The sequence below is a fragment of the Streptomyces sp. NPDC051740 genome (assembly GCF_044453165.1).
In the GTDB taxonomy this organism is placed as follows: Bacteria; Actinomycetota; Actinomycetes; order Streptomycetales; family Streptomycetaceae; genus Streptomyces; species Streptomyces atrovirens.
On sequence record NZ_JBITCL010000004.1, the window covers coordinates 1 to 353,712 of the forward strand.

Below are 353,712 nucleotides of genomic sequence, written 5' to 3' on the forward strand. Positions count from 1 at the left end.
AAGAGCCTCGGCTGGAAGACACCCGCCGAAGCCCTCAACGACCATCTACTATCGATCACATAAGCCGGTGTTGCATCCACTGGTTGAACCCGGTCAATACACGAGTTTCCGGCTCGCCGAGCACCTGGACGCCGCCGGTATCGCCGCCTCGATCGGCCCGGTCGGCGACGCCTACGACAACGCCCTGACGGAGAGCACGATCGGGCTGTTCAAGACCGAGCTGATCAAGCCCCGGCGGCCGTGGAAGACGCTGTCCGACGTCGAGCTCGCCACCGCCGAATACGTCGACTGGTACAACCACCGGCGACTCCACGGTGAGATAGGCCACGTCCCGCCGGTCGAATACGAGAACAACCACTACCTCGCAACCACGAAACCCCAGGTCACACCCAACATCTGAGATCTCTACCGAACCCGGAACGGTTCACTCCGCGCCGGCCCCAGGTGCGTCCTCGGGGCGGCCGACGGGTGAACCCGGCTTCGTCCTCGAAGCGGATGTAGCCCCCGCAGGCCGCCCGGGCTCTTTTACCTCCGCCCAGGTCGCCTCCCTCCACACGGTGACGGCCTGCTCGTCGCGCTCGGCAACCCTGAGTGCGGGGACCTGCGGACTGAAGCCGAGCCGGTGCATCAGCCGCGTGGCGCCCGAGACGCTGCAGGAGACGTGGAACTTCCGGCCGATCAGCGTGGCCACCCTCGCCGCCGTCCACACCCGGTCCTCCACCCAGCCGTGCGCGGCCGGGCCCTGCTCCAGATACACGGCCAGTTTCTCCAGACAGCGCGGGGACAGACGGCACCGCGAACCGCTCGGGCCACGCGAGACCAGAGCCTCACGACCACCGTCCCGCCACAACTGGTGCCATTGATAAGCCGACTCCAGGCTCACCCGCAAACGCTGTGCCACCTCCGGCGGCTTGATCTCCTGATCGAACAGCTCGGCCGCCTGCATCCGCACCGACTCCCGGCGCCGGCGTCCCGCAGCGGTCAGCCCGCCCCCATCCGCATATCTCACACACCACGAGATACAGCCACCATCCCCAGCCCATCAGGGACTTCGCCGAGGTTCACCCTGACGAGCTGAAGTCAGTAAGAACACGGGGGCGCATTCACCGCGGTCGGAGGAGCAGGTCAGATCGTTCGCACGCAGGCTCGACCGCGAAGCCGCCGGAGATCCGCGAGGTCGGCAGCGGGCACTCAGTGTGATGCAGTGCGACGCTTCCTCGCCGTTCGCAGGTTCTCTGCGGCCCCCGGCACCGGGAGTACGGGCGCCGACCGGGCGGAGTCGTCTTCGTCGCGTGATCGCTGGGCGCTGAGCCGGTCGGGGACACCGGGCTCCCCACCGCGTAGTGCACGTACTTGTCGACCAGGCGGAATCCGGCGTACCACGCGAGGAGGCGGCTGGCGCGGTTGGGGACCGAGCGGTTCCAGCTGGGTGTGCGGTTGCGGGCGACGATGTCCTCGCACCGGGCGTTCACGCGGGCCGGGGCGATCCGGTGGCGCCGGCGGTCCTGCACGGTGAAGACGGCGACGTCCTCGTGGCGGCTGCCCCGGAAGCAGGCGCAGGCGACGGACAGCAGGCGCCCCTTGCGGTCCACGGCGGGCCCAGCCGTGCCCCGAGGAGGCAATCGCGAGCGGTCCGGCCCAGCTTGCGGTGATCCATGCGGCGTCGGGACCGAGGGCCTGGACGGCGTCGGCGTCGGCCGGTTCCAGACGACGCAACGCGACTCCGAACGGGACGGTCGCCGGTTGCGGTGCGGCACGCCGTGCGGCGGGAGACGGACGCGGTGATCTGCCGTCTCCGTTTCCGGCTGCCGTGAGGCCGGATCGTCTGCCTCGACGGCGAGTCCGCTCACCATTCGGACCGGGCGCCGTCAGGGTTCCGTCAAAGCCGTGGGCCCCGCCGTAAGGGAGGCGTCAACGACCGGCCTGATCCGGCCACAGGTGCGCTTTCCTCGAATCGTCCGTATCAACTGAACCTCACTCCAGGAGTTCGCGATGGCCGATGTGGCCTTCGTCGTCGTCACGATCGCGGGTTTCGTACTCGTGGCTCTCGCAGCCAAGGGGGTGACGAAACTGTGACCGCCGAGAACATCGTCGGCCTCGCCGTGGCCGTCTCTCTGCTGGGCTACCTCGTCCTCGCCCTGATCTTCCCGGAGAGGTTCTGAGACAAGAGATGGGTCCCGTACTCGCCGGCGTGCTGCAGTTGCTCGCTCTGACAGCCGCGCTGGCACTCGCCTACAAGCCCCTCGGCACCTACATGGCCAAGGTGTACTCCTCCGACAAGCACCTGCGCGTCGAGAAGTGGATCCACAAGGGCATCGGTGCCGACCCCGACACGGAGATGCGCTGGCCCGCGTACCTGCGCGGCGTCCTCGCCTTCTCCGCGGTCGGCGTCCTGTTCCTCTACGCCCTGCAGCGGCTCCAAGGGGTCCTGCCCGGCTCGCTCGGCTTCGCGTCGATCGACCCGGACCAGGCGTTCAACACCGCCGTGTCGTTCGTGAGCAACACCAACTGGCAGTCGTACTACGGCGAGCAGGCCATGGGCCACGTCGTGCAGACCGCCGGCCTTGCCGTGCAGAACTTCGTCTCCGCGGCCGTCGGCACAGCCGTCGCCGTGGCGTTCGTGCGCGGATTCGCCCGCTCCCGCACCGGTGAGCTGGGCAACTTCTGGGCCGACCTGGTGCGGGGCGTCGTACGCATCCTGGTGCCCCTGGCGGCTGTCGCCGCGGTCGTCCTGGTCGCCTGTGGCGCGATCCAGAACTTCTCCGGCATCCACGAGGTCGGCCAGTTCATGGGCGGCACGCAGCAGTGGAACGGCGGCGCGGTCGCCTCGCAGGAGGCCATCAAGGAACTCGGCACCAACGGCGGCGGCTACTTCAACGCCAACTCCGCCCACCCCTTCGAGAATCCCACCCCGTTCTCCAACCTCTTCGAGATCTTCCTGATCCTGCTGATCCCGTTCTCGATCACCCGGACCTTCGGCCTGATGGTCGGCTCGGTCAAGCAGGGCTACGCGATCCTCGCCACCATGGCCACCATCTGGCTCGGCTTCGTCGCGCTGATGATGTGGACCGAATTCGCCCACCACGGCCCGGCCTTCCAGGCCGCAGGCGGGGCGTACGAGGGCAAGGAGGTCCGCTTCGGCGTCGGCGCGTCCTCGATCTTCGCGGTGTCGACCACGCTCACCTCGACCGGAGCCGTGGACTCCTTCCACTCCTCCTTCACCGGCCTCGGCGGCGGCATCACCATGCTCGGCATGATGCTGGGCGAGATCGCGCCCGGCGGTGTCGGCTCCGGCCTCTACGGCATGCTGATCATGGCGATCGTCGCGGTGTTCATCGCCGGTCTGATGGTGGGCCGCACGCCCGAGTACCTGGGCAAGAAGATCGGCCCCCGCGAGATCAAGTTCGCGGCCTGCTACATCCTGATCACCCCGGCGCTCGTGCTCGTCTTCACCGCGTTCGCGATGGCACTGCCGACCCCGGTCGATTCGATGACCAACAGCGGGGCGCACGGGTTCTCCGAGATCCTGTACGCCTACACGTCCGGCGCCAACAACAACGGCTCGGCGTTCGCCGGCCTGAACGCGGACACACAGTGGTTCAACACCACGATCGGTCTGGCGATGCTCCTCGGCCGGTTCCTGCCGATGGTGTTCGTGCTGGCCCTGGCCGGCTCGCTCGCCGAGCAGAAACCGGTCCCGGCCACCGCGGGCACCCTGCGCACGGACAAGCCGCTGTACACCGGGCTGCTGGTCGGCACGGTCATCATCATCACCGGTCTGACGTACTTCCCCGCCCTCGCGCTGGGACCGCTGGCCGAAGGGCTGGCGTGATGACCACCGACGTAGAGAAGCAGGACCCCATGTCCACTCCCCCCCTCGCGCCCCACCAGGACGCCCCCGGCCACAAGCCCGCCGAGGGCCGTGTGGGCGCCGGCCTCTTCGACCCCGAGCAGCTGGTCAAGTCGGTGCCGGACGCCTTCCGCAAGCTCGACCCGCGGGTGATGGTCAAGTCCCCCGTGATGTTCGTGGTGTGGATCGGCTCCGTGCTGACCACGGTCTTCTCCTTCACGGACCCGGGTGACTGGTTCGGCTGGACCATCAGCGCCTGGCTGTGGCTGACGGTCGTCTTCGCCAACCTGGCGGAGGCCGTCGCCGAGGGCCGCGGCAAGGCCCAGGCCGACACCCTGCGCAAGGCCAAGACCGACACGGTGGCGCGCCGTCTGGTGGGCGACCGCGAGGAGCACGTGCCCGGCACCGAGCTGAGGATCGACGACCTGGTCGTCTGTGAGGCCGGCGACATCATCCCTGGTGACGGGGACGTCATCGAGGGCGTGGCATCCGTCGACGAATCGGCGATCACCGGCGAGTCCGCGCCCGTGATCCGTGAGTCCGGCGGCGACCGCTCGGCGGTCACCGGCGGCACGAAGGTCCTCTCCGACCGGATCGTCGTGAAGATCACGACGAAGCCCGGCGAGACCTTCATCGACCGGATGATCAACCTGGTCGAGGGCGCGGCCCGGCAGAAGACGCCGAACGAGATCGCGCTCAACATCCTGCTGGCCTCGCTGACCATCGTCTTCCTGCTCGCTTGCGCCACGTTGCCGCCCCTGGCGGACTACGCGGGTACCCACCTGACGATGGTCGTGCTCGTCGCCCTGCTGGTCTGCCTGATCCCGACCACGATCGGTGCCCTGCTCTCGGCGATCGGCATCGCCGGCATGGACCGGCTCGTGCAGCGCAACGTGCTCGCCATGTCCGGCCGCGCGGTCGAGGCCGCCGGTGACGTCTCCACCCTGCTGCTGGACAAGACCGGCACCATCACTCTGGGCAATCGGCAGGCCGCCGAGTTCATGCCGGTACGCGGCACGACCGAGGCACAGGTCGCCGACGCGGCGCAACTGTCGTCGCTGGCCGACGAAACGCCCGAAGGACGCTCCATCGTGGTCCTCGCCAAGGAGAAGCACGGGCTGCGCGAGCGCCACCAGGGCGAGCTGGTGGGTGCCGAGTGGATCGCCTTCACCGCCCAGACCCGCATGTCCGGCGTCGACGTCGACGGGCGCAGGATCCGCAAGGGCGCGGCCGGTTCGGTCACCGCCTGGGTCCGGGAGAACGACGGCACCGTCGCCGACGACGCGGACCTGATCGCCGACCGCATCGCCGAGGCCGGCGGTACGCCCCTCCTCGTCGCGGTCGAGGACGCGCGTGGGGCCCGTGTGCTGGGCGTCATCCACCTCAAGGACGTCGTCAAGCACGGGATGCGGGAGCGGTTCGAGGAACTGCGCCGCATGGGCATCAAGACCGTCATGATCACCGGTGACAATCCGCTGACGGCCAAGGCGATCGCCGAGGAGGCCGGCGTCGACGACTTCCTCGCCGAGGCCACCCCCGAGGACAAGATGGCCCTCATCAAGCGGGAGCAGGCGGGCGGCAAGCTCGTGGCGATGACCGGCGACGGCACCAACGACGCTCCCGCGCTGGCCCAGGCGGACGTCGGCGTGGCGATGAACACCGGCACGTCGGCCGCCAAGGAGGCCGGCAACATGGTCGACCTCGACTCCAACCCCACCAAGCTCATCGAGATCGTCGAGATCGGCAAGCAGCTGCTGATCACACGGGGCGCGCTGACGACGTTCTCCATCGCCAACGACGTGGCGAAGTACTTCGCGATCATCCCGGCGCTGTTCGCCGCCGTCTACCCGGGCCTGGACAAGCTCAACATCATGGGCCTGTCCTCCCCGGACTCCGCGATCCTGTCCGCCGTCATCTTCAACGCGCTGATCATCATCGCGCTGGTACCGCTGTCCCTGAAGGGCGTGCAGTACCGGCCGGTCAGCGCGGACCGGCTGCTGCGGCGCAACCTGACGGTCTACGGCCTCGGCGGCCTGGTCGCTCCGTTCATCGGCATCAAGATCATCGACCTGCTCGTCTCCCTCATCCCCGGAATCGGCTGAAGGCCATGAACAACTCCGTATCGAACACCGCCCGGCTGCTCGGGGCGGGCCTGCGCGCCCTCCTTGTGCTGACCCTGGTGACCGGTGTCCTCTATCCGCTGGTCGTCACCGGCATCGCGCAGGGGCTGTTCCACGACCAGGCGAACGGCTCCGAGACGCAGGCGGACGGCAGAGTCGTCGGCTCGTCCCTCATCGGACAGGCGTACAACCTGCCGCTGAAGGAGGGCCAGGAGACCCCGACACCGGACCTGAAGTGGTTCCAGGGCCGCCCGCAGAACGGCCTCGGCACCAACAGCGTCAACACCCAGTACAAGCTCGTCCTGTCCGGCGCGACCAACCGGTCCGGGGACAACGAAGAGCTCATCCAGTGGGTGAAGGACGCCAAGGCCGCCGTCGTCAAGGACAACTCCACGGGCACCTACAAGGTGAAGCCGTCCCAGGTGCCCGCGGACGCGGTCACCTCCTCCGGTTCCGGACTGGACCCGAACATCTCCCCGCAGTACGCGGACATCCAGGTCCACCGGGTCGCCGAGCAGAACGGCCTGTCCACCGCGCGGGTGCAGAAGCTCGTCGACGAGCAGACCGAGGGCCGCGCCCTCGGCTTCATGGGCGAGCCGCGCGTGAACGTCCTCGAACTCAACATCGCGCTCAAGGAACTCGTGGCGAAGAGCTGATGGCGTTACGCGATGTCCTCGGGAGCCGGCGGCTTCGAGAACATCCCGTTCCCGCCGGCTCCCGCAGCCGCGGCGTCTCCGCGCGCCCCGCTTCCGGGCGCGCACGGCACGACGTACGACAGGAGAGGCAGACACCCATGACCCGGGTGCTCGTGGTCGAGGACGACCCGCAACTGGTGCGGGCCCTCGTCCTGAACTTGCAGGCACGTCACTACGGAGTGGACGCGGCTTCCGACGGGGCCACGGCCCTGCGACTCGCCGCCGCACGGCAGCCCGACGTGGTGCTGCTCGACCTCGGTCTGCCCGACATGGACGGCGTCGACGTCATCAAGGGCCTGCGCGGCTGGACGCGCGTGCCGATCCTGGTCCTGTCCGCCCGCCGGGCGTCGGACGAGAAGGTGGCCGCGCTGGACGCCGGTGCCGACGACTACGTCACCAAGCCGTTCAGCATGAACGAACTGCTGGCCCGGCTGCGGGCCGCCGTACGCCGTACCGAGGACCTCCCGGCCGGTCCGGCGGCGACGCTCGTCGAGACCGACGACTTCACCCTCGACCTGCTGGCCAAGAGGGCGGTGCGCGGCGGGAAGGACGTGCGGCTGACGCCCACCGAGTGGCACCTGCTGGAGATCCTCGTGACGAGTCCGGGCCGGCTGATCACACAGAGGCACCTGCTGAAGGAGGTCTGGGGCGTGTCGCAGAGCAGTAAGACCAACTACCTGCGGGTCTACATGGCCCAGCTGCGGCGCAAACTGGAGAAGGACCCCTCCCACCCCCGCTATCTGATCACCGAGCCCGGCGTGGGCTACCGCTTCGAAGGCTGACCGAGGAAACGACATGGCACGCGGCAAGCTCCGGATCTACCTCGGCGCGGCACCCGGCGTCGGCAAGACGTACGCGATGCTGTCGGAGGCGCACCGCCGCATCGAGCGGGGCACCGACTGCGTGGTCGCCTTCGTGGAGCACCACCACCGGCCGCGCACCGAGGTGATGCTCCACGGTCTCGAACAGGTCCCGCGCAGGGAGCTCGAGTACCGGGGCGCCACGTTCACCGAGATGGACGTGGAGGCCGTCCTGCGGCGCGCCCCGGCGGTCGCCCTGGTCGACGAGCTGGCCCACACCAACGTCCCCGGATCCCGCAACGCCAAGCGCTGGCAGGACGTCGAGGAACTGCTCGCCGCCGGCATCGACGTGATATCGACCGTCAATATCCAGCACCTGGAGTCACTCGGCGACGTGGTCGAGTCGATCACCGGGGTGCGGCAGCGTGAGACCGTCCCCGACGAGGTAGTGCGGCGTGCCGACCAGATCGAACTGGTCGACATGTCCCCGCCGGCGCTGCGCCGCCGCATGGCACACGGCAACATCTACAAGCCGGACAAGGTCGACGCGGCGCTGTCCAACTACTTCCGGCCGGGCAACCTCACCGCCCTGCGCGAACTGGCTCTGCTCTGGGTCGCCGACCGGGTCGACGCCTATCTGACCGAGTACCGCAGCGAGCACCAGGTCTCCGCCATCTGGGGTTCGCGGGAGCGGATCGTGGTCGGCCTCACCGGTGGTCCGGAAGGGCGCACCCTGATCCGGCGAGCCGCGCGACTGGCCGAGAAGGGCGCCGGAGGGGAAGTCATGGCCGTCTACATATCCCGCAGTGACGGCCTCACCGGCGCGTCCCCGAAGGAGCTGGCTCTCCAGCGCACCCTGGTCGAGGATCTGGGCGGCACCTTCCATCACGTCGTCGGCGACGACATCCCCGCCGCCCTCCTCGACTTCGCCCGCGGGGTCAACGCCACGCAGATCGTGCTGGGTGTCTCCCGCCGCAGGAGCTGGCAGTACGTCTTCGGGCCCGGCGTCGGCGCCACCGTGGCCCGCGAGTCCGGCCCCGACCTCGACGTCCACCTCATCACGCACGCCGAGGTCGGCAAGGGCCGCGGCCTGCCCGTGGCGCGCGGAGCACGCCTCGGGCGCACCCGGGTGATCAGCGGCTGGCTGACCGGCGTGCTCGGCCCCCTCCTGCTCGCCTGGCTCCTGAACAGCGTCGCGCCGGACGTCGGCCTCGCCAACGACATGCTCCTGTTCCTGTCCCTGACGGTGGCGGCGGCCCTGCTGGGCGGACTCCTGCCGGCGCTGGCCTCCGCCGTGGTCGGATCGTTCCTGCTGAACTGGTTCTTCACCCCGCCCGTCCACACCCTGACCATCGCCGACCCGCAGAACATCGTCGCCATCGTGGTCTTCGTCGGCGTGGCCGTGGCGGTGGCCTCGGTGGTGGACCTCGCGGCCCGCCGCACCCAACAGGCCGCCCGGCTGCGCGCCGAGTCGGAGATCCTGTCGTTCCTCGCGGGGAATGTGCTGCGCGGCGAGACCGGGCTGGAGGAGTTGCTCGAACGAGTCCGCGAGACCTTCGGCATGGAGTCGGTGGCGCTGCTGGAGCGGACCGGCGAAACAGCTCCCTGGACCTGCGCCGGCAGCGTGGGACCCCGGCCCGCCGGAACCCCGGACGACGCGGACGTCGACGTCCCCGTCGGCTACCACATGGCCCTGTCCCTGCGCGGCCGGGTGCTGCCGGCCGCCGACCGGCGGGTCCTGGCCGCGTTCGCCGCACAGGCCGCTGTCGTCCTGGACCGTCAGCGGCTCAAGGGCAAGGCGGACCGGGCGGAGGAGCTGGCCGAGGGCAACCGTATCCGGACCGCGCTGCTCGCCGCCGTCAGTCACGACCTGCGGACCCCGCTCGCCGGCATCAAGGCCGCCGTGTCGTCGCTGCGGTCCGACGACGTCGAGTGGTCCGAGGAGGACGAGGCGGAGCTGCTGGAGGCCATCGAGGAGGGCGCCGACCGGCTCGACCAGCTGGTGGGCAACCTGCTCGACATGTCCCGCCTGCAGACCGGTACGGTCACGCCCGTACTCCGCGAGACCGACCTCGACGAGGTCGTCCCCATGGCGCTCGGCGGGGTCCCCGAGGACAGCGTCGAGCTGGACATCCCCGAGACACTGCCCATGGTCCACGTCGACCGCGGACTCCTGGAGCGGGCCGTCGCCAACGTCGTCGAGAACTCCGTCAAGCACAGCCCGCCGGGGGAGAAGGTCCTCGTCTCCGCCAGTGTCCTCGCCGACCGGGTCGAAGTGCGGATCATCGACTGCGGCCCCGGGGTACCGGACGAGGCCAAGGAACGCATCTTCGAGCCGTTCCAGCGCTACGGCGACTCACCCCGCGGTGTGGGTGTCGGCCTCGGCCTCGCGGTCGCACGCGGCTTCACCGAGGCCATCCGCGGCACCGTGCACGCCGAGGACACGCCCGGCGGCGGCCTCACCATGGTGCTCAGCGTCCCGATGGCTGCCGAGCGGCTGGACCAGCCGGCGCTTCCGGCCACGGTCGGGCCCTGAGAGTTTCGGGCCCCGGTCAGCGAGGACTCGCAGGACCCGCTGCAGGAACGGCGTTCCGCAGGCCGCGCTCCATGGCCGTCCTCTTGGAGAGCGCGGGCCGCCCCCGGTCTTCTGGCCACTGGAACCGCCTGACCCGCGGCCCGTGCGGCGCGTCCCCGGAGCTCCACGACGGGGACCGCTTGCGGGCACGGCAGACCGTCGTTCCACTGGTGACGAAGAGGGAGCGTGGCCGGTGGACAGACCAGTGACCGTGGGCGTGGACGGCTCCTCCGCGAGTATGAGGGCGCTCGACTGGGCCGCTGACGGGGCCGCCCTGCACGGTCTGCCTCTTCGTATCCTGCACGCGTCCGTATGGGAACGCTTCGAGGGCGCCACTCCTGCGGAGGACCTCCCTGAAGGCTCCGCTGAGGCCGCCCTGCTGGAAGAGATCATCGGTGCTGCCGCGGCCCGGGTCCGCGAGCGCCGACCGGAGGTCGGGATTCACGCCGAAGTGCTGCCCGGGGAGCCCGTCGACGTCCTGTTCCATGCGGCGGAAGACGCTTTCGCATCGGTCGTGGGCCATCGTGGACACGGTGCCCTCGTGCGCCGCCTCTTCACCGATTCCGTCGGGCCCGCCGTCGCAGAGCGCGCGTCGTGCCCCGTCGTGGTCGTCGGCGACTCCGTCCCGGTGCGCCCACGAGGAGACCGGCAGGTCGTCCTGGGCGTCGGAGAAGCAACCGACGCCGCCCCTGGCACCTTCGCCCTTCAGGAAGCACAGGCCCGCGGTTGCGACCTGGTCGTGGTACATGCCCGGAGCCGGCAGGAAGCACGGCAGGGCTCACCTCGCCTCCGCGGCTCGCCGGCAGTCGATGCGCTCCTGAGCGCGGCAGTCCCGGACCGGGCGGCTCCCGGAAGCGGCGGCGTCGTGGACAGACGAGTCGTCGACGGCCCTGCGCGGCAGGCCCTGCTCCGAGCCGCGGACCACGCCGACCTTCTCGTCCTGGGGGTCCGGCACAGGCGTGGCACGGGCCGCCGCGAACTCGGAGCCACCCACCGCGCCGCACTACGCCACTCGCCCCGCCCCGTCGCTTTCGTGGGTGGGCCCTGGGCCTCCCCCTGAGGGTTGACCCGCCGGCCGAGCTGCGGAACATCGGGCAAGAGCCGCTCGACCGGGCGGCAGGTGTGGGTGGCGTGATCGGACGACACCGGTGACGCTCGTTTGACGATCCGAGCACCCGGCGACCCTGTCTTGGGACCGTAGACCAACTCTGACCTGCTGTTTCCCGACTGCGTCCGAGGTGACCTCTTTCCGATGACCCACCACGTGGAGTGCGTGGCGATTCTTGAGCCCACGGCAAAGGGTGCCTGACCTGATGTCTCTCTGATTCCTCGGGCTGCGGGCGGGGCGTGCCGACATTTTTCCCGGTCGGCCCGGCGGGCGGGACGGTCACCTGCTCCGGGCACGTGACGGCGCTGCCGGCTCGCGTGTCCACCTGCACGGGAGGCGGGCGGCGGACGCCGTTGGTCCCGCGCGCGAGAGCGGCTCCGGTCCGTTTCGGGGGCCGGAGCCGCCCCTGTCTTCACGGGCGGGTCAGTTGGCGTCCACCAGGTGGTGCGGGGGGACCGTCACCGTACGGGCGCCCTTCTCGCCTCCCAGGACGACTTCCCGCAGCGCGCTGTTGTTGCTGTGGTCGGTCTCCTGGAGCCGGTTCTCCGGGTTGGCGAGGACCTGGATGTAGTACGTGCCGTTCGGCAGGTCCGTGATGTCGAAGGACTGGCCGGGCAGGTCCTGGGTGTAGGTGTCACCGGAGCCGACGTCGAGCACCTCGCGGACGGAGATGGAGTTCTCGGAGCCGCACGCGGTGGACAGGTCGGTGTTTCCCGGGTGCCAGGCGGCGTTCTTCACGGTGTAGTCGACGGCGTCGGTGTTGGCCAGACAGAACGCCTCCTTGCCGCTGCGCACCGTCTCCTTCTGATCGGCCGTCAGCAGCCGGTAACTGGCGAAGTCCAGGAAGTGCCAGTGCTCGTGGCCGGGACGCGGATCCCACTCCATGCCGCCGGTCGGGGTGTACCCGACCTGCTTGCCGTCGGCGTCGTAGAAGTACTGGTAGGCGTCCATCACCTCCTTGCCCGGGGAACGGAAGCCGTCCACCACCAGCTTGGCCGGGCCCGCGTTCCACACGTTGGCGCTGAAGGCGAGGTAGTCCTTGCCGGGCACCTCCTCGTAGCCGTCGCTGACGGTGATGCCGAACGCGGGCAGCGAGCGCAGGTCGGGCTTCGGGACGTCGGGCACGGACGCCTTGCCGGTGGGCCGCTTCGCGTGGGGCCCGGCGCCCGGCGCCTGTCGCGAACCGTCGGTCTGCCCGGAGCCGTCACCGGTCTCGGCGGCGGCGACGGCCTGCTTCCCCAGGGACTTCCTCTTCAGCGCCCACGGCAGGGCGGGCGGAGCCGACGGGTAGGGGCCGTGGCCGGCGTTGTACGAGGGGCCGGCGCCGCTCGTCGCGGCGCCGGGGGCCGGGGTGTCCGCGCCGGCCCCGTGCTGCGCGTGCGCGTCGTGCTCCGCGTGGGCTCCGTGCTCCGCGTGGGACCCGTGCTGCGCGTGCGCACCGTGCCCGGAGGCGGTGGACTTCGCCGAACCGCCGGAGGCGGAGCGCGCGGACTCCTCCCAGCTGCGTTCGCGTACGACCACCTTGACGGTCTGCGGCTTGTCGGTGATGCCGAAGAGGTCGCGGTACTTCTCGGTCACGTTGATCTCGGCGGTGTAGGTGCCGGCGGCCAGTTGGACCGGGTCGGTGTAGAACCCCGAGTAGGTGTTGGACGCCCAGCCGTTCTCGACGCCCCACACCGAGCCGAGGGTGAAGGGGTTCGTCGGACAGCTCTCCGGATACTTCGAGTTGGCGGGGGCGTCCGGCCGGACCCGCCCCGAGGCGTTGTTGGGGCAGAACGCCTCGGTCTTCTCCAGCACCGTCGAGCCGGCCGCGTCGGTGAGGGTGATCTGCGTGAAGTCCGGCAGCCCGGTGAAGTCGTTCACGAGCCCGGCGGGGAGTGCCTTGGTCCGGGTCTTCTTCCCGTTCCGGAGGACCTGTTCGGCGACGACCGGGTCCTTGTACGACTTGCGGGTCACCTTGAGTTCGAAGGCGCCGTTCTCGGAGGTGAGGTACGTCCCGAGGTCGAGGTAGACCCCCGGGTCCTCCGTCCACGAGTCGAGCGTGACCGAGGTGGATGCGGCGATCAGGCCGAGTTTCGGCGTCGGCTCCGCGGTCTTCGCGTCGGGCGCGGCGGCGACGACGCCCGCGGTCACGGCGATGGCCGCGGCGACGGCGAAGGAGGGGCGGGTCAGGCGGCTGGTGCGGCCCTGCGGGAGTCTGGTCATCGGTCCTCGTGCTTCCGGCTGTGGAGGGTGTCATGGGATCTGGATGAGCAGTGCGACCCCAACTGGCTTACGGGGCCGCTGTGTTCGGACCATGAGAGGGAGCCGGACACCCTCCGGGTTGGCTCCGCTCGCCCTGTCGCCCCCCAGTTGTCCGAAAAGCGTCCACCAGGAGCCGGACTTGTCTCACGTCCGTGCGAGATCCGCCGGGCATCGACGAGGCTCCCGCGCCGACGAAGGCCGGTACACCGGGCGGGCGCTTGCACGGCGTCGCCCGGCACCGCGGCACCGGCGTCCGTCATGACGGCGGCGTGACCGGCCGCGAGGGCCGCCGCCATCACGGCGGCGACCCTCGCGGTCATCGGTGGTCTTCGCGTGGCAGGCCTTGTCAGGCGCGGGTCCAGCGCTGGTTGCTGCCGTTCGAGCAGGAGTAGAGCTGGATCGAGGAGCCGTTGGCGGATCCGGCGGCGTCGAGGCAGAGGCCGGACTGGACGCCGACGATGGATCCGTCGGAGTTGAAACGCCACTTCTGGTTGTCGCCGCCCCAGCAGCTGTAGATCTGGACCTTGGCGCCGTTGCCGGTGCCGGCGGCGTCCAGGCACTTGTTGCCGTACACCCTGAACTCACCGGCGTCGGTGTACGTCCACTGCTGGTTGCTGTTGCTGTGGCAGTCCCACAGCTGGAGCTGGGTGCCGTCGCTCGTACTGGCGTTGGGCACGTCCAGGCAGCGGCCCGAACCGACGCCCTTGATCCTGGTGCCGTCCGTGGGGGGCTCCGAGGTGTCGCCGCCGTTGAGTGCGTTGAGGACGGCGGTGTAGGCGGGCTTCTTGCTGCCGTCGTTGTTGAACAGCAGCGGTGTGTCCCCCGATCGCCAGGAGTCGCTGTCGCGCACTCCCCAGACGGTGACGCCGAGGCAGCGCGAGACGGCCAGGCAGTCGTTGACCACGTTGGCGTAGGTCGTGGACGAGGCGCCCTGGATGTCGAGTTCGGTGACGGCCACGTCGACGCCGAGGGCGGCGAAGTTCTGCAGGGTGGTGCGGAAGTTGCTGTTGTAGGGGCTGCCGCTGTTGAAGTGCGACTGGAAGCCGACGCAGTCGATCGGCACGCCGCGCGACTTGAAGTCCCGCACCATGTTGTACATGGCCTGGGTCTTGGCCCAGGTCCAGTTCTCGACGTTGTAGTCGTTGTAGCAGAGCTTGGCGGACGGGTCGGCGGCGCGCGCGGCGCGGAAGGCGACCTCGATCCAGTCGTTGCCGGTGCGCTGCAGGTTGGAGTCGCGCCGGGCCCCCGAACTGCCGTCGGCGAAGGCCTCGTTCACGACGTCCCACTGGGCGATCTTGCCCTTGTAGTGGGCCATCACGCCGTTGATGTGGTCGATCATCGCCTGGCGCAGTGCGCTGCCGCTGAGGCTCTGCATCCAGCCGGGCTGCTGGGAGTGCCAGGCCAGGGTGTGACCGCGCACCTGCTTGCCGTTCTGCACCGCCCAGTTGTAGACGCGGTCGGCGGCGGTGAAGTTGAACTGGCCCCGCTGCGGTTCGGTGGCGTCGATCTTCATCTCGTTCTCGGCCGTCACCGAGTTGAACTCACGGCTCGCGATCGACGTGTAGGCCGAGTCGCCCAGCTTGCCCGAGGCGATGGCGGTGCCGAAGTAGCGGCCGCTCTGCGCCGCCGCGGCGCCGAGCGTGCTCTCGGCGGCGTACGCGGTCGGCGGCGTGACCAGTGCGGTGGCCGTACCGGTGGCGCCGACGACCAGCGCCAGCAGCAGGCCGCGGATCTTCCGCCGGACGGCGGATCTGGGGAGGGCGTACGAGCCCATTGCTGTGCCTCCAAAGTGGACATCACGGAAGGGATGAAGCGCGGGGGATTGCGTCGTCCGCTCCTGTTCGGCGGATGGATGGACGGATGGACGGGGCGGGCCGGGGCCCGGCCGGCACGGAATCACCGGACACGGCGGTCATGGGACGGGACGGTCTTCGGCACAGGTACGCGGATCTGTGGTGCGGTCGTGCGCGGATCTGCCGTGCGGCACGGAATGCCCCAAGGCTGGTGCGGTTCGAAATGTCGAGCCGCGGCCGGTTTTCCAGACAGGAATGATCGAGGCGTTGATGATGCATCGTCAATACTTCCCGCAGGAAAAGTTTCTGTTCCCTGTTCGAAACTTTCGAGACTCCGGCCGGTTGGACGTCGAAACCTCGGTGCCGCTGTCGATGGCGGCCGCAGGGCGGGGCCGGCGGGTCGCATGTCGGCCATCGGACGGCGTGACGTGCGACGTTTCACTCATGGGTTCTCGCGAATGTTTCGACATTGATGGCGACGTATGCGGGGGGTATTGACGCCGTTCGGCAGCTCCCTATCATTCAGGTTGCTCGACACTTCGACTCGTGTTCGATATTTCGAGCATGTTGAGTCGCTCCATCGCGCGGCAGGGCGACTCCGGGTCGCATCGCCCGAACGCGGAGCCATGAGGAGCCGTGCTGCCGTGCTGTCGTGCGTACGTCATGCATATGTCATGACCTCGCCAATTCTTTGTCGGTGCTCTCTTCGTCCCAAGGTTGAGGAAGTCCCCATGCGCAGAGGAAGTTTCAGCCGCAGGAATCCGTCCGCGGTGCTCGCCGCCGTGGCCGCGGCCCTGGCCGCGTTGGCGGCGATGCTCGTCGTCACCCCGGCCCAGGCGGCCACCAGCGGCGCCTTGCGCGGTGTCGGTTCGGGCCGGTGTCTCGATGTGCTGGGTGCCGAGCAGGTCAACGGCACGTACCTGCAGATCCACGACTGCTGGAACGGAACCAACCAGCAGTGGACGCTGACGGATTCCAGCCAGTTGACCGTGTACGGCAACAAGTGCCTGGACGTTCCGGACCACGCGACCACGGCCGGTACCCGGGTGCAGATCTGGAGCTGCAGCGGTGCCGCGAACCAGCAGTGGCGGGTGAACTCCGACGGCACGGTCGTCGGCGTGGAGTCCGGGCTGTGCCTGGACGTGAAGGACAACGGTACGGCCAACGGCACGGCGGTGCAGCTGTGGACGTGCAACGGCGGCAGCAACCAGAAGTGGACCGGTCTGACCGGGACGCCGCCGACGGACGGCACGTGCACCCTCCCGTCGACGTACCGGTGGTCCTCGACGGGTGTGCTGGCGCAGCCGGCGAACGGGTGGGCCGCGGTGAAGGACTTCACCACAGTGACGCACAACGGCAGGCACCTGGTCTACGCGTCCAACTTCTCGGGATCGTCGTACGGCTCCATGATGTTCAGCCCCTTCACGAACTGGTCGGACATGGCGTCGGCCGGCCAGAACGCGATGAGCCAGGCCGCGGTGGCGCCCACGCTGTTCTACTTCGCGCCCAAGAACATCTGGGTGCTGGCCTACCAGTGGGGTTCGGCGGCCTTCATGTACCGCACGTCGAGCGACCCCACCAACCCCAACGGCTGGTCCTCCGCGCAGCCGCTGTTCACCGGGAGCATCTCCGGCTCCGACACCGGCCCGATCGACCAGACCCTGATCGCCGACGGCCAGAACATGTACCTGTTCTTCGCCGGTGACAACGGCAGGATCTACCGGGCGAGCATGCCGATCGGGAACTTCCCGGGCAACTTCGGTTCCTCGTACACGACGATCATGAGCGACACGAAGGCCAACCTGTTCGAGGGCGTGCAGGTCTACAAGGTCAAGGGCCAGAACCAGTACCTCATGATCGTCGAGGCGATGGGTGCGAACGGGCGCTACTTCCGCTCCTTCACGGCCGCCGGCCTGAACGGGTCGTGGACCCCGCAGGCCGCCAGTGAGAGCAACCCCTTCGCGGGCAAGGCCAACAGCGGCGCCACCTGGACCAACGACATCAGCCACGGTGACCTGGTCCGCGACAACCCCGACCAGACCATGACCATCGACCCCTGCAACCTGCAGTTCCTCTACCAGGGCAAGGACCCCGCCGCGGGCGGCGAGTACAACCGACTGCCGTGGCGGCCGGGCGTCCTCACCCTGCGACGCTGACCTTCCCGGTTCACGGCGGGGGCGTGGAGCCCGGGTCCGGGCTCCACCTCCGGCGTGGGTCGGTGCGGCCGGCCGGGATCACACGGTGATCGCGTCCCCCTCCGGGACGATGGTCAGGGGCACCTCGGTCAGCGCCGCGGGGCTCAGGAAGCGGGCCGTCGACTCCTGGCCGGTCCGGCTGAGCATGATCTCGTGGATCTGGACGAGACGGCTGGGCCCGACCTCGCGCACGTAGTCCGCCGCCCGGCCGAGGTGGGTCCAAGGGCCGCTGGTGGGCAGCAGCAGCGTGTCGACCGGTGCGGGCGGTACCTGGTAAGCGTCGCCGGGGTGGAAGACCCGGCCGTCGACGAGGTAGCCGACGTTGGTGACGCGGGGGATGTCGCGGTGGATCGCGGCGTGCAGGTCGCCGGAGACCGCTATGTCGAAGCCGGCGACATCGACACGGTCACCGGCCGCGACCGCGGTGACCTGGGCGCGTCGGTCCGGCCAGCGTTCGACCACACCGGCCGGTCCGTAGACCCGCAGGTCGGGGCGGGCGTCCAGGGCCCGGGCGATCAGGTCTTCGTCGAAGTGGTCGAAGTGTTCGTGCGTGATCAGGACGGCGTCGGCGGCGGCCACCACCTCCTTCGCGTCGGGGGTGAACGTGCCCGGGTCGACGGCGATGCGCCCACCGTCCTTGACCAGCGACACACATGCGTGGGCGTGCTTGATCAGCTTCACTGCCGGCTCCCGTCGGCTTGATATGCAGGGTTCACTGCACAATATATACAGGGTTCCCTGTCATACAGGGTGCCCTGTATGATCTTGTTAGGCTGGCGGATGTGAACAACGCGACCTCGAACGAACCGGCCCCCCTCCCGGACGAGTTGGCCGCCCGCCTCAGGGAGGTCGTCGGCACCCTGGTCCGCAGCGCCCGTACCGTCGACCGGCTCGCGTCCGTCCCGGCGGCGGTGCTCGGCCTCCTCGACACGGGTGGGCCGATGACCACGGCCGACCTGGCGGCGGCCCGTGGAGTGCGTCACCAGACGATGGCCGCGACCGTCAGGGAACTGACCGACGCCGGCTTCCTGGCCGTACGCCCCGATCCGGACGATGCCCGCAGGAAGGTCCTCACCCTGACGGGGGAGGGGAAGGAGACGCTCGACGCGGAACGCCGTCAGCGCGTCGGCGTCCTCGCCGACGCGCTGGAGGAGACGCTGGACGAGGAGGACCGGCGCGCTCTGGCGCACGCCCTCGACCTCATCGAGCGGATCAGCGGCGGCATCCGGGGCAGCCGTTCCTTCGACGGCGAGCGCGAGTTCACCACCGGATCATGGTGACGAGGCCCGGACAACCGGCGCCGGCCGGTTCGCGTCCGTCACCGTGCGTATGAACCACAGCCGTCGTGGCGCGGACCGGAAGCACGCGCCGTCAGGTCGCGCCTGGGAGCCGAGCGGGTCGGGCGGTCCGGTGCCGGGTGGAGTACGTGGTGATTCCGGAGCCGGTCCGACAGGGCTTCGCACTCGCGCCTCTCCGCGCGGTGGGAGAAGGCGAACGACAGCGCCCCGTGCCGGACGGATCCGGCGCGGGGCGGGGCGTGAAGGTCAGTGCTGGGCGGCGTAGGTGACGAAGTCGCTCCACGCGGCGGGGGAGAGGGCGAGTTCGGGGCTGCGCCGGTTCTTGGAGTCCCGGACGTGGACCGCCCGCGTGCCCCGCGCCACCTCGACGCAGGCGTCGCCGTCGGAACCGCTGTAGCTGCTCTTGAACCAAGCCCGTTCGTCGGTGCTGCTCATAGCGCTCCTCGCAGTCGCTTCAGCAGGCTCCTGGAGTCCTCGGAGGTGAGAGCCTGTGAGCGCAGTCTCGCATACCGCTGGAGCATGATGCTGACCTCCTTCGGGGTCGAAATCAGCATCCCGCCACGCTGTCCCTCCGCGTAGCCGAACCACTTGTTGTCCGGCGACTCAAGGAGCATCAACGGCCCGTCGAAACCGGCGTGGTCCGGCTGACGGGTCGGCATGATCTGCAGCTCGACGTTGAACTGCGACGACCTCTCCAGGAGGCTGTCGAGCAACTCCCGCGTCACGTCCGGGCCTCCGGTGCCGCGCTCCAGCAGTGCCTGCTCGACGATGAAGCTGAACGTGATCGCCGGCCTGCGGTCGAACAGTCGCTGACGTTCCAGGCGGGCCGTGACCTGCTGGGCCACCTGGTCCTCGTCCTTGACCGGCGGGACGCTCTCCGTCACCGCCCGTGCGTAGCGTTCCGTCTGCAACAGGCCGGGAACCACCCGGCAGTCGTACGTCCACAGCGTCACCGACTGCGTCTCCAGCCGCGCCCACTGCCGGAACCAACTCGCCAGCCCCACCTGCCGCGACAGATGCGGCGCGGCCCTGCGCAGCGCGCCGGTGTTGCCGGTCGCCTCCTCCGCGCGCTCCACGAAGCCCCGGTCCGGCATCCGGCGGCCCAGCTCCACCGAGGCCACCGTGTGCTTCGAGAAGTGGACCAGGGCGGCGAACTCCTCCCGGCTGAGGCCCGCGTGCTCCCGTAAGGCCTGGACGAACGCACCGAAGGTGCGCATGCTGTCCGAGGCCCCGGGCTCGCCACAACTTCCCGCGCCCACCCCGCCGTCCGTGTTCTCGTAAGCCACCGTCGGCCACCTTCCCGCGCACGTGCCACGCCGTACCGCTTCTGACTGGGCTCCATCGTCACCCGGAGCGAGGCGTACGGTCCACGGAATGTGTGCGTACGCTGACTCTGCGTACGCGGAGTGCCGTCGGCGCGATCGGCGCGGTGCGACGTGCTTCATGCCGCCGACACGTCGACTGCGGCGGGAAGTGGACCTACCGTACTGCCACGGCTGCTGGTCGATCGCCGGGTACCGCCGCGGAGTCGGAAGCCGGGGCCCTTCCCGGAACGAGTGGCCGGGGCACTTCGGACCATCGCGTCCTCGCAGACCGTCATGGCTGACCACGAGACGAAAGAGCCGAGCATGCTGATTGGAGTGACCCGGGAGACCAGACCCGGGGAGACCAGGGTCGCGGCCACACCCGCGACCGTCAGGCAACTGACCGGACTGGGCTACGACGTGGTGATCGAGACCGGGGCGGGGGCGGGCTCGAGCATCACCGACGAGGCGTACACCCGGGCCGGTGCCGCGATCGGCACCGCCGAGGAGGCGTGGCGTGCCGACCTGGTCTTCCGGGTGAACGCCCCCGAACCCGTGGAGGTGGAGCGGCTCAAGGAGGGCGCGACGCTGGTCGCCCCGCTCGCGCCGGCGGCCAACGGCGGCCTGCTCACGGCGTTGGCCGCGCGCAAGGTCGACGCCTTCGCGATGGACGCCGTTCCGCGTATCTCCCGGGCCCAGTCGCTGGACATCCTCTCCAGCCAGGCCAATATCGCGGGATACCGTGCGGTGATCGAGGCGGCGCACCACTTCGGCCGGTTCTTCACCGGTCAGGTGACCGCGGCGGGCAAGGTGCCCCCGGCCAAGGTGCTCGTCGCCGGCGCCGGCGTGGCGGGTCTGGCGGCGATCGGCGCGGCCGCCTCCCTGGGCGCCGTCGTCCGTGCCACCGATCCACGGTCCGAGGTCGCCGACCAGGTCAAGTCGCTCGGTGGTGTGTATCTGCCGGTGGAGGTCGAGGCCGAACAGTCGACCGACGGGTACGCGAAGGCGACCTCCGAGGCGTACGACCGACGGGCCGCCGAGATCTACTCCGAACAGGCCGCGGACGTGGACATCATCATCACCACGGCCCTGATCCCGGGGCGGCCCGCGCCGAGGCTGATCACGGCCGCCGACGTCGCGTCCATGAAGTCCGGCAGCGTCGTCGTCGACATGGCGGCCGCCCAGGGCGGGAACGTGGAGGGAACGGTCAAGGACGAGGTCGTCACCACCCACAACGGTGTGACGATCATCGGCTACACCGACCTGCCCGCACGTCTTCCGGCACAGTCGTCACAGTTGTACGGCACCAATCTGGTCAACCTGATGAAGCTCCTCACTCCCGCCAAGGACGGCCGGGTCTCCGTCGACCTCGAGGACGCCGTGCAGCGCGGGCTGACCGTGGTCCACCAGGGTGACGTGCTCTGGCCACCGCCCCCGGTACAGGTGTCCGCGGTCCCTGCCGGGGCCACTGCGGCGAAGGAGCCGGGGAAGGCGGAGGAGAAGGCGGTCAGGGCGGAGAAGAAGGCGGTCAGGGCGGAGAAGAAGCTCTCCGCGAGCGCGAAGGCGGCCCTCGTCGGCACCGGTTCGCTGGCGCTGTTCCTCCTCAACGCCTTCGCCCCCTCGGAGATCACCCAGCACTTCACCGTGCTGACACTGGCGGTCGTGGTCGGCTTCTACGTCATCGGGCACGTGCACCACGCGCTGCACACGCCGCTGATGTCGGTCACCAACGCCATCTCGGGAATCGTCGTGGTGGGTGCGCTGCTCCAGCTGACCGGCACCGACAACGTGGTGCTGGTGCTGGCCGGCGTCGCCACGCTGCTCGCCTCGATCAACATCTTCGGAGGCTTCGCCGTCACCCGCCGCATGCTCTCGATGTTCCGGAAGGCGTGAGGCGACCATGGACGTCCTCTCGATCTCCGGCGCGGCGTACCTGGTCGCCGCCCTCCTGTTCATCCTGTCGCTCGCCGGGCTCTCCCGGCACGAAACCGCGTCCCAGGGCTGGGCCTACGGCGTCGCGGGCATGACCCTCGCGCTCGCGGCCACGATCCTGCGGGTCACCGACGCCGGTTCACTCACCTCTCTCGTCGTCCTCGGGTCCGCGGTCACGGTCGGCGCGGTCGTCGGACTCCGGTGCGCGAGGCGCGTGCAGATGACCGGCATGCCCGAACTGATCGCGCTGCTGCACTCCTTCGTCGGTCTCGCCGCGGTGCTGATCGGCTGGAACGGTCACCTGGAGGGGGGTTCGCACGCCGACGGCATCCACCACACCGAGGTCTTCATCGGTGTCTTCATCGGCGCGGTCGCCTTCACCGGCTCCGTCGTCGCCTTCCTGAAGCTCTCGGCGCGGATGAAGTCCGCGCCGCTGATGCTGCCGGGCAGGAACGCCGTCAACATCGGGGCCCTGGCCGGCTTCGTGATCCTCACGGTGCTCTACGTCATCACGCCGTCACTCGGGCTGCTGACAGCGGTCACCGCGCTGGCGCTGGCCCTCGGCTGGCACCTGGTCGCCTCCATCGGCGGCGGCGACATGCCCGTGGTCGTCTCCATGCTCAACAGTTACTCCGGCTGGGCGGCCGCCGCTTCGGGATTCCTGCTGGGCAACGACCTCCTGATCGTCACGGGCGCGCTGGTCGGCTCCTCCGGCGCGTACCTCTCGTACATCATGTGCAAGGCGATGAACCGCTCCTTCGTCTCCGTCATCGCGGGCGGCTTCGGGCTGGAGACGGGCCCGTCGGGTGACCGGGAGTACGGCGAGCACCGTGAGATCTCCGCGGAGGACACCGCGGAACTTCTCCTGTCCGCCTCGTCCGTCGTCATCACCCCCGGTTACGGCATGGCGGTGGCGCAGGCGCAGTACCCGGTCGCGGAGATGACCCGGCTGCTGCGCGAGAAGGGCGTCGACGTGCGCTTCGCCATCCACCCGGTCGCCGGGCGGCTGCCCGGACACATGAACGTCCTGCTGGCCGAGGCGAAGGTGCCGTACGACATCGTCCTGGAGATGGACGAGATCAACGACGAACTCGCCGACACGGACGTCGTGCTGGTCATCGGCGCCAACGACACCGTCAACCCGTCGGCGGCCGAGGACCCGGACTCGCCGATCGCGGGGATGCCGGTGCTGCGGGTGTGGGAGGCGGGGAACGTGGTGGTCTTCAAGCGGTCGATGGCCGCCGGTTACGCCGGCGTGCAGAACCCGCTGTTCTTCCGGGAGAACTCCCGGATGCTCTTCGGCGATGCCAAGACCCGCGTCGACGAGATCGTGGGCGCGCTGTCGCGGGTGCCGGTCTGAGAGGGACGGCGGGTCGCCGGCGCGGTGACGGACCGCACCGGCGACCCGTCCTGTCGGCCTCGGGCTTCGGGACCGCCGGTGACGTCCCGTCGGTTAGGGTGGCGAGCGGAGAGGGACGGACCGACGGCTCCCGCGTGGGCCGGTCGGACACGACGGGGGCTCGTTCGTGGGGAGGCTGATGCATGGTCACCCAGCGGTCGGATGAGAGGCCGGCACTCACGGCGCTGCCGCCGGCGCTGCGCGCGTGGCTCGGGCTGATCGCGGTCCTCGCCGCGCTGGTGGTCGTCGCGCTCGGGGCCGTGTACGCCGGCGACGGCGAGCCCGGCGGGGTGGACGCGCGGATCGCGGTGGACGGTGTGGGGACGCCGTGGCGGCATGTCGCTCTGGCTGTCGACTTCCTGGGGGAGCCCCTGGGGGCGGCGGTGCTGACAGGGGCCGTCGTGACGGGCTGTCTGCTGGTCCGGTGGTCTCGCGCGGCGGTGCTCGCCGTGGTCGGCCCAGGACTGGTCGTGGGGGCGACGACGCTGCTCAAGCCGCTGGTGGGGCGCACCATCCACGGCGACGACAACCTGTCCTACCCGAGCGGGCACACCGCCTTCCTCACCGCGTTCGTCCTCGTGGTGGCGCTGCTCGTGACCGGCCGGCGCGGCCTCGGCGGGACGGCCGGCACGTCACTCGTGCTCGGCGCGGCGCTGGTCGCCGGCGCCGCCATGGGCTGGGCACAGGTCGCCCTGGGCGCGCACTACCCGACCGACGCCCTCGGCGGCTGGTGCACCGCGCTGGCGGTGACACCGGCGACCGCGTGGCTGGCCGATCGGGTGGCCGGCGCCGGTCGGCCGGAGCACCGCTGACGTCACGTCACATCACGCCAGGCGGCGGAAGACGGGCTTCACCGGTCGCCCGCCCAGCCACGGGGTGGGATCCCCGGCGTCCAGCGCCTTCCGGTACACCGCACACGCCTGGGCCACCACGTCGACGGTGTGCTCGATGTCGGCGTCGTCGAGCGCGGCGCTCACCACGAACGACGGGGCCAGCACCCCGCCCGCGAGGAGCCGGCGCAGGAACAGCGTGCGGTACTCCTGCGACGGCCGGAGCTTCTCGTCGAGGGTGGCGAAGACCAGGTTGCTGGCCCGGCCCCGTACGACGACGTGGTCGCCGACGCCCATGCCGGCCGCGGCCTCGCGCACACCGGCGGCCAGCTTCTCGCCGAGCGCGTGCAGCCGCGCGGTGACGCCCTCCTCGGCGTAGACGGTCTGCACGGCCATCGCGGCGGCCAGCGCGTGCGTCTCCGCGCCGTGCGTGGTGGACAGCAGGAACACCCGCTCGCCGGAGTGACGCAGCCCGCCCCGCTCCATCAGCTCGCGCCGCCCGGCCAGCGCCGAGACGGCGAACCCGTTGCCCAGCGCCTTGCCGAACGTGGAGAGGTCGGGGACGACGCCGTACAGGCCCTGGGCGCCCGCCTCGGACCAGCGGAAGCCGGTGATCATCTCGTCGAAGACCAGCACGCAGCCGTGCCGGTCGGCCAGTTCGCGCAGGCCGGCGAGGTATCCGGGCGGCGGCTCGGTGTGGCCGGCGGGTTCGAGGACCAGGCAGGCGATCTCGTCCCGGTACCGGGTGAGCAGTTCCTCCGTGGCGGTCAGGTCGCCGTAGGGGAACGCCACGGTGAGTTCGGTGGTCGCCGCCGGAATACCGGCCGACATCGGTGTGGTGCCGATGAACCAGTCGTCGACGGAGAAGAACGGGTGGTCGGCGCAGACGGCCACCCGCGGGCGGCCGGTGGCGGCGCGGGCGAGGCGCACCGCGGCGGTGGTGGCGTCGGAGCCGTTCTTCGCGAACTTCACCATCTCGGCGGTCGGTACCGTGGCCAGGAAGCGTTCCGCGGCCTCGACCTCCAGCACGGACGGCCGGACGAAGTTGCCGCCGCGGTCGAGTTCCCGCCGCACCGCCTCGGTCACGCGCGGGTGGGCGTGGCCGAGGCTGACCGACCGCAGGCCGGAGCCGTACTCGACGTAGCGGTTGCCGTCGACGTCCCACACGTGGGCGCCGCGGCCGTGACTGATGACCGGGGCCAGGTTCTCGGGGTACTGGTCGTCGCCCTTGGCGTAGGTGTGCGCGCCGCCGGGGACCAGGGCGTGCAGCCGCTCGTTGAACGCCCGCGACCGGGGCAGTGCGAACTCTTCGGTGTCCACGGCGATCTCAGCTCTCCTTGTGCTTCAGGACCTCGGCGAGGCTCGGCGCCTCCCGGTCCCGCCGGGACATCGAGGTGACCGGCAGCGGCCAGGGGACGGCGAGTTCCGGGTCGTCGAAGGCGATCGTCACGTCCTCGGCCGGGTCGTGCGGGCGGTCGATCCGGTACGAGGTGTCGGCGGTGTCGGTCAGCGCCTGGAAGCCGTGCGCGCACCCCGCCGGGACGTACAGGGTCGTCTGCGTCTCGCCGGACAGCTCGAAGGAGGCCCGGCCCAGGTAGGTCGGCGAGTCGGGCCGCAGGTCCACGACGACGTCGTAGATCCTCCCGTACGAGCACCGCACGAGCTTGGCCTCGCCGGCGCCGGAGCGCAGGTGCAGGCCGCGCAGCACGCCCCGGACCGAGCGGGACAGGCTGTCCTGGACGAAGGCGTCCGGGTCGAGGCCCACCGAGCGGACCACGTCGGCGTCGAAGGTGCGGCAGAAGAAGCCGCGTTCGTCGGCGTACGGCGTCGGCTCGAACAGGTACGCCCCGGTGATCTCCGGGACTGCGGTCGCCTTCATGGGGCCTCTCTCGGGGTGGGGGCGTGGTCGGCCGCCGGGAACAGGGCCGCGGTCAGGGCGGCGAACTGGCGCTCGACGCGCCGCTCGGCGTCCAGGTTCCGCTCGGTGAGGGTCCGCCGCAGCTCCGCCGACCGCCGCTCCAGCTCGCGGAACTGTTCGAGCAGCCGGTCGGCGTCGGTCTCGCGGGCCGGGTGGCAGTACGCGCCGAGACCCATCCGGGCCATGAGCGTGTCGCTCTTCGCCGAGTAGCTGAGCGCGAGGGTCGGCGTGCCGGTCTTCAGCGCGCAGACCAGGTTGTGGTACCGGGTCGCCACCACGGTGTCGGCGGCCGACATCTCCTTCATCAGGTCGGCCAGCGAGGCCGCCTCGGCGGCGGTGACCAGCGGCGAGTCCACCGCGTCGAGGATCGCGTCGACGACCGGCCGGTCGAGCTCGTCGCCGGTGAGCAGCCGGACCGGCCTGCCGTCCTCGGCCAGCGCGCGGACGAAGCGGGTCGTCCCGTCGAGGTAGCGCCGGTGGATCTCCTCGGCCCGGTCGCGCTCGTCGTTGCTCCCGTGGAAGTCCATGACGCCGACGCAGACCAGGCCCGGCGGGCCTGCGGGCGCGCTCGCCGGCGGCGCCGGCAGGGCGAACGCGAGGTCCTCGTAGACCTCGTCGCGCGTGGTGTCCACGCCCATCGCCCGCATCGCGTCGCGGGACAGGGTGTCCCGGTACGACCGGTACGCGGCCAGCCGTGTCGACCAGCGGGTCAGGGCCCGGGTCGGCCGGTTGCCGATCGTGCCGGCGCCGACGCTGACCAGCGCGACCCGGGTGCGCAGCAGCCGGCCGGCCGCGCAGAGCAGGAACAGCGAGTACGGGAAGCCCCACGGCCGCAGCGGCAGCGTGGTCTCCAGGACGCCCGTGCCCGGCACGATCACCACGTCGTGCCGGCGCACCCAGGCGGCGGTGCGGACGACGTCGACGAGTTTGCCCAGCCCCTTGGCCGCGATCGCGCCCGCACGGGACGCGGTCCGGTACTCCCCGCGGTACCAGTGCAGCCGCGTGGCGGGGATCCCGTACCGGGCCGTGACGGCCTCGGGTCCGCCGCACAGCGCGTCCACGACCGCCTCCGGGTGCTCGGCGCGGAGGTACCCGAGTACGACTTCGAGCGACCCGTCGTTGCCGATGTTGCCGGAGCCGAGCAGGCCGAAGATCCCTACGCGCGGGGACGTCACGCGCTCCTCCCCTCACGGCCGGCGACGAGGGCGTCGACGGAGACGGTGAGCCGGCCCGGGTCGACCGGGGCGCGGTCCTCGACCCGCTCGCCGGCGCCCGGCCGGACCCTGCTGGTCATCCACGCGGCCAGGTGGCGGTAGCAGGCGCGCCGGTCGGCGGGGGACAGCGGCGCCCGCCGGACCGCCGCGACGAAGCCCCAGACGTACTCGGCGAGCAGCCGGGGCGTCGGGTGCAGCGGGCCCGCCCGGCGCGGGTCCAGGTTGACGCACCGGGAGCGCTTGGAGGGGTTCGCCCGCTCGGCGCGGGTGGGGTGGTCGCGGCGGAAGTACAGCAGCTCCGGCACCTGGTGGAACGGCCCGTGCAGGGTGATCTCGGCGACGAACGTGCGGTCCGCGTGGTGGTAGCTGTCGTGCGGCTTCACCCGGCGCAGCATGTCGGCCCGCATCACCCCGTAGAAGTCGTCGCCGCCGGGCTCGAACAGCAGGCTGCGGAAGCGCTCCGGCGCGTGCGGCGAGTCGGTGGCGAGCGAGTACGCGTAGGGGACCTTCACCCGGCCGTCGCCGTCGATGACCGCCTGGCCGCTGTGCGCGAGGACGACGTCCGGCCGTTCGTCCAGCGCCTCGACGCAGGCCCGCAGCAGGTCACGGGCGTACAGGTCGTCGTGCGAGGCCCACTTGAACAGTTCGCCGCGGCACTCGGTGAACACGTGGTTGTGGTTCGGTGCGGCGCCGATGTTCCGGGGCAGCCGGATGTACCGGATGCGGGAGTCCCGCGCGGCGTACTTCCGGCAGATGTCCTGCGTCCCGTCCGTCGAGGCGTTGTCGGAGACGACCAGCTCGAAGTCCTCGTAGGTCTGGCCGAGCAGGGCGTCGAACGCCTCGGCGAGGTACTCCTCGCCGTTGTACACGGGCAGGCCGATGCTCAGCCGGGGATGGGTGGTCACGGTGTCCTCACTTCGGGGATGGGGATGGGGTGGTGCTCGCGCAGGGCGGACCGCAGCTGGAGCCACCACACGGCCGAGCCGCAGGCGGCCGCGGCGGCGACGCCCCAGGCCGAGCCGCTCGTGCCGGCCACGACCGCCCCGCCGATCCCGCCGACGACGTAGCAGGCGGAGGCGAACATCTGGCAGCGCAGGCTGCGCCGGGCCGCGGCGAGCGCGCGGAGCCCGGCCGCCGCGCCGGTGCCGAGGCCGGCGCCCGCGACGCCGAGCGTGACCGGCACGATGATCTCCGAGGCGGCGGGCCAGACGTCACCGAGGACGAGCTCGCCGAGCCGGTCCGGCACCAGCAGCAGCGCCGCGCCCCACAGCAGCGCGCCGACGGCCTGCCCGCCGCCGAGGAGGAGGCAGAACGTCCCGAGCCGCCGCGGGGCCTGCCGCAGCACCCGCGCCGCCTCGGCGACGGTGACCAGCGACAGTCCCATCAGCACGGCGAGGAACGGGCCGAGCAGCAGCTCGGCGCCCCGGATCACCCCCACCGCGCCGACCCCGACGATCGCGCCGAGCCCGTACGCCCGCAACTGGCTCGAGCCGCTGACGCCGACGTTCTCGACCAGGTACCGGTGGCCGAGGTCGCGGTGGTCGCGGTGCCACGCGCGCGCCCCGGCCGGCCGGGGCCGGATGCCGGACTGGAAGCAGCCGTACGCCGCGGCCACCGCGGCTGACCCGCCCCAGGCGAGCAGGAAGGCGGTCACACTGCCGACCTGGGCCGCCACCACCATGGCCGGGACGAGCGCGACGCCCCACACGACGTCGTTGACGAACGCCTTCCGGCCGGTGCCGGCGGCGAAGAACGCGTACCGCCAGGCGTCCTGCAGCAGCAGCCCCGGCAGCACGAGGCCGAGACCGGTGAACGCGGCCCCCACCTGGCCGCCGATGATCGGCCCGGCGGCCAGACACGCCGTGCCGATACCGGCACCGACCAGGAGCGCGGTACCCGACGACCGGGCCACCGCCCGGCGCCAGGACGCCTCCGGCACGCCGCTGAAGCGCACCACGAGCGGGTCGGTGGCCAGTCCGCGGGAGACGTTGAGCACCACGCCGTAGGTCACCCAGGCCAGGCTGAACACGCCGAACGCGGTCAGCCCCAGCGAGCGTGCCACGTAGATGCCCACCGCGAAGTTGGACAGGCTGGAGGCCGCCTGGTCGGCCAGTCCCCAGGACAGCCGCCCGGCTACGGCCCGCCGGGCGGACCGGGTCGGGGTCGTCGTCTCTTTCCCGGTGGGCATCGGCGTCACGCCTTGAGCAGCCCGGCGCCGTGCAGGGCGTCGGCCGCGACGGCGACGGTGTCGAACGGCAGCCCGGACCGCTCGGCGACGTCCAGCAGACTGTGCTCGCCGTCGGAGAGGTTGAGCACCCAGAGCATGGCCATCTGCGCCTGCTTCGCGTCGCTGCGGCCACCGAGCGAGTCGTACAACCCCCGCCGCCCGAGCTGTGGTTCGCCGTGGGGACTGAGGTTGAGGTACCGCCGGTTGCGGTCCAGGACGCCGAACGCCTCGCGGCAGACGGCGAGCGTGTCCGCCATCGCCTGAGGAGAGACGAAGTCCAGGTTGTCCGCCGAGGTGTGGTACTCCGGGTAGCCGGCGTACGGGGTCCGGGTGAGCGAGCCCACGCCGAGGTCGAACCCGGGCGAGCAGAACTGCCGCTCGTCGTAGCCGTACGGCGTGAACTCGACCACACGGTGCGGCCGTTCGGAGGCGGCCAGGACGTGCCGCAGCACCCGGTCGATCTCCGCGTCGCCGCGCCTGCTCCGCTTGTACGTCAATGGCCCCGGATCACCGGCGCAGGCCAGCACCAGGCCGTGCCTGACCCGTTCCACCCGTTCCGCGTTGAGGGCCAGCCAGGTGATCGCCCCGATGGTGCCGGGCGCGAACAGGAACCGGTAGGTGTAGTACGGCTTCCGCTCCGCCAGCGTCCGGGCCAGGAACGTCGCCACCGCGATGCCGGCCAGGTTGTCGTTGGCCAGCGACGGGTGGCAGACGTGACAGGAGACGATCACCTCGTCGGCGACCTGACCGGGGACCACGTGTTCGGCGTAGGTGAGGTGGCCGTCGGCGAGCGTGGAGTCGATCCGCACCTCGTACTCGCCGTCCGGCAGCGCGTCCAGGGTCTCCTGGGCCAGGCAGAACCCCCACTCCGGCCGGTAGTAGCTGGTGCGGTACGGCACCCAGGACGGGTGGTCCGGCAGGGTGTGCAGGTGCGGGCGCAGCTCGGCCAGCGGCATGGTCGCCGACACCGGCACGCTGTAGCCGAGCACGTGCAGGCTGGACGCGGCGAAGTCGACGACCCGCCTGCCGGAGGCGTCGGCGACGTACGCGTCCCGGATGTTCCACTCCTGCGGCACCGTCCAGTCGAGCACCCGCGTCCCGGTCGGCACCTCGTGCACGTGCAGCGGGAGGTACTCGCCGACGATCTCCAGGGTGGCGCGCACACCGTCGCCGGTGATGCTCCGGCAGAGCGGGTACAGCCGCTCCACCAGTTCGTACATCTCCTCGCCGGACGCGGTCACCGGCGCCACCGCAGGGTGTCGTCGACGGTGCCGGCGTCGGACGCCGCGCGCAGCACGGCGAGGCGGGTGAAGCGCCGCTCGAAGTCCTCCCGGGTCAGCCCGTGCTTCCGGTAGGCGTCGGCGAGTTCGAGCGCGCCCCGCTTCACCGTCCACTCGCAGTCGAAGCCGGGTATCGCGGCGCGGAACCGGGAGAAGTCCACCCGGTACGACCGCGGATCGGCACCGGTCTCCCTGGTGATCACCACCTTCGAGCCGGGTACCGCCTCGGCGACCTGCCCGGCGATCTCGGCGACCGTGACGTTGTTGACCTCGCTGCCGATGTTGAACGCCCGGTCGTGCACCGCCTCCCGCGGCGCGGTCAGCGCCGCCGTGAAGGCCCGCGCGATGTCGGCGGCGTGCACCAGCGGGCGCCAGGGGGTGCCGTCGGAGAGCACGAGGACCTCGCCGGACAGCAGCGCGTGACCCACCAGGTTGTTCAGCACGATGTCGGCGCGCAGCCGGGGCGAGTACCCGAAGGCGGTGGCGTTGCGCATGTACACGGGGCTGAAGTCGCCGTCACAGAGCGCGTGCAGGTCGTCCTCCACCCGTACCTTGGACTCCGCGTACGGCGTCACCGGGCGCAGCGGGGCGTCCTCGGTCACCAGCCCGCCGCCGCCGGCGGCGCCGTAGACCGAGCAGGTCGACGCGTACAGGAAACGCTGCACCCCGGCGTCGCGGGCCAGCCGGGCCAGGCGTACGGAGGCGTGGTGGTTGATGTCGTAGGTGAGCTCCGGCGCCAGCGATCCCAGCGGGTCGTTGGACAGGGCGGCCAGGTGGATCACGGCGTCCACCCCGGCCAGGTGGTCGGCCGTGACGTCGCGCAGGTCCACCCGCCGGCCCGGCGGGTCGGCGGGCGCCGGGCCCAGCAGGCAGTCGGCGAACAGGCCGGCGTCGAGGCCGGTGACCTCGTGTCCGGCGGCCGTGAGGACCGGGGCCATCACGGTGCCCAGGTAGCCCTGGTGTCCGGTGAGCAGTACGCGCAAGGTTCAATCCCCCAGGTCGAGAGTGAGTTTGGTGACGGCGAACGCCTCGGCGTAGCGCGCGTGGCATTCGATGCCGCGGATCCGGGCGAGGCCGAGGAAGGCCTCCCGGTCGTACCAGGGCCGGTGCCGCTGCGAGGGGTAGTGCTCCTGCAGCAGCCGCACCTTCTGTTCGGCGATCTCCGGTGACAGCGGCTGGTACGCCGCCATACGGCCGAGGTCGCCGTCCCACTTGACGATCTCGTAGCCGAGCACGAGGTGGTCGCGGAACGCGGTGGTCACCAACCGCGCCAGACCGCGGTGGTCCTGGTGCGCGTCGTCGGTGCGCGGGGCGAGGACCAGCTCCGGCTCGGACCGCAGCCGCAGCTCCTCGACCGCGGCCTTGGCCTCCTCCCAGTGCGCCGGCATCCGGCCGTCCGGCAGCTTGAGCACGGTCAGCCGCAGGTCGGCGCCCGGACAGAAGGCGGCGAGCGCGGCCCGCTCCTCCTGCTCCCGCTCGCCGCCACCGCCGGAGAGCACCAGCGCGTCGACACGGAGACCCGGCCGCGCGAGGCACATCGCGAGCAGGGTGCCGCCGGCGCCGATGGCGATGTCGTCGCAGTGCGCGCCCACCGCGACGACCCGGTCCAGGCGCCCGGCGCCGAGCCGGATCACGCGCCCACCCCCGCGCCGTCCCGCTCCCACACGGCCCACGGGCGGTCGCCCCGGGCGTAGGCGGCGTCGAGCGCGGCCCGTTCCTTCACGGTGTCGGTCGGCTTCCAGAAGCCGCGGTGCTGATGCGCCACCAGCCGCCCCTGCTTGGCCAGTCGGGAACATCCGTCGGCGACCAGGTCCCCGTTCTCCGGGATGTGGTCGAAGACCTCCTGGCGGAGCACGAAGTAGCCGCCGTTCTCCCACAGCGGCATGTCGCTCACCGCGGTGATGCCCCCCACCAGGCCGTCCTCACCCAACTCCACGCAGTGGAACGAGGACTGCGGCGGCACCACCATCATCGACGCACCGGCGTCGCGCCGGGCGAACCGGTCGATCATCTCCGGCAGCGGGGCGTCGGTGAGCACGTCGGCGTAGTTGGCGAGGAACATCTCGTCGCCGTCCAGGTGGTGCCGCACCCGGCGCAGCCGCTCCCCGATCGGTGACTCGATGCCGGTCTGCGCGAACGTGATCGTCCAGTCGGAGATGTCGGTGGACAGCAGCTCGGTCCGTCCGCCGCGCAGCACGAAGTCGTTGGACGTCGTCTCCTCGTAGTTGAGGAAGAAGTCCTTGATGTGGTGGGCCCCGTAGCCGAGGCACAGGATGAACTCGGTGTGCCCGAAGTGCGCGTAGTAGCGCATCACGTGCCAGATCAGCGGCCGGGGGCCGACCATCGCCATCGGCTTGGGCACGTCGTCCGCGGCGCCGCTGCGCATCCGCATCCCGTAACCGCCGCAGAACAGTACGACCTTCATGCTGTGACCTCTCGGGACGCGGCCTCGACGATGCTCAGTTCCGGTATGGGGAAGACCAGCCGGCCGCCCCAGTCGTGCACGAAGGACAGCTGCTCGACCAGCTCGGCCCGCAGGTTCCACGGCAGGACGAGGACGTAGTCCGGCCGGTCGGCGGCGATCCGCTCGGGCGCCAGGACCGGGATGCGGGTGCCCGGGGTGAACCTGCCGTGCTTGTAGGGGTTGCGGTCGACCGTGTACGGGAGCAGGTCGGGCCGGATGCCGCAGTGGTTGAGCAGGGTGTTGCCCTTGCCCGGGGCGCCGTAGCCGACGACCGTCTCGCCGCGCTCGGCCGCCTCGACGAGGAACCGCAGCAGGTCCCGGCGCACCTTGGCCACCCGGGCGGAGAACTCGGCGTACCCGGTCAGCTCCTGGAGCCCGGCGGCCTTCTCCCGGTCCAGCACGTCGGCCACCCGCCCGCTCGGCTCGCCGGCCGCCTCGGCGGGCCGGGCCCACAGCCGGATGGAGCCGCCGTGCGTGGGCAGCAGCTCCACGTCCACCAGCGTGAGTCCGCCGCTCGCCAGCGCCCGGGCCGCGGACGCGACCGTGTAGTACTGGAAGTGCTCGTGGTAGATCGTGTCGTACTGGTTCTCCTCGATCAGGGTCAGCAGGTGCTGCACCTCGATGGAGACCCAGCCGTCGTCGGCGACCAGGGCGCGCAGGCCCTGGGTGAACCCGACCACGTCGGGGATGTGCGCGTACACGTTGTTGGCCACGACCAGGTCCGCCGGGCCGTGCTCGGCGCGGACGGCCGAACCGGTGTCCGGGCTCAGGAACTCCGTGAGCGTGGGCACACCCGCATCGCGTGCCGCGGCGCCGACGTTCACCGACGGTTCGATGCCCAGGCAGCGGATGCCGCGGTCCACCACATGTCTCAGCAGGTACCCGTCGTTGCTCGCGACCTCGACCACGAAGGCGTCGGGGCCGAGCCCCACCCGCGCCGCGGCGTCCGCGACGAACGTCCGCGCGTGCTCCACCCAGGAGGTGGAGTAGGAGGAGAAGTACGCGTACTCCTTGAACGTCTCCTCCGGTGTGATCAGCGGAGGGATCTGCGCCAGCCAGCAGTCGGTGCAGACCCGCAGGTGCAGCGGGTACGCGGGCTCCGGCCGGTCCAGTTGGTCCGCGGCGAGAAAGCTCTCACACGGTGGCGTCGCCCCGAGGTCGACGACGCTCGCCATCGCTTCCGAGCCGCAGAGTCGGCATCGTGTCATCTGCTGTCCCCATCCCCCCTGCCCGCGCGGGTGTCCCCGCCGGGAGCCAGTGCCGACCGCCCCGCGATCGCGGTGCGGTACCCCTCCACCAGGCGCTCCAGGCCGACGGCCGGGCTGAAGCCCTGCTCGTACCGGCGTCGGGCCGCCCGGCCCATCTCCCGGTTGCGGCCGGGGTCGGCCGCGATCCGGCGTATGCGGGACGCGAGCGAGGCGGCCTCGCCCGGCCGGTGCAGCAGCCCGGTCACCCCGTCCTCGACGAGTTCGGTGAAGGCGCCGTGACCGGCGGCGACGACCGGGACTCCGGCCGCCATCGCCTCCACGACCACCAGGCCGAACGCCTCCAGCCACGTCGAGGGAGCCACCACGGCCACCGATCGTGCGACGGCCCGCCGGCATTCCCCGGTGTCGTACAGGCCGACGTACCGCACGTCGTCCCGGCCCGCCGCCCAGGCGGTCACCTCCGGCTCCAGCGGCCCCGTGCCGGCGATCACGAGCGGTACGCCCACACCGCCGCCGGCGGCGATCTCGTCCCACGCGCTCATGAGCAGCCGTACGCCCTTGGCCTCGGCGAGCCGGCCGAGGTAGAGCAGATGCTCGCCGGGGCCCGAGCGGCGGGCGTCCGGGTCGGGCACGAAGTTGTGCTTCACCGCCAGCCGCTCGGCCGGCATGCCGGCCCGCACCAGGACGTCGCGCTGCGCCGCGGAGATGCAGAAGAACCGCTCCACACCGGACCACCACCGCCGCCGGTTGGCCGACAGGCCGACCGCGAGCGGCACCGTCGCCAACCGGGAGTTCCGGTAGCAGCCGTGCCGGACGGCGGGCAGCGGCGTCGACCCGACGCACTCGGTGCACGGCCGGCCGTCCCGCTGCAGCGTGCCGGGCGGGCAGACCTGGGTGTAGTTGTGCAGCGTGGCGACGGCCGGCACACCCGCGTCGGCGCAGGCGGCCAGCACCGCCGGCGACAGCAGCGGGAAGACGTTGTGGACGTGCACCACGTCCGGCCGTTCGGCGCGCAGCCGGGCGGCGAGCTCCCTGCGGACCGCCGGGTTCCACGGCACGAGCAACGGCACCGCGGCCTTGCGCGGCAGGGACATGGCGGCGATGTCGTCGCTGCGCCGCTCGAACACCTCGACCCGGTGGCCGGCCCCGCGCAGCAGCGCCACCTCCTGGTCGACGACCTTGTTCTCCCCGCTCGGCTGCGCCGAGGCGTAACGGTTGTGCACCACGAGGACGTGCATGCTCAGCTCACCTCCGATCTCTGGGCCCATCGCGGAACGCGTCGCCGGGGGACGTCGGGTGCCGGGAGGGGCGTGGCCGGGGCGGGTGCCGCCAGGAGCGAGGCGGCCACGGCCAGGTGCAGCAGGTAGGGCGAGGCGTCGCCCAGCCCGGCCTCGGTGTACGACGCGATCGCGCAGTAGCTGATCAGGAAGATCGCGCAGGCCCTCGACAGCGACGGCGGCCGCAGCAGCGCGACGCCGCCCAGCACGACGACGAACGCCGCCACCAGGACGACACCGGTCACGCCCTGCTCGTGGTAGACGGCCAGCCAGCTGTTGTCGATCGGCAGCCCGCCGAACGACTTGTCGCCCAGGCCCGCGCCGAGCAGGTACTCCGAGGTCGTCCGGTCCTCCGCCAGCAGGGCGTCCCAGACCTTGGCCCGGCCGGTGAGGCTGGTGAAGTTCTCCTGGCTCTGCCCGCGCAGGAACCACGCCTGCAGCGCGGAGCCGAGCACCACCGCGGCCACGGCGGCGCACAGCACCGTCCAGGTGAAGAACCGGCGGGCGGCGGCGCTGGTCAGGACGAGCGAGCCGATCGCCAGCGCCAGCCCGACGAGCAGGCCGACCGTGGCCGTCCGGGTATGGGTCAGCGCGAGCAGGACGAGTGACGGCACGACGACCACCGCCGCGCCGGCCCGGTCGGTCCGGCGGCCCAGCAGGAGCAGCACGGTGAGCCCGATGATCACCGCGGCGTACTGTCCGATCTGCGGCGGGGTGAGCGGCCACAACGCGCCGACCAGCCGCCCGCCGTAGAGGTCGGGCATGGCGGCGCCCGGTGAGACGACCAGACCGGCGGCCACCGACCCGAGGACCACGAAGTACATCCGGATGTGGTGCCGTACGAACGTCGTGCCGCCGTCCCACCAGCGGCTGAGCAGCCACAGCGTGGCGACGAAGAGCGCCAGCCGGGCGCAGCGGAACAGCGCGCCGAACCCGGACTCCGGGTCCGCGCTGGAGATCACGCTCGGCACCAGCAGCAGGGTGAGCAGGAACAGGTAGGCGCTCGGCCGGACGCGCAGCCGGAGATTGACCGCGAGCGCCAGCGTGAACGCGACGGCCAGCGCGCCCATGGTGACCATCTGGATGAGGGAGCGGGGCAGCGGGACGACGGTCTTCGCCCCGGCGGAGCCGAGCGTGTTGAGGACCAGCAGTCCCCAGGCCGTCCCGACGAGCTTCGGCGTGTGGTCCGTACCCATCTCAGCCACCGCCCTGCGCGCGGAAGGTGCTGCCCGCGTCCTGCTGGTACGTGCCCTGCCACTGCACGGTGTCGAGCACCCGGCTCGGGTCGTGGGCGGTGAACTTCCACGGTCCGACGTAGGTGTTGTCGTGCCAGCGGTTGTGCTGCTCGCGGGTGATCGCCTCGGACACCCGCTCGCCCTGGTACGGCGACCAGTCCGGGTAGGTGCCGTAGTTGGCCAGCACCGCCATCCGGTCGCACATCGCCGTGCAGTCGACGACGGACTTGTCCAGCGCGAAGCGGTTGTCGTGGATGTCCACCCGCTGGGTCCTCCACCGGCAGTCGGCGTAGAGCGGTGCGGTGGCGATCGCCGGCTGTGCGCAGCGGTCCTTCTCCTTCACCAGCAGCGTGCAGTCACCGGAGGAGGTGTTGGCGGGGCTGTTGCAGAACCGGTCGGCGTTCTCCCACAGGGTGATCCCGGACCAGTTGTCCTCCAGCACGTTCCGGTGGATCTCGATCCTGTCGGTGCGGGCCCGGACCCGTGGTTCGCCGCCGGACTCGGAGATGTAGACGGTCGCGAACGGGAAGGTGTCGCCGCGGTCGGCGTACCTGCGGCCCTCGACCCAGTTGTTCCGCCGGATCGTGTTGTCCCGGACGACCGCGTTGTAGCTGGTCTCGTAGATCAGCGCGGCACCGTCGTTCTCCTCCAGCACGTTGTCCTCGATGCGGAAGTCGTTGTTGTTGGTGTCCGCCCACAACCCGGCCCCGCGGTTGTCGTGCACCCAGTTGCCGCGTACGTCGGCGCCGTCGACGGCCCAGAACTTGACGCCTCCGGTGCAGCCGCAGCCCGGCCGCCGCCGCTCCCAGTCACCGGTGTTGTTGCCCGTGATCTCGTTGCCCTCGACCACCAGGTCGCCGAGGGCGCCGCCGGCCTTGTAGGCGTTCATGCCGTACTGGCCGTTGTCGCGCAGGCAGTTGGCGCGCACCTGCTGGCGGGCGCCGGCCATCAGCCCGGCGCCGGAGTTGTCCTGGATCGTCGAGTGCTCGATCACCCACCCGTCGGCCGAGTCGTGGTTGACCACGCCCTCGTCGTGCGGTGCGACGAACCCCTGCACGGTCAGGTGGCGGACGGTGACGTCGCGGGCGGTGCCGCCGAACGCGTACTGGTTGGTCCTGCGGCCGTCGAGCACCGCGCCCGGCGCGCCGAGGTAGGTGTTCCCCTCCTTGGGGACGACCTGGGCGTAGCGGTCGGGGCCGAGCCGGTGCTTGCCCGGCCGGAGCCAGAACGTGGTGTGCGGGGGACTGTTCCTGGTCTTCGCGGCCAGGTCACCGGTGACCGCGGGGTCGACCGTCACCGCGCCCGCCGGCGCCTTCGCCGGCCCGGCGGCGGGTTTGTCGCACACCCGGGCCACGGACGCGGACGGCGTGGCGTCCGGCTTCGGCCGCGCGTCCGGCGTGCCGCTGTCACAGCCGGTCACCGCCGCCAGCAGGACCAGCGTCAGCGGTGCCGCCGGTAACGCCCGGTGCCGCCACTTCGTCCCCACGGATCAGGCCCCCTGACCGCGGAACCCGAGGACGGTGGTGAACTCCTCCGTGCCGTCGGTGGTGCCGGTGCCGACCAGCGTGGTGGTGGGTTCCTTGCGTCCGAAGCCGGCGGAGTACCAGCCCAGCGGCGGTTCCGTCTCGCCGCGGTGCGCCCGCCAGGAGAGCCGTCCGGGCAGGTCGAGCACCGCGGAGCGGTCCTCGCCGTCCCGGGTCCAGGTGAGCACGGCCCGGTTCCCCACCAGGTCCGCGGTGATCTCCGGGCCGAGGTGGAACGCCAGGCGCACGGCCCGGTGCGGGCCGCGCACCTCGTCGACCACTCTCAACTCCTGTGTCGCGGAAGTGAGTTCCACCTGGCGGCGGTGCACGGAGCCCTGGTAGCCGTCGTGTTCGGCGCACCAGCGGGCCACGCCCTCGCCGGACGTGTCCACGGTCAGGACGCGGCTGCGGGCGTGCCGGGTCCACAGGAACGGGCCGCCGGAGACGGACTGGTCACCGCCGTCCAGTTGCAGGGTGTTGTGGCCGAGGGTCGACCGGAAGTACCGCCGCCACTCGGGCTGTCCGTGGTAGCAGTACGTCCCCGGGTCGGCGAGCACGTCGACCCCGTCGTGCCGGACCTCCACGGACAGCGCGTCCGCGTGGGCGTGCGCGGCGATGGACAGGAAGCCGTGCGGACCGCCGTCGCAGCGGCACCAGATCTCCTCCGGACCGCGCAGGACGGTCATCCCCGCGTCGGCGAAGTGGGCCGGCCGGCTCGCCGGGCGGGAGACGGCCGGCGCGGTGGGCCGGACGAGCGCGGCCAGCAGCGGGGTGCGCACATCGGTGCCGGTCACCTCCGGCCACCAGTCGAGGGACCCGAACACGGCTTCCCCCGTGGCCAGCAGCGAGCCCCAGCGGTCGGTGCCCGCGCCGTCCACGACCAGACCGTGCCCGTCGTCCGCGTCCCCCTGGCGCGGCGGCCGCAACCGGTTGTCCACGACGGCCGCGAGCGCGTCGGTCATCCGCAGCAGCACCAGCCGGACCGTCGCGGGCACCGGCACACCGGCGGCGTCCGCCTCCGCCACCGCGGCCAGGCCGAGTTCCAGCACCAGCCCGTGGTACTCGGTGGCCAGCTCGCGGTTGAGGCCGGAGAGGAACGTGTTGCCGCGCAGCTGCCGGTCCAGCGACCGCAGCGCGTCGGCCCGCCAGCGCGCCGAGTCGGGGAACCAGCCGAACGCGCAGGCCGCGGCGGACTGCCCGGCGGCCTCGGCGATGACGTGGTTGTTCGCCGAGGAGCCCCGGCTGGGGAAGGCGGCCAGCCAGCGCTGGTGGTGCCAGATCTGGTTCAGCGCCACCGGGTTGTTCTCGAACAGGGCGGCCGCGCCCGGCCAGCCGTCGAGCAGCCGGCGGACCCACACCCAGGACAGCAGCCGGATCCCCAGCTCGATGCCGCTGACCCAGTGCACCCCGCGCAGCGGCGCGTTGGCCGCCCACCACGACCGCAGGTGCTCGGCCACCCGCTCGGCGTACCGCTCGTCCCCGGTGACCGCGTAGGCGGCGGCGAGCCGGGTGAGGTACTGGTGCCGGGACAGCTCCCAGATCTGCTTGATGTCCCCGACCGCGTCCTCGTCGCGGTACGGCACGTCGAAGGCGTAACCCGACGGAGCCCGGCGCCCGGTCCTCGGGTCGTACGACCAGTCCGGGTCGATCAGGTCGTCGCGGTCCACCCCGAAGTACTCGGCGTGCCCGGCCATCAGCCGGTCCGCCTCGGCGACGAGGCGTTTCGCGGCGTCCGGCGGCACCGCGGCGACCGTCCCCGCGGGCAGGACCGCGGTGAACCGGGCGCCGGTCACGTCCGGGCAGCCGGGCGGCGGCGCCGACCGCCACCGTCGTCTGCGCACCGTGTCGCCCACCCGGCCGCCGATCTCCCGCGGCCCCATCCGGGACAGCCGCCGCAGGTACCAGCCCGCGCCCATGCTCATCGCGACCCCGTGAGCGTCACCGGCGCGCCCCCGGCCAGAGAGGCCTGTACGGCGAGGGTGGCCGCCGTGGTGGCGACCAGCGACCGGAGCGGCACCGGCATCGGCCCGCCGGTCCGTACGGCCTTGACGAACGCGGCCAGTTCGGCGTTCTGGCCCTTGTCCCGGGCCTTGGGCAGCCGCGAACTGACCCACCGCTTACGGCCATAGACCGAGGCGCGGACGAAGTCGTCGAGCCGCAGCACCTTGCCGTCCGCGATGAGGTCCAGCGTCTCCTTGGGGAACCCGGACGATCCGGTGGTGACGTAACTGATCGTGGCGGTGGATCCGTCCGGGTAGCGCAGGACGACCTGGAGGTCCTCGTTGCCGGCCGGGGCGACCGCGTACACCGAGACCGGGTCGGCCTCCAGCAGCCGGCTCGCCGTGTCGATGAAGTGCCCGCCCTCACCGGCGAACCGCGAGCCCTCGGTGTCCTGCCGGAGGTACCAGCTGCCGTGGTCGAGGCGGCCCGCGTTGACGAGGTAGCGCAGGCTCGCCGGACCGGTCCGGGCGCCGAACCGCTCCCCGGCCTCCTGCAGCAGCGGCGCGAACCGGCGGTTGAAGCCCACCTGCAGCCGGTCGTTGCCGGACTCCTCCACCGCGGCGAGCACCCCGGCCAGTTCGTCCTCGGTGAGCGCCAGCGGCTTCTCCACGAACACCGCCTTGCCGGCCAGCAGCGCCTTCCGGGTCAGTTCGGCGTGCGAGCTGTGCCGGGTGACCACGAACACCGCGTCGACGGACGTGTCGCCGAGCACGGCGTCGAGATCGGTGGTGGCCGCCGCGAAGCCGAACTTGCGCTGCGCGTTGGCCCCGGACAGCGCCGTCGTGGTGACGACCGTCGACAACTCCACGCCGTCGCGCCGCGCCAGGTGCGGCAGCAGCATCGACGACGCGTAGTTGCCCGCGCCCACGAACGCGAGACGCACCGGCGTCCTCGCGGCCCTCACCGGGCTCCGCCTCACGTTCACGGAGGGCACGGCCACCACCGGGGCCTCCGCTCCGGCCTCCTGCCCGGGGTACCGGAACAGCACGGCCACGGCCTTCAGTTCGCCGTCCTTCAGGCTCCGGTACGTCTCGACGGCGTCGTCGAAGTCGGCGACGTGGGAGACCAGGGGCTCCACGTCGACGCCGCCGCGGGCCATGAGATCGAGGAAGCACGCCAGGTTGCGGCGCTCGGTCCAGCGCACGTAGCCGATCGGGTAGTCCCGCCCCTCCAGTTCGTACTCCGGGTCGTAGCGCCCGGGACCGTACGAGCGGGAGAACCGGACGTCGAGTTCCTTCTCGTAGTACGCGTTCCACGGCAGGTCCAGCCGGCACTTGCCGATGTCGACGACCCGGCCGCGGTCCCGGCAGAGCCGGGCGGCCAGCTCGACGGGCTGGTTGCTGCCGCCGCCGGCGGCCAGGTACACCTGGTCCACGCCGTGGCCGTCGGTGAGTTCGGCGACGGCCGTCTCCACGGCCGCGGACGCGGGATCGCCGCAGGCCGCCGCGCCCAGGCGCCCGGCGAGCTCGCAGCGCGCCGGGTCGGGGTCGGCCCCGACGACCCGTACCCCCGAGGCGGCGAGGAGCTGCACCACCAACTGCCCGATCAGCCCGAGGCCGATGACCAGCGCCACCTCGCCGAGCCGCGACTCGCCCTGGCGGACGCCCTGCAACGCGATCGACCCGACGGTGCCGAAGGCCGCGTGCCGCGGCGCGAGACCCTCCGGCACCCGGGCGTAGAGGTTCTTCGGCACCCAGTTCAGCTCGGCGTGCAGCGCGTGCTCGTTGCCGGCGCAGGCCACCAGGTCGCCGACCTTCACGTCGTCGATCCCGGCGCCGACCTGCTCGACCACCCCGCACAGCGAGTAGCCCAGCGGAGTGTAGGAGTCCAGCTTGCCCATCACCTTGCGGTAGGTGGCGGGCACCCCGTTGGCGGCCACGCTCTGCACGACCTTCGCCACCTGGTCAGGCCGGGAACGGGCCTTGCCCACCATCGACATGCCGGCCTCGGAGACCTTCATCAGCTCGGTCCCGGTGGAGATCAGCGAGTACGCGCTCCGCACCAGCACACCGCCCGGCTTGCAGCCCGGCACCGGCACGTCGAGCAGCGCCAGCTCGCCGCTCCTGTAGTTCTGCACAACCTGTTTCACCGGAAGTCCTCTTGTTCTCTACGCCGTCAAGGAAGGGGTCTGGCCGGCCTTGGAGGTCGCGCCGCGGTACCAGTACTCGAGGGTCAGCACATGCCACAGATGCTTGGAGAAGTCCCGCTGCCCGGAGGCGTCCTCGGCGACGAGCCGCTGAAGCGCGTCGCGGCGCAGGATCCCGGAACGGACGAGCTCGCCGTCGTCGACCACCTCGCGTACCAGCGGTGCCAGATCCCGGCTCATCCAGGCTCGCAGCGGGGCGCTGAACAGGCCCTTGGGCCGGTACACGATCTCCCGGGGCAGGATCGACGTGGCCGCCTCCTTGAGGACGGCCTTGCCCTGCCGCCCGACGATCTTGCGGTCGCCGGGGAAGGCGAACGCCGCCTTCACCACCTCGACGTCCACGTACGGCACCCGCACCTCGGTCGACGCGGCCATGCTGGAGCGGTCCGTGTACGCGAGGTTCAGGCCCGGCAGGAACATCCGCGAGTCGCCCAGGCACATGCGGTTGACGAAGTCGTCGAGGTCGTTGTCCTGGTAGGTGTCCGCGTGCTCGGTCAGCACGTCGTCGACCGTCGGGGCCAGGTCCGGGTCGATCAGGGCGAGCAGTTCGTCCCGGTCGTACATGGTGTAGCTGCGCCGGAACGCGGTCTCCTCCGGCAGATCGGCGAAGGAGAGGAACCGCTTCGCGAAGCGCACCGACCGGTACCCCCGGCGGGCCGTCGCGACCGGCAGCCGGTCCACCGCCGCGGACACCCCGCGCCGCAGGGGCCGCGGGACGCGCTGGTAGCGCAGCGCGATCAGGTTGGCCAGGTGCTTGCGGTACCCGGCGAACAGCTCGTCGGCGCCCATCCCCGACAGCATCACCTTGACCCCGGCCTCCCGGGCGGCCGAGCAGATCAGGAAGGTGTTGATGGCGGCGGGGTCGCCGATCGGCTCGTCCAGGTGGTACGTCATCCGCGGCAGCAGGTCGAGCACGTCCGGGGCGATCTCGATCTCGTGCAGGTCGACACCGAACCGCTCGGCCACCTGCCGGGCGTAGCGCAGGTCGTCCGGCATCGCCTCGAACCGGGCGTCCTCGGCGCGGAACCCGATCGTGTAGGCGGAGATCCCCGGCTGGTGGCGGGCGGCCAGCGCGGTCAGGTAGCTGGAGTCGAGACCGCCGGAGAGGAAGGTCGCCACGGGTACGTCGGAGAGCAGGTGCCGCCGGGTCGACTCCTCGACGATCGCGGCCAGGTCCGGCCGCTCGCCGGCCAGGGCCCGCTCCCGCCCCTCGGCGGCGACGTCCCTCAGGTTCCAGAACCTGCCGCGCTCCACCCGGCCGTCGGGCCGGCACCGCAGCCAGCTCCCCGGCGGCAGCTTCTCCGCCTCGCGGAACGCGCACCGCGAGTCCGGCACCCAGTAGTACAGCAGCGAGGCCACAAGGGCCGCGTGGTCCACTTCCAACGTCTGGCCGGTCACGGCGGCGAGCGCCTTGAGCTCGGAGGCGAACACCAGACCCGCGCCGCGCCGCAGCAGGAACAGCGGCTTGATGCCCAACTGGTCGCGGGCCAGCACTAGTTCACCGGTCCGCTCGTCGAAGATCCCGAACGCGAACATGCCGCGCAGCCGGGGCAGGCAGTCCGTGCCCCAGCGCCGCCAGGCCTCGAGCACCACCTCGGTGTCGGAGGTGCCGCGGAAGCGCACCCCGGCGGCCGTCAGCTCCGTACGCAGTTCGGGCGCGTTGTAGAGCTCGCCGTTGTACGTCAGGACGAGGCCGTCCGAGACCATCGGCTGGGCGCCGGTCTCCGACAGGTCGACGATGGCCAGCCGGCGGTGCCCGAGGTGCACTTCGCCGTCACCGACGGGATGGCTGTACCGGCCGGCCCCGTCCGGGCCGCGATGGGCGAGGACATCGGTGAGCCGGTCGGCCACGGCCTTCCCGTCCGGCCACCGGTACGTACCTGCGATGCCACACATGTCCTACCGCGCCTCCTGGTCGCTGTCCGGGACCCGCGCCGCCGGCATCGGCAGCCGTTCCGTCCCCCGCCGGCCCTCTCCCACTGCCTGGACGGCGTGGGAGGTGCCCCCGCCGTTTCGCCGGGCCGGCCGCTCGCCGCGGTCGCGCGGCGCGGTGTGCGGCCCGTCCCACAGCGTGCCGTCGGTCCGGTCACGCGGATCGGGGTCGATCAGCACCACGCCGATCACCGTGATGCGCTGGTCCGCGAGCTGCCGCGCCACGGTGTGCAGCCACGCGGCGCTGCCGTGCCCGGCGCGCACGACGAGCACGGTCCGGGTGCCGAGGTACCGGAGGTCGGTCCACGCGGTGCCGGGCGCCACCGAGCCGACGCCGACCCGGCGCTCGTCGGGCGGTACGGCCGCGGCGTCCGCGCCGCCGACCACGGTGGGGGCTCCCGGCTCCGGGCGGCGCTTGGCGAGCTGCGGGCCGGGCAGACCGTCGACGACGACCACCGGACCCTCCGCCCCCAGTTCCCCGGCGAGGTCCAGGGCGATCGTGCTCGCACCGCGCGCACAGCCCAGTTCCAGCAGCGACACCGGTTCCGCGGAGCCCCGTAAGGTACGGGCCAGGGAGACCGTGAGCCGTTCCCGTGCCGCCCGGATCCGTCGGCGCCGCCACGGCCCGGCCGGCCGGCGGGGCAGCTCCGCGATGACGGAGGCGCCCAGGTTCGCCGCGATCTCCCGGCGCAGCACGGGACGGTCCGCCACCACCGCGCCGACGGCGGCCAGCGCGAGGCCGAGCGCGAGCCCGAGGACGAGCCCGATCCCGGCGTCGGTGACGGCGGTCCTGGGCAGGGAGTGGTCCACCGCGCGCGCGGCGTCCACGATCTGCGTGCCCGCGACGAGCCGGGGCGTGCCCAGCCGCGCCTCCTCGGCGCGCTGGTCGAAGTCGGTGATCCGCGAGGTGAGTTCGGCCCGGCGGGCGAAGAGCGACTCGAGGTTCGCCGACGCCTCCGGGTCGCTCTGCGGCGGTTCCTCCCCGATCTCCTCGTTGACCCGGGCGAGTTCGTCCCGCATGTCGTCGCGCCGGCCGAGCAGGGCCTTGGACTCGGCGTTCGCGGCTTCCTTGATCCGCTTCACGTGGTCCGCGACGAACGCCTCGGCCAGCGCGTCGGCACGGGCCACCGCTTCCGCGTCGCTGTCACCCGTCACGGTGATCTGCAGCAGGTTGTTGGTCAGGCCGGTGCCCCGGTAGTCCCGCATGAAGTCCTCCGGGCGTTCCGGGGAACCGAGGGACCGCAGGGCCTCGCCGGCGATCCGCGTGGTCCCCAGCAGTGCGGCATCGGTGCGGATCAGCGTTCCGGGGTCGTTCGGCTGGTCCGCCTCGTGCGCGACCAGCACCGTGGTCACCGCGGTCGGCGGCGCCGGCAGCAGGACCGCCACCGCCGCGCCGGCCAGCAGTCCCAGCAGCGCCATGGAACACCACAGGCGGCGCCGCCTGCGCACCGCGACCACCAGCGCCTGCAGGTCCAGCAGCGGAGCGGCCGACGACTCCGCGTTCGTACGCGTCGTCACCTCGCACCTCCCGTCGCGTCGTCGCCGGCCGCGAGCGCCGGTGCGGCGGCGTCCCGGGGGCGGCCGGCGGACCGTGTCGTACGGGCCCGCACCGGGCCGGCGACGACGACGCCGACGATCTCGTGCCCCGCGTCCGCACACGCCTCGGCGATGCCGGTGAGCTCCGCCGCGGTCCAGTCGCCCGCGCTGAGCACGACCAGGGCACCGGACTCGTCGCCGCGGTCCGGCACCATCGGCCGGGACACCGGAACCTCCGTCACCCGCAGCAGCGGATCGCCCTCGGCCTCGTCGGCGAGCCGCCCGGCCGCCCGCCGGGCGACCTCGTCGCCGTCCGGGACGACGACCAGCAACCGCCGCCCGGAGCGCGGCAGCCTCTCCCGGAGACGGGCGCACACCCGCCGGTAGCGGATCTGCCGGCCGGCCTCGTCGCCGGACGTCTGCGGGGCCGGTACGTCCCACCGGACGTCGACACCGAGGAACCGGCGGATCCGGGCCCGCAGGCCGCGGCCTTCCGGCGGGTGCGCGGGCCGCTCGGCGGGGACGTCGACGGTACCGAGTGGCGCCGCGCCCAGCGCCGCGACGATCTCCGGTTCGGTGCGCAGCCGGCGGCTCATCCGCGCGGCGGCGAGATGGCCGACGACCGCGAGCAGGAAGAACAGCAGCGCCCCGCCGGCGACGAGCTGTATCCGCGTCGGCGGTGTCTCACCGTCCGGCCGGGCCGCCGGCCCCATGACGACCATGCTCGCCTCGCCCGCGGCCGGGTCGGCCCGCTCCAGCTCGGTGACGGCCTCCTGCAGCGCGGTGCGCAGCTTCGCGAGCTCGGTGCGGGTCTGCACGCTCTCCACGGTCCGGCCGGGATCGGCCGCGTCGGCCAGCTCGGTGATGCGGCGGCTGGTCCGCACCACCAGCTTCCGCAGCTCCTCCGGCCGCGCCGCCGCCTCGGAGCCGGTGTCGTCGCCCGCGATCCGCGCGGCGAAGGCGACGAACTGCTGGGCCACCTGGTCGGAGAGCCGCTGCGCGCGCTCCGGGGTGTCGGCCGTGCCCGAGATCTTGATGATGTTCCCGTCGGCGGCCGCGGCGCTCACCCGCTCCCGCAGCTCGCCGCCGTCGACCCCGGCCCAGTCGAGCGTGTCGGCCGCCCGGTCGGCCACCACCGAACTGGTCGCGATCTCCGTCTGGGTCAGCAGCTCGCGCTCCTCCCACGCCCCCGGCAGCAGGACCGACGCCGACGTCGTGTAACGCGGCGGGAACAGCAGGGAGGCGCCGTAGCCGACGAGCGCGCCCAGCACGGCGAGGACGGCGAGGAGCCGCCACCGCCGATGGATCATCCGCCCGACCGTGGCCAGGCGTATCGTGTCATCGCTCAACGACGAGGCCTCTTCCCTGCCCGGCCCCGGGTGCCCGCCGGCACCGGAGCCCGGTCACGGCAGGCAGCGGTGTAGGCGGCGAGCAGCGCCGCCTGCGAGTTCCGCCAGGAGAGCTCCCCGCCGATCCGCTCCTGGCCGGTTCTGCCCATCCGGGCCCGCAGTTCCGGGTCGTCCAGCAGCAGCGCGATGGACCTCGCGAACTCGGACTCGTCGTTCGCGGGCGCGTAGACGGCGGCGTCACCGGCGGAGACCCGCGCCTCCTTCAGGTCGAACGAGACGATCGGCCGGCCCATCGCCATGTACTCCAGGACCTTGTTCATCGTCGACACGTCGTTGAGCGGATTGCGCGGGTCGGGGGAGAGGCACACGTCCGCGGTGGACAGGTAGCGCACCAGGTCGGCGTCCGGGATGCGCCCGGTGAACCGCACCTGTTCGTCGAGCCCGAGCGTCCGGGACAGCTCCACCATCGCGTCGAAGGCGTCACCGGAGCCGACGAACACCGCGTGCCAGTCGGTCCGTCCGACCTCGTCACGCAGCTTCGCCAGGGCCCGCAAGGCGTAGTCGACGCCGTCCTGCGGGCCCATGACGCCGAGGTAGCACAGCAGATGGGGCTTGCCGCGCTTCAACTCCGGTTCGGGCGGCACCGGTCGGAACCGGTCGGTCTGGGGCGCGCTGCGCACCACGAAGACGTCCGCCGGCCGCCGGCCGCCACGCCGCACCGCGACGTCCCGGTAGCTCTCGTTCGTGGCGAGCACGATGTCCGCGGCCCGGTAGGTCATCCGTTCCAGCGCGCACACACCGCGGTAGAGCAGGTCCTTGCCGCGGCCGAACCGGGAGAGGTACAGCTCGGGCACCAGGTCGTGCTGGTCGAAGACGAACCGCGCGCCGCGCCGCTTCAGCCACAGGGCCGGCAGGAACAGCAGGTCCGGCGGGTTGCAGGCGTGGACCACGTGGACCGGGCCGACCTTCCGGGCCAGCCGGACCGTGTGCCACAGCGCCGAGCCGTACTCCCGCAGATAGCCGGCCGGCCCTCCGGTGGCCGCGCGCAACGGGTAGCGGTGGATCCGCACCCCGTCGATCACCGCCTCGGGTTCCGTGTCCCGTTTGCTCCCCCGGGGGCAGATGACGTGCACCGTCCAGCCCGCGTCGCGCAGTGTCGTGCACTCCTGCCACACCCGCCGGTCGAACGGCACCGACAGGTTCTCCACCAGGATCAGCGCGCGCCGGCCGTGCCCGTCGCCGCCGGCTGTGTCGTCGAACGACGTGTCACCAAGCAAGGCCCATGTACCCCGGTTCGGTCCGGCGCGTCTCGGCGTCGGGAAGGCGGACGAGATCGACGATCACCGGACCGTCGCCGTGGGGCAGCGCCGACAGCACGGCCGGGTCCTTGGTCCCGACCAGGCACACCTCGGCGTGTTCGAGCACCTCGTCGACGGAGTCCGCGAGCAGTTGCGCGAGGTGCGGCAGCCGGGTCTCGACGTACTCGCGGTTCGCGCCGAGCAGCCGGGAGAGGCTCACGTTGGCGTCGTGGATCCTCAGGTCGTACCCCTTGCCGAAGAGCCGCTCCGCCAGCTCGACGAGCGGGCTCTCGCGGAGGTCGTCGGTGCCGGGTTTGAAGGACAGCCCGAACAGTCCCACCCGGCGCTTGCCGGTGCGCTCCACCAGCTCCACCGCGCGCTGCAGATGGTCGGCGTTGGAGGGCAGTACGTGGGAGAGGATGGGCACCGAGACGTCGGCCCGCTGCGCCGCGTGGACCAGGCTGCGCAGGTCCTTGGGCAGGCAGGAGCCGCCGAAGGCGAAGCCGGGCCGCAGGTAGGCGGGGCTGATGTTCAGCTTGCGGTCGGCGAGGAACACGTCCATCACCTGGTGCGAGTCCACCCCGAGCGCCTGGCACACCGCGCCCAGCTCGTTCGCGAAGCCGATCTTGAGGCCGTGGAACGCGTTGTCCGCGTACTTGATCGCCTCGGCCGTCGGGACCGGCACCCGGAACACCTCGCCGGGCAGGCCGTCGTACAGCGCGAGGACCGCGTCGCCGCTCGCCGGGTCGAGCTCGCCGATGACGGTCTTGGGCGGGTCGAAGAAGTCCCGCACGCTGGTGCCCTCGCGCAGGAACTCCGGGTTGACCGCGACCCCGACGTCCACCCCGGCCGTGCCGCCGACGTGCTTCTCCAGGATCGGCACCAGCAGGTTCAGGCAGGTGCCCGGGAGCATGGTGCTGCGGAACACGACGGTGTGCCGCCCGCCCCGCTCGGCCAGCGCGGCGCCGATCTGCTCGGTGACCCGCTCCAAGTAGGTGGTGCACAGGCTGCCGTTGGGCTCCGACGGCGTGCCCACGCAGATCAGCGATATCTCGCTGTCCATGATCGCCTCGCGGACGTCGCCGGTGGCGCGTAACGCCCCGCTCTCCACGACCTCGGCGACGAGCTCGCCGATCCGCTCCTCGACCACCGGGGCCTTGCCGTCGTTGACCAGGTCGACCTTCACCTGGTTGACGTCCACCCCGATGACCTCGTGGCCCATGTCGGCCAGGCACGCGGCCGACACACAGCCCACGTAGCCGAGCCCGAAAACGCTGACTCTCACGTTCCGTTCCTCCCCCTGGGCAGGCCCTCGCGGCCTGCGGTCCGCGCGCCGTCCGTACGACGACGCCGCCCCCCGCGCATCAGTAGGCCCCCTGCCCGTAGAGCACCGCACGCAGCGTCTTCCACAAGATCACCGTGTCCAGGGCGAGCGACCAGTCCTCCACGTACCGCAGGTCCAGCCGGACCGCCTCCTCCCACGACAGGTCGCTGCGTCCGCTGATCTGCCACAGGCCGGTGAGGCCGGGCTTGACCAGCAGCCGCCGCCGGATGTCCGGGCCGTAGGCGGCGGACTCCTCCGGTAACGGAGGCCGCGGCCCGACGAGCGACATCGATCCGGTGAGTACGTTGAACAGCTGTGGTAGTTCGTCGATCGAGTACCGGCGCAGCACCGCTCCCACCCGGGTCACCCGCGGATCCCGGTGGAGCTTGAACAGCGGGCCGGCGCCCTCGTTCAGGTCGGCCAGCCCGGCACGGGCCCGGTCGGCGCCGGCGACCATGGTGCGGAACTTGAGAATGGTGAACTCGTGGCCGTCCTTGCCGACCCTGCGCTGGCGGTAGAACGCCCCGCCCCGGCTGGTCGTCAGCACGAGCAGTGCGACGCCCACCATCAGCGGCGCGAACAGCAGCAGCAGGATCGTCGCGCCCAGCCGGTCGACGACCCCTTTGACCGCCCGGCGGCCCCCGGTGAAGGTCGGCATGCTGACCCGCAGCAGCGGGATCCCGAGCACCGCGTCGATGTGCAGCCGCGGGCCGGCCACCTCCATCAGCACGGGGGCGACGACCATCTCGGCGTCGCTGCCCTCGAGGTTCCAGGCCAGCCGCTGCAGCCGGTGCGGTGACCAGTGCGGGTCCGGGGTGACCGCGACGACCCGGTAGCCGTCGCGGCGGACGTGGTCGGCGACGTCCGTCAGCCGGCCGACGACCGGCACTCCGTCCACCCGGTCGCCGTCGGGTCCGAGACCGTCCGTCGTGCACACCGCGTCCACCCGCCAGCCGAGGTGCGGGAACCTCCGGGTCCGGGTGATCAGGTCGTGCACGGTGGCCGGGCTCCCGGCGGCGAGCACCGGTCTCAGGCACCGGCCCTCCTTCCGCTCCCTGTGCAGCCACAGGCGCAGCAGATACCGCGCGATCATGGCGACGACCGCGATCGCGGGGATCGCCACGAAGATCCAGAGTTTGATGTTGCGCGAGGTGAGGGCTATTCCGCCGAGCGCCAGGACGACGGTCGCCATGAACAGCGAGCGTCCGAGCCGGCGGAACTCCTCGGCGCCCTGGCCGAGCACGGACGGGGACCACGCCCGGCCCACCGCGAGCGCCCCCAGCACCAGCAGCCAGGTGCCGAAGGCGAGAATCCCCCATTTCTCATGCCAGTTGGCCGCGTCCCGGACCCCGAAGAAGTTGCCGATCGCCGCCACCACGAAGGCGGTGGTCACGGTGTCGCCGGTGATCACGGTAAGGCGGTACCGCTGCTCCCAGTCGGTCGTGGGTCTGCTGATCGCCCCGTTCGCCGGACGCTCGTGCGCCGACGGAAACGGGCCGACTAATTCCCCCTGCCGCACAGAACCCCCCAGGTCCCCAGTGGTTCGACGTGTTCCCCTGACACCGTTTCTCCACCCGGGAGGCCCCCGCCCCCCGCGCCGTTCCTCCCCCACGGGAGGCCCCCGCCTCCCGCGCATGCCGTACCGGCTCTCTCGGAACCGGCTGAACAACCCACCCCGGCACCCCGGGTACTCCCCGCACCTAGGGTTCATCGATCGTCACCGTGTGTTCGAACGGCTGAAGCAAGGTCAATCTAGACCATCGGGGCCGATATGTAGAGGGGATGTGTGTGATTCGTGCGCAAGCTTTGAGACGGAACCGATCCGCCGGTGGCCGCCCGCGGGCGCAGGGCGCGCGTGACCTGCCGATCACCGCGATCCGCCCGGAAAACCGGGCGCGTGCCCCGGATGGACCCGCCCGCATGGTCCGATCGTCCCGTGGTGAGGCGAGCCCCGGGATGTGGCGGCGCGAGGCGGGCACCGTGGTGCGCAGGGTCGTGGCGCTCCCGGAGCGGGAGAGGGCCCCTTTCGTCATCGCCGCCGGGTTCCGGATCCCCCGCGTCCCCACGGAGTGGGCGCCGCACTCGCATCCCTCGCGCGAACTCGTCCGGGTGCGCGGGGGCACGCCGACCTCCCGGGTGGCGGACCGCGTCTTCACCGTGTCCGAGGGGTACGGGCTGTGGATGCCCGCCGGAGTGGTCGGGCGTGGCGGTGGGCTTCGCCCTCGGCTGCGCCGGCGCGCTGCTCCAGTCCGTCACCCACACATGGCCGAGATCCGGGACGCACTCGGCCGACGGGAGCACGTGCTGCTCCTGGTCTCGCTCGCCCGGATGCAGGGCTTCGAGGTGCCGCACTGGGTGCTCTGCCACGCCGTCGCACCCGGCGCCGTCGTGATCGAGGACCCGTGGGCCGACGCGGCCGAGGGGGACACCTGGGTCGACGCCCATCTGCTGCCCGTCCCCGACCCGTCGCTCGACGCGATGCCGGTCCTCTCGGCGGACGGCTTCCGCGGTGCCGTGACCATCGGCCGCCCGCGCCCGTGGTGCCCCGGCTATCCGCGGCGGCCGGAGGCGAGTGGGTCGCCGGCCTTCCGGACGGCCTCGGCGATCCAGGCCATGGCCTCGGGCACGTCGTAGTTGCCGGCGTGCGGCTGGTTCCAGGCGAGCCGGTAGTCGAGGTTCCCGACCTGCTGGTCGGCGGCGAGCGCCCGGTCGAGGTTGACCGACACGGTGAACGAGGTGTCCCGGTCGCGGGTGCCGTGGCGGACGTACCAGTTCGGCGCGGTGTCGGCGCGGGTGCCGACGAAGTCCATGGGGTTGATCAGGTGGACCTGGTCGTCGACGGTGGTGCTCTTCCGGCTCGTGTACTGGTCCCAGGTCAGCCCGGTGTCGTCGAGGCCGCTGCCGTCGCCGGCGACGTCGTTGTGGTTCCAGCCGTACTCGGTGTAGTTCAGGTACTTCTGGGACGGAGGGCCGAAGAGGTCGGTCTCGGTGCCGCTGGTGGTGTTCCCGTCGACGCCCACCGCGTCGAAGGCCGGGGTCGTCTTCAGCGTGGCCTGGGTGGCGACGAAGGCGAGGTACTTCGCCATGTCGACGGAGCGCACCGTGCGGGTGGCGGTGTCGACGTCGATCCAGTCGTTGACGTACGACGTGGTGGTACCCCTCGACGTGATCTCGAAGGTGCCGCCCAGCGGCGGGATCGTGTGGGCGGGGTCCGCCTCCAGGTAGGTCTCCGCGGAGCGGACGACCTCCTTCTCGATGGTGTCGAGCATGGTCGCGGCGGTGAGCCGGGAGCCGTCGGGGTTGCGCAGCCCGAGGCTCTTCTCGTACGCCGGGAACCGGGCCGCCATCTCGGCGGCGCCCTCGGGGGAGGGGTTCGAGCCGGTGGTGTCGCGGGTGGCGAGGACGTCGTACAGCCACTCGTAGGCCGCGTCGGCGTTGCCGAGGTCGGTGATCGGGCAGTACGCGGTGACGGCGAAGACGTCGTCGCGCAGGGTGCTGCGGCCCTTCGCGTCGATGCCGGCGGCGCCGATCGCGGCGAGGTGGGGGTCGTACTCCCCGCTGTTGCCGGAAGCCCCCAGGATCGACGCCAGCGCGCCACCGCCGCTGGTGCCGTTGACGACGATCCGCTCCGCGCTGCCGGGCATCGCGGTGTCGTTGAGGCGCAGGTAGCGCACGGCGGCCTTGGCGTCGACCGCCGCGGCCGGGGCCTTGCCGGGGGCCGTACCGTCGGCGCCCACCAGGCCCCGGCTGCGGTTCGCCACGTCGACGAAGACGTACCCTGCCTTCAGGGCGGCGCCGACGTTGCTGGTCGAGCTGTTGTAAGCGGTGCCGTTGGTGACGCTCGCCCTTATGTAACTGGCTTTCCAGCCACTGTTGTTGACGGCGAAGTAGACCGGGGCGCGCTGGTCGCCGAAGGCGCTCTCGGGCACGAACACGTTCATGCTCTGGTAGCCGCAGGCGGTGTTGGTGATGGTGGTGGTGCCGCCACCGGGCCCGCCGGGCTGCTGGGCCGCCGCCGCGACCGGGTCGGCGACGTAGCAGATCTCCTTGTACCAGCGCACATTCATCGGCCGGCCGTCCACCGTCACGGTGATCGTCGTGTAGGCGGTGGAGTCGAAGGCGAGCGCGGCGTCCTGGGGGTCCGCGGCATGGCCGCGGCTCCCCGAAGGAGCGGCCGTCGCGACGGAGGCCGGCACCGCGAGGGCCGTGAGAACGAGGGAACCCGCGATCGCCATGCTTCTCAGGAGGCGTTCGCGGGTCGCCGGGCGTCCTGCCCGCACGCGCGTCGGGTGGGCGAGCGCGTCGCGTCCGCGGGACGTGGTCAACCGCTGCATGGGTCTCCCCTCATCGAGCACCAAGTGCTTCGCCGATGCCTCGGGGTCAAGGCGTGACGCACGCTACAAGATTGTTGACAATATGCCCAGCAATCTCGCGGACATTTCCTCCGGAGCTCTCGGCCCGCGAGTCACTGGCCGCCGATCTCCCGGCGGCAACCCGACCGCTGTCCCCGGCGCGGTGTATGGGTGCGGGGGCTCGTTTCGGGTTCATGCCGGTGGCCACCCCCAACCGGGCGGTAGGTGTGCGGAGTTGCCGGTCGGGTTGTGAAGATTGGATGGATGAGGACACTCCGGTCGTGGGAGGTAACGGTTCCGATTCGGAATGGCCGTCCGGCGTCGGGAACGAAGATCCGGAACGCTCTCGTTCATAGGATCTCCCTGTGCTTGTCCAGCACTTGAGACAACTGGCGTGACTCTTCCATGCACGCATCACGTGTGAACACATCTCGCGTGTCCCGTTGCGGGTCCCGCCGGAGGGGAAATCTGTGTTTGCTCTTCATTCCGCGTCCGCCATGACCGGGCGGCGCACCACCGGGCGACGTATCGCCGCAGGGGCGGCCACGGCCGGACTGCTCACCATGGGCCTCCTCGTCGGCGCGGGCAGCGCCGCCGCCGACGAGGACGACGTCCATCACCAAGGGGGTGCGGTCGCCACTCTCGACGGGCTGAAGACGTACGACTCGGCCCGCCTGGACCTCGGCGACGGCAAGACCAAGAACATTTCCGCCGGCCTGTTCGAGATGAACGTCGAGGGCAGCGGCCGGCTGCAGACGTACTGCATCGACATCCACAACCCGACCCAGAACAAGGCGAAGTACCTGGAGACCCCCTGGGCCGGGACCTCGCTCGGCGCCAACGGGAACGCCGGAAAGATCCTCTGGATCCTCCAGAACTCGTACCCGCAGGTCGACGACCTGACGGCGCTGTCCCAGAAGTCGGGTACCGAGGGGCTGACGGCCAAGACCGCCGCGGCCGGCACCCAGGTGGCCATCTGGCGCTTCTCGGACGGGGCGAAGGTCGAGGCCCGCGACGCGCAGGCGGAGAAGCTCGCCGACTGGCTCGAGGCCCAGGCGCAGAACCTCCAGGAGCCGAAGACCTCCCTCACGCTGGAGCCCAACGCGGTCTCCGGCAAGGCCGGCGGCAGGCTCGGCCCGGTGACCGTGCGCACCGACGCCGGTCAGGTCTCCGTCGCCGCCTCCGCAGACGCCGCCGGCGCCGGCGTCAAGGTGACCGACAAGGACGGCAAGGCCCTCACGTCCGCCGGCGACGGCACCGAGCTGTACTTCGACGTGCCCGAGGGCACGGCCGACGGTTCGGCCTCGCTGACGGCCAGTGCGACCACCGAGATCCCGGTCGGCCGCGCGTTCGCGAGCCCCACCAAGAGCCAGACGCAGATCCTCGCCGGCTCCAGCGAGTCCACGGTCACGGCCGACGCGACCGCGAACTGGGCCACCAAGGGCGCCATCCCCTCGGTCACGGCGGAGAAGAACTGCGCCAAGGGCGGCGTCGACGTCACGGCGAGCAACGAGGGTGACACCCCGTTCACCTTCGAACTCGCGGGCACCGAGCACACGATCGAGGCGGGCGGCAGCAAGACGGTGACCGTCCCGGTCGACGAGGACGCGGCGTACGACTTCACCATCGAGGGCCCGAACGGCTTCTCGGAGCGTTTCCAGGGCGTCCTGGACTGCAAGACCCAGGGCACCCCGGGCACGGAGACGCCGGGCACCGACGGTGACACCCCGTCCTCGGCCCCCAGCCCGGCCGGCGGCTCCGCCGACGACACGACCGGCGGCGAGGGCGACCTCGCGAACACCGGTGGCTCCAGCGCGACTCCGGTGATCGCGGGCATCGCGGTGGCCCTCGTGGTCGCGGGCGGCGCGGCGATGTTCGTCCTGCGCAAGAAGAAGGCGGCCACCGGGGAGTGACCGGCCGCTGACCCGACGGACGGGCCCGGCACACGCGTCGCGTGTGCCGGGCCCGTCCGTCATGGAGGCCCAGAGCCTGGGCATCCAACAAACGCGGAGGAAGAACTCAGGAGCCCGCGCCGGCCGCCACCAGGGGGCGCCGTCGGCGGCCGACCGCATGGCTTCGTGCGCTCTCCGAAAGGAGACGGGACAGTTCGCGTACAGGTCCCGTCCCGACCGGACCCGACCACTCCACGCCACTGGACGGTGCGGGCACAGGGCACAGGGCACAGGGCACAGGCGTTGCGCGGTGCGTCGCCAGAGGTACGACGTGATCACCGCGACCGAGACGAGTTCACCGGCGGTGGAGCGGCCGTGCCGGCGGTCCCGAGGGGACTTTCGTCCCACGCCGATCTCCACGGCAAGTTCAGTGGTGAACTTGTAGTCGGCCATTGACGACGGAGGCGTGCCGGACCCGCCAAGGCGCACAGGCCGTCCTCGTGTACAGCGGCCGGCCGAACAGTGGCAGGCGACGCCGACGTCGCTCTGTCCGGCAAAGCAGTTCATGGCGGAGTACTCGCTTCTGGGGCAACCCTGGCACACTCCTGCGGTGGCGCCGCTCAACAGCGGTACTACCGCGCCCAGCAAAGAAACCCACTCGTCGTTGGATCGGGAGCCACCGCTCATGGTCTCGTTCTCGCAGGACACGCGACTCGTCCAGACTGCCGTGATCGGTCACAAGAACTCCGAGCAACCGATCATCCTCCCCATGGACCCCGACGATCTCGCCGTCCACCGTCGCCGACACCCCCGCTACAGCTACTGGTGCGGCATCCACCTCGGCGGCTGCGGGCGCCGGCTCGCTGACCGGCTCTGTCGCGACGGCCGCGTCTGTCACTTCGCCCACCACCCCGACCCCGACGGCTCCCGCCCCGTCTGCCTCCGTACGCACAACGGAGAGGACAGCGCCGACCACCTCTTCATCAAGCAGGGCGTCACCCGCTGGCTCGACAAGCAGCAACTGCCCGGCCGCGCTCAGCTCCGCAACCTGGGCAGCGGGCCCGGCGATGCCCTGGACATCCACGTGCCCGGCACCCGCCAGCGCATCCGCTTCCACCTGTCCCGTGGACTCGACTTCCAGGCCTGGCAGAAGGCCGACGAAGAACTCGGCGAGGACGTCGACACCGTCGACTGGATCTTCACCCACGACGGTCCCCTCACACGCGAGATGCTGGGCCGTCACGGCTACAGCCTGCGCGTGCGCTGCGAGACCGACGGCGCCGAGCGGCGAGTCCACATCGGCACGGAAGGCACGGACCGCCGTATCGACTGGGCCCCGTTGGAGGACTGCACCCTCACTCCCGGCGGTCTACTGACACCCGCGGTCGAAACCATCCGGCTCAGCCGCCCCAAGCCCAAGCCGGCGGGCTTCCTCCTCGTCGGTGGGCCGACGTTCGCCGTGTCGTCCCAGGAGCCGGTAACCGGCGCCCCGGACCACCTCTCCCAAGACGGCCGTTACTGCGTCCTCGCCGATGTGAAGCCGTCCGAGAGCCGCATCGTCAAGGCCTTGCTCTCACTGCCCGACGACGTACCGTCTCCCGCCCCCGGCAACGTCTTCCGCTTCACGGGCCCGGTACGTCTGATCGTCACAGAGCCGGACACGAAGACGGGCGCACAATGGGCGCTTCAGGGGGACAAGTTCATACGTCTCGACGCACACGAGGCTCAGCGAACCGGGCTGTGGTCGCCTCCACCTGCGGTGGTGGAGGTGCCCAAGCCGTCCGAGGCGCTTGCTGTACCGGCGCCGGAACCCACCGCGCCGGCGCCGGAACCCACCGCGCCGGCCCCGGAACCCGTCACCCCAGCGCCGCTCGTCGCGGCGACAGAGCTTCGGGATGCGGCGACCCGGGTCCGCGAAGCGCTTCTGCTGGACGCGGGCCGTAACGCGACGACCACCTGGGAGAGGCTGGTGCGGGCAGCCGGGCTCGACCTCGACCGGCTGTCCACCGCCGACCGCATTGAGCTGCTGGTGAAGGCCGACCTGATGCCGGGCAGAGGGCACCCGTATCTGTCGGTCCTCGTCCGGCAGCCCGGCGGCGGACCGTTGCCGTATCTCCCCGAGGTCCTGGAGGAACTCGGTCTCGGCCGGGCCGAGCACGGCGAGGCGCTCAGGCGATGGTGCGCTCAGGAGAGGATCCGCGCCTTCGCGTGGTACGGATCTCCGCCGCGCGAGGTACCTCCCCGTCTGCCCTTCCCAGCAGTGGCCGCGAAAGTCCGCAAGGCCACCGGCGCGGCCACGGTTGCCCACGTCCGCGCGCTTCTGATCCACGCGAAGCAGGTCCTTCTCGAGGTGGAGGGGGCGAAGGGACGAGGCCTGCGCCGCATTGTCGCTCAGGCGGAGGAGTGGGAGCGCAAGGTGAGATCGGGCGGCAGCCGAGAAGGGCGCGTGAACGGGGCACCGGACAGCCGGCCGGCCCAGTACTACGCCGACGCGCTGATCCGGCACATCGCCTGGGCGAAGGAGCGCAGCGGGAAGGGATGACGTCGCCCCCTTCCTCCGCCTACTGGTCAGCCGCGAACCCGACGAACGCAGCCCACTGCTCCGCGCCCACGCTGATCGAGGGCAGGGCGCGGTTCTTGGAGTCCCGGACGTGCACGGTCGCGGAGGCAGTAGCAACCTCGACGCAGTCTCCGCCGCTGGTTCCGCTGTAGCTGCTTTTCAACCAGCTCATACGGCTGGGCGCGTGGCCTGCCTGATCTGTAGTCATAGCTCCTCTGCCACCTGCTTGATGAGGTCTGCCGAGGCCTCTGTGTCGAGAGCCTGCGACCGCAGCATGCCATAGCGCAGCCAGAACTCGCTGACCTGTTGCCGTTCTGAGAGGACGCTGACGACGTCCTGGGACTCGATGTACACGACCTGACGGCGGTCTTGGGTCTCCAGCAACACCATAGGGCCGTTCAACCCGCTGTGGGCACCGCGACTGGTCGGCATGACTTGGATCTCTACATTGCGGAAGTCGGCCAGTGCCAGCAGGTGTTCGTACTGCTCCGCCATGGTTCCCTCGTCGCCCACAAGTCGGCGCAGAGCGGTTTCTTCGATGATGAACACCAGCATCAGAGACGTGGTTGTTCTGTGCAGTAACGCCTGGCGTGCCAGCCGGGCATCTGTGAGCCGTTCGATGGAATCGTCGCTCAGCGGTGGGTAGTGCGCACGGAACAGAGCACGTCCATAGCGTTCGGTCTGGAGCAGTCCTGGCACGAGCAGAGCATCGTAGGAGAACCGGCTGAGAGCTTCGGCCTCCAACAGCGCGAAGTCCTGGAAGAAAGCGGGTAGTTTTGCCCGCTCCACCTCGCTCTGGAGTGCCGCCAGCACCCCACCCGCCCCCAACACCCTCTCCGCCGCCTCCGTGAACGCCGCCTTCGCCGGGCGGCGGCCCTGCTCGATGGACGCGACCTGCTCGTACGAGTACTGCACGGCATCGGCCAGCGCCTGCTGCGTGAGCCCCGCCTTGTCCCGGAAGAGCCTGACCAGTTTGCCGTAACCGGTCCAGATCGCCGGCTTGTCGTTGTTGTTGTTGCACGGCTTCTTCTGCTGGCGGGCTGCCATCGACACCACATCCCCACATCCGCGAGTTGCTCCTACCAACCCGGCCTGCCCGCCCGGGGACACGCGACCGGACCCGTACAAGCCCGTACGCGACCCGTACAGCGGGCCCGGGTACGCCGAACTTCCCTGTCCAGTTATGCACAGTGACGAGACGGTCACCCTGTGAATGCAGAAACCGCCGCCTCCGTCCGCCCGTTCACCGTGCTCCTCAGCCCCACCACACGCGGCGCCCGCCTCGCCCGCCGTCTTGTCGTGAGCCAGATCCTCGGCTGGGGCATCCCCCACGCCGAGCCCGTCATCGAGGACGCCGGCGCCGTCACATCGGAACTCGCCGCCAACGCCATCGCCCACGGCCGCACCACGGGCCGGGACTTCCGTCTCACCCTGACGCTCGTGCCCGCAACCGGCCGACTCCGCATCGCCGTGTCCGACATCCGCCCCGACCGGCTGCCGCCGTGCCCCGGCACCCTCGGTACTCCACCTCCCGAGGCGGAGGGCGGACGGGGCCTGCTGCTCGTGGAGGCCCTCGCGGCCGACTGGGGCTGGACGGCCGACGATCCCGTGATCAAAACCGTCTGGGCGGAGCTCGATCTCACTCCGGCCTGAAATCGCCAATCTCAATACCGGACACCGCACTTGCCATTACGCTCTCGACTGTCACGATGTTGCAGGTGCTGACAGGGGGAGCGGCGTGACGCGCACGATCCGGATCGACGACGAGGTGTTCGAGGCGCTCCAGGCGCTCGCCGAGCCCCTCGTGGACACACCCAACTCGGCTCTACGTAAGCTCCTCAAGCTCGACCTCCCGGCCTCCGGCGGCACACCTGCCGATCCGGAGACCGATGATCAGGGCGAGGAGGGGCTTCCGCAGTACGGGCTCGCCGACTTCCTCAAGGACGGCCGTCTGAAAGCCGGTCAGCGGCTGGTGTGGAACCGCCGCAACCTCCGGCGGGAGTACCGGGCCGAGGTGTTGGGCAACGGAAACCTGAGGGTCGAAGGTCTGCGGGTCTTCGGTACACCGTCCCGGGCCGCCGTAGTCATCGCCGGCAACCAGCAGAGCGGGATGCGCGTGTGGTGCACGGAGGATGGCGTGCGTCTGATGGACCTCTGACCGCAGTGCGGCGTGGGTAGGTAGGAGCAGGGCGTGGCCCGGCCGGGGAGGACGCGGGCGGCGTCGTCAGTAGGGGCGGCCCGTACGGCGGCCAGGGCAGTGCACGAGGGGTGGGGGACCATGGACAGCGGCGCGCAGCGGGCGTACGCCAAATTAAAATTCCGGGAGAAGCTGGCCGACCTGCACGGCGAGTCGTTCGAGACGTTCTTCCACAACCTGATGTGCGTCAGCCATCCGGACTTCGTCGACGTCCGCACCTACGGCCGACTCGGTGACCAGGGCTCCGACGGGCTGAGCCTGCACGCGGAGAAGCTGTACGCCTGCTACGCGCCCGGTTCCTTCAAGGCCGCCGACATCCGCAAGAAGTTCCGCAAGGACCTGGAGTCGGCGCTCCGCCAGCGGCCGGGGCAGTTCCGCACCTTCGTGTTCGTCCACAACGATCCGCAGGGTGTGCACCCGGAGCTGGCCACCTGCCTGGCCGAGGCGCGCAACGACCACCCCGGCATCGGGTTCGAGCAGATCGGCCCGAGAAGATTGTGGACGGAGTTGTTGCCGCATCCCCGGGAGGTTGTGGAGGACCTGCTCGGCTGTGACATACCGATCGAGGCACAGGTCTTCGGTATCAGCATGGAGAACGAGGTCGCCCGGCTGCTCGACAACCTCAAGGAGCGCCGCCGGACCGCCAACCCCCTGATGGCCCTCGACCCGGTCAACGAGCAGAAGATCGACTTCAACGGGGTGACCGGGGACGAGAGGGACGAGCTCGTCACCGGGATGGGACACACCTGGCTGGTCGCGGAGTACTACGCGGGCCTGAACGACCCCTTCGAGGAGGACGAGGTGGCCGCGGGTTTCACCGGCGAGTACCGGGCCTCACGGGCGCGGCACACCGACCCCGCCGACGTACTGCTCGACCTCCAGCTCTACATCCACGGAAACCGCCTCCAGCACCTGGCGCAGCTCAAGGCCGGCTGGGTGGTGCTTGCCTACTTCTTCGAGCGCTGTCATGTTTTCGAGAACCCGCCGGACGGCTGGACGTCCGGCGACGCGCTGCGGATCTCGGGAGCGAACTGACATGCTCACCCCGACCAAGGGCATCAGCCCCGACCGCGCGCTGCTCACCGTGGGCGCCCAGATCCTCCAGGAACTCGACGGACCGCTCACCGTCAGCCAGGCGTGGGCGCGGCTCAAGGACCGCCGCCTCGCCCTCGGCCACCGCTCTCCGGTCTCCTTCGGATGGTTCGTGCTCGCGCTGGATGTCCTGCACGCCCTCGGCGCTGTTGAACTCCGTGACGATCTGCTGATGCCCCGGAGGCCCTGATGCTGCGCCGACTGACCGCCGACGACCCGCGGTTCCGCAGCCTCGACTTCGGCCCCGGACTCAACCTCCTCGTCGCCGAGACCGCAGCGGATTCCAGCGACAAGGACAGCCGCAACGGCACCGGCAAGTCCAGCATGGTGGAGCTGCTGCACTTCCTGTTCGGGGCACGGGCCGACAAGAAGCATGTGGCCGCCCGTAAGCAGTTGCGGGAGATCTTCTTCGGCCTGGAGCTCGACTGGCCCGGGGCCGACGGCGGCCGTCTCACCGTGCGGCGGCGTGGGGTGCGGCCCGAGACCGTACTGCTGGACCAGCGGCCCGAGCCGGACACCGACGCCATCTTCTCCGTCGGCGGGCCGGTCGTGATCGCCACCGTCGAGTGGACGAGACTCATCGAGGAGAAGCTGTTCGGCCTGCGGGACGAGCACAAGGGGCTCAGCGGCCGCACGATGCTGTCCTTCCTGATCCGGCGCGTCTCCAGCCACGCCTTCAACACGCCGACCCGCACCAACGGCCAGCAGCCGGAGGCGGACGCCGCGGCCAACCTCGCGTACCTCCTCGGGCTGGACTGGAAGCTGGCCGCCGGCTACCGCGAGATCTCGGCGCGCGAGGCGACCCGGCGTCAGCTGCGACAGGCCGTCAACGACCCGGTGTGGGGGCGGATCGTCGGCAGCACGTCCGAGCTGCGGGGGCAGATCACCATCGCCGAGGAGGAGGTACGGCGCCTGGAGGAACAGGTCAAGGCCTTCCGCGTCGTGCCGCAGTACGAGGAGCTCAAGCGCCGGGCCGACGACATCGACCGCGGCATCCGTTCGTCCAACGCCCGGGACGCCGTCGACCGCCGCAACCTGTCCGACCTCAAGGCCGCCGTGACGGAGGCGACCGACCACGACGTGCGCTACCTCGAACCGGTCTACCGCGAGCTGGGGATTCTCCTCGGCGACCAGGTCAAGCGCCGGTTCACCGACGTCAAGGGCTTCCACGAGTCGATCGTCCGCAACCGCAGGCGCTACCTCGCGGAGGAGATCCGGACGATCGAGGCACGGCTCGCGCAGCGGGCGGCCGAGCGGGAGGCGCTGGGAACCGAACTGGAAAGGGTGCTGCACACCCTCGACGAGGGCGGGGCCCTGGAGGCGCTGACCGCGTTGCAGCAGGCCCTCGCGCAGAAACAGGCGTTCGTCGAAGCCTTGCGGCACCGCTACGAGGCGGCGCAGACGCTGGAGGCCGGCGCGCTGGAGATCAAGGCCAGGCGTCTCCAGCTCCAGACCGCGCTGAAGGGCGACCTGGACGAGCGCGCCCGGCAGACCGACGAGGCCACCGTGCTCTTCTCCGAGTTCGCGCAACGGCTCTACGAACCCGGCCGTCCGGCCTACCTGGAGTTCGACGCGGGCCCCAGCAGCCTCAAGATCGTTCCGCATGTGGACAGCGACGACAGCCGTGGCATCGGCAACATGGTGATCTTCTGTTTCGACCTCACCACCGCGGTGGTCGCGCACCGGCACGGCCGTGGACCCGACTTCCTGGTGCACGACAGCCACCTCTTCGACGGCGTCGACGCCCGCCAGGTGCGCAGGGCCCTGGAGTTGGCCGCCGAGGTGACGGAACGCGAAGGCATGCAGTACATCGCCACCCTCAACTCCGACGACCTCCAGAAGGCGGAACATCTGGGCTTCGACGCCTCGCCGCACCTGCTGAGCGTGCGGCTCAACGACCGGTACGACGACGGCGGACTCTTCGGCTTCCGCTTCTGAGCGGGAGCCTCACACGGGCGCGCCCCGCCGGTTACGATCATTTCCATGACGAGCCCGGAGACCACAGACCTGTCGCAGATCAAGGAGGAGTACTCCGTCGAAGGCGGCCTGGACGTCGAGGAGGAGAGCGAGAGCGACACCTCGCCGCCCGAGATCGACCGGCCCTGGAAGCCGGAACAGATCAGGGTCAACAGCAAGCAGTTCTCACTGCGCAACGCCCTCGACATGATCGACGACGGGACCCTGGAGCTCGCGCCCGACTTCCAGCGCGGCCGGGTGTGGAAGCTCGGGCAGAAGTCACGCCTGATCGAGTCGGTGCTGCTCCAGATCCCGCTGCCCGCCTTCTACTTCGCCGAGGACGCGGACGGCGCCATGCGCGTCGTCGACGGGCTCCAGCGGCTGTCGACCATCCACGACTTCGTGCGCGGCGGCGAGAAGTCCGGCTTCGCCCTCAAGGGCGTGGAGTACCTCACGACGGTGGTCGAGGGCGCCCGCTTCGAGGACCTGCCCGCCCCGTGGAAGCGCCGGATCAACAACGCCCAGATCATGGCGCACGTCATCGACCCGACCACGCCGCCGGACGTCATGTACGACATCTTCAAGCGCATCAACACCGGCGGCACGCCGCTGAACGCGCAGGAGATCCGCCACTGCATGAGCAAGGACCGCAGCCGGGACATCCTCAAGCGCATGACGTCGACCGACGAGTTCAACCGGGCGACGAACTGGCGCAACCACATCCGGATGAACGACCGGGAGATGGCACTGCGGTTCGCCGGTTTCTGGCTGCTCGGGGTCGACGGATACGCCAAGTACTCCGCCATGGACCCCTTCCTCCAGCACACCACGACTCTGCTGGACGACGATCGGGCCGTACCCACCGAGCACGCCGAGCGGCTGATGGCCGATTTCGACCGCGCGATGAAGAACGCCCGGCTGCTGTTCGGCGAGTACGCGTTCCGTAAATGGCCGCTCGGTGTCAACGGCAAGAACCCCATCAACCGCGCGCTGTTCGAGACGTGGTCGATCGTTCTCGCGCGCTATGCGCCGGAGGACCTGGAGCAGCGGCGCGACGCGATCGTCGAAGCCGCCCGCGGGCTCATGACCGGTGACTACACCTACCTGGAAGCCATCACCGCGTCCACCGGTGGGCTGCGCCGCGTGAAATACCGGTTCGAGGAAGCGGCCAAGGCCGCAGAGGCAGGCAAGTGATCACCTCATTACGTGTCCGCAACTTCAAGCGCTTCACCGACGCGTCGTTCGCGCTGCGTCCCCTGACGGTCCTCACCGGCCTCAACGGAACCGGTAAGAGCACCACCATCCAGGCGCTGCTGCTCGCCCGTCAGCTCGCCGAGGCGCCCGGCGGGGGCGGCGGTGTCGTCCAGCTCAACGGGCCGTACGGCCTCGCGCTCGGCGAGGCGTCCGAGGTCCTGCACCCCGACGCCCCCGACTCCTGCATCGAGATCGGACTCGAGAGCGACACGGTCGGCCGGGCGGTCACCCACCGCCTTCACGTGCCGGACGAGCAGGCCCTGTACCTGCGGGTCCCGAAGGGCACGCCCGACGGCCCGCCCGAGCTGTCCCTGCGCGGCTGCGGATTCACCTACTTGTGCGCCGAACGTCTCGGGCCGCGTGACCAGCTCGGAGTCTCCGCCGAGCACCCCGACCTCATCGGCGTAGGCGTCCAGGGCGAGTACACGGCGCAGGTGCTGGCCCTCAACGAGACCCGGCCCGTGCGCGAGGAGCTCCAGCACCCGAGCACGGAGGCCACCCACGGCGTGACCACGCTGCGGACCCAGGTGGAGACCTGGGCGTCCGACATCATCCGCCCGATAAAGATCAACGCCCAGTGGCCGCCGGGCATCACCGCGAGCACCATCCGGTTCCAGGAACCGGGTCTGCTCAGCGAGGCGATCCGGCCGGCCAACATGGGCTTCGGATTCTCGTACGCCCTTCCGGTGATCGTCGCGGGGCTCCTGACCCGTCCCGGTGATCTGCTGATCGTCGAGAACCCGGAAGCCCATCTGCATCCCGGTGGACAGTCCAAGCTCGGGCGCTTCCTGGCCCGGGTCGCGGGCAGCGGCGCTCAAGTCGTTGTGGAGACCCACAGCGACCACGTCCTCAACGGCGCGCGCCTCGCGGTGGCGGACGACCGGGTGCTCGACCCCGAAGCGGGCGTCATCCACTACTTCGGCGACGAAGAGGTCGGCACCGTCCCGATCGACTTCCAGGCGAGCGGTGAGCTGACCGAATGGCCCAGGGGCTTCTTCGACCAGATCGAGCACGACCTCGGGAGGCTGGCCCGTGCCAGGCGCAGGGGGAGGTGAGCCGTACCGGTTCGTCGTGGACGAGTCGTCCTTCGACTTCCGGGGGCTCACGGAGGAGCGGCTGACCGACGCGCTCGACGACTTCAGCGACTCGCTCGCCGAGTTGGGCGAGAGCCGACCGGTCGCGGTGTCGCCCTGGTGGGCCGAGACCGAGTGCGCGGACGGACAACAGCTGTACCAGGTGCTCTACGAGGGCGCACCGCCGAAGGCGGGGCGGGACGCGCGGCTGCGGATGCAGAGCCTGATGGACCGCTGCCCGATCTGGGACATGGATCTTCCGGGATTACCCGGCGAGGTGGAGCTGGACGGAACGACCAGGGAGATGGCCTGGTCACTCGGTTACGCGCTGGTGCGGACCAGTGAAGGCGGCACCGTCGGATGCCTCGTGTTCCCGCGTAGCGAAGCCCCGGGCGGCTGGCGGAAGGTGTCGGCGTCCACGGCCGAGGCAACCGTGTACTTCTTCAGCGACCCGTCCGAGCTCCCCGACTTCTGGAGAGAGCTGTTCCGCCGGGAGAACGTGACGGAGCACGACTTCTTCGCGCGCGCCCGAGAGGCCTTCCCCGAGCTCGTCTTCGCGGACTCCCTGACCTTCAACAAGTTCGACGGCTCCTACCTCGTCATGCGCGACTGGGTCGTCGCCGTCCTCGGTGTGGTGCACGACCACTTCCGGGACGCCTACACGGCCAACCCGGGCAACACCCGGGCCGTGCAGGCCGCGCTCGGCAACCACGGACTCAACCTGTCGCCGGAGAGCCCCAACACCCGGTCCAAGCCGAAGATCATGAAGCAGCGTGACGTCGAGTACCAGAACGAGACCTACCGATGCGAATGGCACGGCAAGGAGAAGCCCGACCGCAACAGGATCCACTTCAGCCTGCCCGACCAGCGTCTCGGTGGCCGCATCCTCATCGGCATCTTCACCGACCACCTCGACCTTGAGTGACCGGTCGTCAGGAACATGATCAACGCGGTCCGGAGTGGCCACGGGAACGCGTAGGGCGACTCCCGGGTGCCGCGGCTGACGCCGGTGCCGGGCACGGTGACGGTGTGGGCGGTTGGCCACGCCGACGGTCCCGAAGGCGTTTTCGCCCCGCGCGTCGCTCGCCGACACCGACCTCCGGCTGAGGATCGACGCGGACTGGTGCGGCGGGCCCGGCCGCAGCGGCGACGAGATGGTCTTCGGCGGCGGCAAGGTGATCCGCGAGTCCATGGGGCAGTCGCACATCCCGCGCGACCATGAGCGCGAGCCGGTGGACACGGTGATCACCGGGGCGCTGATCCTGGACCACTGGGGTGTGGTCAAGGCCGACGTCGGACTGCGCGACGGTCGGATCCAGGCGATCGGCAAGGCGTACAACCCCGAGACCATGACGCCGCCCGACAACACCGACCCGCGCGCGTCGTCCTTCGTCGTGGGGCCCGAGACGGAGGTGATCTCCGGCCAGGGACGCATCCTGACCGCCGGCGGCGTCGACACGCACGTGCACTTCCTGTGCCCCGGCCAGATCCACGAGGCCCTCGCGTCGGGCGTGACCACCCTGATCGACGTCGACCCCGACACCTTCGACGTCACCATCGGCGGCGCCACCACCTCCGACGTCCGCACCAGCGTCGACGGACAGGAGGTCGGACGGAACTACGCGACGGAACTCCCCCTGGCCCAGCGGTACTTCCTGTTCTGATCCCCGGCCGGGTCGACCGGCCCGGCCCTCATGCGAAAGGCGGGCCATGAGCCGCACCGCCCTGCTCCTCCTGGCCGACGGCCGCTTCCCCGCCGGCGGGCACGCCCACTCCGGCGGGATGGAGGCCGCCGTCGCCTCCGGAAGCGTGCACGACGCGGCCGGCCTGGAGGCGTTCTGCCGCGGGCGGCTGCACACCGCCGGACTGACCGCCGCCGGTCTCGCCGCCGTCGCCCCGACCCCGACCCGGCTCCGCGACCTCCTCGACACCGCGCTCACCCACGTCTTCGACGCGGCGACGTCGTCCACGAGGTGAGAACGTCACGCCGGGCACGCCGATCTCATCGACGAACTTCCAGTCGTCCTGCTACGCGGCGGCGCGGCGGGAGCCGGCCGAGGCCATGCCGAGCCACGTGTGGGGGTTGCCCTCCCAGCACCAGCCGAGTTTGGGAGCGTGCCGGCTGATCCAGATCGCCGGGACCCGGCGGTCACCGGAGCGTGAACCGCCCAGGGAGAAGCACTTGTTCTTGACCAGGATCCCGGGGAAGTGGGTGATCAGCGCGATCCCCTCCTCGATGGTGAGCGGGGTGCGTCCCCTGGCGGCGATGGTGCCCAGGGCGTCGTTGGGCACGGCACCGCAGAACTCCTCCCCGCGCTCGATGTCGAACAGCAGGTAGGCGCGCCGGTCGGGGAGGCCGGTCTCCTCGACGGCGACGAACCGTTCGAGGGCGCCGGGCTCGAAGGACCGGTCCACGAAGCCGGGCTCGGTCTTTCCGTGGAGGGTGGTGCGCGCCATCGTGTGCTCGATCGGGACGACTTCCCGGGTGACCACGAGCAGGAAGGGGACCCGTCCGGTGTCCGGCGCCCATGCGCCGTGTCCGATGCCGGTGACGAGGTCGCGCAGGGGCGCGACCAGGGCGGTGAACTGTTCCGGGGTCAGGCGGGCCGTCGTCGGCCAGTCCCGTTCGACGAGGTTGCGGACCTGCCGGTCGAACTCGGTGCCGGGGTCGATGGCGGTGTGCGTCATGGTGTCCTTTCGGGCGGTCCGGGTTGCCGAGCCCTCGTGGTTCCCGGCGGGGACGATCGTGTGGCCGAACGTCGGGGGAGAGGGTTTCTCCGAGGTCACGGCAGCGGTTTCGGGGTGACGCGGGCGAGGGCGCCGGTCTCCAGTGCCGTCCACACGGCGCCGTCGGGGCCGAGGGTGATGCCGTGCGGCTCCGAGCCGGACGTGGGCAGGTCGTGCACCTCGATCACGCCCTCGGTGGTGATGGAGCCGACGCGGTTGCCGCCCCACTCCGTGAACCACAGGGAGCCGTCGGTGCCCGGAGTGATGGCGTGCGGCCGGCCGGCGCGGTCGGGCAGCGGGAACTCGGTGACCTCGCCCCCGGTGGTGACGCGGCCGATGTGGCCGGCGGCGATAGCGACGTACCAGAGGGCGCCGTCGGGGCCGAGGGCGATGCCGACCGGCGCGGAGCCCGGGGTGGGCAGCGGGTGGACGGTGACCGTGCCGTCGGTGCCGATCCGGCCGACCGCGTCGGCCCGGTTCATGGTGAACCACATCCCGCCGTCCGGTCCCGCGGTGATCGTGGACGGGAACGTGCCGGTGGCCGGGAGCGGGAACTCGGTGACCTCACCGCCGGTGGTGATGCGGCCGATGCGGTCGGCGGCGGTCTCGGTGAACCACAGCGCCCCGTCGGGCCCCGCCGCGATACCGAACGGCCCGCACTCCGCGGTGGGCAACGGGAACCCCGCGACGGCGCCGTCGGTGGTGATCCGGCCGATGCGGTGCGCCCGGTACTCGGTGAACCACAGGGCACCGTCCGGTCCGGTGGTGATGACCGTCGGCCCGCAGCCCGGGTCCAGCCGGTGGCTCTCCGGTGCGGCGCCGGGCACCAGCCGGCCGATCCGGTCGCCGTGGACCAGCGTGTACCACAGCGCGCCGTCCGGGCCGGTGGTGATCGCGTACGGCCCGCCGCCGCCCACGGGGTGTTCCTCGATCGACACGTGTGTCATACGGTCTCCGGTCCGTGGTCGGCGGCGATGCGGGCGATGTCGGCCGGGGCGCCGGCCATGATGGTGCGGGCGTGTTCGGTGACCAGCTCCGTCGGCCAGTCCCACCAGGCGGCACGCAGGAGCCGGTCGATGTCGGCGTCGTCGAACCGCTGCCGGATCGGACGGGCCGGATTGCCGCCGACGACCGTGTACGGCGGTACGTCCGCGGTGACGACGGCGCCGGCGGCGACGATGGCGCCGTCACCGATGCGTACGCCGGGCATGACGGTGGACCGGTACCCGAACCAGACGTCGTTGCCGACCACGGTGTCGCCCCGGCTGGGCATGCCGGTGACGATGTCGAGGGTCCGCTCGGCCCACTCGCCGCCGAACATGGTGAACGGGAAGGTGGACACACCCATCGTCGGGTGGTCGGCGCCCGCCATCAGGAACCGGGTGCCCGTGGCGATGGCACAGTACTTGCCGATGATCAGCCGTTCCGGGCCGTAGGCGTAGAGGACGTTGTGGTGTTCGAAGCCGGTGGCGCCGTCCGGGTCGTCGTAGTAGGTGTACTCGCCCACGACGATCTTCGGTGAGCCGACCAGCGGTTTGAGGAACACCACCCGCTCATGTGCCGGCAGCGGGTGGAGGGTCATCGGATCGGGTGTCAACTTCCAGCTCCTGGTGAAGTGGTGACCGCGGGGACGGGGTCGAGGAAGCCGTAGACGCGGCGCAGCCGTGACCGTTCGGTGACCATGACGGCGAGTCCGACGATCACGGCGGGGCCGCCGGCCGGCGCCAGTTCCCAGGCGAGGCGGGCCACATCGTGGTGGCCGTCGACCTTCCCGGCCGGCCGGTACACCAGGCCGGGGAACTGCCGCTGGGCCGTGGCCATCACGTCCTCGATGGCGTCGCGGCCCTCGGCCGCCACGATCGGATCGACGTACCCGGCGTCGTCGGTCCACAGGTCGTCGACGAGCGCCCGGCGCCTGGCCGGGTCGCGCTCGTTCCAACTCGCCAGGTACCGCCTGGCCAGCTCGTCGAAGCCGGACATGGTCGATCTCCCTCCGCCGCCGTGCCCTGTTCCACCACGCTAGGGCCGGGGACCGGGAGCGGAATCCGTCACGCCCCGGCAGTCCGGCCCGGGTTCGCCGGCCGGCTTAAGTACTCTCGCCACGTGTTGTACGGACGGAGTGACGAGATATCGGTCATCGACCGCTTGCTGGCGGACTGCCGGACCGGTCGCAGCGGTTGCCTGCTCATCACCGGGGAGCCGGGCATGGGCAAGACCGCGCTGATGGAGTACGCGGCGTCGGCGGCCGAGGGCTTACGGGTCATACGCGGCACCGCGATCGAGTCCGAGGCCCACCTGCCGTTCGCCGGCCTGCACCTGCTGCTGCGGTCCGCCCTCGACCGGACCGACGCCCTCCCCGCCCCGCAGGCGCGTGCCCTGCGCGGGGCCTTCGGTCTCGCCCCGGCCGAACCGGGCGACCGCATGCTCGTCGGCCTCGCCGTCCTCTCCCTCCTCGCCGAATTCGCCGACGGCGGGCCCGTCCTGTGCCTCGTCGACGACGCGCAGTGGCTGGACCGGGCGTCGGCCGAGGCCCTGCTGTTCGCCGCGCGGCGGCTCGACGCCGAGGGCACGGCGCTGATCATCACCGCCCGGACCGGCTTCGACGCCCCCGGACTCGCCCACCTGCCGCTGAAAGGGCTCGACGCGCCCGCCGCCGCCGGCCTGCTGGCCGAGCACGCCGCCGCGCTGTCGCCCGCCAACCGGTACCGGGTGCTGGCCGAAGCACAGGGCAACCCGCTCGCCCTCCTCGAACTGCCCCTCGCTCTCGCCGCCGGCCGGCCGGTCGCCGCCGGTCAGGCCCTGCCCATGAGCGACACGGTCCAGGCGGCGTTCCTCGACCGGGTACGGCGGCTGCCCGAGCAGAGCAGGCACCTGCTGCTCGTCGCGGCCGCCGAGGACACCGGTGACCGTGACGTCGTCCTGCGCGCGGCCGCCCCTCTCGGCTGCCGCCCCACGGACCTGGTGCCCGCGGAAACGGCGGGGCTGCTCCGGGTGGACAACCGGACCGTGTGCTTCCGCCACCCCCTCGTGCGGTCGGCCGTCTACCAGGCGGCGCCGGTCAGCCTCCGCCTCGTGGTGCACACGGCCCTCGCCGAGGCCCTCCACCGGCCCGAGGACGCCGACCGGCGCGCCTGGCATCACGCCGTGGTGGCCACCGGCCCCGACGAGCGGGTGGCCGCGGAACTGGAGAGCACCGCCCGGCGGGCCGTCGAGCGCAGCGGATACGCCGCCGCGGCGGCGGCCTACGAACGGGCCGCGCAGCTCACGGAGTCCGGCACGGACCGGGCCCGTCGGCTCGTGCTGGCCGCGGAGGCGATCGCCGAAGAAGGCGACATCGACCGCATGGCGGAGCTCGCCCGGCACGGCGCGGCGAGCACCGACGACCCGGCCCTGACCGTGCGCGCCATCCGGGTCCGCGCCGCCGCGGCGTTCCACCACGGTCTGCTCCGCACGGCCCGTCGGCTGCTGACCGAGGCGGCCGAGCTGACCCGGGCCGACGATCCGGCACTGGCCGCCCACATGATGCTCGACGCGGTGCACGCCGCCTGGTACCTCGGGAAGGACGAGATCGCGGACACCGCGGACCGGCTGGATGCCCTGCCGCTGCCGCCCGAAGAGCCGCTCACCCACGTGGCCCGCCTGCTGACCTGGACGGTGCGGTCCGCGATCGGCCAGGGGGACCGGGACCACGGGACCCTCACACGACGCATCGCGGCCGCCGAACGGACCGGATTCGGCGGCCCGCACGACACGATCCTGGTCGGAGCCACCAGCCTCCAGGCCGCCGGCCAGGACACCGAGGCGCACCGGGTGGCCGGCGAGCTCCTCGCCCAGTGCCGCGACCGCGGATGGATCGGCCGGACACCGCCCGCGCTGGCGTGTGTCGCCCGGACGTCGACCTTCCTCGGCCGGCACACCGACGCCTGGGACGAGGCGACCGAAGCGCTGAACATCGCCCAGGAGCTCGGACACCGGCAGTGGATCGCCGAGATCAGCGGCGTACTGGCCTACCTGGCCGCGGTGACGGGCGACGAGCGACGCTGTCACGCCTTCGCCGACGACGCGCTCGCCGCGCCGGAGCCCGGCGCGGCCCCGCCCGGCATGTCCTGGGCGCACTGGGCACTGGCCCTGCTCGACCTCGGCCACGCCCGGTGGGAGTCCGCCCGCGCCCGCCTGGCCGCCCTGCACACCGGACCGGTGAGCCATCAGCTTCCCGGCCTGCGCAGCATCCCCGACCTGGTCGAGGCGGCGGTGCGGCTTGGCCGGCCGGCCGACGCCCGTGAGCCGCTCGCACGGCTCACGGCCTGGGCACATGATGCCGCGCAGCCGTGGATCGACGCGCACGTCCAACGCTGCCGCGCGCTGCTCGCGCCGGAAGCGGACGCGGCGGAGCTGTACCGGGCCGCATTGCGGCTGCACCCCGACGACCGGCAGTTCGAACGCGCGCGAACCGCTCTCCTCTACGGCGAGTGGCTGCGCCGCATGCGCCGCAAGTCCGAGGCCAGGAACCAACTCCGCGACGCGTTCGAGACCTTCCGGAGACTCGGCGCCACGCCCTGGGCGGAGCGGGCCCGCGCCGAGCTCGACGCGACCGGCGAAGCCGTACCCGGAGCCGGGGCCGCGGACGGAACAGGAGCACTGTCCGTGCTCACCTCGCAGGAACGGAAGATCATCCGGCTGGCCGCACGCGGCCTGTCCAACCGGGACATCGCCGCGCAGTTGTTCCTCAGCCCGCGCACGGTCGGGTACCACCTCTACAAGGCGTTCCCCAAACTCGGCGTCACCGCGCGGACCGAACTCGCCGCCCTCGCACCCACGGATGCCGCACCATGACACCGCCTCGTGGCCCGGACCGGCCCGGAGGGGGCCGGCTGAGCGCGGCGCCCGGTGTGCTGCCTTTGGGCCGTCCCCGGTACGACGTCACCGCCCGGGTGACGGTGCGCGGCTGGCGAATCGAGGGGCTCGTGGCCGTACGCGGCGCTCTGGCCGGTACTCTCCGCGGAGAGTTCCTCGGCGTTCCCCCGAACGGCAAGTACGACGAGATCACCATTCATGAGTTCCACGAGATCGACGACGGCCGCGTCGAGCGGAGTTGGCACCTCGAGGACCTGCATGGATGGATGACCCGGATGAACGCCTGGCGACGCACGCCGAGGGCACGGACGCGCGGGGCCTGCCGGTCTCGGCCAGGGGTGCGTCGCGGTGCGGCACGAGAGCCTTTCCGTTGGTGCGGACGTCGCGATCCGCACCGAACCGGAAGGCCCTCACCTGTCCAGGATCCCTCAGCCGGGACCCGGCTCACTCATCCATGACCTCCCGGGACGGACCACCTGGCCACCGACAGGAGAAGCCCCCGGACCCGTCCGGGGGCGAAGTCACGAAAGTCCCGATCGGATGGCGATCGGCCCGGCGGCGTCGACCTCGACCTCCGCGGCCCGGCCCTCGCCACCGTCCTGGACCCCCACCTGCCGCGTGCCCGACGCCGGGAGGCGCGTGGGTCACGTCCCCGCCGTCAGGCGTGCCGTCGTCTCCATGAGGGAGACGGTGAACGGGTGGCGCGGCGCGGTCAGGATCTGCCGGGCCGGGCCCTGTTCGACGAGCTCGCCGGCGTCCAGTACGGCGATGCGGTGGGCCAGGGCGGCCGTGTCCAGGTCGTGGGTGATCAGGACGAGGGAGAGCTGGTCGCGTTCGCGGACCAGCGAGGCGAGCACGTCGAGGATGCCCCGGCGGGTGACCGTGTCGAGGCCGGAGGTGATCTCGTCGCAGACCAGGACGCGGGGTCGGGCGAGCAGGGCGCGGGCGAGGGCGGCGCGCTGGAGTTCGCCGCCGGAGAGCCGGCCGGGGCGGCGGTGGGCCAGCTCCTCCGGGAGCCCGAGACCGGCCAGGGTGGTCAGCGCCTCCCGGGTCGCCGTGTCCTCGTCGGTGCCGCGCAGGCGTACGGCGGTGCGGGCGACCTGCCGTACGACGGGGCGGTGCTCGTCGAAGGCGGCGTGCGCGTCCTGGAAGACGTACTGCACGGCGGCGAGTTGGGCGCGACCGCGGTCGCGCAGGCTGCGCGGCAGCGGTGTGCCGTCCAGCAGGATCTCGCCGTCGTGGTCCCGGTGGAGGCCGGCGACGCAGCGGGCCAGGGTGGTCTTGCCGCTGCCGGACCGGCCGACGACGGCGAGCGACCGGCCCGGGTACAGGTCGAGTGCGGGGGCGCGCAGGACGACGGCCGTGCCGCGGGCGCCGTCGCGGTGGCGGGCGGTCAGCCCGCGCACCCGCAGGACGGGCTGCCCGGTGCGGGCGGTGCGGCCGTCCGGGTCCCGCGACTCCGTATGCCGGTCGAGCGGCCCACGTGCCCGCACCCCCGGCCGTCCGGTCGGCTCGTCCGGGTCCGGTACCTCTGTACGTGCGTGGGGCAGCCCGTGTGTGCGCGGTCCCGGTTGCCCGGTCGGCTCGTCCGGGTCCGGCGACTCCGTACGTGTACCGAGCGGTCCGCGTGCCGGCGCCCCCGGCCGTCCGGTCGGCTCGTCCGGGTGCGGCGACTCCACCTGTTCGCCGAACAGTTCGCGGGTCCACTCGTGCCGGGGCGAGGACCGGACCCGCCGGGCCGGGCCCGACTCGACGACCCGGCCCGCCCGCAGGACCACCACCTCGTCGGCGAGCGCGCGCACCACGTCCAGGTCGTGGCTGAGCAGCACCACCGCGATGCCGCGGGCCGCGACGGCCCTGAACCGCTCCACGATACGGCTCTTGGTCAGGGCGTCCTGGCCCGTGGTGGGCTCGTCGGCGACGACGACGCGCGCGCCGAGCAGCAACGCCTGGGCGAGGACGACGCGTTGCTGCTGGCCACCGGAGAGCTGGTGCGGATAGCGACGCAACAGGTCTTCACCCTCCGGGAGTTGGGCCTCCGCCAGGGCGCGCAGGACGCGTTCGCGGGCCGCCGCCCGGCGTTGCCGCACCGGCAGCCGGCGCACCTGGGTGCGGGCGATGTCGGTCAGCAGGGCGGAGACCCGGCGGGCGGGGTTGAGGGCCGCCGCCGGATGCTGGGGGACGTAGCCGACGAGGCCGTCGGCCGCCACCCGTACGGCGCCGGTGACCCGGGCGCCCGCCGGGTACTCGCCGAGCAGGGCCAGACCGGTGGTGGTCTTGCCGCTGCCGGACGCGCCGATCAACGCCGTGACCCTGCCGGGCAGGACCCGCAGGTCCACTCCGTCGACGATCGCCCGGCCGTCGACGACGACGCGCAGGTCGCGGATCTCGGCCACGGGATCCCCGCCGGTGTCCACGTCGGCATGCACGCCGACATCCTCGCCGATGCCCACGTCGGTGTCTCCGCCGGAGCCCTTCTCGTACTCGTGCTTCACGGGCGTGCTTCCTTCTCTGCGCGGCGCGGGCCCCGGTGCCCGCCCTTGTCCAGTGCGGCGTCGAAGAGGAGGTTCGTCCCCGTCGTCAGCGCGACGATCAGTACGGCGGGGACGACCACGGCCCACGGCTGGACGAACAGGCCGGTGCGGTTGCGGTCGACCATGACCGCCCAGTCGGCGGCGTCGGGTGCCACGCCGACGCCGAGGAACGCGGCCGTGGCGACCAGGTAGAGCACGCCGGTCAGCCGGGTGCCGGCGTCGGCGGCCAGGGTGCGCAGCATGGAGCGGCCGACATAGCCGACGGCCATCCGCCACCATGTCTCGCCCTGCATGCGCAGCGCCTCGACCGCGGGCCGGGCGGCGGCCTCGGCGGCGGCGGCGCGCACCAGCCGGGCCGCGTCGGGCACGTTGGCCAGGGCGACCAGCAGGGCGAGACCGACGGCGCCCGGTGAGAACACCGTGGCGGCCAGCAGGATCAGCAGCAGCGACGGTACGGCGAGCAGCACGTCCAGAGGCCGCATCAGCAGCTCCTCCAGCCAGCGGAGCCGGGTGAGCGCACTGATCAGACCGACGGGAAGGGCGACCAGGTAGGCCAGGGCGGTCGCGGCGAGCGCGGTCAGCACCACCGGCCGCCCCCCGTGCAGCACCTGCCGCCAGACGTCCCGGCCCACGAAGTCGGTGCCGAGCCAGTGCCCCTCGCCCAGTGTGAAGGACGCGGCCCGCGCCCCCGGCTCGCCCGCGAACACCGGCCCGAGCAGGGCGAGCACGAGCGGTACGGCGACGATCGTGAGGCCGAGCGCGAAGCGGCCCGTACGCGGACTCCTCACGCGGCCACCCCCGCCCGGGGTGCGAGACGGTGGGCGATCAGGTCGGCGCCCAGGTTCAGTACGACGGTCAGTACGCCGAACACCACCGCCAGCCCCTGGACGACGGGCACGTCGCGTTCGGCGACGGCGCCCAGCAGAACCGTGCCGAGTCCGGGGATCACGTACAGGGCCTCCACGACGATGACCCCGCACAGCAGCCAGTCGACGGTGCGGGCGAGCTGCTGGGCGGCGGGGGCCAGGGCGTTCGGCAGCGCGTGGGTGTACCGGACACGGGCGCCGGACACGCCGTAGCGGCGGGCCTGCGCCACGTACGGGGAGGCGAGCGCGTCGATCATGCCCGCGCGCACCAGCCGCACCAGCGAGCACACGGGCCGTGACAGCAGCACCAGTACGGGCAGGACCAGTGCGGCCGGATGGGCGAGCAGGTCGGTGCCGTAGCCGACGGCGGTCGGCGGCAGCCAGCCGAGCCGCAGCGCGAACACGGTCACCAGCAGCACACCGAGGGCGAACTCGGGGACGGCGTACACGGCGAGCGTCACGGAGCTGATCAGCCGGTCCACCGGCCGGCCCGCGTGACGGGCGGCCAGCACCCCGAGCCCGAACCCGGCCGGTACGAGCAGCGCCACGGTCAGCGCGGCCAGCAGCAGGGTCGGGCCGAAGCCGTCGGCGAGGTACTGGCGCACCGGACGGCCGGAGACCAGGGAGGTGCCGAGGTCGCCGTGGAGCAGCCCCGCCGCCCAGCCGGCCAGCCGCTCCCACGCCGGCCGGTCCAGCTCCATCGCCTCCCGGATGGCCGCGATCCGGGCCGGGTCGGGCTGGTCCCCGGCGAGGGCGACCGCGGCGTCGCCCGGCAGCGCCTCGGTGAGCGCGAAGACCAGCAGCACCACGGCCACGGTCTGCACGCCGCCGAGGAGCAGCCGCCGGGCGACGAAGGAGCGCAGTCCGCTCACGCGAGCCACACCGTGTCGAAGCGCGCCCAGTCGAGGGTGTTGGCGGGCGCCTTGGTGTCGACGCCCTTGACGGTGCGGGCGGTTCCGATGATCCAGTCGGCGAACCCCCAGATGAGGAAGCCGCCCTCGCCGTACAGGCGGCGCTGCATGCGCTCGTAGACGGCGGCGCGTTCCGTCTTGTCGCGGGTGGACTGGGCCTGCTGGTACAGCGCGTCGAAGTCCTTGTGCCGCCACTTGGTGGCGTTGGTGGTGGAGTCGGTGAGCAGCCGCTGGGAGATGTGCGCCTCGATGGGCATGGCGCCGGAGCGGTAGCAGCACAGGGAGCCGTTGTCGAGGATGTCGCTCCAGTAGGAGTCCTTGCTGCCCATCCGCACCTCGACGGTGACTCCGGCCTTCTTCGCCTGGTCGCGGAAGATGCTGGCGGCCTCGGTGAACCCGGCGGCGACGGCGGAGGTGTCCAGGGTGACCTTCAGGTCCTCGGCGCCGGCCTGCTTCAGCAGCGCACGCGCCTTGTCGAGGTCCTGCTCGCGCTGGGGCAGGCCGTCGGCGTAGTACTCGTAGCCCTTGCCGAACAGGTCGTTGCCGACCTCGCCCGCGCCGGACAGCGCGCCGTCGACGAGTTCCCGGCGGTCGGCGATCAGGAAGAACGCCCGGCGCACCCGCTCGTCGTCGAAGGGCGGCCGGTCGGTCTTCATGCAGAACGCCTGCATGGCGCTGCCCCGCAGCCGCACGATCTCGATCTGCCCCTTGTCCTCGTGGGCGCGGGCGGTGGTGGGGTTGAGTTCGTGGGCGTACTCGATCTGTCCGCCGAGCAGCGCGTTGACCCGGGCCGACTCCTCGTTCGCCACGACGAACTCGATCTCGTCGAGGTGCGGGGCGCCCTCCCAGTAGTCGTCGTAGCGGCGGAAGACCGCCGAGCGGCCGGGCGCGAACGACACGAAGCGGAACGGGCCGGAGCCGACCGGCTCCTTGTCGAACCCGGTGGCGTTCTCGGGCACGATGTACGCGCCGAACGCGGCCAGGACGTTGGGGAATTCGGCCGTGGGCCGCTTGAGCACGAACTCGATCGAGCGTTCGCCGGTGGCGCGGCTGGCGTCGAGGTCGATGGGCTCCAGGGACGCCTTGGCGCGGAACGCCTGCTTCGGGTCGGCGATACGGCGGTAGCTGTAGAGGACGTCCTGCGCGGTGACCGGGCTGCCGTCGTGGAAGGTGGCCTCGCGCAGGGTGATCTGCCAGCGGTCCAGCGTCTTGTTGGATTCCCACTTCGAGGCGAGGCGGGGCTGTGCGGACAGGTCGGCGCCGTAGTCGGCGAGCTTGTCGAACAGGGCCTTGGCGCGGGCGACATCGGCGAACAGGTTGGCGAGGTGCGGGTCGAGGGTCTCGCTCGCGCCACCGCCCGCGAACGCGGCGCGCAGCCGGCCGCCCTTCTTCGGCGAGCCGTCGCCCGCACCGTCGTCGGAGTCGGAACCGGAACCGCCGCCGCATCCGGTGAGGGTGAGCGCACCGAGCCCGGTCGCGGCGAGGAAGCCGCGGCGGCGCAGGGCCGGGAAGGGGAGAGAGCGGGTCGCGTCGTCGTGCATGTGAGTTTCCTCAGTGTGTAGTCGTGCCGGTGAGACGGGCCACCACGTGCAGCCGGTCGGCGTCGGTGGTACGGCCGGGGAGCAGGCCCTCCTGCCAGGGCGGCTCGGTGCGCGGGCCCGGTCCGTCGTGGAGTTCCAGAACCTCGTAGCCGTGCGCGGCCAGCAGGTGGCGCAGCTCCTGCGGGAACAGCAGCCGCCACGCGGACCGCTGCTCGACGGGTGCCGACCCGTCGTCGGCGGTCCATACGCGCCTGCGGCGCAGCAGTTGGTCCGTACGGTCCACCGTGAGGGTGGTGACGGACCGGTGGACGGCGCCCTGCCAGGTGAACTCGTCGGCCTTGGGCGTGTCGAGCAGGTCGGTGCGGCCGAGGAAGTACGCGCCGTTGCGCATCTCCGCGACGAGCAGGCCACCCGGTGCCAGGGCGCGGCGGCAGGAGGACAGGAAGCCGTCGAGCTGGTCGTTGGTGTGGCAGTACAGCAGGGCGCTGTCCAGGCACACCACGGCGTCGAACCTGCCGTGCCCCAGGTCGAATCCGTGCAGGTCGGCATGGACGTACTCGGGTCCGGGATGGTGGTCGCGGGCGTGCGCGAGCATCGCCTCGGAGAGGTCCGCGCCGGTCACTTCGCGGCCGGCGTCGTGCAGCCACGCGGCGTCGCGTCCGGTGCCGCAGCCCATGTCCAGCACCCGCCTCCCCGCCCCGTGCCGGCGCAGGCAGTCCTCCGCCCAGCGTCCGGCGAGCCGACCGGGGTCGGGGAAACGGGCCTCGTAGAGCGCGGGGTTGTCGGTGAGCAGGTTGTCCGTCATGCCGGGGTCCTTCCTCGGGCGGGCGCGGGTGCGGCGGGCTGTTCCGGCGGCGCGGGCAGCGATCCCAGCCGGCGCAGCCGTACGACGCCGAGCGCGGAGGCGAGGCCGGCCAGCGCGCAGCACGCCCACGGCAGCCACGCGGCGTCGCCGTCCCGCCCGGTGTCCATGGCCCAGCCGACGACGGTGTTGCCGATCGCGGCGGCGACGCCCGAGACGACGTAGAAGATCCCGAAGTAGGTGCCGGTCAGTGCGGGGCGGCCGAAGGCGGGGACCATGTCCATCACGAACGGCTGGGCGATCATCACCCCGAGGTACAGCAGCAGGGCGCCCGCCAGCACGGGCAGCACCCGCAGCACCGCGTCGGCCACGCCGTCCGGGCCGCCGGACACCGTGGTGGCCAGGGCCGGCGGCAGGAAGGCCAGAGCCATGAGGCCGAGCCCGGCGGCGATCCAACGGGCCCGGTCCCCGCGCCGCTTGAGCGCGCGGGTCAGGCGCAACTGGAGCAGGAGGTTGGCGGCGGCGCCGACGACGAAGACGAGACCGGCGGCGCCGTCCCAGCCGGTGGCCCGCCGCGCCCCGTCGGGCAGCAGCAGGTACAGCTGGCTCTCCAGGGTGAACAGGCCGGCCATGGCGAGCGCGAACGCCAGGAAGGCGCGGTTGCCGAGCACCTCCCGCCAGTCGGCGAGCACCCCGCCCCCGCTCGGCTCGACCCTCCGGGCCGGCAGCACCAGGGCCTGTGCGACGGTCAGGACCGCGAAGATCCCGGCGGCGGTCAGCGCCGACGTACGGAAGTCCACGAGCAGCAGCGCGCTGCCCAGCAGCGGCCCGACCAGCGCGCCGGTGGTGGCGAACACGTTGAACAGGGCGAACGCCTCGGCCCTGCGCTCCTCGGCCTCCTGCGCGAGGTAGGCGCGGACGGCGGGGTTGAACAGCGCCCCCGCGAACCCGCTGAGGACGGACGCGGCGAGCAGGACGGCCAGGTGGTCGCCGAGCGCGAACAGCGCGAAGCCCGCGGTGCGCAGGGCACAGCCGGCGATGATGACGCCCCGTGCGCCGAGCCGGTCGGAGGCGGAGCCGCCGATGACGAACAGGCCCTGCTGGCTGAGGTTCCTGACCCCGAGGACGACGCCGACGACGGCGGCCGACAGGCCCAGGTTCTCGGTGAGGTGGGTGGCGAGGTAGGGGATGAGGAGGTAGAAGCCGGTGTTGACGCCGAGCTGGTTGACCAGCAGGAGCTGAACGGCGAGCGGGAAGCGGCGTATCTCATGCCAGGTCCGCACGGCGCCCCTCCGGGTCCGTGCGGCGTCCGTCCGGGTCTGTGCGGCGTCCGTCCGGGTTCGTGCGGCGTCCCTCCGGGTCCGCACGGTGTTGCTCCGGGTCCGCACGGTGTTGCTCCGGGTCTGTACGGCTCCCGTTCGGGTCCGCACGGTGTCCCTCCGGGTTCGTGCGGCGTCCGTCCGGGTCTGTGCGGCGTCCGTCCGGGTCCGTACGGCATGCCCCCACGTCCGCGCGGCGCCTCTCCCGCGGTTCGACGCCCAGTCCGGGCCGGTCGCTCGTCCTCACCCGGCCGTCCTCGCCGCCGATGCCGGTCCACGGGTCGTGCGCGAGCAGCAGATGGCCGTCCAGGTCGGCCCAGCGGGCCCGGTCGGCGAGGTGCACGGCGGGCGCGAGTCCGAGGCTGCTGGCGGTCAGACAGCCCAGCATCAGCTCCGTGCCGCTGCCGTCGATCAGCTCCGCGATGCGCAGGGCCGCGTGCACCCCGCCGCACTTGGCGAGCTTGACGTTGACGCCGTGGACGCGCCCGGCCAGCCGGCGTACGTCCTCCAGGTCCACGGCGTCCTCGTCGGCGACGACCGGCAGCGGTGAGCGCTCGGCCAGCGCCGCCAGGGCCTCCGGGTCACCGGGGGCGAGGGGCTGTTCGACGGCCTCGACGCCGAGTGCGGCGAACCGGGGCAGCAACGCCTCCGCCTGCCCCGTGGTCCAGGCGCCGTTGGGGTCGAGCAGCAGCCGCGCGCCCGGCGCGGCGTCCCGTACGGCCCGTACGCGCTCGACGTCCTCCTCGGGATCGGCCGCCCCCGCCTTGACCTTGAGGACCTCGAAGCCGCTCGCCACGAGGGAGCGGGCCTGCGCCGCCGCGTGCGCGGGGGACGTGATGCCGATGGTGCGGGCGGTGGCCGCGACCGGGGTGTCCTCGGCGCCCAGCAGCCGGTGGACGGGCCTGCCCGCGCGCTTGCCGACGAGGTCCAGCAGGGCCGCGTCGACGGCGGCGGCCACGGCCGGGGGAGTGCCCCCGGTGGCCGGCTCCCGTATGCGCAGGACCTCCAGGGCGGTCTCCGGGTCGGGAAAGCGGGCCAGGTCGGCGCCCACGGCGGTGAAGTGACGTCCGAGGCTCTCGGCGTCGAGCCGGTAGTAGACGCTGCTGACGGCCTCGCCGTGTCCGGTCACGCCCTCGTGCTCGACGCTCAGCCACACGGCGTCACGGGCGGACATCGTGGAACGGGATATCCGCAGCGGCTCGGTGAGTTCGAGGCGCACGGTGCGCAGGCCGGTCCTCACCGGTTCTCCTCCGGACGGGCGAGCGGGTCGGTGACGCGGGTGCACCGCGCCCAGCCGGTGGCCTCGGCCGCGTACGGGTGCGGGATCTCCACGGGACGGGTGGCCGCGGCGTCCGGGTCGACGCCGTGGGCGGTGGTGAAGTCGTCGTCGTAGACGGTGGAGAGGTAGCGGTGCGGCCCGTCGGGGAAGACGGTGGCGACGACCGCGCCGGGGTGGACACGGGCCGCCCACGCGGCGACGCGGGCGACCGCGCCGGTGCTCCAGCCACCGCTGACGAAACTGCCCCGGGCCAGCCGGCGACAGCTGTCCACGGCCTCGGCGGGGCCCACCCAGTGCACCTCGTCGAAGGCGTCGTACGCGACGTTGCGCGGATGGATGCTGCTGCCCAGGCCGCGCATCAGCCGGGGCCGGGCGGGCTGGCCGAAGATGGTGGAGCCGGTGGAGTCGACACCGATCAGCCGCAGCGCGGGCCAGTGCCGGCGCAGCGGCCCGATGACACCGGCGCTGTGCCCGCCGGTACCCACACTGCACACCAGGACGTCCAAGTGGTCGATCTGGGCGGCGAGTTCGGCGGCCAGCGAGGCGTAACCGGCTGTGTTGTCGGGGTTGTTGTACTGGTCGGGCCAGTAGGCTTCGGGCAGCACGGCGAGCAGTTCGCGCAGCCGGGCGAGGCGTGCGGCCTGCCAGCCGCCCTGGGGTGCGGGCCGGTCCACGATCTCCAGCCGCACCCCGTACGAGCGCAGTAACTGACGCATGGACGGCTCCAGTTCACTGTCACCGACCAGTACGACGGGATGCCCGAGGGCCTGCCCGGCGAAGGCGAGCCCGATGCCGAGGGTGCCGGAGGTGGACTCCACCACCGGGGCCCCGGGGCGCAGTTCACCGCGTTCACGGGCGCCCATCAGCATCGAGACGGCGGCCCGCGCCTTCATCCCGCCCGCGGCGAGCCCTTCGAGCTTGGCCCAGAAACCGGGGTGCGGTCCGGGCAGACCGGCGGTGATCCGGACGAGAGGGGTGTGGCCGAGCAGCGTGAGCAGTTCCGGGCGGGCGGCGGGCCGTACGGCGGCGGTGGTCACCGGGTGCCTCCCGGACGGTCGGCGCGGTAGCGGTGGACGGTGCCGGGGCCGCCGTCCAGCCAGAAGAAGGGGTACGGCTCCGCGCACACCGCGCTCACCCCGTGCCCGAGGAAGCGGGGGAGTACGGCGCTGCCGGTCTGGGCGAACATCACCAGCTGCTTGTCGTGCCGCAGCGCGTGCTCCCGCAGCGCGTCGAAGGTCCCGTTGCCCAGCGTCATCCCGGACACGAGCAGGGCGTCGCACCGGCCGGCCGCGGCGAGGGCGTCGGTGACGACCGGCTCGCCCCACTCGGTGACCCCGCCCTTGAGGTCGCACGGGACGTAGCCCAGGTCCCGCGAACGCAGCGCCTCCAGAAGGGAGTTGACGACGCCGACCACGAGCACCGTCGCCCCGGGCGGCAGGACGAGCAGTTCGGTGACGGCCTCGGCCCGGACCCGGGACTTCTCCAGCGACGTCCCGGCCGGCAGGGCGACGGGCCGCGCCCCGTTCTCCGGGGTGTGCGGGGTGACGTGCATCAGGTACGCGTCGAGCGCGGCGACCCGCACCGGCGGCATCGGATGCTCCAGCAGGCGGGCCACGTCCGCGCCGACGCAGTCCTCCACCGCGTCGTCGGGCAGCGCGCCGGGCTCGACCGCGCAACTGCCGACGGCCTCGGCGAGGCGCAGACTGAGCACCTCGTTGCGGTAACCGGTACCGCGCCCCTCGTGCCGTACGGCCTGCCGGGTGGTGAAGGCCACGGAGATCCGCGACCCGGCCGGATCCGGACCGAGTTCACCGGCGCGGGCGAGCGCCAGGAGTTCGTCGTACGTCGTCGCCGCGCGGGCGGACGCCGGGGCGGTGGGGCTCATCGGATCACCAGCCCGGACCGCACCTCGTCGAGCAGGGCCTCGACCCGGGCGCGGGCGCCGGTGCCGGCCGGGTCACCCGCCATCACGTGCCCCAGGTACTCGTTGTTGCTGCCCGCCGCCTTCACCTGCCGCCCCGGCTCGGCGAGTTGCACCTCGAGGACGTCCGGCGCGCTCGGCGCGAGCCCGGCGTCCAGCGCTTCGAGCGTGCCCGTCGTCTCCGGCACGAGGAAGCCGATGGCGGCACTGCGCAGTCCGGTGTCGGTCCGCCGCAGATCGGGCGCGCGGCCCAGGGACACGTCCACGAAGGCCGCGGCGAGGTCGAGGCCGGTGACATGCCGTATCAACTCGGTGATGCGGTTCCCGGCGGGCCGCGGGTTGACCTCGACCACGCGCGGCCCGGCGGAGGTCAGCTTGATCTCGGTGTGCGCCACCACACCGTCCGTCAGTCCGAGTGCCTTGAGCGCGCCGAGCGCGGTCTGTTCGGCCGCCTCGGTGTCCGCGGACGACAGGGCGGCGGGGAACATGTGGCCGGTCTCGATGAACGCGGGTGCCCCGCCGACGCTCTTGTCGGTCACGCCGATGACGTGGACCGCGCCCGCGTGCGACACGGTCTCGACGCTCACCTCCGGACCGTCCAGGAGCTCTTCGAGCAGCACGACGGGTGCCCGCCGCTGCCCGCGCGCGTTGACCGGGAACTCGCCCAGGGCCTTGACGGCGGCGGCGAGTTGCTCCTCGTCGTCCACCCGCCGTACGTACATGCCGGCGCACAGGTCGACGGGCTTGACCACCAGCGGGTAGCCGATCTCCCGTGCCGACCGGGCGAGTTCGGCCCACTCCTCGTGCACCGCGAACCGCGGACCGGGCACCCCGGCGTCGGCCAGGACCCGGCGGGTGGCGTCCTTGCGGCAGGCGTTCTCGACCGCCTCGGGAGCCGGTCCGGGCAGCCCGAGCCGGGCGGCCGTCCGCGCCACCACCGGCAGGTAGTAGTCACACGACGTGATCACCCCGTCGAAGCCCAGCACGGAGTGCAGCCGCTCCACTCGGGGCAGCAGGGTCTCGGTGTCGTTGGTGTCCGCGGTGATCACGTTGCGCGCCCCGAGCAGCGGGTGCGCGACGCCCTCGGGTGCCGAGCGCAGGTAGTGGTGCAGGTCGCGGGTGAGGAACGTGAACTCGTGTCCGCTCTCCCGGATCGCCCGTGGCAGCAGCCTGCTCATCGATCCGACCCAGCTCTCGACCACCAGCAGATGAGCCACGGCTCCCCTTTTCGTGTCGTCGCGTACGGCACGGCCCTGACGTCAGGGCCGCGACCGACGACACGATATCGGTAATCATTTTCATTGTCAGGTACTGTGAGGACCCCGATACGGAAGGACCTCGCGATGAGTCGGACCGCGCCCGCCGGTTACACCGTGCGCCCCGCGACGCCCGCGGACACCGACGGTGCCCGCGCCGTCATGCTCGACACGTTCTACAAGGAGTTCGGATACGGCTACGTGCCCCGCTGGCACCGGGACGTGACGGACCTCAAGGGCACGTACCTCGACGACCCCCGCCACACCCTGCTCGTGGCGGTCCACGACGGTGAGGTGGTCGCCACCACCGGCGTGCACTCGACGGGCCCGGCCCACCCGCCCCACCCCCGCTGGCTGGCCGAACGCTACCCGTCCGGCACCACCGCCCAGCTGGCCCGCGTCTACGTCCGCCCGGAGCACCGGCGCCGGGGCCTCGCCCGCACCCTGGTCGACGCGGCCTGCGACTTCGTCGCGAACACCCCCGGCTACGAATCCCTCTACCTGCACACCAACGTGGACGTCGAGGGCGCGGAGGCCTTCTGGCGCAGCACGGCCAAGGAGATCTTCGACGCCCGCACCACCGGCGAACACGGCCCGGGCGTGTCCACGGTCCACTTCGAGATCCCGTTCTGACCGGGAGGGGGCGGGCGGCGCTCTAGTGCGTCGTCGATCGTCTCGTCCAGTGGGCGATTCACCCGGTACCGGGCGTGGAGGGGCCGGGGTTCAGCGGGTCGCCGGGCTGGGGGTCCGGTCGGGTTCGTGGTCCTCGGGCGCGAGGGCCGGGGCGGTGGCGGCGGGGCGGGGGATGGCGAGGGCGCACAGGGCGCCCGCGAGGACCACGGCGACGCCGATCCAGATGCCGGGCTTCATGCCGTCCACGAACCCCTGAGCGGTGCGGTCGTCGCCGTAGCGCATGAAGACGCTGCTCAGGATGGCGGTGCCGAGGGCGCCGCCGATCTCGCGGACGGTGCTGTTGGCGCCGGACGCCTTGCCGCGGTGCCGCGGTCCGACCGCGCCCAGCACCACCGCCGCCGTCGGCGCGAAGACGAGGCCCATGCCGACGCCCGCGACGATCATGGCGCCGACCATGCGCGCGTACGGGGTGTCCGACGTGGCCACCAGGTTGATCCAGGCCAGTCCGGCCGCCTGGAGGAAGAGGCCGAGGGCCATCAGCCGTCCGCCGCCCACCCGGTCGGTCAGGGCGCCGGCGACCGGCGCGACGAACATCGGCATCAGGGTCCAGGCCAGCGTGAGCACACCGGCCTCCAGCGGGGTCCGTACGGGCGCGACCTGGAAGAACTGCGCCAGCAGGAAGATCGACCCGAAGACGCCGAAGTACATGCTCGCGGAGACCAGGTTGGAGAGGACGAAGGCCCGCTCGCGGTAGAAGGAGAGCGGGAGCAGCGGCTGGGCCGCCCGGCGTTCCCACAGCACGAACAGGGTCAGCAGGACGGCTCCGCCGGTGAACGCCGACAGGACGGGGCCCGAACCCCAGCCCTCTTCCTCGCCGTTCACGATCGCCCAGACGGCCGCGAGGAGTCCCGCCGTGGCGAGGAGCATGCCGGGCAGGTCGAGCCGGGTGCCGGCCAGGGAGCTCTCCCGGAGCACGGACAGCACCAGCGGGATCGCCACCAGGCACACCGGGACGTTGATCCAGAAGATCCACTGCCAGTCCAGGCCGTCGACCACCGCGCCGCCCACCACGGGCCCGAACGCCACGGCCGTACCGCTGACCGCGGACCACAGTCCGAGGGCCAGACCACGCCTGCGCTCCGGCACCTCCTCCGCGAGCAGCGTCAGCGACAGCGGCATCACGGCCGCCGCGCCCAGCCCCTGCAACGCCCGCATGAGAATGAGCTGTTCGCTGCTGCCGGCGAGGCCGCAGCCGATCGAGGCCAGGGTGAACACCGCGATCCCGGCCACGAAGACCCGGCGCCGGCCGAACCGGTCACCCAGCGCCGCCCCGGTCAGCAGCAGACAGGCGAAGCTGAGGACGTAGGCGTTGACGAACCACTGCAGCTCCTCGGTGGACGCGTCGAGGTCGACGGCCATGGTGCGCAGGGCGGTCGTCACCACCAGGTTGTCGAGCGCGACCATGAACATCGGCAGACTGCATGCGAGGATGACCGACCATAACGGCTTTTTGAGAGTGCTCATGACAATACCCCCGTCACGTGGGAAGGGTGAGCCGATCGGCTCGACCTTTAATGGATAGTAGTGCGATCCGTTATCCGTTAGCCAGTGAGTAAGCGAGGATCCGTGAAAATCTCGGAACTCAGCCGCCGCAGCGGCGTGTCCATCCCCACGATCAAGTACTACCTACGGGACGGTCTGCTCCCCCCGGGCCGGGCGACGGCCGCCAACCAGGCCGACTACGGCGAGGAGCACCTGCGCCGCCTCCGCCTCATCCGCACGCTGGTCGGCGTGCGGCGGCTGCCGGTGGGGGCGGTGAAGGAGATCCTGGGTGCCGTCACGGAGCAGGGCGGCGATCTGCACCAGATCTTCGGCATCGTGACCGACGCCCGCCCCGTCACCCAGCAGCAGAAGCAGGCGCGGGAGCGGGAGAGGCGGGAGGCGGGAGAGGAGACGGGCGGCGTCACCGACGCGCGCGAGCTGGTCGCCGCGATGGGGTGGGAGGTGCACTCCGGCACCGCCGCCATACGGAGCCTCGGTGAGGTCCTGGACGCCCTGACGGACATGGACTCGGGCATCGACTGGCGGTCCCTGCTGCCCTACGCGCGGCTGGCGGACCGCATCTCGGAGCTGGACGTCCAGCAGATGGAAGGCGTGTCCGGCGTGCTGGAGCTGGCCGAACGCGCGGTCCTGGTCTCGGTCCTCCTGGAGCCGGCCCTGCTGGCCATGCGCCGCCTCGCCCAGGAGGACAAGTCGGCCCGCCTGTTCAGGACCGGCCCGGAGGAGGGGGAGGAGGAGTGACGGAGGCGGGGGGCGCCGCCGGTGGCCGGACCGGGCCCGGCAGGCCACCCCGGTCCGGCCTGTCCAGCACGGCCGCCACACCGTCCAGTGAACGCTCCACGGTGTACGCGTAGAAGTCGTCCTCCAGCGCCGCGATCGCGTCCGGGTCGTCGGCGCCCCGGCCGGCGACGGCGGCGCCGACCGCGGCGAGGCCGCGGCGGTCGGGATCGTCACGGTGCGCGGCCAGCGCCCCGGCCAGCCGCACCCTCGCCTCCGGCAGGTTCTCCGCGCGGTCGTCCTCGACCGTCACCAACGTGAAGGCGGAATTGGTGAGATACCGGTAGGCGGCCGTCGCGCCGTCGGCGAAACCGGCCTGCTGGAGCACCAGCACGCCCCGGTCCATCATCGTCAGCGCCGACGGGACGACCGGCCCGATCCGCACCAGCCGGCGGGCCACCCCGCGATACCGCCGGAGCAACGGCCGCCCGTCCAGCAGCAGTCGGGTGAACCACTCCCGCCACGGAAGGTCCTGCGGCGGCAGCGGGATCATGCCCACCACCCGGTCGGCGACGGCGTCCGCCACCGCGTCCCGGTCCCCGACGTGGTGGTAGACGGCCCGCGGCCAGACCTCCAGCGCGGCGGCGAGCTGCCGGGTGGACCAGGCGTCGAGACCGTCCTGCTCGGTGAGTCCGAGCGCCGCGTCGACGATGCCCGTGGGCGTGATCGGCGGCCGGTCGACGGGGCGCCGCCCCCGGCCCCCGGGTGCGGGTGAACTGGGCATGGTACGCAGCGTATCCACTCCCCGGCCGGCCCCGCGCCGCGGGCCTTCCTTGACCCGGCCCGCCCGGTCCGTCGTAGGGTGGTCACCGCGAATTACCCAGTGGGTAGCCAGCCCCGTTTTTACCCACTGGGTAATTACTCTGCGTATCACTCACCCACGCGCGGCCGACCCCTGCCGCGCTCCCGGAACGGAGGACGACGATGGCCGCGGAACCCGCCGCGCTTCCGTCATTACTGCAGCCCGTCCGAGGACGGCTCGCTCTGGCGGTGCTCTGCCGGGCGGTCGCCGCCCTGCTCGACATCGCCCCGTTCGTCGCCGTCGCCGAACTGGCCCGGGTGCTGCTCGCGGACGGCCCGGTGGACCGCGACCGCGCCTGGACCGCCACCGCGCTGGCCGCCGCCTGCCTCCTGATGCGGCTCCTGTTCCTGGTGGCCGCGGGCGTCGTCGGCCATCTCGCCGAGAACGACCTCCAGCTCTCCGTCCGCCGGCGGCTCGTCACCCGGCTCGACAGGGTCCCGCTGGGCTGGTTCTCGGGCCGCGGCGGAGGCGCCGTGAAGAAGGCCGTACAGGACGACGTGCACGCACTGCACCACCTCGTCGCGCACTCGCTGCTGGAACTGACGGCCGCCGTGACCGTGCCGCTGTCGACGCTCGCCTACCTGTTCCTCGTGGACTGGCGCCTGGCGCTGATCACGATGATCCCGCTGGCCCTCGGCATCGCCCTGTTCGGCCGCACCGGCGCCGCGTTCAAGAAGAACCTGCCCGCGCTGGACGCCGCGATGACCGACATCAACGGCGCGGCCGTGGAGTTCGTCCAGGGCATCGCCGTGGTGAAGACCTTCGGCCGGACCCGGCGCGCCCACCGCCGCTACACCGACGCGGCGGACCGGTTCGCCGCGTTCTTCCGCGGCTGGGTCGACTCGCTGGCCGCACCCAGGGCGCTGTCCGAGATCGCGCTCTCGGCACCCACGATGCTGTTCACCGTCCTGCTCGGCGGCACCGCCCTGGTCACCGCCGGCCGCACCGCCCCCGCGGACCTGGTCCCGTTCGCGCTGCTCGCCGTCGGCATCACCACACCGGTGCTGACGATCAGCTTCGCCGAGGAGGAGGTACGTGCCGCGAAAGCCGCCGCGGACCGTATCGGCGAGGTCCTGGCCACCCCTGAACTGCCCCTGCCCGCACACCCCGTGACGGCCGGCCCCGGAGCCGTGACCTTCGAGGCCGTCGGCTTCTCGCACGACGGCGGGCACCGCGTCCTCGACGGCGTCGACCTGACCCTGGAACCCGGGACGACCACCGCGCTGGTGGGCCCCTCGGGCGCGGGCAAGAGCACGCTGGCGTCGCTGCTGCCGCGCTTTCGGGACCCGGACGAGGGCACCATCCGCATCGGCGGCACCGATCTGCGCGACCTCGCGCCCGAGGAGATCCACCGCCGGATGTCCTTCGTCTTCCAGGACGTACGGCTGCTGCGCGACACCGTCCGCGCCAACCTGCTGCTCGCCCGGCCGGACGCCACCGGCGAACAGCTGGAGGACGCCGCACGGCGTGCCCGTATCCACGACCGGATCACACGACTGCCGCGCGGCTACGACTCCGTGGTCGGCGAGGACGCCCGGTTCTCCGGCGGCGAGGCGCAGCGCCTCTCCATCGCCCGGGCCATGCTCGCCGACGCCCCCGTCCTCGTCCTGGACGAGGCCACCGCGTACGCCGACCCCGAGTCGGAGGCGGCGGTCCAGGACGCCCTGTCGCAGCTCACCCGGGGCCGCACCCTGCTGGTCGTCGCACACCGTCTGTCCACGGTGAAGGACGCCGACCTGATCGTCGTCCTCGACGGCGGGCGTGTGGTGGAGCGGGGCACCCACGCCGAACTGCTGGCCCTGCGCGGCACGTACGCCGGGATGTGGCGGGCCCACGAGCGCGGCACCGCCTGGCGGCCCGGCGCTCCGGGGCGGTCCGCGGACGGCGACACCGTCCCTCCCGCGGTCGAGGAGGCCGTCCGATGATCCGTCGGCTGATGGCCGTGGTCGGCCCCGCCGAACGGCGGCTGCTGCGGAACGTACTCGCCCTCCAGGTCCTCGGAGCGGTCCTGCAGGCGGCGGCGTTCGTCCTGATCGTGCCGGTGCTCGAACGGCTGCTGGGCGAGAAGCCGGAGCAGGCCTGGCCATGGGTGTGGGCCCTGGCCGCCGCGGCCCTGGCGCAGTCCGTGGTCCACTACCTCGCCACCAGGGCCGGTTTCCAGGCCGGCGCCGCCCTCTCCCGCGTCCTGCACCACCGCATCGGCGACCACGTCGCCACACTGCCCCTCGGCTGGTTCGGCCCCACCCGCACCGGAGAGCTGAGCACGCTCACCACCCAGTCCGTGATGGGCGTCATGCGCGTCCCCGGCTATCTGTTCCGCCCGCTGATCAGCGGGCTGCTCACACCGGCCGCCGTGGTGGCGCTCATGTACCTGTTCGACTGGCGGCTCGCGCTCGCCGCGACCTGTACGGCCCCGTTCCTCGCGCTGGTCCTGCGCTGGAGCACCCACCGCACCGCCACCGCCGACCGGCTGCGCGCCGGCACCATGACGGAGGCGGCCAACCGGGTCATCGAGTACGCCGAGGCGCAGCCGGTGCTGCGCGCCTTCCCCGGCTCCCGCACCGCCGGCGGCAGCCGGCTCGACGAAGCGCTGTCCGCCCAGCGGGACGCCGGACGCCGGGTCATGGCGGCAGGTGTCCCCGGCCAGGTCGGCTTCACGCTCACGGTGCAGGCGGCCTTCACGGTGATCCTCGTGTACGGCACCCACCTCGCCCTCGGCGGATCGCTCGCCGTGCCCGAACTGCTGGCCCTGCTGGTGCTCGCCGCGCGGTTCGTGGAGCCGATGGCGGAGGCCGCCAACCTCGGCTCCGCGCTGCGCTCGACGGGCGCGGCACTCGACCGGGTGCGGCGGCTGCTGGACGAGAAACCGCTGCCCGAGCCGGAGCACCCGGCCCGCCCGGCCGGCTCCGGCATCGAGTTCGACGCGGTGGAGTTCTCGTACGGCGACGGCCGCACGGTGCTGGACGGCGTCGGCTTCCGCATCCCCGAGGGCACGATGACCGCGCTGATCGGGCCGTCCGGTTCCGGCAAGACGACGATCGCCCGCCTGATCGCCCGCTTCTGGGACGTGGACGGGGGCGCCGTGCGGGTGGGCGGCGCGGACGTCCGCGAGCTGCCGGCCGAGGACCTGATGTCCCGGATCTCCATGGTGTTCCAGGACGTCTACCTCTTCGAGGGCACCATCGAGGACAACATCAGGGCCGGCCGGCCCGACGCCACCGACGCGGAGGTGCGCCGGGCCGCCCGGCAGGCGCGGGTCGACGAGATCGCCGAGCGGCTGCCGGGCGGGTGGTCCGCGCAGGTCGGAGTGGGCGGCGCGGCGCTGTCGGGCGGTGAGCGGCAGCGGATCTCCATCGCCCGCGCGCTGCTCAAGGACGCGCCGATCGTCCTGCTGGACGAGGCGACGGCGTCCCTGGACCCGGAGAACGAACGGGCCGTCCAGGACGCCCTGTCGGAACTCACCCGCGACCGGACCCTGTTGGTGATCGCCCACCGGCTGCGGACGGTGCGGGCCGCCGACCGGATCCTGGTCCTCGACGGCGGCCGGATCATCCAGCGCGGCACGCATCACGAACTCATCGCCCAGGAAGGCCGGTACGCCGACTTCTGGTCCGAACGCAGCCGCAGCGGGGGCTGGCGCCCGGCGAGGACACCGGCCGGCTGAGCGGCCGCGCCGTCCCCTTCACGCCGCGGGGGCGTGCCTGAGCGACCGCCCGGGTACGCCCCCGCGTCGGTGTGAGCCGGGGGCGGGTCGCACGGCACGGCACGGCGCCTGCGGGGTGCCTCCCCCCGCTCTCGGCTTCTCCCCGCTCGCGACTTCGCCCGAGCGGGAGGGACCCCATGAGCGGGAGGGACCCCATGAGCGGGAGGGACCCCATGAGCGGGAGGGACCCCATGAGCGGGAGGGACCCCATGAGCGGGAGGTGCCCCACCGCCCGCCCCCGGCCGCACTCGGGCGGGGGACCCCCACCGCCCCGGAGGTACCTCCGGGGCCCTTGAGGCACCGGGGGGTACGACTGCCCGCGGTTACGCCGGTCCTCCTTCCGGCGGTGCCGGTTCTCCCACCGGTTCCGCCAGCACCACCCGCGTACCGCGCTCCGTGAACGCCGTCACGTCGGCGTCCGTCGCGGAGGTGTCCGTGACCAACGTCCACCCCTGCGGCAGCGTGGCCCACGCGTGGAACGGTGCCCGCCCCAACTTCGCCGCGTGCGCCAGCACGTACGTCCGGGCGGCCCGCCGGGCCATCAGCTCCTTCAGCCTCGTCTGCCGCAGGTCCGCCTCGCAGATCCCGCCGTCCGCCGTCACCCCGTCCGCGGACAGGAAGACCCGGTCGAACGTCATCCGCTCCAGCGCCGCCTCCGTCAGCGGCCCGACGAACGCCTGGCTGAGCGGTCGCAACGTCCCGCCCAGACACTCCACGTGAACGGACTCGACGTCCGCCAGCTCGTGCAGCGCCGTCAGACCGGTCGTGGCGACCGTGAGGTCCTGCGCCGTACGCAGCTCGTGCGCCAGCGCCCCGACCGTCGACCCGGCGTCCAGCAGCACGGTCTCGCCGGGCTGGACCTGCGACGCCGCCCACCGGGCGATGGCCCGCTTCTGCTCGTACGCCTCCGTGGTGCGCTGGCGCAGCGACGCCTCCGGGTGCGCGTTCAGCGCCATCGCCCCGCCGTAGGTGCGGGCCAGCCGGCCGTCGGCGGTGAGCCGGGCGAGGTCGCGGCGGATGGTGGAGGCGGTCACGCCGAAGTGCCGGGACAGTTCCTCGACACTGGCCAGGCCGGTGGTGGTGGCGAGTCGCAGGATCTCCTCGCGCCGAGCCTGGGATCCGTTGGGCGGCATCAAGTGTCCTTCGCGGTACGTGGATTCAGCGGGCGGTGGACATCTCGGCGGCCTGCCGCAGCGCCTCGATCATGCTACCGGCCTCGGCCTTCCCCGTACCGGCGATGTCGAAGGCCGTGCCGTGGTCCACGGAGGTGCGGATCACCGGGAGGCCGACGGTGAGGTTGACGCCCGCCTCGATGCCGAGCACCTTGACCGGGCCGTGGCCCTGGTCGTGGTACATCGCCACGATGAGGTCGTAGTCGCCCCGGGAGGCCAGGAAGAACGCGGTGTCGGCGGGCAGCGGGCCGCGCGCGTCGATGCCGTCGCGGCGGACCTTCTCCAGCGCGGGGACGATCTTCTCCTCCTCCTCGCCGTAGCCGAACAGACCGTTCTCGCCGGCGTGCGGGTTGATGCCGCAGACGCCGATGACGGGTGCGGCCACCCCCGCCCGGACCATGGCCTCGTGGCCGCGGCGCACGGTCCGCTCGACCAGGCCGGGCTCGATCCGGTTGACGGCGTCGATGAGGCCGATGTGGGTGGTGACGTGGATGACCTTCACCTTCTCGGTGGAGAGCATCATCGACACCTCCTCCACCCCGGTGAAGTGGGCGAGCAGTTCGGTGTGTCCGGGGTAGACGTGCCCGGCGGCGTGCAGCGCCTCCTTGTTGAGGGGGGCGGTGCAGATGCCGTCGATCTCACCGGCGAGCGCCAGCTCCGCGGCCCGCTTGACGTACTCGTACGCGGCGTTGCCGGCGGCGGTGGACAGCGCGCCCCAGGGCAGGTCGGCGGGGAGCAGTCCGAGGTCCACGACATTGATCCGGCCCGGTGCGGACTCGGCCGCCGCCGGCGTCGGTACCGTCACGATCTCGCACTCGGTGCCGAGGATCCGGGCCGCTTCCCGCAGCCGGGCGGCGTCACCGATCACCACCGGCCGGCACCGGCCCAGCGTCGCGGCGTCCAGCACCGCGGGCACGATCACTTCGGGCCCGATACCGGCGCCGTCGCCCATGGTGACACCGATGAGGGGGAGGGGCTGCTGCGCGTTCACTGGGTGACTCCTTGCTGAGAGGGGCGGAGTGCCGCCGCGATACGGACGAACGAGTCCGGGCCGCCGAAGCTCCCGGGGCGGGTGACGACCGAGCGGCCGTCGTCGGTCCTGCAGTGCACGGCGCCGTGGTGGATCTCGCCGACGGGCCGGAGTGTCGTGATACCGAGTGAGTCGAGCACCCGGCGGGCCGTCTCGCCGCCGGTCAGGACGAGGTCCGGACGTCCCGGCACCGCGGAGACGGCCCGCGCCAGTCCGGCCACGACCGCGCGTGCCGCACCGGGCCGGACACCGCCGGACCCGTCGACGGACAGCACGGTCACCGTGCCGGTGGCGAGTCCGGGCAGTACGACGCCCTCCGCCCCGGCCAACTCCCCTGGGTTCAGGGGCAGATGCCGGGCCCCGGCCGCGACCAGTCGGGCAACCTGCTCGCCCACCACCGGCTCCGCACTCCCGGCGACGACGAGCAGAGGCCGCGCGACGCCCTCGGCTCCCGCCGGCTCCGCACTCCCGACAGTCACCCGGACGGAAGCCTCGACCGGGATCGTCGGGGTGGCCGCTCCGGTTGCCGCGGGCTCGGTTGCCGCTGACGGCGTCACGGCCCGGGCCGGCGTCGCCCCTGCCGTCGACGGGTGTGACGCCGGCCCGGCGTCCCCCGACGGCGCTCCAGGGGCGGCTGCCGCCGTCGGTCCTGTCGGCCGGGCTGCCGCCGGTGGTGCCGTCGGCAGCGTTGTGAACGGCTCGGTCGCCCTCGGCCGAGCGGCCGTGGGTCCGGCTTCCGCCGACGACCCGTGCGCGCGCCGCGCGGCGAGCCGGCGGCCGAGGGCCGCCGCCAGGCCGCCGCTGCCCAGGAGTCGGGCGCCCGGGCCGAGCAGTGCCGCCGCGGCGGCGATCACCGTCAGGTCGGTGTCGGTCTCCGCGTCGCAGACCGGGTGCCGTCCGCGGGCCGCCAGCTCCCGGAAGCGGCCGGCCAGCGCGATGGGGCCCTGCCGCACGGACCCCAGCGGTACGTCCGCGGTCGGCAGCGGTGCCAGTGCCCCGGCGACGGACCGCGGCGCGGCGCGCTCCTCCGCGCGCCAGGCGGCGCACTCGTGCAGCGGCACCCCGTCGACCAGCACCACGCCCCCGCGCACCACGCGCCGTGCGGCGGGCAGGGCCGTCGCGATCACCAGGACCTCGGCCCCTTCCGCGAAGGCGGCGGCCTCCGCGCCGACCGGCCCGCGCAGCAGCGAGTCGCACTTCTTGAACCAGAGCGGACTGCCGTACGACTCGCGGGAATTGACTGCGCGAAACGCGCGTGATCCGGCGGTATCCGTGTCCGTACGGGCGCCGACGGCGGCCGGGGACCTCCGCACCGCGCGCACCGCGGCCCGTACGGCATCGGCCGCCGCCTCGTCGTCCAGGTACCGCGAGTCGAGGTCCACCACCACGGCCTCTCTGTCGGCGCCGGATACTCCCAGGTCGTCGACGTGCAGCACGAGCCGCGCGGGCAGCCGGAGCAGCGCGGCGGCCTCCGCCGCCCCCGACAGGTCGTCGGCGAGCGCGACGACCGCGGTGTCGTCCTCACGGCACACGCGGACCTCCTTCAGAACTCGGTGAACTCGGTGTCGCAGTGCCCTGATGATGACATAGCTTGCGCGATTCGCGCGAGACTCTTGCGCATAACGCGCAGTCATGCGAGCGTTCACCCACCGAGAAGCCACCGTCCCGCACCGGAAGGAACCGCTCGTGAGCACCGGCACCCGCCCCGGCCCGCACGGAAGCCCCCAGGGAAACGCGCAGGGAATCGAGCTCCCGCCCGTCCCCGTACCGCTCTCCCGCCTGGTCCTGGGCACCATGACGTTCGGTGACACCGTCGACCGCGCGGGCGCCGCCGCCATGCTGGACACCGCCCTCGACGCCGGCCTCACCGGCGTGGACACGGCCAACGGCTACGCGGGCGGCGAGAGCGAGCGGATCCTCGCCGACCTGCTGCCCGGACGCCGGGACCGGATCGTGCTCGCCACCAAGGCCGGCATCCCGCACCCCGACCAGGGCGAGCACGCCCCGCTCTCCCCGGCCGGCCTGCGGGCCGCCCTCGACGGCAGCCTCGAGCGGCTCGGCACCGACCACGTCGACCTCTTCTACCTGCACCAGCCGGACCGCCGTACGCCGCTCGCGGAGACCTTGGCGACCGTGGCCGAGTTCGTCTCGGAGGGGAAGATCCGCGCGCTCGGCGTGTCCAACTTCGCCGCCTGGCAGATCGCCGAGCTGACCCGCACCGCCGACGAGGTCGGCGCCCCGCGTCCCGTCGTCGCGCAGCAGCTGCACAACCTCCTCGCCCGCCGGATCGAGGAGGAGTACGTCGAGTACGCGGCGGTGAGCGGTCTGCGCACCATGGTCTACAACCCGCTCGGCGGCGGCCTCCTCACCGGCCGGCACCGCTTCGAGGCCGACCCCGCCACCGGCCGCTTCGGCGACTCCAAGCTCGCCGCGATGTACCGGGAGCGCTACTGGAACGAGGACCTCTTCGCCGCCGTCGCACAGCTCACCGCGATCGCCGACGAGGCCGGCCTCCCGCTCACCGAACTCGCCCTGCGCTGGCTGCTGGACCGCCCCTCCACCGACGCCCTCCTGCTCGGCGGCTCCCGGCCGGAACACCTGCGGGCCAACATCGCCGCCGCGCAGGCCGGCCCGCTGCCCGAGGACGTGACCGCGGCCTGCGACGCCGTCGGCTCCGCCCTGCGCGGCCCGATGCCCGCCTACAACCGCTGACCGCCGCCGCACCCCGCCAGTCCGGAGCTCCCTCATGACCACCGCCGCGCAGGCCGGCCCGCTGCCCGAGGACGTGACCGCGGCCTGCGACGCCGTCGGCTCCGCCCTGCGCGGCCCGATGCCCGCCCACAACCGCTGACCGCCGCCCCTCACCAGCCCGGAGACCTCCCATGACCACCGCCGCGCACTTCACCGCCGCCCTGCGCGACCGTCGCCCCCTCATCGGCTACTGGTCGCTGCTCGACTCGCCCGTCGCCGCCGAGCGTCTCGCCCGGCTCGGTTACGACTACCTGGCCTTCGACGCCCAGCACGGCCTCTTCGGCTACCAGGGCCTGCTGAACAACCTCATCGCCACCGACACCCGCGGCTCCACCGCCGTCGGCATGGTCCGCGTCGAGGCCAACGACCCGACGTACATCGGCCGCGCGCTCGACGCGGGCGCCGCCGCCGTCATCGTGCCGCTCGTCGACACCGCGCAGGACGCCGCCGACGCGGTCGCCGCCGTGCGCTACCCGCCGCACGGCCGCCGCTCCTACGGCCCGATGCGCGCCCAGCTCCGCATCGGCCCCGACCCGGCCGACACCCACGAGCAGACCGCCGTCCTCGCCATGATCGAGACCGCCGACGGGCTCGCCAACGTCGAGGAGATCTGCGCCGTCCCGGGACTCGACGGCATCTACGTCGGCCCCTCCGACCTGCGCCTGGCCATCGGCGGCAGGACCTCCACCGACCCGGACGTGGCCGACGAATTCGAGCAGGCCCTCACCCGGATCCGCGAGGCCGCCGAGGCCGCCGGTATCGCCGCCGGCATCCACAACGGCGACGGCGCGAGCGCCGCCCGCCGGCTCGACGAGGGCTTCACCTTCGCCTCCGTCGCCGCCGACGTCGTCCACCTCCAGCAGATCGCCGCCACCCACCTGGACGCGGCGCGGAAGGGCGGCCGGGCATGAGCACACCCACCCGCACCACCCTCATCACCACACCCACCTTCGCCCGCCACTCGCCCGACCCCTGGACCCTCCTCGCCGACGGCGGCGCCGGCCCGGTCCGCCCGTACGACGACCGCGCCCTGCCGTACGACGAACTGCTCGCCCGGATATCCGGCGCCGACGCGCTCGTCGCCGGCATGGACCCCGTCACCGCCGAGGTCATGGACGCCGCCCCGCGGCTGAAGGTCATCGCCAAGCACGGCGTCGGCACCGACACCATCGACGTCACCGCCGCCCGCGACCGGGGCATCCCCGTGGTCTGCGCGCCCGGCTCCAACTCCCGGGCGGTCGCCGAGTACACCTTCGGGCTGGTGCTCGACGCCGCCCGCCGGATCAGCGCCTCCCACACCGCCGTCACCGGGGGCGACTGGCCCAAGCTCTTCGGCCCGGAACTGCACGGCAGGACCATCGGCGTCGTCGGCTTCGGCCGCATCGGCCGGCTCGTCGCCGGTTACGCGCGCGCCTTCGGGATGAGCGTCCTCGCCCACGACCCGTACGTCCCCGACGACGCGGTGACCGCGGCGGACGCCGAACCCGTCACCCTCGACGCGCTCCTCACCCGCGCCGACGTCGTCACCCTGCACCTCCCGCCCGCCGGCGCACCGCTCCTGGACGCCGCCCGGCTGGCCGCCGTGAAACCCGGCGCGATCCTCGTCAACGCCGCCCGCGGCGGCCTTGTCGACGACACCGCGCTCGCCGCCGCCCTGCACTCCGGGCACCTGGCCGCCGCCGCGCTCGACGCCTTCGCCGTCGAACCCCTCCCGGCCGGCCACGTCCTGCGCACGGCGCCCCGACTCACCCTCACCTCCCACATGGCCGCCTGCACCCCGGAGGCCAACCGCGCGATGGGCCTGATGGTCGCCGAGGACGTACTCCGTGTCCTCTCCGGCGAACCCCCGCGCCACGCGGCCGGCTGACCCCGCCGCCGACCCACCACGTCACCCCCCATGCCTTTACCCGCCCTGTTTGCCTTCCGCTCCGGCGACGGCGCCGGAAACAGCAAAGGAACACCGTCATGTCGACCACCGCCACCGCCTCAGCGGCGGAGCACGCGCAGGCCGATCCGTACGCCCTGCGCCCCGAGGACGCCCGCCCGGCACCCACCGCCTTCCGCGACCGGATCCGCCACCTCGGCCCCGGCTTCGTGCTGTCGGCCGCCGTCGTCGGCTCCGGAGAGCTGATCACCACCACCGCGCTCGGCGCCCAGGCCGGCTTCGCCCTGCTGTGGCTGGTGATCGTCTCGACCGCGGTCAAGGTCTGGGTCCAGATGGAGCTGGCCCAGTGGACCATCCTCAACGGACGCACCGCACTGGAGGGTTACCGCGAGGTCGGCCCCCGCATCGGCCGGCTGAGCTGGATCAACTGGCTCTGGATCGGCATGGACTTCGCCAAGATGTTCCAGCGCGGAGGCATCATCGGCGGTACGGCGGCGGCGTGTTCGGTGCTGTGGCCGGTCATCGGCGAACCGCTGAGCTGGGGCTCCCTGGCGCTCTGGGCCGTCGTCGTCACGGTCGCCGCCATCCTGCTGCTGCAGTCCGGCAAGTACAGCCTCGTCGAACGCGCCTGCCTCGTCTCCGTCGTCGTCTTCACCCTGGTCACCGTCAGCCTCGCGGTCGGCCTGCCCGGCACCGGGTTCGGCTACGGCGGAAGCGAACTGGGCAGCGGCTTCGGCTTCGAGATCCCGGCCGGCACCGTCGGCATCGCGCTGGCCGTCTTCGGCATCACCGGCGTCGGCGCCGACGAGATGACCACGTACACCTACTGGTGCCTGGAGAAGGGCTACGCCCGCTGGACCGGCCCCGACGACGGCAGCGAGGAGCGCGCCCGCCGCGCCGAGGGCTGGATCAAGGTGATGCGCCTGGACGCCCTCACCGGCCTCGCCGTCTGCGTGCTGTGCACCCTCTCCTTCTACGTCATCGGCGCGGCCGTGCTCCACCCGCAGGGCCTGGTGCCCGAGGGCAACGAGATGATCACCACGCTCTCGCGGATCTACACCGACACCATGGGCCCCTGGGCCGAGTACCTGTTCCTCGTCGGCGCGTTCGCCGTCCTCTTCTCCACCCTCATCGGCTCCACCGCCTCCGTGCCCCGGCTGTGGACCAACACGCTCGGCCTGCTCGGCGTCGTCGACTGGAGCGACGTCCGCGCCCGCACCCGCACCATCCGCGTCCTCACCTGGTGCCTGCCGCTGCTGTGGACCTGCTTCTTCCTCTGGATGCAGTCACCGGTCCTGATGGTGCAGATCGGCGGCATCGGCGGAGGCGTCTTCCTCCTCGCGGTGGTCGTCGCCGTGTGGCGCCTGCGCCACACCGGAGTGCCGAAGCGCTTCCGCACCAACCCCTGGCTCACCGCCGCCCTCGTCCTCAGCAGCGCGGCCATCCTCTGCGTCGGCGTGTACGGCGTGCTGAAGACGCTCGGAGCCGTGCCGGAGTAGCCGCTCGCCCCGGTCGGGCCGGCTGATCGTCGAGCAGGTCCACGACCACCAGGGCGACGTCGGCCGGGGCTCCACCCCGATCCTGGTCCTCGACGCCCGGGAGCACGTCTGCTCCTTGCCGCCCACCCCGTGACACACGTCGGAGGGCTCCCGCACGGACCATCCCGTGCGGGAGCCCTCCGACGTTCAGTGGGGCACCGGCTCGCCCTCCCGCTCCTTGAAGCGGACCCACCCCGAGCACACCGCCACCAGTACGGCGGACGCCGCGACCACCGCCATGCCGGTCGTCAGATCGGTGTGCCCGGCGACGAAACCGATCAGGGCCGGGCCCGCGAGGAGGCCGGTGGTGCCCATGGCGGCGACCAGGGCGAGGGCGTCCGGGCCCTCCGTGGCGGCGGCGACGTAGAGGCAGGGGGTCACCGTCGCCATGCCCAGGCCGACGCAGGCGAAGCCGACGAGCGCGGGCCAGGTGCCGCCGGTCAGCAGCGCGAGGGCGAGACCGGTGCCGGCCATCGTGCTGCCCACCCGCACCATGCGCGCGTCGCCCCACCAGTTGCGCCAGCCGTCGCCCAGCAGCCGGGCCGCCACCATCATCACCGAGACGACGGCGATGCCCAGCGGCGCCAGCCGCCCCGACGCGCCGGTCTCCTCCGTCAGGTAGAGCGCCGACCAGTCGTTCATGGCGCCCTCGACGACCGTGCCGAACACCATGGCGCAGCCCAGTACGAGAGCCGTGCGCGAGGCGCCCGTCAGGCTCCGCAGCCCCTTCTTCCCGCTCCCGGCCGGCTGCTCCACGGCCGGGGGAGCGGGCGCGTCGGTGAGCACCCGGGGCCTGGAACCCGCCAGCAGCAGCACTCCCAGCCCCGCCGCCACGGCGAAGTGCGCGGTCACCGAGTGCGTCACGGTGTTCACCCCGGAGGCCAGCAGCGCGCCCCCGAGCGAGCCCCCGCTGAACGTCGCGTGCAACTGGGCCATCGCGGCCCGCCCGTAATGGGATTCGAGGGCGGCGCCCTGCGCGTTCATGGCGACGTTCAGACAGCCGACGGCCATACCGTCGAGGAGGATCACCAGCAGGGCGAGCGGGTAACTGCCGGCCGCGGCCAGCACGGGCAGGACCGCCGCCAGGGCCAGCGCGGACCACAGTGCCAGCCGCCGGGCGCCCAGCCGCCGCATCAGCGGCGCGACCAGCGGGAAGGACACCGCGGCCCCGACCCCGGCGGCCATCAGCAGCAGCCCCACCTCCGTCCCGCCCAGGTCGAAGCGGTCCTTGAGGGCGGGCAGCCGGGAGGCCCAGGTGGCGTACTGGAAGCCGAGGAAGGAGAACAGCGCGGCGATCGCCAGTTGGTCACGGCGGAAGTCGCCGAGGGTGGGCAGCATGGGTGTCAGGACCCCTCTTCCGGGCCGCCGGAGCGGTCGTACTGGACCGGGCAGGACATGTAGACGGCGCCGTCGCCGTAATCCCCGTGGAGCTCGGCCTCCGGCTCGGGCCGGTAGCCGTGACCGGCCCAGAAGCCCGCCGTCCCGCCGACGGCGACCAGCGAGATCCGTTCGTACGACGACCGCCGGGCGACCACCGTGAGATGCCGCAGCAGTCTGCTGCCCAGCCCCCTGCCGCGCAGATCGTCCGCGATCACGAGGTCGTGCAGATGCAGATTGCGGGAGTCGTACGCCCGCTCCTCCGGCCGGGTCAGGTCCGGGTACCGCAGCCGCGGGTAGGGCAGGGCGAGCACATAGCCGGCGACACGGTCACCGGTCTCCAGGACGAAGCAGGTCTCCGGGGAGGCCCGGCCCCGGGAGCGGAGCGCCTCGACGCCCTCGGACAGCGAGACCGGCGCGTACACCCCGGCCTCCAGCGCGGCGATCCGCGGCCAGTCGTCCTCGGCGACCGCGCGGACGCGCACCTCCGGGGTGTCACCGCCCACGCAGACGCGGGGGAGCGGGCCGAAGCCGTTGAAGCCCTCGGTCATGTAGCTGGCGGCGTACGCGCCCGCCGACAGCACCCAGACCGGGTCGCCCGACGCGACCGCCCTCGGCACCCGCACCCGGCTGTGCTCGTGGGCGTAGGCGTCGTCACTGTCGCAGGTGGGACCCGCGACCACGACCGGCACCAGGTCGGCGTCGGCCCCGTCCGGGTGGGACGGGAAGACGAGCGGGTACCGCACCTGGTCCATCTCGTACAGGCCGTTGAACTTCCCGCAGCTCAGATACAGCCAGTGCTCCCGCTCCCCGTCCGGCCCGCGGCGGGAGGTCAGCCGGGAGACCTGGGCCCGGACCGCTCCGTGGTCGGCCACCAGGTGGCGTCCCGGTTCGATGAGGAAGGCCAGGGGGCGGGGGGAGAGGGACGTCAGCCGCTCCATGCCCTCACGGAGCACGGCGAAGATCTTGTCCAGCGGGGGGTCGAGCCGCTCACCCCGGCGGTCGGCGTAGCCGAGCGCCGGCAGACCGCCGCCGAGGTTGACGTGGTCCGGCACGATCCCGCGGCCGTGCAGCGCCGCGAGCACCTCGGCGAGGGCGGCGAACGCCTGCTGCCACGCCTCGGCGGTCATCTGCTGCGACCCGACGTGCACCGAGAGACCGGCGGGGACCAGCCCCGCGTCCCGCGCCGCCGCCAGCACCCGTACGGCGTCGTCCGCCGAGCACCCGAACTTCCGGCTCAGCCCCCACAGCGCACCCTCGCCGCTGGTCGCCAGCCGGCAGAACACCCGCGCGCCCGGCGCGTGTCCGGCCAGCGCCGCCACGTCCTCCACACTGTCCGTGGCGAAGTCCCGCACACCGGTCCGGTACACCTGAGCGATGTCCCGGTCGGACTTGACGGTGTTGCCGTAGTGGACCCGGTGCGCGGGCACGCCCGTCGCCAGCGCCCGGACGATCTCCCGGGGGCTCGCCGCGTCGAAACCGGCACCCCGGCCGGCCAGACAGGCCAGGACCTCCTCCACGGGACACGCCTTCATCGCGAACCGCACGTCCACGCCGGGCAGTTCGGCGGTCAGCGCGTCGTACCGGGCGGCGATCCCGTCCAGGTCGTAGACGAGCGCGTCCTCGGTGGCGGCCGCGAGGGCGGCACGCAGGGCCGCGGTCACCGGAGAGCGCCCCGGCTCGCGTGCACGAGGGCCTCCCAGGCACCGATCAGCAGCACGAAGTCCTCGGTGTCGAGCGCGGCCTCGTCCAGCAGACGCTCCCGGTCGGCCGTCATGCCGCGCGCGAACTCGGCGTACTTCCCGCCCAGTCGCCCGTACGCCGCCGCGACCGTGTCCAGCCGCCGCTCGTTCTCCGTACGGTCCAGCCGCACGCTCTCGGCGAGGAACGCGGCGAACGGCGCCGGGTCGAGCCGCCCGCTCTCGTCCAGCAGCGCGGCGCCCGCGTCGGCCATCCGCTCGTAGACGTAGTGCAGGTACAGCATCGACAGCAGGAACTTCACGAACCGCGTCTGGTACGCCAGGAAGCCGGCGTGGGTGCGGCGCTCCCCGGTGTAGTGGTTCTCGATGTGCCGGTTGTGCAGGACACCGGGCAGCGCGGCGTCGTACACGGCGTGGATGAGGAAGTAGTCGCTGCCGATGGTCGCGGTGGCGGGCGGCAGCGGCAGCCGTTCGTACACGTCCCGGTCGAAGGCGATGTTGGACATGTCGACGTGCATCGGGTCGACCAGCGTCAGCGTCGAGTGGTCGCCCGTGAAGGGCAGCGTCCCGGCGCCCTTGAAGGACTCCTCGACCAGTTCCCGCTTCTGCTCGGCGGACCAGTGGCCGGGCGCCCACAGGGCGACGACCTCCTCGTACACCTCCTTGTCGAGCTCCCGGATCCCGCCGATGTCGACGGAGAGCTCCCCGATGAAGGAGGCGCCCACCATGGAGACGGGCCGGTCGGCGGCGGCGGGGTCGAGCGTCACCTCCGACACGCCGGCGAAGGCGTCACGGGCGCGCTTGCCCAGGGAGGTCAGCTCGTGGTGGATCGGGTGGACGGGCCTGCCGTCGAAGACCTGGTAGCCGCAGTCGGAGTCGCGCCGGTGCAGCGAACGGCAGTCCAGCGCCGCCGCGATGAGGAACGCCCGGTTGGTGCAGGCGCCGTACGAGAGCGCGTCCGGGAGCATGAGGCCGAGGATCCGCTCCGGCTCCGGGAGCGCGGCCCGGTCGACGGCGCCCCGCAGGAAGTCCCGCTGGGCGGACTCGTCGAGGTGGTGCACGACGACGCCCGCGGCCTCGGGGAGCGCGGCGACCGTCCGGGCATGGGCTTCGCGGGTCCGCTCGTCGGAGGAGTCGAGGATCAGCAGGTGCACCTCGACGTCGAAGTGCCGGGCGGCGTACGAGGCCTCCCCGCCGATGGCGGTGATGGCCGCGGAGCACTCCCGGTCGGTGGGGAGGCTCAGGCATATCCGGTGCATGTCGGCTTCCTCGCTCATCGCGTCGACTCGTGCCAGGAGTCGAGCCCCAGCAACTTCCTTCCCAGGCCGTTGAGTTCGGCGGGCCCGTAGCGCAGGGACTCGTGCTTCACGGCGTCGCCCAGCAGGGTCGCGTTCCACTCCGGGGTGCTGAGCGTGCGCCAGGACTCCACCCGTGAGCGGCGCAGCTCCTCGTGCTCCTCCAGGGCGGGCATCATCGACAGGTACTGCACCGCGCGCACCCCGTCGGCCGAGGTGTTGGGCGCCACGCCGTGCGCCAGCATCCCGTTGAAGATCAGCAGGTCACCGGCCTTGAGTCGGGGCCGTACGACGGGGAACTCGGTGCGGTCGGCACCCGGACGGATCGGGTCCCGGTCGGCGGGCTGTGCGACCTTCCACTCCTCGAACCGGCGGAAGAGCTCCGGGGAGCACTGGAAGCCGCCCTGGTCCGGTTCCGTGTCGGTGAGCGCGATGATGCCCTGCACCCGCTGCGGCGGCACGCTCGCCGTGGTGTCCACGTCCCAGTGCAGCTCGATGTCGAACCCCTCGTCCGTGGGGTCGATGAGGGAACGCGAACGGTTCCGCACATTGGGCGGGTTGAGGTTGAGCCGGTCCAGGGTGACCCACAGCTCCTCGCAGTCCCACACGTCCACGAACGCGTCGTGGACCCGCTGTGCCTGCCGGCTGTCCCAGATCAGCTGGTGCTGGTACGCCTCGACGAAGCCGTAGACGAACAGGTCACGGTCGAGGTCCGAGCGGAAGGCGCGCTCCTCGTACCAGGTCTCGGGGCGCTGCGGGTCGAGGCCCTGGAACTCCCAGGCGAACTCCAGCAGCAGCTTGGCGGCGTCGGGGGAGATCGCCTCCGGCACCACCACGTGGCCGTGGTTCTGCCAGGACGCGAACTGTTCCTCCGAGAGCACCCGCAGCGGCAGGTCCTTGGTCAGGTGCCGCAGCTGCGTCCCGGCGAGGTAGGTCTCGCCGTCGGCGCTGAAGTAGGGGCGCTCGGAAGCGGCTCGGTGCAAGAAGCGGTGGTGCGTCGTCATGCGGTACTCCGGAGATCGGGATCACTCACGGCATGCGGACAGGAGGAAGGCGGGAGTCGGCGGAAAGCCGGTGCCGCGAGGGCCCGGCGCTTCCCACGGGAACCTCGGTGGCCGCGATGTACGGCAAGCGCGCCGGCCGGCCGCGGCAGGCGTCCGGGATCACTTGTGTGACATCGATGTCGCCCTGTGCACCGGGCGTGCCGCCGATTGGTTCAGACCACTGGGATGGTGGACTGGACCAATGGGACCTGTCAAGGAACGCCCTTTCGTCACGGCGTCGCAACTGCCGGGGAGACAAGCGGTGTTGAGGGTGAACCGCCTGGTCAGGGTCCCGGACGCGTCAGCGTCGCCGTGAACTTGTAGCGCGAGCCCCGGTACACCGAGCGGACCCACTCGACCGGTGTTCCCGTCTCGTCCCGCGAGTGGCGGGACAGCAGCAGCATCGGCAGGCCCACGTCCGTGGCGAGCAGCCCCGCCTCCCGCGGTGTCGCCGGGCAGGTCTCGATGGTCTCGTCGGCCTCCGCCGGCCGTACTCCGTACACCTCGGCGAGGGTGGTGTAGAGCGAGGTGTAGCGGGACAGGTTGCGGCGCAGCCGGGGGAAGCGCCGGTCGGACAGGTGGGTCGCCTCGATCGCCATGGGCTCCCCGCCGGCCAGCCGCAGCCGCTCGATGCGCAGCACCCTGTCCCCCGGATCCACCTCCAGCAGGACCGCCAGTTCCGCGTCGGCGGCGATGTACCCGATGTCCAGCACCTGCGAGGTGGGGCTCAGTCCCTGCGCCCGCATGTCCTCGGTGTACGAGGTGAGCTGGAGCGTCCGGTAGACCTTCGGGCGGGCGACGAACGTGCCCTTGCCCTGGATCCGGTCGAGCCGGCCCTCGCCGACCAGCTCCTGCAGGGCCTTGCGGATCGTGGTGCGGGAGGTGCGGAACTCGACGGCGAGCAGGCGCTCGGCCGGCATCGGGGCGCCCGGGGCGCGCTCGTCGGTCATCTGCAGTAACCGCTGCTTGATGCGGTAGTACTTCGGTACGCGCCCGATACGGCCCGGCGCCCCCGTGTCGGCCTGGGCGCTGCTGACGTCCGTGCTCATGACCTGCCTTCCGGCTGCGGTGTCCGGCGCGCGGACGGCAGGTGCCGACCGCGGTGCACGTCGGCGGACGGCCGGGTTCGGCGCCGCACGCTCGGCGATCCCGTTATAACGGTGCGTTCTCGCTTTGGTCTAGTCCAAGCGTCATCCCGCCCCTCTTTGGGTGGAGTTCTGCGCTCCGTCAGGGGCGCCGGAGCCGTTATCCAGGCGTGAGTCCACGACCCTTGACAGGGCCATAGGTCTAGGCCAAGCTCCCCTTGCTGGTCTAAACCATTTAGAGGAAGCCGGGTCCCAGCCCGCCGAGCTGTTGCGCCGCTGTGGGGGTCACCGCCGAGGGCGTGGGTGAGCAAGGCATTCCTGAGGAGGGGTGGCGCGTGAAGCGCAAGCTGATAGCCGCGATCGGGGTCGCGGGCATGCTGTTCTCCGTCGCGGCGTGCGGCGGCGACGACGGTGACGGCGACAAGAAGGCCGGCGCGGACGGTTACGCCGGCGAGACGCTCACCGTGTGGGTGATGGACGGCTCCTCGCCCGACGACTGGCAGGCGGACCTCGCCAAGGAGTTCGAGGCGAAGACCAAGGCCAAGGTCGAGTTCGAGAACCAGCAGTGGAACGGCATCCAGCAGAAGCTGACCACCGCCCTGTCCGAGGAGAACCCGCCGGACGTCTTCGAGATCGGCAACACCCAGACCCCGGCCTACGCCAAGACCGGCGGCCTCGCCGACCTGGGCGACCTCAAGACCGAGATCGGCGCCGACTGGACCGACTCCCTCAACAACTCGTCCGTCTTCGAGGGCAAGCAGTACGCGGTGCCGTGGTACTTCGCCAACCGCGTCGTCGTCTACAACAAGAAGGTCTGGGCGGACGCGGGGCTGAAGGACACCCCCAAGACCCGCGACGAGTTCTACGACGCCCTCAAGACGGTCGGTGAGAAGACCGACGCCGAACCGATCTACCTGCCGGGCCAGAACTGGTACCACTTCGTCGGCCTGGTGATCGGCGAGGGCGGCGAGCTGGTCAAGAAGGACGGCGACACGTACGTCTCCAACCTCGCCGACCCGAAGGTCGCCGCCGCCACGGAGACCTACAAGAAGTTCCAGGCGCTGTCCGAGGCCCCCAAGGACAAGGACGAGGCCACCCCGCAGCAGGCCGAGATCTTCGCCAAGGGCAAGACCGGCTCGTTCATCGGCATGGGCTGGGAAGCCGCCACCGCGATCAAGGCCAACCCGAAGATCGAGCAGGACATCGGCTACTTCACCATCCCCGGCGCCACGGCCGACAAGCCCGAGGGCGTCTTCCTCGGCGGCTCCAACCTCGCCGTCGCCGCGGGCAGCCAGAAGCAGGAGCTCGCCAAGGAGTTCCTGAAGATCGCCCTCTCCGACAAGTTCGAGGGCGCGCTCGCCAAGGCCAACGGCGTCATCCCCAACAAGGAGTCGCTGCAGAGCAACCTCGAGGGCAACGCCCCCGCCGAGGCCGCCGCGCCGGCCGCCGCCGTCGGCGGCACCACGCCGCTGATCCCCGAGTGGGCCGCCGTCGAGAACGACCCCAACCCGATCAAGACGTACCTGACCGCCGTCCTGAACGGAAAGTCCCCGGCCGATGCCGCCCAGCAGGTCGAGGGCGAGTTCAACAAGCGCCTGGCGCAGCAGCAGTAGGCGCGCGAGCGCACGGATGGGGGCGGGGGCCGGTCACTCGCCGGCCCCCGCCCCGGCGTCGAGTACGTCGAGAAGAGAGATCGCGAGCATGACCGTGCAGACCGAACGGCCGCCCTCCGGCCCGGCGGACGTCCGCAAGGCGGACGACACAGGACCCGGCGGGCAGAAACCGCGAGCCGCGTCGCGCGCCGGCGCGCTCGCCCCGTACCTGTTGCTGCTGCCCGCCGTCGCGGCCACCGTGCTGCTGCTCGGCTGGCCGCTGCTGAAGGACCTGCTGCTGTCCTTCCAGAACCTCAACATGGCGCAGCTCATCCAGCACGTCACCGAATGGAACGGCGTCGACAACTACAAAGAGGTCCTCACCGGCGAGGACTTCTGGCGGGTCACCCTCCGTTCGATCCTGTTCACGGCGGCCAACGTCGTCCTGATCATGGTCCTGGGTACGCTGACCGGCCTGCTGCTCGCCCGCCTCGGCAAGCGGATGCGGTTCACCCTGCTGCTCGGCCTGGTGCTGGCCTGGGCGATGCCCGTCGTGGCCGCCACCACCGTCTACCAGTGGCTGTTCGCCCAGCGCTTCGGCGTCGTCAACTGGGTCCTGGACAAGCTCGGCTGGCACTCCATGGCCGACTACAGCTGGACCAGCAGCCAGATGTCGACGTTCTTCGTCGTCACCCTGCTGATCGTGTGGATGTCCATCCCGTTCGTCGCGATCAACCTCTACGCGGCGACCACCACCATCCCGAAGGAGCTCTACGAGGCCGCGTCCCTCGACGGCGCCGGCGCCTGGCGGAGCTTCACCACGGTCACCATGCCGTTCCTGCGGCCGTTCCTCTACGCGACGACGTTCCTGGAGGTCATCTGGGTCTTCAAGGCGTTCGTCCAGGTCTTCACCTTCAACGGCGGCGGCCCCGACCGGCTCACCGAGATCCTGCCCGTCTACGCCTACGTCGAGGGCGTCGGCAACCAGCACTACGGCATGGGCGCGGCGATCGCCGTCCTGACCATCCTGATCCTGCTCGGCCTGACCGCCTACTACCTCAGGATCGTGCTCAAGCAAGAGGAGGACGAGCTGTGAAGCGCTCGCTCTTCGGCCGCCTGTGGCCCAACGTCACGGCCGTCGTCCTGTTCATCGGCTTCGTCTTCCCCGTGTACTGGATGTTCGCCACGGCGTTCAAACCGACCGGCGACATCATCTCGGAGAACCCGGTCTGGTTCCCGACCGACGTCACCTTCGAGCACTTCGAGACCGCGATCGGCGTCGACAACTTCTGGACCTTCGTCGGCAACTCGCTGATCGTCACCGTCCTCGCGGTCGTCTTCTCGCTGATCATCGCCCTGGCCACGTCCTTCACCCTGGTGCGGATGCGGTTCAAGGGGCGGCGCGGCTTCGTCATCGGCTTCATGCTCGCCCAGATGGCGCCCTGGGAGGTCATGGTCATCGCGATCTACATGATCGTGCGGGACGCCTCGATGCTGAACAGCCTGGTGCCGCTCACGGCCTTCTACATGATGATGATCCTGCCCTTCACCATCCTGACGCTGCGCGGCTTCGTCGCCGCCGTGCCGAAGGAGCTGGAGGAGGCGGCGATGGTCGACGGCTGCAGCCGTTTCACCGCGTTCCGCCGGGTCATCCTGCCGCTGCTCGCGCCGGGCCTGATGTCCACCTCGATGTTCGGCTTCATCACCGCCTGGAACGAGTTCCCGCTCGTGCTGGTGCTCAACAAGGAGGCCGAGGCGCAGACCCTGCCCCTGTGGCTGTCCAGCTTCCAGACCGTCTTCGGCGACGACTGGGGAGCGACCATGGCCGCCTCCTCCCTGTTCGCCATCCCGATCCTGATCCTCTTCGTCTACCTGCAGCGCAGGGCCGTCAGCGGCCTCACCGCGGGCGCCGTGAAGGGATAAAGCCATCCGATGACGACATTCACCACCGGCACCGACACCCTCACCCGGGACGCGCTCGCCGTACTGCAGCCGGGCTTCGCCGGCACCACCGCGCCCGACTGGGTGCGCCGGCGACTGGCCGAGGGCCTCGCCTCCGTCGCCCTCTTCGGCCGCAACGTCACCACCGCCGAGCAGGTCACCGCCCTCACCGCGCAGCTGCGCGCCGAACGGGACGACCTGCTGGTCGCCATCGACGAGGAGAGCGGCGACGTCACCCGCCTGGAGGTCCGCACCGGCTCCTCCTTCCCCGGCAACCACGCGCTCGGCGCCGTCGACGACACCGGTCTGACCCGGGGCGTCGCCCGCGAACTGGGCCGCCGGCTCGCCGAGTGCGGGGTCAACTTCAACTGGGCGCCGTCCGCCGACGTCAACGCCAACCCCGACAACCCGGTGATCGGCGTGCGCTCCTTCGGCGGCGACACCGCCCTGGTCGCCCGGCACACCGCCGCCTACGTCGAGGGCCTGCAGTCCACCGGCGTCGCCGCCTGCACCAAGCACTTCCCCGGCCACGGCGACACCAGCGTCGACTCCCACCACGCGATCCCGCACATCGACCTCGACGCCACCACGCTCCACGAACGGGAACTCCAGCCGTTCCGGGCGGCCATCGCGGCCGGCACCCGCGCCGTCATGAGCGCCCACATCCGCGTCCCGGTCCTCGACCCCGACCGCCCGGCCACGCTCTCCCGCCGCATCCTCACCGACCTGCTGCGCGGCGAACTCGGCTACGACGGCCTGATCGTCACCGACGGCATGGAGATGCGCGCCATCTCCGGCACCTACGGCCTCGAACACGGAGTCGTCCTCGCCATCGCCGCCGGCGCCGACGCGATCTGCGTGGGCGGCGGGCTGTGCGACGAGGGCACCGTGCAGAGCCTCCAGGACGCGCTGGTGGGCGCCGTACGCTCCGGCGAACTCCCCGAGGAGCGGCTCGCCGACGCCGCCGCCCGGGTGCGCGCCCTGGCCGACTGGACCGCGGGCGTACGACGCTCCCCGGCCGCGGCCGTCGCACCCGAGCCGGAGATCGGCCTCACGGCGGCCCGCCGCGCGGTCACCGTCACCCGCGCCGGCGGCCCCGCCCCGGTCACCGGGCCGGTGTACGTGGCCACCTTCAACCCGGCCCCGAACATCGCCGTGGGCGACGAGACGCCGTGGGGCGTCGGCGCGGAGCTGGAACGGCTGCTGCCGGGCACCACCACCGGCGGCTTCACCGGCCCCGACGCCGGCGAGCAGGCGCTGAAGGCGGCGGCCGGCCGGCGCGTCGTCGCCGTGGTCCGCGACGAGCACCGGCACCCGTGGATGCGCACGGCCCTGGACATCCTGCTCGCCGCCGAACCGTCCACCGTGGTCGTGGAGATGGGCGTACCGCAGTCGCCGCCGCGCGGCGCGGCGCACATCGCCACCCACGGCGCGGCCCGCGTCTGCGGTGTGGCGGCGGCGGAGGCGGTGATGGCGGGCTGACCCGCCGTCACGGTCGGACCTACGGGTAGATCTTCCGCCCCTCGGCGAGCATGGCGACGAACTTCTCGATCCGGGCCGCCCGGGTCTGGGGCCGCTTGGCCTCCTGGATCCGGTGGAGGATCGCGTACCGGTTGCGGCTGTCGAGGGTGCCGAAGAAGTCACCGGCTCCGGGTACCGCGTCCAGCGCGGCCCGCAGGTCGTCGGGGACGGTCGCCGTGCTCTGGCTCGCGTACGCGGCCTCCCAGCGGCCGTCCGCCCGCGCCCGCTCCACCTCGCGCAGCCCGGACGGCCGCATACGCCCCTGCTCGATGAGATCGAGGGCCTTCTGCCGGTTGACCGCCGACCAGCGGCTGCGCGCCCGCCGCGGGGTGAACCGCTGGAGCCAGTGGGTGTCGTCCAGCCCCTTCTTGTGCCCGTCGATCCAGCCGTAGCACAGCGCCGACTCCAGGGCGGTCGCGTAGTCGACCCCGGTGATCCCGGACCCCTTCTTCGGAATCCTCAGCCACACCCCGTCGACGTCCCCCTGATGCTCCTCCAGCCACGCCTCCCAGTCCCCTTGCGCCTCGAACGCGACGACGGGTCCCACCACACCATCCACTTCACCAGCCATGCGCCCATGCAACCGGCCCGAACGGGTTCGGGTCAACGCGGGCGCACGGCACGGCAGTCGGGCGGCGAGGCCGGGCGGATCCAACCCACTCATGAGGGCTCCCTCCGCGAGCGGCGCGGTGTTCGACGGCGCGCCGGATGTCCCACGGGTATCGGGGGCAAGCGTCACGTTGTGCGAGCACCGCGATGGCTGACCGTGTCGTTATTGGGCCGAACGGGTGACCATGAGTAAGAATTGCCCGATGCAGACAGCCAGCGCGACAGGGGACGGAGCATGCCGGTGAACAGCCACGATGTCACCGACGAACAGTGGGAGGGGCTCGCCCAGGTCGTTCCGCTGCGGGGCCGCGACGCGTGGCCGTCCGCGGTGGGCCACCGCGCGCTGCCCGAGGCCCCGACGGAGGCGCGCCGCCGCTTCGTCGTCCTGCGCGTGAACGTGTTCGCGGACGCCCGCGACGTGGCCGAGACACTGATGTCCGGGATACCGGTCCTGCTCGACCTGACCGGCGCGGAGACCGAGACCGCCAAGCGGGTCCTGGACTTCAGCACGGGCGTCGTCTTCGGCCTGGCCAGCGGCATGCACCGGGTCGACCGCAACGTCTTCCTGCTGACCCCGGCCGGCACGGAGGTCACGGGGCTGATGGAGGGGGCGGGGGTGCCGGGGGTGTGAGCGGCGCGGACACCCGCTCGCCCGATCGTGGGAAGGCCCGTCCAGCGGAACGGTTCGCCCCGCACCGGACCCCTTAGCGTCCCGCACATGACCACCCCTGCCTCCCCACCCGCCCCGGACACCACCCCGCCACCCACGCCTTCGGCCTCCGGCGGACGCCCCCGACTGCCACGGGTCACCGAACTGCGGTTGTCCGCCTTCGCAGGCCACCGCGGTGTCGGCCTTCCCCTGGGGGCACTCACCCTGCTCGCCGGGCCCAGCGGAAGCGGCAAGACCAGCGCGCTGCGGGCGTACGAGGCGCTCGCCCGGCTCGGCGGCGGGGCCGAACTGGGGGAGACGTTCCCGGAACCCGGCGCCTGCGTGCCGGAGCGGGCCCGCGCCGACGCCCAGCGCCGCCGCGGCTTCCGCATCGGCTGCACGGCCGACGGCCCCGAGGGGCCGGTCCGGCTGGAGGTCGCCGTACAGGCCGAACCCGGGCTGCGGATCGTGGGGGAGCGGCTGACGGCGAACGGGGTGGTCCTCCTGGAGACCGCCCTGCGCGACCCCGGCCGGCGCACCGTACAGGCCGCCTGGCACACGGCCGGGGCGACCCCGGTGACCCGCGCCCCGCTGCCGGACGACCGGCTCGGCACCGCACTGCTGCCGCTGCGCGTCGCCGGCAAGACCTCCGGACAGCGCAGGGTGCTCGCCGCCGCCGAGCAGATGGTGGTCGCCCTGCGGTCCGTCTTCCCCTGCGACCCCCGCCCCGAACGGATGCGGAACCCCGTCCCGACCGGCACCGGGCGGCTGCTCGGCGGCTGCGACAACCTCGCCGACGTCCTGTGGCGCACCCGCGCCGAGTGCGGACGCCGGCACGCCCTCCTCGTGGAGGCGGTGCGCGCCGGATGCGCCGGGCCGGTCACCGACCTGCTCGCCGAGCCGTACGACACCGGCCGCCTGGTCCGCGCCCTCCTCGACCGGGGCGACGGCACCCGTACCGACCTGCGCCGCCTCGGCGACGGCGAGCTGCGGTACGCCGCCCTCGCCCTGGTGCTGCTCACCGGCCCCGGTGTGCTGGAGGTCGACGCGCCCGGCGAGGTCCCGGCCGCGCTCCAGACCCTCACGGTCCTCGCCGACGGGCTGGACCGGGCGCTCGATCCGGGACAGCGGGGCGAACTGCTGCGCCTGGCGGCGCGGATGTGCGAGCGCGGGCACATCCGGCTGGCCGGCACGGTGAGCGACGCCACCTGGGCGGCGGGGGTGAGCGGGGTGACGGTGGTACACCTGGACCGTGACTGATCCGTACGACCTCGCGGGGCTCCGGCACCGGCTCGCCGAGTTCGCCGCCGCGCGGAACTGGCAGCCGTACCACACCCCGAAGAACCTCGCCGCCGCGCTCAGCGTGGAGGCCTCCGAACTCCTGGAGATCTTCCAGTGGCTGACGCCCGAGGAGTCCGCCCGCGTCATGGCCGACCCGGAGACCGCGCACCGCGTGAACGACGAGGTCGCCGATGTCCTCGCGTATCTGCTCCAGTTCTGCGAGGTACTGGGTGTCGATCCGCTGGCCGCGCTGGCGGCGAAGATCGACCGCAACGAGCGCAGGTTCCCGAAGGGAGAGGTGCCCGGTCACTCCCTGTAAGTGAAAAGTGGGCCCTGTTCGATTCGTTGTCCGCAGATTTCGGTCTTCCTCTGGCTTTTTGTCTCACGCGCCCTCACTCTGGGTAGTGAACAGGGGAGTTCAACGGATGCGGGCGCGTGGGCAGCGCGTCGGACAGACGGGGGCAGCGCATGGACGCTGTGCGGCTCATCGTGACAAGCAGGCGCGCCCTGGCCGCGAGCGGCGGCGTACGGGAGTCGCTGACCGAGGTGTGGCAGGCGCAGGCCCTGGCGCAGGCGACGGGGAGCCGCCTCGCCGTCGTCGGCCCGCCCGAACTGCGGGGCGAAGCACTGGGGCTGGTCGAACTGGCGGGCCGCGGCTGCGGAGTGCTGGGCACGCCGGAACTCGCCCCGGGCGAACTGCGCGCGGCACAGCTCACCGAGCTGGGCGAGCCCCGCCCGGTCCTGATGCACCTCGGCGGCCTGCTCGGCGAGGTCGGCATCGCCCTGGTGGGCCTCGCCTGCTCCGCGGACGACGAGGCGGCGTACTGGCGGTGCATGGAGGCCATCGACGCGGCGGACGAGTCCCGCGACCGGGTCCAGGAAATGCTCCGCAAACTGGCAGACCGCGACGAGTCCCTACCGGAACGGGAGGCCGGCTGACGCACGCCCCCGCTCCCGCGGGCAGTCGTGCCGCAGGGCGGCACGGGTGGGCTGGGGGTACCCCCTCTGGGGGAGGCACCCCGCAAACGCCGGGCTGCGCGAACGCCCCCCGCTCCACACCCACGCCGGGGCACCCCGCAAACGCGCGCCGGGCCGCACACCCCCCGGCCCACACCCACGCCGGGGCACCCCGCAAACGCGCGCCGGGCCGCACACCCCCCGGCCCACACCCACGCCGGGGCACCCCGCAAACGCCGGCTCCCGCCCGCAACCGTGCAGGATGGAGCCATGGATCTTCGCATCTTCACCGAGCCCCAGCAGGGCGCCACCTACGACACCCTCCTCACCGTCGCCAAGGCCACGGAAGCCCTCGGCTTCGACGCCTTCTTCCGCTCGGACCACTACCTCAGCATGGGCTCCGCCGACGGCCTGCCCGGCCCCACCGACGCCTGGATCACCCTCGCCGGCCTCGCCCGCGAGACCAACCGCATCCGGCTCGGCACCCTGATGACCGCCGCCACCTTCCGCCTCCCCGGCGTGCTCGCCATCCAGGTCGCCCAGGTCGACCAGATGTCCGGCGGCCGTGTCGAACTCGGCCTGGGCGCGGGCTGGTTCGAGGAGGAGCACAAGGCGTACGGCATCCCCTTCCCGAAGGAGAAGTTCGCCCGCCTCGAAGAGCAGCTGGAGATCGTCACCGGCCTGTGGGCCACCGAGACCGGCCGGACCTTCGACCACCACGGCACCCACTACGACCTCACCAAGTCCCCCGCGCTCCCCAAGCCGGCCCAGTCCAAGGTGCCGGTCCTCATCGGCGGCCACGGCGCGACCCGCACCCCGCGCCTGGCGGCCCGGTTCGCGGACGAGTTCAACATGCCCTTCGCCGGCATCGAGGACACCGTGCGCCAGTTCGACCGGGTCCGCGACGCCGCCCGGGAGGCCGGCCGCGACCCGGGCGACCTCGTCTACTCCAACGCCCTCGTCGTCTGCGTCGGCAAGGACGACCAGGAGGTCGCCCGCCGCGCCGCCGCGATCGGCCGCGAGGTCGACGAACTCAGGACCAACGGCCTGGCGGGCTCCCCGGCCGAGGTCGTCGACAAGATCGGCCGCTACGCCGAGACCGGCTCCAGCCGCATCTACCTCCAGGTCCTCGACCTGCACGACCTCGACCACCTGGAACTGATCTCCGCCCAGGTCCAGTCCCAGCTGTCGTAGACACGAGCTCCACGGGAACCGGGGCCGTCCGTACGGAACGGGCGGCCCCGCCGCATCCGCCCGTAAATTCCCGGAGCATCCCCGACCGTTCCCGGTACGTTGGCACCGTACGCCCGAACCCGGCGTGTATCCCCAGCTCAGAAGGTTCCCCGAGGTGTAACCACCGTGTTCCTGACGATCAGTACCACCGGCTCCGCCGAGCGCCCGGCGACCGATCTCGGTTTCCTGCTGCACAAGCATCCCGAGAAGGCGCAGGCGTTCTCCACGTCCTACGGCACGGCCCACGTCCTCTACCCCGAGGCGGACGCCGAGCGCTGCACGGCGGCGCTGCTGCTGGAGGTGGACGCGGTGGCACTGGTCCGGCGCGGCAAGGGCAAGGGCCGTGGCGGCGCTCCCGACGCGGCACTCGCGCAGTACGTCAACGACCGCCCGTACGCGGCGTCCTCCCTGCTCGCCGTCGCGCTGAGCGGTGTCTTCTCCAGCGCCATGCGCGGTGTGTGCGCCGCCCGCCCGGAGCTGCCCGCGCGGCCGCGCCCCCTGCGTGTCGAGGTGCCCGCGCTGCCCGCCCGCGGCGGCCCCGAACTCGTCCGCCGGCTCTTCGAGCCGCTCGGCTGGACGGTCACCGCCGAGCCCGTGGCCCTGGACGCCGAGTTCCCCGAGTGGGGCGACTCGCGGTACGTGCGCCTGGTCCTGGAGGCGGACACGCTCACCCTCGCCGAGGCCCTGCGCCACCTCTACGTCCTGCTCCCCGTCCTCGACGACGCCAAGCACTACTGGGTCGCCCCCGACGAGGTCGACAAGCTGCTGCGGGCCGGTGAGGGCTGGCTGCCCGCGCACCCGGAGCAGAAGCTGATCACCAGCCGCTACCTGTCCCGCCGCTGGTCGCTGACCCGGCAGGCGATGGAGCGCCTCGAACTGGTCCGGCTGGCCGAGGCGGACGACAGCGACGTCGAGGAGATCGACAACGCCGTGGCGGCGGAGACCGAGTCCGAGGAGAAGCCGACCCCGCTCGCCGTGCAGCGGCGGGAGGCGATCCTCGCCGCGCTCCGCGCCTGTGGCGCCGCCCGGGTGCTCGACCTCGGCTGCGGCCAGGGCCAGCTCGTGCAGGCACTGCTCAGGGACCCGTCCTTCACCGAGATCGTCGGCGTCGACGTGTCGATGCGGGCGCTCACCATCGCCTCCCGGCGGCTCAAACTGGACCGCATGGGGGAGCGGCAGGCGGCGCGCGTCCAGCTCTTCCAGGGGTCGCTGGCCTACACCGACAAGCGGCTGGGGGGCTACGACGCCGCCGTGCTCAGCGAGGTGATCGAGCACCTCGACCTGCCCCGGCTGCCCGCCCTGGAGTACGCGGTGTTCGGTGCCGCCCGCCCCCGTACGGTCCTCGTGACCACCCCCAACGTCGAGTACAACGTGCGCTGGGAGACCCTCCCGGCCGGCCATGTCCGGCACGGCGACCACCGCTTCGAGTGGACCCGCGAGGAGTTCCGCGCCTGGGCGGCCGAGGTGGCCGAACGGCACGGATACGCGGTGGAGTTCGTGCCCGTGGGCCCGGACGACCCCGAGGTCGGACCACCCACCCAGATGGCCGTGTTCACGGCCGGCACCGTGAAGGAGGCGAAGGCCGCATGACCACCACCACCGGGACCCCGCAGCCGCGAGGCCGCACCCTGCCCGTCACCGACCTCTCCCTCGTGGTGCTCGTCGGCGCCTCCGGTTCGGGCAAGTCGACCTTCGCGCGCCGCCACTTCAAGCCGACCGAGGTCATCTCCTCCGACTTCTGCCGTGGTCTGGTCGCCGACGACGAGAACGACCAGAGCGCGAGCCGCGACGCCTTCGACGTGCTGCACTACATCGCCGGCAAGCGGCTGGCCGCCGGCCGCCGTACCGTCGTCGACGCGACCAACGTGCAGCAGGACGGCCGGCGGCAGTTGATCGAGCTGGCCAAGCGGTACGACGTCCTGCCGATCGCCATCGTGCTCGACGTGCCCGAGCAGGTGTGCGCCGAGCGCAACGCGGCCCGCACCGACCGGGCCGACATGCCCCGCCGGGTCATCCAGCGCCACACCCGCGAACTGCGACGCTCCCTGCGGCACCTGGAGCGCGAGGGGTTCCGCAAGGTGCACGTGCTGCGCGGTGCGGAGGAGGTCGAGCACGCCGGCGTCGTCACCGAGAAGCGGTTCAACGACCTCACCCACCTCACCGGACCCTTCGACATCGTCGGCGACGTCCACGGCTGCTCCACCGAACTGGAGGCGCTGCTGGGCAAGCTGGGTTACGTCGACGGCGTGCACCCCGAGGGCCGTACCGCCGTCTTCGTCGGCGACCTCGTCGACCGCGGCCCGGACAGCCCCGCCGTACTGCGCCGTGTGATGGCCATGGTGAAGGCGGGCAGAGCGCTGTGCGTGCCCGGCAACCACGAGAACAAGTTCGGCCGGTACCTCAAGGGCCGCAAGGTCCAGCACACCCACGGACTCGCCGAGACCATCGAGCAGATGGGCGAGCAGAGCGAGGAGTTCCGTGCCGAGGTACGGGAGTTCATCGACGGACTGGTCAGCCACTACGTCCTCGACGGCGGCCGGCTGGTGGTCTGCCACGCCGGTCTGCCGGAGAAGTACCACGGCCGCACCTCCGGCCGGGTCCGCAGCCACGCCCTCTACGGCGACACCACCGGCGAGACCGACGAGTTCGGCCTGCCCGTGCGCTACCCGTGGGCGGAGGACTACCGCGGCCGGGCCGCCGTCGTCTACGGCCACACCCCCGTCCCGGAGGTGACCTGGCTCAACAACACCATCTGCCTGGACACCGGCGCCGTCTTCGGCGGCAAGCTCACCGCGCTGCGCTGGCCGGAGCGGGAACTGGTCGACGTACCGGCCGAGCGGGTCTGGTACGAGCCGGCCCGCCCGCTGCACACCGAGGCCCCCGGCGGCCACGAGGGCCGCCCGCTGGACCTGGCGGACGTGCACGGCCGCCGCTTCGTCGAGACCCGGCACCACGGCCGGATATCGATCCGCGAGGAGAACGCCGCCGCGGCCCTGGAGGTCATGAGCCGCTTCGCGATCGACCCGCGCCTGCTGCCGTACCTCCCGCCGACCATGGCCCCCACCGCCACCTCGCACCTCGACGGCTACCTGGAGCACCCGGTCGAGGCGTTCGCCCAGTACGAGCGGGACGGTGTCGCCCGGGTCGTGTGCGAGGAGAAGCACATGGGCTCCCGCGCGGTCGCCCTGGTCTGCCGCGACGCCGACGTGGCCGCCAAGCGCTTCGGCGCCACGGGAGGCCCGACCGGCTCGCTCTACACCCGCACCGGCCGCCCCTTCTTCGACGACCGGGCCGTCACGGAGGAGATCCTCGGCCGGCTGCGCACAGCCGTCACCGAGGCCGGCCTCTGGGAGGAACTCGACACCGACTGGATGCTGTTGGACGCCGAGCTCATGCCGTGGTCGCTGAAGGCGTCCGGACTGCTGCGCTCCCAGTACGCGGCGGTCGGCGCCGCCTCCGGCGCGGTCCTCCCGGGCGCCCTGGCGGCCCTGGAGGGCGCCGCGGCCCGCGGCGTGGACGTCAAGGACCTGCTGAACCGCCAGCGCGAACGCGCCGACTCCGCCTCGGCGTTCACCGACGCGTACCGCCGTTACTGCTGGACCACCGACGGCCTGGACGGCGTCCGCCTGGCCCCGTTCCAGATCCTCGCCGTCCAGGGCCGCAGCCTCGCCGCCCTGCCCCACGACGAGCAGCTCTCCCTCATCGACCGCCTGGTCGAGCACGACACCACCGGACTGCTGCAGACCACCCGCCGCCTCTACGTCGACACGGCCGACCCCGAGTCCGTACGCGCCGGAGTCGACTGGTGGCTGGAGATGACCGGACGCGGCGGCGAGGGCATGGTCGTCAAGCCGGTCGGCGGCCTGGTGAGATGGGGGTCCCCCCGCTCGAGCGAAGCCGAGAGTGGGGGAGAGAAGGGCCGCCCGGTGCAGCCCGGCATCAAGTGCCGGGGCCGCGAGTACCTGCGGATCATCTACGGCCCCGAGTACACCCGCCCGGAGAACCTGGCCCGCCTGCGCAACCGCTTCCTCAACCACAAGCGCTCCCTCGCCCTGCGCGAGTACGCCCTCGGCCTGGAGGCCCTGGACCGCCTCGCCGAGGGCGAGCCGCTGTGGCGCGTCCATGAGCCGGTCTTCGCCGTACTGGCCCTGGAGTCGGAGCCGGTGGACCCGCGGCTTTGACATGCTCGCCGCCCTGAAGGACGGTGACTCCCGCCCACCGCGCCGTTGAGGTCTGCGGTGTCGGGTGCCCGCCTCGCTGCGCGATGCGGGCGCGGGCGCCCGTCCTACCCGCGCTCGACAGGCTGTCGCGGCCGGTCCGGCCGCCTCTGTGACGCGGACGCGTGCCGCGGCCCTGTCCGGACCGGTCCGCGGCACGCCGATCTCCTGCGCGGTGGCTGACGGAAGCGGATTTCCGGAACCAGGAACCCCGGGGACAGGGGTGAACACGCGCCCGGACGGTCAGGATGAAAGGCATGACCTACCACGTCGACTCCGAGGCCGGGCGGCTGCGCCGCGTCATCCTGCACCGGCCCGATCTCGAGCTCAAAAGGCTCACCCCCAGCAACAAGGACGCCCTGCTCTTCGACGACGTGCTCTGGGTGCGCCGGGCGCGCGCCGAGCACGACGGGTTCGCCGACGTCCTGCGCGACCGGGGCGTCACCGTCCATCTCTTCGGTGACCTGCTCGCCGAGACGCTGGACCTCCCGGCGGCCCGCGCGCTCGTCCTGGACCGCGTCTTCGACGAGAAGGAGTACGGCCCGCTGGCCACCGACCACCTGCGTGCCGCGTTCGAGACGCTCCCGGCGCCCGAGCTCGCCGAGGTGCTGATCGGCGGGATGACCAAGCGGGAGTTCCTGGACGCCCACCCGGAGCCCACCTCCGTGCGCTTCCACGCCATGGAGCTCGACGACTTCCTGCTCGGCCCGCTGCCCAACCACCTCTTCACCCGCGACACCTCCGCCTGGATCTACGACGGCGTCGCCATCAACGCGATGCGGTGGCCGGCCCGGCAGCGCGAGACCGTGCACTTCGAGGCGATCTACCGGCACCACCCGCTGTTCCGCGCGGAGCCCTTCCACGTCTGGTCCGAGGGGCAGGCCGACTACCCGTCCACCATCGAGGGCGGGGACGTGCTGGTCATCGGCGACGGCGCGGTGCTGATCGGGATGAGCGAGCGGACCACCCCGCAGGCGGTGGAGATGCTCGCGCACAAGCTGTTCGCGGCCGGCTCCGCCGAGACCATCGTCGCGCTCGACATGCCGAAGCGCCGCGCCTTCATGCACCTGGACACCGTGATGACGATGGTCGACGGCGACACCTTCACCCAGTACGCCGGCCTCGGCATGCTCCGCTCGTACACCATCGAGCCGGGCGCGGGGGACAAGGAGCTGAAGGTCACCGACCATCCGGCGGAGCACATGCACCGCGCGATCGCCGCCGCCCTCGGGCTCAGTGAGATCCGGGTGCTGACCGCCACCCAGGACGTGCACGCCGCCGAGCGCGAGCAGTGGGACGACGGCTGCAACGTCCTGGCCGTCGAACCGGGCGTCGTCGTCGCCTACGAGCGGAACGCCACCACCAACACGCACCTGCGCAAGCAGGGCATCGAGGTGATAGAGATCCCCGGCAGCGAGCTGGGCCGGGGCAGGGGCGGGCCGCGCTGCATGAGCTGTCCCGTCCAGCGGGACGCGGTGTAGGGGAAACCGCACGAAGGGGCTGTATAGAAATACAAAACTTCGTATAGACTTCCAGGCGTTCGTGTCCCCCATCCCTGGAGCGCCCCATGGCGACTGTCCCGACCGCCCTCGCCGGCCGCCACTTCCTCAAGGAGCTGGACTTCACCGCGCCGGAGTTCCTCGGCCTGCTGGAGCTGGCCGCCGAACTGAAGGCCGCCAAGCGGGCCGGGACCGAGCACCGGTACCTGCGGGGCAGGAACATCGCGCTGATCTTCGAGAAGACCTCGACGCGTACGCGCTGCGCGTTCGAGGTCGCGGCCGCCGACCAGGGCGCCTCGACGACGTACCTCGACCCGTCCGGCTCGCAGATCGGCCACAAGGAGTCCGTGAAGGACACCGCGCGGGTTCTGGGCCGGATGTTCGACGGGATCGAGTACCGGGGGGACGGCCAGGCCAAGGTGGAGGAGCTCGCGGCGTACGCGGGGGTGCCCGTCTACAACGGGCTCACCGACGACTGGCACCCCACCCAGATGCTCGCCGACGTGCTCACGATGACCGAGCACAGCGCCAAGCCGCTCACGGACATCGCCTTCGCCTACCTCGGCGACGCCCGCTTCAACATGGGCAACTCCTACCTCGTGACCGCCGCCCTGCTGGGCATGGACGTACGGATCGTCGCCCCGAAGGCCTACTGGCCCGCCCAGGAGATCGTCGACCGGGCGCGGGAGCTGGCCGTGTCGAGCGGGGCGCGTGTCACGCTCACCGAGGACGTCGCCGAGGGCGTCGCGGGCGCCGATTTCGTCGCCACGGACGTCTGGGTCTCCATGGGGGAGCCCAAGGACGTCTGGGGCGAGCGGATCAAGGCCCTCGCCCCGTACGCGGTGACCATGGACGTCCTGCGTGCCACCGGCAACCCGGACGTCAGGTTCCTGCACTGCCTGCCGGCCTTCCACGACCTCGGCACCAAGGTCGGCCAGGAGGTCTTCGAGGCCCACGGGCTCACCTCCCTGGAGGTGACCGACGAGGTGTTCGAGTCGGCGCACTCGGTGGTCTTCGACGAGGCGGAGAACCGTATGCACACGATCAAGGCCGTCCTGGTCGCGACCCTCGCCTGAGCCCCCGCGTCCCGCTCAGACCGGGCGCCGCTGGCCCGGCAGCCGGAACCACACCGCCTTGCCGGACTCGGTGGGGCGGTGCCCGCAGGACGAGCTGAGGGTGCGGATCAGCAGCAGCCCCCGCCCGTGCTCCTGCCAGGGGTCGGGTACGCCGAGGGGCGTCGGGCGGGTGAGATCGCCGGGCGGCTCCGGGTCGGCGTCGTGCACCTCGACCTGGCAGCCGGCCGGCAGCAGCCGCACCACCAGCTCTATCGGCGTGCTCCCCGAGGTGTGCTCCACGGCGTTCGCCACCAGCTCCGCCGTCAGCAGCTCCGCGGTGTCGCAGTCGGCGGAGTGCTCCCGCTCGGCCAGCGCCGTACGGACCAGCGCACGGGCCACGGGCACCGCCGCGGTGGTGTGCGGCAGTGCGACGCGCCAGGAGGTGGAGGCGGTGGGAGGTTCGTACACAGTGGGTCCGTTCATGGAGCGGGTGCTCCTGCTTTCAGCCGCCCATCGTACGGCGCACCCGCCAGGGCCCTTCGAGGGGGCGGTCCTCGCCGCGCACAGGACGGCGCCCGAACGGCGTATCGCGTGCACATGACGACGGTCACCGACGGGTGATAACTTCATGGGGCAGAGCTCACTGAGCAGCGCAGTGCCCGCCCTAGGAGGCCGCCCTCATGAGTCCCTTCACCGGCTCCGCCGCCCGCACCGCCCGCTGGGAGCATCTGCGCGTCGACGTCGCCGACGGTGTCGCCACCGTCACCCTCGCCCGCCCCGACAAGCTCAACGCGCTCACCCTCGGCGCCTACGCCGACCTGCGCGACCTGCTCGCCGAACTGTCCCGGGAGCGGGCCGTACGCGCCCTGGTGCTGGCCGGCGAGGGCCGCGGCTTCTGCTCCGGCGGCGACGTCGACGAGATCATCGGCGCGACCCTCTCGATGGACACCGCCCAGCTCCTCGACTTCAACCGGATGACCGGCCAGGTGGTGCGGGCGGTACGGGAGTGCCCGTTCCCGGTGATCGCCGCGGTGCACGGAGTGGCGGCGGGCGCCGGCGCGGTCCTCGCCCTGGCCGCCGACTTCAGGGTCGCCGACCCCAGCGCCCGCTTCGCCTTCCTCTTCACCCGGGTCGGCCTGTCGGGCGGCGACATGGGCGCGGCGTACCTCCTGCCACGGGTCGTCGGCCTGGGTCACGCCACCCGGCTGCTGATGCTGGGCGAACCGGTACGCGCACCGGAGGCCGAACGCATCGGCCTGATCAGCGCGCTGACGGACGAGGGCCACGCCGACGAGGCCGCCCGGACCCTGGCCCACCGCCTGGCCGACGGCCCCGCCCTGGCCCACGCCCAGACGAAGGCCCTCCTGACAGCCGAACTGGACATGCCCCTGTCGGCATCGATCGAACTGGACGCCTCGACCCAGGCCCTCCTGATGAACGGCGAGGACTACGCCGAATTCCATGCGGCGTTCACAGAGAAGCGCTCTCCGAAGTGGCAGGGGAGGTAGCGGAATGCTCTCGACCAAGGGGACTACGTCATCCTCAGGAGCGCGGGGCCGTTCTGAATCTGCGGCTACCGCCGCGGGGGCGCGATCAACCACAACGGCGCCGCACCCGCCCAAGCTGCCGAACCACCCCCGACGCATCGCGATCATCGGCGGAGGCCCGGGAGGCCTCTACACCGCCGCACTGCTCAAACGTCTCGCCCCCGACCGCCAGGTCACCGTGTGGGAGCGCAACGCCCCCGAAGACACCTTCGGTTTCGGCGTCGTCCTCTCCGACGAAACCCTCGGCGGCATCGAACACGCCGACCCCGAGGTCCACGAAGCCCTCCAGCAAGCCTTCGTCCACTGGGACGACATCGACATCGTCCACCGGAACACCCTCCAGACCTCCGGAGGACACCGCTTCGCCGCCCTGGAAAGGCGCCGCCTCCTGCAGATCCTGCACCACCGCTGCCACTCCCTCGGAGTCGACCTGCGCTTTCGCACCGAGGCCCCCGCCCCTGCCCGGCTGGCGGAGACGTACGACCTGGTCGTGGCCGCCGACGGAGTCCACAGCACCACCCGCGAGGCCTTCGCGGACGTGTTCCGCCCCCACGTCACCGAGCACCGCTGCCGCTACATCTGGCTGGCCGCCGACTTCCCCTTCGACGCCTTCCGCTTCGAGATCGCCGAGACCGGGCACGGCGTGATGCAGCTGCACGGCTACCCCTACTCCGCCGACGCCTCCACCGTGATCGTCGAGATGCGCGACGAGGTCTGGCGCGCCGCCGGATTCGACGAGACGGACGAGACGGAGTCCGTCGGACGCTGCGCCAAGATCTTCTCCGACGCGCTCGGCGGACGCCCGCTGAAGTCCAACAACTCGACGTGGACCATCTTCCGCACGGTCGTCAACGACCGCTGGTCGCACGGCAACATCGTGCTCCTCGGTGACGCCGCCCACACCGCGCACTTCTCCATCGGCTCCGGCACCAAGCTCGCCGTCGAGGACGCGCTGGCACTCGCCGCGTGTCTGGACGAACAGCCCTCCCTGGAAACCGCGTTGACCGCGTACGAGACGGAACGCCGACCGGTCGTCGCCTCCACCCAGCGTGCCGCCCGCGCCAGCCTGGAGTGGTTCGAGAACCTTCCCCTCCACCTCGCCCAGCCGCCCCGCCGGTTCGCCTTCAACCTGCTCACCCGCAGCCGCCGCGTCACCCACGACAACCTGCGGCTGCGCGACGCCCGCTTCACCGGGGCCGTGGAGCGAGAGTTCGGCTGCCCGCCCGGTACGCCCCCGATGTTCACCCCGTTCCGGATGCGCGGACTGACCCTGCGCAACCGGGTCGTCGTCTCGCCCATGGACATGTACTCGGCGGTCGACGGCGTCCCCGGCGACTTCCACCTCGTGCACCTCGGCGCCCGCGCGCTGGGCGGGGCCGGGCTGGTGATGACGGAGATGGTGTGCGTCAGTCCCGAGGGGCGCATCACGCCCGGCTGCGCGGGCCTCTACACCGGCCGGCAGGCCGAGGCGTGGCGGCGGATCACCGACTTCGTGCACACGCGGGCGCCCGGCACCGCGATCGGCGTGCAGCTCGGCCACAGTGGCCGCAAGGGCTCGACCAAGCTGATGTGGGAGGGCATGGACGAGCCGCTCGACGACGGCAACTGGCCCCTCGTCGCCGCCTCGCCCCTGCCGTACAAGCCCGGTGGCCAGGTGCCGCGCGAACTGTCCCGGGCCCAGCTCACCGACCTGCGGGAGCAGTTCACGGCCGCCGCCGTACGGGCCGCGCGGGCCGGTTTCGACCTGCTGGAACTGCACTGCGCCCACGGCTACCTGCTCTCCGGCTTCCTCTCCCCGCTCACCAACCACCGCACCGACGCCTACGGCGGCTCGCCGGAGAAACGGCTCCGCTTCCCGCTGGAGGTGTTCGACGCGGTGCGCGCGGTGTGGCCCGGCGACCGGCCGATGACCGTCCGGATCTCCGCCACCGACTGGGCGGAGGGCGGCACCACGGCCGACGACGCGGTCGCGATCGCCCGCGCCTTCGCCGCGCACGGCGCCGACGCGATCGACGTGTCGACCGGGCAGGTCGTGGCCGACGAGACACCGGAGTTCGGGCGCTCGTACCAGACCCCGTTCGCCGACCGGGTACGGCACGAGGCGGGCGTCCCGGTGATCGCGGTCGGCGCGATCTCCTCCTGGGACGACGTCAACTCCCTGCTCCTGGCCGGGCGCACGGACCTGTGCGCACTGGCCCGCCCCCACCTCTACGACCCCCACTGGACGCTCCACGCGGCGGCCGAGCAGGGCTACGAGGGTCCGGGCGCGGTCTGGCCGGCACCGTACCGTGCGGGCAGCAGACGGCCCCGGACCGGCCGCACGGACGCACCCAAACCCCGTCTCAGCCTCGGGACGTGACCCCGGACGTCATGAGTTCCGCCCGCCGGGCCGGCCCGTGCTCCGCCAGCATCGCGTGGACCGCGTCGGCCGACTCCCACGGGGGCTGCGCCTCCGTGCGCAGGACCAGCGCCGGGTCGGTGGGCGGCTCGTACGGATCGTCGACGCCGGTGAGCCCGGTGAGCCCGGTGAGCCCGGTGAGCCCGGTGAGCCAGACGGTGGCCCCCCGGGTCCTCGCTGCGGTGGTCATGCGCGATCGTCCTCTTTTCCCCGGTCCGCCCTGCCACACGGGGGAGGCAGGGCGAGGAATGTGAGAGGACGGGTTGACATCTCTCCCGGCTGAAGCAGGGAGATTCAGCCCTCGCGGGTTGAGCTTTCTGCTTCATCGACAGCAGCCGACCCGAACAAACGGCAAGGGCTGGTGTACCAGCCATCGGTCTTACGCCGGCTCCACAGACCTGACATTCCGCCTGCCCGGCGGTAGACCCGGTCGACCTGGTTCTCGCCGACCGGGCGAAGCCGACCCTACCGCCCATTCCGCCCAACTCCTGCTGCGCGGCGGGACGGTCCTTCGCCCTGAGAGCGAAGCCCCGCTTCCTGCCCTGCTCCGCAGAAGTTCGCTTCCTCCCCCGCCCGAAGGCAGGGGTATTCACGGAGAGGTCTGATGAACAGGCTGAGGGTTGGCTGAGGGTTGGCTGAGTGGGGCCGGGCCGCTACACGCCCACGAACGCCGCCCCGGCGTCCCGCAGCCGCTCGTGCAGGGAGCGGAAGACGGCCGCCGAGCGGATGCCCGGCCAGTCGGCGGGGAGCAGGGCGGCGGGCAGGCCGGGGTCGGTGTAGGGGAGGTGGCGCCAGGAGTCCAGGGCGAGGAGGTAGTCGCGGTAGGCGTCCTCGGGCGGGGTGTCGGTGCGCCGCTCCCAGGCGCGCAGTACGCGCGCGTGCCGGTCCAGGAACGCCTCGTGCTGCTCGGCGATCCCGGCCAGGTCCCACCAGCGGGCGACGGCCTCCGCGGTGGGGGCGAAGCCCAGGTGCTCGCCGCGGAAGAAGTCGACGTAGTTGTCGAGGCGCAGGCGCTCCAGGGTGTGCCTGGTCTCCTCGTACAGCCGCGCGGGGGCGATCCACACGCCGGGGGCCGCCGTGCCGAAGCCGAGGCCGGACAGCCGGGAGCGCAGGACGTGCCGCTTCTGCCGTTCGGACTCCGGTACGGAGAACACGGCGAGCACCCAGCCCTCGTCCTCCGGCGGATCGGTGGCGTACACGCGGTGGTCGCCGTCGTCGAGCAACTGGCGTGCTTCGGGGGAGAGTTCGTATCCGGCCGCGCCCTGTGCGGTGCGCGCGGGGAGGAGCAGGCCGCGCCGTTTGAGCCGGGACACCGAGGAGCGGACGGACGGGGCGTCCACGCCGACCGCGGCCAGCAGCCGGATCAGCTCGGCGACGGGCACCGGGCCCGGCACGGAGCGGCCGTACGCGCCGTAGAGCGTGACGATGAGGGATCTCGGAGCGTGGGGGGCTTGCTGGTCGGACACGTTGATCATCTTAGGTCGTATACGGATGGCGGGATTCCCCGGCGTCACGCACGGTCGTCCCCCGTCCCGGTGCGAGTGCGCAGCCGGAACCGCTGGAGCTTGCCGGTGGCCGTGCGGGGCAGGGCGTCCATGAACACGATCTCCCGCGGGCACTTGTACGGCGCGAGCTCGGACTTCACGAAGGCGCGCAGCGCCTCGGCGTCGCGTTCCGCGCCCTCCTCGACGACCGTGTACGCCACCACGACCTGACCGCGTGCCTCGTCCGGCCGCCCGACCACCGCCGCCTCCACGACGTCCGGGTGGCGCAGCAGGGCGTCCTCGACCTCGGGGCCCGCGATGTTGTACCCGGCCGAGATGATCATGTCGTCGGCGCGGGCGACGTACCGGAAGTAGCCGTCGGGGTCGCGGACATAGGTGTCGCCGGTGATGTTCCAGCCGCCGCGCACGTACTCCCGCTGGCGCGGGTCGGCGAGGTAGCGGCAGCCGACGGGGCCGCGCACCGCGAGCAGTCCCGGCTCCCCGTCGGGCACGGGCGTGCCGTCGGCGTCCTGCACGCGCGCCTGCCAGCCGGGGACCGGAACTCCCGTCGCTCCGGGGCGGATCGCCTCGTCGGCGGCGGAGACGAAGATGTGCAGCAGTTCGGTGGCGCCGATACCGTTGATGATCCGCAGCCCGGTGCGCTCGTGCCAGGCCCGCCAGGTGGCGGCGGGCAGGTTCTCGCCCGCCGAGACGCAGCGGCGCAGCGACGAGACGTCGTGGCCGTCGAGTCCGGCGAGCATCGCGCGGTAGGCGGTGGGCGCGGTGAACAGCACCGACACCCTGTGCTCGGCGACCGCGGGCAACAGCTGGTCCGGGTGCGCCTGTTCGAGGAGCAGCGCGCTCGCCCCGGCCCGCAGCGGGAACACGACCAGGCCGCCGAGGCCGAAGGTGAAGCCCAGCGGGGGACTGCCGGCGAACACGTCGTCCGCGACCGGCTTCAGCACGTGCCGGGAGAAGGTGTCCGCGATCGCCAGCACGTCCCGGTGGACGTGCATGCAGCCCTTGGGGCGTCCGGTGGTGCCGGAGGTGAAGGCGATCAGCGCCACGTCGTCGGCCGCGGTCGGCACGGCCTCGTACGGCGTCGTGGGCGCCGGGCGGTTCAGCAGGTCGCCGGGGGAGTCGCCGCCGTAGGTGGTGAGGGAGAGGTCCGGGACCCCGGCCTTGGCGAGGTCGTCGACGGCCCTGATGTCGCACAGGGCGTGGCGGACCTCGGCGATCCCGCAGATGGTGCTCAGCTCGTGCGGGCGCTGCCGGTCCAGCACGGTGACGGCGATCGCGCCCGCCTTCAGCACCGCCAGCCAGCAGGCGGCCAGCCACGGCGTGGTGGGGCCGCGCAGCAGCACCCGGTTGCCGGGGACGATCCCGAGGTCGCCGGTGAGGAGGTGCGCGAGCCGGTCCACGCGGGCGCGCAGCTCGCCGTACGTCCAGGGCGCGTTGTCGGGGGTGCGGAACGCCGGGCGGTCGTCGGGCGGGCCGTGCAGCAGTTCGGCGGCGCAGTTCAGCCGGTCGGGGTAGTGCAGCTCCGGCAGGTCGAAGCGGAGCTCGGGCCACTGGTCGGGTGGCGGGAGGTGGTCGCGGGCGAAGGTGTCGACGTGCGCGGTGGCCCGTGGGTTCATGACGGTTCGCCCCCTTGGCGTGGTGGGCTCGCATCAGGAGCGTATCGTGTCGGTGACGGCAGTCAACGGTCCGCGATAACCTCGGGAGTGGCCCAGCGGCGAGGGAAGGGACCGGCGATGACCGCATTCTCGCTCGAACCGGAACGACTCGCCTGGTGCGCGGAGCTGCGCGCCCTGGCCGCGGAACGCCTGCGGCCGCTCGCCGAGAAGGGTGAACCCGGCCGGGTCAACCGTCCCCTCCTCGCCGGACTCGGCACCCTCGGCCTGCTGCCCCGCCTGTTCACCTCCGGCGCCCTCGATCTGTGCCTGATGCGCGAGTCCCTGGCCCACGCCTGCACCGAGGCGGAGACCGCCCTGGCCCTCCAGGGCCTCGGCGCCCACCCCGTCCACACCCACGGCACCCCCGCCCAGCGCGCCCGCTGGCTCCCCCGGGTGGCCGACGGCACCGCGGTGGCGGCCTTCGCCCTGAGCGAGCCGGACGCGGGCTCGGACGCGGCGGCCCTGACCCTCACGGCGGAACCGTCCGGCGGGGCCGCCCCGACGGTGACACCCCGGCGGGCCGCACCGCGCCGCGGCGAGCGCGGCGGGGTGTCGGATGCCCGGTTCGAGGCCCGGACCGGGCCGGCCGGGGACGCCGCCGCGTCGGGTGTCCCGGGACGGGCCGAGCGCGGTGCGGCTTCGGACGTCCGGCCGACCGGACCGGCTGAGGCCCCGGACGTGCCGGCGCGAGGCCGCTCGGTACCGGACGAGTGGGATGGCCGAGCAGGTGCTGGGCTGCGGGACGGGGAGTCCGGTGCGGTGGCGCGGCACGGGCGCGCCGCCGCACGGGGTGTTCCGGTGGGGGCCGAGGAGACGGCCGCGCCGGTGTCGGGCGCGCGAGACGGCCGGGCGGGCACCCGCGCGCGGGCGACCGGGCCGGTGCCGGTGGGGGACGGGGCGGTGGGGGACGGGGCGGTGGGGGACGGACCGGCGCGGGACGGGGCGGCGGGGAACGGGGCGGGGGAGGGCGGACCGGCGGGGGAGGCCGCCGTCTCCGATCCGCCGTCGTCCCTGGCCGCCGAGTCCGACGGGCCGGACGGCTGGCGGCTCACCGGCGAGAAGTGCTGGATCTCCAACGCCCCCGAGGCCGACTTCTACACCGTCTTCGCCCGTACCACCCCCGGCGCCGGCGCACGTGGTGTGACCGCCTTCCTGGTCCCCGCCGACCGCCCTGGACTCACCGGGGCCGCCCTCGACATGCTCTCCCCGCACCCCATCGGCGCCCTCCGCTTCGACGCCGTACCGGTGACCGCCGGCGACGTGCTCGGCGAGGTCGACCGGGGGTTCCGGGTCGCCATGGACACCCTCAACCTGTTCCGCCCCAGCGTCGGCGCCTTCGCGGTCGGCATGGCCCAGGCCGCCCTGGACGCGACCCTCGCCCACACCGCCCGGCGGGACGCGTTCGGCGGCAAGCTGAAGGACCTGCAGTCCGTCGCCCACCAGGTCGCCGAGATGGCGCTGCGCACGGAGTCCGCCCGGCTCATGGTGTACGCGGCGGCGACGGCGTACGACGAGGGCGCCGACGGTGTCCCTGGGCGCGCCGCGATGGCGAAGCTGCTGGCCACCGAGACCGCGCAGTACGTCGTCGACCGGGCCGTCCAGTTGCACGGGGCCCGCGCCCTGCAACGCGGGCACCTCCTCGAACACCTCTACCGCGAGGTCCGCGCACCCCGCGTCTACGAGGGGGCGAGCGAAGTGCAACGGGGCATCATCGCCAAGGAGTTGTACAGGAACCTGGAGGACCGGTGACCGCCGAGCGCGTCAACCCGCCCGAGCTCTCCCCGCCGGCCGGCTTCTCGCACGCCGTCGTCGCCACCGGCTCCCGGCTGGTGTTCCTGGCCGGCCAGACCGCCCTCGACGCCGACGGCGAGGTGGCCGGCGACACCCTGCCCGAACAGTTCACGCGGGCCCTCACCAACCTCCTCACCGCCCTGCGCGCGGCCGGCGGCACCCCCGCCGACCTGGCCCGCGTCACCGTCTACGCCACCGACGTGGCCGCGTACCGCACCCACGCCCGCGAACTCGGCCGCATCTGGCGGGAACTGGCCGGCCGCGACTACCCGGCGATGGCGGTCGTCGGGGTGGTCCGCCTCTGGGACGAACGGGCTTTGGTGGAACTCGACGGCTTCGCCCTGCTGCCCTGAGAGGGGCGGACCGGCCTCGGCGGTGACCGGCCCAGGTGACGACCGGCTCAGGCGGCGACCGTGAGCCGGTCGGCGGAGACCCGGCGCGGGGCGACCACCCGGCCGTCGGGGAGCAGTTCGCCGGTGTCGTCGACTATGTCCATCAGCCTTGCGGGTGTCTTTGATGTCCAACTCGCTGCCATGAAAGGGCCTTTCGGTGCTACATGGACGGGTTCTGTTCGCCTGTCCATGTCGTTCTGGGGTGTGGTGTGTCGTTCGCAGTGCAGAGGCTGCGGTTGTCCGAGGACGGTCCGGTCTCGTACACCGTGGTGGGGGACGACGGCTTGCCCGTCGGTGACGTGGAGGACTTCCTCGCGTACCTGACGGCGAGGGGTGCATCGCCGAACACGGTCCAGGGCTACGCCTACGACCTGCGCGACTTCTTCGTCTGGTTGGAACAGATGGGCTTGGACTTCCGGCGCTTGCGGCTGGAGGTGGTCGCCCAGTTCTTCGATTGGCTGCGTCGTCCGAAGCCGGCCCGAGCGCCGGAGGTGTTCGTGCTGCCGGGGGTCGGCCAGGCGCTGGAGAACACCACGCTGCAGCGGAAACGGGCCGCGCTCGCGTCCTTCTACCGGTTCCACGCCAGGCGGGACGAGAGCGTGCCCATGCTGCTGGGAAACCTGCTGGCCAGGCAGCCGACAGGCTCCTACACGCCGATGCTGGCGCACACCCAGCGAGGGGGCGAGGTCGAGTACAGCCCGATCCGCATCCACGCCCACCGCAAGCCGCCCCGGACGCTGACCGATGACGAGGTCCGGCAGCTGATGGGCGCCTGCAACCGGCGCCGGGACCGGTTTCTGATCGCGCTCCTGGACGAGGCGGGGCTGCGGATCAGCGAGGCCCTGGGTCTGCGGCACGCTGACTTGAACCTCCGCAAGGGCGAGGTGCACGTCGTTCCGCGCGAGAACAACGCGAACCAGACCCGGGTCAAGGTCATGAAGGGCCGGATCATCCCGGTGCGGCCGGAGCTGTTCGACCGCTACGCCGCCTACATGGAGAGTGAGTACGGGAGGCTGGACTGCGACTTCGTGTTCGCCAACCTCTTCCGTGCGCCGCTCGGCTCCCCGATGACCCGTGCGAACGTCAACGAGTTGGTCGAGCGCCTGCAGAAGCGGACCGGCATCACGCACTTCTCGCCGCATGTCTGCCGGCACACCTATGCCACACGACTGCTGCGGGCCGAGGTGCCGATCGAGGTCGTGGCCGAGCTCCTCGGTCACGCGAGCCCGCAGACCACCGCCGAGATCTACAGCCATCTCGATGTCGAGGATCATCGCCGGGTACTCCTGTCGGCCGGGATCATCAAGGACAGGGCACCGACCCGGTGAACACGCCCCGCGCGAGAGCAGGCTCCGACGGCCTGCTGGCCAGGCTGATGGAGACGGTGCGCCCGGAGTTCCGGGCGGAGGTGTTCTGTCCACCGCGGGACAGCCCGGTGTTCTTCCCCGGCGAGTGCCGCATTCCGGCCTGCCCGACGACGCTGACCATGGGCCGGCTGAAGCTGTGCCGCACCCACCACCACCGCTGGGCGGCGGCAGGACGACCAGCCGATCTGGACGGCTGGTCCGCTCAGGAGGATGCGCGACTGCGCGAACGACGCCAGGTCTCGGCCTGCCGAGTCTCCGGGTGCAATCGAGCCCGAGTCGCCCACGGCCTGTGTCACCGCCACGCCTCGCGGTGGAACCACGCCGAACGCCCACCCCTCGAAACCTGGCTGGGACGGACCCTCTATCAACCGCCGCGCAAACCCTGGTCCGCCGAGCGGACCTGCGACTTCCCCGACTGCCCGCGCTGGACCGACAGCACCGACGCTCCGCTGTGTCACACCCACCACAACCGGTGGCGCAAGCGCGGCCGACCGGCCCTCGACACCTGGTACGACGACCTCGCTCACCGCGGAGACCCGAAGATCCGCCTGGACCAGCTGACTCCCGCCCTGCGCCTGGAGTTCCAGTTCGGTCTGCAACACCGTCTCGACGAAGGACTGCGCTTCACCCCCGCCCGCGACGTCCGCCGCGCGGTCACCTGGGCCTGCGAGGCACCCATCACCAGCCTCCTCGACTGGGACGAGAGCACCTGGCGCGACCACGTCGCCCCGCTCGGACCCGGCGGGAAACGCCACGGCCACAACGTGGTGGCCTTCCGCTTCATCGCGGACACCCGCTTCGCCCTGGAGCACCTGCTCATCGCCGATGATCCATGGGCTGACCAGTACCCGCGCGACGTCTGGGACCTGCGGCACTTCGCCCTGGCCGAAGGAGAGACGCGCTACCTGCGCTTTGGCCCCATAGCCCAGCCCTGGCTGCGCGAGCTGGTCAAACGATGGTGCCGCTGGCGCATCAGCACGAACATCAGCGTCAACACCGTCGCGCAGAACCTGCGCTCCCTGGCCCATCTCGCTGGGCATCTGTCGCCGGACGCCGCGCCGGCCGATCTGACGCGCGCCAGGATCGAGACGTGGCTCGCCGCCCTGGCCGTCGACTACCCGGACGTGTTCACCCGCCGGGCCACCGTCAACTCGCTGGGCCGTTTCCTTGCCGACGCCCGCGCCCACGACTGGCAGCCGGTCCTGCCGCGCGACGCCATCATCTACAACGACGCTCCGCCACCGCCGCCGGCCAAGCCCCGGTGGATCTCCGAACACCTGATGCGGCAGATGGAGAACCCCGAGAACCTGGCGTTGATCTCCACCGACGACCTCCGCCTCATGGTCCCCTTGCTGATCTCCTGCGGCCTGCGGATGAAGGACGCCCGGCGCCTGCGTTTCGACTGCGTCACCCACGACGACACCGGCGCCCCCTACCTGACCTGGGTCAACCACAAGATCCACGGCCGTATCGCGTTCTTCCCCATCAGCCAGGCCCTGGCCGACGAGATCGCCGCACAACAAAAGCGCGTCCAAGCCCGCTTCCCCACCGGAAGCCGCTTCCTGTTCCCCGGCTGGATGGCCAACCTCAACGGCAGCAAGGCCGTCTCGGACACCTGGTGCCGCGAACAGATGGAGACCTGGCTGGAGCGCATCCGCCTCATCGACGAGCACGGCCGCCCAGCTCGCGTGACCTTCCACCAGTTCCGCCACACGCTGGGCACCCGGCTGATCAACGCCAACGTCCCGCAGCACATCGTCCAGCAACTGCTCGACCACATGTCGCCGCAGATGACGGCCATCTACGCCCGGCTGCACCAGAAGACCCTGCGCGAGCACTGGGAGAAGTCCCTCAAGGTCAACGCCGAAGGCGAAGCCGTCGCGCTGCCCGCGGACCACCCGCTTGCTGATGCGACCTGGATGCGGCTGTCCCTGGTCCGCGCCAAGGTCAGTCTCCCCAACGGCTACTGCGGAGCCCCCATCCAGACGGACTGCGAGTACGCGAACCCTTGCCTGGACTGCCGCTTCTTCATCACCACCGGCGACTTCCTCGACCAGCACCGACGCCAGCGCGAAGAGACCCGCAAGCTCATCGGCGACGCCGAAGAAGCCGGACTGTCGCGCATCGTCGAGAAGAACACCCGCACGCTCGGCAAGCTCGACACCATCATCGACGCCCTGGAACAGGCCGGCCCGCAGCAGATCGTGGCCGGCGGGAAGGTGACCGATCTCGATGCCACCGGCTGACAACGCCCGCTTCCTCGTCGAAGCCTCGAAGGCTCGCAGCCGGCAGGCACGCGAGCGCGCCGAAGAGGCCATCAAGACGGCAGCCCGCCGCAGCGAGCGGCCCACCGTCGTCGGCATCGCGAACGCGGCCGGCGTCTCCAGGTCCTGGCCATACACGCAGACCGACCTCATCACCGCGATCAACCAGCTCCAGCAGCGAGCCCCGGCACCCCACCGCAACCCTCGGCACGCTGTCAGCGACGCCTCCCTGCACCGCAGGCTGGAGACCGCACTCGAACGCAACCGGCAACTCCGCGACCAAGTCGCCGACCTCACCCGGAAACTGGAGACCGCCCACGGGGAGATCCGCCGCCTCCGCACCCTGGCCTAGGACCTCTTGCGGGTCACGAGCGGAGGTTCGATCTCGGGGCCTGCTGGCGCCAGCGGAGCTCCCGCCTGCGACGATGCGCCCATGAGCTATGACCTCGCTGTTTGGGACGGTGACTGTCCCCTCGACAATCACCATGCGGGCTCGACCTACGACGAGCTCTACGAGCGTTACCTGGAATCGGACGATGTCGTCGTGCCTCCGGAGCCGCGCATCACGGCCTACGTGCAAGCACTCGTGGCGCGATACCCCGACGACGAGCGCAGTGTCGTATGGGCGTCGCCACCGGTCCTCGACGAGGCATCGGGCCCGATCGTGTACCTGCTCATGTCCTATGGCAAAGCTGAGGAAGTGTCCGAGTACGCCGCTGCGCTGGCTCGCGAGCACGGACTCATCTGCTTCGATCCGCAGGGAGAATGCCTCCGGTCCTGACGAAGACATGTCCGTCTCGTAGTGACCCTGGTCAGCAGCCTCTTCCGCGTCCGAGATCGACATAACCTCGAAGACGATCGCACCGTCGCACAGCAGGCTCCAGCCCTGCTCGGGGTGGGCGGCCACCACATGTGCGGCCACCACATGTACGGCGGAGTCATTGGTCCTGGGGCAGGAAGACCGGTGGGCACACATGGCGCACCCCCACATAGGTGGAACGATCCGAACGGGTCGTATACGCCGACCATGCCCGGGCCGCACCTGCGCCTGAACCGCCCGCCGGGAAACGTGACAGCCCCCGGACAATCCCGGGACGGTTCCCCGACGGCCGGGGCCGACTCGCCACCGAAGGGGTGACGATGACCGGCCCCGGACCCCGCGCCGGGTACTGGTGGAATCCCTCATCACGCTCATTCCGGGAGGTTCCCCATGCTCGTACGTCCCGCCCTCGGCGTCGCGGCCGGTTCCGCGCTGCTGCTGCTCGGCTTCGCCGCGGCGGCCCCCTCGCCCGCGTCGGCCGCCCCCACCGTTCCCGCGGAGTCCGTGACGGTGGACAAGGAGGGCCGGATGGCCGACGGCTCCGTCACCCTCTCCGGTACCTACCGCTGCCACGGCGGCGAAGGACCGGTCTTCGTCAGCTCCTCGGTCAGCCGGCCCTCGTCCGGCGTCCGCTACTCCCTCAACGGCACCCGCGCGGTGTGCGACGGCGAGGAGCACCGCTGGGAGAGCAGCGGAACCGTGCCCGCCGACGCCCTGAAGGCGGGCCGGGCCGAGGCCGAGGCCATCCTCATGGAGCTGCGTCCCAGCGGCATCGTCCTGCTGCCCGTCGTCCACGCCGTCGAGCACCGGGACGTCACCCTGGCCGAGGACTGATCCGGGCGTCCCCTCTCACGACTCGCCGGCCGGCCAGTCCAGCAGACGCGCTCCGATCACCGCCGTCTGGAGCATGTAGCGGTGGGAGGCGTCCGACGGGTTGGCGCCGGTGAGCTTGTGGATGCGCTCCAGGCGGTACGTCAGCGCGCGCACACTCAGCGAGAGCCGCCGGGCCGCCTCCGCGGCGACACAGCCGGAGTCGAAGTACGCGGTGAGCGTGTCCAGGAGGGGCACGGCACCGCCGCGGGCCGTGGTCAGCGGCCCCAGGGTGTTGTGCACCAGGTCGGCCATGGCCTGGCGGTCGCGGGCCAGTACGGGGTAGACGAGCAGGTCGGCGGCGTGCAGTACCGGGTCGTCGAGCCCCAGCCGCTCGGCTATCTCCAGTGAGCTCAGGGCCTCCTCGTAGGACTGGACGACACCGCCAGGACCGGACTGCGGGCGTCCGACGGCGACCTGGCCGCCGTCGGTGGCGGCGTGCGCCTGCTTGGCGAAGTACGTGAGCACCTCGCCCTGGTGTCCGGGCGCGATGCACAGCAGCCGCCCGTCCTTGGTGGTGAGCAGGATGCTGCGGTCGCCGAACCGGGAGATCAGGGCGCGCTCCACCTGCCGCGGCACCGGATCGCCCTCGTCGTAGGCGACCGCACCCCGGGCGACCGCGACCGCGTGCGCGTGGGACAGCCGCAGCCCGAAGCGCTCGGCACGCTCCGCCAGCCGTCCCAGATCGCTGCGGCCGTAGAGCAGGTCGTCGATGAACTCCCGCCGCGCCGCCTCCTCCTGACGCACCGCCAGCCGCTGCGCCCGCTCGTACCCCTCGGCGAACGCGTCCACGACCTGCTGTACGGCCGCGAGCGCGCCGTCGGCCGAGTCCGCCCCGCGCGGCCACGCGCCGCGGGCGCCGGACAGATGCGCGCTGACGAGGGAGCGCAGACCGAAACCCGCCTCCGCGGCCCGTTCTCCCAGGGCCCGCCGGGAGGTGATCTCGTCCCGGGTGAGGCGTCTGCCCGTGGCCGCGACCTCGGCCAGAATGCGGGCATAGCCTTCCAGATACTCCTCCGGGATCTCCCGTTCCGTCACGCGTTCCCCCCGGCTCCTGACGCTTCCCTGACGCGCCGGTTGTGTCACACCGGCATCAAGACCCTAATGAATGTTGCCTGGTTCCGGCAATGCGCGATCGTGACCCGAGCGGGCAGCATGGTCCGCGGGGAGCACCGCGGATGGTTCCGGTGCCGGACACCGGCAGGTGCCCGGCACCGGAGCCCGGAGGGGAGCGGTGCCACCCCCCCCGAACGTGAACGGTGAGTGGTGAGCGGGTGGGCGCGCAGGATGCGGACGGCATCCGTCCGCACCCGGCGCAGAACCGCGGCGCCGACCGAGTCGTCTCCTCCTCCGCCGGACCTTCACCCGCCTCGCCAACGAGGCACCGTTCGACCTACTTCCTAGCCCGGGAGGACGTGTCCCATGGATGCCGCCACCGTGGGCATCGCCGTACTCGTCGGCGTCGCCCTGCTGCTCGTGCTCATCGGCCTGCTCGTCGTCTCCAAACTGTTCCGCAAGGTGGAGCAGGGCAAGGCACTGATCGTCTCCAAGGTCCGCAAGGTCGATGTGACCTTCACCGGGTCGGTCGTGCTGCCGGTGCTGCACAAGGCCGAGGTGATGGACATCTCGGTGAAGACCATCGAGATCACCCGGGCCGGCAAGGAAGGCCTGATCTGCCGGGACAACATCCGCGCGGACATCCGCATCACGTTCTTCGTCAAGGTCAACAAGGCCGTCGACGACGTCATCAAGGTCGCCCAGGCCGTCGGTACCGCGCGGGCCAGTGACCGCAACACGCTGCAGGAGCTGTTCCACGCCAAGTTCTCCGAGGCGCTGAAGACCGTCGGCAAGCAGATGGACTTCACCGACCTGTACACCAAGCGCGAGGAACTGCGGTACCGGATCATCGAGGTCATCGGCGTCGACCTCAGCGGCTACCACCTCGAGGACGCGGCGATCGACTACCTGGAGCAGACGCCGCTGACCCAGCTCGACCCGGGCAACGTCCTCGACGCGCAGGGCATCCGCAAGATCACCGAGCTGACGGCCGTGGAGCACGTCCGCACCAACGAGGCCCAGCGCAACGAGCAGAAGGAGATCACCCGGCAGGACGTCGACGCCCGCGAGGCGATCCTGGAGCTGGAGCGCCGGCAGGCCGACGCCGAGATCAAGCAGCGCCGGGAGATCGAGACCGTGCGGGCCCGCGAGGAGGCGGAGACCGCGCGGGTGGTGGAGGAGGAGCGGCTGCGGGCGCAGAGCGCCTTCCTGCGCACCGAGGAGCAGCTCGGCGTGCAGCGCGAGAACCAGGCCCGTGAGGTCGCCGTCGCCGCCAAGAACCGCGAGCGGGTCATCGCCGTCGAGAGCGAGCGCATCGAGAAGGACCGGCTCCTCGAGGTCATCGCCCGGGAGCGGGAGACCCAGCTGACCCGGATCGCCGCCGACAAGGAGGTCGAGGCGGAGAAGCGGGAGATCGCCGAGGTCATCCGTGAGCGGGTGGCGGTGGACCGTACGGTCGCCGAGCAGGAGGAGTCGATCAAGAAGCTGCGGGCGGTCGAGGAGGCGGAGCGGCAGCGGCAGGCCGTGATCATCGCCGCGGAGGCCGAGGCGCAGGAGAAGCTGGTCAAGGACATCAAGGCCGCCGAGGCCGCAGAGCAGGCCGCCACGCACCGCGCCGCTGAGGAACTCACCCTCGCCGAGGCCCGGTTGAAGACCGCCGACCTCGACGCACGGGCCAAGCTGCGGCTGGCCGAGGGCGTCCAGGCGGAGTCCGCGGCCGAAGGGCTGGCCGTCGTCCAGGTCCGCGACAAGGAGGCCGACGTCATCGAGAAGGCGGGCCGCGCCGAGGCCGAGGCCACCCAGGCACGGCTGCGCGCGGAGGCCGAGGGGGCGCGGGCCAAGGCCCTCGCCGACGCGGAGGCCATCAGCGGCAGGCTCCGCGCGGAGGCGGCCGGCCTCACCGAGAAGGCGGCGGCGATGGCCGCCCTCGACGAGGCGTCCCGCGGTCACGAGGAGTACCGGCTGCGGCTGGAGGCCGAGAAGGACATCCGGCTCGCCGGACTGGACGTGCAGCGGCAGGTCGCCGAGGCGCAGGCCACGGTCCTCGCCACCGGACTGGAGAACGCGGACATCAGCATCGTCGGTGGCGAGTCGGTCTTCTTCGACCGGCTGGTGTCCTCGATCGCCCTCGGCAAGAGCGTGGACGGCTTCGTCCGGAGCTCCGAGACCGCGCAGGCACTCGCCGGTCCCTGGCTGGACGGCTCGGCGAGCTTCACCGACGACCTGAGCCGGATCCTGGGCTCCGTCTCCACCGCCGACGTGCAGAACCTCACGGTGTCCGCGCTGCTGATGCGGCTGATGCAGCAGGGCGGTGAGAACACCGGACGGTTCAAGGAACTGATCGAGAAAGCCGGTGAGCTGGGCCTCTCGGACACACCGCTGGCCGCGCTGAACGGCCACGCCAGGGCCTGACCACCCTCCGGGGGGGGGGGGGGGGGGGGGGGGGGGGGGGGGGGGGGGCGGGGGGGGCGGGGCCGGGGGGGCGGGGGGCGGCGCCCCGCGCCCCCCCCCCCCCCCGGGCCCCCCCCCCCCGCGGGGGGGGCCCCCCCCCCCGGGGGCGGGCGCCCCCCGACCGCATCTTCCGAGAGGCAGCCAGCCATGACCACCGGCACCCACGAGCCCACGAACACGGCCCCGCGCGGAACGCCGGGCCCGGGCACGCCCGGAACCGGCGCCGCTCCCGGCCGTCCCGGGACCGGCGCCTCTCCCGCTGCCGCGACCGGTGCCCTCCACGGCACGTCCGGAGCGAGCGGCTCCGAGGGGGCGCCCGGCGCGGGCCGTTCCCGGGGGACCTCCGGCGCGGACCGGACGCAGGGCGCGCCCGACGGGGGCCGGTCCCGGACGGCATCCGGCCCGGGAGGGCACGGCGGGGCGTCCGGGCAGGGCGGATCCCGCGGGGCGTCCGGGCAGGGCGGATCCCGCGGGGCGTCCGGCGCGGACACCGCTCGTGAGCGGGCCGGCGCCGGCGGGCCCCACGAGCCGTCCCGTACGCCCGCGCCGGGCGGGACCGACGCGGCGGTCGACGGCGGCGCCTACCAGGTGCTGCGCGACCGCCTCGCCGACCGGGCCACCGAACTCGCCCGCCGTGCCGAGGCGTTGAACCACCGCCGCGCCGAGGAGTTCGGCGCCCCCGAACTGCGCCTCACCGGCACCGAGCGGCTGCGCACCGACCGCACCGCCGTGCCCCGCGACATCGTCGCCGTCGGCGACGTACTCCTCTTCGGATACGAGGCCCGGCCCCGGCCCGAACGGGACACCACGGTCGCCGACGTCCTCGCCCCGCACGACCGCGACCTCGGCCGCCTCCCCGACGACGCCGTCCCCGGACTCCTCGACGACCCCGGCTTCGTCCGCGAGTTCGCCGCCCTGCACCGCTACTACCGCCAGGCCCGCCTGCTGCGGCTGCGCCGGGTCGACGGCAAGCTGCTCGCCGTCTTCCAGACCGGCGAGAAGACCGGCGACATCCGCGTGCTGCGCTGGACGATCCCGGAGGACGGCCGGTCGGCGGTCTTCCTGGACGCGCGCGGCGACCGCGACCACGCCCGCACCCCGCCCGCCGACATCGACTGGACGCCCACCACCCGCGAGGACCACGTCCTCGGCCGCCACTCGCACGTCTCCGTCCAGGGCGAGGTGTTCGTCGACACCCTCGGCGGCACCCTCACCGTCAAGACCGAGAACGACACCGCCACCCCCGACGGCATCCACAGCGAACCGGTCGACGAGCCCCTGCAGTCCCTCGCCGACGCCGAGATCGCCCACGCCCGCGTCGGCCCCCTGATCCTGCTGCGGATCCTCCCCTACAAGGAGACCGCGCCCCGCCACCTCGTCTTCAACACCCTCACCCGGTCCGTCGTCCGCCTCGACGGCATCGGACAGGGCCCCCGCCGGCTCCCCGACGACCAGGGCATCGTCTTCCCCGGCGGCTACTGCCTCGCCGCCGGCCCCCACAAGACGTACGAACTCGACACCACTGGGATGGAGTTCGCACACGAGGTGCGCTCGCCGCACGGCGAGGACGTGCTGTACGTCTTCCACGCGCCCGGACGCGGACGCGCGCTGCTGCTGTCGTACAACCTCATCCGCGAGGCGGTCGCCACCCCGATGGCCTGCCACGGCTGGGCGCTGTCCGACGACGGACTCCTCGCCCTGCTGCGCCCCGACGGCGACGAACCCGCCCGCGTCCACCCCGTACAGCTGTGGCACTCGCCCTACGTCTCCGACACCCACGCCGCCGCACAGCCCGTCGGCGAGGGCCCGCTGGCCCGGGTCGGCAACGCCGACCTCGTACGCGGCATCTCCGACTGTCTGTCCCTGGCCCGCTCCGTCGCCGAGACCACCCCCACCACCGAGGTGTACACGGCCCTGGTGGCCGCCTGCGTCCGCGCCCTGGACACCCACCACTGGCTGGGCGACAGCGAACTCGGCGATCTGCGCGCCCCGTTGACGGAGATGCGGGCCACCGCCGACCAGGTGCTGGCCGAGTTCGAGACCGTACGCGACCTCACCCGCCGGGCGGCCGAGGCGCTCGACGAGGCGGCGGACCGGATCGCCTCGGTGGTGCGCCGGCTGCGCGGCGAGCAGCCCCGCGAGGCCGCCGCCTGGGTCACCGGACTCACCGAACTCCGCCACGCCCAGGGGCATCTGCTGACCCTGAAGGACACGCGGTACGCGGACCACGCCCGCATCGACGCCCTCGCCGACGGGGCCGAGGCCGACCTCGCCTCCTTCGGGCAGCGCGCGATCGCCTTCCTGGCCCGCGAGGACGCCTTCGCCGCCCATCACGCGGACGTCGAACGGCTGGTCGCCGACGCCGAGTCGGTCACCACCACCGCCGAGGCCGCCCCGGTCGCCGCCCGCCTGGACGAACTGGCCGACGGGCTGCGCACGGTGACCGAGGTGGTCGCCGGGCTCGACATCGCCGACGCCACCGTCCGCACGGCCGTCCTGGAGCGGGTCGCCGAGGCGATGGCCGGCGTCAACCGTGCCCGCGCCACCCTCGACGCCCGCCGCCGGTCCCTCCTCGACCGGGAGGCGCGCGCCGGTTTCGCCGCCGAACTCTCCCTGCTCGGCCAGACGGTCACCGGTGCCCTCGCGGTGGCGGACACCCCGGAGGCCTGTGACGAGCAACTGACACGGGTGCTGGCCCAGTTGGAGGCCCTGGAGTCCCGTTTCGCCGAGTTCGACGACGTCCTCGGCGAGCTCGCCGACCGGCGCACCGAACTCTACGAGGCGTTCTCCGCCCGCAAGCAGAGCCTCTCCGACGCCCGCGCCCGCCGAGCCGAACAGCTCGCCTCCGCCGCCGCCCGCGTACTGGAGACGATCACCCGGCGCTGTGCCACGCTCCCCGACACCGACGCGGTCAGTACCTACTTCGCCTCCGACCCGCTCGTCACCAAGGTCCGCCGCACCGCCGACGAACTGCGCGGACTCGGCGACCGCGTCCGCGCCGAGGAACTCGACGGACGGCTGCGCTCCGCCCGCCAGGAGGCCGCCCGCGCCCTGCGCGACCGCACCGACCTCTACGCGGACGGCGGACGCGCCATCCGCCTGGGCGACCACCGGTTCGCCGTCTCCACCCAGCCCCTCGACCTCACCGTCGTCCCGCACGGCGACGGCCTCGCGCTCGCCCTCACCGGCACCGACTACCGCGCCCCCGTCACCGACCCCGCCCTCCTCGCCGACCGCCCCCTGTGGAACCGGCACCTGCCGTCCGAGTCACCCGGGGTCTACCGCGCCGAGCACCTCGCCGCCCGCCTGCTGCGCGAGCCCGGCCCCGACGCCCTGACCGGCGCCGACGACCTCGCCGCCCTGGTCCGCCGGGCCGCCGAGGAGGCGTACGACGAGGGGTACGAGCGGGGCGTCCACGACCACGACGCCACCGCGATCCTCACCGCCGTACTGCCCCTGTACGCCCGCGCGGGCCTGCTGCGCCACGAGCCCGCCGCCCGCGCCCACGCCCTGCTGTACTGGACGCACGGCACCACGGCCCAGGAACGCGCCGACCTCACCCGCCGCGCCCGCTCCCTGGCCCGCGTCCGCGACGCCTTCGGGCCGCCGCCCGCCCTCGACGCGCTACGGAGGGAACTCGCCGGGGCCGTACGCGAATGGGACGGGGGCGCCCCCGCCCGCCCGGAGGCCTGCGCCGCCTACCTCTTCGAGGAACTGACCACCGGCCCCGAGGGCTTCGTCATCAGCGCCCGCGCCCGCGCCCTGCTCGACGCCTTCCGCCGCACGGTCGCCACCGGGGCCTACGACGACGACCTCCCCGCCCTCGCCGGCCTCACCGCCCGCCGCCAACTGGTCGAGGCCTGGCTGACCGCGTACGCCGCGACCACCGGAGACGAGCCGGCCGCCGGCGACCTCGCCGAGGCCGTGGCCGCCGAACTCTGCCCGGACACGCCCCGCCACACATCGGACGCCCCCCTGACCGCCACCGTGGACGGTCTGCTCGGCACCCACCCCCGGATCACCGACCGCCGCCTCGCCCTCCGCCTGGACGAATTCCTCGCCCGCACCGAGGAGTTCGGGGAGCGTGACGTACCCGCCTTCCGTGCCTTCCAGCGCCGCCGCACCGCCCTGGTGACCGCCGAGCGCACCCGGCTGCGCCTGGACGACCACCGGCCGCGCGTGATGTCGTCGTTCGTCCGCAACCGCCTGGTCGACGAGGTCTACCTCCCGCTGGTCGGCGACAGCCTCGCCAAACAGCTCGGCACCACCGGCGAGTCCGGCCGCACCGGCACCGGCGGCCTGCTGCTGCTCGTCTCCCCGCCCGGCTACGGCAAGACGACCCTCATGGAGTACGTCGCCGACCGCCTCGGCCTGGTGCTGGTGAGGATCAGCGGCCCCGCACTCGGCCACGCGGTCACCTCGCTCGACCCGGCCGAGGCACCGAACGCCACCGCCCGCCAGGAGATCGAGAAGATCAACTTCGCGCTCGCCGCCGGCAGCAACACCCTCCTGTACCTGGACGACATCCAGCACACCTCGCCCGAACTGCTCCAGAAGTTCATCCCGTTGTGCGACGCCACGCGCCGGATGGAGGGCGTGTGGGAGGGCGAGCCGCGCACCTACGACCTGCGCGGGAAGCGGTTCGCCGTCTGCATGGCCGGCAACCCCTACACCGAGTCCGGCGAGGCCTTCCGGGTCCCGGACATGCTGGCCAACCGCGCCGACGTGTGGAACCTCGGTGACGTCCTCACCGGCAAGGAGGACGTCTTCGCGCTCAGCTTCGTGGAGAACGCCCTCACCGCCAACCCGGTGCTCGCCCCGCTCGCCGGCCGCGACCGCGCCGACCTCGACCTGCTGATCCGCCTCGCCGAGAACGACCCCACCGCCCGCGCCGACCGCCTCACCCACCCCTACGCCCCCACCGAACTGGACCGCGTCCTGGCGGTGTTGCGCCACCTCCTCACCGCCCGCCGGACCGTCCTCGCCGTCAACGCGGCCTACATCGCCTCCGCCGCCCAGTCCGACGACGCCCGCACCGAGCCGCCGTTCCGCCTCCAGGGCTCCTACCGCAACATGAACAAGATCGCCCAGCGGATCCAGCCCGTCATGAACGCCGCCGAACTGACCGCCGTCATCGACGACCACTACACGGCCGAGGCCCAGACCCTCACCACGGGCGCCGAGGCGAGCCTGCTCAAGCTCGCCGAGCTGCGCGGCACGCTCACCCCCGACCGGGCGGCCCGCTGGACCGAGCTGAAGGCGGCCCACGTCCGCACCCTGACCCTGGGCACCCCCGACGAGGACGCCCTGACCCGCGCGATCGCCGCCCTCGCGCTCCTCGGCGACCGCATCGCCGCCGTCGAGTCGGCCATCACCCGCGCGGCGGACCCGCGCCGACCGCCGGCCGGCCCGGGGACCCCGCACGCGGCCCGGCAGTTCCCCGAGGGCACGGACGTGCCGCCTGCGCCCCTGTGATCGCGCCGGTGGAGGGGCCGGCCGCCCGTCCCTCACGGGACGTGCGGGTCGCCGCCGGTGGTGGACGCGGCCACCAGGGCCGCCAGTTCCTCCGGGGAGCAGGGAGCGGCGGCCGTGCCGGTCACCAACCCCTGCGCCCGCAGCAGCCGCCCGACCACCACCCCCCACGGCAGCCGCAGCCCCGCCGCCGCGAGGAGATCCGTGCGGGACAGCATCTCGGGTGCCGGGCCCGTGTGCGCGCCGGACGGGGTGAGCAGGGCCGCGTCGTCGGCCCAGCGCAGGGCGAGGTCCACGTCGTGGGTGGCCATGACGACCGTCGTGCCGTTCTCGCGCAGGCCGTCGAGGGTCGCGAGAAGGCGTTCCTGGCCGTCGGGGTCCAGGCCCGCCGTCGGTTCGTCGAGGATCAGGACGCGGGGCCGCATGGCGACCGCGCCCGCGATGGCCGTCCGCTTGCGCTGCCCGTAGGACAACAGGTGCGTGGGACGGTCGGCGAGGGCGGTGATGTCCAGCGCGGCGAGCGACTCCGCCACCCGGGCGCGTACCTCCGTGTCGGACAGGCCGAGGTTGAGCGGCCCGAACGACACGTCCTGGCCGACGGACGCCGCGAACAACTGGTCGTCGGGGTCCTGCACCACCAGTTGCACGGTGGTGCGCAACGCCGTCAGCCCTTTGCGGTCGTGGCGCACCGGACGCCCCTCGACGGTCAACTCGCCGCCCACCGGCCGCAGTCCACCGCTCAGCAGCCGCATCAGCGTCGTCTTCCCGCTGCCGTTGCGCCCCAGCAACGCCAGCGCGCGCCCCTCGCGCACCTCGAAGTCCAGGCCGCTGAGCACGGGCGGGCCGTCCTCGTACGCGAACGACGCGCCCCGCAGGGCCACCAGCACGGACTCGCTCACGACAATGGCCTTTCCAGTACGAAGGTGAGGGCGGCCAGTGCCGCGAGGAGCGCCACGCTCAGCGCCGTGAACCGGACGGAGACACGGGCCTCGGGCACCAGCACGCGCAGGGTGCCGTCGTAACCGCGTCCGGCCAGCCCGGTCTGCAGTCGCGCCGCCCGGTCGAAGGACCGGACGAACGCGGTCGCGCCCAGCCCGCCCAGCGAACGCCACGTCGCCGCCCGGGTGGTGTGCCCGAGCCGGGCCGCCTGCGCCTCCCGGACGCGGCGCACCGAGTCCAGCAGCAGGAAGCTCATCCGGTACGTCACCAGCGCCACGTCCACGAGCGGCGCCGGAACCCCGGCCCGCACCAGACGCGGCAGCAGATCCGACATGGGCGTGGTGAAGGCGAACAGCAGCACGCCCAGCGAGGCCGCCGACGTGCGCAGCATCAACTCCCCGGCGCGCAGCGGCCCGTCCTCGGCCCAGGACACGAACCCGTCCGGCCCGCCCACCCGCACCAGCAGCGTCAGCGCCCCGGTGACGCAGAAGCCCAGCGGCACCCGGTACGCCCGCCACAGCCGCAGTCCCGGCACCCCCGCCGGGCCGAGCAGCACCACGAGCGCCGTCACCAGCACCAGGGCCGCGCCCGGCCACGGCGGCAGCGAGACGGCGAGCAGGGTGAGCCCCAGCCCCAGCACGGCCTTGTCCACGGGATGACGGCGGCGCCAGCGACTGCTGTGCGCCGCCGCGTCGATCGGCAGCACGTGCCGTCAGACCCGTCGTCGTTCGGAGACGGCCCCGTCACCGGCGTCCGCGTCCGTCCCGGCCCGCAGCCGTGCCAGCGCCCGCTCCTCCCCCTGCCGCCGCCCGCGCCGCAGCCCGAAGTAGTACGTGAGGACGCCCGTGCCGATCGCCGCCTGGAGGGCGAACAGCGCCGACTCGATCTCCCCGGACGGCGGTTCGTACAGCGGGGAGAACCACGGCTCGTAGTCCGGGTCGATCTCGGTGATCGCCGTCTCCGCCTCGGCGTCCGCGCCGGTGAACGGCTCCTCCTTGTGGTCGCCGAGCCCGAACACCAACGGGATCACGGAGAGCGCGGCCACCAGCACCAGCAGCAGCATGTTGATCTTCGCGTCGCGGCTCATCGGGCCACCGCCTCCGCCGGGTCGGACGACTTCGCCGTCCTCCGCCCGGCCGCCGACGTCACCAGCACGCCGAGCCGGGTCAGCTCCCCCTTGCTCGACTGCACCAGCATGCGCGTCACCAGCACGGTCAGCAGCCCCTCGCTCACCGCGAGCGGGATCTGCGTCACGGCGAAGATGGAGCCGAACTTGCCCAGCGCGCCCCGGAATCCGCTCCCCGGGTCGGGGAAGGCGAGCGCCAGCTGCACGCTCGTCACGCAGTACGTCGACAGGTCGGCGACGAACGCGCCGAAGAACACCGCCACCATCAGCGGCACGTCGTACCGGCGCAGCAGCCGGTAGACGCCGTACCCGGCCCAGGGGCCGACGATCGCCATCGAGAAGACGTTGGCGCCCAGTGTGGTCAGCCCCCCGTGGGCGAGCAGCAGCGCCTGGAACAGCAGGGTGATGGTGCCCAGTACCGCCATGACCGGCGGCCGGAACAGGATCGCGCCCAGACCCGTGCCGGTGGGGTGGGAGCAACTCCCGGTGACCGACGGCAGTTTCAGCGCGGACAGGACGAACGTGAACGCTCCCGACGCGCCGAGCAGCAGCGTGCTCTCGGGATGTTCCCTGACTTCACGGATGAGCGACCGGGCTCCGTGGACGACGAACGGCGCCGACGCGGCGCCCCAGGCGACCGCGTGCGCCGGTGGCAGAAAACCCTCGGCTATGTGCATGGCTCAGCAGACCCTCTCCAGCACCTCGTGGATGGTTGACGTGCCTTGGCCGGTCTCCTGGCTGACGGGTACCACCGCCCGTGCTCCGCCTTCCCGGGCCCTAGGGCCCAGTGGCCGTCCGTGAGGACTGGAGCCGGACTTCCCGATCACAGTGGCGAGGGCCGCACCGGTATCGCACCGATTTCCCGTCACCAAGGCGTGGTGACAGTAGTGCCCGTTCCGGTCCGGTGACAAGCGGTCACAGGGGGCGCGCGGACGGCGCCCGACGGCTCGCACCCCGGCGCACACCTGCGCACTTGACACGAGCGGCACCGTCCGTCGGGGCGGGGGAGTGGGGGGCCGCGGTCCTGGGCAGTACCTTACTGCAATTAATATGCAACAACGATTTCTGGGCAACAGGGATGTGAGGTTCGATGACGACCCGACGAATACGGGGTACCGCCGCCGCGGTCGCGATGGCCGGTGCGGTAGCCGCCTGCTCGGCGCCGGGCGACGGCGGCGCGGACGGCGGAGCGTCCGCCGAATCCGTCGTGATCGGGGTCCCGTCCGAACCGGACACGCTCAGCCCCCTGCTCGGCTACGGCAAGGACGGCAACTCCAAGATCTTCGACGGACTCCTCGCCCGCGACGCCGGCATGAAGCTGAAGCCGGCCCTGGCGAAGGCGCTCCCCGAGGTCACCGACGGCGGCCGCACCTACACGTACACCCTGCGCGACGGCGTGAAGTTCAGCGACGGCGAGCCGCTGACCGCCGACGACGTGGTCTTCACGTACGACACCGTGCTGGACGACAGGACCAACAACACCGCCAAGAGCGAACTGGACGCCGTCAAGGAGGTCCGGGCCGACGGCGACGACAAGGTCGTCTTCACCCTCGACTACCCCTACGCGGCCTTCGCCGCCCGCACGGTGCTGCCCGTCGTCCCCGAGCACATCGCGGGCGGGCAGGACCCCGACACCGGCTCCTTCAACACCGAACCGATCGGCACCGGACCGTACGTGCTCACCGGCTGGAGCAAGGGCGAAAAGCTCACCTTCAAGGCCAACCCGGACTACTGGGGCGGCGCCCCGAAGGTGAAAAAGCTCACCATGGCGATCATCGCCGACGACGACGTCCGCGCCACCCGGCTGCGCTCCGGTGACCTCGACGGCGCGACCCTCCCGCCCAACCTCGCCGCCACCTTCGGGAACGACGGCGGCAGGAAGACGTACCGGGCGACGTCGTACGACTTCCGCGCCGTCACCCTCCCCACCGGCGACCCCGTCACCGGCGACACCGCGATCCGCCGCGCCCTGGACCTCGCCGTGGACCGCGAGACCATGGTCGACAAGATCCTCGACGGCGCCGGCCGCCCCGCCTACGGCCCGCTGCCCGTCGACGACCCCTGGTTCGCCGAGGACGCCGAACGCTCCCAGGACCTCGACGAGGCCGGGAGCATCCTCGACGAGGCCGGCTGGAAGGCCGGCGAGGACGGCATCCGCGCCAAGGACGGCCGCGCCGCCCGCTTCACCCTCTCCTACCCCTCCGGCGACAAGGTCCGCCAGGACCACGCCCTGGCCTACGCCTCCGACGCCAGGAAGGCCGGCATCGACGTCAAGGTGGAGAGCGCCACCTGGGAGGTCATCGAACCCCGGATGAAGCACGACGCCGTCCTCGCCGGCTTCGGCAGCACCGGTGACCCCGACTTCGGCCTCTACACGCTGCTGCACTCCTCCCTCGCCGGCGACGGCTTCAACAACATGGCCCGGTACGACGACCCGGCCGTGGACGAGGCCCTCGACACCGGCCGCCGCAGCCAGGACCCCGAGGACCGCAAGGCCGCCTACGAAACCCTCCAGCGCGAACTGGTGAAGAACCCCGGCTACACCTTCCTCACCCACATCGACCACATGTACGTCCTCGCCGACCGCTGGAAGGACCTCACCACCCAGACCGAACCCCACGAACACGGCTTCGCCAGCGGCCCCTGGTGGAACGTCGAGGACTGGCAGCCCACGGCATGACCGCACTCCCCTGGGGAGAGATGACCCGGCTCACGGCACGGCGGTCCCTGTTCGCCGTGCCCGTGCTGCTGGTCGTCACCTTCGGCGTGTTCGCCGTCGCCGCCGCCTCCCCCTTCGACCCCGTCAAGGCGTACGCCGGCACCGCCGCGCTCGGCGCCGACCAGGAGACCCTGGACCGGCTGCGGGAGAACCTCGGCGTGGACCGGCCGTTCACCGCCCGCTGGTGGGACTGGCTGACCTCCGCGTCCGGCGGCGACCTCGGCCAGTCCACCGTGATGCGCCAGCCCGTGGCCGAGGTGATCGGCGAACGCCTGGTCTGGTCGGCCCTGTTGTGCGCCGTCGCGTTCGCCGTCGCCGTCCTGCTCGGCACCGTGCTCGGCGTCCTCGCCGCCCGCCGCCCCGGCTCGCTCCTCGACCGTACGGTCACCTCCCTCGCGTACGCCCTGGAGGCCGCCCCGGTCTTCTGGATCGCCCTGCTCGCCGTCTGGCTGTTCGCCCTCGAGCTGGACGTCCTCCCGGCCGGCGGCCTCACCGACACCGGCAGCGACCAGGTCACCCTCGGCCAGGTCACGAGCCACCTGATCCTGCCCGCAGGCGTCCTCGCCGTCTCCCAACTGCCCTGGTTCACGCTCTACGTCCGTCAGGGCGTCGGCGACGCCCTCGCGGAGGACCCCGTGCGCGGCGCTCGCGCCCGCGGCCTGAGCGAACGCACCGTCCTGCTCGGCCACGCCCTGCGCTCCGGACTGCTCCCCGTGCTCACCCTGATCGGCTCCCGCGTCCCCGAACTCATCACCGGCGCCCTGCTGGTGGAGACCGTGTTCAGCTGGCCGGGCATCGCCGCGGCCACCGTGGAGGCGGCCACCTCCGTCGACTTCCCGCTGCTGGCCGCGCTGACCACCCTCGCCACCGCCGCCGTCCTCGCCGGAAACCTCCTCGCCGACCTGCTCTACGGACTGATCGACCCGAGGGTGAAGCTGAATGAGATGTGACCTCCATGGACGTGACACCCACGGATGTGACCCCCATGGCTGCTGACACCACCGCCGTGACGAAGACGGTGTGGCGCGCGCACGGCACCGCCCGCCGCTCCACCCACACCCTCCGCCTGCGCGTCTCCGCGACCCTGGTCGCCGTGACGGTCCTCGCGGTGCTCCTCGTACCGCCGCTGGTCCGACTCGACCAGCAGGCCGTCGACCTCGCCGCCAAACTCCTGCCGCCGTCCTGGTCCCACCCCTTCGGCACCGACGACGTGGGCCGCGACCTGCTGCTGCGCTGCGTCTACGGGCTCAGGGTGTCGTTGCTGGTGGGCGTGGTGGCCGCCCTCACCGCCACCGTGATCGGCACCGCCGTCGGCGCCACCGCGGGCGCGCTCGGCGGCTGGGCCGACCGCGCGGTCATGCGCCTGGTCGACACCTTCTCCTCCGTACCGCACCTGCTGCTCGGCGTCTTCATCGTCGCCATGTTCCGGCCGGGCGTCTGGCCGGTGGTGATCTCCGTCGGCCTCACCCACTGGCTGTCCACCGCCCGGATCGTCCGCGCCGAGGTCCTCTCGCTGCGCTCCCGCCCCTACATCGACGCGGCCGTCTCCGGCGGCGCCTCCCGGTGGCGGGTCGTCGTACGGCACCTGCTGCCCGGTGTGCTGCCCCAGGCCGGCCTCGCCGCCGTCCTCATGGTGCCGCACGCCATGTGGCACGAGTCGGCCCTGTCCTTTCTCGGCCTCGGCCTGCCCACCCACACCGCCAGCCTCGGCACCCTCATCCAGGGCGCCCGCGGCTCCCTGCTCGCCGGACAGTGGTGGCCGACCCTCTTCCCCGGCCTGTTCCTGATCATCCCCACGCTCGCCATCGCCGGCCTCGCCGGTGTCTGGCGGGAGCGGATCAACCCCCGCCGCCGATCGGAGCTCACGCTGTGACCGAGCAACCTGCCGCACCGTCGGTGGAGGATGCGGCGATCCCGCATGCGGCGACGGCCGGGAGTCTCCCGCCGCCGTCCACCGGCGCCGCGACGACCGGGCGACCTCCCGTGCTGTCGGTGCGCGGCCTGTCCGTACGCTTCCTGCTGCCGGGCGGGCGCCGGATCGCCGCCGTCACCGACGCCCGCTTCGACGTGGCGCCCGGCGAATGCCTCGCCCTGATCGGCGAGAGCGGCTGCGGCAAGTCCGTCCTCGCCTCCGCCCTCCTCGGCCTGCTCCCCGCCAACGCCCAGACCGCGGGCCACGCCCACCTCGGCGACCTGGACCTGCTGACCGCCGACGAACGCACCCTCGCCCGCACCGTGCGGGGCCGCCGCATCGGCCTCATCCCGCAGAGCCCGGCCGCCCACCTCACCCCCGTACGCACCATCCGCTCCCAACTGGAGGAGGCGGTCGCCCAGCTCACCGGCGTCCGGGGCCGCACGGCCCTGCGCACGGCGGCCGAACAGGCCGCCGAACGCGCCGGGTTCCCGCCGGGCCACCTCGACCGCCACCCCCACGAACTCTCCGGCGGCCTGGCCCAGCGCGCCGCCACCGCCCTCGCCCTGGTGGGCGGGGCACCCCTCCTGCTGGCCGACGAACCCACCACCGGCCTGGACCGCGACCTGGTGGACCGCACCGTCGACGAACTGCGCCGCCATGTCGACGCCGACGGCGACCGGGCGCTCCTGATGATCACCCACGACCTCGCGGCGGCGGAACGCATCGCCGACCGGGTGGCGGTCATGTACGCGGGCCGCATCGTCGAACTGACCGGAGCAAGCGCCTTCTTCGGCACGCCGGGGCCCCGCCACCCCTACAGCCGAGGCCTGTTGCAGGCTCTCCCGGACCGGTCCTTCACCCCCATACCCGGACTGCCCCCCGAACTCGGCGCCCTCCCCGACGGCTGCGCCTTCGCGCCCCGTTGCGACCGCGCCACGGACACCTGCACGACCCTCCCGTCCTTCACCGGGTCGGTCGCCTGCCACCACCCGGCCCCGGCACCCACCCCCGAGGACATCCGTGCTTGAACTGCGCTCCATCACCGCCGGATACGACCGACGGGCCCCCGCCGTACGGGACGCCACCCTCAGCGTCACCCCCGGGGAGTCCGTCGGCCTGCTCGGCCCCAGCGGCTGCGGCAAGTCCACCCTGGCGAGGGTCGCCGCCCTCCTCCACCGCCCGGACGCCGGGGAAGTCGTCCTCGACGGCACCCCCGTACACCGCTGGCGTCACCGCGCCCCGCGCGAACTGCGCACCGCCGTCGGCGTCGTCTTCCAGCAGCCCCGTCTCTCCGCCGACCCGCGTCTGCGCCTCACCGACCTGATAGCGGAACCCCTGCGCGCCACGGGCCGCCGCTCGTCCGTCCCCGACCGGGTGGCCGAACTCGCCGGAACCGTCGGCCTGACCCCCGACCTGCTCACCCGCCGCCCCCACGAGGTCAGCGACGGCCAGCTCCAGCGCGCCTGCCTCGCCCGCGCGCTGGTGCTGCGCCCCCGCTGGCTGATCTGCGACGAGATGACGGCCATGCTGGACGCGTCGACCACGGCCGCACTGGTCGGGGTCGTCGAGGCCTACCGCACCTCGACCGGCGCGGGCCTGCTGGCCGTGGGCCACGACCGGACCCTCCTGAACCGCTGGTGCGACCGTACGGCCGACTGGAGGACGGTCACCGGATGGTGATGTCGCGCCCCTGAATGATGGTGTTGTTGTCCCTGGCCTGTACCGTCGCCGTCACCGTGCCGGGGCCGGACGGACCACTCCGCTGCGGCAGGAGGGGAGCCAGCTCCTGATCCAGCACGCGTTGCAGCTCCCGTGCCAGCCCCGGATCGTTGTTCACCAGCCGCTGGAGCTTCCGCTGCCAGTCCTGGGCGAGCCCGGTCTCCGCGTCGGTGTCGGCGGCGCCGCGCGCCGCGAGGACCTCCTCGCGCACCTCGTCCAGTTCCTCCTCGATCGCGGTGACCCGTGCGGGGTGCACCCGCCGCCACAGGTCGACCACCGAGGTACGCGCCTGCTGCCAGGCGTCGGTCGCCATCGCACTCACCAGGGCGGTCCCGGCCGCCACTACCACTGGATCCACGCTGTCTCCCCTGTTCCGGTCGTGTCGGTCATGCCGTGCGCGTCACGTCGCGTCGGCGGACGGCTCCCAGACGACGGCGTCCATCTCGATGGAAGTGAGCATGCCCTCCGAGACCTTCGTCACCACCAGCCGGGCGACGCGCCCTTCGTCGGTCCGCACGCACAGCACGGCGCCCGGCCTCGCCGGCGCGGTGCTCGAACCGGCGTCCGCCGCCTCGGCGCAGTCCGCGTGGCCCGGGGTCCTCCCGTCCTCCGTCCACTGCGCCACCGTCCTCCCGATGCCCGTCGTGACCTGCCACGAGTCGAGGAGCCCGAGGCTGATGTCACCGCCGCCGAAGAGGCCCGCGGTGCCGGGCGGGTCGGAGTCCAGTTCCTTGGAGCTGTCGAGGCCGAGCTTCAACGCGCCCCGCCACTGCTCGGCGGGCGCTTGTCGCGGTTCGTGGCTCCCGCTCCCGGCCGCCGCCTCGGGAGGGTCCTCGGTGGCGGTGCTTCCGAAGCCGCCCGCACCGGAGCGCTGTGCCTGCGGATCAAGACCGGAACGCTGCTCGGTTCCGTCGAGGACGAAGGCGTACAGAGCGACCGCGCCGACGGCGGCGGCGAGCACACTCACGAACCCGGCCCGTTTCGAGACGCGTATGTTGATGTCGCCGAGGGCCTGGAAGATGGAGTTGCCATCCCGTGCGTCGACCCTGGCATTGTGGTTCTGGTCGTCCCCCGGCACGCCTCGCCCCCCGCAGCCCCCGTTGTGTGCTCTGTGCGCGCCCTGAAGTGTAGAAGACGTGAAGGCCGGTTGATCGGCTTTCGCGTCAACTCACCGGATGAACTCGGACGTTGTACGGGGCGAGCGGTCTGGTCATCGCGCGCTCGCACGAGACGGGGCGCCGTCCTCCCCCTCAGGGAGGACGGCGCCCCGCCACGGGCCTGTGGATCAGCCCTCGGTGCCCTCCATGAGCTCCTCCTCGCCGAGCGCCCCTGCCGCGAAGCCGCCGAAGAAGCCCTCCATGATCTCGTCGATGTTCACCTCGGTGGCGTTCGCCGGGGCCGTGGCCTTCTCGCCCCCGCCCAGGCGCAGCACCAGCGCGAACTTCTTGACCTTCGCCTTCTCCGCCAGCTTGGCCAGGTCGATGGAGACCTCGGTCAGCTCGCCGTTCTTCAGCGTGAAGTCGGCCGTGACCTTCTCGTTCGGCGCGTCCTTGAAGTCCTTGGCCGTCGGCAGCTCGGCGCCCGGCGGCAGTTCCTTCGCCAACGGAGCCAGTTCGTCGGACAGCTCGGTCATCAGCGTGCGGAAGGGCGCCGTGGCCTTGATGTGCTCGGTGCCGTCCGACCCGTCGGAGGTCTTGAAGTCGACCTCCTTGGCGATGACCTGCCGCAGTGCCTTGGTGAGCTTCTTCTGCGTCTTGGCGTCGAGCGTGGGCTCCGCCGAGGGCTCCTCGGCCTCGGCGCCCTCCGCTCCCGACATCTGCTCGCTGGTCTCCTCCAGGTCCTTCGTCGCGACCTTGAGCCACTCGCCGGCGAGGAGCTTCTTGAACGCGCCCGCGCTGTCGGGCAGTTCGTCGGCCGACGGCATGGGGCTGCCGCTCATCCGCCCGATCGCGTCCAGGTCGGCACGGAGGTAGGTGTAGTCGCCGACCATCCGGTACTCGAACAGGCCGCCGTCCGGACCACTGAACTTCAGCGCCATGCCGTCGAAGTCCTTCTCACCGGACTCCTCGAACGGCTTCTTGGACTGCACCGACAGGGAGATCCGCGCGTCGCTGAGCAGTTCGGCGACCTCTTCGGGCATCGCGTCCTCGGGCGCCGACCCGGCGTCCAGCGCCTTCAGCGACGCGGCGTCGGTGTCCAGGTCCAGCTCGAAGGAGAGCGAGCGCTCCTTGCCGAGCTTCTCGAAGGCCTGGTCGAGCTTCTGTCCCGCGGACAGGTTCTCCACGGTGCCGCAGGCGGCGGAACCCGCCAGGACGGCGGTGGCGACGGCGGTGGCGGTGAGGGTCTTGCGTATGGCGGAAATGACGGTCTCCTCGTGAACGCGACCGAAGTGGTCACCGAGAAGACGGGCCGACGTCCCAAAAGGTTGTACCGGTCAGGGGTGTATGGCCGTCATCACATCTCCGGTGAGGACAGGGGCTGTTCGGTGGCTGCTGGGATCCACGTGGGCGAGATCACCCGGATCCCGGCGGGTCCCCGCCCGCGGGGAGCCCGCCACGTCCTCCTGCCGGGCCCCGGCGGGTCCCCGTCCGCAGGGGAGCCCGCCACGTCCTCCCGCCGGGCCCCGGCTGGTCCTCCAGGGGCCGGTTCCGCCCGGTGTCTGCCGGGCGGAACCGGCCGTCGTGCCGCACGCGGGAGGCGCCACCCGCCGCTCACCGCGTACTGCACACCGTCTTCGGAGCCGCTCTGCCGCCGTCCCCCGGCGTGGACTGCGCGTCCTGCACCCGCTGCACGTCCTGGAGGAGGCCCGGAACGTCGGGGTCCTGGCCGCCGGCGGCCCGTGCGATGGTCAGCAGTACGGCCTCGTAGAAGGCGTCCCGCACGGCGGGTGCCATGACGTCCGAGGCGTCCAGGCAGCGGGGCCCTTCACGGAGCCGCCGGGCGATCTCGCCCTTGACCGCGTCGCCCCGCGGCTTCACCTGACGGTTCGCCGAGAAGACGTCCGCCCGGTCGGCCCATTCCCGCTGGCCCTCCTTCGAAGCCAGCCGTTCGATCAGCTCCTGCGCCTCGGGGCGGTCGCTGAACAGCGCCGCGAAGTCGCCGGTCACCTCGTGGGCCCGGACCCGGCCGCCGCCGGGCAGGAGCGGAGCGGAGTCCGCCAGGCGCGCGTGCTTCGCGTCGGACCGGTAGAAGGAGAGCGCGAAGGAACCCTGGTGCTCCAGGGCGCACCCGTCCGGGTCGTCGAACAGCAGACCGTGGCCGCCCGGGTCGCCGCGGTGATCGGTGAGCAGGGCCCTCTTGGCCGCGCGCTCGTCCTGCCGCAGCAGATCGGCCCAGGCCTCCCAGGCGGTGCGTACCGGATCACTTCGCCACCACTTCGCCTCGCCCGTGCCCAGCGCCCACTTCTCGTAGACCTCCGGGCCCTCCCGTTGCAGCACGAGGTCCTCGATCCAGTCGGTGCCGGGCCAGCCGGAGGCGCCGTCGTCCCCCATGCCGATGCACCAACTCCTCAGCGGGGCAGGTGAATCACCCGGCTCCTGACCCTGGCGGTACCAGACGATGCTCTTCAGGTCCGCCTTGACCGGCACCCAGTACACATGCCCGGAGGACGAACCGGCCGACATCCAGGGAGTGCCGTACTCCCGCGGCTCGTAGAACTCGTCCAGCGGCTTCAGGAGGCCGCTCTCGGCGTACTCGGCGAGTTCGCCGAGGCCCGGCATGATCACGATGTCCGGGGGCTCACCCGACTGCACCTTGGAGAGCAGCACCTCCCGCTGGGCCGCGGTGCCCTGGTAGCGGAAGGGGATGCCGAAACCCCGCAGTACGTCCTCGAACTGCTCCGCCTGCCCGGCCGTCCAGGTCCCGAGGATGGTCACCGGCTCCTCGTCGTCGTGCCGCGCCCAGACCACCACCATGCCGACGGCGGCGATCAGCAGCATGACCACCACGAACACCAGCATCCTGAACCGCCGGGTCACCGTCGTCTCCAGTAGTCGTGGTCGAGCCGCAGACCGAGCCCCAGCGCGGGCAGGACGACGGCCAGCAGGCTCCCGACGAGAGCACCCCGGTACACCGATTCGGTCCACGCGCCGCCGGCCAGTCGCAGCCGGACCTTCTCCGACATCTCCGTGACGTGCCGCTGTGCCTCGTCCGGCGGGCCGTTCCCCCAGGACTCCTCGGTGATCCGCCGCAGATCCGCGAGCGCCCCGGCGAGATCGTCCTGGGTGGAGTACGCCGTCATCAGCGGGACCACCGCGAGCAGCACGGTGAGGACGAAGGCCGCGAGCAGATACGGATTCCAGTCACGGCCGCAGCGGTCGCGCAGCACGAACAGCGCCGAGAGGAGGGTCAAGGCCACCGAGACCAGGGCGAGTTCGGCGATCCACCACCCGGCGCGCTGCCACCACCCCATGGCGGCCGTGGACTCGGCGTGCTCCAACTGGGTGCGCTGCAGGACCTTCAGACGCGGTGCGACTCCCACCGTGTCGCGGGTGAGCAGCGACTCGGCCTCCTGGAGCCTCAGTTCCCGCATGAGGGGCTGGTCACGGTAGAGGGACGTGCCGAGGGCGAGGGAGTCGCTGTAGGTGGCGAGCAGACCCTTGACCGTGCCGAGGTCCTGGTCCGTGCGGTCGGCGATCCGGGACAGGCCCTGGTCGGCGGCCGAGAGCTGGGACCGGTAGACCTCGCCCGAGCCCACGACGCCGATGAGGTTCCTCTCCACCAGGTGGTCGACCTCCTCCTGGGCGCGCAGGGCCGCGAGCCGGCTGGCGGCCAGCCCCTGCACGGCCGGCGCCTCGCGGGACGCCAGTGCCTCGGCACCGTGCTGGACCTGACGGCTGGAGAGGAACAGGGCGGTCGACGCCACGGCCGTGAGCAGGAACAGCACCAGCAGATGCGCCTCCAGCAGCCGGCGGGTCCGCCAGGAGCCCAGGCGCCCGCGCCAGAACGCGGCGGGGGAGTACCGGCGCCGGGAGGCGGCGCGTCCGGCCGTCACAGCAGCCTCTTCCCGCACGCGACGCAGTAACGGGCCTCGCTCCCCGCCGGGGCGCCGCAGTCGCCGCAGCCCGGACCCGGCCGGGCGCCGACGGCGTCGGCCAGGGGGCCGCCGGGACGGGACCCGGCGCGCAGGATCATCGGGCCGAGGGTGCCGGCGTCGACGGCGCGCAGCCGGACCCGCCCCCCGGCCGCGTCCTCGATGTGGGCGACCGCGCGGATCTCGTCCAGCACCCAGTCCGTGCCGAACCGCACCGCCAGCCGGGCGGCCTGCCCCAGACGGTCCTCCGCGGTGTCGCGCCGGTGTTCCCCCAGAGCCACCAGTCCTTGGCGCAGGGCGCTCCGCATCCTGGCGGTGGCGTTGAGGGTGCGCACGCTGTCGGCGCCCGCCGGGGCGTGCGGCGGTGACTGCTCGGGGAGGTGCCAGCGGGCGGTGACGGGCGCGTGGACGTCACCGATGGAGACCATGGCGAACTGCAGCTCGGTCTCCAGCGGGTCGCCGTCGGAGTCGGCGACCAGGGTGAGCAGGTAGTCGCGTCCGCCCTGCTCCCACTGGTAGGTCGGGAAGCTCCAGCAGTGCGGCCGGCCGCGCTCGGGCAGACCGCCGAGACGGTGCGGCCGGGGCGCCTTCTCGCTGAGCGAGACCTGGCGCACGGAGGGCCGTACGGTCACCTCGATCGGCAGCTGGGGAGTGTGCACCCGGCGCAGCCGCTGGATGGCGGCGGTGATCGCACGGCCGAGCCCGTCGTCCACGAACTCGGCCGTCCCGTGCAGCCGTTCGGCGAGGGCGAGCAGGGGATCGGGGGTCCAGTCCGAGCCCACGGCGAACACATCACAAGTGAACCGACCGGCACAGGAGTCCAGTTCCTCCTCCAGCCGGTCCTCGGCGGTGGCGGCGGCGCTGCTGCCGTCGGTGATCAGCACCAGGTGGCGTACGGACACCGGCCGGCCGGCGAGCAGGGAGCGCGCCCCGGCCACCCAGGCGGCGTACCCCGCGGGACGCGGCCCCTCCCGGTGCAGCGGGAGCGAACCCGCGACGAAGGCGGCCCGGCGCCTTGCGCCCTGGTCGGCGACGGCCCACTCGTCGTCGCCCCGCGGATAGCACCGGACCGGCTCGGGGCCGCTGCCGAGCACGGCGAAGGAGATCCGGTCGGGCAGGGCGCGCAGCGCCGCCGGCAGGGCGTGCCGGACGGCCGCCCGGTTGGACTCGGCGACGTCCACCGCGATGATCACCGCGAGCTGGACCGCGGGCAGGTCGGTGGGGGCGCCGTCGGCGGCCACGTCGACCCGCAGATGCGCCTCGATCTTCGCGCTGCGGTGCGGGCGCGGATCACCGCCGAGGTCGACGCGGAGTCGGATGCCCGGCTGCGGCGGCCGGGTGGGGCTGCTCATGTCGTACGTCACCGCTCCTTTCCTGCACCTTCGTCGCCGGGTGCTGCTCCGTTCCGTCGTGCCGTGCGGTCAGAACACGGTCTGCGGCCGTACCGCGTGCATGAGGTCCACCAGGTGTTCATGGGCGGCGGCCGGCTCCTGGTGGTGTGCCGCCAGCCGCCGGTAGAGCGACTCCAGCCGCTCGCGCGACGCGCGCTCCGGCGCGCTCAGCCGGCGCAGGGCGCGGGCGGTGAGCCGTCCGGCGCCCCCTCCCGGGGAGCCGGGACGGTCGCTGAGGCTGTGCACCGCGTCCAGTTTCCACTCGTGGAGTTCGGTGCGCAGGCGCAGCGCCTCGTCCTCGGACAGGCTCGGTTCCCCGTCGCCCGGACGCCGGCCCACCAGGCCGTGCAGTTCGGCCAGCGCCGCGTCGACCTCGGCGGGCAGGGGCAGCGGATCACCGTCTCCGGGCAGCCGGGCCGCGCGGATGCGCAAGGCGGCGATCCGGGCGACGGTGTGGTCCAGCGTGCCCTGCCGGACCCGGCCGAGCACGTCGATGGCGGCCCGGCGGTCGCGTGCGCGGAGCGCGAGCCTGGCCAGGCCGAGGGCGGCGCCGCCGTGCGCGGGGTTGCGGGCGAACACCGCCTCGTACAGTTCCTTGGCCGTGGGCTCGGCGGTGTCGTCGCCGAGCCACTCCGCGCAGTGGGCGAGGGCCAGTTTGGGCGCGTACTCGCCGGGCAGTTCGAGGTGGGCCCGGGTGAAGTGGCGGCGGGCCTCGGCGACCTGCCGGGGGTCGTCGTCGAGGTCGGCGCTGCACAGCGCGAGCAGGGCGCGGTGCCACTCCAGCCGCCACCGGCGCACGGCGGGCGGCCCCGGGACGGAGTCGGCCGTGTCGAGTTCCTCCTCGGCCCGCCGCAGGTCGTCGAGGGTGTTCCGGCCCAGCAGGACGCGCACGTTGTGCAGGAGGATCTCCACCGAGGGCGGCTTCTCGCCCTCCTGCTCCAGGAGCCGGCCCGGGTCGTAGCCGCTGCTCACCTCGAACCGTGTGGCCTGCGGATCGCCCGGATACGGCCTGGGCACCGGCAGACAGGCGGCGATCTCGGTGGGGGTGGGTGTGCCGAGGTCGAGGATCGGTGCCACGGGCGGCTGGTACCGGTCGCGGCGGGGCCGGTCCAGCCAGTGTCCGATGTCCGGCACCGTGCCGAGCCGGGCGCCCGGCAGCCGGGTGGACGGCCGGAAGTGGTCGGAGGGCTCCGGCGGATCGCTCTTGCCGCGCAGCGCGCGGATCTCCCGCAGGGCGCCGCGCAGTTGGCCGACCATCTCGCGGGCGTCGGAGAAACGGCGGTACGGGTCGGTCCGTACGGCCCGGTCGACGACCCGGTCGAAGGCGGCGGTGCCGAGGCCGGGTACGTCGGCGACGGCCCAGCGGGCGAGTTCCCGCAGGGTGACGCCGACGGTGTGCAGGTCGTGGGCGACGGTGGGCACGGCGGACGTCCCCGCCTCGGGTGCCATGTAGCCGGGCGTGACATGGGCGGGCAGCAGGCTCTGGCCCTGTTCGCGCATCCCGCCGAGGTCGATGACCTTGATGCCGTCCCGGTGGTGCACGACGTTGGAGGGCTTCATGTCCCCGTACACGAAGACCCGGCCGCCGTCGGCGTGCAGATGGACGAAGGCTTCGAGGATCTGGCAGCCGTACGCCGCGACGTGCTCGATGTCGAGGACGGACTCCCCGCGCCGGACCTCCTCGGCGACCTTCGCGAGGGTGCCGTCACCGACGTCGTCCATGACGATGTAGCCGCCGGTGACCTGACCGGTGTCGTCCCGGCGGGCGACGAAGTCGCGGATCTGGACGATGCGGGGGTGACGGATGGCGACGAGGTTGCGGCGCTCGACGTCGGCGAGGCGGGCGCCGTCGTGCTCGTACCGGTTGAGCAGTCCCTTGACGGCGACGACGTCACCGAGGTGGGTGTCCTCGGCGAGGTAGACCCAGCCCTGGCCGCCGTGCGCGATGGGTCCCATGACCCGGTACTGGTCGCGCAGCAGGTCGCCCTCGACGAGTTCGGGCCGGTACGAGTAGCGCTCGCCGCACGCCGGGCAGAACCCCTCGATCGGCACCGGGCCCTCGGTGTAGGGCGGGGCGAAGGTGATGCCGCAGTCGGCGGACGAGCAGCCCATGCGGATGCGCGGCGGTGCCTCGGGCCGGACGAGGCGCTCCTCGGCGGGGCGCGGCTCGCGTTCGGGGAGCGCGAGGAGTTCGCGGGGGCCGAGTTCCCGGGGGTCCTCCGGCAGGGCGGGCAGCCCGGGGCCGTCCTGCGCGCGACCGCAGACGGCGCAGTAGCCGGTGGGCAGTACGGCGCCACCGCAGGGGGTCCCGGTGAAACGCCGGTGCGGGCAGGTCGTCATCCTCGCGTGCTCCTCCTTCCCCGCCCGGCCCGGACGGTGCACGGTGTCACCGGTCCCCGCAGCGTCCCAGGTCGGCGCGCAGGGTCCTGATCAGCGCGCGCAGCCGGGTGAGTTGCTGTTGCGGGTCCCGTACGTCGTCGAGCAGGCGGCGGGTGGCGCGGTGCCGGTCGGCGGTCTCGGTCACGGAGCTCAGGGAGGCGCTGTCGACGATGTCGCGGCGTATCGCCCGGCTGAACTCCGCGCGCTGCAAGCGGTCGAGCAGGGCGTCCGCGTGGTGGAGGAGCGCGGGCCGCAGGAGGAGGTCGCGGGACGCGGCCCAGCCGGGCCCGCCCTCGTGGCGGAAGACGAGCAGCAACCGGAAGCCGAACGCCCGTAATCGGGCCAGGATCTCGATGAGGGGACCCGGCTGCGGCTCCTCGTCGAGCCCGTCGACGAGGACCGTGACCGGCCGTACGGGCACACGGTCGGCCGCCCGCGCGGGCCGGGCCTTGGCGCCGCGCAGCCAGTCCCAGTACGCCAGGTACTCACCGGCCGGGAAGGTGACCTGGTCCAGGGCGTGGTCGATGAGATCGGGCCTGCTGGCGCCGCCACGATGGGCGACATGGGCACGGTGCAGCAGATGACGCAGCGACCGGTCCTTGCCACTTCCCGGAGATACCACGGTGATCTTCACCGGGTCCTCGTCCGGATCGTCGAACCACCGGGACAACCGCTCCTCGAAGCCGTGGTCCCAGGCGCCCGGACTGCTCAACTCCTTGATGAGCGGCGATAGTTCGGCGATACGCCCGACGGGGATCAGATACGAGAAGGAGAGCCGGTTGTCCTCGGGCAGAGCCGCTCCCAGGTCCCCGCGCCAGCTGACGACGATGCCCACCACCCGGGCGGGCCGGCCCTCCTCGGGCCGGGTGCACACGCCGGCGCCGCTGAACCCGGCGCGCACCACCTCCGACCTGGTGACGGCGTCGAGCTGCACCCGCTCACCGCTGGCGCCACCGATCCGCCCCCACAGGCTCATGCCGTCGTCGAAGCCCTCCGCGTAACCGGTCGCGTACACCTCCATGCCGCCCCACAGCCCGGTCTCCAGCGGAGCACGGCGAGCCTGCGGACGAGGACTGTCCAGCCGCAGCACGGCGACGTCCTCGCCACCGGCGCCCTCCGCCAGCCAGCCACCGGGCATGACCCGCGCGGCGACCGGTTCGAGCCCGCCGTTCTCGGCGAACTCCAGCCACATGACGGCGTCCGGCCGGCGCACCACGTGCGCGCAGGTCAGCGCCGTGTACTGGTCGACGAGCACGCCGGCGCCGCACACGGGGCCGTGCGCGTCCTCGCGCCGCAGCCTGAGTCTCCAGTCCGCACGCAGTTCCCCCATGCCGTCTCACACTACGTGCAAAGGGCGGGGCGTCCCTAGACTTGTGAGCAGGGTGGATCGGTCAATCAGCCGAAAGTGGCGGTGTGTTGACATGACGAATGCGGAACCGATCGGTCTGGCGGAGGCCATCGGCACGGTGCGCGCGGAGCTGGCGCGGGCCCAGGCGGAGGGCGCGGAGAGCGACTGGAGGTTCCACGTGGAGCAGGTCAGCCTGGAGTTCTCGGTGCAGTTCCACCGGGCCGGCGAGGGCGGCGCGGGCCTGCGCCTGGGCGTCGTCGAGGCCCGCCTGGGCGCCTCGGTGAGCCACGACTCCACCCACCGCATCGAGGTGACCCTCAAACCCCTTCCCCGCCCCGACGGCCGGCACCACGAGGTCGGGCGTGAGGACACCGCCGCCCGCCGTCTGCCGGGACCGCACGACGGCTCCCTCCTGCGGGACCGGTGACCCGAGCCGGGGTTCCGGGCCTTCCGGTGCCCACCGGTCAGCCCGTCCCGGGAGGGCCGAGCGTCCCGCGACCGACGGCCCCCCGATCACATACGGTGCCGGAGTGCCCGGCCGCGTACACCGGGTGCGCCTCGCGCGGACCGGGCACGGTGGTGCGCGCGAGTGCCCGGTACAGGCCGGTGCTGAGGGGGCCGTCGGCCTTCCCGGTCCTGTGCCCGGCGTCGACGACGGCGAGCGGACCGGCCACCGGCGGCTGGTGGTCCGGTGAGGAACGGTGCGGGACAGCCCCGGCGAACCGCAGCGCGGGCTGGTGGCGGGAGCCGATGCGGGAGGGCCGGCTCACCGTGATCCGAACAGTCGCGGCGGCCTCGGCAGTCGCTGTTCGTCCGTGGACCGCTCCGGTGCCACTCGCACGGCCGTCGCCGACCTCGTGCCCGGGCACACCCTGGCCGACCACGTGCGTCGTCTTCGCCGGGCGTCCGGAGCCTTGAGCTACCGCGCAACGTTTCTCAAGTGTCGGAGGACTGCTCGGTGCGAGAGGCGACGGGCGGCCGGCGTGGTGAACCCCGCCGGCCGCGCACCGCGCCTGTCGTCCCGCCCTCCGGGTTACCGTCGGTTGATTCCGGGCAGGCGAACGTCGGCGTCGTCGAGCATCAGCAGGGCACGCGCCCGGGTCCGCTCCTTCATGTAGGGCCAGGCGGCCTCCACCAGACCGCTGTCGAGAAGGAGTTGATCCAGTACCTCGAAGTAGACGGCACCGCCGACGTGCTGCGCGGAGTGGTCCACGATGCGCTCCACGAAGTCCCAGCACCGGGTGAGCAGCTGTGTGTCCGGGCTGTCGCTCCTCAGCTGCGGCATCAGCACCGGCGTGGTGAAGCATCCGGCCGGCAGTTCGTACAGCGTCACGGCCGCGTCCTCGGTCAGGACGGCCGCTTCCGCGGGTTCGTGGAACATCTCGGCGATGGGGCCGGCGGATTCGGGGATCATGCGCAACAGCAGCGAGGGGATCTCGTCGGACGGGATCCCCTCGACCGGACCGTCCCCGGTGGGGGTGTCGCTCATATCTTCCTCAGTAGGTGTGTGTCGCTCGTGCTCATGGGCTCGGGGCCCGTCGTGCGAGGTGCACGACGGGCCCCGCCCTCATCGTCCGGTACGGCGTCCCGGACCCACCGTATCGAGGTGGCGGGGGGACTGTCGGTGGCTGCTGGCAGGATCGCCGGCATGGTTTTCGTACGTACGACTCCGCCGCGGCCTGTCGAGGTGAGCGCGGTCTTTCCCGAGCTGGCTCCGCTGGCGCGGCCTGCCGTCCGGTTGCATCCCCGGCCGGGGTCGCCCTCGGTCAGGGACAGCTCGGTCGGGGGACCGTTGCTGTGGCCGGCCGAGGAACCCTGGCCGCACTGCGAGGACTCGCACCTGCACGGTGACAGCGGGTTTCGCCAGTCGCCGGCAGAAGTGCGGCTCGACAGGCACAGTCGGGCCCAGCGGCATGAGGACCCCTATGGCCCCTCGTTCACGCCCGAAGAGGAGGCGGCCATGGCACAGAAGGCCGCGAGACTCGCGGAGCGACTCGACGCCGGCCCTCCCTGGCCCGCGGAGTGCCCGGTCCCCCTGTTGCCCGTGGCCCAGTTGTATCTGCGCGACGTACCCCTGTTGCGGCCGCCCGGACAGGCCGATCTGCTCCAGGTCCTCTGGTGTCCCTACGACCACGAGCCGGACTGGAAGCCCGCGACCGCGGTGTTCTGGCGGTCCGCCGCCTCGGTCGTCGATGTCCTCGCCACGCCACCGGAACCGTATGAGGCGAACTGCTCGGGCTATGTGCCGGAGCCGTGTCTGCTGGCACCGGAAGCAATCACCGAGTATCCCAACAGCCTTGATCTGAGCCAGGAGCTGAGGCAGGTGGTGGGGGACTGGAGCCGATGGCAGGAAGCCGGTGCGGACGTGGACAGCTCGTACGCGGACTATCCGGCGGAGTTCTACGACGGCAGTCTGGCCGACGCTCCCGGCTGGAAGGTCGGTGGCTGGCCCCCGTGGGGCCGCACCGACCCGTACCGCCGGTACTGCGCTGTCTGCGACGCCCGGATGGTCCCGCTGCTGACCATCGCATCCTTCGAATGGGACAGCGGTACGCGCGGCTGGGCGCCGTACGAGGACCGGGCCGCCTACGCCGCCGGTCACCGCGCCGGCCTGTCCCCCGCGCAGCCGACGAGGGTGGAAGTGGGCAGCGCCGACAACATGCAGCTCTACGTCTGCCCGACCTCCCCCGAGCACCCGCACACCGACCTGATCCAATGAATGTCGGCTCCGGGGCGGGCGGGCTCCTCCGCGGAGGCGGAGAGGAGCCGGTGCGCTTCCGGAACGGGCGTTCACGAGGCGCTGGGGACCGGGCCGTGAACCGAACGGGCCGCACCCCGGAGCGGGGTGCGGCCGGGTGTGCGCCCTTGGTGTCAGTTGGCCGAGGGCCTGGGGTCCGTCAGCCCTTGGCCGGGGACCGCGGTGTGTTCCGGGCTCTGGGCGGGGGCGGGGGCGGGGGCGGGGGCGGGGACGCGGCCCGCGGAGGAGGGGGTGGCGAAGATCTCGTCGAGGGTGGTGGCGTCGATGGCGCGGTCGAACCAGAGATCCAGGAGCGGCATGTCCGTGCAGGTGGTGACGCGCTGTCGGGTCTCTTCCGTCAGCGAGAAGCCGCGGCGTTCCATCAGGCGCAGCAACTGCTCGGCCTTTCCGGCCACGCGTCCTTCCTCGCGTCCTTCTTCCTGTCCTGCGAGGCGGGCGTCGCCCACGATGGTGCCTCGCCTGGGGGTGAAGAGGGTTTCCATCAGGTTCCTCCAGATTTTCCGGGCGTGTTCGCTGCCCAAGCCGTCCTCGATCAGTCCCGCCAGGTCGTCCCGCGCTTCGCGGTCCGTGTCCTGGGCCAACGCCTCGCCCATGACCGTCAGTATGCCCTCGATGTCCGGGTCGTTGCTGTGGATCCACAGGCAGAACGCGGCGAAGTCCGGGTCGGCCGAGGCGTCCTGGATCCGGCTCACACGCGGGACGTTCGCCGGGCCCAGCACGTGTGGCACCGTCACCTGGGTGGGACGCCCCAGACCGGTGTGCAGGGGTCTGGCAGCCCATGCCGCCGTTGCCGTGTCCACGCACAGGACCAGCAGGACGACCTCGAGTTTGTACCGGTCACGCAAGTACGCGACGTAGTACGGCCAGGAGGTCTCCTTCTTCGTCTCGATGCCGGTCTGCGCCTCGACCAGCAGGATGAACGGATCACGCCCGTCGGGACGGACCACCCGCAGCACGGAGTCCATCTGCCGGGTGAACATCTTCGGGGCGCCGGACGCGTCCGTCGGGAGGGTCTCGGTGGTGACACCGGGCGGGATTCCGAGGTCCAGGAGGTCCAGCGCACGGTTCAGCGCTTTCGGACGTCCCGGCAGGAAGCCGTGCAGGGTGTCGTGACTGACGTTGGGCATGAGGTGAAACTATGCGCGAAGCAAGAACATTCGTCGGCTTTTGAGGCGTGATCACCCGTTTGGCGGAATCCCCTGAGGTTGACGCCGAGGCGTGCGGTCGGGACGGGGCGAGTGCCGGGCCTGCTCTACGCGCAGGGGCAGGGCAGTTCGGGGAGCGCGCGGTTGGGGGAGCACGTGACCAGGGCCAGGGTGAGGTACGAGGGGCGTTCGAGGTAGTGGCCGTACGAGACGTCGGCGCCCGCGCGCAGGCGTTCGGCGGCGGCGTCCACCAGCCGGGCCAGGCACGCGGTGTCCCGGTCGGCCTCCGCCGCGAACCGGGGCGTGTACTCGGCCAGCCGCTCGCCGAGCCAGGCCGCCGCCTCCTTCGCCTCGTCCCAGGTGCCCCGGACCAGTGAGCGGGGCTTGACGAGCCAGTACGCCGTCTCCAGGGGCGGGAGGTCCGACGTGCGGAACTCCGCGGCGACCTGGCGGTAGCGGTCGATCAGTTCCGGCCTGCTCCCGGCCGGGGGCGGGTCGGGGTGCGGGGGCCGCCGCAGGGCCTCGTCGTCGAAGCGTGCCTTGGGGCCGGTCCAGAGGTAGGCGTGGTGGTGCACGTGCTGCTCCCGTCGCGAGGAGCGCCGGCGGCCGGACGCGGGGAGGAACCCGGTCCGGCCGGCGGCGGGGAGGGGAGGGGGAGGGTCAGGCGCCGAGGCCGAAGCGCGCCGGGTCGATACCGGCGGCGTCCAGCTCCTCGGTGGTGAAGCGCAGCGGCTGCGCGTCCGGCCGCTTGCTGTCGCCCAGCGCCCAGGCGTCCTCACCGATCCGGGCCAGGGTCACGCACCCCTCGGTGCAGGGGCCGCCGCACGCCTTCGTGAACGAGGCCCCGCTGATGTCGAGCGCGTAGAGGTCGGTTCCGTTCCGCATGACTGCACCTTCCAGTTCGTCCGACGCGGCCGGGTCCGGCCGCCGTCGCCCGTGGTGGGCGGGAGTGCACGGGAGGGGAGACGGCCGCCCGGTCGTTTCCGCAGGTGAGCGGTGGACGGGGGCGGTTTCTCCCGGCTCTCCGTGACCTCAGGGTGGCGGTCGGACGGGGGCGGGGACGAGTGTGGCACCCCGTACGGTGAGTCAGCGTACGGACACGAAGAGTGGACGGTACGTCTGATGATCCGTCAGGCCGGGGGCGGGCGCGGGCGGCGTGAGGAGCCGTCGTGGTGTGCGGTGCGGAGGAGAGGAAAAGGGCGGCGGGTGGACGTGGTCGGGGTCGAGAAGGAAGCGCCCGCCTCGCCTATGCCGGGACGGGGTCCTCGAGCATGTTCAGGGCCTGGCGGGAGAGCAGGCGCTCCGCGGCGTCGTAGCTCCAGCCGCAGTCGACGACAAGCGATCGCCATGCCGACAGCCCGAAGCACAGCCACAGACGGTCCGCCGCGCCGTTCACGTCGAGATGCGGAGCCACTGCGCCGATGGAGACCATGTGCTCCGCGGCTTCGCGAAGCGCCTGGCGGTACTGCGTGACGACGTAGTCCCACACCTCCCGCGCTTTGGCGTCGCTCGCCATGGAGGAGTAGAGCAGGTCGATGGACGGAGCGAAGCGTTCGGTGTTGTCGCGGACGCCGTGCGCCAGGCGCGCGACCGCCGAGGCGAGGTCCTCGCTCCGGAACACCTCTTCGTGGACCCCGGTGGTCCGCGAGTCCGCCACGTCCGTGGCCAGGAGGGCGTGCAGGAGCTCCGTCTTGGTCCCCACGCTCGCGTACAGCGTCTTGGTCGCGACGCCGGCCGCGCGGGCGATGTGTCCCATCGTCACCTGCGCATAGCCCTGCGCGATGAAAAGCTCACGCGCGGCCGCCAGGATGTCCTGCCGGGTCTGAGCCGCGCCCCGCTCACGCCGTGGCGATCGATAACTCCGGGTCGGTGCGGACATGTCTCCACCTTACCCCGAGGTAAGGGTAAGCGTATTCATTGCAGATGCTGTAACTTCAAAACAGGACTTCCCTTCCGGACGGGAAGACCCTGCACCATGCACCCCTCAACCCGAAGGTTTCGCACCCCATGGACATGAACGCCGGGCGTGACTCACAAGCCGTCGTGGAAACGCGGCTCACCCATGAGACACACAGACTGGCCACCGGGCTGCTCGTGGACGCCGCCGGCCACCCCTCCGTGCCTGGCGAAGCGCTCGCGCAGTTACGGGACTTCCTCGTGGTGAACCTGCGTCACCACCACGAGACCGAGGGCGAATGGCTGTGGCCGCTCATCCTGACCGCGGCGCCCGATGTGAAACGCGCACTCGACGACCTGAGCGAAGAACACGAACGTCTGGACGTCGCGCTCGACCGCCTCGCCGACATCGGCCTCACCGGCGCGAAGGACCAGGACGGCGAGAATCCGAACGAAGACGACCGGCACGCACTGCGCGAGGCGGCCGTCGCGGTGCGCGACAGCGTGCGCGACCACCTGGACCACGAGGAACCGGTTCTGTTCCCCGCCCTGCGGGCGCACGTCACGCCCGCGCAGTGGGCGGAGTTCGCCCAACGGGTCATCGCCACCACGCCCCCGGTGGCCGGGCATCTGATGATCGGCCTCCTCGACGAGGTGGGCACACCGGCCGAGGTGGAGTCGATATTCGTGAACATGCCGCCGCCGATGAAGTCGCTGCTGCCCGCCCTGCGCGACCAGGCCGCCGCCGACCTGCGGGTGCTGCGAGGTATCGGCTCGTGACGGACACACACCTCGCCTGGCCGGACACGGCGTACGAGGCGATCACGGGCGACCTGACCGTCGCGGTCGCCTACCTCACCCCCGCCGGAGGCGCGGTGGTCACCAGCGTCTCACCGGTGGGGCTCGCGAACCGGGCGGCCAACCAGGTCAGTTTCACCACCTCGCTGGGTTTCCCGAAGAAACTGGAACGCATCTTCAACAACCCCCGCGTCGCCCTCGCCTATCACACGCGCATGCACGGATTCGCCGCCCACAGCCACTACGTCCTCGCCCAGGGCAGGGCATCGGTGGACCTTCAGCCCTCGGCACAGCGGCTGGCGGAGCTGATGGACGCCACGGAGCCGTTCTTCGGGAAGACCAAGCACGGAAGAGTGTGGGACTGGCTGCTGCGCGAATACCACCAGGAGCGCGTCTTCGTCGACGTCGGCCTGGAACGCATCAGCACCTGGCCCCACCTCTCGGCACACGGACCGGCAACCGTGACCGGCCCGTCCTGGCCACAGCATCCCGCCGAACAGCGACCCCCGAAGAACGGCACGACACCCCGGATACCCGTCTCCCAGCTCGCCCGGCGGATCGCCGCCCTCCCGCATCGCCTGCTGGCGTACGAGGGGGCCGACGGCAGCCCCGTCATCCTCCCGGTGACGGTCACCGGACACGACGAGACCGGGCTGCGCCTCGGCGCACCGCCCGAACTCCTGCCACCAGGCGGACGCCGAGCGGGATTCCTTGCCCACGCGTTCCGACCGCAGTGCGTCGGCGTGAGCATGCGCACCGCCACCGGCTGGCTGACCGTCGACGACGGAGAGGCGTTGTACGCCCCTCACACGTCGGTCGGCATGACAGCGCCGCCCAGCAGGACGGTCATGACCGTGGCCAACGGCCTGCTGGCCAAACAGGGGCTGCGCCGCGCACGACGCAACGGCACCACCGCGCACCTGCACGACCTCGCAGCCGGCGTCCGCCCCGGCGCGTAGCCCGGATTCCGGAGTGACCCAGGATTACGAGACCCCCGGCGGCCCGACCGGGCGGGGCCGGGGGCGTGGAGCATGCTCCCGGCCCGAGCGCAGGCGCCCGACCAGCACGACGGGCGGGCCGGCGAGGGTGTGGGGCAGGTGGGCGACGTCGTCACCGGAGTCCGTATGACTGCACCTTCCGGTTCGTCCGATGCGGCCGGGTTCGGCCGTCGTCGCCCGTGGTGGGCGGGAGTGCGCGGGAGGGGAGACGGCCGCCCGGGTGTTTCCGCAGGTGAGCGGTGGATGCGGACGGTTTCTCCTGGCTCTTCGTGATCTCAGGGTGGTGGTCGGACGGGGGCGGGGACGAGTGGGGCACCCCGTACGGTGAGTCGGCGTACGGACACGAAGAGTGGACGGTACGTCTGATGGCCCGTCAGGATCGAGGTGGACGCGGGCGGCGTGAGGAGCCGTCGTGGTGCGCGGTGCGGAGGAGAGGAAAGGGGCGGCGGATGGACGTGGTCGGGGTCGAGGGGGAGGTGGCCGGGAGCGCCGGCGGTGCGCGGGCGGTTCCGGCGGGGGAGTGGGAGCGGGAGCCGCATCCGTCGGACAGCCTGCGGACGTTCGGGGCCGTCGTCCAGGCGTTGCGTGAGCACGCGGGGCTGAGTCGGGTCGACCTGGGCGCCCGGGTCCAGTACTCCAAACACACGGTCGAGTCGGTGGAGTTGGGGCGCCGGATGCCGGACGAGGCGTTCGTGGAGCGGGCGGAGGAGGCCCTGGGTAACACCGGTGCGCTGCGGAAGGCCGCGCGGCATCTCACGCGGGGGGAGGCGGGGTTGGCGGCGTGGTTCCGGCGGTGGGCTCGGCTGGAGCGGGAGGCGGTGAGTCTGTGCACGTATGAGTGCCGGTTGGTGCCGGGGTTGTTGCAGTCGGAGGCGTATGCCAGGGCGGTGTTCGAGGGCACGATCCCGCTGCGGACCGATGAGGAGCTGGAGGTGCAGCTCGCCGCGCGGATGGAGCGGCAGGTGATGATGCGGGAGCGGCCGACGGTGCCGTTCAGCTTCATCGTTGAGGAGCATGTGTTCCGGCGGGGGTTCGGGGATGTGGAGGCGATGCGCGGGCTGGTGGATCACGTCCTTGAGCTCACGGCTCCGCGCAACGTGACGCTTCAGGTGGTGCCGCTGGGGGCCGGGTTGCACGCGTGTCTGGATGGTCCCCTACAGATCCTGGAGACCTCGGAGGGGCGGAGGCTCGGGTACTCCGAGGGACAGCAGAACGGTCGACTGATCTCCGACCCGAAAGAGATGATTCTGCTCTGCCAACGCTATGACACACTGCGCTCGCAGGCCCTGAACCCGACAGAATCCCGGGACCTGCTGGAGCGACTGCGAGGAGAGCTATGAACAGCGGTACGTCGGAACTCGCCTGGTTCAAGTCCAGCTACAGCGGCAGCCAGGGCGACAGCTGTGTGGAGATCGCGATCGCCGAACAGGCCGTCCACGTACGGGACTCCAAGGACGCGACCCGCCCGGCCTTCGCCGTCGGCCGCGAAGGCTGGGGGCGGTTCGTACGGTTCGCGTCGGAGCGCTGAGCGACTTGAGGGCGTGCCGTCCGCCGGAGTGGCGGACGGCACGCCCTCACCGCGTTCGGGATCCCTTGGTCTCGTCCGTGGAGCCGTAGCGGTGGCTGGTGCTTTCCCGGTGGAGCCACCTGTGTCGGCTCCGGTCCGGATGTCCGGTCAGAGGGGGCTCATCGAAGTGCGCCCTTCACGCAGTCCGAACGCCGGGGACTGAAGGGCCGGCCTGGATTCACCACGGTCTTCGACGGCTCCCTCCTACTCCCGTCGGCCGACCAGTGTCTTGTGGAGCTCCCGCTTCTCCTCCGGGGTCCTGGCCGCCCGGACCCGGTCCGCCCAGTCGCTCTTGATCTCGTCGAGGAAGGCGTGCCAGCTCTTGCCGTCGCCGCCCATCTTCGCCAGTTCCACCAGCCGCTGGTTGTTCTTCATCTTGCCGTCGCCGATTTTGTCCGGCTTGTGGCCGTGCAACGCGGACTCGGGGTTGGCGGTCGTCTCGGTGGACTTGACGCCGTGGTGGTAGCCGACGGGGCTGGAGGCGCCCGGCGCGATCGTCTCGATGCCGACGAGCAGGGAGCCGTCCGTGGACGTGGTCGGTGCGGTGAACACCAGGAGCATGTGGCCGTAGGAGCCGTTGGGGAGGATGACGTCGCCGTTCCAGTCCTTGGTGCCGATGCCGCCGATCGCCTGGTCGATCCCCAGCAGCTTCGGGGTGGCCACGCCCGGGAGGGCCTTCGACGCCACGTTCGTCAGTGACGCCCCGATGCCGCCCTTCTCCACGAAACGGCCGGACGTCCCGTCCTTGTTCTGGCCGATGGAGGAACGGTGCGTGGCGAAACCTCGTTCCTTGACGTGCTCGTCCTGCTTGCCGTCCTCGGTGACGCCGAGGAATTCGAGCAACTGATGGGGGTCGTCGCCGTCCTGGAGGGCGGGGATGCGGATGTTCACGCGTCCGCCGTGCGCGAGGGCCCGGATGACGTCGCCTTCCCGGTAGTCGACGTGGTTCTTGTCCTTGGTGTACTGCAGGCCGTGCCGCAGGATCAGCAGGACGTTGGTGAGGATCTTCCGGGCGAAGGCGTCCTGCGACTCGTGCTCCGGAGCGAGTTCTTCCGCCCCGGGGTGCTTCCGGTCCTTCGGCACGCTCTCGGGGACCAGGGTGTCGAGGGCCGTCTCCCGGATCTGCGCATCCCGCTCCGCCTCCAGTTCCCGGCGCTCCTCACTGTCCTCGGCGAGCCCTTGGGTCCGCATGAAACGACCCAGGGTGTAGGCGGGGTTGATCGGGATGAGGGAGCCGGGGGCGGGTCGCTGGGTCCGGAAGGCGAGCGTCGCGGCGAGGATGCGCCGACCCGGGGTGAGCTTCAGCCAGTCCGAGTAGTCGGGCTTCTCCTCCGCGGCCTTGCCCTTGTCCTCGGACGTGCTTGTCCTCGCCGCGGCGGACCTCCGACCCTCGGCGATCCTGAGGCCGTCCGCCATGGTGCCGATGCCTGCACGGTTCAGCCACGCCGGCCGCTTCTCCGACAGTAACTCGATGTCCTCGAGCTCTTTTTCCTGGAAGACCTCGCCAAGGACCAGCCGCCGTTCCAGGACCCACCGCATCTTGGCATCGGGAAGCAGCCAGTCCTCCGGCCACTTCTTGTGCGGCTCCCAGATGTTGAACTTCCGCTTCTTCTGACGCGCGTGCTGCTCGATCGACCGGGCCAGCCGCACGATCGCCGCGTCCGGGTCGGTGGACGTCTCCAAGGACGCCTCGTCGGGAGGAGGGCCCGCCTCGGTCTCCTCCTGCCGCCCCCGCTGGACCGCTGCGGTCACGGCCCGGTTCCCGGCGGTGCGCTGGAGCGCCAGCAGGCCGGTGGGGTCATCCACCGTCCGCGACGGGAAGTCCGATCGTCTCTGCCGCGCGTCCCGGTCCTGCTGCCGCTCCTGTTGCTGCTGCCGTGTACGCATCCCTCAGACTGACCTGTCCCCGGTTCCGTATGCAAGGGTTTGATCTTCGCGGGCTGCCGTTGGGGTGTCGGGGCCTCGGCCCCGCTGCTGTCCGGCGGCACGGGTACTCCAGTCGGTGCCCGAGGTCAGGACGACGACCGGACGAGGATTGCTGCTCTGGCTTCGACGTACCACGTGCGTTGTTCCTTGGCTGAGCGGTGGGGCATGCCCGGGGGTGGCCACCGGGTGGGGCCACCCCAGGAGCAGGTCAGTCGTGGCGGGGGCCCTGACCGGGGGCGGGACGAGGGTGGAGCGGTAGGTGCCGGACTCGCCCTCGGTGAGCGGAGTTTCCAGGGTCAGGCGGCCGCGCAGCACGGTCTTGACGGCGACCCGGCGGTGCGGGGAGTCCGGGCCGGCCTCGAGATCCTCGGCCCGGTGCACCTCCCCCATGTTCCCGCGCCCCACGGCCCCGTGATCCGGAACCGCCCGCCGACCGTCTCCAGCCCCACGTGCCCCTCCCCAGCTCCACCCGTCTCGCGCAAGACGGGTGCATTTTGCAGGGAGCGTACACCTTTGCGCGCGCAGCGGGCGAGGGGCTGTGTGTTGGCGTTGTCAACGTGTTACGACTCGCGTGGATACTCGGATCAGATCCTCTCCAGATCCCGGTCCCGGGTCTCCGGCAGCGCCAGGACGCAGACCAGTGAGAGCAGGGCCATGGCGCTCATGAACCAGCCGCCCACCGACGGGCTGTAGTTCTCCGCCGGCGCGGTGACCACCAGCGGGGCCGCGGCACCGCCCGGCACACCGCCGAGGTCGTACGAGAAGCCGGCCCCCGAGTACCGCACGCTCGTGCTGAACAGCTCCGGCCGGACCGTGGATGATGCCCGTGCACAGCAGGTCGCGGTGGCCCGCACCGCTGGACCGACGTCGTACGCCCGTGCCCCGGGGCCCCGTTCGGGGCCGCGCCGCACGCCCGTCGTCACCGGGAGGGCCGAACCTCCCGGGACGGCAGGGGGCCCTGATCACATACGGTGCCGGAGTGTTCTCCACGCCACCGCCACCGCCACCGCCACCGCCACCGCCCCCGTCACCCCGGCTGGCCGGCCTGACACCGGCGCGTCTGTCCCCCGGGTACTTCGCCCTTGTCATGGCCACGGGCATCCTCTCCGTCGGCTGCCAACTGCGCGGCTGGACCCTGATGCCCCGGTCCCTCCTCGCCCTCACCGCCTGGACCCTGGTCCTCCTCGCCATGCTCCACACCCTGTTCACCACCAGGTCGCGGTAGCCGGAACGGGCGTGACCAGCCGTACTCCCCGCCCGTCCGGCCCCGCCGCCGTCAAGGCGGACCAGCCTGTCCGGGGCCGCGTCCACCGCCGTCGGCTGCCGCCGTGCCGGGGCCGCGCGGTCACGCTTCGACGGCCGGTGCCGTGAGCACGGCCCGGACGGCCCTGCCGCCGGGTGGGCGGGGGCGGCGGGGGCGGCGACGAGGGTCGTGGTGCGGCGGCGGCAGTCCGCCCGGGGAACGGCCCGTCCCGCCGGAGGCCCGGGCGGTATGGATCATCCGTGGATCGAATGTGGATCGGCGCCCATGAGGATGCCCGTGACGTCTGGTCACAGACGGCTACGGCAAGAGGAAAGGCATACTCATGGGGTACAGCAGAACCGGCCTGTGGGCCGCGGGTTCGGCCCTGACCGCCGCGATGGCGCTCGTCGGCGCCCTCGCCCCGGGCGCCGGCGCCGAGCAGCAGCACGACGGCAGCGGCGAGAAGGCCGTCCCGATCTCACAGGTCGTCGGCGCCGACAACCTGCGGAAGATGAACGAGCAGCGCCCCCTCGTCGCCGCTGCGAGCATCCTGGCCAAGGCCCAGGAGCAGGGCGACCACGAGGGCTACACGGGCATCGGCCTCCAGGAGGACCACGTCACCCTGTGGTGGAAGGGCGATCTGCCCGAGCCCGTACAGCGGGCCGCGGAGCGGGCCCGCAGGACCGCCCCCGTGCACATCGCCGCCGCGGATTACTCGCTGGCCGAACTCAAGGACGCCTCCGAGGTCTTACAGGCCCAACTGGAGAAGGACCCCTCACTCGGCCACAGCGTCAAGATCCCCACTGACGGCAGCGGACTGGTACTGGCTCGGAACACCACCAGCACAGCGCGCACCACCACCTCCGCCGCGCAGGACCGGCCCACGGTCGACCGGATCGCCGGCGTGCCCGTGAAGGCGGTCAGCGAGGAGCCCATGCGGGAACGCTCCCGTGTGAACGACGGCGCGCCGTGGTCGGGCGGGGCGCAGATCAACTTCAACGGCGGTGCGTGCACGGCCGGGTTCGGTGTGCGTGACGCGAGCGCGACCTACCTGCTCACCGCCGAGCACTGCGGCCGGAGCGGGAACCGGTTCACCAACCCGCAGGGCGTCTACATCGGTACCTCCACCAAGTCCAGCGACCCCCACGACGTGATGCTCATCCCCACGAACTCCGACAACTTCATGTACACCGGGGGACCCGACAGCGACGCGGGCGTACGGGTCGACGGCTGGGACCACGTCTTCCCGGGTGAGTACCTGTGCCAGTCCGGAATCACCAGCGCCCGGGCCACGGGCGGCCCGGTCTGCAACATCAAGGTCCTCTTCTTCTACAACGACTCCGAGGACCTGGTGGAGGCGGAGCAGATGAACGGCCAGACAGTGGCCCGTAGCGGTGACAGCGGCGGCCCCGTCTACACCGCCTCGGCCGGCGGCGGCGCGATAGCCAAGGGCACGCTGACCCGTAGCGCGGGGTCGCGCCTGGGCTTCCAGGACTTCTACACGGCCACACGGGACTTCGGCATCTGGATCAACAAGTAGGTCCGTCCTCGCGGCCCGTGCCGCGGAGCGCTCGGGCGGCGCGCGTCTTCGTCACAGGCGCCGCCCGACGTGGACCGTGACGTACGCGTAGGACTCGCCCTCCCGCGGCGCGCGGTTCCAGGACCGGGTGGTCAGGTGCGGCAGGATGCCCTCGGCCAGGGCGTGCCGGGGCAGGGAGAGGCCGAACTCGTCGTGTACGGCGGCCAGTAGGCACCGCTCGCGGTCCGCCTCGTCGACGCCGTGCAGGAGTTGTTCCGGGTCGAGGGCCTCGGGCACCGGGCCCGTGCGTTCGACGTCCGTGCCGCGCAGCGTGTACGCGTACAGCTCCTCGCCCCCCTCGGCGACCGAGAGGTGGAACACCGCCGGGACGTCGTCGCGACCGCGGCGTATCCACAGCACCACCGCGCGTCCGCCGCGCGAGGCGGCGGCCGGGGAGACGAAGAAGTTCCCGGGCTCCGACGGCCGCGGGGCCGTGTCGAAGCCGAACGCCCACCCGGAGCCCGTCCGGCCCACCGCCACCACGGCCCGGTCCTCCCACGGCGCCGAGTCGTCCCGCTGCCTGCGGTCGTAGGGGAACCACCCGGCGGGACGGCTGGGCGGAGGGGCCAGGCCCGCACCCCCGTCCTCCCCGACCAGGCCGGGCAGCGCCTCCGGCTCCGCGCCCTCCACCCACAGGCACCGGTAGGAGCCGTGCGGGGCGTTCCACCGCTGGGTCTCCGCCAGCCAGCACAGTCCCGGCGGATCCAGGTCCGGCACCGGATCGGGCGCCGGACCGTCCCGGCCGGCCCGGGGCGTGGCCAGCAGTTCCAGGCCGCGCTCCCGCGTCACCACCGGACCCAGCACGGGGTCCCCCAGCAGACCGACCGGTGCCAGCAGGTCCGGCCCCGGCGGCGACCACGACGGCAGCGCGGCACGGATCAGCCGCCACGCCGTGTCCGTGTCCCCCCACCTCGCCGACTCCCACGCCTCGGCCACCGCCCGTCCGAAGGCGCCGTCCGGTGCGTAGCGGTAGGAGCCGTCGCGGACCCGGGCGAGGATCGCGTCCGCGGCCTCCGTGACGCCGTCGTCGGTCTCGGTGCCCAGCACGAACCGGCGGGGGGAGGCGCCGGGGCGTTCGTCCCGCAGGTGCGCGGCGGCCATCACGGGCACCAGCTCATCCGTGTAGCGCGGTTCGGCGACGAGCCCACCGAATCCGTAGTACCCGCCGCCGTGTGACAGCGCCGCCAACTGCTGCAGCATGCCCCAGGCGCGGGGACGCCCGTAGCAGTGCGCCTCGGTGAGCAGCTCCCGGGCGGTCTCCCACCTCCCGCCCAGGGCCTCCTCCCGCGCCCGCTCGACGTCGGCGTCCAGGGCGCGGGTGGTGTCGTTCACGAAGCCGGGATCGCGCGCCCGGTCGGAGTGGAAGCTCTGGTACATCCGCTGCATGTAGGCGCGGAACGACGGATACCGGTCCGGGAACTCGCCGCTCCACCCCTTGTAGACGTACAGGGCCCACTCGCCGTCCTCGTCGGTGTCGCCCGGGTCCAGCAGGGCGTAGGACATGTCCGAGTCGGTCTCCAGCTGCAGCGCCCGCCGCCACATCCCGGCCAGCAGCACCTCCTGCTCGGTCGAGCGCTCGGTCAGCCCCTGCTGGTAGGCCGGGGTCATGTCGAACGGATCCCCGAACCAGTCGATCTCGTGGGCCGCGCCCAGCCGGTAGATGGATCCCCCGTCGAGCCGCCAGCCGTTGCTGGCCGCGAGGAACCGCCGGTAGGACGGAGGGAGCCGGACCCCCAGTCGCTCCTCGGCGGCGGCTATCTCCTCCTCGGCCGCGGGCGGGGCGGCGAGCGCCAGGTCGGCGAGGGTCAGGCCGCCCTCCGCCAGCTCCTCCCTGTCGTCCTCGCCCGGGACCCATTCCTCCTGCCAACGACGGAGGAACTGCTGCCAGTCGAAGTGGTTCTCGGTCTCCTCGATCACGGGCCGATTGTGGCAGCCGCCACTGACAACGAGGCGGTCGACGACACCCCGTCCGAACCACGCCGACAACGTCCCGCGTCGCGCCCCGGCCGTCGAAGAGGCCGCCCACGAGGCCGGCGCCGACGAGGGCCCGTGCCGCGGACCCCGCTGATCGAGGCCGACCAGGTGGCCGGCCTCACCGCCGGCCCTCGCGTCGCGGCGGTCACCCCCGCCGGCTCCACCGAGGCCGGTGCGATCGTCGCCGCGCCGAACACCACGACGGGGACCGGGCCGACCGGATCCCCCGCCTGCCGAACCACCGGCTGCCCGACCGTGTCCTCATGCCGGTGGTCCCCTCACGAAGAGCCGGGTGCGCTGCTGCCGTTCACCTTCACGGCGACGGTTCGAGGCCACCCGTCGGACGGTCGTCCCGTGCCGTCCTGTCCGCCGACGCCGGCCCGGCCGGTGATTTCACCGATTCCCCCTTCCCGGCCGCCCGTTTGACTCGGCGCGAGCCGGTCCCGGAACGATCCGCGGGGACCGGCGGCAGGCACGACTCGCGCAACCGACGAGGGCGCGCCGGCGCGGTCGACCGGCGTGGCCGGAAGGGATTCCGAACATGTCTCGTACCAGCAGGCACCTGCGCTTACTCGCTGCCGTGGCCGTCGGCATCACGGCCCTGGGAACCGCGGGCGTCGCGACGCCCCCCGCCTCCGCCGCCGTGCCGGTCTACAGCGAGGACTTCTCCGACGGGCTCGGCACCTTCACCGCTTCCGGTTCCGTCAGGACCGGAACGTACGGCGCCCGGCTCAGCGGGTCGCTGTCCTCCGACCCGTCCATGGTGTCCGCGCCCATCGACCTGACCGGGTACGGCGACCTCACACTGTCCTACACCCGGGCGGCATCGGGGCTGGACCTCGGTGAGACCTTCACCGTGGCCTACTCGGTCGGCGGCGGCCCGTTCACCACGCTGGAGTCGGCGCGCACCGCCACGGGCGCGGTGTCGTTCCCCCTGCCGGACTCCGCCGAGGGCGGTGACCCGCGGTTGCGGTTCTCGCTGGACGCCAACGGTCTCCTGGAGACGCTGACCGTCGACGACGTGCTGATCGAGGCCGCCGGCGGGGGAGGCCCGACCGACCCGCCGACCGGGTCACTGCCCCCGGTGGACGACGTCACCGAGCCCGGTCCGTACGCGGTGACCGTCGACGACTCCGCCGGCCCCGGTGACGACGGCTGGCTGGTGTATCCCTCCGACGCCGGCCGGGACGGTGTGGACCACCCGGTCCTCGTCTGGGGGCCGGGTGCGGGGTCCGACCCCGCCGACTACGAGGACATGCTGCGCCAGTGGGCCTCGCACGGCTTCGTCGTCTACAGCGAGGTCTCGTCCAGCAGCGGCGCCTACATGGTCGACGCCCTCGACTGGCTGGAGGACCAGAACGCCAGTCCGGGCAGCCCGCTGTACGGGGACCTCGACACCTCCGAGGTGGCCTTCGGAGGCCACTCCCGCGGGTCCATCGGCACGTTCGACGTGGCCGACGAACCACGGCTGGAGACCACCGTCCACGTGGCCGGCGGTTCGTTCGACGGAAACGGCCCCGACAGCCTCCGCAACCCGGCCCTCTACATCGGCGGTGACGAGGACTTCGCCACCGCCAACATGGAACGCGACTACACCAGCACCGACGTGCCGGTGTGGTTCAACATCCTCGACGGCACCGACCACATCCTCGCCACCCGCAACGGGCAGCACGTCATCACCGCCTGGCTCCGGTGGCACCTGGCCGACGAGGAATTCCGCCGCACCCAGGACTTCCTGAGCCCCGGCTGCGCCTTCTGCGGTCTCGGCGACGTCCAGTACAAGAACTGGTAGGTCCTCCGAGCCGGCCGTCACTCCCCGAGCGTGGTGACGGCCTCCTCGTAACCGCCCGTCGGCGGCGCGGTGTCGGGCCCGTACACGAGGTTCAGCACGCCCGTCGTGAACGTCTGGGACTTCAGCAGCTTCAACGGGATCGACGGCTCGCCCTCGTCGAAGAGGCGCATGCCCTTGCGTACGGCGACGGGGTGGACGAGGAGGTGCAGTTCGTCGAGGAGGCCCGCGGCCAGCAGCTGCCGGACGACGGAGACCGAGCCGCTCAGCGAGATGTCACCGCCCGGCTCGCTCTTCAGCGCGGCGGCGACCTCGGCCACATCACCCCGCGCCTGCTCGGAGTTCCGCCACCGCAGGTCGAGCCGGCCGCGTGAGAACACGATCTTCCGCATGTCGCCGAGCTGCTTGGCGAAGCCCGCGTCCTCGCCGCCCGCCGCCTCCCGCTCGGGCCAGGCGCCGGCGAAGCTGTCGTACGTCCTGCGGCCGAAGAGCAGGACCTCCGTGGTGCTCATGCCCGCGCCGACGGCGGCCCCCATCTCGTCGTTGAAATACGGGAAATGCCATTGATCGGGCGCCTCGACGACGCCGTCGAGCGAGATGAACAGGCTGGCGGTGATCTTCCGCGGCATGGTGTCCTCCGAATCCTGGTGCGTGTACCGGGTATGACCGTGCCACCCATCGAAAGTCATCGGTAGGCGGCACGCGGATCGTTCAGACGGTGTCCGGTTCCCTGCGGCGCTCCGACCCCGGTACGCCACCCGCCGTCCGGCGCGGATCCGTGACACTGCCCAGCCGGCCCAGCAGGAACCCGGCCGGCACCGTCACCAGGCCCGGGATCGTCACGTCCCAGATCCTGAAGTCGTACTCCGGGAAGATCGACCCGGGGGTGCCGGACACGTACGGCGACAGCGCGAGCGCCACGATGCTCAGCGCCGTGGCCCCCCACAGGCACCACAGCGCACCGCGGGCGGTGAATCCGGGCCAGTACAGGGCGTACAGCAGGACGGGCGCGAGGGCGGCGCCGCAGACGGCGAGCCAGAGCGTCGAGACGACCACCAGGTTCCAGTCGGCGGCGACGACCGCCACGACCGCGGCGAGGGCCCCCGTCAGCGCCGCCGACCACCGCGACGCGGCACCGTCCGCCTTGCCCGCCGGGCGCCTGCCGGAGAGCCTGCCGGACGCACCCAGCACGTCCCGTCCCAGGGCGATGCCGGCGGCGAGGGTCACGTCCACCACGGCCGCGAGCGCGGTGAGGAAGAGGACGCAGGCCAGGGCCGCGACCAGGACGCCGCCGCTGTCGAGCGCCCGGCCGAGCAGCAGCGGCGTGAACACCTGCGCCGCCGGGCCGGCCTCGCGCAGCGCCTCGCCGACGAGGGCCGCCGCGCCGACGCCGACGACGGCGAGCGCGCCGTACAGCAGGGTGAGTTCACCGAGCATCCAGCGGCCGCCGGACCGGGCGCCGCGCGGGCTCTTCGCCGAGATCGCCCGCATCAGCACGGCGGGCATCGCCAGCGTGGCCATCGACATGCCGAAGGTCTGCCCGATCCGGTTCACGGCCCCCACCCACCCCTCACCGGTGTAGCCGCCCGGACGCAAGTACGCCCCGCCCGTCCGCGAGCCGTGCGCGGCGGCGTCGAGCAGCCGCCCGGGATCCCCGCCGAAGCGGTGGAGCACCAGCACGGCGGCGACCACCAGTACCGGCAGCGCGATCACCGACTTCGCGATCATCACCACGCCCGTGCCCCGGATCCCGCCACTGACGGCCAGCGCCGTCATCACGCAGCCGATCACCACGATGCAGCCGGTCCGCACACCGGGCTGCCCGATCAGCGCCGCGGCGACGTTGCCGACCACCACCAACTGCACGACCAGCAGCGGGAAGCAGACGAGCAGGGTCACCACGCCCCACGAGACGCGTACGGCGGGCCCGCCGCTGCCGCGCGCGTCCAGCATGTCCGCGGCCGTCAGCGAGGCGTGCCCGCGCAGCGGCTCGACGATCAGCACGAGGAGCAGCATGACCCCGATCAGGCTGCCCAGCATGACGCCGAGGCCGTCGAAGCCGGTCGTGGCGACCATGCCCACCAGTACGGTGACCGTCGCGACCGTGGTGGTGTCGCCGCCCATCGCGATGCCCTGCTGCCAGGAGCGCAGCCGGCGGCTGTCGGACCGTACGAGGGCCCGGTCGTCCTCGTCGGCGCCGGTGACGACGCACAGCATCAGGCAGATCACGACGAACACCGAGAACACGGCGAGGACGAGGGACCGGGACGAGGGATCGAGCAGCGTGGTCACGACCACCCCCGGGCGCCCGGCCGCGGTTCGAGCCGGTCGACCCGTCGCCCGTACACCACCAGCGCGTGCACACCGACGGCGAAGGGCACCACGGCCAGGAGCGCGCCGAGGCTCACCGGTCCGGCGATCCGCGTGCCGTACACGGCCGGTACGAGGGCGGCGGGCAGCACGTAGAACAGCCAGACGACGGCGATCCGCATGCCGAGCCGCAGCCCGACGGCCAGCCGCGCCGCCTCCTCGGCGTCGTGCCGCTCGTGCTCCGCCGGAGGCCGGGCGCCGGCCGCGGGCCCGTCATGGTGCGGCGGCCCGTGCCGGGGCTGCGGTCCGAAGGACATGTGGGTGGCTCCGCTCACGTCGATCCGGCACCCGGAAGGGGTGCGGATACGGGTGTGGGGGGTGGGCGCGGAGTCAATCAGACCCCCGCGCGGACCCGCACGCCCCGGGAGCAGATCTGTTCCCCCGCCCAATCCGGAGCCGTGCGGACGGTGAACGGGCACTGTCTGATCGGGAGTCGAGCGGCTGGGCGGCCCGACCGGGTGATGACGGGGTGATCACGTCGCGGGTGCCTGGACCACGGCCGCCCGAGCCGCCCGAGCCGCCCGAGCCGCCCGGGCCGCCCGGCCATCACCGGGCCGCGGTGCCGCCACATCCCCTTCGGTCTTGCGTTCACGCGGTTCGGAAGAGGGGAGCGACGGCGTTCCTTTCGAGAACCCTCAATGTCCCGGAAGGGACCGGGCACCCTGGTGGCCTGCCGCATCTCCTCGGCCCGAGTGCGGGGAAGGCCGGACGCCCGGAGCTCGGTCGGGGAGCGCGGACGCATGCGGATCGTCTGTCTCGTCACGGACACCGTCGTCAGGCCCGGCATCGAACCAGGGCTCCGTGCCCGTCGGTGTACGGGAGCGGAAGGTCAGGTTATGGAAGGTGCCGTGGCGCCATTGGCCGACTCTCCCGTCTCGTTGGTGATCGCCCATATCCCGTCGACAAGGGTCGGCGATCGCCAGGAGCTCTTACGGCTCTCCAAGTTCTGCAACAGAGCGTATCCGAGGCAGAGGACCACTTCGTGTCCCTCATAAGATTCGAGGTTGAGCACTGCTGCCTCGACCTGGCCGATCTCGGTGACGAGTATCGGGACAGCATCCCTTCCTTGGACAACGGTCAAGCCGATACGTGCATAGATGGACGCGATGAGGTCCGATCCGCCGGCTCGCGCCACCAGCTCCTGATCGGCGTCCCGAGTCAACTCGACTATCTGCGTCTGCGCATGACGCAGAACCTCGATGAGGTCCTTTGCCTCGTTGATGCTTACTTGTAGAGCCAAGGGCGGTTGTTCGGCCGCCTGGTCGTTTTTACCGCGGCGAAATCTTCGCATTCCTGTGCTCCGGGGTGGCCCACGACTTCATTCTCTTCCCTTGACGGACGGACTCGGGTGAACGCCTCAAACTTCTCTCGAAGCTGCTCACCCGCGATGCTTTCGAGATTCCCTCTCGGGCCTGACACCTTCTCGCGTCCGGCGGGGTGGCGTGACGTGTGAAGGTCACGCCACCCCGCCTTTCCTGAGGCTGCGTGAGCGCTACGCTAAACCCACGTCTTGCCTGCGGCGTTGGACTTCAGTTTGTGTTTCTTGACCGCGTCCTTGCAGAATCGGCAAGCGGTCTGTTTCGCCTTCCCGTACGTCCAGGCCGTGATCTTCCCGCCCTTGCTCCGGCCGATCTTGTTGTTGTATTGGTCGGCTTTGGAGTCTCGCTTGGCGGCCTTGGTTTTTCCGGCCTTCTTCTCATGGGCGTTGCCGAGAGCCTTGGCCAGGGAGGAACCGACCGCCCAGGTCAGCATGGCTTGCCAGATGCAGTGACGGTAAGCGTTCTGCTTCGCCTTGTTCGAGTACCTCTTCTTGGCCTCGCCGAGAGCCCAGTGCGTGATGTACACCATGTCCCCGCACCACAGCAGGAACAGGGCGCAGATCGCGGCCTCGGGAATGAGCCCGTTGATGCTGTAGTTCCCGCTGATGTCGTAGCAGTTCACCGGATCGGCGAAGCAGTAGTCGTAGGAACTGGCGTTTCCTCCGACGATGCGGTCGACGGAGAGGAAGCGTCCTGTGCTCGCGTCGTAGAGGCGGACACCCATGAGCGTGACAGCGCTCGGCGTCTCCGACGAGCGCTGCTCTCCACCGAGCCAGCCGTAACGGGCTTCGTCCGTCCCGGGGAGGAGGTTGCCGTACTCGTCGTAGGTGTTGACGACGGGGGTCGTGGCGTCCACCAGAGGGATCTGGGTGGCTACGTCACCGTGGATGTTGGTGAGCTGGAGGACCACGTCACCGGCGGAACCGGTGGTGGCGATCAGGCCACCGGTCAGGTCCGACAGGTTCCGGGAGATCCTGTCGTCGCCCTCGTCGATCCACACGGGGCTGTCTCCGTCAGCCCCGTAGTGGTTGCGGACGGTTGCCGAGGTGGTCCAAGCGCCGCTGTCGTCCTGGTTCTCGGTCGTGTACGAGGCGAGTCGTCCGGCCGCGTCGAGGTCCCAGGTGGTGCGCTTGCCACGTGCCGTGATCTGGCGGACCAGGTCGTTGGCGTAGTAGGAGTTCTGGGCTCCGGTGGCCTGGGACGTGGTCCGGCCGAAAGCGTCGTAGACCGTCCCGGTGGAGATCAGCCGGTCGGCGCTGTCGTAGGACGAGTCGACCGTCCTGGTGGTGGGGGCGCCGCCGTCCACGTCGTCGATCGCGGTGACCAGCGATGTGCGGTTGGTGTTGTCGTCGAATCCGTAGGTGCGGTGGGTGGTGACGCCGGTTTGGGTGTCATCCGCATGGGTGAGGCGACCGGCCGCATCGTAGGTGTACGCCTGGTACGCGCCACCGCCGGTGTAGGTGGTGCGGGAGACGACCTGACCGTGGATGTTCTCGCTGATCGACTCGCCCTGTACGGTCCAGCCGGACTCCCAGTGCCAGTAGCGCGACGTTTCGCTGCCCGTGGGGTCCAGGTTGAACTCGACGTCCATGTTCCACGGCAGCTTCTGCTGGTAGAGGCGGCCGTCGGAGTCGTAGGAGCCGGTGACATCGCCGATGGCGCCCATGACGGAGTCGTGCACCCGGGTCGGCAGACCGGTGAGGCTCTCGTAGTCGTACGTGATCTCCGAGGGAGCCGAGTCGGACCGCTTGGTGACCCGGTCGCGGACGTCGTACTCGGTACGCGTGACGTTGCCGGCACCGTCGTCGTACGAGATCTCACGGCCGAGCTTGTCGGTGACGTGGCGGACTGTTGTGGCTCCGTCGGACATAGTGGCCACTTGCCCGTTCGCGGCGTCGAACGTGAGGGTCTGCGTCGGTACCGCGGTGCCGATTCCGCCGCTCACCTGGACCTGCTTGCCGCGGCCGGCCGCGTCGTAGGTGGTGACGGTGGTCCGAGTCACGCCGTTGGCTGTTTCGGTGGTCTTGGTGATGTTGCCCCAGCGGTCGTACTCCAGGGTCTTGGTGGGCAGCTCATCGGGGTTCGATCCACCGCCGGTGATCTTTCCCGCCGGGCCGCTGGAGCAGAGCAGGTCCGCCCACTCGGGGCGTCCCGAGCAGGTCCCGGTCCCCGTGGCGGACCAGTACTGGGACACCACCGTTCCGGCGTCCGAACCGTTGGACTTGGGCTGCACGTTCTTGGTGACGCGCCCCTGGGCGTCGTAGGCGGAGGTGCGGGTCAGCTTGAGCCCGCTCGGGTCCGTGGTGGTGCTGGTGGGAAGCCCCTTGACCCAGTCGTAGGCGGTGGTGGTGGTGCGGATGTCACCGTCGGTCGGATATCCCTCGACGAACGCACCGGTCGTGCTGGTGGTCGCCTGGTCGGAGACCAGGGCGGAGCCGTCGGTCGGGCGGCCCTCGTCATACCGGGTGACCGTGCGTTCCCGCGCGGGCACCTGGGTGCCGGCCGGTATGGCGGGGCTGTCGGCGTCGCCCTGCAACTGCTTGGTCAGGGTGATCAGGTGGAGTGGTCCCCGCTCCTCCAGCATCCGTCGGCCGTCGGCGGAGTACTGTGCCACCGTGGCCAGCTTGTACGCGCGTTCGGCCGGCGAGTCGGAGAGGATGCCGAGTTCGCTCTGCGTGTCGACCTGGTAGTCCATGCTGCCGAGCGCGAGTTCCCGGTTGGTGGCTCCCAGCTCGAAGACCACGTTGCCGTACACGTCGTACTGCGTGGTGGTCAGGTGACGGCCGGGCAGGCCGGTGTTGACCTGGAGTCCGGAGGCGTTGGTGTAGGTGGTGGTCGCCTTGTCGTAGTCGTCTGCGGCGAGGTCGCTTCCGTTGTGGGAAGCGGGCACCTGGTCGGCCGGGAACAGGGCGGTGGCGTCCGTGGGCGCATCCGTCTGTCCCCAGGTCTTCACGTCGGCCGCGGCCACCTGGTTGGGCGCCTTGGTGCCGGAGAGCGGAACGTCGTAGACGAGGGAGACCGCCGCCTTGCCGCCGTCGGTCTGGTCCGCGCTGCCCGGCTTCAGAGTGGGCCGAGAGGCGGACAGCAGCATGCCGTCGCCGGCCACCGAGCCGGCGCCGGCCTTGCCGTACTCGAAGGTCCACGGCAGCTCGCCCGGCGGAGTCTGGGTGACCACGCGTCCCGCACCGTCGTAGGTGTAGGCCGTCTTCAGCGCCGGGGAGACGCGCGGGTCCCACTGCTCGCGCAGCCGGCCCGATGCGTCATAGGCGTACGTGGACACCACTGTGGCCGTGGCGTTGGCCGCGCCGGGATCGGTGGACCAGACGCGGATGCGGGAGACCTGCCCCGCGTAGTCGCCCAGCGTGCTCCCGGTCGCCGTGGTGGTGGTGGCGTACTGGTACTCCAGAATTCTGCAGCCCTTGGTGGAGGGGGTGTTGGCGCAGGTGTCGTTGCTCACCGCCGAGGTGGGTGCGATGGCGTACTTCGGGCGGGACAGCACCTTGCCGTCCACGGTGACCTTCTCCGCGATCAGTGAGGTGGTGGAGTTTTCCGTGGAGAGGGAGGTCTTCGTGAGCTGCCAGGTCGTCGCGGAGGCGTCGATCCTGGCGAACTGCGAAGTCACACCCTCGGTGTCCTTGAGAGTGAAGGAACCCGCCAGGCTGCCGGTCAGCGTGAGGGCTTCGGCTCCTTCTTCGGGCTTCCACCCACCGCTGCTGGTCGCGGTGAAACCGGTCTCCTGACCCTCGATGTCCACCAGCGCGACAGAGGTGCTCGACGTCTTGCGTATGTAGAGCGACTCGGAATCGGAGAGTTCCGCAGCGGTGCCCGCGGTCCACTGAGGACCGAAGATGGCGACCTGCCCCTCCTGCTGTCCTCCGTCTGCGGGACGGCGGGAGGAAGCGGTGCGGCTTGCCGTCAGACCGAAAGCCGAGCTGTCCGTCGCGGAGAGAACGTAATCGCCGGTCAGCATGTTCACGTCTCCCGGGCCGGCGGCCTCGGTCGGCGCGGCGCCCGCGTTGCGGTCGACTGTGACGGAGGTGGCCGGAGAGGCGTCGGTGCTGGAGCCGTCGGTGAAGACCGCACGGAGCTCTATCGAGCCGTCCTCGGTGAGGCTGTCGGTGATGTTCCACACCAGTGCCTCAGGCAGGCCGCCGGTGACAGGCGCCGGCCAGGCGGCGAGGGCCGTGTCGTCCGACTTCCGGCGCACGTCGGCGACCGGGACATCCTTCCAGGAGTCCGTCTCGCCACGCCGGTACTGGTAGCGCACCCCGGTGTCGGCGGCCTTGCCCTGGCCGGTCAGCACGGTCCGCCGCGCCGGGCGGTCCCCCTGGGCCGGGGTGAGCAGTGCCGCACCCGAACCCGCGTAGAAGGTGAAGGCGGAGGAACCGGAGACGTTGCCCGCGGCGTCCTTCGTGCGGGCGGCCAGGGTGTGCTTGCCCGCGCGGAACTCTGGTTCGGCCGTCACCGCCGCACCGGTGGTGCTGATCGACTGCCAGGCTCCGCCGTCCAACTGCCACTGGACTTCCTTGACGTCCGCCGCCGGTGGAGTGAGGGTGAAGCTGCCGCTGAAGTCACCGTTGTCGTCCGGGCTGCCGGACCACTGGCCGGCCGGGAAGTCGCTGGAGGCGATCGTGGTCCCGGCGGGAGCGGTGGTGTCCACCGTCAGGGTGCGGAAGCCCGACCAGGCACTGGTGGCGGATCCGTCGCCGGACCGTACGCGCCACTTGTAGGAGCCTGCGGGGAGGGCGGTGGGCGTCCAGTTGGCCTGGGCTCCGGAGGCGACCGCGGCGCTGTTGCCGGTGCGCAGCGCGGATGTGCCGGTGGACGTCCACACCTCGTAGGCGAGGGTGACCTGCGAGCCGTCGCCGTCCAGGGCCTTGGCCGACAACGTCGGGGTGGTGTCGTTGGTGGCCGCGGCGCTGAGCGGGGCTACGAGCGTCGGGACACCGGGCACCGAGTTGTACGTGACTGACAAGTAGGGGGTGTTGGTGGAGGCGTTGCCGGAGTAGAAGCGCTTCCAGCCGTAGGGGTCGGCCTCGTCCGTGGCGCGCAGCCCCAGGTGGTTGGTGCCGTTGCCGTTGGCCGCCCACGACTTCGCGAGGCTGGTCACATCAGCGCTGACCCAGCCGTCATTACAGGCGCTGGAGTAACCCTTCGTCTGATTGCTGGTGGCGTATTGCGTTCCCCAGGTCGGCTGCGCCGTCCAGCGCGAAGAGGTACTCGCGGCGCCGGTGGACCAGACCTCCCAGCTCTTGGCGGTGCAGGACCACGAGTGGTACGCGAACAGGTTCAGCTTGGCCGCGGTGACCTGTTTGCCCGTGATGCTCTTCATCGGGAAGGACAGGAACGACCGCGCTGTCTGAGAGGAGCCGTTATTGCCGATCTTGAGATCCGTGGAGGCCGACTGATCGGTGGTGTACCCCTCCTGCACGAAGGTGTCGAAGCTGGTCCCCACATTGATGGCGGGGTCGATCGTCACCGGGAACCGGGTCGAGGTGTCGGCCAGGAACTCGGCGTCCGGCGTCAGGGTCAGAGTGATGACGTCGCCGGCCTGGGCCACCTTCACCTTCACCCGGGCGGTGTTCCGGTGCTCACCGGATCTGGCGTCCACCTGCGCGTCCCACATGACCGGCGCGGGCAGTACTCCGACGGACTTGCCCTTGGCGTCGGTGAAGGAGACCGAACCGTCCTTGTCCGCCTTCGCCTTCACACCCTTGGCAGTCAGGCTGTAGGTGACCGCCCCGTTCGCGTCGACGGCGCTCCGGTCCTTCAGTTCGAGGAACTGCTCGTAGCCGGTGCGCGTCGACTCGATCAGGAGGTCCGTCGAGGGCAGGGCGTCGCGGTAGCGGGCGACGTTGTTCTCCTTGCCCTCGATCGCCGGTGCTGGCAGGGCCCCGAACCAGCCCAGCTGCATCTGCTGCCCGGCGCGACCGTCCAGCGACACCAAGGGGACGCCGGCCGAACCGGTGGTCTCGCCGGTACTCCTCAGTCCCTTGGGAGCCGCACTCTTACCACCCAGGAGCAGCCCGTGCGGGTGCTGCCGGGCGCTGACGGAGCCGTTCGACAGCTTGTGCAGGGAGACATCGATGTCCTGCCAGCGACCCTGGTCGTCCTTGAAGCGGATCGGTCCTGCGTACGCCTGCTCGGTCACCGAACCGTCCGGGTTCACGTAGACCGTGGACGTCTCGGTCCGGGCGTCCAGTGCCTCGATCCGGCGGTTCTGCAGCTTCGCCTTCAGCCGTGCGGCGGCCACCGAACCGGCCGTCGCCGACCCGAGATCTCTCCCCTGTCCGCCCTGGTCGGAGGCCGGTGTCTCGAGCCCCATGGCCATCGCCGTGTTGGTGCTCCCGACGATCACAGCGGCCTCGAACGCCATCGCCAGCGTGAGCGCTGCCGCTACCGGGCGCAGACGTCTTCGTCGAGGTGCAGGAAGGAAGGGCTGGGTGGACGGACTGTCCGGTCCACGACCCAGCCCAAGGAACGTGGCTATCAAGCTCACTCCTTGCAACGGTACGGGTTCATCCCGCAAACACCGAAGATCTTCACACGGTGCTTACATGTGTAAGCCGTTGCGAATAAAAGTGATCACTTTCTAGCCAGAAGTTGGCAGATAGCGGTTGCTGTCGCTCCGAGAGAAGTAGGGCTCAAGGTCACATGAAGAGATAGGGCATGCGTGAGCGGGCAACCGAGTCGATCCTGGCATCTCGCCGGACGGTGCCGTGCCGCAGGCGGTCACATGCAGGGGCTGTCGCCCCGCACGGTGACCCCTTCCCGGTGGACCTGTCTCAGTCCGAGCAGCTGGCCGCGGCCCCGTCGGCCGAGGAGGTGACGGACACTCGGTAACCAGCTCCGGTGTCGAACTCGGGTCCGGCCTTGCTCTCTTCCGCGTCGAGGATCTCTTTGGTCAAGAAGTAGACGTCCAGCATCGCGGCGTTGTCCGCTTTGCCGCGGGTGAAGCACAGGTTCGTCGGCTGACCCGCCTCCGACGACCGTCGGGTGGCCGGAGAGGGCGTCCAGCCTTCGCGCTCCGCCGCGGCCCGGTAGTGCTGTGTCACGTCGGCTTTGTCGCCGGGGAAGACGTACGTGTGCTCCGCGTAGAGCTGAGCCTCGCCACTGTCTTCCCAGCAGCCGGCGTCGAGGCCCTCGAAGCCGCGGGGCTCGACCGTCCCTTGAGGTCGGGAGTCGAGAACGTCGTAGGACTTCAGCTCGTCGACCCGGCTCTCGGTACCCTCGCAGTCCGAGACGGAGGCGGCGTCAGCCGCAGCCTGGCATCCGGTGAGCGCTCCCGTTGACACGGTCATCAGGAGGAGAACGGCATGCAGGCTGGTTCCCTTACGAGATGTCAAGTCGACTCCTGTGGCGGACCCGGCAGGATAGCTGGCTGCGCCATTCGATACCCGATATATGCGGTTGGTGACACTACCACTAGTTCCATCGACCGTGATGGGAATCCAACTTCGGCTCTTTCAAGTGCAGTTGCTTCTCCCGGGACGTCAGACCCGCTCTCACCCGAATCGCCCGGTCGATGTGGCCAGGGCGATCCTCATCACACCTGCGAGGTGATCGACCGGCCGTGCGGGAGAAGGAGTGAGCCGAGCGCCGGTCATCCCGCATCTAACGGATCTGTCTGTGAAGAAGTAAATTCGTCCGCCTTTCCTGCATTTTGACCGATTCCCCGGTGCGGCCCGAGACCCTGTCGCGCGGTACGACGCGGTGGGCTGAGCGCGGGACAGCGAGAGGGGACGGTGGCGCCGGCGGTGGGCCGTGGCCGAGCGGTTGCCGGAGGTGAGCACTGAACTTGCGGGTGTCCCCGTCGGCTTCGGCCGTGCGACGACCGCTTCGCGACTGCCGAGGAACGGCCTGCCCTGCACAGGGCCCGGGATGAACCTCCGAGCATGTGCCGGCCCGCTCACCGACGGTCGTCCGCCCCCTCGTCGAGGCGATCCGAGACGACCGCCACCCACTGCGCCGAGCCGCGCACGGTGCTCACCCTCCACTGAGCGGTACAAGCCCGTACGCCGGCGAGGTGTGCCCAGGTCGTACGAGGTGGTCCCGGACCAGGCCATGCGCAGTGGCGACTCCACGATTCCCTGGACCGGACCGGGCAACTCGTCCCGTTGTGACAGCGGCGGAGCGGTACAGGCCGCGTCCACGGTGAGTCGGGATGGGATCGTGCGGGGTGTCTGAGCGCGACAGCAGGGCGGAGAGTTGAGAAACCCGCCCCGACCTGTGCTCGTCCAGGAGTCGCTCGGGCCGACGCCCTTGAGAAGCTGCACAGGGGAAGCCGAACCCCTCCTGGCTCGCATACACGCAGGTCAAGAGGGGTGCGGCGGTGGTGGTTCCGAAGCCTCTCAGATGTCCCGGGAGAGACCAGCCAAGGCGGTGACCTGCGATGTCCGGCCGTTGCAGGCAGCTGACCTGCATGAATGTCCTTTCGGTTGTTTCAGGCTTGCACTGGCTGATGCGGCCGGAAGTCCCAGGAAAGTCCCGGAGAACTGCCCTTGCTCATGGCCGCCCACCCTCCAGGCGCCATAACGGGCAAGGCCGAGGACGAAACCTGCCGTGAGGCCGAGTGGCACCCGTCGCCGCGCTCCGTTTCCATCCACGAGCTGTCGAGGAACGGGCTGGGCCTGCCGTGCCAGAAGACGTCCGCGCTGTCGCGTGCGCGGGCCGTGGCCACGTTCCCGCACGAGCAGATCGCGATCTCCTGCCGGAAGCGCCCATGCTCACGGTGCCGTGGCTCGGGGAGCCGACGTCGGGAGATGCTCAGTTCACAGCGGTCCGGTGCCTCCTCCGACGCAGAGTCCGGCCAGACGCCCTTGACGCCGAAGGAGGTCCTCGACACCGGCTTCCGGCCGTCCCCGGAACGCCAGGGCATCGAACCCACCGTGCTCCTCCGGGGCCGGCCCGATTTCCTCCCGGGCACGTCCCCCAGGAACCGAAGCGCGTGCAGCGCATTGGACTTGCCCGCTGCGTCCGGGCAGACCATCACGGCCAGCGGTCCGGGCTACGGCGGTGGAGGCGAGGACTGCTCCTGCTAACGAGGTCTTGAATGCCAGGTTCATGACCACCCTTTCCCATTGTTGCGCGTTGGTATCTGTGGAAGCGCGGTCATGGTCCCGCCTCCTGCTGCCCGGGGCTTGACCCGAGATCGTGGACACCGGTTCGTGCCGCGGTGGTCAGCGTGACTGATCGTTTTTCAAAGGCGTTTCGGGCTGATCCGGCCGATGCAGGAGTGCCTCCTCCTGGTGTCCTGGCGGGTGGCCCATCGGAAGGGGCCGCTCGGACGTCTGGCCAGTGTTCCCTTCCCTGAAGCGTCTCGCGTGTCATGGCTGCGCCACTGACTTCGGCTCGCCAGGTTCGGTGAAGTCCCTGATGGGCCTGGGGCGGTGGCTGTATCCCGTGGTGTGTGAGATATGCGGATGGGGGCGGGCTGACTGTCGCGGGACGTCGGCGCCGTGAGTCGGTGCGGATGCAGGCGGCTGAGTTGTTCGAGCAGAAGATCAAGCCGTTGGAGGGCGCGGCGCCTGTGGGGGAGTCGGGAGTCGGCCTATCAGCGGCGCCAGTTGTGACGGGACGAACGTGGCCAACAGCCCCACCGCGATCCCGGCGAGCAGCGTGCGCGCGACCGTCATGACACCGCCCGAAAATCACGGTGCGATCGGCGGCCTGGTGGCGGTCGTGCTCTGCGTCGGGTCGGTCGCGCTCAACTTCGTCGGCGTGATGCCGCTCAACGCGACAGCCACCGACTCGCTCGTCGCGGCGGGTCGCCGCGAACTCCCTGGCCGGGGTGCGGCTCTACATCCTGATGGGTGGCGCGGCGCTCGTCGCGGCCGCAGTGCTCGCGACGGTGCTGGTGCGCAGGCGCGGGTGAGTCACGTGTCCAGCCGGGCGGCGATCCCGTCGAGGACCATGCCGAGGAGCCGTTCGAACCGCCGGTCGCCGTCGTCGTGGAGGTGCCCGGCCTCCTTGACCAGTGACGCACCTTCGCCGAGCCAGGCGTCGCGCTGGTCGATCGAGTAGCGCGACGGATCGGTCCCGGCGGCCTGGCGCCTCTCCTGCTCCTCGATGACGAAGCCGACGACGAACGCGGTGACCAGGTCGATGGCGTCGTCCGCGTCGGTGGGCTTCCAGCCGGACGCGGTCCAGCGTTCGAACAACGGCTCCTTCATGCGGACCACGTCCGGGTCGGTGATCCGGGTGCCGCTGAAGATGCGGGCCCCGTCGCGGTGGAGCAGGTACTCCGAGCGCAGCACGCGGGAGTAGGCGGCGAGGTCGTCGCGCCACCCGTCGCCCGGTGGGACCGCGGCGAGGGCGCCGGCCACGCGGCGCATGACCTCGGTGGCCATTTCGTCGAGCAGCTCCTGCTTGTTGCGCACGTGCCAGTAGAGGGCGGAGGCGCGGACGTCCAGCCGGGAGGCGAGCGCGCGGACGGTGAGGGCGTCCATGCCCTGGTCGTCGAGGAGTTCGAGCGCCGCCGTGACGATCTGCTCCCGGGTGATGCCCTTGGTCATGATTGACACCTTAACAGTGTTCAGGCATGCTGGCCAAGGCGCTGAACTTAGTTAAGGAGAGCCCGTGATGAGTGCTGCAGTCGTCACCGCCCCCGATGCGTCGCCCGTCTGCGCCGACTTGCCCGAGCCGACGGTTCCGCCCGGTTCCGGGCCCCCGCACCTCGCCGGAGCCGGCCTGGACAACAACGTGCGCGGGCCGACCACCTGGCGGCACTACGGCCGTGGCCGGCTGAGGTATCCGCCGGTACGGGCGACTGGTCTGCACCGGGTGCGCGCGTCCGCCCTTCGGGACGATGGCCGAGCGGCTGGTCGTTCCCTTCCAGGCGGAGGTCCGGCGGGGGCGGATCCACTCGTGATCGCCGCGGGCATGAACCCCGGCCCGTCGGGCTGGATGGTTCTCACCGCGCGACGCAAGGAAGTGGGGGCGTTGGGCACCGTGCTGGTGCTGGGCGCCACGGGATGTCGGGCAGCCTCGCCGTGCAGGGGGCGCTGGCGTTCGGGGAGGAGCTGGAGCGGCTGCGCGGCGCAGGAGCGACGACCGTGTCGCCGGCCCAGGAGGGGCCCGACGGTCTGGAGCAGGCTCTGGCCGATGCGGTGTCCGAGACGTCGCCCGGTCTCGTGCTGGACTGCCTGTGGGGCCCGTCACCGAGGCCGCCTTCGCCGCGCTGGGCCGCAGCGGCGAGGACACCGAGGCGAATACGGCCTACGTGTGGATCGGCTCGCTCGCGGGCCTGGAGGCGTCGCTGCCCGCGGACCTGCTGCGCGGCCGGCGAATCCGGATCACCGGGAGCGGCGTCGGATCGCGGTCAGCCGGGGAGACGCTCGCCGAGGCGCCCGAAGTCATGGCCCGCTTCGCCGTCGGGCCCCTGCAGCTGCCCTAGATGTATTGCCCTGAGCCGGGTCGGTGAGGCATGGGCACACACCGGCCGCAGCCGCGCCGTCGTCGTGCCGGATTGAGCCATCCATTCACCAGAACGTGATCGGAGAAAGGAAAGCCATGCAGAAGAGGGCATTAGTGGTGGGGCTCGGGATCGCGGGGATGTCCGCGGCGATCGGGCTGCGCCGGGCCGGTTGGACGCCGGTGATCGTCGAACGGGCGCCCGAGCGGCGCACCGGGGGCTACTTCATCTTCATGTTCCCGGAGGGTGTGCGGGCCGCGGCCGACCTGGGGATCGCCGACCACCTGCACACCCGCAACCCGGAATGGCGACCGGGCGGGAACTCGTGGTCGGTGGATCGCCGGGGCAGGCGGAAGCCGGCTCTGGGACTGCTGGACGCGCCCAGCGGGCTGGCAGCGGTGCTGCGCAGCGACATCGAGGCCGCGTTGTGGCAGGGCATCACCGGCGACGGGACCGAGGACGCGGTCGAGGTGCGGTTCGCGACCACTCCGGTCGAGATCACCGAGGGCGCCGGCGGCGTGCGGGTCCTGCTCGAGGACGCCGGCACCGGGAAGCAGTACCGCGAGGACTTCGATCTCGTGGTCGGCGCCGACGGGATGCGCTCGAGCGTGCGCCGGATGGTGTTCGGTCCGGACGAGGACTACCTGGCGAACTGGAAGGCGATGATCTGCGCGTTCCAGATGAAGGAGCAGGTGCCTTCCTACGAGGCGAGCGACAGCATCATCGTCTCGCGCCCCAAGCGTGCGATGTGGGTGTTCGGACTCGCCGACCACGCGCCCTGCGCGTGGCTGACCTACCGCACCGAGGACATCCCGGACCGGTTCGCCGGGTCGTCGATCGAGCAGGTGCGCGCGGCCTTCTCCGGGATGGACGACGACCCCGTGGTGCGCCACGTCCTGGACTCCCTGGAGCAGGCGCCTGACCACGTGTTCGACTCGATCCACCAGGTGAAGATGGACCGGTGGAGTACGGGGCGGGTCGTGCTGGTGGGGGACGCGGCCTGGTGCATGAACACCTACTCGGCCATGGGCTCCTCGTCCTCGCTGCGCGGCGGCGCCGCACTGGGCGCGGCCCTGCAGGAGCACCCCGGCGACCTCGCCGCCGCCCTGGACGCCTGGGAGTCCGGCCTGCGTCCCTACATCACCAGCCAGCGGCGCTCCGCACGGATCAAGCAACAGCGGTTCGTACCGTCCAGCCGCCCGGCCCAGGTGCTGGTTTCGGGCGTTCTCGATCTGCTCCGCAGGGTCGTCCACCGCCGGCTGGCAGCCGAGTTCACCGCGGCGGCGGCCGCTGTCCCGTCCGGCACGGCGCGGTGACGGCCATGCGGAAGAGGGCGTTGGTGGTGGGGCTCGGGATAGCGGGGATGTCCGCGGCGATCGGGCTGCGCCGGGCCGGTTGGACGCCGGTGATCGTCGAACGGGCGCCCGAGCGGCGCACCGGGGGCTACTTCGTCGGGCTGTTCCCTGAGGGCCGGCAGGCCGCGGTCGACCTGGGCATCGCCGACCACCTGCACACCCGCAACCCGGAACGGGCGGCCGGCACGAGTGCGTGGTCGGTGGATCGCCGGGGCAGGCGCAGGCCGGCTCTGGGATTCCTGGACCAGCCCGGAGGGCCGGCAGCGGTGCTGCGCGGCGACATCGAGGCCGCGCTGTGGCAGAGCATCACGGGTGTCGAGGTGCGGTTCGCGACCACTCCGGTCGAGATCACCGAGGGTCCTGCCGAGGTGCAGGTCCTGCTCGAGAACGCCGGCACCGGGAAGCAGTACCGCGAGAGCTTCGACCTGGTGGTCGGCGCGGACGGGATGCGCTCGAGCGTGCGCCGGATCGCGTTCGGTCCGCACGAGGACCACCTGACCACGTGGAACGCGATGATCTGCGCCTTCCAGCTGAAGGAGCAGGTGCCCACGTACGAGGCGAGCGACAGCATCATCATCGCGCGCGCCAAGCGGGCGGTGTGGGTGTTCGGGCTCGCCGACCACGCGCCCACCGCGCTGCTGACCTACCGGACAAGGGACATCCAGGAGCAGTTCAGCGGGTCGCGGGTCGAGCGGCTGCGCGCGGTCTTCTCCGGGATGGACGACCCCGTGGTGCGCCACGTCCTGGACTCCCTGGAAGAGGCCCCTGACCACCTGTTCGACTCGGTGCACCAGGTGCGGATGCCGCGGTGGAGCACGGGGCGGGTCGTGCTGGTGGGGGACGCGGCCTGGTGCATGAACCTCTACTCGGGCATGGGCGCCACGTCCTCGCTGCGCGGCGGCGCCGCACTGGGCGCGGCCCTGCAGGAGCACCCCGGCGACCTCGCCGCCGCCCTGGACGCCTGGGAGTCCGGGCTGCGTCCGTTCATCACCAAGCACCAGCGCACCGCGCGGCTCAAGCAGCAGATGTTCGTCCCGTCCAGCCGTCGGGCCGAGGCGCTGCGCTCGGTCCTCGTCGGTCTGGCCCGCAGGATCCGCGGCCGCCAGCCGGCGACGGAGGCGGGCGGGCCGCAGGCCATGGCGCGGTCCGGCACGTCGCGGTGACGACGGTGTCCGCGTCGACGAGGGACGATCCGTGTCGCCGGAGCCTGGTGCGCTGCGGGCATCGTGGTGGCCGGGGGGCTCGCGCCCCCGCTCGTGACGGATTCGGCCCTGCCGGTGATGCCGGTGATGCTCGGTCTGATCCTCTTTCTGCTCGTGCACGGCAGCATGACTTACGGCTGGCGCGGTGCCCTGGGGTTCTTCGCCGGCGCGTACCCGGTGGCGTTCGCGTTCGAGGCGCCGGCCCCACGACGGGCCCCGTCCGGAGATCCTCGGCGTCCGGCCCACGGTGCCGCCCTGGCCGTCGCGCTCGGCGGTGCCTGCCTGGCCGGCGTCGGCCCGCCGCGGGCCGGGCCGGGCGTGTCCGGTCCGGTGGCCTTGGACCCGACCGTCTCCCGTCTCATCGGCACACTCGCCGGCCCGCAGAAATCGGACCAGCATAACGAGGAGACATCCGTATTGGCGTCAACAGTCATGGTCTCGCACCTCAGGCCTGCTCGCCCTTATTTCCTGTCCCCCCCCGGTCCTTTCCCCGAGGAAAGAGGGCATTTTCTGGGACGATGCGTATCGAGAAGTGAAAACAACAGGCCAAGCGTAGGTCGCCGGGTGGCGTCATTTTCACGCGGCGTGCACCGGTCGGCCGCATCGGGCCCCGACGCGCCCAATGCCGGGGCCGTTACAGGATGTCGGCGGCTCCGGCGCGACCTTGGCACAACCCCAATGCCATTGCGGAAAACCGCCGTTGACAATCATAGGGCCATGCTTTTAGCGTGAAAATCGTATACCGGCAGGCGAAACGCCCGTCAATTTTATTGCGCCACGACAAGCTCTCGCCGGACGGCCGGTGCCCCCAAAAAAAGGAGTCAGAGGATGCTGTCCAGGAAACTGCGTCTCACCCTTCCAGTAGCCGCGGCCGCCGTCATGGCCGTCGTCATACCGGCCGGAACAGCACACGCCATCGACAAGGTCAACTGCGGCCCGTCCGACTATCTGCGAGCCGATGTGCACGGCCAGGACTACATCGGCTCTTTCGACTTGAGTTTCTGCTTCGCCAACAAGGGCACCTACAACTTCGCAGCGAGCGGGCCGGGCGCCGCCGTGTGGGTCGACAAGATCTCCACCGGAAACAACAGGGTCAAGTACCACGACGTGAACGGGACGACCGTCACCTACCCCAAGCACTACATCATCACCTTCCCCAACAGGCCGCCCCACGTCGACTGGATCGAAATCCTGTAACGGAGTGGCGTGCCGCTGCCGGCTTCGCTCACCCCGCTACCCGGCAGCGGTACCCGTTCAGTGTGAAGTCGTGCGACACCGGGCCGCCTTGGCCTCGCGCCTTCGCGAGTGTGCCTTCATGGGACACGCGCGCCGTCGATGGGCGCTGAAGAACCCCTGATTGTGGGAAAGGGCGAGGAACATCCTCCTGTCCATGCCCAGTCGGCATGGACAGGGATGCTCGCATCGGCGTCACCGGCCGGACCGATCCACTGGTTGGATCACCGAAGAACGTCCGACGTGCCGACCGGACGGAGCGCCGCGCGGACAAGTCGCCCCTCACTGTGCCGAACCCCGTTGCCGTCACCGGATGCGCGACCGCAGACCGTCGACACCACGAAGGAGACAGGATGCGCATCGGACTTGCAGGCGGCCGCCTGGTGTTGGGCGTCGGCGTCAGCCACCAGGCCGTCGTCGAAGGCCAGTACGACTACTCCATGTCGCGTCGTCGGGCGGGCGGGTGCAGAGGCCGATGATGCGCGGCCCAAGGAGCAGGGCTCGTCGCTGACCGGCCCGGGCGGGCTGATGCAGCAGCTGAACCGGACGGTGCTGGAGACCTCCCGGTAGGAGGGAATGACCGGACGTCCGGCTATGAGAAGCACGACGCCTAGCCAGAGGCGGTCTGCTGGCAACGTCCGTAACAGAACGCGACGCAAGGCCGTGCTCACCGAGTATTGATCGACCCGAACCGATGACAACCCAGGTGTGCCGCCGAATTGAGGACGACACTGCGGCGCACTCATCGAGAAACGAGGAGAAAATGCTGAAATCGCTGGTGCGCAAGAACCTGGCCATTGGGCTAGTGATCACGGCCGTCATCACGACGCTGTCGGTGGTTATGGCGGACGACGGCAGCAAGATGGAGGAATTCAGGATGTCGCTGATGGTGGGCTTTTTGGTGACGGGGGCGGTGACAGGGGGTACCTGGTTGCTGCAGCGGAAACGTTCGGCATCGTGACGGGCGTTGGAGCACGGGCCCTGCACTTGTCGGCGCTCCAACAGCATCACCTTGTCAGTGAGCCTCTTTCATCCTGTGGTGACCGGTGAAATATGCTGGTGAGCGGCTGTGGTGGCGAGGCAGGGTCACGTCCCTTCCGATGGTGTAGGCGATCAGTTGCCTGATGCGGCGAGGGAAGGCGATCCATTCGTTGGGGAGTTCGGCGAGGACCGGGGTCGCGAGGCGAAGGACGGCGAGCGGGTTGGGGAAGACCTGGACGACGTCGGTGCGGCGTTTGATCTCCCGGTTCAGCCGTTCCAGCGGGTTCGTGCACTGGATCTTCTTCCAGTGCTGGTGCGGGAAGTCTGGCCCGATCCGTTCGTGGAGCCGATTTTCGTGGCGATGCTGGAAGCGTTGGGGGTCCACTCCGTCTCCGACGGCTGATGTCCACAAGAACGGGGTGGAAGAGGCGAGGGTGCGCGAAGCGCTGTTCGGCCTCGGAGCCTACGTCGGAAAGGTCCTGGTCCGACGGACCGGCGCGACGTGGATCGACTTCGACGCCGACCAGCGGTCCTACTTCGGGGAGCCGACCGGGGTACGCATGCCGGACGGCCGGGTGTGGAACCCCTTGGGCAAGGTCCGCGACTGTTTCGCGGTGGGAAGCTCCCCGGAATCGCTCCGCACGTTTTATCTGACCCTGCATGGCAGGGCTCCGGGGCCAGTGGCCTGACACCGAGAGGAAGGCCGGTGCCCTGCCCGTGCCCGACACGTGCAACGCCGGGCAATCCGTCCTCAGCCTCTGAAACCGACAGTCTCCCGGCTCGACCTAAAAGTCCCTGAGAAGTCCCACAGACCGAGCCGAACCCCCTCCTGGCTTGCATAAGTGCTGGTCAGGAGGGGCTTCATCCTGTCTTTTCCTAGAGTTCTCAAATGTCCCGGAAGATCTCGATCTGCGCCCCGATCGAGTTCAGGCGCTCCGCCAGGTCCTCGTAGCCGCGGTTGATGACGTACACGTTGCGCAGGACCGACGTGCCCTCCGCCGCCATCATCGCCAGCAGGACCACCACGGCCGGGCGCAGCGCCGGCGGGCACATCATCTCCGCGGCACGCCAGCGGGTCGGGCCCTCGACCAGGACGCGGTGCGGGTCGAGGAGCTGGAGGCGGCCGCCGAGGCGGTTGAGGTCGGTCAGGTAGATGGCGCGGTTGTCGTAGACCCAGTCGTGGATGAGGGTCTGGCCCTGGGCCACCGCCGCGATCGCCGCGAAGAACGGGACGTTGTCGATGTTCAGGCCCGGGAACGGCATCGGGTGGATCTTGTCGATCGGCGCCTCCAGCTTGGAGGGGCGGACGGTGAGGTCCACCAGGCGCGTACGGCCGTTGTCGGCGAAGTACTCCGGTGTGCGGTCGTGGTCGAGGCCCATCTCCTCCAGGACCGCCAGCTCGATCTCCAGGAACTCGATGGGGACCCGGCGGACCGTCAGCTCCGACTCCGTCACCACGGCCGCGGCCACCAGGCTCATCGCCTCGACCGGGTCCTCGGAGGGGGAGTAGTCCACGTCGACGTCGATGGTGGGCACACCGTGCACGGTGAGGGTGGTGGTGCCGATGCCGTCGACCTTGACGCCCAGCGCCTCCAGGAAGAAGCACAGGTCCTGGACCATGTAGTTGGAGGAGGCGTTGCGGATGACGGTGGTGCCGTCGTGCCGGGCGGCGGCCAGCAGCGCGTTCTCGGTGACGGTGTCCCCGCGTTCGGTCAGCACGATCGGGCGGTCGGGGGCGACGGAGTGGTCGACCACCGCGTGGTACTGGCCCTCGGTCGCGGCGATGTCCAGGCCGAACCGGCGCAGCGCGATCATGTGCGGCTCGACGGTGCGCGTACCGAGGTCGCAGCCGCCGGCGTACGGCAGCATGAAGCGGTCCAGGCGGTGCAGCAGCGGGCCGAGGAACATGATGATGGAGCGGGTGCGGCGGGCGGCGTCCGCGTCGATGGACGCGAGGTCCAGCTCGGCCGGCGGCACGATCTCCAGGTCGACACCGTCGTTGATCCAACGGGTGCGTACGCCGATGGAGTTCAGCACCTCCAGGAGGCGGTAGACCTCCTCGATGCGGGCGACGCGGCGCAGCACGGTGCGCCCCTTGTTGAGCAGGGAGGCGCACAGCAGTGCCACGCACGCGTTCTTGCTCGTCTTGACGTCGATGGCGCCGGAGAGCCGGCGGCCGCCCACCACGCGCAGGTGCATCGGGCCGGCGTAGCCCAGCGAGACGATCTCGCTGTCCAGGGCCTCACCGATCCGGGCGATCATCTCAAGGCTGATGTTCTGGTTGCCGCGCTCGATCCGATTGACGGCGCTCTGGCTGGTGTTGAGCGCCTCGGCGAGCTGGGCCTGCGTCCACCCGCGATGCTGCCGGGCGTCACGGATGAGCTTGCCGATGCGTACGAGGTAGTCGTCTGACATGAGGATGAGGTTATCTCAGATATGAGATGGCGCCTCTTGGGGGGTCCATTCGGGTGATGGTCGGGTGATGTGACGTCAGTATCCCCTGGTGCGGCGGGTCTGGCGGGTCCGGCGCCATCCGAAAGGTCCGGGCAAATCCATCGATGTCGTACGACGTCCCGTACTGCTGCGGGTGTGCCGGGGGCCGCTCCTGCCGCCGGTGGTGATGGACCACGACCGTTTGTTGATGTTCAGCCGTACCCCCGGAAGGATCCGAAAGCTCTTGCGAAACGTGAGCGGCATTCCTGTGCCCCTTCCTGTCCCGGACTGACTCCGTTTCAGTCGGTTACCCCGTCCGGGCGCAAAGATGGCGCCGGGTCGCGACGCGGCGGAGGGTGGGGGTGGTGCATCGGGCCGGGCGTGCCGGGTGTACCGGGCCCGGGCATGACCATTCGGCCCTTGTGTACTAGAGTTATCTCGACATCGAGATATCTGCCGAGGCGCACCGCAGCCGCCACCCTGGTAAGGGCTACCTAACTTAGCCTTACCTCAGCGGATAGGCCAGGGCGGCGTGGCGGCAGGATGCGGTGGTACGCGCACATCAATGAAGGAGACTGTCGTGTCGGCGAACAGCTTCGACGCCCGCAGCACGCTGCAGGTGGGCGACGAGTCGTACGAGATCTTCCGGCTGGACAAGGTCGAGGGCTCCGCGCGCCTTCCCTACAGCCTGAAGGTGCTGCTGGAGAACCTGCTCCGCACCGAGGACGGCGCGAACATCACCGCCGACCACATCCGCGCCCTGGGCGGCTGGGACTCCCAGGCCCAGCCGTCGCAGGAGATCCAGTTCACGCCGGCCCGCGTGATCATGCAGGACTTCACCGGCGTGCCCTGCGTCGTGGACCTCGCCACCATGCGTGAGGCCGTCAAGGAGCTCGGCGGCGACCCGAACAAGATCAACCCGCTCTCCCCGGCCGAGATGGTCATCGACCACTCCGTCATCGCCGACAAGTTCGGCACCAACGACGCCTTCAAGCAGAACGTCGACCTGGAGTACGGCCGCAACCGCGAGCGCTACCAGTTCCTGCGCTGGGGCCAGACCGCCTTCGACGACTTCAAGGTCGTCCCGCCCGGCACCGGCATCGTCCACCAGGTGAACATCGAGCACCTGGCCCGTGTCGTCATGGTCCGCGACGGCAAGGCCTACCCCGACACCCTGGTCGGCACCGACTCGCACACCACCATGGTCAACGGCCTCGGCGTCCTCGGCTGGGGCGTCGGCGGCATCGAGGCCGAGGCCGCCATGCTCGGCCAGCCGGTCTCCATGCTCATCCCGCGCGTCGTCGGCTTCAAGCTCACCGGCGAGCTGACGCCCGGCACCACCGCCACCGACCTCGTGCTCACCATCACCGAGATGCTGCGCAAGCACGGCGTCGTCGGCAAGTTCGTCGAGTTCTACGGCGAGGGCGTGGCGGCCACGAGCCTCGCCAACCGCGCCACCATCGGCAACATGTCGCCGGAGTTCGGCTCCACCGCCGCGATCTTCCCGATCGACGACGAGACCCTGAACTACATGCGCCTGACCGGCCGCAGCGACCAGCAGGTCGCGCTGGTCGAGGCGTACGCCAAGGAGCAGGGCCTCTGGCTGGACCCGCAGGCCGAGCCGGACTTCTCCGAGAAGCTCGAGCTGGACCTCGCCACCGTCGTCCCCTCCATCGCCGGCCCGAAGCGCCCGCAGGACCGCATCGTCCTCGCGAACGCCGCCGAGCAGTTCAAGGCCGACGTCCGCAACTACGTCAACGACGAGTACGAGGCCAGCAAGGAGTCCTTCCCCGGCTCCGACGCCCCGTCCACCATCCCGAACGGCGCCCCGTCCAACCCGGTCCAGGTCACCGCCCCCGACGGTACGACCTACGAGCTGGACCACGGCGCGGTGACGGTCGCGGCCATCACCTCCTGCACCAACACCTCCAACCCGTACGTCATGGTCGCCGCGGCCCTGGTGGCCAAGAAGGCGGTGGAGAAGGGCCTGACCCGCAAGCCGTGGGTCAAGACCACCCTCGCCCCGGGCTCCAAGGTCGTCACCGACTACTTCGACAAGGCGGGCCTCACCCCGTACCTCGACAAGGTCGGCTTCAACCTCGTCGGCTACGGCTGCACCACCTGCATCGGCAACTCCGGCCCGCTGCCGGAGGAGGTCTCCAAGGCGGTCAACGACCACGACCTCGCCGTCACCTCGGTGCTCTCCGGCAACCGCAACTTCGAGGGCCGGATCAACCCCGACGTCAAGATGAACTACCTGGCGTCCCCGCCGCTGGTCGTGGCCTACGCGCTCGCCGGCTCCATGAAGGTGGACATCACCAAGGAGGCCCTCGGCACCGACACCGACGGCAACCCGGTCTACCTGAAGGACATCTGGCCCTCCGAGGCCGAGGTGAACGACGTCGTCGCCAACGCGATCGGCGAGGACATGTTCTCCAAGTCCTACGCCGACGTCTTCGCCGGTGACGCCCAGTGGCAGGCGCTGCCCATCCCGACCGGCGACACCTTCGAGTGGGACGGCGAGTCCACCTACGTGCGCAAGCCCCCGTACTTCGAGGGCATGGGCATGGAGCCGGCCCCGGTCGAGGACATCACCGGCGCCCGCGTGCTCGCCAAGCTGGGCGACTCGGTCACCACCGACCACATCTCCCCGGCCGGTGCCATCAAGGCCGACACCCCGGCCGGCAAGTACCTCACGGAGCACGGCATCGAGCGCCGCGACTTCAACAGCTACGGCTCGCGCCGCGGCAACCACGAGGTCATGATCCGCGGTACGTTCGCCAACATCCGCCTGCGCAACCAGATCGCGCCGGGCACCGAGGGCGGCTACACCCGCGACTTCACGCAGGACGGCGGCCCGGTGTCGTTCATCTACGACGCCTCCCGCAACTACATCGAGCAGGGCACCCCGCTGGTCGTCCTGGCCGGCAAGGAGTACGGCTCCGGCTCGTCCCGCGACTGGGCGGCCAAGGGCACGGCCCTCCTCGGCGTCAAGTTCGTCATCGCCGAGTCCTACGAGCGCATCCACCGCTCGAACCTCATCGGCATGGGCGTCCTGCCGCTCCAGTTCCCGGAGGGCCGGACCGCGTCCTCCCTCGGCCTGACCGGCGAGGAGACCTTCTCCGTCTCCGGCGTCACCGAGCTGAACGACGGCACCACCCCGCGCACGGTGAAGGTCACCACCGACACGGGCGTCGAGTTCGACGCGGTCGTCCGCATCGACACCCCCGGTGAGGCCGACTACTACCGCAACGGCGGCATCCTGCAGTACGTGCTGCGCAGCCTGATCCGCAAGTAAGCGGTCCGGCAGGGCAGTCGAGGGCCGTATCCCCGGTGACGGGGATACGGCCCTCGCCGTTGCCGCCGTCGTGGTCCCCGGCGGGGAACGCGTGCCGGCGCAGGTGGTCCGGCTCTTCGGAGGAGCGCCGGCCGGTGACCATGTCGAGCGGCTGATCGACGCCCCGGACTGGCCCACCGGTACGACTCCCCGGTGCGGCAACCGTTTACAAGCGCGCCACCCCGCGCTACCGTCCCCCTCACGGACGAGGTGGGAGCGCTCCCATGCTCAGGTGGACCGGAACCCGCCGTTGGGACACTCCCACCTCGCCCCTTCACGCACCCCTGCATGATCCGTCAACCCCACAGTCGCGGACAGGTGTGTCATGATCACAACAAGACCGGGGGGCGGGTCCGCTCCCCGCTCAGCGCTCCCCACCCGCACCCGAGCCCTCTTCCTCGTCCTGGTCTCCCTGCTCGCCGCCGTCCCGGCCGTCGGCCTGGTCGTGACGGCGGGCGGTGAGGCCGAAGCCCACGGCACGCCGATGAAGCCCGGCAGCCGCACCTTCCTGTGCTGGCAGGACGCGTTGACCGACACCGGTGAGATCAAGCCGGTCAACCCGGCCTGCAGGACCGCCGCCCAGGTCGGCGGCACCACCCCCTTCTACAACTGGTTCTCCGTCCTGCGCTCCGACGGCGCCGGCCGCACCCGCGGCTTCGTGCCCGACGGGAAGCTGTGCAGCGGCGGGAACACCAACTTCACCGGCTTCGACACGCCCAGCGCCGACTGGCCGCTCACCCACCTCACCTCGGGCGCGACCGTCGACTTCTCCTACAACGCCTGGGCCGCGCACCCCGGTTGGTTCCACGTCTACGTCACCAAGGACGGCTTCGACCCGACGCGGGCCCTCACCTGGGCCGACATGGAGGAGGACCCCTTCCTCTCCGTCGACCACCCGCCGCTCAACGGATCCCCGGGCACCGTCGAGGCCGACTACCGCTGGAGCGGACAGCTCCCCGAGGGCAAGTCCGGCCGGCACGTCATCTACATGGTCTGGCAGCGCTCGGACAGCCAGGAGACCTTCTACTCCTGCTCGGACGTCGTCTTCGACGGCGGCGACGGCGAGGTGACCGGTGTCAAGGACCCCGGCGACCCGACCGACCCCGACCCCGTCGCGGGGGAGTGCACCGCCACCCGCAGCACCACGGGCAGCTGGAGCGGCGGCTACCAGTCCCAGGTGACCGTCACCAACAGCGGTGACGTGCCGATGCTGGGCTGGATGGTCGACTGGACCCTCCCGGCGGGCCAGAGCGTCGACAGCCTGTGGAGCGGCAACGCCACCTACGACGGCCAGGACGTGATGGTCCACAACGCCGACTACAACGGCTCCCTCGATCCGGGGGAGAGCGCGACGTTCGGCTATGTGGTCTCCGGCGCGGGCGGCGACAGTACGACGACCCTGCCCTGCCGGGTCGGCTGAACCGCCCCGTGGGCGGCCCCGATGGCGTGTCCGGCCGTCATCGGGGCCGCCCGCGCACCCCGTCAGTCACCCAGCAGCGAAGCGAGCCAGTCCAGTTGGCGCCGTACGTGCACCGCGTCCCCGCCCTCGTGCCCGTTGAAGGGATAGGCGTGGAGCACCTTGGCCGGATCACCGGCCGTGCGTTCCGCGTACCGGTTGAACGCCGCGTACGCCCCGCTCGGCGGACAGACCGTGTCGCGCAGCCCGACCCCGAAGTGGGCCGGGGCGTGCGCGCGCCGGGCGAAGGACACGCCCTCGACGTAGGAGAGGGTGCGGTAGGCGGCCTCCTCGGCGCCCCGGTGCACCGAGAGGTAGGCGGTGATCTCGCCGTACGGGGGCGCGTCGGTGAGGTCCAGGGCGCGGTGGATGCCGCACAGCAGCGGAGCGGTGACCAGGAGCGCCGTCAGATCCGGTACGAGACCCGCCACGGCCAGCGCGAGTCCTCCCCCCTGGCTGTTGCCCACGGCCGCGACGCGGCCGGCGTCCACCCCCGGCAGCGCGCGTACGGCGGCCACCGCGCGCACCGCGTCGGTGATCAGCCGGCGGTAGTGGTGGTCCCTCGGGTCGAGCAGACCGCGGACCGCCGGACCGGGGCCGCCCGGCGCCAGGGCGTGCGGGTCGGGGGTGCCGCCGCCGCAGCCGTACTGGTCGCCCTGGCCCCGGTTGTCCATCAGCAGATGCGCGTACCCGGCGTTCACCCAGGTCAGCCGCTCGTGCGGCAGGCCGCGTCCGCGTCCGTAACCCGCGAACTCCACCACCGCCGGAAGGGGTTCGGCCACGTTCGCGGGAAGGCTGAACCAGGCGCGCACCGGGTCGCCGGCGAAGCCGCGGAACGTCACGTCCCAGGTCTCGGTGAGCCGCAGCCCGTTCACCACCGGCCTCACCGAGACCAGCGGGTCCCCCTCGGCCGACGCCTCCTTCAGCGTGCGCTCCCAGAACGCGTCGAAGTCGGCGGGCTCCTCGATCTCCGGCCGGTAGTGCTCCAGTTCAGCCGGGGGCAGGTCGAACGCGGGCACGGGGCACCTCGCAGAGTCGAAACGGAGTCGAACGGGCGGTACGGCCGATCGTTGCGGGCGTGCACCAGAAAGTTTTGGGGACGTTAACAGACCAAGACCCGTTTCCACAGCCGTGCGTACCGGATCCGTCGCCGCCGCGACCTCTTGAATTTCCGCCACGCACCACCCATTGACACCGCTTACCACTGCTCATAGGTTGCCGCGAAGTTACCGGTAAGGGCACGAAACTTTCGGTTCCGTGCCCTACGCAGGGGAGGCCCGAGCAATGAGCACCTCCACCACATCGGCTCCGCCGCCGGGCACGCAGGACCCGCCGCCGACGAAGACACCCCCACGACGCACACGCTCACCCGCGCGCACCGGCTGGCGGCGCGCGCTGCGCAGGGACTGGCAGTTGTACTCGCTGGCCGTGCTGCCGCTGCTGTTCTTCCTGGTGTTCCGCTATCTGCCGATGATCGGCAACGTGATCGCGTTCCGCCGGTTCGAGCCGGGCGGTTCGGTCTTCGGCGAGTACTGGGTGGGACTGCGCTACGTCGAGATGTTCCTGTCCGACCCCACCTTCTGGCAGGTCTTCAGGAACACCCTGTGGATGGGCGGACTCACGCTCGTCTTCTGCTTCCCGATCCCGATCGTCCTCGCCCTGCTGCTGAACGAGGTGCGCCGGAATTCCCTGAAGCGGTTCGTGCAGTCGGTGTCGTACCTGCCGCACTTCCTGTCGATCGTGATCGTCGCCGGCATCACGCTGCAGATGCTCGCCACGGACGGTCCGGTCAACCATGTCCTGGGCTGGTTCGGGCACGACCCGATCCGGTTCATCCAGGAACCCGACTGGTTCCGCACCGTCTACGTCGGCTCGGAGATCTGGCAGACCGCCGGCTGGGGCACGATCCTCTACCTCGCCGCGCTCACCACCATCGACGAGGACCTGTACGAGGCCGCCCGCATCGACGGCGCGGGCCGCTGGCAGCGGATCTGGCACGTCACCCTGCCCGGCATCCGCCCCACCATGATCACGCTGCTGATCCTCAACATCGGCACGTTCATGGCCGTCGGCTTCGAGAAGGTCCTGTTGCTCTACAACCCGCTGACCTATCCGACCGCCGACGTGATCTCCACGTACCTCTACCGGACCGGTGTGGAGTCCAACAGCTTCAGCTACGCCGCCGCGATCGGCCTGTTCGAGGCGGTCATCGGCCTGGTGCTCATCACCTCGGCCAACCAGCTGTCGCGCCGCACGGTGGGGACGAGCCTGTGGTGAGCGTCGACCGGCCGACCCGCGGCCACCGCGTCTTCCAGGGCGTCAACGGCGTGATCCTCACCCTGGTCGTGCTGGTGACGCTGTACCCCTTCGTCAACATCATCGCCCGCTCGTTCAGCGGGGAGCGGCACATCCGTGCCGGTGAGGTGACGCTGTGGCCCAAGGGCTTCAACCTCACCACGTACGAGATCGTCTTCAACGACTCGATGTTCTGGCGCAACTACGGCAACACCGTCTTCTACACGGTGGTCTCCACCGCCGTCGCCATGGTGCTGACCACCTGCTACGCCTACGTCCTGTCGAAGAGGAACCTCAAGGGGCGCGGCGCCCTGGTCGGGATCGCCGTCTTCACCATGTTCTTCACCGGCGGCCTGATCCCCCACTACGTCCTGATCACCAGCCTCGGCCTGAAGAACAGCGTGTGGGCGATCGCCCTGCCGAACGCGATCAGCGTCTTCAACCTGCTGGTGATGAAGGCCTTCTTCGAGAGCCTGCCGTCGGAGCTGGAGGAGGCCGCGCAGATCGACGGCCTCAGTACGTACGGCATCCTGCTGCGGATCGTGCTGCCGCTGTCGAAGGCGGTCGTCGCGACCATGATCCTCTTCTACGCGGTGTCCTTCTGGAACTCCTGGTTCTCGGCGTTCCTCTACATGGACCGCACCGAACTGATGCCGGTCACGGTCTATCTGCGCAACCTGCTCGCCGGCGCCACCGGAGGCACCGGCGCGGGCGCGGCCACCGAGCAGCTCACCCAGGTCTCGGCGAACATCCAGGCCGTCACGATCGTGCTCACCTCGCTGCCGATCCTCTGCCTCTACCCGTTCGTGCAGCGCTACTTCGTCTCGGGCGTGATGCTCGGCGCGGTCAAGGGCTGACGGCCGCAACCCCCTTTCTCCTCCTCAACTCGCCGACGTACCAAGGGAGTCCCCTGTGAAGAACACCGGACGGCTGTCCCGGCGCCAGCTCCTCGGCGCCGCCGGGTTCATCGGCCTCGCCGCCCTCACCGGCTGCGGCAGCGGCGGTGACGGCGGCGACGACGCCAAGGACCTGTCGAAGAAGCGCGACGGCGCCATGAAGAACTACCGGGCCGGCGAGCAGTTCAAGGCCACCGAGCCGCTGACCTTCTCCGTCCTGCACAACAACAACCCCGGCTACCCGATGAAGGACGACTGGCTGTTCTGGAAGGAGATCACCCGACGCACCGGCATCACCTTCCAGGCCACCCCGGTCCCGCTGAGCGACTACGAGAAGAAGCGCAGCCTGCTCATCGGCGCGGGCGACGCCCCGCTCCTCATCCCCAAGACCTACCCGGGCGCGGAGAGCGCGTTCGTCTCCTCGGGCGCGATCCTGCCGGTCAGCAAGTACGTGGACCTGATGCCCAACTTCCAGGACAAGGTCAGGAGATGGAACCTCCAGCCGGAGGTCGACTCACTGCGCCAGTCCGACGGCAACTACTACCTGCTGCCCGGACTGCACGAGAAGGTCAAGCAGGGCTACTCGCTGTCCTTCCGCACCGACATCCTGGACAAGCACGGCCTGAGCCTGCCCACCACCTGGGACGAGGTGTACACGACCCTCAAGGCGCTCAAGGAGGAGTACCCCGACCGCTACCCGTTCACCGACCGCTGGAGCACCAACACCCCCTTCCCCGCCGGCGCCCTGTTCCAGTACCTCGGCCAGGCGTACGGCGTGCGGGCCGGCTGGTCGTACCTGAACACCAGCTGGGACGCCAAGGCGCGGAAATTCGTCTTCACCGGCGCCACGGACGCCTTCCGCCAGGTCGTCGAGTACCTGCACAAGCTGGTCGCCGAGAAGCTGATGGACCCCGAGAGCTTCACCCAGACCGACGACGAGGCGGTCAGGAAGCTGCTGGCGGAGAAGTCCTTCGCGATCAGCGCCAACCCGCAGGAGCTGGTGCAGAACTACCGCTACAACCTGGAGAAGCAGGTCAAGGGCGCCACCATCGAGATGATCCCGGTGCCGCTCGGACCCGCCGGGCCGGTGGTCCTGGGCGGTGCCCGCCTGGAGAACGGCATGATGATCTCCGGAAAGGCCCTGGAGGGCGACGACTTCGTCGCCCTGATGCAGTTCGTGGACTGGCTCTGGTACTCCGACGCCGGCCAGGAGTTCTGCAAGTGGGGCGTGGAGAACACCACCTTCACCCGCTCCGGGCCCGGACAGTACGGACTCAAGCCCGGCATCAGCCTCATGGGCTCCGACCCGGACGCCCCGAAGGACCTCCAGAAGGACTTCGGCTTCTCCAACGGCGTCTTCGCCTACGGCGGCAGCTGGGCCCTGGTCTCCTCCTCCTTCAGCCCCGACGAGAAGAAGTTCACCGACGCCATGGCGGCCCGCGAGCCGCTGCCCACCGACCCGCCGCACCCGCTGCGCGCCGAGGAGCAGGAGCAGGCGACCCTCTGGGACACCCCGCTGAAGGACCACGTCACCCAGAACGCCCTCCGGTTCGTCCTCGGCAAGCGCCCGCTCTCCGAGTGGGACGACTACGTCGAGGAGCTGAAGGCCAGGAACATGGACCGGTTCATCGACCTGCACAACCAGGCCTACGAGCGGTTCAAGAAGGAGAACGCGTGATCAGCGTCCCCGACGCGCCGAACGGCCGGCTGTCCGGCGCCTGGCGGGCCTGCGTCGGCACCGGCCGCCTCGACCTCGCCCTGCGCCGCGACTACCAGGACTCCCTCGCCCTGCTCCAGCGCGACATCGGCTTCCGGTACCTGCGCGGCCACGGCCTGCTCAGCGACGGCCTGGGCATCCACCGCCCCTACGAGTGGCAGGGCGTCCGCCGCACCCACCACTCGTTCACCTACCTCGACCAGGTGCTCGACGCCTGCCTCGGCCTCGGCATCCGCCCCTTCCTCGAACTCGGCTTCATGCCGGGCGCGCTGGCCTCGGGGGAGCAGACGGTCTTCTGGTGGAAGGGCAACGTCACCCCGCCCGCCGACGAGAAGGAGTGGACGGACCTGGTCCGCGCCACCCTCGCCCACCTCGTCGACCGCTACGGCGCCGACGAGGTGCGCACCTGGCCCGTCGAGGTGTGGAACGAGCCCGACCTGCCCGCCTTCTGGCCGGGCGCCGACGAACAGGCGTACCACCGGCTGTACGAGGCGACCGCGCACGCCGTGAAGGAGGTGGACGCCGGGCTGAAGGTGGGCGGCCCGGCGGTCTCGCCCGGCGCCGACGGCTGGATGGAGCGGTTCGCCGAGTTCGCCGAACGCCGGGACGTGCCCGTCGACTTCGTCTCCCGGCACGCCTACAGCTCCGGGCCCGCCCGGCACGTCCCGTTCGGCGTCCACCAGACGCTCGCCCCGGCGAGCGACCTCCTCGACCAGTTCGCCGAGCCCCGCCGGTCCCTCGAGGGCACCCGGCTGGAGGGCCTGCCCGTCCACATCACCGAGTTCAACTCCTCCTACCGCCCCGACAACCCCATCCACGACACCGCCTTCCACGCCGCCTACCTGGCCCCGGTCCTGGCGGCCGGCGGCGACCACGCCGACTCCTTCTCCTACTGGACGTTCAGCGACGTCTTCGAGGAGGCCGGCATCCCGACCGCCCTCTTCCACGGCGGTTTCGGCCTGCTCACCCACCGCCAACTGCGCAAACCCACCTACCACCTCTACGCCTTCATGGCCCGCATGGGGGAGGAGCGACTGGCGCGGGGCGAGGACCACTTGGTGACCCGGCACGCCGACGGCCGGGTCACCGTCCTCGCCTGGGCCCCCGTCGACCCGACAGGAGAGACACCCGGCCCGGACCGGCACACCCTGCGCCTGTCCCTGCCGGTCGGCACCGCCCCGCGCGGCGAGGTGTTCGTCCGCCGCTCCTCGGCCGACGAGGAGCGCGGCAACGCGTACACCGCCTGGCGGCACATGGGCGGCCCTCGCTCCCCGAAGCCCGGACAGCTCGACGTCCTGCACGAGGCATCCGAACCCGCCCGCGCCCACCAGCGGCTGCCGGTCGAGGACGGCCGCGCCGGCCTCGACCTCACCCTGGCCCGCCACGAGATCACCCTCGTCGAGCTGACCCCGGTCGACGACGAGACCCCGCCCTGGTGGGACGAGCGGCGGCTGCTCGGCCGGGAGGTGCCGTGAGCACCGTACGGGCCGACGCGTTCGGCACCGGGACGCTCTCCCGGGCCGCCGCGCTGATCCACACGCTCGTCACCGTCGAGGCCCTGCTGCTGCTCACCGCGGCGCCGGGCCTCGCCGGCCTCTTCCTCCTCGCACCCGACCCCGCCAACCTCCCCCTCGCCGCCCTCTGCCTGCTGCCCCTGGGCCCGGCCGCCTCCGCCGCCCTCCACGCCCTGCACCACCGCGGCCGCGACCTCACCGACCTCCACCCGGCCCGCGCCTTCCTGCGCGGCTGGCGACTGGGCGCCCTCCCCGTGCTGAGGCTGTGGGCACCGCTGCTCGCCTGGCTCACGGTGATCGCCTTCACCCTCACCCACTTCCCCGCCACCGGACTCCCCGGCTGGTGGGCGGCGCTCCTCGCGCTGATCGGCACGGGCTCCCTCCTGTGGGGCGCGCACGCCCTGGTCCTCACCACCCTGTTCACCTTCCGAACCCGCGACACCGCCCGCCTCGCCGCCTACTTCCTGCTGCGGCACCCCCGCGCCACCCTCGGCGCCCTCTCGCTGCTGATCCTGACGGCCGCCGGCACCGCCCTGCTCACCGAGGCCCTGCCCGCCCTGCTCGCCGCCCCCCTGCTGCTGTCCCTGCTGCACAGCAGCCGCCCGGTGATCACCGAGACCCAGGAGGACTTCACCGCATGACGTACTCGGGGGACTTCGACGCGGCCTGGCTGCCGTCGGCCGCGTTCCGGGCGGTCGGCAGCCGGCGTTCGCTGATACGCGCCGCCGACGCCGGGCCCCTGGTGGAGACGGTGTACGGCGAACTGGCCGACGCCTGTGAGCGGTTCGGCGGGCGGGTCGTACGGGACGGCGGCGAGGACGCCGAGCTGGTTCTCCGACCGGCCGACGGGCTCGGTGACGAGGGTTTCGCGCTGATGCGCCGGGACGGCGTCACCACCGTCACCGCGTCCGGCGGACGCGGGCTGCTGTACGGCCTGTTCCACGTCGTACGGCTCGGAGAGGGCGCCTTCACCGGTGAGCGGGCCCGTGAGGAGCACCGTCCGGCGTACGCCTCGCGCATGCTGGACCACTGGGACAACGTGGCCGTGCACCCGGTCATGGGCCAGGTCGAGCGCGGCTACGCGGGCGGTTCGCTGTTCTGGGCCGATGGCCGGGCGCGCGGTGATCTGGAGCGGGTGCGGGCGTACGGCAGGCTGCTCGCGGCGTGCGGGATCAACGCCGTCGCCGTCAACAACGTCAACGTGCACGCGGCCGAGGCGCGTCTGCTCACCGACCGGATCGGTGAAGTGGCCGCGATCGCCGACGTGTTGCGTCCGTACGGCATCCGCACCCACCTGTCGGTCACCTTCGCCGCGCCGATGGTGCTGGGCGGGCTGCCCACCGCCGATCCGCTGGACGAGGCGGTGCGCGGCTGGTGGGCGGAGGCGACGGGGCGCGTGTACGAGGTGATCGGCGACTTCGGCGGGTACGTCGTGAAGGCCGATTCGGAGGGGCGGCCCGGCCCGTTCGTGTACGGCCGCTCGCACGCCGACGGCGCGAACATGCTGGCCGCCGCGCTGGAGCCGTACGGCGGCACGGTGCACTGGCGGGCGTTCGTCTACGACCACCACCAGGACTGGCGGGACCGGAGCACCGACCGGGCGCGGGCCGCGTACGACCATTTCACCCCGCTGGCCGGCCGGTTCGCGGCGAACGCGGTGCTCCAGGTCAAGCACGGGCCGATGGACTTCCAGGTGCGCGAGCCGGTCTCCCCGCTGATCGGCGCCATGCCGGGCACGCGGCTCGCGGTGGAACTGCAGGTCACGCAGGAGTACACCGGGCAGCAGCGGCACGCGTGCTGGCTGGGTCCGATGTGGAGCGGGGCGTTGCGGTTCCGGCCGGACGGTGAGGTGAGCGCCGGGCGGCTGGCGGACGGTCTTGTGGCCGTGTCGAACGCCGGCGACGACCCGTTCTGGACCGGCCATCCCCTCGCGCAGGCCAACCTCTACACCTTCGGGCGGCTGGCCTGGGACCCGGCGGCGGAGCCGCGGGCCGTCCTCGGTGAGTGGATCGCGCTGACCCATCCAGGGGCGGAGGAGCGGCTGGTCGACGGGCTGCACTCGGTGCTCGACGGTTCCTGGTCGACGTACGAGAAGTACACCGCGCCGCTCGGGGTGGGCTTCATGGTGCAGCCGGGGCACCACTACGGGCCGAGCGTGGACGGCTACGAGTACAGCCCCTGGGGCACCTACCACTTCGCCGACCGTGACGGCGTCGGCGTGGACCGCAGCACGGCGACCGGTACCGGGTACGCCGGTCAGTACGCCAAGCCGTGGGCCGAGGTGTACGAGTCACCGGAGACCTGCCCCGACGAACTGCTGTTGTTCTTCCACCATGTGCCGTACGGGCATGTGCTTCACAGCGGGAAGACGGTGATCCAGCACATCTACGACACGCACTTCGAGGGCGTGGAGGAGGCCGAGGAGGCCCGCCGGGTGTGGGCGGGCCTCGCGGACCTGGTGGAACCCGCCCGGCACGCGCGCGTGGCCGAGCGGTTCGAGGAGCAGTCGCGCAGCGCCCGTGAGTGGCGCGACCAGGTCAACAGCTACTTCCTGCGCAAGTCCGGGGTGCCGGACGGGCGGGGGCGGATCATCTACTGAAGACGCAGGACCGCCACGCCGAGCGGGTCGAGGGTGAACGGCTCGTCCCGCTCGGTGCGTTCGCCGGTGAGCAGGTCGGTGGCGGGGGCGTGGGCCGTCAAGTGGACCGGTTCCGGTGCGTGGTTGAGGAGGAAGAGCAGGCGGGTGCCGTCGGGGGCGACGCGGGTCGCGGTCTCGACGGCGGTGTGGTCGGCGTAGGGGCCGACGAGGTCGTGGCGGGCGAGGACCCGGCGGACCACGTGGCCGACGCCCGGCTGGTCGAGGGCCGTGGCGACGTACCACGCCTCGCCCCCGCCGACGCGGTGGCGGGTGACGGCCGGGGTGCCGGCGTAGAAGTCGGCGCCGTACGTGCCGACCGGTTCCGCGCCGCGCGGCCGCACGATCTCGAAGACCAGGCGGGCGTCGGCGGTGAGGTCGCCCAGGTGGACGGGGTTCACGACCTCCGCCTGACGCGCGTCCCATTCGTCGATCCGGATGCCCAGCAGCGGGGCGAGCGGTCCCGGCACGTCGGTGGGGAAGGCCCGGTCGTGCTCGTCGACGCGGCCGGAGAGGAACGTCGCCAGCACGGTCCCGCCGCGCGCGGTGACGGCCTCCAGACGGGCCGCGAGATCGCCCTTGACCATGTGCAGCACGGGGGCGAGGACCACGTCGTACGGGGTGAGGTCGGCGGTGACCGGGACGACGTCCACGTCGGCGCCGGCCTCTCGGGCGGCCCGGTAGTAGGCGTGGACCACCTCCTGGTAGCGGACCAGCCGGGAGGGTCCGTCGGACATCTCCAGGGCCCACCAGCTGTCCCAGTCGAAGAGGAGGGCGGTGCGGGCGGGGGTGCGGGCGCCCAGGCTCGCGCCGCCCAGGAGCTTCAGCTCCTCCCCCACCTCGGCGACCTCCCGGAAGACGCGGGTGTCGGCCCGTCCCGCGTGGCCGATGACGGCGCCGTGGTACTTCTCGCAGGCGCCGCGTGAGGCACGCATCTGGAAGTAGAGGGCGGCGTCCGCGCCGTGGGCGACGGCCTGGTACGTGGCCAGGCGCAGTTCGCCGGGGCGGCGCAGCGGGTTGACGTCGCGGCAGGCGGTGGTGGACGGGGTCTGCTCCATCAGCCAGAAGGGGGCGCCGTCCTTGAGGCCGCGCATCAGGTCGTGGGCGAGGGCGGCGACGGTGGGCGGGGCGTCCAGGGGCGGGTAGCTGTCCCAGGACGCGAAGTCGAGGTGGGGCGCCCAGCGGTGGTAGTCGAGCGGACGGAACATGCCCATGAAGTTGGTGGTGACGGGGGTGTCCGGGTCGTGGGCGCGGATCGCCTCCTTCTCGGCGAGGAAGCAGCCGAGCAGGGCGTCCGTGGTGAAGCGGTGGTAGTCCAGGGTGATGCCCTGGAAGGCGGTGTGGTCGGGGCCGCGCCAGTGCTCGGTGAGGGCGCTGGGCGGCTCGATCTGGTCCCAGTCGGTGTAGCGGTGCGACCAGAACGTCGTCCACCAGGCGTCGTTGAGGGCGTCCAGGGTGCCGTGGCGTTCGCGCAGCCAGGCACGGAAGGCGTCGGCGCACAGGTCGCAGTAACAGGCGCCGCCGTACTCGTTGTTGATGTGCCAGGCGAGTACGGCGGGGTGGCCCGCGTACCGTTCGGCGAGGCGGCCGGCCAGGGCCGCGGCGGCGCACTTGTACGCCGGTGAGCCGGGGCAGAAGTTGTGGCGCTGGCCGTAGCGGTGGCGGCGGCCCTCGAAGTCGGTGCGGTTGACCTCCGGGTGGCGCTTCGCCAGCCAGGGCGGGAGGGCGGCGGTGCCGGTGGCGAGGCAGACCCGGCGGCCCTCGGCGGCGGCGCGGTCGAGGATGCGGTCCAGGACGGTGAAGTCGTAGGTGTCCTCGGCGGGTTGGGTGAGGGACCAGGAGAAGACGCCGACGGTGAGCGTGTCGATGCCGGCCCGGGTGAACAGACGGTGGTCCTCGTCCCACACCTCCTCCGGCCACTGCTCGGGGTTGTAGTCGCCGCCGTAGGGGATCTTCGGGGTGCGGGGCGGGGTCATGTCTGTGCTCTCCCCATGCCGTGGAAGCGCCGCCCGGAGAGCACCGGGGGCCGCCCCCATTCTGGTGCACCGGGGACGGGAGAGGTACCTGTCGGTCCGGGGGGAGTCCATGGGAAAGGCGGGTCCGGGCGATGCCCGGACCCGCCGGGTGAGCGGCGGTCCGCTCAGCTCAGCAGTTCCACCTCCGCCAGTGCCGCCTCACCGGCCAGCACCAGCCGGTAGTGGCCGTAGGCCTTCGGCCGGTCGACCGAGAAGGCGCGGGTCTGGCGGTCCCAGCGGAACGACTCGTCCGTCCGCCGGTCGAGGTCCGTCCACGTCGTGCCGTCGGCCGAGCCCTGGAGCACCCAGCCCGTGGGCGCCTCGGTGTGGTCCGAGGAGGTCAGCGTGTACTGCACCGCCTCGGTGTCCCCGGTGACGGGCAGTTCCACGGTGGAGACCGTGGCGCCGGTCGCCGACGTGTCGTCGAACAGGGCGCCCTCGCCCTTCAGCGCGTCCTCGCGGGGCGTGGGCACTTCGTCGTCCTCGGTGATCGCCACGGGCGCCGCGTTCTCGCCCGTGCCCCACGACGACGGACGCGGGCCCATGTCGAACTCCAGGACACCGCCCTTCGAGATCAGCGAGTGCGGCAGCGAAGTGGAGTCCCAGCGCTTGCCGTTGACCTTCAGGCCCTGCACGTAGATGTTCCGCGCGCTGTTCCTCGGTGCCTTGACGACCAGCTCGCGGCCGTTCTCCAGGTGCACGGTGACCTTCTTGAACAGCGGGGAGCCGATGGCGTACTCGCCGCTGCCCATCACCAGCGGGTAGAAGCCGAGCGAGGAGAAGAGGTACCAGGCCGACTGCTCGCCGTTGTCCTCGTCGCCGTGGTAGCCCTGGCCGATCTCGCTGCCGGTGTACAGGCGGGACAGCACCTCGCGCACGTTCTTCTGCGTCTTCCAGGGCTGCCCGGCCGCGTCGTACATGTACAGGGCGTGGTGGGCGACCTGGTTGGAGTGGCCGTACATGCCCATCCGGACGTCCCGCGCCTCGGTCATCTCGTGGATGACACCGCCGTAGGAGCCCTTGAACTCGGGGGAGGCCGTCTCGGGGGTGGAGAGGTACTCGTCGAGCTTGTCGCCGAGGCCGTCCCGGCCGCCGTACAGGTTGGCCAGACCGCGGCTGTCCTGCGGGGCGGTGAAGGCGTAGCCCCAGCCGTTGGTCTCGGTGTAGTCGTGGCCCCACACGCGCGGGTCGTACTTCGAGGACTCGACCCTCCAGTCACCCTCGGCGTTCCTGCCCTGGAAGAATCCGGCCTCGGAGTCGAACATGTTGACGTAGTCCTGGGCGCGGTCGAGGAAGTACGCCGACTCCTCCTTGTAGCGCTTCTCGCCCGTCTCCTTGTAGAGCGCCTCGCCCATCTTCGCGATGCCGTAGTCGTTGAGGTAGCCCTCCAGCGCCCACGACAGGCCCTCGTGGGTGTCGGTGCTGGTGTAGCCGAGGAACGGCGAGGTCGCCATGCCCTTGCGGCCCACGCCCGACGACGGCGGTACGACGGTGGCGTTCTTCACCGCCGCGTCGTACGCGGCCTCCGCGTCGAAGTCGACGCCCTTGACGTACGCGTCGGCGAACGCGACGTCCGAGGAGGTGCCGGTCATCAGGTCGGCGTAGCCGGGGGAGGACCAGCGCGAGGTCCAGCCGCCGTCCTTGTAGTGCTGCACGAACCCGTCGACCAGCTCACCGGCCTTGGACGGGGTCAGGAAGGAGTACGCCGGCCAGGTGGTCCGGTAGGTGTCCCAGAAGCCGTTGTTGACGTACACCTTGCCGTCGACGATCTTCGCGCCGGTGTGCGTCGGGGTGTCGGCCGCCTCCATCTTCGAGAAGGGGGAGGCGTACCGGTACTTCCCGTCGACCTTCTCGTGGCCCGCGTTCGGGTACAGGTACAGCCGGTAGAGGCTGGAGTAGAGCGTGGTCAGCTGGTCCGGGGTGGCGCCCTCGACCTCGACCTTGCCGAGGATGCGGTCCCACTGGCGCTGGGCGCTCTTCTTGACCGCCTCGAAGTCGCGGCCCTCGGGGATCTCCTGGCGCAGGTTGTCCTTCGCCTGGTCGACGCTGATCAGGGAGGTGGCCAGGCGCAGTGTGACCGTGCGGTCCTTGCCCGCGTCGAAGCGCAGGTAGCCCTTGACGCCGCTGGCGTCGCCCTCGGTGACCTTCTTGTCGAACTCGCCGTGGACGAACAGCCGGGTCGCGCCCGTCGACAGCCCGGACTTGACGTCCGAGTAGCCGGTGAAGGTGCCGTTCTCCTTGTCGAGGGTCAGGCCGGCCTGGTCGGTGACGTTGTCGAAGAGCACGCTCGCGTCGTCGCCGGGGAAGGTGAAGCGCATCGCCGCCGCGTGGTCGGTCGGCGCCAGTTCGGCCTTCAGGCCGTTCTCGAACCGCACCCCGTAGTAGTACGGCCGCGCGGTCTCGTTCTCGTGCCGGAACGCCAGCTCGCGCTTCTCACGGCCGGTGTCCGGGGTGCCGGAGGCGGCCGACGGCATCACCTGGAAGGTCTGCCGGTCGCCCATCCAGGGGCTCGGCTCGTGGCTCGCGCTGAACGCCTGGATCGTCGGCAGGTTGTCCGCGTTGTTGCCGCGCGCGTAGTCGTACAGCCAGCTCAGCGAACCGGCGTTGGTGACCGGGGTCCAGAAGTTGAACCCGTGCGGCACGGCCGTCGCGGGGAAGTTGTTGCCGCGCGAGAACCCGCCGCTGGAGTTGGTGCCCCGGGTCGTCACCGCGTAGTCGGAGAGATGGGCCTTCGGCCGCTCGGGCTTCACCGGCTTCAGCGACACGTCGTCCAGCCAGCCGCGGAACTTGGTCCGGCCCTTGGGGGAGTCGTACGCGACCAGGATCCGGTCGACGGTCTTGCCGGCGGCCACCGAGCCGATCCGGGAGACCACGTTGTTCCACTGGTTGACGTAGAGGATCTTCGACGCGCCCTGTCCCTGCGGGGTGAGCGGGAACCCGTGCTGGTCGGTGGCGCGCAGGTCGCTCAGATGGGTGCCGTCGGTGAAGGCGAGGTCGACGGAGACGTTGGTGGAGTCGTAGTCGAGGTCGCCGTCCGCCATCGAGGGGAAGACGCGGTACGACAGTTCGGTGTTCCGGTCGACCCTCGTGTTGACGTCGAACACCTTGTTGTACGAGTACGCCCGTCCGTCGGCGGTGTGCCGGCCGGCGTAGCGCAGGGCGCGCTTCCCGGTGAACCCGGCGCCCGCCTTGGCCGTCGGCGAGCCGGTGGGGCCGCGGTCGACCAGCGAGAGCATGTCCTGCGGGACGGGCGCCTCGTCGTCGCCGGTGGAGAACTGGACGTCGGCGAGCTGGACTATGCCGCCGCTGCCGTTCTTGGTGATCTCCAGCCGGAAGTGCCGGTACTCGGCGACGGCGGAGGCGTCGATGTCGTAGATCCTGGTCTGGAAGCGCTGCGCGAAGGTCTCGCCCGACCGGGTGTCGAGGGTCTTCCAGTCCTCGCCGTCGGTGGATCCCTTGAGGGTCCAGTCCCTCGGGTCGCGCTCGGCGGCGTCGTTGGCGGACGTGAGGGCGTAACGGACCGCCTCGACGGGGGCGTCCAGGTCGAACTCCACCCAGCCGGTGGACTCGAAGGCCAGCCACTTGCTGCTCGGCTCACCGTCGACGAGGTTCTCCTTCACCTCCCCGCCGCCGGTGTTCTCCGCGCTGGCGCGGACGTCCGTGACATGGTCGGTGACATTGCCCGGAATGCCGGAGCTGTAACCGCCGTCCACGCCCGAGGCGCGCTTCTCGCCGCCCCCCGTGGTGTCGACGGTGTTCAGCCAGTCCGGGGCGGGCTCCCCGGATTCGAACGACGACGCGAACTCACGGTCCGCCTTCGGCGGCGCCTGGGGCAGCGCCACCGCGACGCCCTGTGAGCCCGCGGCCAAAGCGAAGGCGGTCGCCGCGACGACCGCCGTTCCCCATCTGTGCCGAACCCTGTTGTGCATGAGTGAGGACCCTCCCTGCGCCGGACAACGTTGTCAATGAGATGCGCAAGGTCTAGTAGTGCGTCAAGTGGCCGGTGGTGTCAAGGGGGTTGAATGCGGAATTCCAGTCCAACGGCAATGATTCCTCCGTCGGGGAACGCGCCGGAGGCCGGTATTTCCGCGAGGTCTCAACTCGGAAAAGACCAGAGGTGAACCTTGCGTTCGATCTTGATCCGTCGGCGGGAAGTGGACTATACCTGTCGGCACTCCGGGGTGTCTTCACCGCACCCGACCCTGTACGGCCGCACTTCCTGCACGACCCAGCTTGACCGAACGCGGTGCCGGGGAGGATCCGGTTCACCGCCTGAGTCCTGGAGAAGGCGAGGACTTGAGCATGGGATCCACTTCCGCCGAGAACAACGGCACCGGTTCCACCGGGAACAACGGCACGACCGGTGTGGGGCGCCGCGCACTGATCAGGCGGTCCGCCGCGCTCGGCCTGGTCTCCGTACCGGCGATGAGCTTCCTGTCCGCGTGTGCCAGCGGGGGCGGTGAAGAACAGGAGAAGGCCGAATCGGGCGAGAAGACCGAGAAGAACCCGCTCGCGGTCAACGACACCGCGCAGATGGAATTCGTCCTGTTCGACGGCGGCTTCGGCAAGGAGTACGCCGAGGACGCGGTGAAGGTCTACGAGACGAACTTCCCCAAGGCGAAGGTCAAGTTCTCCGCCACCCAGAAGATCCAGTCGACCCTGCAGCCGAGGTTCAACCAGGGCAATCCGCCCGACCTCATCGACAACTCCGGCGCCGAGCAGATGGACATGGGTGTCCTGGTCGGCAAGAAGCAGCTCGCCGACCTCACCCCGCTGCTGGACGCCCCCTCGTACGACGACCCGAGCAAGAAGGTCCGGGACACGCTGCGCCCCGGCATCGTGGAGATGGGCCAGTTCGACGGCGACCCGGTCTGGATCATGTACTACGCCTACACGGTCTACGGCGTCTGGTACTCGCAGAAGGCCCTGGACTCGCTCGACGAGCAGTACCCGGAAACCTGGGACCAGATGCTCGCGGTCTGCGAGAAGGCCAAGAAGAAGGGCATGGCGGGCTGGACGTACGCGGGCAAGTACCCCTACTACGTCCCGTTCTCGCTCTACCCGATGATTGGCAAGGTCGGCGGCCGGGAAGTCCTCGACGCCATCGACAACCTGGAGCCGGGCGCCTGGAAGCACCCCGCCGTCAAGGCCTGCTTCGAGGCCTACTACGAGCTCTACAGGAAGGGCTACATCCTCAGGGGCACCCCGGGTCTGGACCACATCCAGTCGCAGACCGCCTGGGCGCAGGGCAAGGCGCTGTTCCTCCCGAACGGCTCCTGGGTGGAGAACGAGTCCGCGAAGGTCATCCCCGCCGACTTCGACCTCGCGGTCTCGGCGCCCACGGGAATCGACTCCTCCGACAAGCTGCCCTTCGGCACCATCTGGGCCTCCGGCGGTGAGCCGTTCATCGTGCCGGCCAAGGCGAAGAACGGCGCGGGCGGCATGGAACAGCTGCGCATCATGCTGAGCGAGGCGTCCTCCAAGAACTTCACCAGCAAGGTGAAGTCCCTGACCGCGTTCAACGGCGGCACCGACGGCATCGAGCTCACCCCGGGCCTGAAGTCCGGCGTCGCGGCGCTGGACAAGGCCGGCGGGAACGTCGTGAACCCGCGCCTGCAGGACTGGTACGTGCAGCTCCAGAAGGAGAAGATCGGTGTGTCCGGGCTCGGCGAGATGATGGCGGGCCGCATCACCCCCGCCGAGGCCATCAAGAAGATCCAGGGCTATGCCGACGAGGCGGCCAAGGACTCGTCGATCAAGCACTACAAGCACCAGTGAGGATCCGTCACCAGGGCCTGTCCGGCGCGCACGCACCGGGCCGGCCCTGGCGGCACCCGCGCGCAGATCGGGGTCGGTAGCAATGCAGCACGGCAAGTACCGGTTCATCGTGGGGTTCCTGACGGTTCCCCTGGGGCTGTACGCGCTCTTCGTCATCTGGCCGTTCATCCAGTCGATCTACTACTCCTTCACGGACTGGACCGGTCTGAGTCCCGACTTCTCCATGGTCGGCTTCGACAACTACGAACGGATGCTGGACGACGACATCTTCTGGAAGTCGCTGCAGCACAGCCTGTTGTTCGCCCTGCTGCTGCCGGTGGTGACGATCGGCCTGGCCCTGTTCCTCTCCTTCATGATCAACGTGGGCGGCCGGCGGCGCCGCGGCGGCCCGGTGATCTCCGGGGTCCGCGGCTCCGCGTTCTACAAGATCGTCTACTTCTTCCCGCAGGTGCTCTCGATCGCCATCGTCGCCCTGATGTTCGCGTTCGCGTACAACCCGGACAGCGGTGCGATCAACTCGGTGCTGCGGGCGGTCGGGCTCGACGACGTCCAGCCGCTGTGGCTGGGTGATCCGGACCTCGCCCTGTGGGCCGTGATGGGGGTGCTCGTCTGGTCCACGGTCGGATTCTTCGTGGTCCTGTTCTCCGCGGGTATGGCGTCCATCCCGGCGGATCTGTACGAGGCCGCGCTGCTCGACGGCGCCAACCGCGTGACCACCTTCTTCCGCGTCACGCTGCCGCTGCTGTGGGACACCGTGCAGTCCGGCTGGGTGTACATGGGCATCCTCGCCCTGGGCGCCGAGTCGTTCGCAGTCGTACAGATCATGACGACCGGACCCGGCGGCCCCGACTACTCGACCACCGTCATGGTCCTGTACGTGTACCAGAAGGCGTTCCGTGACGGTCAGGCCGCCTACGCCACCACCATCGGTGTCGCCCTCCTCGTCGTCACGCTGGCTTTCGCCGCCGTCGTGATGAAGCTGGGGCGGCGCGAGCGGCTGGAGTACTGATGAAGACGACCGAGCCCCCCGCCCCCGTACCGGCCGAGTCCGGTGTCACCGTCACCAAGGCGGGCATTCCGGGCGGCGAGCCCGTGCGGGAGAAGAAAGAGGGCACCGTCCTCAATGTCTTCTCGCACGGAATTCTCGTGGTCTGGGCGATCATGGTCGTCATGCCGCTGGTGTGGGCGGTGATGACGTCCTTCAAGGACGACGCCTCCATCTTCGGCTCGCCCTGGTCGCTGCCGGACACACTGCACTTCGACAACTGGTCGCGGGCCTGGAGCCAGGCCCATATGAGTGACTACTTCCTGAACACCATTCTGGTGGTCGGCGGCTCACTCGTCGGCACGCTCGTGCTGGGTTCGATGGCGGCCTATGTGCTGGCCCGCTTCGATTTCCCGGGCAACCGCTTCATCTATTACCTGTTCATCGGCGGCATGAGCTTTCCGGTCATGCTCGCCCTGGTCCCGTTGTTCTACGTCGTCAACAACATGGGACTGCTGAACACGATCCACGGGTTGATCCTGGTCTACATCGCGTACTCACTGCCCTTCACGGTGTTCTTCCTGACCGCGTTCTTCCGGACGCTGCCCAGTTCCGTGGCGGAGGCCGCGTTCGTGGACGGGGCCTCGCACACCAGGACGTTCTTCCAGATCATGCTTCCGATGGCCAAGCCCGGTCTGATCAGTGTGGGCATTTTCAACTTCCTGGGGCAGTGGAACCAGTACATGCTGCCCACCGTGCTCAACACGGACGAGGACAAGCACGTCCTCACCCAGGGCCTGGTGCAGCTGGCCGTCAGCCAGGGTTACAAGGGCGACTGGTCCGGACTGTTCGCCGGCCTCGTCATGGCGATGCTGCCCGTGCTCGCCGCGTACATCGTCTTCCAGCGTCAGGTGGTGCAGGGCCTCACCGCGGGGGCCCTGAAGTAACGCACCGGAACCGCTTCCGCACGCGCCGCTCCCGCCCCTGGGAGCGGCGCGTGTCCCTGTGTCCGTGCATCCGGAAACGGTTCAACCTCTTGACGGGAGGTGACCCGAACGGCTCATCTTAGAGTTCACTAGTTGGACATGAGAGGGGCCTCACCGAAGCGGCCCCCGCGCGCAGGAGGTCGTCGTGGAGACTCCGGGGTCGCAGTCGTCGCTGCACCGAGCCAACCTGGAGCGGGTCGTCCGGGCAGTACGTCTTGCGGGTTCCCTCACCCAGGCCGAGATCGCGAGGACGACCGGCCTGTCCGCGGCCACGGTCTCCAACATCGTCAGGGAACTGAAGGACGGCGGAACGGTCGAGGTCACACCCACCTCGGCGGGCGGGCGCCGGGCACGCAGCGTCTCACTGAGCGGGGACGCCGGCATCGTGATCGGGGTCGACTTCGGTCACACCCATCTGCGGGTCGCGGTCGGGAACCTCGCCCATCAGGTGCTGGCCGAGGAGTCCGAGCCGCTGGACGTGGACGCCTCCGCGGCGCAGGGCTTCGACCGGGCGGAACAACTGGTCAAGCGGCTGATCGAGGCGACCGGAGTGGACCCGTCCAAGGTCGCCGGCGTGGGCCTCGGCGTACCGGGGCCGATCGACGTGGAGTCCGGGACCCTGGGCTCGACCGCGATCCTGCCCGGCTGGACCGGCACCAGGCCCGCCGAGGAGCTGCGGGGGCGGCTCGGCGTGCCGGTGCACGTGGACAACGACGCCAACCTCGGCGCCCTCGGCGAGATGGTCTGGGGCAGCGGCCGGGGCGTGCGCGACCTGGCGTACATCAAGGTCGCCAGCGGCGTCGGCGCCGGTCTGGTGATCGACGGCAAGATCTATCGCGGCCCGGGCGGCACCGCGGGCGAAATCGGACATATTACACTCGACGAGTCCGGCCCCGTCTGCCGCTGCGGCAACCGCGGCTGCCTGGAGACCTTCACGGCCGCGCGCTATGTGCTCCCGCTGCTCCAGCCCGGTCACGGTACCGACCTCACGATGGAGGGCGTCGTGCGGCTGGCGCGGGACGGGGACCCCGGCTGCCGTCGGGTGATCGCCGACGTCGGCCGCCACATCGGCAGTGGAGTCGCCAATCTCTGCAACCTGCTGAACCCGAGCCGGGTGGTCCTCGGCGGTGATCTCGCCGAGGCCGGTGAGCTGGTGCTCGGGCCGATCCGGGAGTCCGTCGGCCGCTATGCGATCCCCAGTGCGGCGCGTCAACTGTCCGTTCTCCCCGGGGCACTTGGGGGTCGTGCGGAGGTGCTCGGAGCGCTCGCCCTCGCACTGAGCGAGATGGGCGATTCGACCCTTTTGGACGGCACCGCGACCGGGTCGCTCACCGTGGCGACACCTGCCTTCACTTAGAGAACGGATGGCACCGTTGCCATCTCGTTAAGGATTTACTTCTTGACGTCGCACGTGTGGCCGAGTTGACTTCCAGCCACCTCGGCCGCAACGACGCGGCCTCGTCAGGGAGGTTTGTAGAAGTGAACACGCGTATGCGTCGTGCTGCCTTTGCCGTCGCCGCCGGTGCGATGGCCATCTCGCTCGCCGCTTGTGGCAGCGCCGCCGAGTCGGGCGACAAGAAGGACTCCGGTGACTCCGCCGCCAAGGGCGATGACATCAAGGTCGGCCTGCTCCTGCCGGAGAACCAGACCGCGCGGTACGAGAAGCTCGACAAGCCCTTGATCGAGAAGAAGGTCAAGGAGCTCACGAACAACAAGGGCGAGGTCGTCTACGCCAACGCCAAGCAGGACGCCAGCCTGCAGAACCAGCAGGTCGACACGATGATCACCAACAAGGTGGACGTGCTCATCGTGGACGCGGTGGACGCCAAGGCCATCGCCGGCTCGGTGAAGAAGGCCAAGGACGCCGGCATCCCGGTCGTCGCCTACGACCGCCTCGCCGAGGGCCCGATCGACGCCTACACCTCGTTCGACAACGTGACCGTCGGCAAGACCCAGGGCGAGGCCCTGCTCGAGGCGCTCGGCGACAAGGCCAAGGACGGCCAGATCGTCATGATGAACGGCTCCTCCACCGACCCGAACGCCGCCATGTTCAAGCAGGGCGCGCACTCCGTCCTCGACGGCAAGGTGAAGGTCGGCCGCGAGTACGACACCAAGGAGTGGAAGCCGGAGAACGCCAACGCCAACATGGAGGGCGCCATCTCCGCCCTCGGCAAGGACAAGATCGTCGGCGTCTACTCCGCCAACGACGGCATGGCGGGCGGCATCATCACCGCCCTCAAGGCCGCGGGCCTGAAGGACGTCCCCGTCACCGGCCAGGACGCCGAGCTCGCGGGTGTGCAGCGCATCGTCACCGGTGAGCAGTACATGAGCGTCTACAAGCCGTACCCGCAGGAGGCCGACGTGGCCGCGGAGATGGCCGTGCTGCTGGCCCAGGGCAAGTCGCTCGACTCCCTCGCCAAGGAGAAGGTCGACAGCCCCACCACCAAGGCCGTCCCGTCCGTGATCGTCCCGGTCGTCTCGCTGACCCAGGACAACATCAACGACACCGTGATCAAGGACGGCATCTACACCGTCCAGGAGATCTGCACGGACAAGTACAAGGCCGCCTGCGACAAGATCGGCCTCAAGTAAGCAGTCCCCAACTCCCGTGATGCCTCGGGGAGTCCGTGACCCGGACTCCCCGCACGGGACCGACTGCCACACGCTCCGCCGGCGCCCCGCACACATCAGCCCCGCAAGCTACGCGGGGCGCCGGACGGAACACCCCCCCTCAGAAACTTCTGCACAACCTCCCGCCGGGTCAGGCGGCGAAGGAGATGGTTCACGTGTCCGCTACGCCCGTGCTGGCGTTGCGCGGGGTCTCCAAGCGTTTCGGTGCCGTCCAGGCGCTCACCGACGTAGAGCTTGAGGTCCACGCCGGTGAGGTGGTCGCCCTGGTGGGCGACAACGGCGCCGGAAAGTCCACGCTGGTCAAGACGATCGCCGGCGTGCATCCCATCGATGAGGGATCCATCGAGTGGGACGGCAAGGCCGTCCAGATCAGCAAGCCGCACGACGCCCAGAACCTGGGCATCGCGACGGTCTACCAGGACCTCGCGCTGTGCGACAACATCGACGTCGTCGGCAACCTCTACCTGGGCCGGGAGATCCGCAGGCGCGGAGTCCTGGACGAGGTGGAGATGGAGCGCCGCTCCCGCGAGCTCCTCGACACCCTGTCGATCCGCATCCCCAGCGTCCGCATCCCGATCGCCTCCCTCTCCGGCGGTCAGCGCCAGGTCGTGGCCATCGCCCGGTCCATGCTCGGCGAGCCCAAGCTGGTGATCCTGGACGAGCCCACCGCCGCCCTCGGCGTCGAGCAGACCGCGCAGGTCCTCGACCTGGTCGAGCGGCTGCGCGAGCGCGGCCACGCCGTCATCCTCATCAGCCACAACATGGCCGATGTGAAGGCCGTGGCGGACAAGGTCGCCGTCCTGCGCCTCGGGCGCAACAACGGCGTCTTCGAGGTCAAGTCGACCTCGCAGGAAGAGATCATCTCCGCCATCACGGGCGCCACGGACAACGCCGTGACCCGTCGTGCGGCGCGCACCAATGGGGAGATCAAGAAGTGAGCACCGAAAAGACCTCCACCCCCACCGAGGACCACGCCGTCGAGAACCCCGAGGCGGCCACCGCGGCCGTCGCCGCGGTCGACCCCCGGCTGCTGGTGCGCGAACAGGGCTTCGCGGGTTACCTCAACGAGTTCAAGCGGAAGATGAAGGCCGGTGACCTCGGCTCCATCCCCGTCGTGGTCGGCCTGCTGATCATCTGGGCGATCTTCACCAGCCTGAACTCCAACTTCCTCACCGCCGGCAACTTCTCCGACATGTCCGTCGCCATGGTCGGCACGGGCATGATCGCCGTCGGCATCGTCTTCGTCCTGCTGCTCGGCGAGATCGACCTGTCGGTCGGCTCGGTCAGCGGTGTCGCGGGCGCGGCCTTCGCGGTCATGAACGTCACGCACGGGATGAACGAGGTGCTGGCCCTGGTGCTGGCGATCCTCACCGGCACGGTGGCCGGCGCCATCCACGGCGTCATCTTCGCCCGCATCGGCGTCCCGGCCTTCGCCGTGACGCTGGCCGGACTGCTGTTCTGGCAGGGCTTCATGCTGCAGATCCTCGGCGACAACGGCACCATCAACCTCGACTCCGAGGGCCTGGTCGTCAAGCTGACCAGCTACTACTTCTCGGACGTGGCCGCCGCCTACGGCCTGGCGCTCGTCGTGACCGTGGGCTACTTCGTCACCGCGTTCTTCGACAACCGGCGCCGCGAGGCCGCCGGTGTGCCCTCCCGCCCGCTGAACGAGCTCATCGTGCGGACCGTACTGCTCGCGATCCTGGCCTTCGCCGCCGCGATCGTCTTCAACCAGTACAAGGGCCTGCCGCTGGCCGTGGTGATCTTCCTGGCGTTCCTGGTGCTCACGGACTTCGTGCTGCGCCGCACCGCGTACGGCCGCAAGGTCTTCGCGCTCGGCGGCAGCGTCGAGGCGTCCCGCCGTGCCGGTATCAACGTCGAGATGGTCCGCATCTCGGTCTTCGCGATCGCCGGCACGTTCGCCGCGATCGGCGGCCTGTTCGTCGCGTCGAAGATCGCCTCCGCCAACCAGGGCGCGGGTACCGGTGAGTTCCTGATGAACGTCATCGCCGCGGCGGTCATCGGTGGTACGTCGCTCTTCGGCGGTCGTGGCCGTACGTGGGACGCGCTGCTCGGTGTGATGGTGATCATCTCGATCACGTACGGGCTGGCGCTGGAGGGCATCGCCTCGCCGGTCCAGTACATGATCACCGGTGGTGTGCTGCTGGCTACCGTCGTCATCGACGCGGTCACTCGTAAGACGCAGAAGACGGCTGGGCGCGCCTAGTGTTTCTGCTGCGGGTGCGCTGTGGCTTGTCGCGCAGTTCCCCGCGCCCCTGAAGTACGTTGCTGTTGCCCGGTGCCCTTTAGGCGCCGGGCAACAGTTCTGTGTTTATGGGTACTGCTGACCGGGTGATGTACGACGCACCGCCCGGAGTCGTTCCTGCCGGGCGGAACATTAGACTCGACCCGCCCGGCAACAGCTCGATCAGCTCTACTGCAAGGAGGCACGGGTGCCGCTGCTGACCCGCATCAGGGGACCGCGCGATCTGGACCGGCTCGGCCTGGAGGAGCTCGACCGGCTGGCCGGGGAGATCCGGACCTTCCTCGTCGACGCGGTCTCCAAGACCGGCGGCCACCTCGGCCCCAACCTCGGTGTGGTGGAGCTCACCATCGCCCTGCACCGGGTCTTCGAGTCCCCCAAGGACAAGGTGCTCTGGGACACCGGCCACCAGTCCTACGTCCACAAGCTGCTGACCGGCAGGCAGGACTTCTCCAAGCTGAAGATGAAGGGCGGCCTGTCCGGCTACCCCTCGCAGGCCGAGTCCGAGCACGACGTCATCGAGAACAGCCACGCCTCCACCGTCCTCGGCTGGGCCGACGGCATCGCCAAGGCCAACCAGATCAAGAAGCGCGACAGCCACGTCGTCGCGGTCATCGGCGACGGCGCGCTGACCGGCGGCATGGCCTGGGAGGCGCTGAACAACATCGCCGACGCCAAGGACCGCCCGCTCGTCATCGTCGTCAACGACAACGAGCGCTCCTACTCGCCCACCATCGGCGGCCTCGCCAACCACCTCGCGACCCTGCGCACCACCGACGGCTACGAGCGCTTCCTGACCCGCACCAAGGACCTCCTGGAGCGCACCCCGGTCGTCGGCAAACCCCTCTTCGACACGCTGCACGGCGCCAAGAAGGGCCTGAAGGACTTCATCGCCCCGCAGGGCATGTTCGAGGACCTCGGCCTGAAGTACGTCGGACCCATCGACGGCCACGACATCGAGGCCCTGGAGTCCGCCCTGGCCCGCGCCAAGCGGTTCGGCGGCCCGGTGATCGTGCACTGCCTCACGGAGAAGGGCCGCGGCTACCAGCCCGCCCTCCAGGACGAGGCCGACCGCTTCCACGCCGTCGGCAGGATCCACCCCGACACGGGCCTGCCGATCGCCAGCTCCGGCGCCGACTGGACGAGTGTCTTCGGCGAGGAGATGGTCAAGCTCGGCGAGGAGCGCGAGGACGTCGTCGCCATCACCGCGGCCATGCTCCAGCCGGTCGGCCTCGACAAGTTCGCCAAGCGCTTCCCCGACCGGGTCTACGACGTCGGCATCGCCGAGCAGCACGGCGCCGTCTCCGCGGCCGGCCTCGCCCACGCCGGGGTGCACCCCGTCTTCGCCGTGTACGCCACCTTCCTCAACCGCGCCTTCGACCAGGTGCTCATGGACGTGGCCCTGCACAAGTGCGGCGTGACGTTCGTGCTCGACCGGGCCGGTGTCACCGGCACCGACGGCGCCTCCCACAACGGCATGTGGGACATGTCGATCCTCCAGGTCGTCCCCGGGCTGCGGCTCGCCGCCCCGCGCGACGCCGACCAGGTGCGCGCCCAGCTCCGCGAGGCCGTCGCCGTGGAGGACGCCCCCACCGTGGTGCGCTTCTCCAAGGGCGCCGTCGGCCCCGCCGTGCCCGCCGTGGGCCGCGTCGGCGGCATGGACGTCCTGCGCGAGCCCGGCACCGACGCCCCCGACGTGCTGCTGGTCTCCGTGGGCGCCCTCGCGCCGATGTGCCTGGAGATCGCCGCCCTGCTCGACCGGCAGGGCATCTCCACCACCGTCGTCGACCCGCGCTGGGTCAAGCCCGTCGACGAGGCCATGGCCCCGCTCGCCGAGAAGCACCGCGTGGTCGTCACCGTCGAGGACAACTCGCGCGTCGGCGGCGTCGGCTCCGCGGTCGCCCAGGCCCTGCGCGACGCCGGCGTGGACGTACCGCTGCGCGACTTCGGCATCCCGCCGCGCTTCCTCGACCACGCCTCGCGCGCCGAGGTCATGGCCGAGATCGGACTGACCGCCCCCGACATCGCCCGCCAGGTCACCGGCCTGGTGGCGAAGCTCGACGGCAGGTACGAGCGGTCCGCCGCCGACGCGGTCGGCTCGGTGGAGCCGGCCCGCGACTGACCCACGCCTCACGCGTCGCCCGGACGGGCCGCCCGTGCCACTGTGAAGAGTGGCGCGCGCGGCCCGTCTGCGTGAAAGCGCCCGCGCCGGGGCATACGAGCTACGCCCCCTCTCGATCATGTCGAGGACGACAAGCGTGGGAGGTACCCGTGACAAGCCCGCTCTTCCGGACGAAGAAGGTGGAGCAGTCCATCCGCGACACCGAGGAACCCGAGCACGCGCTCAAGAAGTCCCTCTCCGCGCTGGACCTGACCGTCTTCGGCGTCGGTGTCATCATCGGCACCGGCATCTTCGTCCTCACCGGTACGGTCGCCAAGGACAACGCCGGGCCGGCCACGGCCCTGGCCTTCGTCGTGGCCGGTGTCGTCTGCGCGCTCGCCGCGCTCTGCTACGCCGAGTTCGCCTCCACCGTCCCGGTGGCGGGCTCCGCCTACACGTTCTCGTACGCCTCCCTGGGTGAGCTGCCGGCCTGGATCATCGGCTGGGACCTGGTCCTGGAGTTCGCGCTCGGCACGGCGGTGGTGGCCGTCGGCTGGTCGGGCTACATCCAGTCGCTCATGGCCAACGCGGGCTGGGAGATGCCCGCGGCGCTGGGCAGCCGCGAGGGCTCCGACGTCTTCGGGTTCGACATCCTCGCCGCCGCCCTGGTGCTGGTGCTCACCGGCATCCTCGTCCTCGGCATGAAGCTGTCCGCCCGCGTCACCTCGGTCGTCGTCGCCATCAAGGTGACCGTGGTCCTCGTGGTGATCATCGCGGGTGCCTTCTTCATCACCGCCGACAACTACGACCCGTTCATCCCGGACTCCAAGCCCGTGCCCGCCGGCCAGAGCCTCGACGCCCCGCTCATCCAGCTCATGTTCGGCTGGGCCCCGGCCAACTTCGGCGTGATGGGCATCTTCACCGCCGCCTCGGTGGTGTTCTTCGCCTTCATCGGCTTCGACATCGTCGCCACGGCCGCCGAGGAGACCAAGAACCCGCAGCGCGACATGCCCCGCGGCATCCTCGGCTCCCTCTTCATCTGCACCACGCTGTACGTGCTGGTGTCGATCGTCGTCACCGGTATGCAGAACTACCGGGAGCTGTCCGTGGACGCCCCGCTGGCCGACGCCTTCAAGGCCACCGGGCATCCCTGGTTCGCGGGCTTCATCAGCTTCGGCGCCGCCGTCGGCCTGACGACCGTCTGCATGATCCTGCTGCTCGGCCAGACCCGGGTCTTCTTCGCGATGAGCCGCGACGGACTGCTGCCCCGGTTCTTCTCCCGGGTCCACCCCCGGTTCAGGACCCCGCACCGGCCGACCATCCTGCTCGGCGTCCTCATCGCGGTCCTCGCCGGCTTCACCCCGCTGAACGAGCTCGCCGCGCTGGTGAACATCGGCACCCTGTTCGCCTTCGTCATCGTCGCGATCGGCGTGATCGTCCTCCGCAGGACCCGGCCCGACCTGCACCGCTCGTTCCGCACCCCCTGGGTGCCGGTCCTGCCGATCGTGTCGGTCGCCGCGTCCCTGTGGCTGATGCTGAACCTGCCCGCCGAGACCTGGGTCCGCTTCGGCATCTGGATGGCGATCGGCGTCGTCGTCTACTTCCTCTACAGCCGCGGCCACAGCCGCCTGGCCCCGGGCCACGACGAGGAACCGGCCGCCACCCCGCCCGCCCCACCGTCCCGCTGAACCGGCACGGGCCCGCCGTCAGGCTTTGGCCAGAACGAGGACGACGTTGTGCCCGCCGAAGCCGAAGGAGTGACTGACGGCGGTACGGACGTCCTGTCGGCGGGGCTCCTCGGTCACGCAGTCGATGTCGAACCCCGGTGCCGGGGTGTCCAGGTTCGCGACCGGCGGCACCGTGCCGTGCTGAAGGGTGAGCACGGTCAGCGCCGCCTCGACGGCACCCGCCGCACCCAGGCTGTGGCCGAGTACGCCCTTGGGCGCGGTGACGCTGGGACGGTGCGGCAGCACCCGGGTGATCAGGGCCGCCTCGGCGGCGTCGCCCAGCGGAGTGGAGGTGCCGTGGGCGTTGACGTGGTCGACGTCGCGCGGAGACAGGCCCGCGTCCGCCAGGGCGGTGCGCAGCGCCGCCTCCGCACCCCTGGCGTCCGGGGCGGGCGCGGTGGGGTGGTGGGCGTCCGAGGTGCTGCCGCAGCCCACCAGCCGGGCACGGACGCGCGCACCGCGGGCGGCCGCGTCCCCGGTCCGTTCCAGTACGACGACGCCCGCGCCTTCCGCCAGGACGAAGCCGTCACGGTCGGCGGCGAAGGGCCGGGACGCGCCGGTGGGCTCGCCGGTGCGCCGGGACAGGGTGCCCGCACGCCAGAAGCCGGCGACCGTCAGCGGGGTGACGGCGGCTTCGGTGGCCCCGGCCACCGCGACGTCGCACCGGCCGGAGACCAGGAGGTCGCGGGCCACGGCGACCGCGGTGGCACCCGAGGCGCAGGCGGTGGCCGGGGCGAGGCCGGGGCCGCGGGCCCCGAGATCGATGGAGACCTCTCCGGCCGCCATGTTCGGGATGATCTGGGGGACGGTGAGCGCGGAGACCATGTCGGCGCCCAGTTCCCGCAGGCGCCCGGCCTGTTCCTCGCGTTCCGCGCCCGCCCCCATCCCGCAGCCGATGACGACGGCGACCCGCTCGCCGTCCCACGTCCGGGGATCGAGGCCGGCGTCGTGCACCGCCTCACGGGCGGCGAGTACCGCCAGTACGGCGTTGCGTGACATGCGCCAGGCGGTGCGCCCGACGCGCCGGTCCAGGGCGTCGCGCGACAGGGGGACGCGGCAGGAGAAGTCCACGGGCAGGCCGGCCGGCGCCGGGTCGCGGGACGCGGTGCCCGCCCCGCGGCAGACCCCGTCCCAGGTGGCGTCGGCGTCCTCTCCGGCGGGGGTGACCAGGCCGAGACCGGTGACGGCGACGGGATCGGTCACGACGGTGCCGCCGTGCTCGTGCCGTCCGCGAGCAGCGCGTCCAGGTGGTCGACGACCTGCGCGAGGGTCGTGTCGCGGGAGAGGTCCTCGTTGCTGATCCGCACCCCGAAGCGTTCGTGGAGGATGAGCACCAGCTCCGTCAGGGCCAGGGAGTCCAGGTCCAGTCGCTCCAGTGTGCGCTGGGGCCGGATCTCGTCCTCCGGGACCCGGAAGGCGCCGGTCAGGATGGAGCGGACGGCGTCGTAGGTGTCCGGCACGGGGTTTCCTCGCTGTCGTTCGGGGCGGACAGGGTGAGCCGGGTGAGCTCCGCGATACCGGCGTCGAATCCGACCGGCGGCTCGAAGCCCAGGTCGCGGCGGGCGGCGGTGAGGTCGAACCAGTGCGGATGCAGCAGTTCCGCGACCAGGAAGCGGCTCAGGGCGTGGGTGCGGGGACTGCGGACCGCGCGCAGCAGCGTGTCGCCGACCGCGGCGCCGGCGGTGGCGAGCCGGGGCGGTACGGCGCACCAGCGGGCGTCGATACCGGCGGCCCGCAGGAAGTGCCGGGTGAGCTCGCGCAGGGGGCGCGGGTCGTCCTGGCCGATGAAGTAGGCGCGGCCGCCCGCCGTGTCCGGTGACCGCCGCAGCCGGTCCAGGGCGAGCAGATGGGCGTGGGCGGCGGTCCGGACGTGGGTGGTGTCGACGAGGTTGCCGCCGTCGCCGGGCATCAGCAGACGGCCGGCCCGCACGGCACGCGCCAGGGCGGGTACGAAATGGGGGTCGCCCGGCCCCCAGATGACGTGCGGGCGCAGCGAGACGGTGGCCAGCTCCGGACCGTGCGCGGTCAGCACCAGGGCCTCGGCGCGGGCCTTGGTCGCGGGGTAGGCGGCCAGGTGGCGGGGGACGGGGGGAAGGCTCTCGGTGACGCCTTCCACACCACCGGGCCGGAAGACGACACTGGCGGTCGAGGTGTGGAGGAGCGTGCGCACACGATGGGCGCGGCACTGCTCGATCACATGGCGGGTGCCGACGACATTGGTGACCCAGTAGGGCCGCGGCGGGCCGCTGACACCGGCCAGCGCGGCGTTGTGGACGACGGCGTCGCACCCGGCGACGGCACGCGAGACCGCGGCGGCGTCGGCGAGGTCCCCCAGGTGCTGGTGGACGCCCAGCCGCTCCAGCGCGCCGCTGGGGCGGCGGCCCAGGGAGGAGACGACGTCGCCCCGTGCGCTCAGTTGCCGGCAGATCTCCAGACCGAGGAAGCCGCTCCCGCCGGTGACCAGTACCTTCATCGGACCCTCCCGCGCAGGCGCTTCGCGGCCCAGCCGGCCAGCCGCATGCGGTCGATCTTGGAGTTGTGCCGGGGGTCGGTGGGAAAACCGGGACGGATCAGCAGGGCGCCGACGCGGTGCCCGTCCGGATGGTCCTTCAGGACGGCGCGCACGGCCGCCAGGGCGGCGGCACGCGGGGTGGACGGCAGGGGCTCCACGCACAGCACGGGCAGTTGGCACACGGCCGTGCCGACCCCGACCAGGGCGGTGCGCCGGATGCCGGGGGCGGTGTCCGCCGCGGCCTCGATGTCCTCGGTGGTCAGGGTGAAGCCGGTGCCGGTGACCAGGTGGGCCTTGCGGCCGAGGAACCACAGCCGGCCCTCGTCGTCGAGCCGGCCGAGGTCCCCGGTGCGGTGCAGCACACCGTGGCCGGTGTCGCTCTTGGCGGCGGCGTCGGCGTCGGGGCGCGCGTGGTAGGCGGGGCTGACGGTGGGGCCGGTGACGGCGATCTCGCCGAGCCCGGTGGCGTCGGCGTCCAGGATCCGGGCGCGGACGCCGGGCAGCGGCCGGCCCAGACAGGTGCCCGCGTGCCCGGCGGGCGGCGCGGTGCGCGAGGCCCGTAGCTCGTGGTCGTGGATCGCGGAGACGGGCAGGCACTCCGTGGCACCGTAGACGCTGAGGATCTCGGCGTCGTCCGGCACGGCCCCGCGCAGGGCGTCGGCGAGGCGGACGCGCAGCGGGGCGCCGAAGGACAGGACCTGCCGGACCGAGGGCAGGGTGACGCCGTGGCGGGCGCAGTGACGGGCGATCAGGGTGAGCACGGCGGGTGACGCCAGGACGATGCTCGCCCGGTGTTCCAGGATCGGCCCGACGAGTTCCTCCGGCGCCGTGCGGGCCGGGGCCAGGTGGTTCACCGCCGGGACGACGGTGGTCACGCCGAGCAGCGGACCGAGCAGCGCGACCGGCAGGAACCCGGCGAGCAGTACGTCGTCGGGCCGGGGGGCCATCAGCGCGGTCAGCGCGTCGAGCTGCCCGGCCAGGGTGGTGTGGCGGTACTCCGCGCCCTTGGGCCGTCCGGTGGAGCCGGACGTGAAGGCGATGAGGGCCGGCTCGTCGCCGTCGGACTCCCGCACCCGCGGGGCCGGGGTGTCACCGGCCGGTGCGCGGGTGGCCAGCCGCCGTCCCAGGGGGAGCGGCGCGGGACCGGTGACCAGGGGGATCCGTACGTGGGGGCGGCCCCATCCCAGGGCCCGGCGCCCGAGGTGGGCCAGCGGCTCCCCGACGAAGACGTCCGGGGCGACGTCCCGCAGGCAGCGGCCGACCTCGGCGCGCGGTTCGATCAGCACGGGGACGGCGCCGAGGACACCGAGGGCGTACGAGACGGCGGTGAGGTCGTGGGCGTCGCGGGTCATCACGACGGCCTTGTGACCGGGCCGGACGCCCGCCTCGCGCAGGGCCTGCGCGAGGCGGTGGCAGCGCCGCACCAGCTCGCCGCGACCGGTCGTCCGGGAGGTTCCCTTACGGCATTCGACGAGGGCGACGGCGTCGGGTCCGTCGGTCAGGCGTGCGGCGATGCCGGGGACGGTGGCGGTCATGGTGCCTCCTGGAGGAAGTCACGGATGCGGTCGCCCAGTTCGGCGCCGGCGTCCTCCATCACGAAGTGCCCGGCGTCGGGGAAGCGGTGGACGACGGCGTGGGGATGGCGGCGGACCCACTCCTCCAGCAGGGCCGGGGTGAAGACGGGATCGCGCATGCCCCAGCCGATGAGCAGCGGCAGCTCCGACAGGCCGGCCCCGCCGCCGGGAGGTTCGAGCAGCCGCCACGCCGGGTCCGCGGGGCCGCGGGGGATCGCCCGGACGGCGTCGGTGACCGCCCGGCGCTCCGCGCGGCGGGCACAGGGCCGTAGATAGGCCCGGCGTTCGGCCGTGAGCAGCGGGCGGTGGACTCCGGCGCGCACGGCGACGCGGGCGAACGCGTTGGTGGCGTGGACGAGTTCGGCGACCGGCCGGTGGTCACGGATCCACCGCAGGTGGAACGGCAGCCGGAAGCCGTCCGGGAAGGGGAAGGCCACGGTGTTGCAGAAGGCCAGCCGGGCCACCACACCCGGGTTCCGCAGGGCCCAGGCGGCACCGAGCGGGCCGCCCCAGTCGTGCAGGACGAACGTCCAGCCCCGCTCGGGCAGCCCCTCGTCCCGCACCAGATGGCGGTAGAGGCCGTCCAGGCCCTCCAGTTGGGCCTCGTAGGGGTCCGGGACCCCGTCCGCCGGCCGCAGGTGCCGGGACAGTCCGAAACCCGGCAGGTCCGGTGCCAGGCAGCGGGCGTGCGGGGAGAGCCGGTGCAGCAGCCCCCGCCAGACGTAGCTCCACGACGGGTTGCCGTGCAGGAACAGCACCGGCTGCCCGGAGCCGAGATCGAGATAGTGCTGCCCGGTGACCGGCACGCGCCGCCAGTGCCGGGGCGCGGGGTAGCCCGGCATCAGCCGCTCCAGCGCGGCGGGATCCGGTACGGGGGCGAGGGCCGGGGTGTCCACGGCCCGGGCGGTCACCACCGTACGAGAGCCAGGCCGAAGCTGAAACCACTGGCCAGGCCGATCATCGCCACCAGGTCCCCGCTCTCGATGCGGTCGGCCTCCCGCGCCTTGACCAGTTGCAGGGGGAGGGAGGCCGCCGCGCAGTTCCCGTGCTCGGCCACCGCGGGCAGGCAGCGGTCCTCGGGGAGGGAGAACCAGTCGATCACCTCGCGGTACTGCGGCATGGCGATCTGGTGGAAGGCGATGAAGGCGTAGGCGCCGGAACGTGCCGCCTCGAGTCCCTCCCCGGCGGTGTCCAGGATCCGGGGGAGCACGTCGAGCGCGGCCCGGCGCAGGTCCCCGTTCAGCCGCAGGGTGGTGTGGTCGTCGTGGACGGAGAGGTGGTGCATGCTCCCCCCGCCGGACACGGTGCAGGCGTTCCAGGCGGCGGAGTTGCTGACGAACCGCTGGGCCAGGATGCCGGGATCGCCGTCACCCGCGGGGCCCGCGGTGAGCACCATCGCGGCGCCGGCGTCGGAGGCGGTGTAGCCGGGCAGGGCCCTCAGCAGGTCCTCCCGGCCGGGGAGGTGCCAGCGGGTGGCCAGGGTGGAGGGTTCACCGCAGGCGATGAGGACCGTGCGGCAGCGGCCGGTCTCGATGAACGAGGCGGCCACCTCCATGGCGTTGAGGAAGCTGTTGCAGGCGTTCTTGACGTCGAACACCGGGCACGTGGCGCCCAGTTTGGCGGCCACGAGATGGGACGTGGCGGGTTCGACCAGGTCCTGCGAGGTCGAGGCGAACAGCAGCAGGCCGATGTCGCCGATCTTCAGCCCCGACTCGTCGAGCGCCGCGCGGGCGGCCGTCACGGCGAGGTCGGAGGCGTCCTCGCCGTCCTCGTGCACATGGACGCCGCGCACCCCGGTGAGATCCTCCAGCAGGCCGGGCGGCGGAGCGTAGCCACCCGTCCCGGTGATCTTGACGCGGATCTCGTCCAAGGTCCGGTAGCGGGACGGAAGATGAGCGGAGACGGCGGCGATACGGGCACGGATGGCTTCGGGCACCGCGCCACCGTAGCCGCTGCCGCACCGGAATGACGTATACGTAATGATGTCCACTCCAACGAGTGATATGGGATGGATTTTCCCGCTCGTTGTCCCCTCCGGTCCGCTTCAATCCGCACGAGGGCCAGCAAACGGCGTGAAGGGGCGGGGACTTGGCGATGGAGCAGCTTGAACGGGCCGTGGCGGTGGTGGGCGTGGGTTGCCGGCTCCCCGGAGGCGTCACCGACCTGGACGGCCTGTGGTCCGTGCTGCGCGACGGACGGGACATGGTCGGCGAGATGCCCGCCGACCGGCTGCCCCGCGACCGTACGGTCGACCCGGGGACCGTGCGCCCCGGCCGCAGCTACACCGCCGCCGGCGGCTTCCTCGACGACGTCGCCTCGTTCGACGCCGCCTACTTCGGCATGTCCCCCGCGGAGGCCCGGCACATCGACCCCCAGCAGCGGCTGCTGCTGGAGATGACCGCCGAGGCACTGGACGACGCCGCCATCCCCGCCGAATCGCTGGCCGGATCGGACACCTGCGTGTACGTGGGCGTCTCGGACCCCGGCTACGGCGTGAACCTGTCGATGATGCAGGACCACACGAGCCCGCACACCATGCCCGGCGCCACCCTGTCCATCACGGCGAACCGGATGTCGTACGCCTTCGACCTGCGCGGGCCGAGCATGGCCGTCGACACGGCCTGTTCCTCCGCCCTGGTCGCCCTGGACCGGGCCTGCCGCACCCTGCGCGAGGGCACCGGCCGCGTCGCCCTGGCCGGCGGTGTCAACGTGCTGTCGAACCCCTACTCCTTCGCCGGATTCTCCTACGCGGGCATGCTGTCGCGGCGCGGGCACTGCGCGGCGTTCTCCGCCGACGCCGACGGATTCGTCCGCGCGGAGGGCGGCGCGGTGCTCGTCCTCAAGCGCCTCACGGACGCGGTGGCGGACGGCGACCGCGTCCACGCCGTACTGGCCGCCACCGGCAACAACACCGACGGCCGCAGTACCGGCATGATCGTCCCCAGCGCCGAGACGCAGGAGGCGCTGCTGCGCACGGTCTACGCGGAGGCCGGGATCGACGCCGACGACCTGGTCTACGTCGAGGCCCACGGCACCGGCACCCAGATCGGGGACCCGGCGGAGGCCGAGGCCATCGGCCGGGCACTGGGCCGGAACCGGCGCGGCGGCCCGTTGCCGATCGGCTCGGTGAAGTCGAACCTCGGCCACCTGGAGCCCGCCTCCGGGATGGCCGGCCTGCTCAAGGCGATCCTGGTGCTGCGCCACCGACTGGTGCCGGCGTCCCTGCACGCCCTTCCCCTCAACCCCCGGATCGACTTCGACGGCCTGGGACTGGCCCCCGCCGTCGAACCCGTCCCGCTGGAGGTGGGGGAGCGGGCCGCCGTGGGAGTGAGCGCCTTCGGTTTCGGCGGGGCCAACGCCCACGCCGTCGTCACCCCGCCGCCCCCCGCCGCCCGCCGGCCCGAGCCGCACCCGGTGCCGGACGGGCGCCCGCTGCCGCTGGTCGTCTCCGCACGGTCCCCCAAGGCGCTGAAGCGGATGACCGCCCGCATGGCGGAGCGACTGCGGGACACGGAGCCCGGCGAGTTCTACGACCTGGCCCACACCAGCACCGTACGGCGCACCGCGCACCCGCACCGCGCCACCGTACTGGCCGCCGGCCCGCGGGACGCCGCCCGGCAGCTGGACCGGCTGACGGCCGCGGAACCCGCCCGCGGGGCCGTCGTGCGCACGGGCGAGCGGGACGGGACCGCGTTCGTGTTCTCCGGCAACGCCTCCCAGTGGCCGGGCATGGCCGCCGACCTGCTGGAGGGCGAACCGGCCTTCCGCCGGGCCGTCGAGGAGGCCGACGCGGCCCTGGCACCCCACCTCGGCTGGTCGGTGGCCAAGGAACTGGCCCACCCCTCCCCCCGGAAGTGGCGGCGTACGGAGGTGGCCCAGCCGGCCCTGTTCGCCGTCCAGGCCGGCCTGACCGGGCTGCTCGCCTCGCACGGCGTGCGCCCGCGGGCGGTGGCCGGACACAGCGTCGGCGAGGTCGCCGCCGCCCACGCCGCCGGGGTCCTCACCCTCGAACAGGCGGCGTTGGTGATCGCCGTACGCAGCCGCACCCAGGGCGCCACGGCCGGCCGGGGCCGGATGGCCGCCGTCGGCCTGCCCGAGGCGCAGGCGCGCGAGGAACTCCTCCGCCACGACGGCGCGTTGGAGATCGCGGGGATCAACAGCGAGAGCGACGTGACCGTCGCCGGGGACGCCGACGCACTCGCCGCCTGGGGCGCCGAACTGACCGGCCGCGGCGTCTTCTTCCGCGAACTGGACCTGGACTACGCCTTCCACAGCCGGGCCATGGACCCCATCCGGGAACCGCTGCTCGACGCCCTCGACGGACTCGAACCCGCCCCCGCCCGCATCCCGTTCGTCTCCACCGTCACCGGCACCGGGCTGAACGGGCCGGAACTCGACGCCGCGTACTGGTGGCGCAACGTCCGCGAGCCCGTCCGGTTCGCCGAGGCCGCCGGCCTGCTCGCCGCCGGACACGCGGGCGTCCTGGCCGAGATCGGCCCGCACCCGGTGCTGCGCCCCTACCTGCGCCGCACCGGCGCCGTCTGCGTCGCCACCCTGCACCGCGACGGGGACGGCCCCCGCGAGACCGCGGCGGCCGTCGCCGCCGTGCTCGCCGCCGACCCCGGCACCGACTGGCGGCACCACTTCCCCCGGCCGGGCCGGGTGGTCGACCTGCCCGCCTACGCCTGGCAGCACGAGAGGTACTGGCACGGCACCGCGCAGGACCGGGTCGCGGGCACCAGCGGCAGCGGTCTGCTGGACCATCCGCTGGTGGGCGAGCGGATGCCCGCCCCGCACCCCGTGTGGCACGGCACCGTCGAACCGCAACTGGTGCCCTGGCTGGGCGACCACAGGATCGGGGACGACGTCCTCATGCCGGCCGCCGCCTACGTGGAGATGGCCCTGAGCGCCGGCCGCCGGGCCCTGGACCGCCCGGTCGAGGTACGGCACCTGGAGATCGGCCGTCCGCTCTCCGTGCCGTGGCCGGACCCCACACCGGTCGCGCTGCAGACCGCGGTCACCCCCGACGACGGCGCCGTGACCATCAGCGTCCGCGAGGAACACGGAGGGGAGTGCCTGCCCGTCGTACGCGCCCAGGTCCGCACCCTGCTCGGCACGGCACCGGACCCGCTCGACCTCACCGCGCTCCGGGCCCGCTGCGACCGGAGCGTCGACGGCCCCGACTTCTACCGGACGTGCCACGGCATCGGGCTGAACTGCGGGCCGGACTTCCAGCTCATCGACCGTGTCGAGGTCGGCGACGAAGAGGTGCTGGTCACCTACCGGCTGGCGCACACCGCCGACGCCTACACCGCCCACCCGGTCCTGATCGACGCGCCGCTGCAGGCCACCGTGGCCCTCGCCGGGGCGGAGACGGAATCCGCCGCGTTCCTGCCGACCGTGTTCGGATCCGTACGCGTGTGGCGCACCCCCGCGCCCACCGGCGTCGTACACCTGCGCCGGCGCAGCCGCGGCGCCAACGAGATGTGCTGGGACATCACCTACGCCGACGCCGACGGCACGGTCACCGCCGAGATCGACGGCTGCCGCACCCGCCGGGGCCACCTGACCGAGCGCACCCCGCTGACCGTCCAGCGCACCGTGCTCCGGGCCGCCCCCCACCCGGGGACCCCCGCCCCGCCCTCCCCGCTCCCCGCGCCCGCCGAGGTCGCGCGCGCGGCCGGACCGCGTATCGCCGCCGCCCGCGCCGCCCTGGACGACAGCGGCCACCACCGGTTCACCGCCGCCGCCGAACAGGCCGGCGCCCACTGCTGGGCCGAGACGCTGCACGGCCTCCTCGCCGACCCCGCGGCCCCCTTCTCCATGGGCGACCTGGTGGCCGGGGGCCTGCAACCCCGGCACCGGCGGGCGGTGAGGCTGATGCTGCCCCTGCTGGCCGAGCACGGCCTCGCCCGGACGACCGGACAGACCTGGCGGCTGACCGGCGCGGAGACCCACGCCGAGGCGCTGCTGCGCGGCCTGGTGGAGGACCACCCCCCGTTCGGCGCCGAGACGCTGCTCCTCAACCGGCAGCTGCGCCGGCTGCCCGACGTGGTACGGGGACGCGTCGACGCACGCGAGCTCCTGTCGGCCGGGGACAGCGCGCACGAGCAACTCCACGAGACCGGCCCGGCCCACCGCTTCGCCCACCGCGCCGTGCAGGCACTGCTCGGCGACATCGTCGACCGCTGGCCCGCCGACCGTCCGCTGCGCGTCCTGGAAGTCGGCGCGACCACCACCGCCCTGACCGCCGCGGCACTGCCCGTGCTGCCCGCCGACCGGACCCGCTACACCTGCACCACCCCCACCGGCAGCGGTCTCACCCGCGCCGAACACCGCTTCGCCGCCTACGACTTCGTCGACCACCGCACCCTGGACCCGGACGCCGACCTGATCGGTCAGGGCCTGCCCCGGTCCGGTTTCGACCTCGTCCTCGCGGGCGACGCCCTGCACGCCACCACCGACCTGGCCGCGACCCTGCGCCGGCTGCGCACGGTGCTGGCCCCCGGCGGACACCTGCTGGCCACCGAACCGCACCACGCCCGGCTCCAGGCCCTGCTCTCCGGCACGCTGGACGACTTCTGGGAGCGCGGCGACCACACCCTGCGCCCGGCGTCCCGCGTCCTCCCCCGCGACCGGTGGGCACCGCTGCTGCGGCGGTGCGGCTTCTCCGGTGTGGCACAGACCGGGCCCGAGGACCGTTCCGTCCTCCTCGCGGCGGCGGACGACGACGGCGGCGGCGGCCCGGACCGCGACCGCGGCCACGGTCCGGGCCACGACCGGGACCACGGTCCGGACCGCGACCGGGACCACGGTCCGGGCCACGACCGGGACCACGGTCCGGGCCACGACCGGGACCACGGTCCGGACACCGAGCCGCTGCCAGTGGTCCCCGGCGCCACCTGGGTGATCGCCGTCGAGGACGACACCGAGACGGCGACCGCGCGGGCACTGGCCGCCCTCCTCGGGAAGGCCGCCGTCGTCGTCGCGCCCGACCGGGCCGCCGCCTGGAGCGAGGCCCTGCCCACGGACACCGGCCCGCGTGTCGTCCTGCTGCTCGCCGAGCCGGGCCCGCACGACACCGTCGCACGGACCACCCGCCGGGCGGCCCTCCTGCGCTCCCTGGCCACCGCCTGCGACGGACCGAAGGGCACCGTCGGCCCCCGCGTATGGCTCGTCACCCGCCCGACCGGCCTCTTCCCGGCCCCGGAGCAGCCCTCCCACCCGGACGACGCGGCCGTCTGGGCGGCCTGCCGCACCCTCGCCAACGAGCGCCCCGACCTGTCCCTGCGACGCCTCTCGTGCCACCGCACCGGAGACGCCCACACCGACGCCCGCCGCCTGGCCGGCGAACTCCTCGTCCCCGGCGACGACGACCCGGGCGCCCAGGAGGACGAGATCGTCCTGACCGCCGGGGGCCGGTTCGTCCCCCGGCAGGTCCAGCACCCGGCGGACGAACCCCCCGGCGTCCCCGCCGGCACGCCGTACGTCCTGGAAGCCCGCGACCCCGGCCTGCGCCGACGGCTGATCTGGCGGCAGACGGACCTCCCCGTACCCGGACCGGGCGAGGTGGCCCTCGAGATGCGGGCCGTGGCCCTCAACTACCGGGACCCCATGAGGGCCAACGGCCTGCTGCCGCCCGAGGCGGTGGAGAACAGCCCGATCGGCCGCGGCCTGGGCACCGACGGCGCCGGCGTCGTACGCGCCGTGGGGGAGGGCGTACGGGACCTGAAGCCCGGCGACCGGGTCTGCGGCCTCGTGCCCGCCGCCCTCGCCTCCCACGCGACGACCTCCGCCTCCGCCGTCGTCCGCATCCCCGACGGGCTGGGCTTCACGGAGGCGGCGACCTTCCCCGTCGCCTTCCTGACCGTCCACCAGACCCTCGTCAACCAGGCCCGTCTCGGCCCCGGGGAGACCGTGCTCGTCCACGGCGGAGCCGGGGCGGTGGGCCTGGCCGTCCTGCAGTGCGCCCGCCGCCAGGGCGCCCGCGTCATCGCCACCGCCGGCACCGAGACCAAACGGGACCTGCTGCGCACCCTCGGCGCCGAGCACGTACTCGACTCACGCAGCCTGGACTTCGTCCCCCGCGTACGGGAACTGACCGGCGGCCGGGGCGTGGACGTCGTGGTGAACTCCCTCAGCGGCGAGGCCATCGCCCAGGGCCTCGGCCTCCTACGGCCCAACGGCCGCTTCATCGAACTCGGCAAGAAGGACATCTTCCTCAACAACCCCGTCACACTGCGCCCCTTCGACCGCAGCCTCACCTTCATCGGCTTCAACCTCGACGCCGTCATCGACGACCCGGAACTCGGCGCCCTGCTCCTCACGGACTTCGAGGCGGAGGCCGCCTCCGGCACCTACCGCCCCCTGCCCCACACGACCTACCCCGCCGCACGCGTCGAGGAGGCCTTCCACCTCCTGCAGCACTCCCGGCACACCGGCAAGGTCGTCGTCACCTTCGACCCCCTCGACGAACCCGTCCCCGTGGAACCCGCACCCGGCACCCTCCGCCTCGACGGCGAGGGCACCTATCTGATCACCGGCGGACTGAGCGGACTCGGCGCCGCCACCGCCCGCCTGCTGGCCGACCGCGGGGCCCGGCACCTGGCCCTGCTCTCCCGCGGCGGACCCGACGCCCCCGACGCGCCCGCCCTCCTCCGGGAACTCACCGACCGGGGCGTGCGCGCCACCGCTCACGCCGCCGACGTCACCGACGAAACCGCGCTGCGCCGGGTCCTCGACGCCGTCGACGCCACCGGACACCCCCTGCGCGGCGTCGTCCACGCGGCGATGCACATGGACGACGCGGTGCTGGCCGACCTCACCGACGACCGGTTCGCCGCCGTACTGGCGCCCAAGGCGGGCGGCGCGGCCCTCCTGGACCGCCTCACCGCCGACCGCGACCTGGACCTGTTCCTCACCTACTCCTCCGTCTCCGCCGGCATCGGCAACCCGGGCCAGGCCGCCTACGCGGCGGCCAACGCCCACCTGGAAGCCCTCACCCGGGCCCGGCGCGCCGCCGGCCGGCCGGGTACGGCACTGGCCTGGGGCCCGATCGGCGAGACCGGCTACGTCGCCCGCAGCGGCATGGGCCCCGCCATGACCGCACGCGGCCTCGAACTGCTCACCCCCGCCGAGGTCCTCGCCACCGCCGACCGCCTCCTGGCCGCCGGCACCGACGTCGCCGGAGCGGGCCGCTACCGCTGGGGAGCCGCACGCCATCTGCTGCCCGCCCTGGCCACCCCCCGGTTCGCCCCGCTGATCCCGTCCTCCTCCACGGCCTCCCCGGACGCCCGCAACGAACTCCTGAGCACACTGGCGGACCTCCCGGCGGACGAGGCGGTGCACAGGATCACCGAGACGATCGCCCGGCTCCTCGCGGGCGTCCTGCAGACCGACCCGGCCGACTTGGACCCCACGCGCAACGTCACCGACTTCGGACTGGACTCGCTGCTGGGCATGCAGTTCCTGGTCCGGACGAGGGACCTGTTCGACATCCGCCTCGGCCCGGCCGACCTGGCCACCGGACGCACCCTGGCCCACTTCGCCCGCCTGATCCACCAGCGGCTGGACCTGAACGCCGACACCTAGAGGGCACCGGACGTCGCCGGTCTCAGCGGGGCACGGACCGCGGACCGGCGACCTCCGCGCCCACGGCGGTCACCCCGCGGCGCAGCTCACGGTCGGCCGTGACGACCAGGACCGGGCGGTCTCCCGCCCCGGCCGCCAGCGCGACCACGTGATCGTCACCACTGCCCGGAGCGGACTCCACACGAACCCCCCGGCACCGACTCCACCCCGCGCGCCGCACCCTCGACCACCAGCACGATCTCCACCAGCACGATCTCCACCGGACCGGAACGACCGGGCAGACCGTCCGCGGCCAGCCGGTCACGCAGCCGCTCCGCGGCCCCCCGCCGGTCCCGCCACCACCCGTCGGGCACCGACCCGACGACGTTCACGGCGTCGACGCCCGGCCCAGGGCCGCAGCGAGGAGGCCCGTAGCCGGGAAAGGTGACCGGTCGGCCTGCCGAACAGGCCCCGTACGTCCCGTTTCGATGCGGCATGCGGGGCCCGTTGCTCCTCAGGGGTCAGCCGGTCTTCTTGGCGTCCTTGAGCAGTTCCGCCGGGATCTCGGTGTCGTCGCGGATCGCCGTCCACAGCTTCTCCGCCTTCGACTCGACGGCGACCACCCGGTTCGGGTCGACCTTGTCGTACGTGACCGGCAGCATGACCGTCTCCATGCCCTCGGCGTCGATGCCCTTGACGCTCTGGGCGAAGTCGGCGAGGGCGGTCAGCGACGCGAGTTCCTTGTCGGTGGTGAGCGCGCCGGTTGCGGACCGGGCGATGGAGTAGGCCTTGGTGGGGCTGGTCAGCAGGTCCTGCTTCTGCACCTCGCTGATCAGCGCCTTGAGGAACTTCTGCTGGAGTTCGATGCGGCCCAGGTCGCTGCCGTCGCCGTAGCCGTGCCGGGTGCGGACGAACTGCAGGGACTGGTCACCGTCCAGGCGGTGTGTGCCCGTCCCCAGCTGCAGCTGATCGTTGTCGATCGGCTCGTCCAGCTTCACGGTGACGCCACCCACCTCGTCCACGATCTGCTTGAAGCCGGAGAAGTCGAGCTCCACCAGGTGGTCGATGCGGACGTCGCTCATCGACTCGACGGTCTTCGCCGTGCAGGCCGGCCCGCCGAGGGCGTAGACCGCGTTGAACATCACGCGCTTCGCCTCCGGCAGCACCTTGCCGCTCTCCGTGGTGCACTCGGGCCGGGTCACCAGGGTGTCGCGCGGGATGCTCACCGCGACCGCCTCGGTGTGGCCCTTGGCTATGTGCACCAGCAACGTGGTGTCCGACCGCTGTCCGCTCACGTTCCCACCGGCCAGGTCGCCGTTGTCACCGGCCCGCGAGTCGGAGCCGAGCACCAGCAGGTTCATCGCGTCGCCCGCCGCGGCCTTCTTCGCGGGGCGGGAGGAGTCGTCGCCGAGGGCCTTGTCGAGGTCGACGGCATTGTCCTTGAGCTTGGAGTCCAGGGACGAGTAGAGCCAATAGGCGGTGCCGCCCAGGACGAGGACGAGGGCGAGCAGGGAGAAGAGTACGATCCGGCCGGTACGTCGCTTCTTCTTCTGAGCTCTGCGGTTGCCCCGCTTGTCGGGCGGGGTGTGGTCGGCAGGCGGCACAGGCGTGCTCAGGTCGTGACTCACGGCGGGGTCCTCGCAACTCGTGCCCGGTGGGCAAGGGCAGCAGGCCGCTCCCGTGAGGGGCCGGGTCGGTGCTGCTCGGCTGACGCTTGGTTGGCATTGAACTATAGACAGGTGCTCGAAAACTCTTTTGAGCAATGTGCCCGGTTGTGTGCCCCGGTGAGTACGGCCGGCCGTCCCGCCCCCGGTGCTTCCGGCCGCTCCCGGATCCGTTCCGGCGACCGCGACCCGAGGCTCGTGCGGCGCCGACGGGGCAACGGGACGCTTGTTCGGACGTGCTTATGATGTGGCGGATTCTGGGGTCATCCGTGGATACCGGGGCCCGGCGCGGGAAGGGACGGCACACATGCGCGGCAGAGGTGCGCAGGCGGTGGCCACGGGGTCGTGGCTGCTGCGCGGGAACGACGACCGCCTCGCCGTGTACGCGCTCGTCGAAGGCGGTGTGCACCGCTGGACGGAGACCGCGGTCGGCAGCGGGCGCTGGAGCGGGCCGGACTTCTTCCCCGCTGAGGGGCTGACCGGGCTCGCCGTCGCCCAAGGGGCCAATCGCTACGCGCACTTCCTCGGGCGCAGGGAGAAGCGGACGGGCGGGGACGCGCCGAAGGTCGACCTGCTCTACGCCGTGCAGTACCAGTCGGGCCGAACGCTGGGGGACTGGCGTTCTCTGGGCAACCCGTACCGCGACCCGAGGGACGCCGCGACACTCGGCGTGCCGACCGCCGCCGTCGACGGACAGGGCACGGTCCACGTCTTCGTCTCCGGCGGCCCCGGCGGGGTCATGCTGCGGCGCGAATCCAAGAGCGGGGCGTGGGAGGCCTGGAAGGACCTGCGCGGCGGCGCGGTCGAGGGCGGGCCGGCCGCAGCGGCGAACTCCGCCGGACTGGTCGAACTCCTCGCGCCGGGGAACCGGTCGGTCATGCGCTGGGTGCAGACGGAGCCCGGAGCCGACCTGCGCCGGGCGCAGGACCTCTCGCCCGCTCCGGTACCCGGCTCTGCCGCGCTCCTCGAGACCGCCCCCGGCGTGTTCACCGCGTACTGGTCCGAGCAGAGTGGGACGGGCGTCTACGCGCAACGGCCCGGCGAGTGGGCCTTCCCCGTCGGTGGGGCCCCGGGCGAGGGACCCCACGCCACGCTCCGTGCCTCCGTCGACGGCTACGACTGCACGGTCCTGGCCCACCAGGGACGTACGGGAACAGCCGTGATCGGCGTCTGCGGCACCGGCGCGGAGTCCGGTGGACTGTGGTGGTCCGACACGGGGGTGACCTGTATCGGCACTCCGGCGCTGGCGCTGGACGGGCGGGGCCGGGTCGTCATGGCGGCGGTCACCGCGGACGGCGCCGTCCTGGTGAACCGGCAGCGGCCGGAACCCGGCCTCACCCTGTCCGACTGGGACCGCCTGCCGGGCGACTGAGCCGGCCCTCACCGCCCCGGACCGACGAAACCTGCCAACTCACGGCGCGTCACCACGCCAGATCATGCTGGAAATCTAGATCCACAAATGGTTGTACGGGTCATCGGTGATGATTGTCACGCATCACAAGTTGTCCACAGGCTGTCCTGACCTGGACTTTCAGGAAACCATCATGTGAAAGTTTGATGGTTCACCGTTATGCGGTGATCGCAGTCGAATCGGGGTGACGAGCCCTGCGTCTGGTAATGCGAGCTTCTTCCACGCCAAGGCCCCCACGGAGGGGTGTGCGACATCCTTGGAGGGCGGAGCTGCCGGGTATGGATGGTGGATGCCTCGTGGGTGGCTCGGAGAACCCTGAAGCCGGAGCGCTGATCTCGGCGTACCGGTCTGCGGTTCCGACCGGTGCGAGGCAGCGCATCGTCCGCGGGGTGCCGACCCCGGTCCGCAAGGCCGTGAAGTCCTCGCTCACCGCCGCCGACTCCGTGCGCTCCGCCGCGGTGGTCTGGGCGATGGGGGGCAAGCGAAAGGCGTCCCGGCACAGCACCGCCTACAGCCAGCGGGTCGTCCGCGTCGGCCGCCGCCACATGCGTGCGCTGTTGGTCGAGGGGGCGACGGACTGGGCTGCCCGCGCCCGCAACCTGAACATCGTGGTCTCCGTTCTGGAGGCGGCGGGCGTCGACTACTTCTGCGTGCGGGGCACGAACAGCGGGCTGCCCGCCGTCGCCGTCCCCGCCGAGTCCCGCCCGCTGGTCGAGGAACTGCTCCAGCTGGCCTTCGCGCAGGCCCCGGGCTATGTGGGACCCGCCGGCGGCGACGAGGCGCGGATGGAGCCCGGCGACGACGAGCGGTCATGGCGGCAGCTGCGCAAGAACAAGGTGCTGCGCGTCGCGTGGTACGTGTGCGACCCCACCCAGCAACTGGTCTTCGGCGCGGCCACCGGATGCGACCTGGAGATGTGGACGGAGCGGGACGGGGAGCTGCGGGCCCCGCGCCCCAACCGGGTCATCGACGCGGTTCCGGTGAGAGCCCCGCGCAAGTCGGCGCCGCAGAGCCTCTTCAGCCCTATTCCTCCCGCCTACCACACGGGGGACGCGAGGACCCTGGCCGAGTTTGCCGTGCCGCTCCCCGAGGACCACCAATTCCCCATCGACGTCGTCTACACCTGGGTCGACGACTCCGACCCGGTCTGGCGGGCGTCGCGCGACCGTGTCCGCCAGGGGTTCTCCGCGGACGGACTGCACGAGCAGGCGGCGAACGACTCGCGGTACACCAGTCGTGACGAACTGCGGTACTCGCTGCGGTCGCTCCACCAGAACGCCCCCTGGGTGCGCAACATCTACCTCGTGACGGCGGGCCAGGCCCCGTACTGGCTCCAGGCGCAGCACGCGAACCTCCGGGTGGTGGACCACCGGGAGATCTTCTCCGACGCCTCCGCCCTGCCGACGTTCAACTCGCACGCCATCGAGAGTCAGCTGCACCATATTCCGGGACTCTCGGAGTGCTTCCTCTACCTGAACGACGACGTGTTCTTCGGCCGGCCGGTGACGCCTGGGCATTTCTTCCATCCGAACGGCATCACCAAGTTCTTCACCTCACCCGCGCTGATACCGGGCGGCGCCGTCTCCTCGACCGACCTTCCGGTCAACGCCGCGGGCAAGAACAGCCGTTGGCTCATCGCGCAGAAATTCGGTACCGCCATATCTCAGAAGATGAAGCACACGCCGCATGCGCTCCGCAGGAGTGTGCTTCAGGAAATCGAGGAGACCTTCGCGGAGCAGCACGCCACCACCCAGCATTCACGTTTCCGTTCCCCTGAGGACGTGCCGATCGCCTCGTCGCTGCACCACTATTTCGCATACCACTCCGCCCGGGCCACGGTGGGGGACATCCAGTACCGGTACATCGACCTCTCGGCCGATCTGGCCGAGAGGCGCCTGAACACACTCCTCGCCAACCGGAACATGGACACCTTCTGCCTCAACGACACGGTGGAGTCGGCTGACCCGGAAGCGCAGCGGGAAATGCTGAAACGTTTCCTCGAAGCGTATTTCCCGGTGCCCAGTCCTTATGAAGCAGCGGAATACGAGAATGCCCTCGAGCCTGCGAGTGAGTTCCGTCGCACATGAATTCCTATGACGTCACGCTGGTCGTGCCGGTCTACAACGTGGAGCAGTACCTCCAGGAGTGCCTGGACTCCATCGAGGCACAGACGGTGTTCGAGCGCTGCGAGATCGTGCTCGTCGACAACGGCAGTACGGACGGCTCCTACCGGCTCTGCGCGGAGTTCGCCCGTCGGCACGCCAACACCACGGTGCTGGTGCGCCACGGCGGCGGCGCCGGAGCGGCCCGCAACCTCGGCATGGACCGGGCGACCAGCCCGCGTATCACCTTCTGCGACTCCGACGACGTGCTCCCGCCCACCGCGCTCGAACGCATGCTGGACGCCTCCTCGGCCACGGGGGCCCAGGTCGTGGTGGGTGCGATGGAGACGTTCCCCAAGCCGACCAACTGGGCCTGGAAGGAGCACTTCGGAAAGGGCGACCGGACGTTCGACAGCCTCGCCGAAATGCCTGAACTGGTGCACAGCGCCAGTGCCTGCAACAAGCTCTTCGACCTTTCCTACCTGCGCTCCCACGGCATCCGCTTCGCTGAAGGCGTCCACTTCGAGGACGCCTACGTCGGCGTCTCCGCGCTCGTTCTCGCCACCCGGCTCGCCCTGGTCGACGCGTGTGTCTACCGCTACCGCAAGCGCGCCGCGGGGAACTCGACCATGGACGCGATCTGGACGCGGCGGCAGAACTACTGGGACCACCTCCAGCTCGTGGAGTACCTGCACCGGCTGGGCGCGGGCCTCCCGGAAAACTCGAAGGCCGTGCTCGATCTCTTCCTGGTCCGGAGCTACCAGGGCTTCGCGCTCCGGGCACCCGACCTCTTCCAAGGGGCGGAGCTGGAGGACATCTACTCGCGGTGCCGCGCGGTCTACTGGGGCGTCTCGCCCGACGTGATCGTCAGGGCCACCGCGGACGCCCGCCATCGCGTGGCCTATCTGGCCTTCCTCACCGGGGACTTCGGCCTGTTCGCGGATCGGGCGGCCAGGCTGCACAAGCTCTCCGTGCGTGACGGGCGCCCGTACCTCATCGGTGAACTGCCGGACCAACTGGCCCCGTTGGCGCAGGCCGCGCCCTTCACCGCTCATCTGGAGCACGTTCGCCGGGTGCCGGGAACCGGGACGCTGCGGCTCTCCGGACGGTTCGAGGTCAGCGGCATGCCCATGGTCCGGCCCCTGGCGGGGCACCTCGGCCTGCGTGTCCGAGGGAGCCGCCTCAGCGTCCCCGCCACGCAGATCCGCCGGCGGGACCTGAGGAACACCCGACCCGACACGGAATGGGGCGGCTTCACCGCCGACCTGCCCTTCGACGCCCTGCGGAAGGGGGTCCACGACCTCGAATTCGTCATCGACTCCGAGGGTGGCCAGGCGGTCACCCCGTGTCTGGTCGCCGCGGGCTATCTGCGCGGGGCGCGCGTGGTCGAGCACGGCGGAACACGGGTCGTGCCGCACTGGAAAGGGAAGAACCGGGCGATCCTCATGGTCTCCGGCACGGCGCGCCGGCTCGCCCGCGGTATCCCGGGCAGTCTCCTCGCCAAGGACGCCAAGCATGTGCTGCGCCGTCGGCCGTTCTGGAAGCAGCGCCTGCTACGGCTGTTCACGAAGCCGCTGAAACCGCTGCTCCTCGGCCGGGACATCTGGCTGTTCGGTGAGCGGGGCGACACCGCGCAGGACAACGGCTGGCACCTGTTCCGGCACGCGCGCACCGCGGGCAAGCGGCGCGGGGCGTACTACGTCATCCGGGCCGGCAGCCCCGACCGGGCCCGTCTGGCGGGGCTCGGGCACGTCGTCACCCACAGCTCCTGGAAGCACAAGCTGTTGATGTTGCATGCGTCCGTGCTGGTCAACGCCTACGACATCGACACCTACATGCTGCCCGACGGCTGGGACCGGACCCGCTACCTCAAGCATCTGAACTGGCGCGTGGGTGCCCGCCGGGTCTTCCTGCAGCACGGTGTGACGGACAAGGACGTCAGCAAGGGCCTGCACCGCAACCGCACGGGCGTCGACCTCATCCTCGCGGTGAGTCGGCGCGAGGGGCGGTTCCTGTCGGAGGAACTCGGCTACGAGGGGCAGGTGGGGGTCGTCGGCTTCCCCCGCTTCGACGCGCTGGTCCCCGGGCGCGGCGGGCGCACCGTCCTGTTCATGCCGACGTGGCGCGCCTATCTGACCGTCGCCTCGTACAGCCGTGACGGCGACGGACGTGAGACGCGACAGGCCATGCGCGACCGGTTCCTCGCCTCCGGCTACCGGGATTTCATGGTCCGTTTCCTGAACGACCCGGAGCTGCTGGCAGCCCTGGACCGGTACGACTACACACTGCAGTTCCTGCCGCACTACGAAATGCGCGCGATGGTCGGGGAGATCGTGCCGGACCGCGACCGGGTCCGGATCATCGACCAGAACGAGGTCAGTGTGCAGGAGGCCATGCGGCGCTGCGATCTCTTCGTCACGGACTGGTCGTCCACCGCCTTCGACGTCGCATACCTCGGAACTCCCCTGGTGTACGCACAGTTCGATGCCGAGGAGTACTGGGACGGGCATTACCAGAAGGGCTATTTCGACGCCCGCCGGGACGGATTCGGGCCGGTCGGTGAAACCGTCGAAGAGGTCGTGGGCGAAGTGGTCCGCTACATGCGGGGAGGGTGTGAGAGGGAGCCCGAGTATCTGCGGCGGGTGGAGAATTTCTTCGAGTACCGGGACCAGCAGAACAACGTGAGGGCGTCGGAAGCGATCGATCGTCTCGTTCGGGAGTTGAACCATTGATGTGGTGTGCCAGGAGGAAGCATGTCCCAAGCCAACCGTGACGTGACGGTCGTCGTGCCGTTCCGCGATGTCCAGAACTTCTTCGCCGAATTCCTGGAGTCGGTGGCCGCGCAGACCGCCTTCGCGCGCGCCCATGTGATTCTCGTCGACAACGGCAGCAGTGACCGGTCGGTGGAGATCGCGAGCGAATTCGCCGGCCGGTACGCCAACGTCGACCTGGTCTCGCAGCCCCAGGGACGGGCCGGCGACGCGCGCAACATGGGCATGGACATGGCCTCGACGCCGTACATCGTCTTCTGGGACGCCGACGACGTCGTGCCCGAGCGGTCCCTGGAAGTGCTCCGGAACACCATCGTCAAAACCAGGGCCACGATCGTCGTGGGCCGCGAGAAGCATGTCCCGAAGCCGGTCAAGGCGCCGTGGCACAAATACTTCGGCAAGAACGTCAAAACGGTGAGCAGCGTCGTCGACATCCCCGACCTGATCCACTCGGCGTCCTGCTGGAACAAGATCTTCGACCTCGACCTGCTGCGCTCCCAGGGCATCCGGTTCGGTACCGGCACCGCCTTCGAGGACGCCTATGTCTCACTGCCCGCGCTGCTGCTCTCGGAGCGCATCGCACTGGTCGACGCCCTCGTCTACGAGTACCGCAGACGCGGTGACGGCTCCTCCGTCATGGACACCATCTGGGACCTCCCGCAGAACTACGCCGATCAGCTGATGATGCTGGAGTACCTCGCGGGTATGCGTCAGGGACTCACGCCGTACCAGCAGGAGACGCTGGAACGGTTCCTCATCCGCAGCATGCAGGGCTTCCTGCTGAGGGCGCCGCGGATCTTCGGCGAAGCCGACTGCCGGAAGCTCTTCGAGCGCTGTCGCACGCTCTACTGGGGAATCACCTCGGAGCAGTTCGCCCGGAGCACGAACGACACCAGGCACCGACTCCCCTATCTCGCGCTGCACTTCGCGGACTTCGACCTCTTCTACCGTCCGGCCTCCGTCCTCGGCTCGGTCTTCGGCCGGGAGGGGGACCTCTACGTCGACTATCCGGGGACGTCCTGGGGGCTGCCGCTCACGAAGGTCACGTCCGTTCCGGCCCGGATCGAGGGGGTCTCCGCCGGCGAGGGCGGGACGGCGGTGGTCCACGGCCGCTTCTCGGTCAACGGGATCCCCGACGAACTGCTCGCCAAGCTCGAACTGCAGGTCTGGTTCGAACGGAGCGGCAAGACCCTTCCGGCGGTGAACCACGGGCAGGGCCACGACCAACCGGGCCAGGAGGGAGCCGTCTTCAGCGTCACCGTCGACCCCCGGGAGTTCCCGGCCGGCTCCTTCCCCGTGCGTCTGGTGTTGTGCACCCGGGGCAGGGACGTCTCGCGCCCCTGCACCGTCTCCCCGGCCCTGTCCCAGCAACCGCCCGTCAACGGATTCCACGGTTCCGCGCGCGTCACCGCCGACGGCGGGAACGCCCAACTCGTCATCGAGTCCACCCAGCACTGATCACGATCCGCTCCAGAAATGGGGTATTCGGCAGAAAACAGGAGTCATAGGTGTTCGATCCCCTCTACGACGTCGCCGTCGTCGTCCCCATCTTCAACGTGGAGAGATATCTCCAGGAGTGCCTGGACTCACTGGCCCGCCAGACGGTGTTCGACCGCTGCCAGGTGATCCTGGTCGACAACGGCAGTAGCGACGGCTCGCCCGCGATTGCCGCGGAGTTCGCCGGGCAATATCAGAACGTATGGGCGTTCGTGCATCCCGAGGGAAAGGCCGGCGGGGCCAGGAACGCGGGAATGGACCTGGTCAGCGCCCGTTACATCACGTTCTGCGACTCCGACGACGTCCTGCCCGAGGACGCCCTGGAAATCATGTGGCGAACCGCGGTCAAAGAGCGTGTGCCGCTCACCATCGGACGGATGGAGACGTTCCCGGAGGAGACCAACTGGCCCTGGCTCCGCTACTTCGGGAAGCAGGTCCAGGTGCATCCCGGAATCGAGAACATCCCGGAGATGATCCACGGCGGAAGCGCCTGCCACAAACTCTTCGACGTCGAGTTCATCCGCGCGAACGACATCCGGTTCCGTGAGGGCGTGCACTTCGAGGACGCGTTCTTCTCGGTCACCGCCATGCTGCTCGCGGACCGCATCGCGATGGTGCCGAACACGGTCTACCGGTACCGCAAGCGCGCCGCCGAGGACTCCACGATGGACAAGCTGTGGGAGCGCACGGAGAACTACTGGGACCACCTCCTTCTGGAGGAGTACCTGATGACGCTCCGCTCCCGCCTCTCCGGCCACCGGCAGGAGGTCCTCAACCGGTTCCTGGTGCGCAGCTACCAGGGTTTCGCCCTGCGCGCGCCGCAGGTCCTGCCCGAGGAGGAGCTGTTCCGGCTCTTCCAGCGGGCCCGCGCGGTCTACACGCTGGTGCCGCCCGACGCGGTCCTGGCCTCCACCCACGACACCCGCCACCGGGTGCCGTTCCTGGCGATGTACATGAACTGGTACGAGCTCTTCGCGCGCCCGGAGCAGACGGTCAGCGGTGTGTACGGGCGGGGCGGGGACCTCTACCTCGACGTCGCGGTGCCGAGCTCGTTGCTCCCGCTGACGAAGGTCTCCTCCACCAGCGTGCACGTGGAACGGATCCAGGCGGACGCCAAGACCGGCGGGATCGTCGTGGCCGGCCGGTTCGTGCTCAACGGACTCCCCATGAGCGCCGCCATGCGCAATCCCCTGCAGCTGTGGGTGGAGAAGAGCGGTCAGATGGTGCCCGCGCGACAGGTGTGGCGCAGTGACCTGCTGGCGACGCGTGACGATCTCGCCTGGGGCGGATTCGAGGCGGTCGTCCCGGCACACGCCCTCAAGGACGGTGAGTTCCCGCTGAAGCTGGTGTTCTGCACCTCCGGCCGTGATGTCTCACGCCCGTGCATGATCACCACCGCGATGCTGCGCAGCGCCCGTCCCATGAAGGTCGCGGACCGCTATGTCCTTCCGCTGTCGAAGGGCAAGGACAACGCCGTCCTGGTCGTCCGGGAGGCGCAGGGCCGGAACGGCGACAAGGCCTGGGAGGAGTTCCTCGAGGGCCTGGACCAGGAGCAGAAGAAGCACAAGGCGCCCTTCTGGCGTGCCCGCGCCATCCGGCGGGCCACGCTCCGGTTCTTCCGTCGCAAGGAGATCTGGCTGATCGGCGAGCGCAGGGACACCGCACAGGACAACAGCCTGCACCTGTTCACGTATCTGCGTAAGCACGAGCGCCGCCGCAAGGCCTACTACATCATCGAGAAGGGCAGCGCGGACCGGGCCAAGCTGAAGCGCCTGGGGAACGTGGTGGCGCACAGCTCCTGGAAGCACAAACTGCTGATGCTGCACGCGTCGCTGCTCATCAACGCCTACGACATCGACTCGTACATGCTCCCCGACGGCTGGGACCGCACGAGGTACCTCAAGCACCTCAACTGGCGCGTCGGGGCCCGACGGGTCTTCCTCCAGCACGGGGTCACCGACGAGGACGGCAGCAAGGCCCTGCACCGCAACCGGACCGGTGTGGACCTGGTGTTCGCGACCAGCGACCGGGAGGCCCAGTACTTCTCCGAGCACATGCACTACGGGGACCAGGCCAAGGCGCTGGGCTTCCCGCGCTTCGACGCGCTGCAGCCGGACCGCGGCCGACGGCGTGTCCTGCTGATGCCCACCTGGCGCAAGTACCTGACGATCCCCTCGTACCTTCAGGGGGACGGTGCCGACCAGGACGCGGTCGACGAGATCTTCCGGGAGTCGACCTACCGGGAGTTCATGGTGCAGCTGCTGCGCCACCCGAAGCTGATGGAGGCGCTGGAGCACTACGACTACGTGCTCGACTTCCTTCCGCACTACGAGATGCGGAACATGGTCGACGGGGTCGTACCGGACCACCCCCGAGTGCAGCGTCTGGACCAGACGAAGGTCAGTGTTCAGACGGCCCTGCGCCAGTGCGACCTGTTCATCACGGACTGGTCCTCGGTCCACTTCGACATGGCCTATCTCGGCACGCCGCTCGTCTACGCCAGGTTCGACCCGGACGAGTACTGGGCCAAGCACGCCAGAAAGGGGTACTTCGAGGCGGCGTACGACGGGTTCGGACCGGTGTGCGGCAACGTCGAGGAAGTGGTGACCGAAGTGATCCGCTACCTCGGCAACGGGTGCAAGCGCGAGCCGGAGTACGACTACCGGGCGCGCGCCTTCTTCGCCTTCGAGGACCGCGACAACTGCGCCCGCGCGACGGCCGCGATCGCGGAGCTCGCGGCAACGGACGTGTGAGGCCCCGCCTCACCGGCCGCGGCGCAGCGTCACCGTACCGATCAGGGCCCGATGGTCGGAGCAGAGGCGTACGCCGTGGCACGAGGTCGGTATGGCCAGGGAGTCCGCCGTGTACGCGCCGCTGATCCGGGCGGCGCGTACGAAGAGGTAGTCGAGCTTGACGCCGCTGCCGCACGGCCCGGGGCGGGGCGCGGGCACGGAGAAGGTCCGCTCGCCGTGCCCGGCGCAGTGCCCGCGGTCCGCGTCGTCCAGTTCGCGGTGCGCACCCCGCCCGCCGCGGTCCGTGCGGCGGTCGACGGACGGCGCGTACATCCGGTCCATGCGGGTGTGGTGTGGCTGGGCGTTGAAGTCACCGGCCACCAGATAGGTCCGGCCGGCCGTGGCGAAGGCGTCGAGCCGTGCCCGGACGGCGGCGATCTGGCGGTCGTTGGGCGAGCCGTCCCTTCCCGGGAAGGCGCGGGGCGTCAGATGAGTGGTGCAGAAGGTCACCTCCGGACGGTCGGCGAGCGGCGCGCACAGGAGCGCCCGGCGCTCCGCCGTGCCGTCGGACGGCAGGACGTAGGTCTTCGCCGGGCCCAGCGGCCATTTGCTGAACAGCGCGATCCCGTACGGCTCGGAACCCTGGCACAGCCCCTTGCGGGGGGTCAGCGTGGCGGTGAACCGGGAGAAGTTGCCTCGGTCGGCCGGCCAGCCGGCCCCGCGGAGCCACTCCTGAACCGCCTCGTACTGCCCGCGGCACACTTCGTTGAGTGAGACCAGGCCGGAGTCGCGGTTGAGGACCGAGGAGACCAGGGCGCCGATGAGCCCGTCGGAGACGGAGCCGCGGTGCAGGGTGTTCCCGGCGATGTTCCAGTGCCAGAGCCGGTACGGGGTGTCTGCGGCGAGCGGGGCGGAGGCGTACGGCGGGGCCGCGTACGGGGTGGTGCCCAGGAGCACGGCCGTGGTGAGCAGGAACGGCAGCACGAGGATCCGCCCGGTGCGCATGCGGCGCCACCTGCCGACGCGACGGCGAAGGGACGGCGGCCGACGGCCGAGTCTCACCGGCGCACCGCCCGCGGACCCACGCAGGTCGCGCCCAGCTCGCCGACCCTGCGCCTGAGCGCACGGTCGGCGGTGACCACGACCACGGGCTGCTCGGCCCGCTCCACCAGGGCCACGATGTGATCGTCCCCGCTGCCGGCCGCCGACTCGACGCGTACACCTGGGACGGATTCCACGCCCCGGGCGGCCCCCTCGACCACCAGCACCACATCGGCACCGGTCCGCTCGGCGTGGTTCAGCAGGAGGTCGCGCAGCCGCTCGGCCGCGCCCCGCCGGTCCCGCCACCAGCCGTCCGGTACGGATCCGACGACGTTGGCTCCGTCGACCACCAGCAGTTCCCTCATGTGGACCAGGGTCGCACGTGGCGCCCGACGGTTTCCGCGCGAGAGGGATCGCGTGTGCTCGTGCGGAGCGTCGACGGCGGTCGGGGGCCAAGCGGAAGAGGCGTGGGAACCGCGTGACCGGCACACGGTTCCCACGCCTCTCCGGCATGGCCGACGGAGCGCCTAGGCGGGCACGCTCGCCACCCCGGCCTCCAGGAACCGCTTCCCGTTCACCCGTTCCGACACGCCCTCGCGGTCCAGGTACGGCGTGATGCCGCCCAGGTGGAAGGGCCAGCCGGCGCCGGTGATCAGGCAGAGGTCGATGTCCTGGGCCTCGGCGACGACGCCCTCGTCGAGCATCAGGCCGATCTCCTGGGCCACCGCGTCCAGGACGCGGGCGCGGACCTGCTCCTCGGTGAGGACGGTGTCGCCCTGCTTCAGCAGCGCCGCGACCTCCGGGTCCAGCTCGGGCTTGCCGCTGTCGTAGACGTAGAAGCCGCGCTTGCCGGCCTCGACGACCGCCTTGAGGTTCGGGGAGACCGTGAAGCGCTCGGGGAAGGCCCGGTTGAGGGTCTCCGAGACGTGCAGGCCGATCGCGGGGCCGACCAGCTCCAGCAGGACCAGCGGGGACATCGGCAGACCGAGCGGCTCCACCGCCTTCTCCGCGACCTCGACCGGAGTGCCCTCGTCGATGACGTTCTGGATCTCGCCCATGAAGCGGGTCAGGATGCGGTTGACCACGAACGCCGGGGCGTCCTTGACCAGCACCGCGGTCTTCTTCAGCTTCTTGGCGACGCCGAACGCCGTGGCCAGCGAGGCGTCGTCCGTCTGCTCGCCGCGGACGATCTCCAGCAGAGGCAGGATCGCGACCGGGTTGAAGAAGTGGAAGCCGACGACCCGCTCGGGGTGCTTCAGCTTCGACGCCATCTCCGTCACGGAGAGGGAGGAGGTGTTCGTCGCGAGGATCGCGTGGGCCGGGGCGACCGCCTCGACCTCGGCGAAGACCTTCTGCTTGACGCCCATCTCCTCGAACACGGCCTCGATGACGAAGTCCGCGTCCGCGAAGCCCTCGGCCTTGTCCAGGACACCGGAGACAAGGGCCTTCAGCCGGTTCGCCTTGTCCTGGTTGACACGGCCCTTGCCGAGCAGCTTGTCGATCTCGGCGTGGACGTAGCCCACACCCTTGTCGACGCGCTCCTGGTCGATGTCGGTGAGGACGACCGGGACCTCCAGGCGGCGCAGGAAGAGCAGCGCCAGCTGGGAGGCCATCAGGCCGGCGCCGACGACGCCCACCTTGGTGACCGGGCGGGCCAGCGACTTGTCCGGGGCGCCCGCCGGGCGCTTGCCGCGCTTCTGCACCAGGTTGAAGGCGTAGATGCCGGAGCGCAGTTCGCCGCCCATGATGAGGTCGGCGAGGGCCTGGTCCTCGGCGTCGTAGCCCCGCTGGAGGTCGCCGTCCTTGGCGGCGGCGATGATGTCCAGGGCGCGGTAGGCGGCCGGGGCGGCGCCGTGCACCTTGGAGTCGGCGATGAACCGGCCGCGCGCGACGGCCTGGTCCCAGGCCTCACCGCGGTCGATCACCGGACGCTCGACGACGATCTCGCCCTTGAGGACGGCCGCCGTCCAGATCAGCGACTGCTCCAGGAAGTCCGCGCCCTCGAAGATCGCGTCCGCGATGCCGAGTTCGTGGACCTGCGCGCCCTTGAGCTGCTTGTTCTGGTTCAGGCTGTTCTCGATGATGACCGAGACGGCCTTGTCGGCGCCGATCAGGTTCGGCAGCAGGGCGCAGCCGCCCCAGCCGGGGACCAGACCGAGGAAGACCTCGGGGAGCGAGAACGCCGGGATGGCCGCCGACACCGTGCGGTAGGTGCAGTGCAGGCCGACCTCGACGCCGCCGCCCATCGCGGCGCCGTTGTAGTACGCGAACGTCGGCACGGCCAGCTTCGACAGCCGCTTGAAGACGTCGTGGCCGCCCTTGCCGATGGCGAGCGCGTCCTCGTGCCGCTTCAGCAGCTCGACGCCCTTGAGGTCGGCGCCGACCGCGAAGATGAACGGCTTGCCGGTGACACCGACGCCGACGATCTCGCCGTCCGCGGCCTCCTTCTCCACCTGGTCGACGGCGGCGTCGAGGTTCGCCAGCGACTGGGGGCCGAAGGTGGTCGGCTTGGTGTGGTCGAGCCCGTTGTCCAGGGTGATGAGCGCGAAGCGCCCGGCGCCGAGGGGGAGTTCGAAGTGGCGTACGTGGGCCGTGGTGACGACCTCGCCGGGGAACAGCTCGGCTGCCCCCTTCAACAGCTCTGCGGTGGTGCTCACTTGTCCCCCTCGAAGTGCGGGTTCTCCCAGATGACCGTCGCGCCCATGCCGAAGCCGACGCACATGGTGGTCAGGCCGTAGCGGACGTTCGGCTGTTCCTCGAACTGGCGGGCCAGCTGCGTCATCAGACGGACGCCGGAGGAGGCCAGCGGGTGGCCGAAGGCGATGGCGCCGCCGTACTGGTTGACGCGCTCGTCGTCGTCGGCGATGCCGTAGTGGTCCAGGAAGGCGAGGACCTGGACGGCGAAGGCCTCGTTGATCTCGAACAGGCCGATGTCGGAGATGGACAGGCCGGCCTGGGCCAGGGCCTTCTCCGTGGCCGGGATCGGGCCGTAGCCCATGACCTCGGGCTCCACACCCGCGAAGGAGTAGGAGACCAGGCGCATCTTGACCGGGAGACCGTTCTCGCGGGCGAAGTCCTCGCTCGCGATGAGCGAGGCGGTGGCGCCGTCGTTCAGACCGGCCGCGTTGCCGGCGGTGACCCGGCCGTGGACGCGGAACGGGGTCTTCAGACCGGCCAGGTTCTCCAGGGTGGTGCCCGGGCGCATCGGCTCGTCGGCGGTGACCAGGCCCCAGCCGGTCTCGCCGGCTTCTGCGTTGGTGCGGCGCACCGAGACCGGCACCAGGTCGGCCTGGATCTTGCCGTTGGCGTACGCCTTGGCGGCCTTCTCCTGGGAGCGGACCGCGTACTCGTCGGCGCGCCGCTTGGTGATCTGCGGGTAGCGGTCGTGCAGGTTCTCCGCGGTCATGCCCATGAACAGGGCGGACTCGTCGACCAGCTTCTCGGAGACGAAGCGGGGGTTGGGGTCCACGCCCTCGCCCATCGGGTGGCGGCCCATGTGCTCGACACCGCCCGCGACGGCGACGTCGTACGCGCCGAAGGCGACGGAGCCGGCCACCGTGGTGACGGCGGTCAGGGCGCCGGCGCACATGCGGTCGATGGAGTAGCCCGGGACCGAGGTGGGCAGGCCCGCGAGGATGCCGGCCGTGCGGCCGATGGTCAGGCCCTGGTCGCCGATCTGCGTGGTCGCGGCGATGGCGACCTCGTCGATCTTCTTCGGGTCGAGACCGGGGTTGCGGCGCAGCAGCTCCCGGATCGCCTTCACGACGAGGTCGTCGGCGCGGGTCTCGTGGTAGACGCCCTTCGGGCCCGCCTTGCCGAACGGGGTACGGACGCCGTCGACGAAGACGACGTCCCTGACGGTACGAGGCACGATGGCTCTCCTCCAGGGTGCGGGACGCTGAGCGCTTGCTTACGGGTCATGCTACTTGTGGGTAACGTGACTGCACAGTCCCGTCGGCCGGAGCGGTGAACATCACACGTTTGCCTCGCCCCCGCCGCCCCTTCCCGTCCCGACACCGGGGCTCCGCCCCAGACCCCGCTCCTCAAACGCTGGAGGGGCTGGAACTTAGCCCCTCCGGCGTTTGAGGAGCGGGGGTCCGGGGGCAGCGCCCCCGGGGGGACGGGAACGGGAAGGGGCGGCGGGGGCGAGGAAACCCTCACGGCGGCGCCGTGGACCCTCGAGGCGTCAACACCGGGGTCGGCACGGGGTGGGACCCCGGCCCTTCTCCCGTGATCAGCCCGAACAACGTCCGGGCCACCTCCGCCCCGAACCCGTGCACATCGTGGCTCATCGCCGACAGCGTCGGATGCGTCAGCCGGCACAGCTGCGAGTCGTCCCACGCCAGCAGCGACACGTCGTCCGGCACCCGCAGCCCCATCTCCGCCGCCACCGACAGCCCCGCCACCGCCATGATGTCGTTGTCGTACACGATCGCCGTCGGCCTCTCCGCCGGCGCCGCCGCCAGCAGCGAGCGGGTCGCCCGCGCGCCCGCGTCCCCGGAGAAGTCCGTCGCCACCTGCCACGCCCGCGCGGCCGGCTCCAGCGCCCCGACCGCCTCGTCGAACGCGGTCGTACGGATCGAGGTGTGCCCGAGCGCCGCCGCGCCGCCCACCCGGGCGATCCGCCGGTGCCCGAGCGCCGCCAGATACCGCACCGCCTCGGTCACGGCCGTGGCGTCGTCCGTCCATACGGAGGTCAGCCCGCCGGTCAGCGACGGGTGCCCGACGGCCACCACCGGCAGCCCCAGCCGTTCGGCCACCGCCGGGCGGGGGTCGTCGGCCCGGAAGTCCACCAGGATCGACCCGCCGATCTGCCGGCCCCTCCACCACGACTCCATCAGCCCGACCTCCTCGTCCGGGCTGCGCACCAGCCGCAGCAGCAGCGAGCAGGACCGCTCGACCAGGACGCTCTCCACCCCGGAGACGAACTCCATGTAGAACGGCTCCAGGCCGAGCAGCCGGGCGGGCCGGCACACCGCGAGACCCACCACGTCCACCCGCGACCCGGCCAGCGTGCGCGCGGTCGGACTCGGCGCCCACCCCAGTTCCCGCGCCGCCCGGAAGATCCGGTCGCGGGTCGCCTCCGACAGGCCGGGTTTCCGGTTGAAGGCGAGGGACACGGCCCCCTTGGACACACCGGCGCGCGCGGCGACGTCCTTGATGGTGACGCGGGGGAGCGGCGTTGCCGTCATCGAGTGGGCTCCACGCAGTACAGGGCGGAACGGGCGGTGTCCGGGTCCGGAGTCTTCCAGCCCCGCACCCCGATCGTCACCTCTTCCCCGGGCAGCAGGGTCACCAGCCCCCGGTCGGCCACCGCCTCCGGGGCCAGCCGGTCGGCCTGGAGCAGCAGGTCCCGTACGAGGGTGCGGGCCGTGACCGTGATCCCGTCGGGCGCGAGGGCGACCTCGAACTCCGGGCGCGGATACGGGATCTCCCGGTCCGGCACGGGGAAGTGCAGCGCCCGCACCGTGTCCGCGTCGGCGACCAGGAACTCCTTCGGGCCGGCCGGTACCAGACCGGCCGGGACCTCGGTCACCGCCACCGTCCGCCCCTCGGCGGCCAGTACCGGGCCCGCCTCCCCGAGCACCGTGCCGTCCACGGACATCCGGCGCAGCCGCAGCGTGCCGTGCCAGGCCCCGGCGGACTGGTTGACCGCCGCCACCGCGAGACCACCACCGTCCCCGTCCGCCCGCACGGTCAGCAGCCGGTCCGCGTACAGCCGCCGCAGCTCGTGGTAGAGCGGCTTCTCCCGCCCGTCCCCGTCGATCGCGGCCCACGAGGTCACCGGCCAGCAGTCGTTGAGCTGCCACACCACGGTGCCCGCGCACACCGGCCAGTGCGAGCGCCAGTGCTCGATCCCGGCGGCGATCGCGCGTGCCTGGTTGACCTGCGTCAGATAGTGCCAGCGGTCGAAGTCCCCCTCCGGCACGGCGAAACGGCGGGCCAGACCGCGCTCCAGCTTGCCGTTGCCGTCGTCCGCCTTCTGGTGGTGCAGCATGCCGGGGGAGTCCGGCGCGAGCTCCTCCCCGGGCAGCGCCCGCCGCAGCGTGGCGTGCGCGGGCGGCGCCTGCCAGCCGAACTCGGCCACGAAACGCGGCACATGGAGGCGGTAGTCGGCGTAGTCGGTGCGGTTCCACACCTCCCAGGAGTGGTGCGTGCCGTGCGCCGGGTCGTTCGGGTGGTGCAGCCAGGAACCGGACCAGGGGCTGCCCGCCGTGTACGGCCGTGTCGGGTCCGACTCGGCGACCACACGCGGCAGTACGCCCAGGTAGTACCCCTCACCCCAGGAGTCCCCGGCCAGCCCCGGCTCCCAGTCCCAGTCCCTGAACCCCCACAGGTTCTCGTTGTTGCCGTTCCACAGCACCAGCGAGGGGTGCGGCATCAGCCGTACGACGTTCTCCCGTGCCTCCGCCTCCACCTCCCCGCGCAGCGGCTGCTCCTCGGGGTAGGCCGCGCACGCGAACGGGAAGTCCTGCCAGACCAGCAGCCCCAACTCGTCGCAGGCGTCGTAGAAGTCCTCGCTCTCGTAGATCCCGCCGCCCCAGACACGGACCAGGTCCACGCCCGCGCCGGCCGCCTGTTCCAGCCGCCGCCGGTAGCGCTCACGGGTGATCCGGGACGGGAAGACGTCGTCCGGGATCCAGTTGACGCCCCGCGCGAACAGTCGCTCCCCGTTGACGACCAGGGTGAACCCGGTGCCGTGGGCGTCGGCCGAGGTGTCCAGCTCCACGCTCCGGAACCCGATCCGGCGCCGCCACGAGTCCAGCGCGCCCTCGCCGCGCAACAACGTCAACTCGACGTCGTACAAAGGCTGTTCGCCGTATCCACGAGGCCACCACAGGCGGACGTCCGGCACCCGCAGCCGTACGGTACCCCGCGTCCCGTCGATCTGCGCGCGGGCGCGTACACCGCCGACGCCCGCCTCCACGGTGAGCGGTGCCCCGGTCCGGGGGCGCTCCACGTCGACCGCCAGCTCGACCTGCCCCGTGCCGTCCTCGACGGTGACCAGCGGGCGCACCCGGGCGATCCGGGCCGTCGACCAGTGCTCCAGCCGCACCGGCCGCCAGATCCCGGCCGTCACCAGCGTCGGCCCCCAGTCCCAGCCGAACGAGCAGGCCATCTTGCGCAGGTACTGGTACGGCTCGGCGTACGCTCCCGGCCGTTCGCCCAGCTTGCCGCGCACCGCCTCGGCCTCGGCGTACGCGGAGGCGAACCGCACCGTCAGCCGCCCGCTCAGCCCCGTCACGTCGAAGCGGTACGAGCGGTGCATGTTCCGCGTCCGGCCCAGCGGCCGGCCGTCGAGCAGGACCTCGGCGACGGTGTCGAGACCGTCGAAGACCAGATCCGTCCGCTCGTGCGCGCCCGTCCCGGCGGTCAGTTCCGTCTCGTACGTCCACTCCCGCCGGCCCACCCACGCCACCTCGGCCTCGTTCCGGCCGAGGAACGGGTCGGGTATCAGCCCGGCCGCCAGCAGATCGGTGTGCACACACCCCGGCACCGAGGCGGGGAGCGCGTCCCCCGTGCCGTCCGGGTGTCGCAGGGTCCATCCCTCGGCGAGCGGTGTGACCTGACGCATGCACACTCCCTAAACCGGTCGAGCCATGTCTGGGCAACGTTTTGGCATCGTTGGCGCAATAGAGACTTTACCGGTTCAGTGAGGGGCTGCCAGAGTGCCGAACCAGCCAACCCACTCGTGCTCGTCCGCCCCGTGAACGGAGCTGATGCACATGTACCGCCGCACCACACTTGCCGGATCGATCGCCCTCCTCGCCCTGCTGGCCTCCGCCTGCACGGGCACGGGAGGCTCCTCCGAGGGCGCGGACGCCGAGGCGCCCGAGGACCCGTCGAAGGCCGAGGGCTCCATCACGGTCCTCACCCACCGGACCGACCTGGTGCAGGACGGGACGATGAAGAAGTACGCGGCCGAGTTCAACAGGACCTACCCCGGCGTGAAGGTCGAGTTCGACGGCCTCACCGACTACGAGGGTGAGGTCAAGATCCGTATGAACACGGAGAACTACGGCGACGTCCTCATGATCCCGGCGGTCATCGAGAAGAAGGACTACCCGAAGTTCTTCGCCTCCCTCGGCACCAAGGCCGAACGCGGCGCCAAGTACCGCTTCACCGACTACTCCACCGTCGACGGCAAGGTCTACGGCCAGAGCCCGATCGGTGTCGTCCCCGGCTTCATCTACAACAAGAAGGTGTGGAGCCGGGCCGGCGTCACCGACTGGCCCACCACCCCGGCCGAGTTCCTCGACGACCTGAAGGCGATCAAGTCGAAGACCGACGCGGTGCCGTACTACACCAACTTCAAGGACATGTGGCCGCTGACCCAGTGGACCAACGTCAACGGCTCCGTCGGCTGCGACACGAACGCCACCACGAAGCTCGCCGAGGGCGACCCGTGGGCCGAGGGCGCCGACCTGCGCGTGGGCGACACCCTGCTCCACGACATCGTCGGCGGCGGACTCGTGGAGAAGGACCCGACCACCACCAACTGGGAAGGGTCCAAGCCCAAACTGGCCAAGGGCGAGATCGCCACCATGTGGCTCGGCTCCTGGGCCGTCGTCCAGATGCGGGACGCCGCGAAGCAGGCCGGCGCCGACCCCGCCGACATCGGCTTCATGCCCTTCCCCGCGCAGCAGGACGGCGCCTTCTGCGCGGTGACCTCCCCGGACTACCAGCAGGCCGTCAACGTCAACTCCGACCACAAGGAGGCCGCCCGCGCCTGGATCGACTGGTTCACCGACAAGTCCGGCTACGCGGCGGCCAACCTCGCCCTGTCCCCGCTGAAGGACGCCCCGCTGCCCGACATCCTCCGGCCGTACGAGGAGAAGGGCGTCAAGCTCATCGACCTCGACGACAGCAAGGGCGCCGAGGTGAAGTCCATCGACAACCAGTCCGAGGTCGGCATCTACAAGCCCGACTACCGTCAGGAACTCGTCGACCTCGCCCGCGGCGCCCGCGGGGGCAGCCTCGACGACTTCCTCGGCGGCCTCGGCAAGCGCTGGGCCGAGGCGCGGAACTCGCTGGGGTCCTGATGACGGACACCACCCGCAAGGCGGCGCGGCCGGACGTCCCGGCCGCGCCCGCCGGGCCGAAGCGGGCCGTGCCGGCCCCGCGCCGCACCCGGCTGTCGCGCCGCCTCACCCCGTGGCTCTTCCTGATCGCCCCGCTGGCCCTGCTGCTGACCTTCACCTACGCGCCGATCGCCAACATGCTCGCGTACAGCTTCACCGACTGGGACGGCGTCAGCCCGGAGCTGAACTGGACCGGCACCGAGAACTACACCGAACTCCTCACCCGCTCCGAGCTGTTCGAGGTCTTCTTCGTCAGCGGCTACTACCTCGTCGCCTCCGTGGTGCAGATCGTCCTGGCCCTCTACTTCGCCACGGTCCTCAGCTTCGACGTCCGCTTCCGGAACTTCTTCAAGGGCGTGCTGTTCTTCCCGTACCTGATCAACGGGGTGGCGATCGGCTTCGTCTTCCTCTACTTCTTCCAGGACGGCGGCACCCTCGACTCCGTACTGAGCCTGTTCGGCGTCGGGGCCGACCACGCCTGGCTGGGCACGCCGTTCTCCGCGAACACCTCACTCGCCGGCGTCTCCGTCTGGCGCCACATGGGCCTGAACTTCGTGCTCTTCCTCGGCGCGATCCAGTCCATCCCGGGCGAGCTGTACGAGGCGGCCGAGATCGACGGAGCCGGCCGCTGGCACCAGTTCCGGTACATCATCGCCCCCGGCATCAAGCCCATCCTGGGCCTCAGCGTGATCCTCTCGGTCTCCGGCTCGCTCTCGGTCTTCGAGATCCCGTACATCATGACCGGCGGCGCCACCGGCACCGAGACCTTCGTGATCCAGACCGTGAAGCTGGCCTTCCAGTTCAACAAGACGGGCCTCGCCTCGGCCGCCGCCGTCGTCCTGCTGCTGATCGTCCTGGCGGTCACCTGGGTGCAGCGGCGCGTCGTCCCCGACGAAAAGGTGGACCTGGTATGACCCGCCGCACCGTGGCCCGCGCCCTCGTGTACGTGTCCCTGGTCCTCGCCACGCTCGTCGTGCTGCTGCCGCTCACCGTGGTCTTCCTGACCTCGCTGAAGTCGTCCGGGGAGATGGCCGACGGCAGCGGAGCGCTGGCCCTGCCCGAGGACCCGCTGAACTTCGACAACTACGTGACGGCGTTCCGGGACGGCCAGATGCTGTCCGCGTTCGGCAACACGGCGATCATCCTGGTCGTCGCCGTCGGCGGCACGATCCTCATCGGCTCGATGACGGCGTACGCGATCGACCGCTTCCACTTCCGCTTCAGGAAACTGGTCGTCGCCCTGTTCCTGCTCGCCGCGCTGGTGCCCGGGGTGACCACCCAGGTGGCGACCTTCCAGATCGTCAACAGCTTCGGCATGTTCGACAGCCTGTGGGCGCCGATCGCGCTCTACATGGGCACGGACATCGTGTCGATCTACATCTTCCTGCAGTTCATCCGCTCCATCCCGGTCTCCCTGGACGAGGCGGCCCGTCTGGACGGCGCGGGCGCCTTCGCGGTCTACCGCAAGGTGATCTTCCCGCTGCTCAAACCGGCGATCGCGACGGTCGTGATCGTGAAGGGGATCAACGTCTACAACGACTTCTACATCCCCTTCCTCTACATGCCCTCCGAAGATCTTGGCGTGATCTCGACGTCCCTGTTCCGCTTCAAGGGCCCCTTCGGCGCCCACTGGGAAACCATCTCGGCGGGCGCGGTCCTGGTCATCCTCCCCACCCTGCTGGTCTTCCTCTTCCTCCAGCGCTTCATCTACAACGGCTTCATGAGGGGGGCGACCAAGTAGACGTACCTGAGGGAAGCGCCCCAAAGGGGCGCGGGGAACTGCGCGACAAGCCACGGACAACCCGCACCCGCCGTACAGGGTGAACGTTCCTACGGCGACTAGGCGGACAGTGCGGCAACCAGCACGGGCGTGACCTGCTCGACCTGCCACACCCGAGCCCCGTATCCCGTCAGTGCCGAGGCAACGGCCTCAGCACCGACGACCTTCGGCGGCTCCCAGCAGACCCTCCGCACCGTATCCGGCGTGATCAGATTCTCGGGCGGCATGTTCAGCCGCTCGGCCAACGCGCTGATCCCCGCCCGCGCCGCGGACAGCCGTGCCGCCGCCGCCGGGTCCTTGTCGGCCCACGCGCGCGGCGGCGGGGGGCCGGTCACCGGCTGGCCGGGCTGGGGCAGCCGGTCCTCGCCCAGTGCCTTCGCCCGGTCGACGGCCGCCTGCCACTGCTCGAGCTGGCGCCGCCCCACGCGTTGCCCGAACCCGTTGAGCGCGGCGAGGGCGTGGAGGTTGGCCGGGAGGGCGAGCGCGGCCTCCACGATCGCCGCGTCCGAGAGCACCTTGCCGGGGGAGACGTCCCGGCGCTGTGCGATCCGGTCGCGGGTCTGCCACAGCTCCCGTACGACGGCCATCTGCCGGCGCCGGCGCACCTTGTGCATGCCGGAGGTGCGCCGCCAGGGGTCCTTGCGGGGTTCGGGCGGCGGTGCCGAGGCGATCGCGTCGAACTCCTGCCGGGCCCAGTCCAGCTTGCCCTGCCGGTCCAGCTCCTTCTCCAGCGCGTCGCGCAGGTCGACCAGGAGCTCGACGTCGAGGGCGGCGTAGCGCAGCCAGGGTTCGGGCAGCGGGCGGGTGGACCAGTCGACGGCGGAGTGGCCCTTCTCCAGGACGAAGCCGAGCACGTTCTCGACCATCGCACCGAGCCCGACGCGGGGGAACCCGGCGAGGCGTCCGGCCAGCTCGGTGTCGAAGAGGCGGGTGGGCACCATGCCTATCTCACGGAGGCAGGGCAGGTCCTGGGTGGCGGCGTGCAGCACCCATTCGACGCCGGACAGCGCCTCGCCCAGACCGGACAGGCCGGGGCAGGCGACGGGGTCGATCAGCGCGGTGCCGGCGCCCTCGCGGCGCAGCTGGACGAGGTAGGCGCGCTGGCCGTAGCGGTAGCCGGAGGCGCGCTCGGCGTCCACGGCGACGGGGCCGCTGCCCGCGGCGAAGGCGGCGATCACCTCGGCGAGGGCGGCCTCGTCCGCGATCACGGGGGGAATGCCCTCGCGCGGTTCGAGCAAGGGGATCGGCGCCTCCGTAGCAGAAGATCCGCCGTCGTCCGGAGGGGCGCCTCCGGTGGTGCGCAGTGAACGGTCTGCTGCGGTGTCGTGGGCGTCGGTCACCTGTCAAGGGTATCCGTGCCGTGAAGGCGCCCGTCGACGGTTGTGTTCCGTGACGGGCGCCGGTGGGTCGTATTCCGGTCAGGAGGGTGAGAGATCGTGTTCGTGAGTCCGTGGGCGGGGCGGAACGGGCGGGGGCGGTCAGTGGATGATGCCGGTGCGCAGGGCCACCGCCACCATGCCGGCGCGGTCGCCCGTGCCGAGCTTGCGGGCGATGCGGGCGAGGTGGCTCTTGACGGTCAGTGCGGACAGGCCCATGGAGACGCCGATCGCCTTGTTCGACTGGCCCTCCGCCACCAGTCGCAGCACCTCGACCTCGCGGCCGGACAGTTCTCGGTAGCCGCCCGGGTGGCTCGGGGCACCCGGGGGGCGGCGGTGCAGGCGGGCGGCGGCGGAGCCGATGGGGGCGGCACCGGGTCGGGTGGGGAGCCCGAGGTTGGTGCGGGTGCCGGTGACGACGTAACCCTTCACTCCGCCGGCGAGGGCGTTGCGTACGGCGCCGATGTCGTCGGCGGCGGAGAGGGCGAGGCCGTTGGGCCAGCCGGCGGCGCGGGTCTCGGAGAGGAGGGTGAGGCCGGAACCATCCGGCAGATGGACTTCGGCGACGCAGATGTCGCGGGGGTTGCCGATGCGGGGACGAGCCTCCGCGACGGACGAGGCCTCGATGACGTCGCGCACACCGAGTGCCCACAGATGGCGGGTGACGGTGGAACGGACGCGCGGGTCGGCCACGACCACCATGGCGGTCGGCTTGTTCGGGCGGTAGGCGACCAGGCTTGCGGGCTGCTCGAGGAGAACGGACACCAGGCCTCCTGGGTACGGGACGGGGCCGGCTCGTGGGGGTGCAGTCGGGACGAACCGTGCTTTCAAGGTCACAGTCGTCTTCGGCAATAAACCTGGTGTCCTTTAACGAATGATCACGAAGTGATGAGTAACAATCCGAGCAATTCGGACGCACGAGCGATCATTCGAAGACCGAACGGTTTCGATCCGCGTCGCAACGCTTCCGAAAGTGGCCGTGTCGACAAAGAGATGGACGATGGTGGCGGCCGGGAGTCCCGAGCGGGAGGTTCAGCGCGACTGCGGACCCCTCCGCTGCGGCAGCGTCACCACGGACGAGTCCCCGGCGGCGGCCGGCGGCAGCCCCGCGACCTGCGCCAGCAGATCGGACCACGCCGCCAGATGGGCGGCCGTGTCCGGGGCTCCGCCCAGGCCCTCCCGGGGCGTCCAGGAGGCCCGGATCTCGATCTGCGAGGCGGCGGGCCGCGCGGACAGCCCGCCGAAGTAGTGGGAACTCGCCCGCGTCACCGTGCCGCTCGGCTCGCCGCACGTCAGTCCGCGCGCCGCCAGCGCACCGGTCAGCCACGACCAGCACACGTCCGGCAGCAGCGGGTCCGCCGCCATCTCCGGCTCCAGCTCCGCGCGTACCAGCGTCACCAGACGGAAGGTGCCCCGCCAGGCGTCGTGCCCGGCCGGGTCGTGCAGCAGCACCAGCCGGCCGTCGGCCAGATCCTCCTCGCCGTCGACGACCGCCGCCTCCAGCGCGTACGCGTACGGGGCGAGCCGCTTCGGAGCGGGCGCGGGATCCACCTCGATCTGCGGCCGCAGCCGCGCGCCGCGCAGCGCCTCGACAGCGGCCCGGAAGGGCAGCGGGGGCGCACCCCCCGCACCCCCCTGTCCGGAGTCCCCTCCGGTCCCCTTCCGTTCATCCATTCCGCCAGCGCCGTCCGACAGTCGTCCCTGAGCCGCAGCCATGCGGGGAAGATTAAGCGGAACGGGCCCCCGGCGCAGGGAGGGACACCCGCGCCGCCCGGCGGTGTCCGGATCCCGCCCCGCGGGCCCTGGGGTCCGGGCGCGTCGGCGGGTCGTGCGAGACTTGCCGGTGTGAGTGCCAACGCAAGCCCGACGGGCCAGACGCCGACCGCGACCCCCGACCCCGTCAGGAACGACACGGTCCAGGAATCCGCCTTCCTCAAGGCGTGCCGGCGCGAGCCCGTGCCGCACACGCCGGTGTGGTTCATGCGGCAGGCCGGGCGCTCACTGCCGGAGTACCGCAAGGTCCGCGAGGGCATCGGGATGCTCGACTCCTGCATGCGCCCCGACCTGGTCACCGAGATCACGCTCCAGCCGGTGCGCCGCCACCGCGTCGACGCGGCGATCTACTTCAGCGACATCGTCGTACCCCTCAAGGCCATCGGCATCGACCTCGACATCAAGCCCGGCGTCGGCCCGGTCGTCGAGCGGCCCGTGCGCACCCGCGCCGACCTCGCCCGGCTGCGCGACCTCACCCCCGAGGACGTCTCCTACGTCACCGAGGCGATCGGCATGCTGACCCGCGAGCTCGGGTCCACCCCGCTCATCGGCTTCGCCGGCGCTCCGTTCACCCTCGCGAGCTACCTCGTCGAGGGCGGCCCGTCCCGTACGTACGAGAACGCCAAGGCGATGATGTACGGCGACCCCGGGCTCTGGGCCGACCTGCTCGACCGCCTCGCCGACATCACGGCCGCGTTCCTGAAGGTCCAGATCGCCGCCGGCGCCTCCGCCGTCCAGCTCTTCGACTCCTGGGCCGGCGCGCTCGCCCCCGCCGACTACCGGCGCTCGGTGCTGCCCGCCTCGGCGAAGGTGTTCGACGCGGTGGCCGGCCACGGCGTCCCGCGCATCCACTTCGGCGTGGGCACCGGCGAGCTGCTGGGGCTCATGGGCGAGGCCGGCGCGGACGTCGTCGGCGTCGACTGGCGCGTCCCGATGGACGAGGCCGCCCGCCGCGTCGGCCCCGGCAAGGCGCTCCAGGGCAACCTGGACCCGACCGTGCTGTTCGCCGGCCGGGAGGCCGTCGAGACCAAGGCGCGGGAGGTCCTGGACACGGCCGCCGGCCTGGAGGGCCACATCTTCAACCTCGGCCACGGCGTCATGCCGTCCACCGACCCGGACGCCCTGACCCGCCTCGTGGAGTACGTCCACACGCGGACCGCGCGCTGACCCACCGCGTACGCGCCGCACGCGCGTCGGAACCCGGGGGCGGGGTACTGGGCACACGTCGCCCGCCACGTTCGCTCCCGGGTGCGGGCAGGTGGAGGCCGCATGAGGCTCGAGATGTTCGACCCCGCCCCGATCGGCGTCGTCTTCACGCAGGGGCCGGAACACCGGCTCGCGTACATGAACGCCGTCTACCGGAACACCTTCGGTGACCGTCCGCTGGACCGGGCGATCCGCGACGCCTTTCCCGACCTCGCGCAGTCCGGCTACTTCGACATCTTCGACCGGGTCCTCGCCACGGGCACGGCCGAGGTGCTCACCGCCGTACCCGTCGACCTGGCCTACCCCGGCTCGGCGGACGGCGGAACCCGCTACTTCTCGTTCAGCATCTCCCGCGCCACGATGAGCGACGGCCGGCACGGCGTGCTCGGCGTGATCGTGGAGGTCACCGAGCAGGTGACCAGCGAGGAACGGATCCGTGTCCTGTCCGAGGAGCGCCGCCGCGCGCTGCAGCGCTACCAGAGCCTGGTGAACGCCGGATCCCAGATCGTGTGGGTGACCGGCCCCAAGGGCGGGGTGACCGAGCCGAGTCCCGGCTGGCAGCGGGTGACCGGGCAGAGCTGGGAGGAGTTCCGCGGCGACGGATGGATCGACGCCCTCCACCCCGACGACCGCGCCGCCGCCGTCGAGTCGTGGCAGCGGGCGCTGGACGAGCAGGCGCCCCGCTGGACCCGCACCTACCGGCTGCGGCTGGCCGCCGGCGGCTACCGTCACTTCGCCGTCGACGCCGCGCCGGTGCGCGACGGGGACACGGTGGTCGAGTGGATGGGCACCTGCGCGGACGTCGAGCAGGAGTGGCAGGAGACCCGGCGTGAGGAACTGCTGGCACGGACCGCCACCGCCACGGCCGGCATCGTACGGCTGGACGAGATGTTCACCGCCCTCGCCGATGTGATCGTGCCGGACATCGCCGACAGCTGCACCGTCCACCTCCTCCCGCACGCCCTGCACCGGCTGCCCGGCACCCCGCTGACCGCACAGCGCGTCACCGCGACCACCTGCGAGAGCCTGCCCGACCTGCCCCCGCACCGCGAGGAGCACCTGCGGCCCGGCAGCCCGCTCGCCCTCACCGCCGACCGGCGCAGCCCGCTCCACGCCGTCTTCCCGCCCGGCGCACCCCCGTCGGAGCTCGCCCCGCCCGACGGCGAACCCTGGCTGGCCGATGGGGTCAACAGCGTCGTGGTGTTCCCCGTCGTCGTCGGCGGCACCACCGCCGCCCTGGTCACCGTCTCCACCAGCGGCGACCGCCCTCCCCTCGGCCGGACCGAGATCAACCTGCTGCAGACCCTCCTGGAACGCGCCCACACCCCCCTCAGCAACGCCCTGGAGTACCAGCGCACCCGACAGGTGGCGCTGGCCCTCCAGCACAGCCTGCTCACCGACCCACCGGACGTGCCCGGCCTCGACATCGCCGTCCGCTACCGGCCCAGCACCGCGGCCGCCGAGGTCGGCGGCGACTGGTACGACTCGTTCGTGCTGCGCGACGGCGCCACCGTCCTCACCATCGGCGACGTCTCCGGCCACGACCTGCCCGCCGCCGTCACCATGAGCCAGTTGCGCAACATGCTCCGCGGACTCACCCTGGACCGCCAGGAACCGACCGGCACGATCCTGCGCCGGCTGGACGTCGCCGTGCAGACCCTCTACCTGGAGTTCACCGCCACCTGCGTCCTGGCCCGGGTCGAACGCCCGGCCCCCGGCCGTTTCCAGCTCAACTACTCCGTGGCGGGACATCCGCCACCGCTGCTGGTCGAGGCGGACGGCACCGCGCGCTTCCTGACCGCGGCCCGGTCCCCGATGCTCGGACTCGATCCACGGCCCGAGCACGCCGGCGCCGTACAGCCGCTGCTGCCCGGCTCGACCCTGCTGCTGTACACCGACGGGCTGGTGGAGCGCCGCGAGGAGGACCTGGAAGTCGGCCTGGAGCGGCTGCGGCTGCATGCCTCGGCCGCCGTCGGACACCCGCTGGAGGCCTTCTGCGACGCGCTGCTCGCCGACCAGCTCACCGTGGACAACGACGACGACGTGGCCCTGCTGGCCCTGCGCCTGCCCACGGCCCCCGCCGACGACCACGGGACAGCCGGCCGGTAGGGGCGCGCTACCAGCCCGGCCGCGCCCGCCGGCCGAAGAGGATGCCGCGCGGCTCCGGCGGCGGGGGAGTGCCGGGCTTGAGCGGCCAGGCGAGCAGCATGCCGGCCACGAAGCCGACGACGTGCGCCACGTACGCCACCGTCCCGGCGTCGGTGACGCCCTGGCCGGACGAGTACACCGCCTGGAGCACGAACCACATGCCCAGCACGATCCAGGCGGGCAGCCGCAGCGGCAGGAAGATCAGGAACGGTACGAGCACCCACACGCGCGCCTTCGGATACAGCACCAGGTAGGCGCCCAGTACCCCGGCGATGGCCCCGGAGGCGCCGATCAGGGGCTCGCCCGAGTCGGCGTTCAGCAGGGCGAAACCGTACGAGGCCGCGTAACCGCAGACGGCGTAGAAGAGCAGGAAGCGGACGTGGCCCATGCGGTCCTCGACGTTGTTGCCGAAGATCCACAGGAACAGCATGTTGCCCAGCAGGTGCAGCCAGCCGCCGTGCAGGAACATCGCCGTCAGGACGCTCAGCTCCGGTGACTTGCCGTAACCCGGCGGGCCGATCACGCATCCCGGACCCTGCGGGCCCACCCCGGTGTCGCCCGTGGGCACCAGGTTCGGCATCCGGTGGTGGATCAGCTCCTGCGGCACCACCGCGTACCGGTCCAGGAACGCCTGGAGGTGGCACAGGTCGGCCAGGCCGCTCCCGCCGGCCGGAGAGCCGGCGACACCGGGCGTGAGGACGACGAAGACGACGAAGTTGGCGGCGAGCAGCGCGTACGTCACCCAGGGGGTGCGCCGCGCGGGGTTCACGTCATGGACGGGGATGACCACATCCCCCTTGTGCCCGGGTGGCGGTCGGTGAATCCGCGGCGCCGCTGAACGCCGCCGTCCGGTCGTGCGTATGACTCGTCGACCGTCTGCGGCCCGGGGAAGGGGCCGCGGGGCCGACGTGAGGAAACTGGCGATGAACGACCGAGTGACTCCCGCGATGCACGCGCTGCCCGACGGCGAGGCCGAGCTCACGCTCGTGGTGCGCCTTCCGTGGGAGGACGTCGCCCGGCTGGGCCAGGAGGCGGGGCGGCTCGCCTCGCAGACGCGGCGGCCGGTCACGCTGGACGAGGCGGTGAGCCACCGGTTGCGTTCCGCGAAGGCCGCCGCGCATGCGAGGCCTGCGGCGCAGGCGCCGGTGTCCACGCAGGATGCCGGTGCGTCGGTGGCGTCGTTGCCGTCCCGCCCGCCGGCGGAGCAGGCGCGGCAGGCGATCGAGAGGATCAACGGGACCGTGTGAGGGTTTTCGGGGGCGCCGTAGGGGTGTGGTCGCGTTGCGGAGTGCCGGTTCGTTGTGGTTGATCGCGCAGTTCCCCGCGCCCCTGAAAGGGGCGCTGCATCATGCCCCTTTCTTATGTGTTCGCCCGGATTTTCGCCGCCGCCTTGCGGGCCGCCACCAGGATCGGGTCCCAGACCGGGGAGAACGGCGGGGCGTAGCCCAGGTCCAAGGCTGTCATCTGGTCGACCGTCATGCCGGCCGTCAGGGCCACCGCCGCGATGTCCACGCGTTTGCCCGCGCCCTCGTGGCCGACGATCTGGACGCCCAGGAGGCGGCCCGTGCGCAGTTCGGCGAGCATCTTCACCGTCATGGGGGAGGCGTTCGGGTAGTAGCCCGCACGGCTGGTCGACTCGATGGTGACCGCCTCGAAGCGCAGGCCCACGCGGTGGGCGTCCTTCTCCCGCAGTCCGGTGCGCGCGATCTCCAGGTCGCACACCTTGCTGACCGCCGTACCGACCACGCCGGGGAAGGTGGCGTAGCCGCCGCCGACGCCCGCGCCGATGATCTGGCCGTGCTTGTTGGCGTGCGTGCCCAGGGGGACGTGCCGCTGCTGCCCGGAGACCAGGTCGAGGACCTCCACGCAGTCACCGCCGGCCCAGACGTTCTCGTGCCCGCGCACCCGCATCGACCGGTCGGTGAGCAGCCCGCCGTGTTCCCCCAGGGGAAGCCCGGCGGCCCGTGCCAGGGCGGTTTCCGGGCGCACCCCGATGCCGAGCACGACGACGTCCGCCGGGTACTCGGCGTCCTCGGTGGCGACCGCCCGTACCCTGCCGTCGTCCCCGGTGAGCAGCTTGGTGACCTCGGCGCCGTTCACCATGGTGATGCCCAGGCCCTCCATGGCCCGGTGCACCAGGCGCCCCATGTCGGGGTCGAGGGTCGCCATGGGCTCCTCGCCGCGGTTGACGACCGTCACCTCGTAGCCGCGTTTGATCATCGCCTCGGCCATCTCCACGCCGATGTAACCCGCCCCGACGACCACCGCGCGGCGCCCGCGTGTGCGGGACAGCGTGTCGAGGAGGGCCTGTCCGTCGTCGAGGGTCTGCACGCCGTGCACCCCGGGGGCGTCCATGCCGGGCAGCTCCGGACGGATCGGCCGCGCACCGGTCGCGATCACCAGTTTGTCGTACGACGTCCAGGACTCGGCGCCGGAATCGACGTCCCGCGCGCGTACCCGCCCCCGGTCGAGGTCGAGTTCCGTGACCTCGGTGCGCAGCCGCAGATCGATGTCCCGCGCGCGGTGCTCCTCGGCGGTGCGCGCGATCAGCCGGTCCCGGTCGGGGACGTCGCCGCTCACCCAGTAGGGGATGCCGCACGCCGAGAAGGAGGTGAAGTGGCCGCGTTCGAACGCCACGATCTCCAGCTCGTCCGGGCCCCTCAGCCGGCGGGCCTGTGACGCCGCGGACATCCCCGCGGCGTCACCGCCGATCACCACCAGGCGTTCCCTCGCACCGCGCGCATCGCTCATGTTCATGTGAACACGCTACGGGGGCAGGGGATTTCAGGCCCGTCCGAGGGGGTCTCAGTCCTTCCCGTTCCCCTCCGGTGCCTGCCGGGGCGCCGGGGAGGGCGCCGGGGACGGCACCGGCCGGGCCGCCGGCAGCGGGCCGAGGGGGCCCGGCACGGGCGCCGGCTCCGGCCGCCGCGGCAGCCGGGGGCGTACGGCCTTCCGCCACAGCAGGACCAGCGGCACCGCCACCGCCGCGAACGGCAGCACCGCGCCGACCGCCACCGCCAGCCAGCGCAGCATCGTCACGAACGCGTCCCAGCCGCCCGCGAGGGCGTCCACGAACCCCGGATCGTCGTCCTTCGCCGCCTCGTCCACCGGCGTCTCGGACAGGGACAGGGTGATGGTGGCCAGGCTCGTACGGTCCTTCAGGGACGCCTGCTGGGCGAGCAGGGCCTCCAGGTCGGCCTGGCGGCTGCTCAGCTCGCCCTCCAGGGTGACCACGTCGCTGAGCTTGTCGGCCCGGTCCATCAGTTCGCGGATACGGGCCACGCTGGCCCGCTGGGTCGTGATGCGGCTCTCCACGTCGACGACCTGGTCGGTGACGTCCCGCGCCTTCGCGCCGCGTTCGAGGAGCTTGCCCGTGCCCTCCAGATCGGCGAGGACCTCGTCGTACCTCCCGACGGGCACGCGCAGCACCACGCGCGTGTGCTCGTGGCCCTCCTCGTCCCGGTCGGTGGTCTCGTCGCCGACGTAGCCGCCCGCGGTCCCGGTCGTCGTCCGGGCCTCGTCCAGCGCCTTCGGGACGTCCTCGACCCGCACGGTCAGGGAAGCGGTGCGGATGATGTGGTTCGCGGCGGCCTCCGGCGGCGCGGTCGCCTTCGCGCCGTCCGCCGAGCCGCCGGCGGCGCCCTGCTTCGCGTCCTCCTGCGCGGCCTGCCCCTCCGCCGGCGCGGCGGCGGCCTTGTCGGCGGCCCCGGACCCGGCGGAGTCGTCGCCCGCGCCGCCGCACCCGCCGACGGCGAGGGCCGCCGCCAGCAGGACCCCGGCCAGGGCGTGGGCGGGTCGTAGGGATCGTCGTGTGCGCATCTGGGGCTCCCCCGGTGTCGTGATGACTGACGCTCCTTCGACGCCGGAGGGGTGCGGAACGTTGGCGCCGGACGGTCCCGATGCGGTCACGGTAGGGACTCGACAGGGCCACATGGCCCTGGCGGGAGTGCCGGTGGCGTTTGAGAGGGTGGAGCCATGAGCGGATCACATGCGGGCTCCGGGCGGCACATCGTCGTCGTCGGAGCCGGAATCGCCGGGCTGGCCGCCGCCCACCGGCTGCGGGAGCGCGGGGCGCGGGTCACCGTGCTGGAGGCCTCGGACCGGGTCGGCGGCAAACTGCTGCCGGGGGAGATCGCGGGCGCGCGCGTCGACCTCGGCGCCGAGTCGCTGCTGGCCCGCCGCCCCGAGGCGGTGGGGCTCGCCCGCGCGGTGGGCCTCGCCGACCGGCTCCGGCCGCCGGCCACCGCCACCGCCTCGCTGTGGACCCGGGGCGCCCTGCGCCCCATGCCCAAGGGCCACGTCATGGGCGTGCCCGGTACCGCCGAAGCCCTCGCCGGCGTCCTGTCCGACGAGGGACTGGCCCGGATCGGGCGCGACGCCGACCTGCCCCGCACCGAGGTCGGCGACGACGTGGCCGTCGGTGAGTACGTGGCGGCGCGCGTCGGCCGCGAGGTCGTCGACCGCCTGGTGGAGCCCCTGCTCGGTGGGGTGTACGCGGGTGACGCGTACCGCATCTCGATGCGCTCGGCGGTCCCGCAGCTCTTCGAGGCGGCCCGGACCCACACCTCCCTCACCGAGGCGGTCCGCGGGATCCAGGCGAAGTCCGCCGCCTCGGCGCAGACCGGCCCCGTCTTCATGGGCATCGCGGGCGGAGTGGGCACCCTCCCGCTCGCGGTCGCCGACGCGCTGCGGGCGGACGGCGTCGGGATCCTCACCGGCACGCCGGTCACGGAGCTGCGCCGTGAGCCGGAGGACGGCTGGCGGGTCGTCGCCGGGGACCGGACCCTGCGCGCCGACGGGGTCGTCGTCGCCGTCCCCGCCCCGGCCGCCGCCGGCCTGCTGCGCGCCGAGGCGCCCGGCGCCGCCGCCGAACTCGCCGGCGTCGAGTACGCCTCCATGGCGCTGATCACCCTCGCCTACCGCCGCGCGGAGACCCGTCTGCCCGAGGGCAGCGGATTCCTGGTGCCGCCGGTCGACGGACACACCATCAAGGCGTCCACCTTCGCCTCCGCCAAATGGGGCTGGATCGCCGAGGAGAACCCGGACCTGGTCGTCCTGCGCACCTCCGTGGGCCGCCAAGGCGAGACGGAGATCCTGCGCCGCGACGACGCCGACCTGGTGGAGGTCTCCCGGCACGACCTGAAGGCCGCCGTCGGCCTGGACGCCGCCCCGGTCGCCACCCGCGTCACCCGCTGGCAGGACGGCCTGCCCCAGTACCCCGTCGGCCACCACGCGCGCGTGGCCCGCGTCCGCGAGCACCTCGCCGGGCTCGCCGGTCTCGCCGTGTGCGGCGCGGCCTACGACGGCGTCGGCGTCCCCGCGTGCATCGCGAGCGCGTACGCCGCCGCCGACCGGATCCACGGTGACCCGCACGCTGTGCAGGAACTCACCGCCAACCCGGTGCAGAGCCTCCACGGAGGAGCAGGAGAATAAGGGACATGAGCGACGACACCACCCCCGCCCCCGACCGGATCCCGAACAAGGGCAAGCTGGCCAAGGACCTCAACGAGGTCATCCGCTACACCCTCTGGTCCGTCTTCAAGCTGAAGGACGTCCTGCCGGAGGACCGCGCCGGGTACGCCGACGAGGTCCAGGAGCTGTTCGACCAGCTCGCCGCCAAGGACGTCACGATCCGCGGCACCTACGACCTGTCGGGCCTGCGCGCGGACGCCGACCTCATGATCTGGTGGCACGCCGAGACCGCCGACCAGCTCCAGGAGGCGTACAACCTGTTCCGCCGCACCAGGCTGGGCCGCGCCCTCGAGCCGGTCTGGTCGAACATGGCGCTGCACCGGCCCGCCGAGTTCAACCGGTCGCACATCCCGGCGTTCCTCGCCGACGAGACGCCCCGCGACTACGTGAGCGTCTACCCCTTCGTGCGCTCCTACGACTGGTACCTGCTGCCCGACGAGGACCGCCGGCGCATGCTCGCCGACCACGGCAAGATGGCCCGCGGCTACCCCGACGTGCGCGCCAACACGGTCGCCTCGTTCTCCCTGGGCGACTACGAGTGGATCCTCGCCTTCGAGGCCGACGAACTGGACCGGATCGTCGACCTCATGCGCCACCTGCGCGGCTCGGAGGCCCGGATGCACGTCCGCGAGGAGGTCCCGTTCTTCACGGGCCGCCGCAAGGACGTCGCGGAACTGGTCGCGGGCCTGGCCTGATCAGACGGCGGGCCGGTCCTTCCCGGCCCGGTCGCTCGCCGGCCTCGGCCCGGGTTCCGGGTGCGGCGCGCAGGAGGCGCGCCGCCCCGGGACCCGGCCGTCCAGCAGATACGCCTCCAGGTGGCCGTGCACGCAGGTGTTGGCCCCGCCCACGAGGCCGTGGCTGCCGGCGTCCCGCTCGGTCACCAGCGCCGACCCCGCCAGCCGCCGGTGCAGCTCCAGGGCCCCGTCGTACGGGGTGGCCGCGTCCCGCTCCGCCGCCAGGATCAGCGTCGGCGGCAGCTCACCGCCGCCCGCGCGCACGTCCAGCGGCCGCTGCCGGGGCGCCCGCCAGTAGGCGCACGGCAGGTTGGTCCACACATTGCCCCAGGTCTCGAAGGGCGCCCGGCGCGCGAGCCGGGTGTTGTCCCGGTCCCACACCGCCCAGTCCGTGGGCCAGGGCGCGTCGTTGCACTCCACGGCGAGATACACCGCCCGCGCGTTCTCCGCCTCCGCCGCCGCCTCCGGATACTCCTGGGCCTGCTCGACCAGCGGCGCGGGATCGCCCTTCAGATACGCCGACAGCGCCTGCGCGCGGTGCGGCCAGTGGTCGTCGTAGTAGCCGGCCTTCAGGAACGCCGCCTGCAACTGCTCGGGCCCGACCTTCCCGCCCGCCGGCTCCTTCGCCAGCCGCGCACGAACCTCGTCGTAGCCGTCCTGCACCTCGCGCGCCGTGTCCCCCAGCCCGTACACGTCGTCGTGCCGGGCGGCCCATGCCCGGAAGTCCGCCCAGCGGTCCTCGAACGCCGCCGACTGGTCGAGGTTGTTGCGGTACCAGATCTGCTCCGGGTCCGGGTTCACCGCCGAGTCGAACACCATCCGCCGTACGTGCGAGGGGAACAGCGTGGCGTACAGCGCCCCGAGGTACGTGCCGTACGACGATCCCAGGAACGTCAGCCGGTTCTCGCCGAGCGCGGCGCGCAGGACGTCCAGGTCACGGGCGTTGTTGAGCGAGTTGTAGTACCGCAGGGAGTCGCCGTTCCGCTCGGCGCACCCCCGCGCGTACGCCTTGGCCCGCGCGACGCGCTCCCGCTTGTGCGCCGCCGTGGGGTGGACGGGCGCCTTCGAGGGGCCCTTGAAGAACGTCCCCGGGTCCGTGCAGGACAGCGGGGCCGAACGGCCCACCCCGCGCGGGGCGTAGCCGACGAGGTCGTACGCCGCCGCGAGGCGCTTCCACTCGGGCAGCGCGCCCATCATCGGGAAGTACATGCCGGTGGCGCCCGGCCCGCCCGGGTTGTGGACCAGGGAGCCCTGCCTGCGCACCTTGCGCTTGCTGTTGCCGGGGTCCTTCCCGGTGGCCGGGGCGCGGCTGACGGTCAGCTCGATCTGCCTCCCGTTCGGGCGGGCGTAGTCGAGCGGGACGCGGACCGTGCCGCACCGGACGGTGCCGGGCAGCCCCTGCTCGGCGGGGCACGCGCCGAAGTCGATGCCCTCGGCCACGGCCCGCGCGACGGCCGTCGCGGTGCCGCGCGGCTCGGCGTCGGCGGGTCCCGCGCCGGCCGGGGCGGCGGCCAGGGTGGTGAGCAGCAAGGACCCGGCGACCACATGGACGGCGGCGGCGGTTCTCATCGACGAACGATCCCTTCGGTGCACAACGGCGACAAAAGGGATGTTTCGCTTGGAGTTGGCGTGAGGCAAGCACCGCCCGCCGGGGTGTCGGCGTCAACGCCCTTCGCGGGGCCCCCGGTGCGCGAAGGCCGCGCGCAGTTCCGGCTCGTCCACCGCGCGGATGCCGTGCACCGCGACGGACGTGAGACACGTACGGTCGTCACCGGCGCCGCGGGGCAGCGCGCCCAGCAGACGCTGACCGGCCGGGGAGGCCCAGGGCGAGCACGGGTGGACCTCGAACCGCGCGACGGCCAGACAGCCCAGCGCGAAGACCAGCGGCAGCGCGAACCACAGCGCCACCAGGTGGCGCGGCATGTCCGACGGCACGGGCATGAGCAGGGCGGCCACCCCCAGCCCCGCCACGACCGGCACGGCGAGCCGCACCTGCCGCACCGCGTCCGCGACGGTCGTACCGGCACCGTCGGGCACCGCCAGCCCGGCGCCGACCAGCCGTTCGGCGATCCCGCGCACGGCGTCCGCGGTCGCCGCGGCGGCCCGCACCGGCGCGAGCGGCGACTGCCCCTGAGGCCCTATCGCCCCTATCACCGACCGTTCCATCTCGTCCCGCCCACGCGGATCGACCACCGTCGCCCAGCCGGTGTGCGCGAGCAGCAGCCGCCGCTGACGGGCCATCGCGACGAGCGTGACGTCGGCGACCCGCCCGGGGCCACCGGACAGGAACGCGGCCTCGTACAACGTCAGATCGCGTCCCGCCCCCGCGTCGGAGCCGGCCACGGCGGCACCGCGCACGGCGGCCAGGCACAGCCGCAGGCACGTCACACCGGCGACGGCCCAGGCCAGGAGCAGAAGAGGGACCCAGAACATGAGTTGTTTGTAAGCGCGCGGTCGCGACAACACCATGCCTTGTTCACGATCCGGGACGGAGCGTTGTCGGTATGTGACGTTCCGCTTGGATTGTCGGGCGCCGGCGGTCAGCGCCGCAGCAACACCCGCCGGGTGGCCCGCGCCAGCCGCACCGCCGGCCTGCGCGAACGCGGCTTCGCCCCCGACCGCTCCAGCCACCACTCCCGCAACGCGCGCCGCGCCGACGTGTCCTCGGGCCGTCCGGCCAGCACGTGTTCGGCGAAGTCCAGCGCGTCCCGCCGGTAGCCGCCGGTCATCGGCCGCGTCTGCGCGTACGCGAGGAAGGCGCCTCGGTATCCGTCCCCGAGGATCACCGGCAGTTCGGGTGCGACCTTGGCGACGACATCGGCCCGCTTGGCGGCGAGCGCCCGCGCCTGCACCCCCATCCGCACCCGGTCGAACCCCTCCGGTACGGGCGCCTGGGCGACCAGCGCGGACAGCACCGCGGTCTGCGCGAGCGCGAGCCGCTCCCGGGCGGCCCCGAGGGAGCCCCGCCGCGGCTCGGGCCGGACCCCCACGACCGCCGCCGGTTTCGCGTCCCGGCGCTCCTCCCCCTCCTCGACCGCCCGCCGGATCGCGTCCAACTCCCGCTCCATCTCCTCCGCTTCCGGGAAGTTCTCGTCCCGCTCCAGCAGTACGCCGGGAGGGGAGACCCGGGAGGCGAGGTCGGTGAGCACGTCCAGCACGGGCCGCGGGACGGGGTGGGCGTGGCTGTCGTGCCACACGCCGTCCCGCTCGAACCCGCCCGCGACATGGACGTACGCGATGGCCTCCAGGGGCAGTCCGGCGAGCGCCTCGGCCGGGTCCTCGCCCCGGTTGACGTGGTTGGTGTGCAGGTTGGCGACGTCGATGAGGAGCCGTACGCCGGTCCGGTCGGCCAGCTCGTACAGGAACTGCCCCTCGGTCATCTCCTCGCCGGGCCAGGAGATCAGCGCGGCGATGTTCTCCACGGCGAGCGGCACGGGCAGCGCGTCCTGCGCGATACGGACGTTCTCGCACAGCACGTCGAGGGCGTCACGGGTGCGCGGTACGGGCAGCAGGTGCCCGGCCTCGATCGGCGACGAGGCGGTCAGCGTCCCGCCCGCCCGGACGAACGCGATGTGCTCGGTGACGAGCGGCGACCCGAGCGCCCCGGCCCGCTCGGCGAGGTCGGCCAGCCGTCCCTCGTCGGGCCGCTCGGCCCCGCCAAGACCCAGCGAGACCCCGTGCGGTACGACGGTCACCCCCCGCTCACGCAACCGCGTCAGCGACTCGGGCAGGTGCCCGGGACACACGTTCTCGGCCACGACCTCGACCCAGTCGATCCCCGGCATGCGCTCGACGGCCTCCGCGATCTCCGGCCGCCACCCGATCCCCGTCCCCAGTCGCACCATCGTCCCCTCCTCCACCGGCATGTCCGGCCCCCCGTAGGTGAGAGGGATATGGCCTCCCGGCACACCTCCGAACCGTGCCCGGTCCACCTTCAGAGGAACATTTGAGGTCAGGGGCGCGCCGGCCGGGCGAAGCCGGCGAGCGTACGGAAGTCGTCCTCCCGGAGCCCGATCCGCGGATCGACGTGGTGCAGCAGCCAGGCTCCGGGGTGGTGGGCGGCCACATACGCCTGGTCGAGTTCGCTCTGCTCGTCGTCCACCCAGGCGAAGGGCCGTCCGCCGGCGTGCTCCACCAGCGGGCCGGTCTTCCAGTGCACCCCGTCGGGCCGCTCCCGGAACAGGGCGTCACCGAAGTCGACGAAGGGAAGCTCGGGCAGCCCGAGCCGGGGACCTATCCACCGGTTGGCGTCCCCCATCCAGGTCGTGGCCCAGCACAGCTCGTACCCGAGCCGCAGGAGAGCCGGCCCGTGCCCCGGGTCGAGCCACACGCGCAACGGCCGCCGTCGGGACGACAACGGTCCTCGCTCCACCGGCACCCTGAGCGTGATGTATCCGGCGGGGCGTCTCTCCGGTTGGGCCGCGTAGGGATTGAGAGGTCCGTCCACGTCGAGAAAGAGCAGCGGTCGGTTCACGGTGCCTCCCTGATCATCCGCTTATGATCACCTACGACTGGGGGAGGGGAAACATGGACGGGAGAGAACGAAGCCCCGGGGTTTCGCGTTCCGTGCTCCGGCACCTCGGGGCCATGCATCTGAGCGGAGCCGTACTCCTGCTCACGTTCCTGGTCCCGCCGTACTGGATGTCGGCCGCCGCCTACGCCACTCCGCCCGGCGATCCCGGCGCGGACGCCCCCTTCCTCCTCCTCGTCACCGTCCTGTTGACCTGTGCGGTTTTCCACGTGGCGGTGCAGATACCGGCCGGGCTCCTGGGTGCCTGGCTGGGCGGACGACGTACGACACCGGCCCGGTACGGGAGCGCGGTCGCCGTGGCCGGTGTGCTGAGCCTGCTCCTCCTCCGGGCGGTGGGATGGAACGCCGGGCAGGACGTCGTGCCCGTGTGGGCCGACGCCATGGTCCGTGGGGCACTCGGTCTGGCCGGATACATGTGGGTCGTACGGGCGAGGCCCGGTTCTCAGCCGGCTCGACCGAGCGCGATGACGCGGGAGCCGGGAGTGAAGTCGGCGAAGGACTGTTCCCAGGTCTCGTCGGGCCAGTGGTAGGTCACGCGGCCCTCGGTGGGCCGGTAGTGGGCGGTGTAGACCGTCCCCAGCCCCTCGTCGTACGCGTACTGGTACAGCGGCGGCTTCAGCGTCGCCGCCACGTCCGTTCCCGTCGCCCGGACGGTGCTCAGCCGCTCCTGGGTCCGGGAGAACCGCTCCTGGTCCTCCGGAACCGGCAGGTGCTGGTGGTTGGCGGCGCAGGCGTCCGGGGCCTCGGTCAGCGGGATGTCCGGTCCCACGAACACCGTCACCGACTTCTCGGAGTCGACGAGGGTGACGTTCTGCGGGACGGCGATCGGTATGGACCGCAGTCTGCCGACCGCCTCGTCGACGGTGTCGCACGTCTCCAGGAGGTAGCGCAGCACGATGAGGACGGCGAAGCCGGGGCCGTGGACGAACCGGCCGCCGAAGGTGAGCGAGACCGCAAGCCCGGCGTCGTTCATGCCGTCCAGCAGGCCCCAGGCCCCGTCCTGCATTCCGATGACCGGGCGGAGGAAGTGCGAGGAGACGATGGTGCCTTCGCACTCGTCGGGGGCGAAGTCGTAGTTGCGCAGGAGGGTGCCGCTCGCGCCGATCTGGGTGCAGCCCGAGAAGAACGGCCGCAGGGTCGCGAGGGTGAGGAAGGTTTCCCCGCCCGGCCGGTCGAGCCGGCGGGCGAGCCGCTCCAGGACCGGGACCAGTTCCGGCATGTGCGTCTCGAACAGCTTCCGGGCACGTTCCGCGCCCTCCGCCGTCCGGCTCTCCTCGGTCATCCACCCCTCCGCACGCGGCCACATGGCCTGTACGTGGCCGGCCCAGCGGCCGTCGCCGCCGTCGCCGATGTCGACGGCACGGAAGGTCTTCCGCAGCGGGCTCATTCCGGTCGCTCCCTTACGTGCCTCGGGTGAAGTAGGGGCAACCTACTTGATTTCACGGGCAATTCCCTGATCCGTATCGCCGACGCCAACACCTCGTCCGCCTCTTCGACCCTGTCCCTCGACCGAACCCGCCGGGTGGTTCGGCATGTGCCAAGATGCGGTGAACTGGCGTTCGGTGGACGCGTCCAGCGGGGGGACGGCATGAACCAAGGGGAGCGGGCGGTGCCCGGACCGGTGGTCGCCGCCGGGGTCGTCGGAGCGCTGGCCGTCGCCGCCCTCGTGCTGCGGCCCGCCGAAGGGCTGCTGCACTCCGGCAAGGGGCCGCTCGGCCACTGGGGCGTCGTCGCGATCGGGGCGTCCGTCGCCTGGACGGCCGGAGCCATGCTGGCCGTCGATCGCCTTCGCCACCGGATCGGCGCCGGCCGTGCCGTGCTGACACCGGGCGAGGAGCGGCTGCGGGAGGCCGCCGTGCCGCTGCTGTTCACCGGGGCGGGCGTCATCGGCGTCCTGGCCCTGGTCCTGCACCGGTTCGACCACGACAGCACACCGCCCGGCACCACCACCCCACCGGGGAACCTCCCGCCGCCCTCCCCGCCACCGGGCCTCAACAGGCCCTTATTAGAGGGGAGTTCGGGGGGCAGCCTGTCCCTTCCGTTGTACCTCCTGCTCGGCCTGCTGGCCGCGGTCGTCGTCGTGGTCGTCACGGTGGCCGTCGTACGGCGACTGCGACGGCACGGGCTGACGGTGCCGCAGCCCCCCGGTCTCGCGGGCACCCCGGCGGAGGACGACGACGCGCGTCTGCTCCTGTCCGCCGTGCACTCGGGCCGCCGCGCTCTGGCCGACACCGGTGACGCCCGGGCGGCCGTCATCGCCTGTTACGCCGCGATGGAGGACGCCCTCGTCGCGTCCGGCGTGCAGCGGCGCGCCTCCGACAGCCCCTCCGACCTGCTCACCCGCGCCGTCGGCGCCGGCCTCGCCCCGACTCCGGCCGCACCGCTTCTCACCGCGCTGTTCCACGAGGCCCGTTACTCCTCGCATCCGATGGACGGCTCGCACCGTGAGGCCGCGGCCGACGCGCTGGAGGAGATCGCCTCACTGCTCCAGGGCCGGGAGGCCGGACGGTGAGCCGGGCCGTGGAAAGGACTTCGGGACGGGACATGCTCACCCTGCGCCGGCTCGGGCTGCTCGGGGGCGCGGTCGCCGGCTCCGGTGTCCTGCTCGTCCTGCTCCTCGACGGACTCAAGGCGGCCGGCGCCGTCGTGACCGTGCTCGTCGTCACCGCGCTGCTGGTCGCCCGGTACGTCGCCGGGGCGGGTGCCTTCGACTCCGGACGGCGGGACGAGGTAAGGCTGTTGCGGACACGGGCGCCGGGCATGGGGGAGTGGCGACGGAACGTGGGGACCGCCACGGGACCCGACGGCGCCCTCTACTACCGCGCGGTGCTCCGGCCCGAACTGCGCCGCCTGTACACCGCCGTACTCGCCGAGCACCACCATGTCTCGCTCGACCACCAGCCCCGGCGTGCCGCCGAGCTGATCGGACCCGAGCTGTGGCCGTGGCTGGGGCACGAGCCGCCCCGGACCGGGCCCGACGGCGACGTTCCCCTGGACGTGCTGCGCCGTCTCGTCGACCGGCTCGAGGCACTCGGCACACCCCGCACACGAAACCCCCCGTACTCGTAAGGAAGAAACCACGTGACGAGTTCCTCCATGCCTCGGCCCCGTACCGCCGGGGAGGTCGGCGAGCAGGCCGGTGCCGTACTGCGCGAGATCGGCCGTGCCGTCGTCGGAAAGTCGGACGCCCTCGAACTGGTGATGCTGGCCGTGCTGGCCGGCGGGCACGTCCTCGTCGAGGACCTGCCGGGGCTCGGCAAGACGCTCCTCGCGCGGTCCTTCGCCACCACGCTCGGCCTGGACTTCCGCCGGATCCAGTTCACGCCCGACCTGCTGCCGTCGGACGTCACCGGAACGCCGCTGTACGACCGGCGCACCGGCGAGATGGTGTTCCACCCCGGCCCGGTCTTCACGCACCTCCTGCTCGCCGACGAGATCAACCGGACGCCGCCCAAGACACAGGCCGCGCTGCTGGAGGCGATGGCCGAGTCGCAGGTGACCGTGGACGGCGAGACCCGGCCGCTCGCCGATCCGTTCCTGGTGATCGCGACCGCCAACCCGGTGGAGTACGAAGGCACTTACTCCCTGCCCGAGGCCCAGCTCGACCGGTTCCAGCTGCGTGTGCGGATGGGGTACCTGGCAGCCTCGGAGGAGCTGGCAATGCTGCGGGCCCGGATCGACCGGGCCGCACCCGAGGCCGTACTCGAAAGGCTCGCGGGACCGGACGACGTCGTGGCGTGGCGGGCCGTCGTGGAGCGCGTGGAGATCGACGACGACCTGCTGGAGTACGCCGTCGCACTCGTCGGCGCGACCCGCGACCACCCCCAGATCAGCATCGGCGCCTCGCCGCGCGGCGGTCTCGCCCTGGTGCAACTCGCCCGCGCCCGCGCCGTGCTGGACGGCCGGGACTACGTCGTCCCGGAGGACGTCAAGGACCTCGCGGTGCCCGCGCTGGCCCACCGGGTGTCGCTGCGGCCGGAGTTGTGGGTGCGCGAGATGTCCACGGACGACGTGCTGCGGGAGATCGTCGACAGCGTCGGCACGCCGTCCACGCGGCGTACGGCCGCAGTGTCGTCGTGACCCCGCCCCCGCCCGCGCCGCGGCCGAGCGCCGCGGTGGTCCGCGCCCTGGAGGGGCGCAGCGGTCCGGCGCAGCCACCGCCCCCGCCACCCGGCGGACCGCGTCCCGGCGAGCGGACCCTGCGCCTGCTGACCGTCGCCGTCGTCGCGCTGTCCGCCGCCCTGCTCACCGGCCGGGCGTGGCTGCTCGCGCTCGCGGCGGTGCCGCTGGTGCTGCTCGCGCTCGCGCTGCCGCGTGCGTACGCCCGTCGCATCGAGACGTCGGCCACCGTCGAACCGAAACGCTGCTTCGAGGGCGACACCGTCACCCTCCGCATCGCGGTGGCTCACGACGGCGGTGCCGTCCGCCTCGACCCCGGCGTCACGCTCGGCCCGGGCCTGCGGCTCGACGAGGTCGTCGTCGGCCCGTCCACGGTGACGCTGCGCCACACCGCGCTGCGCTGGGGACGCTGGTCGCTCGGCCCGGTGGACCTCGACGTGTACGACGCCGGGGGCACCGTGCGCCGCACCGCGCGGGTCGAGGCGGCCGAGGTGTCCGTCTTCCCGCACGCCGCGCAGGCCCGGTTCACCCCGATCCCCGTACGGCTGCCGCAGCGACTCGGCGAGCATGCCTCCCCGCAGGCCGGAGAGGGCGTCGAGGTCGTCGGGGTGGGACCGTGGGTGCCCGGGGAACGGCAGCGGCGCATCCACTGGCCGTCGACGACCCGGCGCGGGGCCGTGCAACTGCACCGGTTCGCGGCCGAGCGGGCCGCCGACACGGTGATGCTGCTCGACGCGTTCGGGGACGTCGTCGACCCGGTGACCGGGGTGTCGTCCCTGGACGAGACGGTGCGGGCCGCCACCGGGCTCACCCGCGCCTATCTGCGCACCCACGACCGGGTGGGGGTCGTCTCGACCGGGGGCACCACGCGGTGGCTGGCACCGGGGACCGGGGACGCGACGTTCTACCGCATCGTCGAGAGCGTCCTCGACGTCCGCAAGGACCGGCGGTTCGACGGACCCGGGCTCGAACGGGTGCCGCCGCCCGCGCTGCCGCAGGGGGCTCTGGTGTACGTGTTCACTCCACTGAGCGACGCACGGGTGCTGAAGGTGCTGCGGGACCTCCAGGGGCGGGGGCGCCGGCCGGTCGTCGTGGAGATCCCGAGCGGGGACCCGCACGTCGAACCCGGTGACATGGCGGGCGAGTTGGGGCTGCGGTTGTGGCACGCGGACCGGGACGCGATGCGGTTCGCCCTGCGGGACAGCGGGGTGCCGGTGCTGCGGCACGTCGTGGGCGAGTCGTTGGACCTGGCGTTGGCGCCGTTGCTGTCGGGGCGGATCGGGGGACGGGGGTGAGCGCGATGACGGCGCTCGACGCGCGGGTGGCCTTCCGGGAGTACGCGCGGTACTGGGCCGGGACCGTGCCGGTGCGGGTGCTCGGGGTGGCGGCCGTCGTGATGGCGTGGCGGCCGTGGGTGACGGTGGGCGGGGCGCGCGGGGCGGTGCTGTTCGGATGCGCGGTCGCCTTCGCGGCGTGGGCGGCACCGGCGGTGGACCGGCGGCCGTCGCTGGAGTCGGTGCGCTGGACCCACGTTCTGCTGCGGCACCGGACGACCGTGCTGGCGAGCGGTGTCGTGGTGATCGCGGCGTCCGGGGACCCGGCGTGGTGGGAGGCGGCCGGTGTGGTGGTGCTGTCGGTCGCGTACCTGGTGACGAGTGAGACCTGGCCGTGGAGGTGGGGGCGCGGGGTCGCGCGGGTGTGGGGAGAAGCCGCCGCGGCGTGTGCGGGGGCCGGGGTCGTGGTGGCTGCCGCGGTGGTTCCGGTGTCCGGGCCTGCGTCCGGGGTGGGACGGGTGATCGCGGCCGGTGTGGTGGTGGGGATGCTGGTGGTCGGTGGTGGGGTGATGGGTGCCCGGTGGTGGGGCGGGAGGAGGTAGGCAGGAGACACCGGCGACGAGCCTGGCTCGTCCGTTGCCCGCTTCGGTCGGACAAGGCGGCGGTCAGAGGCCGGCGAAGACAACAGGGCTTCCCGGTGACGGAGACCGAGGGTTGCCCGAGGGTTTCCGGGAAAAGAACGCACGCGGCAGTGTGTGTGACCTCGCGAACGGGCGCGTCGGTTCTGCGTTCTACTGACGCCTGGGGCGCGGCACGAGCGCGCCCCAGCATGTGTCGAGCCGGAGGACGCGGGGTAATGACGACATCTGTACTGGCCGGTTGTGTGCCTTGGGACCACTTCGGCATCACGGGCGTGAGAGGGCTCTCGCCCGACGAGGTGCTGTCCCGCCCGGATGTCACCGATCAGGCGCCGTACCCGCTGTGCACACCCGACGAGGCGTTGCGGCGGTTCGGGTGGAACGGCCATGAGACGCCCGCGGCACGGGTGTGCCGCAGTGGGGAGTGGACCTTCCTCCTGGACGTCGACGCACACGGCCGGCTGCTGCGGTCCTCGGTGCTCACTGATCTGTCCAGGGACACCGAGGCTGTCTCGATCTGGAAACTTCTCGATGGGACGACCCGGATCGCACATGCGAGATCCGGAGAATTCCTGGCCTACTACGACGCTTGGCATTTCGAGCCGCCGGAGGGCGCCGACCCCTCGTTCCTCAACCGTGCTCTCACTGACGCGGGTTTCTTTCTGGAGGAGAACTGGGAGTCCGACGACTGGGAGTCGACCACTGCTGCGTTGCTGATGCTGGAGCGTGAGTTCGGCTTGGCACTGTCACCCGAGGTGGCCAGGAGCCCCCTGCCGACGGTCAGCCTTCTGTACCTGCGAGGCTGACCGCCTTCCTCGCGGCCCCCTCGGCCGGGTGCTCCGGCCCCGGCCCGGCGACCGTGGGCTCCGCGCGACGGCGGAGCTCAACGGGACACCTGGACGGACGTGCCATGACTCGGTCCTCTCACGGAATCGAGCGCAGTGCTCCGAGTCCGGTGGAGACGCCTCACCGCAGCGCCGGATGGTCCGCCACCACCGTGCAGGAGCCCGGGGCGATCTCCGTGAAGCCCGCGTCGCGGACCGTGGGGAGGCCGCCGGCCGTCAGGGCGGGCCAGTGGGCGGGGTCGGCGGTGCGGACGGCGAGGGGGAAGCCGGCGGCCTGCCAGGCGGCGCGGGCCTCGTCCGGGAGTTCCCACCAGGCCAGTTGGGCGGCGTGGCCCGCCTGGGCCATGGCCTTGCCGGCCGACATGCCGAGGGTGGGGTTCAGCCGGAGGACGGGGGTCGCCGGGTCCGCCGGGGGTACGGGGTCGGGGTCGTCGAGGTCGGTGCCGGAGACCTGGAGGCGGGCCAGGTCCTTGGGCCAGCCGTCCAGGGGGACGGGCGGGAAGACGCGGACCTCCGCCGACTTGCCGGTGACCGTGATTCCCGGGAGGGCCTCCGCGCGGCGCCACTCCGCGCCGCGTGCCCGGCGCACCACCTTGCGGATGCGGGCGTCCTGCCAGTCGCGCATCGCCCGCGCCCACTCGCCCTCGCCGACCGAGCGCTCGTCGGTCAGCATCACCAGCACCGCGCGGGCCGCCGTCTCCAGGGCGTCCGTACGGGCCGGGGGCGCCGCCCGCTCGATGCGGACCACCAGGGGCAGGACGAACTGGGGTGCCTCGTCGCGGGCGCCGGGGTCGGGGCGGAAGGGGCTGTCGGCGGCAGGGGTCTGGTTATCGCTCACGGGGCCAGTGTGCCAACCCGCGCGGGAGTGCCGTCAGCCCGAGCAGGACGTGCGTTCCGCCTCGCGCCATTCGCAGACCGGGCACAGGGTGACGCCCTTGTACGACTCCGGGTACTCCGTCGGCTCCTGGCACAGCACGCACGCCGCGTACGGCGGGCCGTCGGCCCTGGGCGGCCGGGTGACGTCGATCAGGCAGTAGTCGTTGTCGGTGTCGCTCATGACTCCAGCGTAGGGACTCCGGCGTAGGGACTCCGGCACAGGGACTCCGGCACAGGGGCTCCGGCGCAGGGCGGCTCAGCCCCGGCCGTTCGCCGCCGCGATCAGTTCGGAGACCTTCACGAAGCGGTAGCCCTGGCGGCGCAGCTCCGGGACGATTCTCCGTACCGCCCGTTCCGTCGTCGGGGCCGCGCTGCGGGTGCAGTGCAGGACGACCACCGAGCCGGGGCGTACTCCCTCCAGGACCTGCCGGGCCACCGCCTCCGCGTCCGTGGCGAACGCGTCGCCACCGACCACGTCCCACTGCACGGCCGTCACCCCGGCCGGGGTGAGCGCCTTGAGCGCCGTACGGTCGTAGCAGCCGCCGGGGAAGCGGAAGTACGGCTTCGGGTCGGGCACGCCCACCTTCCGGAACACCGCGTACGCCCGTTCCACGTCCGTCCGCATCCGGTCGGCGGAGACGGTCGGCAGGCCGTAGCAGTCACCGGTGAACGCGTAGTGGCTGTAGGAGTGGTTGGCGATCTCGAAGAGCGGGTCCCGGCCGATGGAGCGGGCCTGGTCCGGGTACTCCTCGGCCCAGCGGCCCGTCATGAACACCGTGGCCGGCACCTTCAGCGCGCGCAGGGTGGCGATGAGCCGCGGGTGGTCGAAGTGCTCGCCCGCCGCCGCCCTCGGGCCCTGGTCGGCGGTCATGTCGGCGTCGAAGGTGAGGGCGAGCGTCCGGTCGCCGGTGCGCGGGCCGTTGCGGAAGACCGGGGTCAGGCCGGACGGGCCCGGGGCGAGCGTGGGAGGGGCCGAGGGGGACGAGGGTGCGGAGGGCGCGGGCCGGGGTGCCTGCTGCTGGGCGGGGCGGGTGGTGGCGCAGGCGGCGAGCGCGCTGGCCAGGACGCATACGGCGGCTGCTCGACGTACGAGAGTGATCACCGTATGACAATATGAGCGGTTTTATGGCATTTCTTTTGTCATGCCGGAAAGTCCGCCCGCTGTCACCCGGGTGGGCGCGGTACGCGCTCCCCGCTCCCCGCCCTCCGCGGGCAGTCGTGCCTCCCCCTGTGCCTCAAGGGCCTGGGAGGTGCTCCCAGGGCGGCACGGGTGGGCGGTGGGGGTACCTCCCGCTTGAGCGGAGCCGAGAGTGGGGGGAGGCACCCCGCAAGCGCCGGGCCGCGCGAACACCCCCCGCCCCACACCGACACCCCTCAGATGTCGCGCCGCTCCAGTGGCCGCGTCGCCGGGCCCTGGATGACCTTGCCGTCGGTGTCGAAGCGGGAGCCGTGGCAGGGGCACTCCCAGGCGCGTTCGGCGGCGTTGAAGTCCACCAGGCAGCCCAGGTGGGTACAGCGGGCGGAGACGGCGTGCAGGGTGCCGTCGTCGTCGCGGTAGACCGCGAGCCGGCCACCCTCCGCGCGGACCACGGCGCCCTCGCCCGGCGGCAGCGCCTCCGCCGGCGGGGCCGGGCGCAGCCGGTCGCCGACGAAGTGCTTGGCCACCTGCGCCTGGTGTTTGAGGAAGGCCGGCGCCTCACGCACCGCGGAGGCCAGCCGGCGCGGGTCGTACAGCTCGCTCCACGCGCACTCCTCGCCGGTGATCTGCGCGGTGAGCAGCAGGCCCGCCATCATGCCGCCGCTCATGCCCCAGCCGCCGAAACCGGTGGCGACGTAGGTGTGCCGGGCGCCCGGGTGCAGCGGGCCGACGAGCGGCACGGTGTCGGTGGGATCGTTGTCCTGCGTGGCCCAGGAGTGGGTGAGCTCCACACCGGGGAAGTGCGTGCGGGCCCACGCGGAGAGGCGGTCGAAGAGGGCCCGCGGGTCGCCCGTGCCCGGCGTGAAGTGCTCACCGGTGACCACCAGGAAGCGGTGGGTGCCGTCCTCGCCGTAGGGGGCGGTGCGCACCGAGCGGGTGTTCTCCTCCGGGGTGATGTACATCCCGCCCGGGTCCTGACCGGCCGGGAGCGGCCCGGCGACGACCAGTTCGCGGCGCGGGGAGAGGCGGGTGAACAGCAGCGCCCGGTCGAAGACCGGGTAGTGGGTGGCGACCACGACGTCCCGGGCCGTCACCGTGGCCCCGGCCGCCGTCGACAGACGGCACGGCGTGCCCTCCTCCAGGCCGAGGACGGTGGTGTCCTCGTGGATGCGCCCGCCGTGCGCGACGATGTCGTCCGCGAGGGCCAGCAGGTACTTGCGCGGATGGAACTGCACCTGGTCCGTCACCTCGACGGCGCCCGCCACCGGGAACGGCAGACCGGTCTCCGTCACGAAGGAGGCCGGCAGGCCCGCCTCCCGCGCCGCCTCGGCCTCCGCGCGCAGCTCCGCCACCCGGTCCGCGTCACGGACGTAGGTGTACGCGCTGCGGCGCTCCCAGTCGCAGTCGACGCCCAGCTCCTCCACGACCCGGGCGGTGTGCTCGATCGCCTCGGACTGCGAACGGGCGTACAGCCGCGCGCCCTCGCTGCCCCGGGTGCGGCGAAGCTTGTCGTAGATCAGCGTGTGCAGGGCGGTGACCTTGGCCGTGGTGTGCCCGGTGACGCCGGCCGCGACCCGCCCGGCCTCCAGCACCGCGACGCTCTTCCCGGCCCGCGCCAGCTCCCGGGCCGTGCACAGGCCGGCGATGCCCGCGCCGATCACGGCCACGTCGACATCGAGGTCCCCGGTCAGCGCGGGGTGCCGGCCGCCCGGTGCGGTCTGGAGCCAGTACGAGCCGCCTGCCTGCTGCATCTCCGTCATGCGGCGCCGGGTACCCCGGTCCGGCCGGTTCACCGTCCGGGCGCTCCTCTTGCGGGGCGGCCGGGGCGGGACTAACGTACAACCAAATGGTTGTAGATGGGATCGACGAGACCGGCGAGACCGACGAAACCGTGGACCGGCTGTTCCACGCCCTGGCCGACGCGACGCGGCGCGACATACTCCGGCGCTGTGTCCGCGGTGAGCTGTCCGTGTCACGTCTGGCCGCGGCGTACCCGATGAGCTTCGCCGCGGTGCAGAAACACGTCACGGTGCTGGAGCGGGCCGGTCTGGTCACCAAGGAGCGACGCGGACGGGAGCAGCTCGTGCGCACCGATCCCGATGCGGTGGGCCGGGCGCGGCAGGCCCTGGACGAACTGGAGTCGGCCTGGCGGGCGCGGGTGGACCGGATGTCCGGTCTGCTGACGGAGGACGCCGCCGGGACCGGTGACTCCGGGGCCCCGGCCCACGACGAGAACACGCACGAGAACACGCACGAGAACACGCACGAGAACACGCATGAGAACACGACGGAAGGACCGGACAGATGACTGTCACCAACGTGGACAAGGACGTCGACCGTCTGACGCTCACCCTCACCGCCGACTTCACCGCTTCCGTGGAGCGGGTGTGGCGGCTGTGGGCCGACCCGCGGCTGCTGGAGCGCTGGTGGGGCCCGCCGAGCCACCCGGCGACCTTCGAGGAGTACGACCTGACGCCCGGGGGCGGCATGAAGTACCACATGACCGGCCCGGAGGGCGAGAAGTACGGCGGCTGGTGGCGGGTCTCCTCGGTCACGCCGCCGACCGCCCTCGAGTTCACCGACGGCTTCTCCGACCAGGAGGGCAAGCCGGACCCCGAGATGCCGACCACCTCGGTACGGATGACGCTCACCGCGCTCGAGGGCGGCACCCGGATGGAACTGCGGTCCGTCTTCGACACCCGCGAGCAGATGGAGCAGCTCACCGAGATGGGCATGGTGGAGGGGATGAGCCAGGCCGTCGGCCAGATGGACGCGCTCGTCGCGGGCTGAACCCCGCGCCGGGGCGGAGGGCGGACCGCCTTCCGCCCCGGTCGTGAGCGGCTACCCGCGCCACGGGCCCGTCACGGCGAACGTCGTGCCGGGTGTGTAGCAGTTGACGTACATCGTGCGGCCGTCCGGGGAGAAGGTGACTCCGGCGAACTCGCCCCACTCCGGTTCCTCGGCCGTCCCGATGTTCTGACGACCGCGCGCCATCGCGTAGACCTCACCCCGCCGCGTGACGCCGTAGACGTGCTGGGCGCCTCCGCCGTCCTCGCACACCATCAGGCCGCCGCTGGGCGCGAGGCAGATGTTGTCCGGCGACTCGCCGGGGAGCTGGACGTCGGTGTCCGGGCCGAAGACGATCACCAGGGTGAGGCGGCGCCGGTCCGGGTCGTAGCGCCAGATCTGGCCGTAGTGGTCGGCCGCCGAACCCTCGGCGCTGTGGGCGAAGGACGAGACGAAGTAGACCGAGCGTCCGCCCCAGTAGCAGCCCTCCAGCTTCTGCGCGTGGGTGATGCCCCTCGGGCCGAAGTCCTGGTGACGGATGGGCGTCCGGGCGGCCTGCGGATCCGGTACGTCCACCCACTCGATGCCGTCGAAGCGGGCACCGATGTCCTGGATCGAGGACAGGTCGGGCACCCCGGGCACCCGCATCGCCTGGAGCCGGCCGCCCGCGCGCAGCGAACCGGTGCCGCCGAGGGGTTTCTCCGGCAGGAAGCGGTAGAAGAGGCCGAAGGGCCGTTCGAAGGCGTCCTCGGTCTCGTAGACCACGCCCCGCTTCGGGTCCACGGCGACCGCCTCGTGCTGGAAGCGGCCCATCGCGGTCAGCGGTACGGCGCCCGTGCGGCGCGGGTCGGCGCCGTCGACCTCGAAGATGTAGCCGTGGTCCTTGGTGTAGCCGTTGGTGCCGGCCTTGTCCTCGGTCTCCTCGCAGGTCAGCCAGGTGTTCCAGGGGGTCGGTCCGCCCGCGCAGTTCACTGCCGTACCGGCGATCGCGACCCGTTCCGACAGCACCCGGCCGTGGTGGTCCAGGGTGAGCGCCGTGCAGCCGCCCTTGCCCTCCGGGTCGTAGGTCAGGCCGTCGATCACCGGGACGGGGACTCTGCCGTTGGCGCGGTTCTCGTGGTTGCGGACCAGGTGGGTACGGCCGTGGCGGCCGGCGAAGGCGGCCATGCCGTCGTGGTTGGAGGGGACCGGGCCCTCGCCGGAGCGCAACGGGTCGCCCTCGCGGGAGAGGACCTTGTAGCGGAAGCCCTCCGGCAGGTCGAGCAGTCCGTCGGGGTCGGGGACCAGGGGGCCGTAGCCGCTGTGGCCGAGGTTCTGGGCGGCGGCGGTGCCGGTGAAGAGTTCGGAGAGGGCGCCGGTGAAGGCGATGCCGATGCCGAGGGCACCGGAACGGGCGAGCAGCTGACGTCGTGTCGCGGGGGAGCCGGTCGTGGACTCGGTGGTGGACCCGGTCTCTGGCATGGGGAAACCTTCCTGCTGGCGGACAGGAACTGTGACCCGGCCGTGTCTATCACCTGGTGCGGGTCACGGGAACCACGCGCGTGGCTCGTGTCACGGCTCAGGGCGTGGACCGTCGGGCTCCGGGCGGGCCTCCGCCGCGTGACCCGGTGCGGGCTGCTGGGCGCGTTCGAGGAAGCGGAGGAGTTCGACGGGGAAGGGCAGGACCAGGGTGGAGTTCTTCTCGGCGGCGACGGCGACGATGGTCTGCAGCAGGCGGAGCTGGAGGGCGGAGGGGGTCTCCGACATCTCCTGGGCCGCCTCGGCGAGTTTCTTGGACGCCTGGAGTTCGGCGTCGGCGTTGATGACGCGGGCCCGGCGTTCGCGGTCGGCCTCGGCCTGGCGGGCCATGGACCGCTTCATCGTGTCGGGCAGGGAGACGTCCTTGATCTCGACGCGGTCGATCTGCACGCCCCAGCCGATCGCGGGGCTGTCGATCATCAGTTCCAGGCCCTGGTTCAGTTTCTCGCGGTTGGACAGCAGGTCGTCGAGGTCGCTCTTGCCGATGATCGACCGCAGTGAGGTCTGGGCCATCTGGGAGACGGCGAAGCGGTAGTCCTCGACGTTGACGACGGCCGCCGACGCGTCGACGACCTTGAAGTAGACGACCGCGTCGACCCGGACGGTGACGTTGTCGCGGGTGATGCCCTCCTGGGCGGGGATCGGCATCGTGACGATCTGCAGGTTGACCTTGCGCAGGTGGTCCACGCCGGGGACGACGAGGGTGAAGCCGGGCGGGCGTGTGGTGCCGCGCAGGCGGCCGAGGCGGAAGACGACTCCGCGTTCGTACTGTTTGACCACTCGGGCGGCTGCGAGGAGGTAGACGGTGGCGGCTGCGGCGGTGCCGGCGGCCGCGGTGAGCAGTTCCTCGACCATGGCGACCTCCCGTTCAGAGGTCTGTGTGCTTCTGGCTGCATTTGCAACGATATGCCCGGCGGTCGGTGCGGTGCCATGCCGGGGGGCCGGGGGTTGGGCGGCGGGGTTTTCCGCCCCCGCCGCCCCCTTCCCTTCCCGTCCCCGGGGGCGGAGCACCCGGACCCCCGTTCGCGCCCGGGCGGCGGAGCCGCATGTCGACACGGCCCCGCGCCTCTGGCGCCCGCGTCCCTAGGGGAGCGTGACCGGTGTCTCCGTGAGTTTCACCGGGGGTGTGCCCGGGGTGCTGTGGCGGGTGGACCAGTTCTTCAGGGCCGTGTGGCAGGCGTGGTCCACGTGGTGGAGGGCGGTGAGGTCCAGTTCGACGGGGCGGTCCTGGGGGAGGGATTCCAGGGTGTCCAGGATCTTCGGGAGGCGCAGGAAGGTCGCGTTGCCCGACAGGTGCACCTGGATGGGGCCCGCGCCCTTGTCCACGACCTCCAGCTTCGCCTGCGAGGCCTCCCAGGCCGTCTTGGCGACCGACAGGGCCAGACCGATCAGCACGCCCTCGAACATGTTCACCGTGACGATCGACACGGCGGTGACCACCAGGATCAGCGCCTCGCCCCGGTGGCCCCGCCAGAGTGCGGCCAGGGCGCGGAACGGGATCAGCTTCCAGCCGGCGTGGACCAGGATGCCGGCCAGCGCGGGCAGCGGGATCAGCGCCAGCGCGGACGGCAGCAGCGCGGCGAACAGCAGCAGCCACACGCCGTGCATCACCCGGGACGCCTTGGTCCTGGCGCCCGCCCGGACGTTGGCCGAGCTGCGCACGATGACCGCGGTCATCGGCAGTGCGCCGAGGACCCCGCAGACCGTGTTGCCCGCGCCCTGCGCCATCAGCTCCTTGTCGTATTGGGTGCGCGGCCCGTCGTGCAGCCGGTCCACCGCGGCGGCGCTGAACAGGCTCTCGGCGGAGGCGATCAGGGTGAACGCGACGATCGTGCCGAGGACGCCGACGCCCAGGGAGCCGAACGCGTCCGCGCCGGGCGGCTGGACGGCGTCGAGCAGGCCCTGCACCTCGACCGTCGCGACGGGCACGCCGAACGCCAGGGTGACCGCCGTCGCCAGCAGGACCGCCGCCAGCGCGCCCGGTACGACCCCGGCCGGTCCCGGTATCCGGCGCCACAGCACCATCACGGCGACGGTGCCCGCGCCGACCGCGAGCGAGGCGAGCGCCTCGGTGCTGCCGAGCGCGTCCACGGCCGCTCCGGGCAGCCCGAGGATCTTGTCGACGCCGGAGGCGGGGGCCGTCAGCCCGGCCGCCGCGTACAGCTGGCCCGCGATGAGTACGAGACCGATGCCGGCCAGCATGCCCTCGACCACCGAGATGGATATCGCGCGGAACCAGCGTCCGAGCCGCAGCGCGCCCATGGCGAGCTGGAGCAGTCCGGCGGCCAGCACGATCACGCCGAGCGCGGGCAGCCCGTAGGTGTCGACGGCTTCGAAGACCAGCACGGTCAGCCCGGCGGCCGGACCGGACACCTGAAGGCTGCTGCCCGGCAGCAGACCGGTGACCAGTCCGCCCACGATGCCGGTGACCAGGCCGAGTTCGGCCGGGACACCGGAGGCGACGGCGACGCCCACGCACAGCGGGAGCGCGACGAGGAACACGACGAGCGAGGCGGCGAAGTCCTGCCGCAGATGGGGGAACTTGGACACGGCCGTGCTCACAGCGCTTCGAAGGAGTCGGTGTCCGCGCGGTGTTCGCGTACGGCTCCGGTGTGCACCTCGTAGTACCAGCCGCGCAGCCGCAGCAGGCCCGAGGCCAGCCGCTGTTCGACGCACGGGTACGAGCGCAGCCGCAGCAACTGGGCCAGCACGTGGTGCTGGACCGCCTCGGCGCAGGCCGGGTCCGCCGCGTCGGCCGACGCCGGCTCGTCGGCGGCGTGCGCCAGCCAGTCGCGCACGGCGGGCACGGCGTCCAGGTCGTCGCCGCGCACCAGCGCGCCGATGGCCCCGCAGTGGGAGTGACCGCAGACCACGATGTCCGTGACGCCGAGGACTCCCACGGCGTACTCGACGGTGGCCGCCTCGGAGGTGGGGCGTCCGGGGGTGTACGGCGGGACGATGTTGCCCGCGGTGCGCAGCTCGAAGAGCTCGCCGGGCCGGGCACCCGTGATCAGGGCCGGTACGACCCTGGAGTCGGAGCAGGTGATGAACAGGACGTCGGGGGATTGACCCTCGGCGAGGCGGGCGAACTCCTCAGGGCGCTGTCCGAACGTGCGGGCGTTGTCGATGAGGGGCTGCATCTGGTGATACCTCCTGGCGCGCGTGGGGGCGCGTCGGACGGGCATGACAAAGGTCGGACTCCGCTGATCCATGGCCCTTGCCTCACGCAATGTGTGCGCGGGTGTGAAGGGTGAGGGAAATGCGGAGAAGTGAAGCGAAGGTAAAGCGACGGCAAGGGGCCGGGGGTGTGGCCGCGGTCGCCGGACCTCGGGACATGCGTGTGCGGCAAGGCGGTTCACACCTCTTCCGCGCACCAACGTTTGGTCAATGGTTGGTCAAGAAACACGTTAACCCCGCAAAGTCGTTTGCAGGGTTAACTCGGTGTTTCGTGGCGAAGAGAGCCTGAAAAGAAAGGGTGTGTTGGCGTGAACCCGCCCTTGATCGGAAGGATCCCGTGATCAGAGGGATCCCGTGATCAGAGGGATCCCGTGATCAGAGGGATCCCGCGTCGCGGGCCAGCGCGGTGAGCCGCGAGATCGCCCGGAAGTACTTCTTGCGGTAGCCGCCCTTCAGCATCTCCTCGCTGAACAGCTGGTCGAACGGCAGCCCCGAGGCGAGTACGGGCACCTCACGGTCGTAGAGCCGGTCCGCGAGGACGACGAGCCGGAGCGCGGTCGACTGGTCCGGCACCGGACGCACACCGGTGAGGCACACCGCGCGGAGCCCGTCGGTCAGGGCGCCGTAGCGGCTGGGGTGGACCCGCGCGAGATGCTCCAGCAGGTCGGGGAAGGCGTCGAGCGAGGCGCCCTCGGTGGCGTGCGCCGTCCGCGTCACCCGCTCGTCGGAGTACGGCGCCGGCGCCTCGGGCAGACCCCGGTGGCGGTAGTCCTCACCGTCGATGCGCAGGGCGCGGAAGTGGGCCGACAGGCCCTGGATCTCACGCAGGAAGTCGGCGGCGGCGAACCGGCCCTCGCCGAGCTTGCCCGGCAGCGTGTTGGAGGTGGCGGCGAGCGCGACACCGGCCTCGACCAGCTTGCCGAGCAGGGTGGAGACGAGCACGGTGTCGCCCGGGTCGTCCAGCTCGAACTCGTCGATGCACAGCAGGCGGTGCCCGGAGAGGGTCTTCACGGTCTGCTGGAAGCCGAGGGCGCCGACCAGGTTGGTCAGCTCCACGAAGGTGCCGAACGCCTTGAGCGCGGGCTCGGCCGGGGTGGCGTGCCACAGGGAGGCCAGCAGGTGGGTCTTGCCGACGCCGTAGCCGCCGTCGAGGTAGACGCCGCGCGGCCCGGCCGGGGCCTTCTTCGGCGCCTTGCCGAAGCCGAACAGCCTGCGCCGGCCCGAGTCACCGGCCGCCGCCCCGTCGAGGCCGGCCGCGAAACCGTCGAGGACGCGCACGGCCTCGGTCTGGCTCGGCTGGTTCGGGTCCGGGATGTAGGTGCCGAAGCGGACCGAGTCGAACCGCGGCGGCGGCACCATCTCGGCGACGAGCCGGTCCGCGGGCACGTGCGGCTCACGGGAGCACAGCGACAGCGGGGCCACGTCGGCTATCGGACCGGGACGGGAGGCGGGGGAGGAGGACGACACGGTCCCCCATGTTAGGCCCTGTCGTCAGATCCCCGTCTGCCCCGCGACGCCTGGCACGCACGCTCGCTGTGTTGCCGAACCGTCCTCGTGGCTCCTCCCCCACTCTCGGCTTCGCTCGAGCGGGGGGACCCCCATCGAGGACGCTCCGGCGCCTTGCGATCGCACGCACCAGACGCCGCGGGGCCCGCCCTTCGGGCGGACGACGGGGACCTGACGACAGGACCCAAGGGCGTGGAACACTGCCTGACATGCGACGCCTGTTCCCTGTGACCGACGTGACCCATGAGACAGCGGCTCGCGAGTGGAGCCTCGCCGAGATCGCCGCCGCGTACGCCTATCCGGAGCCGGGGCCCGGCGGGCGGGAGCCGTGGCTGCGGGCCAACATGGTGTCCACCCTCGACGGGGCCGCCCAGCACGACGGCCGTTCGCAGCCCATTTCCTGCCCGGCCGACATGCGGATCTTCGGCACGCTGCGGGCGCTCGCCGACGTCGTGGTCGTCGGCGCGCAGACGGTACGGCAGGAGGGCTACCGTCCGGCACGCGCGCGTGCCGAGTTCGCGGCCGCGCGGGAGGCCGCGGGACAGGGGCCGGCGCCCGTGATCGCGGTGGTGACGGCGAGCCTGGACCTGGACTTCTCGCTGCCGCTGTTCACCTCCCCCCTGGTGCCCACGCTGCTGCTGACCGGCTCCGGGGCCGCCCCGGACCGGGTGGCCGCCGCCGAGGAGGCGGGCGCCCGGGTGATCACCGCCGGGGAGGGGGGAGCGGTGGACCCCGCGCGGGCGGTGCGGGCCCTCGCGGACCTCGGACACACCCGGCTGCTGACCGAGGGCGGACCGCGGCTGCTGGGCCGGCTGGTGGCGGCCGGGGTGCTGGACGAGCTCTGTCTGACCGTCTCGCCGATGCTCACCGCCGGTGACGCGCAGCGCATCGCCGGTGGACCGTCCGTAACACTTCCGCGGCGTTTCGCGCTGAAGGCGATGTTGGAGGAGGACGGTTTCCTGTTCACGCGGTACCAGCGGTCCTGACGTCCGCGACCGCGACCGCGACCGTGTCCGTGGCCGCGTCCGCAGGAGCGCCCGATGGTGGCCGCTTGTCCGGTGATCGGCGGAACGCATCCGTCCGGCCGGTGCGGGAAGGGGCGACACTGAATCCGGCAGTACCCGTGCGAACACGGGGCAGAAGGGTTTCCGCAGGGCCTGGCCGGGCCCACGGAGCAGAGAGGGGCCCTAGGGTCCTCCGAGGAGAAGGGACGCCTGGTGTTCACCAGCGTACTGATGATCGAGAAGGCCCTGACGTCCGCCGACGTGGAGTTCGTCACCACCTTGCACGGCGACGAGCCGGTCTCCTTCCACGTGCTGCTCCAGCCGCGCGGCGAACAGGCCGACCGGCTGCTGAGAGCCATCGACGACGTCGCGCTCGGCGAGCTCGACGAGGCCGCCCGCGAGGGCGAGACCCCCGAGGGCGAGGAGGCCCAGGACATGGGGGAGCAGGCCCTGGAGGTGTCCCTGCGGGCCCTGCGCGCCACCGGCGACACGGCGGACGGCCGTCTCATCGCGGACCACCCCCTGGACGCGCTGAAGACCATGGTGGAGGAGGTCGGGGCGGACGAGGTGATCGTCCTGACCGACCCGCACTACGTGGAGGAGTTCTTCCACCGCGACTGGGCCTCCCGCGCCCGCCACAAGGTCGGGGTGCCGGTGCTGAAACTCTTCTCGTACAGCAAGGCATAGGCTGGGGCGGCGCTCTCCCGGCTCTCCCGCGAGAGCGCGAAGACCGCCGTCCCGCTCGTCGCACCACTGGGAGAACACGCATGGCACCCGGCCTTCCTACCGCCATGGACCGACCGCACTTCATCGGCATCGGCGGCGCCGGGATGTCGGGCATCGCCAAGATCCTCGCCCAGCGCGGCGCGAAGGTGGCCGGCAGCGACGCCAAGGACTCCGCGACCGCCGACGCCCTGCGCGCCCTCGGCGCCACCGTCCACATCGGCCACGCCGCCGCGCACCTCGCCGACGACGCCAGCTGCGTGGTCGTCTCCTCCGCGATCCGCGAGGACAACGCCGAACTGGTCCGCGCGGCCGAGCTGGGCATCCCGGTGGTGCACCGCTCCGACGCCCTCGCCGCCCTGATGGACGGTCTGCGCCCCATCGCGGTGGCCGGCACCCACGGCAAGACCACCACCACCTCCATGCTGGCCGTCTCCCTCACCGCGCTGGGCCGCGAGCCGTCGTACGCGATCGGCGGCGACCTGGACGCCCCCGGCTCCAACGCGCTGCACGGCGCGGGCGAGATCTTCGTCGCCGAGGCCGACGAGTCGGACCGCAGCTTCCACACGTACGCGCCCGAGGTCGCGATCATCCTCAACGTGGAGCTGGACCACCACGCCAACTACGCCTCCATGGAGGAGATCCACGAGTCCTTCGAGACGTTCGTCGGCCGGATCGTGCCCGGCGGCACCCTGGTGATCTCCGCCGACCACGAGGGCGCCCGCGAGCTGACCCGGCGGCTGGACGGCTCGGTGCGGACCGTGACGTACGGCGAGTCGGCGGACGCCGACGTGCGGGTGCTGTCGGTCGTCCCGCAGGGACTGAGGAGCGAGGTGACCGTCGAGCTCGACGGCGCCCCGCTCACCTTCACCGTGTCGGTCCCCGGCCGGCACTACGCGCACAACGCGGTCGCCGCGCTCGCCGCCGGCGTGGCGCTCGGCGTCCCGGCCGCCGAGCTGGCCCCGGCGCTCGCCGCGTACACCGGCGTGAAGCGGCGCCTCCAGCTCAAGGGCGAGGCAGCCGGCGTGCAGGTCATCGACTCCTACGCGCACCACCCGACCGAGATGACCGCCGACCTGGAGGCGATGCGCTCCGCCGCCGGGGACGCCCGCATCCTCGTCGTCTTCCAGCCGCACCTCTTCTCCCGCACCCGCGAGCTGGGCAAGGAGATGGGCCAGTCCCTGTCCCTGGCCGACGCCTCGGTGGTGCTGGACATCTACCCGGCCCGCGAGGACCCGGTCCCCGGCGTCACCAGCGAGCTGATCATCGAGGCGGCCCGGGCGGCCGGCGCGGACGTCACCGCCGTCCACGACAAGGCGGAGATCCCCGAGGTGATCGCGGGAATGGCGAAGCCCGGTGATCTCGTTCTCACCATGGGAGCGGGCGACGTCACCGACCTCGGCCCGCGGATCCTGGACCGTCTGTCGAAGTAAGGGGCTGGAAGCTCATGCCGTACGACGTGGAGAAGCCGGACGAGCAGTGGCGCGCGGAACTGTCCCCGTCCGAGTACGCCGTCCTGCGCCAGGCGGCCACGGAACCCGCCTTCACCGGCGAGTACACCGACACCAGGACCGAGGGCGTCTACTCCTGCCGCGCCTGTGGCGCCGAGCTGTTCACCTCGACCACCAAGTTCGAGTCGCACTGCGGCTGGCCGTCCTTCTACGACCCGAAGGACACCGACGCCGTGGAGCTGATCGAGGACCGGTCGCACGGAATGGTGCGCACCGAGGTGCGGTGTGCGCGGTGCGGTTCGCACCTCGGGCACGTGTTCGAGGGTGAGGGGTACGCGACGCCCACGGACCAGCGGTACTGCATCAACAGCATCTCGCTGACGCTGCAGCCCGCCGAGGGCTGATCCGTACCGGCCTGCTGCTCACCAGCCGGTGAGCAGCAGGTGGTTGAGGAGCAGCGCGAGGACGGCCTGTGCGGCGAGCCAGGCGCGCGGGCCGGGCAGGAAGGCGGCGGCGGGGAGCAGCCAGAAGGCGAAGGGCAGCCAGATGCGTTCCGTCTCCGCCTTGCTCATCCCCGACAGATCGGCGATCAGCAGCGCGAGGAGCGCGGATCCCGCGAGCAGCACCAGGCGGGCGTCGGCGCCCCGGTCCCCGACGAGTGCGCCCCCGCCCCGGCGCAGTCCGGCCACCGTCGCCGGGCCGGTGATCAGCACCGTGCACGCGAGGTTGGCCCACACCCAGTACCCGTACGGCCGTACCCCGCCCGCGCCCTGGTGGTAGCGGGTGACGAGCAGCCGGTACGCCTCCCACCAGTCGAAGCCCAGCACGGCGAACACCACCGGCACGACCAGGAATCCGGCGGTCACGTACGGCAGTACCCGCAGCCGCCGCGTCCCCAGCAGCAGGACGGCCGCGCCGATCACCGCGAACAGGGTGAGCCCGTACGACAGGTACACGGTGAGCCCGGACAGCAGTCCCGAACCGAGGCCCGTCCAGGCCGGGCGGTGTCCCGTCACGGCGAGGGCGAGCAGGGCGACGGCCCAGGCGGCGACCGCCGTGAAACAGCCGTCGGCGGACGTGCCCACCCACACCGCCGCCGGAGCCAGGACCAGGAAGGGCGCCGCGCGGCGGGCGAGCGACTCGTCGGCGAGCCGGCGTACGGCGATCAGGATCGCGACCGCCGCCGTGGTGCCGGTGACGATGACGAAGGCGCCCGCCCACCCTCCGCCGCCCAGCCCGATCCGGTCGAGGAGGACGAAGGTGAGGGTGGCGCCCGGCGGGTGCCCGGCGACATGGGCGGGCCAGTTGTCGGGGCTGCCGAGCAGGATGTGCGCGTCGAAGTCCCGCAGGGCGGCGGGGACGTCCCGGAAGCGGTCGACGGCCCGCAGATACTCGTGGGTGGTGGTCAGCTGCTCGGCGACGCCCCGGAACCAGCCGTCGACGAGGGCGAGGGACCAGGTCCACGCCAGGGACGCCGCCCACGTGGCCGGCAGCAGGAGTCGCCAGGACAGCCTGGCGGCCAGGGGAGGGCCGTACGCCACCACGGCGGCGGCGACGACCAGCGCGGCCGGAGTGCCCGGGCCGGAGTGCGGCGCCCAGTCGGCCAGCAGCGGCGGCCAGTCCACCCGGAGCGTGCCGTGGCGGTCCTCGATCCGGGCGCCGATCAGTACGGCGGCCAGGACGAGCAGTGCGGCGGCCAGGACCGCCGAGAGGTCACGGGCCGTGGCACGGGAAGGGTCGCGGTTCACGTCGTCACGCTAGGCCGGGGGAGCGGCGGCGAGCGGCCGGCCGGGGTGGATGTCAGCGTTTCGTCACCGCTTCCGCGCCCTTCCGAGGGGTGGTGCGGACCTACGGTCGGCACATGCCTCGGTCCTCCCCCTCCACCCGCCTCGCGCGCGGCCCGTTCGCGCCGGACTTCTGGCGCAGCCCGCTGCGCGGTCCCTGGTTCACCTCGGTGCTCGGGGTCGTCCTCCTCGCCGGCGTCACGATCCTGTTCGTGACGGGACTGCTGTCGTACGCCGCGTACAACCCGGATCTCGCGCCGGTGAACGACAAGACACCCGGCAAGGGGATCCTCGGCTTCTACCTCTTCTCCTGGCCCACCGACCCGCCGTGGCTGTACCGGCTCACGCAGGGCGTCCACGTCACGCTCGGCCTGGTGCTCGTGCCGGTGCTGCTGGCCAAGCTCTGGTCGGTGGTGCCCCGGCTGTTCACCCTGCCGCCGGCCCGCTCGCTCACCCACGCCCTGGAGCGGATCTCGCTGCTGCTCCTGGTCGGCGGGGCGCTGTTCGAGTTCACCACGGGCATCCTCAACGTCCAGCTCGACTACGTCTTCCCCGGCTCCTTCTATCCGCTGCACTTCTACGGCGCATGGGTGTTCTTCGGCGCGTTCGCCGCCCATGTGGCGCTGAAGGCGCCGGTGGCGTTCCGGAACCTGCGGAGGATGCGGGAGGGGGGTGGTGAAGACGCGGACGGGCTGGTGGCTCCGCGTCCCGATCCGCCGACCGTCTCGCGGCGCGGGGCGCTCGGGCTGGTCGGCGGCGGTTCGCTGCTGCTGTTCGTCACCTCCGCCGGGCGCAGCTTCGACGGGCCGCTGCGCGAGACGGCCGTCCTCACCCCGCACGGCGGTCCCGAACCGGGCGGTGGACCGGCGGGCTTCCAGATCAACAAGACGGCCGCGTACGCCGGGATCCGTCCCGCCGAGACGACGGAGGAGGCGTGGCGGCTGGTCGTCACCGGGCGTTCCGGCACCGTACGGCTCGACCGGGCCGAGCTGCTCGGCATGCCGCTGCACAGCGCGTCCCTGCCCATCGCCTGTGTGGAGGGCTGGTCCACCTCCGACCAGTGGTGGCGGGGCGTACGGCTGCGGGACCTCGCGGCGCTCGTCGGACATGAGGAGCCGGTGGACGTGTTCGTGGAGTCGTTGCAGCGCCGCGGTGCGTTCCGGCGGGGTGCGCTGCGGGCCAACCAGGTCGCCGACCCGCGTTCTCTGCTCGCCCTGTTCGTCAACGGCGAGGAACTGACCGCCGATCACGGCTATCCGGCCCGGATCATCGTGCCCGCGGCGCCCGGTGTGCTCGCCACCAAGTGGGTCGCCCGGCTGACCTTCGGCGAACTGTGAGGCCGCCTGTGAAGCTGTTCGTGCTGCTCTGTTCGTTCGTCCTCTGCGCGTACGCGGGGGTGCGGCTGCTCGAGGGTGACCGGGTCATGGTCGCGCTGTGGTTCGTGGGGGCGGCGGTGGTCCATGACCTGGTGCTGCTGCCGTTGTACGCGGCGGCCGACCGTGTGCTGGTGAAGGGGGCGGGGCGGGGACGGCGGAGGGGGTGGGTCACCTACGTGCGGGTGCCGGCCGCCCTGTCCGGGCTGTTGCTGCTCGTGTGGTCTCCGCTGATCGGCGGGCGGGTGTCGGAGCGCTACGCCGCTGTCGCGGGGCTGTCCGCGGACGGCTTCGTGGTCCGGTGGCTGATCGTCACGGCTGTGCTGTTCGGGGGGTCGGCGGTGGTGTTCGCGGTGCGGGGCGGAAGGGGGCGTCCGTCGGCTGATGGCGCCTGACCCGTGTGTGGTCGCCCCCGCCGCTCTTACCCGTCCCATCCCGGGGGCGCTGCCCCCGGACCCCCGCTCCTCAAACGCCGGAGGGGCTGACTCTCAGTTGAGGTGCGGGGTCCGGGGCGGAGCCCCAGGTTCGGGACGGGAAGGGGCGGCGGGGGCGGAGAACTCGTTCCTACTTCACCCGGAGTGCCACGAAGCAGCGCCCGCCCGTCGACCATTCGTCCTCCGCACGCCAGCCCGCCCCCTCCGCGTACCGCCGCAGTGCCGGAGTCCCGAGGCGGGCCCACGGGAAGGGGGCGCCAGGGGTGCCGTGGGCGTCGGTGACCTGGACCAGGGCGCGTTCGTCGAGGTCCGGGTGCGGGACCGTCTCCGCGATCAACCGGCCGCCCGGTGACAGGAGCTGGGCGAGGCGGACGAGCAGGGCCTCCGGATCGCCGCCGATGCCGAGGTTGCCGTCCATGAGCAGGGCGGTGCCCCAGCGGCCGGTGCCGGGCAGCGGGTCGAAGACGGAGCGGAGCAGTGCCTGCCCGCCGCGCCGGACGGTGTGCGCGACCGCGGCCTCGCTGACGTCGATGCCGAGCGCGCGGTGCCCCCGGGCGCCCAGCGCCGCGACCAGCCGCCCCGGTCCGCAGCCCACGTCCAGCACCGCGCCCTCGCAGCGCCGCAGCACCTCCAGGTCCGCCGTATCGGCCTCCGCGCACCAGCGCTCCACGTCCAGGGGGAGCAGCCGGCCGTCGGCGCGGCGCAGGAACAGCGGCCCGCGGCCGGCGTGCAGGGCGTCGGCGTAGGGGTCGGCGGACCAGGCCCGCTCGGCGGCGGGGACCGTCCGCCGGCTTCCCACGCGCGCCGCCGCACGCACCCCGCTCACCGGTGGGCCGCCGTCAGCCGGGCCAGCCGTGCGGCGAACCGGCCGCCGGGTGCCTCACCGGCGACCAGTCCGGCGTCGTACGCCGTGTCCACGTCCCGCAGCAGCGGCAGTTCCCGCACCCGCAGACGCGCGAGCCGCCGCCGTTGCGCGGCCCCGGTCCCCGGTGTCGACATGGGGACCCCGCGCAGCAGCCCGGGGTCGGGTGCGGCCAGGCCGAGCGCCCAGAAGCCGCCGTCCTCGGCGGGGCCGAAGTACGCGTCGCAGTCACCGAAGTCCACGGTGAGCAGCTCCGGGGTCACCTGGGGCGTGTCCATGCCGATGAGGAGGGCGGGTCCGTCGCACCCGGCGAACGCGGCGGCCAGCCGCTCGTCGAGCCCGCCCGCGCACTGCGGTACGACCTCGACACCGTCCGGCAGCCACGCTCCCGGCGTCCCGTCCAGCACCAGCACCCGGCGCCGCGCGGGCGTACGCGCCACCACGTCCAGCGTGTCCGCGAGCGCGGCCTCGGCCAGTGCCGCCGCCTCCTCGGGGGTGAACGGCGGGGTCAGCCGGGTCTTCACCCGGCCGGGGCGGGGCTCCTTGGCGATCACCAGCAGCGTGACGGGCGACGACGTCATGACGCCGCCCCTTCCCGCACCGGCGCCTCCTGGAGTACGCGGCTCATGTCCCGCACCGCCTGGAAGGTGCCCCGCCAGGTGCCGGTCACCTTGGAGGTGCCGGTGCGCGGCGCGTACGGGACGTCGTGTTCGGTGACGCGCCAGCCGGCGTCGGCGGCGCGCACCACCATCTGGAGCGGGTAGCCGCTGCGCCGGTCGGTGAGGTCCAGGGCGAGCAGCTCCTCGCGCCGGGCCGCCCGCAGCGGGCCGAGGTCGCGCAGCCGCAGTCCGGTACGGCGGCGCAGCAGCCGGGACAGCGCGAGGTTGCCCGCGCGGGCGTGCGGCGGCCAGGCCCCGCGCGTCCGCGGCCGGCGCCGGCCCAGCACCAGGTCGGCCTCTCCGGCCCGCACCTCGCGCACGAACGGCACCAGATCCGCCGGGTCGAGGGAGGCGTCGCAGTCGCAGAAGCAGACGATGTCGGCCGTGGCTGCGGTCAGCCCGGCGTGGCAGGCGGCGCCGAAGCCGCGCCGCTCCTCGTGCACGACGGTCGCGCCGAGCTCGCGGGCGATGCGGTCGGATCCGTCCGTGGAGCCGTTGTCCACGACGAGGGCGCGCCAGCCGGGCGGGACGCGCTCCAGCACCCACGGCAGCGCCGCGGCCTCGTCGAGACAGGGGAGGACGACGTCCACGGACGCCGGGTCCGGGGTCGGGGCAGGGTCCGGGCCCGGGTTCGGGGCAGGGGAGGAGGAGGTCACGGCTCTCACCCTACGAACGCGAAACGGGCATACCGGTCATCGACTCCTTACGGAACGCGGACGTCGGCGGCCGGCCCGCACCGTTCGCGCGCGTGTGGTGCGAGGCTGGCCGCATGGAGCAGCGACCACCGAACGCCGAGGCCGGGGCCCGGGTCCTCGTCGTCGACGACGACCCCACCGTCGCCGAGATCGTCACCGGCTATCTCGACCGCGCCGGATACGTCGTCGACCGGGCCGGTGACGGCCCCGACGCGCTCGCCCGCGCGGCGGCCCACTGGCCGGACCTCGTCGTCCTCGACCTGATGCTGCCCGGCATGGACGGCCTGGAGGTGTGCCGAAGGATGCGCGGGCGCGGGCCCGTGCCGGTCATCATGCTCACCGCGCGCGGCGACGAGGACGACCGCATCCTCGGCCTGGAGGTCGGCGCCGACGACTACGTCACCAAGCCGTTCAGCCCGCGCGAACTCGTCCTGCGCGTCGAGTCGGTGCTGCGCCGCACCCGCCCCGCCCCGGCCGCCGCGTCCGGCCTGTTGCGGGCGGCCGGTCTCTCCCTCGACCCCGCCGCCCGCCGGGCCACCAAGGACGGCACCGAACTCGCCCTCACCATCCGCGAGTTCGACCTCCTCGCCTTCTTCCTGCGCCACCCCGGGCGGGCCTTCGCGCGGGAGGAGCTGATGCGGGAGGTGTGGGGCTGGGACTTCGGCGACCTGTCCACCGTGACCGTCCACGTACGGCGGCTGCGCGGCAAGGTCGAGGACGATCCGGCGCGGCCCCGGATCGTCCAGACCGTGTGGGGCGTCGGCTACCGCTTCGACGGGGAGGGGTGAGCGATGCGCGACATGCTGCTCATCGCCCTGTTGGCCTTCCTCGGCGCCGCCGTGGCCGGCGTGCTCGGCGCGTGCGTGCTGCTGCTGATCCGGCGCCGGTCGCTGACCGCGCACCTCGCGGTCGTCGCCGGGGTCGCGGTGGCGGCGATGCTCGCGGGCACCCTCGCCGTCGCCCAGGCCATGTTCCTGTCGGCGCACGACCTGAGCGTGGTGACCACGGTCGTCGCCATGGCCGCCGTCGTCTCCACGGTCACCGCGCTGCTGCTGGGCCGCTGGGTCGTCGCCCGCAGCCGAGAACTGGCGCTCGCCGCCCGCTCGTTCGGCGACGGCGGGGACTTCGCCGCGCCCGACGGCCCGTCCACCGCCGAACTCACCGCGCTCAGCCGCGAGTTGGAGACGACCAGCGTCAGACTGGCCGAGTCACGGGACCGCGAGCGCGCCCTGGAGTCCTCCCGGCGCGAACTCGTCGCCTGGATCTCCCACGACCTGCGCACCCCGCTCGCCGGACTGCGCGCGATGGCCGAGGCGCTGGAGGACGGCGTCGCCGCCGAACCCGGCCGTTACCTCGGGCAGATCCGCACCGAGGTGGAACGCCTCAACGACATGGTCGGCGACCTCTTCGAACTCTCCCGCATCCACGCCGGCACGCTGCCCCTCTCGCTCTCCCGGATCTCCCTGTACGACCTGATCGGCGACGCCCTCGCCGGCGCGGACCCGCTCGCCCGCGAGCACGGCGTACGGCTCGTCGGGGACCGGGTGGAGCCGGTACCGGTGGAGGTGGACGGGCGGGAGATGAGCCGCGTACTGGGCAACCTGCTGGTCAACGCGATCCGCCGGACCCCGGCCGACGGCACGGTCGCCGTCGCCGCGCGGCGCTCGGACGAGGGCGTGGTGCTGTCCGTGACCGACGGCTGCGGCGGCATCCCCGAGGAGGACCTGCCCCGCGTCTTCGACACCGGCTGGCGCGGCACCCACGCCCGCACCCCGCCGGCCGGCGCGGGCCTCGGCCTCGCCATCGTCCGCGGCATCGTCGAGGCCCACCGCGGCAGCACCACCGTCCGCAACGTCACCGGCGGCTGCCGCTTCGAGGTGACCCTCCCGGCGACGGGACCCTGACCCGAAGCTCCTCTCACGACGGCCCGACGGCCACCGCGCGGCTCCGCCGCCGCCGCGCGGGTGGCGTGACCGTCCGGTGCGGCTGAAGTCGCCTGCCCGCCCGCGTCTCAGTCGTCCCGCGGTCCCGCCGCCGCGAACTCCCGCATGCCCTCCTCGAAGCCGACCTCCGGTTTCCAGCCCAGCTCGGCCCGCAGCCGGGAGGAGTCCGCCGTGATGTGGCGGACGTCGCCCAGACGGTACTCCCCGGTGACGAGCGGGTCCGGACCGCCGTGCGCGACGGCCAGGGCGCGGGCCATCTCGCCGACCGTGTGCGGGGTGCCGCTGCCGGTGTTGTACGCGGTGAGCGCCCCGGCGGCCGGGTCCGCCGTCAGCGCGGCGACGTTCGCCGCCGCCACGTCCCGTACGTGCACGAAGTCCCGCCGCTGACCGCCGTCCTCGAAGACGCGCGGGGCCTCCCCGCGGGCCAGTGCCGAGCGGAAGAAGGAGGCGACGCCCGCGTACGGGGTGTCGCGGGGCATGCCGGGGCCGTACACGTTGTGGTAGCGCAGCGACACCGCCGTACCGCCCGTCGAACGCGCCCAGGCGGCGGCCAGGTGTTCCTGGGCCAGCTTGGTCGTGGCGTACACGTTGCGCGGGTCGGCCGGGGCGTCCTCGCCGACCGGGCCCGGTTCGAGGTCCGTCCCGCACACCGGGCAGGCGGGCTCGAAGCGGCCGGCCGCCAGGTCGGTGACGGCCCGCGGTCCGGGACGCACCACCCCGTGCCGGGCGCAGGCGTAGCGGCCCTCGCCGTACACCACCATCGACCCGGCCAGCACCAGCCGCTCCACGCCCGCCTGCGCCATCGCGGCCAGCAGCACCGCCGTACCCAGGTCGTTGCGGGAGACGTACTCCGGGGCGTCGGCGAAGGAGGTGCCGAGGCCGACCATCGCCGCCTGGTGGCAGACCGCGTCCACGCCGGACAGGGCCTCGCGCACCGGGCCGGGGGAGCGTACGTCCGCCGTCGGATCGGTGCGGACGTCGAAGACGACGGGCTCGTGCCCGCGGGCCCGGAGCGCCTCGACGACATGGGACCCGATGAAACCGGCACCGCCGGTGACCAGTACGCGCATGCGTCCACGCTAGGCGCGGACCCTGCCGGACGGCGGGACCGCGCCCGCGACGTCACGGGTCCGTAAGACCCGTCCTCGCCGGTCGCCCGGCGGTGAGCGGAGTTCGCGCGGGGCGGGTGGTGTCGCGCAGCCCGGCGCTCACGGGGTGCCGTCGCGCCCACCCGTGCCGCCCTGCGGCACGACTGCCCGCGGGTACGCCTCCAGCGGCAGTCGTACGGTGAACACCGTCGCCCCGGGCTCGCTGCTCAGCTCGATGTCGCCGCCGTGTGCCCGGACGAGCGACCGGGCGACCGCGAGGCCCAGCCCGCTGCCGCCCCGGTCCCGGCTGCGGGCCTTGTCGACGCGGTAGAAGCGGTCGAAGACCCGTTCCCGGTCCTCCGCCGGGATGCCGGGGCCCGCGTCGGTCACCCGTACCAGCGCCGAGCCGGCGGCGACGGAGACCGTGACGGACACCCTCGTACCGGCCGGGGTGTGCACGGCCGCGTTGGTGAGCAGGTTGTCCAGGACCTGCCGTATGCGCTGCGGATCGAGCCGCAGCACCAGCGGGGCGGACCTGGCCGTCACCGCCAGCGGATGCCCCGGATGGCTCGCCCGGAACGCGTCGGCGGCCTGCTGTACCAGCTCTCCCAGGTCCGTGTCCGCCGTCCGCAGCGGTGCCTCCACCTCCGCCGCGTCCAGCCGGGCGAGCAGCAGCAGGTCGTCCAGGAGCACGCCCATCCGGGCGGCCTCCGCGCGCAGCCGGGCCAGATGCCGGTCGCGTTCGGCGGGTTCGTTGGCGGCGGCGTACTGGAACAGGTCCGCGTAACCGCGTACCGACATCAGCGGGGTGCGCAGCTCGTGCGAGGCGTCCGCGACGAACCGGCGCAGCCGCAGCTCCGCCTCCGCGCGCACCGCGAGGGAGTCGTCGATGTGCTCCAGCATCGTGTTGAACGCGGTCCGCAGCTCCGCCACCTCCAGGCCGCCGTCCCGCCCGTCCGCGCGCAGCGGCAGCCGGGCCGCCGACTCGGTCAGGTCGTGCGAGGCGATGCCGTGCGCGGTGTGCGCCATGTCGCTCAGCGGCTTCAGCCCGCGCCGCAGCATCCGCCGCCCGAACACCACCAGCGCCAGCAGCGCGAGCGCGAACACCACCACCTGCACGGTGATCAGCTGCCCGACGGTCTCCTCGATGTCCTCCACGGGCGCGGCGCTCACCAGCACCACCCCCGGTTCGACCTCGCAGCCGCGCAGCCGGTAGGTGCCCTCCCCGTCGATGCGCGCGGTGCGCGTCAGCTCGGTGTCGGAGTGCGCCATCGCCCGCGCGAGGTCGGCCAGGGCGCGGGTGTCCTCGGGCACGTCGGAGGGCCTGCGCAGGGTGACCGCGTCGTCGGAGACGTCGTACACCGCCGTGTACCAGCCGTAGTACGGCTTCCGCCGGACCGTGCCGTGCGCCGCCGCGTCCTTGGCCTGCACGGCCTGGATCAGCTTGAGCTGGTCGCCGAGCTGCCGCTCCAGGTAGTCGTGCATGTACGTGGTGAGCGCGGTGCCGACGACCGCGAACACCGCGAGGGACAGCACCCCGAGGCCCAGCGCCAGCCGGGTGCCCAGGCGCATCCTCCGGTACGTGTCCCGCAGCCGCCGGAGACACGCCGTCACCCGGCGGCCTGCCGGATCACGTACCCGAAGCCCCGCACGGTCTGGATCAGCGGCTCACCGGTGTCGTCCAGCTTGCGCCGCAGCCGGCTCACCACCAGTTCCACCACATTGGAGCGGCCCCCGAAGCCGTACTCCCACACGTGGTCCAGGATCTGTGCCTTCGTCAGCACGGTCGGCGAGCGGCGCATGAGGTAGCGCAGCACCTCGTACTCGGTCGGCGTCAGCGACAGCAGCCGCTCACCGCGCCGTACCTCGCGGGTGTCCTCGTCCATCGTCAGGTCCGCCACCCGCAGCACCGACCGCTGGTACCCCGGTCCCGTGCTGCGCCGCAGCACCGTCCGCAGCCGCGCCATCAGCTCCTCCACGGCGAACGGCTTGACCAGGTAGTCGTCCCCGCCCCGGGTCAGCCCCGCCACCCGGTCGGCGACCCCGTCCCGCGCGGTGAGGAACACCACCGGCACCATCGTCCCGGAGCGCCGCAGCCGGTCCAGTACGCCGAAGCCGTCGACGTCCGGCAGCATCAGGTCGAGCACCACGATGTCCGGGCGGAAGCCGGCGGCGCGGCGCAGCGCCTCCTCACCCGAGTTGGCGGTGACCGCCTCCCAGCCCTCGTAGCGGGCGACCGTCGCCACCAGGTCGGCTATCGGCGGGTCGTCGTCCACGACGAGGAGTCGTACTTTTTCCACCCGCCCATACTGCGGCACACCGCTCCCGGCACCAGAGGCGGTGCACGATCGCGTCTCGATCGATAAAGACTTGAAAGTCGACCGACAGGAGATCGACAGCGCCTGTGACCAAGCTCGGAGTCCCAGGACCCGATCAAGGAGTTTCCGGCGTGACAGCTGTCCCATCGCCTCCCGCACCCCCCACCGCGAGGCGACGCCCCAAGGCGGTGGCACGCATCGGCCTGTACGGCCTGCTCGCCGCGAACGCGGCGGTGGTGGCCGTCTTCTTCGTCCAGGCGGGCTTCGGCGCGAACGCCCTCGTCGTGCTCGGCCGCCTCACCGGCCTGTACGCCGCCCTGCTGATGGCGTTCCAGCTGCTGCTGGTGGCCCGGCTGCCCTGGCTGGACCGCAGAATCGGCATGGACCGGCTGACCCTGTGGCACCGCTGGGTCGGCTTCGGACTGCTGTGGACGCTCCTCGGCCACGCCGTCTTCATCACCTTCGGCTACGCCGGGATGTCCTCGATGGACCCGGTGAACCAGCTCGTCGACCTCGCGGAGACCGTCGAGGGCGTGCTGCGCGCGGTCGTCGCGCTGGTACTGGTCCTGGTCGTCGGCGCGGCCTCGGCCCGCCGGGCGCGGCGCCGTCTCGCCTACGAGACCTGGCACTTCATCCACCTGTACACGTACGTCGCCGTGGTGCTGGCCTTCACCCACCAGGTCGCCGTCGGCTCCACCTTCACCGCCTCGGCCGCCGCCACCGCCTACTGGTACGGACTGTGGGGCGCCGCCCTCGCCGCCGTGTTCGCCGGCCGGCTGGTCCTGCCGCTGTGGCGGAACCGGCGCCACCGGCTCCGGGTCACGGCCGTCGTCCCCGAGAACGACAACGTGGTGTCCGTCCACATCACCGGCCGCGATCTGGACCGGCTGCCCGCCCGCGCCGGCCAGTTCTTCCTGTGGCGGTTCCTGACGAAGGACCGCTGGTGGCAGGCGAACCCGTTCTCCCTGTCCGCCGCGCCCGACGGCCGCACCCTGCGGCTCACCGTCAAGGCGGCCGGCGACGGCAGCGCGGCCCTGCGCCATCTCGAGCCCGGAACCCGGGTCTTCGCCGAGGGCCCCTACGGCGCCTTCACCACCCTGCACCGCACCCGCCCCGACGCCCTGCTCATCGCCGGCGGCGTCGGCGTCACCCCGATCCGGGCCCTGCTGGAGGAACTGCACGGCCACGCCGTCGTCCTCCACCGCGTGAGCACGGAGGCCGACGCCGTGCTCCACGACGAACTGCGCGAACTCGCCCTCGCCAAGGGCGCCGAACTCCACCTGATCACCGGCCCGCCCGTACCGGACCGGCTCGCCCCCGGCGAACTGTCCCGCCTGGTCCCCGACCTCACCGACCGGGACGTCTACGTCTGCGGCCCGCCCGGCATGACCACCGCGGTCCTGCGCGGCCTGCGCGAACTGGGCGTACCGAAGCGGCAGATCCACTACGAGCGCTTCAGCCTGGCCGGATGACGGACGAGGGTCGATCGAGGAGAACACCGTGAAACGAGCACTGCCCGTCCTGGTCCTGACCGTCGCCGGACTGATCCCGGTCTGGCGCTACACCCCGTCCGCCCCGGAGCCGGCGGTCGCCGAACCCGCGCCCGCCCCCTCGGTGTCCACCTCCCCGGGCGGCACCACCCGGGTGGTGGCCGGCCCCACCGTCGACACCGAGAAGGGCCCCGTGCGGGTCGAGGTCACCCTCGACGGCGACCGCATCAGCGCGGTGCGGATGCTCCGGCAGCCGGACCACCCGCAGACCACGGCCGCCGTACCGGTCCTGATCGAGGAGACACTGGAGGCGCAGAGCGCCGACGTCGACACGGTCTCCGGCGCCACCGTCACCAGCGACGGCTACCGCGAGTCGCTGCAGGCCGCCCTCGACACCCAGGGCTCCTGACGTGCGGCGCGTCGAACACGTCATGGGGTTCCCGGTGTCGCTGCGCATCGACGACGAGGGGTTCGGGGAATCCGCGGTGGACGACCTCTTCGCCTGGCTGCGCGAGGTCGACGCCCGCTTCAGCCCGTTCCGCGAGGACAGCGAGGTCTCCCGCCTGGACCGGGGCGAGCCGGCCCCGGACCGGCTCAGCCCCGAACTGACCGAGATCCTCGCCCTCTGCGAGCGGTACCGGACCGCCACCGGGGGCGCGTTCGACGTACGGCTGCCGGGCCGGCGCCTCGATCCGTGCGCGGTGGTGAAGGGCTGGTCGGTGCAGAAGGGCGCCGAACTGCTGCGGGCGGCGGGAGCACGGCGGTTCTGCCTCAACGCCGGCGGTGACGTGGTCGCCGCCGGCGGGCCGTGGCGCGTGGGCGTACGGCACCCCGAACACGCCGACCGGCTCTGCACCGTCCTGGAGCTCACCGACGGCGCGGTCGCGACCTCCGCGCGCTACGAACGCGGCGACCACATCATCGACGGCCGCACCGGCCACCCGGCGACCGGCCTGCTCGCCCTGACGGTCACCGCCCCCACCCTGACCCTGGCGGACACGGTCGCCACGGCGGCCTACGCGCTGGGCGCGGAGGGCGTCGCATGGGCCGCCGCACGCCCGGGCTGCGAGGTCTTCGCCGTGACGGCGGACCGCCGGGTGGTGCGGACCGCCGGGTTTCCCTCGGCGGGATCGGGGCAGGTGGCGGCGTAGTCCGGGTCGCCGCGACCCGGGCCGTTGAGTTCCGGGGTTCTGTCAGAGGTGCCGTCTACACTCGACCGGCGACAGAGCGTGCGACCTCGGTCAGAAGCTTTCGGCACCCGAAGGGCAATCGGCGTCTTGATACGGATCGATTCAGTCACGAAGCGGTACCCGGACGGCACGGTGGCGGTCGACCGGCTGTCGCTGGAGATCCCCGACCGCTCGATCACCGTCCTCGTCGGACCCTCCGGGTGCGGCAAGACGACCACGCTCCGCATGATCAACCGGATGGTCGAACCCACCGACGGCGCCATCCTCCTGGACGGCGAGGACAGCCGGCGGCAGCCGGTCACCACCCTGCGCCGGTCCATGGGGTACGTCATCCAGAACGCCGGGCTCTTCCAGCACCGTACGATCGTCGACAACATCGCCACCGTGCCCCGCATGCTCGGCTGGGGCAAGCAGCGGGCCCGGGAGCGGGCGGCGGAGCTGATGGAGCGGGTGGGCCTCGACCCCTCGCTGGCCAAGCGGTACCCGTACCAGCTCTCCGGCGGTCAGCAGCAGCGCGTCGGTGTGGCGCGGGCGCTCGCCGCGGACCCGCCGGTGCTGCTGATGGACGAGCCGTTCTCCGCCGTCGACCCCGTGGTGCGCAAGGGACTGCAGGACGAACTCCTGCGCATCCAGGACGAACTGGGCAAGACCATCGTCTTCGTCACGCACGACATCGACGAGGCGATCAAACTGGGCACCATGGTCGCCGTACTGCGCGAGGGCGGCCGGCTCGCCCAGTACGCGCCGCCCGCCGAGCTGCTGTCGAGCCCCGCGGACGGTTTCGTCGAGGACTTCCTCGGCGCCGACCGCGGTATCCGGCGGCTGTCCTTCTTCCCCTCCGCCGCACTGGAGTTGACCACCGACGCCGTGATCCCGGCCGACGCCACCGCCGGCCGGATCGCCGCCACCGAGGCCCCCCACCTCCTGGTCACCGACCCCGACGGCCGCCCGCTCGGCTGGGCCGCCCGCGAGGAGCTGACCGCCGGTGGCATCCGGACCGACCGACTGCTGCCGTACGGGCGGCCGTTCGTGCCCGGCGCCGACTCCCTGCGGGTCGCCCTCGACTGCGCCGTGCTCTCGCCCGTCGGCTGGGCGGTCGCCGTGGACGGCGGCGGCCGGGTGACCGGTGTCGTCTCCCAGCAGACCATCGGCGAGGCCATCCGCGGCGCCCACGGCGGGAGTCGGCCGGACACGGACAGGGCCGGGGTCGCCAAGTGACCGGCTTCTTCGACATCCCCAGCGACCTCCAGCACAGCTGGATCGGGCTGATCGGCCTGCACATGAGGGAGGCCCTGCTGCCGGTGGCCGCCGGGCTGCTCCTCGCGCTGCCGATCGCGCAGCTGTGCGGGCGCTTCCGCTGGCTGTACCCGCCCGTGCTCGGCATGACGACCGTGCTGTACGCCGTCCCCTCCCTGGCGTTCTTCGTCGTCCTCATCGACTACACCGGCCAGACCGAACTCACCGTGATGATCCCGCTGGCCCTGTACAGCCTGGTCGTCCTGGTCCCGGCCATCGTCGACGGCGTGCGCTCGGTGCCGGACGAGACCCTCGCCGCGGCCACCGCCATGGGCTTCGGCCCCGTACGCCGTTACCTCCAGGTGCAGCTGCCCATCGCCGCGCCCGCCATCATCGCCGGGCTCCGGGTCGCCACCGCGTCCAGCATCTCCCTGGTCAGCGTCGGCGCCCTGATCGGCAACCAGGGCGCCCTCGGCAACCTGCTCGCCGCCGCGCAGAAGTACGACCGGCCCGAACTCGCGGTGAACGCCGTGGTCACGATGGCCGTCCTGGCGATCCTCTGCGACGTCCTGCTGGTCGCGCTGCGGACGCTGCTGACCCCGTGGATGCCGCGCGGCGGCACCCGCCCGAAACCCGCCGCACGGCGGGCGGAGACCACCCCGGAGGGCGCGGTCCGGTGAACGTCCTCCACTTCGTCGACGCCTTCTTCAGCGACAGTGCCCACTGGCACGGCTACGACGGCATCCCGCAGCGCTTCTGGGAACACCTCCAGTACTCCCTGCTGGCCCTCGCCGTGGCCGCCGCGATCGGGCTGCCCGTCGGCCTGCTGACCGGCCACACCGGACGCGGCGGCAACGCGCTCGCCTTCGTCGCCAACGCCGCCCGTGCCCTGCCCAGTTTCGGTCTGCTGGTCCTCGCCGTCCTGCTGATCGGCTTCGGTCTGCTGCCCGTGATGATCCCCCTGGTCGTGCTGGCCGTCCCGCCGATCCTGGTGACCACCTACGAGGCGGTCCGCTCCGTCGACCCCGCCCCCGTGGACGCCGCCCGGGGCATGGGCATGCACGAGTCGCGGATCCTCTTCCAGGTCGAGGTGCCCGTGGCGCTCCCGCTGATCCTCAGCGGGCTGCGCTCCGCCGCCATCCAGATCGTGTCGACGGCCACCATCGCCGCGTACGTCAGTCTCGGCGGCCTGGGCCGGTACATCATCGACGGGCTCTACCAGCGCGACTACGAGAAGGTGGTCGGCGGCGCCACCCTGGTGGCGGCCCTGGCACTGCTCACCCTCGCGGTGTTCTGGGCGGTGGGACGGCTGGCCGTGTCGCCCGGGGTGCGCAGGCGCTGACGGTCGATCACCTGTACGACAAACCGTAATCGGCACGTTCTTGACTCACCGTACCCGGCTGGATTGGATCGGCGAATGACTTCCACCGCGAAAAGCAGCAGGTCCAGGACGAGGCACACCGGCGCGGCGGCCGTCGCGCTCACCGCCGCGGCGGCGCTGCTCGCGGGCTGTTCCTCCTCCGGCGACACCTCCGACAACCCCCTCGACGGGGAGAAGGCCGAAGCCGGCACCGTCGTCGTCGGCTCGAACAACTTCGCCGAGTCCACCCTGCTCGCCGACATCTACGGCGAGGCGCTCCGCGCCAAGGGCCTCAAGGTCGACTACAAGCACAACATCGGCAGCCGTGAGACGACGTACGGCCTGATGAAGAACGGGTCCATAACGGTCCTGCCGGAGTACAACGGCTCCCTCCTCGCCTACCTCGACCCCAAGGCCGGGCAGGAGTCCGCCGAGGCCGTGAACGAGGCCGCCAAGGCGAAGCTGGACAAGTCCCTGACGCTGCTGGAGTCCTCGCCCGCCGAGGACAAGGACTCCGTCGGCGTCAACGCCGGGACGGCGAAGAAGTACGGCCTCACCGCGGAGTCGACCCTCGCCGACCTCAAGGACATCGCGCCGGAGATGGTGATCGGCGGCTCGCCCGAGTTCCAGACCCGGCAGCAGGGACTGAAGGGCCTGGAGACCGTCTACGGACTGAAGTTCAAGTCCTTCAAGGCGCTCGACGCGGGCGGCCCGCTCACCCAGGCGGCCCTCACCGGGAACGAGGTCCAGGCCGCGGACGTCTTCACCACCGACCCGACCATCGTCAAGGAGAAGTTCGTCGTCCTGAAGGACCCGGAGAACCTCTTCGGCTTCGCCAACGTCACCCCGCTGGTCAGCAAGGAAGGGCTGCCGCAGGAGGGCGTGGAGGCGCTGAACGCCGTATCCGCGAAGCTGGACACCGAGACCCTCCTCGACCTCGACGCCCAGGTGCAGCTGGAGAAGAAGGACCCGCTGGACGTGGCGAAGGCCTGGCTGAAGTCGGCCGGCCTGGACTGACCCCGCACGGGGTGCGGCCGACGGGCCGCACCCCACGGGCCGTTCACCCCGCCGGGTCCGCCTGCGCGATCAGCCGGTCGATCAGCGCGATCAGCACGTCCCGGCACGACTCCCGCTCCCGCGCGTCGCACAGCAGCACGGGCACGCCGTCCGGCAGCGCCAGCGCCTCCCGGATGTCCTCCACCGGGTACGGGTGCTCCCCGTGGAAGCCGTTGACGGCGATCACGAACGGAATGCCCCGGCGCTCGAAGAAGTCGATCGCGGCGAAACTGGTCTTGGGCCTGCGCACATCCACCAGGACCACCGCGCCCAGCGCGCCGACGGCCAGGTCGTTCCACATGAACCAGAACCGCTGCTGCCCCGGCGTGCCGAAGAGATACAGCACGAGATCGCCCGAGATGCTGATCCGGCCGAAGTCCAGGGCGACCGTGGTGGCACGTTTCTCCTCGACGCCGTTCAGGTCGTCGACGTCCAGACCCGCCATGGTCAGCGGCTCCTCGGTGCGCAGCGGGGCGATCTCGCTGACCGAGCCGACCATGGTCGTCTTGCCCACGCCGAAACCACCGGCGATCAGGATCTTGACCGTGTCGGGTGCCGAACGCCCGGCGGACGCCCGCGCGGTGGTGTCAGAGCCGGCCAAGGCCCTCCCTCACTTTCTGCAGCAGATCCAGGTCCACGGTGGTGCGGTCCACGGGGTGCGGCGGACGGGCGGTGATCCGGCCCGCCTCCAGCAGGTCGCACAGCATGATGACGACCACGCTCATGGGCAGGTCGAGACGTGCGGCGAGCTCGGCGACCGCCACCGGCTCGGCGCACAGCCGCAGGATCCGGGAGTGCTCGGGCTGAGGCCGGGCCGCCCCCGCGGGCTGCGGATCCACCGCCGTCACCGTCGTGATGAGCGTGAAGTCGGCGCGGCTGGGCCGGGTCCGGCCACCGGTCAGGGTGAACGGCCGTACGAGCCGGCCCGCCGAGTCGCTTCCGCCCACCTCACACGCCGGGGTCGACGGCCGGCCCCGCGATGTCCCGCGGGGCCGCGCTGAGATGCTCACCGATCTTCTTCACCAGCATGTTCATCTGGTACGCCACCACGCCGACGTCCGCGCCCGGACCGGTCAGCACCACCAGATGGGCGCCGGGACCGGCCGAGGTGAGGATCAGGTAGCTGTGCGCCATCTCGATGAGCGCCTGGCGCACCGGGCCGCCGCGGAAGTCCATGCTGACGCCCTTGCTGAGGCTCATCAGACCGGACGCGGTCGCCGCCAGGCGTTCCGCGTCGTCCCGCAGGAAGCCGGTGGACTTGCTCACCACCAGTCCGTCCTCGGAGAGCACCACGGCCTGGTTCACGTCGGCGACCCGTTCGACGAGTCCGGTCAGCAGCTGGTCGAGCTGGGTGTGCGTGGCGGGGATGGGGCGTGTCATGACGGTGTTCCTTCGTGAACGGTCAGCGGTCGGCGGGCGGAGTCGGGGGCTCGGCGTGAGCGGCGGGCACGTGCGCCGGCGCGGCCGTACCGTCCGCGTCGGTGTCGTCGTCGTCCCGCGCCTGGGACGTGCCGCGCTGGAAGCCGGCGAGCGAGGAGGCGGCGTGTTCCGCGGTGAAGTCGCCGGAGTCGTCCTCGGCGTCCGGGACGGACTCCTCGCGGAGCTCGACGGCCAGACTGGTCTGCGGCACCCGGCGGGGGAGCGGGGTGAGCCCGTCCCGGCGGGGCGCGGGCACCGACACGGCCGGTGCGGGGGCGGTCCGTACGGCGGTCGCCGGCCGGGACGCCGCGGCCTGCTCCGCGCCGGCGGCCACGGGCTCCTCGCGCCGGTCGTCCGCACGGTCCCGTACGGCCTCGGTGCGCGTCTCCCGCCGGCCACCGCCGGACGACGGTACGTCCGGCACCACGATCTCGTGCGGGATCAGCACGATCGCCGTCGTCCCGCCGTACGGCGAGGAACGCAGGGTCACGGAGACGCCGTGCCGGTGCGCGAGCTGGGAGATCACGAACATGCCGAGCCGGAGGTCGTCGGCGAGCGCCACCACGTCGAACTGCGGAGCCCTGGCCAACTGGGCGTTCAGGGAGGCGTAGTCGTCGTCCGACATGCCGAGGCCACGGTCCTCGACCTCCACGGCGAGGCCCTTGGCCACCATCGCCGCCCGCACCGTGACGGGGCTCGGCGCCGGCGAGTACACCGTCGCGTTGTCGATCAGCTCCGCCAGCAGATGGATGACGTCGGCCACCGCGGGCGGGGCGAGCGACACCTCCTCCTCGGTGAGCACCTCCACCCGCTGGTACTCGGCGACCTCACCGACGGCACTGCGCACGATGTCGATCAGCGCGACCGGCTCGCTCCAGGAACGGCCGGGACGCTCACCGCTGACGATGACCAGGTTCTCCTCGTACCGGCGCAACTGGCTGGCCGTGGAGTCCAGTTCGTACAGGCCCTTGAGGACCTCGGGGTCGGTGTGCCGGCGCTCCAGCGCGTCGAGCTTGCTGAGCTGGAGGTTGACCAGGTTCTGGCTCTGCCGCGCGATGCCGAGGATGACCTTCTGGAAACCGCGCCGGGTGTCGGCGAGTTCGACCGCGGTGTGCACGGCGGTGCGCTGCGCGGTGTTGAACGCCTGGGCCACCTGGCCCAGTTCGTCGTGGCCGTAGTCCAGCGGAGTCGTCGCCGACTCCGGGTCGACCTTCTCGCCCCGCTCCAGCCGGGCCACCACATCGGGCAGCCGCTCCTCGGCCAGACCGAGGGTGGCCACCCGCAGCCCGCGCAGCCGGCGGGACAGCGAGCGGGTGATGCGCCAGGACAGGCCGACGCACAGCAGCAGCGCGAGCAGTCCGGCGGCGCTCAGGGCGGCGGCCGTGATCAGCAGGCTGCGGGCCTCGTCGGCGCTGCGGGTGAGCAGCGCGTCGGTCTGCTGCCGGATCATGGTGGCGTACTGCGGGGAGACCCGGTCCATGGCCTCCTCCCACTGCTCCCGCAGGTCCGGCAGTTCGACGTTGCGCTTCTTGCCGGTGGGCGCGGTCGCGAGCACCTGGTCCTCGACCGCCTCCAGGGCACGCCACTCGGGGCTCCGCAGGATCTGCTCGGTCTGTGTCTTGGCCTCGCCGCGCAGGGAGGGCTCGATCTGGTCGGAGACCAGCCAGCGGCGGGTGTGCACCAGCTCCGCGAACGTGCCCCAGCTCTCCGAGTCGAGTTCTCCGTCGGGCCAGGCGAGGGTGAGCCGCGCGTCCTCCTCGGAGACCAGCTCCGCGGCGTGCTCCAGCGCGATCAGCGGTTCGGCCTGCGAGGTCAGGTCCCCGTCGTCGACCTGGGAGAGCTCCTGGAAGGCGTGGATCTGGTCGTCGATGATCGAGGTGTACTGGTCGAGCGCCTGCGCGGCGGTGATGTCGCTGGGCGTGTCCACCTGGTCCCGGTAGTACTCCAGGCTGCCCACCGAGCCGAGCACCCCGTACAGCCGGTCCGAGATGCGCGCCGGTGCCTCGGCGATCGCGTCCGCCTGACCGACCAGCTTCGCCACCGCCTCGTCGGTCTTCTCGCGCTGCGCGTCGAGGGCGGTCCGGGGGGTGTCCGGTTCGGCCAGCCACGCGGCGGTGAGCCTGCGCTCCTGCTGCAGCGCGAGCGCGGCGTGCGTGCCCATCGCGCCGGTCGACCGGCTCAGTTCCGTCTGGGAACGCAGCTGCAGGCCCTCGGAGAACATCTGGATCGTCGTCAGGCCCCACATGCCGGCGAGGGTGACGCTGGGCACCAGGGCGAGGAGGAACAGCGAGAGACGTATGGAGCCGAGACGGCGCCGGGCACCTGTCCGTGGAGACATCGTGGTCCTAGAGCGGTCGGATGGGGGAGGAAGTACGCACGGGCCGGCCCGTCAGCGGGTTCCGTCGGCGGCGAACCCGGCGACCGAGGCCGCGTTGGCCTTCGTGACGAAGGCGGGGCCGGTGAGCACGGGCGCGACCCCGCCGCCGCTGATGTTGCCGTTGGTCCGGTACAGCCACAGCGCGTCCACGGCGAGATAGCCCTGCAGATAGGGCTGCTGGTCGACGGCGAACTGGACGTTGCCGCCGCGCACGGCGTCCACCAGGTCGTTGCTGAGGTCGAAGGTGGAGACGTCGGCGTCGCTGTCCGCCTCCGCGACGGCGTCGACCGCGGTGAGCGCGAAGTCCGCCCCGTTGGTGACCACCTCGTCGATGCTCGAGTCCTGCCGCAGCCGGGCGGTGATGATGCCGGAGACGGCGCGCATGTCGGTGCCGTCCACGTAGAGGTTCTCCGTCGTTCCGCCGAACGCCTTCTTCACGCCGGCGCAGCGGGCCTCCAGGGCAACGTTGCCACGCTCGTGGACGACGCACAGGGCGTGCTGGGCCTTCAGCTCGTCCAGCTTGTCGCCGACGGCCCGGCCCGCCACGCTCTCGTCCTGGCCGAAGAACTCCAGCAGCCCCGCCGCCTTCCAGGCGTCGATACCGGAGTTGAGCCCGACCACGGGGATGTCCGCGGCCCGTGCCTCGTTGACCGGGCCCTTCATGGCCGCGGGCTTGGCCAGCGTCAGCGCGATGCCGTCGACACCGTCGCGGACCGCCTCGCGGACCAGCTCGGCCTGTCCCGCCGGGTCCGGGTCGCTCATGTACGTCAGCTCGATGCCGTCCTTGGCGGCCGCCGCCTCGGCACCCTTCTTCACCCGCTCCCAGAACGCGTCGTCCTCGCTGCCGTGGGTGACCATCGCGACCTTGATCCGTCCGGCGCCGGAGGCGCCCGCGCCGTCGGAGTCCGAGGAGTCGTCGGCCGAGCAGCCGGTCGCCAGCAGACCGACGGCGGCGGCCAGGGCGGCCAGGCGGCGTATCGGGAGGCGTGGGGACGGGGGACGAGTGTTCATGGAGAGTACGGACCTCGCTGTGCGGCCGAGCAAGAGCAGGGGAGAGCACGGACGGAACCGCGCGGGGTGCGTGCGCCGACCGGGTGACTCTCGCTGGCCCGGAGCCAACCCTGTGGAACCACTGGTCGTCAAGTGAACAGCCACGTGAAGTGAGGCGATGCTGCCGCATTGTGATGAACCGTGAGTGCGGTGCGGCTGTTGTCCGCCGCCGAACCGAATGGACGGTACGGAACGGCTCCGGCCCCCTTGCCGGCGCCCGCCGTTCAGCGCCGGCGCAGCCGCAGGGCCGGCGCGAGACCACCGGGTCCCACCCGGGTCGCCGGCCAGTCCGTACGGGCCAGGTCGAGACCCCGGTAGGCGGGCGGACCGCCGCTGCACAGCTGTCCGTCGGGGATCCGCTGCCGGTCCCGGCCGGCGACGTCCGCCACCCGCGGGTCGTCCCACGCGGTGAACGGCGCGCCGTTCGCGGCGACGGCGGCCCGGCAGGCCGCCGACCCCGCGCGGTCGCCGCCCTCGGGCGAGCAGGCCACGACCCGGCTCACCGGGTCCGTCGGCGCCCCGTGGGCCCCGGCCGGCGCCGCCGCCCACAGCGGCGGCAGCAGCGGGGCCACCAGGGCCGTCGCGAGCGCGGTGCGGTGTGCGGTCGTCCGGGGCATCCGGACCGCCTCCTTCGGCGGGCGGGGAACGCGGGAACTCTTCCGTGCGGTACGGAGGAAAAGCCCGGTGCGTTCATCTCCGAGGCGATGCGGGCATAGCGGTCCGTTCCTGGTCAACCGCCTTTCGGCGAGGGTGGTTTCCCGGCCGGATCGAGGGTTTCCCCCGTATCCGGGCGGCCCGCGCGCTGCCTATCGTTCCACCGCAGTCGACCCGCCGGTAACCCCGGACGGGCCGCTGTTCGCGCCCGGCCGGCCGATCTGCCGCACCTCGATTCACCCCACGCTGCTTCGACGACGAGATGACGAGACGACGAAGCGAATCGATTCTCCTCCCCACACTCCGCGTTGCCCGGAGTCCCGGCACGAAAGGCACCCCCCTTGCACACCTCATCGAGCTCTCCCCGCGGCTCCTCCCCGGGACGGAAGCTGATATCCGTCGCCGCCCTCTCCGTCGCCCTGCTGACGGCCGCTTCCGCCCAGGCCGCGGTCGCCCAGGACACCCCCTCCGACGGGCCGGCCGTCCCCACGGCCCGCACCGAGGCCGCCCCGGGCACCCCGGCCGAGCGGCTCATCGTCGGCTACAAGTCCGGTGCCGCCGAGGCGAAGTCGGACAAGGCCGCCGCCGCGGACGCCGCCGCCAAGGGCGAGAAGGCCGGCGAGGACGTCGGCTTCCGGCGCCGCCTCGGCACCGGCGCCGCCCTCGTCGACCTGGGCGCGAAGCCCACCGCGGCGGACGTCGCCGACGTCGTCGCCGAGTACCGGGCCGACCCGCAGGTCGCCTACGTCGTACCGGACCGGCTCAACAAGCCGCTGGCCACCCCGAACGACACCGAGTACGGCAAGCAGTGGGACCTGTTCGAGTCCACCGCCGGCATGCGCGTGCCGGGCGCCTGGGACCTCACCACCGGCAGCGGTGTCACCGTCGCCGTCATCGACACCGGGTACGTCACCCACTCCGACCTCGCCGCGAACATCGTCGGCGGCTACGACTTCATCTCCGACACCGCGGTCTCCGTCGACGGCAACGGCCGCGACAGCAACCCGGCCGACCCGGGCGACTGGTACGCGGCCGGCGAGTGCGGCCAGGCCACCGGAGGCAGTTCCTCCTGGCACGGCACCCACGTGGCGGGCACCATCGCCGCGGCCACGAACAACGGCAAGGGCGTCGCCGGCATCGCGTACGGTGCGAAGATCTCCCCGGTGCGGGTGCTCGGCAAGTGCGGCGGCTACGACTCCGACATCATCGACGCCATCACCTGGGCGTCCGGCGGCACCGTCTCCGGCGTGCCCGCCAACTCCAATGTCGCCAAGGTCATCAACATGAGCCTCGGCGGGGGCGGTGCCTGCTCCACCGCCACCCAGAGCGCCATCAACGGCGCCGTCGGCAGGGGCACCACGGTGGTCGTCGCGGCCGGCAACGAGAACCAGAACGCCGCCAACTCCTCCCCGGCGAACTGCGGCAACGTCATCACCGTCGCCGCCACCGACCGCTCGGGCAACCGCGCCTCCTACTCCAACTACGGCACGATCGTGGACATCGCCGCGCCCGGCGGTGAGACCGCGACCGCGGCCAACGGCATCCTGTCCACGCTGAACTCCGGCACCCGCACCCCGTCGACCGAGAACTACGCCTACTACCAGGGCACCAGCATGGCCACCCCGCACATCGCGGGCCTCGCCGCGCTGATGAAGTCGGCCGCCCCCGACCTCACCCCGGACCGGATCGAGTCGGCGATCAAGTCCAACGCCCGTGCGCTGCCCGGCACCTGCTCCGGCGGCTGCGGCGCGGGCCTGGCGGACGCCGCGAAGACCGTCCAGGCCGTCAAGGGCGGTACGTCCACCGGCTCCACGTACTCCAGCACCACCGCCGTCGCCATCCCGGACAACGGCTCCGCGATCGAGTCCCCGATCACCGTGAGCGGCCGCGGCGGCAACGCGCCGTCCGCCCTCCAGGTGGGCGTGGACATCACCCACACCTACCGCGGTGACCTGGTCGTCGACCTGGTGGCACCGGACGGCTCGGTGTACCGGCTGAAGTCCGCCAGTGGCTCGGACTCCGCGGACGACGTCGACACCACCTACACGGTGAACGCCTCCGGCGAGACCGCCGACGGCACCTGGAGGCTGAGGGTGCAGGACACGGCCTCCTACGACACCGGCCGGCTCAACGGCTGGCAGCTGACCTTCTGAGCCACCCCCGAGACAGGCGGGCCGGCCGGTGCGGATGGGGCACCGGTCGGCCCGCCGTTCTCTTTTGCCCCCGCACCTGACACACTTAGATACCGGACGCGCCGTTTTCTTTCGGAGACCACGTTTGTTTTGCCCGATGTGTCCAAGTGTGGTGCGATACCCGCGCGGTGAACATGGGCGCAGGGTGAGCTATCGTGTACCCGGCGTAAAAACAAACAGCATGACCCGTTCCTTTCCGGCTCAGGAGTTCAGGCGATGGCGAGGCAGGTACGCGCCGAGCAGACCCGCGCGACGATCATCACGGCCGCCGCCGAGCTGTTCGACCGGCAGGGCTATGAATCGACCAGTCTCAGCGACATCGTCGAGCACGCCCAAGTCACCAAGGGGGCCCTCTACTTCCACTTCGCCGCGAAGGAGGACCTCGCCCACGCCATCCTGGAACTGCAGTCCGCGACCAGCCGCCGGCTGGCCAGGGACACCGAGGTCCGGGGGCACACCTCCCTGGAGGCGCTGATGCGCCTCACCTTCTGCATAGCCAGGATGTCGGCCGAGGACCCCGTCCTGCGGGCCGGACTGCGGCTCGCCACCGGCGGCACCCGGCCGCGCCCCCCGCTCAGCCACCCCTTCACCGAGTGGCTGGACATCGTCACGGCCCGGCTCCTCGGCGCCGTCAAGGAGTCCGACGTCCACCCGGACGTCGACATCGACGTCGTGGCGCACTCCCTGGTCTGCTTCTTCGTCGGCACCCGCGTCGTCGGCCGCTCCCGCGAATCCGTCGCCCGGCAGCCCCGCCGTACGGCCGAGATGTGGCAGATCCTCATCCGGGGCCTGGTCCCCGTCACCCGGCGCGCCCGCTATCTCAGCCTGGCCGCACGGCTGGAGCGGGAGATCGCGCCGGTGTGACCCGCGGCGCGCGACGACCGGCGCGCGTTACGGTGAGCCGCATGTCCGACCACCCCACCGCACCCGTGATCGTCGCCGACGAGCCCGGCACCTTCCCCCACAGCGTGCTGGCCGAGCGGCACCCCGCGATCATCCGGCAGGTGCGCGAGGCCTTCCCGTACGAGCCCTGGCAGCACCGCGCGCTCGACGCCCTGCTCGCCGACTGCACCCGGGGCACGATCGACCCCCTCCCCGCCGACGCGCACGACCGGCGGCACTGGGAGACCTGGGGGATGGACACCCACGCCGGCCGCTCCTGGTACGACGTGCCGTGGCTGTGGTCCGAGAGCTGGTTCTACCGCCGACTGCTGCACGCGGTGGGCTACTTCGCACCCGGTCCCTGGCAGGGCATCGACCCGTTCCGCCCCTCCAAGCTCGCCGAACTCGACTCGCCCGCCACGGACGAGGAACTGGCCGGGCTCGGCGACCTCGCCGGCCGCCCGGAGGGGGAGCGGGCCCGCGCGCTGCTGCACGGTTCCCTGTGGGGCAACCGCGCCGACCTCGGCTTCCGGCTGTCCGCCGAGGGAGCCGAGGAGACGGCCGCCGTCCCCGCCCTGGTGGCCGACGACAGCGAACGGCTGTGGCCGCTGCTCGGCACCTCGGGTACGGGCACGCTGTGCCTGGTCGCCGACAACGCGGGCCGCGAACTCGTCCCGGACCTGCTGCTCATCGCCCACCTGCTGGCCTGCGGCCGGATCGGCCGGGCGGTGCTGCACGTCAAGCCGTACCCGTACTACGTCTCCGACGCCACCACCGCCGACGTGATCGACGCGGTGCGCCGGCTCACCGACGCCGAGGGCGCGGCGGCCGAGTACGGCCGCGGCCTGTGGGCCGCCCTCAACGACGGCCGGCTCACCCTCCGCGCCCACCCGTTCTCCTGCGCGCCGCTGCCGTACGAGGACATGCCGGACGACCTCCGCGCGGACTTCGCCGCCGCCGCGCTCACCGTCGTCAAGGGCGACCTCAACTACCGTCGCCTCGTGGGCGACCGGTACTGGCCCCCGACCACCCCCTTCGCGGAGGTCACCGGTCACTTCCCCGGCCCGGTCGCCGCCCTGCGCACCCTGAAGTCCGACGTGATCACCGGACTGACCGCCGGCACCGAGGCGGCACTGGTCGCGGCGGAGGAACAGCGCTGGCGCACCGGCGGCACCCACGCGCTGATCCAGGTCCGGACATAGGGCCCACGACTCCCGTACGGGACACGGTTCACGCGATGGTGTGATCATGCCCGGCCCGGTGGATGCCGCCACCGGGCCGCGGGTAGCCCCCGGCCATGACGCAGCCGTTCGAACTCCCGCACTTCTACCTGCCGCATCCCGCGCGGCTCAACCCGCATGTCGAGGAGGCCCGCGCCCACTCGACCGCGTGGGCGCGCGAGATGGGCATGCTGGAGGGCAGCGGGGTCTGGGAGCAGGCCGACCTCGACGCGCACGACTACGGCCTGCTCTGCGCCTACACCCATCCCGACTGCGACGGGCCCGCCCTGTCGCTCATCACCGACTGGTACGTGTGGGTCTTCTTCTTCGACGACCACTTCCTGGAGAAGTTCAAACGCACCCAGGACCGCGCCGCGGGCAAGGCCCACCTGGACCGGCTGCCGCTGTTCATGCCGCTCGACCCGGCGGCCCCCGTCCCCGAACCGGAGAACCCGGTCGAGGCGGGCCTCGCCGACCTGTGGGCGCGCACCGTGCCGGCGATGTCCGCCGACTGGCGCCGCCGGTTCGCCCTCGCCACCGAACACCTCCTCAACGAGTCGATGTGGGAGCTGTCCAACATCAACGAGGGGCGGATCGCCAACCCCGTCGAATACATCGAGATGCGCCGCAAGGTGGGCGGTGCCCCCTGGTCGGCCGGGCTCGTGGAGTACGCGACCGCCGAAGTGCCCGCCGCCGTCGCCGGGACCAGGCCGCTGAGGGTGCTGATGGAGACCTTCTCCGACGCCGTGCACCTGCGCAACGACCTGTTCTCCTACCAGCGGGAGGTCGAGGACGAGGGCGAACTCAGCAACGGCGTACTCGTCCTGGAGACCTTCTTCGGCTGCACCACCCAGGAGGCCGCCGACATCGTCAACGACGTCCTCACCTCACGGCTCCACCAGTTCGAGCACACCGCGTTCACCGAAGTCCCCGCCGTGGCCCTGGAGAACGGGCTCACCCCGGCCGAGACCGTGGCCGTCGGGGCGTACACCAAGGGCCTGCAGGACTGGCAGTCGGGCGGCCACGAATGGCATCTGCGCTCCAGCCGCTACATGAACGAGGGCGCGCGGTCCACCGCCCCCTGGCAGTCCCCGTCCGGCCCCGGGACGTCCGCCGCCGACGTCGGCGCGCTGCTCGCCGGCGCGGGAGCCGAACGGCTGCGCGCCCACACGCACGTGCCGTTCCGGAAGGTCGGCCCGTCGATCATCCCCGACATCCGCATGCCGTTCCCGCTGGAGCTCAGTCCCGCCCTCGACGGCGCGCGGCGGCACCTGCTGGAGTGGTCGCGGCGGATGGGCATCCTCGGTGAGGGCGTCTGGGACGAGGACAAGCTGGAGAGCTGCGACCTGCCCCTGTGCGCGGCGGGCCTCGACCCGGACGCCACCCAGGAGCAGCTCGACCTCGCCTCCGGCTGGCTGGCCTTCGGCACCTACGGCGACGACTACTACCCGCTCGTCTACGGACACCGCCGCGATCTGGCCGCCGCCCGGCTGACCACGGCCCGCCTGTCGGCCTGCATGCCCCTCGACGCCGACGAGGTCCCGCCGCCACCCGTCAACGCCATGGAACGGGCCCTGATCGACCTGTGGGCACGCACCACGGCCGGTATGACGCCCGACGCGCGCCGCCCCCTGAGGTCGGCCGTCGACACGATGACCGAGGCCTGGGTGTGGGAGCTGTCCAACCAGATCCAGAACCGCGTCCCGGACCCCGTGGACTACCTGGAGATGCGGCGCGCCACCTTCGGCTCCGACCTCACCCTGGGGCTCTGCCGCGCCGGACACGGACCGGCGGTGCCGCCGGAGGTCTACCGCAGCGGTCCCGTCCGCTCCCTGGAGAACGCGGCGATCGACTACGCGTGCCTCCTCAACGACGTCTTCTCCTACCAGAAGGAGATCGAGTTCGAGGGCGAGATGCACAACGCGGTCCTCGTGGTGCAGAACTTCTTCGGCGTCGACTATCCGACCGCGCTGCCCGTGGTGCAGGACCTGATGAACCAGCGCATGCGCCAGTTCGAGCACGTCGTGGAGCACGAACTGCCCGTCGTCTACGACGACTTCCAGCTGTCGGACGAGGCGCGGGCGATCATGCGGGGCTATGTGACGGACCTGCGGAACTGGATGGCGGGCATCCTCAACTGGCACCGCAACGTCGACCGCTACAAGGACGAGTACCTGTCCGGCCGGGTCCACGGCTTCCTTCCGGACCGCTCACCGGCACCACCGGTCCTCGTCTGACACCCGGCACCGCCAGCACAGCCCGCACTGCCGTCGGAGGCGAACCATGGAACAGACCGTGTTGCGGCCCCGGCCGATGCCCGGCGACGGGGGCAGGGGCGGGGGCGGCGACGGCTCCGGGGACGGGCCGGACTCCGGCCCGCCCACCCGGCGGCGCGGGCGGCGGCCGGTGACCGTGCTGCTCGGGGCGCTGACGGGGGTGGTCCTGGTGCTGTCCGGGGCCGGGCTGGGGGCGGTGGGGGCCACGGTCGTCGGCGCGGGCGGGCTCACCGGGCTGAAGCGGCAGACCGGAGCGGCCCCGGCCGCGGCACCGCGGTCCGCCCCGTCCGCGCCCGTGGTCGGCAGGCTCGGCGTGGAGGTGGCCGACGACAGGAGACCCGGGGCGCTGGTCGTCGCCGTGCACGTGCCCGGTCCGGGGTCCTCGGCCGGTCTCGTACGCGGTGACGTCCTCCTCGCCTTCGGCACCACCCGTGTCGACTCGGCCGCCGACCTGGCACGCGCCGTCGCCCGGGCCCGCCCGGGCGACGAGGTGGAACTGACGGTGCGCCGTCGGGGCGGCGGCTACCAGCAGCTGACGGCCGTCCCCGGCATCGTCACGTGACCACGCGGAAGTGGCTGGTGAGCCGGCCCTCGTCGTCCAGTACATGGAAGGCGAGCCCGACCGGGGCGTCCCGGTCCGCGATCTGCTCGCCCTCCCAGGGCAGCCGCAGCGTCCAGGTCACGCCCGGCCCCACCAGCACCGGGCGGCCCGCGAACGTCGTGGCGGCAGGGGTGTGGGCGTGACCGGTGATCAGTCCGGCGACCTGGGGGCGGCGTGCCAGCAGGGCGGCCAGCCGCTCCGGGGCGCGCAGGGGGTAGGAATCGGGCAGGGGGTGGTGCAGCGGTACGGGTGGGTGGTGGAAGGCGAGCAGGACCGGAAGGCCGTCGTCGAGTCCGTCGAGCGTCGACTCGATCCAGGCACAGGTCTCGGCGTCCAGATCCCCGTCGTCGCGGCCCGGGATGCTCGAGTCGCACATCAGCACCGCGCCGCCGTCCAGCACGTGCGCGCTGTTGACCGGCCCGTCGACGGCCGGCCGGCCCAGCAGCGCCTTGCGGTACGGCGCCCGGCTGTCGTGGTTGCCCGGGCAGGTCAGCACCGGGAACGGGGCGCTCCCGTCGCGCAGTCCCAGCAGGCGGGCGGCCTCCTCGTACTCGGCCTCGGTGCCGTGGTCCGCGATGTCCCCGGTCACCAGCAGCGCGTCCGGCGGGACCGGCAACTCCCACAGCCGGTCCCGCACCCGCCGGGCGCGCTCCGTCGCCCGCGCGGTTCCGTCCAGATGCAGATCGCTGATGTGCGCGAGTACGAGCACGGTCGTACGCCTCCCCGATGTGCCTGCTCACGGTTCGGTGAGATCAAATCATTAGATGTAACGGGAGGGCAATGCTTCGCCATTAGTAGTGGCGGGTCGCGGGGCGAACACCGCGAACCGGCTCGCGTCACCCCCGCCCGCCGGGCAGGATGCTGCCCGTAACCTGCTGTCGCCCTGGGAGGCCCCCGAATGACCGGCGCCGTGCCCGTGTCCTTCACCGCCGACGACTACGAGGCCCGCATGGAGCGTGCGGCGCGGCAGGCCGCCGACGCCGGGCTCGCCGGACTGCTCGTGGCACCCGGCCCCGACCTGGTGTGGCTCACCGGCTACACCCCCACCGCCGTCACCGAGCGGCTCACCCTGCTGGTCCTCGCGGCCGGCCGGGACCCCGTGCTCGTCGTCCCCACCCTGGAGGCCCCGGACGCCGAGCGCGCCCCCGGCGCCCGTGCCCTCACCCTGCGCGACTGGACCGACGGCAAGGACCCCTACGCCGCCACCGCCGCCCTGCTGGACGCGGACGGGCGGTTCGGCATCAGCGACAACGCCTGGGCCATGCACCTGCTCGGCCTGCAGAAGGCGCTGCCCGGCACCTCGTACGCCTCCCTCACCGAGGCCCTGCCGATGCTCCGCGCCGTCAAGGACGCGGCGGAGCTGGAGCTCCTGGCCGCCGCCGGGGCCGCGGCGGACGCGGCCTTCGAGGAGATCAGGCAGGTCACCTTCGCCGGCCGCCGGGAGACCGACGTCGCGGCCGATCTGGCCGCCCTGCTGCGCCGGTTCGGACACTCCCAGGTCGACTTCACGATCGTCGCCTCCGGACCGAACGGCGCCAACCCGCACCACGAGATCGGCGACCGCGTCATCGAGCGCGGCGACATGGTCGTCCTCGACTTCGGCGGCCTCAAGGACGGCTACGGGTCCGACACCTCCCGCACCGTCCACGTCGGGGAGCCCACCGACGAGGAGCGCCGGGTGCACGACCTCGTGCGCGAGGCGCAGGAGGCGGGCTTCCGCGCGGTGCGGCCCGGGGCCGCCTGTCAGGACGTCGACCGCGCCGCCCGCGCGGTCATCGCCGGTGCCGGGTACGGGGAGCACTTCATCCACCGCACCGGGCACGGCATCGGCGTCACCACGCACGAACCGCCCTACATGATCGAGGGCGAGGAGCGGCCCCTCGTCCCCGGCATGTGCTTCTCCGTCGAACCCGGCGTCTACCTGCCCGGCCGGTTCGGCGTGCGCATCGAGGACATCGTGACCGTGACCGAGGACGGCGGACGGCGGCTGAACAACACCGCGCGGGAGATGGCCATAGTGGACTGAACGGCTCCACCCGTCCCCTCCCTGCCTCCCCGAACGGCAACGGCGCGATCATGACCCAGGCACCGACACCCACCGCGGACACCGTCCGCCGACTGGCCCGCTCCCTGCTGGAGGACAGCGGGAAGGGCGGCCGGGCCGGCGGCGCGCGGTCCGCCGCCGGACCCGACGTCCGGCCCGTCGCCGCGGGCGCCGGGCCCGCCACCTGGTGGGTCGGCACCCGCCATGTGCTGCGCCTCGCCCCGGACCGTGAGGCGAGCGTGCGCCGCCGCCGCGAACTGCGGCTGCGCGACCTCGTCCGCCCGCACGTCCCGGTCGCGCTGCCGTCCGCCGTGGCGCACGGCGAGTGGGCGCCCGGCCTGCTCTGCGTCCTGGACACCCGGCTGGCCGGCGGGACGGCGGAGGAACACCGCGTCTCCGCCGTCGGCGAGGCCGACCTGGCCGGGCTGCTCACGGGGCTGCGGGAGGTGCCGGTGCGGCAGGCGGAGACGCTCGGCGTGCCGCGCGTCCCCCCGCGCTCCCTGGAAGCCCTGCGCCGGACCGCCGAGGAGGCCGCCGGACGGCTCGCCGAGGCCGACGAGTTCGACCCGGGCCGGCTGAGCCGGCTCACCTTGCCTGCCGCGGTCCAGCTCGCCGCCCAGCCCGGTACGGCCGTCCTCGTCCACCACGCCCTCACCGGCGGGCACCTCGTGGTGAGCGTCGACGGCCGCGTACGGGGCGTCCTGGGCTGGGACGCGGCGGTGGTCGGCGACCCCGCCGAGGACATCGCGGGCCTCGCGCTCGCCGTCGGCGCCCCGGCCGCCGTACGCGCCGCCACCCTCGCCGGCTACGGCGCCCGCCCCTGCCTGCGCGGCCTGTGGCTGGCCCGCTGCGACTCCGTCCACCACCTCGCCGAGGCCCTCACCGGCCGCACCGCCCCGCCGCCCGCACTCCGCACCCGTCTGCGGCACGCCTGGGAGCCGATCATGCTGGAAAGGGTGACGGACCTCGGCCGCGCGGACGACGTGCCGTAGAGGGCCCGCCCGGCGCGATCCCCCGGAGGGGCCCCGGGCACGACGCGACCCACCCGCCCCGGCCGCCGGTGAGGCCGCTCCGTTCCCGGTCCGGGACCGGAGCGGGGCCGGACCGTGTGACCGGGGCAGGCGTGTCGCGGCCTTCGCGGGCGCCGGGTGGTTCTCAGCCCTGGAGCAGGACGACGGCCGACCGGCCCGGCAGCCGCAGCACCCCGTCCGGGCCCGGGGTCTCCACCGGCTCCCACGCCGCGAGGACGCGCGCGTCGGGGACGCCCAGGGGGATCGCCGCCGGCTCGGTGCCGAGGTTCACCGCGACCCGGACGTCCCCCCGCCGGAAGGCCAGCCAGCGGTGCTCCTCGTCGTAGGCCACCTTGGTGTCGCCGAGGTCGGGGTCGGTGAGGTCCGGCTGCTCGTGGCGCAGGGCGACGAGGAGCCGGTACCAGGACAGCACGCGCGCGTGGGGCTCGCGTTCCGGCTCCGACCAGTCCAGGCAGGAGCGGTCGCGGGTGGCGGGGTCCTGCGGGTCCGGCACGTCCTGCTCGGCCCAGCCGTGCGCCGCGAACTCCCGCCGTCTGCCCGCGCTCACCGCCTTGGCGAGCTCCGGATCGGTGTGGTCGGTGAAGAACTGCCAGGGCGTGCCCGCCGCCCACTCCTCGCCCATGAACAGCATGGGCGTGAAGGGAGCGGTCAGCGTGAGGGCCGCCGCGCAGGCCAGCAGCCCGGGGGAGAGGAGCGCGGCCAGCCGGTCCCCCTGGGCGCGGTTGCCGATCTGGTCGTGGGTCTGGCTGTAGCCGAGGAGCCGGTGCCCGGCCACCCGGTTGCGGTCCAGGGGGCGGCCGTGGCACCGGCCCCGGAAACCGGAGTACGTGCCGTCGTGGAAGAAGCCACCGGTGAGCGTCTTGGCGAGGGCCGCGAACGGGGCACGCGCGAAGTCGGCGTAGTAGCCCTGGGCCTCACCGGTCAGCGCGGTGTGCAGGGCGTGGTGGAAGTCGTCGTTCCACTGCGCGTGCAGCCCGAGGCCGCCCTCCGCGCGGGGCTTGATGATCCTGGGGTCGTTCAGATCCGACTCGGCGATCAGGAACAGGGGCCGGCCGGTGTCGGCGGCGAGGGCGTCCACGGCCCCGGACAGCTCCTCCAGGAAGTGGCACGCGCGCGTGTCCGCCAGCGCGTGCACCGCGTCGAGCCGCAGCCCGTCGATCCGGTAGTCCCGCAGCCAGGCCAGCGCGCTGTCCACGAGGAACGCGCGCACCTCGTCGGAGCCGGGCGCGTCCAGATTGACCGCCGCGCCCCACGGGGTGTGATGGGTGTCCGTGAAGTACGGCCCGAACCGCGGCAGGTAGTTCCCGGACGGACCCAGGTGGTTGTGCACGACGTCCAGTACGACGCCCAGGCCGAGGGCGTGGGCCCGGTCGACGAACCGTTTCAGCCCCTCGGGTCCGCCGTACGGCTCGTGCACCGCCCACAGCGAGACCCCCTCGTACCCCCATCCGTGCCGGCCCGGGAACGGGCACACCGGCATCAGCTCCACATGCGTCACGCCCAGCTCCGCGAGATGGCCGAGCCGCTCGGCGGCGGCGTCGAAGGTGCCCTCGCGCGTGTACGTGCCCACGTGCAGCTCGTACAGCACCGCGCCGGGCAGCGGGCGCCCCGCCCACTCCGTACGCCAGTCGAACCGGTCGTGGTCGACGACGGCGCTCAGGCCGTCGGGACCGTCCGGCTGCCGGCGCGAGCGCGGATCGGGCAGGACGGGGCCGTCGTCCGGCGCGAAGCCGTACCGGGAGCCGTCGTGCGCCTCGGCCTCCCCCCGCCACCACCCCTCCCGCTGCGGATCGCGCTCCAACGTCCGCGTGACGCCGTCGCACTCGAGCGTCACTCGGCCGGCCTGTGGTGCCCACACCTCGAACTGCACGGACGGTTCCCCTTCGTCTGCTCACCGTGAGGTAGTCCGTCCATCGTGCGCCATCGGAGATCAATTCGCCGGGGGATCCGCCCTTTTGCGGCGGGTGTCGCCGGGCACGCCCACGCGTGCGGCCGTTTCCCCGCTTTCTGGACAGCCCGGCCGTCACTGACCGACAATCAGCGGCGTGACGTCGTCCTTCGAGTTCCACACGTACCCCGCGCGGCTCTCCGACGCGGAGCGGGAGAAGGCGCTGAGCGTGCTGCGGGACGGCGTCGCCATGGGCCGCCTGTCCCACGACACGTTCGTCCGGCGCATGGAACTCGCGCTCGTGGCGCGCCGTTCCGACGAACTCGCCGCGCTCGTCGCCGACCTCCCGCGGGAAAGCCGCTTCTCCCGCCTGGTGTTCGGCAGCGTGGAGGCCGTCTCCGGGTTCACCGTGCGGCTGCGCCGGGCCTGGCAGGCCGAGAAACTCCCCAAGCTGCTGCTGCCGCACCCGACGAGCGGCCACCCCCTGCGCATAGGCCGCGATCCCGGCAGCGGACTGCGGCTCAGCCACGAGACGGTCTCCCGCGTGCACGCCGAACTCCGCCACCAGGGCGGTCTCTGGGTGCTGCGGGACCTCGGCTCCACCAACGGCACCACGGTGAACGGACGTCGGGTGGTCGGCGCGGCCGTCGTCCGCGAGGGCGACCAGATCGGCTTCGGGCAGATCACCTACCGGCTCGCGGCGCACTGACCCCCGGCGGATCCCCGGTGAAATCCCCACGATCACCGCGGTGTTGACGTACCCCCGAAGTCGTGACTGACTGTGCGTACGCCATGCACTCCCGGTGAGACGCCGGCACCGCTTCGTGGAGGTGTGCCCTGCCGCCCCTCCCGCACTACCCGACCGTCGACGAACTGGGCGCGCGGGCCGCCGCCCTCGTCGCCCGGCAGCCCCGCGACGCCCGGCTGCGCCGCGTCGGCGCCTCCCGCGCGGGCATCCCCCTGTGGCTGCTCAGCGTCGGCCACGGCAGCCGCCAGGCCCTCGTCGTCGCCGGGCCGCACGCCAACGAGCCCGTGGGCGGCGCCACCGTGCTGCGGCTGGCCGAGCACGCCCTGGCCGACCCCCGGCTCACCGAGGGCGCCGACGCCACCTGGAACCTGCTGCTCTGCCTCGACCCCGACGGACTGCGCCGCAACGAGCGCTGGCTGACCGGCCCGTACACCCTCGGCCACCACTTCCGGAACTTCTTCCGGCCCGGCTTCCTGGAACAGCCCGAATGGCTGCCCGACGGCGCCGCCGCCGCGGCGCTGCCCGAGACCCGCGCCCTGCTCGCCCTCCAGGACGAGCTGCGGCCCTTCCTCCAGTGCTCCCTGCACGGCGTCGACGTCGGCGGCGGCTTCGTCGAGCTCACCCGTGACCTGCCCGGCCTCGACCGGCGGGTCGCGGGCATCGCCGCCCGCCTCGGCGTCCCGCGCGAGCTCGGCGCCTACGACGCCCTGTACTGGCCCGGACTCGGCCCCGCCGTCTACCGCATCCCGCCCCCGCACCGCCGTGACCTCGCCGCCGCCATCACCGAGGCCGCCGTCGAGTCGACGTGGTTCCACCCGCACCGGCACGGCACCGTCACCGCGGTCGTCGAGGCGCCCATGTGGGGCGCGGCGGCCGTCGGGGACGGCTCCCCGCACGCCGGCGTGGAGGCGGAGCTGCGGTCCGTCAGCCGCACCCTGCGCCGGGACACCACGCTGCTGGCCGGCCTGACGGCCCGCGTACGGCCGTACCTCGCCGGCGTCCCCGACGCGGCGCGGCTGCTCGCCCCGGTCGACGACTACCTCCTGGTCTGCCCAGGGCTCGCCGACGCGTGGGACCCCGACTGCGGGAACGATTCTGCTCATCCGCTGCCGCCCATGACCACGGCCCGCCTCGCCGCGCTGCGCCTCTCCGGACGGCGGCTGGCCGTGCGCACGGCCGGGCTGCTGCACCAGCTGGTGACGCGTGCCGGGCGCGACCCGGCCGGTGCGCTGCCGGAGCTGGACCGGCTCATCGACGCGCGGTGCGCCGACTTCCGGGAGGTGTCCGGGGCACGCTGGATCGCGGTCGCGCGCCAGGCCGAGTACCAGGCGCGGGTCGTCCTCGCCGCGTTCGAGCTGGCCGGCCGCGGAACCTTCCGTTCGGGTGAGCCGGGGTGGGGTCCGGACACCGTCGTGCCGATGCATCGGGAATGACGCACATCTCATGGAAAGCGGTACGGGCGGGACTGCTCGCCGCCCTCGTCCTGCTCACGTGCGCGTCCCCCGCGCGGGCGGGGGACGGGCACTCCGGCGAGGACAGCTGGCTGATGCTCACGGTCACCCACGGAGAGACGCCGTCCACCGGGGAGAACGGCACCATGCTGCGGTGCGACCCGCCCCGGGGCCACCGACACGCCACCGACGCCTGCGCGGAACTGACCGCGGCGGACGGCCGCATCGCCGACATCCCGCCGAGGGAGGGTGTCGTCTGCCCGATGGTCTACGCCCCGGTCACCGCCCACGCCGACGGAATGTGGCGAGGCCGCTCCGTCGACTACACGGAAACCTTCCCGAACACCTGCACGATGACAGCCCGAACAGGCTCGATCTTCGCAATCGCCTAGCCACGGCCCCACTCCCACCGCTCCCGCGGGCAGTCCCACCGCTCCCGCGGGCAGTCCCACCGCTCCCGCGGGCAGTCCCACCGCTCCCGCGGGCAGTCCCACCGCTCCCGCGGGCAGTCCCACCGCTCC

General features: G+C 71.9%; 281 protein-coding genes, 14 pseudogenes and 1 riboswitch. Of the genes and pseudogenes, 148 read left to right on the forward strand and 147 right to left on the reverse strand.

Annotated elements, in window-relative coordinates; genetic code table 11:
- Window positions 1–70 precede the first annotated feature (70 nt).
- Window positions 71–400, forward strand: coding sequence for an integrase core domain-containing protein (locus tag ACIA6T_RS08070; RefSeq protein ID WP_399445719.1), 330 nt, complete (start codon window positions 71–73; stop codon window positions 398–400).
- Between the two features lie 24 nt (window positions 401–424).
- On the opposite strand, the gene ACIA6T_RS08075 is transcribed toward ACIA6T_RS08070, so the two are convergent.
- Together ACIA6T_RS08075 and ACIA6T_RS08080 are read right to left on the reverse strand one after the other, a co-directional pair.
- Window positions 425–952, reverse strand: a complete 528-nt coding sequence (locus ACIA6T_RS08075; RefSeq protein WP_399446057.1) for a transposase — start codon at window positions 950–952, stop codon at window positions 425–427.
- 151 nt (window positions 953–1,103) lie between these two features.
- Window positions 1,104–1,853 (reverse strand): GNAT family N-acetyltransferase, encoded by a 750-nt coding sequence (locus ACIA6T_RS08080; RefSeq protein ID WP_399445720.1) that lies wholly within the window; start codon window positions 1,851–1,853, stop codon window positions 1,104–1,106.
- A gap of 219 nt (window positions 1,854–2,072) precedes the next feature.
- Between ACIA6T_RS08080 and kdpF the strand changes: the two genes are divergently transcribed.
- From kdpF to ACIA6T_RS08115, 7 genes are all read left to right on the forward strand, one after another.
- Entirely contained in the window at window positions 2,073–2,162 is a 90-nt protein-coding gene (gene kdpF, locus ACIA6T_RS08085; RefSeq protein WP_399445721.1) for a K(+)-transporting ATPase subunit F, read from the forward strand.
- Between the two features lie 8 nt (window positions 2,163–2,170).
- Window positions 2,171–3,832 (forward strand): potassium-transporting ATPase subunit KdpA, encoded by a 1,662-nt coding sequence (kdpA, locus tag ACIA6T_RS08090; protein ID WP_399445722.1) that lies wholly within the window; start codon window positions 2,171–2,173, stop codon window positions 3,830–3,832.
- On the forward strand, window positions 3,832–5,952 hold the full coding sequence (gene kdpB / locus ACIA6T_RS08095; protein ID WP_399445723.1) for a potassium-transporting ATPase subunit KdpB: 2,121 nt from the start codon (window positions 3,832–3,834) through the stop codon (window positions 5,950–5,952). Before kdpA ends, kdpB begins: the two co-directional genes overlap by 1 nt.
- 5 nt (window positions 5,953–5,957) lie before the next feature.
- Window positions 5,958–6,626: a potassium-transporting ATPase subunit C gene (locus ACIA6T_RS08100; protein ID WP_399445724.1), complete on the forward strand. Its 669-nt coding sequence runs from the start codon at window positions 5,958–5,960 to the stop codon at window positions 6,624–6,626.
- Window positions 6,627–6,763: 137 nt separating this feature from the next.
- Window positions 6,764–7,447, forward strand: coding sequence for a response regulator (locus ACIA6T_RS08105; RefSeq protein WP_399445725.1), 684 nt, complete (start codon window positions 6,764–6,766; stop codon window positions 7,445–7,447).
- Between the two features lie 13 nt (window positions 7,448–7,460).
- The gene (locus ACIA6T_RS08110) at window positions 7,461–10,001 is read left to right on the forward strand and encodes a DUF4118 domain-containing protein (protein WP_399445726.1); all 2,541 of its coding nucleotides are present in this window, start codon (window positions 7,461–7,463) and stop codon (window positions 9,999–10,001) included.
- A gap of 250 nt (window positions 10,002–10,251) precedes the next feature.
- On the forward strand, window positions 10,252–11,100 hold the full coding sequence (locus ACIA6T_RS08115; protein WP_399446058.1) for a universal stress protein: 849 nt from the start codon (window positions 10,252–10,254) through the stop codon (window positions 11,098–11,100).
- A gap of 471 nt (window positions 11,101–11,571) precedes the next feature.
- On the opposite strand, the gene ACIA6T_RS08120 is transcribed toward ACIA6T_RS08115, so the two are convergent.
- Both ACIA6T_RS08120 and ACIA6T_RS08125 read right to left on the reverse strand, forming a co-directional pair.
- Window positions 11,572–13,353: a lysyl oxidase family protein gene (locus tag ACIA6T_RS08120; protein WP_399445727.1), complete on the reverse strand. Its 1,782-nt coding sequence runs from the start codon at window positions 13,351–13,353 to the stop codon at window positions 11,572–11,574.
- Window positions 13,354–13,738: 385 nt separating this feature from the next.
- Window positions 13,739–15,166, reverse strand: coding sequence for an endo-1,4-beta-xylanase (locus ACIA6T_RS08125; RefSeq protein WP_399445728.1), 1,428 nt, complete (start codon window positions 15,164–15,166; stop codon window positions 13,739–13,741).
- Between the two features lie 750 nt (window positions 15,167–15,916).
- On the opposite strand from ACIA6T_RS08125, the gene ACIA6T_RS08130 reads away from it, so the two are divergent.
- Window positions 15,917–17,341 carry a non-reducing end alpha-L-arabinofuranosidase family hydrolase gene (locus tag ACIA6T_RS08130; RefSeq protein WP_399445729.1) on the forward strand — a complete coding sequence of 475 codons (1,425 nt, stop codon included), beginning with the start codon at window positions 15,917–15,919 and terminating at the stop codon, window positions 17,339–17,341.
- A gap of 78 nt (window positions 17,342–17,419) precedes the next feature.
- Here the strand turns inward: ACIA6T_RS08130 and ACIA6T_RS08135 are convergent, their stop codons facing one another.
- Window positions 17,420–18,061 carry an MBL fold metallo-hydrolase gene (locus ACIA6T_RS08135; RefSeq protein ID WP_399445730.1) on the reverse strand — a complete coding sequence of 214 codons (642 nt, stop codon included), beginning with the start codon at window positions 18,059–18,061 and terminating at the stop codon, window positions 17,420–17,422.
- Window positions 18,062–18,162: 101 nt separating this feature from the next.
- Here ACIA6T_RS08135 and ACIA6T_RS08140 point away from each other — a divergent pair, with 101 nt between their 5' ends.
- Window positions 18,163–18,660: a MarR family winged helix-turn-helix transcriptional regulator gene (locus ACIA6T_RS08140; protein ID WP_399445731.1), complete on the forward strand. Its 498-nt coding sequence runs from the start codon at window positions 18,163–18,165 to the stop codon at window positions 18,658–18,660.
- Between the two features lie 264 nt (window positions 18,661–18,924).
- Here ACIA6T_RS08140 and ACIA6T_RS08145 read toward each other — a convergent pair whose 3' ends face one another.
- Together ACIA6T_RS08145 and ACIA6T_RS08150 are read right to left on the reverse strand one after the other, a co-directional pair.
- Window positions 18,925–19,113 (reverse strand): DUF397 domain-containing protein, encoded by a 189-nt coding sequence (locus ACIA6T_RS08145; protein WP_399445732.1) that lies wholly within the window; start codon window positions 19,111–19,113, stop codon window positions 18,925–18,927.
- Window positions 19,110–19,964 carry a helix-turn-helix domain-containing protein gene (locus ACIA6T_RS08150; protein WP_399445733.1) on the reverse strand — a complete coding sequence of 285 codons (855 nt, stop codon included), beginning with the start codon at window positions 19,962–19,964 and terminating at the stop codon, window positions 19,110–19,112. Before ACIA6T_RS08150 ends, ACIA6T_RS08145 begins: the two co-directional genes overlap by 4 nt.
- A gap of 342 nt (window positions 19,965–20,306) precedes the next feature.
- Here ACIA6T_RS08150 and ACIA6T_RS08155 point away from each other — a divergent pair, with 342 nt between their 5' ends.
- The 3 genes from ACIA6T_RS08155 (at window position 20,307) to ACIA6T_RS08165 (ending at window position 24,125) form a co-directional block, all read left to right on the forward strand.
- Entirely contained in the window at window positions 20,307–21,875 is a 1,569-nt protein-coding gene (locus ACIA6T_RS08155) for a Re/Si-specific NAD(P)(+) transhydrogenase subunit alpha (RefSeq protein WP_399445734.1), read from the forward strand.
- A 7-nt stretch (window positions 21,876–21,882) separates the two neighbouring features.
- Window positions 21,883–23,274, forward strand: a complete 1,392-nt coding sequence (pntB, locus tag ACIA6T_RS08160; protein WP_399445735.1) for a Re/Si-specific NAD(P)(+) transhydrogenase subunit beta — start codon at window positions 21,883–21,885, stop codon at window positions 23,272–23,274.
- Window positions 23,275–23,456: 182 nt separating this feature from the next.
- Complete coding sequence (locus tag ACIA6T_RS08165; protein WP_399445736.1) at window positions 23,457–24,125, forward strand: phosphatase PAP2 family protein; 669 nt, start codon at window positions 23,457–23,459, stop codon at window positions 24,123–24,125.
- Window positions 24,126–24,137: 12 nt separating this feature from the next.
- Here the strand turns inward: ACIA6T_RS08165 and ACIA6T_RS08170 are convergent, their stop codons facing one another.
- The 21 genes from ACIA6T_RS08170 to ACIA6T_RS08270 form a co-directional block, all read right to left on the reverse strand.
- Entirely contained in the window at window positions 24,138–25,463 is a 1,326-nt protein-coding gene (locus ACIA6T_RS08170) for a glutamate-1-semialdehyde 2,1-aminomutase (protein ID WP_399445737.1), read from the reverse strand.
- Between the two features lie 7 nt (window positions 25,464–25,470).
- Entirely contained in the window at window positions 25,471–26,022 is a 552-nt protein-coding gene (rfbC, locus tag ACIA6T_RS08175; RefSeq protein WP_399445738.1) for a dTDP-4-dehydrorhamnose 3,5-epimerase, read from the reverse strand.
- Window positions 26,019–27,236 carry a polysaccharide pyruvyl transferase family protein gene (locus ACIA6T_RS08180; protein ID WP_399445739.1) on the reverse strand — a complete coding sequence of 406 codons (1,218 nt, stop codon included), beginning with the start codon at window positions 27,234–27,236 and terminating at the stop codon, window positions 26,019–26,021. The genes rfbC and ACIA6T_RS08180 overlap by 4 nt, the downstream gene beginning before the upstream one ends.
- Complete coding sequence (locus ACIA6T_RS08185) at window positions 27,233–28,180, reverse strand: glycosyltransferase family 2 protein (RefSeq protein WP_399445740.1); 948 nt, start codon at window positions 28,178–28,180, stop codon at window positions 27,233–27,235. Before ACIA6T_RS08185 ends, ACIA6T_RS08180 begins: the two co-directional genes overlap by 4 nt.
- On the reverse strand, window positions 28,177–29,463 hold the full coding sequence (locus ACIA6T_RS08190; RefSeq protein ID WP_399445741.1) for a hypothetical protein: 1,287 nt from the start codon (window positions 29,461–29,463) through the stop codon (window positions 28,177–28,179). The genes ACIA6T_RS08185 and ACIA6T_RS08190 overlap by 4 nt, the downstream gene beginning before the upstream one ends.
- Window positions 29,464–29,468: 5 nt before the next feature.
- Complete coding sequence (locus ACIA6T_RS08195; RefSeq protein ID WP_399445742.1) at window positions 29,469–30,752, reverse strand: DUF4910 domain-containing protein; 1,284 nt, start codon at window positions 30,750–30,752, stop codon at window positions 29,469–29,471.
- A complete protein-coding gene (locus tag ACIA6T_RS08200; RefSeq protein WP_399445743.1) occupies window positions 30,740–31,765 on the reverse strand; it encodes an NAD-dependent epimerase/dehydratase family protein in 1,026 nt (341 codons plus the stop codon). Before ACIA6T_RS08200 ends, ACIA6T_RS08195 begins: the two co-directional genes overlap by 13 nt.
- Before the next feature lie 3 nt (window positions 31,766–31,768).
- On the reverse strand, window positions 31,769–32,416 hold the full coding sequence (locus ACIA6T_RS08205; RefSeq protein ID WP_399445744.1) for a PIG-L deacetylase family protein: 648 nt from the start codon (window positions 32,414–32,416) through the stop codon (window positions 31,769–31,771).
- Entirely contained in the window at window positions 32,413–33,207 is a 795-nt protein-coding gene (locus ACIA6T_RS08210) for a glucose-1-phosphate cytidylyltransferase (protein ID WP_399445745.1), read from the reverse strand. The genes ACIA6T_RS08205 and ACIA6T_RS08210 overlap by 4 nt, the downstream gene beginning before the upstream one ends.
- Window positions 33,204–34,454 carry a class I SAM-dependent methyltransferase gene (locus ACIA6T_RS08215; RefSeq protein WP_399445746.1) on the reverse strand — a complete coding sequence of 417 codons (1,251 nt, stop codon included), beginning with the start codon at window positions 34,452–34,454 and terminating at the stop codon, window positions 33,204–33,206. Before ACIA6T_RS08215 ends, ACIA6T_RS08210 begins: the two co-directional genes overlap by 4 nt.
- Window positions 34,451–35,692 (reverse strand): glycosyltransferase, encoded by a 1,242-nt coding sequence (locus ACIA6T_RS08220; protein ID WP_399445747.1) that lies wholly within the window; start codon window positions 35,690–35,692, stop codon window positions 34,451–34,453. Before ACIA6T_RS08220 ends, ACIA6T_RS08215 begins: the two co-directional genes overlap by 4 nt.
- 2 nt (window positions 35,693–35,694) lie before the next feature.
- Window positions 35,695–36,927 (reverse strand): O-antigen ligase domain-containing protein, encoded by a 1,233-nt coding sequence (locus ACIA6T_RS08225; protein WP_399445748.1) that lies wholly within the window; start codon window positions 36,925–36,927, stop codon window positions 35,695–35,697.
- 1 nt (window position 36,928) lies between these two features.
- A complete protein-coding gene (locus ACIA6T_RS08230; RefSeq protein WP_399445749.1) occupies window positions 36,929–38,452 on the reverse strand; it encodes a right-handed parallel beta-helix repeat-containing protein in 1,524 nt (507 codons plus the stop codon).
- A 3-nt stretch (window positions 38,453–38,455) separates the two neighbouring features.
- Window positions 38,456–40,411 (reverse strand): alginate lyase family protein, encoded by a 1,956-nt coding sequence (locus tag ACIA6T_RS08235; protein WP_399445750.1) that lies wholly within the window; start codon window positions 40,409–40,411, stop codon window positions 38,456–38,458.
- On the reverse strand, window positions 40,408–42,579 hold the full coding sequence (locus ACIA6T_RS08240; protein WP_399445751.1) for a bi-domain-containing oxidoreductase: 2,172 nt from the start codon (window positions 42,577–42,579) through the stop codon (window positions 40,408–40,410). Before ACIA6T_RS08240 ends, ACIA6T_RS08235 begins: the two co-directional genes overlap by 4 nt.
- A gap of 18 nt (window positions 42,580–42,597) precedes the next feature.
- Complete coding sequence (gene asnB / locus ACIA6T_RS08245; RefSeq protein ID WP_399445752.1) at window positions 42,598–44,532, reverse strand: asparagine synthase (glutamine-hydrolyzing); 1,935 nt, start codon at window positions 44,530–44,532, stop codon at window positions 42,598–42,600.
- A gap of 3 nt (window positions 44,533–44,535) precedes the next feature.
- Window positions 44,536–46,086: a Wzz/FepE/Etk N-terminal domain-containing protein gene (locus ACIA6T_RS08250; RefSeq protein ID WP_399445753.1), complete on the reverse strand. Its 1,551-nt coding sequence runs from the start codon at window positions 46,084–46,086 to the stop codon at window positions 44,536–44,538.
- Window positions 46,083–47,453: a polysaccharide biosynthesis protein gene (locus ACIA6T_RS08255; RefSeq protein WP_399445754.1), complete on the reverse strand. Its 1,371-nt coding sequence runs from the start codon at window positions 47,451–47,453 to the stop codon at window positions 46,083–46,085. Before ACIA6T_RS08255 ends, ACIA6T_RS08250 begins: the two co-directional genes overlap by 4 nt.
- Window positions 47,450–48,730 carry a glycosyltransferase family 4 protein gene (locus ACIA6T_RS08260; protein ID WP_399445755.1) on the reverse strand — a complete coding sequence of 427 codons (1,281 nt, stop codon included), beginning with the start codon at window positions 48,728–48,730 and terminating at the stop codon, window positions 47,450–47,452. The genes ACIA6T_RS08255 and ACIA6T_RS08260 overlap by 4 nt, the downstream gene beginning before the upstream one ends.
- Window positions 48,720–50,036, reverse strand: coding sequence for a nucleotide sugar dehydrogenase (locus ACIA6T_RS08265; RefSeq protein ID WP_399445756.1), 1,317 nt, complete (start codon window positions 50,034–50,036; stop codon window positions 48,720–48,722). Before ACIA6T_RS08265 ends, ACIA6T_RS08260 begins: the two co-directional genes overlap by 11 nt.
- A 79-nt stretch (window positions 50,037–50,115) precedes the next feature.
- Window positions 50,116–51,594 carry a sugar transferase gene (locus tag ACIA6T_RS08270; RefSeq protein ID WP_399445757.1) on the reverse strand — a complete coding sequence of 493 codons (1,479 nt, stop codon included), beginning with the start codon at window positions 51,592–51,594 and terminating at the stop codon, window positions 50,116–50,118.
- A 437-nt stretch (window positions 51,595–52,031) separates the two neighbouring features.
- Between ACIA6T_RS08270 and ACIA6T_RS08275 the strand changes: the two are divergent.
- Together ACIA6T_RS08275 and ACIA6T_RS08280 are read left to right on the forward strand one after the other, a co-directional pair.
- A pseudogene (locus tag ACIA6T_RS08275) lies at window positions 52,032–52,283 on the forward strand (AraC family transcriptional regulator); the annotation flags it as partial.
- Window positions 52,284–52,346: 63 nt separating this feature from the next.
- Window positions 52,347–52,607, forward strand: a pseudogene (locus tag ACIA6T_RS08280) (peptidase C39 family protein); the annotation flags it as partial.
- A 17-nt stretch (window positions 52,608–52,624) separates the two neighbouring features.
- Here the strand turns inward: ACIA6T_RS08280 and ACIA6T_RS08285 are convergent.
- On the reverse strand, window positions 52,625–54,409 hold the full coding sequence (locus ACIA6T_RS08285) for a subtype B tannase (protein ID WP_399445758.1): 1,785 nt from the start codon (window positions 54,407–54,409) through the stop codon (window positions 52,625–52,627).
- A 515-nt stretch (window positions 54,410–54,924) separates the two neighbouring features.
- On the opposite strand from ACIA6T_RS08285, the gene ACIA6T_RS08290 reads away from it, so the two are divergent.
- Window positions 54,925–56,340 (forward strand): Cys-Gln thioester bond-forming surface protein, encoded by a 1,416-nt coding sequence (locus ACIA6T_RS08290; RefSeq protein ID WP_399445759.1) that lies wholly within the window; start codon window positions 54,925–54,927, stop codon window positions 56,338–56,340.
- 445 nt (window positions 56,341–56,785) lie between these two features.
- Window positions 56,786–58,861 carry a hypothetical protein gene (locus ACIA6T_RS08295; protein ID WP_399445760.1) on the forward strand — a complete coding sequence of 692 codons (2,076 nt, stop codon included), beginning with the start codon at window positions 56,786–56,788 and terminating at the stop codon, window positions 58,859–58,861.
- Between the two features lie 19 nt (window positions 58,862–58,880).
- Here ACIA6T_RS08295 and ACIA6T_RS08300 read toward each other — a convergent pair whose 3' ends face one another.
- Window positions 58,881–59,087 (reverse strand): DUF397 domain-containing protein, encoded by a 207-nt coding sequence (locus tag ACIA6T_RS08300; RefSeq protein ID WP_399445761.1) that lies wholly within the window; start codon window positions 59,085–59,087, stop codon window positions 58,881–58,883.
- On the reverse strand, window positions 59,084–59,926 hold the full coding sequence (locus tag ACIA6T_RS08305) for a Scr1 family TA system antitoxin-like transcriptional regulator (RefSeq protein ID WP_399445762.1): 843 nt from the start codon (window positions 59,924–59,926) through the stop codon (window positions 59,084–59,086). The genes ACIA6T_RS08300 and ACIA6T_RS08305 overlap by 4 nt, the downstream gene beginning before the upstream one ends.
- Before the next feature lie 162 nt (window positions 59,927–60,088).
- Here ACIA6T_RS08305 and ACIA6T_RS08310 point away from each other — a divergent pair, with 162 nt between their 5' ends.
- The 10 genes and pseudogenes from ACIA6T_RS08310 to ACIA6T_RS08355 form a co-directional block, all read left to right on the forward strand.
- Window positions 60,089–60,532, forward strand: a complete 444-nt coding sequence (locus ACIA6T_RS08310) for an ATP-binding protein (protein WP_399445763.1) — start codon at window positions 60,089–60,091, stop codon at window positions 60,530–60,532.
- A gap of 85 nt (window positions 60,533–60,617) precedes the next feature.
- Window positions 60,618–61,037 (forward strand): hypothetical protein, encoded by a 420-nt coding sequence (locus ACIA6T_RS08315; protein WP_399445764.1) that lies wholly within the window; start codon window positions 60,618–60,620, stop codon window positions 61,035–61,037.
- Window positions 61,038–61,157: 120 nt separating this feature from the next.
- A complete protein-coding gene (locus ACIA6T_RS08320) occupies window positions 61,158–62,111 on the forward strand; it encodes an ABC-three component system protein (RefSeq protein ID WP_399445765.1) in 954 nt (317 codons plus the stop codon).
- 1 nt (window position 62,112) lies between these two features.
- Window positions 62,113–62,358 (forward strand): ABC-three component system middle component 6, encoded by a 246-nt coding sequence (locus tag ACIA6T_RS08325; protein WP_384713803.1) that lies wholly within the window; start codon window positions 62,113–62,115, stop codon window positions 62,356–62,358.
- Window positions 62,358–64,106 (forward strand): ABC-three component system protein, encoded by a 1,749-nt coding sequence (locus ACIA6T_RS08330; RefSeq protein ID WP_399445766.1) that lies wholly within the window; start codon window positions 62,358–62,360, stop codon window positions 64,104–64,106. The genes ACIA6T_RS08325 and ACIA6T_RS08330 overlap by 1 nt, the downstream gene beginning before the upstream one ends.
- A gap of 45 nt (window positions 64,107–64,151) precedes the next feature.
- Window positions 64,152–65,318, forward strand: coding sequence for a DUF262 domain-containing protein (locus ACIA6T_RS08335; protein WP_399445767.1), 1,167 nt, complete (start codon window positions 64,152–64,154; stop codon window positions 65,316–65,318).
- A complete protein-coding gene (locus ACIA6T_RS08340; RefSeq protein ID WP_399445768.1) occupies window positions 65,315–66,433 on the forward strand; it encodes a DUF3696 domain-containing protein in 1,119 nt (372 codons plus the stop codon). Before ACIA6T_RS08335 ends, ACIA6T_RS08340 begins: the two co-directional genes overlap by 4 nt.
- Complete coding sequence (locus tag ACIA6T_RS08345) at window positions 66,411–67,376, forward strand: hypothetical protein (RefSeq protein WP_399445769.1); 966 nt, start codon at window positions 66,411–66,413, stop codon at window positions 67,374–67,376. Before ACIA6T_RS08340 ends, ACIA6T_RS08345 begins: the two co-directional genes overlap by 23 nt.
- A 112-nt stretch (window positions 67,377–67,488) precedes the next feature.
- Window positions 67,489–67,977 (forward strand): annotated as a pseudogene (locus ACIA6T_RS08350) (urease subunit alpha); the annotation flags it as partial.
- A gap of 184 nt (window positions 67,978–68,161) precedes the next feature.
- Window positions 68,162–68,353 (forward strand): annotated as a pseudogene (locus tag ACIA6T_RS08355) (urease accessory protein UreF); the annotation flags it as partial.
- Between the two features lie 126 nt (window positions 68,354–68,479).
- Here ACIA6T_RS08355 and ACIA6T_RS08360 read toward each other — a convergent pair.
- The 4 genes from ACIA6T_RS08360 to ACIA6T_RS08375 all read right to left on the reverse strand — a co-directional run bounded on the left by ACIA6T_RS08360 (window position 68,480) and on the right by ACIA6T_RS08375 (window position 71,158).
- On the reverse strand, window positions 68,480–69,139 hold the full coding sequence (locus ACIA6T_RS08360; RefSeq protein ID WP_399445770.1) for a DUF5701 family protein: 660 nt from the start codon (window positions 69,137–69,139) through the stop codon (window positions 68,480–68,482).
- Window positions 69,140–69,234: 95 nt separating this feature from the next.
- Window positions 69,235–70,125: a virginiamycin B lyase gene (locus tag ACIA6T_RS08365; RefSeq protein ID WP_399445771.1), complete on the reverse strand. Its 891-nt coding sequence runs from the start codon at window positions 70,123–70,125 to the stop codon at window positions 69,235–69,237.
- Complete coding sequence (locus ACIA6T_RS08370) at window positions 70,122–70,775, reverse strand: CatB-related O-acetyltransferase (RefSeq protein WP_399445772.1); 654 nt, start codon at window positions 70,773–70,775, stop codon at window positions 70,122–70,124. Before ACIA6T_RS08370 ends, ACIA6T_RS08365 begins: the two co-directional genes overlap by 4 nt.
- Complete coding sequence (locus ACIA6T_RS08375) at window positions 70,772–71,158, reverse strand: nuclear transport factor 2 family protein (protein WP_399445773.1); 387 nt, start codon at window positions 71,156–71,158, stop codon at window positions 70,772–70,774. The genes ACIA6T_RS08370 and ACIA6T_RS08375 overlap by 4 nt, the downstream gene beginning before the upstream one ends.
- A gap of 123 nt (window positions 71,159–71,281) precedes the next feature.
- Between ACIA6T_RS08375 and ACIA6T_RS08380 the strand changes: the two genes are divergently transcribed.
- Together ACIA6T_RS08380 and ACIA6T_RS08385 are read left to right on the forward strand one after the other, a co-directional pair.
- A complete protein-coding gene (locus tag ACIA6T_RS08380) occupies window positions 71,282–74,011 on the forward strand; it encodes an AAA family ATPase (RefSeq protein WP_399445774.1) in 2,730 nt (909 codons plus the stop codon).
- Complete coding sequence (locus ACIA6T_RS08385; RefSeq protein ID WP_399445775.1) at window positions 74,008–74,490, forward strand: ester cyclase; 483 nt, start codon at window positions 74,008–74,010, stop codon at window positions 74,488–74,490. Before ACIA6T_RS08380 ends, ACIA6T_RS08385 begins: the two co-directional genes overlap by 4 nt.
- Before the next feature lie 186 nt (window positions 74,491–74,676).
- On the opposite strand, the gene ACIA6T_RS08390 is transcribed toward ACIA6T_RS08385, so the two are convergent.
- From ACIA6T_RS08390 to ACIA6T_RS08435, 10 genes and pseudogenes are all read right to left on the reverse strand, one after another.
- Window positions 74,677–76,461, reverse strand: a complete 1,785-nt coding sequence (locus tag ACIA6T_RS08390; RefSeq protein WP_399446059.1) for an ABC transporter ATP-binding protein — start codon at window positions 76,459–76,461, stop codon at window positions 74,677–74,679.
- 62 nt (window positions 76,462–76,523) lie between these two features.
- Window positions 76,524–77,354, reverse strand: a complete 831-nt coding sequence (locus ACIA6T_RS08395) for an ABC transporter permease (protein ID WP_399445776.1) — start codon at window positions 77,352–77,354, stop codon at window positions 76,524–76,526.
- The gene (locus ACIA6T_RS08400; RefSeq protein WP_399445777.1) at window positions 77,351–78,304 is read right to left on the reverse strand and encodes an ABC transporter permease; all 954 of its coding nucleotides are present in this window, start codon (window positions 78,302–78,304) and stop codon (window positions 77,351–77,353) included. Before ACIA6T_RS08400 ends, ACIA6T_RS08395 begins: the two co-directional genes overlap by 4 nt.
- Entirely contained in the window at window positions 78,301–79,884 is a 1,584-nt protein-coding gene (locus ACIA6T_RS08405) for an ABC transporter substrate-binding protein (RefSeq protein WP_399445778.1), read from the reverse strand. Before ACIA6T_RS08405 ends, ACIA6T_RS08400 begins: the two co-directional genes overlap by 4 nt.
- Window positions 79,885–79,894: 10 nt before the next feature.
- Entirely contained in the window at window positions 79,895–80,689 is a 795-nt protein-coding gene (locus ACIA6T_RS08410) for a class I SAM-dependent methyltransferase (protein WP_399445779.1), read from the reverse strand.
- Window positions 80,686–81,969 (reverse strand): MFS transporter, encoded by a 1,284-nt coding sequence (locus ACIA6T_RS08415; RefSeq protein WP_399445780.1) that lies wholly within the window; start codon window positions 81,967–81,969, stop codon window positions 80,686–80,688. The genes ACIA6T_RS08410 and ACIA6T_RS08415 overlap by 4 nt, the downstream gene beginning before the upstream one ends.
- A gap of 240 nt (window positions 81,970–82,209) precedes the next feature.
- Window positions 82,210–83,245 (reverse strand): annotated as a pseudogene (locus ACIA6T_RS08420) (dipeptide epimerase); the annotation flags it as partial.
- Entirely contained in the window at window positions 83,242–84,321 is a 1,080-nt protein-coding gene (locus ACIA6T_RS08425; RefSeq protein ID WP_399446060.1) for a PLP-dependent cysteine synthase family protein, read from the reverse strand. The gene ACIA6T_RS08425 and the pseudogene ACIA6T_RS08420, both read right to left, overlap by 4 nt.
- Entirely contained in the window at window positions 84,318–85,169 is an 852-nt protein-coding gene (locus ACIA6T_RS08430; RefSeq protein ID WP_399445781.1) for a Rossmann-like domain-containing protein, read from the reverse strand. The genes ACIA6T_RS08425 and ACIA6T_RS08430 overlap by 4 nt, the downstream gene beginning before the upstream one ends.
- Window positions 85,166–86,422: an ATP-grasp domain-containing protein gene (locus ACIA6T_RS08435; RefSeq protein ID WP_399445782.1), complete on the reverse strand. Its 1,257-nt coding sequence runs from the start codon at window positions 86,420–86,422 to the stop codon at window positions 85,166–85,168. Before ACIA6T_RS08435 ends, ACIA6T_RS08430 begins: the two co-directional genes overlap by 4 nt.
- Window positions 86,423–86,548: 126 nt before the next feature.
- Here ACIA6T_RS08435 and ACIA6T_RS08440 point away from each other — a divergent pair, with 126 nt between their 5' ends.
- Window positions 86,549–87,094: a GNAT family N-acetyltransferase gene (locus tag ACIA6T_RS08440; protein ID WP_399445783.1), complete on the forward strand. Its 546-nt coding sequence runs from the start codon at window positions 86,549–86,551 to the stop codon at window positions 87,092–87,094.
- Window positions 87,095–87,184: 90 nt separating this feature from the next.
- Here ACIA6T_RS08440 and ACIA6T_RS08445 read toward each other — a convergent pair whose 3' ends face one another.
- Window positions 87,185–88,618, reverse strand: a complete 1,434-nt coding sequence (locus ACIA6T_RS08445; protein ID WP_399445784.1) for an MFS transporter — start codon at window positions 88,616–88,618, stop codon at window positions 87,185–87,187.
- A gap of 102 nt (window positions 88,619–88,720) precedes the next feature.
- On the opposite strand from ACIA6T_RS08445, the gene ACIA6T_RS08450 reads away from it, so the two are divergent.
- A complete protein-coding gene (locus ACIA6T_RS08450) occupies window positions 88,721–89,395 on the forward strand; it encodes a MerR family transcriptional regulator (RefSeq protein WP_399445785.1) in 675 nt (224 codons plus the stop codon).
- On the opposite strand, the gene ACIA6T_RS08455 is transcribed toward ACIA6T_RS08450, so the two are convergent.
- Window positions 89,361–90,155, reverse strand: coding sequence for a TetR/AcrR family transcriptional regulator (locus tag ACIA6T_RS08455; RefSeq protein ID WP_399445786.1), 795 nt, complete (start codon window positions 90,153–90,155; stop codon window positions 89,361–89,363). The two genes, ACIA6T_RS08450 and ACIA6T_RS08455, sit on opposite strands and share 35 nt — an antisense overlap.
- A 200-nt stretch (window positions 90,156–90,355) precedes the next feature.
- Here ACIA6T_RS08455 and ACIA6T_RS08460 point away from each other — a divergent pair, with 200 nt between their 5' ends.
- Window positions 90,356–92,158 (forward strand): ABC transporter ATP-binding protein, encoded by a 1,803-nt coding sequence (locus tag ACIA6T_RS08460; protein WP_399445787.1) that lies wholly within the window; start codon window positions 90,356–90,358, stop codon window positions 92,156–92,158.
- Window positions 92,155–93,897: an ABC transporter ATP-binding protein gene (locus tag ACIA6T_RS08465; protein ID WP_399445788.1), complete on the forward strand. Its 1,743-nt coding sequence runs from the start codon at window positions 92,155–92,157 to the stop codon at window positions 93,895–93,897. The genes ACIA6T_RS08460 and ACIA6T_RS08465 overlap by 4 nt, the downstream gene beginning before the upstream one ends.
- 362 nt (window positions 93,898–94,259) lie before the next feature.
- Here ACIA6T_RS08465 and ACIA6T_RS08470 read toward each other — a convergent pair whose 3' ends face one another.
- The 3 genes from ACIA6T_RS08470 to ACIA6T_RS08480 are packed head-to-tail and all read right to left on the reverse strand — an operon-like array spanning window position 94,260 to window position 97,670.
- Window positions 94,260–95,069 carry a DeoR/GlpR family DNA-binding transcription regulator gene (locus ACIA6T_RS08470; protein ID WP_399445789.1) on the reverse strand — a complete coding sequence of 270 codons (810 nt, stop codon included), beginning with the start codon at window positions 95,067–95,069 and terminating at the stop codon, window positions 94,260–94,262.
- Window positions 95,070–95,094: 25 nt separating this feature from the next.
- On the reverse strand, window positions 95,095–96,099 hold the full coding sequence (gene pdxA / locus ACIA6T_RS08475) for a 4-hydroxythreonine-4-phosphate dehydrogenase PdxA (protein WP_399445790.1): 1,005 nt from the start codon (window positions 96,097–96,099) through the stop codon (window positions 95,095–95,097).
- Window positions 96,096–97,670, reverse strand: a complete 1,575-nt coding sequence (locus ACIA6T_RS08480; protein WP_399445791.1) for a four-carbon acid sugar kinase family protein — start codon at window positions 97,668–97,670, stop codon at window positions 96,096–96,098. The genes pdxA and ACIA6T_RS08480 overlap by 4 nt, the downstream gene beginning before the upstream one ends.
- Before the next feature lie 154 nt (window positions 97,671–97,824).
- Between ACIA6T_RS08480 and ACIA6T_RS08485 the strand changes: the two genes are divergently transcribed.
- The 5 genes and pseudogenes from ACIA6T_RS08485 to ACIA6T_RS08505 all read left to right on the forward strand — a co-directional run.
- Window positions 97,825–98,850, forward strand: coding sequence for an aldo/keto reductase (locus ACIA6T_RS08485; RefSeq protein WP_399445792.1), 1,026 nt, complete (start codon window positions 97,825–97,827; stop codon window positions 98,848–98,850).
- A 170-nt stretch (window positions 98,851–99,020) separates the two neighbouring features.
- On the forward strand, window positions 99,021–99,800 hold the full coding sequence (locus tag ACIA6T_RS08490; RefSeq protein ID WP_399445793.1) for an HpcH/HpaI aldolase/citrate lyase family protein: 780 nt from the start codon (window positions 99,021–99,023) through the stop codon (window positions 99,798–99,800).
- A complete protein-coding gene (locus tag ACIA6T_RS08495; RefSeq protein ID WP_399445794.1) occupies window positions 99,797–100,756 on the forward strand; it encodes a phosphoglycerate dehydrogenase in 960 nt (319 codons plus the stop codon). The genes ACIA6T_RS08490 and ACIA6T_RS08495 overlap by 4 nt, the downstream gene beginning before the upstream one ends.
- Before the next feature lie 98 nt (window positions 100,757–100,854).
- On the forward strand, window positions 100,855–102,273 hold the full coding sequence (locus ACIA6T_RS08500; protein WP_399445795.1) for an Nramp family divalent metal transporter: 1,419 nt from the start codon (window positions 100,855–100,857) through the stop codon (window positions 102,271–102,273).
- 7 nt (window positions 102,274–102,280) lie between these two features.
- A pseudogene (locus tag ACIA6T_RS08505) lies at window positions 102,281–102,379 on the forward strand (superoxide dismutase); the annotation flags it as partial.
- An 80-nt stretch (window positions 102,380–102,459) separates the two neighbouring features.
- Here the strand turns inward: ACIA6T_RS08505 and ACIA6T_RS08510 are convergent.
- The 6 genes and pseudogenes from ACIA6T_RS08510 to ACIA6T_RS08535 form a co-directional block, all read right to left on the reverse strand.
- A complete protein-coding gene (locus ACIA6T_RS08510; RefSeq protein ID WP_399445796.1) occupies window positions 102,460–103,650 on the reverse strand; it encodes an MFS transporter in 1,191 nt (396 codons plus the stop codon).
- 5 nt (window positions 103,651–103,655) lie between these two features.
- Window positions 103,656–104,195 (reverse strand): GNAT family N-acetyltransferase, encoded by a 540-nt coding sequence (locus tag ACIA6T_RS08515; RefSeq protein WP_399446061.1) that lies wholly within the window; start codon window positions 104,193–104,195, stop codon window positions 103,656–103,658.
- Window positions 104,190–105,392: pseudogene (locus tag ACIA6T_RS08520) on the reverse strand (type III PLP-dependent enzyme); the annotation flags it as partial. The pseudogene ACIA6T_RS08520 and the gene ACIA6T_RS08515, both read right to left, overlap by 6 nt.
- Window positions 105,350–106,666, reverse strand: a complete 1,317-nt coding sequence (locus tag ACIA6T_RS08525; RefSeq protein ID WP_399445797.1) for a DUF6271 family protein — start codon at window positions 106,664–106,666, stop codon at window positions 105,350–105,352. The gene ACIA6T_RS08525 and the pseudogene ACIA6T_RS08520, both read right to left, overlap by 43 nt.
- Entirely contained in the window at window positions 106,663–107,688 is a 1,026-nt protein-coding gene (locus ACIA6T_RS08530) for a phytanoyl-CoA dioxygenase family protein (protein WP_399445798.1), read from the reverse strand. Before ACIA6T_RS08530 ends, ACIA6T_RS08525 begins: the two co-directional genes overlap by 4 nt.
- A gap of 323 nt (window positions 107,689–108,011) precedes the next feature.
- Window positions 108,012–108,776 (reverse strand): GntR family transcriptional regulator, encoded by a 765-nt coding sequence (locus ACIA6T_RS08535; protein WP_399445799.1) that lies wholly within the window; start codon window positions 108,774–108,776, stop codon window positions 108,012–108,014.
- Between the two features lie 371 nt (window positions 108,777–109,147).
- On the opposite strand from ACIA6T_RS08535, the gene ACIA6T_RS08540 reads away from it, so the two are divergent.
- From ACIA6T_RS08540 to ACIA6T_RS08555, 4 genes are all read left to right on the forward strand, one after another.
- Entirely contained in the window at window positions 109,148–110,425 is a 1,278-nt protein-coding gene (locus ACIA6T_RS08540; RefSeq protein ID WP_399445800.1) for an extracellular solute-binding protein, read from the forward strand.
- Between the two features lie 88 nt (window positions 110,426–110,513).
- The gene (locus ACIA6T_RS08545; protein ID WP_399445801.1) at window positions 110,514–111,500 is read left to right on the forward strand and encodes a carbohydrate ABC transporter permease; all 987 of its coding nucleotides are present in this window, start codon (window positions 110,514–110,516) and stop codon (window positions 111,498–111,500) included.
- Window positions 111,497–112,327, forward strand: coding sequence for a carbohydrate ABC transporter permease (locus ACIA6T_RS08550; RefSeq protein WP_399445802.1), 831 nt, complete (start codon window positions 111,497–111,499; stop codon window positions 112,325–112,327). Before ACIA6T_RS08545 ends, ACIA6T_RS08550 begins: the two co-directional genes overlap by 4 nt.
- Window positions 112,328–112,336: 9 nt before the next feature.
- On the forward strand, window positions 112,337–113,827 hold the full coding sequence (locus ACIA6T_RS08555; protein WP_399445803.1) for a glycoside hydrolase family 3 protein: 1,491 nt from the start codon (window positions 112,337–112,339) through the stop codon (window positions 113,825–113,827).
- A gap of 19 nt (window positions 113,828–113,846) precedes the next feature.
- On the opposite strand, the gene ACIA6T_RS08560 is transcribed toward ACIA6T_RS08555, so the two are convergent.
- Window positions 113,847–114,437 carry a YdeI family protein gene (locus ACIA6T_RS08560; protein WP_399445804.1) on the reverse strand — a complete coding sequence of 197 codons (591 nt, stop codon included), beginning with the start codon at window positions 114,435–114,437 and terminating at the stop codon, window positions 113,847–113,849.
- A 273-nt stretch (window positions 114,438–114,710) separates the two neighbouring features.
- Here ACIA6T_RS08560 and ACIA6T_RS08565 point away from each other — a divergent pair, with 273 nt between their 5' ends.
- The 9 genes from ACIA6T_RS08565 (at window position 114,711) to argF (ending at window position 125,387) form a co-directional block, all read left to right on the forward strand.
- Entirely contained in the window at window positions 114,711–115,106 is a 396-nt protein-coding gene (locus ACIA6T_RS08565; protein ID WP_399445805.1) for a cell division protein SepF, read from the forward strand.
- Between the two features lie 87 nt (window positions 115,107–115,193).
- Window positions 115,194–116,384, forward strand: a complete 1,191-nt coding sequence (locus ACIA6T_RS08570; RefSeq protein WP_399445806.1) for an ATP-binding protein — start codon at window positions 115,194–115,196, stop codon at window positions 116,382–116,384.
- Window positions 116,377–116,724, forward strand: coding sequence for a nucleotide pyrophosphohydrolase (locus ACIA6T_RS08575; protein WP_399445807.1), 348 nt, complete (start codon window positions 116,377–116,379; stop codon window positions 116,722–116,724). Before ACIA6T_RS08570 ends, ACIA6T_RS08575 begins: the two co-directional genes overlap by 8 nt.
- A 149-nt stretch (window positions 116,725–116,873) precedes the next feature.
- Window positions 116,874–117,344, forward strand: a complete 471-nt coding sequence (locus tag ACIA6T_RS08580; protein WP_399445808.1) for a DUF6099 family protein — start codon at window positions 116,874–116,876, stop codon at window positions 117,342–117,344.
- Between the two features lie 288 nt (window positions 117,345–117,632).
- Complete coding sequence (locus tag ACIA6T_RS08585; RefSeq protein WP_399445809.1) at window positions 117,633–118,556, forward strand: LLM class F420-dependent oxidoreductase; 924 nt, start codon at window positions 117,633–117,635, stop codon at window positions 118,554–118,556.
- Between the two features lie 165 nt (window positions 118,557–118,721).
- On the forward strand, window positions 118,722–120,185 hold the full coding sequence (locus ACIA6T_RS08590) for a 3' terminal RNA ribose 2'-O-methyltransferase Hen1 (RefSeq protein ID WP_399445810.1): 1,464 nt from the start codon (window positions 118,722–118,724) through the stop codon (window positions 120,183–120,185).
- Window positions 120,182–122,776, forward strand: coding sequence for a polynucleotide kinase-phosphatase (locus ACIA6T_RS08595; protein ID WP_399445811.1), 2,595 nt, complete (start codon window positions 120,182–120,184; stop codon window positions 122,774–122,776). Before ACIA6T_RS08590 ends, ACIA6T_RS08595 begins: the two co-directional genes overlap by 4 nt.
- Before the next feature lie 293 nt (window positions 122,777–123,069).
- Window positions 123,070–124,293, forward strand: a complete 1,224-nt coding sequence (locus ACIA6T_RS08600) for an arginine deiminase (protein ID WP_399445812.1) — start codon at window positions 123,070–123,072, stop codon at window positions 124,291–124,293.
- 86 nt (window positions 124,294–124,379) lie between these two features.
- On the forward strand, window positions 124,380–125,387 hold the full coding sequence (argF, locus tag ACIA6T_RS08605; RefSeq protein ID WP_399445813.1) for an ornithine carbamoyltransferase: 1,008 nt from the start codon (window positions 124,380–124,382) through the stop codon (window positions 125,385–125,387).
- Window positions 125,388–125,402: 15 nt separating this feature from the next.
- Here argF and ACIA6T_RS08610 read toward each other — a convergent pair whose 3' ends face one another.
- A complete protein-coding gene (locus ACIA6T_RS08610) occupies window positions 125,403–125,849 on the reverse strand; it encodes an ATP-binding protein (protein ID WP_399445814.1) in 447 nt (148 codons plus the stop codon).
- Window positions 125,850–126,046: 197 nt separating this feature from the next.
- Between ACIA6T_RS08610 and ACIA6T_RS08615 the strand changes: the two genes are divergently transcribed.
- Both ACIA6T_RS08615 and ACIA6T_RS08620 read left to right on the forward strand, forming a co-directional pair.
- Entirely contained in the window at window positions 126,047–126,874 is an 828-nt protein-coding gene (locus tag ACIA6T_RS08615) for an enoyl-CoA hydratase family protein (RefSeq protein WP_399445815.1), read from the forward strand.
- 4 nt (window positions 126,875–126,878) lie between these two features.
- On the forward strand, window positions 126,879–129,272 hold the full coding sequence (locus ACIA6T_RS08620) for a bifunctional salicylyl-CoA 5-hydroxylase/oxidoreductase (RefSeq protein ID WP_399445816.1): 2,394 nt from the start codon (window positions 126,879–126,881) through the stop codon (window positions 129,270–129,272).
- Here the strand turns inward: ACIA6T_RS08620 and ACIA6T_RS08625 are convergent.
- From ACIA6T_RS08625 to ACIA6T_RS08635, 3 genes and pseudogenes are all read right to left on the reverse strand, one after another.
- Window positions 129,256–129,435: pseudogene (locus ACIA6T_RS08625) on the reverse strand (hypothetical protein); the annotation flags it as partial. The gene ACIA6T_RS08620 and the pseudogene ACIA6T_RS08625 overlap by 17 nt on opposite strands.
- A 529-nt stretch (window positions 129,436–129,964) precedes the next feature.
- Window positions 129,965–130,786 carry a PaaX family transcriptional regulator C-terminal domain-containing protein gene (locus ACIA6T_RS08630; RefSeq protein ID WP_399445817.1) on the reverse strand — a complete coding sequence of 274 codons (822 nt, stop codon included), beginning with the start codon at window positions 130,784–130,786 and terminating at the stop codon, window positions 129,965–129,967.
- A 35-nt stretch (window positions 130,787–130,821) separates the two neighbouring features.
- On the reverse strand, window positions 130,822–132,432 hold the full coding sequence (locus ACIA6T_RS08635) for an AMP-binding protein (RefSeq protein WP_399445818.1): 1,611 nt from the start codon (window positions 132,430–132,432) through the stop codon (window positions 130,822–130,824).
- 117 nt (window positions 132,433–132,549) lie between these two features.
- Between ACIA6T_RS08635 and ACIA6T_RS08640 the strand changes: the two are divergent.
- From ACIA6T_RS08640 to ACIA6T_RS08650, 3 genes and pseudogenes are all read left to right on the forward strand, one after another.
- Window positions 132,550–132,864 (forward strand): annotated as a pseudogene (locus tag ACIA6T_RS08640) (acyl-CoA dehydrogenase family protein); the annotation flags it as partial.
- A gap of 156 nt (window positions 132,865–133,020) precedes the next feature.
- Entirely contained in the window at window positions 133,021–134,220 is a 1,200-nt protein-coding gene (locus ACIA6T_RS08645) for an acyl-CoA dehydrogenase family protein (protein ID WP_399446062.1), read from the forward strand.
- Window positions 134,217–134,615, forward strand: coding sequence for a RidA family protein (locus tag ACIA6T_RS08650; RefSeq protein WP_399445819.1), 399 nt, complete (start codon window positions 134,217–134,219; stop codon window positions 134,613–134,615). Before ACIA6T_RS08645 ends, ACIA6T_RS08650 begins: the two co-directional genes overlap by 4 nt.
- A 47-nt stretch (window positions 134,616–134,662) precedes the next feature.
- Here ACIA6T_RS08650 and ACIA6T_RS08655 read toward each other — a convergent pair.
- Window positions 134,663–134,752, reverse strand: a pseudogene (locus tag ACIA6T_RS08655) (DUF5999 family protein); the annotation flags it as partial.
- A 111-nt stretch (window positions 134,753–134,863) separates the two neighbouring features.
- On the opposite strand from ACIA6T_RS08655, the gene ACIA6T_RS08660 reads away from it, so the two are divergent.
- The 4 genes from ACIA6T_RS08660 to ACIA6T_RS08675 all read left to right on the forward strand — a co-directional run bounded on the left by ACIA6T_RS08660 (window position 134,864) and on the right by ACIA6T_RS08675 (window position 139,066).
- Complete coding sequence (locus tag ACIA6T_RS08660) at window positions 134,864–135,982, forward strand: tyrosine-type recombinase/integrase (RefSeq protein ID WP_399445820.1); 1,119 nt, start codon at window positions 134,864–134,866, stop codon at window positions 135,980–135,982.
- Window positions 135,979–138,267 (forward strand): tyrosine-type recombinase/integrase, encoded by a 2,289-nt coding sequence (locus tag ACIA6T_RS08665; RefSeq protein ID WP_399445821.1) that lies wholly within the window; start codon window positions 135,979–135,981, stop codon window positions 138,265–138,267. Before ACIA6T_RS08660 ends, ACIA6T_RS08665 begins: the two co-directional genes overlap by 4 nt.
- Window positions 138,254–138,637, forward strand: a complete 384-nt coding sequence (locus ACIA6T_RS08670; protein ID WP_399445822.1) for a DUF6262 family protein — start codon at window positions 138,254–138,256, stop codon at window positions 138,635–138,637. The genes ACIA6T_RS08665 and ACIA6T_RS08670 overlap by 14 nt, the downstream gene beginning before the upstream one ends.
- Before the next feature lie 81 nt (window positions 138,638–138,718).
- A complete protein-coding gene (locus ACIA6T_RS08675) occupies window positions 138,719–139,066 on the forward strand; it encodes a hypothetical protein (RefSeq protein ID WP_399445823.1) in 348 nt (115 codons plus the stop codon).
- 66 nt (window positions 139,067–139,132) lie between these two features.
- On the opposite strand, the pseudogene ACIA6T_RS08680 reads toward ACIA6T_RS08675, so the two are convergent.
- A pseudogene (locus ACIA6T_RS08680) lies at window positions 139,133–139,261 on the reverse strand (DUF5999 family protein); the annotation flags it as partial.
- A gap of 234 nt (window positions 139,262–139,495) precedes the next feature.
- Between ACIA6T_RS08680 and ACIA6T_RS08685 the strand changes: the two are divergent.
- The gene (locus ACIA6T_RS08685) at window positions 139,496–139,939 is read left to right on the forward strand and encodes a DUF6299 family protein (RefSeq protein ID WP_399445824.1); all 444 of its coding nucleotides are present in this window, start codon (window positions 139,496–139,498) and stop codon (window positions 139,937–139,939) included.
- Between the two features lie 15 nt (window positions 139,940–139,954).
- Here ACIA6T_RS08685 and ACIA6T_RS08690 read toward each other — a convergent pair whose 3' ends face one another.
- A complete protein-coding gene (locus ACIA6T_RS08690; protein ID WP_399445825.1) occupies window positions 139,955–141,013 on the reverse strand; it encodes a PucR family transcriptional regulator in 1,059 nt (352 codons plus the stop codon).
- A gap of 384 nt (window positions 141,014–141,397) precedes the next feature.
- On the opposite strand from ACIA6T_RS08690, the gene ACIA6T_RS08695 reads away from it, so the two are divergent.
- Together ACIA6T_RS08695 and ACIA6T_RS08700 are read left to right on the forward strand one after the other, a co-directional pair.
- On the forward strand, window positions 141,398–143,443 hold the full coding sequence (locus tag ACIA6T_RS08695; protein ID WP_399445826.1) for an SPFH domain-containing protein: 2,046 nt from the start codon (window positions 141,398–141,400) through the stop codon (window positions 143,441–143,443).
- 186 nt (window positions 143,444–143,629) lie between these two features.
- Window positions 143,630–148,957, forward strand: coding sequence for a DNA repair ATPase (locus tag ACIA6T_RS08700; protein ID WP_399445827.1), 5,328 nt, complete (start codon window positions 143,630–143,632; stop codon window positions 148,955–148,957).
- Window positions 148,958–148,989: 32 nt separating this feature from the next.
- Here ACIA6T_RS08700 and ACIA6T_RS08705 read toward each other — a convergent pair whose 3' ends face one another.
- From ACIA6T_RS08705 to ACIA6T_RS08720, 4 genes are read right to left on the reverse strand one after another with little or no spacing between them, the layout of a single operon-like run.
- Window positions 148,990–149,853 (reverse strand): energy-coupling factor ABC transporter ATP-binding protein, encoded by an 864-nt coding sequence (locus ACIA6T_RS08705; protein ID WP_399445828.1) that lies wholly within the window; start codon window positions 149,851–149,853, stop codon window positions 148,990–148,992.
- The gene (gene cbiQ / locus ACIA6T_RS08710; RefSeq protein ID WP_399445829.1) at window positions 149,850–150,599 is read right to left on the reverse strand and encodes a cobalt ECF transporter T component CbiQ; all 750 of its coding nucleotides are present in this window, start codon (window positions 150,597–150,599) and stop codon (window positions 149,850–149,852) included. The genes ACIA6T_RS08705 and cbiQ overlap by 4 nt, the downstream gene beginning before the upstream one ends.
- 6 nt (window positions 150,600–150,605) lie before the next feature.
- Window positions 150,606–150,980, reverse strand: coding sequence for an energy-coupling factor ABC transporter substrate-binding protein (locus ACIA6T_RS08715; RefSeq protein WP_399445830.1), 375 nt, complete (start codon window positions 150,978–150,980; stop codon window positions 150,606–150,608).
- Window positions 150,977–151,696 carry an energy-coupling factor ABC transporter permease gene (locus tag ACIA6T_RS08720; protein WP_399445831.1) on the reverse strand — a complete coding sequence of 240 codons (720 nt, stop codon included), beginning with the start codon at window positions 151,694–151,696 and terminating at the stop codon, window positions 150,977–150,979. Before ACIA6T_RS08720 ends, ACIA6T_RS08715 begins: the two co-directional genes overlap by 4 nt.
- A 29-nt stretch (window positions 151,697–151,725) precedes the next feature.
- A riboswitch (cobalamin riboswitch) is annotated at window positions 151,726–151,907 on the reverse strand.
- 202 nt (window positions 151,908–152,109) lie between these two features.
- Here ACIA6T_RS08720 and ACIA6T_RS08725 point away from each other — a divergent pair.
- The 5 genes from ACIA6T_RS08725 to ACIA6T_RS08745 are packed head-to-tail and all read left to right on the forward strand — an operon-like array spanning window position 152,110 to window position 157,333.
- Window positions 152,110–153,699, forward strand: a complete 1,590-nt coding sequence (locus tag ACIA6T_RS08725; RefSeq protein ID WP_399445832.1) for an ABC transporter substrate-binding protein — start codon at window positions 152,110–152,112, stop codon at window positions 153,697–153,699.
- A 20-nt stretch (window positions 153,700–153,719) separates the two neighbouring features.
- Window positions 153,720–154,688, forward strand: a complete 969-nt coding sequence (locus ACIA6T_RS08730) for an ABC transporter permease (protein WP_399446063.1) — start codon at window positions 153,720–153,722, stop codon at window positions 154,686–154,688.
- 35 nt (window positions 154,689–154,723) lie between these two features.
- Window positions 154,724–155,611: an ABC transporter permease gene (locus ACIA6T_RS08735; protein ID WP_399445833.1), complete on the forward strand. Its 888-nt coding sequence runs from the start codon at window positions 154,724–154,726 to the stop codon at window positions 155,609–155,611.
- Between the two features lie 38 nt (window positions 155,612–155,649).
- Complete coding sequence (locus ACIA6T_RS08740; protein ID WP_399446064.1) at window positions 155,650–156,681, forward strand: ABC transporter ATP-binding protein; 1,032 nt, start codon at window positions 155,650–155,652, stop codon at window positions 156,679–156,681.
- On the forward strand, window positions 156,674–157,333 hold the full coding sequence (locus ACIA6T_RS08745) for an ABC transporter ATP-binding protein (protein ID WP_399445834.1): 660 nt from the start codon (window positions 156,674–156,676) through the stop codon (window positions 157,331–157,333). The genes ACIA6T_RS08740 and ACIA6T_RS08745 overlap by 8 nt, the downstream gene beginning before the upstream one ends.
- On the opposite strand, the gene ACIA6T_RS08750 is transcribed toward ACIA6T_RS08745, so the two are convergent.
- From ACIA6T_RS08750 to ACIA6T_RS08785, 8 genes are all read right to left on the reverse strand, one after another.
- A complete protein-coding gene (locus ACIA6T_RS08750) occupies window positions 157,320–157,730 on the reverse strand; it encodes a hypothetical protein (protein ID WP_399445835.1) in 411 nt (136 codons plus the stop codon). The two genes, ACIA6T_RS08745 and ACIA6T_RS08750, sit on opposite strands and share 14 nt — an antisense overlap.
- A gap of 42 nt (window positions 157,731–157,772) precedes the next feature.
- Window positions 157,773–158,450 (reverse strand): hypothetical protein, encoded by a 678-nt coding sequence (locus ACIA6T_RS08755; RefSeq protein WP_399445836.1) that lies wholly within the window; start codon window positions 158,448–158,450, stop codon window positions 157,773–157,775.
- Window positions 158,451–158,657: 207 nt separating this feature from the next.
- Entirely contained in the window at window positions 158,658–159,656 is a 999-nt protein-coding gene (locus tag ACIA6T_RS08760; RefSeq protein ID WP_399445837.1) for a hypothetical protein, read from the reverse strand.
- A gap of 427 nt (window positions 159,657–160,083) precedes the next feature.
- A complete protein-coding gene (locus ACIA6T_RS08765; protein WP_399445838.1) occupies window positions 160,084–161,349 on the reverse strand; it encodes an ABC transporter substrate-binding protein in 1,266 nt (421 codons plus the stop codon).
- Window positions 161,346–162,365 (reverse strand): hypothetical protein, encoded by a 1,020-nt coding sequence (locus ACIA6T_RS08770; RefSeq protein ID WP_399445839.1) that lies wholly within the window; start codon window positions 162,363–162,365, stop codon window positions 161,346–161,348. The genes ACIA6T_RS08765 and ACIA6T_RS08770 overlap by 4 nt, the downstream gene beginning before the upstream one ends.
- The gene (locus tag ACIA6T_RS08775) at window positions 162,362–163,756 is read right to left on the reverse strand and encodes a hypothetical protein (RefSeq protein ID WP_399445840.1); all 1,395 of its coding nucleotides are present in this window, start codon (window positions 163,754–163,756) and stop codon (window positions 162,362–162,364) included. Before ACIA6T_RS08775 ends, ACIA6T_RS08770 begins: the two co-directional genes overlap by 4 nt.
- A gap of 69 nt (window positions 163,757–163,825) precedes the next feature.
- Window positions 163,826–166,135 (reverse strand): tetratricopeptide repeat protein, encoded by a 2,310-nt coding sequence (locus ACIA6T_RS08780; protein ID WP_399445841.1) that lies wholly within the window; start codon window positions 166,133–166,135, stop codon window positions 163,826–163,828.
- A gap of 46 nt (window positions 166,136–166,181) precedes the next feature.
- Complete coding sequence (locus tag ACIA6T_RS08785; RefSeq protein ID WP_399445842.1) at window positions 166,182–167,504, reverse strand: serine protease; 1,323 nt, start codon at window positions 167,502–167,504, stop codon at window positions 166,182–166,184.
- A 91-nt stretch (window positions 167,505–167,595) separates the two neighbouring features.
- Here ACIA6T_RS08785 and ACIA6T_RS08790 point away from each other — a divergent pair, with 91 nt between their 5' ends.
- Window positions 167,596–167,949 carry a trypco2 family protein gene (locus ACIA6T_RS08790; protein WP_399445843.1) on the forward strand — a complete coding sequence of 118 codons (354 nt, stop codon included), beginning with the start codon at window positions 167,596–167,598 and terminating at the stop codon, window positions 167,947–167,949.
- Between the two features lie 37 nt (window positions 167,950–167,986).
- Here ACIA6T_RS08790 and ACIA6T_RS08795 read toward each other — a convergent pair whose 3' ends face one another.
- Both ACIA6T_RS08795 and ACIA6T_RS08800 read right to left on the reverse strand, forming a co-directional pair.
- On the reverse strand, window positions 167,987–168,292 hold the full coding sequence (locus ACIA6T_RS08795; RefSeq protein WP_399445844.1) for a hypothetical protein: 306 nt from the start codon (window positions 168,290–168,292) through the stop codon (window positions 167,987–167,989).
- A gap of 263 nt (window positions 168,293–168,555) precedes the next feature.
- On the reverse strand, window positions 168,556–169,011 hold the full coding sequence (locus tag ACIA6T_RS08800; protein WP_399445845.1) for a hypothetical protein: 456 nt from the start codon (window positions 169,009–169,011) through the stop codon (window positions 168,556–168,558).
- A gap of 159 nt (window positions 169,012–169,170) precedes the next feature.
- Between ACIA6T_RS08800 and ACIA6T_RS08805 the strand changes: the two genes are divergently transcribed.
- Window positions 169,171–170,241 (forward strand): hypothetical protein, encoded by a 1,071-nt coding sequence (locus ACIA6T_RS08805; RefSeq protein WP_399445846.1) that lies wholly within the window; start codon window positions 169,171–169,173, stop codon window positions 170,239–170,241.
- A gap of 152 nt (window positions 170,242–170,393) precedes the next feature.
- On the opposite strand, the gene ACIA6T_RS08810 is transcribed toward ACIA6T_RS08805, so the two are convergent.
- The 4 genes from ACIA6T_RS08810 to ACIA6T_RS08825 all read right to left on the reverse strand — a co-directional run bounded on the left by ACIA6T_RS08810 (window position 170,394) and on the right by ACIA6T_RS08825 (window position 173,304).
- Complete coding sequence (locus tag ACIA6T_RS08810; protein ID WP_399445847.1) at window positions 170,394–171,407, reverse strand: hypothetical protein; 1,014 nt, start codon at window positions 171,405–171,407, stop codon at window positions 170,394–170,396.
- Between the two features lie 125 nt (window positions 171,408–171,532).
- Window positions 171,533–172,000 (reverse strand): hypothetical protein, encoded by a 468-nt coding sequence (locus ACIA6T_RS08815; protein WP_399445848.1) that lies wholly within the window; start codon window positions 171,998–172,000, stop codon window positions 171,533–171,535.
- A gap of 85 nt (window positions 172,001–172,085) precedes the next feature.
- Entirely contained in the window at window positions 172,086–172,310 is a 225-nt protein-coding gene (locus ACIA6T_RS08820; protein WP_344564267.1) for a DUF397 domain-containing protein, read from the reverse strand.
- A gap of 361 nt (window positions 172,311–172,671) precedes the next feature.
- The gene (locus ACIA6T_RS08825; protein ID WP_399445849.1) at window positions 172,672–173,304 is read right to left on the reverse strand and encodes a TetR family transcriptional regulator; all 633 of its coding nucleotides are present in this window, start codon (window positions 173,302–173,304) and stop codon (window positions 172,672–172,674) included.
- Between the two features lie 128 nt (window positions 173,305–173,432).
- On the opposite strand from ACIA6T_RS08825, the gene ACIA6T_RS08830 reads away from it, so the two are divergent.
- The 4 genes from ACIA6T_RS08830 to ACIA6T_RS08845 all read left to right on the forward strand — a co-directional run bounded on the left by ACIA6T_RS08830 (window position 173,433) and on the right by ACIA6T_RS08845 (window position 176,645).
- Window positions 173,433–174,101 (forward strand): hemerythrin domain-containing protein, encoded by a 669-nt coding sequence (locus ACIA6T_RS08830; protein ID WP_399445850.1) that lies wholly within the window; start codon window positions 173,433–173,435, stop codon window positions 174,099–174,101.
- The gene (locus tag ACIA6T_RS08835; RefSeq protein WP_399445851.1) at window positions 174,098–175,078 is read left to right on the forward strand and encodes a hypothetical protein; all 981 of its coding nucleotides are present in this window, start codon (window positions 174,098–174,100) and stop codon (window positions 175,076–175,078) included. The genes ACIA6T_RS08830 and ACIA6T_RS08835 overlap by 4 nt, the downstream gene beginning before the upstream one ends.
- Before the next feature lie 488 nt (window positions 175,079–175,566).
- Window positions 175,567–176,457 (forward strand): Scr1 family TA system antitoxin-like transcriptional regulator, encoded by an 891-nt coding sequence (locus ACIA6T_RS08840; protein WP_399445852.1) that lies wholly within the window; start codon window positions 175,567–175,569, stop codon window positions 176,455–176,457.
- Entirely contained in the window at window positions 176,454–176,645 is a 192-nt protein-coding gene (locus ACIA6T_RS08845; protein ID WP_399445853.1) for a DUF397 domain-containing protein, read from the forward strand. The genes ACIA6T_RS08840 and ACIA6T_RS08845 overlap by 4 nt, the downstream gene beginning before the upstream one ends.
- Window positions 176,646–176,888: 243 nt before the next feature.
- On the opposite strand, the gene ACIA6T_RS08850 is transcribed toward ACIA6T_RS08845, so the two are convergent.
- Window positions 176,889–178,490: a PE-PGRS family protein gene (locus tag ACIA6T_RS08850; protein ID WP_399445854.1), complete on the reverse strand. Its 1,602-nt coding sequence runs from the start codon at window positions 178,488–178,490 to the stop codon at window positions 176,889–176,891.
- A 704-nt stretch (window positions 178,491–179,194) separates the two neighbouring features.
- On the reverse strand, window positions 179,195–179,395 hold the full coding sequence (locus ACIA6T_RS08855; RefSeq protein ID WP_399445855.1) for a hypothetical protein: 201 nt from the start codon (window positions 179,393–179,395) through the stop codon (window positions 179,195–179,197).
- A gap of 302 nt (window positions 179,396–179,697) precedes the next feature.
- Between ACIA6T_RS08855 and ACIA6T_RS08860 the strand changes: the two genes are divergently transcribed.
- Both ACIA6T_RS08860 and ACIA6T_RS08865 read left to right on the forward strand, forming a co-directional pair.
- Window positions 179,698–179,835 (forward strand): hypothetical protein, encoded by a 138-nt coding sequence (locus tag ACIA6T_RS08860; protein WP_399445857.1) that lies wholly within the window; start codon window positions 179,698–179,700, stop codon window positions 179,833–179,835.
- Between the two features lie 361 nt (window positions 179,836–180,196).
- Entirely contained in the window at window positions 180,197–181,393 is a 1,197-nt protein-coding gene (locus ACIA6T_RS08865; RefSeq protein WP_399445858.1) for a trypsin-like serine protease, read from the forward strand.
- A 51-nt stretch (window positions 181,394–181,444) separates the two neighbouring features.
- Here ACIA6T_RS08865 and ACIA6T_RS08870 read toward each other — a convergent pair whose 3' ends face one another.
- Window positions 181,445–183,349: an SMI1/KNR4 family protein gene (locus ACIA6T_RS08870; protein ID WP_399445859.1), complete on the reverse strand. Its 1,905-nt coding sequence runs from the start codon at window positions 183,347–183,349 to the stop codon at window positions 181,445–181,447.
- A gap of 598 nt (window positions 183,350–183,947) precedes the next feature.
- On the opposite strand from ACIA6T_RS08870, the gene ACIA6T_RS08875 reads away from it, so the two are divergent.
- Complete coding sequence (locus ACIA6T_RS08875) at window positions 183,948–185,198, forward strand: hypothetical protein (RefSeq protein ID WP_399445860.1); 1,251 nt, start codon at window positions 183,948–183,950, stop codon at window positions 185,196–185,198.
- Window positions 185,199–185,215: 17 nt separating this feature from the next.
- Here the strand turns inward: ACIA6T_RS08875 and ACIA6T_RS08880 are convergent, their stop codons facing one another.
- The 7 genes from ACIA6T_RS08880 to ACIA6T_RS08910 form a co-directional block, all read right to left on the reverse strand.
- The gene (locus ACIA6T_RS08880; protein ID WP_399445861.1) at window positions 185,216–185,824 is read right to left on the reverse strand and encodes a dihydrofolate reductase family protein; all 609 of its coding nucleotides are present in this window, start codon (window positions 185,822–185,824) and stop codon (window positions 185,216–185,218) included.
- 82 nt (window positions 185,825–185,906) lie between these two features.
- Window positions 185,907–187,487 (reverse strand): transporter, encoded by a 1,581-nt coding sequence (locus tag ACIA6T_RS08885; protein ID WP_399445862.1) that lies wholly within the window; start codon window positions 187,485–187,487, stop codon window positions 185,907–185,909.
- The gene (locus ACIA6T_RS08890; protein WP_399445863.1) at window positions 187,484–187,822 is read right to left on the reverse strand and encodes a hypothetical protein; all 339 of its coding nucleotides are present in this window, start codon (window positions 187,820–187,822) and stop codon (window positions 187,484–187,486) included. The genes ACIA6T_RS08885 and ACIA6T_RS08890 overlap by 4 nt, the downstream gene beginning before the upstream one ends.
- Window positions 187,823–188,394: 572 nt before the next feature.
- On the reverse strand, window positions 188,395–188,856 hold the full coding sequence (locus tag ACIA6T_RS08895) for a hypothetical protein (RefSeq protein ID WP_399445864.1): 462 nt from the start codon (window positions 188,854–188,856) through the stop codon (window positions 188,395–188,397).
- A gap of 206 nt (window positions 188,857–189,062) precedes the next feature.
- Window positions 189,063–195,260: a DNRLRE domain-containing protein gene (locus ACIA6T_RS08900; RefSeq protein WP_399445865.1), complete on the reverse strand. Its 6,198-nt coding sequence runs from the start codon at window positions 195,258–195,260 to the stop codon at window positions 189,063–189,065.
- Between the two features lie 409 nt (window positions 195,261–195,669).
- Entirely contained in the window at window positions 195,670–196,185 is a 516-nt protein-coding gene (locus ACIA6T_RS08905; RefSeq protein ID WP_399445866.1) for a hypothetical protein, read from the reverse strand.
- 2,574 nt (window positions 196,186–198,759) lie between these two features.
- Complete coding sequence (locus ACIA6T_RS08910; protein WP_399445867.1) at window positions 198,760–199,398, reverse strand: TetR/AcrR family transcriptional regulator C-terminal domain-containing protein; 639 nt, start codon at window positions 199,396–199,398, stop codon at window positions 198,760–198,762.
- Between the two features lie 632 nt (window positions 199,399–200,030).
- On the opposite strand from ACIA6T_RS08910, the gene ACIA6T_RS08915 reads away from it, so the two are divergent.
- The 5 genes from ACIA6T_RS08915 to ACIA6T_RS08935 all read left to right on the forward strand — a co-directional run bounded on the left by ACIA6T_RS08915 (window position 200,031) and on the right by ACIA6T_RS08935 (window position 205,048).
- On the forward strand, window positions 200,031–200,279 hold the full coding sequence (locus ACIA6T_RS08915; protein ID WP_399445868.1) for a hypothetical protein: 249 nt from the start codon (window positions 200,031–200,033) through the stop codon (window positions 200,277–200,279).
- A gap of 116 nt (window positions 200,280–200,395) precedes the next feature.
- Window positions 200,396–201,613, forward strand: a complete 1,218-nt coding sequence (locus ACIA6T_RS08920) for an FAD-dependent monooxygenase (RefSeq protein WP_399445869.1) — start codon at window positions 200,396–200,398, stop codon at window positions 201,611–201,613.
- A gap of 5 nt (window positions 201,614–201,618) precedes the next feature.
- Window positions 201,619–202,815 carry an FAD-dependent monooxygenase gene (locus ACIA6T_RS08925; protein ID WP_399445870.1) on the forward strand — a complete coding sequence of 399 codons (1,197 nt, stop codon included), beginning with the start codon at window positions 201,619–201,621 and terminating at the stop codon, window positions 202,813–202,815.
- Window positions 202,816–203,682: 867 nt separating this feature from the next.
- The gene (locus ACIA6T_RS08930) at window positions 203,683–204,051 is read left to right on the forward strand and encodes a beta/gamma crystallin domain-containing protein (RefSeq protein ID WP_399445871.1); all 369 of its coding nucleotides are present in this window, start codon (window positions 203,683–203,685) and stop codon (window positions 204,049–204,051) included.
- Between the two features lie 799 nt (window positions 204,052–204,850).
- Entirely contained in the window at window positions 204,851–205,048 is a 198-nt protein-coding gene (locus ACIA6T_RS08935; RefSeq protein ID WP_399445872.1) for a hypothetical protein, read from the forward strand.
- A 183-nt stretch (window positions 205,049–205,231) separates the two neighbouring features.
- Here the strand turns inward: ACIA6T_RS08935 and ACIA6T_RS08940 are convergent.
- Window positions 205,232–205,390, reverse strand: a pseudogene (locus ACIA6T_RS08940) (transposase); the annotation flags it as partial.
- 112 nt (window positions 205,391–205,502) lie between these two features.
- On the opposite strand from ACIA6T_RS08940, the gene ACIA6T_RS08945 reads away from it, so the two are divergent.
- A complete protein-coding gene (locus tag ACIA6T_RS08945) occupies window positions 205,503–205,757 on the forward strand; it encodes a hypothetical protein (RefSeq protein ID WP_399445873.1) in 255 nt (84 codons plus the stop codon).
- A 196-nt stretch (window positions 205,758–205,953) separates the two neighbouring features.
- On the opposite strand, the gene ACIA6T_RS08950 is transcribed toward ACIA6T_RS08945, so the two are convergent.
- Window positions 205,954–207,483, reverse strand: coding sequence for a UDP-N-acetylglucosamine 1-carboxyvinyltransferase (locus ACIA6T_RS08950; RefSeq protein WP_399445874.1), 1,530 nt, complete (start codon window positions 207,481–207,483; stop codon window positions 205,954–205,956).
- A 75-nt stretch (window positions 207,484–207,558) separates the two neighbouring features.
- Entirely contained in the window at window positions 207,559–207,765 is a 207-nt protein-coding gene (locus tag ACIA6T_RS08955) for a DUF4236 domain-containing protein (RefSeq protein ID WP_399445875.1), read from the reverse strand.
- A gap of 316 nt (window positions 207,766–208,081) precedes the next feature.
- Here ACIA6T_RS08955 and acnA point away from each other — a divergent pair, with 316 nt between their 5' ends.
- On the forward strand, window positions 208,082–210,799 hold the full coding sequence (acnA, locus tag ACIA6T_RS08960; protein WP_399445876.1) for an aconitate hydratase AcnA: 2,718 nt from the start codon (window positions 208,082–208,084) through the stop codon (window positions 210,797–210,799).
- A gap of 364 nt (window positions 210,800–211,163) precedes the next feature.
- Window positions 211,164–212,258 carry a lytic polysaccharide monooxygenase gene (locus ACIA6T_RS08965; RefSeq protein ID WP_399445877.1) on the forward strand — a complete coding sequence of 365 codons (1,095 nt, stop codon included), beginning with the start codon at window positions 211,164–211,166 and terminating at the stop codon, window positions 212,256–212,258.
- A 62-nt stretch (window positions 212,259–212,320) separates the two neighbouring features.
- Here ACIA6T_RS08965 and ACIA6T_RS08970 read toward each other — a convergent pair whose 3' ends face one another.
- Window positions 212,321–213,313 (reverse strand): acetylxylan esterase, encoded by a 993-nt coding sequence (locus ACIA6T_RS08970; protein ID WP_399445878.1) that lies wholly within the window; start codon window positions 213,311–213,313, stop codon window positions 212,321–212,323.
- Window positions 213,314–213,578: 265 nt separating this feature from the next.
- Here ACIA6T_RS08970 and ACIA6T_RS08975 point away from each other — a divergent pair, with 265 nt between their 5' ends.
- From ACIA6T_RS08975 to ACIA6T_RS09000, 6 genes are read left to right on the forward strand one after another with little or no spacing between them, the layout of a single operon-like run.
- Entirely contained in the window at window positions 213,579–214,571 is a 993-nt protein-coding gene (locus ACIA6T_RS08975) for an ABC transporter permease (RefSeq protein WP_399445879.1), read from the forward strand.
- Complete coding sequence (locus tag ACIA6T_RS08980) at window positions 214,565–215,446, forward strand: carbohydrate ABC transporter permease (RefSeq protein WP_399445880.1); 882 nt, start codon at window positions 214,565–214,567, stop codon at window positions 215,444–215,446. Before ACIA6T_RS08975 ends, ACIA6T_RS08980 begins: the two co-directional genes overlap by 7 nt.
- Window positions 215,447–215,501: 55 nt before the next feature.
- The gene (locus tag ACIA6T_RS08985) at window positions 215,502–217,163 is read left to right on the forward strand and encodes an extracellular solute-binding protein (RefSeq protein ID WP_399445881.1); all 1,662 of its coding nucleotides are present in this window, start codon (window positions 215,502–215,504) and stop codon (window positions 217,161–217,163) included.
- Entirely contained in the window at window positions 217,160–218,677 is a 1,518-nt protein-coding gene (locus ACIA6T_RS08990) for a xylan 1,4-beta-xylosidase (protein WP_399445882.1), read from the forward strand. The genes ACIA6T_RS08985 and ACIA6T_RS08990 overlap by 4 nt, the downstream gene beginning before the upstream one ends.
- Window positions 218,674–219,357, forward strand: a complete 684-nt coding sequence (locus tag ACIA6T_RS08995; RefSeq protein ID WP_399445883.1) for a hypothetical protein — start codon at window positions 218,674–218,676, stop codon at window positions 219,355–219,357. Before ACIA6T_RS08990 ends, ACIA6T_RS08995 begins: the two co-directional genes overlap by 4 nt.
- Complete coding sequence (locus tag ACIA6T_RS09000) at window positions 219,354–221,315, forward strand: alpha-glucuronidase (RefSeq protein ID WP_399445884.1); 1,962 nt, start codon at window positions 219,354–219,356, stop codon at window positions 221,313–221,315. The genes ACIA6T_RS08995 and ACIA6T_RS09000 overlap by 4 nt, the downstream gene beginning before the upstream one ends.
- On the opposite strand, the gene ACIA6T_RS09005 is transcribed toward ACIA6T_RS09000, so the two are convergent.
- On the reverse strand, window positions 221,309–223,327 hold the full coding sequence (locus tag ACIA6T_RS09005) for a beta-galactosidase (protein WP_399445885.1): 2,019 nt from the start codon (window positions 223,325–223,327) through the stop codon (window positions 221,309–221,311). The two genes, ACIA6T_RS09000 and ACIA6T_RS09005, sit on opposite strands and share 7 nt — an antisense overlap.
- Before the next feature lie 164 nt (window positions 223,328–223,491).
- Window positions 223,492–227,295 carry a GH92 family glycosyl hydrolase gene (locus tag ACIA6T_RS09010; protein ID WP_399445886.1) on the reverse strand — a complete coding sequence of 1,268 codons (3,804 nt, stop codon included), beginning with the start codon at window positions 227,293–227,295 and terminating at the stop codon, window positions 223,492–223,494.
- 373 nt (window positions 227,296–227,668) lie between these two features.
- On the opposite strand from ACIA6T_RS09010, the gene ngcE reads away from it, so the two are divergent.
- The 9 genes from ngcE (at window position 227,669) to ACIA6T_RS09055 (ending at window position 239,798) form a co-directional block, all read left to right on the forward strand.
- Complete coding sequence (ngcE, locus tag ACIA6T_RS09015; RefSeq protein ID WP_399445887.1) at window positions 227,669–229,144, forward strand: N-acetylglucosamine/diacetylchitobiose ABC transporter substrate-binding protein; 1,476 nt, start codon at window positions 227,669–227,671, stop codon at window positions 229,142–229,144.
- 82 nt (window positions 229,145–229,226) lie between these two features.
- The gene (locus tag ACIA6T_RS09020; protein ID WP_399445888.1) at window positions 229,227–230,153 is read left to right on the forward strand and encodes a carbohydrate ABC transporter permease; all 927 of its coding nucleotides are present in this window, start codon (window positions 229,227–229,229) and stop codon (window positions 230,151–230,153) included.
- Window positions 230,153–231,076: a carbohydrate ABC transporter permease gene (locus ACIA6T_RS09025; protein WP_399445889.1), complete on the forward strand. Its 924-nt coding sequence runs from the start codon at window positions 230,153–230,155 to the stop codon at window positions 231,074–231,076. Before ACIA6T_RS09020 ends, ACIA6T_RS09025 begins: the two co-directional genes overlap by 1 nt.
- Window positions 231,077–231,260: 184 nt before the next feature.
- Window positions 231,261–232,472, forward strand: coding sequence for an ROK family protein (locus tag ACIA6T_RS09030; protein WP_399445890.1), 1,212 nt, complete (start codon window positions 231,261–231,263; stop codon window positions 232,470–232,472).
- A 134-nt stretch (window positions 232,473–232,606) separates the two neighbouring features.
- Complete coding sequence (locus ACIA6T_RS09035; protein ID WP_399445891.1) at window positions 232,607–233,707, forward strand: sugar ABC transporter substrate-binding protein; 1,101 nt, start codon at window positions 232,607–232,609, stop codon at window positions 233,705–233,707.
- A gap of 185 nt (window positions 233,708–233,892) precedes the next feature.
- Complete coding sequence (locus tag ACIA6T_RS09040) at window positions 233,893–234,684, forward strand: ATP-binding cassette domain-containing protein (protein WP_030832927.1); 792 nt, start codon at window positions 233,893–233,895, stop codon at window positions 234,682–234,684.
- Window positions 234,681–235,973 (forward strand): sugar ABC transporter permease, encoded by a 1,293-nt coding sequence (locus ACIA6T_RS09045; RefSeq protein ID WP_399445892.1) that lies wholly within the window; start codon window positions 234,681–234,683, stop codon window positions 235,971–235,973. Before ACIA6T_RS09040 ends, ACIA6T_RS09045 begins: the two co-directional genes overlap by 4 nt.
- A gap of 226 nt (window positions 235,974–236,199) precedes the next feature.
- On the forward strand, window positions 236,200–238,131 hold the full coding sequence (gene dxs / locus ACIA6T_RS09050) for a 1-deoxy-D-xylulose-5-phosphate synthase (protein ID WP_399445893.1): 1,932 nt from the start codon (window positions 236,200–236,202) through the stop codon (window positions 238,129–238,131).
- A 149-nt stretch (window positions 238,132–238,280) separates the two neighbouring features.
- Window positions 238,281–239,798 (forward strand): amino acid permease, encoded by a 1,518-nt coding sequence (locus ACIA6T_RS09055; RefSeq protein ID WP_399445894.1) that lies wholly within the window; start codon window positions 238,281–238,283, stop codon window positions 239,796–239,798.
- Window positions 239,799–239,816: 18 nt separating this feature from the next.
- Here ACIA6T_RS09055 and ACIA6T_RS09060 read toward each other — a convergent pair whose 3' ends face one another.
- From ACIA6T_RS09060 to ACIA6T_RS09085, 6 genes are read right to left on the reverse strand one after another with little or no spacing between them, the layout of a single operon-like run.
- Window positions 239,817–241,040, reverse strand: coding sequence for a beta-ketoacyl-[acyl-carrier-protein] synthase family protein (locus ACIA6T_RS09060; RefSeq protein WP_399445895.1), 1,224 nt, complete (start codon window positions 241,038–241,040; stop codon window positions 239,817–239,819).
- Window positions 241,037–241,297 (reverse strand): acyl carrier protein, encoded by a 261-nt coding sequence (locus ACIA6T_RS09065; RefSeq protein ID WP_399445896.1) that lies wholly within the window; start codon window positions 241,295–241,297, stop codon window positions 241,037–241,039. Before ACIA6T_RS09065 ends, ACIA6T_RS09060 begins: the two co-directional genes overlap by 4 nt.
- Window positions 241,261–242,310 (reverse strand): NAD-dependent epimerase/dehydratase family protein, encoded by a 1,050-nt coding sequence (locus tag ACIA6T_RS09070; protein WP_399445897.1) that lies wholly within the window; start codon window positions 242,308–242,310, stop codon window positions 241,261–241,263. Before ACIA6T_RS09070 ends, ACIA6T_RS09065 begins: the two co-directional genes overlap by 37 nt.
- Window positions 242,307–243,884 (reverse strand): AMP-binding protein, encoded by a 1,578-nt coding sequence (locus tag ACIA6T_RS09075; protein WP_399445898.1) that lies wholly within the window; start codon window positions 243,882–243,884, stop codon window positions 242,307–242,309. The genes ACIA6T_RS09070 and ACIA6T_RS09075 overlap by 4 nt, the downstream gene beginning before the upstream one ends.
- On the reverse strand, window positions 243,881–244,834 hold the full coding sequence (locus ACIA6T_RS09080) for an alpha/beta fold hydrolase (protein WP_399445899.1): 954 nt from the start codon (window positions 244,832–244,834) through the stop codon (window positions 243,881–243,883). The genes ACIA6T_RS09075 and ACIA6T_RS09080 overlap by 4 nt, the downstream gene beginning before the upstream one ends.
- Complete coding sequence (locus ACIA6T_RS09085) at window positions 244,831–245,859, reverse strand: 3-oxoacyl-ACP synthase III family protein (protein ID WP_399445900.1); 1,029 nt, start codon at window positions 245,857–245,859, stop codon at window positions 244,831–244,833. The genes ACIA6T_RS09080 and ACIA6T_RS09085 overlap by 4 nt, the downstream gene beginning before the upstream one ends.
- Before the next feature lie 158 nt (window positions 245,860–246,017).
- Here ACIA6T_RS09085 and ACIA6T_RS09090 point away from each other — a divergent pair, with 158 nt between their 5' ends.
- Entirely contained in the window at window positions 246,018–253,514 is a 7,497-nt protein-coding gene (locus tag ACIA6T_RS09090; protein ID WP_399445901.1) for an SDR family NAD(P)-dependent oxidoreductase, read from the forward strand.
- Between the two features lie 22 nt (window positions 253,515–253,536).
- On the opposite strand, the pseudogene ACIA6T_RS09095 reads toward ACIA6T_RS09090, so the two are convergent.
- Together ACIA6T_RS09095 and ACIA6T_RS09100 are read right to left on the reverse strand one after the other, a co-directional pair.
- Window positions 253,537–253,990 (reverse strand): annotated as a pseudogene (locus tag ACIA6T_RS09095) (NTP pyrophosphohydrolase).
- Between the two features lie 24 nt (window positions 253,991–254,014).
- Complete coding sequence (locus ACIA6T_RS09100; RefSeq protein WP_399445902.1) at window positions 254,015–255,121, reverse strand: LCP family protein; 1,107 nt, start codon at window positions 255,119–255,121, stop codon at window positions 254,015–254,017.
- A 343-nt stretch (window positions 255,122–255,464) separates the two neighbouring features.
- Between ACIA6T_RS09100 and ACIA6T_RS09105 the strand changes: the two genes are divergently transcribed.
- The 5 genes from ACIA6T_RS09105 to ACIA6T_RS09125 all read left to right on the forward strand — a co-directional run bounded on the left by ACIA6T_RS09105 (window position 255,465) and on the right by ACIA6T_RS09125 (window position 265,691).
- The gene (locus tag ACIA6T_RS09105; protein ID WP_399445903.1) at window positions 255,465–256,529 is read left to right on the forward strand and encodes a hypothetical protein; all 1,065 of its coding nucleotides are present in this window, start codon (window positions 255,465–255,467) and stop codon (window positions 256,527–256,529) included.
- A gap of 317 nt (window positions 256,530–256,846) precedes the next feature.
- Window positions 256,847–258,655 (forward strand): stealth family protein, encoded by a 1,809-nt coding sequence (locus ACIA6T_RS09110; RefSeq protein WP_399445904.1) that lies wholly within the window; start codon window positions 256,847–256,849, stop codon window positions 258,653–258,655.
- Window positions 258,652–261,402, forward strand: a complete 2,751-nt coding sequence (locus tag ACIA6T_RS09115) for a glycosyltransferase (RefSeq protein WP_399445905.1) — start codon at window positions 258,652–258,654, stop codon at window positions 261,400–261,402. The genes ACIA6T_RS09110 and ACIA6T_RS09115 overlap by 4 nt, the downstream gene beginning before the upstream one ends.
- A 21-nt stretch (window positions 261,403–261,423) precedes the next feature.
- On the forward strand, window positions 261,424–262,899 hold the full coding sequence (locus tag ACIA6T_RS09120; protein WP_399445906.1) for a glycosyltransferase family 2 protein: 1,476 nt from the start codon (window positions 261,424–261,426) through the stop codon (window positions 262,897–262,899).
- 50 nt (window positions 262,900–262,949) lie between these two features.
- Complete coding sequence (locus tag ACIA6T_RS09125) at window positions 262,950–265,691, forward strand: CDP-glycerol glycerophosphotransferase family protein (protein WP_399445907.1); 2,742 nt, start codon at window positions 262,950–262,952, stop codon at window positions 265,689–265,691.
- A 9-nt stretch (window positions 265,692–265,700) separates the two neighbouring features.
- On the opposite strand, the gene ACIA6T_RS09130 is transcribed toward ACIA6T_RS09125, so the two are convergent.
- The 6 genes from ACIA6T_RS09130 to ACIA6T_RS09155 all read right to left on the reverse strand — a co-directional run bounded on the left by ACIA6T_RS09130 (window position 265,701) and on the right by ACIA6T_RS09155 (window position 274,287).
- Complete coding sequence (locus tag ACIA6T_RS09130; protein WP_399445908.1) at window positions 265,701–266,675, reverse strand: endonuclease/exonuclease/phosphatase family protein; 975 nt, start codon at window positions 266,673–266,675, stop codon at window positions 265,701–265,703.
- A gap of 53 nt (window positions 266,676–266,728) precedes the next feature.
- Window positions 266,729–267,076: an NTP pyrophosphohydrolase gene (locus ACIA6T_RS09135; RefSeq protein WP_399445909.1), complete on the reverse strand. Its 348-nt coding sequence runs from the start codon at window positions 267,074–267,076 to the stop codon at window positions 266,729–266,731.
- A gap of 162 nt (window positions 267,077–267,238) precedes the next feature.
- A complete protein-coding gene (locus ACIA6T_RS09140) occupies window positions 267,239–269,368 on the reverse strand; it encodes a 3-hydroxyacyl-CoA dehydrogenase NAD-binding domain-containing protein (protein ID WP_399445910.1) in 2,130 nt (709 codons plus the stop codon).
- On the reverse strand, window positions 269,365–270,582 hold the full coding sequence (locus ACIA6T_RS09145) for a thiolase family protein (RefSeq protein WP_399445911.1): 1,218 nt from the start codon (window positions 270,580–270,582) through the stop codon (window positions 269,365–269,367). The genes ACIA6T_RS09140 and ACIA6T_RS09145 overlap by 4 nt, the downstream gene beginning before the upstream one ends.
- A gap of 286 nt (window positions 270,583–270,868) precedes the next feature.
- Window positions 270,869–271,903, reverse strand: a complete 1,035-nt coding sequence (locus ACIA6T_RS09150; protein WP_399445912.1) for a LacI family DNA-binding transcriptional regulator — start codon at window positions 271,901–271,903, stop codon at window positions 270,869–270,871.
- Window positions 271,900–274,287 carry a glycoside hydrolase family 2 protein gene (locus ACIA6T_RS09155; RefSeq protein ID WP_399445913.1) on the reverse strand — a complete coding sequence of 796 codons (2,388 nt, stop codon included), beginning with the start codon at window positions 274,285–274,287 and terminating at the stop codon, window positions 271,900–271,902. The genes ACIA6T_RS09150 and ACIA6T_RS09155 overlap by 4 nt, the downstream gene beginning before the upstream one ends.
- A 151-nt stretch (window positions 274,288–274,438) precedes the next feature.
- Here ACIA6T_RS09155 and ACIA6T_RS09160 point away from each other — a divergent pair, with 151 nt between their 5' ends.
- The 3 genes from ACIA6T_RS09160 to ACIA6T_RS09170 are packed head-to-tail and all read left to right on the forward strand — an operon-like array spanning window position 274,439 to window position 277,535.
- Window positions 274,439–275,755: an ABC transporter substrate-binding protein gene (locus ACIA6T_RS09160; protein ID WP_399445914.1), complete on the forward strand. Its 1,317-nt coding sequence runs from the start codon at window positions 274,439–274,441 to the stop codon at window positions 275,753–275,755.
- On the forward strand, window positions 275,755–276,708 hold the full coding sequence (locus ACIA6T_RS09165; RefSeq protein WP_399445915.1) for a carbohydrate ABC transporter permease: 954 nt from the start codon (window positions 275,755–275,757) through the stop codon (window positions 276,706–276,708). Before ACIA6T_RS09160 ends, ACIA6T_RS09165 begins: the two co-directional genes overlap by 1 nt.
- Window positions 276,705–277,535 (forward strand): carbohydrate ABC transporter permease, encoded by an 831-nt coding sequence (locus ACIA6T_RS09170; RefSeq protein WP_399445916.1) that lies wholly within the window; start codon window positions 276,705–276,707, stop codon window positions 277,533–277,535. Before ACIA6T_RS09165 ends, ACIA6T_RS09170 begins: the two co-directional genes overlap by 4 nt.
- 98 nt (window positions 277,536–277,633) lie before the next feature.
- Here the strand turns inward: ACIA6T_RS09170 and ACIA6T_RS09175 are convergent, their stop codons facing one another.
- The 3 genes from ACIA6T_RS09175 to ACIA6T_RS09185 form a co-directional block, all read right to left on the reverse strand.
- The gene (locus ACIA6T_RS09175; protein ID WP_399445917.1) at window positions 277,634–278,914 is read right to left on the reverse strand and encodes a ribonuclease D; all 1,281 of its coding nucleotides are present in this window, start codon (window positions 278,912–278,914) and stop codon (window positions 277,634–277,636) included.
- A gap of 138 nt (window positions 278,915–279,052) precedes the next feature.
- Window positions 279,053–279,715 (reverse strand): LuxR C-terminal-related transcriptional regulator, encoded by a 663-nt coding sequence (locus tag ACIA6T_RS09180; RefSeq protein ID WP_385048666.1) that lies wholly within the window; start codon window positions 279,713–279,715, stop codon window positions 279,053–279,055.
- A 267-nt stretch (window positions 279,716–279,982) separates the two neighbouring features.
- The gene (locus tag ACIA6T_RS09185) at window positions 279,983–280,666 is read right to left on the reverse strand and encodes a DUF3000 domain-containing protein (RefSeq protein ID WP_399445918.1); all 684 of its coding nucleotides are present in this window, start codon (window positions 280,664–280,666) and stop codon (window positions 279,983–279,985) included.
- Between the two features lie 129 nt (window positions 280,667–280,795).
- On the opposite strand from ACIA6T_RS09185, the gene hemE reads away from it, so the two are divergent.
- Entirely contained in the window at window positions 280,796–281,890 is a 1,095-nt protein-coding gene (gene hemE / locus ACIA6T_RS09190; protein WP_399445919.1) for a uroporphyrinogen decarboxylase, read from the forward strand.
- Between the two features lie 102 nt (window positions 281,891–281,992).
- A complete protein-coding gene (locus tag ACIA6T_RS09195) occupies window positions 281,993–284,038 on the forward strand; it encodes a SpoIIE family protein phosphatase (protein WP_399445920.1) in 2,046 nt (681 codons plus the stop codon).
- A 7-nt stretch (window positions 284,039–284,045) separates the two neighbouring features.
- On the opposite strand, the gene ACIA6T_RS09200 is transcribed toward ACIA6T_RS09195, so the two are convergent.
- Entirely contained in the window at window positions 284,046–284,867 is an 822-nt protein-coding gene (locus ACIA6T_RS09200) for a rhomboid family intramembrane serine protease (RefSeq protein WP_399445921.1), read from the reverse strand.
- A gap of 133 nt (window positions 284,868–285,000) precedes the next feature.
- Between ACIA6T_RS09200 and ACIA6T_RS09205 the strand changes: the two genes are divergently transcribed.
- On the forward strand, window positions 285,001–285,324 hold the full coding sequence (locus tag ACIA6T_RS09205) for a hypothetical protein (RefSeq protein ID WP_399445922.1): 324 nt from the start codon (window positions 285,001–285,003) through the stop codon (window positions 285,322–285,324).
- Between the two features lie 112 nt (window positions 285,325–285,436).
- Here ACIA6T_RS09205 and ACIA6T_RS09210 read toward each other — a convergent pair whose 3' ends face one another.
- Both ACIA6T_RS09210 and ACIA6T_RS09215 read right to left on the reverse strand, forming a co-directional pair.
- Window positions 285,437–286,834 (reverse strand): FAD-dependent oxidoreductase, encoded by a 1,398-nt coding sequence (locus ACIA6T_RS09210; protein ID WP_399445923.1) that lies wholly within the window; start codon window positions 286,832–286,834, stop codon window positions 285,437–285,439.
- 48 nt (window positions 286,835–286,882) lie between these two features.
- Entirely contained in the window at window positions 286,883–287,896 is a 1,014-nt protein-coding gene (locus ACIA6T_RS09215; RefSeq protein WP_399445924.1) for a DUF4349 domain-containing protein, read from the reverse strand.
- A gap of 156 nt (window positions 287,897–288,052) precedes the next feature.
- On the opposite strand from ACIA6T_RS09215, the gene hemG reads away from it, so the two are divergent.
- Complete coding sequence (gene hemG, locus ACIA6T_RS09220; protein ID WP_399445925.1) at window positions 288,053–289,510, forward strand: protoporphyrinogen oxidase; 1,458 nt, start codon at window positions 288,053–288,055, stop codon at window positions 289,508–289,510.
- A 5-nt stretch (window positions 289,511–289,515) separates the two neighbouring features.
- Entirely contained in the window at window positions 289,516–290,244 is a 729-nt protein-coding gene (gene hemQ / locus ACIA6T_RS09225) for a hydrogen peroxide-dependent heme synthase (protein ID WP_399445926.1), read from the forward strand.
- Here the strand turns inward: hemQ and ACIA6T_RS09230 are convergent, their stop codons facing one another.
- The 4 genes from ACIA6T_RS09230 to ACIA6T_RS09245 all read right to left on the reverse strand — a co-directional run bounded on the left by ACIA6T_RS09230 (window position 290,245) and on the right by ACIA6T_RS09245 (window position 294,757).
- Window positions 290,245–291,852: an alpha/beta hydrolase gene (locus tag ACIA6T_RS09230; RefSeq protein ID WP_399445927.1), complete on the reverse strand. Its 1,608-nt coding sequence runs from the start codon at window positions 291,850–291,852 to the stop codon at window positions 290,245–290,247.
- Between the two features lie 93 nt (window positions 291,853–291,945).
- Window positions 291,946–292,716 (reverse strand): TIGR04222 domain-containing membrane protein, encoded by a 771-nt coding sequence (locus tag ACIA6T_RS09235; protein WP_399445928.1) that lies wholly within the window; start codon window positions 292,714–292,716, stop codon window positions 291,946–291,948.
- A gap of 107 nt (window positions 292,717–292,823) precedes the next feature.
- On the reverse strand, window positions 292,824–294,128 hold the full coding sequence (locus ACIA6T_RS09240) for a DUF692 family multinuclear iron-containing protein (protein WP_399445929.1): 1,305 nt from the start codon (window positions 294,126–294,128) through the stop codon (window positions 292,824–292,826).
- A gap of 107 nt (window positions 294,129–294,235) precedes the next feature.
- Window positions 294,236–294,757, reverse strand: coding sequence for a hypothetical protein (locus ACIA6T_RS09245; protein WP_399445930.1), 522 nt, complete (start codon window positions 294,755–294,757; stop codon window positions 294,236–294,238).
- Window positions 294,758–294,870: 113 nt separating this feature from the next.
- On the opposite strand from ACIA6T_RS09245, the gene ACIA6T_RS09250 reads away from it, so the two are divergent.
- Entirely contained in the window at window positions 294,871–295,344 is a 474-nt protein-coding gene (locus ACIA6T_RS09250) for a hypothetical protein (protein WP_399445931.1), read from the forward strand.
- On the opposite strand, the gene ACIA6T_RS09255 is transcribed toward ACIA6T_RS09250, so the two are convergent.
- Window positions 295,257–296,201 carry a C45 family autoproteolytic acyltransferase/hydolase gene (locus ACIA6T_RS09255; RefSeq protein WP_399445932.1) on the reverse strand — a complete coding sequence of 315 codons (945 nt, stop codon included), beginning with the start codon at window positions 296,199–296,201 and terminating at the stop codon, window positions 295,257–295,259. The two genes, ACIA6T_RS09250 and ACIA6T_RS09255, sit on opposite strands and share 88 nt — an antisense overlap.
- Window positions 296,202–296,402: 201 nt before the next feature.
- Between ACIA6T_RS09255 and ACIA6T_RS09260 the strand changes: the two genes are divergently transcribed.
- The 6 genes from ACIA6T_RS09260 (at window position 296,403) to ACIA6T_RS09285 (ending at window position 301,651) form a co-directional block, all read left to right on the forward strand.
- Window positions 296,403–297,326 carry a DUF4129 domain-containing protein gene (locus ACIA6T_RS09260; protein WP_399445933.1) on the forward strand — a complete coding sequence of 308 codons (924 nt, stop codon included), beginning with the start codon at window positions 296,403–296,405 and terminating at the stop codon, window positions 297,324–297,326.
- A gap of 32 nt (window positions 297,327–297,358) precedes the next feature.
- Complete coding sequence (locus tag ACIA6T_RS09265) at window positions 297,359–297,883, forward strand: hypothetical protein (protein WP_399445934.1); 525 nt, start codon at window positions 297,359–297,361, stop codon at window positions 297,881–297,883.
- 27 nt (window positions 297,884–297,910) lie between these two features.
- Window positions 297,911–298,894: an AAA family ATPase gene (locus ACIA6T_RS09270; protein ID WP_399446065.1), complete on the forward strand. Its 984-nt coding sequence runs from the start codon at window positions 297,911–297,913 to the stop codon at window positions 298,892–298,894.
- The gene (locus ACIA6T_RS09275; protein ID WP_399445935.1) at window positions 298,891–300,228 is read left to right on the forward strand and encodes a DUF58 domain-containing protein; all 1,338 of its coding nucleotides are present in this window, start codon (window positions 298,891–298,893) and stop codon (window positions 300,226–300,228) included. Before ACIA6T_RS09270 ends, ACIA6T_RS09275 begins: the two co-directional genes overlap by 4 nt.
- A 5-nt stretch (window positions 300,229–300,233) precedes the next feature.
- On the forward strand, window positions 300,234–300,809 hold the full coding sequence (locus ACIA6T_RS09280; protein WP_399445936.1) for a hypothetical protein: 576 nt from the start codon (window positions 300,234–300,236) through the stop codon (window positions 300,807–300,809).
- Window positions 300,810–301,063: 254 nt separating this feature from the next.
- Entirely contained in the window at window positions 301,064–301,651 is a 588-nt protein-coding gene (locus ACIA6T_RS09285) for a DUF6461 domain-containing protein (RefSeq protein ID WP_399445937.1), read from the forward strand.
- 160 nt (window positions 301,652–301,811) lie between these two features.
- On the opposite strand, the gene ACIA6T_RS09290 is transcribed toward ACIA6T_RS09285, so the two are convergent.
- From ACIA6T_RS09290 to ACIA6T_RS09305, 4 genes are all read right to left on the reverse strand, one after another.
- Complete coding sequence (locus tag ACIA6T_RS09290) at window positions 301,812–302,528, reverse strand: peptidyl-tRNA hydrolase (protein WP_399445938.1); 717 nt, start codon at window positions 302,526–302,528, stop codon at window positions 301,812–301,814.
- 33 nt (window positions 302,529–302,561) lie between these two features.
- Window positions 302,562–302,747, reverse strand: a complete 186-nt coding sequence (locus ACIA6T_RS09295; protein WP_399445939.1) for a hypothetical protein — start codon at window positions 302,745–302,747, stop codon at window positions 302,562–302,564.
- 75 nt (window positions 302,748–302,822) lie between these two features.
- Window positions 302,823–303,668, reverse strand: a complete 846-nt coding sequence (locus ACIA6T_RS09300; protein WP_399445940.1) for a polysaccharide deacetylase family protein — start codon at window positions 303,666–303,668, stop codon at window positions 302,823–302,825.
- Window positions 303,669–303,940: 272 nt separating this feature from the next.
- On the reverse strand, window positions 303,941–305,464 hold the full coding sequence (locus ACIA6T_RS09305) for an FAD-dependent oxidoreductase (RefSeq protein ID WP_399445941.1): 1,524 nt from the start codon (window positions 305,462–305,464) through the stop codon (window positions 303,941–303,943).
- An 86-nt stretch (window positions 305,465–305,550) separates the two neighbouring features.
- On the opposite strand from ACIA6T_RS09305, the gene ACIA6T_RS09310 reads away from it, so the two are divergent.
- A complete protein-coding gene (locus tag ACIA6T_RS09310) occupies window positions 305,551–306,012 on the forward strand; it encodes an ArsR/SmtB family transcription factor (RefSeq protein WP_399445942.1) in 462 nt (153 codons plus the stop codon).
- Window positions 306,009–306,494 carry an SRPBCC domain-containing protein gene (locus tag ACIA6T_RS09315; RefSeq protein ID WP_399445943.1) on the forward strand — a complete coding sequence of 162 codons (486 nt, stop codon included), beginning with the start codon at window positions 306,009–306,011 and terminating at the stop codon, window positions 306,492–306,494. Before ACIA6T_RS09310 ends, ACIA6T_RS09315 begins: the two co-directional genes overlap by 4 nt.
- Window positions 306,495–306,545: 51 nt before the next feature.
- On the opposite strand, the gene ACIA6T_RS09320 is transcribed toward ACIA6T_RS09315, so the two are convergent.
- From ACIA6T_RS09320 to zapE, 5 genes are all read right to left on the reverse strand, one after another.
- Entirely contained in the window at window positions 306,546–307,952 is a 1,407-nt protein-coding gene (locus ACIA6T_RS09320) for a PhoX family protein (RefSeq protein WP_399445944.1), read from the reverse strand.
- Between the two features lie 90 nt (window positions 307,953–308,042).
- On the reverse strand, window positions 308,043–308,864 hold the full coding sequence (locus tag ACIA6T_RS09325; protein ID WP_399445945.1) for a slipin family protein: 822 nt from the start codon (window positions 308,862–308,864) through the stop codon (window positions 308,043–308,045).
- 228 nt (window positions 308,865–309,092) lie between these two features.
- Window positions 309,093–310,559 carry a SulP family inorganic anion transporter gene (locus ACIA6T_RS09330; protein ID WP_399445946.1) on the reverse strand — a complete coding sequence of 489 codons (1,467 nt, stop codon included), beginning with the start codon at window positions 310,557–310,559 and terminating at the stop codon, window positions 309,093–309,095.
- An 8-nt stretch (window positions 310,560–310,567) separates the two neighbouring features.
- Window positions 310,568–311,149, reverse strand: coding sequence for a carbonic anhydrase (locus tag ACIA6T_RS09335; RefSeq protein WP_399445947.1), 582 nt, complete (start codon window positions 311,147–311,149; stop codon window positions 310,568–310,570).
- Between the two features lie 412 nt (window positions 311,150–311,561).
- Window positions 311,562–312,653, reverse strand: coding sequence for a cell division protein ZapE (gene zapE, locus ACIA6T_RS09340; protein WP_399445948.1), 1,092 nt, complete (start codon window positions 312,651–312,653; stop codon window positions 311,562–311,564).
- 248 nt (window positions 312,654–312,901) lie between these two features.
- Here zapE and ACIA6T_RS09345 point away from each other — a divergent pair, with 248 nt between their 5' ends.
- The 4 genes from ACIA6T_RS09345 (at window position 312,902) to msrB (ending at window position 316,274) form a co-directional block, all read left to right on the forward strand.
- Complete coding sequence (locus ACIA6T_RS09345) at window positions 312,902–313,678, forward strand: pyrimidine reductase family protein (RefSeq protein WP_399445949.1); 777 nt, start codon at window positions 312,902–312,904, stop codon at window positions 313,676–313,678.
- A gap of 231 nt (window positions 313,679–313,909) precedes the next feature.
- The gene (locus ACIA6T_RS09350) at window positions 313,910–314,383 is read left to right on the forward strand and encodes an indole-3-glycerol phosphate synthase (protein WP_399445950.1); all 474 of its coding nucleotides are present in this window, start codon (window positions 313,910–313,912) and stop codon (window positions 314,381–314,383) included.
- An 80-nt stretch (window positions 314,384–314,463) separates the two neighbouring features.
- Window positions 314,464–315,852: a UDP-N-acetylmuramate--L-alanine ligase gene (gene murC / locus ACIA6T_RS09355; protein WP_399445951.1), complete on the forward strand. Its 1,389-nt coding sequence runs from the start codon at window positions 314,464–314,466 to the stop codon at window positions 315,850–315,852.
- Between the two features lie 14 nt (window positions 315,853–315,866).
- Window positions 315,867–316,274, forward strand: coding sequence for a peptide-methionine (R)-S-oxide reductase MsrB (msrB, locus tag ACIA6T_RS09360; RefSeq protein WP_385057225.1), 408 nt, complete (start codon window positions 315,867–315,869; stop codon window positions 316,272–316,274).
- Between the two features lie 18 nt (window positions 316,275–316,292).
- On the opposite strand, the gene ACIA6T_RS09365 is transcribed toward msrB, so the two are convergent.
- A complete protein-coding gene (locus ACIA6T_RS09365) occupies window positions 316,293–317,618 on the reverse strand; it encodes a hypothetical protein (protein ID WP_399445952.1) in 1,326 nt (441 codons plus the stop codon).
- Between the two features lie 113 nt (window positions 317,619–317,731).
- Between ACIA6T_RS09365 and ACIA6T_RS09370 the strand changes: the two genes are divergently transcribed.
- Both ACIA6T_RS09370 and ACIA6T_RS09375 read left to right on the forward strand, forming a co-directional pair.
- On the forward strand, window positions 317,732–318,991 hold the full coding sequence (locus ACIA6T_RS09370) for a molybdopterin-dependent oxidoreductase (protein WP_399445953.1): 1,260 nt from the start codon (window positions 317,732–317,734) through the stop codon (window positions 318,989–318,991).
- A complete protein-coding gene (locus tag ACIA6T_RS09375) occupies window positions 318,958–319,422 on the forward strand; it encodes a hypothetical protein (protein WP_399445954.1) in 465 nt (154 codons plus the stop codon). The genes ACIA6T_RS09370 and ACIA6T_RS09375 overlap by 34 nt, the downstream gene beginning before the upstream one ends.
- 169 nt (window positions 319,423–319,591) lie before the next feature.
- Here ACIA6T_RS09375 and ACIA6T_RS09380 read toward each other — a convergent pair whose 3' ends face one another.
- The 3 genes from ACIA6T_RS09380 to ACIA6T_RS09390 are packed head-to-tail and all read right to left on the reverse strand — an operon-like array spanning window position 319,592 to window position 321,638.
- Window positions 319,592–320,278, reverse strand: coding sequence for a methyltransferase domain-containing protein (locus ACIA6T_RS09380; protein ID WP_399446066.1), 687 nt, complete (start codon window positions 320,276–320,278; stop codon window positions 319,592–319,594).
- A 5-nt stretch (window positions 320,279–320,283) separates the two neighbouring features.
- Window positions 320,284–320,904 carry a DUF2064 domain-containing protein gene (locus ACIA6T_RS09385; RefSeq protein ID WP_399445955.1) on the reverse strand — a complete coding sequence of 207 codons (621 nt, stop codon included), beginning with the start codon at window positions 320,902–320,904 and terminating at the stop codon, window positions 320,284–320,286.
- Complete coding sequence (locus ACIA6T_RS09390) at window positions 320,901–321,638, reverse strand: glycosyltransferase family 2 protein (RefSeq protein WP_399445956.1); 738 nt, start codon at window positions 321,636–321,638, stop codon at window positions 320,901–320,903. Before ACIA6T_RS09390 ends, ACIA6T_RS09385 begins: the two co-directional genes overlap by 4 nt.
- 113 nt (window positions 321,639–321,751) lie before the next feature.
- Here ACIA6T_RS09390 and ACIA6T_RS09395 point away from each other — a divergent pair, with 113 nt between their 5' ends.
- Together ACIA6T_RS09395 and ACIA6T_RS09400 are read left to right on the forward strand one after the other, a co-directional pair.
- Window positions 321,752–322,465 (forward strand): response regulator transcription factor, encoded by a 714-nt coding sequence (locus ACIA6T_RS09395; protein ID WP_399445957.1) that lies wholly within the window; start codon window positions 321,752–321,754, stop codon window positions 322,463–322,465.
- A 3-nt stretch (window positions 322,466–322,468) separates the two neighbouring features.
- Complete coding sequence (locus ACIA6T_RS09400; protein WP_399445958.1) at window positions 322,469–323,581, forward strand: sensor histidine kinase; 1,113 nt, start codon at window positions 322,469–322,471, stop codon at window positions 323,579–323,581.
- A 107-nt stretch (window positions 323,582–323,688) separates the two neighbouring features.
- Here the strand turns inward: ACIA6T_RS09400 and ACIA6T_RS09405 are convergent, their stop codons facing one another.
- From ACIA6T_RS09405 to ACIA6T_RS09415, 3 genes are all read right to left on the reverse strand, one after another.
- The gene (locus ACIA6T_RS09405; RefSeq protein ID WP_399445959.1) at window positions 323,689–324,690 is read right to left on the reverse strand and encodes an NAD-dependent epimerase/dehydratase family protein; all 1,002 of its coding nucleotides are present in this window, start codon (window positions 324,688–324,690) and stop codon (window positions 323,689–323,691) included.
- A gap of 138 nt (window positions 324,691–324,828) precedes the next feature.
- A complete protein-coding gene (locus tag ACIA6T_RS09410) occupies window positions 324,829–326,280 on the reverse strand; it encodes a sensor histidine kinase (RefSeq protein WP_399445960.1) in 1,452 nt (483 codons plus the stop codon).
- Between the two features lie 38 nt (window positions 326,281–326,318).
- Entirely contained in the window at window positions 326,319–327,008 is a 690-nt protein-coding gene (locus tag ACIA6T_RS09415; protein WP_399445961.1) for a response regulator transcription factor, read from the reverse strand.
- Window positions 327,009–327,157: 149 nt separating this feature from the next.
- Here ACIA6T_RS09415 and ACIA6T_RS09420 point away from each other — a divergent pair, with 149 nt between their 5' ends.
- The 7 genes from ACIA6T_RS09420 to ACIA6T_RS09450 all read left to right on the forward strand — a co-directional run bounded on the left by ACIA6T_RS09420 (window position 327,158) and on the right by ACIA6T_RS09450 (window position 333,319).
- Entirely contained in the window at window positions 327,158–328,498 is a 1,341-nt protein-coding gene (locus ACIA6T_RS09420) for a ferric reductase-like transmembrane domain-containing protein (RefSeq protein WP_399445962.1), read from the forward strand.
- A 28-nt stretch (window positions 328,499–328,526) separates the two neighbouring features.
- The gene (locus ACIA6T_RS09425; protein ID WP_399445963.1) at window positions 328,527–328,925 is read left to right on the forward strand and encodes an FMN-binding protein; all 399 of its coding nucleotides are present in this window, start codon (window positions 328,527–328,529) and stop codon (window positions 328,923–328,925) included.
- A gap of 1 nt (window position 328,926) precedes the next feature.
- A complete protein-coding gene (locus tag ACIA6T_RS09430) occupies window positions 328,927–329,667 on the forward strand; it encodes an FAD:protein FMN transferase (protein ID WP_399445964.1) in 741 nt (246 codons plus the stop codon).
- Window positions 329,668–329,793: 126 nt separating this feature from the next.
- Window positions 329,794–330,924: an ABC transporter ATP-binding protein gene (locus ACIA6T_RS09435; RefSeq protein ID WP_399445965.1), complete on the forward strand. Its 1,131-nt coding sequence runs from the start codon at window positions 329,794–329,796 to the stop codon at window positions 330,922–330,924.
- On the forward strand, window positions 330,921–331,622 hold the full coding sequence (locus tag ACIA6T_RS09440) for an ABC transporter permease (RefSeq protein WP_399445966.1): 702 nt from the start codon (window positions 330,921–330,923) through the stop codon (window positions 331,620–331,622). The genes ACIA6T_RS09435 and ACIA6T_RS09440 overlap by 4 nt, the downstream gene beginning before the upstream one ends.
- Window positions 331,619–332,284, forward strand: coding sequence for an ABC transporter permease (locus ACIA6T_RS09445; RefSeq protein ID WP_399445967.1), 666 nt, complete (start codon window positions 331,619–331,621; stop codon window positions 332,282–332,284). Before ACIA6T_RS09440 ends, ACIA6T_RS09445 begins: the two co-directional genes overlap by 4 nt.
- Before the next feature lie 75 nt (window positions 332,285–332,359).
- Window positions 332,360–333,319: an ABC transporter substrate-binding protein gene (locus ACIA6T_RS09450; protein WP_399445968.1), complete on the forward strand. Its 960-nt coding sequence runs from the start codon at window positions 332,360–332,362 to the stop codon at window positions 333,317–333,319.
- Window positions 333,320–333,362: 43 nt separating this feature from the next.
- Here ACIA6T_RS09450 and ACIA6T_RS09455 read toward each other — a convergent pair whose 3' ends face one another.
- The 6 genes and pseudogenes from ACIA6T_RS09455 to ACIA6T_RS09480 form a co-directional block, all read right to left on the reverse strand.
- Complete coding sequence (locus tag ACIA6T_RS09455; protein WP_399445969.1) at window positions 333,363–333,959, reverse strand: GTP-binding protein; 597 nt, start codon at window positions 333,957–333,959, stop codon at window positions 333,363–333,365.
- Window positions 333,946–334,305 carry a DUF742 domain-containing protein gene (locus ACIA6T_RS09460; protein WP_399445970.1) on the reverse strand — a complete coding sequence of 120 codons (360 nt, stop codon included), beginning with the start codon at window positions 334,303–334,305 and terminating at the stop codon, window positions 333,946–333,948. Before ACIA6T_RS09460 ends, ACIA6T_RS09455 begins: the two co-directional genes overlap by 14 nt.
- Before the next feature lies 1 nt (window position 334,306).
- On the reverse strand, window positions 334,307–334,738 hold the full coding sequence (locus ACIA6T_RS09465) for a roadblock/LC7 domain-containing protein (RefSeq protein ID WP_085575286.1): 432 nt from the start codon (window positions 334,736–334,738) through the stop codon (window positions 334,307–334,309).
- Between the two features lie 22 nt (window positions 334,739–334,760).
- Window positions 334,761–337,115 carry a nitrate- and nitrite sensing domain-containing protein gene (locus tag ACIA6T_RS09470; RefSeq protein ID WP_399445971.1) on the reverse strand — a complete coding sequence of 785 codons (2,355 nt, stop codon included), beginning with the start codon at window positions 337,113–337,115 and terminating at the stop codon, window positions 334,761–334,763.
- A 51-nt stretch (window positions 337,116–337,166) separates the two neighbouring features.
- Window positions 337,167–338,165, reverse strand: a complete 999-nt coding sequence (locus ACIA6T_RS09475; protein WP_399445972.1) for a substrate-binding domain-containing protein — start codon at window positions 338,163–338,165, stop codon at window positions 337,167–337,169.
- Window positions 338,166–338,464: 299 nt separating this feature from the next.
- Window positions 338,465–338,821: pseudogene (locus ACIA6T_RS09480) on the reverse strand (lytic polysaccharide monooxygenase); the annotation flags it as partial.
- Between the two features lie 378 nt (window positions 338,822–339,199).
- Here ACIA6T_RS09480 and ACIA6T_RS09485 point away from each other — a divergent pair.
- The 5 genes from ACIA6T_RS09485 to ACIA6T_RS09505 all read left to right on the forward strand — a co-directional run bounded on the left by ACIA6T_RS09485 (window position 339,200) and on the right by ACIA6T_RS09505 (window position 345,990).
- Window positions 339,200–341,011: a S8 family peptidase gene (locus ACIA6T_RS09485; protein WP_399445973.1), complete on the forward strand. Its 1,812-nt coding sequence runs from the start codon at window positions 339,200–339,202 to the stop codon at window positions 341,009–341,011.
- A 255-nt stretch (window positions 341,012–341,266) separates the two neighbouring features.
- A complete protein-coding gene (locus tag ACIA6T_RS09490) occupies window positions 341,267–341,914 on the forward strand; it encodes a ScbR family autoregulator-binding transcription factor (RefSeq protein WP_385057631.1) in 648 nt (215 codons plus the stop codon).
- Window positions 341,915–341,955: 41 nt separating this feature from the next.
- On the forward strand, window positions 341,956–343,134 hold the full coding sequence (locus ACIA6T_RS09495) for a damage-control phosphatase ARMT1 family protein (RefSeq protein WP_399445974.1): 1,179 nt from the start codon (window positions 341,956–341,958) through the stop codon (window positions 343,132–343,134).
- Between the two features lie 95 nt (window positions 343,135–343,229).
- Window positions 343,230–345,389 (forward strand): germacradienol/geosmin synthase Cyc2, encoded by a 2,160-nt coding sequence (cyc2, locus tag ACIA6T_RS09500; RefSeq protein ID WP_399445975.1) that lies wholly within the window; start codon window positions 343,230–343,232, stop codon window positions 345,387–345,389.
- Window positions 345,390–345,435: 46 nt separating this feature from the next.
- On the forward strand, window positions 345,436–345,990 hold the full coding sequence (locus ACIA6T_RS09505) for a PDZ domain-containing protein (RefSeq protein WP_399445976.1): 555 nt from the start codon (window positions 345,436–345,438) through the stop codon (window positions 345,988–345,990).
- Here ACIA6T_RS09505 and ACIA6T_RS09510 read toward each other — a convergent pair.
- Window positions 345,983–346,738, reverse strand: a complete 756-nt coding sequence (locus tag ACIA6T_RS09510) for a metallophosphoesterase (protein WP_399445977.1) — start codon at window positions 346,736–346,738, stop codon at window positions 345,983–345,985. The two genes, ACIA6T_RS09505 and ACIA6T_RS09510, sit on opposite strands and share 8 nt — an antisense overlap.
- Window positions 346,739–346,927: 189 nt before the next feature.
- Here ACIA6T_RS09510 and ACIA6T_RS09515 point away from each other — a divergent pair, with 189 nt between their 5' ends.
- Both ACIA6T_RS09515 and ACIA6T_RS09520 read left to right on the forward strand, forming a co-directional pair.
- Complete coding sequence (locus ACIA6T_RS09515; RefSeq protein WP_399445978.1) at window positions 346,928–348,055, forward strand: aminopeptidase P family protein; 1,128 nt, start codon at window positions 346,928–346,930, stop codon at window positions 348,053–348,055.
- Between the two features lie 50 nt (window positions 348,056–348,105).
- On the forward strand, window positions 348,106–349,065 hold the full coding sequence (locus ACIA6T_RS09520) for an aminoglycoside phosphotransferase family protein (RefSeq protein ID WP_399445979.1): 960 nt from the start codon (window positions 348,106–348,108) through the stop codon (window positions 349,063–349,065).
- Between the two features lie 163 nt (window positions 349,066–349,228).
- On the opposite strand, the gene treZ is transcribed toward ACIA6T_RS09520, so the two are convergent.
- Window positions 349,229–350,974 (reverse strand): malto-oligosyltrehalose trehalohydrolase, encoded by a 1,746-nt coding sequence (gene treZ / locus ACIA6T_RS09525; RefSeq protein WP_399445980.1) that lies wholly within the window; start codon window positions 350,972–350,974, stop codon window positions 349,229–349,231.
- Window positions 350,975–351,149: 175 nt separating this feature from the next.
- Between treZ and ACIA6T_RS09530 the strand changes: the two genes are divergently transcribed.
- The 3 genes from ACIA6T_RS09530 (at window position 351,150) to ACIA6T_RS09540 (ending at window position 353,583) form a co-directional block, all read left to right on the forward strand.
- Complete coding sequence (locus tag ACIA6T_RS09530) at window positions 351,150–351,701, forward strand: FHA domain-containing protein (RefSeq protein ID WP_399445981.1); 552 nt, start codon at window positions 351,150–351,152, stop codon at window positions 351,699–351,701.
- Between the two features lie 128 nt (window positions 351,702–351,829).
- Entirely contained in the window at window positions 351,830–353,173 is a 1,344-nt protein-coding gene (locus ACIA6T_RS09535) for a M14 family zinc carboxypeptidase (RefSeq protein ID WP_399446067.1), read from the forward strand.
- Entirely contained in the window at window positions 353,170–353,583 is a 414-nt protein-coding gene (locus tag ACIA6T_RS09540) for an SSI family serine proteinase inhibitor (protein WP_399445982.1), read from the forward strand. Before ACIA6T_RS09535 ends, ACIA6T_RS09540 begins: the two co-directional genes overlap by 4 nt.
- Window positions 353,584–353,712: the final 129 nt, after the last annotated feature.

Coding starts and splice junctions, on each gene's coding strand:
- ACIA6T_RS09305 (WP_399445941.1), bottom strand. CDS start 305,464: ATGACGGAGATGCAGCAGGCAGGCGGCTCGTACTGGCTCCAGACCGCA.
- ACIA6T_RS08445 (WP_399445784.1), bottom strand. CDS start 88,618: ATGAGCACTCTCAAAAAGCCGTTATGGTCGGTCATCCTCGCATGCAGT.
- ACIA6T_RS08895 (WP_399445864.1), bottom strand. CDS start 188,856: ATGCGAAGATTTCGCCGCGGTAAAAACGACCAGGCGGCCGAACAACCG.
- ACIA6T_RS09230 (WP_399445927.1), bottom strand. CDS start 291,852: ATGAGAACCGCCGCCGCCGTCCATGTGGTCGCCGGGTCCTTGCTGCTC.
- ACIA6T_RS08500 (WP_399445795.1), top strand. CDS start 100,855: ATGTCGACCACCGCCACCGCCTCAGCGGCGGAGCACGCGCAGGCCGAT.
- ACIA6T_RS08730 (WP_399446063.1), top strand. CDS start 153,720: ATGACCCGGCTCACGGCACGGCGGTCCCTGTTCGCCGTGCCCGTGCTG.
- ACIA6T_RS09185 (WP_399445918.1), bottom strand. CDS start 280,666: ATGGCTGCGGCTCAGGGACGACTGTCGGACGGCGCTGGCGGAATGGAT.
- ACIA6T_RS09395 (WP_399445957.1), top strand. CDS start 321,752: ATGGAGCAGCGACCACCGAACGCCGAGGCCGGGGCCCGGGTCCTCGTC.
- ACIA6T_RS08600 (WP_399445812.1), top strand. CDS start 123,070: ATGACCTACCACGTCGACTCCGAGGCCGGGCGGCTGCGCCGCGTCATC.
- ACIA6T_RS09465 (WP_085575286.1), bottom strand. CDS start 334,738: ATGACACGCCCCATCCCCGCCACGCACACCCAGCTCGACCAGCTGCTG.
- ACIA6T_RS08775 (WP_399445840.1), bottom strand. CDS start 163,756: ATGAGCAGCCCCACCCGGCCGCCGCAGCCGGGCATCCGACTCCGCGTC.
- ACIA6T_RS08800 (WP_399445845.1), bottom strand. CDS start 169,011: ATGAGCGACACCCCCACCGGGGACGGTCCGGTCGAGGGGATCCCGTCC.
- ACIA6T_RS08595 (WP_399445811.1), top strand. CDS start 120,182: ATGACCACCACCACCGGGACCCCGCAGCCGCGAGGCCGCACCCTGCCC.
- ACIA6T_RS09490 (WP_385057631.1), top strand. CDS start 341,267: ATGGCGAGGCAGGTACGCGCCGAGCAGACCCGCGCGACGATCATCACG.
- ACIA6T_RS09010 (WP_399445886.1), bottom strand. CDS start 227,295: ATGCACAACAGGGTTCGGCACAGATGGGGAACGGCGGTCGTCGCGGCG.
- ACIA6T_RS09000 (WP_399445884.1), top strand. CDS start 219,354: ATGACGTACTCGGGGGACTTCGACGCGGCCTGGCTGCCGTCGGCCGCG.
- ACIA6T_RS08635 (WP_399445818.1), bottom strand. CDS start 132,432: ATGAACCCACGGGCCACCGCGCACGTCGACACCTTCGCCCGCGACCAC.
- ACIA6T_RS09405 (WP_399445959.1), bottom strand. CDS start 324,690: ATGCGCGTACTGGTCACCGGCGGTGCCGGTTTCATCGGGTCCCATGTC.
- ACIA6T_RS08145 (WP_399445732.1), bottom strand. CDS start 19,113: ATGAGCAGCACCGACGAACGGGCTTGGTTCAAGAGCAGCTACAGCGGT.
- ACIA6T_RS08865 (WP_399445858.1), top strand. CDS start 180,197: ATGGGGTACAGCAGAACCGGCCTGTGGGCCGCGGGTTCGGCCCTGACC.
- ACIA6T_RS09410 (WP_399445960.1), bottom strand. CDS start 326,280: ATGCGCCTGGGCACCCGGCTGGCGCTGGGCCTCGGGGTGCTGTCCCTC.
- ACIA6T_RS08810 (WP_399445847.1), bottom strand. CDS start 171,407: ATGCCCAACGTCAGTCACGACACCCTGCACGGCTTCCTGCCGGGACGT.
- ACIA6T_RS08130 (WP_399445729.1), top strand. CDS start 15,917: ATGCGCAGAGGAAGTTTCAGCCGCAGGAATCCGTCCGCGGTGCTCGCC.
- ACIA6T_RS08975 (WP_399445879.1), top strand. CDS start 213,579: ATGAGCACCTCCACCACATCGGCTCCGCCGCCGGGCACGCAGGACCCG.
- ACIA6T_RS08330 (WP_399445766.1), top strand. CDS start 62,358: ATGCTGCGCCGACTGACCGCCGACGACCCGCGGTTCCGCAGCCTCGAC.
- ACIA6T_RS09280 (WP_399445936.1), top strand. CDS start 300,234: ATGACGGCGCTCGACGCGCGGGTGGCCTTCCGGGAGTACGCGCGGTAC.
- ACIA6T_RS09165 (WP_399445915.1), top strand. CDS start 275,755: ATGACGGACACCACCCGCAAGGCGGCGCGGCCGGACGTCCCGGCCGCG.
- ACIA6T_RS08375 (WP_399445773.1), bottom strand. CDS start 71,158: ATGTCCGGCTTCGACGAGCTGGCCAGGCGGTACCTGGCGAGTTGGAAC.
- cyc2 (WP_399445975.1), top strand. CDS start 343,230: ATGACGCAGCCGTTCGAACTCCCGCACTTCTACCTGCCGCATCCCGCG.
- ACIA6T_RS08490 (WP_399445793.1), top strand. CDS start 99,021: ATGACCACCGCCGCGCACTTCACCGCCGCCCTGCGCGACCGTCGCCCC.
- ACIA6T_RS08615 (WP_399445815.1), top strand. CDS start 126,047: ATGAGTCCCTTCACCGGCTCCGCCGCCCGCACCGCCCGCTGGGAGCAT.
- ACIA6T_RS09070 (WP_399445897.1), bottom strand. CDS start 242,310: ATGAAGGTACTGGTCACCGGCGGGAGCGGCTTCCTCGGTCTGGAGATC.
- ACIA6T_RS09035 (WP_399445891.1), top strand. CDS start 232,607: ATGCGTCGTGCTGCCTTTGCCGTCGCCGCCGGTGCGATGGCCATCTCG.
- ACIA6T_RS09020 (WP_399445888.1), top strand. CDS start 229,227: ATGCAGCACGGCAAGTACCGGTTCATCGTGGGGTTCCTGACGGTTCCC.
- ACIA6T_RS08300 (WP_399445761.1), bottom strand. CDS start 59,087: ATGACTACAGATCAGGCAGGCCACGCGCCCAGCCGTATGAGCTGGTTG.
- kdpA (WP_399445722.1), top strand. CDS start 2,171: ATGGGTCCCGTACTCGCCGGCGTGCTGCAGTTGCTCGCTCTGACAGCC.
- msrB (WP_385057225.1), top strand. CDS start 315,867: ATGCCGTACGACGTGGAGAAGCCGGACGAGCAGTGGCGCGCGGAACTG.
- ngcE (WP_399445887.1), top strand. CDS start 227,669: ATGGGATCCACTTCCGCCGAGAACAACGGCACCGGTTCCACCGGGAAC.
- ACIA6T_RS09270 (WP_399446065.1), top strand. CDS start 297,911: ATGCCTCGGCCCCGTACCGCCGGGGAGGTCGGCGAGCAGGCCGGTGCC.
- ACIA6T_RS08630 (WP_399445817.1), bottom strand. CDS start 130,786: ATGATCAACGTGTCCGACCAGCAAGCCCCCCACGCTCCGAGATCCCTC.
- ACIA6T_RS09520 (WP_399445979.1), top strand. CDS start 348,106: ATGACCCAGGCACCGACACCCACCGCGGACACCGTCCGCCGACTGGCC.
- ACIA6T_RS09475 (WP_399445972.1), bottom strand. CDS start 338,165: ATGAACACTCGTCCCCCGTCCCCACGCCTCCCGATACGCCGCCTGGCC.
- ACIA6T_RS08900 (WP_399445865.1), bottom strand. CDS start 195,260: ATGGCGTTCGAGGCCGCTGTGATCGTCGGGAGCACCAACACGGCGATG.
- ACIA6T_RS08165 (WP_399445736.1), top strand. CDS start 23,457: ATGGTCACCCAGCGGTCGGATGAGAGGCCGGCACTCACGGCGCTGCCG.
- ACIA6T_RS09295 (WP_399445939.1), bottom strand. CDS start 302,747: ATGAGCGACACCGACAACGACTACTGCCTGATCGACGTCACCCGGCCG.
- ACIA6T_RS08215 (WP_399445746.1), bottom strand. CDS start 34,454: ATGACACGATGCCGACTCTGCGGCTCGGAAGCGATGGCGAGCGTCGTC.
- ACIA6T_RS08410 (WP_399445779.1), bottom strand. CDS start 80,689: ATGACGGACAACCTGCTCACCGACAACCCCGCGCTCTACGAGGCCCGT.
- ACIA6T_RS09115 (WP_399445905.1), top strand. CDS start 258,652: ATGAATTCCTATGACGTCACGCTGGTCGTGCCGGTCTACAACGTGGAG.
- ACIA6T_RS08955 (WP_399445875.1), bottom strand. CDS start 207,765: ATGCCGCTCACGTTTCGCAAGAGCTTTCGGATCCTTCCGGGGGTACGG.
- ACIA6T_RS08225 (WP_399445748.1), bottom strand. CDS start 36,927: ATGGGTACGGACCACACGCCGAAGCTCGTCGGGACGGCCTGGGGACTG.
- ACIA6T_RS09160 (WP_399445914.1), top strand. CDS start 274,439: ATGTACCGCCGCACCACACTTGCCGGATCGATCGCCCTCCTCGCCCTG.
- ACIA6T_RS09335 (WP_399445947.1), bottom strand. CDS start 311,149: ATGCAGCCCCTCATCGACAACGCCCGCACGTTCGGACAGCGCCCTGAG.
- ACIA6T_RS08120 (WP_399445727.1), bottom strand. CDS start 13,353: ATGACCAGACTCCCGCAGGGCCGCACCAGCCGCCTGACCCGCCCCTCC.
- ACIA6T_RS09315 (WP_399445943.1), top strand. CDS start 306,009: ATGACTGTCACCAACGTGGACAAGGACGTCGACCGTCTGACGCTCACC.
- ACIA6T_RS09005 (WP_399445885.1), bottom strand. CDS start 223,327: ATGACCCCGCCCCGCACCCCGAAGATCCCCTACGGCGGCGACTACAAC.
- ACIA6T_RS08190 (WP_399445741.1), bottom strand. CDS start 29,463: ATGCCCACCGGGAAAGAGACGACGACCCCGACCCGGTCCGCCCGGCGG.
- ACIA6T_RS08325 (WP_384713803.1), top strand. CDS start 62,113: ATGCTCACCCCGACCAAGGGCATCAGCCCCGACCGCGCGCTGCTCACC.
- ACIA6T_RS08530 (WP_399445798.1), bottom strand. CDS start 107,688: ATGACGACGCACCACCGCTTCTTGCACCGAGCCGCTTCCGAGCGCCCC.
- ACIA6T_RS09130 (WP_399445908.1), bottom strand. CDS start 266,675: ATGCGCACCGGGCGGATCCTCGTGCTGCCGTTCCTGCTCACCACGGCC.
- ACIA6T_RS08360 (WP_399445770.1), bottom strand. CDS start 69,139: ATGACGCACACCGCCATCGACCCCGGCACCGAGTTCGACCGGCAGGTC.
- ACIA6T_RS08585 (WP_399445809.1), top strand. CDS start 117,633: ATGGATCTTCGCATCTTCACCGAGCCCCAGCAGGGCGCCACCTACGAC.
- ACIA6T_RS09075 (WP_399445898.1), bottom strand. CDS start 243,884: ATGACCGCCACCGTCCCCGGCATCGCCGCACGCCTGACCGACGGACCC.
- ACIA6T_RS08495 (WP_399445794.1), top strand. CDS start 99,797: ATGAGCACACCCACCCGCACCACCCTCATCACCACACCCACCTTCGCC.
- ACIA6T_RS08305 (WP_399445762.1), bottom strand. CDS start 59,926: ATGGCAGCCCGCCAGCAGAAGAAGCCGTGCAACAACAACAACGACAAG.
- ACIA6T_RS08220 (WP_399445747.1), bottom strand. CDS start 35,692: ATGCACGTCCTCGTGGTGCACAACCGTTACGCCTCGGCGCAGCCGAGC.
- ACIA6T_RS09285 (WP_399445937.1), top strand. CDS start 301,064: ATGACGACATCTGTACTGGCCGGTTGTGTGCCTTGGGACCACTTCGGC.
- ACIA6T_RS09135 (WP_399445909.1), bottom strand. CDS start 267,076: ATGAGGGAACTGCTGGTGGTCGACGGAGCCAACGTCGTCGGATCCGTA.
- ACIA6T_RS09150 (WP_399445912.1), bottom strand. CDS start 271,903: ATGACGGCAACGCCGCTCCCCCGCGTCACCATCAAGGACGTCGCCGCG.
- ACIA6T_RS08570 (WP_399445806.1), top strand. CDS start 115,194: ATGACCACCCCTGCCTCCCCACCCGCCCCGGACACCACCCCGCCACCC.
- ACIA6T_RS08890 (WP_399445863.1), bottom strand. CDS start 187,822: ATGTCCTTCGGACCGCAGCCCCGGCACGGGCCGCCGCACCATGACGGG.
- ACIA6T_RS09470 (WP_399445971.1), bottom strand. CDS start 337,115: ATGTCTCCACGGACAGGTGCCCGGCGCCGTCTCGGCTCCATACGTCTC.
- asnB (WP_399445752.1), bottom strand. CDS start 44,532: ATGTGTGGCATCGCAGGTACGTACCGGTGGCCGGACGGGAAGGCCGTG.
- ACIA6T_RS09025 (WP_399445889.1), top strand. CDS start 230,153: ATGAAGACGACCGAGCCCCCCGCCCCCGTACCGGCCGAGTCCGGTGTC.
- ACIA6T_RS09370 (WP_399445953.1), top strand. CDS start 317,732: ATGCCTCGGTCCTCCCCCTCCACCCGCCTCGCGCGCGGCCCGTTCGCG.
- ACIA6T_RS09495 (WP_399445974.1), top strand. CDS start 341,956: ATGTCCGACCACCCCACCGCACCCGTGATCGTCGCCGACGAGCCCGGC.
- ACIA6T_RS08880 (WP_399445861.1), bottom strand. CDS start 185,824: ATGCCGCGGAAGATCACCGCCAGCCTGTTCATCTCGCTCGACGGCGTC.
- ACIA6T_RS09450 (WP_399445968.1), top strand. CDS start 332,360: ATGACTTCCACCGCGAAAAGCAGCAGGTCCAGGACGAGGCACACCGGC.
- ACIA6T_RS08830 (WP_399445850.1), top strand. CDS start 173,433: ATGGACATGAACGCCGGGCGTGACTCACAAGCCGTCGTGGAAACGCGG.
- ACIA6T_RS08455 (WP_399445786.1), bottom strand. CDS start 90,155: ATGCCCAGTTCACCCGCACCCGGGGGCCGGGGGCGGCGCCCCGTCGAC.
- ACIA6T_RS08875 (WP_399445860.1), top strand. CDS start 183,948: ATGTCTCGTACCAGCAGGCACCTGCGCTTACTCGCTGCCGTGGCCGTC.
- ACIA6T_RS08080 (WP_399445720.1), bottom strand. CDS start 1,853: ATGGTGAGCGGACTCGCCGTCGAGGCAGACGATCCGGCCTCACGGCAG.
- ACIA6T_RS08620 (WP_399445816.1), top strand. CDS start 126,879: ATGCTCTCGACCAAGGGGACTACGTCATCCTCAGGAGCGCGGGGCCGT.
- ACIA6T_RS08790 (WP_399445843.1), top strand. CDS start 167,596: ATGACGAATGCGGAACCGATCGGTCTGGCGGAGGCCATCGGCACGGTG.
- ACIA6T_RS08100 (WP_399445724.1), top strand. CDS start 5,958: ATGAACAACTCCGTATCGAACACCGCCCGGCTGCTCGGGGCGGGCCTG.
- ACIA6T_RS08780 (WP_399445841.1), bottom strand. CDS start 166,135: ATGACGACCTGCCCGCACCGGCGTTTCACCGGGACCCCCTGCGGTGGC.
- ACIA6T_RS08675 (WP_399445823.1), top strand. CDS start 138,719: ATGAGCTATGACCTCGCTGTTTGGGACGGTGACTGTCCCCTCGACAAT.
- ACIA6T_RS08385 (WP_399445775.1), top strand. CDS start 74,008: ATGACACCGCCTCGTGGCCCGGACCGGCCCGGAGGGGGCCGGCTGAGC.
- ACIA6T_RS09265 (WP_399445934.1), top strand. CDS start 297,359: ATGCTCACCCTGCGCCGGCTCGGGCTGCTCGGGGGCGCGGTCGCCGGC.
- ACIA6T_RS09205 (WP_399445922.1), top strand. CDS start 285,001: ATGAACGACCGAGTGACTCCCGCGATGCACGCGCTGCCCGACGGCGAG.
- ACIA6T_RS08820 (WP_344564267.1), bottom strand. CDS start 172,310: ATGCGGAACGGAACCGACCTCTACGCGCTCGACATCAGCGGGGCCTCG.
- ACIA6T_RS09090 (WP_399445901.1), top strand. CDS start 246,018: ATGGAGCAGCTTGAACGGGCCGTGGCGGTGGTGGGCGTGGGTTGCCGG.
- ACIA6T_RS08965 (WP_399445877.1), top strand. CDS start 211,164: ATGATCACAACAAGACCGGGGGGCGGGTCCGCTCCCCGCTCAGCGCTC.
- ACIA6T_RS08700 (WP_399445827.1), top strand. CDS start 143,630: ATGACCACCGGCACCCACGAGCCCACGAACACGGCCCCGCGCGGAACG.
- ACIA6T_RS08430 (WP_399445781.1), bottom strand. CDS start 85,169: ATGAGCCCCACCGCCCCGGCGTCCGCCCGCGCGGCGACGACGTACGAC.
- ACIA6T_RS09040 (WP_030832927.1), top strand. CDS start 233,893: ATGGTTCACGTGTCCGCTACGCCCGTGCTGGCGTTGCGCGGGGTCTCC.
- ACIA6T_RS08235 (WP_399445750.1), bottom strand. CDS start 40,411: ATGAGCATGGGCGCGGGCTGGTACCTGCGGCGGCTGTCCCGGATGGGG.
- ACIA6T_RS08930 (WP_399445871.1), top strand. CDS start 203,683: ATGCTGTCCAGGAAACTGCGTCTCACCCTTCCAGTAGCCGCGGCCGCC.
- ACIA6T_RS08805 (WP_399445846.1), top strand. CDS start 169,171: ATGGTTTTCGTACGTACGACTCCGCCGCGGCCTGTCGAGGTGAGCGCG.
- ACIA6T_RS08735 (WP_399445833.1), top strand. CDS start 154,724: ATGGCTGCTGACACCACCGCCGTGACGAAGACGGTGTGGCGCGCGCAC.
- ACIA6T_RS09320 (WP_399445944.1), bottom strand. CDS start 307,952: ATGCCAGAGACCGGGTCCACCACCGAGTCCACGACCGGCTCCCCCGCG.
- ACIA6T_RS08920 (WP_399445869.1), top strand. CDS start 200,396: ATGCAGAAGAGGGCATTAGTGGTGGGGCTCGGGATCGCGGGGATGTCC.
- ACIA6T_RS08285 (WP_399445758.1), bottom strand. CDS start 54,409: ATGCAGCGGTTGACCACGTCCCGCGGACGCGACGCGCTCGCCCACCCG.
- ACIA6T_RS08935 (WP_399445872.1), top strand. CDS start 204,851: ATGCTGAAATCGCTGGTGCGCAAGAACCTGGCCATTGGGCTAGTGATC.
- ACIA6T_RS09325 (WP_399445945.1), bottom strand. CDS start 308,864: ATGGTCGAGGAACTGCTCACCGCGGCCGCCGGCACCGCCGCAGCCGCC.
- ACIA6T_RS08840 (WP_399445852.1), top strand. CDS start 175,567: ATGGACGTGGTCGGGGTCGAGGGGGAGGTGGCCGGGAGCGCCGGCGGT.
- ACIA6T_RS09345 (WP_399445949.1), top strand. CDS start 312,902: ATGCGACGCCTGTTCCCTGTGACCGACGTGACCCATGAGACAGCGGCT.
- ACIA6T_RS08535 (WP_399445799.1), bottom strand. CDS start 108,776: ATGAGCACGGACGTCAGCAGCGCCCAGGCCGACACGGGGGCGCCGGGC.
- ACIA6T_RS09105 (WP_399445903.1), top strand. CDS start 255,465: ATGCGCGGCAGAGGTGCGCAGGCGGTGGCCACGGGGTCGTGGCTGCTG.
- ACIA6T_RS09540 (WP_399445982.1), top strand. CDS start 353,170: ATGACGCACATCTCATGGAAAGCGGTACGGGCGGGACTGCTCGCCGCC.
- ACIA6T_RS09505 (WP_399445976.1), top strand. CDS start 345,436: ATGGAACAGACCGTGTTGCGGCCCCGGCCGATGCCCGGCGACGGGGGC.
- ACIA6T_RS08560 (WP_399445804.1), bottom strand. CDS start 114,437: ATGGCTGGTGAAGTGGATGGTGTGGTGGGACCCGTCGTCGCGTTCGAG.
- ACIA6T_RS08715 (WP_399445830.1), bottom strand. CDS start 150,980: ATGAGCCGCGACGCGAAGATCAACATGCTGCTGCTGGTGCTGGTGGCC.
- ACIA6T_RS08125 (WP_399445728.1), bottom strand. CDS start 15,166: ATGGGCTCGTACGCCCTCCCCAGATCCGCCGTCCGGCGGAAGATCCGC.
- ACIA6T_RS09170 (WP_399445916.1), top strand. CDS start 276,705: ATGACCCGCCGCACCGTGGCCCGCGCCCTCGTGTACGTGTCCCTGGTC.
- pntB (WP_399445735.1), top strand. CDS start 21,883: ATGGACGTCCTCTCGATCTCCGGCGCGGCGTACCTGGTCGCCGCCCTC.
- ACIA6T_RS08785 (WP_399445842.1), bottom strand. CDS start 167,504: ATGGGGGAACTGCGTGCGGACTGGAGACTCAGGCTGCGGCGCGAGGAC.
- ACIA6T_RS08460 (WP_399445787.1), top strand. CDS start 90,356: ATGGCCGCGGAACCCGCCGCGCTTCCGTCATTACTGCAGCCCGTCCGA.
- ACIA6T_RS08925 (WP_399445870.1), top strand. CDS start 201,619: ATGCGGAAGAGGGCGTTGGTGGTGGGGCTCGGGATAGCGGGGATGTCC.
- ACIA6T_RS08510 (WP_399445796.1), bottom strand. CDS start 103,650: ATGCTGCCCACCCTCGGCGACTTCCGCCGTGACCAACTGGCGATCGCC.
- ACIA6T_RS08555 (WP_399445803.1), top strand. CDS start 112,337: ATGACGACATTCACCACCGGCACCGACACCCTCACCCGGGACGCGCTC.
- ACIA6T_RS09110 (WP_399445904.1), top strand. CDS start 256,847: ATGGATGGTGGATGCCTCGTGGGTGGCTCGGAGAACCCTGAAGCCGGA.
- ACIA6T_RS08905 (WP_399445866.1), bottom strand. CDS start 196,185: ATGACCGTGTCAACGGGAGCGCTCACCGGATGCCAGGCTGCGGCTGAC.
- ACIA6T_RS09515 (WP_399445978.1), top strand. CDS start 346,928: ATGACCGGCGCCGTGCCCGTGTCCTTCACCGCCGACGACTACGAGGCC.
- ACIA6T_RS09240 (WP_399445929.1), bottom strand. CDS start 294,128: ATGGTGCGACTGGGGACGGGGATCGGGTGGCGGCCGGAGATCGCGGAG.
- argF (WP_399445813.1), top strand. CDS start 124,380: ATGGCGACTGTCCCGACCGCCCTCGCCGGCCGCCACTTCCTCAAGGAG.
- ACIA6T_RS08845 (WP_399445853.1), top strand. CDS start 176,454: ATGAACAGCGGTACGTCGGAACTCGCCTGGTTCAAGTCCAGCTACAGC.
- ACIA6T_RS08290 (WP_399445759.1), top strand. CDS start 54,925: ATGACCGGGCGGCGCACCACCGGGCGACGTATCGCCGCAGGGGCGGCC.
- rfbC (WP_399445738.1), bottom strand. CDS start 26,022: ATGAAGGCGACCGCAGTCCCGGAGATCACCGGGGCGTACCTGTTCGAG.
- ACIA6T_RS09120 (WP_399445906.1), top strand. CDS start 261,424: ATGTCCCAAGCCAACCGTGACGTGACGGTCGTCGTGCCGTTCCGCGAT.
- ACIA6T_RS08950 (WP_399445874.1), bottom strand. CDS start 207,483: ATGTCAGACGACTACCTCGTACGCATCGGCAAGCTCATCCGTGACGCC.
- ACIA6T_RS08470 (WP_399445789.1), bottom strand. CDS start 95,069: ATGCCGCCCAACGGATCCCAGGCTCGGCGCGAGGAGATCCTGCGACTC.
- ACIA6T_RS08110 (WP_399445726.1), top strand. CDS start 7,461: ATGGCACGCGGCAAGCTCCGGATCTACCTCGGCGCGGCACCCGGCGTC.
- ACIA6T_RS08725 (WP_399445832.1), top strand. CDS start 152,110: ATGACGACCCGACGAATACGGGGTACCGCCGCCGCGGTCGCGATGGCC.
- ACIA6T_RS09250 (WP_399445931.1), top strand. CDS start 294,871: ATGCATCTGAGCGGAGCCGTACTCCTGCTCACGTTCCTGGTCCCGCCG.
- ACIA6T_RS08155 (WP_399445734.1), top strand. CDS start 20,307: ATGCTGATTGGAGTGACCCGGGAGACCAGACCCGGGGAGACCAGGGTC.
- ACIA6T_RS09235 (WP_399445928.1), bottom strand. CDS start 292,716: ATGTTCTGGGTCCCTCTTCTGCTCCTGGCCTGGGCCGTCGCCGGTGTG.
- ACIA6T_RS09255 (WP_399445932.1), bottom strand. CDS start 296,201: ATGAGCCCGCTGCGGAAGACCTTCCGTGCCGTCGACATCGGCGACGGC.
- ACIA6T_RS08670 (WP_399445822.1), top strand. CDS start 138,254: ATGCCACCGGCTGACAACGCCCGCTTCCTCGTCGAAGCCTCGAAGGCT.
- ACIA6T_RS08860 (WP_399445857.1), top strand. CDS start 179,698: ATGGCCACGGGCATCCTCTCCGTCGGCTGCCAACTGCGCGGCTGGACC.
- ACIA6T_RS09195 (WP_399445920.1), top strand. CDS start 281,993: ATGAGGCTCGAGATGTTCGACCCCGCCCCGATCGGCGTCGTCTTCACG.
- ACIA6T_RS08565 (WP_399445805.1), top strand. CDS start 114,711: ATGCCGGTGAACAGCCACGATGTCACCGACGAACAGTGGGAGGGGCTC.
- ACIA6T_RS09155 (WP_399445913.1), bottom strand. CDS start 274,287: ATGCGTCAGGTCACACCGCTCGCCGAGGGATGGACCCTGCGACACCCG.
- ACIA6T_RS08910 (WP_399445867.1), bottom strand. CDS start 199,398: ATGACCAAGGGCATCACCCGGGAGCAGATCGTCACGGCGGCGCTCGAA.
- hemG (WP_399445925.1), top strand. CDS start 288,053: ATGAGCGGATCACATGCGGGCTCCGGGCGGCACATCGTCGTCGTCGGA.
- ACIA6T_RS09260 (WP_399445933.1), top strand. CDS start 296,403: ATGAACCAAGGGGAGCGGGCGGTGCCCGGACCGGTGGTCGCCGCCGGG.
- ACIA6T_RS09215 (WP_399445924.1), bottom strand. CDS start 287,896: ATGCGCACACGACGATCCCTACGACCCGCCCACGCCCTGGCCGGGGTC.
- hemQ (WP_399445926.1), top strand. CDS start 289,516: ATGAGCGACGACACCACCCCCGCCCCCGACCGGATCCCGAACAAGGGC.
- ACIA6T_RS08580 (WP_399445808.1), top strand. CDS start 116,874: ATGGACGCTGTGCGGCTCATCGTGACAAGCAGGCGCGCCCTGGCCGCG.
- ACIA6T_RS08105 (WP_399445725.1), top strand. CDS start 6,764: ATGACCCGGGTGCTCGTGGTCGAGGACGACCCGCAACTGGTGCGGGCC.
- ACIA6T_RS08825 (WP_399445849.1), bottom strand. CDS start 173,304: ATGTCCGCACCGACCCGGAGTTATCGATCGCCACGGCGTGAGCGGGGC.
- ACIA6T_RS08365 (WP_399445771.1), bottom strand. CDS start 70,125: ATGACACACGTGTCGATCGAGGAACACCCCGTGGGCGGCGGCGGGCCG.
- ACIA6T_RS09400 (WP_399445958.1), top strand. CDS start 322,469: ATGCGCGACATGCTGCTCATCGCCCTGTTGGCCTTCCTCGGCGCCGCC.
- ACIA6T_RS08685 (WP_399445824.1), top strand. CDS start 139,496: ATGCTCGTACGTCCCGCCCTCGGCGTCGCGGCCGGTTCCGCGCTGCTG.
- ACIA6T_RS08465 (WP_399445788.1), top strand. CDS start 92,155: ATGATCCGTCGGCTGATGGCCGTGGTCGGCCCCGCCGAACGGCGGCTG.
- ACIA6T_RS08610 (WP_399445814.1), bottom strand. CDS start 125,849: ATGAACGGACCCACTGTGTACGAACCTCCCACCGCCTCCACCTCCTGG.
- ACIA6T_RS09310 (WP_399445942.1), top strand. CDS start 305,551: ATGGTTGTAGATGGGATCGACGAGACCGGCGAGACCGACGAAACCGTG.
- ACIA6T_RS08440 (WP_399445783.1), top strand. CDS start 86,549: ATGAGTCGGACCGCGCCCGCCGGTTACACCGTGCGCCCCGCGACGCCC.
- ACIA6T_RS08320 (WP_399445765.1), top strand. CDS start 61,158: ATGGACAGCGGCGCGCAGCGGGCGTACGCCAAATTAAAATTCCGGGAG.
- ACIA6T_RS08720 (WP_399445831.1), bottom strand. CDS start 151,696: ATGCACATAGCCGAGGGTTTTCTGCCACCGGCGCACGCGGTCGCCTGG.
- ACIA6T_RS08545 (WP_399445801.1), top strand. CDS start 110,514: ATGACCGTGCAGACCGAACGGCCGCCCTCCGGCCCGGCGGACGTCCGC.
- kdpB (WP_399445723.1), top strand. CDS start 3,832: ATGACCACCGACGTAGAGAAGCAGGACCCCATGTCCACTCCCCCCCTC.
- murC (WP_399445951.1), top strand. CDS start 314,464: ATGGCACCCGGCCTTCCTACCGCCATGGACCGACCGCACTTCATCGGC.
- ACIA6T_RS08335 (WP_399445767.1), top strand. CDS start 64,152: ATGACGAGCCCGGAGACCACAGACCTGTCGCAGATCAAGGAGGAGTAC.
- ACIA6T_RS08525 (WP_399445797.1), bottom strand. CDS start 106,666: ATGAGCGAGGAAGCCGACATGCACCGGATATGCCTGAGCCTCCCCACC.
- ACIA6T_RS09210 (WP_399445923.1), bottom strand. CDS start 286,834: ATGAACATGAGCGATGCGCGCGGTGCGAGGGAACGCCTGGTGGTGATC.
- ACIA6T_RS08405 (WP_399445778.1), bottom strand. CDS start 79,884: ATGCACGACGACGCGACCCGCTCTCTCCCCTTCCCGGCCCTGCGCCGC.
- ACIA6T_RS09385 (WP_399445955.1), bottom strand. CDS start 320,904: ATGACGTCGTCGCCCGTCACGCTGCTGGTGATCGCCAAGGAGCCCCGC.
- ACIA6T_RS08210 (WP_399445745.1), bottom strand. CDS start 33,207: ATGAAGGTCGTACTGTTCTGCGGCGGTTACGGGATGCGGATGCGCAGC.
- ACIA6T_RS08695 (WP_399445826.1), top strand. CDS start 141,398: ATGGATGCCGCCACCGTGGGCATCGCCGTACTCGTCGGCGTCGCCCTG.